The sequence below is a fragment of the Micromonospora sp. WMMD737 genome (assembly GCF_049179055.1).
Classification (GTDB): domain Bacteria; phylum Actinomycetota; class Actinomycetes; order Mycobacteriales; family Micromonosporaceae; genus Micromonospora; species Micromonospora reichwaldensis.
Genome location: NZ_JBMHMH010000001.1, coordinates 5,215,349 through 5,672,172, shown reverse-complemented (window position 1 = coordinate 5,672,172; position 456,824 = coordinate 5,215,349). Strand labels below are relative to the sequence as shown.

Annotated in this window: 425 protein-coding genes, 6 tRNA genes, 7 pseudogenes and 2 riboswitches (2 of these 440 running past the window's edge); of the genes and pseudogenes, 197 read left to right on the top strand and 241 right to left on the bottom strand. The window is 73.2% G+C overall.

What is annotated here, in order from left to right:
* The 21 genes from ACN27A_RS25205 to ACN27A_RS25105 all read left to right on the top strand — a co-directional run.
* Positions 1-353: the 3' portion of an alpha/beta fold hydrolase gene (locus ACN27A_RS25205; protein WP_421457096.1), read on the top strand. It extends 373 nt beyond the left edge of the window; the window shows 353 of its 726 coding nt (coding positions 374-726); its start codon lies beyond the left edge, outside the window; it ends in the stop codon at positions 351-353.
* Positions 350-1,090, top strand: coding sequence for an SDR family NAD(P)-dependent oxidoreductase (locus ACN27A_RS25200; protein WP_421457095.1), 741 nt, complete (start codon positions 350-352; stop codon positions 1,088-1,090). Before ACN27A_RS25205 ends, ACN27A_RS25200 begins: the two co-directional genes overlap by 4 nt.
* Positions 1,087-2,367: a glutamate-5-semialdehyde dehydrogenase gene (locus ACN27A_RS25195; RefSeq protein ID WP_421457094.1), complete on the top strand. Its 1,281-nt coding sequence runs from the start codon at positions 1,087-1,089 to the stop codon at positions 2,365-2,367. Before ACN27A_RS25200 ends, ACN27A_RS25195 begins: the two co-directional genes overlap by 4 nt.
* Positions 2,364-2,633 (top strand): acyl carrier protein, encoded by a 270-nt coding sequence (locus tag ACN27A_RS25190; RefSeq protein ID WP_151453759.1) that lies wholly within the window; start codon positions 2,364-2,366, stop codon positions 2,631-2,633. The genes ACN27A_RS25195 and ACN27A_RS25190 overlap by 4 nt, the downstream gene beginning before the upstream one ends.
* A complete protein-coding gene (locus ACN27A_RS25185; protein WP_357576632.1) occupies positions 2,630-3,961 on the top strand; it encodes a TrpB-like pyridoxal phosphate-dependent enzyme in 1,332 nt (443 codons plus the stop codon). The genes ACN27A_RS25190 and ACN27A_RS25185 overlap by 4 nt, the downstream gene beginning before the upstream one ends.
* 10 nt (positions 3,962-3,971) lie before the next feature.
* Positions 3,972-5,210, top strand: coding sequence for a phosphopantetheine-binding protein (locus ACN27A_RS25180; RefSeq protein WP_421457093.1), 1,239 nt, complete (start codon positions 3,972-3,974; stop codon positions 5,208-5,210).
* Positions 5,207-6,706, top strand: a complete 1,500-nt coding sequence (locus tag ACN27A_RS25175; RefSeq protein ID WP_421457092.1) for a class I adenylate-forming enzyme family protein — start codon at positions 5,207-5,209, stop codon at positions 6,704-6,706. The genes ACN27A_RS25180 and ACN27A_RS25175 overlap by 4 nt, the downstream gene beginning before the upstream one ends.
* Positions 6,699-7,949, top strand: a complete 1,251-nt coding sequence (locus ACN27A_RS25170; RefSeq protein ID WP_421457091.1) for a type III PLP-dependent enzyme — start codon at positions 6,699-6,701, stop codon at positions 7,947-7,949. Before ACN27A_RS25175 ends, ACN27A_RS25170 begins: the two co-directional genes overlap by 8 nt.
* 7 nt (positions 7,950-7,956) lie before the next feature.
* A complete protein-coding gene (locus ACN27A_RS25165; protein WP_089002193.1) occupies positions 7,957-8,199 on the top strand; it encodes a phosphopantetheine-binding protein in 243 nt (80 codons plus the stop codon).
* A complete protein-coding gene (locus ACN27A_RS25160) occupies positions 8,196-9,353 on the top strand; it encodes an acyl-CoA dehydrogenase family protein (protein WP_421457090.1) in 1,158 nt (385 codons plus the stop codon). Before ACN27A_RS25165 ends, ACN27A_RS25160 begins: the two co-directional genes overlap by 4 nt.
* Before the next feature lies 1 nt (position 9,354).
* Complete coding sequence (locus ACN27A_RS25155; protein WP_421458598.1) at positions 9,355-10,491, top strand: acyl-CoA dehydrogenase family protein; 1,137 nt, start codon at positions 9,355-9,357, stop codon at positions 10,489-10,491.
* On the top strand, positions 10,485-11,180 hold the full coding sequence (locus ACN27A_RS25150; RefSeq protein WP_421457089.1) for a 4'-phosphopantetheinyl transferase family protein: 696 nt from the start codon (positions 10,485-10,487) through the stop codon (positions 11,178-11,180). The genes ACN27A_RS25155 and ACN27A_RS25150 overlap by 7 nt, the downstream gene beginning before the upstream one ends.
* A complete protein-coding gene (locus ACN27A_RS25145; RefSeq protein ID WP_421457088.1) occupies positions 11,177-12,118 on the top strand; it encodes a hypothetical protein in 942 nt (313 codons plus the stop codon). Before ACN27A_RS25150 ends, ACN27A_RS25145 begins: the two co-directional genes overlap by 4 nt.
* A gap of 10 nt (positions 12,119-12,128) precedes the next feature.
* Entirely contained in the window at positions 12,129-13,694 is a 1,566-nt protein-coding gene (locus ACN27A_RS25140; RefSeq protein WP_421457087.1) for an amino acid adenylation domain-containing protein, read from the top strand.
* The gene (locus tag ACN27A_RS25135) at positions 13,687-16,116 is read left to right on the top strand and encodes a condensation domain-containing protein (RefSeq protein ID WP_421457086.1); all 2,430 of its coding nucleotides are present in this window, start codon (positions 13,687-13,689) and stop codon (positions 16,114-16,116) included. The genes ACN27A_RS25140 and ACN27A_RS25135 overlap by 8 nt, the downstream gene beginning before the upstream one ends.
* 13 nt (positions 16,117-16,129) lie before the next feature.
* Entirely contained in the window at positions 16,130-16,888 is a 759-nt protein-coding gene (locus ACN27A_RS25130) for a HalD/BesD family halogenase (protein ID WP_132231720.1), read from the top strand.
* 5 nt (positions 16,889-16,893) lie between these two features.
* Complete coding sequence (locus tag ACN27A_RS25125; RefSeq protein ID WP_421457085.1) at positions 16,894-18,120, top strand: argininosuccinate synthase; 1,227 nt, start codon at positions 16,894-16,896, stop codon at positions 18,118-18,120.
* Entirely contained in the window at positions 18,117-19,037 is a 921-nt protein-coding gene (locus ACN27A_RS25120; protein WP_421457084.1) for a methionyl-tRNA formyltransferase, read from the top strand. Before ACN27A_RS25125 ends, ACN27A_RS25120 begins: the two co-directional genes overlap by 4 nt.
* A 55-nt stretch (positions 19,038-19,092) precedes the next feature.
* Positions 19,093-19,464: a VOC family protein gene (locus ACN27A_RS25115; protein ID WP_282313093.1), complete on the top strand. Its 372-nt coding sequence runs from the start codon at positions 19,093-19,095 to the stop codon at positions 19,462-19,464.
* A gap of 4 nt (positions 19,465-19,468) precedes the next feature.
* Entirely contained in the window at positions 19,469-19,993 is a 525-nt protein-coding gene (locus tag ACN27A_RS25110) for a flavin reductase family protein (protein WP_421457083.1), read from the top strand.
* A gap of 427 nt (positions 19,994-20,420) precedes the next feature.
* Positions 20,421-20,834, top strand: a complete 414-nt coding sequence (locus tag ACN27A_RS25105) for a contact-dependent growth inhibition system immunity protein (protein WP_421457082.1) — start codon at positions 20,421-20,423, stop codon at positions 20,832-20,834.
* 187 nt (positions 20,835-21,021) lie between these two features.
* Here ACN27A_RS25105 and ACN27A_RS25100 read toward each other — a convergent pair.
* Positions 21,022-21,094, bottom strand: a tRNA-Arg gene (locus tag ACN27A_RS25100).
* 1,400 nt (positions 21,095-22,494) lie between these two features.
* Here ACN27A_RS25100 and ACN27A_RS25095 point away from each other — a divergent pair.
* From ACN27A_RS25095 to ACN27A_RS25025, 15 genes are all read left to right on the top strand, one after another.
* On the top strand, positions 22,495-23,979 hold the full coding sequence (locus tag ACN27A_RS25095; protein WP_421457081.1) for an AMP-binding protein: 1,485 nt from the start codon (positions 22,495-22,497) through the stop codon (positions 23,977-23,979).
* A gap of 169 nt (positions 23,980-24,148) precedes the next feature.
* Positions 24,149-25,399 (top strand): nucleotide sugar dehydrogenase, encoded by a 1,251-nt coding sequence (locus ACN27A_RS25090; protein WP_421457080.1) that lies wholly within the window; start codon positions 24,149-24,151, stop codon positions 25,397-25,399.
* Complete coding sequence (locus ACN27A_RS25085) at positions 25,396-26,685, top strand: MFS transporter (RefSeq protein ID WP_421457079.1); 1,290 nt, start codon at positions 25,396-25,398, stop codon at positions 26,683-26,685. Before ACN27A_RS25090 ends, ACN27A_RS25085 begins: the two co-directional genes overlap by 4 nt.
* 39 nt (positions 26,686-26,724) lie before the next feature.
* Entirely contained in the window at positions 26,725-27,699 is a 975-nt protein-coding gene (locus ACN27A_RS25080; RefSeq protein WP_421457078.1) for an NAD-dependent epimerase/dehydratase family protein, read from the top strand.
* A complete protein-coding gene (locus tag ACN27A_RS25075) occupies positions 27,700-28,974 on the top strand; it encodes a condensation domain-containing protein (protein WP_421457077.1) in 1,275 nt (424 codons plus the stop codon).
* Positions 28,971-29,882: a GNAT family N-acetyltransferase gene (locus ACN27A_RS25070; RefSeq protein WP_421457076.1), complete on the top strand. Its 912-nt coding sequence runs from the start codon at positions 28,971-28,973 to the stop codon at positions 29,880-29,882. The genes ACN27A_RS25075 and ACN27A_RS25070 overlap by 4 nt, the downstream gene beginning before the upstream one ends.
* On the top strand, positions 29,879-30,775 hold the full coding sequence (locus ACN27A_RS25065; RefSeq protein WP_421457075.1) for a hypothetical protein: 897 nt from the start codon (positions 29,879-29,881) through the stop codon (positions 30,773-30,775). The genes ACN27A_RS25070 and ACN27A_RS25065 overlap by 4 nt, the downstream gene beginning before the upstream one ends.
* A complete protein-coding gene (locus tag ACN27A_RS25060; protein ID WP_421457074.1) occupies positions 30,772-31,986 on the top strand; it encodes a DegT/DnrJ/EryC1/StrS family aminotransferase in 1,215 nt (404 codons plus the stop codon). Before ACN27A_RS25065 ends, ACN27A_RS25060 begins: the two co-directional genes overlap by 4 nt.
* Positions 31,983-33,275 (top strand): M20 family metallopeptidase, encoded by a 1,293-nt coding sequence (locus ACN27A_RS25055; RefSeq protein WP_421457073.1) that lies wholly within the window; start codon positions 31,983-31,985, stop codon positions 33,273-33,275. The genes ACN27A_RS25060 and ACN27A_RS25055 overlap by 4 nt, the downstream gene beginning before the upstream one ends.
* Entirely contained in the window at positions 33,272-34,255 is a 984-nt protein-coding gene (locus ACN27A_RS25050) for a phosphotransferase (protein ID WP_421457072.1), read from the top strand. The genes ACN27A_RS25055 and ACN27A_RS25050 overlap by 4 nt, the downstream gene beginning before the upstream one ends.
* Positions 34,252-35,052, top strand: a complete 801-nt coding sequence (locus ACN27A_RS25045) for an inositol monophosphatase family protein (protein WP_421457071.1) — start codon at positions 34,252-34,254, stop codon at positions 35,050-35,052. The genes ACN27A_RS25050 and ACN27A_RS25045 overlap by 4 nt, the downstream gene beginning before the upstream one ends.
* Positions 35,049-36,203 (top strand): DegT/DnrJ/EryC1/StrS family aminotransferase, encoded by a 1,155-nt coding sequence (locus ACN27A_RS25040; protein ID WP_421457070.1) that lies wholly within the window; start codon positions 35,049-35,051, stop codon positions 36,201-36,203. Before ACN27A_RS25045 ends, ACN27A_RS25040 begins: the two co-directional genes overlap by 4 nt.
* 241 nt (positions 36,204-36,444) lie before the next feature.
* Positions 36,445-37,296, top strand: a complete 852-nt coding sequence (locus ACN27A_RS25035; protein ID WP_421457069.1) for an LLM class flavin-dependent oxidoreductase — start codon at positions 36,445-36,447, stop codon at positions 37,294-37,296.
* Between the two features lie 55 nt (positions 37,297-37,351).
* The gene (locus tag ACN27A_RS25030; protein WP_421457068.1) at positions 37,352-37,618 is read left to right on the top strand and encodes an acyl carrier protein; all 267 of its coding nucleotides are present in this window, start codon (positions 37,352-37,354) and stop codon (positions 37,616-37,618) included.
* Positions 37,619-37,922: 304 nt separating this feature from the next.
* Positions 37,923-39,467: an amino acid adenylation domain-containing protein gene (locus ACN27A_RS25025; protein WP_421457067.1), complete on the top strand. Its 1,545-nt coding sequence runs from the start codon at positions 37,923-37,925 to the stop codon at positions 39,465-39,467.
* Positions 39,468-39,734: 267 nt separating this feature from the next.
* On the opposite strand, the gene ACN27A_RS25020 is transcribed toward ACN27A_RS25025, so the two are convergent.
* From ACN27A_RS25020 to ACN27A_RS25010, 3 genes are all read right to left on the bottom strand, one after another.
* The gene (locus ACN27A_RS25020; RefSeq protein WP_421457066.1) at positions 39,735-40,445 is read right to left on the bottom strand and encodes a uridylate kinase; all 711 of its coding nucleotides are present in this window, start codon (positions 40,443-40,445) and stop codon (positions 39,735-39,737) included.
* A gap of 147 nt (positions 40,446-40,592) precedes the next feature.
* The gene (locus tag ACN27A_RS25015) at positions 40,593-43,022 is read right to left on the bottom strand and encodes an FtsX-like permease family protein (RefSeq protein ID WP_421457065.1); all 2,430 of its coding nucleotides are present in this window, start codon (positions 43,020-43,022) and stop codon (positions 40,593-40,595) included.
* Positions 43,016-43,777 carry an ABC transporter ATP-binding protein gene (locus ACN27A_RS25010; protein ID WP_421457064.1) on the bottom strand — a complete coding sequence of 254 codons (762 nt, stop codon included), beginning with the start codon at positions 43,775-43,777 and terminating at the stop codon, positions 43,016-43,018. The genes ACN27A_RS25015 and ACN27A_RS25010 overlap by 7 nt, the downstream gene beginning before the upstream one ends.
* 169 nt (positions 43,778-43,946) lie before the next feature.
* Between ACN27A_RS25010 and ACN27A_RS25005 the strand changes: the two genes are divergently transcribed.
* The 3 genes from ACN27A_RS25005 to ACN27A_RS24995 all read left to right on the top strand — a co-directional run bounded on the left by ACN27A_RS25005 (position 43,947) and on the right by ACN27A_RS24995 (position 47,150).
* The gene (locus tag ACN27A_RS25005; RefSeq protein ID WP_421457063.1) at positions 43,947-45,104 is read left to right on the top strand and encodes a sensor histidine kinase; all 1,158 of its coding nucleotides are present in this window, start codon (positions 43,947-43,949) and stop codon (positions 45,102-45,104) included.
* A complete protein-coding gene (locus ACN27A_RS25000) occupies positions 45,101-45,769 on the top strand; it encodes a response regulator (RefSeq protein WP_421457062.1) in 669 nt (222 codons plus the stop codon). The genes ACN27A_RS25005 and ACN27A_RS25000 overlap by 4 nt, the downstream gene beginning before the upstream one ends.
* A gap of 172 nt (positions 45,770-45,941) precedes the next feature.
* Positions 45,942-47,150, top strand: coding sequence for an NAD(P)/FAD-dependent oxidoreductase (locus ACN27A_RS24995; RefSeq protein ID WP_421457061.1), 1,209 nt, complete (start codon positions 45,942-45,944; stop codon positions 47,148-47,150).
* A 359-nt stretch (positions 47,151-47,509) separates the two neighbouring features.
* Here ACN27A_RS24995 and ACN27A_RS24990 read toward each other — a convergent pair whose 3' ends face one another.
* On the bottom strand, positions 47,510-48,340 hold the full coding sequence (locus ACN27A_RS24990) for an RNA methyltransferase (protein ID WP_421457060.1): 831 nt from the start codon (positions 48,338-48,340) through the stop codon (positions 47,510-47,512).
* A gap of 73 nt (positions 48,341-48,413) precedes the next feature.
* Positions 48,414-49,247, bottom strand: a complete 834-nt coding sequence (locus ACN27A_RS24985; RefSeq protein WP_421450310.1) for a phytanoyl-CoA dioxygenase family protein — start codon at positions 49,245-49,247, stop codon at positions 48,414-48,416.
* 152 nt (positions 49,248-49,399) lie between these two features.
* Here ACN27A_RS24985 and ACN27A_RS24980 point away from each other — a divergent pair, with 152 nt between their 5' ends.
* A complete protein-coding gene (locus tag ACN27A_RS24980) occupies positions 49,400-49,927 on the top strand; it encodes a GyrI-like domain-containing protein (protein WP_421457059.1) in 528 nt (175 codons plus the stop codon).
* Positions 49,928-49,964: 37 nt separating this feature from the next.
* Here the strand turns inward: ACN27A_RS24980 and map are convergent, their stop codons facing one another.
* On the bottom strand, positions 49,965-50,783 hold the full coding sequence (gene map, locus ACN27A_RS24975) for a type I methionyl aminopeptidase (protein ID WP_421457058.1): 819 nt from the start codon (positions 50,781-50,783) through the stop codon (positions 49,965-49,967).
* Positions 50,784-50,857: 74 nt separating this feature from the next.
* Here map and ACN27A_RS24970 point away from each other — a divergent pair, with 74 nt between their 5' ends.
* The gene (locus ACN27A_RS24970) at positions 50,858-51,124 is read left to right on the top strand and encodes a helix-turn-helix domain-containing protein (protein WP_421457057.1); all 267 of its coding nucleotides are present in this window, start codon (positions 50,858-50,860) and stop codon (positions 51,122-51,124) included.
* 199 nt (positions 51,125-51,323) lie between these two features.
* Here the strand turns inward: ACN27A_RS24970 and mnhG are convergent, their stop codons facing one another.
* From mnhG to ACN27A_RS24940, 6 genes are read right to left on the bottom strand one after another with little or no spacing between them, the layout of a single operon-like run.
* The gene (gene mnhG / locus ACN27A_RS24965) at positions 51,324-51,686 is read right to left on the bottom strand and encodes a monovalent cation/H(+) antiporter subunit G (protein WP_121396912.1); all 363 of its coding nucleotides are present in this window, start codon (positions 51,684-51,686) and stop codon (positions 51,324-51,326) included.
* Positions 51,683-51,946, bottom strand: coding sequence for a monovalent cation/H+ antiporter complex subunit F (locus ACN27A_RS24960; protein ID WP_089002241.1), 264 nt, complete (start codon positions 51,944-51,946; stop codon positions 51,683-51,685). The genes mnhG and ACN27A_RS24960 overlap by 4 nt, the downstream gene beginning before the upstream one ends.
* Positions 51,943-52,563, bottom strand: coding sequence for a Na+/H+ antiporter subunit E (locus ACN27A_RS24955; protein WP_421458594.1), 621 nt, complete (start codon positions 52,561-52,563; stop codon positions 51,943-51,945). Before ACN27A_RS24955 ends, ACN27A_RS24960 begins: the two co-directional genes overlap by 4 nt.
* A gap of 11 nt (positions 52,564-52,574) precedes the next feature.
* Positions 52,575-54,152, bottom strand: a complete 1,578-nt coding sequence (locus ACN27A_RS24950) for a Na+/H+ antiporter subunit D (protein ID WP_421457056.1) — start codon at positions 54,150-54,152, stop codon at positions 52,575-52,577.
* Complete coding sequence (locus tag ACN27A_RS24945; RefSeq protein WP_421457055.1) at positions 54,149-54,628, bottom strand: Na(+)/H(+) antiporter subunit C; 480 nt, start codon at positions 54,626-54,628, stop codon at positions 54,149-54,151. The genes ACN27A_RS24950 and ACN27A_RS24945 overlap by 4 nt, the downstream gene beginning before the upstream one ends.
* Positions 54,625-57,462 (bottom strand): Na+/H+ antiporter subunit A, encoded by a 2,838-nt coding sequence (locus tag ACN27A_RS24940; protein WP_421457054.1) that lies wholly within the window; start codon positions 57,460-57,462, stop codon positions 54,625-54,627. Before ACN27A_RS24940 ends, ACN27A_RS24945 begins: the two co-directional genes overlap by 4 nt.
* 314 nt (positions 57,463-57,776) lie before the next feature.
* Here ACN27A_RS24940 and ACN27A_RS24935 point away from each other — a divergent pair, with 314 nt between their 5' ends.
* Positions 57,777-58,727 carry a hypothetical protein gene (locus ACN27A_RS24935; protein WP_421457053.1) on the top strand — a complete coding sequence of 317 codons (951 nt, stop codon included), beginning with the start codon at positions 57,777-57,779 and terminating at the stop codon, positions 58,725-58,727.
* Between the two features lie 83 nt (positions 58,728-58,810).
* On the opposite strand, the gene ACN27A_RS24930 is transcribed toward ACN27A_RS24935, so the two are convergent.
* Positions 58,811-60,409, bottom strand: coding sequence for an amidohydrolase (locus tag ACN27A_RS24930; protein ID WP_421457052.1), 1,599 nt, complete (start codon positions 60,407-60,409; stop codon positions 58,811-58,813).
* A gap of 203 nt (positions 60,410-60,612) precedes the next feature.
* On the opposite strand from ACN27A_RS24930, the gene ACN27A_RS24925 reads away from it, so the two are divergent.
* The 4 genes from ACN27A_RS24925 (at position 60,613) to ACN27A_RS24910 (ending at position 64,941) form a co-directional block, all read left to right on the top strand.
* On the top strand, positions 60,613-61,179 hold the full coding sequence (locus ACN27A_RS24925) for a sigma-70 family RNA polymerase sigma factor (RefSeq protein WP_421457051.1): 567 nt from the start codon (positions 60,613-60,615) through the stop codon (positions 61,177-61,179).
* 87 nt (positions 61,180-61,266) lie between these two features.
* Positions 61,267-62,022, top strand: coding sequence for a zf-HC2 domain-containing protein (locus ACN27A_RS24920; RefSeq protein WP_421457050.1), 756 nt, complete (start codon positions 61,267-61,269; stop codon positions 62,020-62,022).
* Between the two features lie 51 nt (positions 62,023-62,073).
* Entirely contained in the window at positions 62,074-62,703 is a 630-nt protein-coding gene (locus tag ACN27A_RS24915) for a copper resistance CopC family protein (RefSeq protein WP_421457049.1), read from the top strand.
* Positions 62,704-62,796: 93 nt separating this feature from the next.
* On the top strand, positions 62,797-64,941 hold the full coding sequence (locus ACN27A_RS24910; RefSeq protein ID WP_421457048.1) for a cytochrome c oxidase assembly protein: 2,145 nt from the start codon (positions 62,797-62,799) through the stop codon (positions 64,939-64,941).
* A gap of 32 nt (positions 64,942-64,973) precedes the next feature.
* On the opposite strand, the gene ACN27A_RS24905 is transcribed toward ACN27A_RS24910, so the two are convergent.
* The 8 genes from ACN27A_RS24905 to ACN27A_RS24870 all read right to left on the bottom strand — a co-directional run bounded on the left by ACN27A_RS24905 (position 64,974) and on the right by ACN27A_RS24870 (position 74,299).
* Positions 64,974-65,717: an ABC transporter ATP-binding protein gene (locus ACN27A_RS24905; RefSeq protein WP_421457047.1), complete on the bottom strand. Its 744-nt coding sequence runs from the start codon at positions 65,715-65,717 to the stop codon at positions 64,974-64,976.
* A complete protein-coding gene (locus tag ACN27A_RS24900; RefSeq protein ID WP_421457046.1) occupies positions 65,714-66,772 on the bottom strand; it encodes an ABC transporter ATP-binding protein in 1,059 nt (352 codons plus the stop codon). The genes ACN27A_RS24905 and ACN27A_RS24900 overlap by 4 nt, the downstream gene beginning before the upstream one ends.
* Entirely contained in the window at positions 66,769-67,638 is an 870-nt protein-coding gene (locus tag ACN27A_RS24895; protein WP_421457045.1) for an ABC transporter permease, read from the bottom strand. Before ACN27A_RS24895 ends, ACN27A_RS24900 begins: the two co-directional genes overlap by 4 nt.
* Positions 67,631-68,725, bottom strand: coding sequence for an ABC transporter permease (locus ACN27A_RS24890; protein WP_421457044.1), 1,095 nt, complete (start codon positions 68,723-68,725; stop codon positions 67,631-67,633). Before ACN27A_RS24890 ends, ACN27A_RS24895 begins: the two co-directional genes overlap by 8 nt.
* Complete coding sequence (locus ACN27A_RS24885; protein WP_421457043.1) at positions 68,692-70,287, bottom strand: ABC transporter substrate-binding protein; 1,596 nt, start codon at positions 70,285-70,287, stop codon at positions 68,692-68,694. The genes ACN27A_RS24890 and ACN27A_RS24885 overlap by 34 nt, the downstream gene beginning before the upstream one ends.
* 472 nt (positions 70,288-70,759) lie before the next feature.
* Entirely contained in the window at positions 70,760-71,515 is a 756-nt protein-coding gene (locus ACN27A_RS24880) for an SRPBCC family protein (protein WP_132231800.1), read from the bottom strand.
* Between the two features lies 1 nt (position 71,516).
* The gene (locus ACN27A_RS24875; RefSeq protein ID WP_421457042.1) at positions 71,517-72,125 is read right to left on the bottom strand and encodes an ArsR/SmtB family transcription factor; all 609 of its coding nucleotides are present in this window, start codon (positions 72,123-72,125) and stop codon (positions 71,517-71,519) included.
* Positions 72,126-72,190: 65 nt separating this feature from the next.
* Complete coding sequence (locus ACN27A_RS24870) at positions 72,191-74,299, bottom strand: heavy metal translocating P-type ATPase (RefSeq protein ID WP_421457041.1); 2,109 nt, start codon at positions 74,297-74,299, stop codon at positions 72,191-72,193.
* Positions 74,300-74,437: 138 nt separating this feature from the next.
* Here ACN27A_RS24870 and ACN27A_RS24865 point away from each other — a divergent pair, with 138 nt between their 5' ends.
* The gene (locus tag ACN27A_RS24865) at positions 74,438-75,529 is read left to right on the top strand and encodes an L-dopachrome tautomerase-related protein (protein ID WP_421457040.1); all 1,092 of its coding nucleotides are present in this window, start codon (positions 74,438-74,440) and stop codon (positions 75,527-75,529) included.
* A 68-nt stretch (positions 75,530-75,597) separates the two neighbouring features.
* On the opposite strand, the gene ACN27A_RS24860 is transcribed toward ACN27A_RS24865, so the two are convergent.
* Positions 75,598-76,005, bottom strand: a complete 408-nt coding sequence (locus ACN27A_RS24860) for a four-helix bundle copper-binding protein (protein ID WP_225852248.1) — start codon at positions 76,003-76,005, stop codon at positions 75,598-75,600.
* 187 nt (positions 76,006-76,192) lie between these two features.
* On the opposite strand from ACN27A_RS24860, the gene yidD reads away from it, so the two are divergent.
* The 4 genes from yidD to ACN27A_RS24840 all read left to right on the top strand — a co-directional run bounded on the left by yidD (position 76,193) and on the right by ACN27A_RS24840 (position 79,073).
* Complete coding sequence (gene yidD / locus ACN27A_RS24855) at positions 76,193-76,609, top strand: membrane protein insertion efficiency factor YidD (protein WP_225852250.1); 417 nt, start codon at positions 76,193-76,195, stop codon at positions 76,607-76,609.
* 9 nt (positions 76,610-76,618) lie between these two features.
* Positions 76,619-77,074, top strand: coding sequence for an ATP-binding protein (locus ACN27A_RS24850; RefSeq protein WP_421457039.1), 456 nt, complete (start codon positions 76,619-76,621; stop codon positions 77,072-77,074).
* 209 nt (positions 77,075-77,283) lie between these two features.
* Entirely contained in the window at positions 77,284-78,117 is an 834-nt protein-coding gene (locus ACN27A_RS24845; protein ID WP_421457038.1) for an MEDS domain-containing protein, read from the top strand.
* The gene (locus ACN27A_RS24840) at positions 78,114-79,073 is read left to right on the top strand and encodes an anti-sigma factor RsbA family regulatory protein (RefSeq protein ID WP_421457037.1); all 960 of its coding nucleotides are present in this window, start codon (positions 78,114-78,116) and stop codon (positions 79,071-79,073) included. Before ACN27A_RS24845 ends, ACN27A_RS24840 begins: the two co-directional genes overlap by 4 nt.
* On the opposite strand, the gene ACN27A_RS24835 is transcribed toward ACN27A_RS24840, so the two are convergent.
* Together ACN27A_RS24835 and ACN27A_RS24830 are read right to left on the bottom strand one after the other, a co-directional pair.
* Positions 79,033-79,935 carry a cytochrome c oxidase assembly protein gene (locus tag ACN27A_RS24835; protein WP_421457036.1) on the bottom strand — a complete coding sequence of 301 codons (903 nt, stop codon included), beginning with the start codon at positions 79,933-79,935 and terminating at the stop codon, positions 79,033-79,035. The genes ACN27A_RS24840 and ACN27A_RS24835 overlap by 41 nt on opposite strands.
* On the bottom strand, positions 79,887-80,372 hold the full coding sequence (locus tag ACN27A_RS24830; RefSeq protein ID WP_421457035.1) for a DUF2243 domain-containing protein: 486 nt from the start codon (positions 80,370-80,372) through the stop codon (positions 79,887-79,889). Before ACN27A_RS24830 ends, ACN27A_RS24835 begins: the two co-directional genes overlap by 49 nt.
* Before the next feature lie 210 nt (positions 80,373-80,582).
* Here ACN27A_RS24830 and ACN27A_RS24825 point away from each other — a divergent pair, with 210 nt between their 5' ends.
* The 3 genes from ACN27A_RS24825 (at position 80,583) to ACN27A_RS24815 (ending at position 83,556) form a co-directional block, all read left to right on the top strand.
* Positions 80,583-81,821 (top strand): DUF2786 domain-containing protein, encoded by a 1,239-nt coding sequence (locus ACN27A_RS24825; RefSeq protein WP_421457034.1) that lies wholly within the window; start codon positions 80,583-80,585, stop codon positions 81,819-81,821.
* 98 nt (positions 81,822-81,919) lie between these two features.
* The gene (locus ACN27A_RS24820; protein WP_151455124.1) at positions 81,920-82,288 is read left to right on the top strand and encodes a YciI family protein; all 369 of its coding nucleotides are present in this window, start codon (positions 81,920-81,922) and stop codon (positions 82,286-82,288) included.
* Positions 82,285-83,556: an RNA polymerase sigma factor gene (locus ACN27A_RS24815; RefSeq protein WP_421457033.1), complete on the top strand. Its 1,272-nt coding sequence runs from the start codon at positions 82,285-82,287 to the stop codon at positions 83,554-83,556. The genes ACN27A_RS24820 and ACN27A_RS24815 overlap by 4 nt, the downstream gene beginning before the upstream one ends.
* Before the next feature lie 94 nt (positions 83,557-83,650).
* On the opposite strand, the gene ACN27A_RS24810 is transcribed toward ACN27A_RS24815, so the two are convergent.
* From ACN27A_RS24810 to ACN27A_RS24790, 5 genes are all read right to left on the bottom strand, one after another.
* Positions 83,651-84,151, bottom strand: a complete 501-nt coding sequence (locus ACN27A_RS24810) for a hypothetical protein (protein ID WP_421457032.1) — start codon at positions 84,149-84,151, stop codon at positions 83,651-83,653.
* A 183-nt stretch (positions 84,152-84,334) separates the two neighbouring features.
* Positions 84,335-84,508, bottom strand: a complete 174-nt coding sequence (locus ACN27A_RS24805) for a CsbD family protein (protein WP_132231820.1) — start codon at positions 84,506-84,508, stop codon at positions 84,335-84,337.
* A gap of 173 nt (positions 84,509-84,681) precedes the next feature.
* Complete coding sequence (locus ACN27A_RS24800) at positions 84,682-86,934, bottom strand: heavy metal translocating P-type ATPase (RefSeq protein WP_421457031.1); 2,253 nt, start codon at positions 86,932-86,934, stop codon at positions 84,682-84,684.
* Between the two features lie 8 nt (positions 86,935-86,942).
* Positions 86,943-87,941, bottom strand: coding sequence for a hypothetical protein (locus ACN27A_RS24795; RefSeq protein ID WP_421457030.1), 999 nt, complete (start codon positions 87,939-87,941; stop codon positions 86,943-86,945).
* 30 nt (positions 87,942-87,971) lie between these two features.
* A complete protein-coding gene (locus tag ACN27A_RS24790; protein WP_132231826.1) occupies positions 87,972-88,181 on the bottom strand; it encodes a heavy-metal-associated domain-containing protein in 210 nt (69 codons plus the stop codon).
* Positions 88,182-88,331: 150 nt separating this feature from the next.
* Here ACN27A_RS24790 and ACN27A_RS24785 point away from each other — a divergent pair, with 150 nt between their 5' ends.
* Positions 88,332-88,634: a metal-sensitive transcriptional regulator gene (locus ACN27A_RS24785; protein ID WP_132231828.1), complete on the top strand. Its 303-nt coding sequence runs from the start codon at positions 88,332-88,334 to the stop codon at positions 88,632-88,634.
* Between the two features lie 207 nt (positions 88,635-88,841).
* Here the strand turns inward: ACN27A_RS24785 and ACN27A_RS24780 are convergent, their stop codons facing one another.
* Together ACN27A_RS24780 and ACN27A_RS24775 are read right to left on the bottom strand one after the other, a co-directional pair.
* Positions 88,842-89,468 carry a DUF305 domain-containing protein gene (locus tag ACN27A_RS24780; RefSeq protein ID WP_421457029.1) on the bottom strand — a complete coding sequence of 209 codons (627 nt, stop codon included), beginning with the start codon at positions 89,466-89,468 and terminating at the stop codon, positions 88,842-88,844.
* A gap of 81 nt (positions 89,469-89,549) precedes the next feature.
* A complete protein-coding gene (locus ACN27A_RS24775) occupies positions 89,550-90,053 on the bottom strand; it encodes a hypothetical protein (RefSeq protein WP_421457028.1) in 504 nt (167 codons plus the stop codon).
* A 476-nt stretch (positions 90,054-90,529) separates the two neighbouring features.
* Between ACN27A_RS24775 and ACN27A_RS24770 the strand changes: the two genes are divergently transcribed.
* Together ACN27A_RS24770 and ACN27A_RS24765 are read left to right on the top strand one after the other, a co-directional pair.
* Positions 90,530-91,885, top strand: a complete 1,356-nt coding sequence (locus ACN27A_RS24770; protein ID WP_421457027.1) for a YibE/F family protein — start codon at positions 90,530-90,532, stop codon at positions 91,883-91,885.
* A gap of 166 nt (positions 91,886-92,051) precedes the next feature.
* A riboswitch (cyclic di-AMP (ydaO/yuaA leader) is annotated at positions 92,052-92,183 on the top strand.
* 3 nt (positions 92,184-92,186) lie between these two features.
* Positions 92,187-93,203: a coiled-coil domain-containing protein gene (locus tag ACN27A_RS24765; RefSeq protein WP_421457026.1), complete on the top strand. Its 1,017-nt coding sequence runs from the start codon at positions 92,187-92,189 to the stop codon at positions 93,201-93,203.
* Between the two features lie 101 nt (positions 93,204-93,304).
* On the opposite strand, the gene ACN27A_RS24760 is transcribed toward ACN27A_RS24765, so the two are convergent.
* A complete protein-coding gene (locus ACN27A_RS24760) occupies positions 93,305-94,057 on the bottom strand; it encodes a carbonic anhydrase (RefSeq protein WP_421457025.1) in 753 nt (250 codons plus the stop codon).
* A gap of 211 nt (positions 94,058-94,268) precedes the next feature.
* Between ACN27A_RS24760 and ACN27A_RS24755 the strand changes: the two genes are divergently transcribed.
* Positions 94,269-94,610: a MarR family winged helix-turn-helix transcriptional regulator gene (locus tag ACN27A_RS24755; protein WP_311410559.1), complete on the top strand. Its 342-nt coding sequence runs from the start codon at positions 94,269-94,271 to the stop codon at positions 94,608-94,610.
* A 53-nt stretch (positions 94,611-94,663) separates the two neighbouring features.
* Positions 94,664-95,911, top strand: coding sequence for a type VII secretion-associated serine protease mycosin (gene mycP, locus ACN27A_RS24750; protein WP_421457024.1), 1,248 nt, complete (start codon positions 94,664-94,666; stop codon positions 95,909-95,911).
* Between the two features lie 87 nt (positions 95,912-95,998).
* Here the strand turns inward: mycP (ACN27A_RS24750) and ACN27A_RS24745 are convergent, their stop codons facing one another.
* From ACN27A_RS24745 to eccCa, 10 genes are all read right to left on the bottom strand, one after another.
* Positions 95,999-97,324 (bottom strand): WXG100 family type VII secretion target, encoded by a 1,326-nt coding sequence (locus ACN27A_RS24745; protein ID WP_421457023.1) that lies wholly within the window; start codon positions 97,322-97,324, stop codon positions 95,999-96,001.
* Positions 97,325-97,340: 16 nt separating this feature from the next.
* Positions 97,341-97,901: a hypothetical protein gene (locus ACN27A_RS24740; RefSeq protein ID WP_132231850.1), complete on the bottom strand. Its 561-nt coding sequence runs from the start codon at positions 97,899-97,901 to the stop codon at positions 97,341-97,343.
* Positions 97,902-97,934: 33 nt separating this feature from the next.
* On the bottom strand, positions 97,935-99,524 hold the full coding sequence (locus ACN27A_RS24735; RefSeq protein WP_421457022.1) for a S8 family serine peptidase: 1,590 nt from the start codon (positions 99,522-99,524) through the stop codon (positions 97,935-97,937).
* Positions 99,525-99,606: 82 nt separating this feature from the next.
* Positions 99,607-99,885: a WXG100 family type VII secretion target gene (locus ACN27A_RS24730; protein ID WP_101413905.1), complete on the bottom strand. Its 279-nt coding sequence runs from the start codon at positions 99,883-99,885 to the stop codon at positions 99,607-99,609.
* Positions 99,886-99,913: 28 nt separating this feature from the next.
* Positions 99,914-100,222, bottom strand: a complete 309-nt coding sequence (locus ACN27A_RS24725; RefSeq protein WP_089002280.1) for a WXG100 family type VII secretion target — start codon at positions 100,220-100,222, stop codon at positions 99,914-99,916.
* Between the two features lie 170 nt (positions 100,223-100,392).
* On the bottom strand, positions 100,393-100,653 hold the full coding sequence (locus ACN27A_RS24720) for a hypothetical protein (protein WP_132231852.1): 261 nt from the start codon (positions 100,651-100,653) through the stop codon (positions 100,393-100,395).
* A gap of 28 nt (positions 100,654-100,681) precedes the next feature.
* Positions 100,682-101,410, bottom strand: a complete 729-nt coding sequence (locus ACN27A_RS24715) for a hypothetical protein (protein ID WP_132231854.1) — start codon at positions 101,408-101,410, stop codon at positions 100,682-100,684.
* 31 nt (positions 101,411-101,441) lie between these two features.
* Positions 101,442-101,735, bottom strand: coding sequence for a hypothetical protein (locus ACN27A_RS24710; protein WP_121396953.1), 294 nt, complete (start codon positions 101,733-101,735; stop codon positions 101,442-101,444).
* A gap of 16 nt (positions 101,736-101,751) precedes the next feature.
* Positions 101,752-102,174: a YbaB/EbfC family nucleoid-associated protein gene (locus ACN27A_RS24705; protein WP_421457021.1), complete on the bottom strand. Its 423-nt coding sequence runs from the start codon at positions 102,172-102,174 to the stop codon at positions 101,752-101,754.
* Between the two features lie 95 nt (positions 102,175-102,269).
* Positions 102,270-106,232: a type VII secretion protein EccCa gene (gene eccCa / locus ACN27A_RS24700; RefSeq protein ID WP_357580318.1), complete on the bottom strand. Its 3,963-nt coding sequence runs from the start codon at positions 106,230-106,232 to the stop codon at positions 102,270-102,272.
* 168 nt (positions 106,233-106,400) lie between these two features.
* On the opposite strand from eccCa, the gene eccD reads away from it, so the two are divergent.
* Positions 106,401-107,798 (top strand): type VII secretion integral membrane protein EccD, encoded by a 1,398-nt coding sequence (gene eccD, locus ACN27A_RS24695; protein ID WP_421457020.1) that lies wholly within the window; start codon positions 106,401-106,403, stop codon positions 107,796-107,798.
* Between the two features lie 23 nt (positions 107,799-107,821).
* Here the strand turns inward: eccD and ACN27A_RS24690 are convergent, their stop codons facing one another.
* Complete coding sequence (locus ACN27A_RS24690) at positions 107,822-109,003, bottom strand: type VII secretion protein EccE (RefSeq protein WP_421457019.1); 1,182 nt, start codon at positions 109,001-109,003, stop codon at positions 107,822-107,824.
* Between the two features lie 151 nt (positions 109,004-109,154).
* On the opposite strand from ACN27A_RS24690, the gene eccB reads away from it, so the two are divergent.
* The 9 genes from eccB (at position 109,155) to ACN27A_RS24645 (ending at position 116,634) form a co-directional block, all read left to right on the top strand.
* Complete coding sequence (eccB, locus tag ACN27A_RS24685) at positions 109,155-110,711, top strand: type VII secretion protein EccB (RefSeq protein WP_421457018.1); 1,557 nt, start codon at positions 109,155-109,157, stop codon at positions 110,709-110,711.
* A 133-nt stretch (positions 110,712-110,844) separates the two neighbouring features.
* Positions 110,845-111,213 (top strand): hypothetical protein, encoded by a 369-nt coding sequence (locus ACN27A_RS24680; RefSeq protein ID WP_151456012.1) that lies wholly within the window; start codon positions 110,845-110,847, stop codon positions 111,211-111,213.
* The gene (locus tag ACN27A_RS24675; RefSeq protein WP_421457017.1) at positions 111,206-112,456 is read left to right on the top strand and encodes a WXG100 family type VII secretion target; all 1,251 of its coding nucleotides are present in this window, start codon (positions 111,206-111,208) and stop codon (positions 112,454-112,456) included. Before ACN27A_RS24680 ends, ACN27A_RS24675 begins: the two co-directional genes overlap by 8 nt.
* 189 nt (positions 112,457-112,645) lie before the next feature.
* Entirely contained in the window at positions 112,646-113,041 is a 396-nt protein-coding gene (locus ACN27A_RS24670) for a hypothetical protein (protein ID WP_421457016.1), read from the top strand.
* 206 nt (positions 113,042-113,247) lie between these two features.
* Positions 113,248-114,066: a hypothetical protein gene (locus ACN27A_RS24665; protein WP_421457015.1), complete on the top strand. Its 819-nt coding sequence runs from the start codon at positions 113,248-113,250 to the stop codon at positions 114,064-114,066.
* 46 nt (positions 114,067-114,112) lie between these two features.
* Entirely contained in the window at positions 114,113-114,445 is a 333-nt protein-coding gene (locus ACN27A_RS24660; RefSeq protein ID WP_421457014.1) for a DUF1232 domain-containing protein, read from the top strand.
* A 31-nt stretch (positions 114,446-114,476) separates the two neighbouring features.
* The gene (locus ACN27A_RS24655; RefSeq protein ID WP_132231872.1) at positions 114,477-114,884 is read left to right on the top strand and encodes a pyridoxamine 5'-phosphate oxidase family protein; all 408 of its coding nucleotides are present in this window, start codon (positions 114,477-114,479) and stop codon (positions 114,882-114,884) included.
* Positions 114,885-115,182: 298 nt separating this feature from the next.
* Positions 115,183-115,854 (top strand): C39 family peptidase, encoded by a 672-nt coding sequence (locus ACN27A_RS24650; protein ID WP_421457013.1) that lies wholly within the window; start codon positions 115,183-115,185, stop codon positions 115,852-115,854.
* A 177-nt stretch (positions 115,855-116,031) separates the two neighbouring features.
* Positions 116,032-116,634, top strand: a complete 603-nt coding sequence (locus ACN27A_RS24645) for a hemerythrin domain-containing protein (RefSeq protein ID WP_421457012.1) — start codon at positions 116,032-116,034, stop codon at positions 116,632-116,634.
* Positions 116,635-116,766: 132 nt separating this feature from the next.
* On the opposite strand, the gene ACN27A_RS24640 is transcribed toward ACN27A_RS24645, so the two are convergent.
* The 3 genes from ACN27A_RS24640 to ACN27A_RS24630 form a co-directional block, all read right to left on the bottom strand.
* Positions 116,767-117,003, bottom strand: coding sequence for a ferredoxin (locus ACN27A_RS24640; RefSeq protein ID WP_132231878.1), 237 nt, complete (start codon positions 117,001-117,003; stop codon positions 116,767-116,769).
* Between the two features lie 4 nt (positions 117,004-117,007).
* Positions 117,008-118,210, bottom strand: a complete 1,203-nt coding sequence (locus tag ACN27A_RS24635; RefSeq protein ID WP_421457011.1) for a cytochrome P450 — start codon at positions 118,208-118,210, stop codon at positions 117,008-117,010.
* 197 nt (positions 118,211-118,407) lie between these two features.
* Positions 118,408-118,590 (bottom strand): antitoxin, encoded by a 183-nt coding sequence (locus ACN27A_RS24630; protein ID WP_421457010.1) that lies wholly within the window; start codon positions 118,588-118,590, stop codon positions 118,408-118,410.
* A gap of 201 nt (positions 118,591-118,791) precedes the next feature.
* On the opposite strand from ACN27A_RS24630, the gene ACN27A_RS24625 reads away from it, so the two are divergent.
* Positions 118,792-119,916, top strand: a complete 1,125-nt coding sequence (locus tag ACN27A_RS24625; RefSeq protein WP_421457009.1) for an AI-2E family transporter — start codon at positions 118,792-118,794, stop codon at positions 119,914-119,916.
* A gap of 19 nt (positions 119,917-119,935) precedes the next feature.
* Here ACN27A_RS24625 and ACN27A_RS24620 read toward each other — a convergent pair whose 3' ends face one another.
* Positions 119,936-120,595: a dienelactone hydrolase family protein gene (locus ACN27A_RS24620; protein ID WP_421457008.1), complete on the bottom strand. Its 660-nt coding sequence runs from the start codon at positions 120,593-120,595 to the stop codon at positions 119,936-119,938.
* Between the two features lie 169 nt (positions 120,596-120,764).
* On the opposite strand from ACN27A_RS24620, the gene ACN27A_RS24615 reads away from it, so the two are divergent.
* Positions 120,765-120,944 carry a hypothetical protein gene (locus ACN27A_RS24615; protein ID WP_132231888.1) on the top strand — a complete coding sequence of 60 codons (180 nt, stop codon included), beginning with the start codon at positions 120,765-120,767 and terminating at the stop codon, positions 120,942-120,944.
* Between the two features lie 74 nt (positions 120,945-121,018).
* On the opposite strand, the gene ACN27A_RS24610 is transcribed toward ACN27A_RS24615, so the two are convergent.
* The 9 genes from ACN27A_RS24610 to ACN27A_RS24570 all read right to left on the bottom strand — a co-directional run bounded on the left by ACN27A_RS24610 (position 121,019) and on the right by ACN27A_RS24570 (position 133,445).
* A complete protein-coding gene (locus ACN27A_RS24610; protein WP_421457007.1) occupies positions 121,019-123,391 on the bottom strand; it encodes a glycoside hydrolase family 65 protein in 2,373 nt (790 codons plus the stop codon).
* Complete coding sequence (locus ACN27A_RS24605; protein WP_421457006.1) at positions 123,388-124,140, bottom strand: HAD-IA family hydrolase; 753 nt, start codon at positions 124,138-124,140, stop codon at positions 123,388-123,390. The genes ACN27A_RS24610 and ACN27A_RS24605 overlap by 4 nt, the downstream gene beginning before the upstream one ends.
* A 61-nt stretch (positions 124,141-124,201) precedes the next feature.
* The gene (locus ACN27A_RS24600; RefSeq protein WP_421457005.1) at positions 124,202-124,666 is read right to left on the bottom strand and encodes a DUF4442 domain-containing protein; all 465 of its coding nucleotides are present in this window, start codon (positions 124,664-124,666) and stop codon (positions 124,202-124,204) included.
* Positions 124,667-124,724: 58 nt separating this feature from the next.
* The gene (locus ACN27A_RS24595; protein ID WP_421457004.1) at positions 124,725-126,023 is read right to left on the bottom strand and encodes an ABC transporter ATP-binding protein; all 1,299 of its coding nucleotides are present in this window, start codon (positions 126,021-126,023) and stop codon (positions 124,725-124,727) included.
* A gap of 134 nt (positions 126,024-126,157) precedes the next feature.
* Entirely contained in the window at positions 126,158-128,419 is a 2,262-nt protein-coding gene (locus ACN27A_RS24590; RefSeq protein WP_421457003.1) for a bifunctional glycosyltransferase/CDP-glycerol:glycerophosphate glycerophosphotransferase, read from the bottom strand.
* Positions 128,420-128,435: 16 nt separating this feature from the next.
* Positions 128,436-130,442 (bottom strand): DUF5941 domain-containing protein, encoded by a 2,007-nt coding sequence (locus tag ACN27A_RS24585; protein ID WP_421457002.1) that lies wholly within the window; start codon positions 130,440-130,442, stop codon positions 128,436-128,438.
* Positions 130,439-131,185, bottom strand: a complete 747-nt coding sequence (locus ACN27A_RS24580; protein WP_421457001.1) for an ABC transporter ATP-binding protein — start codon at positions 131,183-131,185, stop codon at positions 130,439-130,441. The genes ACN27A_RS24585 and ACN27A_RS24580 overlap by 4 nt, the downstream gene beginning before the upstream one ends.
* A gap of 2 nt (positions 131,186-131,187) precedes the next feature.
* Positions 131,188-132,015, bottom strand: a complete 828-nt coding sequence (locus ACN27A_RS24575; protein WP_421457000.1) for an ABC transporter permease — start codon at positions 132,013-132,015, stop codon at positions 131,188-131,190.
* 59 nt (positions 132,016-132,074) lie between these two features.
* A complete protein-coding gene (locus ACN27A_RS24570; RefSeq protein ID WP_421456999.1) occupies positions 132,075-133,445 on the bottom strand; it encodes an L-serine ammonia-lyase in 1,371 nt (456 codons plus the stop codon).
* Between the two features lie 311 nt (positions 133,446-133,756).
* On the opposite strand from ACN27A_RS24570, the gene ACN27A_RS24565 reads away from it, so the two are divergent.
* Entirely contained in the window at positions 133,757-133,963 is a 207-nt protein-coding gene (locus tag ACN27A_RS24565) for a PspC domain-containing protein (RefSeq protein WP_421456998.1), read from the top strand.
* 89 nt (positions 133,964-134,052) lie between these two features.
* Here ACN27A_RS24565 and ACN27A_RS24560 read toward each other — a convergent pair whose 3' ends face one another.
* The 6 genes from ACN27A_RS24560 to pdxH form a co-directional block, all read right to left on the bottom strand.
* Entirely contained in the window at positions 134,053-134,820 is a 768-nt protein-coding gene (locus ACN27A_RS24560; RefSeq protein WP_421456997.1) for a DUF4230 domain-containing protein, read from the bottom strand.
* Between the two features lie 142 nt (positions 134,821-134,962).
* Positions 134,963-135,268, bottom strand: a complete 306-nt coding sequence (locus tag ACN27A_RS24555) for a type II toxin-antitoxin system VapB family antitoxin (RefSeq protein WP_089002310.1) — start codon at positions 135,266-135,268, stop codon at positions 134,963-134,965.
* Positions 135,269-135,469: 201 nt separating this feature from the next.
* The gene (locus ACN27A_RS24550; protein WP_421456996.1) at positions 135,470-136,072 is read right to left on the bottom strand and encodes a nitroreductase family protein; all 603 of its coding nucleotides are present in this window, start codon (positions 136,070-136,072) and stop codon (positions 135,470-135,472) included.
* A gap of 12 nt (positions 136,073-136,084) precedes the next feature.
* Positions 136,085-137,014, bottom strand: coding sequence for an aldose 1-epimerase family protein (locus ACN27A_RS24545; protein WP_327030326.1), 930 nt, complete (start codon positions 137,012-137,014; stop codon positions 136,085-136,087).
* Positions 137,015-137,067: 53 nt separating this feature from the next.
* Entirely contained in the window at positions 137,068-138,369 is a 1,302-nt protein-coding gene (locus tag ACN27A_RS24540; protein WP_421456995.1) for an MFS transporter, read from the bottom strand.
* Positions 138,366-138,995 carry a pyridoxamine 5'-phosphate oxidase gene (pdxH, locus tag ACN27A_RS24535; protein WP_421458592.1) on the bottom strand — a complete coding sequence of 210 codons (630 nt, stop codon included), beginning with the start codon at positions 138,993-138,995 and terminating at the stop codon, positions 138,366-138,368. The genes ACN27A_RS24540 and pdxH overlap by 4 nt, the downstream gene beginning before the upstream one ends.
* Before the next feature lie 285 nt (positions 138,996-139,280).
* Between pdxH and ACN27A_RS24530 the strand changes: the two genes are divergently transcribed.
* The 4 genes from ACN27A_RS24530 to ACN27A_RS24515 all read left to right on the top strand — a co-directional run bounded on the left by ACN27A_RS24530 (position 139,281) and on the right by ACN27A_RS24515 (position 144,147).
* Positions 139,281-140,387 (top strand): citrate synthase 2, encoded by a 1,107-nt coding sequence (locus tag ACN27A_RS24530; RefSeq protein WP_089002315.1) that lies wholly within the window; start codon positions 139,281-139,283, stop codon positions 140,385-140,387.
* A 298-nt stretch (positions 140,388-140,685) separates the two neighbouring features.
* A complete protein-coding gene (serC, locus tag ACN27A_RS24525) occupies positions 140,686-141,813 on the top strand; it encodes a phosphoserine transaminase (protein WP_151454143.1) in 1,128 nt (375 codons plus the stop codon).
* Between the two features lie 187 nt (positions 141,814-142,000).
* Positions 142,001-143,083 (top strand): septation protein SepH, encoded by a 1,083-nt coding sequence (gene sepH, locus ACN27A_RS24520; protein WP_421456994.1) that lies wholly within the window; start codon positions 142,001-142,003, stop codon positions 143,081-143,083.
* A 77-nt stretch (positions 143,084-143,160) separates the two neighbouring features.
* Positions 143,161-144,147 carry an aldo/keto reductase gene (locus ACN27A_RS24515; RefSeq protein ID WP_421456993.1) on the top strand — a complete coding sequence of 329 codons (987 nt, stop codon included), beginning with the start codon at positions 143,161-143,163 and terminating at the stop codon, positions 144,145-144,147.
* Positions 144,148-144,157: 10 nt separating this feature from the next.
* Here the strand turns inward: ACN27A_RS24515 and thpR are convergent, their stop codons facing one another.
* The 5 genes from thpR to ACN27A_RS24490 form a co-directional block, all read right to left on the bottom strand.
* Positions 144,158-144,736, bottom strand: coding sequence for an RNA 2',3'-cyclic phosphodiesterase (gene thpR / locus ACN27A_RS24510; RefSeq protein ID WP_421456992.1), 579 nt, complete (start codon positions 144,734-144,736; stop codon positions 144,158-144,160).
* Positions 144,737-144,749: 13 nt separating this feature from the next.
* Complete coding sequence (locus ACN27A_RS24505; RefSeq protein WP_393168922.1) at positions 144,750-145,259, bottom strand: hypothetical protein; 510 nt, start codon at positions 145,257-145,259, stop codon at positions 144,750-144,752.
* A gap of 87 nt (positions 145,260-145,346) precedes the next feature.
* The gene (locus ACN27A_RS24500; protein WP_421456991.1) at positions 145,347-146,630 is read right to left on the bottom strand and encodes an MFS transporter; all 1,284 of its coding nucleotides are present in this window, start codon (positions 146,628-146,630) and stop codon (positions 145,347-145,349) included.
* Between the two features lie 68 nt (positions 146,631-146,698).
* Positions 146,699-147,148: a MarR family winged helix-turn-helix transcriptional regulator gene (locus ACN27A_RS24495; RefSeq protein WP_421456990.1), complete on the bottom strand. Its 450-nt coding sequence runs from the start codon at positions 147,146-147,148 to the stop codon at positions 146,699-146,701.
* A gap of 119 nt (positions 147,149-147,267) precedes the next feature.
* Positions 147,268-148,746 (bottom strand): NCS2 family permease, encoded by a 1,479-nt coding sequence (locus tag ACN27A_RS24490; protein WP_421456989.1) that lies wholly within the window; start codon positions 148,744-148,746, stop codon positions 147,268-147,270.
* An 88-nt stretch (positions 148,747-148,834) separates the two neighbouring features.
* On the opposite strand from ACN27A_RS24490, the gene ACN27A_RS24485 reads away from it, so the two are divergent.
* Complete coding sequence (locus ACN27A_RS24485; protein WP_089002323.1) at positions 148,835-149,083, top strand: DUF2530 domain-containing protein; 249 nt, start codon at positions 148,835-148,837, stop codon at positions 149,081-149,083.
* Positions 149,084-149,128: 45 nt separating this feature from the next.
* Here the strand turns inward: ACN27A_RS24485 and ACN27A_RS24480 are convergent, their stop codons facing one another.
* On the bottom strand, positions 149,129-149,968 hold the full coding sequence (locus tag ACN27A_RS24480) for a DUF3027 domain-containing protein (RefSeq protein ID WP_421456988.1): 840 nt from the start codon (positions 149,966-149,968) through the stop codon (positions 149,129-149,131).
* 87 nt (positions 149,969-150,055) lie between these two features.
* On the opposite strand from ACN27A_RS24480, the gene ACN27A_RS24475 reads away from it, so the two are divergent.
* Positions 150,056-151,747 (top strand): MFS transporter, encoded by a 1,692-nt coding sequence (locus ACN27A_RS24475; protein ID WP_421456987.1) that lies wholly within the window; start codon positions 150,056-150,058, stop codon positions 151,745-151,747.
* Positions 151,744-152,394: a futalosine hydrolase gene (locus ACN27A_RS24470; RefSeq protein WP_421456986.1), complete on the top strand. Its 651-nt coding sequence runs from the start codon at positions 151,744-151,746 to the stop codon at positions 152,392-152,394. Before ACN27A_RS24475 ends, ACN27A_RS24470 begins: the two co-directional genes overlap by 4 nt.
* A 51-nt stretch (positions 152,395-152,445) precedes the next feature.
* On the opposite strand, the gene ACN27A_RS24465 is transcribed toward ACN27A_RS24470, so the two are convergent.
* Positions 152,446-153,315, bottom strand: coding sequence for a helix-turn-helix domain-containing protein (locus tag ACN27A_RS24465; protein ID WP_421456985.1), 870 nt, complete (start codon positions 153,313-153,315; stop codon positions 152,446-152,448).
* A 639-nt stretch (positions 153,316-153,954) separates the two neighbouring features.
* Between ACN27A_RS24465 and ACN27A_RS24460 the strand changes: the two genes are divergently transcribed.
* Positions 153,955-154,875 (top strand): 1,4-dihydroxy-6-naphthoate synthase, encoded by a 921-nt coding sequence (locus ACN27A_RS24460; RefSeq protein ID WP_421456984.1) that lies wholly within the window; start codon positions 153,955-153,957, stop codon positions 154,873-154,875.
* Here the strand turns inward: ACN27A_RS24460 and ACN27A_RS24455 are convergent.
* Complete coding sequence (locus ACN27A_RS24455) at positions 154,836-155,222, bottom strand: cold-shock protein (RefSeq protein ID WP_132231948.1); 387 nt, start codon at positions 155,220-155,222, stop codon at positions 154,836-154,838. The two genes, ACN27A_RS24460 and ACN27A_RS24455, sit on opposite strands and share 40 nt — an antisense overlap.
* 34 nt (positions 155,223-155,256) lie before the next feature.
* Positions 155,257-155,880: an HAD family hydrolase gene (locus tag ACN27A_RS24450; RefSeq protein WP_421456983.1), complete on the bottom strand. Its 624-nt coding sequence runs from the start codon at positions 155,878-155,880 to the stop codon at positions 155,257-155,259.
* Between the two features lie 85 nt (positions 155,881-155,965).
* On the opposite strand from ACN27A_RS24450, the gene ACN27A_RS24445 reads away from it, so the two are divergent.
* Positions 155,966-158,446 carry a helicase-associated domain-containing protein gene (locus ACN27A_RS24445; RefSeq protein ID WP_421456982.1) on the top strand — a complete coding sequence of 827 codons (2,481 nt, stop codon included), beginning with the start codon at positions 155,966-155,968 and terminating at the stop codon, positions 158,444-158,446.
* Between the two features lie 10 nt (positions 158,447-158,456).
* Here the strand turns inward: ACN27A_RS24445 and ACN27A_RS24440 are convergent, their stop codons facing one another.
* Together ACN27A_RS24440 and ACN27A_RS24435 are read right to left on the bottom strand one after the other, a co-directional pair.
* Positions 158,457-158,705 carry a hypothetical protein gene (locus ACN27A_RS24440; RefSeq protein WP_421456981.1) on the bottom strand — a complete coding sequence of 83 codons (249 nt, stop codon included), beginning with the start codon at positions 158,703-158,705 and terminating at the stop codon, positions 158,457-158,459.
* 127 nt (positions 158,706-158,832) lie between these two features.
* A complete protein-coding gene (locus tag ACN27A_RS24435) occupies positions 158,833-159,726 on the bottom strand; it encodes a L,D-transpeptidase family protein (RefSeq protein WP_421456980.1) in 894 nt (297 codons plus the stop codon).
* A gap of 175 nt (positions 159,727-159,901) precedes the next feature.
* On the opposite strand from ACN27A_RS24435, the gene ACN27A_RS24430 reads away from it, so the two are divergent.
* Positions 159,902-161,581, top strand: a complete 1,680-nt coding sequence (locus ACN27A_RS24430; RefSeq protein WP_393168894.1) for a DNA repair helicase XPB — start codon at positions 159,902-159,904, stop codon at positions 161,579-161,581.
* Between the two features lie 94 nt (positions 161,582-161,675).
* Here ACN27A_RS24430 and ACN27A_RS24425 read toward each other — a convergent pair whose 3' ends face one another.
* The 7 genes and pseudogenes from ACN27A_RS24425 to ligD (ACN27A_RS24395) all read right to left on the bottom strand — a co-directional run bounded on the left by ACN27A_RS24425 (position 161,676) and on the right by ligD (ACN27A_RS24395) (position 166,964).
* The gene (locus tag ACN27A_RS24425; RefSeq protein ID WP_421456979.1) at positions 161,676-162,215 is read right to left on the bottom strand and encodes a hypothetical protein; all 540 of its coding nucleotides are present in this window, start codon (positions 162,213-162,215) and stop codon (positions 161,676-161,678) included.
* Positions 162,216-162,356: 141 nt separating this feature from the next.
* A pseudogene (locus ACN27A_RS24420) lies at positions 162,357-162,904 on the bottom strand (carboxymuconolactone decarboxylase family protein).
* A 251-nt stretch (positions 162,905-163,155) separates the two neighbouring features.
* Positions 163,156-163,502 (bottom strand): annotated as a pseudogene (locus ACN27A_RS24415) (M43 family zinc metalloprotease); the annotation flags it as partial.
* A gap of 142 nt (positions 163,503-163,644) precedes the next feature.
* Entirely contained in the window at positions 163,645-164,241 is a 597-nt protein-coding gene (locus ACN27A_RS24410; RefSeq protein WP_421456978.1) for a dihydrofolate reductase family protein, read from the bottom strand.
* Positions 164,241-165,005 (bottom strand): TIGR03089 family protein, encoded by a 765-nt coding sequence (locus ACN27A_RS24405; RefSeq protein ID WP_421456977.1) that lies wholly within the window; start codon positions 165,003-165,005, stop codon positions 164,241-164,243. The genes ACN27A_RS24410 and ACN27A_RS24405 overlap by 1 nt, the downstream gene beginning before the upstream one ends.
* A 113-nt stretch (positions 165,006-165,118) precedes the next feature.
* Positions 165,119-166,033 carry a non-homologous end-joining DNA ligase gene (gene ligD, locus ACN27A_RS24400; RefSeq protein WP_421456976.1) on the bottom strand — a complete coding sequence of 305 codons (915 nt, stop codon included), beginning with the start codon at positions 166,031-166,033 and terminating at the stop codon, positions 165,119-165,121.
* Positions 166,023-166,964, bottom strand: a complete 942-nt coding sequence (gene ligD / locus ACN27A_RS24395) for a non-homologous end-joining DNA ligase (protein WP_357576827.1) — start codon at positions 166,962-166,964, stop codon at positions 166,023-166,025. Before ligD (ACN27A_RS24395) ends, ligD (ACN27A_RS24400) begins: the two co-directional genes overlap by 11 nt.
* A gap of 86 nt (positions 166,965-167,050) precedes the next feature.
* On the opposite strand from ligD (ACN27A_RS24395), the gene ACN27A_RS24390 reads away from it, so the two are divergent.
* The 8 genes and pseudogenes from ACN27A_RS24390 (at position 167,051) to ACN27A_RS24355 (ending at position 173,298) form a co-directional block, all read left to right on the top strand.
* Complete coding sequence (locus ACN27A_RS24390; RefSeq protein ID WP_421456975.1) at positions 167,051-168,067, top strand: Ku protein; 1,017 nt, start codon at positions 167,051-167,053, stop codon at positions 168,065-168,067.
* Positions 168,068-168,158: 91 nt separating this feature from the next.
* The gene (locus tag ACN27A_RS24385) at positions 168,159-168,551 is read left to right on the top strand and encodes a MerR family transcriptional regulator (protein WP_357576778.1); all 393 of its coding nucleotides are present in this window, start codon (positions 168,159-168,161) and stop codon (positions 168,549-168,551) included.
* Positions 168,521-168,868 (top strand): thioredoxin, encoded by a 348-nt coding sequence (gene trxA / locus ACN27A_RS24380; RefSeq protein ID WP_421456974.1) that lies wholly within the window; start codon positions 168,521-168,523, stop codon positions 168,866-168,868. The genes ACN27A_RS24385 and trxA overlap by 31 nt, the downstream gene beginning before the upstream one ends.
* Before the next feature lie 82 nt (positions 168,869-168,950).
* Positions 168,951-169,595 (top strand): DUF4241 domain-containing protein, encoded by a 645-nt coding sequence (locus ACN27A_RS24375; protein ID WP_421456973.1) that lies wholly within the window; start codon positions 168,951-168,953, stop codon positions 169,593-169,595.
* Between the two features lie 88 nt (positions 169,596-169,683).
* Positions 169,684-170,371 (top strand): annotated as a pseudogene (locus ACN27A_RS24370) (FKBP-type peptidyl-prolyl cis-trans isomerase).
* Between the two features lie 172 nt (positions 170,372-170,543).
* Positions 170,544-171,434, top strand: coding sequence for an SCO6745 family protein (locus tag ACN27A_RS24365; RefSeq protein WP_421456972.1), 891 nt, complete (start codon positions 170,544-170,546; stop codon positions 171,432-171,434).
* A 27-nt stretch (positions 171,435-171,461) separates the two neighbouring features.
* Positions 171,462-172,133, top strand: coding sequence for an HAD family hydrolase (locus tag ACN27A_RS24360; RefSeq protein WP_421456971.1), 672 nt, complete (start codon positions 171,462-171,464; stop codon positions 172,131-172,133).
* A 148-nt stretch (positions 172,134-172,281) separates the two neighbouring features.
* Positions 172,282-173,298, top strand: coding sequence for an NADPH:quinone reductase (locus ACN27A_RS24355; RefSeq protein ID WP_421456970.1), 1,017 nt, complete (start codon positions 172,282-172,284; stop codon positions 173,296-173,298).
* A gap of 201 nt (positions 173,299-173,499) precedes the next feature.
* Here the strand turns inward: ACN27A_RS24355 and ACN27A_RS24350 are convergent, their stop codons facing one another.
* Complete coding sequence (locus tag ACN27A_RS24350; protein WP_421456969.1) at positions 173,500-175,149, bottom strand: fatty acid--CoA ligase; 1,650 nt, start codon at positions 175,147-175,149, stop codon at positions 173,500-173,502.
* An 83-nt stretch (positions 175,150-175,232) separates the two neighbouring features.
* Between ACN27A_RS24350 and ACN27A_RS24345 the strand changes: the two genes are divergently transcribed.
* A complete protein-coding gene (locus tag ACN27A_RS24345) occupies positions 175,233-175,724 on the top strand; it encodes an NUDIX domain-containing protein (RefSeq protein ID WP_421456968.1) in 492 nt (163 codons plus the stop codon).
* A gap of 95 nt (positions 175,725-175,819) precedes the next feature.
* On the opposite strand, the gene ACN27A_RS24340 is transcribed toward ACN27A_RS24345, so the two are convergent.
* Together ACN27A_RS24340 and ACN27A_RS24335 are read right to left on the bottom strand one after the other, a co-directional pair.
* Positions 175,820-177,487, bottom strand: coding sequence for an MDR family MFS transporter (locus ACN27A_RS24340; RefSeq protein ID WP_421456967.1), 1,668 nt, complete (start codon positions 177,485-177,487; stop codon positions 175,820-175,822).
* A 108-nt stretch (positions 177,488-177,595) separates the two neighbouring features.
* Complete coding sequence (locus ACN27A_RS24335; RefSeq protein ID WP_421456966.1) at positions 177,596-178,156, bottom strand: type 1 glutamine amidotransferase domain-containing protein; 561 nt, start codon at positions 178,154-178,156, stop codon at positions 177,596-177,598.
* Positions 178,157-178,272: 116 nt separating this feature from the next.
* Between ACN27A_RS24335 and rfaE2 the strand changes: the two genes are divergently transcribed.
* From rfaE2 to ACN27A_RS24320, 3 genes are read left to right on the top strand one after another with little or no spacing between them, the layout of a single operon-like run.
* Positions 178,273-180,066 (top strand): D-glycero-beta-D-manno-heptose 1-phosphate adenylyltransferase, encoded by a 1,794-nt coding sequence (rfaE2, locus tag ACN27A_RS24330; protein WP_421456965.1) that lies wholly within the window; start codon positions 178,273-178,275, stop codon positions 180,064-180,066.
* Entirely contained in the window at positions 180,063-180,941 is an 879-nt protein-coding gene (locus tag ACN27A_RS24325; protein ID WP_421456964.1) for a glycosyltransferase family 2 protein, read from the top strand. Before rfaE2 ends, ACN27A_RS24325 begins: the two co-directional genes overlap by 4 nt.
* A gap of 44 nt (positions 180,942-180,985) precedes the next feature.
* Entirely contained in the window at positions 180,986-181,729 is a 744-nt protein-coding gene (locus tag ACN27A_RS24320) for a DUF1963 domain-containing protein (RefSeq protein WP_357576765.1), read from the top strand.
* 60 nt (positions 181,730-181,789) lie between these two features.
* Here the strand turns inward: ACN27A_RS24320 and ACN27A_RS24315 are convergent, their stop codons facing one another.
* From ACN27A_RS24315 to ACN27A_RS24305, 3 genes are read right to left on the bottom strand one after another with little or no spacing between them, the layout of a single operon-like run.
* The gene (locus tag ACN27A_RS24315) at positions 181,790-182,911 is read right to left on the bottom strand and encodes a glycosyltransferase family 9 protein (protein WP_421456963.1); all 1,122 of its coding nucleotides are present in this window, start codon (positions 182,909-182,911) and stop codon (positions 181,790-181,792) included.
* Positions 182,912-182,919: 8 nt separating this feature from the next.
* A complete protein-coding gene (locus ACN27A_RS24310; protein ID WP_421456962.1) occupies positions 182,920-183,468 on the bottom strand; it encodes an Hsp20/alpha crystallin family protein in 549 nt (182 codons plus the stop codon).
* A gap of 37 nt (positions 183,469-183,505) precedes the next feature.
* Positions 183,506-184,012: a DUF2231 domain-containing protein gene (locus tag ACN27A_RS24305; protein WP_151456572.1), complete on the bottom strand. Its 507-nt coding sequence runs from the start codon at positions 184,010-184,012 to the stop codon at positions 183,506-183,508.
* Between the two features lie 169 nt (positions 184,013-184,181).
* On the opposite strand from ACN27A_RS24305, the gene ACN27A_RS24300 reads away from it, so the two are divergent.
* The 4 genes and pseudogenes from ACN27A_RS24300 to ACN27A_RS24285 all read left to right on the top strand — a co-directional run.
* Complete coding sequence (locus ACN27A_RS24300; protein WP_132232018.1) at positions 184,182-184,799, top strand: pyridoxamine 5'-phosphate oxidase family protein; 618 nt, start codon at positions 184,182-184,184, stop codon at positions 184,797-184,799.
* 76 nt (positions 184,800-184,875) lie between these two features.
* The gene (locus ACN27A_RS24295) at positions 184,876-185,553 is read left to right on the top strand and encodes a helix-turn-helix domain-containing protein (protein WP_421456961.1); all 678 of its coding nucleotides are present in this window, start codon (positions 184,876-184,878) and stop codon (positions 185,551-185,553) included.
* Complete coding sequence (locus ACN27A_RS24290) at positions 185,550-186,842, top strand: MFS transporter (RefSeq protein WP_421456960.1); 1,293 nt, start codon at positions 185,550-185,552, stop codon at positions 186,840-186,842. The genes ACN27A_RS24295 and ACN27A_RS24290 overlap by 4 nt, the downstream gene beginning before the upstream one ends.
* Positions 186,843-186,991: 149 nt before the next feature.
* A pseudogene (locus tag ACN27A_RS24285) lies at positions 186,992-187,441 on the top strand (SRPBCC family protein); the annotation flags it as partial.
* Positions 187,442-187,796: 355 nt separating this feature from the next.
* Here the strand turns inward: ACN27A_RS24285 and ACN27A_RS24280 are convergent.
* The 3 genes from ACN27A_RS24280 to ACN27A_RS24270 all read right to left on the bottom strand — a co-directional run bounded on the left by ACN27A_RS24280 (position 187,797) and on the right by ACN27A_RS24270 (position 189,315).
* The gene (locus tag ACN27A_RS24280; RefSeq protein WP_421456959.1) at positions 187,797-188,201 is read right to left on the bottom strand and encodes a VOC family protein; all 405 of its coding nucleotides are present in this window, start codon (positions 188,199-188,201) and stop codon (positions 187,797-187,799) included.
* Positions 188,202-188,294: 93 nt separating this feature from the next.
* A complete protein-coding gene (locus ACN27A_RS24275) occupies positions 188,295-188,831 on the bottom strand; it encodes a DUF4240 domain-containing protein (protein WP_421456958.1) in 537 nt (178 codons plus the stop codon).
* A 106-nt stretch (positions 188,832-188,937) separates the two neighbouring features.
* A complete protein-coding gene (locus ACN27A_RS24270; RefSeq protein WP_421456957.1) occupies positions 188,938-189,315 on the bottom strand; it encodes a hypothetical protein in 378 nt (125 codons plus the stop codon).
* Between the two features lie 107 nt (positions 189,316-189,422).
* On the opposite strand from ACN27A_RS24270, the gene ACN27A_RS24265 reads away from it, so the two are divergent.
* Positions 189,423-190,046, top strand: a complete 624-nt coding sequence (locus tag ACN27A_RS24265) for a hypothetical protein (protein WP_421456956.1) — start codon at positions 189,423-189,425, stop codon at positions 190,044-190,046.
* A gap of 79 nt (positions 190,047-190,125) precedes the next feature.
* On the opposite strand, the pseudogene ACN27A_RS24260 reads toward ACN27A_RS24265, so the two are convergent.
* From ACN27A_RS24260 to ACN27A_RS24240, 5 genes and pseudogenes are all read right to left on the bottom strand, one after another.
* Positions 190,126-190,334 (bottom strand): annotated as a pseudogene (locus tag ACN27A_RS24260) (ABC transporter permease); the annotation flags it as partial.
* Between the two features lie 32 nt (positions 190,335-190,366).
* Positions 190,367-190,672, bottom strand: a complete 306-nt coding sequence (locus ACN27A_RS24255; RefSeq protein WP_421456955.1) for a DUF1048 domain-containing protein — start codon at positions 190,670-190,672, stop codon at positions 190,367-190,369.
* A 1-nt stretch (position 190,673) separates the two neighbouring features.
* A complete protein-coding gene (locus ACN27A_RS24250; RefSeq protein WP_421456954.1) occupies positions 190,674-191,030 on the bottom strand; it encodes a DUF1048 domain-containing protein in 357 nt (118 codons plus the stop codon).
* Positions 191,027-191,353 carry a PadR family transcriptional regulator gene (locus ACN27A_RS24245; protein WP_421456953.1) on the bottom strand — a complete coding sequence of 109 codons (327 nt, stop codon included), beginning with the start codon at positions 191,351-191,353 and terminating at the stop codon, positions 191,027-191,029. Before ACN27A_RS24245 ends, ACN27A_RS24250 begins: the two co-directional genes overlap by 4 nt.
* Positions 191,354-191,643: 290 nt before the next feature.
* A tRNA-Thr gene (locus ACN27A_RS24240) sits at positions 191,644-191,717 on the bottom strand.
* Positions 191,718-191,865: 148 nt separating this feature from the next.
* On the opposite strand from ACN27A_RS24240, the gene ACN27A_RS24235 reads away from it, so the two are divergent.
* A complete protein-coding gene (locus ACN27A_RS24235; RefSeq protein WP_421458589.1) occupies positions 191,866-193,599 on the top strand; it encodes a metallophosphoesterase family protein in 1,734 nt (577 codons plus the stop codon).
* A 42-nt stretch (positions 193,600-193,641) separates the two neighbouring features.
* Here the strand turns inward: ACN27A_RS24235 and ACN27A_RS24230 are convergent, their stop codons facing one another.
* On the bottom strand, positions 193,642-194,640 hold the full coding sequence (locus tag ACN27A_RS24230; RefSeq protein WP_421456952.1) for a hypothetical protein: 999 nt from the start codon (positions 194,638-194,640) through the stop codon (positions 193,642-193,644).
* Positions 194,628-195,608: a LuxR C-terminal-related transcriptional regulator gene (locus ACN27A_RS24225; RefSeq protein WP_416608637.1), complete on the bottom strand. Its 981-nt coding sequence runs from the start codon at positions 195,606-195,608 to the stop codon at positions 194,628-194,630. Before ACN27A_RS24225 ends, ACN27A_RS24230 begins: the two co-directional genes overlap by 13 nt.
* A gap of 241 nt (positions 195,609-195,849) precedes the next feature.
* Here ACN27A_RS24225 and ACN27A_RS24220 point away from each other — a divergent pair, with 241 nt between their 5' ends.
* Complete coding sequence (locus ACN27A_RS24220; RefSeq protein WP_421456951.1) at positions 195,850-199,815, top strand: S8 family peptidase; 3,966 nt, start codon at positions 195,850-195,852, stop codon at positions 199,813-199,815.
* A gap of 101 nt (positions 199,816-199,916) precedes the next feature.
* Here ACN27A_RS24220 and ACN27A_RS24215 read toward each other — a convergent pair whose 3' ends face one another.
* From ACN27A_RS24215 to tmk, 6 genes are all read right to left on the bottom strand, one after another.
* A complete protein-coding gene (locus ACN27A_RS24215) occupies positions 199,917-200,777 on the bottom strand; it encodes a PSP1 domain-containing protein (RefSeq protein ID WP_421456950.1) in 861 nt (286 codons plus the stop codon).
* A gap of 81 nt (positions 200,778-200,858) precedes the next feature.
* Complete coding sequence (locus tag ACN27A_RS24210; protein ID WP_421456949.1) at positions 200,859-201,545, bottom strand: hypothetical protein; 687 nt, start codon at positions 201,543-201,545, stop codon at positions 200,859-200,861.
* Positions 201,545-201,850 carry a hypothetical protein gene (locus ACN27A_RS24205; RefSeq protein WP_421456948.1) on the bottom strand — a complete coding sequence of 102 codons (306 nt, stop codon included), beginning with the start codon at positions 201,848-201,850 and terminating at the stop codon, positions 201,545-201,547. The genes ACN27A_RS24210 and ACN27A_RS24205 overlap by 1 nt, the downstream gene beginning before the upstream one ends.
* A gap of 1 nt (position 201,851) precedes the next feature.
* Positions 201,852-202,181, bottom strand: coding sequence for a YbaB/EbfC family nucleoid-associated protein (locus ACN27A_RS24200; RefSeq protein ID WP_121397041.1), 330 nt, complete (start codon positions 202,179-202,181; stop codon positions 201,852-201,854).
* Between the two features lie 181 nt (positions 202,182-202,362).
* On the bottom strand, positions 202,363-203,631 hold the full coding sequence (locus ACN27A_RS24195) for a DNA polymerase III subunit delta' (RefSeq protein WP_421456947.1): 1,269 nt from the start codon (positions 203,629-203,631) through the stop codon (positions 202,363-202,365).
* Positions 203,631-205,694: a dTMP kinase gene (gene tmk, locus ACN27A_RS24190; RefSeq protein WP_421458588.1), complete on the bottom strand. Its 2,064-nt coding sequence runs from the start codon at positions 205,692-205,694 to the stop codon at positions 203,631-203,633. The genes ACN27A_RS24195 and tmk overlap by 1 nt, the downstream gene beginning before the upstream one ends.
* Positions 205,695-206,025: 331 nt before the next feature.
* On the opposite strand from tmk, the gene ACN27A_RS24185 reads away from it, so the two are divergent.
* Positions 206,026-207,234, top strand: coding sequence for an amino acid deaminase/aldolase (locus ACN27A_RS24185; RefSeq protein ID WP_421456946.1), 1,209 nt, complete (start codon positions 206,026-206,028; stop codon positions 207,232-207,234).
* Positions 207,235-207,295: 61 nt separating this feature from the next.
* Here ACN27A_RS24185 and ACN27A_RS24180 read toward each other — a convergent pair whose 3' ends face one another.
* Positions 207,296-207,868: a TetR family transcriptional regulator gene (locus ACN27A_RS24180; RefSeq protein WP_132232438.1), complete on the bottom strand. Its 573-nt coding sequence runs from the start codon at positions 207,866-207,868 to the stop codon at positions 207,296-207,298.
* 222 nt (positions 207,869-208,090) lie between these two features.
* Here ACN27A_RS24180 and ACN27A_RS24175 point away from each other — a divergent pair, with 222 nt between their 5' ends.
* The gene (locus ACN27A_RS24175; protein ID WP_421456945.1) at positions 208,091-209,407 is read left to right on the top strand and encodes a D-arabinono-1,4-lactone oxidase; all 1,317 of its coding nucleotides are present in this window, start codon (positions 208,091-208,093) and stop codon (positions 209,405-209,407) included.
* A 137-nt stretch (positions 209,408-209,544) separates the two neighbouring features.
* Here the strand turns inward: ACN27A_RS24175 and ACN27A_RS24170 are convergent, their stop codons facing one another.
* The 7 genes from ACN27A_RS24170 to ACN27A_RS24140 form a co-directional block, all read right to left on the bottom strand.
* Entirely contained in the window at positions 209,545-210,507 is a 963-nt protein-coding gene (locus tag ACN27A_RS24170; RefSeq protein WP_421456944.1) for an endonuclease domain-containing protein, read from the bottom strand.
* Between the two features lie 151 nt (positions 210,508-210,658).
* Positions 210,659-213,487: a type I DNA topoisomerase gene (gene topA / locus ACN27A_RS24165; protein WP_421456943.1), complete on the bottom strand. Its 2,829-nt coding sequence runs from the start codon at positions 213,485-213,487 to the stop codon at positions 210,659-210,661.
* Positions 213,488-213,829: 342 nt separating this feature from the next.
* Positions 213,830-214,540: a hypothetical protein gene (locus ACN27A_RS24160; RefSeq protein WP_421456942.1), complete on the bottom strand. Its 711-nt coding sequence runs from the start codon at positions 214,538-214,540 to the stop codon at positions 213,830-213,832.
* Complete coding sequence (locus ACN27A_RS24155) at positions 214,531-215,073, bottom strand: hypothetical protein (RefSeq protein WP_421456941.1); 543 nt, start codon at positions 215,071-215,073, stop codon at positions 214,531-214,533. Before ACN27A_RS24155 ends, ACN27A_RS24160 begins: the two co-directional genes overlap by 10 nt.
* Positions 215,074-215,187: 114 nt before the next feature.
* The gene (locus tag ACN27A_RS24150) at positions 215,188-217,542 is read right to left on the bottom strand and encodes a sodium-translocating pyrophosphatase (protein ID WP_421456940.1); all 2,355 of its coding nucleotides are present in this window, start codon (positions 217,540-217,542) and stop codon (positions 215,188-215,190) included.
* 345 nt (positions 217,543-217,887) lie between these two features.
* Positions 217,888-218,322, bottom strand: a complete 435-nt coding sequence (locus tag ACN27A_RS24145; protein WP_132232054.1) for an ATP-binding protein — start codon at positions 218,320-218,322, stop codon at positions 217,888-217,890.
* Positions 218,322-218,678 carry an STAS domain-containing protein gene (locus ACN27A_RS24140; protein ID WP_151453426.1) on the bottom strand — a complete coding sequence of 119 codons (357 nt, stop codon included), beginning with the start codon at positions 218,676-218,678 and terminating at the stop codon, positions 218,322-218,324. Before ACN27A_RS24140 ends, ACN27A_RS24145 begins: the two co-directional genes overlap by 1 nt.
* Positions 218,679-218,918: 240 nt before the next feature.
* Between ACN27A_RS24140 and ACN27A_RS24135 the strand changes: the two are divergent.
* From ACN27A_RS24135 to ACN27A_RS24125, 3 genes and pseudogenes are all read left to right on the top strand, one after another.
* A pseudogene (locus ACN27A_RS24135) lies at positions 218,919-221,222 on the top strand (DEAD/DEAH box helicase); the annotation flags it as partial.
* A gap of 443 nt (positions 221,223-221,665) precedes the next feature.
* Positions 221,666-221,872: a hypothetical protein gene (locus ACN27A_RS24130; RefSeq protein ID WP_121397051.1), complete on the top strand. Its 207-nt coding sequence runs from the start codon at positions 221,666-221,668 to the stop codon at positions 221,870-221,872.
* 462 nt (positions 221,873-222,334) lie between these two features.
* The gene (locus ACN27A_RS24125; protein ID WP_357576741.1) at positions 222,335-222,913 is read left to right on the top strand and encodes a hypothetical protein; all 579 of its coding nucleotides are present in this window, start codon (positions 222,335-222,337) and stop codon (positions 222,911-222,913) included.
* A 164-nt stretch (positions 222,914-223,077) separates the two neighbouring features.
* Here the strand turns inward: ACN27A_RS24125 and ACN27A_RS24120 are convergent, their stop codons facing one another.
* The 7 genes from ACN27A_RS24120 to ssd form a co-directional block, all read right to left on the bottom strand.
* On the bottom strand, positions 223,078-223,461 hold the full coding sequence (locus ACN27A_RS24120) for an Rv3654c family TadE-like protein (RefSeq protein WP_421456939.1): 384 nt from the start codon (positions 223,459-223,461) through the stop codon (positions 223,078-223,080).
* A gap of 86 nt (positions 223,462-223,547) precedes the next feature.
* Positions 223,548-223,976, bottom strand: a complete 429-nt coding sequence (locus ACN27A_RS24115; RefSeq protein ID WP_421456938.1) for a TadE family type IV pilus minor pilin — start codon at positions 223,974-223,976, stop codon at positions 223,548-223,550.
* Positions 223,973-224,140: a DUF4244 domain-containing protein gene (locus ACN27A_RS24110; protein ID WP_076470820.1), complete on the bottom strand. Its 168-nt coding sequence runs from the start codon at positions 224,138-224,140 to the stop codon at positions 223,973-223,975. The genes ACN27A_RS24115 and ACN27A_RS24110 overlap by 4 nt, the downstream gene beginning before the upstream one ends.
* Positions 224,141-224,163: 23 nt before the next feature.
* Positions 224,164-224,895: a type II secretion system F family protein gene (locus tag ACN27A_RS24105; protein WP_421458585.1), complete on the bottom strand. Its 732-nt coding sequence runs from the start codon at positions 224,893-224,895 to the stop codon at positions 224,164-224,166.
* A 56-nt stretch (positions 224,896-224,951) separates the two neighbouring features.
* Positions 224,952-225,917: a type II secretion system F family protein gene (locus ACN27A_RS24100; protein ID WP_421458582.1), complete on the bottom strand. Its 966-nt coding sequence runs from the start codon at positions 225,915-225,917 to the stop codon at positions 224,952-224,954.
* A 431-nt stretch (positions 225,918-226,348) separates the two neighbouring features.
* A complete protein-coding gene (locus ACN27A_RS24095) occupies positions 226,349-227,560 on the bottom strand; it encodes a TadA family conjugal transfer-associated ATPase (protein ID WP_421456937.1) in 1,212 nt (403 codons plus the stop codon).
* On the bottom strand, positions 227,557-228,660 hold the full coding sequence (ssd, locus tag ACN27A_RS24090) for a septum site-determining protein Ssd (protein WP_311410459.1): 1,104 nt from the start codon (positions 228,658-228,660) through the stop codon (positions 227,557-227,559). Before ssd ends, ACN27A_RS24095 begins: the two co-directional genes overlap by 4 nt.
* A 244-nt stretch (positions 228,661-228,904) precedes the next feature.
* Between ssd and ACN27A_RS24085 the strand changes: the two genes are divergently transcribed.
* Positions 228,905-229,285, top strand: a complete 381-nt coding sequence (locus ACN27A_RS24085; protein WP_421456936.1) for a VOC family protein — start codon at positions 228,905-228,907, stop codon at positions 229,283-229,285.
* 252 nt (positions 229,286-229,537) lie between these two features.
* Here ACN27A_RS24085 and ACN27A_RS24080 read toward each other — a convergent pair whose 3' ends face one another.
* Complete coding sequence (locus tag ACN27A_RS24080) at positions 229,538-229,795, bottom strand: hypothetical protein (RefSeq protein WP_421456935.1); 258 nt, start codon at positions 229,793-229,795, stop codon at positions 229,538-229,540.
* 673 nt (positions 229,796-230,468) lie between these two features.
* Between ACN27A_RS24080 and ACN27A_RS24075 the strand changes: the two genes are divergently transcribed.
* Positions 230,469-231,275 carry an HAD family hydrolase gene (locus ACN27A_RS24075; RefSeq protein WP_421456934.1) on the top strand — a complete coding sequence of 269 codons (807 nt, stop codon included), beginning with the start codon at positions 230,469-230,471 and terminating at the stop codon, positions 231,273-231,275.
* A gap of 122 nt (positions 231,276-231,397) precedes the next feature.
* On the opposite strand, the gene ACN27A_RS24070 is transcribed toward ACN27A_RS24075, so the two are convergent.
* Positions 231,398-232,144: an oxidoreductase gene (locus tag ACN27A_RS24070; protein WP_421456933.1), complete on the bottom strand. Its 747-nt coding sequence runs from the start codon at positions 232,142-232,144 to the stop codon at positions 231,398-231,400.
* Between the two features lie 254 nt (positions 232,145-232,398).
* Here ACN27A_RS24070 and acs point away from each other — a divergent pair, with 254 nt between their 5' ends.
* The 4 genes from acs to ACN27A_RS24050 all read left to right on the top strand — a co-directional run bounded on the left by acs (position 232,399) and on the right by ACN27A_RS24050 (position 241,379).
* Positions 232,399-234,363, top strand: a complete 1,965-nt coding sequence (gene acs, locus ACN27A_RS24065; RefSeq protein ID WP_421456932.1) for an acetate--CoA ligase — start codon at positions 232,399-232,401, stop codon at positions 234,361-234,363.
* Positions 234,364-234,629: 266 nt separating this feature from the next.
* Positions 234,630-237,419: an immune inhibitor A domain-containing protein gene (locus ACN27A_RS24060; protein WP_421456931.1), complete on the top strand. Its 2,790-nt coding sequence runs from the start codon at positions 234,630-234,632 to the stop codon at positions 237,417-237,419.
* A 424-nt stretch (positions 237,420-237,843) separates the two neighbouring features.
* Positions 237,844-240,240, top strand: a complete 2,397-nt coding sequence (locus ACN27A_RS24055; RefSeq protein ID WP_421458580.1) for an immune inhibitor A domain-containing protein — start codon at positions 237,844-237,846, stop codon at positions 240,238-240,240.
* Between the two features lie 206 nt (positions 240,241-240,446).
* Complete coding sequence (locus tag ACN27A_RS24050; protein ID WP_421456930.1) at positions 240,447-241,379, top strand: alpha/beta fold hydrolase; 933 nt, start codon at positions 240,447-240,449, stop codon at positions 241,377-241,379.
* A gap of 1 nt (position 241,380) precedes the next feature.
* On the opposite strand, the gene ACN27A_RS24045 is transcribed toward ACN27A_RS24050, so the two are convergent.
* Together ACN27A_RS24045 and ACN27A_RS24040 are read right to left on the bottom strand one after the other, a co-directional pair.
* A complete protein-coding gene (locus ACN27A_RS24045; RefSeq protein ID WP_101413782.1) occupies positions 241,381-241,746 on the bottom strand; it encodes a hypothetical protein in 366 nt (121 codons plus the stop codon).
* Complete coding sequence (locus ACN27A_RS24040; RefSeq protein WP_421456929.1) at positions 241,743-245,045, bottom strand: SseB family protein; 3,303 nt, start codon at positions 245,043-245,045, stop codon at positions 241,743-241,745. The genes ACN27A_RS24045 and ACN27A_RS24040 overlap by 4 nt, the downstream gene beginning before the upstream one ends.
* A 152-nt stretch (positions 245,046-245,197) precedes the next feature.
* On the opposite strand from ACN27A_RS24040, the gene mycP (ACN27A_RS24035) reads away from it, so the two are divergent.
* Complete coding sequence (mycP, locus tag ACN27A_RS24035; RefSeq protein ID WP_421456928.1) at positions 245,198-246,475, top strand: type VII secretion-associated serine protease mycosin; 1,278 nt, start codon at positions 245,198-245,200, stop codon at positions 246,473-246,475.
* A gap of 189 nt (positions 246,476-246,664) precedes the next feature.
* Here the strand turns inward: mycP (ACN27A_RS24035) and ACN27A_RS24030 are convergent, their stop codons facing one another.
* Both ACN27A_RS24030 and ACN27A_RS24025 read right to left on the bottom strand, forming a co-directional pair.
* Positions 246,665-246,955 carry a WXG100 family type VII secretion target gene (locus ACN27A_RS24030; protein WP_132232078.1) on the bottom strand — a complete coding sequence of 97 codons (291 nt, stop codon included), beginning with the start codon at positions 246,953-246,955 and terminating at the stop codon, positions 246,665-246,667.
* 26 nt (positions 246,956-246,981) lie between these two features.
* Positions 246,982-247,302: a WXG100 family type VII secretion target gene (locus ACN27A_RS24025; protein ID WP_421458578.1), complete on the bottom strand. Its 321-nt coding sequence runs from the start codon at positions 247,300-247,302 to the stop codon at positions 246,982-246,984.
* 423 nt (positions 247,303-247,725) lie between these two features.
* On the opposite strand from ACN27A_RS24025, the gene eccE reads away from it, so the two are divergent.
* The 4 genes from eccE (at position 247,726) to rarD (ending at position 251,513) form a co-directional block, all read left to right on the top strand.
* Positions 247,726-249,561 carry a type VII secretion protein EccE gene (gene eccE / locus ACN27A_RS24020; protein WP_421458576.1) on the top strand — a complete coding sequence of 612 codons (1,836 nt, stop codon included), beginning with the start codon at positions 247,726-247,728 and terminating at the stop codon, positions 249,559-249,561.
* Between the two features lie 54 nt (positions 249,562-249,615).
* Positions 249,616-250,002: a phage holin family protein gene (locus ACN27A_RS24015; RefSeq protein ID WP_421456927.1), complete on the top strand. Its 387-nt coding sequence runs from the start codon at positions 249,616-249,618 to the stop codon at positions 250,000-250,002.
* Between the two features lie 84 nt (positions 250,003-250,086).
* Positions 250,087-250,587, top strand: a complete 501-nt coding sequence (locus ACN27A_RS24010; RefSeq protein WP_421456926.1) for a GNAT family N-acetyltransferase — start codon at positions 250,087-250,089, stop codon at positions 250,585-250,587.
* Positions 250,584-251,513 (top strand): EamA family transporter RarD, encoded by a 930-nt coding sequence (rarD, locus tag ACN27A_RS24005; RefSeq protein ID WP_421456925.1) that lies wholly within the window; start codon positions 250,584-250,586, stop codon positions 251,511-251,513. The genes ACN27A_RS24010 and rarD overlap by 4 nt, the downstream gene beginning before the upstream one ends.
* 10 nt (positions 251,514-251,523) lie before the next feature.
* Here the strand turns inward: rarD and ACN27A_RS24000 are convergent, their stop codons facing one another.
* Both ACN27A_RS24000 and ACN27A_RS23995 read right to left on the bottom strand, forming a co-directional pair.
* Entirely contained in the window at positions 251,524-252,216 is a 693-nt protein-coding gene (locus ACN27A_RS24000; RefSeq protein ID WP_421456924.1) for an anti-sigma factor family protein, read from the bottom strand.
* Entirely contained in the window at positions 252,213-252,707 is a 495-nt protein-coding gene (locus ACN27A_RS23995) for a sigma-70 family RNA polymerase sigma factor (protein WP_255474788.1), read from the bottom strand. Before ACN27A_RS23995 ends, ACN27A_RS24000 begins: the two co-directional genes overlap by 4 nt.
* 250 nt (positions 252,708-252,957) lie before the next feature.
* Between ACN27A_RS23995 and ACN27A_RS23990 the strand changes: the two genes are divergently transcribed.
* Positions 252,958-255,069 (top strand): PhoX family protein, encoded by a 2,112-nt coding sequence (locus tag ACN27A_RS23990; protein WP_421456923.1) that lies wholly within the window; start codon positions 252,958-252,960, stop codon positions 255,067-255,069.
* Positions 255,070-255,167: 98 nt separating this feature from the next.
* Here the strand turns inward: ACN27A_RS23990 and ACN27A_RS23985 are convergent, their stop codons facing one another.
* The gene (locus ACN27A_RS23985; RefSeq protein ID WP_421456922.1) at positions 255,168-255,950 is read right to left on the bottom strand and encodes an IclR family transcriptional regulator; all 783 of its coding nucleotides are present in this window, start codon (positions 255,948-255,950) and stop codon (positions 255,168-255,170) included.
* Between the two features lie 154 nt (positions 255,951-256,104).
* On the opposite strand from ACN27A_RS23985, the gene ACN27A_RS23980 reads away from it, so the two are divergent.
* Positions 256,105-257,286: an MFS transporter gene (locus ACN27A_RS23980; RefSeq protein ID WP_421456921.1), complete on the top strand. Its 1,182-nt coding sequence runs from the start codon at positions 256,105-256,107 to the stop codon at positions 257,284-257,286.
* 15 nt (positions 257,287-257,301) lie between these two features.
* Here ACN27A_RS23980 and ACN27A_RS23975 read toward each other — a convergent pair whose 3' ends face one another.
* The 27 genes from ACN27A_RS23975 to paaA all read right to left on the bottom strand — a co-directional run bounded on the left by ACN27A_RS23975 (position 257,302) and on the right by paaA (position 287,947).
* Entirely contained in the window at positions 257,302-258,387 is a 1,086-nt protein-coding gene (locus ACN27A_RS23975; RefSeq protein ID WP_421456920.1) for a polyprenyl synthetase family protein, read from the bottom strand.
* A gap of 90 nt (positions 258,388-258,477) precedes the next feature.
* Positions 258,478-260,031, bottom strand: coding sequence for an NADH-quinone oxidoreductase subunit NuoN (gene nuoN, locus ACN27A_RS23970; protein WP_421456919.1), 1,554 nt, complete (start codon positions 260,029-260,031; stop codon positions 258,478-258,480).
* Positions 260,028-261,563, bottom strand: coding sequence for an NADH-quinone oxidoreductase subunit M (locus ACN27A_RS23965; RefSeq protein WP_132232102.1), 1,536 nt, complete (start codon positions 261,561-261,563; stop codon positions 260,028-260,030). Before ACN27A_RS23965 ends, nuoN begins: the two co-directional genes overlap by 4 nt.
* 64 nt (positions 261,564-261,627) lie before the next feature.
* Positions 261,628-263,586, bottom strand: coding sequence for an NADH-quinone oxidoreductase subunit L (gene nuoL / locus ACN27A_RS23960; RefSeq protein ID WP_421456918.1), 1,959 nt, complete (start codon positions 263,584-263,586; stop codon positions 261,628-261,630).
* An 11-nt stretch (positions 263,587-263,597) separates the two neighbouring features.
* Positions 263,598-263,897 carry an NADH-quinone oxidoreductase subunit NuoK gene (gene nuoK / locus ACN27A_RS23955; RefSeq protein ID WP_132232104.1) on the bottom strand — a complete coding sequence of 100 codons (300 nt, stop codon included), beginning with the start codon at positions 263,895-263,897 and terminating at the stop codon, positions 263,598-263,600.
* The gene (locus ACN27A_RS23950) at positions 263,894-264,664 is read right to left on the bottom strand and encodes an NADH-quinone oxidoreductase subunit J (RefSeq protein ID WP_421456917.1); all 771 of its coding nucleotides are present in this window, start codon (positions 264,662-264,664) and stop codon (positions 263,894-263,896) included. The genes nuoK and ACN27A_RS23950 overlap by 4 nt, the downstream gene beginning before the upstream one ends.
* A complete protein-coding gene (gene nuoI / locus ACN27A_RS23945) occupies positions 264,661-265,302 on the bottom strand; it encodes an NADH-quinone oxidoreductase subunit NuoI (protein ID WP_132232108.1) in 642 nt (213 codons plus the stop codon). Before nuoI ends, ACN27A_RS23950 begins: the two co-directional genes overlap by 4 nt.
* 1 nt (position 265,303) lies before the next feature.
* Positions 265,304-266,659, bottom strand: coding sequence for an NADH-quinone oxidoreductase subunit NuoH (gene nuoH / locus ACN27A_RS23940; RefSeq protein ID WP_421456916.1), 1,356 nt, complete (start codon positions 266,657-266,659; stop codon positions 265,304-265,306).
* The gene (locus ACN27A_RS23935; RefSeq protein ID WP_421456915.1) at positions 266,656-269,169 is read right to left on the bottom strand and encodes an NADH-quinone oxidoreductase subunit G; all 2,514 of its coding nucleotides are present in this window, start codon (positions 269,167-269,169) and stop codon (positions 266,656-266,658) included. Before ACN27A_RS23935 ends, nuoH begins: the two co-directional genes overlap by 4 nt.
* Positions 269,169-270,485: an NADH-quinone oxidoreductase subunit NuoF gene (gene nuoF, locus ACN27A_RS23930; protein ID WP_132232114.1), complete on the bottom strand. Its 1,317-nt coding sequence runs from the start codon at positions 270,483-270,485 to the stop codon at positions 269,169-269,171. The genes ACN27A_RS23935 and nuoF overlap by 1 nt, the downstream gene beginning before the upstream one ends.
* The gene (gene nuoE / locus ACN27A_RS23925) at positions 270,482-271,639 is read right to left on the bottom strand and encodes an NADH-quinone oxidoreductase subunit NuoE (protein ID WP_421456914.1); all 1,158 of its coding nucleotides are present in this window, start codon (positions 271,637-271,639) and stop codon (positions 270,482-270,484) included. Before nuoE ends, nuoF begins: the two co-directional genes overlap by 4 nt.
* Complete coding sequence (locus tag ACN27A_RS23920; RefSeq protein ID WP_421456913.1) at positions 271,636-272,961, bottom strand: NADH-quinone oxidoreductase subunit D; 1,326 nt, start codon at positions 272,959-272,961, stop codon at positions 271,636-271,638. The genes nuoE and ACN27A_RS23920 overlap by 4 nt, the downstream gene beginning before the upstream one ends.
* Before the next feature lie 109 nt (positions 272,962-273,070).
* A complete protein-coding gene (locus ACN27A_RS23915) occupies positions 273,071-273,808 on the bottom strand; it encodes an NADH-quinone oxidoreductase subunit C (protein WP_421456912.1) in 738 nt (245 codons plus the stop codon).
* Entirely contained in the window at positions 273,805-274,482 is a 678-nt protein-coding gene (locus tag ACN27A_RS23910; RefSeq protein ID WP_132232122.1) for a NuoB/complex I 20 kDa subunit family protein, read from the bottom strand. Before ACN27A_RS23910 ends, ACN27A_RS23915 begins: the two co-directional genes overlap by 4 nt.
* Positions 274,483-274,496: 14 nt before the next feature.
* Complete coding sequence (locus tag ACN27A_RS23905) at positions 274,497-274,862, bottom strand: NADH-quinone oxidoreductase subunit A (protein WP_111134310.1); 366 nt, start codon at positions 274,860-274,862, stop codon at positions 274,497-274,499.
* A gap of 193 nt (positions 274,863-275,055) precedes the next feature.
* The gene (locus tag ACN27A_RS23900) at positions 275,056-276,333 is read right to left on the bottom strand and encodes a geranylgeranyl reductase family protein (protein ID WP_421456911.1); all 1,278 of its coding nucleotides are present in this window, start codon (positions 276,331-276,333) and stop codon (positions 275,056-275,058) included.
* Between the two features lie 148 nt (positions 276,334-276,481).
* The gene (locus ACN27A_RS23895) at positions 276,482-276,712 is read right to left on the bottom strand and encodes a hypothetical protein (RefSeq protein ID WP_421456910.1); all 231 of its coding nucleotides are present in this window, start codon (positions 276,710-276,712) and stop codon (positions 276,482-276,484) included.
* A gap of 65 nt (positions 276,713-276,777) precedes the next feature.
* Positions 276,778-277,488: a demethylmenaquinone methyltransferase gene (locus ACN27A_RS23890; RefSeq protein ID WP_151454888.1), complete on the bottom strand. Its 711-nt coding sequence runs from the start codon at positions 277,486-277,488 to the stop codon at positions 276,778-276,780.
* Positions 277,489-277,601: 113 nt separating this feature from the next.
* Positions 277,602-278,855 (bottom strand): cell wall anchor protein, encoded by a 1,254-nt coding sequence (locus tag ACN27A_RS23885; protein ID WP_421456909.1) that lies wholly within the window; start codon positions 278,853-278,855, stop codon positions 277,602-277,604.
* A gap of 221 nt (positions 278,856-279,076) precedes the next feature.
* Positions 279,077-280,282 (bottom strand): LPXTG cell wall anchor domain-containing protein, encoded by a 1,206-nt coding sequence (locus ACN27A_RS23880; protein ID WP_421456908.1) that lies wholly within the window; start codon positions 280,280-280,282, stop codon positions 279,077-279,079.
* 354 nt (positions 280,283-280,636) lie between these two features.
* Positions 280,637-281,827 carry a cyclic dehypoxanthinyl futalosine synthase gene (gene mqnC, locus ACN27A_RS23875; RefSeq protein WP_151456466.1) on the bottom strand — a complete coding sequence of 397 codons (1,191 nt, stop codon included), beginning with the start codon at positions 281,825-281,827 and terminating at the stop codon, positions 280,637-280,639.
* Between the two features lie 143 nt (positions 281,828-281,970).
* Positions 281,971-283,818: an FG-GAP-like repeat-containing protein gene (locus ACN27A_RS23870; RefSeq protein ID WP_421456907.1), complete on the bottom strand. Its 1,848-nt coding sequence runs from the start codon at positions 283,816-283,818 to the stop codon at positions 281,971-281,973.
* A 353-nt stretch (positions 283,819-284,171) separates the two neighbouring features.
* Positions 284,172-285,281, bottom strand: a complete 1,110-nt coding sequence (gene paaE / locus ACN27A_RS23865) for a 1,2-phenylacetyl-CoA epoxidase subunit PaaE (protein ID WP_421456906.1) — start codon at positions 285,279-285,281, stop codon at positions 284,172-284,174.
* Positions 285,278-285,751: a 1,2-phenylacetyl-CoA epoxidase subunit PaaD gene (paaD, locus tag ACN27A_RS23860; protein WP_421456905.1), complete on the bottom strand. Its 474-nt coding sequence runs from the start codon at positions 285,749-285,751 to the stop codon at positions 285,278-285,280. The genes paaE and paaD overlap by 4 nt, the downstream gene beginning before the upstream one ends.
* Before the next feature lie 89 nt (positions 285,752-285,840).
* A complete protein-coding gene (gene paaC, locus ACN27A_RS23855; protein ID WP_421456904.1) occupies positions 285,841-286,566 on the bottom strand; it encodes a 1,2-phenylacetyl-CoA epoxidase subunit PaaC in 726 nt (241 codons plus the stop codon).
* Positions 286,563-286,883, bottom strand: coding sequence for a 1,2-phenylacetyl-CoA epoxidase subunit PaaB (gene paaB, locus ACN27A_RS23850; protein WP_101413756.1), 321 nt, complete (start codon positions 286,881-286,883; stop codon positions 286,563-286,565). The genes paaC and paaB overlap by 4 nt, the downstream gene beginning before the upstream one ends.
* The gene (gene paaA, locus ACN27A_RS23845; protein ID WP_421456903.1) at positions 286,880-287,947 is read right to left on the bottom strand and encodes a 1,2-phenylacetyl-CoA epoxidase subunit PaaA; all 1,068 of its coding nucleotides are present in this window, start codon (positions 287,945-287,947) and stop codon (positions 286,880-286,882) included. Before paaA ends, paaB begins: the two co-directional genes overlap by 4 nt.
* A 360-nt stretch (positions 287,948-288,307) precedes the next feature.
* Here paaA and ACN27A_RS23840 point away from each other — a divergent pair, with 360 nt between their 5' ends.
* Together ACN27A_RS23840 and ACN27A_RS23835 are read left to right on the top strand one after the other, a co-directional pair.
* Complete coding sequence (locus ACN27A_RS23840; protein ID WP_421456902.1) at positions 288,308-289,288, top strand: hypothetical protein; 981 nt, start codon at positions 288,308-288,310, stop codon at positions 289,286-289,288.
* Positions 289,288-290,235, top strand: a complete 948-nt coding sequence (locus ACN27A_RS23835; protein WP_421456901.1) for a hypothetical protein — start codon at positions 289,288-289,290, stop codon at positions 290,233-290,235. Before ACN27A_RS23840 ends, ACN27A_RS23835 begins: the two co-directional genes overlap by 1 nt.
* A gap of 146 nt (positions 290,236-290,381) precedes the next feature.
* On the opposite strand, the gene ACN27A_RS23830 is transcribed toward ACN27A_RS23835, so the two are convergent.
* The 3 genes from ACN27A_RS23830 to ACN27A_RS23820 are packed head-to-tail and all read right to left on the bottom strand — an operon-like array spanning position 290,382 to position 293,211.
* Positions 290,382-291,233, bottom strand: a complete 852-nt coding sequence (locus tag ACN27A_RS23830) for a menaquinone biosynthetic enzyme MqnA/MqnD family protein (protein WP_421456900.1) — start codon at positions 291,231-291,233, stop codon at positions 290,382-290,384.
* Positions 291,234-291,266: 33 nt separating this feature from the next.
* Entirely contained in the window at positions 291,267-292,586 is a 1,320-nt protein-coding gene (locus ACN27A_RS23825; protein ID WP_421456899.1) for an MFS transporter, read from the bottom strand.
* 40 nt (positions 292,587-292,626) lie between these two features.
* Positions 292,627-293,211 (bottom strand): ArsR/SmtB family transcription factor, encoded by a 585-nt coding sequence (locus ACN27A_RS23820; protein ID WP_421456898.1) that lies wholly within the window; start codon positions 293,209-293,211, stop codon positions 292,627-292,629.
* A gap of 278 nt (positions 293,212-293,489) precedes the next feature.
* Between ACN27A_RS23820 and ACN27A_RS23815 the strand changes: the two genes are divergently transcribed.
* The 4 genes from ACN27A_RS23815 to ACN27A_RS23800 all read left to right on the top strand — a co-directional run bounded on the left by ACN27A_RS23815 (position 293,490) and on the right by ACN27A_RS23800 (position 298,255).
* Positions 293,490-295,667 (top strand): HelD family protein, encoded by a 2,178-nt coding sequence (locus ACN27A_RS23815; RefSeq protein ID WP_421456897.1) that lies wholly within the window; start codon positions 293,490-293,492, stop codon positions 295,665-295,667.
* A 58-nt stretch (positions 295,668-295,725) separates the two neighbouring features.
* Entirely contained in the window at positions 295,726-296,643 is a 918-nt protein-coding gene (locus tag ACN27A_RS23810; RefSeq protein ID WP_132232158.1) for an ABC transporter ATP-binding protein, read from the top strand.
* Positions 296,644-296,658: 15 nt separating this feature from the next.
* Complete coding sequence (locus ACN27A_RS23805) at positions 296,659-297,396, top strand: ABC transporter permease (RefSeq protein WP_421456896.1); 738 nt, start codon at positions 296,659-296,661, stop codon at positions 297,394-297,396.
* Positions 297,397-297,493: 97 nt separating this feature from the next.
* A complete protein-coding gene (locus tag ACN27A_RS23800; protein ID WP_421456895.1) occupies positions 297,494-298,255 on the top strand; it encodes a VOC family protein in 762 nt (253 codons plus the stop codon).
* Between the two features lie 168 nt (positions 298,256-298,423).
* Here the strand turns inward: ACN27A_RS23800 and ACN27A_RS23795 are convergent, their stop codons facing one another.
* From ACN27A_RS23795 to ACN27A_RS23780, 4 genes are all read right to left on the bottom strand, one after another.
* Positions 298,424-299,254, bottom strand: coding sequence for an ABC transporter ATP-binding protein (locus tag ACN27A_RS23795; RefSeq protein WP_421456894.1), 831 nt, complete (start codon positions 299,252-299,254; stop codon positions 298,424-298,426).
* Positions 299,255-299,298: 44 nt separating this feature from the next.
* Positions 299,299-300,402, bottom strand: a complete 1,104-nt coding sequence (locus tag ACN27A_RS23790) for a FecCD family ABC transporter permease (protein WP_421456893.1) — start codon at positions 300,400-300,402, stop codon at positions 299,299-299,301.
* Between the two features lie 13 nt (positions 300,403-300,415).
* Entirely contained in the window at positions 300,416-301,354 is a 939-nt protein-coding gene (locus ACN27A_RS23785; RefSeq protein WP_421456892.1) for an ABC transporter substrate-binding protein, read from the bottom strand.
* Between the two features lie 111 nt (positions 301,355-301,465).
* A riboswitch (cobalamin riboswitch) is annotated at positions 301,466-301,545 on the bottom strand.
* 167 nt (positions 301,546-301,712) lie between these two features.
* The gene (locus tag ACN27A_RS23780; RefSeq protein WP_421456891.1) at positions 301,713-303,590 is read right to left on the bottom strand and encodes a M14 family metallopeptidase; all 1,878 of its coding nucleotides are present in this window, start codon (positions 303,588-303,590) and stop codon (positions 301,713-301,715) included.
* Positions 303,591-303,802: 212 nt separating this feature from the next.
* Between ACN27A_RS23780 and ACN27A_RS23775 the strand changes: the two genes are divergently transcribed.
* The 3 genes from ACN27A_RS23775 to ACN27A_RS23765 all read left to right on the top strand — a co-directional run bounded on the left by ACN27A_RS23775 (position 303,803) and on the right by ACN27A_RS23765 (position 306,849).
* On the top strand, positions 303,803-305,158 hold the full coding sequence (locus tag ACN27A_RS23775) for a C39 family peptidase (RefSeq protein WP_421456890.1): 1,356 nt from the start codon (positions 303,803-303,805) through the stop codon (positions 305,156-305,158).
* Positions 305,159-305,293: 135 nt separating this feature from the next.
* On the top strand, positions 305,294-305,800 hold the full coding sequence (locus tag ACN27A_RS23770; protein ID WP_421456889.1) for a SigE family RNA polymerase sigma factor: 507 nt from the start codon (positions 305,294-305,296) through the stop codon (positions 305,798-305,800).
* Positions 305,800-306,849, top strand: coding sequence for a hypothetical protein (locus tag ACN27A_RS23765; RefSeq protein WP_421456888.1), 1,050 nt, complete (start codon positions 305,800-305,802; stop codon positions 306,847-306,849). The genes ACN27A_RS23770 and ACN27A_RS23765 overlap by 1 nt, the downstream gene beginning before the upstream one ends.
* A gap of 389 nt (positions 306,850-307,238) precedes the next feature.
* Here ACN27A_RS23765 and ACN27A_RS23760 read toward each other — a convergent pair whose 3' ends face one another.
* Genes ACN27A_RS23760 through mqnE form a run of 3 tightly spaced genes read right to left on the bottom strand, consistent with a single transcriptional unit; the run spans position 307,239 to position 309,179 of the window.
* Positions 307,239-307,520, bottom strand: coding sequence for a DUF4229 domain-containing protein (locus ACN27A_RS23760; protein ID WP_421456887.1), 282 nt, complete (start codon positions 307,518-307,520; stop codon positions 307,239-307,241).
* 43 nt (positions 307,521-307,563) lie between these two features.
* Positions 307,564-307,986 (bottom strand): hypothetical protein, encoded by a 423-nt coding sequence (locus tag ACN27A_RS23755; RefSeq protein ID WP_121397114.1) that lies wholly within the window; start codon positions 307,984-307,986, stop codon positions 307,564-307,566.
* Positions 307,987-308,009: 23 nt separating this feature from the next.
* Positions 308,010-309,179: an aminofutalosine synthase MqnE gene (gene mqnE, locus ACN27A_RS23750; RefSeq protein ID WP_132232180.1), complete on the bottom strand. Its 1,170-nt coding sequence runs from the start codon at positions 309,177-309,179 to the stop codon at positions 308,010-308,012.
* 242 nt (positions 309,180-309,421) lie between these two features.
* Here mqnE and ACN27A_RS23745 point away from each other — a divergent pair, with 242 nt between their 5' ends.
* From ACN27A_RS23745 to ACN27A_RS23730, 4 genes are all read left to right on the top strand, one after another.
* Positions 309,422-311,011, top strand: coding sequence for a C40 family peptidase (locus ACN27A_RS23745; RefSeq protein ID WP_421456886.1), 1,590 nt, complete (start codon positions 309,422-309,424; stop codon positions 311,009-311,011).
* A gap of 1,092 nt (positions 311,012-312,103) precedes the next feature.
* Positions 312,104-312,595: a hypothetical protein gene (locus ACN27A_RS23740; RefSeq protein WP_421456885.1), complete on the top strand. Its 492-nt coding sequence runs from the start codon at positions 312,104-312,106 to the stop codon at positions 312,593-312,595.
* Between the two features lie 196 nt (positions 312,596-312,791).
* Positions 312,792-314,612 carry a DEAD/DEAH box helicase gene (locus tag ACN27A_RS23735; RefSeq protein ID WP_421456884.1) on the top strand — a complete coding sequence of 607 codons (1,821 nt, stop codon included), beginning with the start codon at positions 312,792-312,794 and terminating at the stop codon, positions 314,610-314,612.
* A gap of 108 nt (positions 314,613-314,720) precedes the next feature.
* Positions 314,721-315,341, top strand: a complete 621-nt coding sequence (locus tag ACN27A_RS23730) for a putative glycolipid-binding domain-containing protein (RefSeq protein ID WP_421458575.1) — start codon at positions 314,721-314,723, stop codon at positions 315,339-315,341.
* A gap of 118 nt (positions 315,342-315,459) precedes the next feature.
* Here ACN27A_RS23730 and ACN27A_RS23725 read toward each other — a convergent pair whose 3' ends face one another.
* The 3 genes from ACN27A_RS23725 to ACN27A_RS23715 form a co-directional block, all read right to left on the bottom strand.
* Positions 315,460-316,551 (bottom strand): PLP-dependent cysteine synthase family protein, encoded by a 1,092-nt coding sequence (locus ACN27A_RS23725; protein ID WP_421456883.1) that lies wholly within the window; start codon positions 316,549-316,551, stop codon positions 315,460-315,462.
* Positions 316,552-316,573: 22 nt separating this feature from the next.
* Complete coding sequence (locus ACN27A_RS23720; protein WP_421456882.1) at positions 316,574-317,401, bottom strand: SDR family NAD(P)-dependent oxidoreductase; 828 nt, start codon at positions 317,399-317,401, stop codon at positions 316,574-316,576.
* Positions 317,402-317,592: 191 nt separating this feature from the next.
* Positions 317,593-318,051, bottom strand: a complete 459-nt coding sequence (locus ACN27A_RS23715; RefSeq protein ID WP_151454997.1) for an Lrp/AsnC family transcriptional regulator — start codon at positions 318,049-318,051, stop codon at positions 317,593-317,595.
* Positions 318,052-318,319: 268 nt separating this feature from the next.
* Here ACN27A_RS23715 and ACN27A_RS23710 point away from each other — a divergent pair, with 268 nt between their 5' ends.
* Positions 318,320-318,586 (top strand): BldC family transcriptional regulator, encoded by a 267-nt coding sequence (locus ACN27A_RS23710; RefSeq protein WP_132232190.1) that lies wholly within the window; start codon positions 318,320-318,322, stop codon positions 318,584-318,586.
* Positions 318,587-318,652: 66 nt separating this feature from the next.
* Here the strand turns inward: ACN27A_RS23710 and ACN27A_RS23705 are convergent, their stop codons facing one another.
* Positions 318,653-319,282 (bottom strand): UbiX family flavin prenyltransferase, encoded by a 630-nt coding sequence (locus tag ACN27A_RS23705; protein WP_132232192.1) that lies wholly within the window; start codon positions 319,280-319,282, stop codon positions 318,653-318,655.
* A gap of 195 nt (positions 319,283-319,477) precedes the next feature.
* On the opposite strand from ACN27A_RS23705, the gene ACN27A_RS23700 reads away from it, so the two are divergent.
* Positions 319,478-320,482, top strand: coding sequence for a terpene synthase family protein (locus ACN27A_RS23700; RefSeq protein WP_421456881.1), 1,005 nt, complete (start codon positions 319,478-319,480; stop codon positions 320,480-320,482).
* A gap of 61 nt (positions 320,483-320,543) precedes the next feature.
* Here ACN27A_RS23700 and mqnP read toward each other — a convergent pair whose 3' ends face one another.
* A complete protein-coding gene (gene mqnP, locus ACN27A_RS23695; RefSeq protein ID WP_421456880.1) occupies positions 320,544-321,455 on the bottom strand; it encodes a menaquinone biosynthesis prenyltransferase MqnP in 912 nt (303 codons plus the stop codon).
* The gene (locus ACN27A_RS23690) at positions 321,455-322,915 is read right to left on the bottom strand and encodes a menaquinone biosynthesis decarboxylase (RefSeq protein ID WP_421456879.1); all 1,461 of its coding nucleotides are present in this window, start codon (positions 322,913-322,915) and stop codon (positions 321,455-321,457) included. The genes mqnP and ACN27A_RS23690 overlap by 1 nt, the downstream gene beginning before the upstream one ends.
* 247 nt (positions 322,916-323,162) lie before the next feature.
* Between ACN27A_RS23690 and ACN27A_RS23685 the strand changes: the two genes are divergently transcribed.
* Entirely contained in the window at positions 323,163-324,512 is a 1,350-nt protein-coding gene (locus ACN27A_RS23685) for a hypothetical protein (protein WP_421456878.1), read from the top strand.
* Positions 324,513-324,596: 84 nt separating this feature from the next.
* Here the strand turns inward: ACN27A_RS23685 and ACN27A_RS23680 are convergent, their stop codons facing one another.
* Positions 324,597-325,154, bottom strand: coding sequence for a carboxymuconolactone decarboxylase family protein (locus ACN27A_RS23680; RefSeq protein WP_421456877.1), 558 nt, complete (start codon positions 325,152-325,154; stop codon positions 324,597-324,599).
* 116 nt (positions 325,155-325,270) lie between these two features.
* Here ACN27A_RS23680 and ACN27A_RS23675 point away from each other — a divergent pair, with 116 nt between their 5' ends.
* The 3 genes from ACN27A_RS23675 (at position 325,271) to ACN27A_RS23665 (ending at position 327,887) form a co-directional block, all read left to right on the top strand.
* Positions 325,271-325,747 (top strand): MarR family winged helix-turn-helix transcriptional regulator, encoded by a 477-nt coding sequence (locus ACN27A_RS23675; RefSeq protein WP_132232202.1) that lies wholly within the window; start codon positions 325,271-325,273, stop codon positions 325,745-325,747.
* 440 nt (positions 325,748-326,187) lie between these two features.
* On the top strand, positions 326,188-326,559 hold the full coding sequence (locus ACN27A_RS23670) for a hypothetical protein (protein WP_421456876.1): 372 nt from the start codon (positions 326,188-326,190) through the stop codon (positions 326,557-326,559).
* Positions 326,559-327,887, top strand: coding sequence for a hypothetical protein (locus ACN27A_RS23665; protein ID WP_421456875.1), 1,329 nt, complete (start codon positions 326,559-326,561; stop codon positions 327,885-327,887). The genes ACN27A_RS23670 and ACN27A_RS23665 overlap by 1 nt, the downstream gene beginning before the upstream one ends.
* 30 nt (positions 327,888-327,917) lie before the next feature.
* On the opposite strand, the gene ACN27A_RS23660 is transcribed toward ACN27A_RS23665, so the two are convergent.
* The 7 genes from ACN27A_RS23660 to hemL are packed head-to-tail and all read right to left on the bottom strand — an operon-like array spanning position 327,918 to position 335,534.
* Entirely contained in the window at positions 327,918-329,399 is a 1,482-nt protein-coding gene (locus ACN27A_RS23660) for an ATP-binding protein (RefSeq protein WP_421456874.1), read from the bottom strand.
* 58 nt (positions 329,400-329,457) lie between these two features.
* Positions 329,458-330,435 carry a c-type cytochrome biogenesis protein CcsB gene (gene ccsB / locus ACN27A_RS23655; protein ID WP_311412219.1) on the bottom strand — a complete coding sequence of 326 codons (978 nt, stop codon included), beginning with the start codon at positions 330,433-330,435 and terminating at the stop codon, positions 329,458-329,460.
* Positions 330,435-332,099 (bottom strand): cytochrome c biogenesis protein ResB, encoded by a 1,665-nt coding sequence (resB, locus tag ACN27A_RS23650; protein ID WP_421456873.1) that lies wholly within the window; start codon positions 332,097-332,099, stop codon positions 330,435-330,437. The genes ccsB and resB overlap by 1 nt, the downstream gene beginning before the upstream one ends.
* Positions 332,099-332,968, bottom strand: coding sequence for a cytochrome c biogenesis CcdA family protein (locus ACN27A_RS23645; RefSeq protein WP_421456872.1), 870 nt, complete (start codon positions 332,966-332,968; stop codon positions 332,099-332,101). The genes resB and ACN27A_RS23645 overlap by 1 nt, the downstream gene beginning before the upstream one ends.
* Positions 332,968-333,543 (bottom strand): TlpA family protein disulfide reductase, encoded by a 576-nt coding sequence (locus ACN27A_RS23640; protein ID WP_421456871.1) that lies wholly within the window; start codon positions 333,541-333,543, stop codon positions 332,968-332,970. The genes ACN27A_RS23645 and ACN27A_RS23640 overlap by 1 nt, the downstream gene beginning before the upstream one ends.
* The gene (locus ACN27A_RS23635) at positions 333,543-334,190 is read right to left on the bottom strand and encodes a histidine phosphatase family protein (protein ID WP_421456870.1); all 648 of its coding nucleotides are present in this window, start codon (positions 334,188-334,190) and stop codon (positions 333,543-333,545) included. Before ACN27A_RS23635 ends, ACN27A_RS23640 begins: the two co-directional genes overlap by 1 nt.
* A gap of 6 nt (positions 334,191-334,196) precedes the next feature.
* Positions 334,197-335,534 (bottom strand): glutamate-1-semialdehyde 2,1-aminomutase, encoded by a 1,338-nt coding sequence (hemL, locus tag ACN27A_RS23630; protein WP_421456869.1) that lies wholly within the window; start codon positions 335,532-335,534, stop codon positions 334,197-334,199.
* 223 nt (positions 335,535-335,757) lie between these two features.
* On the opposite strand from hemL, the gene ACN27A_RS23625 reads away from it, so the two are divergent.
* Complete coding sequence (locus tag ACN27A_RS23625; RefSeq protein ID WP_121397135.1) at positions 335,758-336,093, top strand: STAS domain-containing protein; 336 nt, start codon at positions 335,758-335,760, stop codon at positions 336,091-336,093.
* Between the two features lie 174 nt (positions 336,094-336,267).
* On the opposite strand, the gene ACN27A_RS23620 is transcribed toward ACN27A_RS23625, so the two are convergent.
* Together ACN27A_RS23620 and ACN27A_RS23615 are read right to left on the bottom strand one after the other, a co-directional pair.
* Positions 336,268-336,822, bottom strand: coding sequence for a response regulator (locus tag ACN27A_RS23620; RefSeq protein ID WP_151455014.1), 555 nt, complete (start codon positions 336,820-336,822; stop codon positions 336,268-336,270).
* On the bottom strand, positions 336,819-341,186 hold the full coding sequence (locus ACN27A_RS23615) for a HAMP domain-containing protein (protein WP_421456868.1): 4,368 nt from the start codon (positions 341,184-341,186) through the stop codon (positions 336,819-336,821). Before ACN27A_RS23615 ends, ACN27A_RS23620 begins: the two co-directional genes overlap by 4 nt.
* Positions 341,187-341,490: 304 nt before the next feature.
* Here ACN27A_RS23615 and ACN27A_RS23610 point away from each other — a divergent pair, with 304 nt between their 5' ends.
* Both ACN27A_RS23610 and ACN27A_RS23605 read left to right on the top strand, forming a co-directional pair.
* Positions 341,491-343,566 (top strand): SpoIIE family protein phosphatase, encoded by a 2,076-nt coding sequence (locus ACN27A_RS23610; protein WP_421456867.1) that lies wholly within the window; start codon positions 341,491-341,493, stop codon positions 343,564-343,566.
* Positions 343,567-343,726: 160 nt separating this feature from the next.
* Entirely contained in the window at positions 343,727-344,158 is a 432-nt protein-coding gene (locus tag ACN27A_RS23605; protein WP_421456866.1) for a hypothetical protein, read from the top strand.
* A 64-nt stretch (positions 344,159-344,222) separates the two neighbouring features.
* On the opposite strand, the gene ACN27A_RS23600 is transcribed toward ACN27A_RS23605, so the two are convergent.
* The gene (locus ACN27A_RS23600; protein WP_421456865.1) at positions 344,223-345,572 is read right to left on the bottom strand and encodes an FAD-binding oxidoreductase; all 1,350 of its coding nucleotides are present in this window, start codon (positions 345,570-345,572) and stop codon (positions 344,223-344,225) included.
* 90 nt (positions 345,573-345,662) lie between these two features.
* On the opposite strand from ACN27A_RS23600, the gene ACN27A_RS23595 reads away from it, so the two are divergent.
* The gene (locus tag ACN27A_RS23595) at positions 345,663-347,759 is read left to right on the top strand and encodes a S9 family peptidase (protein ID WP_421456864.1); all 2,097 of its coding nucleotides are present in this window, start codon (positions 345,663-345,665) and stop codon (positions 347,757-347,759) included.
* Positions 347,760-347,808: 49 nt separating this feature from the next.
* Here the strand turns inward: ACN27A_RS23595 and ACN27A_RS23590 are convergent, their stop codons facing one another.
* Genes ACN27A_RS23590 through ACN27A_RS23580 form a run of 3 tightly spaced genes read right to left on the bottom strand, consistent with a single transcriptional unit; the run spans position 347,809 to position 349,803 of the window.
* The gene (locus ACN27A_RS23590) at positions 347,809-348,750 is read right to left on the bottom strand and encodes a threonine ammonia-lyase (RefSeq protein ID WP_421456863.1); all 942 of its coding nucleotides are present in this window, start codon (positions 348,748-348,750) and stop codon (positions 347,809-347,811) included.
* 29 nt (positions 348,751-348,779) lie between these two features.
* On the bottom strand, positions 348,780-349,217 hold the full coding sequence (locus ACN27A_RS23585; protein WP_421456862.1) for a VOC family protein: 438 nt from the start codon (positions 349,215-349,217) through the stop codon (positions 348,780-348,782).
* A gap of 1 nt (position 349,218) precedes the next feature.
* Complete coding sequence (locus tag ACN27A_RS23580) at positions 349,219-349,803, bottom strand: DinB family protein (RefSeq protein WP_421456861.1); 585 nt, start codon at positions 349,801-349,803, stop codon at positions 349,219-349,221.
* Between the two features lie 61 nt (positions 349,804-349,864).
* Here ACN27A_RS23580 and ACN27A_RS23575 point away from each other — a divergent pair, with 61 nt between their 5' ends.
* Both ACN27A_RS23575 and ACN27A_RS23570 read left to right on the top strand, forming a co-directional pair.
* Entirely contained in the window at positions 349,865-350,824 is a 960-nt protein-coding gene (locus ACN27A_RS23575) for a helix-turn-helix transcriptional regulator (RefSeq protein WP_421456860.1), read from the top strand.
* Between the two features lie 23 nt (positions 350,825-350,847).
* Positions 350,848-351,036 (top strand): hypothetical protein, encoded by a 189-nt coding sequence (locus ACN27A_RS23570; protein WP_132232240.1) that lies wholly within the window; start codon positions 350,848-350,850, stop codon positions 351,034-351,036.
* A 24-nt stretch (positions 351,037-351,060) separates the two neighbouring features.
* On the opposite strand, the gene ACN27A_RS23565 is transcribed toward ACN27A_RS23570, so the two are convergent.
* The 10 genes from ACN27A_RS23565 to ACN27A_RS23520 form a co-directional block, all read right to left on the bottom strand.
* A complete protein-coding gene (locus ACN27A_RS23565) occupies positions 351,061-352,584 on the bottom strand; it encodes an FtsX-like permease family protein (RefSeq protein ID WP_421456859.1) in 1,524 nt (507 codons plus the stop codon).
* A complete protein-coding gene (locus ACN27A_RS23560; protein ID WP_421456858.1) occupies positions 352,581-353,282 on the bottom strand; it encodes an ABC transporter ATP-binding protein in 702 nt (233 codons plus the stop codon). The genes ACN27A_RS23565 and ACN27A_RS23560 overlap by 4 nt, the downstream gene beginning before the upstream one ends.
* The gene (locus tag ACN27A_RS23555; RefSeq protein WP_421458574.1) at positions 353,279-353,815 is read right to left on the bottom strand and encodes a PadR family transcriptional regulator; all 537 of its coding nucleotides are present in this window, start codon (positions 353,813-353,815) and stop codon (positions 353,279-353,281) included. The genes ACN27A_RS23560 and ACN27A_RS23555 overlap by 4 nt, the downstream gene beginning before the upstream one ends.
* Positions 353,816-353,900: 85 nt before the next feature.
* Positions 353,901-354,476: a TIGR03086 family metal-binding protein gene (locus tag ACN27A_RS23550; RefSeq protein WP_421456857.1), complete on the bottom strand. Its 576-nt coding sequence runs from the start codon at positions 354,474-354,476 to the stop codon at positions 353,901-353,903.
* Positions 354,477-354,528: 52 nt separating this feature from the next.
* On the bottom strand, positions 354,529-356,067 hold the full coding sequence (locus ACN27A_RS23545; RefSeq protein ID WP_421456856.1) for a SpoIIE family protein phosphatase: 1,539 nt from the start codon (positions 356,065-356,067) through the stop codon (positions 354,529-354,531).
* Between the two features lies 1 nt (position 356,068).
* Positions 356,069-357,397, bottom strand: a complete 1,329-nt coding sequence (locus ACN27A_RS23540) for an ATP-binding protein (RefSeq protein ID WP_421458573.1) — start codon at positions 357,395-357,397, stop codon at positions 356,069-356,071.
* Between the two features lie 29 nt (positions 357,398-357,426).
* Entirely contained in the window at positions 357,427-358,455 is a 1,029-nt protein-coding gene (locus ACN27A_RS23535) for a SpoIIE family protein phosphatase (protein WP_421456855.1), read from the bottom strand.
* Positions 358,443-358,862 carry an ATP-binding protein gene (locus ACN27A_RS23530; protein ID WP_421456854.1) on the bottom strand — a complete coding sequence of 140 codons (420 nt, stop codon included), beginning with the start codon at positions 358,860-358,862 and terminating at the stop codon, positions 358,443-358,445. Before ACN27A_RS23530 ends, ACN27A_RS23535 begins: the two co-directional genes overlap by 13 nt.
* Complete coding sequence (locus ACN27A_RS23525) at positions 358,859-359,272, bottom strand: STAS domain-containing protein (RefSeq protein ID WP_421456853.1); 414 nt, start codon at positions 359,270-359,272, stop codon at positions 358,859-358,861. The genes ACN27A_RS23530 and ACN27A_RS23525 overlap by 4 nt, the downstream gene beginning before the upstream one ends.
* Positions 359,272-360,129, bottom strand: coding sequence for an STAS domain-containing protein (locus tag ACN27A_RS23520; protein ID WP_421456852.1), 858 nt, complete (start codon positions 360,127-360,129; stop codon positions 359,272-359,274). The genes ACN27A_RS23525 and ACN27A_RS23520 overlap by 1 nt, the downstream gene beginning before the upstream one ends.
* 162 nt (positions 360,130-360,291) lie before the next feature.
* Here ACN27A_RS23520 and ACN27A_RS23515 point away from each other — a divergent pair, with 162 nt between their 5' ends.
* Complete coding sequence (locus ACN27A_RS23515) at positions 360,292-360,648, top strand: STAS domain-containing protein (protein WP_092381119.1); 357 nt, start codon at positions 360,292-360,294, stop codon at positions 360,646-360,648.
* 10 nt (positions 360,649-360,658) lie between these two features.
* On the opposite strand, the gene ACN27A_RS23510 is transcribed toward ACN27A_RS23515, so the two are convergent.
* Positions 360,659-361,987 (bottom strand): MFS transporter, encoded by a 1,329-nt coding sequence (locus tag ACN27A_RS23510; RefSeq protein ID WP_421456851.1) that lies wholly within the window; start codon positions 361,985-361,987, stop codon positions 360,659-360,661.
* Positions 361,988-362,037: 50 nt separating this feature from the next.
* Between ACN27A_RS23510 and ACN27A_RS23505 the strand changes: the two genes are divergently transcribed.
* The 4 genes from ACN27A_RS23505 to ACN27A_RS23490 all read left to right on the top strand — a co-directional run bounded on the left by ACN27A_RS23505 (position 362,038) and on the right by ACN27A_RS23490 (position 364,033).
* A complete protein-coding gene (locus ACN27A_RS23505; RefSeq protein ID WP_421456850.1) occupies positions 362,038-362,721 on the top strand; it encodes a FadR/GntR family transcriptional regulator in 684 nt (227 codons plus the stop codon).
* 39 nt (positions 362,722-362,760) lie between these two features.
* A complete protein-coding gene (gene mscL, locus ACN27A_RS23500) occupies positions 362,761-363,234 on the top strand; it encodes a large conductance mechanosensitive channel protein MscL (protein ID WP_421456849.1) in 474 nt (157 codons plus the stop codon).
* 81 nt (positions 363,235-363,315) lie between these two features.
* On the top strand, positions 363,316-363,552 hold the full coding sequence (locus ACN27A_RS23495) for a hypothetical protein (protein WP_421456848.1): 237 nt from the start codon (positions 363,316-363,318) through the stop codon (positions 363,550-363,552).
* Between the two features lie 106 nt (positions 363,553-363,658).
* Positions 363,659-364,033: a hypothetical protein gene (locus tag ACN27A_RS23490; protein ID WP_393168681.1), complete on the top strand. Its 375-nt coding sequence runs from the start codon at positions 363,659-363,661 to the stop codon at positions 364,031-364,033.
* On the opposite strand, the gene ACN27A_RS23485 is transcribed toward ACN27A_RS23490, so the two are convergent.
* Positions 363,975-365,339, bottom strand: a complete 1,365-nt coding sequence (locus tag ACN27A_RS23485; RefSeq protein WP_421456847.1) for a benzoate/H(+) symporter BenE family transporter — start codon at positions 365,337-365,339, stop codon at positions 363,975-363,977. The two genes, ACN27A_RS23490 and ACN27A_RS23485, sit on opposite strands and share 59 nt — an antisense overlap.
* Before the next feature lie 149 nt (positions 365,340-365,488).
* Here ACN27A_RS23485 and ACN27A_RS23480 point away from each other — a divergent pair, with 149 nt between their 5' ends.
* A complete protein-coding gene (locus tag ACN27A_RS23480) occupies positions 365,489-365,956 on the top strand; it encodes a helix-turn-helix domain-containing protein (protein WP_421456846.1) in 468 nt (155 codons plus the stop codon).
* Positions 365,957-365,974: 18 nt separating this feature from the next.
* Here ACN27A_RS23480 and ACN27A_RS23475 read toward each other — a convergent pair whose 3' ends face one another.
* A complete protein-coding gene (locus tag ACN27A_RS23475; RefSeq protein WP_421456845.1) occupies positions 365,975-367,012 on the bottom strand; it encodes a LuxR C-terminal-related transcriptional regulator in 1,038 nt (345 codons plus the stop codon).
* 63 nt (positions 367,013-367,075) lie between these two features.
* Between ACN27A_RS23475 and ACN27A_RS23470 the strand changes: the two genes are divergently transcribed.
* On the top strand, positions 367,076-367,795 hold the full coding sequence (locus tag ACN27A_RS23470; RefSeq protein ID WP_421456844.1) for a PP2C family protein-serine/threonine phosphatase: 720 nt from the start codon (positions 367,076-367,078) through the stop codon (positions 367,793-367,795).
* A gap of 111 nt (positions 367,796-367,906) precedes the next feature.
* On the top strand, positions 367,907-369,106 hold the full coding sequence (locus tag ACN27A_RS23465) for a GNAT family N-acetyltransferase (protein ID WP_421456843.1): 1,200 nt from the start codon (positions 367,907-367,909) through the stop codon (positions 369,104-369,106).
* A 23-nt stretch (positions 369,107-369,129) separates the two neighbouring features.
* On the opposite strand, the gene ACN27A_RS23460 is transcribed toward ACN27A_RS23465, so the two are convergent.
* From ACN27A_RS23460 to ACN27A_RS23445, 4 genes are all read right to left on the bottom strand, one after another.
* Positions 369,130-370,212 (bottom strand): NAD-dependent epimerase/dehydratase family protein, encoded by a 1,083-nt coding sequence (locus tag ACN27A_RS23460; protein ID WP_421456842.1) that lies wholly within the window; start codon positions 370,210-370,212, stop codon positions 369,130-369,132.
* A gap of 114 nt (positions 370,213-370,326) precedes the next feature.
* Positions 370,327-370,629, bottom strand: coding sequence for a hypothetical protein (locus ACN27A_RS23455; protein WP_421456841.1), 303 nt, complete (start codon positions 370,627-370,629; stop codon positions 370,327-370,329).
* 139 nt (positions 370,630-370,768) lie between these two features.
* Entirely contained in the window at positions 370,769-371,014 is a 246-nt protein-coding gene (locus ACN27A_RS23450; protein WP_421456840.1) for a flavin reductase, read from the bottom strand.
* Positions 371,011-371,271 (bottom strand): hypothetical protein, encoded by a 261-nt coding sequence (locus ACN27A_RS23445; protein ID WP_421456839.1) that lies wholly within the window; start codon positions 371,269-371,271, stop codon positions 371,011-371,013. The genes ACN27A_RS23450 and ACN27A_RS23445 overlap by 4 nt, the downstream gene beginning before the upstream one ends.
* Before the next feature lie 243 nt (positions 371,272-371,514).
* Here ACN27A_RS23445 and ACN27A_RS23440 point away from each other — a divergent pair, with 243 nt between their 5' ends.
* Both ACN27A_RS23440 and ACN27A_RS23435 read left to right on the top strand, forming a co-directional pair.
* Complete coding sequence (locus ACN27A_RS23440) at positions 371,515-372,321, top strand: helix-turn-helix domain-containing protein (RefSeq protein WP_421456838.1); 807 nt, start codon at positions 371,515-371,517, stop codon at positions 372,319-372,321.
* Positions 372,308-372,499 (top strand): DUF397 domain-containing protein, encoded by a 192-nt coding sequence (locus tag ACN27A_RS23435; RefSeq protein ID WP_421456837.1) that lies wholly within the window; start codon positions 372,308-372,310, stop codon positions 372,497-372,499. Before ACN27A_RS23440 ends, ACN27A_RS23435 begins: the two co-directional genes overlap by 14 nt.
* A gap of 118 nt (positions 372,500-372,617) precedes the next feature.
* Here the strand turns inward: ACN27A_RS23435 and ACN27A_RS23430 are convergent, their stop codons facing one another.
* The 8 genes from ACN27A_RS23430 to ACN27A_RS23395 form a co-directional block, all read right to left on the bottom strand.
* Positions 372,618-373,721, bottom strand: a complete 1,104-nt coding sequence (locus ACN27A_RS23430) for a Gfo/Idh/MocA family protein (RefSeq protein ID WP_421456836.1) — start codon at positions 373,719-373,721, stop codon at positions 372,618-372,620.
* A 1-nt stretch (position 373,722) separates the two neighbouring features.
* Positions 373,723-374,784 carry a Gfo/Idh/MocA family protein gene (locus ACN27A_RS23425; RefSeq protein WP_421456835.1) on the bottom strand — a complete coding sequence of 354 codons (1,062 nt, stop codon included), beginning with the start codon at positions 374,782-374,784 and terminating at the stop codon, positions 373,723-373,725.
* Positions 374,781-375,668, bottom strand: coding sequence for a sugar phosphate isomerase/epimerase family protein (locus ACN27A_RS23420; RefSeq protein WP_421456834.1), 888 nt, complete (start codon positions 375,666-375,668; stop codon positions 374,781-374,783). Before ACN27A_RS23420 ends, ACN27A_RS23425 begins: the two co-directional genes overlap by 4 nt.
* 33 nt (positions 375,669-375,701) lie before the next feature.
* Positions 375,702-376,544: an ATP-binding cassette domain-containing protein gene (locus tag ACN27A_RS23415; RefSeq protein ID WP_421456833.1), complete on the bottom strand. Its 843-nt coding sequence runs from the start codon at positions 376,542-376,544 to the stop codon at positions 375,702-375,704.
* Complete coding sequence (locus ACN27A_RS23410) at positions 376,541-378,322, bottom strand: ATP-binding cassette domain-containing protein (RefSeq protein WP_421456832.1); 1,782 nt, start codon at positions 378,320-378,322, stop codon at positions 376,541-376,543. Before ACN27A_RS23410 ends, ACN27A_RS23415 begins: the two co-directional genes overlap by 4 nt.
* Positions 378,319-379,260 carry an ABC transporter permease gene (locus ACN27A_RS23405; RefSeq protein WP_132232292.1) on the bottom strand — a complete coding sequence of 314 codons (942 nt, stop codon included), beginning with the start codon at positions 379,258-379,260 and terminating at the stop codon, positions 378,319-378,321. The genes ACN27A_RS23410 and ACN27A_RS23405 overlap by 4 nt, the downstream gene beginning before the upstream one ends.
* Positions 379,261-379,341: 81 nt before the next feature.
* A complete protein-coding gene (locus ACN27A_RS23400; RefSeq protein WP_421456831.1) occupies positions 379,342-380,862 on the bottom strand; it encodes an ABC transporter substrate-binding protein in 1,521 nt (506 codons plus the stop codon).
* Between the two features lie 73 nt (positions 380,863-380,935).
* Entirely contained in the window at positions 380,936-382,081 is a 1,146-nt protein-coding gene (locus tag ACN27A_RS23395; protein WP_421456830.1) for an ROK family transcriptional regulator, read from the bottom strand.
* A 516-nt stretch (positions 382,082-382,597) separates the two neighbouring features.
* Here ACN27A_RS23395 and ACN27A_RS23390 point away from each other — a divergent pair.
* Positions 382,598-382,669 (top strand) — tRNA-Lys (locus ACN27A_RS23390).
* A gap of 370 nt (positions 382,670-383,039) precedes the next feature.
* Here ACN27A_RS23390 and ACN27A_RS23385 read toward each other — a convergent pair.
* Complete coding sequence (locus ACN27A_RS23385) at positions 383,040-383,603, bottom strand: DinB family protein (protein WP_421456829.1); 564 nt, start codon at positions 383,601-383,603, stop codon at positions 383,040-383,042.
* 416 nt (positions 383,604-384,019) lie between these two features.
* Between ACN27A_RS23385 and ACN27A_RS23380 the strand changes: the two genes are divergently transcribed.
* Together ACN27A_RS23380 and argS are read left to right on the top strand one after the other, a co-directional pair.
* The gene (locus ACN27A_RS23380; protein ID WP_421456828.1) at positions 384,020-384,319 is read left to right on the top strand and encodes a DUF6342 family protein; all 300 of its coding nucleotides are present in this window, start codon (positions 384,020-384,022) and stop codon (positions 384,317-384,319) included.
* A gap of 488 nt (positions 384,320-384,807) precedes the next feature.
* Positions 384,808-386,526, top strand: a complete 1,719-nt coding sequence (gene argS / locus ACN27A_RS23375) for an arginine--tRNA ligase (RefSeq protein ID WP_421456827.1) — start codon at positions 384,808-384,810, stop codon at positions 386,524-386,526.
* Positions 386,527-386,590: 64 nt separating this feature from the next.
* Here argS and ACN27A_RS23370 read toward each other — a convergent pair whose 3' ends face one another.
* A complete protein-coding gene (locus tag ACN27A_RS23370) occupies positions 386,591-387,574 on the bottom strand; it encodes an NAD(P)-dependent alcohol dehydrogenase (protein ID WP_421456826.1) in 984 nt (327 codons plus the stop codon).
* A gap of 104 nt (positions 387,575-387,678) precedes the next feature.
* Here ACN27A_RS23370 and ACN27A_RS23365 point away from each other — a divergent pair, with 104 nt between their 5' ends.
* Both ACN27A_RS23365 and ACN27A_RS23360 read left to right on the top strand, forming a co-directional pair.
* Positions 387,679-388,398 (top strand): TetR/AcrR family transcriptional regulator, encoded by a 720-nt coding sequence (locus tag ACN27A_RS23365; RefSeq protein ID WP_421456825.1) that lies wholly within the window; start codon positions 387,679-387,681, stop codon positions 388,396-388,398.
* A 119-nt stretch (positions 388,399-388,517) separates the two neighbouring features.
* Entirely contained in the window at positions 388,518-389,540 is a 1,023-nt protein-coding gene (locus ACN27A_RS23360; RefSeq protein WP_421456824.1) for a zinc-dependent alcohol dehydrogenase family protein, read from the top strand.
* Positions 389,541-389,596: 56 nt separating this feature from the next.
* Here the strand turns inward: ACN27A_RS23360 and ACN27A_RS23355 are convergent, their stop codons facing one another.
* Positions 389,597-389,935, bottom strand: coding sequence for a hypothetical protein (locus ACN27A_RS23355; protein WP_421456823.1), 339 nt, complete (start codon positions 389,933-389,935; stop codon positions 389,597-389,599).
* 141 nt (positions 389,936-390,076) lie between these two features.
* Positions 390,077-390,943, bottom strand: coding sequence for an SDR family oxidoreductase (locus ACN27A_RS23350; RefSeq protein ID WP_421456822.1), 867 nt, complete (start codon positions 390,941-390,943; stop codon positions 390,077-390,079).
* A 119-nt stretch (positions 390,944-391,062) separates the two neighbouring features.
* Between ACN27A_RS23350 and ACN27A_RS23345 the strand changes: the two genes are divergently transcribed.
* Positions 391,063-391,671, top strand: coding sequence for a TetR/AcrR family transcriptional regulator (locus ACN27A_RS23345; RefSeq protein ID WP_421456821.1), 609 nt, complete (start codon positions 391,063-391,065; stop codon positions 391,669-391,671).
* A gap of 103 nt (positions 391,672-391,774) precedes the next feature.
* A complete protein-coding gene (locus ACN27A_RS23340; protein WP_132232336.1) occupies positions 391,775-392,281 on the top strand; it encodes a hypothetical protein in 507 nt (168 codons plus the stop codon).
* On the opposite strand, the gene ACN27A_RS23335 is transcribed toward ACN27A_RS23340, so the two are convergent.
* Complete coding sequence (locus tag ACN27A_RS23335) at positions 392,225-392,716, bottom strand: GNAT family N-acetyltransferase (protein WP_421456820.1); 492 nt, start codon at positions 392,714-392,716, stop codon at positions 392,225-392,227. The genes ACN27A_RS23340 and ACN27A_RS23335 overlap by 57 nt on opposite strands.
* Before the next feature lie 45 nt (positions 392,717-392,761).
* Positions 392,762-395,062, bottom strand: coding sequence for a glycoside hydrolase family 65 protein (locus ACN27A_RS23330; RefSeq protein WP_421456819.1), 2,301 nt, complete (start codon positions 395,060-395,062; stop codon positions 392,762-392,764).
* Between the two features lie 262 nt (positions 395,063-395,324).
* Here ACN27A_RS23330 and ACN27A_RS23325 point away from each other — a divergent pair, with 262 nt between their 5' ends.
* Positions 395,325-395,963, top strand: a complete 639-nt coding sequence (locus ACN27A_RS23325) for a phosphatase PAP2 family protein (protein WP_421456818.1) — start codon at positions 395,325-395,327, stop codon at positions 395,961-395,963.
* 132 nt (positions 395,964-396,095) lie between these two features.
* Here the strand turns inward: ACN27A_RS23325 and ACN27A_RS23320 are convergent, their stop codons facing one another.
* Complete coding sequence (locus ACN27A_RS23320; RefSeq protein ID WP_421458572.1) at positions 396,096-396,848, bottom strand: prepilin peptidase; 753 nt, start codon at positions 396,846-396,848, stop codon at positions 396,096-396,098.
* 603 nt (positions 396,849-397,451) lie between these two features.
* On the opposite strand from ACN27A_RS23320, the gene ACN27A_RS23315 reads away from it, so the two are divergent.
* The 12 genes and pseudogenes from ACN27A_RS23315 (at position 397,452) to ACN27A_RS23260 (ending at position 406,738) form a co-directional block, all read left to right on the top strand.
* On the top strand, positions 397,452-398,018 hold the full coding sequence (locus tag ACN27A_RS23315; protein WP_421456817.1) for a hypothetical protein: 567 nt from the start codon (positions 397,452-397,454) through the stop codon (positions 398,016-398,018).
* A gap of 119 nt (positions 398,019-398,137) precedes the next feature.
* Positions 398,138-399,022: a hypothetical protein gene (locus tag ACN27A_RS23310; RefSeq protein WP_421458571.1), complete on the top strand. Its 885-nt coding sequence runs from the start codon at positions 398,138-398,140 to the stop codon at positions 399,020-399,022.
* Complete coding sequence (locus ACN27A_RS23305; RefSeq protein ID WP_421456816.1) at positions 399,019-399,678, top strand: SAF domain-containing protein; 660 nt, start codon at positions 399,019-399,021, stop codon at positions 399,676-399,678. The genes ACN27A_RS23310 and ACN27A_RS23305 overlap by 4 nt, the downstream gene beginning before the upstream one ends.
* Before the next feature lie 2 nt (positions 399,679-399,680).
* Entirely contained in the window at positions 399,681-400,481 is an 801-nt protein-coding gene (locus ACN27A_RS23300; protein WP_421456815.1) for a ParA family protein, read from the top strand.
* Positions 400,471-402,003, top strand: coding sequence for a CpaF family protein (locus ACN27A_RS23295; protein WP_421456814.1), 1,533 nt, complete (start codon positions 400,471-400,473; stop codon positions 402,001-402,003). Before ACN27A_RS23300 ends, ACN27A_RS23295 begins: the two co-directional genes overlap by 11 nt.
* A pseudogene (locus ACN27A_RS23290) lies at positions 401,964-402,909 on the top strand (type II secretion system F family protein). Before ACN27A_RS23295 ends, ACN27A_RS23290 begins: the two are co-directional and overlap by 40 nt.
* 52 nt (positions 402,910-402,961) lie before the next feature.
* Positions 402,962-403,843, top strand: coding sequence for a type II secretion system F family protein (locus ACN27A_RS23285; RefSeq protein ID WP_421456813.1), 882 nt, complete (start codon positions 402,962-402,964; stop codon positions 403,841-403,843).
* Between the two features lie 26 nt (positions 403,844-403,869).
* A complete protein-coding gene (locus ACN27A_RS23280) occupies positions 403,870-404,079 on the top strand; it encodes a hypothetical protein (protein ID WP_421456812.1) in 210 nt (69 codons plus the stop codon).
* A 9-nt stretch (positions 404,080-404,088) separates the two neighbouring features.
* Positions 404,089-404,553: a TadE/TadG family type IV pilus assembly protein gene (locus ACN27A_RS23275; protein WP_421456811.1), complete on the top strand. Its 465-nt coding sequence runs from the start codon at positions 404,089-404,091 to the stop codon at positions 404,551-404,553.
* Positions 404,538-405,017 carry a TadE/TadG family type IV pilus assembly protein gene (locus ACN27A_RS23270; protein WP_421456810.1) on the top strand — a complete coding sequence of 160 codons (480 nt, stop codon included), beginning with the start codon at positions 404,538-404,540 and terminating at the stop codon, positions 405,015-405,017. The genes ACN27A_RS23275 and ACN27A_RS23270 overlap by 16 nt, the downstream gene beginning before the upstream one ends.
* Complete coding sequence (locus tag ACN27A_RS23265) at positions 405,014-405,445, top strand: pilus assembly protein TadG-related protein (RefSeq protein ID WP_132232360.1); 432 nt, start codon at positions 405,014-405,016, stop codon at positions 405,443-405,445. Before ACN27A_RS23270 ends, ACN27A_RS23265 begins: the two co-directional genes overlap by 4 nt.
* Before the next feature lie 15 nt (positions 405,446-405,460).
* A complete protein-coding gene (locus ACN27A_RS23260; RefSeq protein WP_421456809.1) occupies positions 405,461-406,738 on the top strand; it encodes a LysM peptidoglycan-binding domain-containing protein in 1,278 nt (425 codons plus the stop codon).
* 31 nt (positions 406,739-406,769) lie between these two features.
* Here ACN27A_RS23260 and ACN27A_RS23255 read toward each other — a convergent pair whose 3' ends face one another.
* Complete coding sequence (locus ACN27A_RS23255; protein ID WP_421456808.1) at positions 406,770-407,621, bottom strand: Rieske 2Fe-2S domain-containing protein; 852 nt, start codon at positions 407,619-407,621, stop codon at positions 406,770-406,772.
* Between the two features lie 166 nt (positions 407,622-407,787).
* Here ACN27A_RS23255 and ACN27A_RS23250 point away from each other — a divergent pair, with 166 nt between their 5' ends.
* Together ACN27A_RS23250 and ACN27A_RS23245 are read left to right on the top strand one after the other, a co-directional pair.
* The gene (locus tag ACN27A_RS23250; RefSeq protein WP_421456807.1) at positions 407,788-408,705 is read left to right on the top strand and encodes an EamA family transporter; all 918 of its coding nucleotides are present in this window, start codon (positions 407,788-407,790) and stop codon (positions 408,703-408,705) included.
* A gap of 40 nt (positions 408,706-408,745) precedes the next feature.
* Positions 408,746-409,489 (top strand): crotonase/enoyl-CoA hydratase family protein, encoded by a 744-nt coding sequence (locus ACN27A_RS23245; protein ID WP_421456806.1) that lies wholly within the window; start codon positions 408,746-408,748, stop codon positions 409,487-409,489.
* Positions 409,490-409,538: 49 nt separating this feature from the next.
* Here ACN27A_RS23245 and ACN27A_RS23240 read toward each other — a convergent pair whose 3' ends face one another.
* The 8 genes from ACN27A_RS23240 to ACN27A_RS23205 form a co-directional block, all read right to left on the bottom strand.
* Complete coding sequence (locus tag ACN27A_RS23240) at positions 409,539-413,231, bottom strand: discoidin domain-containing protein (protein ID WP_421456805.1); 3,693 nt, start codon at positions 413,229-413,231, stop codon at positions 409,539-409,541.
* Between the two features lie 189 nt (positions 413,232-413,420).
* Positions 413,421-416,294: a discoidin domain-containing protein gene (locus ACN27A_RS23235; protein ID WP_421456804.1), complete on the bottom strand. Its 2,874-nt coding sequence runs from the start codon at positions 416,292-416,294 to the stop codon at positions 413,421-413,423.
* A gap of 163 nt (positions 416,295-416,457) precedes the next feature.
* Complete coding sequence (locus ACN27A_RS23230) at positions 416,458-418,098, bottom strand: glycoside hydrolase family 13 protein (protein WP_421456803.1); 1,641 nt, start codon at positions 418,096-418,098, stop codon at positions 416,458-416,460.
* 99 nt (positions 418,099-418,197) lie between these two features.
* Positions 418,198-419,085: a carbohydrate ABC transporter permease gene (locus ACN27A_RS23225; protein ID WP_421456802.1), complete on the bottom strand. Its 888-nt coding sequence runs from the start codon at positions 419,083-419,085 to the stop codon at positions 418,198-418,200.
* A gap of 12 nt (positions 419,086-419,097) precedes the next feature.
* Positions 419,098-420,054: a carbohydrate ABC transporter permease gene (locus ACN27A_RS23220; protein WP_421456801.1), complete on the bottom strand. Its 957-nt coding sequence runs from the start codon at positions 420,052-420,054 to the stop codon at positions 419,098-419,100.
* Between the two features lie 81 nt (positions 420,055-420,135).
* Positions 420,136-421,515, bottom strand: a complete 1,380-nt coding sequence (locus ACN27A_RS23215; protein WP_421456800.1) for an ABC transporter substrate-binding protein — start codon at positions 421,513-421,515, stop codon at positions 420,136-420,138.
* 363 nt (positions 421,516-421,878) lie between these two features.
* Positions 421,879-422,880, bottom strand: coding sequence for a LacI family DNA-binding transcriptional regulator (locus ACN27A_RS23210; protein WP_421456799.1), 1,002 nt, complete (start codon positions 422,878-422,880; stop codon positions 421,879-421,881).
* Between the two features lie 112 nt (positions 422,881-422,992).
* Positions 422,993-424,450, bottom strand: a complete 1,458-nt coding sequence (locus ACN27A_RS23205) for a dihydrolipoyl dehydrogenase family protein (RefSeq protein ID WP_421456798.1) — start codon at positions 424,448-424,450, stop codon at positions 422,993-422,995.
* A 92-nt stretch (positions 424,451-424,542) separates the two neighbouring features.
* Here ACN27A_RS23205 and ACN27A_RS23200 point away from each other — a divergent pair, with 92 nt between their 5' ends.
* Positions 424,543-425,607, top strand: coding sequence for a serine hydrolase domain-containing protein (locus tag ACN27A_RS23200; RefSeq protein ID WP_421456797.1), 1,065 nt, complete (start codon positions 424,543-424,545; stop codon positions 425,605-425,607).
* Positions 425,608-425,624: 17 nt separating this feature from the next.
* Here ACN27A_RS23200 and ACN27A_RS23195 read toward each other — a convergent pair whose 3' ends face one another.
* Entirely contained in the window at positions 425,625-426,563 is a 939-nt protein-coding gene (locus ACN27A_RS23195; RefSeq protein ID WP_421456796.1) for a phytoene/squalene synthase family protein, read from the bottom strand.
* A 66-nt stretch (positions 426,564-426,629) separates the two neighbouring features.
* Here ACN27A_RS23195 and ACN27A_RS23190 point away from each other — a divergent pair, with 66 nt between their 5' ends.
* The 11 genes from ACN27A_RS23190 (at position 426,630) to ACN27A_RS23140 (ending at position 436,085) form a co-directional block, all read left to right on the top strand.
* Positions 426,630-427,784 (top strand): polyprenyl synthetase family protein, encoded by a 1,155-nt coding sequence (locus tag ACN27A_RS23190; protein ID WP_421456795.1) that lies wholly within the window; start codon positions 426,630-426,632, stop codon positions 427,782-427,784.
* A complete protein-coding gene (crtI, locus tag ACN27A_RS23185; RefSeq protein ID WP_327031129.1) occupies positions 427,784-429,292 on the top strand; it encodes a phytoene desaturase family protein in 1,509 nt (502 codons plus the stop codon). Before ACN27A_RS23190 ends, crtI begins: the two co-directional genes overlap by 1 nt.
* Positions 429,293-429,326: 34 nt before the next feature.
* Positions 429,327-429,980, top strand: coding sequence for an isopentenyl-diphosphate Delta-isomerase (gene idi / locus ACN27A_RS23180; protein WP_421456794.1), 654 nt, complete (start codon positions 429,327-429,329; stop codon positions 429,978-429,980).
* Positions 429,970-430,920, top strand: coding sequence for a MerR family transcriptional regulator (locus ACN27A_RS23175; RefSeq protein ID WP_421456793.1), 951 nt, complete (start codon positions 429,970-429,972; stop codon positions 430,918-430,920). Before idi ends, ACN27A_RS23175 begins: the two co-directional genes overlap by 11 nt.
* Positions 430,921-430,996: 76 nt before the next feature.
* Positions 430,997-431,791: a polysaccharide deacetylase family protein gene (locus tag ACN27A_RS23170; RefSeq protein ID WP_421456792.1), complete on the top strand. Its 795-nt coding sequence runs from the start codon at positions 430,997-430,999 to the stop codon at positions 431,789-431,791.
* A gap of 153 nt (positions 431,792-431,944) precedes the next feature.
* Positions 431,945-432,017: transfer RNA gene (locus ACN27A_RS23165), tRNA-Glu, on the top strand.
* A 32-nt stretch (positions 432,018-432,049) separates the two neighbouring features.
* Positions 432,050-432,126, top strand: a tRNA-Asp gene (locus ACN27A_RS23160).
* A gap of 98 nt (positions 432,127-432,224) precedes the next feature.
* Positions 432,225-432,298: transfer RNA gene (locus ACN27A_RS23155), tRNA-Phe, on the top strand.
* Positions 432,299-433,037: 739 nt separating this feature from the next.
* Positions 433,038-434,258 (top strand): cytochrome P450, encoded by a 1,221-nt coding sequence (locus ACN27A_RS23150; protein ID WP_421456791.1) that lies wholly within the window; start codon positions 433,038-433,040, stop codon positions 434,256-434,258.
* A gap of 251 nt (positions 434,259-434,509) precedes the next feature.
* Entirely contained in the window at positions 434,510-434,836 is a 327-nt protein-coding gene (locus tag ACN27A_RS23145; RefSeq protein ID WP_421458570.1) for a tyrosine-type recombinase/integrase, read from the top strand.
* Positions 434,837-435,506: 670 nt separating this feature from the next.
* A complete protein-coding gene (locus ACN27A_RS23140; RefSeq protein ID WP_421456790.1) occupies positions 435,507-436,085 on the top strand; it encodes a DUF4303 domain-containing protein in 579 nt (192 codons plus the stop codon).
* Between the two features lie 114 nt (positions 436,086-436,199).
* On the opposite strand, the gene ACN27A_RS23135 is transcribed toward ACN27A_RS23140, so the two are convergent.
* Positions 436,200-436,526 carry a hypothetical protein gene (locus tag ACN27A_RS23135; RefSeq protein ID WP_421456789.1) on the bottom strand — a complete coding sequence of 109 codons (327 nt, stop codon included), beginning with the start codon at positions 436,524-436,526 and terminating at the stop codon, positions 436,200-436,202.
* A gap of 101 nt (positions 436,527-436,627) precedes the next feature.
* Between ACN27A_RS23135 and ACN27A_RS23130 the strand changes: the two genes are divergently transcribed.
* Positions 436,628-437,062, top strand: a complete 435-nt coding sequence (locus ACN27A_RS23130) for a VOC family protein (RefSeq protein WP_421456788.1) — start codon at positions 436,628-436,630, stop codon at positions 437,060-437,062.
* A 141-nt stretch (positions 437,063-437,203) separates the two neighbouring features.
* On the top strand, positions 437,204-437,704 hold the full coding sequence (locus ACN27A_RS23125; protein ID WP_421456787.1) for a hypothetical protein: 501 nt from the start codon (positions 437,204-437,206) through the stop codon (positions 437,702-437,704).
* Positions 437,705-437,933: 229 nt separating this feature from the next.
* Here the strand turns inward: ACN27A_RS23125 and ACN27A_RS23120 are convergent, their stop codons facing one another.
* Entirely contained in the window at positions 437,934-439,187 is a 1,254-nt protein-coding gene (locus ACN27A_RS23120) for a hypothetical protein (protein WP_421456786.1), read from the bottom strand.
* A gap of 204 nt (positions 439,188-439,391) precedes the next feature.
* Here ACN27A_RS23120 and ACN27A_RS23115 point away from each other — a divergent pair, with 204 nt between their 5' ends.
* On the top strand, positions 439,392-439,910 hold the full coding sequence (locus ACN27A_RS23115) for an SRPBCC family protein (protein ID WP_357576936.1): 519 nt from the start codon (positions 439,392-439,394) through the stop codon (positions 439,908-439,910).
* A gap of 124 nt (positions 439,911-440,034) precedes the next feature.
* On the opposite strand, the gene ACN27A_RS23110 is transcribed toward ACN27A_RS23115, so the two are convergent.
* Together ACN27A_RS23110 and ACN27A_RS23105 are read right to left on the bottom strand one after the other, a co-directional pair.
* On the bottom strand, positions 440,035-440,742 hold the full coding sequence (locus ACN27A_RS23110) for a DUF2786 domain-containing protein (protein WP_121397218.1): 708 nt from the start codon (positions 440,740-440,742) through the stop codon (positions 440,035-440,037).
* 121 nt (positions 440,743-440,863) lie between these two features.
* The gene (locus tag ACN27A_RS23105) at positions 440,864-441,253 is read right to left on the bottom strand and encodes a hypothetical protein (protein ID WP_311412127.1); all 390 of its coding nucleotides are present in this window, start codon (positions 441,251-441,253) and stop codon (positions 440,864-440,866) included.
* A 155-nt stretch (positions 441,254-441,408) separates the two neighbouring features.
* Between ACN27A_RS23105 and ACN27A_RS23100 the strand changes: the two genes are divergently transcribed.
* Positions 441,409-442,758 (top strand): ABC transporter substrate-binding protein, encoded by a 1,350-nt coding sequence (locus tag ACN27A_RS23100; RefSeq protein ID WP_421456785.1) that lies wholly within the window; start codon positions 441,409-441,411, stop codon positions 442,756-442,758.
* Positions 442,759-442,823: 65 nt separating this feature from the next.
* Here the strand turns inward: ACN27A_RS23100 and ACN27A_RS23095 are convergent, their stop codons facing one another.
* Positions 442,824-443,567 (bottom strand): enoyl-CoA hydratase/isomerase family protein, encoded by a 744-nt coding sequence (locus tag ACN27A_RS23095; RefSeq protein ID WP_421456784.1) that lies wholly within the window; start codon positions 443,565-443,567, stop codon positions 442,824-442,826.
* Positions 443,564-444,421 carry a 3-hydroxyacyl-CoA dehydrogenase family protein gene (locus ACN27A_RS23090; protein WP_421456783.1) on the bottom strand — a complete coding sequence of 286 codons (858 nt, stop codon included), beginning with the start codon at positions 444,419-444,421 and terminating at the stop codon, positions 443,564-443,566. Before ACN27A_RS23090 ends, ACN27A_RS23095 begins: the two co-directional genes overlap by 4 nt.
* 162 nt (positions 444,422-444,583) lie before the next feature.
* On the opposite strand from ACN27A_RS23090, the gene ACN27A_RS23085 reads away from it, so the two are divergent.
* Positions 444,584-444,880, top strand: coding sequence for a hypothetical protein (locus tag ACN27A_RS23085; protein ID WP_151455703.1), 297 nt, complete (start codon positions 444,584-444,586; stop codon positions 444,878-444,880).
* A gap of 72 nt (positions 444,881-444,952) precedes the next feature.
* Here the strand turns inward: ACN27A_RS23085 and ACN27A_RS23080 are convergent, their stop codons facing one another.
* Positions 444,953-445,732: a class I SAM-dependent methyltransferase gene (locus tag ACN27A_RS23080; protein ID WP_421456782.1), complete on the bottom strand. Its 780-nt coding sequence runs from the start codon at positions 445,730-445,732 to the stop codon at positions 444,953-444,955.
* 54 nt (positions 445,733-445,786) lie between these two features.
* Here ACN27A_RS23080 and ACN27A_RS23075 point away from each other — a divergent pair, with 54 nt between their 5' ends.
* Positions 445,787-446,185, top strand: a complete 399-nt coding sequence (locus ACN27A_RS23075) for a PPOX class F420-dependent oxidoreductase (protein WP_132235136.1) — start codon at positions 445,787-445,789, stop codon at positions 446,183-446,185.
* Between the two features lie 101 nt (positions 446,186-446,286).
* Here ACN27A_RS23075 and ACN27A_RS23070 read toward each other — a convergent pair whose 3' ends face one another.
* A complete protein-coding gene (locus ACN27A_RS23070; protein ID WP_007073996.1) occupies positions 446,287-446,496 on the bottom strand; it encodes a BldC family transcriptional regulator in 210 nt (69 codons plus the stop codon).
* Between the two features lie 251 nt (positions 446,497-446,747).
* The gene (locus ACN27A_RS23065; protein WP_151455705.1) at positions 446,748-447,587 is read right to left on the bottom strand and encodes a hypothetical protein; all 840 of its coding nucleotides are present in this window, start codon (positions 447,585-447,587) and stop codon (positions 446,748-446,750) included.
* 172 nt (positions 447,588-447,759) lie between these two features.
* Between ACN27A_RS23065 and ACN27A_RS23060 the strand changes: the two genes are divergently transcribed.
* Positions 447,760-448,842, top strand: a complete 1,083-nt coding sequence (locus ACN27A_RS23060) for a Glu/Leu/Phe/Val family dehydrogenase (RefSeq protein ID WP_357576944.1) — start codon at positions 447,760-447,762, stop codon at positions 448,840-448,842.
* Between the two features lie 286 nt (positions 448,843-449,128).
* A complete protein-coding gene (locus ACN27A_RS23055) occupies positions 449,129-449,344 on the top strand; it encodes a DUF3073 domain-containing protein (protein WP_089002617.1) in 216 nt (71 codons plus the stop codon).
* A gap of 143 nt (positions 449,345-449,487) precedes the next feature.
* Here the strand turns inward: ACN27A_RS23055 and amcA are convergent, their stop codons facing one another.
* The 5 genes from amcA to ACN27A_RS23030 form a co-directional block, all read right to left on the bottom strand.
* Complete coding sequence (gene amcA / locus ACN27A_RS23050) at positions 449,488-449,721, bottom strand: multiple cyclophane-containing RiPP AmcA (RefSeq protein WP_151455707.1); 234 nt, start codon at positions 449,719-449,721, stop codon at positions 449,488-449,490.
* A complete protein-coding gene (gene amcB, locus ACN27A_RS23045) occupies positions 449,690-450,793 on the bottom strand; it encodes a cyclophane-forming radical SAM peptide maturase AmcB (protein WP_421458569.1) in 1,104 nt (367 codons plus the stop codon). Before amcB ends, amcA begins: the two co-directional genes overlap by 32 nt.
* Positions 450,794-450,963: 170 nt before the next feature.
* Entirely contained in the window at positions 450,964-452,118 is a 1,155-nt protein-coding gene (gene purM / locus ACN27A_RS23040) for a phosphoribosylformylglycinamidine cyclo-ligase (RefSeq protein ID WP_132235146.1), read from the bottom strand.
* Positions 452,119-452,176: 58 nt separating this feature from the next.
* Positions 452,177-453,715 carry an amidophosphoribosyltransferase gene (gene purF, locus ACN27A_RS23035; protein ID WP_421456781.1) on the bottom strand — a complete coding sequence of 513 codons (1,539 nt, stop codon included), beginning with the start codon at positions 453,713-453,715 and terminating at the stop codon, positions 452,177-452,179.
* 171 nt (positions 453,716-453,886) lie between these two features.
* Positions 453,887-454,240, bottom strand: coding sequence for a sterol carrier family protein (locus tag ACN27A_RS23030; RefSeq protein WP_421456780.1), 354 nt, complete (start codon positions 454,238-454,240; stop codon positions 453,887-453,889).
* Positions 454,241-454,400: 160 nt separating this feature from the next.
* Here ACN27A_RS23030 and ACN27A_RS23025 point away from each other — a divergent pair, with 160 nt between their 5' ends.
* Positions 454,401-456,356: a hypothetical protein gene (locus ACN27A_RS23025; protein ID WP_421456779.1), complete on the top strand. Its 1,956-nt coding sequence runs from the start codon at positions 454,401-454,403 to the stop codon at positions 456,354-456,356.
* A gap of 118 nt (positions 456,357-456,474) precedes the next feature.
* Here ACN27A_RS23025 and ACN27A_RS23020 read toward each other — a convergent pair whose 3' ends face one another.
* Positions 456,475-456,824 carry the 3' portion of a 2-phosphosulfolactate phosphatase gene (locus ACN27A_RS23020; protein ID WP_421456778.1) on the bottom strand. It continues 406 nt past the right edge of the window, so only the last 350 of its 756 coding nucleotides appear in the window; its start codon lies off the right edge, out of view; its stop codon occupies positions 456,475-456,477.

Here is a 456,824-nt window from a genome sequence, read left to right as displayed (position 1 = left end):
CGGCCGAGGAGGACGCCCGGGTCCGCGAGACCGTCGTCGGGATGCTCGGGCCGCGCCCCGCCCCGGCGACCGTCGAGCGGGTCCGGCGGGTCTTCGACACCCAGGTCGCCGCCCTCGCCGACTACCGGGCCGAACGGCCGTACGCCGGCCGGGTGCTGATGCTGATGTGCACCGACGAGGAGTTCGGGTTCCGCGCGGAGGCCGAGGCCCGGTGGCGGGAACTGGCGCCGGAGCTGAGCGCCGGGCGGCTCGACGCGGGGCACTTCGACGTCTTCGACCCCGAGCGCCTGCCGCAGCTCGTCGACGAGGTGACGCCCTTCCTCGGCCGGGCCTCCGGTGCGGTGCTGCGATGAGCCCGCTCGCGGTCGTCAGCGGCGGCACCCGGGGCATCGGGCTCACCTTCAGCCGCCGGCTGGTGAAGCTGGGGCACCGGGTGGTCGCGCCGTACCGGGGTGACGCCGTCGCGGCGGCGTCGGCGGCGGCGGAGCTCGGCGCCGCGTTCCACCCGGTCCGGCTCGACGTCGGCGACGCCGAGGCGGTGGGCGCCGCCGTGGAGACGGTCCTCGCGGAGCACGGCCCGCCGACCGTGCTGGTCAACAACGCGGGCATCAACATCGACCGTCCGTTCCTGGAGATGTCGACCGAGGACTGGCGGCGGGTGCTCGACACCAACCTCTCCGGCGTCTTCCACCTGACCCGGGCGTTCGCGCCCGCGATGCTGGCGGCCGGGCGCGACGGCGTGATCGTCAACGTGGGGGCCACCACCGGCATCCGCCCCCGCCGCAACGGCGTGAACTACTGCGCCAGCAAGGCCGGCCTGCTCCAGCTCACCAAGTGCCTGGCGCTGGAGCTGGCGCCCCGGATCAGGGTCAACTGCCTGATCCCGGGCATGACCGAGACCGACGAGCTGGTGACCCGGTTCCGGCTGGACGACCCGGCCGCCCGGGCGGCGGTGGTCGCGGAGATCCCCCGGGGCCGCATCGGCACCACCGAGGAGATCGCCGACGCCCTGGAGTTCCTCGTCGGGCCGGCGAGTGGATACCTGACCGGGCAGAAGCTGATCGTGGACGGTGGGCAGTTCATGTGGTGACCGATGTGGACGAGATCCTGGACGGCGCGACGCGGGCCCGGGCCGAGCTGCCCCCGCCCGGCGACGGGCGCTACGACCGGTACTGCGAAGCGCTCGCCGACCGGCTCGCCTCCGGCTGGGCCGACGTCCTGGCGGCGAACGCCACCGACGTGGCCCGGGGCACCGAGGCGGGCCTCGGCCCCGAGCTGGTGGACCGCCTGGCGCTCGGCAAGCGCCACCTCGACGCTTTGGTCGACCTGATCGCGCGGACCCGTGCGGCGCTGCCGGCGGTGACCGCGCCGACCGAGGGACACCTGGCCGGCAACGGCGCCACCGTACGCCGGCTGCCCAAGCCCCTCGGCGTGGTTCTGATGATCTTCGAGGCACGGCCGACGGTGACGGTGGAGGGCGCCCTGCTACCGGTGGCGGTCGGCAACGTGGCCGTCCTGCGCGGCGGGTCGGAGATCGCGGCCACCAACCGGGCCCTCGCCGTCGTCGTCGGGCAGGCGCTGGCGGACGCGGGGCTGCCCGACGGCACCGTACGGATCGTCACCGACCCCGACCGCCGGCTGGTGCGGGCCCTGCTGAAGCGGCACGACGCGGTCGACGTGCTGATCCCCCGGGGCAGCCCGACACTTATCGACTACTGCCAGACCAGCTCCACCATCCCGGTCATCGCCAGCGGCGGCGGGGTCAACCACCTCTACGTCGACCGCAGCGCCGACCTGGAACTGGCCGCCCGGATCGCGCTCGACAGCAAGCTGGGCGAGCCCACCGCGTGCAACACCCTGGAACTGGTGCTGGCCCACGCCGACGTGGCCGAGGAGCTGACCCGGGCCCTGCTGCGGGCCGGCGCCGGGCTGGCCGAGCCGTGGCTGCTGCGGGTCGACCCCCGGCTGACCGCCGCCGTGCCCGACGGGGCGCCGGTGGCCGAGCTGACCGCCGCCGACGACGGCCGCGAGTTCCTGGAACGCGCGGTCGGCATCCGGCCCGTCGCCGGCCTCGACGAGGCGGCGGCCCACATCCGCCGCTTCGGTTCCCGGCACACCGAGGGCGTGGTGGCCACCGACCCGACGGTCGTGGACGGGTTCCTGTCCAGGGTGGACGCCGCCGCGCTGGTGGTCAACGGCTCCCTGCGCCTGCACGACGGTCCGACGATGGCCCTGGGACCGGAGCTGTCCATCAGCACGGGCCGGCTGCACGTACGCGGGCCCGTCGACCTGTCCGCCCTGCTGACCTGGAGCTGGGTCGTCGACGCCGGGGGCAGGCTGCGCGGCGCCGGGACGGAGGCGGCATGACGGACCGGTCCCTGATCAACGAGGCGGTGAAACGGCTGGTCGTACGCGAGTCCCGACTCGCGGTCGATCCCGGCACGGTCGACGACCACGAGCCCCTCAACGGCGACCTGCTGCGGGTCAACTCGCTCGGCTTCCTCGGCATGCTCGTCCGGCTGGAGGACGAGCTGGACGTGACGCTGCCGGACGACATCTTCGCCGGGCGGGTCTTCACGACCGTCGCGGACCTGGTCGACGTCGTCGCCGACGTGGTGAAGGAGGAGTCGTGACCGAGACACCCCGGGCCTGGCGCAGCGTCCTGCCGCACCTCGGCTACGAACTGCCCGCGGACGTGACACCGGAGGACACCGACGGCCCGGTGACCGCCACCCTGCCCCTGGAGCTGATCCGGCAGAGCGTGTCGGCCCGGGAGTTCTGGCCGATCCCGGAGCCGGTGGCCGAGCGCTACCGGGCCTACCGGCCCGCGCCGCTGTGGCGGGCCCGCCGCTTCGAGGCCGAGATCGGGGCCACCGTCCCGATCTACGTCAAGTACGAGGGCGGGAACATCTCCGGCAGCCACAAGTTCAACACCGCGCTGGCGCAGGCCCACTACTACCACCGGGCGGGCTTCCGGGAGCTGGTCACCGGCACCGGCGCCGGGCAGTGGGGCAGCGCCCTCGCCGCCGCCTGCGCCGCGTTCGGCATGGCCTGCACCGTCTTCATGGTCGGCGGGAGCCTGCGCGACAAGCCGTACCGGGGCAGCCTGATGCGGCTCTACGGCGCGGAGCTGCACGCCAGTCCCAGCCCGCTGACCGGGGTGGGACGCGCCGCCGCCGAGCGGCCGGGGCAGGGCAACAGCCTCGCGCTGGCCATCGGCGAGGCCGTCGAGTACGCCCGGGCGGATCCCAAGCGGGCGTTCTGCATCGGCAGCGGCGAGACGTACAGCATCCTGCACCAGTCGGTGATCGGCCTGGAGGCGATCGACCAGCTCGCCGCCGTCGACGCCACCGTGGACGCGGTGATCGGCTGCGTGGGCGCCGGCAGCAACTTCGGCGGGCTCGCCCTGCCGTTCTTCGCCGCCTGGCGGGCCGGCGAGCTGGACGTGCCCGCCGACCTGATCGCGGTCGAGTCCAGCGCCACCCCGAAGCTGACCCGTGGGGTGTACGCCTACGACCACACCGACTCCACCGGCACCGGCCCGATGGAGCCGATGTACACGATCGGCAGCGGGTACGCGATCCCCGCGTCGCACTCGGCCGGGCTGCGCTTCCACGGCGCGGCGAAGCTCATCTCCGCCATGCGGCACCGGGACCAGATCTCGGCGTTGGCGGTGGGCCAGCGGGAGGCGCTGACCGCCGGCCGGACGTTCGCCCTGACCGAGCTGGTGCTGCCCGCGCCGGAGTCGGGTCACGCGCTGGCCGCCGCCGCCCGCGTCGCGACCGGGCGCGAGTCCGGGCACCCGGCGCGGCACGGGGTGCTGGTCTGCGTCAGCGGGCACGGCCTGCTCGACCTGGCCGCGTACGACAAGCTCCTCGCCGGTCTGCCCGAGGACCGGCCGGCCGACGCGGACGCGTTGCGGGCGGCGACGGCGTCGCTCCGCGCGGTCCACGAGATCTGAAGGGCGTGACATGGTCGCTGTGCCTGCGGTGCCGACGCGCAGCCGGGAGTGGACGCCGGTGCTGACCGGTCTCCGCGCCGACCTGCTGGACTGCGTACAGGTGAACCTGGCCGCGCTGGCCGACCGGGCCTACGGGCCCGGCGCGCACCTGGCGCTCGGGGCCACCCTGCGCTTCCACACCGCCGAGGGTCCGGCCGGGACGCCGGCGGTGACCGCGTCGGTGGACCAGCGGCTGGCCGAGGCGGCCGACCTGCTCGGCCTGCGGGTCACCCGACGCTGGGACGACGTGCCGGGCGCGCGGCTGCGCGAGCTGGTGGCGGAGCACTCGCCGCTCTACGTGGTCGCCGACACGTTCACCATGAGCTGGCTGCCGTACGCCGGGAACCAGCACATGGAGCACAGCTTCCTGCTGGTCGACGCCGGTGAGCACTGCGTCGTGGTCGACGGCTACCACAACTCCACCCAGTGGGGTGACGCGCGACCGGGGACGTGGCGGATGTCCGCCGCCGACTTCGACGCGGCGGTGCCCCGCGCGACCGCGATGACAGTCGTCGCCGACGGCGCCCCGCTGCTCGACCGGGCGGCGGTGCTGCGGGACAACGCCGTCGCGTTGCGCGCCGAGGCCGACCGGATCGAGGAGTACCTGGCGGCGGTCGGACGGCGGGCGGGCGAGGCGGAGGCGGCGGCCCAACTGGTCCTCGACGTCTGGCTGCTCGGCCGGTCCCGGGCCCTGCACGCCGCCTGGCTGGCCGGCGACCCGGGCACCGCCGACGCGGCACGGGAGGCCGCCGCCCGCGCCGACGCCTGGCTCGCGCTCGCCGGGCAGAGCTACGTGGCGATGCGCCGGGTCCGCCGGGGCGGCGTCTTCCCCGCCCCCGTCCTCGACCAGCTCGCGGGCCTGCTGCGCGACGACGTGGCGCTCGCCGGACGGCTCGCCGACGCCGGGCCGGTGCCGCCGCCGAGGGACGGATCCACCGCCGACCCGGGCCGGATCCGCGAGGTGCTGGCCGACGAGGTGCGTGGCGTCCTCGGCGTCGGCCCGGAGGTGCCGGTCGACGGGCGTCCGCTGCGGACGCTGTCGGGCTTCAACTCGTTCCGGCTGGTCGAGGTGATCGAGCGGGCGGAGGCCCGGCTGGGGGTGGAACTGGACCCGGACGACCTCACCGGCCCGGCCCTGCACGACCTCGACTCGCTGGGCACCGTGTTCGAGCGCGCCCGGCCGGCGACGCAGGGGGTGTCGGGCCGGTGAGCGGGCTGCTGCACGAACTGCTGGACCGCACCGCGGCCGCCCGGCCGGACGCGCCGGCGATCGCGCACGGCGACCTGGTCCAGAGCTACGGCGAGCTGGACGCCGCCAGCCGGCGGCTCGCCGGCTGGCTGGCCGGGCGGGGTGTCCGCCGGGGCGAACGGGTGGTGGTCTGCCTGCCCACCGACCCGCTGCTGCCCGCCCTGCTGTACGCCTGCTCCCGGGCGGGCGCCGTGTTCAGCGTGGTCAACGACCAGTCCCCCGCCATCGCCCTGGCGCACGTGCTGACCGACGCCGAGCCGGCGCTGCTCGTCACCGACAGCCCCCGGGCGCTCGCCGTGGCCGCCGAGCACGGGGTGCCGACCGTCGGCACGGCGGACCTGCGCCGGATCGTGCGGGACGGCCCGGACGCCGAGCCGGCGGCGGCCCCGCTGGCCGTCGACCCGGTCTGCCTCATCTACACCTCCGGCAGCACCGGCATGCCGAAGGCCGTGGTCTCCACTCACGCGCAGGTGGTCTTCGCCGCCGGGGCCATCGCCGCCCAGCTCGGCTACCGGGCCGACGACGTCGTGTGGTGCGCCCTGCCGCTCTCCTTCGACTACGGCATGTACCAGATATTCCTCAGCACGCTGGCCGGTGCCCGGCTGCACCTGGCCTCCCCCGCCGACACCGGCCCGACGCTGCCCCGGCACCTGGTGAACAGCGGCGCGACCGTGCTGCCCGCCGTGCCCGCCCTCGCCCGTGGTCTGGCCCGGATGCTGTCCCGCCCGGGCACGGCCGTGCCGGCGCTGCGCCTGCTCACCAACACCGGCGCGGCGATGCCGCCCGAGGTGCTGCGCGACCTGCGCGCCCGGATCCCCACGCTGCGCGTACAGCTGATGTTCGGGCTCACCGAGTGCAAGCGGGCGGCGATCATGCCGGTGGACGAGGACCTGCGCCGGCCCGGCGCCTCCGGGCGGGCCCTGCCCGGCACCGAGATCCTGATCGTGGACGCGGACGGCGCTGCGGTGCCGCCCGGCACCGTCGGCGAGATCGTGGTCCGGGGCCCGCACGTGATGGCCGGCTACTGGCGTCGACCGGAGCTCACCGCGCAGCGATTCCCCCGCGCAGAGGGGCTCTTCCCCCAGCTGCGCACGGGCGACCACGGCTGGCTCGACGCCGACGGCTACCTCTACTTCGTCGGCCGGCGCGACGACATCTACAAGGAACGCGGCATCCGCGTCAGCGTCACCGAGGTCGAGGCGGCGGCGTACCGGATACCGCAGGTGCAGGCCGCCGCCGTGCTGCCGCCCCGCACCGAGGACGGCGGCGACTCGGCCACCCTGTTCGCGGTGACCGAGCTGACCGCGCCGGAGGTGCTCGCCGCGTTGCGCACCGAACTCGACGAGATCAAGACGCCCCGCACCTGCCTGGTCGTGCCGGAGATCCCGCTGACCCGCAACGGCAAGGTCGACCGGGCGGAGCTGTACCGGATGTGGTCGGAGCGCGCCCGTGTCTGAGCTCGCGGAGATCTTCGACCGGCCGGACGCGCCGCAGACCCCGGCGTACCTCTACGACACCGACGAGCTGGCCCGCTCGTACGCCGCGCTGCGGGCCGCCCTGCCCGGGCCCGCCGAGCTGTTCTACTCGCTCAAGGCCAACCCGCACCCGGCGGTGGTCGCCGACCTCACCGCCTCGGGGTGCCGGGCGGAGGTCTGCTCCCCCGGCGAGCTGCGCGTCGCGTTGGCGGCCGGCTGCGACCCGGCCGAGGTCCTCTACACCGGCCCCGGCAAGCGGGACGTCGACCTGGCCGAGGCCGTACGGGCCGGCGTCGGGATCTTCTCCGTCGACTCCCCGTACGGGCTGGACCAGCTCGACCGGGTGGCCCGCGAGCACGACGTCGAGGTACGCGCGCTGGTGCGGATCAACGACGACACCCCGGCCCCCGGGCAGGGGCTCACCATGACCGGCGTCGCCTCGCAGTTCGGCGCGGACGTGCGCTGGGTGCTGGACCGGCCCGAGCTGTTCGGGCCGCGTCGGAACGTGTCCCCGGTCGGGTTCCACCTCTACATGGGCAGCAACGTCGACGGCGAGGACGCCCTGGTCGCCCAGTTCACCCAGTCCGTCGACACCGTACGGCGGCTGGCGGCGGCGACCGGGACGCAGCCGGAGCTGATCGACCTGGGCGGCGGCTTCGGGGCGCCCTTCGCGCGGGCCGGCACCCGGCCGGAGCTGCCGAAGCTGGCGGACCGGCTGACGGCGTTGCTGGGCGACGCCTTCCCGGGCTGGCCGGAGCGCGGGCCGGGCGTCGCCTTCGAGTCCGGCCGGTACCTGGTCGGCACCTGCGGCACCCTGGTCACCCGGGTCCTGGACGTGAAGCGGTCGCAGGGCGCCACCGTGGTGGTGCTGGAGTCGGGCATCCACCACCTCGGCGGGATGTCCGGGCTGCGCCGGCTGCCGCCGATCGTGCCGGACCTGCTCACCGTGGACGCGGCGGCCGGCGCGCCGGTGCCCGGGACCATCGTCACCGGGCCGCTGTGCACGCCGCTGGACACGTGGGCCCGCTCCGCGGCCCTCCCGCCTCTGGTCCCGGGCCAGCTGGTCGCCGTGCCCAACGTGGGCGCGTACGGCCTCTACGCCAGCCTGGTGGCCTTCCTCGCGCATCCCATGCCGGTCGAGGTCACCGTCGCCGGGGGCCGGATCACCGGCGTCACCCGGCTGGAGCTCACCCGGCACACCGTCATCGGCAGCGACAGGGGTTGATCTGACAATGGACGCCGCTTTTCCGGACCTGCTCAAGCCGTTCCTCAAGTACGCGGGAACGCAGCCCATCACCGCCGAGGCCTCGCTCAACGAGCTGGGCCTGGACTCGATGCGCGCGATCGAGCTGCTCTTCACCATCGAGGACACCTACGGCGTGTCCATGCCCGACGAGCTGCTGACCGACAGCACCTTCGCCACCGCGGGCAGCCTGTGGAACACCATCGAGTCGCTGCGGGGGCGGGCGGCGTGAGCACCGCGACCCGCCACGAGGCCGCGCTGGAGGAGGTGCTGGCCGCCACCTCCGCGCACGCGGAGCACGCCGACGAGGCGGCGGAGTTCCCCGTCGCGGCGCTGGACGCGATGCGGGCCACCGGGCTGCTCGGCCTGCTCGTGCCGGCGGAGCACGGCGGCGGGGGCGGCGGGCTCGGCGACCTCGTCGACGTGACGCTGCGACTGGCCCGGGTGGACATGTCCGTCGCGTTGATCTTCGCGATGCACTGCCAGCAGGTCGTGGCGGTGGTCCGGCACGCCGACGGCCCGTTCGCCGCGCGGCTCCTGCCGGAGCTCGGCAAGGGCGACGTCTACCTCGCCTCGGTCACCACCGAACGCGGCAAGGGCGGGCACCTGCTCAGCTCGGAGTCGACGGTCCGGCAGGACGCCGGGACGTTGACGATCGACCGGGACGCCCCGATCGTGACGGGCGGCCAGCACGCGGACGCGTACCTCATCACGACGCTGGCGCCGGACGCCACCTCGCCCAGCCAGGTCTCCCTGGTGTACGCCCGCCGCGACCAGCTCACGCTGGAGGTGCGCGGCGGCTGGCAGCCGCTCGGGATGCGGGCCACCCAGAGCGTGCCGATGCGGCTGACCGGGCGGGTGCCGGCCGACCAGGTGATCGGCGCTCCCGGGAAGTTCCGCGAGATCGTCGCCCCCACCTTCGGCCCGCTGGCGCACATCGGCTGGTCGGCGGCGTGGCTCGGCGCGGCGACCGGCGCGCTGTCGCGGATCCTGCACCACATCCGCGACGCCGGCCGGGGCCAGTTCGATCCGTCGTCGGAGCTGCTGCTGACCCGGCTGGCCCGGGTCCGGGGCCGGCTCGACCTGGTCAACGCCCTGCTGCGGCACACCGTCGCCGCCGTGGAGGGCACCCCGGACGTGGCCGACCCGTCGACCCAGCTGCTGGTCAACTCCCTGAAGGTGCACGCCGCCGAGCAGTGCTTCGCCGCCGCCGACGAGATGGTGGAGCTGGTGGGCCTGCGGCACGGCTACCTCAGGTCGTCGCCGCTGTACCTGGAGCGCGTCTTCCGGGACCTCCGCTCGGCCTCGCTGAACTACGCCAACGACCGGCTGCTGCTGGTCAACGGGGCGCTGACGCTGCGCGACCGGCAGGTGCACCTTGCCTGAGCTGCGGACGGCACCGGCGGCGGCCCCCACCGGGGGTGTCCCGGGGGCGCCCGATCCCGGCGGCGACGTGGCCGCGCGTACCGGGGCGGCGTTGCGCGGGCTGGAGTCCCCGGGGGACGCCCGCGCGGTCTGGCGGGCGCTCGGCGAGCACGGCCTGCTGCGTGACCTCGGGCCGGCCGAGCTGCCGGGGCTGCTCGGCACCCTCGACGCGTACTGCCCGGTGGGGGTGGTGCTGTCGGTCTGCGTCCAGGTCGCCAGCGCGCTGCCCGTCCTGCGCGAACAGGTCGACGCGGAGCCGGCGGACGGGCCGGTGCGGGCCGCGTACCTCGACGCGGTCGCCGGTCGCGCGACGCTCGCGCTGGCCGCGACGGACCGCGACGGCGCCGGCTCCGACCTGATGGAGCTGGGCACGACGGTACGCCTCGACGACCGGTCGCTGGTGCTCGACGGCGGGAAGCGGTGGATCACCAACGCCCGCACCGCCGGCCACGCGCTCGTGCTGGCCCGGCACCGCCCGCAGCGGCACTTCACCAGCTTCGTGTGGGTGCTGGTGCCCACCGACGCCCCCGGCGTGCGGGTGTCCGCGACCCGGGGCACCCCGCTGACCGGCGCCGGGCTGGGCGACCTGCACTTCGACCAGGTGTGCCTGGACCGGTCGTACCTCATCGGCCGGCCCGGCCGGGGCATGGTCAGCTTCGCCCGGCACATCGCCACGGAACGCTTCGCGGGCGGCGTGTGGGCCGCCGCGATGTGCCGGCGGGTGCTCGCCGACACCCACCGCCGACTCGTCGAGCGTCCCCTCGGCGACGGCCGGGCCTGGGACAACGCGGCGATCCGGGAGCGGTTCGCCCGGTGCGTGGTGGAGGCGTGGCGGATCGAGGCGGCCTGCGACGCCCACCGGAGAAGCACCGAGCCCCTGGTGACCAGCATGCTGCTGAAGACCTCGGTGGCGCAGGGCCTGGACGTGGTGCTCGGCGAGTGCGCCGCCCTGCTCGGCGCGGAGGCGTACGCCGAGGGCGGGCTGGCGCAGCTGCGGGCCGCCGCCGGCATGTTCGCCACGGCCGGCGGCGCCACCGGCGCGATGCTCGCCGGCATCGCCGAGCACGTGCCGGACCTGCTGCGGGAGCGGTCGTGGTGACGGCCCGGCAGCGGACGGAACTGGCCTACCGGGCACGGCCGCGCCGGGACCCGACGGGCCGCCACCGGGGCATCGTCCGGCTGCGGCTGGGCGCCCGGGTGCGGGTGGCCGTGGCCGAGCAGCGGCTGCTCGCCCACCTGCCGCCGGCCCCGGCGGACCTGGCGACCGTCGGTGAGCTGCCCACCGGCCCGCGCGCCGAACGGTTGGCCGCGCGGGCGCTGCTGCGCCTGCTGCTCGCCGCCGAGCTGGGCCGGACGGCCGGCGCCACGCCGATCGCCGCCCGCGACGGCGGCCAGCCGCACCTGCCCGAGTGGCCGGGGATCAGCGTCAGCCTGTCCCACGACGCCGGGACGGTGGCCGCCGCGCTCGGCCGGGGCGTGCCGGTCGGCGTCGACGTCCAGGTGCCCGTGCCCGCGCCGCCGGCCCTGCTGCGCCGCTGCTGCGCCCCGGCGGTCCGCGCCGCCCTGGACCGGCTGCCCGCACCGGCCCGGGACCGCGAGTTCGCCTGGATCTGGACGGTGCAGGAGGCGTGCGTGAAGGCGACCGGCACCGGCCTCGCCGGCCGGCCCTGGGCGATCCCGGTACCGGCGGGCCGGCGGACGGGCCGCTGGGCCGACCTGCGGTGGGTGAGCCTGCGCGGGCACAGCCGGGTGCCGGCGAGCGTGGCGCACGTGGTGGGCACGCGATGACCGCCCCGGACCCCCGCTTCGCCGGGCTGAGCTGCTACACCGCCAATCTGGCCGGCTACCGGGCCGGCGAGTTCGCCGACACCCCCGACCGGTTCGCCGACTCGGTACGCGTCGCGGTGCGCACGGACCTGCCGGAGGGGCAGCTCGCCTTCTCCCACCACCGGGTGCCGCTCGACCGGCTGCCGGACGGCACCCGGCTGGCGTGGGCCACCGCCCCGGCCGACGGCGTCGTCGAGTCCGTCGACGCGGAGCTGCGGCGCCACGGCCGGGTGCTGGTGGTCACCGACAACGCGGCGCTGCCCTGGTCCCCCTCGGCCGGCGGCACCGCCCACGCGCCGCACTGGCTGCTGGTCGACGACCGGCGCGGCGACGACTGGCACGTGGTCGACGGGTTCAGCGGGCTGCTGCCCGCCGGCGAACAGGAGCCGTACGCCGGCTGGCTCGGCACGGCAGGGCTGCTCGCCGCGATGACCCCGCCGCCCGCGTGGCGCCCGGAGCAGGACCGGCGCAACGCGCTGGCCTTCGGCTTCTGGGTTCCCCCGCCGGCCGGCGGGCAGCCGCAGTGGCTCGTCCGTACCGGTGCCGCCGGGGACGAGCCGGAGCTGCCCGGCGACTGGCTGCTGGACGAGGACGAGGCCCTGGAGTTCCTCCGCGACCACGTCGTCGCGCACCCGGAGGCCGCCGGGGTGCACCTGGACGACCTGTGGGCCGTCGCGCAGCACCGGACGTTCCGGTACCGCCACCTCGGCGACGACGAGGCGGTGCGGGCCTGGGCGGACCTGCCCCGGGCGCTGCGCTTCGCGGTGGAGTCGGCCCGCCGGGGACGCCCCCGGTCCGCGCTGGTGCGGACCACCTTCGACCACCTGCGGCACCTGGAACGAGACCGGTCGACCACCCCAGCGCCGGCGGCGGAACGCCCGCACCGGCAGACCTTGTGAAGGATGTGCGATGCAGACCCGTACCCTCTACGACTGGTTCCGTACGTCGGCCCGGCAGTACCCGGACAACGTGGCGATCGAGGTCGCCTCGGACGCACTGACCTACGCCGAGTTGCGGGCCGCGGCCGAGCGGTTGTCGGCCGCCATGCAGCGCGTGCCGGGACGGCCACCCCGACGGGTCGGGCTGCTCACCTCCCGCAGCCTCGTCGGCTACATCGCCTACCTGGCCGCCCTGCGGCTGGGTGCGACGGTGGTGCCGCTCAACCCCGCCAACCCGGCGGCCCGGAACCTCGCCATCTCCGACGAGGCGGGGCTCGACCTCGTCATGGTCGACGACACCTCCGGCGACGGGCTGGCCGAGTTCCGCGCGCAGACCACCGTCACGGTCCTCGACCTGACCGGTGAGGGCTGGCGCCGGTTCCTCGCCCCGGGCGACGCGGCGGAGATCCCGCCGGAGGTGGAGCGGGGCCGCGACGACTTCGCGTACATCATCTTCACCAGCGGCACCACCGGGAAGCCCAAGGGCGTGCCGGCGACCCACGCCAACGTCGACTCGTTCCTGACGGAGGTGACCAAGCGGTACCGGTTCCGGCCCGAGTCGCGGGTCTCGCAGACCTTCGAGATGTGCTTCGACGGCTCGATCCTGGCGATGTTCGGCGCGTGGGGCACCGGCGCCACCCTGTGCGTGGCGCAGCGCGGCGACGTGCTGACGCCGGTGCGCTTCATCAACACGAAGCGGCTCACGCACTGGCTGTCCGTACCGTCGCTGATCTCGTTCGCCAAGCGGTTGCGGGCGCTGGCGCCGGAGAGCATGCCGACGCTGCGGCTGAGCTCCTTCGGCGGGGAGCCGCTGACCATCGAGCAGGTCAACGACTGGACGGCCGCCGCGCCGAACACCGCCGTGATCAACTGCTACGGCCCCACCGAGACCACGGTCATCGTCACCGCGTACGAGGTGCCCGCCGACCCGGCCGCCCGGATCGAGTCGTCGAACCGGTCCGTGCCGATCGGGGACATCTACCCGCACCTCGACTACGTGCTGCTCGACGAGGACCTGCGCCCGGGCGACGACGGCGAGCTGTGCGTCCGCGGTGAGCAGCGCTTCCCCGGCTACCTGGATCCGACGGAGAACGCCGGCCGGTTCGTCTCCTTCGACGGCGAGCGGGGCCGGCTCTACGACGGCACCGGGCCGCTGACCGCCGAGCACTGGTACCGCACCGGCGACCGGGTCCGTCGGGAGTTCGGCGAGCTGGTGCACCAGGGCCGCATCGACCACCAGGTGAAGGTGCGCGGCAACCGCGTCGAGCTGGCCGAGATCGAGGCCGCGCTGCGCGCCCACGCCGACGTGGTGGAGGCCGTGGTGCTCACCGTGGCCGGCGCCGACGGGGAGCTGGACCTGCACGCCGTCTACACCGGCGCGGCGCTGGCCGACGACGACCTCACCCGGCTGGTGGGACACCTGCCCCCGTACATGCGGCCACGGGCGTTCCACCACCGGGCGGAGATCCCGCTGACCGAGGTGGACAAGGTCGACCGCAAGCGGTTGACCTCCGAGCTGCTCGCCACCCGTGGCTGAGCAGCACGCCGGGGCGGCCCCGGGCCCGGTCCCGGCCACCGGCATGCAGGAGGCCCTGTGGTGGGTGCACCAGCGGGCCCGGGACCGGTCCGTCTACCACCTCACCTGGCGGCTCGCGGTCGACGAGCCGCTCGACGAGGCGGCGCTGGCCGTCGCCTGGCAGGCGATGGTCGACCGGCACGAGGCGTTGCGGACCTCTGTCGTCCGGCAGGCGGACGCCGTCACGCTGGTGGTGGCGCCCCGGATCGTCGTGGGCCTGCACCGGGTGGAGGTGGACGACCCGGGACCGGCGGACCCGGGCACCCTGCTGCGGCTCGTCGCCGAGGAGGTGCACGCCGGGCCGATGGAACCGGAGGCCGCACCGCTGGCCCGGATCACCCTGGTCCGGGTCGGCGACCGCCACGAGGTGCTGCTGACCGTGCACCACGTGGTCCTCGACGGCTGGGCGGTCCAACTGCTCGTCGGCGAGCTGTCCGAGGCGTACGCGGCCACGCGGGAGGGACGTGCCGTCAGCTTCCCGGCCGACCCGGTGCCGTTCAGCACGTACGCGCGGGAGCAGGCCGCGGCCCGCGCGGACGGTCGCTGGGACAAGAGCCTGGCGTACTGGCGCGACGCGCTCGCGGGTGCCGCCTCCGCCGTCCTGGAACCCGACCTGCCGGGCGAGGTGGCCAGCGGCGCGCCCGGGTCGATCCTGCGCTACGGCTTCAGCGCCGAGGCGGGCGCCGGGATCGCCGCCCTGGCGAAGGCCACCTTCGCCACCCCGTTCGCGGTCATCCTCGGCGCGGCGCAGATCGTGCTCGCCCGGGCCGGCGCCGGGCCGGACGTGGCGGTGGGGGTGGTGACCGCGAACCGGATGACCGCCCGCGACCAGGCGCTGCTCGGGTACACCGCCAACCTCTGCGTGGCCCGGGCCACGGTCGACGGGGCGGACACCGTCGCGGGGGTGGTGGGCGCCGCCCGGGACGGGATGTGGCAGATGCTGACCCACCAGGCGGTGCCGTACCCGGTGGTGTTCGGGGCGCTGCCCGAGGCGACCCGGAGCGCGCTGGGCGATCCCGCGCCGCTGCTGCTGAGCTACCTCGGCCCGATCGGCACCGACCTGCGGCTCGGCCCGGTCCCGGCGACGCTGCTGCCCAGCCCGAACCGGGCCGCCCGGGCCGACCTGGCGATGTCCGTCTGGGAGGCCGACGGCGGCTACCTCGCCGAGATCGAGTACCACACCGGGCGCTACCGGGAGAGCAGCGTGCTGGCCCTGCTGCACGACCTGGACGAGGTGCTGGCCGACGGCGGCGCCGAGCCGCAGCGTACGGTCGGCTCGTTCGACGTGGCCACCCGCGCCCGGGCCGGCCGCGCGGCCCCGGCCACCGTGGACCGCGACCGGGCGACCGGCCCGCTGCCCGAGTCGGCGGACTGGCAGCGCGTCGTCGCCGCCTGGACCGACGTGCTCGGTGGCCCGCCGGCCGACGCGGACGTCGACTTCTTCGCCGCCGGCGGCAACTCGCTGAGCGCCCTGCGCCTGGTGGACGCGCTGGCGGCCGACGGGCGACCGACGGTGGACGTCGTGCGCTGGCTGGGCGAGCCGACCCCCCGCCGGTTGGCCGACCTGCTGGGCAACGGGTCGCAGCCGGTGGCGGCGGAGTCGACGCTTGTGGAGTTGCGGGCGGGCCCGGGGCCGCACCTGCACCTCGTGCACGGCGCCGGGGGCAGCCCGCAGGACTACCAGGACCTGCTGGCGGAGCTGCCGGAGCACTGGCGGGTGACCGCCTCCCGCGACAGCGCGGAGTTGCCGACGGTGGCGGCGCTGGCCCGCCGGTACCGGGCCGACCTGGACGCGGCGGGGCTGGTCCCGGACCTGCTCGGCGGGTGGTCCTTCGGCGGTCAGGTCGCCTACCAGATGGCCGCCGACCAGGTCGGACGGCGTTCGGCACTGGTCGTGCTGGACTCCGCCCCGCCCGTCGGGTACGAGCTGCCGGCCGACGGGGTCCGGCAGCGCTTCGACACCTTCACCGAGAACATCCACCGGGCTTTCGACCTGGAGCCGGACGCCCCGAGGCCCCGGGTGACGGGTGGCCCGGAGCCGGCGGGCTTCGACGCGCGGCTGGCCCTCGGCGCGCTCGCGGCCAGCCTGACCGCCGTCGGGCAGCCCGTGCCCACGGCGCTGCTGGCGCACCGGTGGCGCAGCTACGAGCGCCACCTCCGGGCCAGCGCCGAGTACGTCCACGACGGCCCGGTCGACACTCCCGCGCTGGTGATCGGCGCGGACCTGCTCGACGCGCAGATCGCCCAGTGGACGGCGCGGCTCGGGGCGGCCCGGTCCCAGCGGATCGGCACCGACCACTTCGGAGTGTTGCATTCCGCCGCCGTGACGCAGGTGGCGGCGGCCGTCATCGATTTCGCGCGCGTCGCGGCGGCGCGAGGTTAACCAAGGAGGATCCGTGTTCGACTCGAGAGTCTTGTACCAGGAACTGCGGGAGCACGTGGAGCGCGACGTGGCGCCGGACGATGTCGCCACGGCCCGCCGCGACTTCTCCTACCTGGGGCACGCGAAGGTCTCCTTCGTCGCCCCCGACAGCGTCAAGAAGGCCGTCGCCGACGAGGTCAACGAGCTGATCGACAAGGCCGGCACGCGCCGGGACCTGCGGTTCGCCGAGACCGACTACACGCCGCGCCGGATGCGCAACGTGACCCGGGCCGAGATCGCCGAACTGGGCACCGTCATCAACGGGATCTACACCGCGGAGCCGATCCTGCGGGTGCTGTCGGAGGTGGCCGGCGAGCCGGTGCACCCCTGCCCGTACGAGCCGGAGCAGTTCGTCATCACCTGCCTGGAGAAGGACGGCGACACCCACGGCTGGCACTGGGACGACTTCACCTTCGCGCTGGTCTGGGTGGTCGAGTGCCCGCCGGTGGAGCACGGCGGCTTCGTCCAGTGCGTGCCCAACACCGTCTGGAACAAGGAGCGCCCGGAGGTCAACCGGGCGCTGGTCAGCCGTCCGATCTACTCGATGGAGCTGTTCCCCGGCGACCTGTACCTGATGCGGACCAACACCACGCTGCACCGGGTCGCCCCGGTCCGCCAGGGCCGCCGCAAGATCATCAACATGGGGTACGCCTCGACGTCCGACCTGACCCGCGACTTCACCCACGAAACCATGGACCAACTGTGGGCGACCGTGCCCGCCGGAGAGGTGTGACCATCATGTCGACTCGGAACAACATCGCCCCCCAGCACATCGTGCTCGCCTTCTCCGGCGGTCTCGACACGTCGGTGGCCCTGGTCTGGCTCAAGGAGCGGTACCGCTGCCGGCTGACCGCGTTCATCGCGGACCTCGGGCAGGGCGAGGAGCTGGACACCGCCGCCCGCAAGGCCGAGAAGCTCGGCGCCGACGAGGTGCGGGTGGTCGACCTGCGCGAGGAGTTCGCCCGGGACTACGCCTTCCCCATGTACCGGGCCAACGCCCTCTACGAGGGGCAGTACCTGATGGGGTCCTCCATCGGCCGGCCGCTGATCGCCGCCGCGCAGGTGCGGGTCGCCGAGGAGGTCGGCGCCGACGCCGTGGCGCACGGGGCCACCGGCAAGGGCAACGACCAGATCCGCTTCGAGATGACCTTCGCCGCGCTGCGCCCCGACCTCACGGTGATCAGCCCGTGGCGGGAGTGGGACCTGGCCTCCCGCAGCGACCTGCTCGCGTACGCCGGCAGGCACGGCATCGAACTGGACCTCAGCAGCGGCGAACGGCCGTACTCCATCGACAGCAACCTGCTGCACACCTCGTACGAGGGCGAGGCACTGGAGGACCCGGCGCAGCCCGCGCCCGAGGGGCTGCTGTTCCGGGTGCGCGACCTCCCCGACACCCCGGACGAGCCGGAGACCGTCGAGATCCACTTCCAGGGCGGCAACCCGGTCGGCGTCAACGGGACGCCCCTGTCCGCCAGCGCCGTGCTGGAGACGCTCGACGGGATCGGCCGCCGGCACGGCATCGGCCGGCTCGACATCGTGGAGAACCGGATCTTCGGCATGAAGACCCGCAACATCTACGAGGCCCCGTCAGGCAGCCTGCTCTGGCACGCCCACCGGGCGGTGGAGTCGCTGGTGCTCGACCCGGAGGTGGCGCAGCTCAAGGAGGAGCTGATGCCGAAGTACACCGCCCTGGTCTACCGGGGCCTCTGGTTCGCCCCCGAGCGGCTGATGTTGCAGACGGCCATCGACTTCAGCCAGCAGGACGTCACCGGCGACGCGATCCTGCGGGTGCACCGGGGCACCGTCCAGGTGATCGGCCGCCGCTCCCCGCACAGCCGCTACGACACCGCCTTCGCCACCTTCGAGGCGGACGACGTGTTCGACCAGCGCGACTCCTCCGGCTGGCTGCGGGTCAACACCGTCCGCTTCCGGGCCGGGCGGGCCAACGGGGCGGCGAAGCCGTGAGGATCGTCTTCTTCGGGTACGGCGAGCTCGGCGCGACCGTGCTGCGGGGCATCGCGCCGCACCACGAGGTGCTGCTGGTGCTCACCCACCGGGCCGAGTTCAGCGGGCTCGGCGAGCCGGACGTGGAGCTGGCCGCGGCGGACCTGGGACTGCCGGTGCGCTACTCGGCCACCGCCCGCGAGCCCGACCTGCACGAGCAGCTGCGCGACCTCGCACCGGAACTCATCGTCTCCACCAACTGGCGGACCCGGGTGCCGGCGGAGGTGCTGCGCATTCCGGAACGCGGCGCGGTCAACACGCACGACGCGCTGCTGCCCGCGTACGCCGGGTTCGGCGCCGTCAACTGGGCCATCCGCAACGGCGAGGAGGAGACCGGCCTCACCGTGCACTACATGGCGGAGGAGCTGGACACCGGCCCGATCATCACCCAGGCCCGCGTGAAGATCGGCCCGCACGACACCGCCGGCCAGATCCTGGAGCGCCTCCTCGCGGAGTACGTGCCGGTCACGCTCGAGGCGTTGGAGCGGGTCGCCGAGGGCCACCGGGGCCAGCCGCAGCCGCCCGAGGGCGCGTCGTTCTACCACCGGATCGGGGTCGAGGACACCCGCATCGACTGGCGGGACAGCGCCACCACCATCTGCGACCTGGTGCGCGGCCAGTCGGACCCGTTCGTCAACGCGTGGACGACGCACCGGGGGTTCCGGCTGTGGGTCAAGGCCGCCACCCGGCCGACCCGGGCGCACGGCGGCACGCCCGGCCGGATCGTCAAGGCCGACTACGGCGGAGTGGTCGTCGCCAGCGGCGGACCGGGCGACGGCGACGACCGCGGGGTGGTGCTGCTCCAGGTCTCCACCGAGACCGGGCCACCCGTGCGCGCCATCGACTACTTCACCACCTTCGGCGAGTACCTTCACTGACACGGTGACCGGGGGCGCCGGTCATCGCGCGTACGACGATGACGGGAGAGGTCGGATGATCGGTCGACTGCACTCGGTGGTGCTGGACTGTCCGGACGCCGAGAAGTTGGCGGAGTTCTACGTCGAGCTGACCGGCCTGGAGTGGGCCGACAGCGACGGGTACTGGGTGACGTTGAAGGGCCCGGACGGGCATCCGCGCCTCTGCCTCCAGAGCGTCGCCGACTACCAGCCGCCGCAGTGGCCGGATCCGGCCTTCCCGCAGCAGGCCCACCTCGACGTGGAGGTGGACGACATCCAGGAGGCCGAGGAGGCGGTGCTGCGGCTGGGCGCCACCCTGCTGCGCGGCGGCGGCAGCCGCAACCACGGCTTCCGGGTCTACGCCGACCCGGTGGGACACCCGTTCTGCCTGGTCTGGGGTCAGGACTGACGCCATGACCAACCAGGACCGGGCAGTGGAGTTCCGCCGTACCGCCGGGGCGTTCGCCACCGGCGTCGGCATCGTCAGCAGCGTGTACGACGACATCCCGCTGGCGATGACGGTCAACTCGTTCACCACCGTCTCGCTGCACCCCACCCTGGTCCTGACCTGCCTGAAGCACCGGAGTCGACTGCTCACCCAGATCCGCGACTCCGGCATCTTCGCGGTCACCGTGCTCGCGGCGGACCAACGGGACGTCGCCCGTTGGTTCGCCGACGCTCGGCGGCCCTCCGGCGCGGCCGCGTTCGCCGGCGTCCGGGTGCACCGGGCGCCGGCCACCGGCTGCCTCGTGTTCAGCGAGGGACTGGCCTACTTCGACTGCCGCGTACGCGACCTCTCCGACCAGGGCGACCACTCGGTGGTCATCGGGGAGGCGGTGTCGTACGGCCCGCTGAATCCGGCGAAGGCGCCGCTGCTCTATCTCCACGGGTCGTACCGGTCGATCGCGCCGACGCCCCCGGCGGTGTCGGCCGCGTAGCGAACGGCGCCCGACACCCGGTTCTGCGGTTCACCCGCCGGCCAGACGCCTCCACGCCTGAGCCAGCACGGCCGCCTGGTCGTCGGACCAGCCAGCGGCACCCACTCTTCCTCGCTCTCCTCCCGCAGGCGTCGTCCGACCGCGGCCAGACGCTTCCGCTTCCTGCGCCTGCCCATCCCGCGACAATGGCGCGTCGGAACGGCCAGGACAAGGAAGACCGACGCACCCCGGTTCGGAAGATCATTCATGCCCCCTCGGTTCGGGGGCCGCTTCGCCTGGCACCGGTCCTCGGACCCCGGTAACAGGCAGGAAGCGGCGCCGCAGCCGATCGCGCGGCCCCCCGACGACGGCCCGCCACCCTCACGATTCGTTGCGGCGCCTCTCGCCTGTGGTGCCCTGGGCTACGGCGCTGACTACCCTGACCGCCGTGACGACCATCGAGCAGCGGGAGCGGGACTACTGGCCGGACCCGGGCCCGGACAGCACCTTCCTCGCCCGACGCTGCACCGAGCTGCGACGCAAGCCGATGGCAGAGTTCACGGTCGAAGACCTGCGCCTCATGCTCGGTCAGCAGATCGGGGTGTCGGACCTGCTGCCTCTCGCGGTGCGGGTCCTGCTCCACGATCCCTTGGCCGAGGGTGACTACTACCGGGGCGACCTGCTCCTCACCGTGCTGCGGCTGCCGGACTCGGCGTGGTCGAATCTTCGAGCCGAACGGGAGTGCGTGGCGTCAACTGTGGCTCAACTCGCTGTCGACCCCCAGTTCTCTGACCCTGGCCTCAGGCCGCGTGACCCGAACTGGCAGCTGCGCGACGCCATGGCCCGCTTCCTTGGTCGATGAGAGCCGCAGCCGACCCGGCGGGTCAGGATCTGCGGCAGAGACCGAACTTCCAGCGCTTACACCCAGGCACGAACCTTGCGCGGGAGGATGCATGCGGCGGTTACCGCTGACCTGCGGCTGCGCAGGTGGACGGGTCGATGCGGAGGCGTATCCGCTGCTCAGATGATGTTTTTGCTGATCTTCGAGGTGCCCCCGGCAGGATTCGAACCTGCGACACACGGTTTAGGAAACCGATGCTCTATCCCCTGAGCTACGAGGGCGCGAGGGCCCAGTCTAGCGACCTCGGGGTTCACCTGGGGTGGCAGGGAGTGGCCCAAGTTCACCCACGTCACCGAGACCCCTGTTCTCCCAGCCCAGGACCCTACCCGGAGCACATCACCGCCGTCACCGCCTCCAGGTCCACGGCACGCTCAGCCTCTACCCACCGGTCCCAATCAACGCCGGTTTTGACCATCATGGCCGAGATTGAGGGCACTCACTGTGGGGCTGCGGTGCTGTGCAGAGCGCCTTGACACGGACGGCACCTACAGCTGCCACCACCCGGCTGAGCTCCTGTCCATATCCAAGATGCATTTATCCCACAGCTCAGGCGTGGTGCTCGAAACTTTTAGCCGTCCTACCCCAGCATGAAGGATTCCTACATGCGACGCGGCCGCCCGACGGGATTGGGCGGAACGGACCGCCCGACAGGTTCCTGCCGTGGGCGCAATTCGCCACAGCCAGCGGCGAGGAGGGCGCCTTCGCATGAGCGGCCGGCGCTGGCGCTAGTCGTCACCAGACTTGGATGCCAAAGGGAATGACGGCCGGGTCGCCAGGCCGGTGACCTCGATGGATGTCACCCAGGGTTGCCAGTCGACCGCCTTGAGGAAGGGCGGCCCGAAGCCAATAAATACTACCGGGATACCGCCTGCCGCGATCAGGCGGCCCTCGGCGGTGCATGCGGCAGCCGCTTATCCCGTGGATTGAATCACCCACACCTTGTGGTGAGGGTACGGAATCTGCGTCCCACGAGCTCGTCAGATGCTCTCCGAACCCGCACTTCGGCTCGCGCAGATAGATGCAGACAATGGAGGCATCCCCAATGATCACGATTCGATAAGAGCGCGCTCGAAGCTGAAGTCATTTGTATCGTCGCCGCGATTACAAAGCTACGGATCGAGCATTCGCCGGACCGACCGACGGCAGCACTGGCTAACGTTGCGCACTCTTCGGAACTCGCCGCCACACTCTGGGCACCATGAAGTTCTTGCAGGTCAAGCAGCATCTCTGCCTCACCATCAATCCGGACAAGAACTTACATATGTCAATTACGAAAGGGCACCCCCACCCTTCACTGCACACCTTGGGCAACCTCGCATGCGCAAGTTGGCTGCCTGCGTCGACTGGGGGATCACACAGGAGATCTGCGACCTCGACAGGCAGTCAACACGGGCTTGCCGACGGTCGGGGCATCGACTACCGTTCGCAGGGAGGTCGCCACGATCATGCGTCGTGCGGCCGCAACTGATTAGAAGGCGTCACCTTCAACCTCCGCGAGGAGAGCGGGTGATGGGTGCTTGTGCGCGCCAACTGCGTTGCGGCATCACCGAAACGGGGAAATGTGCTAGCTACAACGGGGATTATTGCAAACCGTGACCGAATTCACTCTCGATTCCTTACCATGGTCGAGCACTCGCCCGATCGCACCGCCATCCAGTCACCGAGCTTGCGGCTGACGTACCGGGAACTCCGGGAGCGCGCGGGAGGCGTGGCCGCCGCGCTCGTCGCCGTCGGCGTCGCACCTGGATCGAGGGTGGCGGTGCTTGGCAAACGTAGCCCGGACCTGATCATCGACATGCTCGGTGCGCTGCTGGCTGGGGCCTGCTTCGCCGTGCTTGATCAGTCCTACCCACGTCGCCGGCTGCAGTCCATGGCGCAACTGCTGGAGCCGCACGCAGTTCTTGCTTCCGGGGTTGCGAGCGAGCCCCGAGTCGACGCTCCGCCCATCGATATGACGGCCATCAGCGGTGGTGGTGGCACTGCGGTCGGCGCTACCTCAAACGTCGCTTACCTGTCCTTCACCTCGGGCACAACTGGAGTGCCGAAATGCCTGGTGGGTGGTCATGATGCGGTCGTTCACTACCTACGGTGGAGCGTCAAAGAGTTCGAGTACTCGGCGGACGACCGTTTCAGCATGATCTCGGGGTTGTCGCACGATCCTCTCCTGCGCGACGTCTTCCTCCCGTTGTCCATCGGCGCGAGCGTGCACATACCCGACGGGCGCACCTGGGCTCGCCCAGCGGCCCTCGCGCAATGGCTTGCGGAGCAGGGGATCACGGCCGCGCATCTGACGCCCAGCGTGGCCCGGCGCGTGCTCGTACCGGCACTCACTCGCCTGCCCCGACTTCGCCGCGTTCTCCTTGGCGGCGAGCCGCTGCGCTGGCGCGATCTCCAGCAGTTCAAGGCGGCCGCCCCGAACGCCCAGCTCACGACGGTGTACGGAACCACCGAGACGCCACAGGTAGCGATGCATTTGACGCCCTCAGATGAGGACATCGCCACGGGTGACGGCCCAGTACCACTGGGAAGGCCGGCGCCCGGGTTCCACGTACGACTGGTAGGCCCGGACGGGTCGGAACCGCCGCTGGGCGAGCCGGGCGAGATCATCGTCCGATCGCCCCACCTCGCCCTCGGTCGCATCGTCGACGGACGGATGACCCCGCTAGGACACGAGCACGCGACTGGCGACCGTGGGTATCTCACCGAGACGGGTGAACTGATCTTCGACGGCCGCACCGATCGCCAGGTGAAGATTCGCGGCCTGCGGGTCGAGCTGGGCGAGGTGGAAGAGGCTCTCCGCCGGTGCCCCGGCGTCACAGACGCCATGGCCACGGTCATACCGGCCGACCCGGCGGATCCTCTATCGGAGGCCACCCTCGGCGCCACCGCAGTCGTCGCACCGGACGCCAAGCTCGACAAGCGCAAACTAGCCGCCCACCTCGCGACCCTGCTGCCGATGGGTGCTATCCCGTCCGTGCTCGACGTCCGCACCGACATACCGATCAGCCCGAACGGAAAGCTCGAAGCGGATTCCTTCGAAAGCCTGCGGAACATCCCGACCGGCCATCAGCCCCGGATGCCCGGCGCGGCACCCCGGCTCACCTGACTTCGCCGCCGGGCGAGCTGCACACCCTCGCCAGCCGCATTGAGGCGGCACGGCGCATCAACTGCGCGGCACGAGCGACGTGTCCGGAGCCTCACCTGGTCCGAACCGGCGCGCCGCAGTGGCCAGGCCCCTCGGGCGATAGCTCCATTCTCTGTGAGGAATACACCTAATGCCTCAACTTGATCTAGCAGTCCTGGGCCTCGGCTACGTCGGCATGCCGCTCGCGCACGAGGCGTCACTGAGCGGGCTGAGAGTGGTGGGCGTTGACATCGACGGTGACGTCGTGGAAGGCCTCATGGCCGGCCGCTCGCACATTCGGGACGTGTCCGACGAAGACCTGAGCCGGATGCTTGCAGGCGGCTTTACCGCTACGACCGCGCCTGACGTCATCGCCGCCGCGGCGACGGTGGTGATCTGCGTCCCGACCCCGTTGGACGAACAACGTCGCCCCAACATCTCGGCCGTCCGGGCCGCCGCCCGGCTGGTCTCAGCCCATCTCGCTCCCGGCACCCTGGTGGTCTTGGAGTCCACGACCTATCCGGGCACCACCGAGGAGGTGATCCTGCCGATCCTCGAACAGTCCGGTCTGACCGCCGGCACGGACTTTTTCCTGGCCTTCTCGCCGGAACGGATCGACCCAGGGAATCCCGAGTTCAGCCTGCGGAACACGCCCAAGATCGTGGGCGGTTTGACGCCAGCCTGCGGGACGGCAGCCGAGAGCTTCTACTCCCGCATCGTCAACAAGGTGGTTCCGGTGCGGGGCACGCGGGAGGCCGAGATGGCAAAACTCCTCGAGAACACCTACCGGTACGTCAATGTCGGGCTCATCAACGAGATGCTGTTACTCAGTGACGCGTTGGGCTTGGATTTCTGGGAGGTGGTGGGCGCCGCGGCGACGAAACCCTTTGGCTTCCAGTCGTTCACTCCGGGCCCGGGCGTCGGCGGTCACTGCATACCGGTCGACCCGATCTATCTCTCCCACCGACTACGAGACCTGGGCAGCAACTCGGAGTTCATCGACATCGCCGATCGGACGAACGAACGCATGCCACGCTACGTCGCTGCCCGGGTGATGAAGCTGCTTCCGGTCCCCGACGACCGCCCCGCCTCGGTCGCGCTGCTCGGGGTCGCCTACAAGGAGGATGTCGCCGACGCGCGGGAGTCCCCGGCCGTACCTCTCGCCGAGCATCTCGTCGCCGCAGGAGCCGACGTCAGGTTCCACGATCCGTACATCGAGCATCTGCCGGTGCGCGGCGCCGACCTGGCTCCGCTCCGGTCGCTGGAAGAGGCGTTCCGGTTCGCGGACCTGGTCGTCGTACTTCAACGACACAGCCAGTACGTGAACACCAACTTCAGCCCGGCAAGACTGGTGCTGGACACTCGCGGCTTCCTGCACGGCGACAACGTGGTGCGGCTGTGAACGCTGTGTCCACCACCGCCGACTCCGGCCAACGCATCCCTAAGCGACGGGCCGGGACGGACTTTTACCTGTTCTGGGCCGGCGAAGCAGTGTCGGACCTGTTTACCAGGGTCACCCTCATCGCGTTGCCTCTCGCCGCGATCTACATCCTCGATGCCACGCCCGAGCAGGTGGGCGGTCTCGGTAGCGTCGCCACGCTGCCGCTGCTGCTGATCACACCGTTCGTCGGGGTGCTGGTCGATCGTGTACGGCTGCGTCCGCTGCTCATCGGCATCAACCTGTCCCGGGCGCTGCTACTGGGCTCCATCCCGCTGCTGGCTTGGCTGACCGATCTCCACCTGCTCTACTTCATGATCGTCGCGTTCCTCGTCGGGGTGTTGGCCGCGGTATTCAACATCGCCTACCTGGCCTATGTTCCGACGTTGGTCGACCGCGACCGACTCACCTGGGCCAACGGGATCTTGAGCACGACCTCGTCGATCGCCGACACCGCTGGGCCCGCCATCGGCGGCCTGCTGATCGCGTTGCTCACCGCGCCGGGCGCCATCACGTTCGACGCGATCGGCATGCTGCTGTCCGCCCTAGCCATGACGGCAATCAGGCGCCGCGAACCTCCCCGCGAGCCGGTGGCCCGCCGAGGAATGCGCGGGGTGCTCGTCGACATCGGCGTCGGCCTGCGCAAGACCCTGGGAAACCGCGTGCTCGGCACACTCGCCGGCTTCAGCGCGTGGGGCAACTTCTTCGATCAGGTGATCATGGCGAACTTCCTGCTGCTCGCCGTAAGCACCCTGCACCTCAAGCCGAGCGTCATCGGCGTACTGCTAGCCGCCATCGGCGTTGGCTCGCTGATCGGCGGAATCTGCGCGAACCGCATCGGGACGAAGCTGGGGTTGGGCACCAACCTCGTTCTCGGCAGACTCGTCGCGGCGGCAGGCCCGCTGGTCCTCGTTGTCTTCGCCGGCAGCGGCCCAGTGGCCATCGGAGTGATGGCTTTGGGTTTCGCGATCTACGGATTCGGGTTCACCCACTTCAACATCCATGCCGTCACCCTTCGGCAGCTCATGGTTGCGCCGTCGATCATGGGCAGGGTCAACGCGAGCTACAGGGTAGTTGCACACGGCAGCCTGCCACTCGGTGCCGCGACCGCGGGAATCCTCGGCGGTTGGCTCGGCTTCCGGGAGAGCCTCGCGGTGGCCGCAGCCGCACTCGTGATCGCTGCCTTGGCCTTTGCCTTCACGCCGCCAAGCCGGTTGGCGGCCGCGCCGTCATCGCCCACCCTTCGCTGAACGACCGCCCCTACCCGCCCCTACCCCTCGGAGGGTTTCTTGCAAGCGACGTCCATCGACCTCGAACACTTCCGCGGCAGACGGATCCTCGTCACGGGAGCCGCCGGCTTCATCGGCGGGCACCTCGTGCATCGTCTGGTGGCGCTCGGAGCGGCCGTCGTGGGTCTCGACCGTGTATCCGCCGCCGGGTTCCCTGGCGAGCGTCACCTCGTCGGCGACGTGACCGCACTCGATCCCTCGATCGTTCGCGAGATCCAGCCGGAACTCGTGTTCCACCTGGCATCCGTCGTGGGTGTGACCGAGGCGGCTGCCGATCCGGACAACACGACCGCCGCCATCGTCGGCGGCACGAGAGAAGTGCTCGATGCGGCCGCTCGCGCCGGTTGCCAGCACTTCGTGTACTTGTCGTCGTCGGAGGTCTATGGAGAAACGGTCGCGTTCCCCATCACCGAATCGACGCCTCACGCCCCGCTGTCCGCCTACGGCAAGGCCAAGTCTGCAGCGGAGCGGCTGGTCCAGGAGCAGACGGAAGCTCACGGCATGCGCGCGACGATCATTCGTCCGTTCAACGTCTACGGTCCTCGCCAGCGTCTCGACTTCGTCATTCCCCGCTTCGTGTCCCTGGCGCTTCGCGACAAGGCCATCACGCTCGTCGGAGACGGCCAGCAGCTGCGCACCTTCACCTACATCACGGACTTCGTGGCGGGCACCCTTGCCGCCGTAGCCGAGAAAGGACATGGCCCAGCCATTTACAACATCTCGGGAGCGGACACCTGGAATCTGGAGGCCGTCGCCGTCGGCCTCGTGCGGGCGCTCGGCTCCCGCAGCAAGATTGTCATCGTCGATCCGGCAGACCTGCACCGGCCGCCGGACATCGAAATCAAGCACCGGATCGCCTCGCACAGCCTCGCCGGTCGCCGGCTGGGATACGTGCCGGAAGTGCCCCTCATGGAGGGCATCGCCAAGGTAGCTGCGACGATGCGCCAACCCGTCGAGTTGGCCGGGGTGAGCTAAGTGCCATACCGCGAGATTCCTCTCTCACCGCTACAGCGTGAGATGTGGCGCGCCGAGCAAACCACCGATTCGGCCCGCGAAAACGTCTACGGCGCGCTCCGGCTACGTGGCCCGCTGCACATGCCGGCGCTCACCGAAGCATTGGACGCCGTGGTGCGTCGGCACGAGCCGCTGCGCACCCACATCACGGGTGGCACCAACCCGGTCCAACGGATCGAGGAGCGGGTTTTCGGGCTCCCCGTCCAAGAGGTCTCCGATCTCGCAGAGGCGATCGCAACAGTCGACGCCGACGCCGCTGCCAGGATCGAACTCGACGAACTCCCACTGTGGAAGGTCCGGCTGCTGCGCCTCGCACCCGACGACCACGTGCTCGGATACGTGTTCCACCACATCATGGTCGACGGATGGTCGCTCTACGTGTTTATGCGGGACTTGTCCGAGGCATATGCCTTGGCGCTCGCCGGCAAACCAGCGGACCTTCCGCCGCTCAGCTTCACGTACGCCGACTACTGCGCCGAAGAATCGCGATTTTTCGAACCGGAACCGCTCGCCTCCCGTATCGAGCACTGGCGGCGTCTGCTCCCCGGGGAACTGCCTGTTCTGGACATGCCCTCCGACCGGCCCCGCGTGGACGGCGCGGAGAGCCGCGGCGCAGCGATTGAGCTCTCGATCGACGCGGGGCTGTCCCTCGCGATCAGTGATCTGGCCAGGGAACACCGGTGCACCGTCTTCAACGTCATCCTTGACGCGGTCGGTTCCGCAACCGGCTCGCAGGCGGAGACCTCCCAGGTGATCCTCGGCGTGCCCTTTCACAATCGGACCCGCCGGCAGCAGAGGGCGATGGTCGGTTACACCGCCAATGTGCTGCCCATGGCCCTGAACGACCTCACCGGCCGCTGCTCCGTCGCAAGCCTTCAGCGCGCTCGGGCCGTGAGTACGGCAGCTATGCGCCATCCCGGCATCCCACCCGAGGTCATCATGCGAACCCTGTACGGCGAGGAGGGCCTGCCCTATCGGTTCTGCCTCAACGTGCAAGCGCCGCCCGGCATCTCCTACTCGTTCCCCCACCTCGAGTTGTCCCGCGTGCCCCTCGGAGACAACGGCACCGCGAACTTCGATTACGAGCTCAGGCTCATCCAGGATGGCGACCGGATCAGAGGCTCCCTGACGTACGACGCCGACCTGTTCCTCCCACAGCGCGCCGAATCTCTCTGGTCGGACATCCGGGCGAACCTTGTGGAGATGACCCAATCGCAGCATCGCACGCCGGCGTGAGTGCCGTGACCGTCACGGGGCTACGTACGGTGAGGGACCGGCGGACGTGGGCGGCTCTGGCAGCACAGGCGGTCGGCGCCACCTTCTTCCACGGCTGGGAGTGGGCCGAGTGCGTCAGCCGCGAGTTCGGCTGGCGACCCCACCGGCACGTGATTGACACGCCTCGCGGCCGCTGGCTGTGCCAGAGCTTCCAGACCTCCCGGGGACTCGAGTCGGGGCCCATCGGATACGGCGGCCCGCTGCCGCTGCCCGAGGCTGCGGAAGCCGGCCACCCGGAAGCGGTCCTCGCTGCCGTGGAGGAAGCGGTGGGAGCACGGTTCAGCAGGATCGTCTGTTCTCCGGACCTGGAACTCACGCTGAATCGGGCGGGGGGTCGCGAGCGGAGGACCAGCATCGTGCGCCCAGCCCGCTCCTGGGACCTCACCTGGTCCTCGGTACTAACCGGCAATGCGCGAACGGCGGTGCGCGCGTGCCGGCGCGACGGTGTCACGGTGACCATGGTCCGGGACGCGGCCGAGGTGAACAGCGTCTACGACATCTACGACGAATCGATGGAACGCGTCGGCGCCGCTTACCGCACGCCACCGGCCTTGCTGCAGGCACTGGTATCGCTCGGGGACGACCACGTCTGGTTGTTGCGGGCCGACTACCAGGGGCGCCCAATCGGGATCGGAATGTTCCTTCGGCACCCACACCATCTGTTCCATTGGATAGGCGCCTACCGGGCGGCGGATCGTCACCTCAAGCCCACACACGCGATCCTCGGCGCCGCAGTGAAAGAGGCCGTGGAACGGGGCACGAGGGCGATCGACCTCGGCGCTTCGATGACCGAGGGCCAGCTCTTCGCCAAGTCGCGCTGGGGAGCCGTGGAGCGGCCGTACCAGATCTACGAGGAGACGAATTCGTGACCGCCGGAGTTCACCCCCTCATGCCGTTCTGGGGCTTGGACGTCAGCCAGCTTGACCAGCGTTGGCTCGACCGCGGATACGGCGTCGAGGCGCTGCTGTTCCGCACTGACGAACTGCACGAGCTAGCCGTGTTGGAACGCAATCTGTTGACCCTAGCACCGACTGTCCCCCTGACCATGCACTTCCCAATGGACGCCAACTACCTCGAAGATCGCTGGATCCGGGACCGGCTGTACGAGTTCATCGACATCGCGCTGCGCCATGGCGGGAGGGGAGTGGTGGTACACACCAACTACCTCATTCCGGTGGAGCGCCTGTACCGTCACGACCTTGCCGCATTGCGACAGCGGTTCCTCGACCTCTTCAGCGAGTTGGACGAGTACCTTGCTGGGACGGGGCTCTGGCTCGGCGTGGAGAACATGCCGCTGATCGGCGACCTCGGCGACGATGTGGACGCGGTCTTCGTCTACCCGTCCGACTTTGCCGCTCTTCGGTTGCACAACGTCGGGATCACCTTCGACCTCGCCCATTGGGTCGGCGCGCTGGAGAGCAGTCATCAGGCTGTCCAGCACAAACTGCCTGCGGAGATCCTGCCGCCGGTGCAGCAATGCGACCTGCTCGACGTCACCAACCTGCGGGACAGGATCAAACATCTGCACTTCGGCGCGGTTTCCGGCGTCGCGCTCCCGATCCGCCGGTCGCGGGCACAGGGCGGCGGTCTGCCCGGCGATGATCCGCGGTACGCCGCACTGGCACAGTCCTTGTGCGGTGCCGGACTCACGATGAGCTTGGAGTTGATCGAGGCGGACTACCGCCGACGCGTGAACCTGTGGCGAGGACTCGACTGGCTGAGCAACCGCGGCCTCGTCAGCGGCGGACAGGCCCCGGTGTGAACGACACCCGTTACGTTCCGATGCCGGCCCGGCTGCGCGCGGCTGTGTACGACGACGCGCCCACCACCCTGGACCTCCTGCGTCTGGCCCGACGACCGCACCAGAACACCCCGGCCGCGGCAACCCGTGCACTCGCGCGGCACCTCGCGTCTCCCGATCCGGTGCTGCTGACCGACTCGGGCACCAGCGCACTCGCCCTGGCGCTGCGGTGCCTGGGCATCGGCGCCGAAGACGAGGTTGCTGTCGCAACGTTCAACTGTCCCCAGGTCGTCGACGCGATCCTCGCCGCTGACGCGGTGCCGGTGCTGGTCGACAGCGATCCCGTCACGGGGACGTTGGATCCTACTAGCCTGGCTCGCGCGATCACAGGGCGGACCCGCGCCATCGTCCTCACCCACCAGTTCGGTGCGGTGGCCGACAGCACCGGCGAACTGCTGAACCTCGCGCGATCGGCGGCGATACCCGTCATCGATGACGCGGCACAAGCCCTGGGCGCGAGCCTGCACGACATTCCGGCGGGCCGGCTGGGCGACATCGGTGTCCTGAGCTTCGGGCGGACCAAGCCGGTGAACTGCTTCGGTGGCGGCGCGCTGCTCCTGACGTCCCGCTTCCAGACACCCCAGTTGGCTCCTCCCGGCCGCGACACCGTACGCCGTCACGCGCTGACATTGGGCTACGAGCGTCTTCTGCGCGCACGCGGCCCTGCCGCACGGCGAGTTCTGTCACGCGTTCTCGCGCCACGTCCACTCCTGCACGACGTCGCGGAGGCACTGGCGGCCCGGCCGGCGGGTACTGATCCACCTAGGCCGATGGCCTCAGTGTCGGCCATGCTGCTGGAGCACAGGATCCGGGAACTGCCACGGAACGTGACCCGATGGCGCCGCCGCGCGGAAGCTCTAGCCGAACTGCTCGAGGAGCTTCCCATCGGGCTGCCGGCGACGCGTGGCAAACAGTGGTCAGGAGCCTCGTTCGTACTCCGTGTGCCGCCCGAGCACCGATGGCCGTTGGGAGCCTTTCTCAGCTCGCGAGGGTTCCAGACCAGCTGGGTGCACTATCCGCTGCACCGCCAGAGACGCTATGCCCGGTACGCGCACCAGGAACACCCCGGCTCCGAGCACCTGTGGCGACGCACCCTCCTGATCCCCTGCCGTTCCCTGACACCCGCACGGCGTGTTCACCTGGCCGCATTGATTCGGGAGTACTTCCAATGACCCGACACATCGATCGAGACATCGACCGGCTGATCGAGCGAGACCGCAACCTGTTGGTGGAACTGACCACCGAACTCATCGGCTGCCGCCCAACCTACGTGGGCCCGACCACTGGCATCCGCAGAGCCCAGAGCATCATGGCTGGCGCGCTGCGCGAAGCAGGCATGCGGCTCGTCGACGTCCCAGCCGCCAGCAACTTGCGACACCACCCCCTCTACGTCGGCGTAGAGGAATGGACGGACGACTTCGCGCACTACGAGCCCGGCGTCCACCCCCTCGTCGTCGCGCGGGTGGACGTCGACCCCGCGCTACCCACGCTGGCGCTCAGCGGACACATCGACGTAGAGCCCGTTGACGAGCAGGAGTGGACGGACCCGGCACTCGCCGGGGGCTGCCTGCGTGACGGAGCAGTCTTCGGCCGAGGCGCCTCCGACATGCTGGGCTCACTCGCGGCCTACGCCGTCGCCGTCCGTGCCGCAGTACGGCTCGGCGGACCTCGGGTCAATCTGGAGGTGCACAGCGTGCCTGATGAGGAGCTGGGCGGCAACGGCACGTTGGCGCTGCTGGCAGCGCATCCCGCCCCGGATTACGTGCTCGTCGGAGAGCCGACGTCCATGCGGATCTGCGAGGCGACACTGGGTTTCCACCACTTCGTCCTCAACGTCGAGGGCCGGCGGACCCACATGGCGGAGTCGTCCGGCGCAGACTCGGCGATCGAACGGGCGGCGGCAGCGATCACCGCCGTCGCCGCAACCAGGCAGGATCTCGCCAACCGCATTCGAAACAGTCCGGGCTTCGCGGCGTACGGCAGCAACCCGCTGGCGATCGGCAAGGTCCACGGAGGGTCCGACGCGGCGGTACCTCCCCTGGCCTGCCAAGTCGAGGGAGTGGCCTTCTCCGCTCCCGAGATGTCGATCGGTGACATGCGCGAACTGTTGGCCACAGGCCTACGCGAGCGAGGCACGGAACTGGCCGAACCCCGGCTCACCCGGATGTCCTTTCCAGGAAACCCGCCGTCCGCCGACCGTCGCCTCGCGACCTCCCTGGCGGCCTGCCTGCGCTCAACCGGAGAACAACCCGAGTGGACCGGCTTCCCTTCCCCCTGCGACCTGCGGCTCTACCACGCCTTTGGCGCAGCGGGAGTGGTTTGCGGACCGGGTGACTTGGCTCAGGCTCACGCACCGGACGAACACGTCGAGGTGGACGCACTCATCGCCTTCGCTAAGGTGATCACGCGGCTGATCCTGAACTTCACGATTGACAACTCGGCAGAGGACGTTACGCCATGACGGAACCACGACTCCACGCGACGGTCGATATTCGGGAGGAGGTGGTTCGGGAACTATTCGCCAGCCACACGCTCACGGCCGTCGGAGTGACCCCCATGAGCGGTGGGATCATCAATACCAACATCCGGGTCGACTGCACGGACCGGCCATACCTGCTACGCATCTACCAAGCCGAACGCAGCATTGACGAGATCGAGTTCGAGTTGTCCGCATTGCGGCGCCTCACCGATAACGGGATCCCGGTTCAGCGCCCGGTCGACCCGGGCGAGAACCGACCGACGAAACTCGAAGGCCGGCTGTACACGATCCTCACGTTCATCGAGGGTGAGACCATGGACGAGGCGGAGCTTTCTCCGGCCATTGGCAGGCAGATGGGCCACCTCCTCGGTGACATGCAAAACGCCCTGGAGGGCTTCGCGCCCGCTGGCCACAAAGCACGCTGCGACGTCGACTTCATCGACAATCTCGTGCGGGAGGCGGTGGACACCCTCCACGCCCGCGCCGAGGTGCCGCTCGCCGAGAGCATCGCCACAGGATGGCAGCAAGCGCGCAAGCCCTTCCTCACGGATGAGCTTCCCCTCGGGCTCGTGCACGCCGACCTCTACCCGGGCAACGTCATCCTCCGGAACGGAACTGTCGCCGGGGTCATCGACTTCGATGACGCCTACTACGGCACGCAATTCTTCGACGTGGCGATCGCTGCCATGGAGTTCGCGTTCCGTGGCGAGGTCGACCTTGACGTCGAGATCGTCCGGGAATTCGTCTCGGCATACGAGGCCACCCGGACCAAGGTAGACAACGAGATGCTGCTGGATGCGATGTTGCTGAACTGCTTCCGCTTCTTCAGTTACACCCTGCCGATGACCCTCGAAGCGGATGAACCGGCGGAGACCAACGTCTATGCACAACGCATCTCCCTGTTCAGTGATCCCACGTTCAGGCGCGACATGCTCCACCGACTCGGGAGGCGTCGACCGTGAGTGACTACCGGTACCCCGTCCAAGAATTGCTGCAACTGGTCAACGAACTGGGCGACAAGGCGGTACAGGCCCGGGCCGCAGGCATCGCCACTCAGCGCAAACCCGATCGCACCGTGGTCACCGAGATGGATCTTTACATCGAGAAGAAGCTGTTCGAGTTCGTCCGCACGCGCTTTCCCGATGACGGGTTCGCCGGCGAGGAAGGCAAGGCCGTCGCGTCCCGATCCGGGCGGGTCTGGCTGGTCGACCCCATCGACGGCACCCAGCAGTACGTACGCGGTCAGGACTTCTGGGGCATCCTCGTGGCCTGCGTCGCCGACGACGTCCCCGACCTTGGGGTCATCGCCCACCCCGCCCGACAGGAGGTGGTGTGGGCCGAACGCGGAAAGGGGTGCCACGCCGGCACCGGAGCACGGGAGGAGCGGTTACGCACATCCCTGGTCGACCGGATCGAGGACGCGTACGTTCTCCACAACGGCATCGACTTCGCCTGCCGGACGGACAAGCTCGACCAGCTGCGCCGCATCGTGCGATCGGCCGAGGCCGAGCGTGGCTACGCGGACTCCTTCGGCCACACGGAAGTCATCCGGGGACATGCCGACGTCATGATCGATTTCCTCGCCGAGCCACACGACATCGCCGCGGTGGCGGTCTGCGTGGCCGAGGCGGGAGGATCCTGGTCCGGCCTCAACGGGCAGAACTCCGTCCACCAGCCGGGACAGGTGTCAGTGACCGCCAACGCTGCCCTGGGTCCGCTCGTGTCCGCCGCGCTGACGGCAGAGGTGGTGGCAGGGTGACCCACCAGGTTCCCTTTCACAAGGTGAACGCCTCGGAAGACGAAATCGAGGCGATGGTGCGGACGCTCCGGTCCGGCTGGCTGACCACCGGCCCGCAGGTGCGAGAGTTCGAGTCGGAGTTCGCCCGCGCCATCGGCGTGAAGGACGCCATCGCGGTCTCGTCCGGCACCGCGGCGCTACACCTTCTGCTACTCGCCGCTGGCATCGGACCCGGCGACGAGGTGATCGTTCCCACGCTGACCTTCACCGCCACCGCGGCCAGCGTCGCCCATGTCGGCGCACGCCCGGTACTCGCGGATGTCGACCCCGACTCGCTGATGTTGACCGGCGCCGAGGTCGAACGCCGGTTGACCAGCCAGACCCGTGCGGTGCTGACGGTCCACTTCGCCGGGCTGCACAGTGACGTGAAGGACCTCACCGCCGCCGCGGGTCCGTCCCGCCTGGTGTTCGAGGACGCCGCACACGCCCTCCCGTCGAGCCGTGACGGACGGCATGCCGGCGCCGTCAGCGACGGCGCCGCCTTCAGCTTCTACGCCACAAAGACGCTGAGCACGGGCGAAGGCGGAATGGTGATCCTGCGCGACCGTGAGCAGGCTGCCCGGGCTCGGAGACTGTCGCTGCATGGCATGAGCAAGGGCGCGCTAGACCGGTACGGCTCGGGGTCATGGCGGTATGACATCGAGGATCTTGGATTCAAGTACAACATGACCGACGTGGCGGCCGCGTTGGGCCGGCAGCAGTTGACGACACTGACGGCACGCCGCAACGCACGCCGGACGATTGTCGACGCCTACGACTCGGCCTTCGCGAGTCATCCAGCTCTCCAACTGCCGAGCCGGCTCGACGAGGAGTCGCACAGCTGGCACCTCTACGTGCTGCGGCTCAACCTCGAACGCCTCCACTGCTCCCGTGACGAGTTCCTCGACCAGCTGAGACAGCGCGGCATTGGCGCGAACGTGCACTTCATACCGCTGCACCTGCACTCCGCGTACCAACGCCGCTATGCCTATCGTCCCGGCGACTTTCCTCAGGCGGAAGGGGAGTACCAGCGAATGATCTCCCTGCCCCTGTGGCCCGGCATGACGGCGCGCGACATCAGCGCAGTGACCACCGCTGTACTGGACATCGCCGAGGCCGAGCTCAAGCGCTGACCCCACCGAGCAGCACACGGGCATCCCGGCCTTCATCGAGAACGAATGACCGGTACCGGCACACAAGCAGGTGAAGGGCGGACAGCCGGAAGAGAAGGCGGAACACGGCAACGATCGGACGCCGTACCGGTCGGTCAGGGCGAGCAGTCTCGCCTCAGCGTCACCGTCGACAAGTAGAAGAGGGACGACGCCGCACGTCGCGCGCGGACCGCAAGACAACCCGGGGAAGGCAGGAAAAGACGTGAAGCGCGGCTTGATGGTTTCGACGGTAGGCGAGTACGCGGACCCGAAGGTGCTGGTGTCACTAGCGGTCGCTGCCGAGTCACACGGTTGGCAAGGCTTCTTCCTCAACGACTACCTGCTCTACCAGCGGGAAGTGCCCATCCCGGTCACGGACACGTGGATGACGCTGGCGGCCATCGCCGCGACAACCAGGAGGATCGTGATCGGTCCCATGGTCACCGCTCTGGCCCGCCGCGACCCGTGGACGGTGGCAAAGCAACTCGTGGCGCTCCAGCAGCTCGCCCCCGGACGCATCAGGTTCGGGGCCGGAGTCGGAGGTCCGGTGGAGGCGGACTTCGGCGCCTTCGGTCGCGAGACGTCATACCAGCAGCGGCGCGACAGGATGCTGGAAGCGCTCGGACTTTTGCGGCAGTTCCTGAACGGGACACCGGCGCGCCATGTGGGCACCTACTACCAGGTGGATGCGGTCAAGCTCTTGCCGCTCCCGCTGACACCCGTTCCGATCTGGGCTGGCGGCTACTGGCCAGGCCGATCGGTCCTACAGCTTGCCGCCACCACGGACGGTGTGTTCCCGGAAAAGCGGGATGGTGACCTGACCCCTGACGACGTCGCGCAGATGCGCGCCGCCGTGGACGGCATCGCTCGACCGGACGGGCTGAGGACCGAGCTGATCGTCGAGGGTCGGACCGACGGAACGGAATCGGGACTCAGCGGCTACGCCGATGCCGGAGCCGACTGGTTCCTGGAGTACGTGGGTTGGCGGCGAGGGGGACCGGCGGCAGTATACGAACGCATCCGACAAGGACCGGCGGGTGGCCGAGCAGCACCGACGCGCTCATTGGACCACTAATCGACACCCGTCCGATCGCCCCTAGCTGGGCTGTTACCGACCTCAAGGAGCAAGAATGACGGAGAATCCAACCAACCAGCACCAGATTTCCGAACCTGCTGTCCTAGACGCCCTGTTGAGGACCTCGGCGGAAGCCCTTGCACTGCCGGTGACCGCAAATGACGATCTGTTCGACCTCGGATTGGACTCCTTGAGCGCACTGGAAATCTGCGCCACCATGGAGGACCAGTTTCGCCTCGAATGCTTCCCCGAAGACGTGTTCGAGCACCCGGTCCTCACCGACCTCGCTCATCACTTGGCCAGTCGTTCGGCGACCGCCTGAGCACTGGGACAGTGTCGGGACGTAGGTGCCGCACCGGTCTCGGGCGCCTACGCCGACGAATCTGCACGGCTGCGGGCGCCGGCACCCGACGCGGTGTCCAAGGCCGTGCAGACTCGTGGTCATTATCGACGCGGTGCGCGGCGGGTGTTGGATCAGGAAACCCGGACGGACCGGCCGGAAACGCTGCGCCCGACACCCACTTTACAACCTCAGCAATAACACCTGACGGACGCTTGTCGATGAGAAATTCGGGCGCGATTGTCCGCCCGCATCATTCTGACTCATGACACCTCGGGAGTTGTCGATGAACCTCATGGAGATTTTCCAGCGACGTGTGGCGACCCATCCCGCACGCGTGGCACTGTCGGCGGAGGGCGAGGATCTGTCCTACGGTGAGTTGAACGAGCGCGCGAACCAGTTGGCGCATCTGCTGTCGAAGACTGGAATCGGGCCGTCCTCACGGGTAGGGGTGCATGTCGACCGCGGAAGCGACGCGGTGGTCGCGTTGCTGGGCGTGCTGAAGGCCGGCGGCTGTTGCGTTCCCTTGGATCCCGAATATCCAACCGAACGGCTTCGGTGGATGCTGGAGGACTCTGGCGCGGCGTTCGTCGTGACTCAGGAGCGCGCGAAGGGACGGTTCGGCGAACATGGCCCGAGCGAGGTCATTCTGAACTGGTCAGATGCGAGCTTGGCCGAATCGCCTCGAGACGACCCGAACGCGTCGTACGTAGGATCAGACCTGGCGTACATCATGTACACCTCTGGTTCCACTGGTGAACCCAAGGGTGTGGAGATCGAGCACGATGCGCTGCGGGACAACGCAACCAAGACAGCGCGGCTGCTCGAACTGACCGAGAATGACGTCGTGTTTCAATTCTCATCCCTGTCGTTCGCGTCCTCTATCGGGCAGATCCTCGCGCCACTGGTTTCCGGTGGCCGGGTCGCTCTCAAGGGCCGACAGTACAGTGCCAGACAGTTGGTTAAGTACATCAGCGATCAGGGTGTGACGGTTTTATGGTTGACGCCTTCGATGATTCGGTATCTGACACAACGGCATGACGCGTCGATCGCGCGGCTCGGGCCGCCGTTGCGGCTACTGCGCAGCGGCGGCGAAGCGCTCACCATGTCACTGGTTCGGCACTGGTTCGCGAATAGTTCGGTGCCCCTGTTGAACGTTTATGGCCCTACCGAGGCGGTCCAGGACATCACAGCCTGTCTCATGACCGAGGTTCCTCATGTCATCTCGATCGGCCGGCCAATCTTCGATGCAGAAGTGATCGTGCTCGATGACTCGGGCGAGCAGGTCCCTGCGGGCGTGGCAGGGGACCTCTTCTTCACGACTCCGGGTATGGCGCGGGGCTACCTCAACCGACCGGACTTGACGGCCGAACGTTTCGAGTGGCGGACAGTCAACGGCCGTCGCCTGCGGATGTACCGAACAGGCGACATGGCGCGTGTCCTGCCCGACGGAGGGCTCGAGTTCCTGGGTAGACAGGACCGCCAGTTCAAGCTCCGCGGCTACCGGGTCGAGCCCGTGGAGATCGAGGAGCGGTTGAATGCTCACAGCGCGGTGGCCAGTTCGGCCGTCGTCGTGTCTGCGAGCGCAGCTGGGATCGAGCGGCTGGTGGCGTACTACGTGCTCCGAGAGGGCGCCATCCCGGGCGACTCAGAGTTGCGCGACTGGTGCAGGCAGGCGCTGCCGTTGCACATCGTGCCCAGCAAGTATGTCCGGGTAGACCGGCTGCCGCTCACACAGAACGGGAAACTCGATCAGCGTGCTTTGCGTGATCTAGAGGTTCTGACGCCGGAAGTGCTGCCAGCAGATGAGGGCGCAGGCGAGGCTGATTGAGCGTGGATGTCGTCTCGGACTTTCCAGCGGATGCCTGGACGGCGGAACCAGAGCAGCCAGGCGACGGTGCGTTCCACAAGTCTCCATGTGACTTCTGGTGATCCTGCTGACCAGGGTGGAGCAGCCGGCGGGACTGGGTTCCGCCGGCGGGAAGCGATCTGGTTCAGGCTGCGGCATGGACCGCCGGTTGCCGGCCGGGTGGAGGTCTCGCGGTCGCAGATGAGTGCCCAGAGGACGTCGACGCATGATGGCGATCCCGTGCTCCTGTCACTCGAGCGCACTCTCCTGCCGGGGCAGCTGCGGTAGATGTGCCCGGGTCTCCCAGACCGGCTGCTGGGGTTCGTCGTTGTGCACGATGACGTCGACGTGATCGGTCGGGCGGACCGTAGCGAAGTAGAGTTGTTGGGCGGGGATGTAACGCTCGCGCCAGCGCCGTTCGACGTCGGCCCGGGAGGACACCCGGCGCTCTCGGATCACCGCACGATCCACGGTCCTCTCGAGCGCCGTCGACACGAAGATGCGCAGGTCCCACCGATCGATCAGTTCCGGGCGCATGAGGAAGACGCCGTCGAAGACCAGCACGGCGTCAGCGGGGGCAGTCACGGTCGGCGGGGACAGGACCGCATCCACGGTGTGGTCGTAGACCGCGTGTCGGAAGCGTCGATCTCCGCCCGGGCCGAGCGGATCGAGCAGCACCCGGTTCAGCGCGTCGTGGTCGTGGGCGTCGAAGTAGCAGCCTTCGGCCGAGTATTCGCCACGCGGATAGCGCTGTGCCCGAGGGTAGAGAAAATCGTCGATCGTTGCTCGGATGACGTGGCGGCCCTGTGTCCTCAAGAGGTCGGCGAGTTCATCGGCGAGGGTGGTCTTGCCGGCGGCGGGTGATCCGTCGACGGCCACCCGCGTCGGATGCGCGACGGCGACGGACCCGACACGTTCAGCCAGGCGGCCGAGCAACTCGTCGCGGGTGCCTTGCTCCATGTCCTGCCCCGTCCTGGCCTCGCCGAAGGTCGTCGTGTCGAGCCGACCCTATGCCCGCCGACCTTTCGCGCTCGCCCTCTCATCGGTGTGCGCCAGTCGTGTCCGGGGGTGGTGGCGGCCAGCTTGCCGTCTTGCGGTGGTGCGGGTTCATCCCACGATGCCGACGGGAGACCGCGCGGGACGGTGGCGCAGTGACCGCCAGGTCGGCAGCGCGCTGGCCAGCACCGCCAACAGCAGGCAGAGCCCCACCACCCCGCCGACCACCGACCATGGCACCACCAGGTCCACCGGTACGCCGAGCTGCTCGGCGAGGCCGGCACGGACGCTCAGCAGACCGACGAACGCGACAGCCCCTCCGAGCAGCGCGCCGATCAGCACCACCAGGGCGGACTCGGCCGTGACCAGCCAGATGACCTGCCTCCGGGTCGCACCGGCCAGCCGGATCAGCCGCAGATCAGCCACCCGGCCGGCAGCGGCCAACAGCAACGTGTTCGCCACTGCGACAGCCCCGTAGCCGGCCGACACACCGATCAGCAGCAGCGTGAAGAGCCAGACGAGACGGTCCTCGGCACGGTCCGCCTCGGCCGCCCACCCGGAGACGTCGACGATCCGCGCTCCGACCGGAGGATCGATCCGGTCCTGCACGTACACCGCGGAGGTGAGTGCCGAAGGGTCGTGCGCCCGCACCACGGATCGGGGCAGCAGCAGGTCGCCGGGGATCGAGTCGTCGGTGACGACCGCGACGACGCGCAGCGACAGCAGCTCCCCGTCGGCGAAGACCAGCGCGTAGGGCTCGGACGGCTGCCGGTTCGCCGAGGCGGTGACGACCACCGTGTCGTCGCCGCTCAGGTCGTTCAGTGCGCCGGCGACGACGGTGAGCGCCCGGTTCGCGGCGGCGAAGCCCGCCGGGTCCACGCCGAGCGCGGTCAGTGGCCGGTTCTCCGGCGGCGGGCCCGGGTCGCTCTCGAAGACCGTCGTCGGTAGGAGGGCGGTGCCCCCGGTCGCCACGACGGCCTGGTCCGACAGGCCCGGCGCGCGGTCGGGCACGACGATCCAGCCGGCGTTGACGTTGTCGGCCCGACCTGCCGCGTCGGCGGCCGTGGTGGTGCGCACCATCCCGGAGACCAGCACCGCGAACGCGACCGTGAGCAGCACCGGGGCGGCGACGGAAGCCGTCCGCCGGGTCGCGGTCAACGCCCCGGCCCGGACCAGCATCCCGATCGCGCCACCCGGCCGACGCACCGGCGACCGCAGCATCCGCACCACCGGGCCGACGGCCGCCGGGCTCAGCACGGTGGCGCCGGCCACCAGGGCCATCACCGCGTAGAGGGCGAACGTGGCGGCGTCGCGGGCCTCGTCGGACGTCGCGGTGCCAATGCTGAGGGCGAGCCCGGTCACGACGAGGAACATCCCGGTGGCAACCCGGAGCCGTCCGATCGGTCGCTGTTCCACCGCCGCCTCGCGCAACGCCTCCAGTGGGCGAACGCGTGCCGCTCGGCGCGACGCCGACCAGACGGCCAGCAGCGCGATCACCGGGCCGGCGGCGAGCGAGACCGCGATCGGCCAGGGTTCGTACCGGATCTGGAAGGTCGCCGGCTCGAAGCCGACGTCGACCAGTAGGCGACCCAACCCCGGGGCGAGCGCCGCGCCGGCCACGAGGCCGGCGAGCCCGGCCGTGGCGCCGACGACGAGCGCCTCGGTACGGACCATCCGGCGGACCTGGCGGCCGGTGGCGCCGACGGCGCGCAGCAGTCCCAGCTCACGGCGGCGCTGCGCGACGGTGAACGCGAAGGTGGAGGCGACCACGAAGACCGTGACGAAGACGGCGAGGGCCGCCGTGGCGGTGAGCACCTGCATGCCGATCCAGCGGGTCCGGGCGTCACTCCGAGGCTCCAACGCACTGCGTCCGTCGCCGGTCAGCGCCCGTCCGTCGCCGCCGACGACACCGCGAGCCGCCTCGGCGACCTCTCCGGGATCGGCACCCGGCGCGATCAGGAGGCCGATGGCCCGGACGCCGGGGGCGAGCGCGGCGGCGACCTCGTCCGCGACGTAGACGCCGGGTGCGTCGACCAGACCGGTCACGGTGTACGGCTCCGGTCCCGCCGCCGTGAGCAGGGTGACCGGCCCGCCGGGACGCAGCCCGAGCGCACGGTCGACGACCACCTGGCCGGCCTGCCGGGGCGGCTCGCCGGCCGTGAGACGCGGTCCGCCCAGCCGGATGCTGGACCAGCCGTGCCCCTGGTGGTCGTCCTCCCGGCGGGCATCGGTGCTCGGGGGCCGGCCGTCGACGAGTGGCTGGGCGTAGAAGGTCCGGTCCGGCACCGCCGCCGTGACGCCCGGCACCTCGGCCAGCCTGCTGGTAAGTTCCGCCGTCCTGGCGGCGGACCAGGGCCGGGTTGGCACGAACGAGTCGGCCGGCGCACCGGCCTCGGGGCTCTGCACCACGACTGCCGCGCGCGCCAGCCGGTCCGGCACCTGCGGGCGGCCGGAGGCGAGCAGCAGGGTGGCCGCCGCGACCAGTGTGACGCCGATGGCGACGACCACGAACGCGCTTGCCGACCTTCGGACGCTCAGCACGACCGCTCCACGGCCGCCGCCGGGAGGGTCCCCTGCTCGGCGATCCGCGCGGCGACGACCGCGGCGGTGATCCCGCCGGTCAGTTCGTCGACGACGCGGCCGTCGGCGAGCAGGAGGACGCGATCGGCGTACGCGGCGGCGGTGGGATCGTGGGTCACCATCACGACGGTCTGCCGGTGGTCGTCGACGAGTGCGCGTAGCAGCCGGAGGATCTGCCGGGACGCCGCGCTGTCCAGTGCCCCGGTCGGTTCGTCGGCGAAGACCACGGCGGGACGGGTGATCAACGCCCGGGCCACGGCGACACGTTGCTGCTCGCCGCCGGACAGTTCGCTCGGCCGGTGCCCGGCCCGGTCGGCCAGTCCCACGGCGTCGAGCGCGGCAGTGACGTCCCGAGCCGGGGGACGGCGACCGGCCAGGCGCATCGGCAACTCGACGTTCTGCGCTGCGGTCAGCGTGGACACCAGGTTGAACGCCTGGAACACGAAGCCGATCCGCTCGCGGCGCAGCCGGGTCAGCTCGTCCTCGCCCATGTCGTCGAGGCGCCGGCCGTCGATCGTGACGGTTCCCTCGGCTGGCTTGTCCAGCCCCGCTGCGCAGTGCAGGAGCGTGGACTTCCCCGAGCCCGACGGACCCATCACCGCCGTGAACGTGCCGCTGGCGAAGCTGGTCGTCACGCCGTCGAGCGCCGTCACCCGCCGTGCTCCGGTGCCGTACACCGCGCGCAGCCCCGTCAGGGTCACCGTCTGTGTGGTCATGACCGCCAGGGTGCCGGCTCCGGCAGGTGCCGGGCGTCGTGCCGCTGTGGACACTTTCCGGCCCTCCCCTGGGCGGAGCCGGGGTCGGGAACGCGGCCGGACGTCATGCCCGAGGATGACCACCCGCGGGTGGACGCGGCCGGCCCGGCAGGTCGATACGCTTCGACAGGTGACCGCCCTCCTGCTGACCCGGCGGCTGCGGCCGACGGAACTGGCCGTCGTGGACGCCGTGCTCGCCGTGGCGGTCGGCGGGCTGCTCGGCCCGTACGCGGCTTTGGAGTCGCCGCTGCACGGTGGCGTGCGCGAGCCGCTCTGGGTGTCGGTGCTCGTCGGGATGGCACTCGGGCTGCCGTTGGCCGTCCGGCGACGGTGGCCGATCACCGTCGCGGTCGTGATCAGCTCCGTCGCCACCGTCACCCTGGTCACCGGCGTGATTCCCAACTATGCCGCCGCCGCGCCCGGGCTCGCCATCGGCCTGTCCGTCTACACGATGGCCGTGTCGACGACCACGCGCCGCTCGGTGCTCTGCGGCGCCGGTTGTCTCGTTCCGGTGAGCGTCGCCCTGGTGCTGACCGCGAGCGACCTCTGGTCGCGGACCGGCGCGGTCGGCTATGCCGCCGTCATGATCGCGCCCGCGTGGATGATCGGCTGGCTGGTCCGCGAGCGACGCGCCCTCGCCGCCCGTCAGGGCGAGTACCTGGTCCGCCAGGCCGCCGCCGAGGAGCGGTTACGGGTGGCGCGGGACCTGCACGACGTGGTCGCGCACACGCTGAGCCTCATCGTGGTGAAGGCGGCCGTCGCCACCCACGTCGCCGAGGCCGACCCCCGCGAGGCGGGGGCCGCCCTGCGGGTGATCGAGGAGACCGGCCGCAACGCGCTGACCGACGTCCGCCGGGTGCTCGGCGCACTGCGCGAGGGCACCCCGTACGCCCCGACGCCCGGGCTGGATGAGCTGCCCGCGCTCGCCCGGCAGGCGGCGATCGGCGGTGTCGACGTACGGCTCGACGTACGGCGGGAGGAACCGGCCGGAACGGTGCCGGAGTCGGTGGGCCTGGCGGTCTACCGGATCGTGCAGGAAGCGGTGACCAACGTGGTGAAGCACGCGGCGCCGGCCGCCTGCCGGGCAACGGTGACGGTCACGCCTCGCGAAGTCAGGGTCGAGGTGACCGACGACGGCCGCCGTCCGGTCCTGGCCGGCGGGGAGGGGCACGGGCTGATCGGCATGCGGGAACGGGTGACACTGCACGGGGGCGAGTTCAGCGCCGGGCCACGCGCCGATGGCGGCTTCGCGGTGACGGCCAGCCTGCCCTACCGGGTGGCCGCGTGATCCGGGTGCTGATCGCCGACGACCAGGCGCTGCTGCGCGGCAGTTTTCGGCTGCTGGTCGATTCGACCCCGGATTTCACCACCGTCGGTGAGGCGGGCACCGGCGTGGCGGCCGTGGCGCTGACGGCGAAGCACCGGCCGGACGTGGTGCTGATGGACGTGCGGATGCCGGAGATGGACGGCATCGAGGCGACCCGACGGATCTGCGCCGACCCCGCCACAGCCGGCACCCAGGTCATCATCCTGACCACGTTCGACCTGGACGAATACGTCTACGGGGCACTGCGCGCCGGAGCCAGCGGATTTCTGCTCAAGGACACCCCGCCAGCGGAACTGCTGGCCGGCATCCGGGTGGTGGCCGCCGGAGAGGGGCTGCTCGCGCCGACGGTGACCCGCCGGCTGATCGACGAGTTCGCGCGTCGGCCGGAGCCGACCCGGCCGCTGCCGCGACGGCTGGAGGGGGTGACCGAGCGGGAACGGGAGGTGCTCACGCTGATCGCCCGCGGCCTGTCCAACGCGGAGTTGGCCGAACACCTCAGTCTCAGCATGCCCACCGTGAAGACGCACGTCGGGCGGTTGTTGACCAAGCTGGCGGTACGTGATCGGGCACAACTGGTCATCGTCGCCTACGAAACGGGCCTGGTCGGGCCGGGCGGCCTCCGCTGAGCGGATCGCCCGCACCGAAGAGAGCCCATCACCCGGTACGCCCCTCTCCTGCACGGGGCCAACGTCGGCACCGCCTGGCGGGGCGGTGACCTCCTCCAGCCGATGACGGTGCATCGCGGGTGAACGGCCGACATCGCAGTGTGTGCGACCATCGCGTCCTGCGTGAGACGACATGCCGATGAGGACTCACGGTTCAAGAGCTGGTCATGGATCGATGGAAGGGCCGAGCCACTTGGTGCAGGTTGTGGTCGTGGGAGCGGGAATCGTCGGTGCCGCGGTGGCGTACGAAGCCGCACGGGCCGGAGCCGGAGTCGTCCTGCTGGACAAGTCGCTTCCCGCTTCGGGAGTGACTGCGGACTCCTTCGCTTGGATCGGCGGCCCGCGGGGAGGAGACGTGCCGGATCCCAGCACCGTCCTGCGGCGGCGGGTGCTGCAGGACTATCGGCGTCTGGAGGACGAGGTACCAGGCCTGCGGGTGCGCTGGCGAGGCGCCCTGGTGTGGGGCGAGGAACAGCGTGACGACGACCGTCTCGCGCCTGACGAGCGCCTCGTCGACGCTGGAGAGGTCGGGCTGTTGGAGCCTCGCCTGAGGGTCCGGCCGATGCGCGCTCTGCACGTCGGGAGTCACGGCGCCATCGACCCGGTCGCCGTGACACAGGCGCTGGTACGTGCGGCACAGGAACACGGTGCGCGGCTGATGGCGCACTCCGCCGTCACCGCACTGGATCTCCGTGACCGTCGAGTCACGGGAGTACGGACGTCGACCGGCTCCCTGCCCGCCGACACCGTCGTCGTGACCGCCGGTGTCGACGCGCCCATGCTGTGCGGGCCACTCGGATTCGATCTGCCCGTCGCTCCGTCGCCGGCTCTGCTCATGCGCTTCACCGCACCACCCGGGCTGGTCCGCACCCTGGTCGCCACCCCGCACCTGGAAGTACGTGAGGCGGCCGACGGTCACTTGCTGGTCGCCGCCGGATACAGCGGGGAGATCGACCACGACGATCTCCGGCGCGCGGGCGAGATGATGCTGCACCGGCTCACCGCCACCTTCGACGCACCGGACGTCAAACTGGTGAGCGTGACGCTCGGATCGCGGCCCATGCCTGCGGACGAACTGCCGATCATAGGTCCCGTCCCAGGCGTGGAAGGGGTCTACGTCGCCGTGATGCACTCCGGCGTCACCCTGGGCCCCACCGCCGCGCGGCTCATCGCCTCGGAGATTGTGGACGGCGTGGAGGCCGGGCAACTCGCGGGCCTGCGACCAGCCCGGTTCCGCTCACGCGCCGAGTGCGACCGCAGCGGCGGGCCGACGCACGATAGCCGGGCTGTTCGACCTTCCTCGGACCACGGCCGGGCACCGCAGCCGATCCACTACAACTAGTGCCTTGGCCTGGGCGGCGGACAGGCTCCTCTTCGCCCCACCCGGAATCGGTTCCAGCGGCAGTTGATGCAACTGGGGCACCATGCGGGTGTGGTCCTCACCGAGCGAGCGGCGCCGGTCGACCAGGAGTCGCTGCGTTGCCGCCGGAGGTCCTGGCGGAGCCGCTGCTATCGGCGATCTGCGCGTACGGCGCCAAGACCGGCATTCGGGCGGTCGCCGGATCCACCCGGCACGATCACGACGAGGACGGCGTCCGCCCGCGCCCGTGTGGTGCGTCGCCTGTCCGCAGACGGGCGCCGCGGGGTCAGGTAGCGCGATGGTGGCGGACAGCCGCCGGGCCGCTGCCTGCGATCAGTGCGCTACCGCCGGGCGACAGCGGCCCGCTGGCGTGCCGATTCGTACAGCACGACGGTCGCGGCGGTCGCGGCGTTCAGGGAGCTGGCGGATCCGGACATGGGGATCCGGACGAGCTGGTCGCATGCCTCGCGCCAGCCGGAGCTGAGGCCGGTGGTCTCGTTGCCGATCAACGTCAGGGTGGGTTGTGTGAAGTCGTACTCGGCGGCGTCCAGACTGCCGTGCTCGTCGGTTCCCACGATGCTCATGCCGATGCCGTCGGCGCGGACGTCGGCGACCCAGGACAGCACGGCCTGGTGGGAGGGCACCCGGACCACGGGCAGGGCGAACAGCGAGCCGGTGCTCGCCCGGACCGCCTTCGGGTCGTACGCGTCGGCGGCGTGGCCGGTGACGATGACGCCGCCGGCGCCGAAGGCGTCCGCCGACCGGACGAGGGTCCCGATGTTGCCGGGGCTGGTGGGCCGATCGAACACGACGGTGAGCATGGTCGGGCCGACCGGGATGCGGCGTAGGTTGTCCTCAGGCAGCGCGACCACGGCCAGCAGCTCTGGAACCGTGTCGGCCTTACCTCCCAGTTCGTGGATCAGTTCACGCGAGACGGCGAACTTCTCGGCCCGGACCGTGTCCAGGGCCTCGCGTGCCCAGCCGGACAGTTGAGCGCTGGTGTCGTAGAGCAGTTCCCGGATCTGCCAGCCGTGTTCGACGGCCATGGTGATCGGGCGCACGCCCTGCACGAGGAACTCGCCGCGTCGCTGCCGCTTGGTCCGATTGTCGAGGAGAGCTTTCCACTGCTGGAACCGCGCATTGCGGCCACTCACCCGCAGAACCACTGCCACCCCCGCCTCCGTCGCACGTAGCCCGCTGATGCCCTGTCCCTGCCACACACCGGCAACCCCTTCGGCCAGGCGCTCAGCAACGGACGGGGCACGTCGCCCGGGCGTCGTGGTCGGTGCCGTCCCCGTCCGGACCGGGGGCGTCCCGTCCGAGACCGCGACGGATCGCGATCTCCACGGGTGAGTAGGCGCCGTCGGCCCGCTTTAGTTCGTACGGTGCGGCTGGCATCAGCGGCGGTTGGGCCATGAAGCGAGGCCGCGCTCCGTGGTGCGGTTGCGCCGCGTGCACCAGGAACGGGTGGCACAGGAAGACGTCGCCCGGAGATCCGGTGGCGAGGGCGAGCGGCCGGTGCGCGGACGCCGCCACCAGGTCGGGCGCGAGGGCCAGCCCGCTCGCGCCGTTCTCCCCGTACTTCTCCAGCACCTTCGGCACGTCGAGGTGGGAACCGACCCGGATCCGGGTCGGGGCGTCCTTCTCCCCGACCTCGCTGAACAGGAACAGCATCAGCAGCGCCCGGCCGCGGGAGCGCACATTGGTGAAGTACCAGCTCTCGCCCTGCGGCAGATAGCTGCCCTCGATGTGCCAGCCCGCGTCGTCCGGCTCCTGCTCGTGCGGGAAGCGCAGCGGGAACGTGCCCAGCGAGTAGCGCGGCTCCCAGCGTCCCGCGCCGACGAGCAGGTCGTACGCGCGATGGAGGAACCGGGAGTTGGGAGCGGCGGCGAACGGCCCCTGCGCCAGGCCGGGCACCCAGTGCACGGGCTGCGTCCACGTCGCTGGATCGTCCGGGTCGCAGCCCGTCTCCCGCCACAGCAGCCGCGCGCAGTCCGCTGCCACGCGCGGCGCGACGGCGCCCTCCAGCTTCACGAAGCCGTCGCGAAGAAAGCGGGACACCAAGGTCGTGTCATCCATACCCCCATCGTGCGGCGGCCCCGGTCCCGATCACCCGACATCTTCCGCGCAGCTTCTGTCGGGTGCCCACCGGTGCGTTGCGACCAGGGTTGACGTCGTATGGAGGCTTGACGATCCCGGCACTCCGTCTGACCGTCAGAGGGAGCGAACACGTGAACACCCGGATCGTCGACCATCCCGAGTTCCGGCTCGTGGGGCACGCGGCCCGCGTCCGGCTGGTCCGGCAAGGCGTCAACCCGCACATCCAGCGGCACATCACCGCACTGCCGACGAAGGAGCACCTGCGCTTGAAGGCTCTCGGCAACACTGAGCCGAGCGATCTGCTCACAGTCAGCGGCGACCTTGGCCCGGACTACGCCGAGGGCAGCGAGCTGACCCACCTGCACGGGGTCGCCGCGTCCCCGGACACGCCGGTCCCCGGCGGCCTCTACATCATCGAAGTTCCGGCCGGTAGATGGGTGGTCATCCGGACCACGGGGCCGCATCCGCAGACCCTGCAAAAGGCCTGGGCCACGGCGGCAGCAGCGTGGTTCCCGTTCAACCCGTGGCGTCTGCGACCAGGTCCGGAGATCGTCGCGGTGCTTGAGTCCACGAACGACTTCAGCACCGCGACCTGTGAACTCTGGCTGCCCGTCGAACCGGCGTGCACTGGCACCGGTCGACCCGGAGGGCCTCGCTGAGCGCGCCCCTGAGCCACGCCCCGAGGCGGGCCATGGGTCAGGAGGCTGCGGCGGGCTTCTTGCTGGGGTCGGCCGAGGCGGCGCCCTGTGTGGGGCGGCGGGTCAGGACCTGAGGGCCGGAAGCCGTGATGGCGACGGTGTGCTCCGAGTGGGCGGTGCGGGAGCCGTCGGCGGAGCGGATCGTCCAGCCGTCCTTGTCGAACTTGATCTTGTCGGTGGAGCGGCAGAACCAGGGCTCGATGGCGATGGTGAGGCCGGGGTTGAGTTTCAGGCCGCGGCGGGGGCGGCCGTCGTTGGACACGTGCGGGGCCTCGTGCATGGTGCGGCCGATGCCGTGGCCACCGAACTCGGCGTTGACGCCGTAGCCGTAGGAGCGGGCGACCTCGCCGATCGCGGCGGAGATGTCGCCGAGGCGGCCGCCGGGCTGGGCGGCGGTGATGGCGGCCTCCAGTGCGACCTCGGTGGCCTCGATCAGCTTCAGGTCGGCCGGGTCGGGGGCGCCGACGACGACGGAGAGCGCTGAGTCGGCGACCCAGCCGTCGATGCCGACCGCCATGTCGATGCTGAGCAGATCGCCGTCGCGCAGGACGTAGTCGTGCGGCAGGCCGTGCAGCACCGCGTCGTTGACCGACAGGCACAGCACGTTGCGGAACGGGCCACGGCCGAACGAAGGGGCGTAGTCCCAGTAGCAGGATTCGGCACCGCGTTCCTTGATCCGGCGGCGGGCGTGGTGTTCGAGGACCATCAGGTTGACGCCGACCGCGGCGACGTCGCGCAGTTCGGCGAGCAGCTCGCCGACGAACTGGCCGGTCACCGCCATCCGGTCGATCTCCTCGGCGGACTTGAGCTCGATCACGACGGCCTCCCTCTCCCCTGTGCGGTATTTTTATACCACGCCAGGTCGGGGTGCTCCGGGGGTATCCTGCTGGCATGGTTCGCCAACCACTCACCGCCGAACAGATCGCAGCGGGCCAGCGCCTCGGAGCCGCCCTCCGGGCCGCGCGGGCCGGCCGCAGCCTCGTCGAGGTGGCCCTGGCAGCCGGCATCTCCCCCGAGACGCTACGCAAGATCGAGGCGGGCCGCCTTCCCGCACCGGCGTTCGGCACCGTGGTCGGCCTCAGCCAGGCCCTCGGCATCCCGCTCGACGACCTGGCCGATGTCTGGCGGGCCGACATGTCCATCCGCCAGGCGTCCTAGACGCTACGGAAACGGTCCTCGTGCTCGGTCGCGGAGCTCACGTCCACTCCATGTCCGGTCGGACGCCGATCGTGACGGGCCGTCGCCGCGCGGGCATCGTCGTCCGACGGCGTCGAGCGGCGACCGCGTCAATCGACTCCCGCGCCGTCCGCGCGTCGACCGGAGCGCCGCCGCGGCCCCGCCGGTCAGGAGCGGCCGGTCAGGAGCGGCCGGAGCTGATGCGGTCCAGGTGGGGCGCGAGTTCGTCGGTGATCAGCAGGTCGCGGCGGATCTCGTCGTGCGGGTAGCCGGCCCGGCCCACCATGTGCGCCGCGACGGGCGCGGTGGCGAGCTGGAAGGCGCCGACGAGCACGAGGGTGGTGATGTCCACGCCCGTACGCAGGCGCAGCGCGCAGCCGAGCAGGACGAGCAGCAGGCCGAGCACCTGGGGCTTGGCCGCCGCGTGCATCCGGGCGAGCAGGTCGGGGAAGCGCAGCAGCGCCGCCCCGGCGGCGACGCAGAGCAGCGCGCCGGCGATCAGGCAGACGCCGGCGGTGACGTCGAGGACGGCGTCGAGCGTCACTTGTCGTTCCTCCGGGCGGCGAACCGGGCGACGCTGACCGAGCCGACGAACCCGAGGATGGCGAGGACGACCAGCACGGGCAGCGCGGTGGCGTCGCGGCTGTAGGCGGCCTCGGTGGCGATGGCGGCGACGACGACGGCGAGCAGGACGTCGGTGGCGACGGCGCGGTCGAGGATGGACGGTCCGCGGATGATGCGGACGAGGGTCAGCCCGACGGCCACGGCGAGCAGCGCGGCGACGGTCACGGCGACGACGGTCATCTGGGTACCCCTTCCGGGTGGGCCGGCTCCGACGGGCCGGCGGCGTGGGGTTGCGTCACGCGGCGCAGTTCGTCGGGCGAGCCGATGGCGGCGACGATCCGCGCTTCGAGGTCGAGCACGCCCTGCCGGAACCGCTCGACCTCCTCGCGGCTGCGGACGCCGATGACGTGCACGTAGAGGGTGCCGGTCGTCCGGTCTGCCTCGATGATGAGGCTGCCGGGCACCAGGGACAGCGACTCGGCGGTCAGCGTGAGGTTGAGGTCGGTGTTGACCCGCAGCGGCACGGCGATGATCGCGCTGAGCGGGGGTTTCCCGATCCGCACCGCCAGCCAGGCGATCTGGGCGGAGGCGACCACGAGGTCCCGCAGGAAACGCACCCAGAACCGCGCGAGCGGCACGGGGCGGATCCGCCCGGCGAAGGTCACCGGCGGCAGCGGGAAGACCGCCAGCAGCACGACGGAGAGCACCAGCCCGCTGATCAGGTTGGCCCAGGAGAGGGTGCCCCACAGCAGCATCCAGACGCCGGTCAGCCCGGTCACGGCGACGATCCGGTTGCGCCGGCGGGCCGTGCGGGTCAGTGGCGGGTTCGCCGGCGCGACGGGCTTCGGCGGGCTCATCGGTTCACTGGTCACGGGGCACCGTCCGGAAACACGGCCTCGACGTACGGGGTCCGGCGCAGCAGGTCGTCGGCCGCGTCGGTGCTGATGTCGAACAGCGGACCGGCCACCACGGTCAGCGCCAGGCCGAGCACCACCAGGGCGGCGGTCGACCCGATCATCAGCCGGGGCAGCACCGCGCCCGACGCCTCGGGGGTCGGTGCCTTGTGCGGCTGCTCGGCACCGTCGGTGCGGGCGGCCCGCACGGCGTCGCCGACGTCCGGCATGTCCGGGTGCGGGGCACGCCAGAAGGCCAGGTTCCACACGCGGGCGATGGCGTAGAGGGTGAGCAGGCTGGTGAGCAGCCCGCCGACGACGAGCGTCCAGGCCAGCGGGCCGCCGTCGTCCACGCCGGCCTGGACGAGGCCGAGCTTGCCGAGGAAGCCGGAGAACGGTGGGATGCCGGCGAGGTTGAGCGCGGGCAGGAAGAACAGCACGGCCAGCAGCGGCGAGAGTCGGGCCAGCCCGCCGAGGCGGTCCAGGGCGGTGCTCCCGCCGCGGCGTTCGACGAGGCCGGCGGCGAGGAACAGCGTGGTCTGGATGGTGATGTGGTGCACCACGTAGAAGATCGCCGCGGACAGCCCGAGGGAGGTGCTCAGGCCGACGCCGAAGAGCATGTAGCCGATGTGGCTGATGAGGGTGAACGACAGCAGCCGTTTGACGTCGGACTGGGCGACCGCGCCGAGGATGCCCACCACCATCGTCAGCGCCGCCACCACCAGCAGCAGGTCGGCGGTGCGCCCGCCGGGGAACAGCAGCGTCTCGGTGCGGATGATCGCGTACACGCCGACCTTGGTGAGCAGGCCGGCGAAGACCGCGGTGACCGGGGCCGGGGCGGTCGGGTAGCTGTCCGGCAGCCAGGCCGAGAGCGGGAAGACCGCCGCCTTGATGCCGAAGGCCAGCAGCAGCATGCCCTGCAGCACCAGCCGGATGTCGTCCGGCAGCGCGTCGAGCCGGTCCACGAGCTGGGCCAGGTTGAGCGTGCCGGTCGCCGCGTAGACCAGGCCGATCGCGACCAGGAAGATCAGCGACGAGAGCAGGCTGACCACGACGTACGTGGTGCCGGCCCGGATCCGGGTCTCCGTGCTGCCCAGGGTCAACAGCACATAGCTGGCGACCAGCAGGATCTCGAAGCCGACGTAGAGGTTGAACAGGTCGCCGGAGAGGAACGCGTTGCACACGCCGGCGGTCAGCACGAGGTAGGTCGGGTGGTAGACCGACAGCGGCGTCTCCTCGTTGCCGTCGGCCGTGCCCTGCCCGATCGAGTAGACGAGCACGCAGAGGGTGACGGCGGCGGAGACGACGAGCATCAGCGCGGCGAGCTGGTCGGCGACCAGGACGATGCCCAGCGGCGCCACCCAGCCGCCGACCTCGACGACCAGCGGCCCGTCCACGGAGGAGCGGACCAGCAGCGTGGCCGCCACGGCGACGGTGGCGGCGAGGACCGTGAGGCTGACCCAGCGCTGGGCGCGGGGCCGGCCGACGAGCAGCAGCGTCAGGGCCGCGCCGAGCAGCGGCATCACCACCGGCAGGGGTACGAGCCAGGTCATCGGCCCCTCCCCGCGTCCCCGGCCGGGCTGGCCGTGGTGTCGTCGGCGGGCACGGTGACCAGGGCGACGTCGCCGTCACCGTCTCCGGCGTCGTTGTCGGCGGTGCCCGGTCCCTCGTCCCGGTCGGCCAGCTCCATGATGCGGCGGTCCTCGACGTCGTCCTGCACCTCGTCGTGCCCGTTGAGGTGCCAGCTGCGGTACGCAAGGGCGAGCAGGAACGCGGTCATGCCGAGGGTGATGACGATCGCGGTCAGCACCATGGCCTGGGGCAGCGGGTCGCTCATGTCCCCCTCGGCGGTGGTGCCGACGATCGGCGGCCCACCGGCCTTGCCGCCGGTGAGCAGCAGGAGGTTGGCGCCGTTGCCGAGCAGGATGACGCCCATCAGCACCCGCGTCAGGCTGCGCTCCAGCAGCAGCGTCACCCCGGCGGCGAAGAGGACGCCGACCACGAGGACGTAGGTCAGGTTCGGGTTCACACCAGCTCCTTCGTCCGGTCGTCGGCCTGTTCGGTCTCGCGTTGGTCGGTCTCCTGCTGCCGGTCCATCTCCGCGCCCAGGCTGCGCAGGATGTCGAGGACCAGGCCGACCACGATGAGGTAGACGCCGACGTCGAAGAAGACCGACGTGACGAAGTGGACGTGGCCGAGGACCGGCAGGTGCAGGTCCAGCAGGGCGCTCTGGAGGAACTCCCCGCCCAGCAGCATCGCGGCGACGCCCGTGCCGACCGCGACGAACAGCCCGGCGCCGAGCACCGCGCCGGCGTCGACCGGGGCGGCCCCGTTGAGTTCGGTGCGTCCGCCCGCGAGGTAGCGCACGGCCAGCGCGAGCCCGGCCACCAGTCCGGCGGCGAAGCCGCCGCCGGGGGCGTTGTGCCCGGAGAAGAGCAGGTATATCGAGAAGAGCACGATGGCGTGGAACAGCAGCCGGGTGACGACCTGGAGGATGACCGACTGCTGACGGGTGGTGGCGCCGGTGGTGAGCCAGCGGGGCCGCGCCGACTCGGTGCGGCCGACGCCGGGGATGCCCCTGCGCAGGTCGAGGTCCCGGGAGTGGCGGAAGATGAGGCTGGCCACGCCGGTGGCGGCCACCACCAGCACGGCGATCTCGCCCATGGTGTCCCAGGCCCGGATGTCCACAAGGGTCACGTTGACGATGTTCTTGCCGCCGCCGTAGGAGACGGCCTCGTCGGGAAAGTCGACGGAGATCGGGGTGGCGATCCGGGCTCCCGCCGCGACGTACGCCATACCGGCGGTGACCACGCCCACGGCGACGCCGAGCGCGATGCGACCGCGCCGGCTGGACCGGATGGGCCGCTCGGAGAACTTGGCGGGAAGGTGGCGCAGGACCAGCACGAACATGACGATCGTGACGGTCTCCACCAGGAACTGGGTCAGGGCCAGGTCCGGGGCGCCGTGCAGGATGAACAGCAGCGCGGTGCCGTAGCCGGCGACGCCGACGAGGATCATCGCGGTCAGTCGGCGCCGGGCGCGGGCGGCGGCCACGGCGGCCACGATCACCACCGCGGCGGCGACGGCCTGCAACGGGGTGTCCCACAGTTGGAACCGCTGCGGCCAGGGCGTCCCGGCCAGCAGCGCCCCACCCGGCAAGGTGATCATCACCAGCAGGATGACGCCGAGGTAGAAGGGGAGGGAGCCACGCTGGGTGGCGCCGGTCAGCTCCACCGCAAGCCGGTCCACCCCGCCGATGAGCCGGTCGTAGACCGCAGCCCCGTCGAAGGGCAGTCGGACCGACGCGCCCAGCCGCCGCCGGTGCCGCAGGAGGAACAGCCCCACGCCGCCGGCGACCGCCAGCGCCGACAGGCCCAGCGCCAGGGTCGGGCCGTGCCACAGCGCGAGGTGGTAGCCGGGCTCGGCACTCTCGTACAGGTCCGCGTACGGGGCGAGGACCTTGTCGACGGCGGGCGCGAAGAGCCCCGCCGCCAGGCCGGCGGCGGCGAGCACGACGGCCGGCGCGAGGAAGGGCCACCCGACCGGCCGGGCCTCGGTGGCGGGCACGTCGCCTTTGGTCGCGAACGCGCCCCAGACGAAACGCAGCGTGTACGCCACGGTCAGCGCCGAGCCGAGCACCAGGCCGGCGAGCACCACCAGGTCGGCGGTGCCGCCGTGCAGGAACGCCTCGACCGCCGCCTCCTTGGCGACGAATCCGGCCAGCGGCGGGAGGCCGGCCATGGAGGCCGCCGCGAGGCCCGCCACCACCGCGAGCGCCGGGGCGCGCCGCCCGAGGCCGCTGAGTTCGCGCAGGTCACGGGTGCCGGCTACGTGGTCGACGACTCCGACGACGAGGAACAGGGTGGACTTGAACAGCGCGTGGGCCAGCACCATCGCCGCGCCGGCCAGCGCGGTGTCGCGGGTGCCGGCGCCGAGGACCACCATCAGCAGGCCGAGCTGGCTGACCGTGCCGTAGGCGAGCAGCAGCTTCAGGTCGACCTGTCGCAGCGCCGCCCAGCCGCCGAGGAACAACGTGATCAGGCCGCCGACGAGCAGGATCGGCCGCCACGGTGCGACCCCGACCACGGCCGGCCCCATCAGCGCGACGAGGAACACACCCGCTTTGACCATCGCCGCGGCGTGCAGGTAGGCGCTGACCGGGGTGGGCGCGGCCATCGCGCCGGGCAGCCAGAAGCTGAAGGGGAAGATCGCCGACTTGCTCAGCGCGCCGAGCAGGATCAGCACCAGGGCCACGGCCAGGTAGCCGCCGCCGGGCAGGTCGGTGGCGATCTGCGACCAGCGGTACGTGCCGGCGTGCTGGCCGAGCATGACGAAGCCCGCGAGCATCGCCAGGCCACCCAGGGTGGTCACCAGCAGCGCCTGCATGGCCGCGCGCCGGCTGGCCCGCTTGGTGGGGTCGCTGCCGATCAGCAGGTAGGAGAGGACGGTCGTCAGCTCCCAGAACACGTAGAGCAGCAGCAGGTCGTCGGAGACCACCAGGCCGAGCATCGCCCCGGCGAAGGCGACGAAGACGGCCGCGAAGCGGCCCAGGCCCGGGTCGTCGGAGCGGAAGTAGCGGGCGCTGTAGGCGAGCACCAGCGCCCCGACCCCGCCGACGAGCACCACCATCAGCCAGGCCAGGGTGCCCATCCGCAGGGCGATCTCCAGGCCGAGCTGGGGAACCCAGGTGACCGTCTCGACGACCGGGGTGCCGGAGCGGACCGTCCCGGTGCGGGTCAGCGCCCAGACCAGTGTCGCTGCGGGGGCCAGGGCCACCAGGTAGAGCCCTTTTCGGCCCCAGATACGTATCAGTCCCGGGGCGATCACGGCTGCGAGTGCGTGGACCGCCACCAGAACCAGCACATACCCTCCCCAGAGTTCGACAGCCGGTTAGCCAACCCTAACCGGTAAGGAGCGAATCTGCATATCGGCGATACTGCGCCGCCGGCGTGCCCGTGCCCGCCGGCGACGCGGACGACCGGCCGTCGGCCTCCCGCCGGGAGGTCCACGGGGGCCGATGCGGCGGCCTCGTCGCCCGCGCCCCTCCTGCCTCTCATGATCAGGAGGCGATCGCCCACCTTGCGGATACCCTTGGCGACCTGGCGAGCAGGGCGACGACGCGCACCCGGACGCGACGCGACGGCGCCGGAAATCGAGGGCGACGGATGGGTGGGGCGATGCGGAGCGGGGTGCTGGTGTCGACCCGGACGGCTCTCGCCGGGGCGACGGGCAACGCCCTCGTGATGGGTGTGGCCGAGGTGAGCACGCCGCTCGGCTGGGTACTGCTTCCGGGGCTGCTCGGCGTGTCCACCCGCCCCCGGGTGGCGGCACTGATCTCCGCCTGGGCGGCCGTCCTGCTGGCGGCGTCCGTGGTCGTTCCCGTCGTACCCGGGCACCGCGCCGATCCGTGGGCGCTCGGGGCCTCCGTGGCGAGCCTGGCCGCCGTACCGCTGCTGGCCTTGGCCAGGCGACGCCGCGGGGAGCGGGCCGTCGCCCGCGTGCCCGCGCCCCGCGACGTCGCCGTGTTCACCATGCCCGCCGGCACGGGACGCGCCGCGCTGGCCGTCTGCCGCGCCCCCGGGGAGGTCGCGGCGGCGGTACCGCTGCGCCGGGGCGGCCTGCGCGTCCTCCTCGGCGTGGCGCACGGGGCCACCCTGGCCCGCCCGGAGCACACCCGGGCGCTGGAGTCGGCCTTCCGCGACGAGGCCCCGCGCGGAAGATCGCTGCCGCGGGTCGCCGGGGCCCTCGACGGCCTCGTGCGGGACATCGCCCCGGGCGGCTACCTCGCCGCCACCCTGGTGGAGGTCTCCCCCGAGGGGCGCGTCACCCTGCTGCGCTGCGGCGGCCCGGACGCCACCGCGCACGCCGCGGACGGAACCCGTCCCGCGGACCTGCCCGACGCCGGCCCGCTCGGCCTGACCGGGACGGCGACGAGCGTGGCGGAGGCGCCGGCCGGCATCCGGCGACTGGCGGTCGCCCCGGCCGCCGGGCCGCGCCGGCCGACCGAGGAGGCGCTGCGGGCCCCGCGTGCCGCGGAGGCCGTGGTCGCGCTGACCCGACGCCCCGGCGGCGGCCGCCGGACCGGCCCGGCACTGGTGGTCGACCTGCCGCCCGATCCGCCCGCCTGACCGCCGACCCGGCCTGCGGGAAGCGGCAGGCCCCGGTCAGCGGCGACCGCCGGCCCGGTCGGCGGAGAGGCGGCCGGCCCCGGTCAGCGCTGCCAGCGCACGACCCCGCCGACCACGGTGAGCGCCACCGTGAGATCGCGCAGGGCCGCCGGCTCGACCCGGTACGGGTCGGTGGGCAGCGCGATGAAGTCCGCGAGCATCCCCGGGGTCAGCCGCCCCTTCAGGTGCTCCTCGTAGGAGGCGTACGCGCCCGCCTCGGTGAAGCAGCGCAGCGCCGTGTCGAGGTCGAGCCGCTCGTGCGGGTCCACGCCGCCGGGCGGGGTGCCGTCGGGCTGCTGCCGGGTCACCGCGGCGTGAATGCCGAAGAACGGATCCGGGTCCTCCACCGGGGCGTCCGAGCCGAAGGCCACCGTCGCGCCGGCGTCCAGCAGGCTCCGCCAGGCGTACGAGGCGAGGTCCCGGCCGGCGAGCATCCGGCTGGTCAGGGGGATGTCGCTGGTGCAGTGGGTGGGCTGCATCGAGGCGATCACGCCCAGCCGGGCCAGCAGCGGCACGTCCGCCGGGCGCAGGTGCTGGGTGTGCTCGATCCGGTGCCGCAGCCGCCGTACCGCCGTCGGGTCGGTGCGCGCCGACTCCTGCCAGTTGGCGTACGCCCGCAGCACCATCCCGTTCGCCGCGTCGCCGATGGCGTGCGCCGCGACGGCGATGCCGGCCCCGGCCGCCTTCGCCACCAGCCGCTCGAACTCCTCCGCCGGGGTGACGGCGATGCCGTGGTTGCCGGGCTCGCCGTCGTACGGCTCGGTCATCAGGCAGGTGTGCGAGCCGAGCGCCCCGTCGGTGAAGATCTTGACCGGGCCGGTGCTCAGCCAGCGGTCCCCGTCGCCTGTCGCCCAGCCCAGGTCGATCACCTCGTCCAGCGCGGTCGACGGGATCGACTTGTGCACCCGCAGCGGCAGCTCGCCCCGGGCGTACAGGCTCTCGTAGGCGGCCCGGCAGTCCTGCCCGTCGATGTCGTGGATGCTGGTCAGGCCGACGGAGAGCAGCCTGGGCAGGTGGGTACGCAGTTGCGCGACCAGGTCACCGCTGAGCGAGGTGCGCATGACGTCGTACGCCGCGTCGCCCGCCGCCTCGCGCAGGATGCCGGTCGGCTCGCCGCGTTCGTCGCGGACGATCTGCCCGCCGATCGGATCGGGGGTGCCGGCGTCGATGCCGAGTCGCCGGAGGGCGGCGGTGTTGACCCAGGTGGTGTGCCCGTCGATGGTGGGCAGCACGGCGGGCCGGTCCGGACAGACGCGGTCCAGGTCGGCCCGGGTCGGCTGCACCGGGCGGTCCCACTTGTGGCTGTCCCAGCGCCCGCCGAAGAGCCAGGCGTCGGGCGGCAGGGTGGCGGCGTGCCGGGCGATCCGCGCCAGCGCCTCGTCGAGGCTGGTGGTGCCGCGCAGGTCCACCTGCTCCAGGCCGCGCACGTAGAGCGCCGAGTGCAGGTGGCTGTCGATCAGGCCGGGCAGCACCGTCATCCCGCCGAGGTCGACCCGGCGCGCACCGGCGCTGGCGCGGTCGCGGCACTCGTCGAGGTCCCCGACGGCGACGATGCGCTCGCCGCGCACCAGCATCGCCTCGGCGTGCGGACGGGCGGGGTCGAGGGTGTGGATCCGGGCGTTCTCGAAAACCGTGGCGGTCATGGGCTGCCTGCTTCGACGGTCGGGCGGGGCCGTCCATGCTAGACAGCCGCCCCGGGCGACGGGCGCGGTGGCACCCGGAGGCGGGGCGTCGGGGAGGGCCGCCACCGGGCCGCTTGCGGTACGCTACCGGCCAGTCACTACTACGACCCGTCGTGATCACCGTCGGGCACCCGCCCTCCGGTGGCCCGACACGGAGGTGCCGGATGGCTGACGACGCGGAGCTGACCGCGTGGGCGCTGGCCGCCGGCCGGGGTGACCCGACGGCCGCCGCCTGCTTCGTCCGGGCGACGCAGCAGCAGGTTCGCCGCTTCCTCGCCGCGCTGGTCACGCCCCGCGAGGCGGACGACCTGACCCAGGAGACCTTCCTGCGAGCGATGCGGTCGCTGCCGTCGTACGCCGGACGCTCCTCGACGCGGACGTGGCTGCTCGCCATCGCCCGCCGGGTCGCGGCGGACCACGTCCGTACCGTCACGTCGCGGCCGCGCACGGTGCCGATGCCCGACGGGTACGACGTCCCCGACCCGGCGCGCAGCGGCTTCGACCGGCAGGTCGTGCTCGAACGCCTCATCGCGGCGTTGCCGAGGGACCGGCGGGAGGCGTTCGTCGCCACCCAGGTGCTGGGCCTGTCCTACGCCGAGGCCGCGGAGGTGTGCGGCTGCCCGGTGGGCACCATCCGCTCCCGGGTGGCCCGGGCCCGGGAGGATCTGGTCGCCGCCGCGCACGGCTGGTCGGAGCCGGACGCGGGCCGGGGCGGCGGCGCCACCGGCTGACCCGTCCCGCCGCGCTGACCTGCGGGAAGACGACGGCCCACGAAACTGCGCGGGAACCAACGACGGGTCCGGGACGACTACCGGTACATGGGGTGTGAGCAGTGGCGTGAGGTGCTGTCGGCGCAGTTGGACGGGGAGGAGACCGCCGCCGAGCGGACAGCCGTGGCGGCCCACCTGGCCGGCTGCGCCGGCTGCCGGACGTGGTACGACCGGGCCACGGCGGTGACCCGCCGGGCGCGGCTGTCGGTCGCCGTCGCCGGTGACGACCGCACCGACGTCATCCTCGGCGCGCTGCCCGCCCCGGCTCCGCGCCGCCGGCGGGAGCGGGTCGTGCTCACCCTGCGGGCGGTCCTGGGCCTGGTCGGGGCGCTGCAACTCGTGCTGGGCCTGGCGCAGATCGGACGCGGCACGGCGAGCGCCCACGCGCACGCGGCGGCCGGCGGGCTGATGTCGGGACACCTGTGGCACGAGTCGGCGGCGTGGAACGTCGCCGTGGGCGCGGGCTTCCTCTTCGTCGCCGCCCGGCGCACCCCGCCGACCGGGCTGGTGCCGATGTTGAGCGCCTTCGTCGGCATGCTGGCGCTGCTGTCGGTCAACGACCTGCTGACCGGCTGGGTGGACACCGCCCGGCTGGTCAGCCACGGCTTCCTGCTCGCGGGCTACGTCATCGTCGTCGCCCTGTCCCGCCCGGGGCTGCGCCCCGACGGCCCGTCGCGGCGCAGCCGCCCGGACGAACCCCGCTGGAGCCTGCCCGCCGACGAGCCCACGGAGTCGCCGGGGCTGCGGCTGCTCCCGTCGCCGTATCCCGGCTCCGCCCGCGTCTCCGACCGCCGCGCGGCCTGACCGGTCACCAGCCGCCCGGCTGACCACCACCAACCAGGAGAAGCGCCAGACATGCACACCCCGTTCCGCCGCCCGACCGTCGCGGCCCTCGTCGCCGCCGCGCTGGCCGCCGCCGCGCTGCTGCTCGTACCGGCCGCCCCCGCCGCCGCGCACAACACGCTGCGGGCCGCCAGCCCCGCCGACGGCGAGCGCCTGACGACGCCGCCGACGCGGGTCACCCTGGAGTTCGCGCAGCGGCTCGACCCGACCTTCACCACCATCGCGCTGACCGACGCCGCCCGGCGGAAGATCCCCACCGGCGGGCCCACCGTTGACGGTACGAAGGGCACGGTGACCGTCGTCGAGACGCTGGGCGAGGGCACCTACACCGTCGCCTACCGGATCGTCTCCGCCGACGGGCATCCGGTGCAGGGGTCGTACCGGTTCACCGTCGCCGGCGGCGGGGCGAGCACGGCGACGGGGGCGGTCGCCGATCCGCCGGCCGCCGTCGCGGCCCCGTCCGCCGCCGCCACGCCGCCGGCCGCTGCCGCCGCCTCGCCGGCCGCCGGGTCGGTCGACCCCGCCGCCGCGACCGGCTCCGGCGGCCTCGGGACGGGCGGCGTGCTGCTGGCCGCAGGGGTCCTGGTGGCCGTCCTCGGCGGGACCGCGCTGCTGCTGCGCCGGCGCCGCGGGACCCGCTGACCGGCAGCACCCCGACCCCAATTTTCCGGCACCGCGCCCCGGGCCGCCCCGGACGCGAGCCGCCGCCCTCCCCCGAACCCAAGGGACACCGACGTGCCAGACACCACCTCCCGCCCCGTCCAGCCCGCCCGGGGCCCGGGCGCCGACTCCGTGGCGACGACGGCGGCCGGTGACGCCGGACCGGTCGTGGGCCCGCCCGGCGCCGGCGTCCGTCCCGGCTCCCGGGGGCGTGGCGCGTGGCTCGTACCCGTCGCGGCCGTGGCGTCGGCGGTGGCCGTACTCCTGCTCGGCCTGCGGGCCGGCGACGCGCTCGCGGTCGCGATCCCCGGGCTGCCGGACCCGGGGCCGGTTACGGCGTGGGCGCTGCCCGTGGTCCGGCTGCTCGCCGACGGCCTCGCCACCCTGACGGTCGGAATGCTGGTGACGGCGGCCTTCCTGCTGCCCGGCGACGGGCGGAGCGTCTCGGCGTACGGCTGGCTGCTGCTGCGCCGCGCGGGCACGGCGGCGGCGGGCTGGGCGGTGGCCGCGGTGACGCTGATCGTGCTGACGGTCTCGGACCTGCTCGGCGTCCCCGTGGACGGGCTCGGCGTCCCCACCGTGGTCAGCTTCGCCACCTCGATCTCGCAGGGGCAGGCGCTGCTGCTCCAGGCGGGGCTGGCGCTGGCGGTGGCGGTGCTGGCCCGGGCGGGCGTGTCGCGCGGGCTCGCCGCCGTGACGGCGCTGGTCGCGCTGGTCGGGGTGCTGCCGCCGGCGTTCACCGGGCACGCCGCCGGGGCGGGCAACCACCAGATCGCGGTGTCCAGCCTCGCCCTGCACGTGCTGGCCGCCGTCCTCTGGGTCGGCGGGCTGGTGGCGCTGCTGATGGTCCGCCGCAGCCGGCAGCTCGCCGACGCCGCCCACCGGTACGGCCGCCTCGCCCTGGGCTGCTTCGTGGCCGTCGCGGTGAGCGGATCGGCCAACGCGGCCGTACGCCTCGGCGACGTGGCCCAGCTCTGGCAGTCCCGGTACGGCTGGCTGGTCCTCGGCAAGCTCGTCGCCCTGGCGGTCCTGGGCACCCTGGGCGCCGTGCACCGGTCGCGGACCCTGCCGGCCCTGCGCGCGGGTCGACGCGGCGCGTTCGCCCGGCTGGCCGCCGGCGAGGTGGTCGTGTTCGCCGCCACCGTCGGGCTGGCGGTGGCGTTGTCCCGCAGCCCCACCCCGGTGACGCAGGACCCGCTCGACGCCGATCCGATCACCGAGCTGCTCGGCTTCCCGATGCCCGCCGCGCCGACCCCGGAACGCCTGGTGGGCCAGCCGCTGCCGGACATGTTCTTCCTGACCCTCACCGTCCTCGGCATCGGCGGCTACCTGGCCGGGGTGTGGCGGCTGCACCGTGCCGGGCACCGCTGGCCGCTGGCCCGGACCGCGAGTTGGTCGGCCGGCCTGCTGCTGCTGGCCGCCGTCACCAACCTGGGCGTGGCCCGCTACGCGTACGTGCTGTTCAGCGCCCACATGGTGCAGCACATGGTGCTGTCGATGCTGGTGCCGATCCTGCTCGTCGGCGGCGCCCCGGTCACCCTCGCGCTGCGCGCCCTGCGGCGCCCCGCCGACCCGCAGGTCCGTGGCGCCCGGGAGTGGCTGCTGCTGGCGCTGCACAGCCGGCCCGCGAGGCTGCTCACCCACCCCCTGGTCGCACTGGGCATCTACGCCGGCAGCCTCTTCGGCCTCTACCTCAGCGACCTGCTCGGCACGCTGATGCGCTCCCACCTCGGCCACCTGGCCATGCTCACGCACTTCGTGGTCGCCGGGTACCTGCTGTTCTGGGTGCTCATCGGGGTCGACCCGGGCCGGCCGAGGCTCCCCCACCCCATCCTGGTGATCATCCACCTCGCGGCGATGATGGCGCACGGCTTCTTCGGCCTCGTGCTGATGCAGACCACCAGCCTCATCGCCCCGGACTGGTACGTCGCCGTCCACCCCGACTGGGCGTCGTCGCTGCTGGAGGACCAGCGGCTGGGCGCGGGCATCGCCTGGGCGTTCGGGGAGATCCCCGCCGCGGTCGTGCTGGTCGTGCTGGTCCGCCAGTGGATCCGCGCCGACGGGCGGGAGCAGGCCCGCCTCGACCGGGCCGCCGCCCGCGCCGAGGCCACCGGCGAGCCGGACGACCTGGCCCGTTACAACTCGTTCCTGGCCGCCGCCGGCCGCGCCGACGGCACCGAGTCCGGTGATCCCGCCGCGACGTCGGCCCGTACCCCGTAGGCGGCGGCGCGGCCCGGGGGGAGGCGGGCCGGTCAGGGCTGCGGCGGGGGCGGCAGGTCGACCACCCGGGTGGCCCAGCGGGCCATCAGCGCCGGGTCGTGGGTGATGAGCAGGACCCCGGCGGCGTGCTCCCGCTGGTAGTCGGTGATGACGGCCGCGAGGTGCGCCTGGGTGGAGGCGTCGAGCATGGCGGTGGCCTCGTCGCAGAGCAGGTAGTCCGGCCGGTGCACGAGCGCGCGGGCGAGGCAGGCGCGTTGCAGCTGCCCGTCGCTGACGGCGTGGGGGCGGCGGGCGAGCAGGTCGGGCGTGAGGCCGACGAGGTCGGCCAGCTCCGCCGCGCGGGCCCGCGCCGGCGCCTCGGGCGTGCCGGTGGCGCGCAGCGGTTCGGCGATGATGTCGGCGAGGCCCAGCCGGGGGTCGGTGGCCGCGCGGGGGCTCTGGAACAGGATCGCGACGCGGGTACGGACGGCGGCGGGCAGCCGGTGCCGGGCGCCCGCGATCCGTTGGCCGTCGAGGGTGACGTGCCCGGCCTCGGGGGCGTGCAGCAGGGCCAGCACCCGGGCGAGGGTGGACTTTCCGCTGCCCGAGGGCCCGCGCAGGCCGACCGTCTCGCCGGGGGCGACGCGCAGGTCGACGCCGTCGAGGACGCGCCGGCCGCCGTAGGAGACGGCGACCCCGTGGGCGGCGAGCGCGGTAGTGGTCATGCCGGCGGTGTCGGTCGTGCCGGCAGTGCTGGTCGTGCCGGCGGCACCGGTCGTGCCGGCGGTGCTGGTCATGCCGGCGCTCCGAGGGTGAGCGGGTGGTGACAGGCGATCCGGGCGGGGGCGCCCGCCGGGGGCGCGGGCGGGGTGCGGCAGACGTCGGTGGCGCGGTCGCAGCGCGGGGCGAAGGCGCAGCCGGGAGGCAGGTCGGTGAGCATCGGCGGATGGCCGGGGACCGGCCGGAAGGCCCGCTCGGGCAGGGCGTCGAGCAGGCCGGCGGTGTAGGGGTGGGCGGGTGCCGCGAAGAGTTCGGCCGTCGGCCGCCGTTCCACGATCCGGCTCGCGTACATGACGGCGACCGTGTCGGCGACCCGGCGGGCGGCGGCCAGGTCGTGGGTGATGAGCAGGACGGCGCCGCCGGCGTCGCAGCGGCGGCGCAGCAGGTCGAGGGTGTGGTCGACCAGGGGCCGGTCGAGGCCGGTGGTGGGTTCGTCGGCGAGCAGCAGCGGCGGGTCGGGGGCGAGGGCGAGGGCGGTGGCCAGGCGTTGGGCCATGCCGCCGGAGAGCTCGTGGGGATAGCGGTCGAGGTCGGCGGGGTCGAGCCCGACGTCGTCGGCGACCCGCTCGGCCGCCGCGGGCGCCTCGCGCCGGGTGCGCCCGTGGGCGCGCAGGGTCTCCTCCAGCAGCCGCCGGCCCGTCCGTACGGGGGTCAGGGCGGTGGCGGGGCTCTGCGGCACCAGCCCGACCGCGCGGCCGCGTACGGCGCGGGCGAGGTGTCGCTCCGAGGAGTTGACCAGGTCGACCTGTGCCCCGGTGGGCGGGCGCAGGTGGGCGTGACCCGTGACGGTGGCGTTGCCGGGGAGCAGGCCGAGCAGGGCGTGCGCGAGCACCGACTTGCCGCAGCCGGACTCCCCGACCACCGCCAGGAGTTCGCCCGGGTGGATGGTCAGGTGCAGGTCGGTGACGGCCTGCACGACGGCGTCGCGGAGCTGGAAGCGGACGGTCAGCCCGTCGACCTCCAACAGGCCCGGCCGACCGTCGGCGGCTCCACCGGCGGCAGTGGCGTCGCCCGTGGCGGCGCTGAGGGCGGTGTCGGCCGGGGCGGCGGTGGGCTCGCGGGTGGTGGTCACAGGTGCAGCTCCGCTCGTACGCGCGGGTCGAGGCGATCGCGCCACCGGCCGGTGAGGGCGGCCAGGGCCAGCGTGACGACGACGAGGAGCAGGCCGGGCACGATGCTGGCCCACCAGGCGCCGGTGAGCAGGGACCGCTGCCCGTCGTTGATCATGTTGCCGATCGAGGCCAGGTGCGGGGGCAGGCCCAGGCCGAGGAAGGACAGCGCGGTCTCGTGCCAGACGGCGTGCGGCACCATCAGCGTGGTGGCCAGCGCCAACCGGGGCAGCACGTGCGGGAGCAGGTGCCGGGTGATCACCCGGGCGCGGCTCGCGCCGCCGGAGATCGCGGCGTCGATGAACGGCCGGGTGCGCAGGCTGAGCAGCTCCGACCGGACGATGCGGGCCGTGGAGAGCCAGTGCGTCAGCCCGATCGACAGGATCACCGCGCCCAGGCTCGGGCGCAGCATCGCGACGATGAAGATGCCCAGCAGCAGGTGCGGCAGCGCCGCGATGGTGTCGACCACCCGCATGAGCACCCGGTCGACCCAGCCGCCGAGGGTGCCGGCCACCGCGCCGACGAGGCCGCCGATCACGGTGGCGACGAGCGCGGCGACCGCGCCGACGAGCAGCGAGACCCGCAGGCCGTAGAGGCTGCGGTGGGCCACGTCGCGGCCCAGGTCGTCGGTGCCGGCCGGGTCCGCCCAGGAGGGTGCGAGCCGGGTACGGGCCAGGTCCACCGCGCTCTCGTCGAGCGGCCAGAGGACGGGGGCGAGGAGGCAGGCCAGGCCCGCGCCGACGAGCACGGCCCAGGCGAGGGCGGCACCGACCCGGCCCGTACGCGGCTTCGGCCGCCGGACCCGGGCGGGCAGGGCGAGGTCAGTCATCGAGGCGTACCCGGGGATCGGCGGCGGCGTAGGCGAGGTCGGTGCCCAGGTTCGCGGCCAGCACCACGACGGTGGTGGCCAGGGTCGTGGCGGCCAGCAGCGGGAAGTCGCTGCCCAGCGCGGCCTGTACGGTCACCGCGCCGAGGCCGGGCAGGGAGAACACGGTCTCCACCAGGACGGCCCCGCCGATCAGCTCCGGCAGGTGGGTGCCGACGAGGGTGAGGAACGGCAGCAGGGCGGTGCGCAGGGCGTGGCCGAACAGGACGGTGCGGCCGGGCAGACCCCGGGCCCGGGCGGCGAGGACGTGGTCGTCGCGGAGGCTGTCGGCGACGGCGTCCCGGATGAACAGCACGAACCACGGCGTCTGGGCGATCGCCAGCACGCCCACCGGCAGGATCAGGTGCCGGGCCACGTCGGCGGGGTCGGTGCCGGTGGCGGTGATGTCGGTGAGCCCGCCCGCCGGCAGCCACCCGAGGGTGAGGGCGAACAGCGCGATCGCGGCCAGCCCGATCCAGAACACCGGCATCGACTGCACGGCGTACGCGGTGGCGCGCAGCGCCCGGTCGAACCAGCCGCCCCGCCGGTACGCGGCCAGCGTGCCCAGCAGCAGGCTCGCCACGAGGACGAGGGCGAGGGCGGCGCCGACGAGCAGCAGGGTCCAGCCGGCGCGGGCGGCGAGCACGGAGGTGACCGGTTCGTGGCGGCTGGTGGACCAGCCCAGGTCGCCCTGGAGCAGGTTGCCGACCCAACGCAGGTACTGCACCGGCAGCGGGTCGTCGACGCCCCAGTTGGCGCGGATCTGCGCCAGGTTCTCCTCGGTGGCGGTGAACGCCGCCGCGCCCGCGTACTGCTGGGCGGGGTCGATGGGCGAGGCCGCGCCGAGGGCGAACATGCCGACGCTGGTGGCGGCGAGGATGGGCACGGCCACCAGCAGCCGCCGGCGGACCACCTTGCCGGCTCCCGCCAGCCGCCGCGGCCGACGCCGGGCGGTGGTCCTCGGAGGGGGTGGCGCGGCGGTCGGGGCGGGGGTCTTCGCTGTCGGGGCGGGCGTCGTCACGACTTCCGCGTCCAGGTGTGGATGTTCCACCAGAGGCTGTTGGCGACGTCGTGCTCGTGCGGCTCCACCCGGGGGGTCACCCCGGCGACCGAGTCCTTCACCACGTAGGTGTGCTGGAGGTAGGTGAGGAACGCCCACGGCACGTCGGTGGCGAGCTGCTTCTGGAACGTGGCGTACGCGGCCTTGCGGGCGGCCGGGTCGGCGTTGGCGCGGCCGTCCTGCAACGCCTTGTCCACCACGGGCGACCGGTAGGAGCCGGGGTTGAAGAAGCCCTGGCCGGCGAAGGCGGAGCCGAACAGCTTGTAGGAGACGAAGTCCGGGTCGTACGGGGTGCCGTAGCCCATCACGAGCGCGTCGCTGCCCATCCGGGGGGTGATCGCGTCCCAGGTCAGCCCCTCGGGGGTGATCTTGATGCCGACCTTCTTCGCGTCGGCGGTCACCGCGAGGGCGAGTTCCTTGCGGAGGCTGTCCGTGGCCGGGTACATCAGCGCGAACGCCGCCTGCCGGCCGTCCTTGGCACGGATCCCGTCCGGGCCCGGCTTCCAGCCGGCGGCGTCGAGGGCGGCGGTCGCGGCGGCCGGGTCGGCGGCGGGGCTGCCCACGATCGACGGCTCGGCGAACTCCGACGTCGGCGGGACCGGCCCGAACGCGGGCTCGCCGGCACCGCCGAGCAGCCCGGTGACCATCGCCGCGCGGTCCACCGCCGCGTTCAGTGCCCGCCGCACCGCGAGGTCGGCGGTGACCGGGTTGCCCATCGGCAGCATCACGCCCCGGTAGTCGGCGGTGGGCACCCGCTCCACCCGGTAGCCGGCCTGCCCGTCGAAGCCGGTGGTCAGCTTCGGCGCCAGCTCCGCCGCGTCGAACTCCCCCGCCCGCATCCGCTGCGCGCGGACGTTGTCGTCGGCGACGAACGCCACCACCACGCCGCTGTTGGCGGGCTTGCCGCCCCACCAGCTCTCGTTGGCCGCGAGCACGAGCCGGTCGCCCGGGGTCCACGACGTCACGCGGTACGGCCCGGTGCCCACCGGCTTGCGGTTGAACTCGGCCTTGTTGATGTCCTGCCCGGTCAGCGCCTTGGCCGGCACGATCCCGAGGGCCAGCCGCTGCGCGAAGGGCGCGTAGGCGTACTTCAGGGTGAACACCACGGTCGACGGGTCGGGCGCGCTGACCGAGGCGAGCATGTCCAGGTCGGAGCGGAGCGTGGAGTCGACCTTCGGGTCCAGCACCGCCTGGTAGGTGAAGACCACGTCCTGCGCGGTGAACGGGCTGCCGTCGTGGAACAGCACGCCGTCGCGCAGCTTCACGGTGACGGTCCTGCCGTCGGGCGAGACGGTCGGCAGCTCGCGCGCCAGCGCCGGCACCAGCTCGTTGCGGGCGTCGCGGGCGACCAGCCCGTCGAAGATCAGGGAGCCGCCGTCGACGCCGTAGTTCAGCACCGGGTTCAGCGCGTCCGGCTCACCCGCCGTCGCCACGACGAGCGTGCCGGCGCCGGCCGTGCCCGTCGACGTGGTCGTCGGCGAGGAACAGCCGGCCAGGGCGAGGACACCGGCGACGGCCACCGCCGCCGCGCGCTTGGACAGAGGCGTACCCATCACATGCTCCCGGGCTGTTCTCCGCACGACAGCCCGGCGTCGCACCCGGGCCGGCGTCCTGATCTTGGCCGACGTGCCCGCAGCGGTCCACGGTCACGAGCGGGCGGACGCCCCGGCCATGGTCTGGATCATCGCGCCCGGGGCAGCCGGCCACTAACGCCAGCATTCCGCAACTGCCAAGCCCATGCAACAAGCGCCGGGCGGCCATGTTGCCCAGGCCACATCCCGCCCACGTCGGAGCGCGACTGTCAGCCGCAGGGTACGGCCCGGCGCGGGTGATCTCGTAATCGACGCCCACCGGCACCGGCGGCGGGACGGCTCCGGCGCCCCGTCCGCACGCCCCGACCACACCCGGACGCCCGGCGGGGCCGGCCCGGCTCCCACCGGGGCACAGCCTGCCGGGCGTCCGGATCGGCCCCCGTTCACCCGGGCGTCCGGCCGGGCCGGTCCGCCGGGCGTTCTCGTCGTCGGGTCAGCCGACGGGCAGGGCGGCCAGCCAGTCCTGCCAGGCCCGCTCGGCCGGGGCCGGGTCCTGCCCCGCGAAGACGTGGTGGCCGAGGACCAGGGCGTCGCCGCGCTCGGCACCGGAGTACAGGAACCGGTAGAGCGCGTCGGCGGTGCGGACACCGACGTAGGTCGGCAGGCCGGCCAGGTCGACGACGCCCTCGATCGGCGGCAGCCCGGCGACGGTGAACCGGACGCGCTCCCCCTCGGCGAGCGGACCGGCCACGCCGAGGGCGTCGGCCACGGCCGGCCACACCCGGTCCGCGCCGCCGACGCCCGGGCGGAAGGCCGACACCGGGGTCGCGGTCCGGCCGGGGAAGTGGGCGAGGTACGCGGCCAGCGTCCCGAGGTACATGTCCCAGCCGATCCCCATGGCCTCGTACTCGGTCTCCCAGTCGTCCCCGAGGACGCCGCTCTGGACGAGCCGCAGGGTCGTGCTGCCCCGCTCGCGGCCCTCGATCAGGTATTCCATGGCCATGAACGTGCCGTCCGGGGCCGGTTCGGTGCGGTCGGCGAGCCGCTTGCCGGGCTCCCAGGCGGTGATCGTCGACTCCTCGACGTGGCCGGCCATCGTCAGGCGGGTCCGGCCGCCCTCGCCCGGCTCGACCTCGGTGCGGCCCATGAACCAGGAGTCGATGCCCGGACCGGTGGCGATGGCCTCCCACACCTGCTCGGGCGTGGCTGCCAGCTCGACGTCCTTGCGCAGCTCGAAGTGGTGTCCCATGTCAGTGCTCCTCGTTCGCGGTTCTGTCGTCGGGGTCGGCGCTGGGGTGCAGGGCGACCACCACCCGGTGTTCGCGCCCGCCGGGGGCGTTCTCGGCGTGGTATCTGCCGACCAGGGCGGTGACGGTGGCCGCCAACTCCTCGGCGAAGGCCGCCCGGTCGGCCGCCGAGGCGAACCGGACGGTGCCGTCGACCGCGAACGTCGCCACCCGCTGCTTCGCCCGCTCCGCGCCGGTGACGAGCGCGCCGACGTCCTGCACCAGGCGGGCGGCCAGCGCCAGCAGCCACCGCGCCGACAGCCGGTCCGGCGACTGCGCCGGGTCCGGCCGGACGGCGGCGAGGGCGGCGGGCGAGATCACGTACGACGCCGCGGTGGCCCGCATGACCCGCTCGGTCACGTTGCCCTTGCGGCGCTCCTCCACCAGCTCGACCAGGCCGTGCTGCTCCAGCGCCCGGAGGTGGTAGTTGACCTTCTGCCGGGGCAGGCCGACGCGGGCGGCGAGCATCGTCGCCGAGGCCGGCTCGGCGAGCGCGGCCAGCAGCCGGGCCCGCATCGGGTCCAGCGACGCCTCGGCCGCCGCCGGGTCCTCGATGACTGCGATGTCGAACATGGGTCCAGCGTCCCACCGACAACTTTTCTTGTCAAGACAATCGGATTGTTCGGCGGGACCGCCGCTCACTCCTCCCGAGGGCGCAGGCGTACGCGGCGCAGCAGTTGGGCGTTGAGCGCCACCACGATCGTCGAGGCGGACATCAGGACCGCGCCGACCGCCGGGCTGAGCGTCACCCCGGCCCACGCCAGCACGCCCGCCGCCAGCGGAAGGGCAACGACGTTGTAGCCGGCCGCCCAGCCCAGGTTCTGGAGCATCTTGCGGTACGACGCCCGGGACAGCCGGATCACGCCGGTGACGCCCCGCGGGTCGGACGAGGCGAGCACCACCCCGGCGGACTCGATCGCCACGTCGGTGCCGGCGCCGATGGCGATGCCCACGTCGGCCCGGGCCAGGGCGGGGGCGTCGTTCACCCCGTCGCCGACCATCGCCACCCGCAGCCCGCGCCGTTGCAGGTCGGCCACGGCGTCGTCCTTGTCGGCGGGCAGCACCTCGGCGAAGACCTCGTCGACGCCGGGACGGAAGCCGAGGTCGGCGGCGACCGTCTCGGCGACCGGCCGGGCGTCCCCGGTGATCATCACGATCTTGCCGACGCCCTGCTCCCGCAGCTCCGCGATCGCCTCGCGGGCCTCGGGGCGGACCTGGTCCTCCAGCGCCAGGGCGCCGAGGACGGTGGCCGTGTCCCCGTCGAGGCGCAGCAGGTGCAGCACCGCCGCGCCCCGGCGCGACCAGTCGCCCTGCCGGTCGGCCAGGTCGTCAGGCGTCCGCGCGCCCAGCTCACGCAGCAGGGCGGGACCCCCGACGGCGTACGCCGTGCCGTCGACCTCGGCGCGGACGCCGCGCCCGGTCAACGAGCGGAACCCCGTCGCCCGCCGGACCACGCCGCGCCCGGCCCCGGCGGTCACGATGGCCCGGGCCAACGGATGCTCGCTGTCCGCCTCCACCGCCGCCGCCAGGGCGAGCACCTCGTCCTCGCTGCCGCCCCGCGTGGCCGCCACCCCCGACACCACGTGCTCGCCCCGGGTCAGGGTGCCGGTCTTGTCGAACAGCACCGCGTCGACCGTGCGCATCCGCTCCAGCGCCAGCCGGTCCTTGACCAGGATCCCGCCCCTGGCCGCCACGGCGGTCGAGAGCGCGATCACCAGCGGGATGGCCAGACCCAGCGCGTGCGGGCAGGCGATCACCAGCACGGTGACGGTACGCACCACGGCCGCACCGAGGTCGCCGAGCACGGCCCAGGTCACCAGGGTCGCCAGGGCCACCACTGTCGCGACGTAGAACAGCCAGGCGGCGAAGCGGTCGGCGAGCACCTGCGCGCGACCGCTGGACTGCTGGGCCTGGGCCACCAGGCGCTGGATGCCGGCCAACGCGGTGTCCTCGCCGACCGCCTCGACGCGTACCCGGATCGCCGCGTCGGTGGCCACCGTGCCGGCGACCACCCGGTCCCCGACGCCCCGGGAGACCGGCCGCGACTCGCCGGTCACCATGGACTCGTCCACCTCGGCGCCGCCGTCGACGATCCGGCCGTCGGCCGGCACCCGCGCGCCGGGCCGGACCAGCACCAGGTCGTCGACCCGCAGGTCCACCACGGACACCCGCTCGACCCCGCCGTCCGCCGCCACCCGCTCGGCGTCGTCGGGCAGCAGCGCCGCCAGGGCGGACAGCGCGCCCTGCGCCTGCCCGATGGCCTTCATCTCCTGCCAGTGCCCGAGCAGCATGATCGTGACCAGGGCGGCGAGTTCCCACCAGAAGTCCAGGTCGAAGACGCCGAGCGCGGTGGCCGCCGAGGCGACGTACGCCACCGTGATGGCCATCGCGATGAGCAGCATCATGCCGGGCGCCCGGTCGCGCACCTCCCGCACGGCCCCGACCAGGAACGGCCAGCCGCCGTAGAGGAAGACGACGGTGCCGAGGACCGGGCCGACCCAGGTCACGCCCGGGAACTCCAGCCGGTAGCCGAACCAGTCCATCACCATGTCGCTGGTCAGCACGATCGGCACCGTCAGCGCCAGGCTCAGCCAGAACTTCCTGCGGAACATCTCCGGGTCGTGCCCGGCGTGCTTGTCGTGCCCGGCGTGCCCGCCCGCGCCATGAGCGTGCTGGCCGGCGTGCGTGTCGGAGGTACCCGTCGCGCGGGGCGGGTGGCCGTCGTGGTGGTGCGTCTCCTGGGGCATCTGCGCCTCCTCACGACCACCCTACATACCCCCACCGGGTATCGGCCGGCGGATCGGCCCGGCGTTGGGAAACGGGGGTTTGCGGCAGTGGGCGCCGGGAAGCCCGACGGTCGACCCCGCGCGAGAGGGAGATGACGCATGCACGTGCGCGAGCCGGTCGGTGAGCTGGAACTCGTCCACGCCTTCACCGGCCCGATGCCCACCGGCGTGAGCGTCTCGCACACCGGCCGGATCTTCGTCAACTTCCCGAAGTGGGGCGACGAGGTGCCCGCCACGGTGGTCGAGCTGCGCGACGGCCGCGAGGTGCCCTTCCCCGACGAACGGTGGAACAGCCCGTCGGGCGACGACGACGCGGAGGCGTTCGTGTCGGTGCAGAGCGTCGTCGTCGACCCCGCCGACCGGCTCTGGGTCCTCGACACCGGCAGCCCGATGTTCCGCCCCACCACGCCCGGCGGCCCGAAACTGGTCCGCGTCGACCTGGACACCGACACCGTCGCCCAGGTGATCACCTTCCCGACCGACGTCGCCCTGCCCAGCACCTACCTCAACGACGTGCGCTTCGACCTGCGCCGCGGCGAGGCGGGCACCGCCTACGTCACCGACTCCTCCGACTCCGGCCCGAACGGGATCATCGTGGTGGACCTGGCCAGCGGCACGTCCTGGCGGCGGCTGCACGACCATCCGTCCACGAAGGCCGAGCCGCTGGAGACGTTCCGGCCCGTGGTCGAGGGCCGGCCGTTCCTGGAGCGTCCCGCCGACGGGCCGCCGAAGCCGGTGACGATGGGCGCGGACGGCATCGCCATCTCCGCCGACGGATCCCGGCTCCACTACTGCCCGCTCGCCTCCCGCCGCTGGTACAGCGTGTCCGTCGACGCGCTCACCGACCGGTCGACGGCCGACGACCGGGTCGCCGCGTCGGTGGTGGACGAGGGCGACAAGGGCGGCGCCTCCGACGGCCTGGAGACCGACGACGCCGGCCGGCTCTACCTCACGTCGTACGAGCACGACGCCGTGCTGCGCCGTCTCCCCGACGGCGGGTACGAGACCGTGGCGCACGACCCGCGGCTGCTGTGGCCCGACACCATGTCCGTGGCGAGCGACGGGCACCTGTACGTGACCGCCAACCAGTTGCACCGCCAGGCGAAGTACCAGCGCGGGCAGGACCTCCGGCGCAAGCCGTACGCCCTGTTCCGCGTCCGGATCGACGCCGGTCCGGTCCGGTTGCGCTGACCGTCGCCGCGGACGGCACGGTGCCGGCACCCCACGCAGGGTGCCGGCGCCGGGTCGTCCGGGGACGGTCAGCTCATGGTGGCGAGCAGGTCCCGGCAGGCCCGCTCGCACGCGCGGCAGGCCTCGGCGCAGATCCGGCAGTGCTCGTGCATGCCCGCGTGGCCGGCGCACTCGTCGCCGCAGGACTTGCAGGCGGTGGCGCATGCCTCCAGCAGCGTGCGGGTGATGTTGGCGTCGTAGCCGGTGTGCCGGGACAGCACCCGGGCGGTCGTCGTGCAGATGTCCGCGCAGTCCAGGTTCGTCCGTACGCACTTCGTCAGCTCGGCGACCATGTCCTCGCTCAGGCAGGCGTCGGCGCAGGCGGTGCACGCCTGGGCGCAGGTGTTGAGCGCCTCGACGACGGCGGCCAGCTTGGCCCGGTCCAGGTTGATCGACTTCGGGTACGTCTCGAGCATCGGCATCGTGGTGCTGGGCACGGCGTTCTCCTCTCGGTCATTGCCTGTGCACTACCCGCGACCCTCGCCCGGCATGCGGCCACCGGCGGTACCTGTCGCGTCCGGTCGATACCGCGTCCGGGTCGGCACCGCCTCCGGGTCCCACCGGCCGGTCGGCGCCGGGGGCGACGGCGCGTCGGTCGTCGCGCTGGCCGATGATCGGACCGTGATGTTCAGACGCCTCCGGGAGACGGCCCGCGAGAACCGCCGGCAGCAACGGCTCATGTCGAAGTCGAAGAACCCCGACGGCTGCTGCGACTGCTGCGACCTGGGGCTGTTCTCGACCCTGCTGACGCTCGGCGCGGCGACGGCGGCGGCGACCCGGGCGCCGGTGCTGGACCGGGCGGGCGTGGCGGCGATCCGGGGCTACCGCCGGTGGCTGTCGCCGCACTGGCCGGGGCGGTGCCGCTTCACGCCGACCTGCGGGGCGTACGGGCTGACGGCGGTGGAGCGGCACGGGTTGGCGGTGGGCGGACGGATGGCCGCCGAGCGGGTGCGTCGCTGCCGTCCGGGGGTGCCCCGGGGCACCCACGATCCGGTGCGCCGACCGATGAGCCCTGGAGTGAGCCGGCCGGAGATCGGGTAGAACGGAACCATGGGCCAGCTGAGCAGTTCCACACCCCCGGCGCAGGCCGTTGAGCTGCGGCGGTGGACGTTGCAGGAGCCGGTGGACCTGCGTGCCCTGCGGGCGTCCCTGCACGAGGAACTGACCGGCGACGTGCTCGGTGAGGGCAAGGCCCTGGCGGAGGTTCCCGAGCTCGTCGCGCTGATCGCCACGGAGCTGGCGACGAACGCCCTGCGCCACGGGATCCCGCCGACCATCGTCCGGCTGCTCGCGACCGACGACTACCTCATCCTCGACGTCGCCGACCACGACCTGGGGTCCCTGCCGCAGCTCGCCGAGGCCCGGCCCGTCGGCGACGGCGGGCGCGGCCTGGAGCTGGCCCGCGCCCTCTCCCTCGACGTCGGCTGGTACGCCACGGGCACCACCAAGAACATCTGGGCGTCCTTTCCCCGCACCGAGCGCCTCAGTGGCGCGCGGAGCGCCTGACCGGGCGCGGCCTGCCCGACCGGGCGGGTGATGTCGGCGGCCACCCGGTCCCGGCGCGCCGGCGCAGACCCCGGGACGGAACGGCCGGCCGGTAGGCCCGCCCCGGGCGACGAACCGGTCGAAAGCCCCCGTCCCCGGCGTCCCGGGCAGGTCGCGGGCCCGGCGTCCGTTCCGGGGCGGCCTACACTGGTCAGCGTGAGGCGACCAGCATGATCAGCAGCGAACGGCGGACCGCGCCGGGCAGTCACATCTGCTGGTCGTACGACGACCTGGAGTCCCTCGCCGACCAGGCGGAGCGCCACCTCGCCGCGGCCCTCGCGGCCGGCGAGCGCTTCTGGTACGTGACACCACGCTCCTCGGACCTGGTGGCCGAGCGGCTGCACGCGCTGCCGAGCTTCACCGACGCGGTGCGCCGGGGCGCCGCCGAGGTGGTCCCCCTGGTCTCCACCTACTCGCCCGACCAGGTCGTCGACCCGGCGACGCAGGTCGCCGCCTACGCGGCCGCCACGGACGAGGCGCTGGCCGCCGGCCACACCGGACTGCGCGTGGTCGCGGAGGCCACCGAACTCGTCCGCACCCCGACCCAGCTCGACGTCTTCACCCGCTACGAGCACCAGATCGACCGCTACATGCGCACCCGGCCGTTCAAGGCCATGTGCGCCTACCACCGGCTGAAGCTTGGCGACCGGGCGGTCACCGAGTTGGCCTGCATGCACCCGCAGACCAACGTCGAGGACCTGCTGTTCCGGTTGTACGCCGTGGCACCCGCCGACGGGCACGCCGCGCTCGCCGGCGAGCTGGACATGTCGAACCACGACCTGTTCCGCACCGCCCTGGACCGCGCCGACCTGCGACCCACCGACGGCGAGCTGGTGCTGTCGGCGGCCGACCTGCGTTTCGTGGACCACCGCGCCCTGGCCCACCTGGCCGAGTACGCGCACCACCGCGGCGCGACCGCCGTGCTGCGCACCCCCCGCTCGGCCGCGGCCCGCCTGGTGGAGCTGCTGGACCTGCCCGGCGTGCGGGTGGAGGTCACGCCATGAGGACGGGTGCGGCCGCCCAGCACCACGGCTACTACCACGAGGCCGTGCGCTACGACTCCGACGACGAACTGCTCGCCGTGGCGGTGCCGTTCCTGCTCGGCGGCGTCGAGGCGGGCGAGCCGACGTTCGTGGCCCTGGGCGAGCGCACCGGCGGGCTGGTCCGCTCGGCACTGCCGGCCGGTTCCGGGGTCGAGTTCCTGCCCGGGGGCGACGTCTACGCCCGGCCCGCCGCCGCCATCCGTTCCTACCGCCAGCTTCTCGCCGCGCAGGTGGCCGCCGGCGCCGGGCAGATCCGGATCATCGGTGAGGTGCCCCCGGTCTCGTTCGGGGCGACCTGGGACTGGTGGGCCCGCTACGAGTCGGCGATAAACCACGCGTACGACGACTTCCCGCTGTGGAGCATGTGCGCGTACGACAACCGGATCACGCCGCCGGAGGTGCTGGCGGACGTGGCCCGGACGCACCCCCGGTTCGCCACCCCCGACGGGCGGCACGTGCCCAGCCCGACCTGGACGCCGCCGAGGGAATACCTGCGGCAGAGCCGCCGGATCGTGGCCGACCCCCTCCAGGCGCAGCCACCGGCCGTGGAGCTGACGGACCCGACGGCGGCCGAGGCGCGCGCCGCCGTGCACAAGGTCGACCAGGGCCAGGTGCCGGTCGACGACGTGGAGGATCTGGTCGTCGCGGTGAGCGAGATCGTCACCAACGCCCTGCGCCACGGCAGGCCGCCGGTCCGACTGCGCGTGTGGGCCGGCGACGACCGCATCGTGGCGACGGTCAGCGACGGCGGCGACGGGCCGGGCGACCCGTTCTGCGGGCTGCTCCCCGTGTCCGACGACGCCCCCGGCGGGCTCGGCCTCTGGATCACCTACCAGTCCTGCAACCACGTCACCTGGCAGCGCGACGACGCCGGGTTCACGCTCCGGCTGACGGCCGGGAAGGCGTACACCGGCTGACCGGGACGGCCTCGCCGCCGGGCGGGCCCGCGCCGGCGGCGGGTGCCGGTCGGCGGGGCCGACGCCGGTGGTACCAGGCCGCGAAGAGGGCGGTGGCGAGCAGCAGTTCGGCGACGTCGCCGCCGTAGTACATCAACCGGGCCGCCGCCCGCAGCGCGTCGACGTCCCGTTCGGGCAGCCCGGGCGGCAGGGTGGCGGCGTGCGCGTAGAGGTACTTCGCCAGCACGGCGTGCCCGGCCCCCGCCGCGAGCAGAGCGCCGACCCGCACCGCCGGGCCCGGCCGGCGCGGCGCCGGGTCCGGGCCGGCCACCGACCAGGCGAACAGGTAGCCGGCGGCGACGTAGTGCACGTGCAGGGCGTGGTGCAGCACGGGGTTCCGCTCGGCCGCCGCGTACAGCGGCGTGAGCAGCACCAGCGCCAGCCCGCCGGTGGTGAGCAGCGCCGCCGTCACCGGATGGGCGAGCACGTGCACCGGCCGGGCCCGCAGGAACCGGCCCACCCGACGGCCGGCCGCCGGCGGCACGACCCGCAGCAGCAGGGTCACCGGCGCGCCGAGGGCCAGCGCGAGCGGCGCGACCATGCCCAGCAGCAGGTGCTGGGCCATGTGCACGCGCGGGTCGCCGGGCCCGCCCGCCAGCGGGCCGAGGGCGACCGCGAGCACCGCGCAGCCGGCCAGCCAGGCGACCGTACGCCGGCGACGCCAGCCGCGCCGGTCGCGGGACACGGCCAGCAGGTAGCCGGCGGCGAGCAGCGCGACCGCCGCGAGCGGCAGCGGGGCGGGCCCCGCGGCGGCACCGGTGTGCGCGAGCGCCGTCACCGGGCGTCGCGGCCGGAGCGGGACCGCGTCCGCCAGGTCACCCACGCGCCGAGCAGCAGCAGCGCCACCGCCGCCACGTTCCACACCACGTCGTACGGGAGCAGGTGCACCCCGTAGCGGATCTGGTGCAGTCGCAGCACCTTGTGGTCGACGATCCCGTCGAAGAGCTGGAACGCCCCCGCGCCGAGCAGGAACCCGCCCCAGGCGGCCCGGGGCACCAGGGCGCCCCGGCGGCGCAGGTCGGCGAACCAGAAGAAGCCGCCGACCAGGGCGAGCAGCTCGGCCGAGTGCAGCAGCCCGTCGGAGAGCAGCCCGACGGAGAGGGTGGACCGGTCGTAGAAGTGGTGCCAGCCGAGGATCTGGTGGAAGACGATCTCGTCGACGGCGGCCATCACCGCCACCCCGATCACCGCGGCGGCGAGGACCGACCGACGAAGATCAGGTGCGCCGGAGCCGTCGCCCGGCAACCGCGATCCCGCCATCCCACCCACCTCACATCGCCCGTCACCCCCGAACTACCCGGGACCGGCCGAACCATGCGGAAGTTCCCCGCCGACGGGACGGCCGGGCCGGGGCCTTCCGGTGGCACGGGTCACGACCGGCGGACGGCGCGCGGGCCCGGCGGTACCTTCGGCGGGCGGGCGACGGTCGTTTCCCGGCACGGAAGAAGCAGACCCCAGGAGGACACGGCCGTGCCGGACGCCGAGGAACTGGTCAACGACGCGCTCGCGGCGGTACGCGGCACCGACGTACGCCTCGCGGAGCGGCAGCTGGACCGGCTGATGATCGGGACGGGCGCCGCGGACGGCGCGGCGGCGGTGGACGCCGCGCTCCTGCGCCGCTTGGCGCGGGGCGTGGGGCGGCTGGCGCAGCGCGGCTGGCAGCCGGTGGACCTCGGCCGACTCGCCGCCCGCCGACTCGACCCCCGGGCGGCCGGGCTGGTCACCGACGCGCTCGCCGCGCAGCGCCGCGAGCTGGCCGACCCGGTGCCGCCGTGGTGGGACGACCAGCTGCGCGACCTGGGCGCCGGGGTGTGGTGGGACGCCGACGAGGGCCACCTGACCGCCTGGTCCGCCCGCGCCGGGTGCGACCGGTTCACCGCGCTGCGGGCGGCGGTCGACGCGCTGGCCCTGATCGAGGGGCTCCCGCCGATCGCCGTGCTGCGCCCGCCGCCCGGCGCGCCCGGGACGGCCGTCGCGCGCGGCGGGCCGGGCAGCGGCTCCCGGATGCTCGACCGGGTGCGGGCGCTGCTGGCCAAGGCGGAGTCGACCACCTACCCGGCCGAGGCGGAGGCGCTGACCGGCAAGGCCCAGGAGCTGATCGCCCGGCACAGCATCGACCAGGCGCTGCTGGCGGGCGCCGCCGAGCCCACCGACCGGCCCGGCGGGATGCGCCTCGGCACCGAGCCCCCGTACGCGGGCGCGAAGGCGCTGCTGGCGCAGGAGGTGGCGGCGGCGAACCGCTGCGAGGCCGTCTGGTCCGACGACCTCGGCTTCACCACCGTGCTGGGCTGGCCGGCCGACCTGGAGGCGGTCGAGCTGCTCTACACCTCGCTGCTGGTGCAGGCCACCACCGCGATGCTGCGCGGCCGGGGCGAACGGCGGGCCAGGAGCACCGGCCGGCGCACCCGGGACTACGACGAGTCCTTCCTCAACGCCTTCGCGCTGCGGATCGGCGAGCGGCTGCGGGCCGCCACGGACGCGGCCGACCGGGAGGCGACGGCACAGGCCGGGCCGGAACGGCTGCTGCCGGTGCTCGCCACCCGCGCCGAGGCGGTACGCGAACGCCTCGACACGCTCTTCCCCGGCGTCGTCCGGGGGCGGCTCACGGTGCGCGACGCCGAGGGCTGGTCGTCGGGCACCTCCGCCGCCGACCGCGCCTCGCTCGGCGCCGGCCCCGCCCCGAAGCGCCAGGTACGCGGCCGGCGCTGAGATTCCGTACCGCCGGCTGTCGGAACCGGCGGGTCGGCTCCGACCCCTCACCGGAAACGCGCCACCATGGGCTCGGCCGAGGAAACGAGGAGCACCCGATGAAGTACATGCTGCTGATCTGGAACCGCCCGGGGTTCGTGGACGGCCTGTCGGAGCAGGAGCGCAGCGCGCTCTTCGGCGAGGTCGACGAGCTCATGCGGGAACTGACCGAGTCGGGCGAGTTCCTCGGCGGTCAGGCCCTGGCCGACCCGTCGCAGGCGCGTACGGTCCGGCTGGCCGGTGACCGGCCGGAGGTGACCGACGGGCCGTACATGGAGAGCAAGGAGCAGTTCGCCGGCTACCTGATGGTCGACTGCGACAGCCCCGAGCGGGCCGCCGAGATCGCCGCCAGCTGGCCGGACGTGCGGCGGGGCTTCGGCGTGCTGGAGGTGCGGGCGATCATGGACGAGGCCGGGACGGAGATGTGAGCGGAGGGCACCTGGAGGACCTGCTGCGCGACCTGGCGCCGCAGGTCCTCGGCCTGCTCGTCCGCCGGCACGGCCAGTTCGACGCCGCCGAGGACGCCGTGCAGGAGGCGCTGCTCGCCGCCGCCGTGCAGTGGCCGCAACAGGGCGTGCCGGACAACCCCCGGGCGTGGTTGCTCACCGTCGCCACGCGCCGGCTGACCGACGAGTGGCGCAGCGAGCGCGCCCGACGCAACCGGGAGGCCGCGCTGGCCGCCCGCGAGCCGGCGTACGCGACGGTCGCGCCGGCCGTCGACGAACAGCCACCGGCGGGGGACGACACGCTGGCCCTGCTGTTCCTCTGCTGCCATCCGGCGCTGGCCCGGTCGGCTCAGGTCGCGCTGACGCTACGGGCGGTCGGCGGCCTCACCACCGCGCAGATCGCGCGGGCGTACCTCGTGCCCGAGGCGACGATGAGCCAGCGCATCCGCCGGGCCAAGCAGCGGATCGAGGCCGCCGGGGCGCGGTTCACGATGCCCGCCCCCGGGGACCGGGACGAGCGGCTACGGGCCGTGCTCCAGGTGCTCTACCTGATCTTCAACGAGGGGTACACCGCGTCCAGCGGGCCGGACCTGCACCGGGCCGACCTGACCACCGAGGCGATCCGGCTGGCCCGGCTGGTGCACCGGCTGCTCCCGGGCGACGGCGAGGTGACCGGGCTGCTGGCGTTGATGCTGCTCACCGACGCGCACCGGGCCGCCCGCACCGGGCCCGCCGGGGAGCTGGTCCCGCTCGCCGAGCAGGACCGCGACCGCTGGGACCACGAGGCGATCGGCGAGGGGACCGCGCTGGTCACCGAGGCGTTGACCTGGTCACCGCCCGGTCCGTACCAGCTCCAGGCGGCGATCGCGGCCGTGCACGCCGAGGCCCCGTCCGCCGGGCGCACCGACTGGCGACAGATCCTGGCGCTCTACCGGCTGCTCGCCCGGACCGCCCCGAGCCCGATGGTCACCCTGAACCAGGCCGTCGCGGTGGCCATGGTGGACGGTCCCCGCGCCGGCCTGGCCCTGCTCGCCCCGCTCGACGACGACGACCGCACGGCCGGGCACCATCGGCTCGCCGCCGTCCGCGCCCACCTGCTGGAACTGGCCGGCGAACCGGAGCGGGCGCGGGCGGCGTACCTGGCTGCGGCACGGGGGACGACGAGCCTGCCGGAGCAGCGCTACCTGGAGTTGCGGGCCGCGCGGCTGACGGGGACCGACGAGTCCCGGCGGCTGCGGGAGCCGCGCTGACGGACGCCGGCCGGCGTGCGGCACGGGGGTGCATGCCGGCCGGCGTCGCGGGTCAGGCGTCCACGCCGGTGCCCGGGCAACGTGCCCGTCGGCCTCAGGCGCGGCACTCGCGGGTCAGCTTCGGTGGGATCGCGGTGAAGGTGGAGTCCATCCAGGCGGCCGGCCGGGACGCCCGGGAACCGGCGTCGATCCGGTCGGCGGTCTCCTGGATCAGGGCGCGGATCTCCGGGTCGGCGGCACGGCGGGCCTGCGCGCGTACGTCGTCCGCCAGCCCCGCCAGGTTGCGCCGGAGCTGGTCGGCGACCTGCTCACCGGTCAGGTCGCGGGTGACCGAGGCCGCCGAGTCGGTGGCGATCCGCCGGCTGCCGGCGAGGATGAGCTTGTCGACCTCGCGGCAGACCTCGACGGTGTTGGCGGCGGTCGTGGCGACCGGGGAGGGGCTCGGGGCGGCGCTCGCCGGGGCCGTCGGGCTCGGCGGCGGGGCCGCGCCGGTCCGGGCGGCCTCCTCCCGCGCGGTGTCCTGGCAACCCACGGCCAGCACCCCGAGCGCCACCGTGGCGGCGGCGCGGCGCGCGTAGACGACGGATCGGGACACGGGACCTCCCGTTCGGGGTCTCGACCTTCCCGGGGCTGACGGCACGGGTGCGGCCGGCGCCGGGCGGCGGGACGTCGACCTGCCAACGAGTGGCGCCTGCCGGGGGAAACGTCCGCCGGACGCGCCAGTACGCCCTCCGCCGGCTCGGCTGGAGACCGGTCCGGCGGAGGGCGCGTACGCGGGTCAGCTCTTGAAGGCGTCCTTGATCTTCTCGCCGGCCTGCTTGAGCTTGGCGCTGGCCTGGTCGTTGCGCCCCTCGGCCTCGAGCCGCTCGTTGTCGGTGGCCCGGCCGGCGCCTTCCTTCAGCTTGCCGGCCGCGTCCTCGGTCGTGTTGTTGATCTTGTCTTCGAAACCCATGTCAACCTCCGGATTGGCGGTGCCGGTACGCCTCTCGAATACCCCGCACCGCCACCGTCCAACCGTCCGGTCGTCCATCGCCGCCGGACGACCCTGCCGCCAGGCCGGCGGGCCCGTGACGACCGGTGCCGCCGGCCCCTGACGGACGGGGCCGGCGGCACGGTGCACAGGGGTCAGGAGACCGGGCGGAAGCCCCGCAGCCGGAGGCTGTTGGCGACCACGAAGACCGAGGAGAAGGCCATCGCGGCGCCGGCGATCATCGGGTTCAGCAGGCCGGCGGCGGCCAGCGGCAGGGCCGCCACGTTGTAGGCGAAGGCCCAGAACAGGTTGCCCTTGATGATGCCGAGGGTGCGCCGGGCGAGCCGGATCGCGTCCACGGCGGCCATCAGGTCACCCCGGACCAGGGTCAGGTCGGACGCCTCGATCGCCACGTCCGTGCCGGTGCCCATCGCCAGGCCGAGGTCGGCCTGAGCCAGCGCGGCGGCGTCGTTGACCCCGTCGCCGACCATCGCCACCACCCGCCCCTCGTCCTGGAGCCGCCGCACGACGTCGACCTTGTCGGCCGGCAGCACCTCGGCGACCACCTCGTCGATGCCCAACTCGGCGGCCACGGCGCGGGCGACGGTGGTGTTGTCGCCGGTCAGCAGCACCGGCGTCAGGCCGAGCGCGCGCAGCTGTGCGATCGCCGCCCGGCTCGTCGGTCGGACCACGTCGGCCACCGCGAGGACCCCGCGGGCCCGGCCGTCCCAGCCGGCCAGCACCGCCGTCCGCCCCTGGGCCTCCGCCGTGGCCGCCGCCCGCGCGACCTCCTCCGGTACGTCGAGGCCGTGCTCGCGCAGCAGTCGGGGCCGACCGATGAGCACCTCCCGGCCGTCGACCGTCCCGCTCACGCCGAGCCCCTCGGCGTTGGCGAACCCGGTCACCGGCGGCAGCACGCCCACCTCGGCCGCCCCGGCGGCGACGGCCCGGGCGATCGGGTGCTCGGACGCGGACTCCAGCGCCCCGGCGAGCCGCAGCAGCTCCGCGCGGTCCTCGCCGGCCGCCGGGACCACGTCCACCAGCGTCATCCGACCGGTGGTGACGGTGCCGGTCTTGTCCAGCACGACCGTGTCGACCTGCTTCGTGGACTCCAGCACCTCCGGCCCCTTGATCAGGACGCCGAGCTGCGCGCCCCGGCCGGTGCCGACCAGCAGGGCGGTCGGCGTGGCCAGCCCGAGGGCGCACGGGCAGGCGATGATCAGCACCGCCACGGCGGCGGTGAACGCGGCGGTCCCGCCCGACCCGTTGCCGAGCCACCAGCCGAGGGTGCCCACCGCGAGGGCGATCACGATCGGCACGAAGACGCCGGAGATCCGGTCGGCCAGCCGCTGCACCGCCGCCTTGCCGGTCTGCGCCTGCTCGACCAGCCGGGCCATCTGGGCCAGTTGGGTGTCGCCGCCGATGCGGGTGGCGGTGACCACCAGCCGGCCGCCCGCGTTGACGGTCGCGCCGACCACGGGCTCGCCCGGGCCGACCTCGACCGGGACGGACTCGCCGGTGAGCATGCTGGCGTCGACCGCCGAGGTGCCCTCGTCGACCACGCCGTCCGTGGCGATCTTCTCACCGGGCCGCACCACGAACCGGTCCCCCACCACGAGCTGGTCCACCGGGATCCGGGTCTCCGTGCCGCCGCGCAGCACGGCGACGTCCTTGGCGCCGAGTTCGAGCAGGGCCCGCAGCGCCGCGCCGGCGGTCCGCTTCGCCCGCGCCTCGAAGTAGCGGCCGGCGAGGATGAACACGGTCACCCCGGCCGCCGCCTCCAGGTAGATGTTGCCGGCGCCGTCGGAGCGGTTGATGGCGAGGCTGAACGGGTGGGTCATCCCCGGCGTCCCGGCGGTGCCGAGGAAGAGCGCCCAGACCGACCAGCCGAACGCCGCCAGGGTGCCGAGCGAGACCAGGGTGTCCATGGTCGCCGCGCCGTGCCGCAGGTTGATCCAGGCCGCCCGGTGGAAGGGCAGCCCGCCGTAGGCCACGACCGGGGCGGCCAGGGTGAGCGACAGCCACTGCCAGAAGTCGAACTGCCAGGCGGGCACCATCGCCAGCACGATCACGGGCACGGTGAGCACGGCCGATACCCACAGCCTGGTACGCAGGCCGCGCAGCTCGTCCACCGGCTCGGCGGCCGGTTCGCCGCCGGCGGGCGTGGGCGGGGGCGGCAGGGCCGCCGTGTAGCCGGTCTTCTCCACCGTGGCGATCAGCTCGTCCGGGGTGACCTCGTCGGCGTACCGGACGGTGGCCTTCTCCGTGGCGTAGTTGACGGTGGCCGTCACCCCGTCCATCCGGTTCAGCTTCTTCTCGATCCGGGCCGCGCAGGAGGCGCAGGTCATCCCGCCGATCGCCAGCTCGATCTGGTTCGGCGCCGTCAGCAAGGGCTTGGTCGTCATCATGCTTCCCGTCAGTCGTGCCCGTGACCGGGGACGCCGTGGTCGGCGCCGGCGGTCGGGGAGCTCGTGGCGGCGGGCGTGCCCGCCGTCGGGGAGCTGGTCGCCGCCGGGACACCCGGCGCGGTCGGGCTGCCGGCGACGACGGTGAACTCGGCGGTACGCACCACGCCGCCGTGCTTGAAGTCCAGGTAGAGGCGGTAGGCCCCGGCCGACGGCATCTCGGCCGAGAAGCTCACCTCGGGGCCGGGCCGCGTCCGGCCGTCGCCCGGCTCGCCGTGCGGGTGCACGTGCAGGTAGGCCAGGTCGCCCTGACGCAGCGCCACCAGGTGGCCGTACGCGCCCAGGTAGGGCTCCAGGTCGGTGACCGGCGCGCCGGCGCGGCTCACCGTCAGGGTCAGCTCGGCGGTGCGGCCGGGCTCCGGGGCGCCGGCGAGCGTGACGGTGTAGCCGTCGACCGTGGTGCTGGTCGCCGGGGCGGGCAGGGGCCGCCCGGTCAGCGCGCCGGGGACGGTCACGTCGACGCCGAGCGTCAGCGCCTCGCCCCCGGTCGGGGTGAAGTCGGCGAACGCCCGCCAGACGCCGGGACCGGCGAGTGGCGAGTCGACCCGCCAGGTGCCGTCCGGCGCCATCTCGGGGTGCACGTGCCGGAAGCCGGAGAGGTCGCGGCGGGCCACGATCAGGTGCATGCGCTTGTCGTGCGCGACGTCGTACGCGGTCACCGCCCGGCCGTCCGGGCCGGTGACCTGGAAGGCGAACTGCCCGGCCGGGGCGTCCACCGGGCGCAGGGTGTAGCCGCGGTCGGAGACGAGCAGGCCGCCGGGCAGGTGCGCCGCCCCGCCGCTGTCGCCCCCGTGTCCGTCCTCGCCGCCGTCGCCGTGCCCCCCGGTGGCGTCGTGCGGGGCTTCGGCGGGCGGCGCCACGGGGTCGGCCACCCGACCGACCCCGTACGTCGCGCCGAACACCACCGCGAGGCCGAGGGCGAAACCGCTCAGCTTCGTCGCCGTGTTCATGGTGTGCCTCGTTTCCCCCGTGCCCGCGCCTCAGGCGCCGACGAGGTCGTAGCCGGCCTCGTCGACGGCGGAGCGCACGGTGTCGGTTTCCAACGGACCTTCGCTGGTGACGGTGACCTGACCGGCGGCGACGTCGACCTGGACGTCGCTGACGCCCGGGATCGCGCCGACCTCGGTGCTGACCGCGGTGGCGCAGTGCCCACAGGTCATGCCCTGCACCTGGTACGTCGTGGTGATCATGGAACTCTCCTCTCGACGCCTCCAGCCTATACCCCCCAGGGGTAAATCGGAGGCGGACCGGTGCCTGCGTCGCGTACCGGTACCCGGTGGGGGTATCCCGACTGGAAGCGAACGTACCATACCCCCGAGGGGTACGGTATCCTCGACCCCATGACCACACCGACGCCCACGCCGACCAGGGGCTACACCGCCACCAAGGATCAGCTGCTCGCGCGGCTGCGCCGCGTCGAGGGGCAGGTCCGTGGCATCGAGAAGATGGTCGACGAGGATCGCTACTGCATCGACGTGCTCACCCAGATCTCCGCGATCCAGGCCGCCCTGGACAAGGTCGCGCTGGGCCTGCTCGACGGGCACGCCCGGCACTGCATGCGCGAGGGCGCGGCCGAGGGCCGGGCCGACGAGATGGCCACCGAGATGATGGCCGCCGTCGGTCGCCTCATGAAGCGCGGCTGACCACCGGCAGGCTCCTTCGCCCGGTCGGCGCACCGGTTCCGCGCGCCCGGGCCCGCACGGCAGGATCCGCGCGCCGGGCCCCTCCAGGCAGGATCCGCGCCGCCGGGCCCCTCCAGGCAGGATCCGGTGGCGGCGCCCCGGCACCCCCTGGGGCGGTACGGCCAGGGCGCCCCGGCGCCCCCGGTCGGGGACGCCGGGGCGGGCGGCTCAGAACCGGCCGAGGATCTTGCGCATCGTGTCGATCTCCGCCTGCTGGGTGCGGACGATCTGCTGGGCCATTGCCTTGGCTTCCGCGTTCACGCCCCGGGCCAGCTCGTCGCGGGCCATGGTGATCGCGCCCTCGTGGTGGGCGATCATCATGGTCAGGAACTGCCGGTCGAACTCCCGGCCGGTGGCAGCTGCCAGCTTCGCCATGTCGGCGTCGGACATCATGCCGGGCATGCCGTGGTCCATGTGCGGCATGCCGCCCGGCGACGGCACCGGCCGCCCCCAGGCCGCCAACCAACCGCTCATCGTGGCGATCTCGGGTCCCTGGGCGGCCTTGATCTCCGTGGCGAGCCGCCTGACCTCCGGATCCGCCGCCCGCGTCGGCGCCAGTTCGGCCATCTCCACCGCCTGCCGGTGGTGCGGAATCATCATCTGGGCGAACATCACGTCCGCGTCGCCGAACGCGGCCGCACCGGTGGCGGTGGCGGCCGGCCCGCCGGCGCCGGGGGTGCCGTGCCCCGCCCCCGGCGACGAGTGGTCGTCGCCACCGCAGGCGGCGAGGGCGAGGGCGGTGGTGACGGCGACGCCGGCCAGGGCGGCACGGCGCGCGAGGGTACGAGTGGTCATGGTGGAACCTTTCGGTGTCGGAACGTACGCGGCATGACGGGGACGCGGAACGGCGTGCAACCGCACCGCGTCGAACGCGTCCTACCTGCGCAGCACCGAGACCGTGGCGAGCCGCAGACCGACCGGCCGGGGCGGCGGGGCCCGGGGCGGCGGGAAGGCGCCGACCGGACCGCCCCCGGTCGGGCCGACGGCGCGTACGCGGACCGACAGCACCGCCGCCAGCAGCAGCGCGGCCGTGAACGCGCCCAGCACCGCCAGGCACACGCCCCACCCGGGCAGCCCTCTCCCCGTATCACCGCCGGCAGGCAGCAGGTCCTCGGAGGCGCAGCCCCCGGGACAGCCCACGACGGTCTGGAGAGCCAACCCGGCGGCGTGCGGGCCGGGCGCGGCGGCGGCGGCGTGCGGGCCGGGCGCGGCGGCGGCGGCGTGCGGGCCGGGCGCGGCGGCGGCGTGCGCCGACGGGTTCGCGGGATGACCCGTCTGGTGCGAGTCGTGGCCGATCGTGTGCATCGCGGCCAGCCCGAGCAGCGTGCCGACGAGCAACAGGAGCCGCGCGCCCCGCGCCGCCGTCACCGTCGTCCGCACGTCCCTCACGCTAGCGCGTCGACCCGTGCCGCACGGGCACCACCCACGTCCGGCCCCCGCACGTGCGCGGGCCGGCACCGGTTCCCGCACGTCGACGGCGAAGGTGGGCCGGTCGGGCACGGATGGGTATCGCGCGTGAGGAGCCGAACATGGGCGGCCGGGCGCGCGCAGGTCCCGCGCGTGGGCGTGCCGGCGGGCGTGGTGAAGGTCCGCGCCGCGACACCACCCGCACGACCTGCGCCCCGATGCCGGGGTGGCTACCATTCGGCCGGTGGCCCTCCGGACTCCGCACCACCCGCCCCGCGCGCACCGCCGGGCGGCGGCACCGCCCACCCGCGACCGGGTGGGGGCCCAGGACCGCGGTACGTGACCGCACCACCACGCGGAAGCGATCCCCGTCGCGCCCACGCGGCGACGGGTGAACCGACCGGCCCCGCCGGCCCGTACCCCGCCCTGGATTCGTAGGGAGACACACGTTGGGCGCCGACCACACCCGTCCCGCTCCGTCCGCCCCGCCGAGGGTGCGGCGGATCCTCGTCGCGACGGTGGTGCCCCTCTTCGTCGCCACGCTGATCGCGGCCCTGGTGCTGTGGCCGTGGGACGCGCCCGACCCGGCGACCGGCACCGACGCACCCCGCTACCACGGCACGGTGACCCGGGTGGTGACGGAGCCGTGCCCGCCCGCCCCGGAGGCCCCGGAGGGGAGCCCCGACGCGCGGCAGGGCCCCTGCGGCACGGTCACCGTACGGGTGCAGGACGGCCCCGACGCCGGCCAGCAGATCCAGACGCCGATCCCGGCCGGGCCCGGTGCGCCGACCGTCGCCGTGGACGACGAGATCATCCTGGTCGAGCTCACCGACCCCGCCGACCCCACGGCCAGCACCTACAACATCGCCGAGCACCAGCGCGGCAAGCCGCTGGTCTGGCTGGTGGCGCTCTTCGCGGCCGCCATCGTCGCCTTCGGGCGGTGGCGCGGGCTGGCCGCGCTGGGCGGCCTGGCGGCGAGCTTCGCCATCCTGCTGACCTTCGTGCTGCCGGGCATCAGCGCCGGGAACCCGCCCCTGCTGGTCGCGGTCGTCGGCGCCGCTCTGATCATGTTCGTGGTGCTCTACCTGACCCACGGCGTGACGGCGCAGACCTCGGTCGCCGTGCTCGGCACGCTGGGCAGCCTGGTGCTGACCGGTGTCCTCGGCACGATCGCCACCGCCGCGACCCACCTGACCGGGTTCGGCTCCGAGGACGCCACCACGCTGTCGATGTACCAGGCCGACGTCGACCTGCACGGGCTGCTGCTGGCCGGGATCGTCATCGGCTCCCTCGGCGTGCTGGACGACGTCACGGTGACCCAGGCCGCCACGGTCACCGAGCTGGCCCACGCCAACCCCGGGCTGTCCCGGACGCAGCTCTACCGGGCGGCGACCCGGGTCGGCCGGGCGCACATCGCCTCGACGGTGAACACCATCGTGCTGGCGTACGCGGGCGCCTCCCTGCCGGTGCTGCTCCTGCTGACCGCCGACTCGCGGGCGGTGACCCAACTTCTCACCAGCGAGTTCCTCGCCCAGGAGATCGTCCGCAGCGCAGTCGCCACCCTGGGCCTGATCGCCGCCGTGCCGCTGACCACCGCGCTGGCGGCCCTGGTGACCACGGCCGGCCGACGCGGCGGGGACGCCACCGGCCGCGCCGCGCCCACGCGCACGACCGCGCCGACACCCCGGCCGGCGACCGACCGGTCCGAGGCGCTGGAGGCCCTCAGCGGGCCGCGTGGGGACACGCCGTCCGCCGCTCCCGCCGAATGGCCCGACGGGCGCAGAAGTACGGACACCGCATGGTGACGCTCCTCAGCGTGACCGAACAGGGCGTTCGTCCTGATAAACGCGTCACTGGTCACCGTCCGCCATTACGAAATAACGCATTTAGTCGGCTTAGGGACGTAGATCCCCGGGAGCGTTCTCGGGTAACCTCGCTGCCGGTCACCGCCGAAGGCGCGCAGCGGCGCCTGCGGTGCCGCCGCCCAATCGCCGCGAGGCGAACCGGGGACCCAGGTACGTGGGGTGAATCCGCGACAGCGGTAGGGGCCACTTCCGCCCCGAACCCGTCAGCTAACCCGGTCGGCGGTCGACGGAAGGGAAAACTGTGACGGCACCCCTACGCCGCTGGTTGACGCCCGTGGTGGCCGTACTCGCCGCTCTGGCGGTCTTCGCCGGGCCTCTGCCGGCGGCGGCCGCGCCCACCCCGCCCAAGCCCTCCGGGCACGGGGACGACGAGCCCAAGCTGCTCGACGACCTCATCGAGGCCCGGAACCGGTCCTACGTGCAGGCCAAGGCGAAGCTGGCGAAGTCGAAGAAGCGCCAGCTCGAACTGGCCCTGGAGGTCTCCCGGGCGCAGGCCGAACTGAGCGCGCTGGCCCCCCAGGTCAGCCAGATCGCCGCCCAGTCCTACCGCACCGGGCGGATCGGCGCGGTGTCCATGCTGCTGGACACCGCCAGCCCCGACTCGTTCGTCAAGCGCGCCGCCGCCCTCGACGAGCTCAACCTGGTCAACTCCAAGAAGCTCGCCGAGGTGAACGCGGTCAAGGACCGCGCCGAGCAGGCCAAGCTGGCGCTCGACACCGAGGTCCGCGAACAGCAGAAGCTGACGAACGAGATGGCGCGCGGCAAGCGGGAGGCGGAGAAGGCGCTCGCGCTGGTCGGCGGCAGAGGACTGACCAGTGGCAAGGTGGTCGCCACCTCGCCGGTGGCGAAGATCGCGCCGGGACGGACGGCCGACGGCGACTGGACGCCGCTGTCACCCACCGAGGCCGATCCCACCACCTCCGGCCGCATCACGGCGCGCACCCTGCACATGTACAAGGAGGTCAAGCGGGCCGGCTTCAACCGGTTCGTCGGCTGTTACCGCCCCGGCGGGCCGTACGAGCACCCGAAGGGCCGGGCCTGCGACTGGTCGCTGCAGAAGAGCGGCTTCTCCCCCTGGCACAACGACGACACCTACATGTACGGCAACAACCTGACCGCGTTCCTGGTCCGCAACGCCGATCGGCTCGGCATCTACTACGTGATCTGGAACAGACAGATCTGGTTCCCGGCGACCGGCTGGAGTTCCTACAGCGGCCCGTCGAACCACACCGACCACGTCCACGTGTCACTGCTCTAGCCGGGACCACACGTACACACAGAGGGCCGCCCCGCCGGACGCGGGAGCGGCCCTCTGTCGTCTGTACGGGCCCGCCGCGACGACCTGCCGGGCGGGCGGAGTCAGGCGAGCGCGGCGCTGGCCGCCGCCTCCGGCGCGTCGGCCGTGCGGGCGGGCACCTCGGCCACCGTCCGCACCTCGCCGGCGGTCAGCCGGTACGACATGCCGACCACCCCGCAGCGGCCGGCGGCCACCTCCGCGGCGAGGACGGCGGAGCGGCCCAGCATCGCCTCGACGGTGTGCGCGATGTGGATGTCGACGATGCCGTCGATGTCGTGCACGCCCTCGGCGGCGGCCCGGCGCAGGCTGGGCACCACGGCGTCCACCACGGCGCACAGGTGCCCGACCGGCGGGGTGCCGGTGGCGTCCGCCGCACGAGCCGCCTGGACGGCCCCGCAGGAGTCGTGACCGAGCACCACCACCAGCGGCGTGCCCAGGACCGTGACGGCGTACTCCACGCTGCCCAGCACCTCGGGACCGATGGTGTGCCCGGCGGTGCGGACCACGAAGAGGTCACCGAGGCCGCGGTCGAAGATGATCTCGGCGGCGAGCCGGGAGTCGGAGCAACCGACGATCACCGCGAAGGGGTGCTGCCCGTCGGCGACCGCGGCGCGGTGCCCGGCGTCCTGGTTGGGGTGGCGCGGGGCGCCGGTCACGAACCGCCGGTTGCCGGCGTGCAGCTCGGCGAGCGCCTGCTCGGGACTCGCGGGGACGGCGATCGCGGTGCCGACGTCGGCCGGGGCCCCGCCCGTGGCCGGCACCGGGAGCGTCCGCTCCGGGCCCGGTTGGCTTCCTGGCGATCCGGGACGACTCATCCCACACCTCGCTACCTCACGTGAACGGCCTGGTCACCCGGGCCGACGCTGGACGCGGGCTGCCACCACCGTCACACGCACTGCAAGATACGTCAAGGGATGCGTGATATGCATTTCATATGTTCGGCGGCCCTGGCGCGGCGGTGCCGGGCCCTCCGCGCGTCCGTCGGCCGCGAGGGCGCGCAGGAAAACACGAAGCAGGGGCCATACGATGGCGGGCATGGCGACGACAGGGGAGAACGGGAGCACCCGCAACTGGACCTTCCTCACCAACCACGGGCACGTGCTGCTCGCCATCGCCCGCAATCCCACCGCCCGGCTCCGCGACGTCGCCGACGAGGTGGGCGTCACCGAGCGGGCCGCGCAGGCGATCGTCGCCGACCTGGAGGCCGGCGGCTACCTGAACCGCACCCGGGTGGGCCGACGCAACGAGTACACGCTCAACCCCGCCGGGCGGTTCCGGCACCCCGCCGAAGCGGACCGGCAGGTCGGCGCCCTCCTCGCCCTCTTCGCCGACGACCAGGAGCCGGCCGAGGCCACCGAGCGCTCCTGACGAGGGGCCGGGCGGCGGCACGCCGCTCGGGCCCCCGGCGGTAATCTCACCGCGTGCGCGAGAGTTTCCGACCGGGCGGGACCGGGCCGGCCCGCCGAGGCGGGCGCGGTGCCCGCGCGGTCCTCGGTGGAGCGGCCGCGGTCCTGCTCGGCACCGCCGTCATCGCCCCGTCGCCCGCCTCGGCGGCGGTCCCCCGCTGCGGGCCCCCCGGCGTCGCCGCTCCCGCCGAGACGCCGTGGCCGCTGAGGAGACTCGAACCCTCGTCGGCCTGGCGGATCTCCCGGGGCGCCGGCGTCACGGTGGCGGTCATCGACTCCGGCGTCTCCGCCCACCATCCCGCCCTGAAGGGCCAGGTCAAGGCGGGCCGGGACTTCAACGGCCTGCCGCAGCAGCAGGGCCGCTGCGACCTCGCCGGCCACGGCACCATCGTCGGCGGCATCATCGCCGGGAAGGAGGGCACCGGCGCGTCGTTCAGCGGCATCGCGCCGCAGGCCAGGATCCTTCCGGTACGCGTCCTGCCCGACACCAGGACCACGGTCGACGAGGGGCTGCCGGGGCAGATCGCCGAGGCGATCCGGTGGTCGGTGCAGAACGGCGCCGACGTGATCAACCTGTCGCTGGTGACCCTGGACCGGCAGGATCTCGCCGACGCCGTCCGCTACGCCCTCGACGAGGGGGTGGTCGTGGTGGCCGCCGCCGGCAACCGCCAGGAGAACCAGCAGGACAGGCCCGCGTTCCCGGCCGCCTACCCCGGAGTGATCGCGGTCGCCGGGGTGGACGAGGAAGGCGGCCACGTGGGCAGCTCGGTCAGCGGGGACTACGTCGACCTCGCGGCGCCCGGGCTGAACATCCTCGGCCCGGCCCCCGGGGGCGAGGGCTTCCTCGCCGAGCCGCAGGGCGGCACCAGCTTCGCCGCCGCGTACGTCTCCGGGGTGGCCGCGCTGGTCCGGGCCGCTCACCCCGACCTCGACCCGGAGCAGGTCGCCGACCGGCTGATCCGGACGGCCGACAGCCCGCCCGAGGGGAAGAACGCCGAGGTCGGCCACGGGGTGGTGAACCCGTACCGGGCGGTGGCGACCGTGCTCGGCACCCGTACCGACCCGCCGGCCGGCGCGATGCCGGCACCGCCCTCCACCGAGGACCCGCTCGCCTGGCAGGGCACCGTCGCGGTCTGGGCCGCCGCCGTCGGCGCGCTCGTCGCCGCGCTGCTGCTGTCGGTCAAGCCGATCCTGATCCGCGGGCGACGCCGGGGCTGGCGCCCGGGCCGCCGCCCGTCCGCGACGGACGCCACGGCCGGCTGACGCTCCTCTCCCGCACCGCCCCGATCCCGCCCGGACAGCGTCGAGCGCCGCCCACCGGTGCGGTGGACGGCGCTCGGCGTGACTGCGTCAGCGCAGGATGCCCGGCGTACCGCCGCCGTCCGCGCCCCAGACGTCCTCGTCCTCCTCCAGCCAGGTGTTGCGAGGGGTCTCCTCCTCGCCGTAGCCGGCGCCCATGCCGGCCATGCCACCGACGCCCCGCGCGCCCGCACCGACGCCCTTGGCGCCCACGCCGGCGGCACCCGCGCGCCCGCCGCCACGGCCGGCCCCACCGGCCGCACCGCCCATCATCGGGCCCATGCCACCCGCACCGAGCTTGCCGCCGGCGCCGAGCTTGCCACCAGCGCCCCGGCCGCCACCGCGATTGGCGCCGGCCGCGCCGCCGCCCATCATCGGGCCCATGTTGGGGCTCACCGGCCGGCCGAGCGAGCCGCCGCCCGGGATGACGCCACCGCCGCCCAGCCCGCCACCGCCACCGCCGCCGAGCCCGGTGGTGCCGGGCAGGCCGCCGCCACCGCCACCGCCGCCGAGCGCGGGGACCGTCGGGGCGCCGGCACCGGCCAGACCGCTGCCGTAGTCGTCGGCGAGGCTGCCCGTGCTCGGGTCGTAGCCACCGCTGGGGTCGTAACCACCGCTCGGGTCGTAGCCGCCAGTGGTCAGGCCGGGGTGCGCGGTGGAGCCGATCCCGGTGGTCCCGGTCTCGGGCACGCCGGCCCCGCTGAGCGACGGCATGCCACCGCCCGGCATGCCACCGGTCGAGGGCATCCCGCCCATGCTGGGCGCACCGCCCATCGGGCCGGCACCCGGGCCACCGCCCAGGTTCGGGGTCTCCACGTTCGGCGACTGGGTCATGCCGGGCGTGGTCTGGCCGGGCGTGCCCGAGTCGATGGTCACGTACTCGCCGCTGACCTGGTTGTAGACCTTGGCCGCCTCGTCGGACTTGTCGTTGAGCCAGTCGGCGAGCGAGGTGAGCGGGTCGAGCAGGCCCAGGAAGTCGGGCTTGACCTTCATCTCGAAGAGGCCCGTGTCGATCACGATGCGGCCGTTGCGCGCCTCCAGCACGTCGTTCACGCAGCTCGCGGGGATGGGGAACTCGGCCTGCGCGGCGCTCAGCTTGTCGGCGGCGGTCTTCAGCGACTGGACGATGCCGTTGTGCTTCTCGGCGTCGTCGACGACCCGGCCCGTGTCCGTCGCGATCTGCTTGATGTGGGTCTTGAACGACTCGTACGCCGGGCCCTTCCACACCTCACCGAGATCGGCGACGTTCGTCTCCAGGCTCTCCTTGACGGAGTTCAGGTTCTTCAGCAGCTGCTCCCAGCCCAGGGCGGCGCTGGTGACGTCGCCCGGCCTGCCCGCGACGACGATCTGCTGGCACATCTCTTCCCAGCTCGGCATCCTGTCACTCTCCCGATCAGCCGTTGGATCCGTTGGTGGCGGCTTGGCTGAAGGCGCGCTCCATCTCGGCGGCGGACATGGCGTTCGCCTTCTCCGCCGTCTCGTAGTTCTCCTTGACCTCGCGCAGCGCGTTGGCGGCCTGGTAGAGGTCCTCGGCGAGCTTGCGGACGCTCTGCTGCGTGGTGGTGAAGAGACTGCCGTGCTTGCGGGCCAGGTCGCCCGCCCGGTCGAAGGCGCCGAGCGGGCTCGTCGCCCCGCCCCCCACGCCGTTCATGCCGCCCGACGCCGCCGCGCCGCCCATCCGGTCCTGGATCTCGACCATCGTGTACGACTGCTTGTTGAGAAACGAGGCGTGCGACTCCAACCACTCGATGGCCTTGTCCAGACTGGACGCGTCCCACTCCGTGTTGTCGCCGCTCTCGCCCGACCCCGGCACCAGGCCGGAGGGGGTCTGCGCCCGGTTGACGTTGTCCATCGTGATGCCGCTGACGTGCACTGTGGGTGCCAGCGGGGTGATGGGCATGTATGGGGTGTCCACCCGGATCTCCTCCGGCTGGTCCGTCCTGTCGTCCGTCATCGGTTCCTCCCCGTCGCCGACTGACAATGTGGCTTACTGCTGGTGTCCGCCGGGGGCCGGCGGGGGTGGTGCCGTCGGCGCGGCGCCGGGCGGCTGCCAGGCACCGGCCTGGGGTGCCGGCGGCGCACCGTACGGGTGGGTTCCGCCGGTGGGCGTCGGGCCGTACCCGGGCGGGGGTCCCGCCTGGGGCGGTGCGGGCGTGCCCGGTGCCCCGCCGGGGGGCGGATAGCCGGGCGCGCCGAACTGCGGGTTGCCGTGCGACCCTCCCGGCGCGCCGCCGGACGGCGGGTGGCCTGGGTGCGGCGGGTACCCGGGCGGACCGGCCTGCGGGCCGGGCGGCGGATAGCCCGGCGGCGGATAGCCCGGCGGCGGATAGCCGGGCGGGCCGCCGGGCGGCGGGTAACCGGGCGGGCCGGGCCGGACGAGGGCCGCCTTCCGGCGGGACCGGCGCACCAGCACGATCACGAGGATCAGCAACGCGACGGGCACGAGCAGGCAGAGCGCCCCCTGCACCAGCGCGCGCGTGTCCTTCTTCATGCTGATCGACACCGCCGGCCCATCGTCCTTCTGCGGCGTGGCCGCGCCCGCGGACGGGGCGGCGCCGTCCGGGGCGCCGGCGAGCAGCGGGTGCGCGTCGACCGCCGGCACCGATCGCGTCAGCGCGGCGACCGGGTCGACCGCGCCGAAGCCGTGCTGGCTGTCGTGGCCGGCCGGGCCCAGGTCGCGGGCGGTGCGGATCAGCCGGTTCACCACGTTGGCCGCGTCGAGGTCCGGGTACTTGGCGCGGACCAGCGCCGCCACCCCGGAGGTGATGGCGGCGGCGTCGCTCGTGCCGCTGCCGATGCCGTAGCCGTTGGACGACACGGACGCGGACCGGGGAGAGATGATCTCCTGCATCGGCGCGGCGAGCACGGCCTCCCGACCGGTGGCGCTCTGCGCGAAGAACTCGCCGTTCTTCGCCAGCCCGGTCACCGCGATGACGCCGGGGATGTTGGCGGGGCTGGTGACGACGCGGTCGTTCTGCAGCCGGTTGCCGGCCGAGGCGATCAGCACGACGTCCTTGTCCAGGGCGTAGCGGACGGCGGCGATCTCGTCGGGGGTCGCCGCCGTGCCCGTCCCGACGGACATGTTGATCACGTCGGCGCCGGCGTCGGCCGCCCAGCGGATGCCCTTCGAGAGGTCTGCCGAATCGAAGGAGTCACCCATCGCGACGGGCAGGATCTTCGCCTCCGGGGCGATGCCCAGGTGCCGCATCGCGCCACCGCCCCGGGACGCGATGATCCCGGCCATCGCCGAACCGTGGGCCTTCCTGGCGTCGTCGTCGCGGCGACCGTCGGCCGCCGTCCCGGAGCCGATGCCCTTGCCCGGCAGGACCTGACCGCGCAGGTCCGGCAGGTTGGGGTTGACCCCGGTGTCGATGACCGCGACGGTCACGCCCCTGCCCTTGGTGAGCTTGTGGGCCTGCGGGATCTTCAGGGTGTCGAGGTACCACTGGAGGCCGCGCACCGTGTCGGCGCGGGCCGGGGCCGGCGCGGCCAGTGGACCGGAACCGGCGCCGACGACCACCGCCAGCGCCGCGACGGCCAGCCGGAGCTTGGACCGCGAAGGCTTGCCCGCACGCATGATTCTCCCAGGACCTATCGGCACACAACGCGACGCGGCTCCGGCCCGGTCGAACCGGACCGGAGCCGCGTCGGCGACTGTGTCAGTTCCACGCCTTGGCGTTGCTCATCTCGGTGCTGACGTAGTTCTCGCGGGCGATGCCCACGGCGCCACCGATGTCGTTCAGGATCTTGTTGATGTCCCGGACGGCGGCGTCCCACTGCGCCTGGTGCTGCTCGTAGGCGGCACGGTCCTCGCCGTCCCACTGGAGCTTCGACAGCATCGAACGCAGCGTGTCCAGCTTCTCGTCGATGGTCTTCGAGATGGCCATCATCTGCTGGTTGCTGCTCTCGAGGACCGCGTAGTCGACCTTGATGCTCATGAGTTCCTCCCCTGCTCGTCTCGGCGGATCACGGGTTGAGTGCAGAGTGGAACTTGTCCAGCATCTGCTGCTGCTCTTCGTCGTTGACCTGGTGCGTCGTACCCGACTTGTCGAGCAGGTCGGCGATGTTGTCCATCGCCGTCAGCAGCTTGCCCGTGTCCTCGTTCCAGCGCTGCATGAGCGACTGGAAGCCGGTGGACGCCTGCCCCTTCCAGGCGATGGCCAGGTCGTCGACCACGTTCCACAGCTTCTTCAGCTCGCCGTCGACATCGCTGCGCGTGGAGCGCACGTCACCCGCGGCGGTATGCAGAGTCGCTGCTTCGACCTCGAACGCCATGCTTCACACCCTTCCGTCTTCTTGTGGCGGCGCAGTCGCCGCGTCCTCCCCCGCCGCAAGGCAATCACCCCACCGACGGACACTCAGTCAAGACCGTAGCGGACGGTGTCCATGCCTCGCAGCCCTGCCCCGAGTGGTCGCCCGAAGGCCGCCGCAGCGGCCCCTCGCACCTATGCGGAGCGGGAGTACGAGCGCACGTGCAGCACCACCCCGACCACGAAGATCAGGGCGAGCATCGACACGAGCACCCACTGCACCGCGTCGTCGGCGAGGGTGCCGAGGGCCACCGCGAATGCCGCCACCCCGCTGAGCAGGACGAGTTCCATCGCCCTGCGGGCCAGGCGCGACCGGGTGAGCTGCGCGACGAGCCCCAGGACGATGAAGACCGGGATGGTCACCAGCGCGTACCCGAACAACATGCTCTGCCACACGGTGGCACCCACCTCTCGGCCCGGCCGCTCAGGCCCGGTAGAAGCCCGGGTCCTGCACCCAGTCGATCTGGATGTCCTGGATGTCGGGGTCGGCGTCGCCGGTCGCCCAGCCCGGACGGGAGTCCGAGACGAAGTTGTACTGACTGTTACCGCGGAACGCCGACGCCACCGTGGAGAACAGCGCGCCGATGTCCGTGAAGATGAGCCCGAGGATCGCCGCGGTGGCGGTGAGGCCGGCCACCCCGATCGCCTGCGCCAGCGGCGCGGTCGCGGGGAACGCCTGGAGGGCCACGGCCGCGATGACCGCGATGAGGATCGGCACCAGCGCGCCGACCAGGGCGTCGATCGAGGCGTTGAAGTGGTCGCGGACGGCCGTCAGCGCGTCCTTGTTGGCGTTGAGCGCCTCCGCGAGCGCCCCGATCTCGGCGTTGAGCTTCTGCACGAAGGCGTCGAACGCGTCCCGGTCGTCGAAGTCCCACTCCTCGCTGGACGGGATCACGCTCTCCAGCGCCGCGCCGAACTGGTCGCCGCCCAGGAAGCGGGCCGCGTCGCCCCACTCCTTGATGGACTGGTTGACCTCGTCGTTGTCGAACGTCTCGAGGTGGATGATGGCGGCGGTCAGGAAGGCCGCGCCGACCAGCCACACCCAGTTGGCCCGCGCCGCCCCGGCCAGTGAGCGGACCGGCGCGGTCTGCGCGGCGACGCTGTGCGTCCCCACCACCGAGCCCGAGGAATTCGCGATCAGGATCTCCGGCATCGAGCCCTCCCTGCGTCCCGCACCCGCGAGGTCACTTGACCACCCAGGGCTGGTCCGACTTCTCCCAGTTGAGCGCGCTCTGTTCGAGGTTGGCGGCGGCCCGCTCCAGGTGCTCGACGCCGGTGCGCAGGTTGTCGAGGTGACCGTCGACGGCATCGTTGTGCGCGCTGACGGCGGACAGGCCGAGCAGCGTCATGGACATGCCCGACAGCTTGACGCCCTCCAGTGCCCGCTGCGCGTTGCGCAGGTAGGCCATCGGGCCGTCGGCGGCCGCGAGCTTCTGCCCGGCCTTGCGGATGGCGTCGACGTCGACGACGTTGGCCACGGGACCTCTCCTCTCGTCAGCCGCGCAGCCGGCGCAGCGGGTCGTTGAGATCCACCCCGAACTGCTGGAACCACTCCTCGGGGGTGACCTTGCCCGCCTCGGCCCGCCGGACCAGGTCGGCACCGCCGAGCATCTCCTCCAGCAGCTCGCGCTGGCGCTCGGCGTGCGCCTCGTAGGCGGCGTCGATGGCGGCCTGGAGCGACTCGGCCAGGCTGAAGCTGTCCAGCCGCATCGCCCGGGCGTCGATCTGGATGTCGCCGACCTTCATGTCGCCGTCGACGGTGACCTGGACCAGGCCGTCCGGGCTCTCCCCGACGACCCGCAGCTCGGCGCGCTGCCGCTGGAAGTCCGCGAGCCGGCGCTGCTGCTCCTGCGCCTGGCGCAGGATGCCCTCCAGGCCGGCCCCGCCCATGCCGCCGGGCGTCCACGATGTGCTCACAACGGTCCTCTCGTCGGCTGCGACGCTCGTGCCGCAGGTTACCGGATGCCGTCACACCCGGGCGGTCCCGCCGACCGCCGCGTCGGCGGACGACCTCAGGCCGGCTCCGACCAGGCCGTCTGGATGAGCTGCTGGCCGTCGCGGCGGCGCACCAGGGTGCCCCGGCCGGGCGGCTGCGGGCTCGGCCGCAGCGTGCCGAAGACCGCGCCCTCCTCCCGGTTGCCGGACATCAGCAGGCCGGGCTGGTCCAGCTCGCGCAGGCGTTGCAGGACCGGCTCGTAGAGCGCCCGGGCCACGCCACCCGCCCGCCGGGTGACGATCAGGTGCAGGCCGATGTCGCGGGCCTGGGGCAGCAGCTCGTGCAGGGCGCTGAGCGGGTTGCTCCCGCCCGAGGCGACCAGGTCGTAGTCGTCGACCAGGATGTAGAGGTCCGGCCCCTTCCACCAGCTGCGGTCGCGCAGCTGCGCGGTGGTGACGTCCGGGCCGGGCAGCCGGTTGGACAGCGCGCTGCGGATCGAGGCGAGCCCCTGCGCGAACACCTGGTTCGACGGCGCGTAGTCGAGCAGGTGGTCCCCCTCGACCGCACCGAGCAGCCCGCGCCGGTAGTCGGCGATGACCAGCCGGGCCTGCGCCGGCGTGTACCGCTCCGTGATGCCCCGCGCGATCAGCCGCAGCAGGTTGGTCTTGCCGCACTCGGCGTCGCCGAAGACCGTCAGGTGCGGCTCGTTGGCGAGGTCGAGGTAGACCGGAGCCAGCGCCGACTCGTTGACGCCGATCGGTAGGCCCGGCGCCGAGCGGTCCACGACCCTGGCCAGCTCGCTGAGGGGCAGCCTGCGCGGCAACAGCCGTACCTTCGGCGCCGGCTGGCCCTTCCATGCCTCCGCGACGTGCCGGGACAGGGCGATGGACGCCTCGGTCAGGTCGTCGATGTCGCGCCGGCCGTCGATCCGGGAGATGGCGGTCAGGAAGTGCAGCTTGTCGCGGGTCAGGCCGCGGCCGGGCGAGCCGGTCGGGACGTTCGCCGCCGCCCGCCGGTCGATCTCCGACTCGTTGGCGTCACCGAGACGCAGCTCCAGCTTCGTGCCGAGCAGGTCCCGCATGTTGATCCGGATCTCCGCCCACCGCACGGCGGTCAGCACCACGTGCACGCCGAAGCCCAGGCCACGGTTGGCCAGGGTGGTGATCGTCTGCTCCAGCTCCTCGTACTCCTGGCGCAGGGTGTTCCAGCCGTCGACGACGAGGAAGACGTCGCCGAACGGGTCGTCGGCGAACTCCCCGGCCGCCCGGCGCCGGCGGTAGCTCGCCACCGAGTCGATGCCGTGCTGGGCGAACCGGTTCTCCCGCTCGTCCAGGACGGCCACCACCTCGGCCACCGTGCGGCGTACCGCCTCGGTGTCCCGCCGCCCGGCCACGCCGGCCGTGTGCGGCAGCCCGTCCAGGCTGCGCAGCGCGCCGCCACCGAAGTCCAGGCAGAAGAACTGCACCTCGCGCGGCGTGTGGGTGAGCGCGAGCGAGGCGAGCATGGAGCGCAGCATCGTGCTCTTGCCGCTGAGCGAGGCGCCGACGATCACCACGTTGCCGCCCGCGCCGGCCAGGTCCACGAGCATCGGGTCACGGCGCTGCTCGTACGGCCGGTCCACGATGCCCACCGGAGCGGCCAGCCTCCCGCGACCACGCCACGAGGCGGTGCAGAGGCCGTACCTCGGGTCGACGCTCAGCGGCGGCAGCAGCTCGCCCAGGCCCGGCGGCTCCGCCAGCGGCGGCAGCCAGACCTGGTGCGCCGGGCGGCCCCGCCCCTTCAGCCGGTCGATCAGCACGTCGAGCATCGCCACGGCCTTGCCGTCGGCGGGCTGCTCCGGCTCGGGCGCGTCCGGCACCGGCAGGGTCGGGTTCTGCACCGGCACGAAGTCCACCCCGTACCGGACGATCCGGCGCTGCACCAGCGCCCGCGACGACGCGGCGGCCTGCCCCGGGGCCCGGTACGGCCCGGACACGTACGCGGCCCGGAACCGCAGCATGGTGCTGGTGTCGGTCTTCAGGTAGCCATGGCCGGGGGCGTTGGGCAGCTCGTACGCGTCGGGCACGCCGAGCACGATCCGGCTCTCCACCGCCGAGAACGTACGCAGACCGATCCGGTACGACAGGTGGGTGTCGAGGCCGCGCAGCTTGCCCTCCTCCAGCCGCTGGCTGGCCAGCAGCAGGTGCACGCCGAGCGACCGGCCCAGCCGGCCGATCATCACGAAGAGGTCGATGAAGTCGGGCTTCGCGGCGAGCAGCTCGCTGAACTCGTCGCAGATGATGAGCAGGCTGGGCATCGGGTCCAGCGGCTCGCCGGCCGCCCGGGCCTTCTCGTAGTCGTAGCGGGAGACGTAGTTGCCGGCGGCCCGCAGCACCTCCTGGCGGCGGGTCATCTCGCCGGCCAGCGCGTCCTTCATGCGGTCGACCAGCGGCAGCTCGTCGGCCAGGTTGGTGATCACGGCGCTGGTGTGCGGCAGCGCGTCCAGCGAGGCGAAGGTGGCGCCGCCCTTGAAGTCGACCAGGACGAAGTTGAGCTCCTCGGAGGAGTGCGTCACCGCCAGCGCGCCGACGATCGTGCGCAGCAGCTCGCTCTTGCCGGAGCCGGTCGCGCCGATGATCAGGCCGTGCGGGCCCATGCCCTCGTGCGCGGACTCCTTGAAGTCCAGCTCGACCACGTTGCCGTCCGGCCCGACGCCGAGCGGGATGCGCAGCCGGTCGCGGTGGCTGCGCGGGCGCCAGGTCTGCTGCACGTCGACCGCGGCGGCGTCGCCGACGCCGAGCAGGTCCGGCAGCTCCATGCTCTTCGCCAGCGGCTCCTCCGACGTGGTCTGCTGCTGCGACAGCCGGTACGGGGCGATCTGCCGGGCCAGCCCCTCGGCGGCGGACTCGGTGAGCCGGTCCGGGCGGCCGAGCCGCGACGAGGAGGTGCCGCGGACCAGTTCGAGGGAGCTGCCGTCGCCCACGTCGAGGCAGAGCAGCCAGCGCCCGGCGTCCCGGGGCACGGTGCCGGAGAGGTCGATCACGGTCGCGCCGAGCAGCCCCGGCCCCATGAGCTGGCAGGCCGCCGAGACCTCGCCGCCGTCGACGACCACCACGAGGTGCGCCGCGCTGGTGAGCGGCTTCGCCTCCGGCGCGAACCGGGGCCGGCCGGCCAGCTCGCCGGCGAGCGCCTCCTCGGCCTCGGCGAGGCTCGCGAAGACCATCCGGCGGGCGCCCGCCGCGTCGGTCCGGGCGCTGTGGTGGTTGTGCGGCAGCCACTTCACCCAGTCCCAGGACGGCTGCCGGTCGGGCGCGGCGACGATCGCGACGACCATGTCGTCCGGGGCGTGGAAGGTGGCGAGCTGGCCGAGCGCGGCCCGCGTCAGGTCGAGCACCGGCTCCCGGTCGCCGCGCAGCACCACCCGGCTGAACGCCCGCACGGAGAGCGCGGTCGGCAGGTCCGGCACGCTCGAGTGGGCGCGGACGAAGCGCCGCAGCGCGATGGCGCTCATCGGCTCCAGGTCCTCGACCGGCTTGGTCTCCGGCGGGACGATCTCCACGGCCAGGCGCTGCGGGCCGGTGGCGATCCGGGTCTCGCCGAAGTCGTCCTCGGTGATCCGCCGCTCCCACAGCCGCCGGGAGGCGGCGATCGACCAGAGCGCGTCGGGCTCCGGGTGCCGCCAGGCCATCGCCGCCCGCTGCTGCTCGGCGGCGCGCCGGGTGCGCTTGCGCATCTGGGCCAGGTAGCGCATGTAGTCGCGCCGGTCGGCGTTGAGCTCGGCCTTGTCGTTGTTGCCGTTGCTCAGCGACCCGATCGCCATGCCCAGCATCGAGACACCGAAGAGGCCGCCGGCGATGTACGTCATGGTGCCGCCGCCCCGGCCGGCGTAGAGGAACGCCATGGCGCCCACGCCGCAGACCATCGGCAGGATCATCAGCAGCTGCCCCATCCCGCGCGGGGTGGGCTCGGGCAGCTCCGGAGGCGACTCCAGCAGCACCTCGCCTCGCGGCAGCGCAGGCCCCGGCTGACGCGGGAGCCGGCGGAACACCACCGTGCTCACGGCTGTCTCCTCCCCAGAAGCGGCCCTGATCAAGTTCGGCGAGCGACCGGAGTCGTCGGGTGGGCATCGTACGTGCCCGCCATCGTAGGTAATCTCCCGTGGGCGTCAGGAACCCGTGCGTCGGCGCCGCCGGCCAGGGGTGATCGTAGAGAGCGCGAGGAGGCCACTGTGGCGACGAAGACGGCGACCGGCGGCCTGAGCCGGATCACCATCGTGGCGCCCCGCACCCGGATGGACCTCGCGCTGCCGTCGGACGTACCGCTCGCCGACCTGCTGCCGACCCTGCTCCGTTACGCGGGTGAGGACCTGGCCGACGAGGGGGTGCGCCACGGCGGCTGGAGCCTGGCCCGGCTGGGCGGCCAGCCGCTGGACGGCGGCCGGACCGCCACGCAGCTCGGCGTCCGCGACGGCGAGGTGCTCTACTTCAACCCCCGGTCGGCCACCGCGCCGGAGATCGTCTTCGACGACGTGGTCGACGCCGTGGCCACCGCCACCAACCAGCGCCCGGGTGCCTGGCAGGTCGGCACCACCCGTTCCTTCGCGGTGCTCTTCGCCGCCGCGGCGCTCGGCGCCGGCGCGCTGGCGGCGCTGTTCACCGGGCCGCCGCACCTGCCGGGCGCGCTGGCCGCGCTGGTCGTCGCGGTCGCCCTGGTGGTCTCCGCGGCCGTGTTGTCCCGGGCCGCCGCCGACAGCGCGACCGGGTCGGTGCTGGGGGTCGTCGGCCTGGCGTACGCGGGCGTCGGCGGCCTGCTGCTGCTCGCCGGCGACCGCCCGCTGACCGGGCTGGGCGCCCCGCACGTGCTCCTCGGCGCCACGGCGGTGGTGCTCTGCGCGGCGGTGGCCGCGCTGGCCGTCGGCGACCGGCTTCCGCTCTTCTTCGGCGCGGTCGCGGTCGGCGCGGGCACCGGCCTCGGCGCGGTGGTCAGCCTGGCCTTCGACACCGACGCGCCGGCGGCGGCGGCCGTCGTCGCCGCGGTCGCGTTCGGCGCGGTGCCGGCGCTGCCGATGGCGGCGTACCGGCTGGCCCGGCTGCCGGTGCCCTCCATCCCGACCGGCCCCGACGACCTGAAGAGCGACACCGAGTCGGTGGACGGCCGGCAGGTCCTCCAGCTCAGCGAGCGGGCCGACGGGTTCCTGACGGGGCTGCTCTGGACGGTGTCGCTGCTGGTGCTGGGCGCCCAGGTCGTGCTCGCGCTGCACGGCAGCCTGCCGGCGGTGCTGCTCTGCCTCGTGCTGGCCCTGCTGTCGCTGCTGCGGGCCCGGCCGTTCCTGGGCCGCGCCCAGCGCACCCCGGTGCTGTTCGCCGGCACGGCCGGGCTCGGCCTGACCGCCGCCGCCACGTTCGGCAACGGCTCGACGGCGGTACGCCTCGGCCTGATCCTCGGCGGCCTGGTGCTCGCGGCCGTGGTGAGCCTGATCTACGGGCTCACCGTGGCCGGCAAGCGGATCTCCCCGGTGTGGGGCCGGCTGCTCGACATCATGGAGATCATGCTGATCATCGCGCTGGTCCCGCTGGCCTTCTGGGTCGTCGGCCTCTACGGCTGGATCGTCAACCTGCGGCCCTGACCCGCGCTCGGCGTCCCCGGTCCTCAGTCGGTCGGGTGCAGGGTCGTGATCGTGGTGGCGGCCGGGGCGGTGGCGTAGACGCCGGGACCGTGCTGGCCGTCCACGGGGCGGGCCGGGGCGCCGGACCGGCGGGCCACCTCCCGCACCGCCTTGACCAGCGCCTCCACGTGGTCGTCGAGCGCCGCCACCCGGAGCATCGGCGGGGCGACGCGCCCGCCCGGCTGCACCACGACGGCCAGGGTGTGCGAGGGGGCGGACGTCGCCGTCACCGCGTCCACCAGCGGACCGAACGGCGCGTCGGCCCGGGGCCGCAGGACCAGGCAACGCTGGGTCCAGCCGCCGCCGCGCAGCCCCGTCCAGGTCTCCGCCGGCGGCGCCGGCGCCAGGTCCAGCCCGGCCGCCGAGACGACCGCCGCGCGCAGCTCGTCGCGGCTGAGGGGGCGGTGGGCGAGCCCGGCCGCGGTCAACGCCTTGCCCAGCCGGCCGATGCCGGCGGAGAGCGTGCGGTGCACGCCGGGCATGCCGCCGCCCCGGCTGACGGTCTCGACGCGAGCGTCCCGTACGGAGAGCCGCAGCGCCAGCCAGACCGTCCGGTGGGCCGCGGGCGGCGCGCCCGGCGCCGGGTACCAGACGAGGGTGTGCGAGACGACCTGGGCGCGGGTGACCGGGCCGGTGAAGTCGGCGAGCACGCGCAGCGCCCGGTCCAGCACCGACGCGTCGACCGATCCGGCGGGCGCCCCGGCGTGGCCCTGCAACGCCACCGCCGCGAACCAGCCCAGCGCGTCCTGCCCGATGCCGAGGCGGGTGCCACGGTCCGTGAGCTCGGTCACAGTCAGCTCGGGGGCCAGGGGGGCCAGCCTGGGGTCGGCCCCGCCGCCCGCCGCGACGGTGCTCCTGGCCGCCTCCCGACGCCGCCGCAGCCGCCGGCGCAGCAGCAGGTCCTCGTACCACCAGCGGCCACCCCGGCGGGCGAAGACCGCGCCCACCACCGCCAGCGACAGCACCCCGACGGTGGGGGCCAACCAGACCGGCCCGCCCAGCGCCGCCCAGACGGCCAGGGCGCAGAGTTCCAGCACCACGAGCTGCCCCACGGCCACGGGCCCGATCCGACCACGGCCGCGCCGGTCGGCCGGGACGACCGGCCGCTGGGCGACGCCGGACGGCTGCGGTGCCGGACGACCGGGTGGCGCCTGAACCTGCGTCATCGCTGACAGTCCCTTTCTGGACGGCGGAGCGTCCGCCGGATCGGGTCGGGCGCTGGTCCCGGTGACCCGTCGACGGCCCCTTATCGTAGGGAAGCCCGCGACACCGACTCGGACCTGCTCGTCGCGGACCCACCCCCGCCGGAGGTAAGTCATGCGGACCCGCCGCGACCAGGTGCAGGCGTACCGCTTCGTCACCCGCCGGATCGTCTCGGCGCTGCTGTCGGGCGACCCCGAGACCAGCAACCTGCCGATGCGGCGGCTCGGCATGGCGGTCTTCGGCAGCGTCATCGCCGCGGCCGTGGTGCTCGGTGGCGTCGGCGCGTACGGGCAGTTCACCGGCAACACGGCGCCGCTGGAGCCGAACACCCTGGTGATCGAGCGGGAGACCGGGGCGACGTACGTCTTCGTCGACGGGCAGCTGCACCCCACCCTCAACTACGCCTCCGCCCGACTGATCATCAACGAGCCGGCCCCGCAGGTCCGCACGATGTCCCAGGCGTCGATCCGGGACCGGCCCCGGGGCCGTACGGTCGGCATCGTCGGCGCCCCCGACGCGCTGCCGGACCGCAAGTCCCTGACGGGCCTGCCCTGGTCCGTCTGCGACGTCCCGGACCCGGCCGATCCCCGCCGCTCCGGCACGCGGGTGGTCATCGACCGCCCGCTGCCCGGTGGTGCGCCGCTCGGCGACCGGGCGGTGCTGGTGGAGGCCGACGGCCAGCGGCACCTGCTCACCGGCGACCGGCGGTTGCAGGTGACGGGCGGCGACTCCGCGCTCGCCGCGCTACGGATGGCCAACGCGCCCCGCCTGCCCGTGGGGCAGCAACTGCTCAACGCCGTGCCGGCCGGGCCGGTCATGCGGCAGCCGGCCATCGCCGGCGAGGACGAGGCCAGCACCCTGACCGAACGCCCGGCCAAGGTCGGTCAGGTCTTCCGGGCGGCGGGCCAGCACTACGTGCTCACCCGGGACGGCCTCTCCGCGATCGGCGAGATCAGCGCGCTGCTGCTGCTGCGCGACGGCGGCCAGGTCACCGACATCACCCCGGCGCAGGCCGGCAAGCTGCTGACCGACCAGCGGGCGGAGGAGGCCGGGATGCCGCAGGCCCTGCCCGCGCTGCAACCGGTCACCGCGGGCCGGACGGCGGTCTGCGCGACCTACCGGGCGGGCACCGACGGTGGGCCGCCCACCACCACGCTGGAGGTCTTCGACCGGGTGCCGGCGGAGCTGGCCGCGCCCGGCGGGGTGCCCGTGCGGCAGAGCGCGCGCGACGGCGTGCGTACCGCCGAGGGCGTGCTGCTGCCCGGCGGCAAGGGCGTGCTCGTACAGGCCACGCCCGGGTCCGGCGAGAGCGGCACGGCCGCCCCCGGCGCCACCGTCCACCTGATCAGCGCCCAGGGCGTCCGCTACCCGCTCGGCGTCGGCGCCATGTCGGCGCTGGGCTACGAGGGGGTCACCCCGCTGGCCGTACCGGCGTCGCTGCTGGCCCTCGTGCCCACGGGGCCGACGCTCTCGCGGGACGACGCGCTCGCCCACTTCGCGCCCGGCCCCGCGCCGTCGGCCCCGGCGAAGCCGTCGGCCGGCGCGGCGAAGCCGACGGGCAGCCCCGGGCCGGAGCGGTCCGAAACGCCGGTGACGCCCTCCGGGCAACCGGCGTCGGACGCGCCGGCCTCGCCGGACGTCTCGTCCGCCAGCCCGGGAGCGGACGGCTGAGTCAGCCCGCCCGCGCGCGGGGCCGGCCCCGCGCGTGACGGATCGACGCCGGTGGCGGGTCGCCCGCGTCGCACCCGTCGACTAACCTGAGCCCTGCCAACGGTTATCGACGATGACGTACGGGGATGCTGCCATGACCGGGCGCACGACAGTCGACCTGCTGTCCCTGGAAGACTTCCACCAGAAGTTGGCCAACCGGCTGACCGAGGCGGAGAAGGCGTTGCGGAAGCTGAGCACCGAGATGCAGTGCCGGCCCCCGGCGCTGGGCTCGTTCGCCGACGCCACCGAGAACTCCCGCCGCTACTCCGAGATCCACCAGTCCTACGTGGACCAGGTCGACCGGCTGCGTGCGGCGGTGAAGGCCGCGCAGAGCGCCACCGCGACGATCCTGGCCAACTACCGCACCGCCGAGGAGCGCAACGCGGCCAACTCCGCCGACATCGCCGCCGCGCTGAACGGGGTGGACGACGCGTTGAAGCGGAAGGAGGATCCGCGTGTCTGAATACACGCAGCGCTACCAGCACGTCAGCCACCAGCAGCTCTACGACGCCGTGATGGCTGGCCAGCCGGGCCAGATCGACGGCGTCGCCGCGCAGTGGACGGCGCTCAAGGGCATGCTCGACGGGCTGTCCCGCGAGCTCAGCGGCGACCTCGACAAGCTCGCCAACACCTGGACGGGCTCGGCCTCGCAGGAGTTCCAGCGGCGGTTGACGCTCGTCACCGACTACGCCGACAAGCTCGGCGAGGGCATGGCGGACGTGAGCCGGGGCCTGACCCTGATGTCCGGCGAGCTGCGCACCGCCCGCGAGCAGGCGGAGAGCCCGGCCGAGACGGACGACCACGACCAGGCGCTCTCCGGCGCGGCCAAGGGCGCCGTGTTCGGCGTGCCGGGCATCGTGGTCGGCGGGCTGCTGGGGCACCAGCAGGACAAGGCCGAGCAGGAGAAGGCCCACCAGCGCATGGTCAACGTGGTGGCCGAGCTGGCCGCCGGCTACGACCTCTCGGCGTACGGCCGGCTCGTCCCGCCGCCCCCACCGGATCCGGACATCCCGGGCACGACCAGCCGCGATTCGACGCCCCTGCGCAGCGGCCCGGGCGCCAGCACGCCGACGGCCGCGCCGAAAACCTCCGGCCTCGCCGGGCAGCCCGGCGGCGCCACCGTCGCGGCCCCCGACCGGCCGAGCTCCGGACCGGACGGCGGCGCGACCGGGACGGTCGTCCCGGGCGCCGTCGGCGGCGGGCAGCCGGGCGGCGGCGTGACCGGCGGCGTGACCGACGGCGTTCCCGGCGGCGTCCCGGCCGGCACCTCCCTCGCCGGCGCCACGGTGCTGACCGGCCCGCCCCCCACGACGGGTCCCGTCGGGCTGGGCGGCACCTCGACGGCCTCGGCCGGCGGGCCGAGCCTCCAGTTCGGACCGGCGGGCGGCGTGCTCGGCACCGGGGCCCTCGCCGCGAGCGGCACCGCACCGGCCTCGGCGGTCCGGTCCGCGGGCGGCACTCCGGTGGCGGACAACCGGTCCGCGACCGGGATGGGCCGACGCTTCGACAACGGCGCACGACAGGGCGGCGACCGGGCGGCCAGCGGGACGGGACGCGGCGGGGCGGGACGCCCCGGCGTCCTGGGCGGCACCCGGGGCACCCACGACGACGACGCCGACGGCCGCCTGACCTGGCTGACGGAGGACGACATGGTCTGGGGCGACGGCGCCGCCGCCGCTCCGCCCGTGCTCGGCACCGACAGCTGACGCGCACCAGCACGACGACGGCCCACCCGGCGGGCGTACCACCGGGTGGGCCGTCGCACGTGCGGCGTCGGTCGCGGCGGGTGCGGTCGCACCCGTCCGACGATCCTTTTCGGACATCGTGTCGGCGGTCACCCGATCCCGGGTCGTCGGTGCGCTGCACGAGCCCGGCCCGGGCGATAGGTTGGACGGGTGCCCTCCGTAGCGTCCGTCGACCCGTTCTGGTCGATGACGCTGCGCTCCCTGCGTGAGCTGACCCGGCTGGCGGTCGCCGCGCTGGTGCTCGCCGTGGGCCTCGGCGGCGCGACCGCCGCACCGGCACCGTTCGCCGCCGGCCCGGCCGCCGTCACCGCCCCCGTTCCGGCCGCCGTCACGGCCGCTGGTCCCGCCGTCGCGGGCGCCCGGCTCACCCCACCGCTGTCGCGCCGCGAGCCGGTGGCCGAGCGGGCAGACGGCTTCGCCGCCCCGCCGGCGGTCCGGCGCGACGACACTCCGGCCGCCGCCGCCGTGGCGCTCGCCCGCCCGGACGGCCCCGCCCGCGACCCCGGCAGGGGCGTCCCCGCCCGGCGCGGTCCGCCCGCCGCCTGAACCGTCGGCCACCGGCTCCGCATCCCGGGCGACGGACCGCGACGGACCGCCGGCACGCGCGTCCGTCCGCCCCGTGCCCCGGCAAACACCCGTCGCCGGAGCGGCCACCGCCGCGGTACGCCCGCACGCGCGCCCACGATGCCCACCCGCCCGTACGCCGGGCACAGACCCTGTCGATTCCCTCGATCGACCGCGAGGTGCTGACCATGGAAAACGTGTTCTCCTCCGTCCTGCTCGACGTGCCCCGGGCCGCCGTGATCTGGCTGAGCCTGCTCGGGGTCGTCGCCGTCACCGTGGCCGGCCTGCTGCTGCGTCCCGGCCGCCTCCGCTTCGACGCCGGCTCCCGCATCCGGCGCGCCGCGATGCCGAGCGAGTTGGAACGGGTCGAGGAGGAGCGCGAACGTTCCCGGTACGCGGGGGAGGTCTCGGTCGCCGCCGAACGGGCCGCCACCACCGCCGCCCGCCTGCGGGCCGAGTGGCTGACCGCGCAGGAGGAGGTCGAGGCGGCCTGGCAGGCGTACGAGGCCGCCGAGGCGGACGTGCGCCGGCTGGCGGTCGCCGAGGCGATGCCCCTTCCGCGTACCGTCCGGACGCCCGCCGAGTACGCCGAGCGCGAGCGCTTCCTGCACCGGGCCGCCCTCGACGCGTACTGGCGCAAGGAGTTGTCGGTCGAACAGCTCAGCGACGTCTTCGCGCACCGCGACGGGTGGGACCCCCGGCTGCACCCGGTCGAGCAGGAACTGGTGCTGCGCCGGGCGGTACGCGACAACCTGCTCGCCCGGCAGCGGGCGGCCCGGGAGCGGGAGCAGGCGGCGTGGCGGGCGGCCGAGAACGCCGCCGAGGCGGCGCGCAGCCTGCGGGACGAGGCGTTCGCCGCGGTCAACCGCCGTCCCGAGGAGTCGCAGTCGCTGCTGCCGCTGGTCGAGGGGGCCGGGGCGGCGGAGCAGACCCGGGAGTTCCCGGCGCTGACCGGCCGCGAGGTGCCGTCGGTGGCCCGGGGCCGCGCGGCGGTTCCCGCGTACTGACCGGCATGGCCGGGCGGAACCGGTCCCGCTGGGCTAGCGTGACGGCATGTCCAGGGAGGCGTGGATCGTCGTCGGAGTCGTGGCGGTCGTCACGTTGGTCGGCGCGGTGGTGCTGGCCGTCCGCGTGATCCGCACCCGCCGCCTGCTCGGCACGCTCGGCCTGAACGGCAAGCTCGCCTTCTACGGGGCGCTGCTCTACACCGTCCTGCCGATCGACCTGCTTCCCGACCCCATCTACCTGGACGACATGGCGGTGCTGACCGGCGCGCTGCTCTACCTGGGCCGGCTGGTCCGGCAGCGCCGCGCCGCGAACGCGCCGCTGCCCGGGGCACCCGACGCGCCGTCCGGCGCCGACCGGGCGAGCCGTCGCGTGCCATGATCGGCGCCGCACCGCGAGACAGGGGACGGACATGCCCGGTGACCATCGGTTGGCGCCCCACGACGAGCGGGTCGTGGCGTTCTGCCGGGAACGGCATCTGGCCACGTTGACCACTCTGCGCCCGGACGGCACCCCGCACGTCGTCCCGGTGGGGGTCACCTTCGACGCGTCGACCGGGCTGGCCCGCGTCATCACCGGCGGCGCGTCCCGCAAGGCCCGGCACGTCGCCGCCGCCGGCCCCGGGGGCGCCCCGGTGGCCGTCTGCCACGTCGACGGGCGGCGCTGGCTCACCATCGAGGGGCGGGCCGTCGTGCGCTCCGACCGGCCGGCCGTCGCCGAGGCCGAGCGCCGGTACGCCGAGCGCTACCGGACGCCCCGCCCGAACCCGGACCGGGTGGTCATCGAGATCGCAGTTACGCGCCTGCTGGGCAGCCTGTGACCGGTTGACCGGTTCGTCCCGTCCCGCGTCACCCGCGTACGTCTGACCGGTCCGGGGTGTGACGCGGCGCATCCGTACGCCGGAATCCTGCCGCCCGTGGCCCGGTTGAACCTCGACGTGCGGCCGGTGCACCCCCGGCCGCGGGCCCGGAATGCCCACCGGAGCAGGGCCGTTGCATCCCTGAGTACGCCCGTGGGCCGACCGCCCCGGGCCGTCGAATTCCCCGAGCCGAGCGCCTCTCCCGGTGCTGCGCGCCCCGGTCCCCCCGGCGGCGCCGACCCCCGATTGGAGCCCGACCATGAATCCGATCGTCCAGAAGAGCGGTCTCTCCGTCGCCGGCCTGCTGGTGGCCGGCGGATGCCTCGCGGGTCCGGCGGTGACCGCCCAGGCGGCGCCGGCGGCGACCACCCCGGTCGGCGCGGTGCACACGGACGACCGCGCCGCCAAGGACGGCCGCGCCGACCGGCGTGCCGAGCGCGCCGTGGGCATCGAGTACCAGGCGCAGCCCAACTTCTACTACTGCGGTCCGGCCGCGACCCGGATCGCCCTGTCGGCGCTGGGCCGGGCGCTCCCCCAGGACGAGGTCGCGAAGAGGCTGGGCACCACCGAGGCCGGCACCGACTCGGCCCTGGACATCACCCGCGTGCTCAACGAGCTGACCGGCGGCGGGTACCGGACCACCGAGATCCCGGATCCGGTGGCCAGGCCGGAGCAGGTGGACCGGCTGCGGTCCGACGTCGTCGCGGCCCTCGACAGGGGCCGGCCGGTGGTGGCCAACATCAAGGGCACCGCGGTCGACACGGTCGGCAACCCGCACTCGTACGAGGGCGGGCACTACCTGACCGTGGTGGGCTACCGGGACGGCGGTGACCTGATCCGGATCGCCGACCCGGCCGCCCCCGAGGGCGAGTACTGGATGACCCTGGAGAAGGTCGCCAACTGGATCGCCGAGCGCGGCTACTCGTCCTGATCCGACCCGGCCGAGGGCCGGCCTCCTGCGGGGGCCGGCCCTTGGCCGTACCGGCGCGACGGGCGCGGCCGAGCACGGGACGCGGGTCGGCGACACATTGATGACCGGTGGGTTCGGCGGACGGTTCCCGGGTACCAGGCCCACAACCGACCGTTCCGCAACCGGTAAGGGGCAGACATGACCAACCCACAGGACATCAGGGGTCAGGACGTCGTGGACGTCCTGACCGCCGACCACCGTGAGGTCGAGGCACTCTTCGTGCAGTTGGAGAGCCGGCAGGGCACCCCCGAGCACCGCCGGCAGCTGGCCGACGTGGTGATCGCCGAGCTGGTCCGGCACGCCGTCGCCGAGGAGATGCACGTCTATCCGACCGCCCGCAAGGCGCTGCCGGACGGCGACCAGCTCGCCGAGCACGAGATCTCCGAGCACGCCGACGCCGAGCGGACCATGAAGGAGCTGGAGTCGGTCGACCCGTCCGACCCGCGCTTCGACGAGCTGCTGGCGCACCTGACGAGCACGATCCGGCACCACGTCAAGGACGAGGAGTCGGACCTCTTCCCCCGCCTGCGCGCCGCGGTCGCCACCGAGGAGATGGTCGAGCTGGCCGGCAAGGTGGAGGCGACCAAGAAGACCGCCCCGACCCGGCCGCACCCGGCTGCGCCCGACCGGCCGCCGGCGAACCGGCTGCTCAACCCCGGCGCCGGCCTGGTGGACCGGATGCGGGACGCGCTGAGCGGCCGCGTCACGTCGACGGCGGAGCTGGGCCAGAAGCAGCGCTGACCGTCCCCGCTCATGGTGGCCACGCCCGGCCCGGGGCGTGGCCACCGGCATGTCAGCGGGCCGGCGCGGAGGGCGACCACCGGGCGGGCCACGCGACCCGCCCGGCCATGCCTCCGGCAGGACCCGCCCGGCTCAGGTCTCCGGGGCGATCCGGCGCAGGCCGTCCGCCTCGGACACGATGACCGCCTCCATCGGACAGGAGTCCGCGGCGTCCACCAACGCGTCGTCGGGCGCCACCCGCTCGGCCAGCGGGCGGGCCAACCCGTCCACCAGCACGAAGTGCCTCGGCGCGGTGCCTGCGCAGATTCCCGACCCGATGCACCGCGTCGGGTCCACGTGTACGCGCCACTGCTCGTCCGTCGCACTCATCCGTTCACCAACTCACCGGCATGGCGACGAGCCCCCGGACCAGCAGGCCGCTCTTCCAGGTCAGCTCGGATTCCGGCACGGCCAGCCTCAGGTCGGGCGTGCGGGCGATCAGCGTCTCCAGGACGACCTGGAGCTCCATCCGGGCGAGCTGTGCGCCGACGCAGTGGTGCACCCCGTGCCCGAAGCCGAGGTGGGGGTTGACCTGCCGGGTCAGGTCGAGCCGGTCCGCGTCGGCGAAGACCGTCTCGTCCCGGTTGGCCGACGAGATCGACACCACCACCGGCTCGCCGGCCCGTACCAGCACGCCGCCGACCTCGATGTCCTCCGTGGCGTAGCGGGCGAAGGCCGAGGACGCGCCGAGCGGCACGTACCGCATCAGCTCCTCGACGGCAGCCGGCACCAGGTGCGGCCGCGACCGTAGCCGGGCCCACTCGTCCGGGTGGGTCAGCAGGGCGTACACGAAGTTGGGGATCTGGGTCACCGTCGTCTCGTGCCCTGCCGCGAGCAACCCGGCGGCCAGGCGCACGACCTCGTCCTCCGCGAGCCGGTCGTCGGCGTCCCGGGCCCGGACCATCGCGCCGATCAGGTCGTCGGTGGGTTGCTCGCGCCGCCGCGCGATCAGCTCGCCCATGTACGCGAGGAGACTGTCGATGTACTCCTGGGCCTGCTCCGGGTTCAGCGAGGTGGTCGACACGATCGCCTCGGACCAGGTGTGGAAGCGGTCCTGGTCGGCCACGGGGACGCCGAGCAGGTCGCAGATGACCCGGATCGGCAGCGGGGTGGCCAGGTGCTCCACCAGGTCTGCCGGCGGACCGGCCGCGAGCATGCCGTCCACCAGCTCGTGGGCCACCTCCCTGGTCCGGGGTCGCAGCTCCTCCACCCGGCGGGCGGTGAACGCCTTCGCCACCAGGCGACGCAGCCGGGTGTGCTCCGGCGGGTCCATCGACAGGATCCCGCCCTCCTGCTGTCGCGGCGAGTTGCGGGGCTCGTCCCGGTCCACCGAGGCGGCCCGGCTGAACCGCGCGTCGCCGAGCACGGTGCGGACGTCGGCGTGCCGGGTGGCGAGCCAGGCCGGCTCGCCGAACGGCATCTGGATCCGGGTGAGCGGTTCCTCCCGGCGCAGCCGGGCGTAGCGCGGGTCGAGGTTGAGCCGGTCGGGGTCGCTGAACGGATAACGGTGGGCGGTCGTCTCGGGGGCCTCGGTCACCGGATGACTTCCTCTCGTCACGGCGCCCCAAGGGGAGGGCGCCGGTCCGGTCGGGGATGACTCCACTTTGCGTCATGTTCCGACTGCGGATAGTAGCGAGAGTGGTCGATCCTTGGCTAGCGGTACGCGTCGATCCGTCAGGAAGCAGTCGTCCCGGGTCACCTGCGTGCGCGGCGACCCGGGACGCTACGAGGGGTTCAGCGGACCTGGTCGCCTTCGCCGGTGCGCGCCTGGGCCTGGTCGACGCCCTTGTCGATCTGCTCGTCGTACTTGCCGCCCGTGCGCTCGTCGGCCATGTCGCCGCCCTTCTCCAGGCCCTTGTCGACCTGCTCGTCGTGCTTGTCGGCGAAGTCCTTGGCCTTGTCCATGAAGTCGCTCATCGGGTCCTCCTCGAAGCCGGTTCCGATCTCTGCCTTCCCTGGGCCCGAGGGCTCAAACGCGACGGAGCAGCAGCCCGGGGGCGTTCGGGAAACGGGTGGTCGCCCCCGACGCCCCGGCCGCCCATCTAGCGTGAAAGGGGACGCGGGTGTCGGAGGGACGCCGGCCGGGTACCGACTCGCCGGAGATCGAGGAGGGCCGACGTGGTCGCAGACGATGCCGGGCGTACGCCCGAGGGAACGCCCGGCCGGGGCGCCGGCTCCCGACAGACCTGGGCCGCGCTCCCCTGGCTGGTCCGCTCGGCCGTGGTGTGGAGCGCCTGCCTGGTGGTGATCGTCGCCGGGCTGTACCTGCTGGGGAAGATCGCGGTGCTGCTCGCGCCGCTGGCCATCGCGCTGGCCGTCACCATCTTCCTCACCGCGCTGCTCGACCCGGTGCAGCTCGCGCTGCGCCGGCTCCGTCTGCCCGCCGCCCTGGCCGCCCTGCTCACCGTACTGCTGCTGCTCGGGCTGCTGTTCGGCGTCGGCGCGCTGGTGTGGAGCCTCACCGCCAACCAGTTCAGCGAGTTGAGCGACGAGCTGGGGCAGGGCCTGCAACGGACCCGGGACTTCGTGACCTCGACGCTGCCGGTCAGCGACGCTCAGCTCGACCAGCTGCTCGACCAGGCCCGCCAGGGGCTCGGGCAGGGCACGGTCGACCCGGTCTCCGGCGCCAGGACGGCCGCGGAGGTGCTCGGCTCGGCACTGCTCGCGCTCGTCCTGCTGTTCTTCCTGCTCAAGGACGGCAGGTCCATGTGGCGCTGGACGCTGTCCCGCACGACCGGGCCGAACCGGGAGGTGACCGCCGAGGCCGGCCGGACGGGTTGGCGGACGCTCGGCGCGTACACCCGGGGCACGATGCTGATCGCCGCGATCGACGCGATCGGCATCGGCCTGGCGCTGGTGGTGCTCCGGGTGCCGCTGGCCTTCCCGCTCGCGCTCATCACCTTCTTCGGCGGCTTCATCCCGATCATCGGGGCGACCGTGGCCGGCGCCGTGGCGGTGCTGGTCGCGCTCGCGGCGAAGGGGCCGGTGACCGCACTGCTCGTCCTCGCCGCCGTGATCACCGTCCAGCAGGTCGAGGGCAACCTGCTGGAGCCGCTGGTCATGAAGCGTCAGGTGCGCCTGCACCCGGCGGTGATCCTGGTGGCGGTGACCGCCGGCACCCTGATCGCCGGCATCGCCGGGGCCTTCGTCTCGGTGCCGATCACCGCCGTCGTCTGGCGGGTGATCGACACCATCCAGCAACACCGCCAGCGCCCGACGCCCGCGCCCCCGACCCTCGCCTGACCACCTGCCGGGTGGGTCCTCAGTGCGGGGCGGGGAGGTGGGTGGTGAACCAGTCGGCGGCACTGTGCGCCACCTGTTCCAGGGTGCCGGGCTCCTCGAAGAGGTGGGTCGCCCCCGGGATCACCGTCAGCTCGGCCGTGTCCGGCAGCGCCTCCTGGGCCTGCTCGTTGAGCGCGATCACCTGCTCGTCCAGGCCGCCGACCAGCAGCAGCGTGGGCGCGCGCACCTGATCGAGCGCGGCGCCGGCCAGGTCGGGACGGCCGCCCCGGGAGACCACCGCGCCGACGAGGTCCGGCCGGGCCGCCGCCGCCACCAGGGCGGCGGCGGCCCCGGTGCTGGCCCCGAACAACCCGATCGGCACGGCGCCGAGGGGTCGCTCCGCCGCCAGCCAGTCCACGATCGCCGCGAGCCGCCGGGCGAGCAGGGGGATGTCGAAGCGCAGCTCGGCGGTACGGGCGTCCACCTGGTCCTCCGCCGGCGTCAGCAGGTCGACCAGCACGGTGCCGAGGGCACTGCGGTTGAGCACGTGCGCCACGGCCGTGTTGCGCGGGCTGTGCCGGGAACTGCCGCTGCCGTGTGCGAAGAGCACCACGCCGGCCGGCTCCGCCGGGACCAGCAGGTCGGCCGGAAGTTCGGCGTCCCCCGCCGGGATCGCCACCGCGCTGCTGCGCACGTCCATCTCGCCTCCGTACGTCCTCGGTCGTCCCCGTTCCGGCCGCATACCCGTCCCCGGCGCCGGCAAGCGGCCCCGGCGCCCCCCGCGTTTGTCGCCGAGGGGCCCGGGTAGGCGTCGGGTGACCGCAGACCGTACCGGCGCAGCCGCGCCCCGACGGATCGCGAGGATCGCCATGGCCCAGCAGCAGCGGGAGACCCGGCAGCAGACCACCGACCGGGACCGGCGGGAACAGGACACCGAACGCGGCCGGGACTGGGCGGACGACGCCGCCCAGGCGCGCACGGCCGACGACCCGCGGGCGATGGCGCCCCGCGACGCGGCGGACCGCCCGTCACAGGGCAGGCCGCTCTGACCGGACGCCGCCGGGCGACCGGCACAGGTCCTACGCCGTTGGCCCGCCGTCGTCGACGGCGGGCCGGCGGTCGGTCACGGCTCGTTCTCGGGCAGGCGGAGCAGGGGAGCCCGGCCGGGGGCCTGCTCCGGGACAGGGCCCGACACCTCCGCCGCAGGGATCGGCATCGTCACCGGCTCCCCGCAGGTGACCCGGACCGGCTCGCCGTGGTGCCGCAACTCCAGCACGTCTCCCGGGTCGCCGTGGCGCAGCGCGTACGTGGTCTGGTGCGGCCGGACGTCGACCCGCAGCCGCATCCCGCGCCACTGGAGGGAGAACTCCAGCCGCCCGAGGCGGCTCGACAGCCGCGGCGCGAAGGAGAGGTTGCCGTCGTGGTCGCGCAGCCCGCCGAACCCGCCCACCAGGGCGATCCACGCGCCGGCGAGCGAGGCCATGTGCACCCCGTCGCGGGTGTTCTCGTTGAGGTCGTGCAGGTCCATCAGCGCGGCCTCGCGCAGGTAGACGTGCGCCAGTTCGGGGTGTCCCACCTCGGCGGCCAGCACCGCCTGGGTGCACGCCGACAGCGAGGAGTCGCGCACCGTACGCCGCTCGTAGTAGAGGAAGTTGCGCAGCTTCTGCTCCGGCGTGAACGCGTCGCCGCGCCAGTGCATGGCCAGGACCAGGTCCGCCTGCTTGACGACCTGCTTGCGGTAGAGGTCGAAGTACGGGTAGTGCAGCAGCAGCGGGTACTTCTCCGGCGGCGTGTGCACGAAGTCCCATTCCTGGAGCCGGGTGAAGCCCTCCACCTGTTCGTGGACGTCGATCTCCTCGTCGTACGGGATGTGCATGGACGCCGCCGCGTCCCGCCAGGCTGCCGCCTCCTCGTCGGTCACGCCGAGGTGGAACGCCTCGTCCCGGTAGCGCATCACCGCGTCGGCCGCGCTGATCAGGTTCCGCTGCGCCATCAGGTTGGTGTAGATGTTGTCGTTCTTCACCGCCGTGTACTCGTCGGGGCCGGTGACCCCGTCGATGTGGAACTGGCCGTGCCGGTCGTGGTGACCCAGCGACCGCCACAGCCGGGCGGTCTCCACCAGCAGCTCCAGCCCGATCTCGCGTTCCAGCTCGGTGTCCTGGGTGACCTGGACGTAGCGCCGCAGCGCGTCGGCGACGCCGGCCGCGATGTGGAAGGCGGCGGTGCCGGCCGGCCAGTACCCCGACGACTCCGGCCCCTCGATGGTGCGCCAGGGGAACGCCGCGCCCTCCAGGTTGAGCGTCCGGGCCCGCTCGCGCGCGGCGGCCAGGGTGCCGTGCCGCCAGTGCAGCGCGTCCCGCACGGCGGCCGGTTGGGTGTAGGTGAGCACCGGCAGGACGAACATCTCCGTGTCCCAGAACGCGTGCCCGTCGTACCCCGGACCGGTCAGGCCCTTCGCGGCGATGGGCCGCCGCTCCGCCCGGGAGCCGGCCTGCAGGACGTGGAACATGCCGAACCGGACGGCCTGCTGGATCTCCGGGTCGCCCTCCACCACCACGTCGGCGGCGTCCCAGAACTCGTCGAGGTATTCGCGCTGCTCGCGGAGGAGCCCGTCCCAGCCGTCGATCCGCGCCCCCGTCAGGGCGGCCTCGACCTGGTCGCGCATCGCCGGCAGCGACCGGCGGCTCGACCAGCCGTACGCGAGGTACTTGACCACGCGCAGCGTCTCGCCGGGCTGGAGCACGCACCCGATCGTGGTACGCACCCAGTCCTCGTACCCCTCGGACTGGCTGGTCGTGCGCCCCGGGGCGTACACCTCGTGTTCCATGGCGGCGGCCACCCGCAGGCCGGAGACCTTGGTGCGGTGGATCAGCAGCCCGCCGTCGGCGGTGGTGAGTTCCTCCTCGGCCTGCAACGGCGACTCCAGCACGGCCGCGACCCGCGGGTCCCCGCTCTGCGCGGGCAGCGCCTCGTTCGCCACGAGTTCCGACTGGAGGATCAGCCGCAGCGGGCCGTGCACCGCCTCGACCTCGTAGCTGATCGCGGCGACGGCGCGCTGGGTGAACGAGACGAGCCGGGTGCTGCGGACCTTGATCTCGCGGCCGGCCGGGGAGCGCCAGTGCAGTTCGCGGTGCAGGGTGCCGGCGCGCAGGTCGAGGACCCGTTCGTGGGCGAGGAGCTCGCCGTAGCGGACGTCGAGCGGCTCGTCGTCGACGAGCAGCCGGATCAGCTTGCCGTTGGTCACGTTGACGACGGTCTGGCCGGACTCGGGGAACCCGAAGCCGGCCTCGGCGTACGGCAGCGGGCGCAGCTCGTAGAAGGAGTTGAGGTACGTGCCGGGCAGGCCGTGGGGTTCCCCCTCGTCGAGGTTGCCGCGCAGCCCGACGTGCCCGTTGGAGAGGGCGAAGACCGACTCGGACTGGGCCAGGACGTCCATGTCCAGCCGGATCTCCCGGACGTGCCACGGCTCGACCGGATAGGCCCGTTCCCGGATCACGCGGTCTGCCCGGGGTCGAGCAGGTCGGCGAGGTCGGTGACCACGACGTCGGCGCCGTGGGCCAGCAGCTCGGCGGCCTGGCCGACCCGGTCCACCCCGATCACGTACCCGAACCCGCCGGCGCGGCCGGCGGCGACCCCGGCGAGGGCGTCCTCGAAGACGGCGGCGTTGCGCGGGTCGACCCCGAGCAGTCTCGCGCCGGCCAGGAACGTGTCCGGCTCGGGCTTGCCGCGCAGCCCCTCGGCGCGGGCGACGAGCCCGTCCACCCGCGCCTCCAGCAGCGGTTCCAGCCCGGCGGCGGCGACCACCTCCCGGCCGTTCGCGCTGGCCGTGACGACCGCCCGGCGCAGTCCGGCGGCACGCGCCGCCTGCAGATAGGCGACGGAGCCGGGGTAGACGTCCACGCCGTGGGTGCGCAGCCGCTCCAGCAGCAGCACGTTCTTGCTGTTGCCGACCCCGTTGACGGTGTCGGCGTCCGGCGGGTCGTCGGGCGACCCCTCGGGCAGCACGATGCCCCGGGAGGCGAGGAAGGTGCGCACCCCGTCGGCGCGCGGCCGGCCGTCGACGTAGCGGTTGTAGTCCGGCCCGGGGTCGAAGGGACGGAACTGTGCGCCGGTGGCGGCGGCGTGGCGGCGCAGGAAGGCGTCGAACGTCTCGGTCCACGCGGCGTTGTGCACCCGGGCGGTCTGCGTCAGCACACCGTCCAGATCGAAGAGACAGGCGGTCACGTGAGCAGGCAGGCCCAGCACGGTACGAATCTATCCAGACCTCCGCGCCCGTAAACCGCTTTCGGTCCGCTTGCCGCGCGGCTCAGTTCGGGCGCAGCGTCCAGACCACTGTCATCCCGCCGGTCGGCTTGCCCTCCTCGGTGGCGATCTCCACCTGGACCGGGAACTCCGGCCGGCGGCCGGACTCCAGCTCCGCGACCACCTCGGCGACCGGCCCGTCGAGGCGCGCGGTGGCCAGGACGGGGCCCATGGCCAGCTTCCGGTACGCGATCTCGGCCCGTACGGCCAGCGGCGTGGCCCGGTCGAGCAGCTGCCCGAACGCGGCCAGCACGACAGCGCCGGAGGCGGTCTCGCCGAGGGTGAACATGGCCCCGGCGTGCGGGCCGCCGACGTGGTTGTGGGTGGCCGGCGAGTCGGGCAGCCGGACGGTCACCCGTACCCCGCCCTCCGCCTCGGGGGCCACTTCGACGAATTCGATGCCGAGCGTACGGGCGAACGGCACAGCCTCCAACATGCCGGCCGCCACCTGGCGCGAGTCGATGGTCATGGCCCGACGTTACTAGCCGGTAACTTCCCCGACAAGCCCGCCCTTCCTTACACCTCCGTCAGCGCCAGCCGACGTCGATCCGGTCGCCGCGCTCGTCGAAGAAGTGCAGCGCGTCCATGCGTACGGAGACGGCCAGGGGGTGCCCGGCGGCGATCCCCGGGTACGGCGCGAGCCGGACCGCGAGCTCGGCGGGGCGCCGGTGGTGCCGGCCCGGGTCGTTGAGCACGCTGGTGCGGGTGGCGGCGACCGGGGCGGGCTCCTCCTCGGCGGCGCGCCCGGTCAGCCGCTGCATCACCTGCCCGAAGCGGCGCAGGCCGCGCTGGCCGGTGGGCGCCTCCTCGGTCCGGGTGCCCATCTCGTCCACCACGATCGCGGTGGCCCCGATGTCGAGGAAGGCGAGCGACTCGTGCCCGTGGTGCTCCAGATAGCGGATGCGGCCGTGCAGCACGGCGCCCTGGGCGTCCGGCGCGACCGGGGTGAGCGCCTCGGCCCGCATCCCGACCACGATCCGCTCGCCGTGGTAGTGCGCGACCGCCCGGCTGCGGATGTCGTCCCACGGCAGGTGGAGTGCCTGGTCGCCGAGGGTGAGGGTGACGTAGCGGTCGAGGTGGACGTAGACCGAGGCCTCCAGCAGGTTCATCCGCGGGCTGCCGAGGAACGCGGCCACGTAGAGGGTGGCCGGGCGGCCGTAGACCTGGGTGGGGGTGCCGACGTCCTGGAGGACGCCCTTGCGCATGATGGCGACCCGGTCTGCCATGGTCAGCGCCTCGGCCTGGTCGTGGGTGACGTAGATGGTGGTGACGCCCAGCTCCCGGGTCAGGCCGGAGATCTCGGCGCGCAGTTCGGCCCGGAGCCCGCTGTCGAGGTTCGACAGCGGCTCGTCCATCAGGAAGAGGCCCGGACGGCGCACGATCGCCCGGCCCATCGCGACCCGCTGGCGTTGCCCGCCGGAGAGCTGGCTGGGCTTGCGGCCGAGTACGTCGCCGATGCCGAGCGCGCTGGCCACGTCGGTGACCCGCTCGCCGCGCGGCTCGGGCTCCAACCCGGCCAGCTTGAGCGGGAAGGCGATGTTGTCGCCGACGGTCATGTGCGGGTAGAGCGCGAAGTCCTGGAAGACCATGGCGATCTTCCGGTCGCGCGGCGGCAGGTCGTTGGCCAGCTCGCCGTCGAGCATCACCGCGCCCGACGTCGGTTCCTCCAGCCCGGCCACCATCCGCAGCACCGTGGACTTCCCACAGCCCGACGGGCCGAGCAGCACCATGAACTCGCCGTCGTTGACGTCGAGATTGACGCTGTCGACGGCGAGGGTGCCGTCCCGGAACACCTTCGTGACATCCTTGAGTGCGACGGTTGTCACCGTGCCCTCCCCCCACCTCGTCGACCGAATCCCGAATGACTGTGACGAGGATCATGCGGTTCGCACATCGGGTAAACGTGCCATGTTCGGCTTGTGACGGCCCTGTGACGCCCACCCGCCGGGACGAGCCAGCGTCAACGGGGTCCGCCTCCCGCCTGCGACGCCGGGGCCAGCGCGCCGACTCCGCGCGCCGGCCGGGTGGCGGTGGCCGGTTCGCCGAGGAAGACCCGGCGGACCACCCGCTCGGCGGCGTGGCCGTCGTCGAGCGCGCAGAACCGGGCCCGGAACCGCTGCCGGGCCGAGCGCGCCGCCGCCGAGTCGACCCCGCCGGCGCGGAACAGGTCGAGCAGGTCGGCGAAGCTGGTGGCCACCGCGCCCGGCGGCTCCGCCGTCACGTCGAAGTAGACGCCCCGGGCCAGCCGGTACGCCTCCCAGTCGGGGGCGTAGACGACGATCGGCCGGTCGAGCACGGCGTAGTCGAACATCGCCGAGGAGTAGTCCGTGACCAGCACGTCCGCGACGAGGTAGAGGTCCTCCACGCGCGGATGGCCGCTGACGTCGCGTACCCGGTCCCGGTCGGCGGGGCGCCAGGCGCGTAGCTCCCGGTCGTGGAAGTAGTGGCTGCGGATCAGCAGCCGACCGGCCGGGCCGAGCACGTCGAGCAGCCGTTCCGGGTCGAACGGCGGCCGGTAGCCGGGCAGGTGCTCCCGGTGCGTCGGGGCGTACAGGACGACCCGTTCGCCGGGCCCGAGGCCGAGTTCGGCACGCAGCCGGCGCACCTCCCTGGCGGTCGCGGTGACCAGCCGGTCGTTGCGCGGGTAGCCGACCTCCAACGTGGTGTACGCGGCCGGGTACGCGCGCTCCCACATCTGCGTGGAGAAGCTGTTCGCGCTGACGCTGTAGTCCCACCGGTCCACCCGGCGCAGCAGCCCGGCGAAGTCCATCCCCACCGCGCCGACCGGGTAGCGCTGCTGGTCCAGGCCCATCACCTTCACCGGCGTGCCGTGGTGGGTCTGCACGTGCACCGTGCCCGGCCGCTTGCGGACGTGGTCCGGGAAGTTCACGTTGTTGACCAGCCACCGCGCCCGGGCAAGCGCCTGGTAGTACGCGGGCGTCCCGGCGACCACGTACGCGACGCCCTCGGGCACGGTGTGCACGCGGTCCCGCCGGACGATCCACACGCCGCGCACCTGCGGCGCCAGCCGCCGGGCCGCCTCGAAGATCGCGGCCGGGTTGTCCGAGTACCCCCGGTACCAGTAGGCCGCGTAGACGGCCAGCGTCTCATCGACCGGCCGGCGCAGCTCGGCCCGGTAGTACTCGCGCAGCAGGGCGTCCCGGGCCAGCCGGGCCGCGCGCCGGGCCGGGGGCGCGATCCGCCGCCTGGCGCTCCGCGCGGTACGCCGGGCGGCGTCCCGCGCGCGGTAGGCGGTGCGCAGCGCGCTGAAGGTACGCCAGCGCCCGGCGGCCACCAGCCGGTGCTTGAGCCCCTCCGCGCCCGCCGGGGCCGGATAGCCGCCGGGCGGCAGCCAGCGCGCGTGGTCGGCGGTGATCTGGGCGAAGAAGGCCGGCCGCAGCTCGGGGTCGATCCGTTCCCCGTTGCCGAGCACGCTCAGGTAGTGCCAGACCATCCGCTCGAACAGCGCGGGGCGCAGATCGTCGACCGCCGGCCCCCAGGCGTCCATCAGCCGGAACACCCGGTGCCACTGGTCGAAGACCTCGAAGTGCCGCTCGCCCCTGGTCCTGGTGATCGCCCCGGTGCGGCGCTGCCGGTAGTTGACGCAGACCCGGTCCAGCACGCCGATCCGCTCGGCGGCCATCAGGACGGGATAGCTGAACGAGACGTCCTCGTACCAGCCGGGGGCGAAGCGCAGCCCCTCCTCGATCAGGAACTGCCGGCGGACCAGCCGGTTCCAGGCGGTGTGCAGCAGCCGCAGCGTCTCGGGCCGGTCCCGCAGCCGGAAGGTCTCCTCGCCGGGCGGCTCCGGGAAGACCTCCGCCATCGCGCTGCGGCTGGTGGCGTCGTTCCAGTGCGTCCGGACGTGGTCGACCAGGAGCACGTCGGGGCGGGTGGCGCGGAGGCGGCCGACCACCTCGGAGAGGCACTCGGGGGCGAGCCAGTCGTCGCCGTCGACGAACCAGACGTACTCGCCGGCGGCCCGGTCCAGCCCGATGTTGCGGGCCGGACCGAGCCCCACGTTCTCCGTCAGCCGGACGGCGCGCATCCGCGGGTCGCGGGCCGCGTACTCGGTGAGGATCTCGCCGCTGTCGTCGGGCGAGCAGTCGTCGACGCCGATCACCTCGATGTCGGTGACGGGCTGCCCGAGGATGGAGTCGAGGCATTCGCGCAGGTAGCCCTGCACCCGGTAGGCCGGCACGACGAAGCTGATCAGTGTCATCGGCCGGCCCCTGTCGTCAGCCCGGCGAGCGACCTCCCGCGCCGACCAGGCCCACCGACGCCCGCGCGGCGCGGGCGGGCAGGACGACCCAGGCGAGGGCGACACTCCCCACGAAAACCACGAGAAGGTACGTACCGAGTGTAGCCATCCCGATACCCGCAAAACCGACGATCGCCGCCAGGGCCAGCAGCACCGAGCGGCCCTCCCAGCCCAGCGTGCCGCCGTGCAGCGGCGGGGCGGACTGCCGCTTCTCCAGCCGCGCGGTCAGGTCGTAGTGGTGCAGGGTCAGCACGAAGACGTACCCGAAGATCAGCCACGGCGGCACGTCGCCGACCACCCCGACCGCGATGGCGAACAGGAACTCGCCCGCCCGCAGCGCGGCCGGCACCAGCCAGTCCAGCGGCCCGGCGTGCGTCGCGCCCGCGCCGAGGCCGGCGACCAGCAGCACCAGCAGCGCGACCGGCACCGCCCACCGCGGGACCTCCGCCCCGTCGCGGGTCAGCAGCGCCGCCACCAGCAGCGCCGCCGGGCCCAGCGCCGCGACGACCGCCAGCGCCAGCGGGCCCACCGGCCGGAGCGCCGGCAGGAGCCGGGCAAGCGGCCCGTCGTCGCGGTACAGGGTGGCGTCGACCGTGTCCAGCACCGGCACCCGCATCCAGCGGGCCCGCAGCGTACGCAGCGCCCCGGTGTACGCGAAGGCCAGTACCCCCCAGGCCAGCACCGCGTACAGGCTGACCAGCGGGCCGAACAGCGCCACGGTGATCGCGATCAGCGCCCACCGCTCCCCGATCGGGAAGACCACCGTGCGCTTCAGCCAGTACGACACCGACCCCGTGTCGGCCTGCACCCGGTTGGAGGCGGCGTTCAGCTTGTCGCCGATGCCGCCGCCGGCGGTGCCGACCGCCTTCGGCCGGCGCGCCGCCTCGTCGTGCAGCACGCCGTACCAGGTGTCCGTCATGTGCCGGACGGTCTGGAGGGTGATCGCGGCGATCGCCAGCGCCCAGCCGTACCGGAAGCCGGCCTGGGTGGCCCCGTAGCCGAGGCCGGCGTAGACCACGTACTCCTTCGCCCGGTCGGCCATCGTGTCCAGCCAGCCGCCCCACGCGCTGAAGTGCCGGGTGTAGCGGGCGAGCTGGCCGTCCACGCAGTCCAGCACGAAGCCGAGGTAGAGCAGCACCGCCCCGGCGACCAGCGCCAGCCGGCCGCCCGTGCCGAAGAGCACGGCGGCGGCCACCGCGAAGGCCACCGAGATCATCGTGACGGCGGTCGGGCCGAGCCCGAGCTTCGCCGACGCCTTCGTCACGTACGGCGACCAGGTGCTGACGAAGAAGGTGGTGAAGAAGTCGTCCCGCTCCTTCACCGAGAGCTTCAGCTCGGCCCGGTCCTCGTCGACGGCGGCCACGGCCGCCTCCGCGGCGGCCAGCCCCGCCGGGTCGCCCACCCGGTGCGCCACGAGCAGGCGTACCCGCTGGGCGAAGGTCAGCACACCGAGCCCGGCGAGGCCGGCGAAGAGCCGGTCCACGGCGGGCCCGGCCGGCGGCGGCGCGGCGGCCGACGGCGCGCCGACGGGCACCACCCCGGCGGCGGTCGCGCGCGCGGCGGCGGCGAGCGACGGCAGGTCGTCGACGCCGACCCGCAGCGCGCCACCGAACACGCCGGTGGCTTCGCCGTCCAGCGCCTGCGCCGGTCCGGCCCCGACCACCTGGCCGCGCTCCTCGCGCACGGCCGTGTGGCCGTCGCCGGGCGGGTCGGTGAGCACCAGCGCGACCGTCGGCCCGACGGGGCTGGTGGCCAGGTGCCGCAGTACGGCGGTGTGCGCGACCAGGTCGGCGCCGGTGACGAGCACCGGCTGCGTGGCCGCGTCGACGAGGTCGGCCAGCTCGTCCAGGCCGGCGGCGTGGCGCACCTCGTGCGCCCCGGCACGCCGGAGCTGGTCGGCCAGCCGGTCGGCGAGGCGTTCGCCCGAGCGGGTCGGCAGGCTCGCGGCCGGGGCGTCGGCGGCGAGCACGATCGCGAGCGTCACCGCGGAACCGCGGCGTGGTACGCGTGCAGCGCCTCGGCGATCGTGCCGTCGACGCCCACCCGGCCCCCGTCGAGGTACAACCCCCGACGGCAGAACCGGGTCAGGTCCTTTTCGTTGTGTGACACCAGCACCAGAGTGCGCCCCTCCCCGAGCAGACGGTCGATCGTCGCATAACACTTCTTGCGGAACTCCTCGTCCCCGACCGCGGTCACCTCGTCCATGAGCAGGATCGGGTGCGGCAGGTGCGAGATGATGGCGAAGCCGAGCCGGACCTTCATGCCGGACGAGTAGTGCCGCACCGACGTGTCGACGGCCCGCTCCACCTGCTCGCCCGCGAACGAGACGATGTCGTCGAAGTGCCGCCGCAGGTAGCCCGACGGAAGCCCGTGCAGGCCGCCGACCAGGTAGAGGTTCTCCCGCCCGGTCAGGTCGTTGGAGAACCCGGCGGAGAGTTCCAGCAGCGGCGCGACGTCCCCGCGCACGCGGATCCGACCCTCGTCGGGGATGAGCACGCCGGCGATCAGCCGCAGCAGGGTGCTCTTGCCGGTGCCGTTGCGGCCGACCACGCCCACGGTCTCCCCGGCCCGGACCGAGAACGACACGTCCCGCAGCGGCCAGAACCGGCCGTCGTCGGCGCCGCGCCGCCCCCGGTGGATGAACACCTCCCGCAGCCGCAACTGCCGCCGCCGGTTGCGGACGAACCGGATGCCGAGCCCCTCCGCCTCGATGATCGGATCGGCCATCCCTACAGTTCCTTGAGCACTGCGGGTTCGAGCCGGCGGAACGACCACCAGCCGGCGGCCAGCACCAGCAGGCTGACGCCGACGGAGATGGCGAGCAGCCGGGCGTCCGGGAACTCGTCCGGGTACCAGACCGCGTGGTGCAGCTGGAAGATGCCGACCAGCGGGTTCAGCTCGTAGGCGACCTTCAGCCAGCCCGGCAGGTCGGCGTCGCGCACGAGGCTCAGCGGATAGATGATCGGGGTGGCGTAGAAGAGCACCCGGACGACCAGCCGCATGAAGCGCTCGACGTCGCGCATCAGCACGTTTACCGCCGAGAGCAGCAGCGCCAGCCCGACCAGCAGGACGGCCTGCACCGCCACCGCGAGCGGCAGGGCCAGCAGCGACCAACCCGGCTCGACCCGCCCGGACGCGGCGTACCCGACGGCGACGGCGAGCAGGATCGGCAGGCCGGCGGCGTACTCGGCGAAGCGGCCGGTGACCCGGCCGATCGGGAAGACCTGCCGCGGCACGTTCATCGTCGTGATCAGCCGGGCCTGGCCGGTCAGCGCGTTGGTCGCCTCGCTCAGCGCCGAGCTGGTCCACATCCAGGCGAAGATCCCGGTGAGCAGGAACAGCGGGTACGAGTCGGCCGCGTCGCCGAGGTGACGGTTGGTGTCCCGCGAGTAGAGGACCCCGAAGACGAACCAGTAGATGGCACCCAGGCCGAGGGGCTCGATCAGCGACCAGAGATAGCCGAGCACGGACTGCTGGTACTTCACGGCGAGGTCGCGCCGGACCAGGATGCGCAGCGAGGTGCGGTGCGACCACAACGCCGCGACGCCAGAGGTCACCGCCGCCTCCCGCCTCACCGGACGGACGACAGGCTAGCAGTCGATGAACGAACGCCCCCTCAGCACTCGATCACGTTGACGGCCAGTCCGCCGCGCGCCGTCTCCTTGTACTTCACCTTCATGTCCGCGCCGGTCTCGCGCATGGTCTTGATGACCTTGTCCAGCGAGACGTGGTGCACCCCGTCGCCGCGCAGCGCCAACCGGGCGGCCGTGATCGCCTTGATGCTAGCCACCGCGTTGCGCTCGATGCAGGGGATCTGCACCAGACCACCGACCGGGTCGCAGGTCAGGCCCAGGTTGTGCTCCATGCCGATCTCCGCGGCGTTCTCCACCTGCGCCGGGGTGCCGCCCAGCGCCTCGGCCAGCCCGGCCGCGGCCATCGAGCACGCCGAACCCACCTCGCCCTGACAGCCCACCTCCGCCCCGGAGATCGAGGCGTTCTCCTTGAACAACACACCGATCGCGCCCGCCGCCAGCAGGAACCGCACCACCCCCTCCTCACAGGCACCAGGGCAGAACCGGGTGTAGTAGTGCAACACCGCCGGAACGATCCCGGCAGCCCCGTTGGTCGGCGCGGTGACGACCCGACCCCCGGCGGCGTTCTCCTCGTTGACGGCGAGGGCGAACAGCGTCACCCAGTCCATCGCCCGCAGCGGATCGGCGGGGTCGGACCCCGCCTCCAGGCTGCGGCGCAGCTCGGCCGCGCGGCGGCGGACCTTCAGCCCACCGGGCAGCACCCCGTCGCGCGAACAGCCCCGCTCCACGCACTCCCGCATCACCCGCCAGATCTCCAACAGACCCGCGCGCACCTCACCCTCACCACGCCAGGACAGCTCGTTGGCGAGCATCACCTCACTGATCGACAACCCCGTCGACGCGGTCACACCGAGCAACTGCGCGCCGGTGAGGAACGGATGCCGCACCCGCGTGGCGTCCGGCCTGACCCGGTCCGCCCCGACCGCCGCCTCGTCCACCACGAAACCACCACCGACCGAGTAGTACGTCCGTGCCCGCAACTGAGCGCCCCGATCGTCGTACGCGACGAACGTCATCCCGTTCGGGTGGTACGGCAACGACCGACGCCGGTGCAACACCAGGTCCCGATCCGGGTCGAAGTCGACCTCATGCACGTCGAGCAGGCCCAACCGGCGCCCGCCACGGATCCGCGCGACCCGCGCGTCGACCGTGTCCGTGTCGACCGTCTCCGGGGCCTCACCGGCCAACCCGAGCAACACCGCCCGGTCGCTGCCGTGGCCGTGCCCCGTCGCGCCCAGCGAGCCGAAAAGCTCCGCCCGCACCCGCGCCGTGCCCGACAGCAACCCGTCGGCCTTCAGGCCCGCGACGAACGTACGGGCGGCCCGCATCGGCCCCACCGTGTGAGAGCTGGACGGCCCGATACCGACACTGAAGAGATCGAAAACGCTGATCATGGCTGCACTTCCTCGCCGTCGTACCTCGTGGGTCTCCGGCACGGTCGTGGCCGGCCCGGTCGGGGCGGCCGTCCGGCACCCGGGGGTGTGGGTGCCCGACCGGCGAGCCTACCCGCCCAGCTCAGCCCTGCCGCCAGCCGCGACCGGTCGGCACGTCCCGGCGGGTCCCGGGGGCGTCGCGGGGCCGGTTCCCGGGTAACCACCTACGGGTACGGGCACCGCCGATCCTCCTCCGGACCGAGGGCGCGGTGGCCACCCCTTCCTACCGTTGAGGGCAGAGGCGGCGAACGCCGCAGAGTGGGAGTACGACGATGAGTCGCAAACTGGTCCGCCCCCGTCAGGGGCGCATGATCGCCGGCGTCTGTGCCGGCCTGGCCCAGCGTTTCGGCAGGTCGGCCGGATTCATCCGGCTGCTGTTCCTGCTGTCGCTGCTGCTGCCCGGCACCCAGGTGATCGTCTACCTGGTGCTCTGGGTCCTGATGCCGAACGAGGACCGCTACGCCGCCGCCCGCTACTGAGCCCGCCCCGCCCCCGCCCGAGGCGGGGGTGAGCACGAGGCGCCCGTCCCGTCGACCGGGGCGGGCGCCGTCGCGTCGTGGGCCCGCCGTCAGGGGGCGGTGTAGGTGACCGTCACCTTCTCGTAGCCGAGGGAGCGCAGCAGCCCCTCCAGCATCTTGCGGGTGTTCTCCTCGGCCCGCTGGGTCAGGCCGCTGTCGCGGGCGGCGGCGGTGATCCGCTCCTCGGCGAGCTGGTAGACCTGCTGCTGGCGGTTGGGGTCGCCCTTGACCAGCTCACCGACCCGGTTGAGCAGCCCGCGCTCCTCGGCGAAGACGTAGCTCTTCTCCAGGTCGAGGTTGGTCTTGGCGAGCTGCGGCGCCGGCAGCCTGATCTCCACCGACTTGCCGTCTGCCGACTCCACCACCGCGCCCTCGGAGATCTTGGCGAAGTCGACGTACGCCTCCACGCTGCCCGCCCCGACGAAGAGGGTGCGCTGGCTGAGCAGCCAGTCGGGCACGTTGCGCCGGTCGTTCTGGAGATCGACGACCACCTGGAAGTTGCCCTCGGCCGCGACGTAGCGGCTGAGATCCTGGATCGACTTGAGCAGCGGCGGCTGGCTGCGGTCGGTCTGTTCCTTGGCGAACGGGTTGCGGAAGTCCGGCAGCAGGCCGGTGGCCTGCACACCGAGCAGCACCACCACCGCCAGCGCCGCCGCGCCGAGCACCCAGAGCAGGCCGCGCGCGGGCCCGCCCGCCGGTGGTGGTGGCGCACCCGGATCCGGCTCGGTTGTGACAGCCGACCGCTCCTTGAGCGCCTCGCCGGTCGGATAACCGGGGAACTCCCTCGTGGGCTCGTTGATGTCACCGTCGCGGGCCATGGCCCTCACCGTCCTCGTCAGACACGTCGTCTGGAGATGACGGTACGGCTCCGGTGCGACAGCCGCTCGTCGAAAGGCGCGTCGTCGCGTGGATCCGACAGAACCGCAGGTCAGTACGGGTCGGGCGGCCGACGAGTCGCGCTCACTCGATCGGACCGGAGAGGACGAGCACCCGGGCGTGGATCTGGTTGCGCTGCTGGAGCGCCGCCCGCAGGGCGCGGTGCAGCCCGTCCTCCAGGTAGAGCCCGCCGTTCCACTGCACGACGTGCGGGAAGAGGTCGCCGTAGAAGGTCGAGTCCTCGGCGAGGAGCTTGTCCAGCGCCAGCTCACGCTTGGTGGTGATCAACTGGTCCAGGCGCAGCGGCCTCGGCGGGATCTCCGCCCACTGCTTGAGCGTCAGGTTGTGCTCCGGGTAGGGACGCCCGTCCCGGACCGCTCTGAAGATCACGACGGCACGCTCCCCTCCCCCTCGGCGGGCCGACCCACGACACCGGGTCGGGTCGCGGCGCGGCACCGCGACCCGCGGCACCGATGACCGTGCCAGCGTAGCGGGCTGCACCACACCGCGTTCTGCTCCCCGATGTCAGTTTCGCCACCCGCCGTCCGGTTCGCCACCGGACGAAACACCTGACGGCACATCCGGCGCCGCTCAGCTCCAGCGCCCCCGCCGGACCACCTCGCCCACCGGGCGACGCCCCCGGCGCAGCGACGGTGACCGGTGGTCAGGCGCGCGATAACCCACCGTGACGGCGCCGACGGGCTCGTACGCCTCCGGCACCCCGAACGCCTCCCGGTAGGCGTCGAGGCGCTGCGCGGGGATGCCGAAGAAGCACGCCCCCAGCCCCTCGTCCACGGCGGTCAGCAGCATCAGCAGGGCGGCGAAGCCGGTGTCCACGTACCAGTAGGGCACCGGCCAGCGCTCGGCCGAGCGGTCCGCCCAGCCCTTGTCCGGTTCCGCGTAGCGCTCCAGGTAGGCCGACCGGTTCGCGTGCGGGACGACGATCAGCGGAGCCCGGCGCATCCCCGCCAGCCACCGCTCCCGGCCGCCGCCGCCCGGGGTGGTCGCCGCCCAGAACCGCTCCCGGTCCTCCGGCGCCTCCAGCACCAGGAAACCCCAGCCCTGGGCGAAGCCAGCCGACGGCGCGCGGACCGCGTGGTCGAGCAGCCGGTCCACCACGTCGGGCGGGACGGGCCGGTCCGGGTCGTAGTTGCGCACCATCCGGCGTCGCCGGACCACCTCGCCGAACTCCATGCGCTCCCCCGCTCAGGCCCCGGGCCGTACGCCCCAGGCACCCCGCCAGGTCGCGCCCGGCTTCAGGGTGATCACGTCCCGGCCCGAACGGAACGCGTCCGGCGGGCAGGTCATCGGCTCCACCGCCACGGAACGGCGACGCCGCTCGCCGGGCAGGGCGTCGCCGGTGAACACCTGCCACCAGCCGAACTCCCGGTCCGCCCAGATCCGTACGCCCGCCGTGCCGTCCGGGGCCGCCAGGCTGACCACCGAGCCGCCGTCGTCGTCGCGGATCACGTCGCCGAAGCAGAGGTCGAGCCGGGCGCCGCCGATCCGGCGGGGGCTGGTCCAGTCGTACTCGGTGCCGGCGACCGGGGTGCCCCCGATCGGCAGCAGCCGCCCGTCCACCTGCAACCGCGTGCGGGCCGGCAGCCGCATCGACAGGTCGTCCACCGCGACCCCGGGCACCCGCAGGTACGGGTGCACCGCGAAGCCGAACGGCGCGGGCTCGGCGCCGAGGTTCGTCGCCTCGTGCTCCGCGCGCAACCCGTCCGGGCCGACGCTCCACCGGGTACGCAGCCGCAGCGGCCACGGGTAGCCCGGCTGCGGCGGCAGGTCGTAGCCGACGGTCACCGCGTCGGACGACTGCTCCACCAGCCGCCACGGCACCCAGTTGACCAGCCCGTGGATGGCCACGCCCCGGTCCGGCTCGCTGAGGGTGAGCTGCAACGACCGCTCGCCGAAGGTGTAGCGCCCGTCGCGGATCCGGTTCGGCCAGGGGGCCAGCACCTGCCCCGCGCAGCCGGGACAGATCTCGTCGGCGGCGTACCCGTCGAGGTGGTCGGTCCCGTCGTGCCGGTATGTCCGGACCCCACCGCCCACCTCCACGATGACGGCCTCGTGGCCGGCGGCGGAAATGGTCCACTGCGCGCCCGAGGGCGGACGCTGGTCGGGGGTGTCCATGCCGGCGACCCTAACGGTTCCCGCCCCGCCGTCGCTCGCCCCGACCCGCCCCGTCACGCCTTGTCACCGCCGGACGGGTCCGCCGCCCGGTAGCGCAGCAGCACCGGGAAGGCCACCGCGAGCAGCACCGCGAGCGCCGCCGAGAGCAGCCCGCCGCCGACCCAGGCGACGCCGCCGCCGAAACCGGCCGCCACCGCACCGGCCCGCAGGTCGCCCAGGCGCGGGCCGCCGGCGATGACCACCGTGTTGACGCCCATCAGCCGCCCGCGCATCCGGTCCGGCGCGTAGACCAGCAGCATCGACTGCCGCAGCACGGCGCTGACCAGGTCGGCCGCCCCGGCCACCGCGAGCAGCAGCACCATCAGCCAGAGCTGGCCGGCGAGGCCGGCCGCCGCGACCGCCAGCCCCCAGCCGACCACCGCCAGCACCAGCACCAGCCCCTGCCGGCGCAGCCGCCCGATCCACCCGGAGGTCAGCCCGCCGAGCATCGCGCCCGCCGCGATCGCGCTGTAGAGCCAGCCGACGGCCGCGCCGCCGCCGAAGCGGGACTCGGCGATCTCGGGGAAGAGCGCCCGGGGCATGGCCAGCACCATGGCGATCAGGTCGATGACGAAGGAGAGCATCAGCACCGGGGTGGTGGCCAGGTAGCGCAGGCCGTCGACGATGCTGGCCAGCCCGGCCCGCCGTGGGGCGGCGGACGCGTCCGGGTCCGGCTCCGGCGGCATGGCCGGCAGCTTCACGGTCGCCCAGACGGCGACCAGGTAGAGCACCGCGTCGGCCGCGTACGCGATCGGCAGGCCGAGGTCGGTGCCCCACCAGGCGAAGATCAGGCCGGCGGCCAGCGGGCCGAACACCGAGGCGGCCGTGTAGGTGGTGAAGTTCAGCGTGGTCGCCGCCGGCACCAGCTCCGCCGGCACCAGCCGGGGCAGGATCGCGTTGCGGGTGGGCGAGCTGATCGCGAAGGCGATCGACTGCACCGCCACCAGGACGAGCAGCAGCAACGGGCTGCCGATCCCGAGCACCGCCTGCACCGCCAGGCCGAACGTGGCGGCCCAGAGCACCGCCGCCGTCGCCAGCAGCACCTTGCGCCGGTCGTGCGCGTCGGCCACCGCGCCGCCCCAGAGCCCGAAGACCAGCAGCGGTACGAACGCCGCGATCCCGATCAGCCCCACCCAGAGCGAGCTGCCGGTCAGCGCGTACATCTCCACCGGCACGGCGACGGCGGTGAGCTGGATGCCGAACATCGCGATGCCGTTGCCGAGCCACATCCGCCGGTACGCCGGCACGGCCAGCGGGCGCACGTCGATCGCGAACCGGCGCAGCCCGGTCGGCCGCGCGTCCTTGAGCTGGGTCACGGCGCCAGCCGCTCGACGGTCCACTCCCCGGGCCCGGTGAGCCGGAACCGCAGCCGGTCGTGCAGCCGGCTGACCCGGCCCTGCCAGAACTCCACCGACTCCGGCCGCACCCGCAGCCCACCCCAGTACGGCGGGGCGGGGATCGGCTCGACCTCGGCGAACCGCTCCGCCGCCGCCCGGTACGCCTCGTCCAGTACGGCCCGCCCGGGGATCACCCGGGACTGGGTGCTGGCCCACGCGCCGAGCTGGGAGCCGCGCGGCCGGCTGGCGAAGTACGCCTCCGTCTCCGCCCGGTCGACCCGCTCGACCCGGCCGGCCACCACCACCTGCCGGTGCAGCGGGAACCAGGGGAAGACGAGGCTCACGTGCGGGTTGACGGCCGCCTCGGCGCCCTTGCGGGACCCGTAGTTGGTGAAGAAGACGAAGCCCTCCGGGTCGTACCCCTTCAGCAGCACGGTGCGCGCGCTCGGGCGGCCCTCGGCGTCGGCGGTGCCGAGCACCATCGCGTTCGGTTCGGGCAGTCCGGCGGCGACCGCGTCGGCGAACCAGCGGGTGAACTGGCCGTGCCAGTCGGCGGCCAGGTCCGCCTCGGAAAGGCCCAGCTCCCGGGCGTACTCGTTACGCATACCCGCCGGCCGGACTGTGTCCCCCGTCACGTTCCCCCTCCTCCTCGCCGACCCGGCCCGCTGCCTGCGGCGCTGGCCAGCCCGCACCGCACAGTGTCGCCGACGCGGTCCGGGCCGCCCGGACCGGGGATGTCGTGTGCGGCACAGTCGCAGTGGGTCGCGAATCCGGTTACCCAGCAGGCAAGATGTCACGAACACATCCCTGAGGGTCGCCTAAGGCGCTCGCCCGGCTGGGCCGGGACCGGAGCCCCGGGCGGGCGCACCGAGCAGATCCAGGAGAGCGACATGGCCGATTTCAAACCCGGGCTGGAGGGCGTCGTAGCCTTCGAGACCGAGATCGCCGAACCCGACCGCGAGGGCGGCGCACTGCGCTATCGCGGCGTCGACATCGAGGATCTGATCGGCCAGGTCTCCTTCGGCAACGTGTGGGCGCTGCTGGTCGACGGGCGGTTCGGCCCGGGTCTGCCGCCGGCGGAGCCGTTCCCGGTGCCGGTGCACTCCGGTGACATCCGGGTGGACGTGCAGTCCGCGGTCGCGATGCTGGCCCCGTACTGGGGTCTCAACCAGCTGCTCGACATCTCCGACGAGCAGGCCCGCGAGGACCTCGCCCGGGTGTCGGTCACGGCGCTCTCCTTCGTCGCCCAGTCGGCGCGCGGCCTGGGCCTGCCGGCCGTGCCGCAGAAGGAGATCGACAAGGCGTCCACCATCGTCGAGCGCTTCATGAAGCGCTGGCGGGGCGAGCCGGACCCGCGGCACGTCAAGGCGGTCGACGCCTACTTCATCTCGGCCGCCGAGCACGGCCTCAACGCCTCCACCTTCACCGCCCGGATCGTCGCCTCCACCGGCGCGGACGCCGCAGCCTGCATCTCCTCCGGCATCGGCGCCCTCTCCGGCCCGCTGCACGGTGGCGCCCCGTCCCGCGTGCTCAGCATGCTGGAGGCGGTCGAGCGCAGCGGCGACGCCGAGGGCTACGTCAAGGGCGTACTCGACCGGGGCGAGCGGCTGATGGGCTTCGGCCACCGCGTCTACCGGGCCGAGGACCCGCGCGCCCGGGTGCTCCGCCGCACCGCCAAGGAGCTGGGCGCGCCGCGCTTCGAGATCGCCGAGGCGCTGGAGAAGGCCGCCCTGGCCGAGCTCCAGGCCCGCCGGCCGGACCGGGTGCTCGCCACCAACGTCGAGTTCTGGTCGGCCGTGGTGCTGGACTTCGCCGAGGTGCCGGCACACATGTTCACCTCCATGTTCACCTGCGCCCGGATGGGCGGCTGGAGCGCGCACATCCTGGAGCAGAAGAAGCTCCAGCGGCTGGTCCGCCCGTCGGCCCGCTACGTCGGCCCGGGCACCCGCAAGCCCAGCGACGTCGAGGGCTGGGACGCCATCCCGCACGGCGTCTGAGATGTAAGGAAGGGCTCCCTCCTGACGCCTGGCGCACAGGAAGGGGCCCTTCCTCGCCTCCGGGCCCGGTGCGACATCGGGCCGGCGCGCTGGCACGGATTGTGGTGGACGCCTCAACGTCGCTGGTGGGATCAGCGGCCGGCGTGGCCGGCGCGGGTGGGAGGATGAGGGCCGGCAGTGACGCCGGACCGGGCCCGGGTCCCGGCCACGTCGTGCGCCTGAGCGCGCGTCCGCCGTCGATCCGCGCCCGCCTGAACACCGGGCCCGCCCTCGCCCATGCGGAAGGATCTCGACAACCGTGGCTGACGCACCGACCATCCGGATTCCCGACGACCTCAAGCCCGCCGACGGGAGGTTCGGCTGCGGGCCGTCCAAGGTCCGTCCGGCGGCGGTCTCCGCCCTCGCCGAGGTGGCGACGAGCTACCTGGGCACCTCGCACCGGCAGAAGACCGTCCGCGACGAGGTGGCCCGGCTGCGCCGCGGCATCGCCGACTTCTTCTCCCTCCCCGAGGGCTACGAGGTGGTGCTGGGCAACGGCGGCACCACGGCCTTCTGGGAGGTCGCGACGTTCGGCCTGGTCCGCGACCGGGCGCAGTTCGCCAGCTTCGGCGAGTTCGGCGCGAAGTTCGCCAAGTCCGTCAAGGACGCCCCGTTCCTCGGCGAGCCCACCGTCCGCAAGTCGGAGGCCGGCACCGCGCCCACCCTGACCGCCGAGGCCGGGGTGGACGTCTACGCCACCCCGCACAACGAGACCTCGACGGGTGTCGCGGTGCCGATCAGCCGGGTGGCCGGCGCCGACCCCGGCTCGCTGCTGCTGGTCGACGCCACCTCGGGCGCCGGCGGCCTGGACGTCAACGTCGGCGAGACCGACGTCTACTACTTCGCCCCGCAGAAGTGCTTCGGCTCCGACGGCGGCCTGTGGCTGGCCCTGATGTCGCCGGCCGCTCTGGAGCGGGCCGGCGAGATCAAGGCGTCCGGCCGCTACATTCCGGCCTTCCTCGACCTGGTCACCGCGATCGACAACTCGCGGCTGGAGCAGACCTACAACACCCCGGCGCTGGCCACCATCTTCCTGGCCGCCGAGCAGACCGACTGGATGAACTCCCAGGGCGGGCTGGCCTGGGCGGCCAAGCGCACGGCCGAGAGCGCCGCGATCGTGTACGGCTGGGCGGAGCGCTCCGAGGTGGCGACGCCGTTCGTCACCGACCCGGCGCTGCGCTCCAACGTGGTCGCCACCATCGACTTCGCCGAGTCCGTCGACGCCACCGCGATCGCCAAGGCGCTGCGCGCGAACGGCATCGTGGACACGGAGCCCTACCGCAAGCTGGGCCGCAACCAGCTCCGCGTCGCGCTCTTCCCGGCCGTCGAGCCGGCCGACGTCGAGGCGCTGACCGCGTCGATCGACTACGTGGTCGAGCGACTCTGATCGCCGTCACGGTCGGTGGCCGCCGGACGCGTCGGCGGCCACCGACCGTGATCATCGTCGCAGCTCAGTCGCGACATGCGGGTGTCGCATCCCCCACCTGCGGACAGATGCGCGTACGGTGGTGCGAGGACGCCCGGGTGGCCGGCTCGTGGCGTGACGGCCAGCGAAGCGGGACGGAGGCTACGCCATGCGCCCAGTACGCTTCGTCGCCCTCTCCGAGGACGGCCAGGCCCTGGTGCTCGCCGACGAGGTCGGGCGACTGCTCGCCCTGCCCATCGACGAGCGGATCGCCGGCGCGTTGCACGCCGAGCCCGGCGCCCCGCCGCTCGCGGTGGCCCCGTCGGCGTCCGCCGACCCGGTGCCCTCACTCTCCCCACGGGACATCCAGGCCAAGATCCGCTCCGGCGAGTCCGCCGAGGACGTCGCCCGGATCGCCGGCGTGCCGGTCGACCGCGTGCTGCGCTACGCCGGTCCGGTGCTCCAGGAGCGGGCCATGCTCGCCCAGCACGCCCGCCGCACCCGGCTGAAGGGCGCGGAGAAGCCCACCCCGCTCGCCGAGGTGGTCAACGGCCGGCTGGCCCAGCACGGGATCGACACCGAGAAGATCTCGTGGGACGCGTGGCGCCGCGACGACGGCACCTGGCGGATCGTGGCGACCTGGCCCTCGGGCAAGGCGACCGCGCAGGCCATCTGGGATCTCGACAAGACCCGGCAGTCGGTCACCCCGCACGACGACATGGCGCAATACCTCTGCGCCGAGCGGCCCACCCCGATCCTCGGCCAGGAGCCGGCACCGGAGCGGGGTGGTCACGCGCTGCCCGGCCCGTCGCGCGGCGAGCCGAGCCGGGGCGGGCACGGCCTGCCGGCGGCGGCGGAGCACAGCCGTCCCGGCCGCGACCCGATCCGGGCCGGGCGGGACGCCCTGCTCGCCTCGCTCGACCGTCCGCTCGGCTCGACCTCGGGTCGTGGGCTCGAGCCGCGTACCCCGGCCGCGCTGGCCGGGCAGGACGCGCCACGCCAGCGGCCGGTCGGCGGCGGGGCGGCGGCGCTGCTCGGCGGCGGGCAGGGTTCCGCCTTCGACGACGACTCGGACGCGCCCAAGGAAGTGCCGGCCGTGCCGTCGCTGGCGGTGCTCCGGCCCCGTCGCACGGGCGCCCCGGCGGCAGCGGCGGGCGAGTCGACCGACGCCGGCGGCAAGCCGCGCAAGCGCCTGCCGAGCTGGGACGACGTGCTCTTCGGCAGCGGCCCGGCGGCCCGCGAGTCCTCGTGACCGCCTGACTCCGGCGACCACCCGGTCGCCGGAGTCGACGCGAGGCGCTCCGACTGCCGCCGTGGCAGGGTGGCCCCATGGAGTACACGAACCTCGGCCGTACGGGCCTGTCGGTCAGCCGCCTCTGCCTCGGCACGATGAACTTCGGGCCGCAGACCACCGAGCCGGACAGCTTCGCGATCATGGACCGGGCCCTCGACCACGGCATCAACTTCTTCGACACCGCCGACGTCTACGGCTGGCAGACCGGCGAGGGGATCACCGAGCAGATCATCGGGCGCTGGTTCGCCCAGGGTGGCGGCCGGCGGGAGAAGGTCGTGCTGGCCACCAAGGTCTACGGCAAGATGGGCGAGTGGCCCAACCAGCAGGGCCTCTCCGCCCGGCACATCGTCCGGGCCTGCGAGGACTCGCTGCGCCGCCTCCAGACCGACACCATCGACCTCTACCAGATGCACCACGTCTCGCGGAGCACGCCGTGGGAGGAGATCTGGCAGGCCATGGAGACCCTGGTCGCCCAGGGCAAGGTCCTCTACGTCGGATCGTCCAACTTCGCCGGCTGGCACATCTCCGTGGCACAGGAGGCGGCGGGGAAGCGCCACTTCCTCGGCCTGGTCTCGGAGCAGTGCATCTACAACCTCATGACCCGGTACGTCGAGCTGGAGGTGGTGCCCGCCGCGCAGCACCACGGGCTGGGCGTCATCCCGTGGTCGCCGCTGCACGGCGGGCTGCTCGCCGGAGTGCTGCGGAAGATGGCCGAGGGCGGGGCCGCGCGGGGCGCCAGCGGCCGCTCCGCCGACGCGCTCGCCGAGCACCGGCCGACCATCGAGGCGTACGAGAAACTCTGCGGCGACCTCGGTCACGACCCGGCGGACGTGGCCCTGGGCTGGCTGCTGTCCCGGCCCGGGGTGACCGCCCCGATCATCGGGCCGCGCACCACCGACCAGCTCGACCGTTCCCTGGGCGCCCTGACCGTCGACCTCGACGAGGACGCCCTCACCCGCCTGGACGAGCTCTTCCCGCCCGTCGGCAACGGCGGCCCCGGCCCCGAGGCCTGGGCCTGGTGACCGGGGGGCGTCAGAGGGGCCAGGCGGCCAGGCGGTCGTAGCTGGGGCGGGGGCCGGGGTGGCTGCGCACGAGGACCATCCCGCCGGCCGGCCACTCCGGGCCCTCGTAGTCGTCGAGGGTGGCGACGTCGGCGGCCACGTCGGCCGGGGGCACCCGGTCGCCGGGGCGCGCGACGGTCAGGTGCGGGCGGAACGGCTTCTCGTCGTGCGGCAGGCGGGCGTGCCGCAACCGGGAGCGGATCAGCCGGGCCAGCACCAGCACCGGCTCCACCTCGCCCCGCAGGTCGACCCAGAGCACGGTGAACCGGCCCCGCCCGAACCGTCCGCCGCCGGCCAGCCGGAGCCGGGGCGCGGCCTGGCGGCCGTCGCGGGACCACTCGGCGGCGAGCCCGAGCGCGCTCTCCACGGCGACCAGCCGGTCCGCCTCGACGTCGCCGAGGAAGGCGAGGGTGACGTGCGCGTTGGCCGGGTCGGCGAGCCGGACGTTGGTCCCGGCGGCGGCCGCCGCGCCGATCCGCAGGCGGGCGACCTGCGCGCCGAGGTGCGCGACCGCCTCGGGCGGTGGGTAGAGCGCGACGAAGAGCCTCACGCGGGCCCCGCCCTCAGCGGTGACGCTGCCAGTGACCGGCCCGGGCGGCGGGCAGGGTCAGCCCGGCGGCGTGCAGCAGGCCCTCCACCCGGACGCGTTCCAGCTCCAGGTCGACGCCCTCCAGCTCGGTCAGGTGCTCGGCCAGCCCGAGGGCCCGGCAGGCCAGCCGGAGCCGGTCGTCGTACGCCTGGAGGACCATGCCGTGCCAGACGGGCTGGCGGCCGTCGGAACCCACCCCCTGGCTGCGCAGGCGGCGCAGGTCGGCGGCGAGTTCCTCCAGCGGGCGCCGGTCGGGCCGGTCGAAGGCGGTGAGGTCGATGTCGCGGGTCAGCGCGTCGGCCTCGACCGCCCGGTCCAGCCGGGCAATGGTGCGCCGCTCCCGCCGGCGCTCACGCCACTCGGCGTACCCGCAGGCGACCCGGTCGATGATCTCGTCCGCGCAGAAGACCAGGGCGATCAGCGCCGGCAGGCTGGCCATGGCGACGATGGCCAGGATCAGCAGCAGCGCGCGCCCGAGCTCCACGTATCGACGCTAAGCCTCTTTCCCCCTTACCGCTACCGCTTTCGTGTCATCCGGCCCAGGAAGCGGTCGGCCCGCCCGGGGACGGGCTCAGCAGTCGGCGGAGGTGACGTAGAAGCGCGGCATCGGCAGGATGCGGAAGCGCAGCCGGGCGCCGGAACGGCGCAGCTGCCAGGTGAGCGCGATCAGGATGGTGGCCAACGAGATCAGCCCACCGATCCAGATGCTGGCACCGGCGCCGTAGGTCTCGGCGACCCAGCCGATGAGCGGCGCACCGACCGGGTTGGTGCCGAGGAAGACCAGCACCCACAGGGCCATCACCCGGCCGCGGAAGGCGGCGTCCGTGCCGAGCTGGACCCGCTGGTTGGCTGCCTGGGCGAAGTACACCATGAAGAAACCGGTCGGCAGCAGCAGCGTCACCACCATCCAGTACGCCGGGGCGAGCCCTACCAGCGTGCCGAAGCTGGCACAGCCGACCCCCGCGCCGAGCACCAGCCAGACCGACGGGCGGCTGCGCCGCCCGGTGCCGGCGAGCGCCCCGACCAGCGCGCCGACGGCCAGGGCGGTGCTGAACAGCCCGAACGAGGCGGCGCCGGTCTGGAACACGGTCTTGGCCAGCGCGGCGAGGGTGAGCTGGAAGTTGAACAGCGACATGCCGATCACCGACATCACCGCCATGGGCAGCAGCAGGTCGGGCCGCCGCCAGACGTAGCGCAGGCCGTCGACGACCTTGGCCGACGCCCGCTCGTCGCGCGGCGGCAGCGCCTCCCGGTGCAGCTCGGCGGGGCGCATCCGGATCACGGTGACCAGCGGGGCGATCGAGCTGAGCGCGGTGAACAGGAAGACCGGCCCGACGTCGAAGGCGGCGATGGCCAGGCCGGCGACGGCCGGCCCGACGATCCGGGCGGAGTTGAACACGGCCGCGTTGAGCGAGAGCGCGTTCGGCAGCAGCGACGTACCGACCAGCTCCGAGACGAACGCCTGCCGGACGGGAGTCTCCACGGCGTTGGCGATGCCGAGCAGGGCCGCGAACGCGAAGACGTGCCAGAGCTGCACGAGGCCGGTGATCACCAGCAGGGCCATGGCGAGGGCCAGTACGGTCCAGAACGCGTTCGCGACGAAGAGCAGCATCCGCTTGTCGTAGCGGTCGGCGAGCCGCCCGGAGAGCAGGGTGAGCAGCAGCACCGGGGTGAACTGGAGCGCGGTCACCACGCCGAGCGCGGTGGCGGAGTTGTCGGAGAGCTCGAGGACCAGCCAGTCCTGGGCGATGAACATCATCCAGACGCCGATCAGCTTGATCAGTTGCCCGGATGCGAAGAGCCGGTAGTTGCGGACCTGTAGGGACTGGAACATCGTGCTCAGCTTCGCCTGCACTCTTGGTGCGCCTCCTCGCGGTCGTACGCGTCATCGACGGCGGACGGCGCGGTGGCACGAGGCGCGGGTCAGGCGCGGGCGAGCTGCTGAAGGATCTCGGCAGCCTGCCGCAGGGTGTCCCGCTCGGCTTCGGTCAGGTCGGCCAGCCGGCGGGCCAGCCACTCGTCACGGACCCGCTCGAACTGGTCGAGCACGGCCCGTCCCCCCTCGGTCGCCGCCAGGATGACCTGCCGGCCGTCGGTCGGATGGGGGGTGCGCTGCACGAGGCCGCGCTCCTCCAACTTCGCGACGATCCTGGTCATCGTGGGCGGCTGCACCCGTTCCACGTCGGCCAGTTCCCGAGGCGTCAGCGCACCCGCCAGCCGGAGGCTGGTGAGCGCGGAGAGCTGGGTGACCGTGAGGTCGCCGACCGGCCGGGCCTGGCGGACCCGTCGGTTCAGCCGGGTGATCGCATCACGCAGCTGCGGTGCCAGCTGCGCCGGTGGCACGCGTTTCGCCGTCACCGTCCGCTCCGTCACGATAGTTAGCCTAACTAATTAGCTTGGCGAATGACCACTGATATGACCACGCTCACGAGAAGTTTGTCCTGCTCCGGGCCGGGTACCCGGTTCGGCCACCGGCCCGGAGCAGGCCGTGTTCACAGCACCACGGACTCGATCGGTCCACGCAGGAAGTAGAGCACGAAGAGGGCCGCCACCCCGTACAGCAGCGGGTGGATCTCCCGGGCCTTGCCCCTGGCGAGCTTCACCACCACGTACGTGATCAGGCCGGCGCCGATGCCGTTGGAGATCGAGTACGTGAAGGGCATCAGCACGATCGTCAGGAACGCCGGGATCGCGATCTCGTAGTCGGACCAGTCGATCGTCCGCACCGCGGTCATCATCAGGAAGCCGACCACCACCAGCGCCGTCGACGCCGCCTCGAACGGCACCACCACGACCAGCGGCGCCAGGAACATCGCCAGCAGGAACAACCCGCCGGTGACCAGGTTGGCCACGCCCGTACGGGCGCCCTCCGCCACACCGGCGGCACTCTCGATGTACGACGTGTTGCTCGACGTGCTCGCCGCACCGCCGGCAGCCGCCGCGATCGAGTCGACCAGCAGGATCTCCTTGGCCCGCGGCGGGGTGCCCCGCTCGTCGAGCATGCTCCCCTCCTGGCCGACCGCGACCATCGTGCCCATGGTGTCGAAGAAGTCCGTGATCAGCAGGGTGAACACGAACATCAGGACGACGACCCAGCCGGCCCGGCCCCACGAGTCGAACAGGTTGAAGTTGCCGAGCAGCGACAGGTCCGGCACGTCCACCCACGTCTTCGGCAACTCGGGGACGTTCAGCGCCCAGCCCTTCGGGTTGGGCTTGCCGTCGACGAAGGACGGCCCGATGTTCGCCACCGCCTCGACGATGATCGCCACCACGGTGGAGCCGAGGATGCCGATGAGGATCGCGCCCTTGACCCGCCGCACCATCAGCACGATCGTCAGCAGCAGACCCACCACGAAGACGAGCAGCGGCCAACTGGCCAGGCTGCCGCCGATGCCCAGGCTGACCGGGACGGTGGTGTTCTGCACGTCCGGCACCCGGCGCACGAAGCCGGCGTCGACCAGGCCGATGATGGTCAGGAAGAGGCCGATGCCGACGCCGATCGCCGTCTTCATCTGCGTCGGCACCGAGCGGAACACCGCCGTACGCAGGCCGGTCAGCACCAGCACCGCGATGATCACACCCTCGATCACCACGAGGCCCATCGCGTCCGCCCAGGTCATCTCCGGGGCGATCTCGTACGCGACAAGCGCGTTGACGCCGAGGCCGGCGGCGAGCGCCAGCGGGAACCGGCCGACCACGCCCATCAGGATGGTCATCAGGCCGGCGACCAGGGCGGTTGCCGCAGCGAGCGCGGCGATGGAGAGCTTCTTGCCGTCGCCGTCGACGGCACCACCGATGATGAGCGGGTTGAGCACCACGATGTACGCCATCGTGAAGAAGGTCGCCAGGCCACCGCGTACCTCGCGGCTCATCGTCGAGCCACGGGCGGAGATCTCGAAGTACCGGTCGAAACCGTTCCGGGGGTGCGCTGGGTCGGGTGGTGTGCCGTTCTCGGGCGGCGCTACTGCCATCAGGTCCTCGCAGGTGGATCTTCCGTTGTCGCGCGCATCGTCGCAGATCACCGGCCAGCAGGAAAAGTTGATCGCGTACGCTTGCCGCGTGCCGAAGGAGCAGCCCCCGCGGCCCGAGCCGCTCGACCCGCCGATGGTGCCGTTCGCCCTCGCCGGGATGGCGGCCTGGGCGCTCGCCGGGCTGGTGCTGCTGGTCTTCTTCCGCGACTGGTTGACCGCGCACGATCACCAGGACTGGCTGTGGACCTGCCTGGCCGGTTTCCTGTGGGGTTTCCCCGGTCTCGCCGTGATGATGCGGCACGACGCCAACCGACGTCGCCGCCGCGCCGGCCGCTGACCTGCGACGACACCGGCCCGCCGGACCGGCGCCGCGCCAATGGCGTCAGGGGTGGCCGTACGGCTCCGCCGGCTCCGCGGCCTCGACGGAGCCCGGCGCCCGGCTGACCGCCACGGGCTCGACCGCGCTGTCGTCGTAGACCGTCGGCATCTCGTCGACCGGGGTCTCGGCGGCCTCGATCAGGGTCTCCGAGTGCGCCCCGCAGCCGTGGTCGGCGCTGACCACCCGACCGTCGTCGGGGGCGTAGAAGTTGCCGCAGGCCCCGAAGGACTGCCGCAGGGCGCCGGCGAGCGGCAGGTAGAAGCCGCAGGTGCCGCAGCGGGCGGCGGCGGGGGCGGCGGCCGAGATCGCGGCGGACGGGCCGTGGTCGCCGTCGTACCAGCGCTGGGCGGCCTCGCTGCGCCCCTCCCGGGAGAGCACCCGGGCCCGGCCGAGACCCAGCTCCCACGCGGTCTCCTCGACCGCCGGGTCGTCGGAGAGCAGGTAGCCGGGCTGGAGCCGGTCGTCGTCCGCCGGGGTGGGCAGCAGGTCGCCGGGGCCGAGGTCGCCCGGCTTGAGCCGCTCCTGCCACGGCAGCCAGCCGGGCGCGAGCATCGCGTCCGTGCCGGGGATCAGCACCGTCTCGCAGACGGTGACGTGCCGGCTGCGCGGCACGCGGGTGACGGTGACCGCCCACCGCCAGCCCCGGTAGCCGGCGAGCCGGCACTCGAAGTAGTGGGTGACGAGTCGGTCGCCCTCCGCGACGGCCTGCAGGTGGTCGCCGATGTCCGAGGGGTCGACCTCGGTGATGGCGTCACGTGCCACCTCGACGGCGGCGGCGCAGACCTGGTCGAGACGAGCGGCACGGGCGGAGGCGGGCCTGGTCACCCAACCATTGTTCCCCATGCGTACGGCCGACCGACAGGCACCCGCCGACGACGTTCTGGGACAGTGGTGCGGCACGGACGGACCGGATGGGTGAGGATGGGGGGCATGCCGCTGTTCTCCCGCTCCGGGCGGTCCGTACTCGGGCGGACCGTCGGCACCGGCATCAAGGCCGTCCGCCTGCTGTTCCGTGGCTCGGTCAGCAGTGGCCGCTGGATGACCCGGCGGGCGGGCCGGGCCCGCACCCGGGGCGCCGGGGGCGAGGTCGGCATGGTCCGCCTCTTCGACCTGCACGCGGTCTCCTGCGCCGGGGACACGCTGATCGCCATCGGCCTCGCCGGGACGATCTTCTTCAACGTCCCGCTCGGCGAGGCGCGCAGCAAGGTCGCCCTCTACCTGCTGGTGACCATGGTGCCGTTCGCCATGCTCGCCCCGGTGGTGGGCCCGCTGCTCGACCACTTCCGCCACGGCCGCCGCTACGCGCTGGCCGCCACCATGCTCGGCCGCGCCTTCCTGGCCTGGCTGATCTCCGACTACATCCACGGCTTCGGCCTCTACCCGGCGGCATTCGGCGTGCTGGCGCTCTCCCGCGCGTACGGGGTGGCCCGCTCGGCGGCCGTCCCACGGCTGCTGCCGGAGGGGCTGGGGCTCTCCCAGGTGGGCGCCCGGGCCAGCGTCTACGGCACGGTGGCCGGCGCCCTGGTCGCTCCGATCGGGCTGGCCGCCTTCTGGTTCGGGCCGCAGTGGCCGCTCCGGGTCGCCTCGATCATCTTCCTGGTCGGCATGGTGATCTCCCTGCGCCTGCCGCCGAAGGCCGACTCCGAGCCACCGGAGCGGGTGCCCCGGCCGCTGCGTGCGCTCTGGCGGCGCACCGGCGACCGCCCGCTGGGCCGGGGACGGCCGGCCGGCCGGCTCGTGATCGCCACCCTGATCGGTGCCGCGTCGCTGCGCGGGCTGTACGGGTTCCTGCTGCTCTTCCTGGCCTTCGCGATCAAGGCCGGCGACCTGACCACCGTCGTCTTCGGCCGGGACCTGGGCGACGAGGGTGCGCTGGGCCTCGTCGGCGCCGCGCTGGCCGTGGGCACCTTCCTCGCCACCGCGATCGGCACCCGGCTGCGCATCCACCGACCCGTCGCGATCCAGTCCAGCGGCATGATCATCGTGGGTGGGGTGGCGATCCTCGCCGCGTTGAAGTTCTCGCTGCCGATGGTCGCCCTGCTCTGCCTGGTGGCCGCGCTGATGAGCGGCATCGCCAAGCTCACGGTGGACGCCTCGATCCAGGAGCGCATCCCGGAGCGGCTGCGGGCCAGCTCGTTCGCCCACTCCGAGACCGTGCTGATGCTCGCGTTCGTCGCCGGGGGCGGGCTGGGGCTCGTACCCTTCGACGGCCGGATCGGGATCGCGGTCGCCGCCGGGGCCGGCACGCTGGCCGCCGTCCGAGGCGTGGTGGTGGCGAGCCGCCTGCGCGCCGAGCGGCTGGCCGGTCGCCCGCTCGCCGACGACGAACTGGCCGACGAGACCGGCGGGGACGACGACCGCACGAGCGGAAAGGACGACACGGGCGGGAACGGCACGGGCGGGAACGGCACGGGCGGCGGCGCCGGCGCACACACCGAGGCGGAGGCCACGGCCGAGACCGGGGTGGCGCCCGTCTCGCCCGCCCCGGCGCAGGGCTCGCCGCTGGACGACCCGGCACTGGCCCCGCCCGGGTACCACATCTACCGGCCGTCGTCGGCCGTCGGCGGGCCGGGCGGGGCGGACGACGAGACCCGGCGGGAGCCGCAGGGGCCCCTGCCGTGACGGGCCTGCTGGTGGTCACGGCGGTGCCCGCCGAGGCCGAGGCGGTCCGCGCGGGCCTGACGGACGCGTCGACGACGGTGCTGCCCGTGGGCGTCGGCCCCGCCGTCGCCGCCGCCACCACCGCCCGGCTGCTGGTGCTCGCCGAGGCGGCCGGGCGCCCGTACCGCGGTGTGGTCAGCGCGGGCGTGGCGGGCGGCTTCGCCGGCCGGGCGGACGTCGGCGCGACGGTGCTGGGCGCCGTGTCCGTCGCCGCAGACCTGGGCGCCGAGTCGCCGACGGGCTTCCTCCCGGTGGACGATCTGGGCATGCCCCCGGAGTGGCTCGGTGGCGGCATCGCGCTCGCCGCCGACCCCGGCCTGCTGGCCGCCCTGCGGGCCGCGCTACCGACGGCGACGGTGGGCGCGGTGCTGACCGTCAGCACGGTGACCGGCAGCGCCGCCAGCACCGACGCCCTGCGCCGGCGTCACCCCGACGCGGTCGCCGAGGCCATGGAGGGGTACGGCGTGGCCGTCGCCGCCGCGCAGGCCGGCGTCCCCTTCGCCGAGCTGCGTACCGTCTCCAACCCGATCGGCCCCCGCGACCGCGACGCCTGGCGCATGCGCGAGGCGCTCGCCGCCCTCACCACCGCCGCCGCGGCCCTGACCTGAACCCGCCCGCCTGCCACCGCCCGTCCCTGCTCCTGCCCGCCGGCCCGGCGATCATCTTCTGTGCGTCGGTCGCCGGTCGAACCGCAGAGCCGTCGGCCGGCTCGCCTCCACCTGGTATCCGCAGGCCACCAGGAAATCGGCGCCGCCGACGCCGGCGATCCCGTCGATGGCGCGCACGGTCCGGATGCCGGCCCGGTCCAACTCATCGTCGAGGAGCCCGAGCAATCGGCGGCCGATACCCAGGAAGCGCAGCTGAGGGGCTACGAGGACACCGTCCAGCACCAGCTCCCGCTGGTCGCCCAGGTCCTCACCGAGCAACAGGTCCTCGCTGCGTTCGTGCGCCCGGAGTTCGCCGACCAGCTCACCGCCCGGCAATTCGGCCACAAGCCGCCAGCACCCGTCCGGCACCCCCTCCGTCAGCCGACGAAAACTCACGGCGGCACGGGCCCGCTCCCGCACCCGCCGCTCGTCGCGCCGCCCGCGATGGAGGTGGTACGTCCTCTCCGGCACCCGCACCGGCCACTGCGCCGGTGAGACGTACCAGTGCCCCCACCACGCGGCCGGCCAGTCCTTCAACGTCCGGACCTCCCGGATGTCCAGGTGCGCGGGATAGCGACGGCCTCCCTCGTCGCGTCGTTCCTCGTGCGGTACGGGCGGCAGCGCAACGCCGGTCCCCGGCTCGCCATCGGTGGTGCCCTGGTCAGCGGTCCGGACGCGGATCGCCAGCTCTCCGCCAGCGGCCCGGACCAGTCGCTCCACCGTCCGCAACTTCGGGTCGGCTCCCGGGTCGGCCTCGATCCGCGCCACCGTGCTCTTGGGTAGGCCCGACCGGCGCGCCAACTCCCGCTGACTCAGGTCTGCCCCGCGTCGGAGAGCGCGCAGCGTCCTCCCCACGTCGATCGATCCGTCCCGCTCCGTCATGTGTCGATCGTGGCGACGGCACGAGTGAAGTTCAACACGTCCGGCCATCCTGTGGATAAAACTGTGGACAACTGGTGCGGGCCAGGGACAACGGATGCAGGCCAGGTGGCGGCGGTGAGTCGTTCTCGGCACCCCGTACCGACGGCTCACCGCCGCTGTGCTTCTCGGCACGCTGTCGAGCTGCCCCGTCTGTGAGACCAGGATGGGCAGACCGGCGAGACGCGCGTGACGTCGGTCTACCTGAGACCCGAGCCGGAGAAGCGGGTCCTGAGCGAAGAAGCGGGGTCGGGCCGGAGAACCAGGGTCGCCCGGAGCCGGAGAAGCCGGCGACGTGGAACAACCCCGCAAGCCACCGGGGGGCGAGCAGGCCGGTGTGGCCCTCGATCGGCTTGCCCCGTCTGTGAGGGCAGCTCGACAGTGCCGAACAGAGCTCCCCGCCGGTCCTCGGCGAGCTGCCGAGGGCACCACGTGGAGGGGCTGGAGGGGCTGGAGGCGGCTCAAGGGGGCGGCGCGGCCAGGCAGGAAGGCGCGACCCAGGCGGCAGCACCACCACGCAAGTCAGCACCACCTCGCGGAACAGGTCACAGTCGTGAGGACCGGGCGAGGCCGGGCCCACGACGACGGGGATACGGTGAGGGTGTGGCGCTCTCGCTGGCTGTCTCGCCCTGCCCCAACGACACGTTCGTCTTCCATGCCCTGGTGCACGGTCTCGTGCCCGGCGCACCGCCGGTCGACGTCACGTACGCCGACGTGGACGTCACCAACACGGCCGCCGAGCGGGGTGCGTTCGACCTGGTCAAGGTGAGCTACGCGGCGCTGCCGTGGCTGCTGGACGACTACCACCTGCTGCCCTGCGGGGGCGCACTGGGCCGTGGCTGCGGCCCGCTCGTGCTGACCCGCGGCGATTACCCCGACCGGCCCGACGACCTCAGCCAGCCCGACCGGCTCAGCCAGCCCGAGCGGCTCAGCCAGCCCGACCGGCTCGGTGGTTCCGGGCGCGCCGACCTGAGCGGCGCCACGGTGGCGGTGCCGGGCGACCGGACGACGGCGTACCTGCTCTTCCGACTCTGGGCGGCCGACCGGCCCCCGGCGCGGATCGAGGTCGTGCCGTTCCACGAGATCATGCCGGGCGTCGCGGCCGGCCGGTACGACGCCGGCCTGGTCATCCACGAGGCCCGGTTCACCTACCCACGGCACGGCCTGACCGCCCTGGTCGACCTCGGCGAGTGGTGGGAGGCCGACACCGGCCTGCCCATCCCCCTCGGGGCCATCCTGGCCCGGCGCGGCGCGGTCGACCCGGAGGCCGCCGCCGGGTGGATCCGCGAGTCGGTACGCCAGGCCTGGGCCGATCCGGCCGCCAGCCGGGAGTACGTGCTGGCCCACGCCCAGGAGATGGAGCCCGACGTGGTGGACCGGCACATCGGGCTCTACGTCAACGAGTTCACCGCCGACCTGGGGGACGCGGGGTTCGCCGCCGTCGAGGCGTTGCTCGGCCGGGCCGCCGACGCCGGGCTGGTGCCTCAGACCTCCAGCTCGTTGGCGACCGCGTGGACCAGCTGAGCGATCTTCTGCGCCGTCTTGCGGTCCGGGAAGCGACCCCGGCGCAGGTCCGGCTGGACCTTCGCCTCCAGCACCTTGATCATGTCCTCGACGAGGCCGTGCAGCTCCTCCGCCGGCCGGCGACGCAACTCCGCCATCGACGGCGGGGCGTCCAGCAGCTTTACCCCCATCGCCTGCGCGCCCCGGCGGCTGTCCACCACGCTGAAGTCGATCCGCTGACCGCCCTTGAGGTCGGTGACACCCGTCGGTAGCGCGCCCTTGGGCAGGAACACGTCGCCACCCTCGTCACTGGTGACAAACCCGTATCCCTTGGCCGCGTCAAACCACTTCACTCGACCCGTCGGCACCTGAGAACCCCTGCTTCGCTTGAGCTTGAGACGTCTACCGCTCCAAGGCTAGCCGGATCATGCCGTCCAGCGCCGCCGGGAATCCGGTGAGATCATCCAGCACCACCTCCGCCCCGGCCGCGCGCAGCTCGTCGGCGGTGCACGGGCCCGTGGCGACCCCGATGCCGGGTACGCCCGCCGCCCCCGCGGCCACCATGTCGGCCACGTGGTCGCCGACGTAGTGGGTCGCGCCATGCTGCCGCAGGGCGGTCGCCTTCCCCTCCGCGAACAGGTCGCCGGCCACCTCGTCGACCACCAGGCCCAGGTGGTCGAGGTGCAGCCGGGCCAGGCGGCCCTGCTTGGCGGTGACCACCAGCACCCGCCCGCCGCGTTCGCGTACCGCGTCGATCGCGGCGACCGCTCCGGGCAGCGGGACGGTGGGTGTGATCGCGTACGCCGGGTACAGCTCGCGGTACGTCCGGACGGCCTCGTCGACCTGCTCCGGCGGGAACCAGCGGGCGATCTCCGTACGCAGCGGCGGGCCGAGCCGCGACACGACGGCCGCCGCGTCCACGTGCACCCCCGTGCGGGCCGTCAACGCCCGGAACGTGTCGGCGATGCCGGGACGCGAGTCCACGAGGGTCATGTCGAGGTCGAAGCCGACCGTCAGCGCTGCCATGCGGGAGAACGTACCCGCCCAACCCCGGGTCAGCCGGACGTCCGAGGGGCGGGAGGACCCTCTGCCGGGCTAGCGTGGAACGACGATGACCACCTCACTCGCCGACCACCTGCGGTCACTTCCCGACGAGTCGCTCGCCGCCCTCCTCCAGTTGCGGCCGGACCTCGTCGTACCCGTGCCGGCCGACGTCTCCGCGCTCGCCACCCGGGCCCAGTCGCGGGTCTCGGTGGCCCGCGCCCTCGACGCGCTGGACCAGTTCACCCTGCTGATGCTCGACGCCGCCCGGCTGACCCGGGGCGCGGCCGAGCAGACCACCTCCACCGACGCGGTGCTCGCCATGGCGACCGCCGGGCCGCAGCCGCCCGCCCCCACCACCGTCCGCGCCGCCGTGAACCGGCTGCGCGCGCTCTTCGTGCTGTACGGCCCCGAGAGCGCCCTGCGCGTGGTGGCGAGCGTCGACGAGGTCTCCCCGTACCCGGCGGGCCTGGGTCGACCGGCGGCGGAGCTCGGCCCGCGGGCGGCGGCGCTCTGCGCGGACCCGGCGAAGCTGCGGCGGACGCTGCTGGCCGCGCCGCCCTCGGCCCGGGCGATCCTGGACCGGCTGGCCGCCGGACCGCCGGTCGGCAGCGTGCCGGCGGGCGCGTTGCAGGCACCCCCGCTCGGCGCGGAGGCCGACCTGCCCCCGGACCCGACGAACGGCGGCGTGCCGACCGGCTCGCCGGTGCGCTGGCTCGTCGACCACCACCTGCTGGTGCCGGTCTCCGGCGGCCGGGCCGGCGCCACAGGCACCGTCGAACTGCCCCGCGAGGTGGGCCTGCTGCTGCGCCGCGACAGCGGCCCGCTCGGCCCGCTACGCAGCAACCCACCGCCCGTGGCCACCGCGCCGCGCGAGCCGAAGGCCGCCGACTCCGCCGGGGCCGGGCAGACCATGGAGGTGGTACGCCACACCGAGGCGCTGCTGGAGCAGCTCGCCGCCGAACCGGCACCGGTGCTGCGCTCGGGCGGCCTGGGCGTCCGCGACCTGCGCCGGCTCGCCAAGGCCGTCGGGGTGGACGAGTCGACGGCGGCCCTGCTGCTGGAGGCGGCGTACGCGGGCGGGCTGGTCGGCGAGGTCGACCTGCCCGGGGCCACCACCACCCGGCACGGCGCCGACCAGCAGGTCCTGCCCACCGCCGGGTACGAGGTGTGGCGGGCGGGGACGCTCGCGCAGCGCTGGGAGCAGCTCGCCCGGGCCTGGCTGACCATGACCCGGCAGGCCGGGCTGGTCGGGCAGCGCGACGACCGGGACCGGCCGATCACGGTGCTCTCCGCCGAGGCGGAACGGGCCGGCGCGCCGGCCGCCCGCCGGGCCGTGCTGGAGGTCCTCGCCGACCTGGAGCCGGCCACCGGGCCCACCCCGGAGGAGGTGCTGGCCCTGCTCGACTGGCGGGCGCCGCGGCGCAGCCGGGGGCGGGAGGCCGCGCACCGGGAGGTGCTGGTCGAGGCGGCCACGCTGGGCGTGACGGGGCTGGGGGCGCTCACCTCGTACGGGCGGCTGCTGCTCGCCGACGTGACCGCCGCCGACGAGCGGGGCGGCGACGACCCGCTCGGGCTGCGGGCGGACACCGAGAGCGGCGACCCGACCAGCACCGTACGCGCGCTGGACGCACTGCTGCCCGCCCCGGTGGACCATTTCCTCGTGCAGGCGGACCTGACCGTCGTGGTGCCCGGCCCGCCCGACCCGGCGCTGGCCGCCGAGTTGGAGGTGGTGGCGGAGCACGAGTCGGCCGGCGGGGCCAGCGTGCACCGGGTCACCCCGGCCAGCGTGCGCCGGGCCCTGGACGCCGGCTATTCGGCCGACGACCTGCACACCCTGTTCCGCCGGCGGTCCCGCACCCCCGTCCCGCAGGGGCTGACGTACCTGGTGGACGACGTGGCCCGCAAACACGGCGGGCTGCGCGTCGGCTCCGCCGGGGCGTACGTGCGCAGCGACGACGAGGCGTTGCTGACAGAGGTGCTCGCCGACCGGCGGCTGGAGCCGCTGGCGTTGCGCCGGCTGGCGCCGACGGTGCTGTCGACGCCGTACCAGGTGGGTCGGATGCTGATGGTGCTGCGCGACGCCGGATACGCCCCGGTGCCGGAGGACGCGAGCGGGTCGGCGGTGCTCGCCCGCCCGAAGACCCGGCGGGCGCCGGCCCGGGTGCCGGTGACGACCCGGACGCTCGACCCGCTGACCACACCGAAGCTGGCCATGCCCCGCCTGCTCGGCGTGGTGGAGCAGATCCGGCGGGGCGATGCGGCGGCCCGGGCCGCGCGCCGGGCACCGGCCGTGGTCCGGGGCGGGATCGGGCGCACCGGTCCGGCGCCGGTGCCCTCCCACAGCGACGCCCTCGCGGTGCTCCAGCAGGCGATCCGGGACCGGGCGCGGGTCTGGGTCGGGTACGTCGACGCGCACGGGGCGACGGCGTCCCGGCTCGTCCGGCCGGTCTCGATGGGCGCGGGCTACCTGCGCGCCGAGGACGACCGGACGGAGATGCTGCACACGTTCGCCCTGCACCGGATCACGGCGGCGGTGCTGGAGGACTGAGCGGGTCGGGTCAGCGCCGGCTGCGGCGTACGGTCCCGACGACGGAGACGATCAGCAGCAGCGTGAACCCGGCGCCGGCCGACTCGCCGACCGAGTCGACGAAGCCCTGTTCGAGCACCAGCCAGCCGAAGAGGAACCAGCCGACGAGCACCACCCCCGCCACCCCGTACGCGACCATGGTGGCGGTGGAGACCTCCTCGACGGGCGACCGGTCGTGCGCGGGACTGTGCTCCGGTACCACTTCACGGTCGACCGTCATCTCCAGCCTCCCCGTCCGGTTCGACGCCTGGCATCCAGCGTGACACCGCCGTGGCGGGAGTGACAGGGGATAAAACCCCGATCGGACGAGTTGTGCGATCTCGGGGTGGCGTGGGCGGTCGGGCGGCTCAGGTGCCGGGGCGCCGCCCCACCAGCACCACCTTGCTGCCGACCTTGCCCAGCTCCCAGTAGCGGACGGCGTCGCCGGGCAGCAGGTTGACGCAGCCGTGCGACCCGATCGACTTCTCGTGCAGGTAGGTCGTGGTCTGGTGGAAGCCCATGCCCTGGGTGAAGTGCTGCCAGTACGGCAGCCACACCTCGTACGGGTCGGACCACTCCTTGACGTTGCGGTAGTTGATCGTGAACGTGCCGGCGGGGGTGCGGTAGCCGGGCATGCCCGTGCGGGTGACGGTCGGCTGCACGAGCACCTTGCCGTTGCGCACGACCCAGGTGGTCTGCCGGGTCAGGTCGATGCAGAAGGTGGTGCCCGAGCCGGCCCGGCAGCGCGCCGTGTCGGTGGTGGCGAGCCGCTTCGCCACGTCGTGGGTGGTCGGCCCGGCGCGACCGTGGGCGGGGCGGATGTCGTACCGCTTCTGGAACTTCCTGATGGCGGCGCAGTCGGCGGCGGACTGCCGGCCGTCGACGGTCACCCGCCCGAACCCGCCCAGCCGGGCGAGGTACGCCTCCACCTCGCGCTGGTGCTCGCCCTGCGGGCACCCGGCGACGGACGGCGACACGGTGGGCTTCGTCGCGGGGCGCGTCGGCCGCACCGTGGGGCGCGTCGGTTGCGGCGTGCTCCGCGTCGGCTTGACCTTGGGCTTCGGCGGCGCCGTGGTCGGCTGCGCCCGCTGGTCCGGCCCGGGCGCGCCGCTCGCCCCCGTTACCCGCTCCGCAGCCCCGGCCGCAGCGGGTCCCCCGCCCCCACCGCCACCGGCCTGCGGATCGAACGTGCACGCACCGGCACCGACCAGCGTGACCACTGCCAGGGCGAGCAGCCGGCTGCTGATCCGGACGTGTTTCATGCTGCCTCCCTGACAGGTGTTCCCTTTGCTAGACGTTGCGAGTGCCGCTCCGGTTGCTCCAGGTGACCAGATTTTTCTGCGGTCACCCGGCTGCGTGCAACACTGGTGGGTCGGCCTGGGCGGGTCAGTCGCCTCCCGGACAGCCGGCGACCCGACGTGGAGGAGAGGCACTGGCGTGAGCGGTGGACCCCTGATCGTGCAGTCGGACAAGACCCTGCTGCTGGAGATCGACCACCCGGATGCGCAGGCGTGCCGGATGGCCATCGCTCCCTTCGCCGAGCTGGAGCGCTCCCCGGAGCACGTGCACACCTACCGGCTGACCCCGCTCGGGCTGTGGAACGCGCGCGCCGCCGGCCACGACGCCGAGGGCGTGGTGGATTCCCTGATCAAGTACTCCCGCTATCCGGTGCCGCACGGGCTGCTGGTCGACGTGGCCGAGACGATGGACCGGTACGGCCGCCTCCAGCTCGCCAACGACCCGGCGCACGGCCTCGTCCTGCGGGCGCTGGACCGGCTGGTGCTGATCGAGGTGGCGAAGAGCAAGAAGCTGGCCGGGATGCTCGGCGCGAAGCTCGACGACGACACGATCGCGGTGCACCCGTCCGAGCGGGGCCGGCTCAAGCAGGCGCTGCTCAAGCTCGGCTGGCCGGCCGAGGACCTCGCCGGCTACGTCGACGGCGAGGCGCACCCGATCGAGCTGGCCGAGGCCGGCAAGGACGGCCGCAAGCCGTGGACGCTGCGGTCGTACCAGCGGGAGGCCGTGGAGGCGTTCTGGGCCGGCGGGTCGGGCGTCGTGGTGCTGCCGTGCGGCGCCGGCAAGACGCTGGTCGGGGCGGCGGCGATGGCCGAGGCGAAGGCGACCACCCTCATCCTCGTCACGAACACGGTGGCGGGCCGGCAGTGGAAGCGGGAGCTGATCGCGCGCACGTCGCTGACCGAGGAGGAGATCGGCGAGTACTCGGGCGAGCGCAAGGAGATCCGCCCGGTCACCATCGCCACGTACCAGGTGCTCACCTCGCGCAAGAAGGGCACGTTCACCCACCTGGACCTGTTCGGGGCCCGCGACTGGGGCCTGGTCGTCTACGACGAGGTGCACCTGCTGCCCGCGCCGATCTTCCGCTTCACCGCGGACCTCCAGGCCCGCCGCCGGCTGGGCCTCACGGCGACACTGGTACGCGAGGACGGCCGGGAGGGCGACGTGTTCAGCCTGATCGGCCCGAAGCGGTACGACGCGCCGTGGAAGGACATCGAGCAGCAGGGCTGGATCGCCCCGGCCGAGTGCACCGAGGTACGCGTGACGCTCACCGACGCGGAGCGCATGTCGTACGCGACGGCGGAGGCCGAGGAGCGCTACCGGATGGCGGCCACCGCCCGCACCAAGCTGCCCGTGGTCAAGGCGCTTGTCGACCGGCACCCGGACGACCAGGTGCTCGTCATCGGCGGCTACATCGACCAACTCCACCAGCTCGGGGAGTACCTCGACGCGCCGATCGTGCAGGGCTCCACCACGAACAAGGAACGGGAGCGGCTCTTCGACGCGTTCCGCTCCGGCGAGATCCGCACCCTGGTGATTTCGAAAGTGGGAAATTTTTCCATCGACCTGCCCGAAGCGGCGGTGGCGATCCAGGTGTCGGGCACGTTCGGCTCCCGGCAGGAGGAGGCGCAGCGGCTCGGCCGGGTCCTGCGACCGAAGGCCGACGGTCGGCAGGCGCACTTCTACACGGTCGTCTCCCGCGACACGATCGACACGGAGTACGCGGCCCACCGGCAGCGCTTCCTGGCCGAGCAGGGGTACGCGTACACGATCGTCGACGCCGACGACGTCCTCGGCCCGAAGCTCCCCACGGTCGACTGACGGGCGGTACCACCGTGGCGATCGGCTGCCCAGTCCTTACGCGATCACCCTCTGGCGCCGCCATCGACACGGGGTACGCCGCCACCGACGGCGGTCACCCGACGGGCAAGGAATCGACCGCGGCCGCCAGGAGGTTGCGCAAGTCCTGCTCCGTGCCTGGAGGAAAGTTCCGGGGTTCGACCAGTTGGTAGGTCACGCGTACCTCGTAGTCGCCGTCGACCCAGGCGCGGCCATCGATGCGTGCCTCACCGTTCGCCCAGGGAGAAATCACCAGACACGAGGCGTCACCGGGCCCGCCGGACGTCGGCTTGGCCCCGATCTCGGCGCACTGTCGGGCCTGCCAGCCGCCGTCGTACATCTCGTTGCCGTCGACCGCGACCGTCACCTCCAGGTCGCCGCGCAGGGAACCGGTGCCGGCAGTGAGGTCGACGTCGCAGCTCTTACTACCGCTGCCGTCGCCCAACTGCTCTCGCGGCTCCCGCTTCGAGCCGGGGGCGAGCCGATCCAGCACCTCGCCGGTGATCAATTCGCACGGATCGGGAAGTGCCGCAGGCGCGGCGGGACCACCTCCGCATCCGGCCACACCCACCGTCAGGACACCGACAGCCAGCACCGCGCAGGCGCGCAACCGCATTGGCCCTCCCCAGTTGAGCTTTCGAAGCTTGTGGGCGGTCCACACAGCCGACGCCCACCGGTCGCAGTGTGCATGATCCATTCAACTGACCGCGAGATGCCCGATCGCCGTCCCAAGCGACGTACGGGTTGGGAACCAGTCTCAGACCGTGTTGCGGTAGCCGGCGCTGATGACCCGCCGGGCCGTCTCGTCGTAGTAATTCGGGTCGCGCGGAGCGAACGTGCCGAGGCCGTCGACATACCGGTTGACCATGCAGAAGGCCGCCGCGATCAGCGCCGTGTCGTGGATCTCCAGGTCGGTGGCGCCCTCGGCGCGGGCGGCCTCGACCAGTTCGGGGGTGACCTCACGTCCGCTGACCTGGACGGCGCCGGCGATGTGCAGCAGGGCGCGCAGTTTCGCGGAGACCGGCGCGCTGTCCGGGTCGGCGCGTACTGGTCGACCAGGGTCAGGCCCTCGTCGAGCTGCGCCGCCGCGTACGCCGAGTGCGCCGAGCAGCAGTAGGTGCACTCGTTGCGGCCGGAGACGTACGCGGCTATCAGCTCCCGTTCCCCGGGCGTGAGCGGGTGCGGCCCTCGCAGCAGCACCTCGACCAGCTCCAGCAACGGTCGACCGGTCTCCGGCCGGAACCTCAGCGGCCCACGGATGCCCGGAAACTCGGCCTCGTCCACCCCTAGTTCGATGTGCGCGATGGAGTCACTTTCCCGGATCCGAGACGGTCCCTGACTGCGCCTATCAATCGAACTTGGCGAATCGGTCCCGGCATCTCAAGAACGTGTCGTGCGGTGTCCGTCAGGCCCTGCGCCCATCGCGCCCTCCGCCTCACCGGCCGCTGAACCACCGACCCCCAGAATGACCAAGAGGTTTGCGTCCTCCGACAGGCTCGTCGGTGACGCAAACCTCTTGATCAACTCGCTTCGGACCGGCGGTCAGGCCGGGTGGGTCAGCCGGCGCCGCCGGCTCGGAACGCGACCCAGGCGTCGCTCATCCGGTCCGCCTGGCCGGCGTGAACATGTTCATGTTGAACTGCGGCGCCGCCTCGCGCGGGGTGTCCGCGACGAAGTCGCCGGAGGCGGAGCAGCCGTGCGCGAAGGTGTGCTCCAGCATCAGCCAGTGCCCGACCACGTGCGTCAGCGTGTCGCCGAGGGCGTACTTGCCGGCCGTGCCGCCCGGCATCGACTCGTCGAGCATGACCACGCCGTCGATGTAGTCGCGGCCGTTGTTGTAGCCCTTCGGGAAGTACGCCCAGCCGAGCAGGCCGCCGCCGATGTTGGCCGCGTACACGTTGAGACCACGTCGATCGCGCCTGCAAAAGACCTGCGGAAAGGGCCTGTTTTCCCTGTAACGCCAGGGGGCCGGGGAGCGCTTATCGAAGGCGCGCCGCGCCTGTTCGGGGCGTACCGGAAGAGGCTCGTTTCGTCCTTTCGGACGGCTACCGTCGGCGGACCCGGTAGTAGAGGTGGGTGACGCGGTCGCCCTCGACGACCGTCGGGTCGGACAGCTCGACGGGGGCGTCGCGGACATGGTCGAAGAACGGCACGCCGTCGCCGAGCAGCACCGGCACCAGGTTGACCCGGATCTCGTCGAGCAGCCCGGCCGCCAGGCACTGGCGGGCGATGCTGCCGCCGTTGACCGCGACCCAGCGGTCGCCGGCCAGCTCCCTGGCCTGCGCGACGGCGGCCTCCACGCCCTCGGTGACGAAGGTGAACGGCGCGCCCGGCCGGGGCCAGCCGTCCGGCACGCGGTGGGTGACGACCACGACGGGCTTGTCCATGGGGTGCCGGCCCTCCCAGGCGTCCACCAGGTCGAACAGCCGCCGGCCGACGACCAGGGCGCCGGTGTCGTCCAGGGTGTGCCGCAGGTGCCCGGCGCTCGCCTGGGAGGTGCGGAACGTCATCTCCGGCTTGGCGGTCGCGGTGGCGACGTCGCCGTTGCCGTACCAGTGGAAGAGGTGGTCGAAGCCGCTCTCGCCCGGGCCGGCGATGTAGCCGTCCAGCGACATGCTCGCCTCGGTGTAGATCCCGGCCATCAGAGCACCCGGGTGATCTGCTCGGCGGCGATCCGGGCGTCCGACCGGGCCGGGTCCAGGTTGGCGCAGAGCACCACCGACGCGCCGACGGCCAGCGGCGCCAGCAACCAGTAGACCGGCTGTTCGTGCTCGGCGACGTCGACCAGCAGCCGGTCGCCTGCCCGCAGGTCGAGCCGCTCGGCGACGGCCAGCGCGACGCTGCCCCACTCGCGGTAGCTCGTGCCGTCGGGGCTGGCCGCGTCGGCGCTGGTCAGCGGGGCGGACGCGGGCAGCGCGTCGGTGTGCCGGCCCACCTCGGCGAGCCAGTCCAGGTAGCCCAGGGGTCGCTCCCCGCGCGGGGTGACGCCGAGGCCGAGGACGAAGCGGTGCCGCGCCTCGGGCACGTCCTCCAGCCAGTCGTCGAGCCGCTCGGCGCTGACGAAGACGGCGTCGTACGGCTCGTCGGAGCCCGGCTCGACCGGCGGCAGGCCGGCGGTCGCCCGGGGCCGGAAGGACACCGCCACCCCGGCAGACCAGGCGCCCAGCAGCACGGCGGCGCTCTGCCAGTGCGCCGGGAGCAGCACGGCCGCCCGGTCACCGACGCCCAGCCCGCAGCCCTCGCGCAGCAGCCCGGCGGCCCGCGCCGCCCAGCCGCCCAGCTCCGTTGCGGTCAGGTCGACCCGCTCACCGGTCGCGTCGTCGAGGTAGGTGAGCAGCGGCCGGTCCACCTCCGCCGCCCGGCCCCCGGTCAGCGGCTCCCGGACGAGGGCATCGGTCATGTTCATCGAAACCTCCGTGGCAGGCTGCGGCCCACCCTACTGAAGGTCACCCCCAAAGCCGCGCAGATCTTGGACAGTTGCCGTCAGGCACGAACGGCAACTGTCCAAGATTCAGCCTGTCACGGGCCGGGGAGAACCGGGCCGCCGTCGAGCAGCGGGGCCAGCAGGTCGCCCTGCTTCTCCACCCGCTTGAGCACCTCCCCCGCCGTGTACGGCTTCGTCGCCGGCCGCTTCCCCGCCGCACCCGCCTCGACCTCGTCCCAGGTCAGCGGGGTGGAGACGGACGGCACGGACTGCGCCCGCAGCGAGTACGGCGACACGGTCGTCTTGGCGGCGTTGTTCTGGCTCCAGTCGATGAAGACCTTGCCCGGCCGCAGGTTCTTGGCCATCTTCGACACGACCAGCTTCGGGTGCGCCTGCTCCAACTCCTGCGCGATCCGCTTGGCGTAGTCGGAGACGAGATCAGCGGACTGGGTGCCGGCGACCGGACAGCAGAGCTGCATGCCCTTCTTGCCCGAGGTCTTCGGATAGCTGTCGATGCCGTCGTCGGCGAGCCGGTCGCGCATCAGCAGCGCCACCTGGCAGCACTGGCGAAGCGTCGCCGGCGGCCCGGGATCGAGGTCGACGACCATCATGTCGGGGTGCTCGCCGACCTTCCACTGCGGCGTGTGCAGCTCCAGGGCGGCGAGGTTGGCCAGCCAGACGAGGGTGGGCAGGTCGTCGGCGACCACGTAGTCGATGGTGTCCCGGCCCTTGCTGGACCCGGGCGCGGGCAGCGTCTCGGTGCGTACCCAGCCGGGGGTGGCGGCCGGGGCGTTCTTCTCGAAGAAGGAGCCGCCGGTGACCCCGTTGGGGAAGCGGATCCGGGTGAGCGCCCGGTCGGCCAGGTGCGGCAGGAGCACCGGCGCGATCCGGGTGTAGTAGTCGATCACCTCGCCCTTGGTGAATCCGGCCTCGGGATAGAGCACCTTGTCCAGGTTGGACAGCTCCAGCGCGCGCCCCTCCACGTCCACCTTGAACCGCTCAGCCGGCATCGTCGACCTCCTCGGCGGGTTTGTCCGGCCGCAGCCGGAGCACCCGGGGGAACCGCAGTCGCCCGTCCGGGGTGCGCTGGCCGTACTTCACCTCCACCACGACCAGGGGTGTTACCCAGATCGCGCCCCGCGCATCCTCGCGCGGCACGTCCCCGGCGAACGGCGACGCGCCGGCGCGCAGCGGCTCCAGCTCGCGGAGCAGCTCCCGCTCGATGGCCGCGCCGATGCCGCCGCCGACGCGCCCCCGGTAGGTGAGCCGCCCGTCCGGGCGCGGCACCCCGACCAGCAGGCCGCCGATCCGGCGCGCCCCGGGCCGCCAGCCGCCGACCACGAAGTCGCCGGTGACCTCCAGCTTGACCTTCACCCAGTCCGGCGAGCGCACGCCCGGCCGGTAGACCGAGTCGACCCGCTTGGCCATCACCCCCTCCAGGCCGTGCTCGCCGGCCGCCTCGTAGGTGGCCGGGCCGTCGCCGAAGAGCGGCGACACCGCCCATCGGGCGCCGCCGAGCGCCAGGCCGTCCAGGGCCGCCCGCCGGCGGGCGTACGACCGGCCGGTCAGGTCCTCGCCGTCGAGCCGGAGCAGGTCGAAGATCATGTACGTCACCGGGGCGACCGCCGCCAGCCGGGCGGCCTTGTTCCGGTCGCGCACGTGCATCCGCTCCGCCAGGGCCGTGAACGAGGGCTGGCCGGTCTCGCCGAGCAGCACCACCTCGCCGTCGAGCAGCGCGTCGCCCGCCTGCTCGTGCAGGGTGGCCAGCTCGGGGTACGCGGCGGTGATCTCCACGCCGCTGCGGGCGTACAGGTGCTGCCGGCCGCCGGAGATGTCGGCGAGCGCGCGGACGCCGTCCCACTTGAACTCGTAGGCCCAGCCGGCACCCGCCGGGAGCTGCCCGGTCATCGCGAGCATCGGCTTGAGCGGCGCGCCGGGCACGTCCCGACTGTACTTGCGCACCGAAGCGCTCGCGTGGCCTTCGATCATTTGCGATCCTGGGCTGTACCGGCGAGAGGAGCACGGGGATGCGGGCCATCTGGAAGGGAGCCGTCTCGTTCGGGCTCGTCTCGATCGGGGTCAAGCTCTACTCGGCCACCGAGGAGAAGGACATCCGCTTCCACCAGGTGCACCGGGAGGACGGCGGCCGCATCCGCTACAAGCGCACCTGCCAGGTCTGCGGCGAGGAAGTCAGCTACGACGACATCGCCAAGGGCTACGACATCGGCGGCGGCGAGATGGTGATCCTCACCGACGAGGACTTCGCCGAGCTGCCGCTGTCCAGCTCGCGCGCGATCGACGTGCTGGAGTTCGTCCCGGCCGAGCAGGTCGACCCGATCCTCTACAACAAGGCGTACTTCCTGGAGCCCGAGGGCACCGCCACCAAGCCGTACGTGCTGCTGCGCGACGCGCTCGCCGACTCGGAGCGGGTGGCGATCGTCAAGGTGGCGCTGCGCCAGCGGGAGCAGCTCGCCACGCTGCGGGTCCGCGAGGGTGTGCTGCTGCTCAACACGATGCTCTGGCCGGACGAGATCCGGAAGCCCGACTTCGGCTTCCTCGACGAGGACCTGAAGGTCCGCCCGCCGGAGCTGGCGATGGCCAGCTCGCTGATCGACTCGATGGCCGGCGAGTTCGAGCCGGACGCCTTCACCGACGACTACCGGGCGGCCCTGCAGGAGGTCATCGACGCCAAGGTGGAGGGTCGCGAGGTGGTTCAGCCGGAGGAGGTCGAGGAGGCCCCGGCCGCGGCGGTGGACCTGATGGCGGCGCTGAAGGCGTCCGTCGAGCGCGCCCGGTCCGCCCGGGGCGAGGCGCCGGCCGGCGGCGGCGGGGAGCCGACCCCGATCTCGGCCGCCCGCTCGGCGCAGAAGAAGGCCGCCGAGAAGAAGGCGGCGAAGGCGCCGGCCAAGAAGGCCGCCGAGAAGAAGGCCGCGCCGAAGAAGGCCGCGGCCAAGAAGGCCGCTCCGAAGAAGGCCGCCGAGGGCGAGAAGAAGCCCGCCGCCAAGAAGGCCGCCGCGAAGAAGACGGCCCGCAAGACGGCCTGACCCTGGTCGTACGCGCACCGCCGCCCGCCCGAGGTTGCCTTGACGCCGGTGGGAAGGTCTAGCGTCGGTCGGGTCGGACGAGGGAGGTCGGATGCTGATCGGTGAGCTGGCGGAACGTGCCGGCACGAGCACCCGGGCCCTGCGCTACTACGAGACGCACGGCCTGGTCCGGGCGGCCCGCTCGGCCAACGGGTACCGGGTCTACGACGAGGCGGAGCTGCACGTCGTACGCGAGATCCGGGCGCTGCTGGCGGTGGGCTTCGGCCTGGACGACATCCGCCCGTTCGTCGCCTGCCTGCGGGCCGGCAACGCCTCCGGTCACGTCTGCCCCGACTCGGTGGCCGTGCTGCGGCGCAAGCTGGCCGAGGTCGACGCCGGCATCGACCGGCTGCACGCGGTCCGCCAGGAGTTGCGCGACCAACTCGCCCACGCCATCACCCAACGGGAGGAAACATGCTCGAGACTGCGCCGGGCGGCTCGCTGACCGCCGTCACCGACGACACCTTCGCCACCGTGGTCCTCGCCGCCGACCGGCCGGTGGTGGTCGACTTCTGGGCGGACTGGTGCCCGCCGTGCCGGGCCATCTCCCGCAGCCTCGCCGAGCTCGCCGAGGAGTTCGCCGGGCGGATGGTCGTGGCCACGATCGACACCGACGCCAACCCGACGGCCACCCGCACCTACGGCGTGATGTCCCTGCCCACCCTCCTGGTCTTCCGCCACGGGCAGGTGGTCGGCTCGATCGTCGGCTCCCGCCCGAAGCACCACCTGCGCCAGGCGTTGGCGCGGCACCTCGAGGGCTGAACCGCCGGCCGGCGCGGTGCGGTCTCGCGGGTGCGGATCGCCGCGGGTACGCTCCGCCGGCCCCCGCCGCGAGAGGAACCCCATGCCGTACACCCCCGACCTGGACCGGCTGCTGACACCCGGCGCCCGCTTCGCCGACGAGCACGCCACGTACGTCATGGAGGTGCACCCGCTGGGCGACGTGGTGCTGCCGACGGGGCGGGTCGTCGGCTGCGACCCGGTGGCCTGCCCCGAGGACGAACCGTTCACGGTCGGGGTTGCCCCCGGCCGCTACCCGGCGCGGGCCTGGGTCGCGGTGGTGCGGGGCGAGGACACCGAGGCGGACCGGCGGGTGGCCGCCCTCGAACTGGTGGTCCACGACGAGCCGACGGCCCGCTGGGAGATGGCGCTGGTCGGCGAGCAGGACGTCTCGGCCCTCAAGCCGGACGGTTGGTTCGGCTACGGGGTGGACACCGGCATCGGCACCCTGGCCGATCCCACCGCGCTGGCCGCCCTGGAAGCGTGGGACGAGGACGCGGTGACGGACGTCTTCGTCGCGGACGAGCCCACGGGCGGGCCGGTGCCGGGGCACGTCGCCGCCGTGCTCGACGAGGCGACCGGGGCCAACGTGGTGACGGTCTGGTCCGGCTGGGGCGACGGCTGCTACGGCACCTGGATCGGGCGGACCGCCGACGGCCGGGTCACCTCGTTCGTGACCGACTTCATGGTGGTGCCGGGGCCGGCGTGACCCGTGCGGCGGGAGCGGCCCCGGTCGAGGCGGCGCGGTGGGCGGCCGGGCGGGTACCGTGTGCGTCGGCTTTCCCCCCGGCACTCCGATGCCGGCCACCACCTTCGCAGCAGGGAGTCGACGCCGTGAGCGAGCGTACGCAGAACCGGTCCCAGAAGTCGGAGCGGCGGCTGGCCGCCCAGTTGGCCGCGCAGAAGGCGGCCGAGGCGAAGCGCCGCCGGCAGGCCTGGGCCGGCGGGCTCGCCGGGGTCGCCGTCGTCGCGGTGCTGATCACCGTCTTCGTGACGATCGGGCGCAACAGCGACGGCGACAAGGACCAGACGGCCAGCGTCCCCTCGGCCGGCCCGTCCGCCAGCGCCCCCGCCGCCGACACGCCCCCCGCCCCGCAGCTCCCGCAGGGGGCGGACCCGGCCCTGGGCACCAAGCCGAAGGTCACGGCCGGCGAGGGCGAGCTGAAGAAGCTCGTCGTGACCCCGCTGATCAAGGGCACCGGCCCGGCGGTGAAGAAGGGTCAGATGATCACCACGAACTACGTCGGCGTCTTCTACAAGGACGGCAAGGAGTTCGACTCGTCGTGGAACGCCGGGCAGCCGGCCTCCTTCGCCATCGGCGTCGGCCAGGTCATCCCGGGCTGGGACCAGGGCCTCGTCGGGGTGACCGTCGGCAGCCGCGTGCAGCTCGACCTCCCGGCCGAGCTGGCGTACGGCACGAACCCTCCCGGCGGCCGTCCCGCCGGCCCGCTGCGCTTCGTCGTGGACGTGCTCGCGGCCCAGTGACCCGCGAGCCGGCCCGGTCGGCCTCCGTGACCGGGCCGTTGCCCCGCGATAGCGGCCCGGTTCGCCCGGGATGTCGCCTGTCGTTGATGCAGTACCCCACAGGGGGCTTCCGGCCCCTCCGCCACCGGCAGTAGGTTCAGCGTCACCCCGGGCGGTCCGGCCGTCCGGGGTGATGACCGGACCGGACGCGGAGGTGCACGTGACGGCGCTGGACGACGCGGGGCGGACCGCCCGGGTGTTGTGGACCCACTACGAGCCGGTCCACGCGATCACCTACTTCCACCCCCGCGCCCGGGCCGCCTTCGAGGCGGTCGGGCTGCGGGGCTTCTGGCGCGGCTACTTCGCCGGCCGGGCCGCGCCGCTGGGGGCCGCCGAGCCCGCCCCGGTGACGGCGGCGTTCTTCAACTTCGCCCCGCACACGGTGGCGCGGGCGCTGCCGGCCGTCTGGCGGCTGGCCACCCCGCAGGAGGCGCTGCGGGCGCGGCTCACGGGCGCGGTGCAGGCGCTGGCCGAGCTGACCTACGAGCTGCCGGAGTCGCATCTCGTCGAGGCGGCCGAGCTGCTGGAGGCCGCCGCCGCGGAGGCGGAGCCCGCCGGCCGGGTGCTGGGCGCCGCCAACGCCGCCCTGCCGCGCGGCGAGTACCCGCTGGCCCGGCTCTGGCAGGCTGCCACCACCCTGCGCGAGCAGCGGGGCGACGGGCACATCGCCGCCCTGGTCGCGGCCGACCTCGACCCGGTGGAGACGCTGGCCTGGCGGGTCGCGGTCGACATCTCGCCGCTGAACCTGCTCGGGCGCGGCTGGTCGGAGGAGCAGTGGGCCGCCGCCCGTGCCCGGCTGGCCGAGCGGGGCTGGCTCACCCCGGACGGGAAGCCGACCGAGCAGGGTCTCGCCCGGTTCCGGGCGATCGAGGACGCCACCGACGCCGCTGCCGCCCGGCCGTGGCGGACGCTGGGCCCGGAGCGCAGCGAGCGGCTGCGGGAGCTGCTCGAACCGATCGCCCGCGCCGCCCACACGGTCATCCCGGAGGGCAACCCGATCGGCCTGCCCGCGCTGCGGAGCTGACCCCGCCCGCCGGCCCGGACGCCGCCGATGGGGCAGGATGGGTCCGTGGCGGATGCGGTGGTCTTCGACCTGGACGGCGTGATCGTGGACTCCGAGCCGGTGTGGGAGGAGGTCAGGCGGGCGTACGTCGCGGCGCACGGCGGCACCTGGCAGCCCGACACGCAGCGCCGGCTGATGGGCATGAGCACCGGCGAGTGGGCCCGCTACCTGAGCGGTGAGCTGGGCGTCGACCGCAGCCCCGAGCAGGTCGCCGCCGAGGTGATCGAGGAGATGACCCGGCGGTACGCGGAGCGCGTACCGCTGATCGACGGGGCCGACCAGGTCGTGCGCCGGCTGGCCGGACGGTGGCCGCTGGGGCTGGCCAGCTCGTCGCCGACCCGGCTGATCGCGGCGGCGCTGGCCGCGACGGACCTGACCGGGGCGTTCGGCGCCACGCTGTCGACCGAGGAGACCGAGCGGGGCAAGCCGGCGCCCGACGTCTACCTGGCGGTCGCCGAGCGGCTGGGCGTCGACCCGGCCCGCTGCGTGGCCGTGGAGGACTCGTCCAACGGCGTCCGCTCGGCCGCCGCCGCCCGGATGACGGTGGTGGCGGTGCCGCACGGGGCGTACCCGCTGGACCCGGACGCCGAGCGCCTGGCGACGCTGGTCCTGGGCGCGGTCGGGGAGCTGACCCCGCAGGCCGTGGACCGCCTCGGGTAGGCAGCCCCACCGGGCCGACACGTCACGCCTGACGCGGCGCCCCCGAAGCCAGGGCCGGCCCGACCCGCCGGGCGCGGGCATGAGCGCGGATCCGCCGGGTACCGCAGCCACGGCGCCCCGGCCGGGGCCGCCGGGTGAGGAGACGGGGATGAAGGCGATCGTGTACGAGCGCACCGGCGACGCCTCGGTGCTGCAACTTCTCGACCGGCCGGTGCCGGAGCCCGGCCCCGGCGAGGTCCTGGTGCGGGTGGCGTTCTCCGGGGTGAACCCGACGGACTGGAAGGCCCGCTCGCAGGGGCCGATGCCGCGCGACTGGCAGACGCCGGGGCAGGACGGCGCGGGGGTGATCGAGGCGGTGGGCGAGGGCGTCGACCGGGACCTGATCGGCGAGCGGGTCTGGCTGTGGGAGGCCGCGTGGCAGCGGCCCTGGGGCACGGCAGCCGAGTACACGGTGGTGCCGGCCCGGCAGGCGGTGCCCCTCGGGGACGCCTCCTTCGAGCTGGGGGCCAGCCTGGGCATCCCCTTCCTCACCGCGCACCGCTGCCTGACCGCCGGCGAGTACACGCCGGACCGGCTGCACGCGGGCGCTCTCAGCGACCACACGGTGCTCGTGCAGGGCGGGGCGGGCGTGGTGGGCAACGCGGCCATCCAGCTCGCCCGCTGGGCGGACGCCTGCGTGGTCGCCACCGTCAGCAGCCCGGAGAAGGCGCAGCTGGCTGCGGCGGCCGGCGCGTCCTTCGTGGTCGACTACCGGACGCAGGACGTGGTCGAGGAGGTCCGCAAGATCGCGCCCGACGGGGTGCACACGATCGTCGAGGTCTCCGCGGCGCGCAACGCCGCCGCCGACGTCCAACTGCTCCGGCGGGGTGGGGCGGTCTGCGTCTACGCCGACGACGGCGGGGACGCGGTGACCCTGCCGATCCGGCCGTTGATGGCGCCGAACGCGCGGTTCCAGTTCGTCCTCGTCTACACCGAGCCGAAGGCGGCCAAGGCCCAGGCGGTGGTGGACGTGGCCGCCGCGGCGGCGCAGGGCGGGATCCGGGTGGGCGAGGACGCGGGCCTGCCGCTGCACCGCCACCCGCTCTCGGCGGCCGTCGCGGCCCACGAGGCGGTCGAGAACTCGGTGGTCGGGAAGGTGCTGATCACCACCAGCGGGGACGAGTGACGGCCGGCGGCCGAAAGCCCTCTGAGCTGGGCGGATTTCCCCGTAGTGGGCACAGAGGCGAACAAGTTTCGCAACAATGACGGTGCGGGTACCCCCGCATGGAGCGGGCGGCCCCGGCGCGGTGCGAACGCCGGGGCCGCCCCTGGGGAGGGAGTTCAGGAGTGTTCCCTACCCCAACAGGCGACAATGCGCCTGAGAACGTTACGGGGCGGTCAGCTCCCGGACACTCAGTTCGCCCCCGGCGTACCGGGAACGGACGACCTTCTTGTCGAACTTACCGACGCTGGTCTTCGGCACCGCGTCGATGACGGCCCAGCGTTCCGGCAGCTGCCAGCGGGCCACCGACCCGGCCAGGAACTCCCGCAGCTCCTCGACCGTCGCCGACACCCCCTCGCGGAGCACGACGGTGGCGAGCGGCCGCTCACCCCAACGCTCGTCGGGCACGCCCACCACGCAGGCCTCCAGCACCGCAGGGTGAGCCATCAGGGCGTTCTCCAGCTCGACCGAGGAGATCCACTCGCCGCCGGACTTGATGACGTCCTTGGCCCGGTCGGTGAGCGTGATGTAGCCGTCCGGCGAGAGGGTGCCGACGTCGCCCGTACGCAGCCAGCCGTCGCGGAACTTCTCCTCGTCCGGCACGTCGTCGCCGACGTACCGCGCGGTCACCCACGGCCCACGGACCTCCAGCTCGCCGACCGACGCCCCGTCGGCGGGCAGCGGCTCGCCCAGCGGGCCGACGATGCGGGCCTCGACCCCGGCCGGCACCCGGCCCTGCGTGTAGCGGTAGCGCCAGGCCTCCTCGCCGGTCGCGCCGGCCGGCGGCCGGGAGACCGAGCCCAGCGGGGACATCTCCGTCATCCCCCAGGCGTGGATGACGTCGATGCCGTGCCGCTCGGCGAACGCGTGCATCAGCGCCGGCGGGCAGGCCGAACCGCCGACGATCACCTCGCGCAGCGAGGAACTGTCCACGTCGTGGGCGTCCAGGTGGGCCAGCAGGTCGGTCCAGATGGTCGGCACCGCGCCGGCCAGGGTGGGCCGCTCGGCGGCGATCATGTCGGCGATCGGCGCGGCCTGGAGGAACCGGTCCGGCATGATCAGCGACGCCCCCGAGAGGAAGGCCGCGTACGGCAGGCCCCAGGACATCGCGTGGAACATCGGCACGATGGCCAGCTCGCGGTCGGTCGGGCCGAGGCCGAAGCCCTCCGGCATGCAGACCTGGAGGGAGTGCAGGTAGATCGAGCGGTGCGAGTAGGCCACGCCCTTCGGGTTGCCGGTGGTCCCCGAGGTGTAGCAGAGGGCGGCGGCGTCGCGCTCGTCCACCTCGGGCCAGTCGAAGACGTCCGGGCGGTCGGCCAGCAGCGCGTCCCAGTGGTGCACGGTGATCCGGTCGCCGGCCGCCGCCGTGAGCGGGGCCGGGTCGCCGCCGCCGACGACCACCACGTGCCGCACGGTGCCCAGCTCGCCGATCACCCGGGCCAGCAGCGGGATGAGCGTCGAGTCGACAAGCACCACCCGGTCCTCGGCGTGGTTGGCGATGTAGGCGACCTGGTCGGGGAAGAGCCGGAGGTTGAGGGTGTGCAGCACCGCGCCCATGCTGGGCACCGCGAAGTACGCCACCAGGTGCTCGGCGTTGTTCCACATGAAGGTGGCGACCCGCTCGTCGCCGGTGACACCGCACTCGTCGCGCAGCGCGTGGGCCAGCCGGGCCGCCATGCGCCCGACCTCGGCGTACGTCATCCGGCGCGGCTCGCCGCCCGTCCAGGTGACGACCTCCGCCGTGCCGTGCACGGTGGCGCCGTGGCCGAGGATCCGGGAGACCTGGAGGGGGGCGTCCATCATCGTGCTACGCATGGGTAACAAAGTAGTGTCGGCGGTCACAGGTTGGGAACCCTGGAATGCCGGTCGAGACCGTAACGGCACCGTAAATTGTCCGGGTGAGCATCTCCTGGGCCGATTCGTACGTGGGGCAACTACGCGCGCTCGCCGGTGACCGGACGCTGATGTTCGTCGGCGCCCGCGCCGTGGTCCGCGACAAGGCGGGGCGCCTCCTGCTGATCCAGCGCTCCGACAACGGGCAGTGGGCCCTGCCCGCCGGGGCGATGGAGCTGGGCGAGTCGATCGCCGACTGCGCCGTCCGGGAGGTACGCGAGGAGACCGGGCTGCGCGCGCTGCGGGTCAGCGCCTTCGCCCTCTACACGGGCCCGGACCGCACCCACACCAACATGTACGGGCACACGTACCAGATCTTCACGACCGCGTTCCGGGTCGACGAGTGGGACGGCGTGCTGACCCGGGTCACCGACGAGACGACCGACGCGGGCTTCTTCCACCGGGCGCAACTGCCGGCCCCGCTCTCCGCGAGCGTCGCCGAGACCGTCGCCGACCTGGACGTCTTCGAGCAGACCAACCGGCTGATCCTCAAGTAGGCGGGCCACCCCGGCCCCGACCGGTCGGTCCCCACCCGGGGCTCCAGGTCGAGGGCCGGAGCCGGACTCGGGGCCGGGGGCCGCAGGCGGGCCGGTCAGAGCATCGTCTGGCTCTTCGCCTCCATCTCGGCGGCGGCCTCCTCCTTCGACTCCCTGTCCAGCGGCTTGCCGCCGGGTGCCGGGCCCTCGCCACCGAGGCCGTCCGTGCCGCTCGTGGCGCCGCCCGGGCCCGCACCGCGCAGCTTCTCGTTCGGCAGCGCCAGGGTGACCAGCACCGCCACGATCGCGATCAGGCCGGTGGTCAGGAAGACCAGGTGCAGCGACTCGACGAACGCCGCCTGGACGGCCGCGCGTACCGGGGCGGGGAGCGCCAGGATGGTCGCCGGATCGTTGACCGAGACGTCCGCCCCGCCGCTCGCCGCGACGGCGGCCTGCTGCTCCGGGGGCAGTACGGCGATCGCGCCCGGCAGCCGGTCCGCGAGTTCCGAGGTGAGCCGCGACGACAGCACCGCGCCGAGGATGGCGACGCCGAACGAGCCGCCCAGCGACCGGAAGAACGTCGCCGACGAGGTGCCGGCGCCGAGATCACGCATCGACACGGAGTTCTGCACGGCCAGGATCAGCGACTGCATGCAGAGCCCCAGCCCGATCCCGATCACGACCATGTAGCCGAAGGCCACCCAGAGCGACGTGTCCACCTCCAGCCGGGTGAACAGCAGCATGCCGACCAGCAGCACCGCCGCACCGGACACCGGGAACCACTTGTACCGGCCGATCCGGCTCATCGCCCGGCCGGTCAGCACCGAGGTGACGATGATGCCGGCCATCATCGGCAGCATCAGCAGGCCGCTGCGGGTGGGCGAGGCGCCCCGGACGATCTGGAGGTAGAGCGGGATGAAGATGATCGAGCCGAACATCACCAGGCCGAGCACGAAGCCCGCCGAGTTGGCCAGCGCGAACGTGGCGCTGCGGAACAGCCGCAGCGGCAGGATCGGCTCGGCCACCCGGGCCTCCTGGAGCACGAAGAGCACGCCGAGCACCGCGCCCGCGACGAAGAGGCCGATGATCACCCCGGAGCCCCAGGCGTACTCGTTGCCGCCCCAGCTCAGCGCGAGCAGCAGGCAGCTCACCCCGGCGACCAGCAGCGCCGCGCCGAGCCAGTCGATCGAGTGGTCGCGCCTGGTGAACGGGATCAGCCGCAGCACCCGGGAGCACACGACGATCGCCAGGATCCCCAGCGGCACGTTGATGTAGAAGATCCACCGCCAGTCGGTCTCGGCGAAGTATCCGCCGACCAGCGGCCCGGCGACCGAGGAGAGGCCGAAGACCGCCCCGAACAGGCCCTGGTAGCGGCCGCGCTCCCGGGGCGACACCACGTCCGAGATGATGGTGAACGCGAGCGTCATCAGGCCGCCGGCGCCGAGGCCCTGGACCCCCCGGGTGACGATGAGCTGGGTCATGTCCTGCGAGAGGCCGGCCAGCAGCGAGCCGAGCAGGAACGTGCCGATGGAGAAGAGGAAGACGGGGCGTCGCCCGTACAGGTCGGCCATCTTGCCGTAGAGCGGCGTCGAGGCCGTGGAGGCCAGCAGGTACGCGGTCACCACCCACGAGTAGTGGTTGATCCCGCCCAACTCGCCGACGATGGTCGGCAGCGCGGTGCCGACGATGGTCTGGTCGAGCGCGGCCAACAACATGCCGGTCATCAGGCCGAACATCAGCAGCCGGATCTGTCGCCCGCCGAGCGCCGGGGCTTCCGTGGTCATCCCGCCTCCTTTCCCCGCTCACCCGAAACATGCGTGCGGAGCGTAGGGCACCTCGTCGATCGTGGGGCCGGTGGCACTGCAGCCACCGACCTCACGACCAACGATCGGTCAGCGGGACGAGTGCGGGCCCTCGGCGAACTCTTCGACGATCTTGGCGCAGAAGGCCGGCAGATCGTCCGGCTTGCGGCTGCTGACCAGGCCGCCGTCCGTGACGACCTGCTCGTCGACCCAGTCCGCGCCGGCGTTGGCCAGGTCGGTGCGCAGGCTGGGCCAGGAGGTGAGCCGGCGGCCCCGCACCACGTCCGCCTCGATGAGCGTCCACGGGCCGTGGCAGATCACCCCGACCGGCTTGCCGGCGTCGAAGAACGCCCTGACGAAGCGCACCGCGTCCGCGTCGGCCCGCAGGAAGTCCGGGTTCGCCACCCCGCCCGGCAGCACCAGCGCGTCGTAGCCGGCCGCGTCCGCGTCGGCCGCGGTCACGTCCACGTCGTACGTCTTCGACTGGTCCAGGTGGTTGAAGGACTGGATGGTGCCGGGCTTGAGCGAGACCAGCTCCACCGTGGCGCCGGCCTGCTCCACCGCCTCGCGGGGCTGGACGTACTCGACCTCCTCGACGCCGTCGGCGGCCAGGAACGCGATCCGCTTGCCCTGAAGTGTCGTCGCTGCCATCTCGGTCTCTCTCCTCTTGAGGGGGTACCGCCCGTCCCTTCCCGGGGCCCGGTGCCCGAAACCCCTCCCCGGCGGCGGCAGGTTTGGCCCGGATGCCCCGGGGGACCCGGGACGGCATGGCAGGAGGAGCAGCGGAACAGCGCCGGCTCGCCGCGGTGGTGGAGGGCTGGCTGGGTCGTCCCGTCCTGGTCGTCGGGGACGCCATGCTCGACGAGTGGCGCTTCGCCGAGTCCGACCGGCTCTGCCGGGAGGCGCCAGCCCTGGTCCTCACCCTGCGCCGGCGGATCTCCGCGGCCGGCGGAGCGGCGAACACCGCCGTCAACGTCGCCGCGCTCGGGGGCCGGGCGGTGCTGGTGGCACCGGTCGGCGCGGACGTCGCCGGCGACGAACTGCACGACTGTCTGGACCGGGCCGGCGTCTGGGACCGTACGGTCAACCAGCCCGCACGCCCGACGCCGGTGAAGCGGCGGATGCTGGCGGGCAACCAGATCCTGCTCCGGGAGGACTCCGGCGACCCCGACGACGTGCTCGACGCCGACGGGGTGGCCCGGCTGCTCACCGCGCTGGACTGCGCCACCGAGGAGCTGCGCGCCGCCGGTGGCGAGGCGCCCACCCTGGTGGTCTGCGACTACGGCCTGGGCGCGCTGCCGGCGCCCGTGCGCGCCTGGCTGGTGACCCACCGGGAGCGGTACGCGACGGTCGCGCTGGACGCCCACGACCTGGCCGACTGGCGCGGCCTGGCCCCGACGGTGGTGACCCCCAGCTTCGCCGAGGCGACCCGGCTGCTCGCCCGGGCCGCCGGCGCCCGTCCGGCGCCCGGCGTCGGCCTGCACCTGGACCACCCGGACGGCGACCCGGCCGACGGCCCCTCCGAACTCACGGTGGGCGTCTCCCCCGGCGGTCCCGCGCCGCACCACGCCGTCCACCGCCCCGGCCCGACGAACCCGACCGGCGAGCCGACGGCCGGCGAGGGCCGGGTGGCGATGACCGGGAACGGGCTCACCGTGACCGGCACCGGCGTCACCGTCAACGCCACGGCCGGCGAGGGCGTCGACCGGGCCGTACTGGCCGAGTCCCGCCTCGCCGAGCTGCGCGCGCACACCGGCGCGGACGTGGTGGCGGTGACCCTGGACACCGACGGCGCGGTGGTCGGCGGGGCGGACGGCGAGCCCCGGCGCAGCCACAGCACCCCCGTGCCGGCCAGCCACGCGGTCGGGGCGGGCGACGCGTACCTGGCGGCGATGACGCTGGCGCTGGCCGCCGACGCGCCGCTGCCCACCGCCGCCCAGCTGGCCCAGCTCGCCGCGACCATCACCGTCTCGGACACCGGCACCTGCGTGTGCCGCCGGGAGGACCTGCTCGTCGCACTGGACGCACCGGTCGACGGGGCGGGCCACCGGGCGCTGGTCGGCACCGGCGAGCTGGCCGCGATCGTCGAGGAACACCGCCGGGCGGGCCGCGCGATCGTCTTCACCAACGGTTGCTTCGACGTGCTGCACCGGGGCCACGTGCGCTACCTGGAGCAGGCCCGCGCGCTCGGCGACCTGCTGGTGGTGGCGGTCAACTCCGACGGCAGCGTACGCCGGCTGAAGGGCCCGGACCGGCCGGTGAACCCGGTCGAGGACCGCATCGCCCTGCTCTCCGCGCTGGCCTGCGTCGACCACGTGGTGGTCTTCGAGGAGGACTCCCCGGCGGAGCTGATCGAGGCGGTCCGCCCCGACGTGTACGTCAAGGGCGGCGACTACCCGCCGGAGATGGTGCCCGAGGCGCCGCTGGTACGCAGCCTCGGCGGGCAGGTCCGCACCCTCGGGTACGTCCCCGACCGGTCCACCTCGGCGATCATCGACCGGATCCGGGCACACGGCCAGGAGCCGCAGGAGGACACCTCCCTGACGCCCGAGCCGTCGTGAACCGCCCGCTCGACCTCGGCACGGCCGGCGGTTTCCGCACGGATCGGCTGCTCGACGTGCTGATCCCGACCCGCAACCGCCCCGCCGAACTGGCGGTCACCCTCTCCGGGCTGGCCGCTCAGGAGGGCGTGCCCGGCTTCGGCGTGGTGGTCAGCGACCAGTCCGACGGCGACGCCGCGTACCGGCACCCGGCGGCGGCCACCATGGTCCGGGCGCTGCGCCACCGGGGGCACCCCGTGCTGCTGACCCGCCGGCTGCCCCGGCGCGGGCTGGCCGAGCACCGGGCGTACCTGCTGGCCGCGTCCGCCGCCCGGTACGTGCTCTGCCTCGACGACGACGTCTGGCTGGAGCCGGGCACGCTGCGCCGGTTGGTCACCGCCGTCGAGGAGCTGGGCTGCGGCTTCGTCGGCAACGCGGTGCACGGGCTGTCGTACGCCGACGACGTCCGGCCGGAGACGCACCGGCACTACGAGGAGTGGGACGGCCCGCCCGCGCCGGAACGGATCCGGCCGGGCACCCCCGAGTGGGAGCGGGCGTCGATCCACTCGGCGGCGAACCTGCTGCACGTCACCCGGAAGCTGGACCTGCCGGCGGGGGCCTGGCGGGCGTACAAGGTGTCCTGGATCGGCGGCTGCGTGCTCTACGACCGGGCGAAGCTCGTCGACTCCGGCGGGTTCGACTTCTGGCGGCGGGTGCACGAGAAGCACCAGGGCGAGGACGTCGCCGCCCAGCTCGCCGTGCTGGCGCGCTTCGGCGGCGCCGGCGTCCTGCCCAGCGGCGCGTACCACCTGGAGTCGCCCACCACGGTCACCGACCGGGAGGTGGAGGCGTGGGAGGTCGTGCTCGCCGACGACGACGTGCCTCAGCGGGTGTGAGTGCCAGTCACCGGTCGTCTCACCCCCTTGCCACAATGCGGTCCGTGAATGAACTGGAAGCGTTCCGCGCCGCTGCCCAGAAGAAGGGAATGCCCGACGACGCCATCGACTGGTGGCTGCGCCTCGCGCGCCCCTGCCTCTATCTGGAGAAGGACGGCAGCGGCCCCGTGGTCGGGCACTTCGGCGGCACGCCCTCGCTACCCGCCTCGGTGGTCTGGCCGGACGACACCGTCCACCTGGCCTCGATCGACCTCGCCGCGCTCCCCGACGGCGCGCTCGACCTCGGTCTGCCCAGCGACGGCACCCTGGTGTTCTTCGTGGAGCCGGACATGCCCACCTACACCGGTCAGGTGATCCACGTGCCGGCCGGCGCGACGGTCGCCGAGGCGGAGCCCCCCTCCGGCTGGGACCCGTACGACCGTTTCCCCCTGCACGCCACGCCGAACTGGAGCCTGCCCGAGCGCCCTTCCGTCACTCCCGGCTACACCTGGGGTGACCGCGACGACGAGCCCGACTACAGGAGCATCGTGTGGAGCCTCGGCGACGAGCACGACGCCGACGAAGTAATCGTCCTCGGTGGTCACGGGCTGTCGAACACCGGTGGCCTTGGCGTTCCCGTCAACGAGGAGAGGGGAGAGGTGCTGCTGGCCGAGTTCTTCCTGAACGAGGAGAAGGTCGGCGACGACTTCGGGACCGACTACGCCACCGTCTACTACACGATCACCCGCGAGAGTCTGGCTGCCGGCCGCTTCGCGGAGGTCTCCTTGAACGCCGACTTCCACGGCTGACCTGCGGCACAGCCGGTCGCCGGTCATACCAGCTGGGCGGTCTGTCGCCGGACGGGCCGGTCAGGGGGCGCCGGGCTGCGGGCGGAGCAGTTCGTGGGCCGCCTCCAGGACCTCGACCACCGGCACGTCGATGACGAAGGAGTCCCGGTGCGGGCACTCGCCGTCGCCGGGGCGGTGCGGGTAGATGCCCGGGGTGCAGTCCACCCCGCAGACCGGGCAGAGCACCGTCCACGAGCTGATCGGCCGGTGCCGGCCGCGCAGCAGGTTCGCCACCGTGATCAGGTTGCCGACCCAGTAGATGCCGACGGTCGCGGTGCCCACGGCGGCGGCCAGGTGCAGTGGCCCGGTGTCGTTGGAGACCACCAGCTCGCAGCCGGCGTAGCAGCCGGCCAGGCCGCCGAGGCTGAGCGTGCCCACCTGCGGCCGGACCGGCACCCCGGCCGCCGCAACCACCCGGTCCACCACGTCCTGCTCGGCGGGCGTGCCCGTGACCAGCACCTCGTACCCGTCGCCGACCAGCTCGCGGGCCACCTCGGCGAAGCGTTCGGCGGGCCACCGGCGGCGGGTGTCGGTGGCGCCGGGGTGCAGCGCCACTCTCGGCCGCTCCGCCGGGCCGAGCACCTCGGTTGCCTCGGCCCGGTCGGCGTCGGTCACGGCCAGCGCCGGGACGATCGTGGTGGCGCCCGCGCCGACCAGGCCGGCCACCTCCAGGTAGCGGATCACCTCCTGCTGGTAGTAGACGTACCGGATCCAGCGGTCCAGCGGCGGCGCGTCCTCGGCGCGCAGCCCGGCGGTGACCCGCGCCCCGAGGGCGGCGACGAACGGGTTGGAGTTGGCCCCGCCGCCGTGCAGCTGCAACGCCAGGTCGAAGCGTTCCCCGCGGACCGCGGCCAGGAAGTCGTCAAGCGTCGACTCCGGCTCGCCCGGATCGGGACCCCGGATCCCCGGCGCGGGCGGCACCACCAGCACGCGGTCCACCGGCCCGGGCCGGTCGCGCCAGAACTTCGCGTGCCACGGCGCGCCGAGCAGCACGATCTCCGCTTCCGGGTACGCGGCCCGCAGCGCGTCCAGCGCCGGCAGGACGAAGATGAAGTCCCCGAGCGCGTTGGCGCGCAGCACGGCGATCCGCTCGACGTCGGGCACGCGGCCGGTGGCCGGGCCGAGCAGGTTCGGGGTGCCCACGCGGCTCGTTACGGCCGGTCGGTCTCGCCGACGGCGATGTCCGGGTGGTGCATCTCCCGGTCCGCGGCCGGGTCGAGGACGCTCGGCGTACCCCCGTCGGGGCCGGCGGATCGGGGGCCGGTGCGGCCGACGGTGATGGTGCGCGGCGCGGGCCGGGCGGCCCGGGGCAGCCGCACCCGGAGCAGGCCGTGGTCCATGACCGCGTCGATGCTGTCGGGGTCCACCCGGGACGGCAGGTCGACCCGGTACTCGAAGCCCCGGGTCTCGAAGCCGCCGGGGATGCCATGGTCGGCGTTGACCTCGGCCTCGGAGCGAGCCCGGACGCAGAGCTCGCGGTCGTCCAGTTCGACGGCCACCTCCTCCGGCGCCACCCCGGGCAGCCGCACCACGACCTCCCAGCCGTCGGCGGTCTCGGCCATCTCGACATCCGGCGGCCCGGTCCGGCCGCCGACCAGCCGGCGCAGCTCCGAACGCAGGGACTGGAGTTCGCCCATCGGATCCCAGCCCTGCTGCCGGCCGCGCCAACCCCGGCCGGTCCCGCCGCTCTGCTCGCTCATGCCGGTCCTCCGCTGACGACCCGCTCGCTGCGCTCGCTCACTGCACCTCTCCGATCCGGTGGGTGGCCGCCGGGGATCGCAGTGAGCTGGGCGCGTCCAGCCCGGCCTCCCGGTCCACGCCGACGCCGAGCCGGTCGACCAGTTCCCCGCCCAGCCAGGCGCTCACGCCGAGGATGGCCAGCGCGACCACCTCGATGGCGATCAGCGCGCCCCCGGCGGCCCGGGATTCGGCGTTGAGCCGGACCACCCAGATCGCGGCGAAGAGCAGGATCACCGCCACGTTGGCGGCGGCGTGGGTCAGCGCCACCCGCTTCGCGCGGGTGGCCGACGGGATGGCCAGCAGGTCGAACGTCCCGGCCGCCGCGGCCAGCAGGCCGCCGATCAGGCCGACGGTGATGTTCCAGTACGCGACCTCGCCGAGGAAGTCCGGGCCGCCGACGGTGTCCACCAGGTCGAACAGGACCGCGGTGACCAGCAGGCCGACCGGGAACATGACCAGCATCGGGTGGACGGGATGGCCCAGCACCTTGAGCCGGCTCTCCATCGGGCCTCCACTGCTCGGTCTCTCCGGGCGGGTCGGGTCGGTCTCTCCGGGCGGGTCGGGTGAGGCGGTACCCCCGCCCTGGAGGGACAAACCTCGCGCTGGTCGCGCTCTAGGCTGACTCCGGTGGCGGACACCCCGCCACCGGAGTCAACGCACGGGGGAGGATCACGTGACGGTGGACATCACCTCGCACGAGGAACTGCGCGAGCTGCTGGGGGCGCCGATGCCGCGCGCGGTGACCAAGGAGCGGCCCGTCCTGCACGCCCGGGACCGTGACTGGCTGGCCGCGTCGCCGTTCTGCCTGGTGGCGACGGCCGGCGCGGACGGCAGCTGCGACGTCTCGCCAAAGGGCGACCCGCCCGGCTTCGCACTGGTGTTGGACGAGCGGACCATCGCCATCCCGGAGCGGCCGGGCAACCGGCGCGCCGACGGCTACCGCAACATCCTGGACAACCCGCACGTCGGATTGATCTTCCTGATCCCCGGCCGTACGGACACGCTGCGGATCAACGGCCGGGCCCGACTGGTCCGCGACGCGCCGTGGTTCGACGACATGGTGGTCAAGGGGCACCGCCCGATCCTCGCCGTGGTGGTGGAGATCGAGCAGATCTTCTACCACTGCGCCAAGGCGTTCCTGCGCTCGGAGCTGTGGCAGCCGGAGAGCTGGCAGCCGGACGCGCTGCCGTCCCGGGCCCGGCTGATCAAGGAGGTCGAGAACCCGGCCGAGAGCCTGGCCGACCTGGAACGCCACTACGGCCCGAACTACGCCACCACCATCTACACCTGACCCCTCGCCCGCTGCGCCCGGGTGGTCGGCGGCCGGGATGTTGCTAAAGGGTTCTTTATAAAGATAGCTTTAGGGTATGTCGTTACCCGAGGTGAAACTCTCCGACCCCAAGGCCCTGCGCGGGTACGCGCATCCGCTGCGGATGGCGCTGATCGGGCTGCTGCGCCAGCAGGGCCCGATGACCGCGACCCAGGCTGCCGAGCGGCTCGGCGAGAGCGTGCCGAACTGCTCGTTCCACCTACGGCAGCTCGCCAAGTACGGGCTCGCCGAGCGGGCACCCGGCGCCGACGCCCGCGAGCGGCCCTGGCGGGCCACGGCCCTCAACACCTCCTGGGACGACGTCTCGGACGACCCGCAGACCCGCGCGGCCGTCGACGAACTGAGCGCCGTCCAGCTCGCCCTCTACGTCCGCAAGGCCGAGGAGTTCCTGGCCCGACGCGCCGAGGAGTCGACGGCCTGGCGGGCGGTCACCGGCTTCACCGACCGGCCGGTCTACGTCACCGTCGACGAGATGGCCGCGCTCAGGACACGGATCGACGCCCTGATCACCGAGTACGACGACCGGATCGCCGACCCGGCGAAGCGCCCGGCCGGCAGCCGGAAGGTCAGCCTCGTCCGACTGGCGCTCCTCGCCGACCCGCCGCCCACCGATGCCCTCGCCGACGCCACCGGCGCCGGCAGCGGCGGGGACGGGGAGCTTCCGGTCAGCGGACCGGTTGCCCGCGACCTCGGTGAGCAGAGGGGCGACCGGTGAGCGGTCAGGCGACCGGCGTCCCGGTTGCCGCCCCGCCCGGCGGTCCCACCCGGCGCGGCCCGCTGCCCCGGCTGCTGCGCGAACGCGTGTTCCGTCGGTACTGGTCGGCGCAGACCGTCTCGTACTTCGGCGACGAGATCTCCACCCTGGCCCTGCCGCTGCTGGCCGTGCTGGTCTTCGAGGCGACCCCCGCCGAGATGGGCTACCTGACCGCCGCCGCGCTCGCCCCGAACCTGCTCTTCTCGCTGCTCGCCGGCGCCTGGGTCGACCGGTACCCGCACAAGCGCCGGCTCATGATCCTGACGGACCTCGGGCGGGCGCTGCTGCTCACCGCCGTGCCCGTGGCGTACGTGCTGGACCTGCTGACGATGCCGCAGCTCTACCTGGCGGCCTTCGCGGTCGGCACGCTCGCCGTGATCTTCGAGGTCGCCCGGGGGCCGCTCTTCGTCTCCGTCGTCGGTCGCGCCGACTACGTCGAGGCGAACACCCTCATCAACGGCAGCCGGGCGATGTCCCTGGTGGCCGGGCCGAGCATCGGCGGCGTCCTGGTGCAGGTGCTCACCGCGCCGATCGCCCTGGTCGCCGACGCGCTGTCGTACGTCGTGTCCGCGTACTTCCTGGTGCGGATCCGGCCGACGGAGCCGGCGCCCGCGCGCGGCGGCGGACTGGCTCTCGGCGCCGGGCTGCGGTTCATCGCGCGGACGCCGATGATGCGCGCGACCGTGCTCGGCACCACCACGATCAACCTGTTCAACTTCATGTTCATCGCGCTCTTCGTGCTCTACGCCACGCAGGAACTCGGCCTCGCGCCCGGCCTGCTGGGCGCCGTGCTGGGCGCGGGCGCGGTGGGCGGCCTGATCGGGGCGGCGCTCACCGGCCGGCTGGTCCGCCGCTTCGGCGTCGGCCCGACGCTGCTGGCCGGGTTCGTCCTCTTCCCCGCCCCCCTGGTGCTCATCCCCCTCGCCGGCGGGCCGACGCCGCTGGTGGTCGGGATGCTCTTCGCCGCCGAGTTCCTCTCCGCCGTCGGGGTGATGCTGCTCGACATCACGGTCGGCTCGGTGCAGACCGCGCTGACCCCGGAGGCGCTGCTGGCGCGGATCGCCGGGGCCCGGCGCACCATCAACTACGGCATCCGGCCGATCGGCGCGCTGCTCGGCGGCGCGCTCGGCAGCGCCCTCGGCGTACGGCCGGCGTTGTGGATCGCGACGGCGGGCGCGCTGGCCGGGGTGCTGTGGGTCGCCTTCTCCCCGGTACGCCGCCTGCGCGGGCTCCCCGAACAGGCCGGCTGAGACCGGCCCCGGCGGGCGATCGGCGGCCCTCCAATGTGGTGTCTCGGCAGGTCCGGCGATTGAGTGCCCTCGGCGGGGGTAGGAGTTTTGTCGACGACGACGGCTCTACCTGCCGAACGAGAAGTTCGACCTGACGAGGAGGATCGCCCATGACCACGAAGGTCGAGAAGTCCATCGAAGTACAGGTTCCGGTCAGCACCGCGTACAACCAGTGGACGCAGTTCGAGGAGTTCCCCCGCTTCATGGGGGGCGTCCGTGAGGTGCGCCAGCTCGACGACAGGCGCATGCACTGGGTCGCCGAGATCGGTGGCGTCCAGCGCGAGTGGGACGCCCGGGTGCTGGAGCAGGTGCCCGACCGGAAGGTGGCCTGGGCGGCCACCGAGGGCGTGACCAACGCCGGCGCGGTCTACTTCCAGCCCGTCGACGCCGGCCGCACCATGGTCAGCCTGCACCTCGAGTACGAGCCCGAGGGCCTGCTCGAGAAGGCCGGCGACAAGCTCAACATCATCGAGCGGCAGGCGGAATCCGACCTGCGGAAGTTCAAGACGTACATCGAGGAGCGCGGCGTCGAGAGCGGCGCCTGGCGCGGCACCGTCGACAGCGGCCTCGGTGTCGGCACCCCGGGCGTCGAGCACGCCGCCGCCACCCGCGGCGACAGCGGCAGCGCCGGCGTGTCCGGCAAGGCCGTGGCGGCGGGCGCCGCCGTGGCCGGGGCCGCCGCTGCCGCCGGAGCCGCCGCCGCGGCGAAGCGTCGCTCCGACGCCGACGACCGGCCGGCCACCACCACGACCGACACGGAGTACGTGGTGACCGAGGTCGAGGTCGTTCCGGAGCCCGGCACCGCCGGTTACCCGCACCGCACCCTCTGATCTCCCCGCACGCCTGCCCCTGTCGGCGGACGGCCCGGTTCCCCGCGAACCGGGCCGTCCGTTCGTCCCGGTCCGGTCGGTGGCGTCAACGCCCGTCGGCCTGCACCGTCCAGAGGTGACCGTCCGGGTCGGCGAAGGTGCCCGTGTAGCCCCAGGGCTGTGCCGCCGGCTCGACGACGACCTGCGCGCCAGCGGCCCGGGCCCGCCCGACGAGTGCGTCGACCTCGGCCGGCGTCGCGGCCGGGAGGCTGACGAGGCACTCGCTCTGCCCGCGCGGGGCCACCTCGTGGTCGCCGATGACCCAGCCGAAGCCGCCGGTGGGCACCAGCATGACGCGGAGGCCGTCGTTGAGGGCGTACTGCAAGGGCTCGGGGATGCCGTCCTCGGCCAACTCGCCGACGGCCTCCAGGCCGAGCCCTTCGGAGTAGAAGCGGTACGAGGTGGGGCGGTCGGCGATCGGCAGGGCGACGACGACGGGTGCGTACTGCATGAGGCTGCCTCCGGAGGGTTGACGACTGCGTACGGTCAGTGTGCGGGCCGTCGCGGGGAACTCCTGGTTGCCGCCGCCGTGGCGGGCGTGGTGTCAGGCGCTCCAGCCGGCCGGGTTGGTGCAGGACTCGCGGGAGATGCCCGAGCCGGTCTCCGGCCAGGCGCCGAAGCGCTCCCTGTGCAGCCTGGCGAAGAAGTAGCACATGGCCTCGCACGCGGTGTCGGGCAGAGCGACGGTCGGATCGGCGTGCACCGCCTCGTAGAAATCCCGCCCGAGCGCGACGATGTGGCCCCGGGAGTAGAGGAAACCGTCGTCGGAGCCGTCGGTCACCTCGTGCACGTCGGCCCGGTCGATGTCGTGCAGTTTGCGCTCGAGCACCCGGTCCAGGTCGGTCAGCTCCCGGCTGGACAGTCCCTCGGCGAGCTGGCGCAGGTTGTCGAGGAACCGGTCGAGCCACGCGTCGATGGCGTAGAGGCCCTCGTCGTCGGCTGCCGGGTCCCGCATCGGCAACGCCCGCCGGAGCGTGGCGGGCTCGTCGCCGAGCCGTTCCCAGGCCGCCTCGACGAGGGCCCAGAACCGGGCCTCCTCCTCGACGCTCGGCACCCGCACGCCATCCACCAGATCAGTCACGCCGGGAGGGTAGCGACGACGACCGACAAAAGCCGTGGGTCGCCGGCGTACGCCATGCCTCCCGGCCGTGGTCGCGCACCGCGCGCTCGGGTCGGGCCCGCCAGGATCAGCGGCCGTCGGCGCGGGCGTGCCGGCCGCCCGCGGCGGGCGCCGCCGGGACCGCGCCCTGCTCCGTGTGCCGGGCGGCCCGCTCGAAGACCAACTGGCCGAACAGCCCGCTGGGTCGGCCGCAGTCTCCGCACAGGAAGTTGTCGTCGAGTCGCCCGCCGCCGCAGTGGTCGCAGCGGCCCCGGTCACGCGGGTCGTGGTACGCGCGCAACGCCTCCACCAGGGCGCGGGCGACCGGGGCGCTCAGCGCCAGCCGCGACTCCACGCCGCGCAGGCCGACGACCAGCTCGCCCTGCGGCGCGGCGGCCGGATCGAGCGCGTCGACGCGGGCCACGAAGTCGCGGAGGGCGGCCAGGACGTCATCGGGTGCGGGCATGCGTCGACGGTACGACACCCGGCCGCCGACCTTCCGGACGACTGACCGGCCACCCGTGTCCCGAGGCGGGACAGTGGGTCGGGAGTTCTTCTGTCACGATCCTGGCCGTGCGTGCTTCGTTCGGCCTGCTCGTGGCGTCCGTCGCGGCCGGTCTGCTCTCGGTTGCGGCGGCGCTGCTGGCCGTGCCGGCCGCGTCGCTGCTGTTCGGCCTGGTGATGCTGCTCGCGCTGCTCGGCTACGTGCTGGTGAGCCGTGGCGCACGCCGGGTGAGGTGGACCGTCGCCGCCGGAATCGGGCTGCTTGCCGTGGTGGCGGTGATGAGACTGCGCTGGCACCAGGAGCAGGTCGATGGACCAGGTTGGCTGCCACCCGGCCAGGGACTGACGAGGACGGCCCTGCTCGCGCACGGCCAGCAGGCGATCGACCGGGGCAGACTCGCCGCACTGGGTTTGGCGCTCGGCGTGCTCTGTCTCGCGGCCGGCGCGTCGGCGCTACCGGCGCGCGACAGGCGACGGGGAGCGGCGACGGCACTCCTCGCGCTGTTTCCCCTGGCCTGGTTCGGGCTGGGCCCCGCGCGGGAGTTCAGCCGTCACCCGCTGCGCGACCTGCTCCCGTCGGTGTGGCCGGCGCTGCTCGCCGTCCTCGTGGCCGTGGGGGCGGTCGCGCTCGCCGGCGCAGGGCTGGTGGCCGTCGGGGCGGTGCGCGGCTCCCGCGAGGCGGACGCGTCGTAGGTCGAGGCCGGGCGAGGTGACGGCCGCACGCCCGACCGTGAAAACGAGGAAGCCCAGGTCGTTGACCTGGGCTTCCTCACTGTTGCTCGAACAGTGCTCGGATGGCGTTGACGATCGCGGTGACGGCTGGTTCTCGGCAAAGGCCCGCACTGGGCCGGGCATCGTCTCGATGGGGACGAACGCCGAGCTGATGAACGGCAGAAAGATGAGCGGATACGAGAAGGCGGAAGCCCCGTCCGGGGTGGACGCGGTCAAGCCGGGGATCACTGCGAGCCAGGTCAGGGCGAGGTGAACACCTATACGCACACGCAATGCTGGAGCTATTGCGCGAGCGACTCCTGGTAGACGTCGGCGTAGGTGCGCGAGTCCTTGATCAGCTCGTCACAGAAGGCGGCGACGTCGGTGCCGGTGACTTCCAGAACTCCCTTGCCGGCTGCGACGCCCTCCTCGAAGAAGTCGACGATTCCAGGGAGCAGGCCCCCGTCGAGCAGGTCGGTCGGCCCGACCTTGAACAGGTAGCGCTGCATCTCCTGGTAGACGATCCGGTAGTCGGGCGGGAGGGCCTTGACCCGGGCGACGTGCGCCCGCCACTGCTTCTTGCCCTCGATGATGTCCTGAATGCTCACGTCAGTCTCCCAGCCGGGCCAGTTTGCGTGCGACGTTCCGGTTCAACTGCTCCCGCCACCGGTCGCGGTAGTTGCGGGCCCCCGCTCCGCCGGCCAGCGCCGCCGAGAAGCCGGCGATGTCGTCGCCGAGCACCTCGTCAACGCGCTGCCCCTCGGCCGCGGCTTCCTCGAACAACCCGAGAGCGGCATCGGCGATAGGGGTCAGGTTGCGGCCCGTGAAGCTCCCGTACGGAAAGAGGTGAGCCACGATCTGTTCCCACGCGGCCTGATAGTCGGCCGGCAATGCCTGCGCCCGGCCTTCGAACGCCTTCCACTCTCGGGTCAGATCGCTGCCCGTGATGGTCTCCCAGAAGCTCATGCCCCGCCCTCCTTGAGTTTGTCGATCCGCGAGGAGACGTACTGCCATTTCGTCCAGAACGTCGCGAGCTCCCTGCGCCCGGCGTCGTTCAGCGCGTAGAACTTGCGCGGCGGACCTACTTCGGACGGCCGCTTCGACACCTGCACCAGCCTGTTGCGCTCCAGGCGCAGCAGGATGGTGTACACCGTGCCGTCGATGACGTCGACGAAACCGAGCTCGTTCAGGCGGCGCGTGATGGCGTAGCCGTAGGTCTCCTCGCGGCCGATGATCTCGAGCACGCAGCCCTCAAGCGTGCCCTTCAGCATCTCGGTCAGATCCTCCACCGCAGGCCCCCTCACTCCGGTATCTAGTATCACCGGGTACTGGTAGACGGTATCACCGAGTACCGCTAGGCGGTAGTACCGAGTACTGGAGATTCCTGCCGGTCAGGAGCGGAAGCAGTAGCCCAAGCCGGGCTCGGCGAGAAGTCGGGTCCAACCGCGCAGGCCCCGGCGGAAGTCCTGGTCGGCGTATGGCGACGCCGGTCGCGTGGCGGAGTTCCGGGGGCGACTCACATACTCACCGACACAACGATGCCCTGGCCAGCGCCTCCGCTGACCAGGGCATCATCCCGAGCCGCCTGACGGAATCGAACCGTCGACCTACGCATTACGAGTGCGTCGCTCTAGCCGACTGAGCTAAGGCGGCAACGATCAGCAAGTGTACGGCACGACCCGCCGACGGGCCGAGCGGGTTCCCCATCCGGACATCCGACCCCGAACCGTCGTCCGCCGGACAGCGACCGAAGCCGCCCGGGACTACGCTGCGGCGGGTGAACGACGATCGCGCCCCCGACGTGGATCCGCAGGACGGCGCGGCGGAGAGTGCCCACACGAGCGAGTCGGCCGGCGGGCGGGCGGCGCGCCGGCCACGCGGCACCGATCCCCGGGAGCTGGGCTTCACCCCGCGCAAGCCCGTGCCGTGGCTCGCGCCGTTCCTGCTGATCAGCACCGGCATCCGTACGCTGCTGGCGATGCTCTTCGGGGCGTACCTGGACAAGCGCGAGCTGCAGAACTCCCTCGACGCGGGCATCGCGCGGCAGGTCGGGCCGGACGGCGGGCTCTGGCTGGACTACGTGGCCGACCTGGGCGACGGCTTCAACGCCACCTACTCGGTGGCGTACCTGATCGCCCAGCCCGAGCTGGAGGTGGACGGGCACCGGCTGCCCCGCGCGCAGACCCTGGTGATGGGCGGCGACCAGGTCTACCCGTCGGCGGCCTTCGAGGCGTACGAGGACCGGTGCAAGGGGCCCTACCAGGCCGCACTGCCGGTCACCCCGCCCGAGCGGCCCACGCTCTTCGCGGTGCCCGGCAACCACGACTGGTACGACGGCCTGACCGCCTTCCTGCGGCTCTTCGTCCGGTCCCGGGACCGGCACTTCGGCGGCTGGGAGACCGGGCAGTCCCGCTCGTACTTCGCCGTGGAGCTGCCCGCCGACTGGTGGCTGCTCGGCCTCGACGACCAGTCCGGCTCGTACCTGGACGACCCGCAGCTCACCTACTTCGACCGGGTCGCCGAGCGGCTGGGCCCGCAGAGCCGGGTGATCGTGGCCGTGCCGGCGCCGACGTGGGTCAAGGCCGTCGACCATCCCACGGCGTACGACTCGATCGACTACTTCATCCGCACCATCGTCGCGCCCACCGGGGCCCAGGTACGGCTGCTGATCTCCGGCGACCTGCACCACTACGCCCGCTACGCCGGCCCGGACCGGCAGCTCATCACCTGCGGGGGCGGCGGCGCGTACCTCTACCCGACGCACCAGCTCCCGGAGCGCATCGAGGTGCCGCCGCGCGACACCCTCGCCCGGCGGGCCAGCGTCTCCCACCCGTACGAACTGGCCGGCCGCTACCCGGAGCAGGCCCGCTCCCGGCGGTACGCGTGGGGGATCTTCCCCCGCCTGCCGCTGCGCAACCCGGGCTTCACCACCCTGCTGGGCACCCTGCAGACGCTGCTGATGCTGGCGATGGCCGGCGTCGCGAGCAACCCGGAGGGCACCGAGCAGCGGCTGTTCAGCGTGCCGCTGATGGCGATGTTGATCGTCACGATGCTCGCGGCGGCGTTCTTCGCGAAGCCGCCCAGCTCCGGCGGCAAGCGGCACGCCCGGCACTGGATCCTCGGCGTGGGCCACGGCCTGGCCCAGATCGGGCTGGCCGCCGCCGGCACCTGGGCGTGGCTGGCCCTGCCCTTCTACGACTGGCCGTGGCCGCTGCCGGCCGTCGCCGCGGCGGTGCTCTACGGCCCGGTGGCCGGGCTGGTGGCGAGCCAGTTGGTGGCCGCGTACCTGCTGGTGGCGGGCGCGTTCGGGGTGAACCTCAACGAGCTCTTCGCCGGCCAGGGCATCGAGGACGCCAAGGCGTTCCTGCGGCTGCGCATCGACCCCGACGGAACCCTGACGATCTATCCGATCGCCGTCGACCGGGTGTCCCGCGACTGGCAGGTCAACCCCGACCAGTCCCCGGAGTCCTCCTGGCTGGCTCCGAAGCAGCCGCTGCGCGCCCGCCTGGCCGAACCCCCCACGACCATCGTCTGAGACGCACCAGGTCCGCACCGGCGGGCAGCCGGGTGCCGGCCGCTAGTCGGGCAGCGAGGGCCTGCCGCCACCCGCGGGGCGGGAGGAGAGCTGGCGGAACGCCGCCTGGACGCCGGCCTGGAACCGGGTGCGCGCGCCCAGGTCGCTCATCAGGGTGGCGATACGCCGCTGGACGGTGCGGTACCCGACGCCGATCTGGCGGGCGATCGCCTCGTCGGTCAGCCCGGAGAGCAGCAGCACCACCAGCCGCCCGTCGTCGATCTCCGTGGTGCGGTTCCGGCTTTCGCCGCCACCGCGGTGGGCGGGCAGGTGCAGGGGCACCGCCCGGTGCCAGAGGCTGTCGAACAGCGTACGCAGCGCGTCGAGCAGCGCCGACGGGTGGACGATGATGGCGCTCTCCTGCCCGATCGGGCCGGGCTGCATGGGCAGGATCGCCCGCTGACCATCGGCGATGTACATCTTCATCGGCAGGTCGGGCAGGACACGGGCCTGCTGCCCGACCCGGATCAGCTCCTCGATCGTGGGCAGGCCGCCGCTCTCCTCCACGGCCGCCCGGTCGTAGATGCAGCGGCTCTGCACTCCGGCGGCGAGCAGCTCCCGGTCGGTCGCGGCCGTGCTCTCCAGGTGGAGGTACGGCGGCTTGTCGAAGCAGCACAGCTCCCGTCGGGCGCTGCGCTGCACCTGGTTGACCGCCTGCTCCATCGCGCGGCGGCCCCGCACCACCTCGACGACGTGCGGGTCGACGTCGGCGCGGGCCTCCCGGTACGCCTCCGTCAGCCGCAGGACGTGGTCGTGCGTCCGGTCGAGGGACGCCTCGCGCTCCTGGAGGAGCCCGGCGACGACGTCGGTGGCGGACGCGGTGTAGCGGGGCGGGTTTCCGGGCTGGACTCCGACCAGGCCGGCGGCCTCCAGCCGGGCGAGCGCGTCGGACAGCCGGCCCGGCCCCGACCACATCGCGGCGAGTTCGGCGAGGGTGGTGCCGGGGCGTTCGAGCAGCAGGTCGTAGGCCGTCTCCTCGGCGTCGCCGATCAGTTCGTACACAGCTCCTCCCGGTCCTCGGCGGTCAGCCAGCCGCGCTGCACGGCCTGGTAGCCGGCCTGGAACCGGGTCACCGCGTCGAGCCGGGCGAACAGCCGGTTCATGTGCCGGCGGACGGTACGCGGGTGGCAGCCGAGGTGCTCGGCGACGTCCTGTTCGGTCAGTCCGGCGACCAGCAGGGCAAGCAGGTCACGTTCGAGGTCCGACGGCGCGTCCGGGTCCGACTCGACCCGCTGCCGCACTCCCACGTCGAGCGGCACGGCCCGCTCCCAGAAGCTCTCGAAGAGGGCCAGCAGCGCCGACAGCAGGACGGAGTCGCGGACCAGCAGGCAGGTCTCCAGCGCGAGGTCCGGTCGCAGCGGCACGAGGCCGACCCGCCGGTCGCAGAGCATCAACTTCATCGGGACGTCCGCGACCCGGGCCTGCTCACCCGCCGAGACGAAGCGGGCGAGCTTGGCGAGCCGCCCCGGAATGGCCACGCCCTCCCGGTCGTAGATGGTGCGCATCCGCACCTCCCGGCGCTCCGCCTCCTCGGCCGGCACCGCGAACGCGTTCAGGTACGGCGGCGCGTCGAAGATCAGCAACTCCCGCTCGGCGCTGCCTCTGAGCTCCTGGAAGGCGGCGTGGATGGCGTCGCGCCCGTGCAGCACCTCGACCAGTTCCGAGTGTTCGGCGGTCGCGGCCCGCTGGAACCGGTCGGCCATCCGGGTCACCCGCTGGCGCAGCTCCCGCAGGGACTCCCGGCGCTCGGTCAGCAGGGAGCCCAGCGCGACGTCGGGTGCCACCGCCGTCCATCGGGGAGGCTGACCGGGGAGCCGCGTGGCCAGGCCCAGCTCGGCCAGGCGCGCGAAGTCGGCGGTTCCCGCGACGTCGGGTGACACCGGGTCCGCGCTGGCGACCAGCGACTCGTAGAGGGCCTGCTGCCCGGGAGACAGGCCGAGGTCGGGGAACGGCCGTCGATCATCCCGCATCCGGTCATGCTGCCCCCGGCCGGTGGTGGCGACAAGGGTCGTGCGGCTGTTCGTCTGGCCGGGTGATCCGATCCGTACCGACCGTCACCTGCGAAGACACCGATCCCCTCCGGAGAGTGCCCCATTCACGCCAGTGGCGTGAACCAGGCAGACGGACAGCTTCCGTGACGCCGGACCCGCTGCGAAGCTCCACGGGACGCATCCGTTCCCCCTGCGTACACCCCCTCGGAGAGGAATATTCATGTCGAGCCTGATCCCACGGCGATCACGGCGTGGCGGGGTCGCCTGCGGCCTCGCCGTCGCGGTGGCCGCCGCCACCGTCGGCGTCCCGGCACCGGTGACCGCCGCACCGACGGTGGGCGAGCCGGGGCCGAACCCGACCGCGACGGCCACCGTGACCACCGCGACCGGCGACGGCCTCGAGGCGACCGTCACCCTGATCACCGGCCACCGGGTGCGGTACGCGGAAGGGGCGGACGGCCGGAGCAGCGCCACGGTGATCAGCTCGCCCGACGGTCCCGCCGCGACGGACGCGTTCCGTTCCTACTCGGACCCGACCGGGGTCTACGTCATCCCCCAGTCCGCGCAGGGTCTGGTGGCCAGGGGCCTGCTGGACCAGGAACTGTTCGACGTGCGGTACCTGGCCCGCAACGGCTACGGCGACGACGCCGCCCAGACGATGCCGGTGATCGTGAGCTACGGCGCGGGTACGAGGGCGCGGGCGGCCTCCCCGGCGGCGCTGCCGGGCGCCACCGTGCGACGCGACCTGCCCAGCGTGGCCGGCGCCGGGTTGTCCGTGGACAAGGCCCGGGTCGGTGACTTCTGGACCGCGCTGACCGGCGGCGCCGACCGGGCCGCCGCTGCCCGTGGACCGGCGGCGAGGACCGCCGGACCGTCGCTGGCCTCCGGGGTCGGCAAGGTGTGGCTGGACCAGAAGGTCAAGGTCGACCTCGCCGAGAGCGTGCCCCTGATCGGCGCGCCGCAGGCGTGGGCCGCCGGACTCGACGGCAGCGGGGTGAAGGTGGCGGTGCTCGACACCGGCATCGACGCCGACCACCCGGATGTCCGGGGCAAGGTCGTGGGCTCGAAGAGCTTCGTGCCGGGCGTCGAGTCGGTGACGGACGGGCACGGCCACGGCACCCACGTCGCGGCCACCATCGCCGGGTCGGGCGCCGGCTCGGGCGGCGCGCGCAAGGGTGTCGCCCCCGGCGCGGACCTGCTCGTCGCGAAGGTGCTCGACGACGGCGGCAACGGCGACATGTCGTGGATCATCGACGCGATGGAGTGGGCCGCCACCGGCGGCGCGAAGGTCGTCAGCATGAGCCTCGGCGGTGCGCCGACCGACGGCACCGACCCGGCCAGCCAGGCGGTCAACCGGCTGACCGCCGAGACGGGCACGCTCTTCGTCATCGCCGCGGGCAACTCCGGCCGGGAGAACACCGTCGGCGCCCCCGGCGCCGCGGACGCGGCCCTGACCGTGGGCGCGACCTCCAAGACCGACCAGCTCGCCGACTTTTCCAGTCGTGGCCCCCGGCTCGGTGACCGGGCCATCAAGCCGGACATCTCCGCCCCCGGCGTGGGAATCGTGGCCGCCCGCGCCACCGGCACCGCGATGGGCACTCCCGTCGACGACCTCTACACCTCGGCGAACGGCACCTCGATGGCCACTCCGCACGTGGCGGGCGCGGCAGCGGTGCTGGCGCAGCAGCACCCGGACTGGACCGCCGCCCAGCTCAAGCCGACGCTGATCGGCACCAGCAAGGACGCCGGCCACACCGCCTACGAGCAGGGCGCCGGACGGCTCGACCTGGCCCGCGCGGTGCGCCAGCAGGTCACCACCGGCACCGTCAACGTCGACTTCGGCACCGTGTCCCCGAACACCGAGCCCCGGCTCGACCGGCAGGTCAGCTACCACAACCCCACCGGGCAGCCGGTCACCCTCACCCTGACCCCGGCCCTGCGGCGGATCTCCGGTGGCGACGCCAGCGCCGCCCTGACCACCCCCGCCACGGTCACCGTGCCGGCCGGCGGCACCGGGCAGGTCACCGTCTCGCTCGACGCCGCCGCGCTGGAGATCGGCAGCTACACCGGTTCGCTCGTGGCCACCGACGAGGCCACCGGGACCCGGCTGACCCTCGCGGTCGGGCTGGTGCGGCAACCGCCGATGCGCACGATCACCACCCGCATCGTCGGCGTGCCCGGCGACCCCATCGCGATGGGCAACGCCCCCTGCGACTTCCGCAACCTCCGGGACGACACGTCCTACCTGGTCATGATGGGTGGTGTGCCGGGCCAGAACGTCATCCAGGGCGTCGGCTACGTCCCGGACGGCGACTACCACGTGAGCTGCTGGGGCGCCTACTGGGGCGACACCGAGGCGTTCCGCCACCAGGCGTGGCTGGAGAACCCGCAGTACACGATCAGCGGCAACGCCACCCTCGAGTACGACCTCGCCCGCGACCTGGTGGAGGTCGAGAAGATCGACACGCCGCTGCCCAGCGAGGCGGTGCACCTCGCCATGGGCAGCACCTTCTCCACGGCGTCCGGCCTGACCTACTCCAGCGTCTGGTACACCGGACCCGGCCACGCCTACAGCTGGCGGACGCACGTCGTACCGAGCCGGGCCAAGCCGACGATCGGCAAGTACGGGACCTGGTTCGAGCAGCTCCGCGCCGCGCCGGAGGCCACCACCACCGTGCACGGCAACGGCCGGCTGCGGGTGAACCCGACCTACCTCACCGACAGCGAGTTCGCGCCGAAGTTCGCCACCGACCAGCGGCTCCAGCTCGCCAGCCGGGCCGACCTGCTGGCCGGCCGGGACGTCAAGGGCAAGCTGGTGCTCCTCGACAGCCCGGCCAACAGCTGGTTCGTCGACGAGATCGAGCAGGCCGCGAAGGCCGGCGCGGCCGGCGTGCTCCAGTACTTCGTCGGCCGCGACGACATCGGCCTGCCCGCCCAGATCCCCCCGTACGACATCGTCAAGCCCCGGCTGCCGCTGCTCTGGCTCGACGGCGCGCAGGGGGCGAAGGTGGCGAAGGTGATCGCCGGGGCGAAGCGGCCCTACGTCGACATCGACGCGCAGCTCGTCAGCCCGTACCAGTACAAGCTGCGGCACCACACCGCCGACCGGATGCCGGCGAAGCCGGTCGACAGCGTCCGCCACCGCGACCTCGTGCAGGTGCGCAGCGAGCAGCACGCCCAGGTGCCGTCGCCGCAGTACCAGACGAACGCGCACGAGGTCAGCCACACCTACGTCCCCGGGCAGACCTTCAGCGCCAACGCCGCGCACGACTACGACGTGCCGATCGCCCGCACCGAGTACTACAACGTCACCGGGCCGGACGTCCTCTGGGCGCGGTACTTCACGGTGATCAACCGGGCCGACGGCGCCAGCCGCGGCACCGACCACGTCGGGACGTTCACCCGGCCGCTGTCCCGGACGGAGAAGATCCACCAGCCGCCGGTCGTGCTGGGTGCGCTGCCGGGCGACTCCGGCCTGCCCACCACCTGCATGTCGTGCCGGGACGGGGACACCATCTACCTGCTCGAACGCTCGTCGTCGGCGGCGGACCTGACCAGCTCCGTCTCCGGGGCCCGGCGGGTGCAGGCGACGCTCGAACGGGACGGCGTCCGGATCGCCCCGAACCCGCCGCCGGGCCGCGGGGGCAACTTCCTGCACTGGACCGTGCCGTCGGCGCCGGGCCAGTACACGCTGCGTACGGTCCGCAACGACAACTTCTCCGGGCAGACGCTGGCGAAGCGGATCGCCACCGACTGGACGTTCCGCTCGGCCGGCGCGACCGGCACGGTACGGGAGCCGGCGCAGTGCTACACCGCGCAGATCAACATCGGCACGGGCACGTGCGACTGGCAGCCGTTGATCCAGCTCGAGCACGACTTCGACCTGTCGCTCACCGACACCACGCAGGCCGGGCGGGCGTACCGGTTCGAGGTCACGCCGCACGCCGCGCCGAACGCGCCCCGGATCGCCGGGCTGCGTACCTGGGTGTCGTACGACGACGGGGCCACCTGGAAGCAGGCGGTGGTCGTCCCGGGTCTCGGCGGCAGCTACCACGCGCTGGTCGTGCACCCGAAGCTGGCGAAGACCACCGGGGCGGTCTCCGTACGCACCGAGGCATGGGACCGCTCGGGCAACCGCGTCGTGCAGACCATCGACCGCGCCTACGGCCTCACCGAAGCCCGGTAGGCCTCTCCCCCGCACCCCGGTCGCCCTCCGCGTCTCCCGACGCGGAGGGCGACCCTCTTTTCACGTCGAACGCGCCGCGTCAGCCCGTCGGGCGGGGCCGGTCAGCCCTCCTCGGCTTCCGCAACCGTCTGGCCACGGCTCTCGTATGCCTGCCGCGGCCCGCAGACCGAAGCGCGCGAGCAGGAACACCGGGAGCCGTCCGCGTCCATGCGTACGGTCACCGCGTCGCGTGGCACGCTGTGCCCCACCACCCGGCCCGGGCCCTCGGGCGTCGTCACCCGACTGCCCACCGCCGGGGCCGACTCCTGGAACCGCTGGTAGAGCGGGTGCTCGTACTTCAGGCAGCACATCAGCCGGCCGCACGCTCCCGAGATGCGCAGCGGGTTGAGCGGCAGGTCCTGGTCCTTCGCCATCCGGATGGTGACCGGCTCGAAGTCGGTGAGGAAGGTGGCGCAGCAGAGGTCCCGGCCGCAGGAGCCGATGCCGCCCTGCACCCGCGCCGAGTCCCGGGCGGAGAGCTGCCGCAGCTCGACCCGGCAGTGCAGGGTGGCGCCGAGGTCCCGGACCAGCGCGCGGAAGTCCACCCGGTGCGGGGCCGTGAAGTAGATGGTGCTCCGCTCGCCGCCACCCTCGGCGGCGCCCAGCACGTGGTCGATCGCCACCACCTTCATCGGCAGGGCGTGCTCCCGGATCAGCCGCTTCGCCGCGACCTTGGCCTCGGCCTTGCGGCGGCGCACCGTCTCGTCGCGACGCAGGTCCTCCTCGCCGGCCAGGCCGGCCAGCCGGGGGAAGCCCTCGGTCTCCTCGGTGACCCACTGCGCCGCCCAGACGCACTCGGCCACCTCGGGCCCGTCGTCGGTGGGCACCAGCACCTTGTCGCCGACCTGGGGACGCAGCTCGCCCGGGTCCAGGTAGTAGAGGCGCCCGTACCGCTGGAAGCTGACCGCGCAGAGCATGCCCATGCCTCACACCCTACGACGCGCGGGCCGGGGTGGCCGGGCCGGCAGTCGACACCCGGCTACCGCGCGTGCACCCGCAGTGCGTCACCAGCCGACGCGGGTGGGGGTGTCGTAGCGGGGACGGTCGACCACCGGCACCCGCCAGCGGGACTCGGCGAGGCTCGGCGCCCACTGGCGCAGCAGGGTCTCGGCCCCGTCGTACGCGACGCTGAGCACCGCCAGCACCCGCGCGGCGATCTCAGCGGCCTCGCTCCCGCCCGGCCCCGGGGCGGCCCGGTGCCCCGGGGCGCCGCCCGGCGTCGACGTCGCGGCGACCACGGTCACCGCCTCGGCACAGCGGAGGACGTCGGCGAGCGCGCGGGCCAGTGCGAGCCGGCTGCCCTCGACCCAGTCGGCGAGCGCGTCGGCGTAGCCGGCCGTCGACTCCAGCCGGCCGACCAGGCTCTCCGGCCCTTCGTCGAGGTGGCGCAACAGGGCCGCCCGGGCCTGCCCGTACGACGACGCGGCCGGGCCGGACCAGAGCACCGGGTCGGTCAGCGCGGCGCAGGCGTCGTCGTAGCCCCGCATGAGGCGGCGCGCGGTGTGGCCGGCGGCGGCAAGCGGCGCCGGATGCAGGTCGAGGAAGTTGCGGACGGCCTCACCGGGAAGCACCTGCATCCGGCGCAGCAGCGGCCACACGCGGTGCCCCTCGGGGGCTCCTGCGGCGAGCAGCGTGTCGACCCGGCGGAGCAGGTCGAGGCCGGGCTCGGCGAGGCGGTCCAGCGCGTCCATCACGCCTCCCCGGTCAGCCGGTGGCGCGCGGCGCGGTCGACGTCCGCGTAGTGGTCGGCGGCGGCCCGCATCGCCGCCGCGGCGGCGGCCAGCCGCTGGGCGGCGACGTGCGCCTCCCGGGCCCGGTCGCCGGTGGCGGCGGTCCACTGCCGGTGCAGGGCCCGCCCGATCTCCCCGGGCCGGCCGGGGGCGTCCACGCCGAACGCGGCCTGCGCCGGGTCGCCGGCGGTGACCGTGCGGGACACGGCGGTCATGGTCTCGCTCGCCTCGTCGAGCCGGGCGGCGAGGGCGCGCAGGCTCTCCATCTCAGGCTCCCGCCAGCGGCCGGTAGGCGGCGAACGTCTCGTTGTGCAGCTTCTCCCGGGCCCACTGGGCGGCGTCGGCCGCCGCGGTGACCGCCGCCTGCACCGAGCCGGCGACGTCGCGGGGGTTGCGGGTGTGCAGCGGGCCCAGGAAGCGCACGTCGGTGATCCGCCCGCCGGCGGTGACCACCACCTCGACCAGCCCGTCGGGCGATCGCACGGTGACCTCGACGGTCGACACCGCCTGGTCGAACTCGGTCTGGAGGGACTCGATCCGGCGGTAGCGCCGCACCGCCTCCTCGATCCAGGCCTCGTCGATCTCCCCCCGCGGCATCGGCGGACCCCTCCCGGAACAGGAAAATCACTGTGCGTGCCGCCACCGTCACGGCGGCACACCGGACCGTACCGCACAGCAATTGCGCCTGTCGATGCCTGTGGACAACCGGTCCGGCCGCCGGGACTCCGCGGGCGGGTCGGCCGCCGCAGCCCCGGCTCGGGCGGATTCGTCGGCGGGCTCAGCCCTTCCAGAGCGAGAGCATCATCGCCTCGACGGCGATCCGGGGCTTGACGTTCGCCTCGATCGCCGCCCGGCATTCCAGCACCGCTTCCAGGCGGCGCAGCGCCCCCTCGGCGTCCCACTTCTGCGCGCCCGCCCCGGCCAGCGCGGCGGTGTCGGTGTGCACCGGCGCCACGGGGGCGCGCAGCGCCATGGTGAGCGCGTCGCGGTAGAAGCCGGCCAGGTCGACCAGCGCCCGGTCCAGCGCGTCCCGCTGGGCCCGGGTGGCCCGGGACTTCTGCCGCTTCTCCAGGTCCTTCAGCTGCCCGGCGGCGCCCCGCATCGCGCCGGCCGCCCCCCGCCCGGTGCCACCGGCGCCGAGCGCGGTCTCCAGCGCCGCCCGCTCGGCCGCGGCGGTCTCCGCCACGGAGGCCTCGGCCTCCGCCTCGGCCGCCTCGATCAGCGCCGACGCCGCGTCGAAGGCGGCACCCACGCCGGTCAGCCGGCGCGGCACCGCGAGCACGGCCTCCCGGCGCGTGCGCGCCTCCGGGTCGCGGGCCAGCCGGCGGGCCCGTCCCACGTGCCCCTGGGCCGCCGCCGCGGCCCACCGCGCCACGTCGGGCGCGACGCCGTCGCGGCGGGCCAGCACCTCGGCCACCGCCTCCGGCGCGGGCTGCACCAGCGGTACGACCCGGCAGCGCGACCGGATGGTCACCGAGATGTCGTCCGGGTGGGTCGACGGGGCGCAGAGCAGGAAGACCGTCCGCGGGGGCGGCTCCTCGATGGCCTTGAGCAGCGCGTTGCCGGCCGCCTCGGTGAGCCGGTCCGCGTCCTCGATGATCACCACCTGCCAGCGCCCGCCCGACGGGGTGCTGGCGGCGCGCAGCACCAGCGCCCGCATCTCGTTGACGCCGATGGAGAGCCCCTCCGGCACCACCAGCCGGACGTCGGCGTGGGTGCCGGTCATCGTGGTGTGGCAGCCGGGGCACCCGCCGCAGCCGGTGCCGTACGCGCACTGGAGGGCGGCGGCGAAGGCCCGCGCCGCCACCGACCGGCCCGACCCGGGCGGCCCGGTGAAGATCCAGGCGTGCGTCATCCCCGCCCCGGTGTCGACGGCGGGCGGCTGACAGCCGTCGGACTCGTCGGCGAGCGCGTCGAACTCGTCCCCGGCGGCGTCGGCCGCAGGCGGGGCGGCGGCGCGCAGCACGGCGGACGCCGCGGCGGCGGCCCGGCGCAGCGTGTCGACCGCCTCGTCCTGCCCGACCAGGTCGGCGAAGACGTCGGGCATCAGGTCCGGCGCTCCATCGGTACCAGCTCCGATTCGGATAACTCCGGCTGCACCGAGGTGTCCGGTCCCTGCGCGGGGCGCGGGTGCACGATGCCGCCGGGGCTGCCGAACATTTCCTCGACCCGCCGGGTCACCTGCCCGGTGATCTCCTCGACCGGGCGGGACGCGTCGAGCACCAGGTAGCGCTTCGGGTCGGCGGCGGCGAGGTCGAGGAAGGCGTAGCGGACCCGCTCGTGGAAGGCTACGGACTCGGCCTCCAGGTGGTCGGCCGCTTCGGCGCGCGCCGCCACCCGGGCCAGGCCGGTGTGCGGTTCGACGTCGAGCAGCACCACCAGGTCGGGCTTGAGCCCGCCGGTGGCCCACGACGAGAGCCAGGAGACCTCGTCGACGGGGAGCGTCCGCCCCGCCCCCTGGTACGCCAGGGACGAGTCGACGTACCGGTCGCTGATCACCACCGCGCCCCGGACGAGCGCCGGCCGGACGACGGTGGCCACGTGGTGCGCCCGGTCGGCGGCGTAGAGCAGCGCCTCGGCGCGCGGCGACGGCACGTCGGAGCCGGGCGCGCCGAGCAGCAGCGACCGGATCCGCTCGCCGACGGCGGTGGCCCCCGGCTCGCGGGTCACCACCACGTCGCGCCCCTGCCCGCGCAGCCGCTCGGCGAGCGCGGCGAGCTGGGTGGACTTGCCGGCGCCCTCGCCGCCCTCGAAGACCACGAAGAGGCCGGCGGAGACGAACGGCTCGGCCGGCATCAGCGGGCGGCCCCGGATCGAGCCCCAGAGGTCGGCCAGGACGGGAACGCCCTTCTTGTCGTCCATCTGCCCGAACGCGCTGATCCCGGCGAAGATGCCGGCGGCACCGGCGGCGAGCAGCAGCAGTCGGGTGGACGAGATCGACACGCCCAGGTCGGCCAACTCCAGCCGGCGCGAGCCGCCGACGCCGGCGAGCAGGCTGCTGAGGCCGATCGCGAGGATCAGCACCAGCCGGGTGCCGATCTGCACCACCGCGAAGACCCGGCCGCGCACCTCGTCGGCGATCTCGCCGCCGAGCAGGGTGGTGCCGGAGAGGAACGCCATTCCGGCGCCCGCGCCGACCAGGACCGCGCCGACCATCGCCATGGAGAGGTGGATGGCGAAGGCCAGGGCCATCACCGACGCGCTGGCCAGCACGATGCTCATGCCGAACCAGCGCCGCCGGGACATCTCCTTGACGATCATCGGCCCGAGCCCGATGCCGAGCGCGAGGCCGACGAAGATGGCGCCGAAGAGCAGGTAGAAGGCGGCGTCACCGGCGCCGAGCGAGGTGGCGAAGAACTTGGCGGTGCCGATCACGATGCCGCCGCCGGCGAACGCGCCGAAGATGCCGAGCACCAGGCCGCGGACCAGCGGGGTCTGCCCGATGTAGCGCCAGCCCTCCTTGAACTGGCGCATCATGCTCTGCTCGGTGCGGTCCGTCTCGGCGGACTGCCCCTGGCTGATCTCCTTGATGCCGTACGCCACCACCAGCGCGGTGGCCAGCCGGGAGAACGCGTTGAACCAGAGCGCCAGGTCGGCCGGCGCGGCCCAGTCCGGCGTCGAGCCCCCGGTGGCCCCCCGCACGATGCCGTCGAGCGCGGCGAGGATCAGCGCGGCGAGGATGGGGGTGAGGCCGTACGTGGTGATCAGCGTGAGCTGGTTGGCGGCCTCCAGCCGGGCGCGCGGGATCAGGTTGGGGACCGCGGCCTCCTTGGCCGGGATCCACAGCAGCGTGATCGACTCGATCAGGAAGGTGGCGATCGCCGCCCAGCCGACCACGACCGGCCCGCTCGCCCCGAGCAGCGCGACCAGTGGGATCGAGGCGAAGAGCAGGAAGCGCAGCACGTCGCAGATGACCATGGTCCAGCGCCTGTCGAACCGGTCGGCGAACACGCCGGCGACCGGGCCGAGCACCAGCGCCGGCAGCAGCCGGATGGCGATCACGCCACCGAACGCGGCGCCCTGGGCGGTGCTGCCCTCGACCTGGGAGGCGGCGAAGACGCTGGTGGCGAGCAGGCCGAACCAGTCGCCGAAGGAGGCCGCGCCGAGCACGATCCAGAGCCGGCGGAACGGGGTGATCCGCAGCACCGAGCGGATGGCGGCGTAGCCGGAGTGGTCCGGGCCGGGCTTCTCGGCGCCGCCGGGCTTTGTCGAGGACGACGACACGCCGGGCGACTCGCCGTTGAACTGGCTTTCGATGGCCGTACCTCCACGTGCCGGCCCATCGCTGGGCAGTCCCGGTGGAACACTCTAGACCCGGCGGGGACCCACCCCGCCGCGACATTCTCCTGTTCGCCGAGCCTAGGCCGCCGCGGCCACCGCCCGCAGCCCGGACAGACGCGAGGGTATTTCGCATTGCCTCCCAGACAGTTAGCGTGCACACGTGGCCATCGAAAGCGACAAACTTCGTGACCGCCTCGACCGGGCGACCGCGCACCTCGACCCGCCGTACGCCGTCGTGGACCTCGCGGCCTTCGACGGCAACGCCGCCGCGCTGGCGAAACGGGCCGCCGGCAAGCCGGTCCGGATCGCCAGCAAGTCGGTCCGCGCCCGGGACCTGATCGGCCGGGCGCTGGGGCGTCCCGGCTGGCGGGGCGTGATGGCCTTCACCCTGCCCGAGGCGCTCTGGCTGGTCCGAACCGGCGTGACCGACGACGCGCTGGTGGCGTACCCCACGGCCGACCGGGGGGCGCTCGCCGCGCTCGCCGCCGACCCGGCGCTCGCCGCGGCCGTCACGCTGATGATCGACGGCACCGACCAGCTCGACCTCGTCGACGCCGTGTGCCCGCCCGGGCGCCGCCCCGAGCTGCGGGTCTGCCTCGACCTGGACGCCTCCTGGCGACCGCTGGGCGGGCGGGTGCACGTCGGGGTCCGCCGCTCGCCGGTGCACAGCGCCCGGGCCGCCGGCACGCTCGCCGCCACCGTCGCCGCCCGCGCCGGCTTCCGGCTGGTCGGGCTGATGGCGTACGAGGCACAGATCGCCGGCCTCGGCGACGCGCCGCCCGGGCGGGCGGTGCTCGGCTCCGCGATCCGGCTGGCCCAGCGCGGGTCGTACCGCGAGTTGCTGGCCCGCCGGGGTGCGGCGGTGGCCGCCGTACGCGAACACGCCGACCTGGAGTTCGTCAACGGCGGCGGCACCGGCAGCGTGGCCGCGACCAGCGCCGACCCCGCGGTCACCGAGGTCACCGCGGGATCGGGCCTGTACGGGCCGACGCTGTTCGACGCCTACCGCGCCTGGCGCCCCACCCCCGCGGCGGCCTTCGCCTGCGCGGTGGTCCGCCGCCCGGGGCCCGGCCTGGCCACCGTGCTCGGCGGCGGCTGGATCGCCTCCGGCCCAGCCGAGGACAGCCGGTTGCCCCGGCCGTGGCTGCCGGCGGGCCTCAAGCTGATCGGCACGGAGGGGGCCGGCGAGGTGCAGACCCCGCTGGCCGGCGCGGCGGCCGGCGCGCTGCGGGTCGGCGACCGGGTCTGGTTCCGGCACGCGAAGGCCGGCGAGCTGTGCGAGCACGTCAACGAGTTGCACCTGGTCGAGGGGGACGCGGTCGTCGCCACCGTGCCCACCTACCGGGGCGAGGGCCACGCCTTCCTCTGATCCACGCGCCCGGCGCACCCCGGGCCGGCCTCGCCCGGTCCGGGTGCCTGCGCGGCCCCGGTCAGCCGGACTGGTTGGCCTCGGCCGGGGCGTCGACCTGGCGGTGCAGGTACTCCCGGATCAGCGCCTTCGCCTCGACCAGGACCCGGTCGTCGCCCTCGGGCAGCCGCCGGAACGCCAACTTGATCAGCGCGTCGGCCGCCTCCACGGCGATCTCCAGGTGGAACCGGAGGTCGGGGACGTCGAGCCCGAAGCGCTCGGCGAGCACACGGGCCAACTGGTCCGCGATCACGCCGTTGTTGTCCCGCTGCTCGTCGAGCAGGTGCAGGTCGACCACGTCGCCGAAGTGCAGGGTACGGAAGCCCGGAACGGTGCGGTGCATCGTGATGTACTCGTCGATGCCCGCGTCGACCCCGTCCCACCAGTGGGTCAGGTCGTCGGAGGCGAACCGCTCGTCGAGCCGCTGGAGGTAGGACTCCATCGTGCGCAGGGTCAGCGCCTGCACGATCGCCCGCTTGTCCGGGAAGAACTGGTAGACCGACCCGATCGCCACCTCGGCACGCTCGGCGAGCAGGGTCGTGGTCAGACCCTCGTACCCCACCTCGTCGACGAGTTCTGCACAGGCGTCCAGCATCCGCTGGACCCGTGCGACACTTCGACCCTGCACCGGTACGCGGCGCAGCGGCCCGGCTGTGGCGGCTGGTGTGGACACTCGCCACCCCCCTTCGACGGATGAACATATCTGCACGTCACGGGTTCGTGACTACCGGTACAACGAGCAAACCTCGATTGCGGTATTTACCTGCGACAACGTTGCTGATATGAAGTCAGTTCACATTCATGTGGAGGAGTGCGCATGGCCGGTACCGCACCGCCCACCCTGGCAGGCTGGTCCAACTGGGCCGGCAACCAACGCGCCACCGCCACCACCATCCTGCGCCCCGCCTCCCTCGCCGACGTCACCGAGGCCGTCCGCGCCGCCGCGACGGCCGGGGACCGGATCCGGGCGGTGGGCAGCGGCCACTCCTTCACCGGCGTCGCGATCACCGACGGACGACGCATGGAGCTGACCCACCTGGACACCGGGGTACGCGTCGACGCCGACCGCCGACTGGTCACCGTACCGGCCGGGATCACCCTGCGCGCACTCAACGAACTGCTCGCCGCACACGGCCTGGCACTACCCAACCTGGGCGACATCGACGCGCAGACGATCGCCGGCGCGATCTCCACCGGCACCCACGGCACCGGCGCCGCGTACGGCTGCCTGTCGACGTTCGTCGAGGCGCTCACCCTCGTCACCGGCACCGGCGAGGTGCTGCGCTGCTCCGCCGACGAGCACCCCGACGTCTTCGCCGCCGCCCGGGTGTCGCTGGGCGCGCTCGGGGTGCTCGTCGAGGTGACCCTGCGCTGCGTGGACGCCTTCGTGCTGCGCGCCCACGAGCGGCCGGCGCCGCTGGCGGCCGTACTCGACGAGCTGCCCGCGCTGATCGACAGGCACGACCACGTCGAGTTCTACTGGTTCCCGTACACCGCCCGCGTGCAGGTCAAGGCCAACGACCGGGTGGCCGACGACGACCGGCCACTGCCCCGGTGGCGCGGCTGGCTGGACGACGAGTTCCTGTCCAACACCGTCTTCGCCGGGGCCTGCCGGCTCGGCCGCGCCGTGCCGGCGCTCGCCCCCGGCATCAGCGCCGTCTCCGCCCGCGCGCTCACCGAACGCCGCTACACCGGCCGCTCCGACCAGGTCTTCTGCACCCCGCGCCGGGTCCGCTTCATGGAGATGGAGTACGCGCTGCCGCGCGACGCCCTGCCCGAGGCGCTCGACGCGCTGCGGCGAATCGTCGACGGGCTGCCGTTCAAGGTGCTCTTCCCGGTCGAGGTGCGCTTCACCGCCGCCGACGACATCTGGCTCTCCCACGGCTACGGGCGCGAGTCGGCGTACGTGGCCGTCCACCAGTTCGTCGGCATGCCGTACGAGCCGTACTTCCGGGCCTTCGAGCAGGTCGCCGCGAGCCTCGGCGGCCGGCCCCACTGGGGCAAGCTGCACTGGCGCGACGCGGAGTCGCTCGCGACCGCCTACCCCCGCTGGGCCGACTTCCAGGCGCTACGCGCCCGCCTGGACCCACACCACCTCTTCACCAACCCCCACCTGACCCAAACCCTCGGCTGACCGTGCCCCCTGACCCCCGCCTTGCTCGCCGCCTGCGAGCGAGCGGCGCGCCGCTCGCCGCTCGCCGCTCGCCGCGCGATCTTGGCGAGAGGCGGCCCTTGTAGGGGCCGGGATCTGCCAAGATCTGGCTGTGTGCGTCAGCCCGGCCAGCCTGCTCTGCGCAGTGCCGTACGGAGTTGGGCGATGACCTCGGCCGGGTGGACGCGGAGGGCCCAGGACGGGAATCGCAGGACGCGATCCCCTTCGACCCACAGGTCGTTCTGACGGCGCATGTCGGCCCAGGCCGCACGCGGGTCGAGATGCTGGCCGCCGTCGATCTCGACGTGCACCCTCCACTCCTCGAAGTACGCATCGAGGTAGCGGCGCCGTCCCGTGGCGTCGTACCTGATCTTCTGTCGAGTGGGTTCGGGCAGCCCGGCGCGGCGCGTCAGGGTCAGGAAGTCCAACTCGGCCAGGGAGTGCGCCCCGCCGCCCGCGTCCGTGGCGACGCTCAGGATCAGTTTCCGGCGACGCAGCCGTGGCATCCGGTCGAGGACCTCGCGCAGCTCCTCCTCGCACACGATCCGTTGCTGGAAGCCTGCCGCGACGATCGCCCGGGCCTCCGCGTCGGTACGCGCCCACTGCGCCGCGTCCACGACCGACCGGGCGGGCATCGTGCGACGTGGCTGCCCGACCGCGAGCACGTCCCACTCCGGCAGATGGGTCGTCCGGTGCGCCACCACTCGTTGCGGCAGCTCTCGCCGCCTGCCAGCCGGCAGCAAGAGGTGGATCGCCAGGTCGGGAAAGCCGCGCAGCCCTCCCGCCTGGGCGGCGGTGAGCCCACCGAGCATCGCGCCCGGCCCGGCGGCCAGCACCGCGATCCACCGGAGTTGGGCGGTACCGATCGGCCCGTTGTGGGCCACGAAGACGGCACGGTGGACGTGTCGCCACCGTCTGCTGGTCACCCGGCGCCGGATCGCCTTGTGGGACAGGTGTCGCAGCGCCTGGTCGAGGCTGATCACCTCGTCCTGCCGGAAGAGCAGCCAGGTCAACTCGCCGGCGTCGTCGCCGGGCACCGCCCGGCCCAGGGCCGGCGGGGATTGCGTGAAGCGTGGTCTCACGCCCTCCACCCTGCCCACCAGGCGCCGCCGCGCGCCGCCCCTGTGGACAACGCAAAAGATCTTGGCAGGCGGCGACCCCTCGAGGGGCCGGGACCTGCCAAGATCTCTTGCTACGCCAGCTCGCGACGCCAGCTCGCGAGCGAGCCGGGTGTCAGTCCGGGCTGGTGGTGGCCTTTCTAGGGGCCGCCTTCTTCGCCGGGGTCTTCCTGGCGGTGGTGGCCTTGGCCGTCGTGGTCTTCTTCGCCGCCGTCGACTTGGTCGCCGCGGCCGTCTTCTTCGCCGCCGTGGCCTTCTTGGCGGGCGCCTTCTTCGCGGCGGCCTTCTTCTTCGGCGCCGGCCCCTTCGCCCGCTTCTCGGCGAGCATCTCGGAGGCCTCCTCGATGCTCAGCGCCTCCGGGGTCTGGCCGCGCCGCAGCGACGCGTTCGTCTCGCCGTCGGTGACGTACGGGCCGAACCGGCCGTCCTTGATGACCAGCGGCTTCTCCGTCAGCGGGTCGACGCCCATCTCCCGCAGCGGCGGCGCGGCGGCCCGGCGCTGGCGGGCCTTCGGGGCGGCCAGCAGGGCCAGCGCCTCGTCCAGCGTGACGGTGAACATCTTCTCTTCGGAGTCCAGCGAGCGGAACTCGTCACCCTGCTTGACGTACGGGCCGTAGCGGCCGTTGTTGGCCAGGACCTCGGCGCCGTCCGGGGCCACCCCGACCAGCCGGGGCAGGCTGAGCAGCTTCAGCGCCTCGTCGAAGGTCAGCGAGTCCGGCGACTGCGAGCGCAGCAGCGACGACTTGCGCTCGCCACTGGCCACGTACGGGCCGAAGCGGCCCGACTTGAGCAGGATCGGCTCACCGGTGGCCGGGTCGTCGCCGAGCTTGCGCTCGCCCCCGCCGCCGAGGAACAGCTCGTGCACCTTCTCCGGGGTCAGCTCGTCCGGCGCCAGCCCCTCGGGGATCGGGGCCCGGTCGCCCTGGCCGCCGCCCTCCTCACCCTCGGCGGCCGGCGCCTGCTGCTCGCCCGGCACCGCCCGCTGGAGGTACGGCCCGTAGCGGCCCACCCGCACGACGACCTCGCGGCCCTCGTCGTCGGTGAACAGCGGGATCGAGTTGACGCTGCGCGCGTCGATCTCGTTGAGGTTCTCGGTGACCAGCTTCTTCAGCCCGCCCGAGCGGGCGATGTCCCGGTCGCCGGCGCCGTTGGCGCCGCCGAAGTAGAACGCCGTCAGGAAGTCGACGGCGGCGTGGTCGCCGCCGGCGATCTCGTCCAGCTCGTTCTCCATGCTGGCGGTGAAGTCGTAGTCGATCAGGCGCGGGTAGTGCCGCTCCAGCAGGCCGATCACGGCGAAGGCCAGGAAGGTCGGGATCATCGCCTGGCCGCGCTTGGTCACGTAGCCGCGGTCCTGGATCGTCTGCATGATCGACGCGTACGTCGACGGGCGGCCGATGCCCAGCTCCTCGAGGGCCTTCACCAGCGACGCCTCGGTGTAGCGCGACGGCGGCTGGGTGTGGTGGCCCTGCGCGGCCAGCTCGTCGGCGGTGAGTGGCTGGCCCTTGACCAGGTTGGGCAGGCGACGCTCGGCGTCCTCGGCCTCGGCGTTCTCGTCGTCGCTGGACTCGACGTACGCCCGCAGGAAGCCCGGGTCGGTGATGGTCTTGCCGGTGGCGCCGAAGTCGGCCTCCTCCTGGGCGGAGGAGACGGCGCGGATGCGCACCGAGACGCTGGAGCCGACGGCGTCGGTCATCTGCGAGGCGATGGTGCGCCGCCAGATCAGCTCGTAGAGCTTGAACTCCTCGGCGGAGAGCTCCTTGGCCACGTCGCCCGGAGTGCGGAAGTTGTCCCCCGCCGGGCGGATCGCCTCGTGCGCCTCCTGCGCGTTCTTCACCTTGCCGGTGTAGCGGCGCGGCTCCGGCGGCACGCTGCGCTCGCCGTACAGCTCGACGATCTGCCGGCGGGCCGCCGTGATGGCGGTCTCCGACAGGTTCACCGAGTCGGTACGCATGTAGGTGATGTAGCCGTTCTCGTAGAGCCGCTGCGCGGTGCGCATCGTCTGCTGCGACGAGAACCGCAGCTTGCGGGCCGCCTCTTGCTGGAGGGTGGAGGTGATGAACGGCGCGTACGGGCGGCGGCGGTAGGGCTTCTCCTCCACCCGGGTGACGGTGAACGGCCGGCCCTCCAGGCGGGCCGCGAGGCCCCGGGCGCCGCCCGCGTCGAGGTGGACCACGCCCGCGCCGGGCTTCACCCGGCCGGTGGTCGGCTCGAAGTCCTTGCCGGTGGCGATCCGGTCGCCGTTCAGCGCGACCAGGGTGGCGTTGAAGTTGCGGGGCCCCTCGCCGGCGTCCGCCACGGCCAGGGTGGCCAGGATGTCCCAGTATTCCGCCGTGCGGAAGGCCATCCGCTGCCGCTCGCGCTCCACCACGATCCGGGTCGCCACGGACTGCACCCGGCCCGCCGAGAGCTTCGGCATGACCTTCTTCCACAGCACGGGCGAGACCTCGTAGCCGTAGAGGCGGTCGAGGATGCGCCGGGCCTCCTGGGCGTCGACCAGGTCCCGGTCGATCTCGCGGGGGTTGGCCACCGCGGCCTGGATGGCCGGCTTGGTGATCTCGTGGAAGACCATCCGCTTGACCGGCACCTTGGGCTTGAGCGTCTCCACCAGGTGCCAGGCGATCGCCTCGCCCTCGCGGTCCTCATCCGTCGCCAGGAAGATCTCGTCGACCTCCTTGGCCAGCTTCACCAGCTTGCTGATCTGCTGCTTACGGTCGGCGGAGACCACGTAGAGGGCGTGGAAGCCGTTGTCGACGTCCACCCCGAGCCGGGCCCACGACTCGCCCTTGTACTTGGCCGGCACGTCGGCGGCGTTGCGCGGGAGGTCCCGGACGTGGCCGAAGCTGGCCTCCACGACGTACCCCGGGCCGAGATAGCCCGAGATCGTCTTGGCCTTCGCCGGTGACTCGACGATGACCAGACGGGTGGTTCCAGCGTTGCTCGGCACGTCTCTCCCCGACCTCACTCCTGCTCGCAGCCACCGGCGCCCGGTTCGGGGCCACTTTCGGCCCGCCGACCCCCGGCGGCCCGGATGTCCAACGTAACGCGCCGCCCGCGTTTCGGGTTTCGCGGGCGGCAAACCGTCCCGGCGGGGCGGCCTCTTTCTCCGCCGGCGGCGGGGCGTGCCGGACGGCGCCACCGTACACCGTGCGTGTGCCGCCGGGCGGGACACTGTGACGATGGCGGACCCTCGGTCGAGGCGCCACCCGGCTGTTTTCCGCGAAATTGCGCACTTGTTGTCCCTCATCGGACAGGCCCGACCGGTGGGCGGGGCGGGCGCCGGCGGGCGTCAGGAGCGGGCCGGCCAGTCGGTCGCGGGGGCGGCGGGCGGCGGGTCGCCCACCAGCTCGGCCAGGCGGGCGAGCCGCCGCCGGCCGGTGATCCGGTACGCCGGCCCGTCCTCGCCGGGCCCGAGCAGCACCCCGGCCAGGCCGACCGCGTCGAGCGCCCCGCCGACCGGCCCCCAGCACTCCTCGTCGGCGGCGCCGAGCCGGAGCAGGAAGCCGGACGGCTCGGCGGCACCCGCCGCGGCGAGCCAGAGCCGCAGCCGCCGCCCGTTGAGGTGGAAGCCGGCGGGCGGTCGCTTGCCCGTACCGCGCAGCCACGCCGCCGCGAGTGGCTTCAGCGTGCGGGCGTACGAGGTGCGCACCGCGTGCCGCCCGTCGGTGGTCGCCTCCCAGGTGGCCGCCACCCCGCGCAGCGCCAGCTCGGCGACGAGGACGTGCACCCGCCAGGCCGCGTCGACCACGACCGAGAGCCGGGCCGTGCCGCCCATCCGGACCGCCTCGCCCGGGCCGGCCAGCAGCCCGGCGAGATCGGCGATGGACGGGTCCGCCGCCTCCGCGCCGAAGAAGGTCAGCTGCCGGGCGGACTCGTCGGCGTCGGCCGGCGGGGGCGGTACGGGTCGGCGGGCGACCGGCGCGACCCGGTCCGCAGGCGCCGGGAAGAGCACCGGCAGCGCTTCGCCGCCCGACGGGTCACCGGTCCCGCTCAGCGACACTCCGGCACCTCGTCGAAGGCGCGTTTCAACTCCTCGGAGTTGAGCTGGCTGGTGTCGAGCGCGCTGGCGTCGTACTCCTTGTTCAGGGTGTCCACGGCGGCCCGGACGCCGTCGTAGAAGACGGTGGGCTGGCCGGTGCCCAGCCCGTCGATGGTGTCGCGGGCCCGGCCGTACGCGTCGCGCACCTTCGCCAGCGAGGCCTGGAAGCCCGCCGAGACCTCCTCGCCGCGCTCGGCGTCCGGTACGCCGGCCTCCTCGACCTTGCGTCGGGCGGTCTCGCTGGCCTGCTCCGCGCCGCCGAAGAGCCGCACCAGGTTCTCCTTCGCCTGCGCCGGGGTGGTCTGGGCGGTCATCTGCTGGTCGGTGCTGTTGGTCAGCTTGCTGATCTCGGCCCGCCACGGGGTGAGCGCGGAGCAGACCGACGCCGCCCACGACCGGGAGTCGGGGCCGCCGCCGCATCCGGCGAGCACGAGAACGAGCGTGGCCAGGACCACCGTGAGCTTTCCGGCGGCTGCCGCCCGGCACGTGCGCATGCGTTGCAGCGTACGGCCTCTGTCGAGTCCGGGCACCGGACAGGTTTGCCGGGTGGCACGGGCGGTCCCCGGCCGGCCGCGTGGGCCGACCGGGGACCGCCGATGCCGGACGGATCAGGCGTTGACCGTCTCGGGCCGCTGGTCCGGGCTGCCCGCGCCCGTGCCGGAGTCGGAGTCGGACATCGCCACGCCCTTGCGCTTGCTGAACACCACGGCCGCGGCGATGATCAGCGTCGCCACCACGGCGATCCCCACCCGCAGGGCGGTGTTCCGCTCGTCGCCCACGCTCCAGGCCACCACGGCCGGCGCGATCAGCAGCGAGACCAGGTTCATCACCTTGATCAGCGGGTTGATCGCCGGGCCGGCGGTGTCCTTGAACGGGTCGCCGACGGTGTCGCCGATGACCGTGGCGGCGTGCGACTCGGAGCCCTTGCCGCCGTACGCGCCGTCCTCGACGAGCTTCTTGGCGTTGTCCCAGGCGCCGCCGGAGTTGGACAGGAAGACCGCCATCAGCGTGCCGGCGCCGATCGCACCGGCCAGGTACGCCGCCAGCGCGCCCGGCCCGAGGCCGAAGCCCACGGCGATCGGCGCGAGGATGGCGAGCAGACCGGGGGTCATCAGCTCGCGCTGCGCGTCCCGGGTGCAGATGTCGACGACCTTGCCGTACTCGGGGCGCTGGGTGCCGTCCATGATGCCGGGCAGCTCGCGGAACTGCCGGCGCACCTCCATCACGACCGCGCCCGCCGAGCGGGAGACCGCGTTGATGGCCAGGCCGGAGAAGAGGAACACCACCGCCGCGCCGATGATCAGGCCGACCAGGTTGCGCGGGTTCGCCACGTTCAGCGAGTTGAGGATCTCGCTGCCGACGTCGCCCACGCCGGCGTCCGAGTACGCGGTGCGCAGCGTGTCGGTGTACGAGCCGAACAGCGCCGTCGCGGCGAGCACCGCCGTGGCGATCGCGATGCCCTTGGTGATCGCCTTGGTGGTGTTGCCGACCGCGTCCAGCTCGGTGAGCGTCCGGGCGCCGTGCTCGTCGATGTCGCCGGACATCTCCGCCACGCCCTGGGCGTTGTCGGAGATCGGGCCGAAGGTGTCCATCGCGACGATCACGCCGACCGTGGTGAGCAGACCGGTGCCGGCCATCGCCACGGCGAACAGCGAGAGCGTGATGGAGCTGCCGCCGAGCAGGAACGCGCCGAACACGCCGGCGCCGATCAGCAGCGCCGAGTAGACCGCCGACTCCAGGCCGACGCTGATGCCGGCGAGGATGACGGTGGCGGCGCCGGTCTGCGAGCTCTTGCCGATGTCCTGCACCGGGCGCCGGTTGGTCTCGGTGAAGTAGCCGGTCAGCGCCTGGATCGCCGCCGCCAGCACGATGCCGATGACGACCGCGCCGATGGCGACCGTCCGCGGGTTCTCGCTGACGTCGGTCAGCCCGCCCTCCAGCTCGGCGAAGGTGGCCGGCAGGTACGCGTACGTGGCGATCGCCACCAGCACCGCGGAGAGCAACGCCGAGATGTAGAAGGCCCGGTTGATCGCGGTCAGGCCGTTGCGGTCCGAGGCACGCAGCCGGGTGATGAAGACGCCCACGATCGCGACGAGCACGCCGATGGTGGAGACGATCAGCGGGAAGACCAGGCCCTGCTCGCCGAAGGCGGCGCGGCCGAGGATCAGCGCGGCGACCAGGGTGACCGCGTACGACTCGAAGAGGTCGGCGGCCATGCCGGCGCAGTCACCGACGTTGTCGCCCACGTTGTCGGCGATGGTGGCGGCGTTGCGCGGGTCGTCCTCGGGGATGCCCTGCTCGACCTTGCCGACCAGGTCGGCGCCGACGTCGGCGGCCTTGGTGAAGATGCCGCCGCCGACCCGCATGAACATGGCGAGCAGCGCGGCGCCGAAGCCGAAGCCCTCCAGCACGGTCGGCGCGTCGCTGCGGTAGAACAGCACGACCAGCGCGGCGCCGAAGAGGCCGAGGCCGACGGTGAGGAAGCCGACCACGCCACCGGTGCGGAAGGCGATCTTCATCGCGGCCTCCCGGCCGCCTTCGCGCTCCCGGGCGGCGGCGGCGACCCGCAGGTTGGCCCTGGTGGCCAGCCACATGCCGGCGCCGCCGATGAACGCGCTGAACAGCGCGCCCACGACGAAGAAGACGGACCGGCCGATCTTCACTGCCACTTCGCTGCCGTCGGTGCCGTGCACCGGCAGCAGGAAGAGCAGCACCACGGCGATGACCACGAAGATCGCCAGGGTCCGGAACTGCCGGAGCAGGTAGGCCGAGGCGCCCTCCTGGACCGCGCCGGAGATCTCCTGCATTTTGTTGGTGCCCTTGCCGGCGGCCAGTACGGCCTTCGTCAGCGCGCCGGCGAAGGCGAGCGCCACCAGCGCGATGACCGCGGCGATGACGACGTACGTGACGTTGTTTCCGGTGAGGGAGATCCCGCCGCCGTCGGCGGCCAAGGTGTCGGACATCTGTGTCCTCCTGTACCGAACGCTCGCGCCGGCCGGTGGAGACGCACCGACCCGGCGCCTGGATGCGGAGTCGCAAGCGCGCGCCACTCCACCCCGGTCGGACCAGCGATGAACAACCGTTCCCGCTGGCCGCGGGATGGATCACTTGCTGACAACTCGCGTACTCTAGCCCTCCACAGTGTTGGAGGTCACACCGAGGGGGCACCGCGCCGCGATGATCTTCGTCGCTGTGTTATGAGGAAAAATCTGATATAGGAGCCCATCCATGCCAAGGAGGCCGCGCCCCGGCGGGACACGGCCTCTCACGGCGTACGACGCCCTCGGCGAGGGCGGTGGAAGATCAGCTCAGCGGCCGACGGGCCAGACCATCCGCACCTCGGTGCCGATGCCCTCGTCGACCGGGCGCACCTGGAGGTCCTCGACGAAACCGGCCAGCAGCGCGAAGCCCACGCCGGTGGTGAGGTCGTCCTCGTCGAGCGACTCGTTGGCGAGCTGGTCGGCGTTGAGCGCCGCCAGGCCGAGACCGGCCTCGATCGGCGCGCGGTCGACGACGCGCACCGCGTACGCGCCCGTGTCGGACATCTCGACGAGCACGGGCTCGGACACGCCGTACTGGCGGTGCAGGGCGACCGCGCGGGTGCACGCCTCGCCGATGGCCAGCCGTACCTCGTCCAGCAGCTCCTCGCGGACCCCGGCCCGCCGGGCGACCGCCACGCCGACCAGGCGCGCGGTGCGCACGTGCACCGGGGCCGGCGAGAAGGAGAGCTTGACCGTGGCCATTAGACGCCGGTGCCGGCCGGGTCGGTGCCGACCGCCGCGTCGACCGTGGGATGCAGCGGGAAGACCTGGTCGAGCGCGGTGATCCGGAAGATCTTGAGCAGCGGCTCCTTGTCGCAGACCAGGGCGAACGAGCCCCCGGCCGCGCGCAGCCGCTTGAGCGCGCCGACCAGCACGCCCAGCCCGGTGGAGTCGAGGAAGTCCACCCGACCCAGGTCGACCACGACGTGGCGGGCCCCACCGTCGATCAGCTCGAGGAGCCGCTCCCGTAGCCGGGGCGCGGTGTAGACGTCCACCTCACCGCCGACCTCGAGCACCGTGTGCTCGCCCACGGTGCGGGTCGCCAGCGACAGCTCCATCGGTCCTCCCTCGCAAGAGCCGTAAACTCTCCTGGGCATCTAACCATCCCCGCCGGAGACCGGCTCTGCTCACCGGCGGAGCCTCCCCTTACCCCGGCCCCCCGCTTTCCATCTCCGAACACCAGTGCGAGAGTGCAGGACGTGACCACCGACGGCTCCAGCTCGGCGCAGCCAGCGCCGCGCCACGACCCGAAGCCGTCGCCCGACCACTCCGGCCCGGCGTACCCGGCGCCCGCCGACCTGCTGGGCCGGCTGCGCGCCCGCACCGGCGCCGACCCGGTCACCCACGTCGAGCGGGTGCCGGCACGGGCCGGCGAGCCCGCCCCGTGGCCGGACTGGGCGCCGGAGGAACTGCGCGCGGCGTTCGCCCGACGCGGCGTGGTCGCGCCCTGGCGGCACCAGGCGGAGGCGGCCACCCTGGCGTACGACGGCCGGCACGTCGTGGTGGCCACGGGCACCGCGTCCGGCAAGTCCCTGGCCTACCAGCTTCCCGCGCTGGCCACCCTGCTCGCCGACCCCCGTGCCACCGTGCTCTACCTGGCGCCGACGAAGGCGCTCGCCGCCGACCAGCTGCGCGCCGTCGCCGCGCTGGAACTGGAGGGGGTACGCCCCGCCTGCTACGACGGGGACACCCCGCGCGCCGAACGCGAGTGGATCCGCAAGCACTCCCGGTTCGTGCTGACCAACCCCGACATGCTGCACCACGGCATCCTGCCCGGGCACGCCCAGTGGTCCGGTTTCCTGCGCCGGCTCACGTACGTGGTGATCGACGAGTGCCACACCTACCGGGGGGTCTTCGGCTCGCACGTCGCGCACGTGCTGCGCCGGCTGCGGCGGCAGTGCGCCCGGTTCCGCAGCACACCCGTCTTCGTACTGGCCTCGGCCACGTCCGGCGACCCGGCGACGGCGGCGGGCCGGCTCACCGGGGTGCCCGTGACCGCCGTCACCGAGGACACCTCGCCCCGCGGCGGGGTGACGTTCGCGCTCTGGGAGCCGCCGCTGCTGCCCCGGGACTCCGCCGCCGACCAGCAGGCGGACCTCACCCAGGTCCGCCGGTCGGCGCTGCGGGAGACGGCCGACCTGCTCGCCGACACGGTCGCCGAGGGGGTACGCACGCTGGCCTTCGTACGCTCCCGGCGCGGCGCCGAGGTGGTCGCGGCCAACGCCCGCCGGTCCCTCGACGAGGCGGTGCCCGGGCTCGGCGACCGGGTGGCCGCCTACCGGGCCGGCTACCTGCGCGAGGAGCGACGCGAACTGGAACGGGCGCTGCTGCACGGCGACCTGCTCGGGCTGGCCTCGACCAACGCGCTGGAGCTGGGCGTCGACCTGGTCGGCCTCGACGCGGTGCTGATCTGCGGCTACCCGGGCACCCGCGCCTCCCTGTGGCAGCAGGCCGGGCGGGCGGGGCGCTCCGGGCAGGAGGCGCTCGCCGTGCTGGTCGCCCGGGACGACCCGCTCGACACCTATCTCGTGCACCATCCCGAGGCGGTGTTCGGGCGGCCGGTGGAGGCGACCGTGCTCGACCCGGCCAACCCGTACGTGTTGGCACCGCAGCTCGCCTGCGCCGCGGTCGAGGCACCGCTGACCCCCGACGACCTGGCGCTCTTCGGCGACGGGGCGAAGGAGGCGGTGGACCAACTGGTGGCGGCGGGGGCGCTGCGGCAGCGGCCGACCGGCTGGTACTGGCGGCACCGGGAGCGGCCGGAGGTGGACCTGCGCGGCGAGGGCGGCGCGCCGGTCTGCGTCGTGGAGGCGGCGACCGGGCGGCTGCTCGGCACCGTCGACGGCGGCTCGTCGCACTTCCTGCTCCACCCCGGCGCGGTCTATCTGCACCAGGGCGTCTCCTACGTGGTCGACTCGCTCGACCTGGCCGACGGGTGCGCGCTGGTGCACCCCGAGGAGCCGGACTGGTCCACCCACGCCCGCGACGTCACCTCGCTGTCGGTGGTGTCGGTCCGCTCGTACGTGGACGCCGGCCCCGTCGGGCTCTTCCTCGGCGAGGTCGACGTGACCAGCCAGGTGGTGTCGTACCAGCGGCGACGGATCGCCACCGGCGAGGTCATCGACACCCGCCCGCTGGACCTGCCGGCCCGGGAACTGCGTACCGTCGCGGTCTGGTTCACCCTGTCGCCGCAGTCTCTGACGGCCGCCGGCGTGGAGCCCGCCGACGTGCCGGGCGCGCTGCACGCCGCCGAGCACGCCGCGATCGGCCTGCTGCCGCTCACCGCGACCTGCGACCGCTGGGACATCGGCGGACTGTCGACGGCGGCGCACCCGGACACCGAGGCCCCGACGGTCTTCGTCTACGACGGGCACCCGGGTGGGGCGGGCTTCGCCGAGCGCGCGTACGGGACGGCGGCAGCCTGGCTGCGGGCCACCCGCGACGCGATCGCGGAGTGCGGCTGCGAGGCGGGCTGCCCGTCCTGCGTGCAGTCCCCGAAGTGCGGCAACGGCAACAACCCGCTCTCCAAGCCGGACGCCGTCAAGGTGCTGGACGTGGTGCTCGCGAACCTGCCCGACGGCGTACCGGCGCCCCGCCCGTCCGGCGACTCGCCCGGCGTTCCGTCCGGGGTTTCATCCGGCGGCTCGGCCGGCGTTCCGTCCGTCAGCGCGTCCGGGGCTTCGTCCGTCAGCTCGCCCGGCGATCCGCCCGGGGTTCCGTCCCTCAGCTCGCCCGGGGTTTCGTCCGGCCGCTCGACCGGCGGCGATGTCGCTGTTCCGGGACGCGGTGCGGTTCGGGACGCCGTGCTTCCGGGCGGCCCTACGGTCCCGGCGGAACGCGTCGCTCCCGACGACGCCGCCCCGGACGGCCCCGGAGGTCCGGGCGGCGCCCCGCCCCCGGTGGTGGACACCGGCTCGGAGGCCGCTCCCGTCCCGGGTGGTGGAAGGCAGGCATAGAAACCCTTCGCTCGGGGCAAACGAGTACGTGGGAGCGCTTCCATAGCTGCTCGCGGACCCTTGCCGTGCTTCCCGTCGAAGGAGGAGACGTGGCCGACACCATCGCCGAGACCGTCGACCTGCTCTACACGATCGACCAGGAGAAACTCACTCCTGACCAGCAGATCGCCCTGGGCACCGCACTCGCCAGCCTGGCGCAGGCCGAGCGCCTGGAGCAGATCAACGAGCGGCTGCGCAGCATCCACCAGGTCCTGAACGCGTGGGCGCTCAAGGCCACCGTCGACGGGGGCCGGTGAACCCGATCCGCACCGCACAGCACGACGGCCGCAGCGGAGTTCGGGTCGTGGCGGGGCTGCGGTCTCGTGGCGGGGCTGCGGTCGTGGCGGGGCTGCGGTCGTGGCGGGGTCGCTGTCACGACAGGGTCGGGGCGGCAGGGTTCCCGGGGTTGGTGGTGGTTGCCAGCCCGGGAAGGAATCGTCCGCGGCGGGCGCGGTCGTCGCGGGGTTGCCGACCCGGGACGGGATCGGTCGCGGCGGGCGCGGGCCATCGCGGGGTTGCCCGTCGGACGGCACTGCGGGGCCAGCACGGTAGCGGGTTGGGCAGCATGGGCAGGGTCCGGGCGGGGTAGCGGGGGCCGGCCGGAACCGCCGGGTGCTGGCAGGACGGGCCGCGTAGCCTGCGGGGAGAGACGCGTGACCTGTCGGCGGCGGCACGGGTGAAGCTGTGCGACACTCCGGCGACCCCTCGAAGGAGAACCCATGCAACTCGAGAACCTGCAGGCCCAGCAGCAGTTCCACATCCGGCAACGGCTCCGGATGATGGTGAACCAGTACGAGGTCCACGCCGTGGCACCGGACGGCTCCGAAGGCGGCCTGCTGGCGTTCGCCCAGCAGAAGCGGCTCGCCTTCAAGGAGCAGGTGACGATCTACACCGACGACTCGAAGCAGCAGCCCCTGCTCGGGTTCAAGGCCCGCCAGCGCCTCGACATCGGCGCCACGTACGACGTGACCGACCACGCCGGCAACCCGATCGGCCTGTTCCGCAAGGACTTCGCCCAGTCCCTGCTGCGGTCCACCTGGCACGTCGAGCAGCCCGGCCTGCCGCAGGTCACCGGCCAGGAGCGCAGCATGCCGGTGGCGCTGCTGCGCCGGTTCGTCGACTCGCTGTCCTGGCTGCCCTACCACTTCGACTTCGTCGCCGGCGGTCAGCCGGTCTTCTCCGTCATCAAGCAGTGGGGCCTGCGCGACCGGTACGTCGTCCAGATCCACAACCCGCAGGTCGACCGCCGCCTCGTGATCGCGATGGCCGTCGCCCTCGACGCCCTCCAGGGACGCTGACCCACCCGGGTCGGGGTGCCGACTTCCGTCGCCCCGGCCCGGCTGCGTCCGGCGCGAGTGCGTCACGCCTCCCACGCCGGCGCCCCACCGACCCCCGCCACCCGACCCGCCCGCACCGGCCCCGACCACCCGCCGCAGTTCCTCCGGCACGTGCCGCCTGCGGCTCAGCCACGGACCGGGCCGGCGCGGGCGCTGGCCACCGCGACCCGCGCCAGGCCGGGCAGCGGGGTGACGGCCACCTCTGCGGTCACCAGGACGTCGAGGCCGTCGAGTCGACAGGCGAGCAGCCGGCCACCGTTGGCGGCGGTGATCTCGGCAGCCCGGCCGCAGGCCGCCGGCTCGCCCAGGAGGGCCTCGCCGGCACCGGCCAGCGCGCCGAAGTCCGCCGCCACCCGGGCCTGCTGCCGGGCCGTCCGGGCCGCGCCGACGGCGGCACCGAACAACCCGACAATGACGAAAGCCAGCCCCACGGCGAGCAGACAGACGGTCGCCCCACCACGCTCCCCCGTCCGCCCTGCCGCACTTCGCGGCACTCCCGCCGCGCTCATACGGACTTCCACCCCAGTCGCGGGCCAGCCGCTCCCGTCGCCCGGCCGGTCAGGGTCCTGCCGGTCGCGGCCTCCGATCCGTCCCGTCACGGTCCTTCCTCCGCCGGCTCGACGCCCGGAGGCGCGGGCTGCGTGACACCGGGCCCCACGGCGTCCGTCCCCACGACACCGGGTTCCACCGCCGCGACCGCCGTCGCCGTCACGGAGATCCGGGGCAGCCGGGAGCCGAGCGCACGTACGGGCGCCCGGACGGTGGCGACGACCCGCTGACCGTCGACGGTGACGGTCACCTCCGCTCCCGGCGGCGCCGCCCCGCTGGCAGCGGCCGCCCCGTCGGCGCCCCGGGAGGCAGCCAGTGCCGCCTCCCGGGCCGCGTGCAGGCAACCCGCCCTCGTACCGACGGCGTTGACCGCCGACAGCCCGGCGAGCAGGAGCAGCAGGAGCGCCGGCAGGCCGGCCGCCAGTTCGGCGGTGAACGAACCCCGGTCACGGCCGGCCGGCCGGCGCCCGGTCACTTGAGCGCCCGGTCGATGACGGCGGTCAACGCGGACTGCACGTTGCCGGAGGTCAGCACCTTCAGCAGGATCCCGGCGAAGGCGACCGCGGCTAGGGTGCCGACGGCGTACTCGGCGGTGTTCATTCCGGCGTCCCCGCGCAGGCGGGCGAGCAGTTTGCGCATGTTCCTGTCCTTTCTCGACATGGTCAGAGCACGTCACCGAGGACGGCGACGATCACCGGCACCAGGCCGGCGAGAATGAAGGCCGGCAGGAAACAGAGCCCCAGCGGCAGGACGATGAGCACGCCGGCGCGGCGGGCGGCCGCCTCCGCGGCCGTGGAGCGGTCGGCGCGGAGGTCGTCGGCGAGTCGGGTCAGCGCGCCGGCCAGTGCGGCTCCGCTGTTCGCGCTGCGAAGCACGGCGGCGGTCAGCCGCTCGGCCCCCGGCACGGCCGCGAGTGGAGCCCACGCCTCCTCGGGGCCGCCGCCGAGCCGCAGCAACCGACCGACCCGGGCGAGCCGGTCGGCGAGCGGCCCGTCGAGCGCCCCGGCCACGGCCAGGATCGACCTGTCCACGGGCGCTCCCGCCCGCATGGCCGCCGCCAGCAGGTCGGCGGCGAGCGGAAGATCGGCCGCCTCGCGCAGCCGCCGGTTCCGTACGGCCGGCGGCTCGATCCGACGAAGCAGCCGGTCGAGCAGCAGCGTCGTCGGCACGGCCGCCACCGCCCCGGGCCAGCCGCCGACGATCACGGCGACGGCCACGCCGGCCAGACCGGCGGCGACGCGGATGGCGTCCGGCCGCCGCCGAGGCGGGACGCCACCGGTCGGGTCGTCGTCGGGACCGACCGGTCGGCGGAGCGAGGCGGCCGGGTGCACGCCGACCGGCGCCCGGCGCAACGCGCGTAGCCGGCGCAGTGGCCGCCGCCCCGCCGCGAGCATCGCGGCGAGCAGGACCGCCGCCGCCACGAAGCCCACTGCCAGCGCCATCCGGGGCATCAGCTCACCCGTCCCGGCGACGCGCCGAGCCGCTCGGCCCAGAACAGTCCCGCGACCTGGAGCGCGATGGCGACGACCGCGCACGCACCACCGACGGGGGTGTGCAGCAGCACCGCGACCGGATCGACGCCGATGCCGTAGCCGAGCCCGATGCCGCCGAGCGGCAGGGCGGCGAGCAGCAGAGCGGTGGCCCGCGCTCCGGCCGCCTGGGCCTCCGCCGCAGCCAGCCCACGGTCGGCCGAGCGGGCGTCCGCCTCGATCCGCTCCAGCAACTCCGCCAGCGGCGCGCCCGTCTGGTCGGCGAGACGTACGGCCGCGCGGGCCAGTCGATCCAGGCGCCGTGCCCCGCCCCGCTCGTCGCGGGCCGCCGCGTCGCCGCCCGGGGATCCGCGATCGGTCCCCGCCGGGCCAGGGGTGATCCGCTCGGCGGCGACCGGCACCGGCAGGCCGGCCCGGAGGTCCGCGGCGAGCCCGCAGAGCTGGTCCAGCCGGTGCCGCCGGGCCCGGACGGCGTACCGGCCCTCCGTGCGTCGGAGCAGCGCGCGAGCGGCCAGCGTGCCGTAGGCGCCGACGGCCACCGCCGCGACCGGACCGGCCAGCAGCAGCCCGGCTCCGCTGCCGGCCGACGCGGCGAGCAGCAGGGTGCGCCTGGGGGACGCCGTCAGCGCGTCCGGCCGGAGCCACCTCGGACGGCGCCCCTCGCCGGGCGGACCGGTCACCGCACCGGGCCCGCGCGGCGGGGTAGCCGCCGGGGCGGGCGTGCCGCCGGGTCGCCGGGCGTCCCGGCGACCGGGTGGCCGGGCCCGACCGGGGTCTCCGCCACCGCGCGGCGCGTCCCGGTAGGCGAGGTGGCGCTCGGGTCGGGTCGGGCCCGCGGGTCGCGTCGGCCGAGGATCGCCATCCCCTCCTCGCCCAGCGCCACGGTCGTCTCCGGCCGCCCAGGGCCAGGGCGACCGGTCGACCACGTCCCGCGACGCCCACCGGTCCCGGCCGAACGCCTCGGCGCTCGGGTGGTCGTCAAGGCGCAGGTCAAGGTCGGTGGCCGAGGCCTCCGGCTCGCGCACACCTCCGCGAGCGCCGCTGACCGGGATGTCCGGGCCTGCCGGCGACTGCCGGAGGCGAGCCCGGGACTCGTCGCGCGGGTCGCGGCGACCGACGGCCGGCGGGCGAGGAACGCCCTCGCCGGTGCGCGCCGCCGTACCGTCCACGTCCCGACCGGGTGTCTGGCGCAGCTCGGTGACCCAGGCGACGAGCGGGTCCTCCCCGCCGGCACGCGCGCTCCCGCCGACGCCGGCGGCCAGCACGCCCCGCCGGATCCGGCCACCGCGCACCGCCCCGGCCACCAGCACCGCCGTCACGAGGACCGAGAGCAGCGCCACCAGCGCGTACGGGGCGGTCACCTCGGTCCCGCCGATCCGGGCCACGGCTCGGTCAGGACCGGCGGAACCGGTACGGCCCGCTCCCGCAGCAGGTCGGCGAGCGCCCGGGCGGCGCGGTCCGGCCCTCGCCCGCGTACCCAGGCGGGAACCGCCGTGACCAGCCGGTCCGGGCCCTCCGGCAGGAGCAGGCAGACCGATTCCAGTACGCGCCCCTCGGCGCTCCGGCGCACCTGGAGCAGCACCTGGAGTGCGGCGGCCACCTGGGCGTGGAGCGCGGGACGGGGCAGCCCGCCGAGCATCCCGAGGGCCTCCAGCCGCGCCGGCACGTCCGACGGGGCGTTGGCGTGCAGGGTCCCGGCTCCGCCGTCGTGGCCGGTGTTCAGGGCGGCGAGCAGGTCTACCACCTCCCCGCCCCGGCACTCGCCGACCACCAGTCGGTCGGGCCGCATCCGCAGGGCCTGCCGCACGAGGTCGGTCAGCCCGACCGCGCCGGAACCCTCCACGTTGGCCGTCCTCGCCTGCAACCCGACGACGTGCGGGTGCCGGGGATGCAGTTCGGCCGCGTCCTCCACCAGCACGATCCGTTCGGTCGCGGGAACCAGTCCGAGCAGCGTGTTCAGCAAGGTCGTCTTGCCTGAGCCGGTGCCGCCGGTCACCAGGTACGCCAGCCGGGCCGCCACCACGGCGGAGAGCACCGGCGCCACCGGTCGGGGAACCGTCCCCCGGCTCACCAACTCGTCGAGGGTGAAGGGGCGCTGCCGGAAGGTCCGCAGGGACAGGTAGGGCCCGTCGGTCGCCACCGGCGGCAGCACGGCGTGCAGGCGGGTGCCGTCGGGAAGCCGGGCGTCCGCGTACGGGGAACCGTCGTCGAGCCGCCGACCGGCGCTGGCGGCGAGCCGCTGCGCGAGTCGGCGTACGTCGTCCACCGTGCCGATCGGCACCGCGACCTGGTGCAGGCCCCGCCCCCGGTCGACCCAGACCCGGACGCCGTTGACCAGCACGTCGGTGACCTCCGGATCGGCCAGCAACGGGGCGAGCGGACCGGCTCCCACCAGATCGTCGTGCACCTGGTCGGCCATCCGCAGCACGGCGGTGTCGCCGAGGACGGCGGCGGTGGGCTCCGCCCGTACGGCAGAAACGATCGCGGCGGCGGTGACCGGCGTCGCCGCGGCGGCCATGCGCTGTCGCACCCGCGCGGCGAGGGTCTCGCCCTCGGACGGCCCGGTCATGCCGCACCCGCCGCCGGCGCGCCTGTCAGTTCGGCGACGATCCGCTGGCAGAGCGCCGCCAGCGGGCCTCGGCCGTGCGCGGCTGGCGCCTCGCCCCGCTCCAACCCGCGAGCCAGCGCCGGTTCCGGGCGCAGCGTGCCGGCCAGCGGCAGCCCGAGCGCCCGGGCCACCTCCGCCGCTCCCAGGCGGCCCGGTGCCGGACCGCGCACGATCACCGACATCGCGGTGCAGTGCGGGGCGGCGGCGGCCACCACCCGGGCCGCCGCGGCGGTGGCCCGCAGCTCGGCCGGGACCACCACGTAGACCTGGTCCGCCGCCTGCAGCGCGGTCACGGCCGCGTCGTCCAGCTGCCGGGGCAGATCGACCACCACGAGGTCCCGGCCCCGCCGGGCGGCGTCGACGGTCGCCGCCATCGCCTGGGCGGGGAGGGCGAGCAGGTCGCCCCGGTCCCAGGAGAGCACCACCAGGTCGCCCCGGCTCGGCAGGGCCCGCACCAGCGCCGGCGCGTCCACCCGGCCGTCGGCGCCGGTCAGCGCCGGCCAGCGCAGCCCTTCCAACTGCTCCCAGCCGAGCACCAGATCGAGCCCGCCGCCGAGCGGGTCGGCGTCGACGAGCAGGGTGCGCAGCCGGGCCCGGGCGCCCGTGACGGCGAGCCCGCCCGCCAGGATGCTCGCCCCGGCGCCGCCCCGCCCGCCCAGGACCGCGACGATCCGGGCACCGCCCCGCTCGACGCCCTCCGGCCCGCACTCGGCGAAGCGGTCGACCAGCCAGGGCTCGGCGGCGGGCAGCGTCGCCACGTGCTCCGCGCCGATCAGCTCGGCGACCTGCCAGCCGGGATCGAGTTCCCCGGACCGCCCGACCAGCACCATCCGTGGCCGCTGGGGCAGCCGCGCCCGCAGGCAGGGCTGGGCCTGGTCGGCGCCGACCAGCACGAGCGGGGCCGGCAGCCAGCGGGTCCGGGCCGCGGCGGGGTCGGCGGCGAGTTCCACCTCGACTCCGCCCGCCGCGGCGAGCCGCAGCAGGTCGTCGAGCAGGTCGCCGTCCGAGGTGACGAGCAGCGGCCGGGGCCGGTGCGGCGGGACGGAGGTACGGGGTGGCATCGCGGCCTCCAGCGGTCGGGCTCGGGGTTGCTGACCCGAGACCCTGCTCCGACGCCACCCCGAACGACGCCCCGTCCCCACAGCCTGTGGACAACCGCGCGCCCTGTGGACAGCGCCCGCCGGGCGAGTCGATCTGCTATGGACCCGGGCGGATGGCAGCGCCTCTCAGCTCCCGAAACACCCCGCCTGCCGCCGCGGCGGCGCGGGCACCCGACGGGCCGTACGAATCGATAGCCTGCGCTGCATGCATCGCAGTCGCGTGTACGCCATCCTGATCGACACCCCTCGTGCGGAGGCGGCCCGGGCGGCGGCCTTCTGGTCGGGAGCCCTGGGCGTCCCAGCCGAGCCCAACCCGTCGTACCCGCAGTTCATCGGCCTGCACGACGCCCTGCCCGGGCTGGTCACCGCCGTGCAGGAGGTCGACGACGAGCCCCGCTTCCACCTCGACTTCGAGACCGACGACGTCGAGGCCGAGACGGCTCGCCTGGTCGCCCTCGGTGCCACGCGGGTCGCGCGGTGGCAGGAGTGCCAGGTGCTGCGCGTACCCGGTGGACATCTGGTCTGCGTACTGCCGGTGGAAAGCCGGCCGGAGGTCTTCGACGCCGAGGCCAGAACCTGGCCGTGACGCCTGTGCCGGCACGCCGAGAGGCAACCGGGCGAGCCCGCTCGGCCGGCCGTCTCGGCGAGCAGGCGACGAATCGACGTCGACGACACTCAATCGTTATGAGCACGTCCCGGATGGCTCCACTGCCGAACCCACGGCACCGTCGGCGGCTTCGTCGCCTCCGGCCCCGAACTGGCCCTCGGACGAGCACTCTCAACGGGGGTGGAGACGGCCTGTGACCGTGAGCTTGGCTGTACGAATGCCGTACAGCCGTCAGTCGCGGTCGGTCCCGGCGTGCTTGCTTCGATCCTGGAGTCGCCGCAACCTGCGGAGGTACTGCCCGGCGTAGGAGCGCTGCGCATCGTCCAGCGCCTGCGCATCCGGGTCGGCAAACTCTTCGTAGTAGGAGATCTCGGCCGGGTCGTGGTCGTGCTCAATCAGTTCGCCGAGCGCCTGGGCGTCATGCGCCAGCGGCGACCTCCTCGCCGCCGCCTCCCGCCAGATGTGCCCACTGATGTCGTCCTCCTGCACGCGGGCGATGGTAGAGCCAACGAGGCTCGGCACCCGCGGCGTACGGCCTCGGGCCTCCGCGGCAGATCGGTGTCAGGACGAGCGTGGCGCTCCGCCTGAGGCGCGCCCTTGCCACCTGGCTGGTCACCTAACGGCATCCCGATCATTCGGGCGCAGCGGGTCATGGGCCCCGAGCAGGCGTCAACGACGCTCAATCGTCATACGCACACCCCGGACGACTACCCTCCCGGGCTCTGGCAGCCGACGACAGCTCTGCTGCCTCCGGTCGAGATTTCGCCCTCCGGGTCCGGCGCTGCCGAGAACGGAGACGATCTATGACCTGCGTAGAAGCGCTCCCGCTGGAAAGGGACGACCCCCGTCGGGGGGAGACGGGGGTCGTCGAAGGTTCGGCTCCGGGGGGGTCGAGCCGAACCCACTCAGCGGTCACGGGGGGTGCAACCGCCGAGGGTCTGCCTGTCGTACGAGATGTGAACACTCGTCGCATCAACAAGTCTGCCTGAGCGAACCTGTATACGTCGAGTGGTGTCTCCTCCACTCCCTGCGAAATAATGTTCGCAGAGTGTGACCATCATCACGATGAGCGAGGGTGGCGGAGGGCCGGCCCGCAGGTCCGAGGGGTCGCCGGGCCCCGGGCACCCGCCGACCATAGACCATCCGGCTAGACTTTCGCGCCGTGGGCCGAAGTGCCGCTTTCTTCGATCTGGACAAGACCGTCATCGCCAAGTCGAGCGCCCTGGCGTTCGGTCGGCCGTTCTACCGGGACGGCCTGATCACCCGGCGTGACGTGGTCAAGTCGGCGTACGCCCAGCTGATGTTCCGGCTGGGCGGCACCGACGCGCAGACCATGGCCAGGACCAGGGACTACCTCGCCGCGCTCTGCAAGGGCTGGCAGGTGGAACAGGTCCGCCAGATCGTCGCGGAGACGCTGCACGAGCTGATCAACCCTTACGTGTACGCCGAGGCCGCCGCCCTGATCGAGGAGCACCAGGCCGCCGGCCGGGACGTCGTCCTGGTCTCCGCCTCCGGCGAGGAGATGGTCCGCCCGATCGGCGTGCTGCTCGGGGTCACCGACGTGATCGCCACCCGCATGGGCGTGGTCGACGGCCGCTACAGCGGCGAGGTCGAGTTCTACGCGGCCGGATCGAGCAAGGTCGACGCCGTCGGCGAGCTGGCCGCCGAGCGCGGCTACGACCTGGCCGACTCGTACGCCTACTCCGACTCGTACAGCGATCGGCCGCTGCTGGAGTGCGTCGGCCATCCCTCGGTGGTCAACCCGGACCGGCAGCTGCGCCGGCTCGCGGTCGAGAACTCCTGGCCGGTGCTGGAGTTCCGGCACCCGATCCCGCTGGGGCGGCGGCTGCGCGAGCGCCCGGCCGTCCCGGTCGCCGCCGCGGCGCTGGGCGTGGGTGTGGGCGTGGCCATCGGCATCGCCTGGTACGGCCGGCACCGCCGCACCCGCACCGCCCCCGCACCCGCCTGAGCCCACCCGAGCCGCGCGGCCGACGCCGCCGCACCCGCACCGCACCCGCCTGAGCCACGCGCCCGGCACCCGCCTGGCCCAGCGACCGCGCGCGGCCCGTGGACGGGCCGGCGCCGGCCAGCTCAGGCCGCCGCTAGGACCTCGTCGCCGATGGTGGTGAGCTGGTCCGCGCCGACCTCCACCGCCGCCATGTAGTGGCGCAGCCAGGAGCGCAGCCCGTCCGGGGTGCCGGTGGCGAAGGCGCCGGCCGAGCCGACGTACTCCGGTTCGCGCTCGTGGTGGCCGACGTCCACGGCGAGCAGGCCGCGCGGGTCCAGACCGCTGGACAGCAGCACCAGGCGGGCGGCGCCCCGGGCCACCACCCCGGACGGCCCGGCGAAGGGGCGCAGGTTCAGCAGCTCGCCGTGCACGACGGCGGCCAGCACCAGCGGCGAGACCTTCGTGCCGCCGGCGACGAGCCCGGCCAGCCCGTCCAGCCGGGCGGCGACGACCGGGTCGGCCACCGGACGGCCCAGCTCGGCCTCGCCGACGACGTCGCGGGCGGCGAGCACGTGCAGCCTGGCCAGCGCCTGCCGGGGCGCCTTCGGCCACAGCTCGGACAGCCCCGGCAGCGCCCCGGCGACCCGAAGCGCGCCCTGCACCACCGGCTCGGTCACCGTCCCGGCGCGGACCGCCTCGCGCTCGCGGGCGTACCCCTCCAGGGCGGCGCTGGCCACCGCGGACCGGAGGCTGACCTCGGCCGCGACCTGGCCGCCGCGCCGGCGCAGCGCGCGGTGCCCCAGGGCCTGGTCGAAGCGCTCGCGGGCCCGCTCCACGGCGGGGGCGACGTCGGCGAGCGCGAGCAGCGGGGCGAGCGGGTCAGCGGTCACCCCGTCACGCTATCGACTGCCCGGCGCGCCCCGCCGACGAGCCGCCCGGAAGCGACCACCGCCACCCGCGAGCCGCCGGCCGGGCGATCATGCCGGACAAATGGCGTCGAGGCGGCGGCCCGCGTCGCCGTCCGGCGCGCGGTGGGGGCCGCTCGGCGCGTGTCGGCCGGACCGGCGGTCGCCCGTGCCGGCCGCCCCGACTAACCTCGTGCCCTAGAGAGACGCAGGTCACCCGAGCGACGAGGGAGTACGGCATGAGCGAGGCATTGGCCAATCTGCTGAACGAGACGCGCCAGTTCCCCCCGCCAGCCGAACTCGCCGCGAACGCCAACGTCACCGCCGACGCGTACGCGGACGCGGACGCCGACCGGTTGGCGTTCTGGGAGCGGCAGGCCGGGCGGCTCACCTGGGCGCGGCAGTGGGACCAGGTGCTCGACTGGTCGAAGCCGCCGTTCGCGAAGTGGTTCGTCGGCGGGCAGCTCAACGTGGCGTACAACTGCCTGGACCGGCACGTCGAGGCCGGGCTGGGCGACAAGGTCGCCATCCACTGGGAGGGCGAGCCGGGCGACACCCGGACCATCACGTACGCCGACCTGCACCGGCTGACCTGTCAGGCGGCGAACGCGCTCACCGAGCTGGGCGTCACCGCCGGCGACCGGGTGGCGATCTACCTGCCGATGGTGCCGGAGGCGGCGGTCGCGATGCTCGCCTGCGCGCGGATCGGCGCCACGCACAGCGTGGTCTTCGGCGGCTTCTCCGCCGACGCGCTGACCAACCGGATCCAGGACGCCAGCGCGAAGGTGGTGATCACCGCCGACGGCGGCTACCGCCGGGGCAAGCCGTCGGCGCTGAAGCCGACCGTGGACGAGGCGGTGGCGAACTGCCCGTCGGTCGAGCACGTGCTGGTGGTGCGCCGCACCGGCGAGGAGGTGGCCTGGTCGGGCAAGGACCGCTGGTGGCACGAGACGGTCGAGACCGCTGCGGCCGAGCACGACGCGCAGCCGTTCGACGCCGAGCACCCGCTGTTCATCCTCTACACCAGCGGCACCACGGCCCGCCCGAAGGGCATCCTGCACACCACCGGCGGCTACCTGACCCAGACGTCGTACACGCAGCACGCGGTCTTCGACCTCAAGCCGGAGACCGACGTCTACTGGTGCACCGCCGACATCGGCTGGGTGACGGGGCACTCCTACATCGTCTACGGCCCGCTCTCCAACGGCGCCACCCAGGTCATGTACGAGGGCACCCCGGACACTCCGCACAAGGGCCGGTTCTGGGAGATCGTCGACAAGTACAAGGTCAGCATCCTCTACACCGCCCCGACGCTCATCCGCACGATGATGAAGTGGGGCGAGGACATCCCGGCCGGTTACGACCTGTCCTCGCTGCGGCTGCTGGGCAGCGTGGGTGAGCCGATCAACCCCGAGGCGTGGATGTGGTACCGGCAGCACGTCGGCGGGGGTGAGCTGCCCATCGTCGACACCTGGTGGCAGACCGAGACCGGTTCGATCATGATCTCGCCGCTGCCGGGCGTGACGGCGACCAAGCCCGGCTCCGCGATGACGCCGCTGCCCGGGATCGTCGCCGACGTGGTCGACGACCAGGGCCAGTCGGTACCGAACGGCGGCGGTGGCTACCTGGTGCTGCGCGAGCCGTGGCCGTCGATGCTGCGCACCATCTGGGGCGACGACGACCGGTTCATCGAGACGTACTGGTCGCGCTTCGAGGGCATGTACTTCGCCGGGGACGGGGCGAAGAAGGACGACGACGGGCACATCTGGCTGCTGGGCCGCGTCGACGACGTGATGCTCGTGTCCGGGCACAACATCTCCACCACCGAGGTGGAGTCGGCGCTCGTCTCCCACCCGTCGGTGGCCGAGGCGGCGGTGGTCGGCGCGACCGACCCGACGACCGGGCAGGCCATCGTCGCGTTCGCCATCCCGCGCGGCACCACGGACACGGCGGGCGAGGCGGGCGAGAAGCTCATCGCCGAGTTGCGCAACCACGTGGCGAAGACGCTCGGCCCGATCGCCAAGCCCCGGCAGATCATGCTGGTGCCGGAGCTGCCGAAGACCCGCTCCGGCAAGATCATGCGCCGGCTGCTGCGCGACGTGGCGGAGAACCGTTCGCTCGGCGACGTCACCACGCTCCAGGATTCGTCCGTGATGGACCTGATCTCGTCCGGCATGGGCGGCGGCAAGTCCGACGAGGACTGACGCAGGCGTACGCCCCGATGGGTGGCGGTCCCTCGCGGACCGTCACCCATCGTCGTTTCTTACGGGTGTGCGACCGGCCGGCTGCGCGCTGTCACATCGGTCGGTCGGGTGAGCCGAGTGAAGCTGAACGGTCACAGGGAGAGGTCGACCCCTGTCGTTCCCCTGCTTTCTGTTCTAGGTTCACGCTCGTCGGGTCGGTTCGATGGACGTCGCATCGATGGAGGCCGACCGGCTCCCTCCTCCCCATGCCCGAGAAACGGAGCGGCATGAACAGAAATACGCAATCCGGGTCGCGTCGACGCCTGCTCGTCGCGCTGCCCGCCATCGCCCTCGCCGCCTCGTCACTGACCGTGACCGGTGGCGCGGCGGCGGCGGAGCCCGGCCCCGCCCGAGCCACGATCGGGGCGGACGAGCACTACATCAACTACGCCGAGCCCGCCGTCCAGCCGGACAGCGGCGGCCGCGAGGTCAAGGGCAAGGGCGGCGTCTACGCCCCGGCGGTCGAAGAGGCGCGCGCCTACGACCGCAAGTACGCCCGGGGCAACCCGGTCGCGGCCGAGCAGCTCGCGAAGCACGAGGCCAAGGCGATGACGACGGGCAAGAGCCCGCGCCAGATCAAGAAGGCCCCGAGCACCCAGACCGCCAAGCTGCTGACCCTGCTTGTCGAGTTCAACGACCAGGCCAACGACGACTTCACCGGCGTCATGGTCCCCAGGACGGTCTTCGAGGACCGGACCTGCGTCCCCGGCACCGTGCAGAACGGGCCGAAGCACAACAAGATCCCGAACCCGGCGAACCTGCCCCACGAGGACAACAACTCGATGTGGGTGCCGGACTTCTCGCCCACCCACTACGACAAGATGCTCTACTCCAAGAAGGGCATCACCGAGCGGGTCCGCAAGGACCTGAAGGGCCCCGACGGCAGGCGTGGCATCGACCTGACCGGCCGCACGATGCACAACATGTACCTGGAGATGTCCAAGGGCGCGTACACGGTCGACGGGCAGGCCAGCCCGTGGATCACCGTGCCGCACTCCGAGGGCTGGTACGCGGCCTCGCGCTGCTTCCAGGACGAGAACGGCAACTGGGTCCCCGGCCGCCAGCAGTCGATGAACGGCCACCCGGACAACCCGCAGGGCGCGGGCCGGCTCGCCACCGACGCGATCGACGCCCTCGCGCAGGCGGACCCGAACTTCCCGTGGGCCGACTACGACATCGAGGACCAGGGCGACCGCGACGGCGACGGCAACCTCTTCGAGCCGGACGGCGTGATCGACCACCTGGTGCTGGTGCACGCCGGGCAGGGCAAGTCCCGCGGCGGCGGCGCCGAGGGCACGTACGCCGTCTGGGCGCACTCGTCGACGGTGACCGGCGGCTACACCATCCCCGGCACCAACCTCCAGGTCTCGAACTACATCGTGCAGCCCGAGGACGCCGGCGTCGGCGTCTTCGCCCACGAGTTCGGCCACGACCTGGGCCTGCCGGACCTCTACGACACCTCCGGCAACGCCGACTCCGACGTCGACTTCTGGGACCTGATGGCCTCGGGCTCGCACTCGGGCGAGATCTTCCAGGCGCTGCCGACGCACATGGGCCTGTGGGACAAGTGGGTGCTCGGCTGGGCCGACCCGCTGACCCTCGCGCCCGGCTCGAACCCGCGTGCCGTCCAGCTCGGCCAGACCTCGCGGACCCCGCGCGGCACCGAGGACGGCATCAAGGTCGACCTGCCGGACAAGGTGATCACGCTGGCGACGCCGCACAGCGGCGCGAACATGTGGTACTCGGGCGCCGACCAGGACTGGGCGGACGTCAAGATCACCCGTCAGGTGGCCGTGCCGGCGGCGGCCGACGCGAAGTTCTGGATGTGGAACAACTACGTCATCGAGGCCGACTGGGACTACGGCTTCGTCGAGCTCTCCACCGACGGCGGCGCCACCTGGACCGAGCAGAAGGTCTACGACGCGGCCGGCAACCTCGTCACCACGAACGACGGCTACGCCGACCCGAACGGTCGGATGGTGGACTTCGGCAACAAGAAGTACGGCCTGACCGGTGACACGCACGGCTGGCGGCACGACTACGTCGACCTGTCGGCGTACGCCGGGCAGACCGTGCAGGTCCGGCTCCGCTACGCCACGGACGAGGCGTTCGCGGAGCGCGGCTGGTTCGCCGACGACTTCTCGGTGACCGGCGGCGGCGCCACCACGTGGAGCGACGACGTCGAGGGCGGGGCCAACGGCTGGACGGCGACGGGCGGCAGCTTCGTCGACACCACCGGCCAGGGCTGGCACATCGACACCGGCACCTCGACCCAGGCGCACTACTACCTGGCCGAGTGGCGCAACTTCGACGGCTTCGACAAGGGCCTCAAGTACACCTACGACACGATCTACTCGCGCGACGCGTGGAAGGTCGACCGGGTCTCCTACAACGCCCCGGGCATGCTGGTCTGGTACCGGGACACGGAGCGGGGCGACGTCAACCACACCACGGCGCAGATGACGGCGCTGCCCAGCTACGGCGCCAAGGGCGGTCTGCTGATCGTCGACTCGCACTTCGACCCGTACCGCCGCAAGGGCGAGGCGGCCGTGAAGGACCCGTCGGTGCTGGACAACCTGCCCAGCCGCCCGCAGTCCGCCAACGCGGCCTTCTCGCTGAAGCCCACGTACCCCTTCAAGGAGTGCCTGGAGGCGGCGGACGAGCCGTACAGCGAGTACTGCACCAGCTTCGGTCCGCAGGCGCCCGTGAAGGGCTTCACCGACGCGAAGACCTGGTACCCGGGCATCGAGATGCGTGACGGCTCGCCGTACGCGCGGGACAACGACGCCTCCGTGGTCATCCCGTCGAAGGGCAACGCGCCGTACACGACCCGGGTCACCAACCCGGACGGTACGCCGGCGACGTCCTACTACGGGGTCAGCCTGGGCAGCGGCATCGTGCTGGGCACCGGGAACCCCGGCGACCAGGGGGTGTCCTACGGCGTGACCATCACCATCAAGCGCACCGCGCGGGACAACTCGTACGCCACGGTGTACGTCACCCCCGCGAGGAACTGACCCGAGGGTCGGCCGAGCGGAAGAACGGGCGGGGCCCGTCCGGAGAGCACCCGTGCTCCCCGGGCGGGCCCCGCCGCGTGTACACGTCGGCGGCGGTCGTAAAGGCTTGACGGACCACCCGTGGGACGGTCGACGGGCACGCCGCCGCCCACTTTTCCGTTACGCGATCACGCTTATCGAAAACCGTCTCTTTGTCGCCAGGTGGGGGCGTTCGCCCTGCTCACCGCGCTGGTGAACGGCCGGGATGTGACGGTGAAAAGCATTCCCAACAAAACTTTGCAACAAATCGACGCACGCATCTTCCCACCGGTCACACGAGTGTCTATGTTCACCATTGGTCCCCCTAGTGGGATCGGTAGCACCGGCCCGTACCCCCGTTGGGCCGGTTCCCTCAAACCGGAGGTACCACGTGCGCAAAGTCGCAGTGGGTCTGCTCGGGCTTTCGCTGACGGCGACGGGACTGGCGTTCGGTTCGTCCGCCACCGCCGCGCCGCAGCCGAAGTTGCCGACGGCCGCTCCGTCGGTCGCCGAGCCAGCCCATGTCGACCACGACCTGCCGAACCCGCTGGAGGACAAGCGTCGCGCCCTGCGCCAGGAGGGTCTGAGCGACGTCCTCTCCGGCCGGGCCAAGCCGCAGAAGGTCAACGGCAGCACGGTCGTCAAGGTCGGCAAGACCCAGGCCGAGGGGGCTGCCGCCCGCTCGACCCGGGCCAACGCCGCCACCCAGACCGAGGACCAGTACGTCGAGCTCTCCCGGGAGAAGACGGACCGGATCTTCGTCATCCTCGCCGAGTTCGGCAACGAGCGGCACCCGAGCTACCCGGACCAGGACACCGACCCGGACACCGCGGGTCCGACCCGGTTCGACGGGCCGCTGCACAACGAGATCCCGCAGCCCAACCGGGCGGTGGACAACTCCACGGTGTGGCAGGCGGACTACAACGCCGACTACTACCGCAAGCTCTACTTCGGCACCAACCCCGGTGACGAGTCGGTGAAGCAGTACTACGAGGCCCAGTCCTCGGGTCGCTACAGCGTCGACGGCACCGTCACCGACTGGGTGAAGGTGAAGTACAACGAGGCCCGCTACGGCCGCTCCGGCGGCTACCCGTGCGCCTCGAACGTCTGCACCAACACCTGGGCGCTGGTCCGCGACGCCGCCAACCAGTGGGTCGCCGACCAGAAGGCCGCCGGCCGCACCGACGCCCAGATCGCCGCCGACCTGTCGGCGATGGACCAGTGGGACCGGTACGACCACGACGGCGACGCCAACTTCAACGAGCCGGACGGCTACATCGACCACTTCCAGATCGTCCACTCCGGTGGCGACGAGGCCGACGGTGACCCGCACCAGGGCGAGGACGCCATCTGGAGCCACCGCTGGTACGCCTTCGCGTCCGACCAGGGCTCGACCGGCCCGGCCGGCAACCCGGCCGGCGGCACCCAGATCGGCAACACCGGCCTCTGGATCGGCGACTACACCATCCAGCCGGAGAACGGTGGCCGGAGCGTCTTCTACCACGAGTACGCGCACGACCTCGGTCTGCCGGACGACTACAACGTCACCAGTGGTGGGGACAACAACAACGAGCACTGGACCCTGATGGCCCAGAGCCGGCTCGGCGCCAAGACCGACGCCGGCATCGGTGACCGTGGCGGCGACCTCGGCGCGTGGAACAAGCTCCAGCTCGGCTGGCTCGACTACGAGGTGGTCGTCGCGGGGCAGAAGCGGACCATGACCCTCGGCCCGCAGGAGTACAACAGCGACGAGGCACAGGCCGTCGTCGTGGTGCTTCCGAAGCGTGACTACACGTTCGAGCACGGCGCGCCCTTCGAGGGCAGCAAGCAGTTCTTCTCCGGCAACCAGGACGACCTCAACAGCACGATGACCCGGACCCTGGACTTCACCGGGAAGTCGTCGGCGGCCCTGTCGATGAAGGGCCGCTACAACATCGAGGCCGACTACGACTACCTGTTCTTCGAGGCGTCGCTGGACGGCGGCCAGTCCTGGGTGACCCTGCCCGGCACGGCCAACGGCCAGCCGCTCAAGGAGATCTCCGCCGGTCGCTACGCGCTGGACGGCAGCAGCGGCGGCGAGTGGGTCGACGTCAACATCCCCATGGACGTGGCGGCGGGCAAGGTCGCGCAGTTCCGGCTGCGCTACCAGACCGACGGTGGCGTCTCCGAGGGTGGCTTCTACGGTGACGCGATCACCGTGACGGCCGACGGCCAGACCGTCCTCTCCGACGGCGCCGAGACCGGTGCCGCGGGCTGGACGCTCGCCGGTGGCTTCGAGACCGCCGAGAAGAGCTACACCAAGGCGTACGACAACTACTACATCGCGGGCACCCGGCAGTACATCTCGTACGACAAGTACCTGAAGACCGGCCCGTACTTCTTCGGCTACCAGAACACCCGCCCGGACTACGTGGACCACTACGCGTACCAGGAGGGTCTGCTGATCTCCTACTGGAACACCCGCTGGGCGGACAACGACACGTTCGCGCACCCGGGTGAGGGTCGCAACCTGATCATCGACGCGCACCCGCGGCCGATCTACAACCTGACCGGCCAGCCCTGGCGGTCCCGCGTCCAGGTCTACGACGCGCCGTTCAGCCTGAAGAAGGCCGACTCGTTCACGCTGCACCTCAACAGCCAGCCGCAGTACATCCGTGGCCAGGCTGCGCAGCCGCTGTTCGACGACACCCAGCAGTACTGGTTCCCGGAGCTGCCGAACCACGGCGTCAAGCTCCCGGCCACCGGCACCAAGATCAAGGTCCTGGAGAAGGACGGCCTCAACACCAAGATCCGCATCTCCTGATCGCTGATCCCGCACCACCAGCACCACGCGATGCCCGGGCAGGTCACCTGCCCGGGCATCGCCCTTTCCGCCACCCACCGACCCGACAGCACGGCGGACGGTGGCCCCAGCGCCGCCAGGCGGGGCCGGGAGCTTCGCGAGCGATCCCGACCACGCCGTGGGTCGGCGTCGGAGGTGACCGGCACCGGGGTCCTAGGCTGTCTGCCATGACCGAGCAGCGCGGCGGGCCCGTCGACGAGTCCTGCGTCCTCACCGAGGGGCCGTGGACGCACCGGTTCGTCGGCGCCAACGGCAGTCGCTTCCACGTCGTGGAGGCCGGCACCGGCCCGATGGTGCTCTTCCTGCACGGCTTCCCCGAGCACTGGTGGGCCTGGCACGAGATGCTGCCGGCCGTCGCCGACGCCGGCTTCCGCGCCGTCGCGGTCGACCTGCGGGGTTACGGCGCCAGCGACAAGCCGCCCCGGGGGTACGACGGCTACACCCTCGCGGCCGACGTCGCCGGGCTGATCCGGGCCCTCGGCGAGCGCTCCGCCACCGTGGTCGGCACCGGCGTCGGCGGCATGATCGCGTGGACGGTGGCGTCGTTCCATCCGTCGCTGGTCCGCCGGCTGGTGGTGCTCGGCGCCCCCCACCCGCTGCGGCTGCGGGCCGCCATCTTCGCCGACCCGCGCGGGCAGTTCGCCGCCGCCACGCCCACCCTGAAGTTCCAGCTGCCCCGCTACGAGCACGTGCTGACCCGCGACGACGCGGCGGCCGTCGAGGAGATGCTGCGCCGCTGGGGCGGGCCGCGCTGGGCCGACGGGCCGGGCTTCGAGGCGTACGCCCAGCGGTGCCGGGAGGCGATGCGCATCCCGCAGGCGGCGTTCTGCGCCCTGGAGGGCTACCGCTGGGCGTTCCGCTCGGTGCTCCGCCTGCACGGCTACCGCTTCGTCCGGCTGATGCAGAAGCCGCTGGTCACGCCGACCCTCCAGCTGCACGGCGCGCTCGACGAGGCCTCCCTGCCGCGTACCGCCCAGGGCTCCGGCCGGTACGTGGTGGCGCCGTACGAGTGGCGGCTCCTGGACGACATCGGGCACTTCCCGCACGTGGAGGCCGGCGACCTGGTGCTGGGCGAGGTCCTGCGCTGGGCGAAGTCCTGAGTCAGACCCGCTGCTCGCGCAGGTCGGCGACCTCCGCGGCGGGCGCCCAGCCCTGGTAGACGCCGAAGTCGAAGACCTCCAGCCCCATCGCCCGGGCCACCGGCCAGCGTCCGCCCGTGTACTCCACCCGCAGCCAGCCGTCGTGCTCGCCGAGGACGATGAACGGCTGCCCCTGCCAGGTGCAGGTGGTCCGCACGTACGCCAGGTCGTCGAGCTCGGTGGCCGGCAGCACCCGGACGTAGCGGCCGGGGCGGATCTCCTCGAAGCCCTCGCCCGGTTCCGGCTGGTAGAGCCGGACGTCGTCGCCGTCCGGGCTCGCCTGGTACTCCCGGCCCTTCCAGCGGGCCACGTAGCCGTCGCGCGTCACTGCTCACCGACCTGTCGCCACCGCAGCGCGTCCGTGTCGAGGATGGCGACCACCCGTTCGGTGCCGTCCGCGCCGATCCGCCACAGCTGCGCGCCGTGCGGCAGCCGGGCGCTGTCCACCTTGAACTCCGCCACCACGTCGCTGCTCTCGCCCGGCGCGAACCCGTTGCCCCGGAACGGCGGACGCTCGATGACCCAGCCCTCCATGGCCCGCATGGCGGCCTCGTTCTGCCCCCCGTACGGGATGCGGTAGAGGCTCGGCCGGTGCGCCGGCCAGCGCAACACGTAGATCTCGCCGGCGTCGCGGGCGAAGGGGGAATCGGGGTAGCCCAGGCCGAGCGCGTCGTGCAGCTGGGCCGGGGTGTTGAGGTGGGCCAGCTCGCCGGCCCGGTGCACGAAGCCGGAGACCCGGTCGTAGCCCCGCTCCAGGTAGTACGCGAGCTGGCTGGGGGCGACCGCCTTCTGCATCACGATCGGGCGCGCCGGGTCGGGCGCGGGCGGGGCGTAGCGGGGCCGGCTCACCGGTTCCTCGGCGGCGGGCGGCTCGGTCTCGGTGTCGTCACCGAGCCCCACCTCCGCCGCCCAGTTGGCCAGCCCGACGATCTGCTCACCGGGCAGCTTCGCCCCGACGGGCGTGCCCGGGTTGACCGCGAACGACCAGGACTCGTCCGGCCAGCGGCGGATCAACTGGACGAACTTCACCTCGATGGTCTCGACGGTCGCGTCGGTGTGGTCGGCCAGCCGCTCCGGCGAGGTGTGCACCACCACGAACGTCTCGCCGTCGAGTTCCTCCGTACGCCAGACGAAGCCGGGCTCGCCGGGCCGGCTGCCCGCCGCGGAGTCTGCCGCCACCGGCAGCAGCACGCGGGCCAGCAGCAGGGTGGACAGGAAGGTGTCGGTGCTGCCGGCGCCGGCGGCGTCGAGCAGGTTCTCCTCGACCTCGTTGGCCGGCTCGAAGCCGACCGGCACGGAACCGGCACCCGACGACACGTCCGCGCTCCCGGTCAGGGGCGCGGTGACCGGCTCGCCGCCGACCGGCGGGCCGGGGGCCTCCGCCGGTCCGGCGTCGGGGACGCCGGCGTCGGTCGCGGTCCCCTGCCGGGCGGCGCCGTCCGTCGCCGGTGCGGACGCGGCGACGCTGGTCGGCGCCGTCGGGTCCCCGGACCACGCGTCGGCGGGCGGCCCGGATCCGAGGGACACGGTCGGGTCCCCGGGCCACGCCGCGTCGGCAGGCGGACGGGGATCGAGGGACACGGTCGGGTCCAGGGACACGGTCGGGTCCAGGGACACGGTCGCGTCGCCCGACGACACGACCGGCTGCGTCCGGTCCAGGGACACCGTCGGGTCCAAGGACACGGTCGCGTCGCCCGACCCCGACGACACCACCGGCTGCGTCCGATCGAGAGGCACGGTCGGATCCAGGGACACCGTCGCGTCGCCCGACACGACCGGCTGCGTCCGATCCAGGGACACCGTCGGATCCAGGGACACCGTCGCGTCGCCCGACCCCGACGACACCACCGGCTGCGTCCGATCGAGAGACACGGTCGGATCCAGGGACACCGTCGCGTCGCCGGACCACGACGGGGCGGCGGACCGCACGGTGTCGGCGGGCGACGACGGGTGGGCGGGCGGGGGCGGTGCGGGGTCGGCGGTCACCGGTTCCCGGCGGCGCCGGACCGGCTCGAACAGCGAGACGGTCTCCTCGGCGGGCGGGGCCGGCTCGGGGGCGGGCGGCCCGGTGAGGTCCCGCGACTCGATGACGGTGCCCTCGATGACGATGGGCGTGAACCCGCGTCGGGGAGCGGGTGGCCCGGAGACCGGTTCCGCGTCCGCCACCGGCTCCGGCCCGACCGGTTCGGGGGTGGTCTGCCGGCGCGGCAGCGCCTGGGTGAGGTCCTCGGCCGGCTGCGGTCGGTCTGCGCCGTACGCCGGTGGTGGCGGCCCGGGATCCGGGGCGGGGCCCCGGAGGTCCCGGGTGGCGTCCTCGCCGGGCCCGCGCGGCGGCAGCACCTGCGTGGCCTCACCTCCGGGCATCGCGAAGGCCCGGGTGGGTTCCGCGCCGGGCGTCGTGAAGGCGTGGGTCGGTTCCGCGGTCGGCGACGTGAAGGCGCGGGTCGGCTCGCCGGCGGGCGCCGTGAAGGCGTGGGTCGGTTCCGCGGTCGGCGACGTGAAGGCGCGGGTCGGCTCGCCGGCGGGCGCCGTGAACGCGTGGGTCGGTTCCGCGGAGGCGCGGGTCGGCTCCGCGAAGGCATGGGTCGGCTCGCCTGCGGGCACCGTGAAGGCGTGGGTGGGTTCCGCTCCCGTCGGGGCGCTCGGGATCGGGTGGGTCGCCTCCCCCGGTACCGGCTCCCCGAGCGGCCGGCGGCGGGGGAACGGCTGGCTGCCGGGGGCGAGGCGGGACGGCGGAACGGCCCGCTCGCCCGAGCGCAGCGCCTCCTGCCGGTGGGCGGCCGCGCGACCGGAGGCCGGCTCGAAGAACGACCGGTTCGGCCGCTCCGGGGCATCCCCGGCCGGGCGACCGTTCGTCGACGGCGAGGGGTGGGCGTCGGGCGTCGGCAAGCCCCTCGGGCGCTCGGTGAGCGGCGCGGGGCGCGGCGGCGGGAGCCGGTCGGGGGCCGCCACGGCGTCGAACCGGGCGGGTCCGCCGGCCGTCGGGTCGCCACGCCGCGCATCCACATGGTCCGCCGGGGGCGTGGGCGGGACGAGCGGGTGGGCCGGGCCGGGTCGGGCGGAGGCGGGGATCCGGCCGGTGGCCGGCGTGGCTGTCGGCTCGGGTCGGAGCGTGCCGTCGGGCCGGGCCACACCGGTGGTCGGCCCGCCCGGCGTGTCCTGACCGGCGGCCTGGGCCCTCGCCCGGGCGGCCGTCTCCACGCGTTCCAGCCGGGCCCGCGCACCCATGGTGCGGCCGGGCAGCCGGACGTCGCCCCGGGAGAGCTGGGCGACGAACCAGGCCGGCAGGTAGCCCTCGATGGGCAGCCCCGGATTGACCGCCAGCCACCACTCGTGGTTGGGCCAGCTGTCGGACAGATCGGCGTACGAGATGCGCCGGACGGCACCGCCGTGCTCGCCGAGACAGGCGCGTACCGCCGCTGAAGAGGTGAACGCCAACACGTGGGTGCGGCCACCTGTGCTCCAGGTGCCCCAGCCCACCGGCGCCGTCCCCGCGAGCGCCTCGGCGGAGACCGGCAGCAGCAGTTCGGTCCGGGCCAGGACGCGGAAGTAGAGCTGTTGGTCGTTGGCGCGTAGCGCGTCCCGCATCGCCGCTTCGGCGTCGGTGGCCGGCTCCCACTCGGTCACGGCCACCCCTCCTCCCGCGCACAGGCCATAGGTATCGCGTACAACCTACAAGGTAGAAGCAAGATCACAATCGCTGGCCGGCGGCGGTGCGCCCGGGGCCGCCACAGGCGCTAACATCCCGTTCCGGAGTCGACACGATACGGAGGCGGTCGATGTCCCGGTCCCCCTCACGCCCGCTCCTCGCCGCCCTCACGACGGCGTTGCTGACGGCCGTCCCGGCCGCCCCCACGATCGCCGGTCGCCCGGCCGGGCCCGCCCCCGGCCCGGTGCCGGCCGGCTGGTCCGCGTCCGCGCCGACCGCCGCGCGTGCGGCCCCCGGCTGCGCCTCGCCCCTCGCCCCGGTCCGGCCGGTGTCCGCGCGCCCCTGGCCCCAGCAGCGGTACGCACCGGAGCGGCTGGCACCGCTCGCCACCGGCGCCGGGGTGACGGTGGCGGTGATCGACTCGGGGGTGGACCGGCGGCACCCGCAGTTGGCCGGCCGGGTGCTCGACGGCACCGACCTGCTCGACCCGGGCGGCGACGGCAGCCGGGACTGCGCCGGCCACGGCACCGGCGTGGCGAGCATCATCGCCGCCGCCCCCCGCGACGGCACGGCGTTCCGTGGGCTGGCCCCGGGCGCCCGGATCCTGCCGGTACGGGTCAGCGAGCAGCAGGTGGTCGAGGGGCGGGAGTCGGGGCGCACGGTCAGCGCCGGGGACTTCGCCCGCGCCGTCCGTTGGGCGGTCGACCACGACGCCGACGTGCTCAACCTCTCCGTCGTCCTGTACGCGGACGACCCGGCGGTGCGGGCCGCGATCGGCTACGCGGTCGACCGGGACGTGGTCGTGGTGGCCGCCGCCGGGAACCTGCACGACGCCGGTGACCCCCGGCCCTACCCGGCCGCGTACGACGGGGTGCTCGGGGTGGGCGCGATCGGGGCGGACGGGGCACGGGCACCGTTCTCCCAGACCGGCTCGTACGTCGACCTGGTCGCCCCGGGCAGCGACGTGCTGATGGCCGCCCCGGGCGAGGGCCACCACCGGGCCGAGGGGACCAGCTACGCGGCGCCCTTCGTGGCGGCCACCGCCGCGCTGCTGCGCCAGTACCGGCCGGAGCTGAGCGCGTCGCAGGTGGCGCAGCGGATCGTGGCGACCGCCGATCCTGCCCCCGGTGACGGTCGGGGCGGCGGGTACGGCGCGGGGGTGCTGAACCCGTACCGGGCGGTCACCGAGACCGGGGGAACGTCGGAGCGGGCGCGCCAGGTCAGCGCGCTCGCGGACGACCGGGCCGAACCGGCGGTGCTGGCGCAGCGGGCCCGCCGGGCGACGGCGCGGGACCGGGCGCTGCTGGTGGCGGGGGTCAGCGGGGCGGTGGTGGCCCTGGCGGCGCTGCTGGCGCTCGTCGTGCCGCGCGGGGCCCGCCGCCGCTGGAGGCCGGCCGACCCCGCCTGACCCGGCCGACGGTCTACGGCAGTCGCCCCGCCTGACCCGGCCGGCGGTCTGCAACCGTCGCCCCGCCTGACCCGGCCGGCGCGCTGCGACCGTCACGTCCGGGGTCGGCCACCGTCGGCGGTCGCGCTGCCCGGAACGGCCGATGGTGGCGCCGACCGGCTCACGATCGACGCCACCACCGGGCGGGGCCTACTGGAACAGGCCGACGTTCTTCTTCTCCGTGTCGAGGTAGTCGGCGGCGGAGTCGTCCACCGCGAGCTTGATGTCGCGCAGCATGACCTGGAGGTCCTGCGAGGCCGACCGCCAGCGGCGCTGCCGCTGCTCGTAGGCCTGGAGGGCCTCGCCGGACCAGCTCGCCACGAGCGGGGCGGCGTCCCGTTCGAGCTGCCCGAGCTGCGAGTCGAGCGCGTTCAGCGCCTTCTGGATGTCCGCGCTCGCCTGTTGCAGGGCGGCGAAGTTGACGACCAGTACACCGTCCATCGGATGTCTCCTCCCCCGAGACCGGGTCAGAGCGGCAGCTGGATGCCGCCGCGGTTGGTGGTGGACACCCGGCTGGCGGCCTCGGCGTCCGAGACGTCGTAGTGCCGGCCGGCCGTGCGGACGGTGCCGGCGGTCTCCCGCAGCGCCCGCTGAAGCGCCGCCTGGTCCTGTGCCCACTGCTGCTTGACCTGCTCGAACGAGCGCCCGCCGGCACCGCGCCAGGCCTGCTGCAACACCTCCAACTCGGCCATCAGGCTGCTCAGCATGGACTGCAGGGACTGGTCGACCTGCTCGAACTTCGCGGCGGTCTGCTGCATCACCGCTGCTTCTGCCTGGGTCTGGGACACCCGGGACGTCACCTCGTCTCCTCGGTCGTGGCTGGCCGTGGGCGCACCCGCCCACCGGGCGCGCCGCTCGCGCCGCCCGGACGTCGAGCGTGGCGGGCGCGGGGTCAGCGAAACTCGTCGCTGACGGTAGCCGTACCGTCGCGGTTCTGCTACCCCGTGGGCATCCCCTGTGGACGACCGCGGCCCCCATCCCGCCGGACGCTCCCCTTACGATGGGCGGCGTCGATGTCGCGGCGAGTGACCGGTCAAGGAGGCGCGGTGACGGTGACCACCGGTCCGGGCCCGCACCGGCCGGCCCCGGGCCACGATCCCCGCCCGATCGCCGCGCCCCTCGTGCCGGCGCCGCCCGGGTCGCCCGGTCCGCCCGGCCTGGCTGGCCCGATCGGCCTGACCGGCACGTCCGGCCCGGCTGGCCCGACCGGCCTGGCTGGCCCGACCGGCCCGGCTGATCCGTCCGGCACCGTGGCCGGCGCGCCGGCGACCCCGGCCACCCTGCCGCCGTCGCGGAACCCGGCCGGCCGGCGGAGGGGCGCCGGTGTCCGGGCCGGTCAGGTCGTCGCCACGCAGGTGGCGGTGGCCGCCGTGGTCGCGGCCGTCGGCCGGGGCGTGCTGGTGACGTTGGCCGCCGTGGGGGTGGCCGCGCTGCTGCTGCCCCTGGCCTGGGTGCGGCTGCGGGGGCGGTGGCTCTTCGAGTGGCTGACCACGGGCCTGGGCTACGCCACCCGCCGCCGCGCCCTGCCTCCGGCCGCCGGCCCGGCGGCCCTGCTGGACCTCGTCGACCCGGGCGCGGTGGTGCGTCCCGCCGAGCTGGCCGGCACGCCGGCCGCCGTGCTGGACGACGCCGCCGGCATGGTGGCCGTGCTGGAGGTCGGCGATCCGGCCGACCTGCTCGGCGACGCTCCCCGCGCGCTGCCCGCCCCGGCCTCCCTGCTGCCGGCCGCCGCGCCGGACGGCCCCCCGGTGCGGCTCCAGCTCCTCCTGACGGGCTCTCCGGCGCCGACCGTCGGCGCGGGTGGCGGCGCCGTCGCCACCTCGTACCGGCAGCTCACCGACGGGCGGCTCGCCGGCCGGGAACGGGCCGTGCTCGCCGTGCGGGTGCTGCGTGCCGAGGGCTGGACGGGAGAGGAGCTGCGGCGGGCGCTCGCCGGAACGGTGCGCCGCATCGCGCGCCGGGTCGGGCCCGTCACCGCCCGCCCGCTGGGCGAGCACGCGACGCTGCGGGTGCTGGCGGAGCTGGCCCACCACGACGACCATCCCGCGCAGGAGTCCTGGCAGGCGGTCCGGGCGGGCGACCTGCTCCAGACCACGTTCCGGCTGCGCCGCTGGCCCGACCCGCGTACCGACGCCGGGCGGCGGCTGGTGACCCGGCTGCTCGCGCTGCCCGCGACGGCGACGACCGTCTCGCTCGGCGTCGGGCCGTGGGCCGGCGCAGACCCCGCGTCGGTGCCGACCGAGCTGACCGTACGGCTGGCTGCCGCCACCCCGGCGGAGCTCTCGGTCGCGGCGCAGGCGCTGCGCCGGCTGATGGCCGAGGTGGGCGGCGAGGTGCACCGGCTCGACGGCGCGCAGCTCGCCGGGTTGGCCGGCACGCTGCCGCTCGCGGCGGCCGGCGCGGTGGGGCCGGGTCCGGCGCCCGACAGCCTGGAGCTCACCCTCGGCGAGGCGGGGCTGATGGTCGGCACGAACCGGCACGGCGGCGCGGTGACCGTCCGGCTGTTCCGGCCGGAGAGCACCCGGGTGATGCTGGTCGGCGGGATACGCGCGGCGCAGCTGGTGGCGGTGCGGGCCATGGCGCTCGGGGCCCGGGTGGTGGTGCAGACCGCCCGCCCGCGCGGGTGGGAGCCGTTCGTCCGGGGCGTCGGCACCCCCGGCGCGATGATCCCGGTGGTGCCGCCGGGCCGCCCGGTGGCCGAGCCGGGGTCGCCGCTGCGCCCGCTGCTGGTGGTGGTCGACGCCGGTCCCACGCCCGCCGAGCCGGAGCCGGGATCCCCGTGGCGGACCACGCTGCTGGTGCGCGACGAGCTGACCCCCGCCGACGCCGACGCGCTGGGCCGCGCCGACCTGGCCGTGCTGCAACCGCTCGACCCGGCCGAGGCCGCCGTGGCGGGCGCCGCGCTGGGGCTCGGCGGGTCGGCGGAGTGGCTGACCCGGATCCGGGACGACATGGTCGCGGTGGTCAACCGGCGGGCGCTGCGCTGGGCGCTGCTCTCCCCCACCCCGATCGAGTCGCAGCTGATCGGCCGCCCGTCCCGCCGCTGACCGGGGCGGCGGTCGCGGCTTCCGCAGCTTGTCCGTCCGTGGCACGATCCGGCCATGGGTTTCCTCAAAGGGCTGCTGATCCGGCTGGGCAGCACGGCGCTGGCCTTCTGGCTGGCCACGCTGCTCATCCCGGGCATCACGCTGGAGTCGGCGTCCGCCGGCGAGGCGGTCGTCACGCTGGTCCTCGTCGCGGTGATCTTCGGCGTGGTCAACGCGGTGCTCCAGCCGATCATCAAGACCGTCGGCTGCGGCTTCTACCTGCTGACCCTCGGGTTGATCGCGCTGGTGGTCAACGGGCTGCTGTTCCTGCTCACGAGCTGGATCGCCGACCAGGCCGGGCTGCCCTTCCACGTCGACGGCTTCTGGCCGGAGGCGGTGCTCGGCGCGCTGTTCGTCGGCATCGTCACCTGGATCCTCGGGGCCGTCCTGGACCGGGACTGACCCGCCCCGACCAGGGGGGCGGGCCGACCAGTAGGCGGGAATTGGTCGCTGATCGGGCCGGGTGGCCGGGTTAGCGTCGCGGACATGTTCACCCTGACCCGCGACGACGGCTACCTGCTCAGCACCGACCCGGCCCGGATCGACCTGGGCCTGGTGCACCACTGGCTCTGCACGGACGCGTACTGGGCGCTCGGGCGGGACCGGGAGACGGTGGCGCGGGCGTTCGCCGGGTCGGTGCCGTTCGGCGTCTACCGCCCGGGTGACGGCCGCCAGGTCGCGGTCGCCCGGGTGGTCACCGACCAGGCCACCTTCGCCTGGCTCTGCGACGTCTACGTCGACCCCGGCGAGCGCGGCCGGGGGCTGGGCACCTGGCTGGCCGGGGCGGTCCGCGACCACCTCGCCGAGCTGGGCGTACGCCGGATCCTGCTGGCCACCGCCGACGCCCACGCGGTGTACGCCAAGGTCGGGTTCGCCCCGATGACCGATCCGCACCGCTGGATGCAGCTCGACCAGCGGGACCAGCCGGTGAGTCCGGTCACCGGAAAGGAACCGGGCGGCCTCCCGGCCCTTACGGTGGAAACGTGACGCCACTCCGCCTCGGCTACCTCTACGGCTTCGTCGCGTACCTGCTCTGGGGGTTCTTTCCGCTCTACCTGCGGCTGATGCGCCCGGCGGGGCCGCTGGAGATCCTGGCCCACCGCATCGTCTGGTCGGTGGTGTTCGTCGCCCTGCTGCTGGCGGCGATGCGCAACGTCGGTTTCCTGCGGGCGCTGCTGCGTCGGCCCCGGGCGCTGGCCGGCATCGGCGTCGCCGCCGCGCTGATCGCGGTGAACTGGGGCACCTACATCTACGGCGTGACCTCCGACCGGGTGGTGGAGACCGCCCTCGGCTACTTCATCAACCCGCTGGTGGTGGTGCTGCTGGGCGTCACCGTGCTGCGCGAGCGGCTGCGGCCCACGCAGTGGGTGGCGCTCGGCATCGGCGGGCTGGCCGTGGCCGTGCTGACCGTCGACTACGGCCGGCTGCCGTACCTGGCGCTGGTGCTGGCGTTCAGCTTCGCCGGATACGGCCTGGCCAAGAAGCAGCTCGGGCTGCCCGCCGCCGAGGGGCTCTTCGTCGAGTCGGCGGTGCTGGCGCTGCCCGCGCTGGCGTACGTGGGTTGGCTCGCCGCCGCCGGCGAGGGCACGTTCGGGCAGGTGTCGGTCGGGCACACCCTGCTGCTGGTGTCGGCGGGGGCGGCGACCGCGATCCCGCTGCTGCTCTTCGCCGGGGCCGCGAACCGGCTGCCGCTCACCGGTCTCGGCATGATCCAGTACCTCGCCCCGATCCTCCAGCTCGGCTGCGGGGTGCTGATCTTCCACGAGCCGATGCCGCCGGCCCGGGTCGCCGGCTTCGCCCTGGTCTGGGCCGCGCTGATCGTCTTCACCGTCGACGCCGTCCGCAACTCCCGCCGTACCCGCGCCACCACCCTCGCCGCCCGCCGGGCCGAGGCCGTCGCCGCGCCGCGCTGACCGGCGCGGGTCAGCGGACGTCGTGGACGAGGACGGGGGTGCCGTCGGCGCGCAGCAGCTCCAGCCGGACCAGCTCCGCGTCGGTGAACCGGGTCGCGCCGGTGATCCGCAGGTCGTCGCCGGGAGCGGCGAGCCAGGAACCGATCTGCTCCGTCGCGCCGTCCGGGCCGTGCGCCACCAGCCGGAAGGTGTACGCCTTGGCGTAGCCGGCCTTCGCGTCGTACCCGCAGCGCATCCGCACCTCGGTGCCCCATTCGGTGCCGTTGAGGGCGATCTCGGCGTGCACCGGCACCGCGCCGGCGACCGGCTGCATGGCGACCATCCGCACCTCGACCGGGGTCGGGCCGGCCGCCTCCCGGGGCAGCAGGGCGGCGGTGCCGACGCCGACGAACAGGGCCGCCACGGCGGCCGCGAGCGCGGTGAGGGCGTACCGGCGGCGGGTGGCCGACCGGTCGCGGCGGCGGCGCTCCCGCGCGGCGGCGAGCAGTTCGGGCACCCGGGGGTTCTCCGGTGGCGGCAGGAACTGCTCCAGCCCGGCCGGGTCGAGCCGGCCGAGCAGCCCGGGCAGGACGGCGATCTCGGCGACCGCCTCCCGGCAGGCGACGCAGCCGGCGAGGTGCCGCTCGTAGGCCACCCGGTCGGCGGGAGCCAGCGCACCCAGCACGTACGCGCCGTCGTCGTGCGCGAACTCGCACCGGGTCATTCCGTCACCCCCATCTCGGCCAGGACCAACCGTAGTGAGCGCAGGGCGTAGTGGGTCCGGGACTTGACCGTGCCGGGCGGCACGCCCAGCCGGGAGGCCGCCTCCGCCACCGACCGCCCCTGGTAGAAGCACTCGACCAGCACCTCCCGGTGGGTGGGGCTGAGCCGGTTCAGCGCCTCCGCCACGGTCCACGCCTCCACCGCGCGTTCCGCCTCGTCCACGGCCTCGGGAGGCTCGGGCAGCTCGTCGGTGTAGACCTCCCCGACCCGGGCGGAGCGGCGCCGCCAGGCGTCGATGGCCAGGTTGCGGGCGGTCGTGAAGAGCCAGGACCGGATCGAGCCGCGCGTCGGGTCGAGCGCCTCCGGGTGCCGCCAGGCCCGCAGCAGCGTCTCCTGCACCAGGTCCTCGGCCCGCTGCCGGTCGCCGTTGACCAGCCGCAGGGCGTGCGCGTACAGCGCCTCCGCGTGCTCGTCGTGCAGCGCGCGGAGCAGGTGGGCGTCGTGGTCGCTGATGGCGGTCTCCTCGCTGTCGGCGCGAGTCCGGCGGTGGCGTTCGCACGGGAATACGTGCCGCCGCCCCGAACGGTTCAGCCGCAGGTCACCGTGGCACCCCCGGCCGAGGTGTTCACGCCCGGTTCATGCCGCCGCCGACGGTCGCTCACCGCGCCCTCCTAGCGTCCGGCGGGTACGCACGCCAGCGGCTGGTCCGGCGTGCACCGACCCCCATCAGGAGGCTCCTTCCATGAGCGACCGTCCCCGGCTGCTCCCGTTGCTGGGCGCCACCCGCCACGGCAGCCGCGACGCCATGACCTGTCTCTACCGGTGCGGCAACGCGTGCGACCACCCGGTGCCCAACACGTCCGACAACGCGTACTTCGGGGACGTGGTGAACGCCGAGGTGTCCCGGCGCGGCGTGGTCCGGGCCGGCGCGGTCGGCGCGCTGGTCCTCGGCTTCGGCGGCGCGGTGGCCGGCGCCGCCCCCGCCGCGGCGGCCCCCGCCGCCCCCGTCGTCCCCGGGGCCGCCGGCTTCGACCGCCCCGCCGGCGGCGTCGGCAGCGGCGCGCTGACCTTCAAGCCCGTCCCGCCGAACACCCTCGACAGCCTCGTCGTGCCCAACGGGTACGACCACGCGGTCGTCCTGCGCTGGGGCGACCCGGTGGTGCCGGGCGCCCCCGAGTTCGACGTGCGCGCCCAGAGCGCCGCCGCCCAGGCCCGGCAGTTCGGCTACAACAACGACTTCGTCGGGGTGCTGCCGCTGGACGGGCGCCGGCGCGCGCTGCTCGTGGTCAACCACGAGTACACCAACGAGGACCTCATGTTCCCCGGCTTCACCAGCCAGGACGCGCTGAGTGTCGAGCAGCTGCGGATCGCGATGGCGGCGCACGGCATGTCGGTGGTGGAGCTGGAGCGGGTCGACGGCACCGGGCAGTGGCGGCCGGTCACCAAGGGCCGGCGGCCGTACAACCGGCGGGTCACGGCGCTGGCCACGAAGTTCGAGCTGACCGGGCCGGCCGCCGGTTCGGCCCACCTGCGGACGGCCGCCGACCCGAAGGGCCGTACGGTCGTCGGCACGCTGAACAACTGCGCCGGCGGGGTGACCCCGTGGGGCACGGTGCTCTCCGGCGAGGAGAACTTCAACCAGTACTTCGTCGGCGGCGACGCGGTGGCCGAGGAGGCCAAGGCGAAGCTGGCCCGGTACGGCATCACCACCACCACCCGCTACCCGAGCGGCAGCCGCAAGTGGGAGCGCGCCGACGAGCGGTTCGACCTGGCGAAGCACCCGAACGAGGCCAACCGGCACGGCTGGATCGTCGAGATCGACCCGTACGACCCGGAGAGCCGCCCACGCAAGCACACCGCGCTGGGCCGGTTCAAGCACGAGGGCGCGAACGTCATCGTCGCGAAGAGCGGGCACGTGGTCGCGTACATGGGCGACGACGAGCGGTTCGACTACCTGTACAAGTTCGTCTCCGACAAGAAGTTCATGAAGGGCAACTCCTGGGTGGCCCGCCGGCACAACCTGACCCTGCTGGAGTCGGGCACCCTCTACGTCGCCGAGCTGAAGCAGAGCAGCGCCGGCGAGATCGACGGTTCCGGCAAGCTCCCCTCCGACGGGGCGTTCGACGGCCGGGGCCGGTGGATCAAACTGGTCAGCGGCAACCGCTCGTACGTCGACGGGATGACCGCCGCCGACGTGCTCACCTTCACCCGGCTCGCCGGCGACAAGGTCGGCGCGACCAAGATGGACCGCCCGGAGGACGTCGAGCCGAGCCTGCTCACCGGCAAGGTGTACGTGGCGCTGACCAACAACACCGACCGGGGCAGGGCCGGCAAGCCGGCCGCCGACGAGGCGAACCCGCGCAACTCGAACAAGCACGGCCAGGTGCTGGAGCTGGTCGAGGACCGTGGCGACAACGCCGGCGAGACCTTCGCCTGGTCGCTGCCGATCGTCGCCGGTGACCCGGCGGACCCGTCGACCTTCTTCGCCGGGTACGACAAGACGAAGGTCTCCCCGATCTCCTGCCCGGACAACGTGGCGTTCGACGCCACCGGCAACCTCTGGATCTCCACGGACGGCAACGCGCTGGGCAGCAACGACGGCCTCTTCGCCACGGCCGTGGAGGGGCCGGAGCGGGGCCACCTGAAGCAGTTCCTCACCGTGCCGGTGGGCGCGGAGGCCTGCGGCCCGTTCATCACCGGGGACAACCGCTCGGTCTTCGTGGCGGTGCAGCACCCGGGCGAGCTCAGCGGCGCCTCGGTCGAGAAGCCGGCCTCGAACTGGCCGGACGGCGATTACGCCAAGCCGGGCGTGGTGGTCGCCTGGCGCCTGGACGGCGGGCCGATCGGCAGCTGACCACCCGTCGGGCGGTCCGCCGCCGGACCGCCACCGTGGCCCTCTCCCAGCCGGGGAGAGGGCCACGGTCGTCGCGGCCCGACCGGGGCGGGGGCGGGTCAGCTGTCGGCGGCCAGGCCGTCGGCGATGGTCCGGGCGACGGTCAGCAGCTTCGCCCGGACCGCGCGGGCGGAGGTCATCATCTCGCCGGCGGGCAGCGCGCAGGCCAGCACGACCCGACGCTCCATGTCCTTGTCGGGGCTGACCAGCACCGCGGCGCAGGCCACGCCCTGCCGGAACTGCCCCAGCTCCAGCTGCATGCCCCGCCGGTCCCCGGCGGCCAGGTCGACCTCGAACGCCTCGGAGGTGGTCAGGGTGGCGGCGGTGAACGGACGCATGCCGTAGTCGCGCAGGTAGCGGAAACGCTGCTCGGCGGTCATCGTGGCGAGCAGCGCCTTGCCGAGGGCGGTCGCGTGCGCTCCCTCGTCGAACCCGGGCACCAGGTCCTCCAGGTACGGCGAGCGTGGGCCCTCGGCCACGGCCGTGACCGCCACCTGGCCGCCCACGAACCGGCCCAGGTAGTGGCTGTAGCCGGTGTCCATGGCGGCCCGGCGCAGGCTCTCCCCTACCGCGGGCGGCCCCCGGAACGCCGTCACCAGTTCGCGGTAGCGGTCGGCCACCTCCAGGCCCACGATGTACGTGCCGTCCTCGCGACGGATCACGTAGCCCTCGTAGGCCAGGGTGCGGACCAGGTGGTAGGTCGTCGCCACGGTCAGCTCGCAGCGCCTGGCGATCTGTTTGACGGTGAGCCCCTTCGGGGCGCGACCGACCGACTCGAGCACGCGTAGCGCGCGGGACACGCTCCGGATGAGATCCGAAGGTTCCGCCAAGGGGTCGCGCACAACCACCTCCGCCGCCGGGGACTTACACCATATGAAAAACAGGCCGCGTTCGAAATGCCTGTTCGGGTGGAGGATGCCAGATCGTCATGAACGTCGCGTTGCTCGACAGGCACGTTCCGTGACGAAAACCCCGCTCGCGTAGGTTTGCCGGACCATGACCGACATCGCGCTCCAGCCCGACCCGGGCATGGCCCCGCCCCGGCCCGCGCGGGCCGTGACCGGGGCCGTCGCCGTCACCATCGCCTGCGTCCTGCCGGTCTTCCTGCTCGGCGGGCTCGCCGTGCAGATGGGCGAGGACCTCGGCTTCTCGCCGGCCGGGCTGGGCCTGGCCGTGTCGGTCTACTTCGGCGTGGGCGCGCTGGCCTCGGTCCCCTCCGGCGTCCTCGCCGAGCGGCACGGGCCGACCGTGGTGGCCCGTGCCGGCATCCTGCTCTCCGCCGCCTGCCTGCTGGCCGTGGCGGGGCTGGCCCGGTCGTACCCGGTCCTGCTCGGGCTGCTCGCGCTCGCCGGCACCGCCAACGCGCTCGGTCAGCTCGCCAGCAACGCCACGCTCGCCCGGCACGTGCCGACCCGCAGGCAGGGGTTGTCGTTCGGGGTGAAGGAGGCCGCCATCCCCGTGGCCACCCTGCTGGCCGGGGCGGCGGTGCCGACCGTGGCGCTGACGGCCGGCTGGCGCTGGGCGTTCGTCGTGGCCGCCGGCGCGGCCCTGGCGGCGTTGCCGGCCGTACCCGCGCGGGAGCCGCGCCCCGCCCGGACGGCCGCCCCGACCCGCGGCGGCCGCGCCACCGCCGCCCTGGTGGTGGTCGGGGCCGCCGGGACGTTCGCCGCTGCCGCCGCGAACGCGCTCGGCACCTTCGTCGTCGACTCCTCCGCCGACCGGGGCCTGCCCCCCGGGCTGGCCGGGCTGACCCTGACGCTGGGCAGCGCGGTCTGCGTGGCGGCCCGGGTCGTCGTGGGCTGGCTCGCGGACCGCCGCGCCACCGGGCACGTCGCCCTCATCGCCGGCATGCTCGTGGTCGGCGCGGCCGGGCTCGGCCTGCTCGCGACGGCCGGGCCGGTGCCGCTGGTGGCCGGCGTGCTGCTCGGCTTCGGCCTGGGCTGGGCGTGGCCGGGCCTGATGACCTTCGCGGTGGTCCGGCTGCACCCGCGGGCCCCGGCCGCCGCCACCTCGGTCACCCAGACCGGGGTGTACGCGGGCGGCTGCCTCGGCCCGCTCGGCCTCGGTGCCGTGGCCGCGCACGCCGGCTACCCGGTGATGTGGCTCGTGGCGGCCGGGTCGATGCTGCTGGCCGCCGCCCTGATGCTCGCCGGCAGCCGCCTGCTCGCCCCCCGCTAGCAGGCCAGTCGGGCGTCAGCTGGTGCGGTCGGCGATGTAGTCGCAGAGGGATTCGAGGGCGCGGCGGGCCGGGCCCTGCGGGAGCGGCGAGAGCTGCTCCCGGGCGTCCTCGGCGTAGCTGCGGACCGTCTCCCGGGCCCGCTTGAGCGCCGGGCTCTCGCGCAGCAGGCCGAGCGCCTCGGCGTGCAGGTCGTCGTCGGTCAGCGGCCCGGTCGCCAGGATCTCCCGCAGCCGCACCGAGGCGGCGTCGGCGTCGTCCGAGCCGAGCGCGTAGAGCACCGGCAGGGTCGGCACGCCCTCGCGCAGGTCGGTGCCGGGCGTCTTGCCCGACTCCACCGACTCCGAGGCGATGTCGAGCAGGTCGTCGGAGAGCTGGAAGGCCACGCCGATGGTCTCGCCGTAGCCGGCCAGCGCCTCGGTGTGCTCCGGGGCGGCACCGCCGAACATGCCGCCGAAGCGGGCCGACGTGGCGATCAGCGAACCGGTCTTGCCCGCGATCACGTCGAGGTAGTGGGCCACCGGGTCGTCGCCGGGGCGGGGGCCGACGGTCTCGGCGATCTGGCCGTGCACCAGCCGCGCGAAGGTGCGCGCCTGGAGGCGTACGGCCTCGATGCCCAGGTCGGCGGCGATGTCGGCGGCGCGGGCGAAGAGGTAGTCGCCGACGAGGATGGCGACCGAGTTGGTCCACCGGGAGTTGGCGCTCGGCGCACCCCGGCGCACGGCGGCCTCGTCCATCACGTCGTCGTGGTAGAGCGTCGCCAGGTGGGTGAGCTCCATCACCACGGCGGCCGGCACGACCTGCGGACCCGTGGGATCGCCGAACTGGGCGCCCAGCGCCACCAGCAGCGGGCGGAACCGCTTGCCGCCGGCCTCCACGAGGTGCCGGGCGGCCTCCGTGACGAACGGGTCGGCGCTGGCCACGCTCGCCCGCAGCTCGGACTCGACGCCCTCCAGCAGGCCCAGCACGGACGCCTCGACGCGGGGATCGGCGAGATAGAGGCCGAGCGCGCCGAACTGACTCGTGCTCACCCTGGTCCGACGGCCGCCGGACCCGGGGGCACCTGAACGCTCGCCAGCCGGATTCACCACGCCATCAACCATGCCACACCCCTGCGACCTGCCCGGGACGGGGGATACGGCGCGGGGGCCGGCACGCCGTGGCGTACCGGCCCCCGCGGGCGTGAGCGTCGGTCATCTGACAAATTCGGCGGCGCCGGTGGCCAGGTCGAGCAGCGGCGCGGGCGCCACACCGAGCACCAGCGTGGCGAGCACGCCGATCATCAGCGCGGCCGAGGTCAGCCCGCCGGGCACGGCGACGGTCGGCGTCGACTCGCCGGGCTCGGAGAGCCACATCATCACCACGACCCGCAGGTACGGGAAGGCCAGCACCATGCTGGTCAGCACGCCAGCGATCACCAGCCACGCCTGCCCGCCCTCGAGCGCCGGGCCGAAGACCGCGAACTTGCTCGTGAAGCCGCTGGTCAGCGGGATTCCGGCGAAGGCCAGCAGGATGAAGGTGAAGATCCCCGCGTAGAACGGCGAGCGCCGTCCCAGCCCGGCCCAGCGGGACAGGTGGGTGGCCTCCCCGTCGGCGTCGCGCACCAGGGTCACCACGGCGAACGCGGCGAGCACCGAGAAGCCGTACGCGACCAGGTAGAACATCGTCCCGGAGATCCCGTCGGCGCCCGGCGCCAGCACGCCGACCAGCAGGTAACCGGCGTTGGCGATGGAGGAGTACGCCAGCAGCCGCTTGATGTCGGTCTGCGTGACGGCCAGCACCGCGCCGACCAGCATGGTCAGCACCGCCACGACGCCGAGGACCGGGGTGAAGTCCCACCGGGCCCCGTCGAACGCGACGTGGAACACCCGCAGCAGGGCGCCGAACGCGGCGACCTTCGTGCAGGCGGCCATGAGACCGGTGACCGGGGTCGGCGCGCCCTGGTAGACGTCCGGGGTCCAGACGTGGAAGGGGGCCGCCGCCGCCTTGAAGAGCAGGCCGATGGCGAGCATCGCCATGCCGGCGAAGAGCAGCACCGGGCTGGCCGGCGAGTTCTCGACAGCGGCGTCGATGGTGGCGAAGTCGACACCCGCCTGCCGGCCCGGGATGCCCGCCGTGAAGCCGTAGATCAGGGCCACACCGAACAGGAAGAAGGCCGAGGCGTACGCGCCGAGCATGAAGTACTTCAGCGCGGCCTCCTGGCTCAGCAGCCGCCGGCGGCGGGCCAGCGCGCAGAGCAGGTAGAGCGGCAGCGAGAAGACCTCGAGCGCGATGAACATGGTCAGCAGGTCGTTCGCCGCCACGAAGATCAGCATGCCGCCGATCGCGAACGTGGTCAGCGGGTAGACCTCGGTGAGGCCGTTCCTGCCCTCGGCCTGCCGCCGGTCGTCGGCCGACTCGGCGGTGACGGCGGCCTGGGCGACGAACGCCCCGCCCCGCTCCACCGAACGCTCGCCGATGAGCAGCAGCGCCATCGCGGCGAGGACCAGGATCGCGCCCTGGAGGAAGAGCGTCGGCCCGTCCACCGCGATCGCCCCGCCGATCGTGATCTTCCGCTCGTCGGCCGCCAGCACCACCATGGTCAGCGCGGCGAGCACCGCCAGCAGGGCCATCGTCAGCTGGACCACGTGCCGGAGCCGGCGGGGCACGAACGCCTCGACCAGCACGCCCAGCAGAGCGGCACCCAGCATGATCAACGTGGGCGCGAGCGCCGCGTAGTCGATCGCGGGGAGTTGCAGCTCACTCACTTTGCCGCCTCCTGAACGGTTCCGCCCGACGTCGGGGCGGGGTCGGTCCGGCCGACGTCCTGCATGGTCGCCTGCACGGCCGGGTTGATCACATCGGTGACCGGCTTCGGGTAGAAGCCGAGCAGCACGATCAGCGCGATCAGCGGCGCGACCACGAACTTCTCGCGCAGGTTCAGGTCACGCTTCATGCCGTCGATCTGGGTGAGCGCCGGGTTGAGCGTGCCCTGGGTGGTGCGCTGCACCATCCACAGCACGTACGCGGCGGCCAGGATGATGCCGAGCGTCGCGATCACCGCGACCGGCTTGTTCACCGTGAACGTGCCGATCAGCACCAGGAACTCGGAGACGAACGGCGCGGTGCCGGGCAGCGCGAGCGAGGCCAGACCGGCGAAGAAGAGCACCCCGGCCAGGATCGGCACCAGCTTGCCGGCGCCGCCGAAGTCGCTGATCAGCGCCGAGCCCCGCCGGGCGATGAGCATGCCCACCACCAGGAAGAGCAGGCCGGTGGCGAGCCCGTGGTTGACCATGTAGAGCACCGCGCCGGTGCCGGCCTGGGTGGTGAAGGCGAAGATGCCCACCCCGATGAAGCCGAAGTGCGCGATCGAGGTGTAGGACACCAGCCGCTTCAGGTCGTTCTGGCCGACCGCCAGCAGCGCGGCGTAGATGATGCCGATCACGCCGAGCGCCAGCGCCCACGGGGCGAACCACTTGGCCGCGTCCGGGAACAGCGGCAGGCAGTAGCGCAGGATGCCGAAGGTGCCGACCTTGTCGAGCACGCCGACGAGCAGCGCCGCCGCACCCGCCGGGGCCGCGCCACCGGCGTCCGGCAGCCAGGTGTGGAACGGGAAGAACGGCGCCTTGATCGCGAACGCGAGGAAGAAGCCGAGGAACAGCCAGCGCTCCGTGCCGGTGGAGATGTCCACCTGGGACAGCGCCTGCCAGTCGAAGGTCTTCCCGCCGACGACCCAGAGGCCGATCACCGCGGCGAGCATGAACAGACCGCCGACCAGCGAGTAGAGGAAGAACTTCACCGCCGCGTACTGCCGCTGGTGGCCGCCGTAGCTGCCGATGAGGAAGTACATCGGCACCAGCATGACCTCGAAGAACACGTAGAACAGGAAGACGTCGGCGGCGGCGAAGACGCCGATCATCGTGCACTCGAGGACGAGCAGCAGGGCGAAGTAGACCGGCACCGACCGCTTGGACGACTCGGCGTCGTGCCAGGACGCCAGGATCACCAGCGGTACGAGCACCGCGATCAGCATCAGCATCACCAGCGCGATGCCGTCGGCGGCGAAGGTGAAGCTGACGCCCCAGTTCGGAATCCAGGTGTAGGACTCACGGAACTGGAAGCGGTCGCCACCCACCTCGAAGGTCACCCACATGACCACCGACAGCACCAGCACCAGCAGCGACCAGCCGAGCGCCACCTGCTTGGCCAGCTCCGGCCGGCTGCGCGGCAGGAAGGCCACCACCAGGGCGCCGACCAGCGGTGCCACGGTGAGCACCGAGAGGAACGGGAAGTCGGACATTATGCGGCCTTACCTCCGTCGTCACTGCGCGGTCCGCCGGAGACGGCCGCCTGGAAGAGGTCGATCACGCCAGCCACCCCGCCTCGACGGCCAGGAACGCCGCCAGGACCAGCAGCGCGCCGGTCAGGATCGAGGTGGCGTACGACCGGACGAAGCCCGTCTGGAGCCGCCGGAGCCGACCCGAGCCGCCACCGATCCCCGCCGCGAGGCCGTTGACCAGCCCGTCGACGCCCCGGTTGTCGAGGTAGACCAGCGCCCGGGTGAGGAAGATGCCCGGCTTCTCGAAGATCGCCTCGTTGACCGTGTCGGTGTAGAGGTTCTTCCGCGCGGCGGTGACCAGCACCCCGGCCGGCTGCGGCGCGGTGGCCGTGCCGCCCCGGAACAGGAACCAGGCCAGCCCGGCACCGAGCACGGTGACCAGGATCGACAGGATCGTGATCACGGTGTGCGAGAGCACCGCGTGGTGCTCCCCCTCTGCCGCACCGAGCCCGGCCGTGGCGGTGAGCCAGTCCGGCACCGAGGTGGAGAGCAGCCAACCCGCGCCCACCGAGCCGACCGCCAGCAGGATCAGCGGAATGGTCATCAGCTTCGGCGACTCGTGCGGGTGCCCGATGTCCTCGGTCCAGCGCTTCGGCCCGTGGAAGGTGAGCACGAAGAGCCGGGTCATGTAGAACGCGGTCAGTCCGGCGCCGAGCAGCGCGGCCATGCCGAAGAGCCAGGCGGTCCAGTCGTCCCGCTCGAACGCCGCCACGATGATCGGCTCCTTGGAGAAGAAGCCGGACAACGGCGGGATGCCGATGATCGCGAGCCAGCCCGTCATGAAGGTGATCCAGGTGACCTTCATGTACTTCGACAGCCCGCCGAACCGGCGGATGTCGACCTGGTCGTTCATGCCGTGCATGACCGAGCCTGCGCCGAGGAACATGTTGGCCTTGAAGAAGCCGTGCGCCAGCAGGTGCACGATCGCCAGCGCGTAGGCGCCACCGCCGAGGCCGACGCCGAGGAACATGTAGCCGATCTGGCTGACCGTCGACCAGGCCAGCACCCGCTTGATGTCGTCCTTGGCCGCGCCGATGATGCAGCCGATCAGCAGCGTCAGCGCGCCGACGCTCACCACCACCAACTGGAGGGTGGAGTTGGCCGAGAAGATCGGGTTCGAGCGGGCGATCAGGTAGACGCCGGCGGTGACCATGGTCGCGGCGTGGATGAGCGCCGACACGGGGGTCGGGCCCTCCATCGCGTCCGGCAGCCACGCCTGGAGCGGGAACTGGCCGGACTTGCCGGTCGCGCCGAGCAGCAGCAGCAGGCCGAGCACCAGCACCGTGGTCGCGGTCAGCGAGCCGACCCCGTTGAACACCTCGTCGTACTGCGTGGTGCCGAGGCTGGCGAACATGATGAAGATGCCGATCGCCAGGCCGGCGTCGCCGACCCGGTTCATCAGGAACGCCTTCTTGCCGGCGGTGGCGGCGCTGGGCCGCTCGTACCAGAAGGAGATCAGCAGGTACGACGCCAGACCGACGCCCTCCCAGCCGAAGTAGAGCATCACGTAGTTGTTGCCGAGCACCAGCAGCAGCATGGCGGCGACGAACAGGTTGAAGTAGGCGAAGAACCGCCGACGTCCCGCGTCGTGCGACATGTACTCGACCGCGTAGAGGTGGATCAGGAAGCCCACCCCGGTGATCAGCAGCACGAAGACGGCGGCCAGCGGGTCGAAGAGCAGACCGAAGTCCACCCGCAGGTCGCCGACCGTGATGAAGTCCCACAGGCTCAGCTCGACCGACTTGTTCTCCAGGCCACGCAGCTGGAGGAAGTAGGTCAGGCCCAGCACGAACGCGGCGCCGATGGCGGCCACCCCGAGCCAGTGCCCCCAGCGGTCCGCCCGCCGGCCGAGCAGCAGCAGGACCGCCGCGCTGAGCAGCGGAATCGCCACCAGCAGCCAGACGCTGCCCAGCAGCCCGTCCGCCGTCGCGTAGGCGACGGTGCCCACCGGCTCAGCCGGGGCGTTCGTCAGAATCGTTCCCACCGCAGGACCCCTCAGTACTTCAGCAGGTTGGCGTCGTCGACACTCGCGGAGCGTCGGGTCCGGAAGATCGCCATGATGATCGCGAGACCGACCACGACCTCGGCCGCCGCCACCACCATCACGAAGAACGCCATGATCTGGCCGTTGAGGTCACCGTTGATCCGGCTGAAGGTGACCAGCGTCAGGTTGGCCGCGTTGAGCATCAGCTCGATGCACATGAAGAGCACGATCGCGTTGCGCCGGATGAGCACACCGACCGCGCCGATGGTGAAGAGCACCGCGGCCAGCACCAGGTAGTAGTCCGGCGTCACTTTTCCGTCCCCTTCAGGGTGGTCTCCCGGTCGTCGAGCTCGCGCACCGGCAGGATCTCCGGGGTGCTCCGCTCGGTCAGCCGGCCGTCCGGCAGGCGGGCCGGGGTGGCCACGGAGGAGGAGGTCGCGTAGACGCCCGGGCCGGGCTTCGGGCCCGGGTAGTTGCCCGGGGCGAAGCGCGCCCGCATCGTCTTCGGCTGGTCCAGCCTGTCCTCCTTGCGCCGCTCGATGTGGGCCAGGACCATCGCGCCGATGGCGGCCGTGATGAGCAGCGCCGAGGTGAGCTCGAACGCGAAGACGTACTTGGTGAAGAGCAGCCGGGCGATGCCCTGCACGTTGCCCTCGGCGTTGGCCTGCTCCAGGCCGACCGCCGTGGTGCCCTCCAGCGCGCGCCACAGCCCGCCGCCGGCCAGGCCGGCGAAGCCGAGCCCGAGCACCACCGCCGCGACCCGTTGGCCGCGCAGCGTCTCGATCAGCGAGTCCGAGGCGTCGCGACCCACCAGCATCAGCACGAACAGGAAGAGCATCATGATCGCGCCGGTGTAGACGATGATCTGCACCATGCCGATGAACGGCCCGGCCTGCAGGACGTAGAAGACGCCCAGGCAGAGCATCGTCAGCACCAGCCAGAGGGCCGAGTGCACGGCGTTGCGCGCCGCGACCATGCCGATCGCGCCGATCAGCGCCAGCGGGGCCAGGATCCAGAAGGTCACCTGCTCCCCGCCGGAGACCTCGCCCGCCGCGGCGAGCACCGTCTGCGTGGTCATGCTCCGTCTCCCTTGGCGGCTGCCGCCCGCTGGGCGTGCTGCTCGGCGCCCGGGAAGGTCACACCGGGGTGCTCCTCCACCTGGTACCGGCCCGGGTTGTTGGCCGAGTGCTCCGCGCCGGCCGAGGTGCCCGGGTTGGTCAGCGCGCCGACGTAGTAGTCCTTCTCGCTGTCACCGAGGCGCATCGGGTGCGGCGGCTGCTCCATGCCCGGCAGCAGCGGCGCGAGCAGCTGCTCCTTCGTGAAGATCAGATCCTGCCGGTTGTCCCGGGCCAGCTCGTACTCGTTGCTCATGGTGAGCGAACGGGTCGGGCAGGCCTCGATGCAGAGCCCGCAGAAGATGCAGCGGGCGTAGTTGATCTGGTAGATGCTGGCGTACCGCTCACCCGGCGAGAAGCGCTGCTCGTCGGTGTTGTCGCCGCCCTCGACGTAGATCGCGTCCGCCGGGCAGGCCCAGGCGCACAGCTCGCAGCCGATGCACTTCTCCAGCCCGTCCGGGTGCCGGTTGAGGATGTGCCGCCCGTGGTAGCGCGGCGCCGACACCGGCGGCTTGAACGGGTAGTCGGTGGTGACGACCTTCTTGAACATGTGCGAGAAGGTGACACCGAATCCCTTGAACGTTCCGGTGATCGCGCCCACGTCACACCTCCCTGGAGTCCGGGCCGGCGGCGATGTTGGCCGGCTCCCGCTCGGCGACCACGCGCCTCGTGCGCGGGCTCGGTGGTACCTGCAGGTCCATCGGGGGCAGCGGGAAGCTGCCGTGCGGCCGGTCGTTGACCTGCTCCTGGACCGTCGGCTTCGGCTGCTGCTTCCGGCTCGGCCAGAGCAGCGTGGCGAGCAGCAGGATGCCTGCGGGGATGCCGACGGCGATCAGCTTGCTGCGCGAGTCCCAGTCCTCGATCGAGCGCAGGCCGGCCAGGACCAGGATCCAGACCAGGTTGATCGGGAGCAGGACCTTCCAGCCGAAGCGCATGAACTGGTCGTAGCGCAGCCGGGGCAGGGTGCCCCGCAGCCAGACGAAGACGAACACCAGCATGACGACCTTGCCGAAGAACCACAGCATCGGCCACCAGCCGGCGTTGGCGCCCGCCCAGATGCTGGTGATCGGCCACGGCGCGTGCCAGCCGCCGAGGAAGAGCGTCACGGTGAAGGCCGACATGGTCACCATCGCGACGTACTCGCTGAGCATGAAGAGCGCGAACTTCAGCGAGCTGTACTCCGTCTGGAAGCCCGCCACCAGCTCCGACTCCGCCTCGGGCAGGTCGAACGGCGCCCGGTTCGTCTCACCGACGATGGCGATGAAGAACATGATGAAGCTGGGGAGCAGCAGGAGCGCGTACCAGCCGGGTGCCGGAACCTCGAAGCCCCCGATGCTCAGCCGGGTGCCGTCACCCTGGGCGGCGACGATCCCGCTGGTCGACATGGTGCCGGCGGTCATGAAGACCGCGACGACGCTCAGGCCCATCGTGACCTCGTACGAGACCAGCTGGGCGGCGGAGCGCAGGCCGCCGAGCAGGGGGTACGTGGAGCCGCTGGCCCAGCCGCCGAGCACGATGCCGTACACGGCCAGCGAGGAGAGGGCCAGCACCACCAGCACCGCCACCGGCACGTCGGTGACCTGCAGCGGCGTCCGGTGCCCGAAGATGCTGACCATCGGCCCGAACGGGATCACCGACAGCGCGGTGATCGCGCAGACCACCGAGATCACCGGGGCGAAGAAGAAGACGACCTTGTCGGCGGTCCGCGGGAGGAGGTCCTCCTTGAAGGCGAGCTTCAGGCCGTCGGCGAGGGTCTGCAGCAGACCGAACGGGCCGGCCTGGTTGGGGCCGGGCCGCACGGCCATGCGGCCCACGACCCGGCGCTCGAACCAGACGCCGAGCAGCGTGGCCAGCACGGCGACGACGAACGCGAAGACGATCTTGCCGATAACCAGCCACCAGGGATCCCGGCCGAAGTCGGCCAGCGTCGGATCCTGGGCCAGGTAGACCGCGTTCACTGCTGTACACCCCCTGCGTTGAGGAGCGGGCCCGGGCGGTCCGCCGCGTCGGCGGCGACCGCGGCGGCGGAGATCCGCACGAGCGCTCCGGACGTCGCGCCGAGGCTGCGTCGCACGGTCGAGCCGGGCGAGTTGGTCGGCAGCCAGACGACGCCGTCCGGCATCTCGGTGATCGCCGCCGGCAGGGTCAGCGCCCCCCGGTCGGTGCCCACCGTCACCGGGTCGCCGTCGGCGACGCCGAGCGCCTCCGCGGTGCCCTTGCCCAACCGGACCACCGGCGGGCGGGCGGTGCCGGCGAGGTGCTCGTCGCCGTCGGTGAGGCTGCCCAGGTCGATCAGCTGGTGCCAGGTGGCGAGCACCGCCTCACCGGCGCCCGGCTCCCGCACCGCGGCCGGCTCCACCGACGGGGCGGCGGGACGGTCGGTCCGGGTCCGCGGCAGCGCGCCCAGCTCGCGGCGGACGCTGAGCACGTCACCGGTGCCGAGCTGCACGTCGAGCTGCGCGGCGAGCGCGTCCAGCACGCGGCCGTCGGTCATCGCGGCGGTGCGCAGCACCGCCTCGAAGGTGCGCAGCCGGCCCTCCCAGTCCAGGAAGCTGCCGGCCTTCTCGACCACCGGGGCGACGGGGAAGACCACGTCGGCCCGCCGGGCCACCGCGCTCATCCGCAGCTCCAGGCTGACCAGGAACGGCACCTCGTCCAGGGCCTTCTCGGCCAGCCGCGGGTCGGCCAGGTCGGCCGGGTCGACCCCGGCCACCACCAGCGCGCCGAGCTGACCGCCGACGGCGGCGGCGAGGATCGCGTCGGTGTCCCGGCCGGCCTGGCTCGGGATCACCCCGGCGGGGATGTCCCACGCCTCACCCAGCTCGGCCCGGGCGGCCGGCTCGTTGACCAGGCGGCCACCGGGAAGCAGGTTGGGCAGGCAGCCCGCGTCGACCGCGCCGCGGTCACCCGCGCGCCGCGGCACCCAGGCCAGCTTCGCGCCGGTACGCCGGGCCACGTCGGCCGCCGCGGAGAGGCCGCCCGGCACGCTGGCCAGCCGCTCGCCGACGATCAGGATCGCGCCCTCGGCGCTGAGCGCCTCGGCCACCGTCGCGTGCTCGGCGAGCACGGTCGCCTCCTCGCCCGGCACCACCCGGGCCAGCTTGGCCCCGAGCTTCTCCAGGCCGCGGGTGGCGAACGGCGCGATCGCGTAGACCGTCAGCTTCTTCTTCAGGTACGCCTTGCGCAGCCGCAGGAAGAGGATCGGGCACTCCTCCTCCGGCTCCAGCCCGACCAGCACCACGGCCGGCGCCTTCTCGACGTCGGCGTACGTGACGTCGGTGACCCCGGCGACCGAGCTGGCCAGGAAGTCCGTCTCCTCGCGGGAGACCGGCCGGGCCCGGAAGTCGACGTCGTTGGTGTTCAGCGCGACCCGGGCGAACTTCGCGTACGCGTAGGCGTCCTCGACGGTCAGCCGACCGCCGGTGAGCACCGCCGTGCCCCGCCCGCCGTCCCGCGCCGCGCGCAGCCCCTCGGCGGCGACGGCCAACGCCTCGCTCCACGCCGCCTCACGCAGCTCGCCGGTCTGCGGGTCGCGGACCAGCGGGGTGGTGAGCCGGTCGAAGGCGCGGGTGTACTGGAAGCCCCACCGCCCCTTGTCGCAGTTCCACTCCTCGTTCACCGCCGGGTCGTCGCCGGCCAGCCGGCGCAGCACCTTGCCCCGCCGCCAGTCGGTGCGCTGGGCGCACCCGGCCGAGCAGTGCTCGCAGACGCTCGGGGAGGAGACCAGGTCGAACGGCCGGGCCCGGAACCGGTACTGGGTGCCGGTCAGCGCGCCGACCGGGCAGATCTGCACCGTGTTCCCGGAGAAGTACGAGTTGAACGGCACGTCCCCGGATTCGTCGGCGGCCGAGCCGGGGCAGCCCGCGCCCGTCTCGACGCCGTAGTCCTCGTCCCGGTAGATGTTGATCTCCTCGGCGGACGACCGGCCCATCAGGTCGATGAACTTGTCGCCGGCGATCTCCTCGGAGAACCGGGTGCAGCGCTGGCAGAGCACGCAGCGCTCGCGGTCGAGCAGCACCTGCGTGCTGATCGGCAGCGGCTTCGGGTACTCCCGCTTGTGCTCGTGGAACCGCGAGTCGGCGCGCCCGGTGGACATCGCCTGGTTCTGCAGCGGGCACTCGCCGCCCTTGTCGCACATCGGGCAGTCGAGCGGGTGGTTCAGCAGCAGCAGCTCCATGACCCCCTCCTGCGCCTTCTTGGCGACCGGGGAGGTGAGCTGGGTGCGTACGACCATGCCGTCGGCGACGGTCTGGGTGCAGGAGGCGACGGGCTTGCGCTGCCCCTCCACCTCGACCAGGCACTGCCGGCACGCGCCGGCCGGGGCCAGCAGCGGGTGGTCGCAGAACCGGGGGATCTCGGTGCCCAGCTGCTCGGCGACCCGGATCAGCAGTGCCCCCTTCGGGGCGGTGACCTCGACGCCGTCGATGGTGAGCGTGACGGTTTCCGGGGCCTTGACGACGTCAGTCATTAGTGGGCTCCCACCAACTGCTTGTCGGACAGCTTCGGCGCCGTGCGCCCCTCGATGTAGTCGAGGTAGTCCTGCTTGAAGTACTTCAGCGACGAGGTCACCGAGCTGGTCGCGCCGTCACCCAGGCCGCAGAACGAGCGGCCGAGGATGTTGTCGCAGGTGTCCAGCAGGGTGTCCAGGTCCTCGTGGGTGCCCTGACCGGCGAGGATCCGCCGGTAGACCCGGACCATCCAGTAGTTGCCCTCGCGGCACGGGGTGCACTTGCCGCACGACTCGTGGTGGTAGAACTCCAGCCACCGGTAGGTCGCGTAGACCGGGCAGTCCTGGTCGGAGAAGATCTGGGTGGCCGTGGTGCCGAGGATCGAGCCGGCCGCCGCCACCCCCTCGAAGTCCAGCGGCACGTCCAGGTGCTCGGCGGTGAGCAGCGGCGTCGACGAGCCACCCGGCGTCCAGAACCTCAGGTTGTGACCGGGCTGCATGCCGCCGGCCAGCTCGATCAGCTCCCGCAGGGTGACGCCCATGCCGCACTCGAACTGGCCGGGGTTGGCGATCCGGCCGGAGAGCGAGTAGATCATCGGGCCGGACGACTTCTCCGTGCCCATGGTCTTCCACCAGTCGGCGCCGCCCAGCACGATGTAGGGGACGCTGGCGATGGTGCCGACGTTGTTGACCACCGTCGGGCTCGCGTACAGGCCGTGGGTCGCCGGGAACGGCGGGCGCAGCCGGGGCTGGCCCCGGAAGCCCTCCAGCGAGTCCAGCAGCGCGGTCTCCTCGCCGCAGATGTACGCCCCGGCGCCCGAGTGCACCACCAGCTCCAGGTCGTACCCGGAGCCGAGGATGTTCCGGCCCAGGTAGCCCTTGGCGGTGGCCTCCCGCACGGCGTTGCGCAGCCGGCGCGCGGCGTGCACCGCCTCGCCCCGGATGTAGATGTAGGCGCGGCTGGCCCGGATCGCGTACGACGCGATGATCACGCCCTCGACGAGGGCGTGCGGGTCGTGCGTCATCAGCGGGAGGTCCTTGCAGGTGCCCGGCTCCCCCTCGTCGGCGTTGACGACGAGGTAGTGCGGCTTGCCGTCGCCCTGCGGGATGAACCCCCACTTGAGACCGGTCGGGAAGCCGGCGCCGCCGCGACCGCGCAGGCCGGAGTCCTTGATCAGCTGGATCAGGTCGTCCGGGTGCGCCTTGAGCGCCTTGCGCAGGGCCGCGTAGCCGTCGAGCTTCTCGTAGGTGCCGATGCGCCAGGCGTCCGGCGAGAGCCAGCGCTTGGTGAGTACCGGCGTCAGCTTGGCCAGGGTCTCCGGCCGGGGAGTGGTCACTTCTGGACCCCCGTCTCGCTCGCGACGGCGGAGCCCGCGCCACCGGCGCCCGCCTCGGCTTCCTTGAGGTTGCGCTGCTGCGCGCCGGCCTCGTCGCCGGCGGGCTTGCCGTCGCCGGCCGGCGCGTTGGCCGCCGCCCCGGCGGCCTCCGCCTCCCGCGCGTCGCGGGGAGCCGGCGGGGCGCCGTCCACCGGAACCTTGGTGCCCGGGGCGTCCGGCACGGCGGTCGCCGCGTCGGGCTGCCGGGTCTCGGCGGTACGCACCTCGGGCGACTTGGCGTCCGGCGCCTTGACGTCACGGGTGGTGCTGCCGGCCGCCTCGGCGGCGGGGGCCGGCTCGCCGGTGCCCGCGTTGCCCGTGGCGGGCCGGGCGCCGTTGCCGCTCGGGGCCGGCGCGGCCTTGGCCGGCTCGGGAGCCGGCTTCGCGGCCTCGCTCCTGGCCTTCGCCTCGGCGGCGGCCTTGTCGGCCTCGGCCTTGCTGCGGATCGGGGTGTTCGGGTCGAAGCCCGGCACCGAGATGCCGTGCTCCTGCGCCAGCCGCAGCCCCCGCAGGGTGGGCTCCCCCGGCCCGCCGTCGGCGACCGCGCCCTCCCGCTCGTCGGCGAAGCCGGCGAGCTGCACCGCCATCTCCTTGAGGGTGCAGAGCCGGGCGCCCCGGGTCGGCATCGGCCGGCCACCGGCGCGCAGCTCGTCGACGACGCCGCGCGCGGTCTGCGGGTCCACCCCGTCGAAGAAGTCGTAGTTGACGGTCATCACCGGGCCGTAGTCGCACGCCGCCAGGCACTCGGCGTGCTCCAGGGTGATCTTCCCGTCGGCGGTGGTCTCGTCGTGCCCCACGCCGAGGTGCTCGGCGAGGGTGTCGTAGACCTCCTGGCCGCCGAGCACGTTGCACATCGTGTTGGTGCAGACGCTCACCAGGTAGTCGCCGGTCGGCCGGCGCTTGTACATGGTGTAGAAGGTGGCGACCGCCCCCACCTGGGCCTTGTTGAGGCCCAGCACCTCGGCGCAGAACGCCACACCGGCCGGGGAGACGTAGCCCTCCTCGGACTGCACCAGGTGCAGCAGCGGCAGCAGCGCCGACCGGGACCGGTCGGCCGGATAGCGGGCGATGATCTCCCGCGCCCGCTCCCTGGTCTCGTCAGTGAAAACACTCATCGGTCACAACCACCCATCACAGGGTCCAGCGAGGCGCCACCGGCGATCACGTCGGCGATCAGGCCGCCCTCGGCCATCGCCGGGAGCGCCTGGAGGTTGACGAAGCTCGGCTCCCGGTAGTGCACCCGGTAGGGCCGGGTGCCACCGTCGGAGACGGCGTGCACGCCCAGCTCGCCGCGGGGCGACTCGATGCCGACGTAGACCTGGCCCGGCGGCACCCGGAAGCCCTCGGTGACGAGCTTGAAGTGGTGGATCAGCGACTCCATCGACTGACCCATGATCTTCGCGACGTGCTCCAGCGAGTTGCCCATGCCGTCGACGCCGATGGCGAGCTGCGCCGGCCAGGCGATCTTCTTGTCGGCCACCATCACCGGGCCCGGCTTGAGCCGGTCCAACGCCTGCTCGACGAGCTTGAGCGACTCCCGGATCTCGGCGAGCCGGACCAGGTAGCGGCCCCACACGTCGCCGTCGGTGTGCGTCGGCACGTCGAACTCGTACGTCTCGTAGCCGCAGTACGGCATGGTCTTGCGCAGGTCCCAGGCGAGGCCGGCAGAACGCAGCACGGGGCCGGTCACGCCGAGCGCGAGGCAGCCCGTCACGTCGAGCACCGCGACGTTCTTGGTCCGCTCGAGCCAGATGGGCTGCCCGGAGAGGAGGTTCTCGTACTCCTTGAGCCGCTTCGGCATCAGCTTGAGGAACTCGCGGATCTTGACGATCGCCTCGTCCGGCACGTCCTGGGCCACGCCGCCCGGACGGACGTACGCGTGGTTCATCCGCAGGCCGGTGATGATCTCGAAGATCTCCAGGACGTACTCACGCTCGCGGAAGCCGTAGAGCATCATGTTGATCGCGCCCAGCTCCATGGCGGTGGTGGCCACCCAGACCAGGTGCGACGAGATCCGGTTCAGCTCCATCATCAGGACCCGGATGGTGTTCGCCCGCTCGGTGATCTGGTCGGTGATCCCGAGCAGCTTCTCCACCGCCAGCGCGTACCCGGTCTCGTTGAAGATCGGGGCGAGGTAGTCCATCCGGGTCACGAAGGTGCTGCCCTGGACCCAGTTGCGGTATTCGAGGTTCTTCTCGATGCCGGTGTGCAGGTAGCCGACGACCGAGCGGGCCTCGCGGACCGTCTCGCCCTCCAGCTCAAGGATCAGCCGGAGCACGCCGTGCGTCGACGGGTGCTGCGGACCCATGTTGACGACGATGCGCTCGTCGTTGATCGGGTCGGCCCCCGAGACGACGCTGTCCCAGTCGCCACCGGTGACGGTGAAGACCTTCCCCTCGGTGGTGTCGCGCTCGGTGGCGTAGTTCGACGTGCTCACAGTGCCGGCCCTCCGTTCACGACTGCGCGAACCTCTGCCCGCGACTGCGGGGCTCGCTGCGCTCGCTCCTCGCGCGGGCGGCTGGGGCTCGCAAGCTCACTCCTCGCGCTCACTGGTAGGACCTCCTTCGGTCCGGCGGCGGGATCTCAGCGCCCTTGTACTCGACGGGTACGCCGCCGAGCGGGTAGTCCTTGCGCTGCGGGTGCCCCTCCCAGTCGTCCGGCATCAGGATCCGGGTCAGGTTGGGGTGACCGTCGAAGACGATGCCGAACATGTCGTACGCCTCGCGCTCCTGCCAGTCCGCCGTCGGGTAGACCGACGTGACGCTCGGCAGGTGCGGGTCCTCGGCGGAGACCGCTGCCTCCAGCCGCACCGTGCGGCGGTAGGTCATCGAGGTGAGCTGGTAGACGACGTGCAGGCGGCGGGCGTCGGCGCCGAGGTAGTCGACCCCGGAGACCGAGGAGCAGAGCTCGAAGCGGAGCGCCATGTCGTCGCGCATCACCTGGCAGACCTCGGCGATCCGCTCCGGGCGGATGTGCAGGGTCAGCTCGCCCCGGTCGACCACGACCTTCTCGACGGCGTCGGCGAAGTCCGCGTACGCCTCCTCCAGCGCGTCGCGGACCTCGTCGAAGTAGCCCCCGTACGGCCGGGGCGCGTCCTCGATGGTCCGGCGCTGGCGGACGAGGCCGCCGAAGCCGGACACGTCGCCGGAGCCCTGGTTGCCGAACATGCCCCGGCCGGCCGGGCTGGCCGGGGGGTACTCGGCGGGTGCGGTGGTGCTGGCGCCGGCCGGCGTGACCGGAACCGGCACGCCGCCGTCGTCTTGCCTGTCCTGAGGCGCGGTCACTTCTGGACACCCCCGTGCTGCAGGTGGTTCTGGGCCTTCATCCAGTTCTCGATCCGCAGCTGCTCCTCGCGACCCTCACGGACCGCCTTGGTCCACTCGGCCCGCCGGGCCTTGTCGCTGCGGTACGACGACGGCATCGAGCCGTAGGGGACGACCGGGACGTCGCCGCGGGCCTTGCGCGCCTCGAGCATCTTGCGGCCGTTCGGGCCGAGCGGCTCGTGCCCGATCTTCTCGCGCAGCTTGAGGACCGCGTCGATGAGCATCTCGGGCCGGGGCGGGCAACCGGGCAGGTACATGTCGACCGGGACGATGTGGTCGACGCCCTGCACGATGGCGTAGTTGTTGAACATGCCGCCGCTGCTGGCGCAGACGCCCATCGAGATGACCCAGCGGGGCTCCGCCATCTGGTCGTAGATCTGGCGCAGCACCGGGGCCATCTTCTGGCTCACCCGACCGGCCACGATCATCAGGTCGGCCTGCCGGGGCGAGGCCCGGAAGACCTCCATGCCCCAGCGGCCCATGTCGTAGTGCGGACCACCGGCGGCCATCATCTCGATCGCGCAGCAGGCCAGACCGAAGGTGGCCCCCCAGACCGACGTCTTCCGCGACCAGTTGACCAGCTTCTCCACCGAGGTGAGCAGGACACCGGCGGGAAGCTTCTCCTCGATACCCATCTGAGGTTCCTCCCTCAGTCCCAGTCCAGGCCGCCACGCCGCCAGACGTAGGCGTAGGCGACGAAGACAGCGACGATGAACAGGACCATCTCCACGAAGCCGAAGATCGGCAGGGCGTCGAACGAGACCGCCCAGGGGTAGAGGAAGATGATCTCGATGTCGAAGACGATGAAGAGCATCGCCGTCAGGTAGAACTTGATCGGGAACCGGCCGCCGCCGACCGGCTGCGGACTGGGCTCGATGCCGCACTCGTACGCCTCGAGCTTGGCCTTGTTGTAGCGCCGGGGACCGGCGAAGCGGGCAGCGGCCACGGAGAACAGCGCGAACCCCGCGGCGAGGGCGAACAGCCCGATGATCGGTGCATAAGGCGAGAGCGACATCGTTTTCTCCTGCTCGTCCTTCCCTGCCCCTGGTCCTTGTCAAAAATCACACTATTCACGTCCCTCGCGACGGTCGTCGGCGGGGGTCGATCTCTCCTGTCCGCACCTGCGGTCATCGCAGACCGTGGACGGGGCCGTCACACGGGGCTGCCTTCGTTCGCGACCGCGGGCGCTCGCAGGCTCGTTCCTCGGGCTACACGGCGGGCGCCACTCTCGTCATCGTGTTGATGACGCGGTCCATCGCGTCCCCGTCGCGGGGGTCGGTCAGGTTGGCCAGCAGCTTGAGCACGAAGCGCATCAGCATCGGGTGCGGCATCCCGTGCTTCGTGGCCATCCGCATGATCTCGGGGCGGCCGATGAGCTTCACGAAGATGCCGCCGAGCCGGTAGTAGCCGCCGAAGCGGAGCTTCAGCTCCGTCGAGTACGCCGACAGCGCACGCTCCCGGTCCGCGCCGGCCGGGCGCGCGAGCGCCTGCACGGCGACCTCCGCGGCCAGCTCGCCGGACTCCATCGCGTACGCGATGCCCTCGCCGTTGAACGGGTTGACCATGCCGCCGGAGTCACCGACCAGCATCACGCCCCGGGTGTAGTGCGGCACCCGGTTGAAGCCCATGGGGAGCGCGGCGCCGAGGATCGGCCCCTCCGCGTTCGCCTCGTCGGTCATGCCCCAGTCGGCGGGCGTGTTGGCCAGCCAGTCGGTGAGCAGCCGGCGGTAGTTGGTCTTGCCGAACGCCGACGAGGAGTTGAGCACCCCGAGGCCGACGTTGACCCGGCCGTCGCCCAGCCCGAAGATCCAGCCGTACCCGGGCAGCAGGTTGTCGCCGCTGTCCTTGCTGCGAAGTTCGAGCCAGGACTCCAGGTAGTTGTCGTCGTGCTTGGCGGGCGAGCGGTAGTAGCGCCGGACGGCGACGCCGATCGGCCGGTCCTCGCGCTTGGCCAGCCCGAGGGCGAGCGGGAAGCGGCCGGAGACCCCGTCGGCCGCGACGACCAGCGGCGCGTGGAAGGTGGCGGGCTCCTTGCCCGGGCCGACCTCCGCCTCGACGCCGGTGACCCGGCCGTCCGGGCCCAGCACCGGGCCGGTGACGTTCACGCCGGTGCGCAGCTCGGCGCCGGCCTCGACGGCGCGCCGGGCGAGCAGGTCGTCGAAGTCGAGCCGGGTGCGCACCAGGCCGTAGTTGGGGAAGCTCGCCAGGTCGGGCCAGTCCAGCTCCAGCCGGACGCCGCCACCGATGACCCGCAGGCCCCGGTTGTGCAGCCAGCCCGCCTCGGGCGAGGTGTCCACGCCCATCCGGATGAGCTGCCGCACCGCGCGCGGGGTCAGCCCGTCGCCGCAGACCTTCTCCCGGGGGAACTCGGTCTTCTCCAGCAGCAGCACCCGTACGCCGTGCCGAGCCAGGTGGTATGCGGTAGCCGACCCACCGGGACCGGCGCCCACGACGATCACGTCGGCGTCATGTTCCACCGCGGCCATCCCGCGCCTCCTCCCGCATGCTCGTGAAATGCTTCACAAGCCAGACGGTGGGAGTCTATGACCGACGTCATGACCACGCCGGACCAGGGGTACCTAACTTGCCGGGGACACGTCGGCCGAGGTCGGAGGCGGGGCGCCGGGGCGGGTCTCAGTGGCGGGCGGAGGTGGCCGGATCCAGGCCGGCGTCGTGCCGGATCGTCTCCGGCAGGTGCTCGCGCAGCGCGCCGCCGGCGGCGCGGTCCAGGGCGGCCAGCACCTCGGCCACGACCTGACGGACGTCGGCGGGATCCGCGCCGGCCAGCTCCTTGAGCTGGGCGATGAGTTCGGTCGCGTCGTCGTCGGTGGCCTCCGCGCCGACCGCCCGGTGTCGTCCCGTCATGGGGGCGAGCTTACGGAACAAAGTGGAGCAGAAACGGATATTTGCGGAAAGGGTGCCGAATCGGCCTAGACGCGGACCGCGCGGTGCAACGCCGCGATCCCGCCCGTCAGGTTGCGCCAGGCCACCCTGCCCCAGCCCGCCGCGCCGATCCGCGCGGCCAGGGCCGGCTGGTCGGGCCACGCCCGGATCGACTCCGCCAGGTAGACGTACGCGTCGGGGTTGCTGGAGACGGTGCGGGCCACGCTCGGCAGCGAACGCATCAGGTACGACAGGTAGACCGTGCGGAACGCCGGGTTCACCGGGGTGCTGAACTCGCACACCACCAGCCGGCCGCCCGGCCTGGTGACCCGGGCCAGCTCCCGCAGGGCGGCGTCGGTGTCGTTCACGTTGCGCAGCGCGAACGAGATGGTCACCGCGTCGAAGCTGGCGTCGGCGAAGGGCAGCTTCAACGCGTCACCGGCCAGCAGCGGCACCTGGGGACGGGTGCGCTTGCCGACGCGCAGCATGCCGAGGGACAGGTCGGCGCCCACCGCGTACGCGCCCGACTGGGCCAGTTCCTCGGTGGACACGCCGGTGCCGGCGCCCACGTCGAGCACCCGCTCACCCGGCCGCAGGTCGAGCGCGGCCCGGGTGGCCCGGCGCCAGAACCGGTCCTGCCCGAAGGAGAGGACGGTGTTGGTCAGGTCGTAGCGAGCCGCCACGCCGTCGAACATCGCGGCGACCTCGTGCGGCTGCTTGTCCAGGTTGGCGCGCTGGCCCTGCGGGGTACGGCTCACCCCTCCACTCTGCCAGTCCGGCCCGCGCGGGCGGCCGGTGGGTCGGCCGCACCACCACCCGGACACGCCACGGGGCGGGATGGTCGCCCACCCCGCCCCCGTGTCGTCGTACGTCAGTCGGTCGACTTCTCGTCGCCGGGCGCCACCAGGACGACCCTGCGCCGCCGGGAGAGCAGCAGCAGCGCGCCGCCGGCCAGCAGCACGGCCGCGCCGATGCCGCCGATCAGCCCGGCCTGCACGCCGGTCACCGGCAGCCCGCCGTCGCCGCCACCACCGCCACCACCGGGGGTGGTGGTCGGGCCCGCCGTGGGTACGCCCGTCGGGGTCGCCGTCGGGGTGGGCGTCGGCTCACCGGTCGGCGTCGGGGTCGGGGTCGGCTGCGCCGACAGGTCGACGAAGGCCTCGAAGATCGTGTGGTTGTCGCCCATGTCGGCCTCGGAGAAGGCCTTCCGCTGCGCCTGGCCGGCGACCTTCGGCTCCTCCTCCGGCTCGCCCTCGGCGACGTCCAGCCCGTACGCGAAGAGGTCGCCCTCCCGCAGCACCGGCTCGGTCACGTCGTCGCCGACCTTCACCGTCACGTCGGCGGTGTAGTACTGCCCCCGGCGGATGGTCGCGCCGGCGTCCTCGCAGAACGCCTGCTCCTTGCCGAGGAACACCTGCGTGACGCAGCCCTGCGGCACCGTCACGAAGCTCACACCCGCCGGGAGGGTGATGCCGTAGAAGACGCCGGTCGCGGGCCGGCTGCCGTCGTTGTAGACCGCCCAGTCCAGCGGGACGGTCTCGCCCCGGCGCACCGGCCTGAGGTCCGGCTCGTCGGCCACCGCGCCGTTGACCACGACGCCCGCCTGGACGTCCTGCGCCCAGGCGGTGAGGTCGTAGCCGGGCTTCGTCACGGTGACCGGCACCTCGACGACCTCGTCACCGAGGTCACTCTCGGGCGTCGTGGTGGCGACGCCGACGGTCAGCGTGCCGCCGTCGCCCCGGCCGCCCGTGCTGAACAGCGGGACGCCGAAGTCCTTGCTGGTGCCGGCGGGCAGGTCGCCGAGGGAGCACTGGTAGAGGTAACTGTCGATGGCGCGGCAGCCCTCGGGCACCAGGAATCCGACGCGCTTCTTCTTGAGATCCCGGGTGTTCACCCGGTACGAAACGTCCTCCGCCGTGGTCGTGCCGGCGTTGGTGACGGTGAACTTGAACGGCTTGCTCCGGGCCGCGTCGACACCCTTCGCGAGCTGGGTGCTGATCGGGATCACGGCGAGGTCCGGCCCGTCGGCGGCTTGGGCGGGAACGGCGACGGTGGTCAGGCCACCCGCCGCGAGGAGTGCCACGGCACCGGCGCGGGCCAGGGCCGAGCGATGGAACAGGGTCATCGGTCCCCCGGGGGTTAGGGAAGAAACGGATGGTTGCGGAACCCGGGCGGACGCTATCGAAGGTCGAAGCGGCGCGCCAGCAGGGAGATCGTGTTTCATCCGTCCGGCCGATCCGGACGGACGGAGGGTCCGACGCACAGTGGGGGCGGGATGGTCACCCATCCCGCCCCCGCTGCCGTGCGTTATGTGAACGACCCTCGCGGGTCGATGGAGGACGACCGTCAGGCCGTCGGCTTCTCGTCGCCCGGGGTCACCAGGACGACCCGGCGCCGCCGCGCCACCATGAACATGGCCGCGCCCGCGATCAGCACCGCGCCGCCGATGCCGCCGATCAGCGTGGTCTGCGCACCGGTGACCGGCAGGCCGCCGTCGTCGTCACCGCCGCCGCCCGCGCCGCCCTTGGCCGCGACGATCACGGCGTACGCGTCGGAGTTGTCGGTGGCGTCCACGTCGGTCGCCCGCAGGCCGGTGACGTTCTCCGGCAGGGTGACCGCGGCCGCCCGCATCCGGCTGGGCGCGGACCCGACCGGTTCGACGCTGACCAGACCGCCCTTGAGGGCACCCGGCTTCACGTCCGCCGCCACGTCGAACACGTGGTAGAAGCCGTAGGCCGAGTAGAGCTTGTCCTCGGGGTTGGTGTCCTCGTCCTGCGGGATCAGGCCGAAGTTGGCGTAGGTGCAGGTGAAGGTGGACTTGTCGGCCGCGTACTCGCAGCCCGGCTCCACCTCGGTCGGGGTGACGCCCTTGGGCAGCTTGACGCTGATCTTGAGACCGGCGGCGGCCTTGTCACCCTGGTTGGTGATGAAGTAGGTCAGCGCCGAGCGGCCGCCCGCGTGCAGGTCGCCGGAGTAGACCGGGTTGCCGTCGACGATCTTCACGGCCTGCTTGACGTCCTCGGCGACGACCGAGAGGTCCGGCCCGCTGGCGTCGGAGAAGTCCAGCGTGGCGGTCTTGGTGTTGTTCGCCGCGTTGGTGTCGTCCTTCGAGACGAGCTTGAAGGAGAGCGGGGCCTTGTAGGTGCCCTCGGCCTCGAACCTGAACAGGACGATCGGCAGGTCGGTGGTCTCACCCGGGCCCGGCAGGCCCTTCTCCGTCGCGTGGCAGATGAACGCGGTCGGCTTCTCCCCGGCGAGCTCGATGTCGCAGCCGTCCTCGACGGCCGGCACGGCGGCGACCTTGTCGAAGTCGACCTTGGACACGTCCACCCGCACCGACAGTTCGCTCGGGGTGTTCTTGCCGGTGTTGGTCACCTTGGCGTAGGCGAACTTGCCCTGCGCGTTGGCGGCGACCCGCGTGCCAGCCACCTCGATCGCGAGGTCCGTCTCCGTGCCCGAGGCGTGAGCCGGGCTACCGAGGGCGGTCAACGCGCCGGAGGCGAGCAGCGCGCCGGCGCCGATACGCGCCAGCGAACGGTTACGGAAGATCATGGAAGAGTTCCCCCCGTTGGGGTGAAGGAAAGGTACGGCCGGGGACGTTAGCGGTAAGCGATCACGCCCGCCACCCCGCAGGACGGGCGCGTTGAACAGCCGGGCTAAGAATCACTTAAGGAATGCCCGGATTGATATGTCTTGCTGCCCCGGCCACCCCGAAACCGACTCCGAACGGCAATCTAATCGAGATCAACGGCCCACGGGAATTCACCCGATCGGCCAGCCGAGCGAGGCATTTACGGTCACTTTCCGTATTCTCGTGATCCACGCAGTGGTCCACGTACGACGACACCCCACCGTCGGACGACGGTGGGGTGCCGGTGGTGCGGGTGCGCCTGTGGGTGCCCAGCCTCAGCGGGCGTCGACCAGCGGCAGGGACTTCCCGGCACCGCCGCCCGGCATGGCGATCGAGGAGAAGTGCGAGACGACCCGCTCGTCGGTCGGGTCGTCGGCCGGGGTGCGGTGCACGGCCAGCCGGTTGTAGAGGGTGTCGCGCTGGGCGGGGATCCGGTCCGCCGAGCGGATCATGCCGATCAGCTCGTGCAGGTTGGAGCGGTGCCGCGCGCCGGCCGAGGAGATGACGTTCTCCTCCAGCATGATCGAGCCGAGGTCGTCCACGCCCATGTGCAGGGCGAGCTGCCCGACGTCCTTGCCGGTGGTCAGCCAGGACGCCTGGAGGTGCGGCACCGTCTCGAAGAAGAGCCGGGCCACCGCGACCAGCCGCAGGTACTCCAGGGTGGTGGCCTGCGTACGGCCCTTGAGGTGGTTGTTCTCCGGCTGGTACGTCCAGGGGATGAACGCCCGGAAGCCCTTCGTGCGGTCCTGCACGTCGCGGATCATCCGCAGGTGCTCGATCCGCTCGGCGGCGGTCTCGCCGGTGCCCATCATCATGGTGGCGGTCGACTCGACGCCCTGCCGGTGCGCCAGCTCCATGACCTCCAGCCAGCGCTCGCCCGATTCCTTCAGCGGCGCGATGGCCTTGCGCGGGCGGGCGGGCAGCATCTCCGCGCCGGCGCCGGCGATCGAGTCCAGCCCGGCCGCCTTGATCCGGGCGATGGCCTCGTCGAGGCTGACGCCGGAGACCTTGGCCATGTGCAGGATCTCGCTGGGGCCGATCGAGTGGATCGCCAGCTGCGGGTACGCCTTCTTGACCGAGGAGAACAGCTCCTCGTAGTACTCCACGCCGTAGTCCGGGTGGTGCCCGCCCTGGAGCATGACCTGGGTGGCGCCCAGCTCGACCGCCTCGCCGCAGCGGCGCAGGATCTCCTCGGTCGGGTGGGTCCAGCCCTCCTTGTGCTTGGGGGCCCGGTAGAACGCGCAGAACTTGCACGCCGTCACGCAGACGTTCGTGTAGTTGATGTTGCGGTCGATCAGGTACGTGACGACGTTGTCCGGGTAGCGGCGTCGGCGCACCGCGTCGGCGGCCTCGCCCAGGGCGTGCAACGGCGCCTCGGTGTAGAGCAGCAGGGCCTCCTCGGGCGTGATCCGCCCGCCGTCCGCGCCACGCTGCAGGATGTCGTCGATCTCCCGGCTCACACTCACCCCCCGAGCCTACGTCGCCCGCTCGGGGGGCCGGTCGATGGCCGCCGAACAGCCCGCCCGGCGGCCCGTCGGGTGTGACGGTGTTCACCCTCGCCGGCGGTGCGGCGCCGCCCGTCGACGACGGACGACGCCGCACCCTCCGGTCAGAAGACGCGCGGGATGCTGCTGGACGTCCAGCCGCTGCCCACGGCACTGGCGCTGGTGGTGTAGAGCTTGAAGTCGGCGCTCAGGTCCCCGGTCGACTGGAAGCCGAGCATGACGCCGGCGGAGTCCTGGCCGATCAGGTCGGTGCGGCCGTCGCCGGTGAGGTCACCGACCAGGATGCGGGGCCGGTTCGTCGTGCCCCAGTTCGTGCCCACGTACGGGTAGGGCCCGGAGAACAGCAGTCCCTCGCCGGTCATCGCCCCGGACGACCGGTACGCCCGCAGCCGTCCGTCCGCGAGCTGGGCGACCAGGTCGGTGGTGCCGTCACCGTCGAAGTCGGCCGGCAGGATCCGAGGAATCGAGGAACTCCGCCAACCGGTGCCGACCACCTTCGCCGCGAGAGTCGTCGGGAAGAGCCTCATGTCCATGGAGAGATCCCCGCTGGACGGGTAGCCCTTCATGGTGCCGTCGGCGTGCTGGGCGATCAGATCGGTCCGCCCGTCGCCGTTGAAGTCGCCGGTCAGGATGCGCGGCACCTCCGTGGTGGTGAAACCGGTGCCGACGTCCCTCGTCGTCCCGGCGAACAGCCGGGCGTCGGCCGACAGGTCGCCCGTCGACGTCCAGACCCGCAGCGTGCCGTTGAGCAGCTGACCGAGAAGGTCGGTGCGGCCGTCGCCGTTGAAGTCGCCCGGGATCAGGCGGGGGATCGAGCCGCTGGTGAAGGCGGTGCCGACGATCGCGGACGCCCCGGCGAAGAGCCGGTAGTCGGCGGAGAGGTCGCCGGTCGACTCCCAGGCGGTCAGGGTGCCGTCGCCGCTCTGCGCGATGATGTCCGCCCGGCCGTCCCCGGTGAAGTCCCCCGTGAGCGCCCGCGGCCGGTTCGCCCCGCCCCAGTTCGTCCCCACGTAGCGGTAGGGCGCCGGGAAGAGCGGGGCGGTGCCCGAGAGGTCCCCGCTCGACGGGTACGCCCGCAGCCTGCCGTCGGCGAGCTGGACGAGCGCGTCGGTGCGGCAGTCGCCGGTCCAGTCGCTCAGGATCACCACGCCTGCCTGGTCTGCCGGGCCGTGACTCGCGCCACCGGCACTGCAGTTGTTGGGCGTGTTCTGGCGGATCCAGCCGGCCAGGTCGTCGGTGCGGGTCTCGATGGCGTCCCGCCGGGTCTCCGTCTCGGCGAGACAGCCGCCCTGCCAGGAGGTGGCGTGCACGGCAACCAGCTCGGGACGCCCGTCCACCACGCGTACCGCCGGCCCTCCGGCGTCGCCCTTGCAGGTGGTCGGCCCACCCTGCTCGTTGCTGATCGCGACCGAGGTGGCCGAGACGGTGCCGACCGTGACCGGCGCACCGTGCAGCTTGTCGGGCACCCACTCGGTGGCGGTACGACCGAAGCCGAGCGCCTGCAACGTCTCGCCCGGCACGGGTGCCCCGGTGGCGAGCGCGACCGGGGTGACGCCGACCACCGGCAGCGTGAGCCGGAGCAGCGCGAGGTTCCGATCCGGGTGCGACACCACGAGATTGGCGCGCTGCACCCGGCCGTCGTTCGTGGTCAGATCCAGCCGGCCCACGGTGACCGTGGTGGGCCAGGCGGGCGCGCTCACAGTCGAGCGGGGGCCCGGGGTGGGGGGAAGGCATGAATGGGCCGTCAACACCCACTGGGGCGCGACCAGCGCCCCGGAGCAGGCGCCCCTCGCACCGAAGGTGACCTTCGCCGCGAAGGCGTACGCGCTGTCCGTGACCGGGCTGCCCCCGCTTACCGCCCGGGCCGGCGCACCTGCGACGGCACCCGCCGTCAACGCGGCGGCGACACCGATGACGAGGGCTCTTCGCCGTCGTCGTACCTGCTGATCCATCGACACTCCATTCCTCGGGCACGGCGGCCGGCCACCCGCGCTCCGGCACGGCCGTCTCGACCCGCCGGTCCGCCCGGGCGCACCGGTCGGCCGCGTCGCCTGCCGGCGACGGACTGGAATATAGATGTTGGACGGTCGCCGCACCGCCCCGCTCGACCGCCGCGATCGGGCCCTCCCGACGCATCGATCGCACCATCAGCATTCGACGGCCAGTTCGACCTGTGGCGCAGCATCGCCCACGACGGCCAGGTCAAGGCCCCGAGCTGACCCCACGCAGGGGGTCGGCGGGTGCGACGCGGTGCCTGCGCCGCCCCGCCGACCCGGCTGCGCCCGCCGGGCGGCGGGCGGACCGGTCAGGCGTCGTAGTCGACGGTGAGCCGGTCGGTCGTCGGGCTGGACTGGCAGGTGAGGACGTAGCCGGCGGCCACCTCGTCCGGCTCCAGCGCGTAGTTGCGGGCCATCGTGACCGCGCCGTCGACCACCTTGGCCTTGCAGGTCGAGCAGACCCCGCCCTTGCAGGCGTAGGGCAGCTCGCCGCGCACCTTCAGCGCCGCGTCCAGCACCCGCTCGTCGCGCCGCATCGTGAAGCGCGACGACCGGCCGTCCAGCAGGATCGTCACCTCGGCGCCGCCCCCCGGCTCGTCGGCCGGGCGTCGCGGCGGGGCCGGGGCCTCGGCGACGTGGAACAGCTCCGTGTGCACCGCCGACTCCGGCACGCCGCGCGCGGCGAGCACCTCCCGGGCGTCCACCACCATGTCGTACGGGCCACAGAGGAACCACTCGTCGACGGTGTCGCCGGGAACGACGGTGTCCAGCAGCCGGCCCAGCCGGTCGGCGTCGATCCGGCCGGAGAGCAGCGGCGACTCGCCCTGCTCCCGGGAGAGCACGTGCACCAGGTGCAGCCGGGTGGGCCACCGGTCCTTCAGGTCGGCCAGCTCCTCGGCGAACATCACCGTGTTCGCCGTGCGGTTGCCGTACACCAGCGTGAACGTGCTGGCCGGCTCGACGGCGAGCGCCGTCGCGACCAGCGCGAGCACCGGGGTGACGCCCGAGCCGGCGACCACCGCGCCGTAGTGGCGGGCCCGGTCCGGCGCGAGGGCCGTGGTGAAGTGCCCGAGCGGCGGCAGCACCTCGATCGTGTCGCCGCCGCGCAGCGCGCCGCAGGCGAAGGCGGAGAACGCGCCGCCGGGGATCTCCCGCACGCCGATCCGCAGCCGGCCGTGCCGGGCCAGGTCGTCGGGCGTGGAGCAGATGGAGTACGACCGCCGCACGTCCTCGCCGGCGGCGCCGGGGCGGCGGACGGTGAGGTGCTGGCCGGCGGAGAACGCAAACGTCTCCCGCAGCTCCTCGGGCACGGCGAAGGTGACCGCCACGGCGTCGTCGGTGAGCCGGTCGACGGCGGCGACGGACAGCGGGTGGAAGACCGGCCGGCGACGGACCGGGCGGGTGATGGTGACAGTCACAGCGCCTTCAGGTGGTCGAAGGGTTCACGGCAGGAACGGCAGCGCCAGAGCGCCTTGCACGCGGTCGAGCCGAAGCGGCTGACCTGCTCGGTCTCGGGCGAGCCGCAGTGCGGGCAGCGGACGGCGAGGGTCAGCGGCACCACGTTGTCGGCGCGTACGGGCGACGGCGGGGCGATGCCGGCGGCGGCGAGCTTGGCCCGGCCGGCGTCGGAGATCCAGTCGGTGCTCCACGCCGGGCTGTAGACGGTCCGCACGTCGGCGTCGGGACGACCGGCCGCGGCCAGCGCCCGCCGGATGTCGGCGCGGATCACGTCCATCGCCGGGCAGCCGGTGTAGGTGGGGGTGATGGTCACGACCACCCGGCCGGTCGCCGGGTCCTCGTCGACCGCCCGCAGGATGCCGAGGTCGTCGATGGTGACCACCCGGATCTCCGGGTCCACCACCGCCGCCACGGCCTCCCGCGGAGTCACCGGTGCCTCCCCGCGCTCACCGGTGCCCCCTCACCAGTGCCGCCTTCCGTTCGCGACTGCGGGGCTCCGCTGCGCTGCACTCCTCGCGCTCACCAGTTGGCCCCGGGGTGGGCGCGGTGCAGCACCTGCATCTCGGCGAGCAGGAAGGACAGGTGCTCGGTGTGCACGCCGTCCCGCCCGCCGCCCGGCGCCCAGCCGGACTCCGGCCGGGCCAGGGTGGCCTCGTCGAGCACGGCACCGACGGTGGCGTCGAAGTCGGCCCGCAGGGTGGCCGGGTCGACCGGCGCCGCCGGGTCGGGGGCGAACAGCTCGTGCGCGTACGGCCAGACCTGGTCGACCGCCGTCTGCATGCGCCGGTGCGACTCCTCGGTGCCGTCGCCGAGCCGCCGCACCCACGTCGAGGCGTGGTCGAGGTGGTAGGCCGATTCCTTGCGGGCCTTGGCCCCGATCGCGGCCAGCCGCTCGTCGGCGCAGCCGGCCAGCGCGGCGTAGAGCGGGAGCTGATAGGCCGCCAGGAAGAGCAGTTTCGCCATGGTGACCGCGAAGTCGCCGTTGGGCAGTTCCACGAGCAGGCAGTTGCGGAACTCCCGGTCGTCGCGGAGGAACGCCAGCGCGTCCTCGTCCCGGCCGGCGCCCTCCACCTCGCCCGCGTACGACAGCAGGAGCCGGGCCGCGCCGAGCTGGTCGAGGGCGATGTTGGCCAGCGCGATGTCCTCCTCCATCTCGGGCGCGCGGGTGGTCCACTCGGCCAGCCGCTGCGCCGCGACGAGCGCGTCGTCGCCGAGGGCGAGGGCGAAGTCGAAGGGGCCGTTCACAGGTGGGCCACCCCGTCCGGCACGTCGTAGAAGGTGGGATGCCGGTAGACCTTGTCGGCCGCCGGGTCGAAGAAGGCGTCCTTCTCGTCCGGGCTGGACGCGGTGATCGCGCCCGCCGGCACCACCCAGATGGAGACGCCCTCCTGGCGGCGGGTGTAGAGGTCCCGCGCGTTGCGCAGGGCCAGCTCGGCGTCGGGGGCGTGCAGGCTGCCGACGTGGGTGTGCGACAACCCGCGCCGCGCCCGAACGAAGACCTCCCACAGGGGCGAAGGGGCGCTCACGCCGCGCTGCTCCGTCCGCTCGCTACGCTCGCTCACGCCGCTACCTTCTCCTTCTGCTGCACCCGCTTGGCGGCGTACGCCGCGGCGGCCTCCCGCACCCACGCGCCGTCGTCGTGGGCGCGGCGCCGGTGCTCCATCCGCTGCCGGTTGCACGGGCCGTTTCCCTTGATCACCCGCATCAGCTCGTCGTAGTCGGGCTGGGTGAAGTCGTACGACTGCCGGGACTCGTTCCAGCGCAGGTCGGGATCCGGGATCGTCAGGCCGAGGATCTCCGCCTGCTGCACGCACATGTCCACGAAGCGCTGGCGCAGCTCGTCGTTGGAGAAGCGCTTGATCTTCCAGGCCATGGACTGCGCCGAGTGGGTGGAGTCGGTGTCCGGCGGGCCGAACATCGCCAGCGACGGGTACCACCAGCGGTCGAGGGCGTCCTGCGCCATCGCCTTCTGCGCCGGGGTGCCGTGCGCGAGCGTGTGCAGGATCTCGTAGCCCTGCCGCTGGTGGAACGACTCCTCCTTGCAGACCCGGATCATCGCCCGCGCGTACGGCCCGTAGGAGCAGCGGCAGAGCGGGACCTGGTTGACGATCGCGGCGCCGTCGACCAGCCAGCCGATGGCGCCCACGTCGGCCCAGGTCAGGGTGGGGTAGTTGAAGATCGAGCTGTACTTCTGCCGGCCGTTGAGCAGCAGCTCGACCAGCTCGTCCCGGCTGATCCCGAGGGTCTCGGCGGCGGCGTAGAGGTAGAGGCCGTGGCCGGCCTCGTCCTGCACCTTGGCCAGCAGGATCGCCTTGCGCTTCAGCGAGGGGGCACGGCTGATCCAGTTGCCCTCCGGCTGCATGCCGATGATCTCGGAGTGTGCGTGCTGCGCGATCTGCCGGATCAGCGTCTTGCGGTACGCCTCGGGCATCCAGTCGCGCGGCTCGATCTTCTGGTCGGCGTCGATGACCTCGGCGAAGTACGCCTCCAGGTCCTCGTCCGCGCCGGGGGCGCCGCCCCGGCGGCCACGTGCGGCGGCCTCCCGCAGGGCCGCCTCCGCCGCCTCGACCTCGCCGAGCAGGCCACCGCCGGGTGCGTCCTCGGCGGAGAAGTCGTTGCCATACATGAGGTCAAGTGTTACAGCTCGCCTCTCGGGACACCAGAGGGTGTAACAGTTTTCCGAAGGCAGTTTCGGTACGGGGGAAGGGCTCCGGCAGCCGGGCAAACTATGACTTGGCTCACTATGAGAAGCTGAATCCTCTCAACAGCCGCATAGCGGCTCGATATCCCGCCTACATGGCAAGTTGCCAGGTGTCGGGTCCTGGCGCGTCGCCGATCCGCACGTAGACTTCCCCCGTCACACCGATCGGCTGCCGACGATCGCCCCAGAAACACGGAGGGCGGATCCCCCCGGCCCTCGGCCAGCCGCCGATCCGTCCGACAACCAGCCGGTCCCCCCGGCCTGACATCTGGAGCTCACCCACTCATGCGATCCCGCGTGACCCTGGTGCTCGCCGTCGTGGCGGTCCTCCTCGGTGGTGGCCTGCTCGTTCCGGCCGCGTACGCCCGACTCGCCGGCGACGACGCCGCGAGCGGCGGAAGCGGCGGCGGAAGCGTCGCGGCCCCCGCGCCCACCCCGCCCCCGCCGCCGACCCTGGCCGCCGGCCCGGTCACGGTCACCTTCAAGGGCGAGTTCTTCTCGTGGGCGCTGATGGACCGGGAGACCGGCGAGATCTCCGGGTCGAAGAACCTGGCCTCGACCAGCTCCACCGAGTCGATGATCAAGGCATGGATCGTCGCGGACTACCTGCGCCAACTCGGCGACAAGGAACCTTCGGCGGCGTTGAAGCGGCAGGCCAGCCTCGCCATCCGGGACAGCAACGACGACGCTGCGAACGCCGTCTACTACGCCGCGGGCGGGTCCTACCGGAAGTCGCCGGACGGCCAACCGAATCCGGTGATCAAGCGGGCGATCAGCATCTGCGGCCTGACCGACACCAAGCGCGGCAACGTGGCAGGGTACGAGGGCTACTGGAGCTTCACCAGAATGTCCCCCCAGGACGCTGTCCGGCTCGGCGACTGCATCGCCGATGGCAAGGCCGCAGGACCGAAATGGACCAGTTGGGTGCTGGACGAGATGTCCAAGGTGCGCGGCAGCGTGAAGAGCCAGAGCGCCAAATCCGGCGGCGGCAAGTGGGGCATCATCGACGGCCTGCCCGCCGAGATCAAGGCCCAGGGCCCGGTGAGTATCAAGAACGGCTGGACGCCCCTCAACTACGACGGCAACTGGCACGTCAGCTGCCTCGCCGTCACCGACAGATGGAGCCTCGCGGTGATGCTCCGCTACCCGCAGAAGAGCGGCCTCGAGTACGGCGCCCGAGTCTGCGCGAGTGTCGCCACGCAGCTCGTGACCCCGCAGCCGGGCGCCGCCCTCAAGGTGCCGCAGCAGCCCGCCGGGAAGCTCTGATGACGCGACAGCGCCGGGCCGACGAGCCCGCCGACGCCTCCCCCCGCAGGCTCATCGCCATCGCGGTGGTCCTCATCTGCCTGGTGCTCGTCTCGCTGCGGCTGCTGCCGGGCTCGCCGTTCGAGTCCCGCGCCGCCGCCGAGTGGGGCGCCCCCGCCGGCCCGGCCGAGCGCGCCACCGGAGCCCCGAGCGACCGCAGCTCCCGCCCGTCGCCGTCGCCGAGCCCGACGCCGGAGCCGGAGCCGCTGCCGTTCGAGGCCAAGGAACTCGACCTGGACATCGAGGGCTGGTACTCCTGGAGCGTCCTCGACCGCCGCACCGGGGAGATCGTCGGCTCCGACAACATGGACGAGACCAGCACCACCGCGTCGCTGATCAAGGCGTGGATCGTCGCCGACCACCTGCGCCGCGCCGACGAGAAGGGCCAGACCCCGAGCGACGCCAAGCTGGCCGACGCCACGAAGATCATCCGGGACAGCGACAACACCCGGACGCAGCAGTTCTACAACGCGCTGGGCGGGTCCGCCTCGATCAAGCGGCTGCTCTCCACGTGCGAGCTGACCGACAGCAGCGTCGCCAGCGACGGCGGCTGGAGCCGGACGAAGCTCTCCCCCCGGGACACCGCCCGGATGGGCGCCTGCATCGCCGACGGCCGCGCCGCGGGGCCGAAGTGGACCAAGTGGCTGCTCAACGAGATGCGGCTGGTCAGGGGCGGCGGCGACTTCGGCATCCGCAAGGCGTTCCCGGCCGCCGAACGCAAGAACATCGCCATCAAGAACGGCTGGATCGACCGGACCAAGGAGCAGGAGATGCACATCAACTGCCTGGCCATCGGCGACACCTGGACGATGGGCGTGATGGTCCGCTACCCGATCGGCAAGGGCTACGAGTACGGCATGAAGAACTGCCAGAAGATCACCGAAGCCCTCCTCCGCCCCACCACCTAGACCTCCTCGCGCCCCGCGCCCCCGGCGGCAGACCGGCGTCGATCATGCAGTTGTGGTGCCCCGCACAAGGGACATTGGCGCCCCTATCGCCCACCACAACTCCATGATCGGCGCGTCGGGCGCGCCCGGCGCAGCGACGGGGTGGGTCAGCCCGTGAAGAAGGCCGGGCCGGAGGTGGGGAGGGGCGGGGCGGCGTCGATGGCGGCGGCGCGGCGCGCGAACTCGCGCAGGCCGGCCACCTGGCGCTCGCCGAGGGAGAAGTCCAGCGCCCGGAAGTACGTCGCCAGGGTCGCCGCGTCGAACGGCTCCCAGCGCGCGGCCGCCTCGGCCACCTGGTCCAGCTCGGCCAGGCAGAGGTCACGGGAGCGCAGGAACGCCTCGTGCACCTCCTTGACCAGGCCGGGGTGGGCGGCGGCGAAGTCGCGGCGTACGGCCCAGACGGCGAAGACCATCGGCAGGCCCGTCCACTCCCGCCACGCCTGCCCGAGGTCGGTGACCTCCAGCCCACGCTTCGGCGCCTCGTAGAGGGCGCGCAGCGCCACGTCGCCGATCAGCACCCCGGCGTCGGCCTCCAGCAGCATCTGGGTCAGGTCGGGCGGGCAGCGGAAGTACTCGGGGTTCACCCCGTACCGCTCGCCGAGCAGCAACTGGGCCAGCAGCACCCCGGTCCGCGAGGTCGAGCCCAGCGCCACCTTGCCGTGGCCGAGCTCGGCCAGCGGGCGGGTGGAGACGACGTTGACGGAGAGCACCGGGCCGTCGCTGCCGACCGCCAGGTCGGGCAGGAGCAGCAGCTCGTCGGCGTGCCGCAGGTACTCCACCTGGGAGATCGGACCGATGTCCAGGTCACCGGCGACCAGGGCGGCGCTGAGCCGGTCCGGGGAGTCCTTGTGCAGGTCGACGTCGATCAGGGCACCGCTGCGCATCAGCCCCCAGTAGATCGGCAGGCAGTTCAGGAACTGGATGTGCCCGACCCGGGGGCGTGCGACGTGCTCAACCATGCCCCGACCGTATCCCCGCCACCGTCGCGTGGCTCAGTGGGCCGGGGTCGGAGTGGCCAACCCCGCATCCGCCGGGTGGTCGCCGTCCCCCGGCGCGCCGTCCGCACCGCCCGCCCGGACCGCCGCCGTCGACCCGGCGCCGGCCGCCCGGACCCGTCGGACGGACCGGGCGACGGCCGGCACGAACGCCACCACGACCAGCAGGCCGACCGCGCCGGCCGCCGCGATCAGGGGTCGCGGCGACAGCAGCGCCAGCAGGGCGCCCCCGATCAGGTAGCCCCCCATCGAGCCGCCCTGCACGGCCGCGCCGTAGAGGGCGTACGCCCGGCCGCGTGACGCCTCCGGCACCCGCCGGGCGGTGAGCAGGTTCGCGAAGACGTTCTCCCCGCCGTTCGCCGCGCCCGCGACCAGCCAGAGCGGGACCAGCAGCGCGGCCGTGGGCACGGCGGCGGCGACCAGCACCATGAGGCAGATGCCGCCGAGCGTCGCCAGCACCCCGTACACCAGGGCGCCGTCGTCGGTGAGCCGGTGGGCCAGCCGGGCGCAGAGCCAGCTGCCGGGCAGCATCCCCGCCATCCAGGCGGCGCCGACCAGCCCGTACACCGTTGGCGAGCCGTCGAGGGTCTCGCGGATGAAGAAGACCTCGACCACGTTGATGCCGCCGACGGCGGTGATGACCGCGGCCGTGCTGACGACGACGGCCAGCAGCAGCGGGTCGCCGCGCAACCGCCACGCCGGGGCCCGTTCCGTCCCGGACGCGGGTGCGGCCGTGGCCCGCCGGCCGCCCCTGCGGGTACGCAGCAGCAGGCCCGCCGCCACCAGGGCGAGGTAGCTCCCGGCGTCGATGAGCAGGGGTACGCGCGCGCCGAACTGCCCGACCAGCAGCCCGGCGAGTACGGGGCCGCCGAGCGCGCCCAGGCTGCTGGCCGTCTGGCTGATCGCGCTCGCCCGGGGCAGGTCGGCGGGGCGCACCATCGCCGGCAGCAGCGCCGCCAGGCAGGGATGGGTCACGGCCAGCCCGCAGGCGAGCAGCGCGACGAGCCCGATGATCAGGGCCGGGTGGGTGGCGAAGGCGAGCAGCGCGCAGACGGCGGCCTGCCCGAGGCCCGCGGTGACCAGCAGCTTCCGGCTGTCCACCCGGTCGACGAGGCGCCCGGTGAGCGGGGCGAGCACCACCAGCGGCAGGGTCGCCGCCAACAGCAGTCCGGACACGGCGATGCCGCTGGCCCCGGCGGACTGGAGGGCGAGCGCCAGGGCGGTGGCGGCGAGGAAGTCACCGCACATCGAGGTGCCGCGCGCGGTGGCGGCGAGCCAGACATCCGACCAGCGCGACCCGTCAGTTGTGAAGGACATACTTCGAAAATAATCCTTCACAACCGATCGGAGCAACCCCCTACGCCAACGGCACCGCCCGGTACTGCACCGCCACCGTGCGCGCCCCGGCCGGCGGATCCGCCTGCCGGTTCCGCTGCCGGTACGGCTCGAACAACGCGCTCACCGCCTCGTTCAGCCCGGCCAGCTCGTCGGCGGTGAGCAGCAGCAGCGTGTCGCTGAACAGCGCGACGTCGTACCACTCGGCGGGCTCGTCCCCGGCGCGGCGCAGCCAGTCCCGGGTCCGCTCCATGTCCCGGGCCGCGTGCGCCTCCACCAGCGCCTGCTCGGCCGCGCGCGCCTCCGGGCCGGCGGACTGTCCCGCGTCGACCAGCAGGGTCCGGCCGACCGTGCGCCACAGCCGCTCGCGCGCGTCCCCCCGGCTCGGCGCCTGCTCCACCAGGCCCGACTTCGCCAGCGCCCGGAGGTGGTAGCTGGTCGCGCTCGGCGACAGCCCGGCCACCTCCGCACACTCCGTGGCGGTCGCGCCGCCCTCCACCACGCCCAGGTGTTCCATGATCGCGATTCGGGCCGGATGGGCCAGCGCCCGCATCACCTGCGGGTCGCTGACCGTGATCCGGCGCTGTTCGGAACGCGCCTCCGTCATTCGTCCATGATTCCTGGTCGCCCACCCGCCGTGGGTCGCCGGTCGACCGGTGACCGGAGGCCCACCGGCGGGCGAACGCGGCGTGGATCCCGCCGGGGGTGGCCCGGCGGCGCCACGGTCGAAATCCGGTGGAACGGCGCGCGCCCGGCGCGTAGGCTGTCAGGTCGCTTGACGGCCAGGGTGAGGTGACCACCGCATCGGACGTCCCGCGCCGGGGGCCGGCCCATCCGCCCGCCGGACACGCGAGCGACCGGCAGTAGACCCCGACGGGATTCAGCGTGACCGACCTCGATCTCGACCTCGACGCCGACCTCGCCGCCGAACGCGAGCACCTCGCCACCTCCCGGGCCGCCCTGGCCCAGATGCGGGAACGCGCCCAGGCCCTCTTCTCCACCGGCGACCAGGTGGCCGGCGACGCGTACGCGGCCGAGACCCTCGGGCGCACCCTGGCCCGCCGGGTCGCCGAACTCGCCGACGACCCCACCACGCCGCTCTTCTTCGGGCGCCTCGACTTCGGCCCGGCGACCGGGGCCCCGCCCGCCGACGACCCGCCCGGCGACCCCGGCGACGGGCCGGACGGGTGGCACGCGGACCACGCCGGGCGGCGCTACCACGTCGGCCGGCGGCACGTCACCGACGACCGGGGCGAGCCGCTGGTGCTGGACTGGCGGGCCCCGGTCTCCCGGTCGTTCTACCGCGCGAGCGCGCGCGACCCGCAGGGCGTGGCGGTACGGCGCCGCTTCGGGTTCAGCAACGGGGCGCTGACCAGCTTCGAGGACGAGCGCCTCGACCGGGGCGAGGAACTGGGCACGACCAGCCGGATCCTGACCGCCGAGATCGAACGCCCGCGCGTCGGGCCGATGCGCGACATCGTCGCCACCATCCAGCCCGAGCAGGACGAGCTGGTCCGGGCCGACCTCGCCGACTCGATCTGCGTGCAGGGCGCCCCGGGCACCGGCAAGACGGCCGTCGGCCTGCACCGGGCCGCGTACCTGCTCTACCTGCACCGGGAGCGGCTGCGCCGCTCCGGCGTGCTGATCGTGGGGCCGAACCGGGCCTTCCTGTCGTACATCGCGGCGGTGCTGCCGGCGCTCGGCGAGGTAGAGGTCGAGCAGGCCACGGTGGAGGACCTGGTCGGCCGGGTGCCGGTGCGGGCCGTCGAGGACCCGGCGGTGGCGACGATCAAGCACGACGCCCGGATGGCCGAGGTGCTGCGCCGGGCCGTCGACGCGCACATCGGCGAGCCGACCGAGCCGATCATGGTCTCGGACGGCTCGTTCCGCTGGCGGATCGGACTGGACCCGCTGCACCGGGTGGTCCAGGAGACCCGCCGGGAGCGGCTGCCGTACGCCACGGGGCGCGAGCGCGTCCGGGCCCGGGTGGTGGCGCTGCTGCAACGGCAGGCCGAGGCGCGGCGCGCCGAGTCGCCGAGCGACGCCTGGCTGCGCCGGATGGGCAAGGCCACGCCGGTCACCGCCTTCCTCGACGCGGTCTGGCCGGCGCTCACCCCGGAAGGGCTGGTGCACGCCCTGCTCACCGACGCCGACCTGCTGGCCGCCGCCGCGGACGGGCTGCTGACCGCCGAGGAGCAGGCCCGGCTGCGCGGGACGGCCGCCCCGGCCGGGACGCCCGAGCCGGCGACGGAAGGCGCGGCGGACGTCCCGCGCCCGGCACGCCGCCCGGCTGCGGCCGGGACGAAGCTCGGGCGTACGCCGAAGGCCACGAAGTGGACGGCTGCCGACGCCGTGCTGATCGACGAGGCGGCCGGGCTGATCGAGCGGCCGGGCGGCTTCGGGCACGTCGTCGTCGACGAGGCCCAGGACCTCTCCCCGATGCAGTGCCGGGTGATCGCCCGGCGCAGCGAACACGGGTCGGTCACCCTCCTCGGCGACCTGGCCCAGGGCACCGCCCCGTGGGCCGCCGCCGACTGGCGGGAGTCCCTGCGCCACCTCGGCAAGCCGGACGCCGTCGTGGTGCCGCTGACCGTCGGGTTCCGGGTGCCCGCCGCCGTGGTGACGTTCGCCAACCGGCTGCTGCCGGCGCTCGCCGTCGACGTGCCCCCGGCCGAGTCGCTGCGCCGCGACGGCGCGCTCGACGTGCGTACCGTCGAGGACCTGACCGCCGCGACGGTGGCCGAGGTGCGCGCGGCGCTGGCGTTCGACGGCTCGGTGGCGGTGATCGCCGCCGACGACGCGGTCGGCGGGCTCCGGGCGGCGCTGGAGGCCGCCGGCGTCGACACCGCGACCGTCGACGAGCCGGCCGCCGCGGCGCGCGTCACGGTGGTGCCCGCGACCCTGGTCAAGGGCCTGGAGTACGACCACGTCATCGTCGTCGAGCCGGCGGCGATCGTGGCCGCCGAACCGCGCGGCCTGCACCGGCTCTACGTGGTGCTCACCCGGGCGGTCTCCCGGCTCGCCGTGCTGCACGCCCGCCCGCTGCCCGCCCCGCTCGGCTGACCGGGCACTTGCGCCGGGACGGTAGACAGGTGTCCGTGACGCCCTCGACGAGTCTCCCGTGATCCTCGCCCGCGCCGAGGCGGTCAGCCGCCGCTACGGCGACGTGCTCGCCCTCGACCGGGTCGACCTGGAGGTCTCCGCCGGCGAGCTGGTCGGCCTGCTCGGCCCGAACGGGGCCGGCAAGAGCACCCTGCTGAACCTGCTCGTCGGGCTGCGCCGGCCCACCGCCGGCCGGGTCGAGCTGTTCGGCGGCGACCCGCGCGACCCGGCGAGCCGGCGGCGGATCGGGGTCACCCCGCAGGAGACGGGCCTGCCCGGCACGCTGCGGGTCGGCGAGGTGGTGGACTTCGTCGCCGCCCACCACCCCGACCCGGTCCCCCGGGGCGAGCTGCTCGACCGCTTCGGCCTGGGCGAACTGGCCCGACGGCAGACCGGGGGCCTCTCCGGCGGGCAGCGCCGCCGGCTCGCGGTGGCGCTCGCCTTCGTCGGTCGGCCCCGGCTGGTGCTGCTCGACGAGCCGACCACCGGCCTGGACGTCGCGGCGCGGCACACCCTGTGGGAGGCGATCCGGGCGTTCCACGACGACGGCGGCACCGTGCTGCTGAGCAGCCACTACCTGGAGGAGGTCGAGGCGCTGGCCCGGCGGGTGGTGGTCATCGGGCAGGGCCGGGTGCTGGCCGACGACACGGTCGACGCGATCCGGGGCATCGTCGGCGTACGCCGGGTCAGCCTCGTCGCCGACGCGCTGCCCGCCCTGCCCGGCGTCGTCCGCACCGAGCGGGTCGACGGCCGCACGCACCTGCTCACCACCGACGCCGACGAGCTGGTGCGGGCCCTGGTCACCGCCGGGGTGGCGTTCGCCGACCTGGAGGTCCGCCCCACCTCCCTGGAGGAGGCGTTCCTCGCCATCACCGCGCCCGGCTCCGGCGCCGACCGTCCGACGACCGCCGTGGCCGGCCCGCCGGCCACCGCCTGAGAGGACGGATCTCCCATGCGCCTCGCCCTGGTCCACGCCCGCTACCAGCTCCTGGAGACGGTCCGCATCCCGATCGCCGTCGTCGGCAGCGCCTTCTTCCCGGCCGTCGCGATGCTCTTCTTCGTCGTGCCGTTCGCCGGGAAGGACCCGGTCGGCGCCACCTACGCCACCGCCGCCATGGTCACCTTCTCGGTGATGAGCGCGAACATCTTCCAGTACGGCGTCGGGGTCGCCGAGGACCGCGACCAGCCCTGGAACCCGTACACCCGGACCCTGCCGGCCGGGCCGGCACCCCGCTTCGCCGGGCGGGTGCTGGCCGGGCTGGCACTCACCTACCTCTCCCTGGTGCCGGTGGTGGCGATCGGGGCGACGCTCACCGAGGCACGGGTCAGCGCGCCGGCGTTCCTGCTGGCCCTGGCGATCGTCACGGTGATCTCGGTGCCGTTCACGCTGCTGGGTCTCGCCATCGGCTACTCGATGCCCAGCAAGGCCGCGATCGTCGTGGCGCAGGTCGTCTTCTTCCCGCTCGCCTTCGGGGGCGGGCTGCTCTCCGCACCGGACCAGGCGCCCGGCTTCGTCGAGGCCGTCGCGCCGTTCCTGCCGACGCGGGGCGCGGTGGAGCTGATGTGGGCGGCGGTCGGCGACTACCCGGTCAACCCGCTGTCGATGGTCATGCTCGGGGTCTGGGTGGTGCTGCTGGCGCTGCTGGCCGGGTGGGCGTACCGGCGTGACGAGGGTCGACGGTTCAGCTGACGTTTCGGCCGATCCGCCACGTGGCGCGGCGGGTCGGTGCCACGATTCCGGCAGGGGCGTGCCGGCGTGGCCGTCCCCCGCCGAGAGGGGGGTCGACGTGAGCATCGTCCCGCCGGGCACACCCTGCTGGGTCGACCTCGCCACCCCGGGCCTCGCCGAGGCGCGGCGGTTCTACCCCGAACTGTTCGGTTGGACCGGCCGGATCGACCCGGAGCCCGAGGCGGGCGGCTACACGGTCTTCCTGCTCGGCGGCCGGGCGGTGGCGGGCGCGGGTCCGCCGGCCATCCCCGACCAGGTGCCGATCTGGTCGACGTACCTGGCGACCGACGACGCGGACCTGGTGGCCGGCCGGGTCGAGCGGGCCGGCGGGCAGGTCGTGGTGCCCCCGTTCGAGGTCTTCGACCAGGGACGGATGGCGGTCTTCGCCGACCCCGCCGGGGCGGCGTTCAGCGTCTGGCAGCCGATGTCGATGCCCGGCGCCGAGGTCTTCGACGTCCCGGGGGCGCTGACCTGGACCGAACTGGTCACCCCCGATCCGGAGGGCGCGAAGGTCTTCTACGAGCTGGTCTTCGGCTGGCAACCGGACGACCAGCAGGCGGGCCCGGTCACGTACACCGGCTGGCGGCTCGGCACCCGGATCGTGGCCGGCATGGTGCCACCGCTCGGCGACGGGTTCCCGGCGGACACGCCCGCGTACTGGTCGGTGTACTTCGCCGTGGCCGACGCCGACGCGGTCGCCGCCCGCGCCGCCGAACTCGGCGGCACCATCCTCGTCCCGCCCCAGACCGCTCCGGCGGGCCGCTACGCCGCCCTCCGCGACCCCCACGGCGCCCTCTTCAACATCCTCACCCGCCCCTGAGGCCCACCCCACCCACCCACCCACCCGCCCCGCCCGCCCCGCCCGCCCGGCGATCATGCAGTTCTGGTGGGCAAAACATTCCCATACGCCCCTTTTGCGGGGCACCACAACTGCATGATCGACGCGTCAGGGCGGCGGGAGGGAGGGGGAGCAGGGAGCGGGGCGGGGTCAGGGGTTGGGGTGGGGGTTGGGGTGGGGGTGGGGGTGGGGGCGGATCGGGACCACCAGGGGGCCCTGGGCGCCGGGGATGACGCGGACCGTCGCGCGGTACCAGGTGGCGAGGAGTTGCTCGGTGAGCACCTCGCGGGGGGTGCCGGCGGCCACCACCCGGCCGCCGGCCAGCAGCACCATGCGGTCGGCGTACTCGCCGGCGATGGAGAGGTCGTGCATGGTGGCGAGCACGGTCAGGCCGTGCTCGCGGCGCAGCCGGTCGACCAGTTCCAGCACCTCCTGCTGGTGGCCGATGTCCAGGGCGCTGGTCGGCTCGTCCAGCAGCAGCAGGGTCGCGCCCTGGGCCAGCGCGCGGGCCAGGAAGACCCGCTGCCGCTCGCCGCCGGAGAGGGTGGCCAGTTCCCGGTCGTGGAACCCGGCCAGGTCCAGCCCGTCGAGCACCTCGTGGGCGGCGGCCAGGTCGGCGGCGGACTCCCGGCCCAGCGTCGGGATGTAGGGGGTGCGGCCCAGCAGCACGTAGTCGAAGACCGTCATGCCGGCCGGCACGACCGGGGACTGGGCGACCGTGGCGACCACCCGGGCGCGGTCGCGGCGGCGCAGCGCCTCGCTCGGCGTACCGAAGAGGGAGACGGCGCCCGGCGCGGGCAGCAGGCCGCCGACGGCGCGCAGCAGGGTCGACTTCCCGGCGCCGTTCGGGCCGATCACGGTGACCCACTCGCCGGCGGCGACGGTCAGGTCGACGCCGGCCAGGATCGGCGAGCCGTCCAGGCGCACGTGCAGGTCGCGCACCTCGACGGCGGGCACACCGGCCACGTCGGGGGCGCGCACGGCCCCTCCGTCCGCCGGCCGCGCGCCCGGCACCCGCCGCGCGCTCACCCGAGCATCCGGCGGGAGGTACGCAGCACCAGCACGAAGAACGGGCCGCCGAGCAGCGCGGTGACCACGCCGATCGGGATCTCCGACGGGGCGGCGGCGGTACGGGCCACCACGTCGGTCAGGGCCAGGAAGGCCCCGCCGAAGAGCAGCGAGAGCGGCAGGATCACCCGGTAGCTCGACCCGGCGAGCAGCCGGACGGTGTGCGGCACGATGATCCCGACGAAGCCGATCAGGCCGGACGCGGAGACGGCGGCGGCGGTGCCGAGCGAGGCGGCGGCGATGAGCAGGTAGCGGGACCGCTGCGGGTGCAGCCCGAGGCTCGTGGCCTCGTCGTCGCCGACGGAGAGCACGTCGAGCTCCCGCCGGTGCAGCAGCACCACGAACGCGGTGACCAGGAAGTACGGCAGCACCAGCCGCACGTCGTGCCAGCCGGCGGTGGCGAGCCGCCCGAGCAGCCAGGAGTAGACCTGCTGGATGCTGTCGGAGTTGCGTTGCAGCAGGTAGGTCTGCCCGGCCGAGAGGAACGCGGAGACGGCCACGCCGGCGAGGATCAGCGTGGCGGTGGAGCGGCCGCGCCCACCGGAGACGCCCAGCAGGTAGGTCATCGCCACCGCGCCGATCGAGCCGACGAACGCGGCCAGCGGGATGGTGAGCGGCAGCCCGGTCAGCGCGCCGCCCGCCCCGGCGCCGAGGGTGATGACCGCCGTGACCGCGAGCCCGGCCCCGGCCGCCACCCCGAGCAGGTACGGGTCGGCCAGCGGGTTGCGGAACACGCCCTGGTAGCAGCCGCCGGCCAGGGCCAGCAGCCCGCCGACCAGCAGCCCGAGCACCACCCGGGGCAGCCGCAGCTCGGTGACGATGGCGATCTCGCGCTCGGAGAGCCCGCTGTCGAGGCGTACCCCCGGGATGAGGTTCAGCAGCTCGGCCGCGACGCTGCCCGGCGGCAGGGCGACCGGGCCGAGGGACACCCCGGCGACCAGGGCGACGAGCACCGCGGCGACCCCGGCGGCGAGCCAGCGGGGCCGCAGCCCGGCGGGCCGGGACGCGGGGAGCGTCCCGGCCCGCCGGGCGGGCGGCGCCTTCACGAGCGGACGGCTCATGGACGGGTGCGGGTCACGCGGGGACCTTGACGGTGGCGTCGACGATCACGCGGAGCAGGTCCACCACGCGGGGTCCCCAGCGGGAGGCGACGTCGTCGTCGAGGGCGACGACCTGGTTGTTCTTGACCGCCGTGACGCCCGCCCAGCCGGCGCGCGCCTTGACCGTCTCCGCGCTCTGCTTGCAGCACTTGGTGTCGGCGAGGAAGACGAAGTCCGGGTCGGCCTTGACGATGACCTCCTGGGAGAGCTGCGGGTAGCCGCCCTGCTTGCCGTCGGCGTCGGACGCGTCGGCGATGTTCTCCAGGCCCACCATGGTGTAGAGCGAGCCGATGAAGGTCTTGCTGGTGGCCGTGTAGAGCTCCGGGCCCAGCTCGTGGTAGTAGGTGAGCTTCTCGGCGCGCTTCGGCAGGTCGGCGACCAGCTTGGTGATGTCGTCCTTCATGCGCTTCGTCACGTCGGCGGCCTCGTCGGCGTGGCCGGTGAGGGCGCCCAGCTCGGTGATCTGCCGGTAGCTGTCGTCGAGCGTGGTCGCGGCCGGGGTCTGGTAGACCGGGATCTTCAGCGCGGTGAGCTGATCGACGATCTTGTTGCGGTCGTCGGAGAGGACCACCAGGTCGGGGCTCTTGCCGGCGATCGCCTCGGCGTTCGGGGTGAAGCCCGAGAGGTCGCTCTTCGGCGCGTCGGCCGGGAAGTTCGACTGGTCGTCGACGGCGGTGACCTGCTTGCCGGCGCCGATGGCGAAGAGCATCTCGGTGGCCGACGGGCTGAGCGAGACGATCTTCTCAGGCCGCTTCTCCAGCGTCACCGTGCCGACGGTGACCGGGAAGGCGGCGCCGGCCGAGCTGGCGCCGGCGGCGGGGGTGTCGTCGGAGCTCTTCTCGGCGCAGGCGCCGAGGGCGAGCGCGGCCACCGCGAGGGTCGCGGCGAAGAGCCGGGGGGTACGTCTGAGCACGGGTCCTCCTGTCGGTCGAGGAGCGTGGTGCTTCGCCGACAGGGAGCGGTGGCGCCCGTCCGCGAGGCGCCCTTCCTCGAGAGCGCGAGTCGCGACCACGGACGCAGGCGACCTGGCTCGTCCCCGCCACGCCGGAGTGCGGCCGGTGGCGGGACATCACAGTTGCGGGACAGCGCCGGTTTCGCACCGGCTTCGCTGCGCGTGGTCGGTAGAACGGTAGCGCACGCCCCGGACGTGCCTCGACGATCCAGGGCGCATCGGCGCTCGTTGATCACCAACGGCGGCGACGCGCCCTGGACCGACGCACGCGGAGCGGGGTGGTGGGGCCCCGCCGGGGGCGGAACGGGGCCCCACCGGGTCAGGAACTGGTGATGGTGACGTTGTCCACAGCCGCCTCGACCAGGCTCGCGCCCGAGGCGTCCGCCGCCTCGACGAGGATCCGCACCGACTGACCGGCGTACGGGGTGAGGTTGGCGTTGGCCACCGCCCAGGCGCCGTTGCGGTTTGTGGCCGCCCCGGACTGGGTGAACAGGGCCGTGGTGCCGCCGTTGTGCACCACGCTCACCCGGAGGTAGTCGGCCGACGAGGCGTTCGAGCCGTGGGCCAGGTACCAGGCGAGGGAGAGCGTCAGCGTGCCGCTCGACGGCAGGGTCACCGCCGGCGACCGGGCGCTGGTCACGCCGCCGTCGAGGTCGTAGTCACCGGCCGCCGTGCCGGCCAGCCGGCCGGTGACGAGGTCGTTGGCGCCGGCGTAGGGGGCGAGCTGCTTGGCCCCGCTGGAGTTGGTCGCCTGGGCGGCGCCCCGCTCGAACGCCCCGGCGGTCGCGGTGTCGGTGCCGTTCGGGTTGATGGTCCAGCCGGTGGCCGTCTCGAAGGTGTCCGACCAGACCGTGGTGCCGCCGCCACCGCCGCAGTACTGGTCCTGCTTGCCGATGACCCGGTACGGGCAGTCGGCGTACTCGCTGATCAGCAGGACCGCCTCCCGGTTGCGCGAGGTCTGGGCGGGGATCACCTCGTCGGGCGGGTAGAAGCCGCCACCGCCGGCCGAGCCGGGGTACATCTCGAAGGTGTACGCCCAGATGCCGTGCTGGCCCCACATCCAGTCGATGCTGTCCCCGTCGGTGATGTAGAGGTCGCTGGACTGCTGCGGGGTGTAGCCGTTGGTGTTCGCCATCTGCTGGCCCAGCGTGGCGAAGGTGTTGTACTGGTCCGTCGACATCCCGGGGGCGGTGTTGTTGTACGTGTAGCCGAACGGCCAGAGCACCAGCTCCGAGTACGTGTGGAAGTCGATGTTCGCCTTGATCTGCTGGGTGCCGCCGACGACCCGGCTGTTGACGAAGTTGCGCAGCGCCGCGGTCTCCGGCGCGGAGAACGCCGACGGGCCCCGGTAGGTGTCCGACGAGGTCGAGCCGGACGAGCCGCCGCAGCAGCCCCACTGGTAGGACCAGTTCCGGTTCAGGTCGGTGCCGACGTACGACGAGCCGCTGTTCGGCTGCCGGTTCTTGCGCCAGGAGCGGTAGGAGCCGGTGGCGATGTCGTACTCGCTGCCGTCCGGGTTGACCGTCGGCACGATCCAGATCTCCCGGCTGTTCACGATGCTGGTGATCCGGGAGTCGCTGCCGTAGCTGTCGGTGAAGAGGTTGAGCAGGTAGACCGCCATCTCGACGGTCAGGTGCTCGCGGGCGTGCTGCTGGGAGTTGAACAGGATCTCCGGCTCGTTCTCGTCGGTGGCGACGTTGTCGGAGATCTTCACCGCCATCAGGTCCCGGCCCTCGTACGAGGAACCGATGCTGATCTTCCGGGCGATCGAGGGGTGGTCCGCGACCACCTTGTTCACCAGGGCGGTCAGCTCGGCGTAGTCGTGGTAGTTCGAGTCGGCGGGCGGGAAGGCCGCCGTGCCGACGTCCCCCTCGGCGTGGTCGTGCCCGTCGGCCGACGGGGCGGCGACCGCCTCCAGCCGGAAGCCGAGCCGGGTGATGGCCGCCGCCTCGGCGGGGGTGGCCGAGACGTTCAGCACGCCGTGCTCGACGAAGTCGATGGCGGCGCCGGTGCCGGCGACGGCGGTGCGGTCGGCGACCGTACGCGGGCCGAGCACCCGGTACGACGTCGCCGCGGAGTCGGCCCGGTCCGGGGCCGGCCGGGCTGTGGCCGGCGCGGCGGCGACCGTGAGCAGGGCGAACCCGGCTGCTACGGCGACCGCCAGGCGACGGCGGAGGGTGGTGTTGCGGAAGGCCATGGACAACCTCCTCGGGGGGCGGGAGGAGATCCCGCTCGGTGGAGGACACTTCACCACCGCTCACATGGTCATATCAACATCCATCGCTGCCCACTTTGCATGTCATCCTGATCCTCACATCGGCAAGGATTTTCCAACTGTCGACCTCTGGCGAAAGTTCCTTCCGAGCGGGACACTGACCCGCAACGATCGTCCGTCCCTGCGGAGGACCCATGGCCAGAACACGCCTGCGTACGGCCGCCCTCGCGGCCGCCACCGCACTCACCCTTCTCGGCACCGCGGCGCCCGCCGTCGCCGCGCCCGTAACGGCACCGTCGACCACCCGCCCGGTGGTCCACGACGAACAGATCACCTTCCAGGACTGGTCCCGCTACCCCGACTGGCGTCGCGGCACCCACGCCGGCACCAGGGCCGTCCCCGGCCTCCGGCCGGGCGTGACGCTGGCCCGGCCGCTCGGCACCACCGACTACACGGACCCGCACACCGGCGTCACCAAGAGCTGGGAGTACGCGACCTGGACCTCCCCGGTCACCCGGATCGGCTTCGACGCCACCGAGCTGATCGCCTCGTGGAACGCGGACACCCCGGCCGGCACCTGGATCCAGGTGGAGATGCAGGGCACGTACAACACCGGTGTCCAGACCAAGTGGTACGTGATGGGGCGGTGGGCCTCCGGCGACGCCGACATCAAGCGCACCAGCGTCAACCGGCAGGGCGACCCCTGGTCGACCATCTGGACCGACACCTTCAGCATCGACGACGCCTCCGTCGGGGTGCTGCTGCGGGAGTACCAGCTGCGGCTCACCCTCTACAAGGCCCCGGGCCAGCGCGCCGCGCCGGTCGTGCACACCGTGGGCGCGATGAGCTCGAACGTCCCCGACCGGTTCACCGTCGAGCCGAGCAAGGGCGGCATCGCCTGGGGCAGGGAACTCAACGTCCCCCGCTACTCGCAGAACGTCCACGCCGGCCACTACCCCGAGTACGACGGCGGCGGCCAGGCCTGGTGCTCCCCCACCTCCACCACGATGGTGATCGAGTACTGGGGCCGCAAGGCGTCCGAGGAGGAAACCTCCTGGGTCGACCCGACCTACCCGGACCCGACGGTCAACCACGCCGCCCGGATGGTCTACGACTACCAGTACGACGGCGCGGGCAACTGGCCCTTCAACACCGCGTACGCGGCCAGCTTCCCCGGCCTGGAGGCGCGGGTCACCCGGCTGCACTCGCTGGACGAGGTGGAGCGCTTCATCGCCGCCGGGATCCCGGTCGTGACCAGCCAGTCCTTCCTCGCCAGCGAGCTGGACGGGGCGAACTACGGCACCTCCGGGCACCTGTTCGTCATCGTCGGCTTCACCGCCGAGGGCGACGTGATCGTCAACGACCCGGCCTCGTCGAGCAACGACGTGGTGCGCAACGTCTACAAGCGTGAGCAGTTCGAGCAGATCTGGCTGCGGACCAAGCGGACCAACGCCAGCGGCGGGGTGTCCGGCGGCTCCGGCGGCGTCGTCTACCTGATCAAGCCCACGTTGAAGCCGTGGCCGAAGGTGGCCGGCTCCACCAACTGGTGACCTGACACCGACCCGACCGAGGGGTCCGCGTCGCCCGGCTCAGCCGGCGACCGGGCCCCTCGGCCTTTCCCGATAACGACAATGAGGTGCTCGCCGGATGTCTACGGGCTGGCCGGCCTGCGACGTTGATAGGGCGTGACCTTCGAGGAGTACGCGTTCGCCCGCACGTCGGCGCTGGTGCGGCTCGCCCGGTTGCTGACCGGTGACGAGCATCGGGCCGAGGACCTGGTTCAGGAGGTCCTCGCCAGGGCGTACGCCCGCTGGGCGCGCATCTCGCGGACGGAACGCCCCGACGCGTACGTCCGTCGGATGCTCGTCAACGCCCACCACTCGTGGTGGCGCCGGCGTAGCAGCCAGGAGATCTCCGTCGCCGACGTGCACGATCGGCCGGACACCACGGACGAGGCCACCGGTGTCGCCGAACGCGACGCGCTGTGGCGGCTCGTCCGCACCCTACCGGCGCGTCAACGCACCGTGATCGTCCTGCGCTACTACGAGGATCTCGACGACACGTCGATCGCCGAGATCATGGACTGTTCCACCGGCACAGTCCGTACCCACGCGAAGCGGGCCCTGACGGCACTCCGCAAGCGGCAGGAAGCATTCGTATCCGCCTCCGCCCGGACAGGAGGAGAGTTCTGATGTCCAGCGACCTCGGTCAGCAGCTCGCCACGACGCTCAGGCACCACGCGGGCGGCGACGTCGACCCCGCGCCGATCGTGGAACACGCCCGGCGTCGCGGCCACCGCCTCCGGCTGCGCCGCCGCTGGTTGACCATGGCGGGGACGGCAGCGACGTGTGTCGTCCTGGCCGCCGCTGCGGTCATGGTGGTTCCGTTCAATCGGGCACCCGATGGCGCGATCCTGCCGGCCACGGCACTCGTGCTGCCGGACGCGCCGGGCCAGCCCGGCGCCATCGCCCGGCCCGAGGTCGTGGGGGCCGACCCCGGCGTGGTGCACTTCACGACCGACAGCCTGCTCAGCGATGCCACGTCCGCGACCTGGAGCGCCGGCCGTGGGGTCGAGAGCGTCGAGTTCCAGGGCCCGGCCGGGCAGGCTCGGTTCGCGTTGGCGCGCAGCGTCGCGACGCTCGACGGGCTGCAGCAGACCATGTCGTCGGCGGGGCGACCCCAGCCGCCGGTCGATGTACGAGTCGAAGGCCGTCCGGGGGTCGCGTGGTTCGATCCGTCCGGCGACACGAAACTGTGGTTCGTCCGTTGGCAACCCGTCGACGGGCTGTGGGCTCAGCTCGACATCTACGCGACCGGCCGCGACGAGGCGACGGACGCCGCGAGTCGGGTCCGGTTCGACGGTGCCCACCGCTGCGTGGTGCCGTTCCGCCTCCAGTCGCTGCCGCCGGGTGGGCGGCTGCTCGGCTGCTCGGTCACGCTTCTCCGGTCGGAGCACGGCTCCTTCAGAGAGGCCTCGCTGGTGGTAGGCGACGAATCCGGTCGCTGGCTGACGGTTCGGGCGCAACCCGTGCCGGGCCGCGACCCAGAGGCCGCCGACCTCGTCGCGGGGCCCTACCGGGCACGCCGGCAGGGCAGCGACGTGCTGGAGATGTACGTCAAGCCGTGCGTCGTCGAGGCGTTCCTCAAGGGTTGGGGGAACGGCTACACCGAGTCGGACGGCCTGACGGTGCTGAGCGGGTACCAGCCGGCCCCCGACCTCGACCACCCCGACACCTGGTGAACCACCCCGCGCCGATACGGCGGCCCTGCGCTGGCCTTCGACGCTGAGGGCTGGCGTGCGTTCCTCGACTCCCTGAAGCACAGCTAGCGCTGCCATCCGTGGTCGGAGGCGCCACCCTCCGGAACTTCCGTTCCACTCCTCGGGACAGCCATGGACCTTGGCAAGGGAGTGCCCCTCCAGGGGCGCTTTCGTGCCAAGATCTCCGCCGCCACGGTCCCGGCCGCGGTGGTTTACCGGCGATCAGTCGTGGTGCCGGGGGGGGTGCCGGGTGTTTCGGCCGGGCGGTAGCACAGACGGGGCAGCTCGACAGGGCCCGAAGAGGGATACGCGGATGCGGTCACACCGTCACTCGACGCGGCAAGGCAAGGTGGGGCCTTGGACGGCGCTGATCAACGGCCGCCACCCTGTTGCTCGTCGCCTCCGGGCTCGTCCTCGCCGGCGAGGGCGGAGCGGAGCCGCTCCTTCTCGGCGCGACGACGCTCGGCGGCGGTGGCCATCTCCTCGGCCATCTCGTCCCGCCAGCCCTTCAGCAGGAAGAACGACAGGGCGGCCGAGAAGGCCAGCGCCACCATCAGCTTGATGAAGATGTTCATCTCGACCAGCCAGAGGGCCGCCAGCACGGCGACGAACAGGCCGAGCCGGCCCAGCGTGTACTTGACCGCCGCGCTCACGTTCCGCACTCCGTTCTCCGCCGCCGGGGCTCCGGCGGCAGGTTCAGCCCGTCCGGCGGGCCAGCCAGTGGACGCCGTGGAACCAGACCACCGCGTACCCGAGGGTGAAGGTCGCCGCCCCCAGCCCACCGGAGAGCAACGGCGGGAGACCGGCGGCGAGGCCGGCCACCACGAGCCCGGCGACCACGCCCACCGCGGCGGCCGCCAGCGCCGACACCACCCGGGCCGCGCCGAACTCCCAGGCGCGGAAGTCGTCCCAGAACAGCCAGGCCGGCAGGATGATCGCCAGCCAGCCGTTCGACCGCCCGAACTCGCCGCTGCCGATGAGCGCGAACGCCCAGTCGAACAGCACCACCGCCAGCACGCCGATGACCAGGCCGGCCAGGCTCACCCCGAGCAGGTCGCCCAGGGTGAGGATGCGCCCCTCGGCGTCGCGCCGGGGGAATCCGCTCCGCTGCTCGGTCATGGTCTGGAAGGGTACGTGCCGACTCAGGCCCAGACCTGCTGCGGCTCGGCGCGGCGCTCGGCCAGGGACGCGGGGGCGTCGTACTCGCGGACCACCTCGTAGCGGGTGTTCCGCTCGACGGGACGGAAGCCGGCGTCCCAGATCAGGTGCAGCAGGTCGTCCCGGTGCATCGTGTTCGGGGTGCCGTACGAGTCGGCGTCGTGGGTGATCTTGTATTCGACGACCGAGCCGTCCAGGTCGTCGACGCCGAAGTTGAGCGACAGCTGGGCGACCGACAGCCCGTGCATGACCCAGAAGCACTTCACGTGCGGGACGTTGTCGAAGAGCAGCCGGGAGACCGCGAAGGTCTTCAGCGACTCGGCCGGCGACGCCATCGTCGTCCGGGCCTGGATCCGGTTACGGATCTTGCCGTCCGCCGAGTCGACGAAGTCGTGCTGGTAGCGCAGCGGGATGAAGACCGCGAAGCCGCCCGTCTCGTCCTGGAGCTCGCGCAGCCGCAGCACGTGGTCCACCCGGTGCCGGGGCTCCTCGATGTGGCCGTAGAGCATCGTCGCCGGGGTCTTCATGCCCTTGCTGTGCGCCAGGGCGTGGATCCGCGACCAGTCCTCCCAGTGGCAGGCGTGGTCGACGATGTGCTGGCGGACCTCCCAGTCGAAGATCTCCGCGCCGCCGCCGGTCAGCGACTCCAGGCCGGCGTCCATCAGCTCGTCGAGGATCTCGTCGGCGCTCAGCCCGCTGATCTTCTCGAACCACTGCACCTCGGTCGCGGTGAAGCACTTGAGCTTGACGTTCGGCAGCGCCGCCTTCAGCTCGCGCAGCACCTTCGGGTAGTAGCGCCAGGGCAGGGTCGGGTGCAGGCCGTTGACGATGTGCAGCTCGGTGAGCTGCTCGTCCTCCATCTCCTTGGCCTTGCGGACCGCCTCGTCGATGCGCATCGTGTAGGCGTCCTTCTCGCCCGGCTTGCGCTGGAACGAGCAGTACGCGCACGAGGCGGAGCAGACGTTTGTCAGGTTGAGGTGCCGGTTGACGTTGAACATCACCCGGTCGCCGTTGAGCTCGGTGCGCCGGTGGTGCGCCAGCCGGCCGAGCCACGCGAGGTCGTCGCTGTCGTAGAGGGCGATCCCGTCCTCACGGGTCAGCCGCTCGCCGGCGTACACCTTCGCTTCGAGCTCACGCTTGAGTCCGGCGTCCATCGAAAGCCACGTCCCTTCCACCTGCGGTAGGAATCGAGCGTACGTCGGCCCGCCGACGCCGCCGCAGCATGGTCGGCCCCCCGTGCGCAGGTTCACCGAACTCTCAGGCTCCCGTTACCTGCCGACGCATCGACATCGTTGCCTGGGTGCGGTAAGACAGGGTGGGACGTTCGCCACACACTGGTAGCGTCCCCACGGCCGCGCCCACCCGGCGCGGCGACGCAGGCCGGACGGGGAGCGGAATGGTCGACAGCAGGCACGGGCGACGGCAGCGACGACGGAGTCCGGTGATCTCGCCGGTGCTGCGCCCGGCGCTCTGGTCCGCCCTGCTCGGCGCCGTCGTCGCCACGGTCCTCGCCAACCCGGTCCAGGCCGACCCGTCGCTGCCCACCAGCGTCCCCGACACGGGGTCCCGGCCGTCCTACACCGGCCAGCTCCAGCTCCCCGGCGGCACGCCGGTCCCCGGGCTGCCGGGCACGGTCCCGGGCGTGCCGGGCACGGTCCCCGGGCTGCCGGGCACGGTCCCCGGCGTGCCGGCCGGCAACGTCGGCAACGGCCCGCTCGCCGCCCAGATCTACGCCGCCGAGGCCCAGGTCGGGCAGCTCCGTGACCAGCTGCTCCTGCTCCAGCAGAAGCGCACCGAGGCTGAGACGCAGCGCGCCACCGCCGAGCGCGACCTCGCCCTCGCCCGGGACGCGGTGGCACGCGCCCAGGAGGGCGCCGACGCCGCCGCCGCGGGCGCCTTCAAGGCCGCCGCCGCACTCCCGCCTGGCGAGTTCGCCAACGACCTGCACGAACTGAGCCGGCTCTCCCGGATCATCCGGGGCGAGAAGGCCGAGGGTGGCACCACCGCCGCCCAGGGCGAGGTGTCCCGCGCCCGCACCGGCGAGCAGGCCGCCAGCCAGGCGATGGTCTCGGCCGACTCCCGCCTCACGGGCGCCAGGACGGAATACTCCGCCGGCGAGAAGGCCCTGCGCACGGCCGAGAAGAAGCTGGACAAGCTGAAGCGGGACAACGCCGCCCAGCTCGTCGAGATCGAGCGCCAGCAGGAGGCCGCCGAGCAGCGCCTCGGCGCCGGCTACCTCGGCAACGAGACCGCCAACGGACTGGCCGCCCACCCGACGGCGCTGAAGGCCCTGGCGTACGCCAAGGCGCAGCTCGGCGACCCCTACCTGTGGGCCGCCGAGGGGCCGGACCGGTTCGACTGCTCCGGCCTGATCTACGCCGCCTACCGGTCGGCGGGCTACTACGGGCTGCCCCGGGTCTCCCGGGACCAGTACTACGCCACCCGGTCCCGCACCGTGTCCCGCACGGCGCTGCTCCCCGGTGACCTGCTCTTCTTCGCCTCCGGCACCAGCTGGACGACGATCCACCACATGGGCATGTACGTCGGCGGCGGCAAGATGATCCACGCGCCGACCACCGGCGACGTGGTGAAGATCTCCACCGTGCGCTGGTCGCGCCTCTACGCCGCCACCCGCGTCATCGGGGCGGTGCCCGCGCCGGTCAGCACCCCCTCGCCGACGCCGACGCCGAGCAAGCCGCCCGCGACGAAGCCGCCGACCAGCCCGAAGCCGACCTCGCCGACCTCGCCGTCGCCGAGCCCGTCGACGTCACCGTCGACCTCGCCGTCCCCGACGCCGACCGGCACCCCCTCGCCCACGCCCAGCACGTCGACCTCGCCGTCGCCGTCCCCGAGCAGCTCGGACGCCTCGTCGCCGAGCGCCTCGGCCAGCAGTGTGGTGCCGACCACGGCGCAGAGCAGTGCCGATCCGGCGGCCAGCACCTCGGCCAGCACGTCGGCCACCGCCTCGGCGAGCACCGGCAGCTGACCACGGTCCCCGGGCCGACCGACGGGATCGGCCCGACATCGCCCCCGGAACACGCTCCGGCTGTGCCGTCGGGCCGGAATGTGGCACGGTGACAGACAGGCACGCCCGGTCCGATGTCGCGGATCCGGGCGCGAGCGTGCGCGGAGGGCGAGCATGGCCGAGCAAGAGGTTCCGGCGGAGCCGGTCGACCACGGATCCGCGCCCGACCGGAGCCGTGCCGGGGCACCGCGTCCCCTGACGTCCGTCGGCGCACCGACGCCGGCCACAGCCGACGGCGCGGCGGAGCCGTCCGGGTCGTCGACCGAGCCGCCCTCCGACGACGTACGCCGACAGCCCGACGCGCCGGCCCGCGGCCGGGTGTCCGTGGCCACCGCCGCCGCGCCCGGCGGGAGCGAGGCGGTACCGCCGCCCGGCCCGAGCGCCGGCACCACCTACCGGGCCGCCGGAACGGGTGCCCCGGCGGCCACCCCGGTCCCCGGTCAGCGGGGCACGGCGGGGGCGCGGGCCAGCGCCGCCGTACCGGGCATGCGGCGGATCTCGGCCGACGAGGCCGGGGCCGTCCGCTCCCGCACGGGCGAGGCCCGGATCTACCGGGCGGCGCCGGTCAACCCGGAGCCGCCGGAGCCCGCCCAGCCGCCGGAGCCGGCGCAGCCGCCGACCCCGCCCGTCCCGGAGCCCGAGCCGGCGCCGGCCCCCACTCCGCCGGTACCGGGTCCGAACCCGCCGTCGCCGGCCCCTCCGGTCCCGACGCCGACGCCGCCGGTCCCCGGTCCCTACCCGCCCGGTCCGGTACCACCGGCACCGGGACCCAGGCCGCCGGCACCGGTACCGCCCGTGCCGGGTCCGCCCACGCCGCCACCCGGGCCGCCGGTGCCCGCCCCGCCGCCCCCGCCCGGCCCGACGCCGGCGCCACCGTTCCCGCCGCCGCCCCTCACGGCCGCCGCGAGCGCCGGACCGGCACCGGGCCCCGTCGCGGGCGCACCGCCGTTCTCCGCGCCACCGGCGGTCACGCCGTCGTTCTCCGCATCCCCGGCATCCGCGCCGCCGTTCTCCGCGCCCCCGGCATCCGCGCCGCCGTTCTCTTCGCCGCCGGTGTCCGGGCCGCCGGGCGTGCCCGCTCCCGCGCTGCCGAGCTGGCCGCCGCCCACCAACCCGGGTGACCGCCGGCCCGGTGGCGCCGAGCCGGCCACCGCGCCCCGGGAGGCACGCCGGCTGAGCGGTCGCGTCGACGGCGGCGGCCCGGCCACGCGCGTCGGGCAGGCCGGGGGCGCCCCCGCGGGCCGCTACGACGGCGGACCCGACCTGGGCACCATCTACGGCGCGGGTGCCGGAGGCGCCACCGAGGGCCCCGGCTTCAGCACCGTGGCGTTCCCGAACAACCCGGTGGAGAACTCCGGCTCGCTGACCGGGCACATCCTGGCCCAGGGCTGGACGGAGACCCCCACCGAGCAGCGCTCCAGCACGACCAAGGTGGTGGTCGTCCTGGCCGCCTCGCTGGGCCTGCTCGTGGCGATCAGCGTGCTGGTCGTGCTGCTCGCCAACGACACGGTGGGTGGGCTGGTGGGCGGCGTCCTGAGCAAGTGAGCCGCGTACGACGACGATGGTGAGCCCGCCCACTACCCGTCCGTGGTCGGGTGGCGGGTTCGTCCTGTCGCCGTACACTGGTGAGGATCACTGACCCGGCGCGCCCTGCGCGCCCATGGGCGATCTTGCGGGCGATTCGGCGGCGTTCAGCTGCGGCAGGCCATCGCGAAGATGCGCCCCGCTCGAAAGGCATTTCTTGACGACCTTTGCTGAACCCAGCACGTTCCTGCCCGCCCTCGACTCCGCCGACGCGCAGACCGCCGTCGAGCGGGACGGCACCGTCCAGGACCCGGCCGCCCCGGTGACGCCCGAGGCCACCGACTTCGCCGCGCTGGGGCTGCCCCAGCCGCTGGTCCAGGCGCTCGCCCGGCAGGGCATCACCACCCCGTTCGAGATCCAGCGCGCCACCATGCCCGACGCGCTCGCCGGCCGCGACGTCCTCGGCCGGGGCCAGACCGGCTCCGGCAAGACCCTGGCCTTCGGCCTGCCCCTGCTGGCCCTGGTCGCCGACCGCAACCGGGCCCGGCCGTTGCGCCCCCGGGCCCTGGTCCTGGTGCCGACCCGGGAACTCGCGATGCAGGTCAACGACGCGCTGATGCCGCTCGGCAAGGCCGTCGGCGTGTTCCTGAAGACCGCCGTCGGCGGCGTGCCGTACGACCGGCAGATCGACGCGCTGCGGCGCGGGGTGGAGATCATCGTGGCCACCCCGGGCCGGCTGGGCGACCTGATCGCCCGGGGCGTCTGCCACCTGGACGACATCGAGGTCACGGTCCTCGACGAGGCCGACCAGATGGCCGACATGGGCTTCCTGCCCGAGGTCACCGAACTGCTGGCGAAGACGCCGGCCGGCACCCAGCGGCTGCTCTTCTCGGCCACCCTCGACGGCGACGTCGACGCGCTGGTCAAGCGGTTCATGACCGATCCGGTGACGCACTCCACCGCCCCGTCCACCGCCTCGGTGTCCACCATGGACCACCACATGCTGCTGATCCCGCCGCACGACAAGTTCCCGGTCGCCGCGTCCATCGCGGCCCGGGACGGTCGGACGATGGTCTTCGCCCGCACCCAGCTCGGCGTCGACCGGCTGGTCGAGCAGCTGGCCGCCGTCGGCGTACGGGCGGGCGGGCTGCACGGCGGCAAGACCCAGCGGATGCGTACCCGCACGCTGGCCGAGTTCCGTGAGGGACGGGTGAACGTGCTGGTCGCCACTGACGTGGCGGCCCGGGGCATCCACGTCGACGGTGTCTCGCTGGTGCTGCACGTCGACCCGCCGAAGGACCCGAAGGACTACCTGCACCGCGCGGGGCGTACCGCCCGGGCCGGCGAGTCCGGCGCGGTGGCCACGCTGGTGCTGCCGAAGCAGCGGCGGACCACGCTCGCCATGCTGGAGAAGGCCGGCGTGGCACCGGCCGAGACCCGGGTGCGGGTCGGCGACCCGGCGCTCGCCGAGCTGACCGGCGCCCGCGAGCCGAGCGGCGTCCCGGTGCGCATCGAGGCCGAGGAGCCGCGCCGGCACGGCGACCGGCCGGGCGGCCCACGCCGCTACGGCGACCGCGACACCCGGGGCGAGCGCCGCTACGGCGACCGGCCGACCGACGGCCGCGGCTACGGCGACCGGCCGCAGGGCGAACGGCGCTACTCCGACCGCCCGACCGACGGCCGCGGCTACGGCGACCGCCCGCAGGGCGAGCGCCGCTACTCCGACCGGCCCACCGAGAGCCGTGGCTACGGCGACCGGCCGCAGGGCGAACGGCGCTACGGCGACCGCGACGGGCGCGGCGAGGGCCGTGGCTACGGCGACCGGCCCCAAGGCGAGCGGCGCTACTCCGACCGCCCGACCGACAGCCGGGGCTACGGCGACCGGCCCAGCGACAGCCGTGGCTACGGCGACCGGCCGCAGGGCGAGCGGCGCTTCGGCGACCGGGGCGGCTTCCGGCCCGAGGGCCGGGGGCGCGACGACCGGCCGCGCGACGACCGGCGGGGCTTCGGCGGGCGTCCGCCGGCGCGTACGCACTGACCGACAGCGTCATCCACGAACGCCGTCGCGGGGCTCAGCTCCGCGGCGGCGTTCGCGCATTCGCTGCCGGTGTCGGCCGGGTCGCGTAACGTCCGGCTCATGCCGACCATGCCGAAGTCGCTCTTCTGGACCCGGACGGACACCGCCGGCGCGGAGCACGCGCTGTTCGACGACGGCCGTGGGCTGACGGCGCGGGGCACGCTCACGGCCGTCGACCCGATCCCCTACACCTGCCGCTACCAGCTCGCCACCGACCCGGAGTGGGCCACCCTCCGCGTCGAGGTCGAGGCGGAGGGCACCGGGTGGCTGCGAAGCGTACGCCTGGAGCGGGTGACCGACGGGTGGCGGGTGACCACCGCCGAGCAGGGTGACCTGGACGCGGCGCTGCGGGCGGCCGGCCACCCGCCGGTCGGGCTGCCCGGCACCGACGACCCGCACCGGCTGGCCGGGGCGGTCGACGTCGATCTCGGCGGGGCGGCGCTGTTCAACGCGCTACCGGTGCGCCGGCTCGGGCTGCCCCGCGCCGCGGCCGACACCCCGCACCGGATCGACGTCGCCTGGGTGCTGGTGCCCAGCCTGCTGGTGGTGCCCGCCGAGCAGGTCTACACCCCGCTCGGCCCCGGCCGGGTCCGCTTCACCAGCGACACCTTCACCGCCGACATCGACCTCGACGGCGACGGCTACGTGGTGCGCTACCCCGGGCTGGCCGAGCGCGTCGACCCGCGCTGACCGGGCTGCGGACGCCTCCCCCGACGACCCGGGTCGGCCAGGCTGGCTCGCCCACCCCGCCGGCTCAGGCCACCCAGGCGGCGCAGGCTGGCCAGGCAACTCAGGCCAACGCGGCGGCTCAGGCCGGCCAGGCGCCCGTGTCGAGGAAGCGCTCGACGGTCGCCAGGTGCGGGGTCGGGTCCAGTCCCTGGGCGGCCAGCCAGTCGTCGGAGTAGTAGGTGTCGGCGTAGCGGTCGCCGGCGTCGCAGATCAGGGTGACCACCGAGCCGGTGCGGCCCTCGGCGAGCAGCTCCGCGATCAGCCCGAAGGCGCCCCACAGGTTGGTGCCGGTCGAGCCGCCCACCCGGCGGCCGAGCACGGCCGACCCGGCGCGCATGGCGGCCAGCGAGGCGGCGTCGGGCACCTGGACCATCCGGTCCACCACCGACGGCACGAACGACGCCTCGACGGTCGGCCGGCCGATCCCCTCGATGCGGGAGCCCCGTCCGGTGCGCACCGACCAGTCGGCGGCCTGCCAGGCGGGATAGAACGCGGAGTTCTCCGGGTCGACCACGCACAGCTTGGTGGGCAGCCGCTGGTAGCGGGCGTAGCGGCCGATGGTGGCGCTGGTGCCGCCCGTGCCGGCGCCCACCACGACCCACGCCGGCACCGGGTGCCGTTCCAGGGCGAGCTGCGCGTAGATCGACTCGGCGATGTTGTTGTTGCCCCGCCAGTCGGTGGCGCGCTCGGCGTAGGTGAACTGGTCCATGAAGTGCCCGCCGGAGTCCTCCGCCAGCCAGCGGGCCTCCACGACCACCTTGGCCGGGTCGTCGACGAGGTGGCAGCGGCCACCCTGGAACTCGATCTGGGCGATCTTCTCCGGCGAGGTGGAGGCGGGCATCACCGCGATGAACGGCAGCCCCAGCATCCGCGCGAAGTATGCCTCGGAGACCGCCGTCGAGCCGGAGGACGCCTCCACGATCGTGGTCTCCGGGCCGATCCAGCCGTTGCACAGCCCGTAGAGGAAGAGCGAACGGGCCAGCCGGTGCTTCAGCGAGCCGGTCGGGTGCACCGACTCGTCCTTGAGGTAGAGGTCGATCCCCCACGACCGGGGAAGCGGGAACGGCAGCAGGTGGGTGTCGGCGGAGCGGTTGGCGTCCGCCTCCACGGCGGCGATCGCCTCGGTCACCCAGCGCCGGCTGGCCTCGTCGCACCGGTCGATGTGAGTCACGTTCGAAACTTAGCAAGCCCGCTCACCGCGGACCGGCCCCGATCCGGCGGAGCTGGCGGCGCTGCCCGGCCCGGCCGGCCGCGAGGATCAGCGGGGCGAGGCGCACGGCGACGCCGGGCAGCGCGTCGAGGAGCCGGACCTGCGCGCCGCGCCAGCGGGGGACGCTGACGACCGGGCGGGGCCGCCGGGCCAGCCGCGCGGCCCGCCGGGCCACCCGCTCGGGGGTCAGCAGCGTCCCGGTGAAGGAGGCCGCGGCGCCCGGGTCGTCGAGCCGGTCGTGCAGCATCGGCGTCCAGATCCCGTCCGGGCACAGGCACGACACGTGTACGCCCCGGTGCCCGGCCAGCCGCAGGTCGGCGAGCGTGCCGATGCTGAACGCGACGAGGGCGTGCTTGCTGGCCGCGTAGACGGTCTCGCCGGGCGCGGCCACCAGGCCGGCCAGCGACACGACGTTGACCACGTGCCCGTGCTCCTGTTCCCGCATGACGGCCAGCGCGGCGAGGGTGCCGTTCATCGCGCCGAGGGCGTTGACCTCGACCACCCGGCGGCGGGTCGCCGCGTCGTGCTCCCACGAGGGGCCGGTAACGAGGATCCCCGCGTTGTTCACCCAGAGGCCGAGCCCGCCCCGGCCGGCGGCCTCGGCGGCGACGGCGGCGCAGGCGTCGGAGTCGCGTACGTCCAGCGGGCGCGACCAGCCGCCCAGCGGGGCGGCGGCACGGGCCACCGCCTGGTCGTCGTGGTCGGTGAGGAGCACCGGCCAGCCATCGGCGTGCAGCGCGGCGGCGATGGCGCGGCCGAGGCCGCCGGCCGCACCGGTGACCACCGCCGTCCCGGGGGCTGGCTTCGTCATCGGCGCACGCTATCGCCGCCCGGCGACCGCGCGCCAGAGCCGGCCGGACGCGGCTGTGCGACTGCCGACGGGCAGGTGGCGGGACGGCGGCGGTCCGAGGGCCGACGGGCAGGTGGCGGGACGGCGGCCGTCCGACGGCCGACGGCCGAGGGTGACCGGACGCGGCCGTCGGGGCTGGGCGGGGTGGCGGGTCAGGTGGCGGGAGGCACCGGGGCCTGTGGCCGGTTCTCCCACTTGGTGGAGAGGGCGATGCCGGTCCGGGTGGAGGCGACGCCCGGGGTCCGGTTCAGCCGCACGATGAGCCGCTCCAGCTCGGCGATGGTGCCGACCCTGGCCTTGAGCAGGAACGACTCGACGCCGGCCATGAAGTAGCAGGATTCGATCTCGGGCATCTGCCGGAAGGCCTCCAGCACGTCGTCGGTGTCGCCGCCGGAGTCCTCCACGATCCCGATGAGCGCGGTGACGGCGAAGCCGATCGCCTCGGGCTCCACCTCCGCCCGGTAGGCCCGGATCACGCCGCTGGACTCCAGCTTGCCGACCCGCTCGTGCACGGCGGGCGCGGAGAGGCCGACCTGCCGGGCCAGCTCGGCGTAGGACAGGCGGGCGTTGCCGCGTAGCAGCTCCACGAGGCTCAGGTCGATGGCGTCCACGGACTGTGACCCTAGCGGTCCGGGCGTAACGTCGGGCATCCGGCGCGCGTTGGACATGACAGGGTGTAGTCGCTTGCAAACCGACAGCCAAGGGAGCCGCACGCAGGTAATATTTCCTAACTTCCCACTCAGTGCGTTTTTCGCGTTTGGCGGACAGGCCAGGTCGCTGGTGCTGTAATTGCCATACGTCCCTCATGACGGCTCTGGGCTCGCACCGGCCGGGGGCAGTGTGTTCAGCCGGGGGCTTCGTCGACGCGAGGAGGGGGCTGTGGACACTGGAGATCGCCTGCTGACACCGGGTGAAGTTGCCGCGCTGTTTCGGGTTGACCCGAAGACTGTGACGCGATGGGCAGCGGCGGGCCGGATAGGCAGCATCCGGACTCCAGGCGGGCATCGCCGGTTTCGGGAATCCGAGGTGCGGGCCCTGCTTGAGGGGGAGGGCATGTTGGACGAGGCGGAAGACGTCGGCAAGCCGCGTAACGCGGGGCCGGCCACCTCGACCGGGCCGGGCCCGGCCAACGCCGGCATGTACTGAATGGTGCGGATCATCACGCGGGCCGGACGGAAGCTTCGGTCCGCGTCGCGGTGAGCCGGGTCCGGGTCACTCCCGCGCCACGCCCAGCTCACCCGACCAGCGTCGGAACAGCGTGTGCGGTACGCCGAGGGCGTCCAGCACCTTGCCGGCCACGAAGTCGACGAGCTGCGGGGCGGAGGCCGCCGCCCCGGCGCCGTAGAAGCCGGGACTGGCCGGCAGCACCACCGCTCCGGCGTCGTGCAGCGCGATCAGATGCTCCAGGTGGCTGCGGGTCACCGGCGTCTCCCGGGGCACCACCACCACCGGCCGGCGCTCCTTGAGGTTGACCTCGGCGGCCCGCTGCAACAGGTCCTTGGAGAGCCCGATCGCGATGCCGGCGCAGGCCGCCGTGCTCGCCGGGACCACCGCCATCCCGCGTACCCGGTAGGAGCCGCTGCTCGGGCCGGCGGCGAGGTCGCCGGCGGGCCAGTGCCGCACGTCGGCGCCCGCGAGGTCGCGGCCCAGCCACGCGGCGAGGTCGTCGGCCCAGTGTGCGTCCCGGAACGGGCGCCCGGTCTCGTCGAGGACGGTCAGCCGGGCGGCCCGGGAGACGATCAGGTCCACCGGCTCGCCGGCGTCGAGCAGTGCCCGCACGACGGCCGCCGCGTACGGCGTGCCGGACGCCCCGGAGACTCCGACCACCCATGGTTCGCGCATGCCCTCCAGCCTGCCTGGTCGCCCCCTCCCGATGCCGGGCACCCCCGCCCGGAGCGTCCGTGATGTCCCACTCGGTTGTCGGTTGTGTGCCGACGGGCGCGATGTCGGGCCGGGAGCGCGGCCATCCCGCCGGCCTGACATGCTGCCGGTGGCGGTTCCCACGCGAAGCGGGATCGCAATCGGGAGGAATCGGTGATGACCGGCGAGATCCTCCGGTCGCTACGGTCGGAGTGCCCCATCCCGCCCCGGCTCTCGCCGCACGCCGACCGGGTGCAGGGGTGGCTGGTCGGCGACCTGCTGCCGGGCCTCGGCCTGACGACTGACGACGCGGCGCCGCAACGGCTGGCGCACGCCGGCGTCGCCCGGTACGCCGGCCGGCTCTACCCCGGCGCCACCGAGGCCGACCTGCGGGCGTTGACGGCCCTGTTCACCTGGTTCTTCCTGGTCGACGACGCGTGCGACCGGCCGGGCCGGCTCGACGCCGACCAGATCCGGGCGCTGCGTGCCGGCGCGCTCACCCTGCTGCACGCCGGTCCCCGGCTCCGGCACGCCGGCCTGACCGGGCCGCTGAGGCGGCTGCTGGTGCACGCGTGGCGGGAGCCGCGCCGGCGGATGCCGGCCCGCTGGCGGCTGCGCTTCGCCGGGGCCGTCGCCGACCATCTCGACGGCACGTGGCGGGAGGCGGCGAACAAGGCGGCCGGCCGCCGCCCCGGCGTCGCCGAGTACGTCGCGCTGCGGCGCGCCACCTCCGCCGCGTACGTGTCGTATCCACTGGTGGAGTTCGTCACCGGCCGCCCGCTGCCCGACCCGGTCCACCACCACCCGCTGCTGCGGGAGATCGCCGGCACCGGCAACGACCTGCTCTCCTGGTACAACGACCTCGCCTCGCTGGAGCGCGACGAGGCCACCTCCGGCGGGCACAACCTGGTGCTCGCGACGGCGGCCGAGCAGCGGGTGCCGGTGGAGACCGCGGTCGGCCTGACGGCCGAGCGCTGGCGGGCGGCGATGCGGCGCTTCGTCGAGCTGCGCGCCGGGGTGCCGTCGTTCGGCCCGGCGTTGGACCGGACGGTCGCCGACCACCTCGACGGGGTGGCGAACGCCGTCCGCGCCACCGTCGACTGGACCCTGGAGAGCACCCGCTACGGCGGTGAGGAAGGGCACCTTGTCAACGCCTCCGGTAGCGGAAGGGGCCCTTCCTGACGGGCTGGCCCGGCCGCAGCCGCCGACAGCCGGCACCCGCAGGGCGAGCAACGGCCCAGGGTCAGGCGCGCAGGCCGAGGCGGACGACCAGGTCGAGCAGGGCGAAGACGAACAGTGCGATGCCGACGAAGCCGTTGGCGGTGAAGAAGGCCCGGTTTACCTTGCTCAGGTCGGTCGGGCTGACCACCAGGTGCTGGTAGCCGAAGGCGACGGCGGTCAACGCCAGGCCCACCCACCAGAGCCAGCCGAAGCCGACCAGCGCCCCGAACCAGACGAACAGCGCGAACGTCACCACGTGCGCGACCGTGGAGGCGTGCAGCGCGAACCGCAGCCCGTAGCGGGCCGGCACGCTGTGCACGCCGATCTCCCGGTCCACCTCGGCGTCCTGGCAGGCGTAGATCAGGTCGAACCCGCCGATCCACAGGCCGACGGCCACGCCGAGCAGCCACGCCGGCCAGGAGCCGTCGAGGGTGCCGGTGACGCCCAGCCAGGCGCCGACGGGCCCGACGGCCTGGGCGATCGCCAGGATGGCGTGCGGCCAGTTGGTGAACCGCTTGCCGTACGGATAGACGACCAGCGGCACCACGGCGAGCGGCGCGAGCACCAGGCAGAGCGGGTTGAGCAGGGCGGCGGCGGCGAGGAAGACCACGAGCGCGACCGCCGCGCCGGTCCAGGCCGTCCGCACGCTGACCGCCCCGGTGACCAGCTCCCGGCCGGCGGTACGGGGGTTCCGCGCGTCGATCCGCCGGTCCAGGATCCGGTTGGCGGCCATTGCGAACGTCCGCGCGCCGACCATCGCCACGGTGATCAGCAGCAGGTCCAGCCACCGGACCCGCCCGCCGTCGACCTGCATCGCGGTGAGCGCCGACAGGTACGCGAACGGCAACGCGAACACGGAGTGCTCGATCGCCACCAGCTTGAGGAAGGACTTCACCCGGCCCGGTCGCTGCACCGGTTCGACGGCGGTGGCCATCAGATGCCGTACTCCTTCCAGCGCTTGTCGACCAGGGAGACGACCTCGGGGGCCATCCGCATCTCCTCCGGCCAGCCCCGGGTGTAGCCCTCCTCGGGCAGCTTGCGGGTCGCGTCGACGCCCGCCTTGCCGCCCCAGAACTGCTGGTACGACGCGTGGTCCAGGTGGTCCACCGGGCCCTCGGTGAGCAGCAGGTCCCGGGCGTAGTCGACGTTGCCGAAGGCGCGGAAGGCGACCTCGTTGTAGTCGTGCACGTCGCAGTCCTCGTCGACGATCACGATCAGCTTGGTCAGCGACATCATGTGCGCGCCCCAGATCGCGTTCATGACCTTCTGGGCGTGCTTCGGGTAGCGCTTGCGGATCGACACGATCGCGCAGTTGTGGAACACCCCGGCGGCGGGCAGGTCGTAGTCGACGATGTCCGGGATCAGGAAGCGCAGCAGCGGCGCGAAGATCCGCTCGGTGGCCTTGCCGAGGCCGTGGTCCTCCTGGGGCGGCTGGGACGTGACGATCGTGTGGTAGACCGGGTCGCGCTGCGTGGTCATGCACTCGATGTGCATGACGGGGAAGGGCTCCACCGGGGTGTAGAAGCCGGTGTGGTCGCCGAACGGGCCCTCCGGGAGCCGCTCGCCCGGCTCGATGTAGCCCTCCAGGACGATCTGCGCGTGCGCCGGCACCTGCAACGGGACGGTCAGGCAGTCCACCATCTCGACGCGCTCGCCGCGCAGGTACCCGGCGAACAGGTATTCGTCGATGTCGGCGGGGAGCGGCGCGCTGGCCGAGTACGCCACCGCCGGGTCGGTGCCGATGGCGATCGCCACCGGCAGGCGCTGGCCGAGCCGCTCGGCGACCGCGTGGTGCGCCGTGGAGTTCTTGTGGATCTGCCAGTGCATGCCGATGCTGTTCCGCGAGTGCTGCTGCAACCGGTACAGCCCCAGGTTGCGCTTGCCGGTCTCCGGGTGCTTCGTGTGGGTCAGCCCGAAGTTGTGGAAGATCCCGCCGTCACCCGGCCAGACCTGCAACCCCGGCAGCCGGTTCAGGTCGACGTCGTCGCCCCGGTAGACCACCTGCTGGCAGGGGGCGGTTTTGACCTTCTTCGGCGGCATCGACGTGAGCTGCCTGACCTTGCCCAGGCCGTCCATCATCCCGGAGAGGCCCACCGGCAGCTCCGGCTTGAGCATGTTGCCGATCCGCTCGCCGATCTCGTCCAGCGACTCGACGCCGAGCGCCATCGCCATCCGCTTCTCGGTGCCGAAGAGGTTGATCACCACCGGCATCTCGCCCCGGGTGGGCCGCTCGAAGAGCAGCGCCGGGCCGCCCGCGCGGACCGTCCGGGTGACGATCTCGCTGATCTCCAGGGTGGGATCGACCGGCGCGCTCACCCGCCGCAGCTCGCCCGCGCGCTCCAGCGCCGCGAGGAAGTCCTTGAGATCGGTGTACGGGAAGCCACGAGCCGCCATGCCTGCCAGTCTCCCGCACGGACCTGGGCGGCGACCACGCCGGGTGGTGTGACACCGGCGATCCACCGGTACGGCGGCGCGGGCACGGCCGGGCCGCTCCCGCCGGCGGGGTCCGCGCCATCGAACATCGTCGCTCCGGCGGGCCGGATCGGGCGGCCGGCGCTCACTAGGATCAGGTCCGCCGACCGGGCCGGCGGTGAAGCCCCGCCGCGGCTCCGCGGACCGGCCCACCCCACGAAGGAGATCGATGACAACTGTGCGCTTCCCGCGCGGCAGCGTGCTGCGCGCCCTGACGGTGCTGGCCGTGGTCGCGGCGGCAACCGGCACGGCGGCCGGCCCGGCCGCCGCCCGGACCGACCCCGGTTGGGTCAGCGGCTGGCTCAACGACCTCACCGTCGGCGCGGCCGGTGCGCCCGGCCGGTCGGCACCGCTGGACCTGAGCAGCAGCGGCGCCACCAACCCCCGGGTCACCGTCGACCTGACCGGTCTCGCCGGCGTCGCCACGGCCAGCTTCCCCAGCTGGTGTGTCACCGAGGGCACCTCGGTGACCTGCCCGATGCCGCCGGAGGCGATCCCGGACGAGTACGGCACCGTCAACGGCACGGTGCCGGTGGTGTTCCGCGCCGTCCCGGGCGCCGTCGACGGCGCGACCGGCACGCTGGACTACACGGTGCGGGCCGACGGGCTGGAGCCGTACACCCAGCAGGCGACCGTCAGCGTGCGCTCCGGTGCCGACGTCCTCGACCTGGTCGACGAGTACGTCTCGGGCGCCGAGGTCGGCGACGTCCACGCCGTGCCCGTGGCCGTGGTCAACGCCGGTGACCAGCCGGCCGAGGATCTCCGGGTGACCTTCCGCTTTCCGGTCGGCCTGCACCCGGCCAGCTACCGGAACTGCCGGTACGGCACCGATCCCGTCCTCGCCACGGTGGTGGTCTGCACCGTGCGGGGCACGTTCGCGCCCGGGATCCGGCACGAACTGCGCAACGGCCTCGCCACCACGATCGGTCCGGCCGCCCTCGGCGACAAGCGCATCAGCCAGTTCGTGGAGCCGCTGGCCACCGCGGGGCCGCTGCCCGGCAACGTGCGGCTGACCCGCCGGGAGGCCGACCGGGCGCTCCGGCTGCGACCGGTCGGCGGGACGCTCGATCCGGTCACCGCCACCGGCCCCGGCGGCGGGACCTACCTGCGCGACATCCACGGCGCCTTCGACGTCGTCGCCGTGGGCGCCACCGTCACCGGCGCCGTCGGTGCCACCGTGCGGGTGAGCGTGGGGATCCGCAACGACGGTCCGGGTGTGCCGGACGGCACCGTCTCCGGCGGCAACGCCGGCGGGTTCCTCTTCACCCCACCGGCCGGCGTGACCGTGCTGGCCACCCCGCCCGGCTGCTCGCCGACCGGCGACGACGAGGGTGGCGCTCCGACGTCCTGGGTCTGCTGGCTGGGGGCCGTGTTCCCCGCCGGGCAGAGCTTCACGGTCCCGTTCGACCTGCGGATCGACGGGCCCGCGGGCGCCCCCGGCGAGGTCAGGTCGTACTACGACCACCCGCGTCCGGACGACGATCCGGCCGACAACGCCGCCCCGGTCACGCTCGGCTGACCGGAGAACGGCGCCCCTCGACGGAGGTGGGCCGGCCTCGGGCATACCGTGGCCGGCCCACCCGCCCTCGGCTGCCCGGGTGCGTCAGCGGGCGGCCGGCTCCCAGGCGTACGCGGCCAGGGGCGCGTCGAGCGGGGCGCCGGTGAGCCGGTTGGCCAGGGTGGAGATGGTGTACGTGCCGACGCCGAGCACCACGTCCAGCGCGTGCCGGGGCTGGTAGCCGGCCGTCAGGAAGGCGGTGGTCCCGTCCTCGGGAACCGCGCCCCGGTGGTCGAGCACGGCGAGGGTGAAGCGCCGCAGCGCCTCCAGCCGGTCGTCGGGCAGCGGCGTGCCGGCGCGCAGCGCGTCGACCAGCTCGGGCGTCGCGCCGTGCCGGGCGAGGGCGGCGGTGTGCATGGCGACGCAGAGGTGGCACTCGTTGCGGGTGGCGACCGTCATGACGACGACCTCCCGCTCGACCGGGTCGAGGGCGCACTTCTCGAAGATGCCGTTGACGGTGAGGAACCCGGTGAGCAGTTCCGGGGACTCGGCCATCAGGCCGACGGCGGCGGGCAGGTGCCCGAGCCTGCGGCGTACGCCCTCCATGGTCGGCCGGGCGGCGGCGGGTGCGGTGTCGGCGGTGTGCGCGGTGAACGTGGGCACGGCAAGCCTGCTCTCAGGGGGGTCGGGGACGGCCGGCGCGGCCCGATCGGCGACGCGCCGCGCGTGACGTAGGATCGTCAACGTGGTTGTCGAAATGGTAAACGAGGTTGTCGAACGTGGCAACGGCTGACCCCGACCGGCCCGGCTTCCTGCTGCCTCTGCTGCTGCTGGCCGGCTTCCGTACGCTCATCGACGACCTGCACGCGGAGCTGGCCCGGCAGGGGCACCCGGAGCTGCGGCCGCTGCACGGCTTCGTCCTCCAGGCCGTCGGCGCCGAGGGCACCACCGCCACCGAGCTGGGCCAGCGGCTCGGCGTCTCCAAGCAGGCGGCCGGCAAGACCGTGGACCGGCTCGTCGCCCTCGGCTACCTGGAGCGTGCCGACGACCCGCGCGACGCCCGGCGCAAGCTGGTCCGGGTGACCCCGCACGGCCTGGACGGCCTGCGCCGCTCGGCGGCCGTCTTCGACCAGCTCCGGCAGCGGTGGGCCGCCACCCTCGGCCCCGACCGCGTCGCCGCCCTGGAGGACGACCTGCGCGCGGTCACCCCGGCCAACCCGTTCCGCCTCGACGTGCCCGGCTGGTTCGGCGGCTGACCCCGCGCGGCGTTCGCGGCCCTGGGCGGGGCTCCACCGGCCCGGTTCCCGGGTGGCACCCGCCCGTAGGCGGGAGCGGGCAGGCGTCGGGTGAGGCCGGCAGCAGCACGGCCGCCCGCCGTCAAGACCCCCGGTCACCGTCGGCCGAACGGTCGAAGCCCGAACGGTGCGCGCCGCGCGCCCCGCGGACCGGCCCGGCCCACCCGCCGACAGGTGCCTTTCCCGGGACGCCCGAGCCGGTCATAGGCCTTTCGGTCACCCGCTAACACACCGCGTGCGAACGCGGCCAGCACCGTCCATGCGGAATTGCCCGCCGTTCAGTCGGGCCCCGCCGGATCCGCCCGGGGACGTAAATCTTCCGACATTGCCCGCAGACAATTCCAATGGTTCCGTCACCACCATCCGAAACATTTTCCATCGGCGCAAGATGGGGGTGACGGTTGGCGATGGCCACCTTCAATCAGCAGAACCAGCGCGTGGATCAGCAGTTCAACGCCGAAACCATCGATCTGCGGAACAGCACCTTCGAACGTCTGCCCGACAACGCCGGCCAGACGGAGCTCCGCCGTCGGCTGGAGGCCGTCCTGAGGGCGGTGGAGCAGGCCACGGCCAGCGGCGCCCTCGACCCGCAGGCCGGCCGCACCGTCGTCGACGAACTGCACGGCGCCCGCCAGAGCCTGACCCGCGACGACAAACGCGAGGCCTCGCGACGGCTGCGGCGGGCCATCGAGGTGTTGCAGGCGGCGGCGCCGCTGGCGGTGATCGGCGGGGCGATGGCGACCATCTGGAACTCGTTGGGCGGGGCTTCCTGATGACCACCTTCGACCAGCACGGCCAGCGCGTCTTCGGCGCCCAGATCAACGCCGACAACGTGCACATCAACAAGTCCGACGGGCCGCAGCAGCTCATGGCCTACGGGCGGCGGGCCGTCGCCGAGCGGCTGTACAAGCGGGCGGCCGAGTACTTCACCGAGGCGATCGCCAAGGGGGCGAAGGGCTCCGATCCGCACTACTACCTGGCTCTCGCGCTCCTCGGCGGCAGACGGCCCAGCCGGATGGGTCGCGAGGCGCAGCAGGTGATGGTCCGGGTGGAGGAGCACCTGGGCAGGGCGCTCCAGATCGACCCCGCCGCGGCGCACGTCCGCGCCCTCTGGGCGGCCGTCAAGCGCGACCACTACGCCGACCGCCACGACCCCGGCCCGTCCGTCGCCGACATCGAGGCCGGAGCCGGCGACATCGACCCGGTGCACGCGGCCGAGATCGCCCCCTTCCTCGGCAACCGCGAGAACCGGCTGTGGCAGGCCACCGTCGCCGTGGCGCAGGCCGGCATCGAGGAACGCAAGCCGAACGTACGCAAGTACTTCGTCCGTACGCCCGTGCCGCCCGCGACCGGTGGCGCGCAGGCCATGATGGTCGCCGGCGGCATCGGGTTGGTTCTCGCGCTGATCCTCGTGATCGCGTCGTTGTCGGAGTCGGGTTACCTCTGCCTCGCGGTGCTCGTGGGTGTGGGCGGCCTCGTCCTGCTGGTCAAGGGATTCGGCCAGTACAACGCGCTCACGTCGGCGTACGAGCGTGACCTGGCGGCGGCCGAGCCGAAGCCGAGCGACGAGCAGATGGACGTGTGGCTGCACTTCGACAAGTTCGGAGTTCTCGATCACGCCCTGCGGCACCTCGACCGCGAACTGGACGATCTGATCTGCGAGCCGCAACTCGTCATCGGTCCCGCCTCGCCCACCGAACAGGCGGTGGGAAAGGACGGTATCCGTCGGTTCTCGCGGTACAAGTTCGTCATCCTGCTGCTCGGACAGACCCGCATCTCGGTCTTCTCCTGCGAGTGGGACTTCGTCAAGTGCATCGTGTCGAACGCCGACGCCTTCGACTTCCGCTACAAGGACATCACCGGCCTGCGGATGCGGCAGTTGCACGAGGCGACGCACGGCAGCCGACTGGTGATGACCGGCGACGACGGCAAGGAGATGGAGGTACGGTTCGCCAAGATCTTCGAAATGATCATCGCGGGCACGGACCGGATCGCGGTGACCATCGACGTCCAGGCGCAGAACGCCGGCGCAGGGTTGCAGCCCACGGGGGCCACCGCCACCGAACGGCTCGTCCGGCGGCAGTTGGACGACGCGGCCTGACCGCCCGGTCGCGGCTGCTCGGTCTCGCGCCTACGCGCCGGAGTAGAGCCGGTCAGGATCGACCAGCACCACATCGGGTCGGTGGACGGCGAGCTGCCGCAGTTCGGCGGTGAACCCCTCGGCGCTGGCCAGCAGCAGCCGCGCGTGGCGCGCGTCGAGCCCGGGGCGGGCGATGAGCAGCTCGCGCGCCCGCTGTAGTCGATCCAGGTGGGGCCGGCCCAGCAGCCGGCCCCACTTGACTTCGCCGATGGCGAGCAGGGGACGCGGACCGTCCCCGAGCGGCGGCTCGCCGAGGGCGACGAGGTCGAGTTCGTGGCTGCTCCGGCTGGCCGGATCGGTGAGGACCGCCGCGCTCACCTCGGCCACCGGGCCGCCCAACGTCTCCTGGTCGGCGAACCGCAACGCCCATTGCCGGACAATCTCCTCGAACGCCGGTCCGAGCACCGCGCTGGCGTACCGGGGCTGGGAGCGCCGCCAGACGTCCGCGCCGCGTCGCTGCTCCAACGCGGTCCAGGCCGGACGCATGACGGCCTGGTAGAAGGTGATCAGCGGTTCGGCGATGCGATAGCGGCTGCGGCCGCTGCGCAGCGGGTCCAGCTCGCGCACCAGGAGACCGGCGTCCTCGAGCACGGTGAGGGGGTGATGCAGATCGGTGCTCTTCCGACCGATGAAACCCGCGATGCCGCCACGGGTGCCGTTGCCTTCGGCGACCGCCGACAGCACCGAGTGGTAGAGCGCGGTGTCCCGGAGGTCCGGATCCTCGGCGAGCAGGTAGCGCGCCTCGCGGAACAGCGGGCGGGCGGGATTGAGGACCGCCCGCACGACCCAGTCGTCGAAGTCGTCCCGCCCGTCGGGCGTGTCGTCCTGCACGTACTCGCGTCGGTAGGCCGGCGTGCCTCCGACGATGGCGAACACCTGGGCGGCGAGCAACGGATCGTCGAATCCCCAGAACGCCGCGGCCGACCGGTAGTCCAGGGGCGCGACGGGCAACTCCAGCCCGGCTCGTCCGCGTAGCGGCGCGGAGCCGGCCAGCAGCCCACCCATGAACGAGAGCGCCGAACCACACAGCAGGAGACGGGTACGGGAGGCGGTGCGCTCGGCACGGCCGGGGGTGAGCGCGTGCTGGATCACCGACGGCAGGTCCCGGCTCGCCCGAGCCAGGTAGGGGAACTCGTCGACCACCACCGTCACGGGCCGGTCCCGGCCGAGGGCCAGCAGTGCGTCGACCGCGCTCGCCCAGTCCGCGAGGTGCACCGGCCCGGGAGCGCCCGCGTGCCGACCGAGCGCCTCGCCCAGACGCCGCAACGAGTCCGCCTGCGTCGCCTCGGTCGCCCCGAAGTAGAAGCCGCCCGTGGCGCGGGCCAGCTCGTACAGCAGCAGGGTCTTGCCCTGACGCCGACGGCCGCTCACGACGCCCAGGGTCGCGCCCGGACGGCCGTCGGTGGCGAAGCGGGTCAGCTCAGCCCACTCGACGTCGCGATCGAAGATCCCGGGCGGCTTCGTCAGGTGCACAGCAGGAAGTATAACTACACTTATAATAAGTGCGGTTATACGTCTTGCAGGGGCTGGTTCAGTCCAGCCCGCCGTAGGAGTGCAGGCCCTCGAAGAAGATGTTCACGCCGAACAGGTTCATCAGCATGGTGAGGAAGCCGACGACGGCGAGCCAGGTCGCGACGTTCCGCTTCACGCTCGGGGTGGCCCGGGCGTGCAGGTAGCCGGCGTAGATCACCCAGGAGATGAACGACCAGGTCTCCTTCGGGTCCCAGCCCCACGGCCGCCCCCAGGCCGCCTCGGCCCAGATCGCCCCGGCGATCACCGCGAAGGTGAAGACCGGGAACGCGAAGGCGTGCAGCACGAAGGTCAGCCGCTCCAGCGCCGCCGCCGCCGGCAGCCGCTTCGCCAGGGTGTACGGGAAGCTGCGCCGACCCTGCTCGTAGCCGGAGCGCATCAGGAACGCCACCGCCGGCACCGCGCCCAGCAGGAAGATGCCGGAGGCGAAGACGATCGTCGAGACGTGGATGACGAACCAGTACGAGTTGAGCGCCGGCACCAGCGGCACGATCGGGGTGTAGAGCACCAGCTCGGCGGTCGCCACCAGCAGCACCATCACCAGCGACATGAACAGCCCGAGGCGGCGCAGCTGCGGCCGCTTCCAGAGCACCACCAGCCAGGCGGCGACCCCGATCCAGGTGCCCGTGAGCACGAACTCGTACATGTTGCCCCAGGGCATCCGGTCCGCGGCGAGACCGCGCGTGACCAGCGCCCCCAGGTGCAGCAGCGCCCCGAGCGCGGTGGCCGCGACGGCGACCAGGCCGCCCAACCGGGCGCGTCGGGCCGTACGCTCGGCCGCCGCCGCGCCGGTGTCGACGGGCGCGTCGGGGGTGCTGCCCCCGGCCGCGCCGACGCCGGCGCCGACCAGCTCGCGGGCGGGTGCCGCGGCCACCCGGGCGCGGGAGTTGCCCAGCGCGTACTCGACGGCGTGGCTGATCATCGCGATCAGGTACGCCAGGATCGCGAACGACACCAGCTGGTCGGAGAGTGCGGACATCACTCGGCTCCTTCTCGCGCTCCGGCCCGGTCGCCGCCGTCGCGGTCGACACCGGCCTCCTCGTCCGACCGCCCGTCGCCGCCGACGGCGGCCACGAGCTGCGCGAACTCGTCGGCGAACCCGGGATGGTCGGTGCGCGGCAGGCCACCGGCCTCGACCAAACTACTACCGCCCGTCGGAGATCCACTCGTGGGGTCGGCGGCACCGGCCGGCAGCACCCGGAAGAAGACCCGGCGACGCCGCCCGAACAGCGAGCCCATCAGCCCGACCAGCAGGACGGCGGAGCTGACCAGCAGCAGCGTCGAGCCGGGGTCGTACCGGACAGACAGCGTGATGTACGGCACGGTGCCCAGGAACTCGAGCGTGGTCCCGTCGTCCAGCTCCCAGCTCTCACCCTTGCGGAGCAGCTTGGTGCCGACCTCCTTGACCTTGCCGGCCTCCACCTGCCGCTGGTCCAGCTCGTAGACCGAGCCGGGGATGCCGGCGTCCATGCCCAGGTTGCCCCGGTAGGCGACGAGGTTCAGCGCCGGATTCCGCTCCGTCGGGTACTCGGAGCGGGCGAACGGCGCGGCGGCCGGCGCCGTCGGCAGGTAGAGACCGGAGAAGGCCATCTGCGTGTTCGCATCCCGCTCACCCGTGGCCGGATCCACGTTGATGTCCGGGAACGCCGCCAGCCCCTCGCTGGTCAACCCGACGTCGCCGGTCGTCAGGAACGGGAAGTTGCTGGTCTGGCTCTTGCCGAACCGGTCGGTGTAGCGGATCACCGGGGCGTAGCCGTGACCGAGCAGGTAGACGTTCGCGCCGTCGAGGCGCAGCGGGGAGTTGACCGAGAAGTTGGCCTGCCGCCGCTCGCCGTCGGCCTCGTCCACGGTCACCTTGGCGTCGAAGAACTCCGGCTGGCCGGACTCCAGGAACCGGGCGTCGAAGTCGTCGAGCTGGATGCAGAAGCCCGGCAGGTCGGCGCTGCTGACGCGGGGGCCGAGCTTGCTCTCGGCGTACTGCTGGCGGGTGTTGCAGAACGCGTTGTCCTTGCCGGCCACCAGCAGCTTGTTGCCGCTCCAGCCGTACCAGGAGCCGAGCGCGACGCCGACCAGCACGAGCACCAACGAGCTGTGGAAGAGCAGGTTGCCGGTCTCCTTGAGGTAGCCCTTCTCGGCGGAGACCTCGTCGCCACGGACCACCACCCGCCAGCGCCGCCGGCGCAGCACCTCCGCGATCGCCGCCGCGCCCCCCTCGGGCGCGGACAGCACCGTGTGCTGCGGCAGCCGGTCCAGCCGCCTCGGCGCGGCCGGCGGCTTCGACCGCAGCGCCCGCACGTGGTCGCGCAGCCGGGGCGTGATGCAGCCGATCAGCGAGGTGAAGAGCAGCAGGTAGATCGCGGAGAACCAGACCGAGCCGAACGCCTCGAAGGCCCCGATCCGGTCCAGCACCGGGGCCAGGTCGGGGTGCGCGGTGAAGTAGTCCCGCACGTCCTCCGGGTTGACCCCGCGCTGCGGCAGCACCGAGCCGGGAATGGCGGCCACCGCGAGCAGGAAGAGCAGCACCAGGGCCGTACGCATGCTGGTGAGCTGCCGCCACGAGTTGCGCAGCAGGGCCAGCAGGCGGTTGGGCCGGCGCCGGGGGGCCTCGGCCGGCGGTGCGGGCCGCTCGTCGACGACGGTCATCAGATGCTCACCTCGCCCACCCCGACGGTGGTCTGCAACCAGATCACGAAGTTCGTCCAGCCGCCGGTGACCAGCGCGAGGCCGATCAGGATCAGCAGCGCCCCGCCCAGCCGGGTGACCCAGCGGCTGTTGCGCCGGACCGCCCGGAACACCCCGAGCAGCCGCTCGAAGCCCAGCCCGAAGACGACGAACGGAATCCCCAACCCGAGGCAGTACGCCACGGCGAGCACCGCGGCCCGGTCGGTCTGCCCGCCGACGGCGGCCATGCCGATCACCGCGCCGAGGGTCGGGCCGACGCAGGGCACCCAGCTGAGCGCGAAGACCGCGCCGAAGACCGGCGCGCCGAGCAGCCCGGCGGCGGGCAGCCGCTGGATCCGGAACTCCCGCTGCAACCCCGGGACCAGCCCCACGTAGCTCAGCCCGAGCACGACGATCAGCGCGCCGATGACGATCTCCAGCGTCCGCTCGTACTCGAAGAAGACCCGACCGACGCTGGCGAAGAGGATCGCGGTGGCGGTGAAGACGACGGTGAAGCCGGCGATGAAGAGCAGCGTGCCGGCGAGCACCCGGCCCTTGACCGCGGCCGTCGTCGGTTCGGCGCGCTCCCGCACCGCCACCCCGCCCGCACCGCCCTCGGTGTGTGCAAGGGCCCCTTCCTCTACCGAATCCGTTGACGGGGGGCCCTTCCTGACCTGCGGGCGGCGGGTTTCGAGGTCGGCGCCGGCGAGGCCGGTGACGTACGACAGGTAGCCCGGCACCAGCGGGAGCACGCACGGGGAGAGGAAGCTGACCAGCCCCGCGAGCGCCGCCGCGCCGATGGCGAGCAGCAGCGGACCCGACTGGGCGAGTTCGGAGAACGTCTCGCCCATCAGCGGGAACCGTTGGGCGCGGGCTTCTCGGCCGCGATCCGCTCGACGATGGGCTGGAGGCCCTCCTGCTTCACCGCCGCGCGGATCACCACGGCGATCCGGCCGTCCCGGTCCAGCACGACGGTGGCCGGGATGGTGTTCGGCGGGATGTCCAGGGCCAGCGCCAGCCGGCTCGGCGGGTCGAAGAGACTCGGGTAGGTGACCTTGAAGCTCTCCTCGAAGGCGAGCGCCTTGTCCCGCTGGTCCTGGATGTTGATGCCCAGGAAGGTCACCCCGGAGGCCTTCGTGGCCTGGTACGTGTTCTCCAGGTCGTCCGCCTCCGCCCGGCACGGCGCGCACCACGAGCCCCAGAAGTTGACCACCACGACCTGGCCGCGGTCCCTCGCCACGTCGTGGCTGCCGCCGGTGAGCAGCTCACCGGCGAGCTTCGGGGCGGCCGAGCGCTGGTCGGGAGCGCACTCGATGATGCCGCCGGAGTTGTCGCACGCCTCCTCGCCGTCGCGCGACGAGCAGCCCGCCAGCGCCACCGTCACGACGGCGGCGAGCAGACCCGCGGTCAACCTCCGGGCGTTCATCAGGCCCCCTTGGCCGTCCTGGCTGTCGGCGACATCGCGATCAGGTGCGCGGCCGGCTCGGAGTAGCCGATGCCGACCACCTTGGCGCCGTCGAAGTGGAAGGAGGTGAGGCTGGCCAGCCCGCACTGGCGCTTGCGCGGGTCGTGCCAGAGCCGCTTGCGCTCGACGTGGCGGCGCAGCGTCCAGATCGGCAGCTGGTGGGAGACCAGCACGGCCTCGCGCCCCTCGGCCGCCACCCGGGCGGCGTGCAGGGCGGCGAACATCCGCTCCGCGATGGCCCGGTAGGCCTCGCCCCAGGACGGGGTGACCGGGTCCCGCAGCACCCACCAGTTACGCGGGTCGCGGAACGAGCCGTCGCCGGGCGAGACCTTCTTGCCCTCGAACCAGTTGGCGCTCTCGATGAGCCGCTCGTCCACGCCGACCGGCAGCCCGAACTGCCCGGCGATCGGCTCGGCCGTCTGCTGGGCGCGCTCCAGCGGGCTGGCCACCACGTGCACGACCTCCCGCTCGGCCAGCCCCTGCGCGGCGGCCTTGGCCATCTGCACGCCGAGCTCGGAGAGCCGGAAGCCCGGCAGCCGGCCGTAGAGGATGCCGTCCGGGTTGTGTACCTCGCCGTGCCGCAGCACGTGGACCACCGTCTTGCTCACCGTAAGCTACCCCCCGTGACCTGCCGCTGCCGCAGCGTTGGCCGCCACCGGCAGGGCGGCGGCGATCTGCTCCAGAGCGGCGTCGTCCAGCGCCGCAGACACGAACCACGCCTCGAACGCGCTCGGCGGCAGGTAGACGCCGCTCGCGAGCATCGCGTGGAAGAACGCCTTGAACGCCGGCACCTGCTGGGTGCGGGCGCTGTCGTAGTCGACCACGTCGGCGTCGGTGAAGAAGACCGAGAACATGTTTCCCGCGTACGACAGCCGGTGCGGGACCCCGGCGGCGGCCAGCGCGTCCGTGGCGAGCCTGCCCACGACGGCGGCCGTGTCGTCGAGCCTGCGGTAGAGCGCGTCGTCGGCCAGCCGCAGGGTGGCCAGGCCGGCGGCGCAGGCCAGCGGGTTACCGGAGAGGGTGCCGGCCTGGTAGACCGGGCCGGCGGGGGCCAGTCGCTCCATGATCTCCGCACGCCCGCCGAACGCCGCGGCCGGCAGCCCACCACCCATGACCTTGCCGTACGTCCACAGGTCGGCGTCGGAGGGGTCGAGGCCGTGCCAGCCGGCGCGGGAGACCCGGAACCCGGTCATCACCTCGTCGACGATGAGCAGCGCCCCGTGCGCGTGCGCGATCCGGGCGAGCTGGGAGTTGAAGCCGTCGCGCGGGGCGACCACGCCCATGTTGCCGGCGGCGGCCTCGGTGATGATCGCGGCGATGTGCTGACCCTCGGCGGCGAACGCCTGCTCCACGGCGGCGACGTCGTTGTACGGCAGCACGATCGTGTCGCCCGCCGCCGCCCCGGTCACCCCCGGCGAATCGGGCAGGCCGAGGGTGGCCACCCCCGAGCCGGCGGCGGCCAGCAGGCCGTCGGAGTGCCCGTGGTAGCAACCGGAGAACTTGATGATCCGGGGGCGGCCGGTGAAGCCGCGCGCCAGCCGGATCGCCGACATGGTGGCCTCGGTGCCGGAGTTGACCAGCCGGACCTGCTCGACCGGCGTGCGGTCGACGATCTCGGCGGCCAGCTCGACCTCACCCGGGGTGGGGGTGCCGAAGCTGGTGCCCCGGGTCGCGGCCGACCGGATCGCATCCACGACCTCCGGGTGCGCGTGACCGAGGATCAGCGGGCCCCAGGAGGAGACCAGGTCGACGTAGCGCCGGTCGTCGGCGTCGTAGAGCCAGGGCCCCTCCCCCCGGACCATGAAGCGCGGCGTGCCGCCGACGGCACGGAACGCGCGCACGGGAGAGTTCACCCCGCCGGGCACGATGGCCTTGGCGCGGTCGAACAGGGCCTCGGAGGCCGGTGCTTCGGCCGGGTAGCGGCCGGATCCGGCGGGAAACATATCGGTCACGATGCCGCCATTGTGTCAGCGTCGGGCGGCGAATCGGCAGGCACCCCGTACCGGGGTTACCAGGCTCACCCGGGTCGGCCCTCACCGCCGCCCCGGCGGCGTCACGTCCGCGGCCCGGGCGTCCCCGTTTCCGACCGCCCAGGGAGCGCGGTCGCCGCGCCCGGCCGGCTCGGTCGCCACCGCTCGACAGGCCGGGTGGCCCGGATCGCGCTAGGCTGACCCGGTGGATCGTGCCGAACTGTCCATCACGCTACACCGGACGGGCGACGAAGCTGTGCTTCGCCTGGCCGGTGAGATCGACATGCTCACGGCCGCCCAGCTGTCGACCGTCGTCAACGAGGTCCTCGCCGACCCGCCGCCGCGCATCGTGCTCGACCTCGGCGGGGTCACCTTCTGCGACTCACAGGGCCTGGGCACCCTCGTCGTACTCAGCCGCAAGGCCAGCCACGCGCAGAGCCTGCTGATCCTGACCAACGTCGGCGACTTCCTGCTCCGCGTCCTGGACATCACCGGCCTGCGCAGCGCCCTGATGATCCGCAACGACCAGACCACGGGCTGACTCCCCGCCCGATCCTGCCCTTCCCCGCCCGGCCCTGCCCATCTTGGTGTTGATCATGAGGTTAGCCCGGACAATCCGGCTATTCCGCACGGCTAACCTCATGATCACCGGACGGAACCGGGGGCGGGAGTCCAGGGGGACCGGGCCGGGAGGCCGGGCGGTGGGGTGGGCGGGTCAGGGGGTGTTGCCCCAGCGGGCCTGTTCCAGGAGCTGCACCGCGCGGTCGCGGGAATCCTGATCGTCGAGGCGCAGCATCGCGGTGGCCTCGTCGACCGCGTCGGTCAGCACCCGCAGCTGCGCGTCCCGGTCCCGCACCAGATCCGACTGGGCGGCGAGCTGCCGGGTCTTCACCCACAGCTCGACGAAGACCGACACCTTGGCCCGCAGCACCCACGGGTCGAAGGGCTTGGTCAGGTAGTCGACCGCGCCGACCGCGTAACCGCGCAGCGCGAGCTGGGCGTCCCGGTCGGCGGCGGTGAGGAAGATGATCGGCACGTGCCGCGTACGCTCGCGGCGCTTGATGTGACTGGCCGTCTCGAAGCCGTCCATGTCCGGCATCTGGGCGTCCAGCAGGATCACCGCGAAGTCGTCGACCAGCAGCTGCTTCAGGGCCGCCTCGCCGCTCTCCACGGCGACGGACTGGACCGGCAGGCCCTGGAGAATCGCCTCCAGTGCCATCAGGTTCTCCCGGCGGTCGTCCACCAGCAGCGCCTTTGCCATCTGGGTCACGAACTCTCCTCGGTTCGGCTGCCGCTGATCCAGGACGACATGAGTTCGATCAACTCGTCCAGGTCGACGGGCTTGGTGATGTAGTCACTTCCCCCGGCCGCCAGCGCCGACTCGCGGTCGCCGGGCATGGCCTTGGCGGTCAGGAAGACGATCGGCAGGTCGGCGAACCGGTGGTTGCGCCTGATCTGTCGGGTCGTCTCGTATCCGTCCTGATCGGGCATCATCGCATCCATCAGGACGATGTCCACCTCCGGATGCTCGGCCAGCAGGCGGACGCCGTCCGCCCCGTTGTCCGAGTACAACACGGTCAGGCCGTGCAGTTCCAACGCGCTGGTCAGCGCGAAGACGTTCCGGACGTCGTCGTCGACGATCAGCACGGTGGTGCCCTCCAGCCGCCGGGTGGCCGGCGTGGAGGCCGGCTCGGGCAGCTCCGGTGGGGGCATGAGCAGCGAGGACGGCAGCCCGGCCCGCGCCGGTGACGGCGGCAGCGGCGCGACCACCGCGTCCGGGGCGAGCACGTCCGGTACGAAGAGGGTGAACGTCGAGCCCTGGCCGGGTGCCGACGCCACCACGATGCTGCCGCCCAGCAGCCGGGCCAGGTCCCGGCTGATCGACAACCCCAGCCCCGTACCGCCGTAGCGACGGCTGGTGGTGCCGTCGGCCTGCTGGAACGCCTCGAAGATCAGCGACAGCTTGTCGTCGGAGATGCCGATGCCGGTGTCGATCACGGTGAACGCGATGACCTGCTGCGCGTTGGTCAGGGCCGGCACGTCGAAGACCGCGTTGTCGGGCGCCGGCGCGATCCGCAGCGTCACCGCCCCGTTGTCGGTGAACTTGACCGCGTTGGAGAGCAGGTTGCGCAGGATCTGCTGGAGTCGCTGGGCGTCGGTGACCAGCGCCTCCGGCAGGTCCTTGCTGATCCGTACCTGGAAGTCCAGGCCCTTCTCCTCGGCCTGCGGCGCGAACGCCTGCTCCACGTACCCGCGGATCTCGTCGAACCGGACGGCGGTGGGCTCGACGTCCATCCGCCCCGCCTCGATCTTGGACAGGTCCAGGATGTCGTCGATCAGCGACAGCAGGTCGGAGCCGGCGCCGTGGATCGTCCGGGCGAACTCGATCTGCTTCGGCGTGAGGTTCTGCTCCGAGTTCTCGGCCAGCAGCCGGGCAAGCAGCAGCAGCGAGTTCAGCGGCGTACGCAGCTCGTGGCTCATGTTGGCCAGGAACTCCGACTTGTACGCCGACGCCCGCGTGAGCTGCTGGGCCTTCTCCTCCAGGCCGAGCCGGGCCAGCTCGATCTCCCGGTTCTTCGTCTCGATGTTGCCCTTCTGCTCCGAGAGCAGCTGCGCCTTGTCCTCCAGCTCGGCGTTGGTGCGCTGGAGTTCCGCCGACTGCTCCTGCATCTCGTGGGCGAGCCGCTGCGACTGCGCGAGCAGTTCCTCCGTACGCCGGTTGGCCTGGATGGTGTTGACGGCGACGCCGGTGGTGAGCACGAGCCGCTCCAGGAACGACAGGTGCAGCTCGGAGAAGGCCGCCACGCTGGCGAACTCGATGACCCCGAGCAGCTCGCCCTCGAAGAGCACGGGCAGCACGACCAGGTCGGCCGGCGGAGTCTCGGCCAGCCCGGAGCGGAGCATCAGCTTGCTGTCCGGCACCCCGCCCATCCGGATGGTGCGGCGGGACAGGGCGGCCTGCCCGACCAGCCCCTCGCCGGGGCCGAAGGTGACCTCGTGCCCCCGGGCGACGTAGCCGTAGGAGGCGGTCAACCGCAGCCGCATCACACCCTCGGACGTGTCCGCCAGGAAGAACGCGCCGAGCTGCGCGTCGACCAGCGGGGTCACCTCCATCATGATCATGCGGCAGACCTCGCCGAGGTCGCGCTGCCCCTGGAGGAGCCCGCCGATCCGGGCCAGGTTCGAGTCGAGCCAGCCCTGCTCGGCGTTCTTCTTGGTCGTCTCCCGGAGGGTGACGATCATCTGGTTGATGTTGTCCTTCAGCTCGGCGACCTCGCCCTGCGCCTTGACCGCGATCCGCTGGGTCAGGTCGCCCCGGGTCACCGAGGTGGAGACCTGCGCGATGGCGCGCAGCTGGGTGGTGAGGGTCGAGGCGAGCTGGTTGACGTTCTCGGTGAGGTCGCGCCACGTGCCGGAGACGCCCTTGACCTGGGCCTGGCCGCCGAGCTTGCCCTCGCTGCCGACCTCGCGCGCGACCCGGGTGACCTCGTCGGCGAACGACGACAGCTGGTCCACCATCGTGTTGACCGTCGACTTCAGCTCCAGGATCTCGCCCTGGGCGTCGACCGTGATCTTCTGCGACAGGTCGCCCTTCGCCACGGCCGTGGTGACCGAGGCGATGTTGCGCACCTGCGACGTCAGGTTCGACGCCATCGAGTTCACGTTGTCGGTCAGGTCCCGCCACGTACCCGAGACGCCCTTGACCTGGGCCTGACCGCCCAGCTTGCCCTCCGTGCCCACCTCGCGCGCGACGCGCGTCACCTCGTCGGCGAACGACGACAGCTGGTCCACCATCGTGTTCACCGTCGACTTCAACTCCAGGATCTCGCCCCGGGCGTCCACGGTGATCTTCTGCGACAGGTCGCCCTTCGCCACGGCGGTGGAGACCTGGGCGATGTTGCGCACCTGGGCGGTGAGGTTCGAGGCCATCGAGTTCACGTTGTCGGTCAGGTCGCGCCAGGTGCCGGCGACGCCCCGCACCTGGGCCTGACCGCCGAGCTTGCCCTCCGTGCCCACCTCGCGGGCCACCCGGGTGACCTCGTCGGCGAACGACGACAGCTGGTCCACCATCGTGTTCACCGTCGACTTCAACTCCAGGATCTCGCCCCGGGCGTCGACCGTGATCTTCTGCGACAGGTCGCCCTTCGCCACCGCCGTGGTGACCGAGGCGATGTTGCGCACCTGCGACGTCAGGTTCGACGCCATCGAGTTCACGTTGTCGGTCAGGTCCCGCCACGTACCCGAGACGCCCTTGACCTGGGCCTGACCGCCCAGCTTGCCCTCCGTGCCCACCTCGCGCGCGACGCGCGTCACCTCGTCGGCGAACGACGACAGCTGGTCCACCATCGTGTTGACGGTGTTCTTCAGCTCCAGGATCTCGCCCTGGGCGTCGACCGTGATCTTCTGCGACAGGTCACCCTTCGCCACGGCGGTGGAGACCTGGGAGATGTTGCGCACCTGGCTGGTCAGGTTGCCGGCGAGCTGGTTGACGTTCTCGGTGAGGTCGCGCCAGGTGCCGGAGACGCCGCGCACCTGGGCCTGGCCGCCCAGCTTGCCTTCGATGCCCACCTCGCGCGCGACGCGCGTCACCTCGTCGGCGAACGACGACAGCTGGTCCACCATCGTGTTGACGGTGTCCTTCAGCTCCAGGATCTCGCCCTGCGCCGCCACGGTGATCTTCTGTGACAGGTCGCCCCGGGCCACCGCCGTGGAGACCTGGGCGATGTTGCGGACCTGGGCGGTCAGGTTCGACGCCATCGAGTTGACGCTGTCGGTCAGGTCCTTCCACGTGCCGGCCACGTTCGGCACGTCGGCCTGCCCGCCGAGCTTGCCCTCGGTGCCCACCTCGCGGGCCACCCGGGTCACCTGCTCGGCGAAGAGCCGCAGGGTGTCGGTGAGGTAGTTCATCGTGTCGGCCAGCTCGGCGACCTCGCCGCGCGCGCTGACCGTGATCTTCTGCGACAGGTCGCCCTTGGCCACCGCCGTCGCCACCTGGGAGATCGACCGCACCTGGCCGGTGAGGTTCGACGCCATGGTGTTCACCGAGTCGGTGAGGTCCTTCCAGGTGCCGGCGACGCCGCGTACGTCGGCCTGGCCGCCGAGCTTGCCCTCCGTGCCCACCTCCCGGGCGACGCGGGTGACCTCGTTCGAGAAGGACGAGAGCTGGTCGACCATCGTGTTGACCGTGCGGCCGATGCGCAGGTACTCGCCGCGCAGCGGCCGGCCGTCGATCTCCAGCGCCATGTGCTGCGAGAGGTCGCCGTCGGCTACCGCGACGATGACCCGGGCGATCTCGGTGGTCGGCCGGCCCAGGTCGTCGATGAGCGAGTTGACCGCCCGCTGCCCCTCCGCCCAGGAGCCGTCCAGCCCCTCGTCGTCCAGGCGCTCGGTGAGCCGGCCGTCCCGGCCGACGATCCGGCTGATCCGTCGCAGGTCGAGGTACTGCTGCTCCTGGAGCGACACGACCTCGTTGAAGGCGTCCGCGACCTCACCGGCGCGGCCGGCCCGGCGGGGCAGCCGCACCTTCAGGTCGCCCCCGCGCACCCGCCGCAGCGCCTCGGTCAGCTCACCGAGGAGCGCCTCGTGGTCGGGCGCGGACTGGTCCACGGTCGCCGACTGTTTCGTGGTCATCATTCCTCGCTCAACTCGGGGCCACCGGCTCCTGCCGACACCGGCCATCCCCCCATTGTGCCCGTGGCCTCGTCCGCGCCACGCCCACGCGCCCACCCCACCCCACCCCGGCCCACCCCGGGGCCCCCGCCCCCGGGCCCCCGCCCCCGGCGTCGATCATGCAGTTGTGGTGCCTGACAGATCGGGTCGAACGTCGTCGATCGCCCACCACAACTGCATGATCGACGCGGCGGGAGGGCGGGGGCGGGGGGGCGCGCGTACGGGGATCGGCTTGGCACCCGCGCGGGTGGCGGTGGAGGATACGGGGGTGTCAGCGGAGGCGGGGCCCGCGGCGACCGGGGGCCGAGACGAGCACGTCCGGCGCGTCCGGCTCCCCGCAGACCGGCGTACGCCGGCCGCGGCGCGGGCCCTCGTGCGGTCCGTCCTCACCGAGGCCCACCTGGACCAACTGGCCAACGAGGCCATGCTGCTCACCACCGAACTCTCCACCAACGCGGTGGAGCACGCCCGCACCGAACTGGACGTCGAGGTGGTCGCCGACCCGGTCGGGATCACCGTCACCGTGTCCGATTTCGCCGCCGGCCCGGTGGAGGAGCTGACCGTCGGGGTCCGCAACGACGCCACCGACATCGACGAGGTCTCCGAGCGCGGCCGGGGGCTGCTGCTGGTCGACCACTTCGCCAGCCGCTGGGGCACCACCTACCTACCCACCGGCAAGGGGGTGTGGTTCCGCCTGGACCTGCCCGGCCCGGCCACGGGCACCCGGCACGCGCGGGTACCCGGCGCGGCGACCGCCGGAGGCGGCGCACCGGCGACCCCGGAGAGCTCCGCGCCGAGCGCCGGGGCCATGAGCGAGCTGATGCAGACCACCCCCGACCCGTACGCCGAGGATCCGCTGCCCGACTTCGCGACCAGCCTGCTCACCCGGGTGGCGGAAATGGTCGGCGCGGCGGGCGGGGTCGTGCGGCTGGACCGGGGGGACGGGCAGGGCACCCAGGTGCTGGCCCGGTACGGCCGCCAGCCCCGGACCGGCAACGAGCTGCTCCGGGTGGCGCTGGCCGTGCACCGGCCGTACACCGGTGAACTGGTGCTGGACGCGGCACCGTCGGCGTACGCGCGACCGCTGGCCGTGCTGATGGCCGAGCGGCTCTCGCTGCACCTGGAGAACGACCGGCTGCGCCGGGCGGACGTCCGCCGGCAGGCCTGGCTGACCTTCCTCGCCGAGGCCAGCGAGCTGCTCGCGCAGTCGCTGGACGTCGAGTTGACCATGGCGCTCGTCCCCCAGCTCGTGGTGCCCCGGCTCGGGCAGTGGTGCGCGGTCCACACGACCGACGAGTGGGGCCGGCTCCGCCTCGCGGCGGCCAGCCACGCCGACGAGTCGGTGCTGCCCCAGTTGCACCAGGTGCTCGCGGAGACCGGCCCGGACTCGGTCCAGGCCCGGCTGCGCGAGGCGTCGCGCAACGGCACCCAGATGCCGCTCGGCGCGCCGATGGAGGGCTTCGCCGTCCCGTTGATCGCGCGGGGCCAGCGGCTGGGCACCCTGGCCGTCGGCCGGCACCAGCGGCACCGGCACGACCCGGACGAGGTCGCGGTGCTGGAGGACGTCGCCCGGCGGGCGGCGCTGGCGATCGAGAACGCCCGGATCCACGCCGAGCGCCGGCGCGTCGCGCACACCCTCCAGCAGTCGCTGCTGCCGCCGGTGCTGCCCGTGGTCGAGAGCATCGGCTTCGCCGCCGAGTACGTCCCGACCGGCGGCGACGTCGACGTCGGCGGCGACTTCTACGACGTGGTGCCCCTGCCGGACGGCCGCTGGCTGGTGGTGATCGGCGACGTCTCGGGCAAGGGGGTGCAGGCGGCGACGGTCACCGGCCTGGTCCGCGACGTCATCCGGGTGCTGGTGGGCGACGGCAAGCCGCTGCCGGAGGCGCTGGCCCGGGTCAACGAGACGCTGCTCGAGCGGGGCGGCGGGCGCTACTGCACGCTGGCCCTGGCGGCGGTCGGCCCCGGCGACGGCGACCGGCTCGACGTCTCCCTGCACCTCGCCGGCCACGACCGGCCGGTGCTGCTGCCCGCCGGCGGCGGGGCGCGCTTCGTCGGCACCGGCGGCACCGCGCTCGGCCTGCTCGACTCGATCGCCTCCCCGACGGCCGAGGTGCCGCTCGCCCCGGGGGACTCGCTGGTCTTCTACACCGACGGGGTCACCGAGCGACGGCGCGGCCGGGAGCTGTTCGGCACCGACCGGCTGCGCGACGCCGCCGCCCCGCTGGCCGGCTACCCGGCCGACGTGATCGCGGCCCGGCTCCGCTCGACGGCGATCGGCTTCTCGGCCGAGGCGCCCCGCGACGACATCGCCATCCTGGTGCTCCGCAACGACGCGACCTGAGCAGCGGCGGCCGGGCCGGCACGGGTCGTGCCACCGTCGACGCGACGGGCCGGCGCGCCGCGAGCGGGCCGGAGGAGCGCGGCGGCGGGCACCGGTGCGCACGGCCTGGCGAGCAGGCGGACCGGCCGGCGCCACCGGACGAGTTCGCTAGGTTGACCGCATGTCGAGCACCGTCCATGCATCCGCCGAGCGTCCGCCGCTGCTGCGCAGCACCGTCGCCGCCCAGTCGGCGCTCACCGCCGCCTTCGTCGTCGTCCTCGCGCTCTGGGTCGGCCGGATGGCCGCCGCCGGGGTCGGCCCCGAGGAGATGCGCAGCGGGGCGTACGACCCGAAGGACGTGGTGCCGTTCGGCCTGAGCGGAGCGAACCCCCTCATCTGGCTGTACGGCGCGGTGTCGCTGCTCTACCTCGCCGGCCTGGTCGCCGGGCCGCTGCTGGCGGTCCACGCCGTGGTCCTGCTGGTCCGGGACCGGTCGGCCATGTCCCGCCGCACGTGGCGGGTGCTGCTCGCCCTGACCGTGGCCGCGGTGGTCGTGGCCGCGAGCCGTTTCACGCCGGTCGGCGCCGACCTGCACCGATGGTGGATGGACTGAGCCGCGCGCGACCCCGGCCGCGCCGCCCTCCCGCCCCGCTCGCGCCGGGAGCTGGCCGGAGCGGTCAGAGGCCGCCCGGGAGGCGGCCCGGAGCGAGGCGACGGTGGGGATCTAGGTGCTCCTTGGCCGCGCGCAACCGGGCCAGCCCGGCCAGCTCGCCCCACAGGTCGACGGCCCGCCGGACGGCCGCCGGCGCGGAGACCACCACGCACCGGCCCTGCCGGGCGAGGAGCACGCCCCGGACGGCGGCCAGGATCGACGCGACCCGGTCGGGGGACATGGCAGCGGGCAGGGCCGCGTGCACCACGCCGAGACCGGCGGAGCCGCGCACCGGGACGGGGCCGCCGGCGGCGTCCCGCAGCGCGTAGACGGCGGCGTGCAGGTCGGCGATCGGCACCTCGATACGCAGCGCCGTGTCGCCCGGGCCGAACGGATAGCGCCGCCACCACTCGGGCGCGGCGTGGCTGGCGGCCGAGCCCGGGCCGAGGAGCGCGACGAGCCGGTCGGCGCGCTCGGCGACGTCCGCCGGGCCGCCCTCCAGCAGCACCACCAGCCGACCGGCGCCGGCCGGGCCGCCGCGGACGCGCCCCGCCATGGAGGGGTGCGCGGCCATCGCGGCGGCCCGGCTGCCCTGGCGCGGCCGGGGTCCCGCGCCGGCCGGCAGGTCCAGCTCGACCGCCGCCGGGTCGAGGCGCGCGGCGAGCACGGTGCGGACCAGGTCGTGCACCTCCAGCGGGGTCCACACCGGTCGGCTGACCCAGATCCGGCCGGCCGGGACGGCCTGCACCCGCAGGGTCGCGGAGACCAGCACGCCGAGCGCACCCTGCGAGCCGCAGAGCAGCCGGGCCAGCTCCAGCCCGGCCGCGCCGCCCCCGGCGTCGACGAGCTCGCCGTCGGCGTCGAGGTAGCGCACCCGGACGAGCTGGTCGCAGGGGCTGCCGTGGCGGTGCCGCAGCGGTCCCGCCTCGCCGGCGGCGAGCACGCCGCCGAGGGTGGCCCCGGGCGAGGGGGCGTCGAGCGCCAGGCGCTGCCCGGTGCGGTCCAGAGTGGCCTGCACCGCGCGCAGCGGGGTGCCCGCCCCGACCTCGGTGGTGGGCGCGCCGACCGGCTCGTGCCCGATCCCGGCGAGCCGGCCGGTGTCGAGCATGATGTCGACCCGGTCGGGGGCGGCACCCCAGTCGATCTTCGTGCCGGCGCCGCGTGGCACCACCGTCAGGTCGTGCCGGGCGGCGAGCCGCAGCACCTCGGCCGCCGCGTGCGGACCGCCCGGGACGGCCACCCAGCGGGCCGGGCGGCCGGCCACCTCGTCGGCCGGGCCGGCGAAGCGGGCGAACGGCGGGCCGCAGATCTCCGTCAACCGCCGCGTGATGTCGAGGGCTCCGGGCCGGTCGGTGGAACTCGCTGCAGCCGCCATGCCGGCCATCGTACACATGTTCGAAAGACGGGGCGGCGGGTCGCCGACGAGGCCGCGCGTCGGACGGTGCGCGGCCGGTAACGTGACGCCGTGACCACCGAGACCCCCGTGCCCACGGCGAAGCGGGTGCCCAGCGAGCGCACCCACCACGGCGACACCGTCGTCGACGAGTACGCCTGGCTCACCGCCAAGGACGACCCGGAGACGATCGCCTACCTGACCGCCGAGAACGCGTACACCGAGGCCCGGACGGCGCACCTCGAAGGGCTGCGCGCCGACCTGTTCGAGGAGATCCGCCGGCGCACCCAGGAGACCGACCTGTCGGTGCCCGGCCGCAAGGGCGGCTACTGGTACTACACCAGGACGGTCGAGGGCCAGCAGTACGGCGTGCAGTGCCGCCGGGCGGTCCGCGACGGCGAGACCGAGCCCCCGGTCAGCGCGGACGGCGCGCCCCTCGACGGCGAGGAGGTGCTGCTCGACGGCAACCTGCTCGCCGAGGGGCACGACTTCTTCGCGCTCGGCGCGTTCGACGTCAGCCCGGACGGGCGGTGGCTGGCCTACTCCACGGACTTCTCCGGCGACGAGCGGTTCACGCTGCGGGTCAAGGACCTCTCCACCGGCGAACTGCTGCCCGACGAGGTGCCCGACACGTTCTACGGCACCGCCTGGTCCACCGACGCCTCCGTGCTGTTCTACGTGACGGTGGACGAGACGTGGCGCCCCGACCGGGTCTGGCGGCACACCCTGGGCACGGCGTCCACCGAGGACGTGGTGGTCTACCAGGAGGACGACGAGCGGTTCTGGGTCGGCGTGGAGCTGAGCCGCTCGGAGCGGTTCGTCCTCATCGACGTGCACAGCAAGATCACCAGCGAGGTGCTGGTGATCCCGGCCGGCAACCCGACCGGCGCGCCGGCGTCCGTGGCGCCCCGGCGGCAGGGCGTCGAATACACCGTCGAGCACCACGGGCACCGCTTCCTGATCCTGCACAACGACGGCGCGGAGGACTTCGCGCTGGCGTACACCTCGGCGGACGCGCCCGGCGACTGGGTGCCGCTCATCGAGCACTCGCCCGGCACCCGGCTGGAGGCCGTCGACGCCTTCGCCGACCACCTGGTCGTCTCGCTGCGCACCAACGGGCTGACCGGGCTGCGGGTGCTGCCCGTGGGTGGCGGCGACGCCTTCGACATCGACTTCCCGGAGCCGCTCTACAGCGTCGGCCTGCACGACAACCCGGAGTACCGCACCGGGCAGATCCGGCTCCGCTACGCCTCGCTGGTCACCCCCGACTCGGTCTACGACTACGACCTGGTCACCCGGCAGATGGTGCTGCGCCGGCAGAAGCCGGTGAAGCCCGGGCCGGACGGGCGGGCGTACGACCCGGCCGACTACGAGCAGCACCGCGACTGGGCGCTCGCCGACGACGGGACCCGGGTGCCGGTCTCGCTGGTCTGCCGGGCCGGCACGCCGAAGGACGGCTCCGCCCCCTGCGTGATCTACGGCTACGGCTCGTACGAGGCGAGCATGGACCCGTGGTTCTCCGTCGCCCGGCTCTCCCTGCTGGACCGGGGCGTCATCTTCGCCGTCGCGCACACCCGGGGCGGCGGCGAGCTGGGCCGCAGCTGGTACGACCAGGGCAAGCTGCTGGCCAAGAAGAACACGTTCACCGACTTCGTGGCCTGCGCCCGGCACCTGGTCAAGGCGGGCTGGACGACCAGCGACCGGCTCGTGGCCCGGGGCGCCTCGGCCGGCGGGCTGCTGATGGGGGCGGTCGCCAACATCGCCCCGGACGCGTTCGCCGGGATCGTCGCGCAGGTGCCCTTCGTGGACGCGCTCACCTCGATCCTCGACCCGTCGCTGCCGCTGACCGTCACCGAGTGGGAGGAGTGGGGCAACCCGCTGGCCGACCCGGAGGTCTACGCGTACATGAAGTCCTACACGCCGTACGAGAACGTGCGGGCCGTGGACTATCCGGCGATCCTCGCGGTGACCAGCCTCAACGACACCCGCGTGCTCTACCACGAGCCGGCGAAGTGGATCGCCCGGCTGCGGGCGGTCGCCCCGCAGGGCGACTACCTGCTGAAGACCGAGATGGGCGCCGGCCACGGCGGCCCCAGCGGCCGTTACGACTCCTGGCGCGAGGAGGCGTTCGTCAACGCCTGGATCCTCGACCGCCTCGGCCGCGCCTGAACGGGGCCGGGGAGGGCCCGCACCGACGAGGGCCCTCCCCGGCGCCCGCTCAGCGCAGGACGCCCGCAAGCACCGCCGGGTCGACGTTGCCGCCGGTGACCACGGCGACCGTACGGCCGGGCGGCAGCTCGGCGGCGCGGAACAGCCGGGCGGCCACGGCCACCGCGCCGCTCGGCTCCACGACCAGGCGGGCGTCGGTGACCAGCCGGCCCATCGCGGCGCGGATCTCCTCCTCGGTCACGGTGACGATGCGGTCGAGCCGGGCCCGCAGGTGGGCGAGGGTCAGCTCGGACGGCGGCAGGCGCAGCCCGTCGGCCATCGTCCGGTAGGTCCGCTCCTCGCCCCACACCACCACCGACCCGGCCGCCAGCGACTCCCGCGCGTCGGCGGCGAGTTCCGGCTCGACGCCGATCACCGTCGCCGCCGGGCGCAGGGCGGTGACCGCGGTCGCGACGCCGGAGGAGAGCCCGCCGCCGCCCACGGGCACCAGCACCACGTCGACGTCGGGCAGGTCCTCGACGATCTCCAGCCCGACCGTGCCCTGCCCGGCGATGACGCGCCGGTCGTCGAAGGGCGGCACCAGCACCGCACCCGTCGTCGCGGCGATCCGCTCCGCCGCCGGCCCGCGTTGCGGGGGCGGCACCAGCAGCACCTCGACGCCCAGCGCCCGGATCCGGTCCACCTTCGCGGCCGGGGCGCCCTCGGGCACCACGATCCGGCACGGCACGCCGGCCGCGCGGGCCGCGTACGCCAGGGCCAGGCCGTGGTTGCCGGAGGAGTGGGTGACCACGCCGCGCGCCCGCTCCTCGGGCGTCAGCCGGGCGACCGCGTGGGTCGCGCCGCGCAGCTTGAAGGACCCCACCGGTTGCAGGCTCTCCGGCTTGAGCCACAGCTCCGGATCCCACCCGGTGCGCAGCAGCGGGGTACGCGACACGGTGCCCGCGATGTCGGCGGCGGCGGTTCGGACGTCGTCGATCGAGACCAGCTCCATCGGCCCATCCTGCCCGATGGCGCGGCCGGTCAGTCGAGGCAGAACTCGTTGCCCTCGGGATCCGCCATCACGATGTGGCCGGCACCGAGCGGTGGCTCGGGCTCGTGGCGCCGCAGCCGGGTGGCGCCCAGGGACACGAGCCGCTCGGCCTCCGCCTCCAGGGCCGCCATCCGCGCGTCACCCTCGAGCCCGGGGGCGGCCCGCACGTCGAGGTGTACGCGGTTCTTGGCCTGCTTTCCCTCCGGCACCCGTTGGAAGAACAGCCGTGGCCGGGAGCCCTCGGGGTCGACCAGCCCCGAGGCGTCGTTGCGGTTCCCGGGTGGCACGCCCATCGCCTCCAGTGCCTGCTCCCACGTCTCGAAGCCTCCGGGCGGGGCCTGCAACCGGTAGCCGAGGACATCGGCCCAGAACGCCGCCAGCCCGGCCGGGTCGGCGCAGTCGAAAGTGATCTGGACGTCGCGTGCCATCTCAGTTCGCCTCCTGTCGGGTCTGCCCATGAGTGTGCAGGTGGAGGTCGCGCAGCAGGCACACTTCGGACAGATGGTGGATCATCTCGCGGTTGACGTGCAGCACCAGCTCCGCCAGGGAACGCTCGGCGTACGGCCCCTCGGCCTCCCCGCAGCGCCGGGCGAGGCCGCTCTCGCCGAGGGACTCGACCCCGGCCTGCCACGCGGCATACTCCGTGCCGAGTTGGTCGAGCGCCTCGGTCGCGGTCGCGGCGTACTCGAACGACTCGTAGTCGGTGGGCACGCGACCGAAGTGCGTGGCGTTGCGCATCGCGAGCACGCCGACGATCACGTGCCCGAGTCGCCAGGCGATCGTCGTGAACGGTGCCGGGTCGGGTGTCGGCATCGCGAAGTCGATGGTCATCGCGCCGGCCCCCGCCTGCACCGGCGCGGTACCGGTGCCGCGCGGGCGCACGTTCCAGCAGCCGCCCACCGGCTCCCAGAAGTACTCGTCGTCGGTGAGCCCGTCGAGGCGGTCGCGCAACTGGTTGGCCCAGTGCCAGGCGAGCTGGTCACGGAGAAGGGGGTTCCAGGTCTGGTCGGTCATGGCCCCAGCCTCCCGTAGATAGCGGACAGGATCGTTCCGTTATCCGTGCAACGATGAGCGGGTGACTGTGGAGGCGACGACCGAGCGGGTGCTGCGCCTGCTGGCGCTGTTGCAGCGGCGGCCGTCCTGGACCGCCACCGAGCTGGCCGCCGAGCTGGGGGTCACCGACCGCTGCGTACGCCGCGACGTGGAGCGGCTGCGCGCGATCGGCTACCCCGTGCACGCGACGGCGGGCGTCGGCGGCGGCTACCAGCTCGGCGCGGGCACCCGGCTACCGCCGCTGCTCCTCGACGACGAGGAGGCGATCGCGACGGCGGTCTCCCTGCGGTTGGCGTCGGGAGGCACGGTCGCCGGGGCGGGCGAGGCGGCCCTGCGGGCCCTCACGAAGCTCGACCAGGTGATGCCGGCCCGGCTGCGCGCCGAGGTGCGGGCGGTGCACGGCGCCACCGCGACCCTCGTCGGCCCCGGGGTCGAGATCGACGGGGAGCTGCTGGTGACGCTCGCGCGGGCCTGCCGCGACGCCGTACGGGTCCGGTTCCGGTACGCCGGCCGCGACGGCGGGGAGCACGAGCGGACGGTCGAGCCGGTGCGGATGGTCACGACCGGCCGCCGCTGGTACCTCATGGCCTGGGACGTCGACCGCGCCGACTGGCGCACCTTCCGGCTGGACCGGATGTGCGAGGTGGCGGCGACGACCTGGCGCTTCCAGGCCAGGGAGCATCCGGATCCGGTCGCCTACGTGCAGCGGTCCGTGACCGGGGCGCCGTACCGCCATCTCGCCCGGGTGCGGGTGCGCGCCCACCCCGACCAGGTGCGGAAGCTGGTGCCGCCCCAGGTGGGGCGCGTCGAGGACGATCGCGACGGGTGGTGCGTGCTCGCCATCGGCGGGGACGACCTGGACTGGCTGGCCATGCACGCGGCCCGGCTGGGCTTCGAGGCGGAGGTGCTGGAGCCTCCGGAGCTGCGGGAGTCCGTCGTCCTGCTCGCCCGCCGCCTCGCGGCGATGGCCGGCACCGGCTGACCCGCAGCGCCTAGACTGCCCGGGTGACCGGGGCCGGCGAAGTGGACGACGACGAGCCGACCGGGGGCGTACCGGCGTCGGGGTGGCGGGCGGCGGCGCGCGACCGGCGCGTCTGGGCGATCCTCGCGGTGGTCGCGTTCCTGCTGGTGTGCTGCTGTTCCGCCGCCGCCGGGACGCTGCTCGCGCTCTCGGCCGGCCTGTTCGCCGCCTGACGCGGCACGGGGCCCTCCCCCGGCTCAGGTCACCCGCAGTTCCTCGACCGCCGTGCTCGCGCGCAGGAAGAGCAGGCCGACGCCGACCGTCGCCAGCACCCCCGCCAGGGCGCCGGCCCCGAGCAGGGCCAGCTGTTCCAGCGGTACGTCGGGCGGCACGGTCACGTCCGGCATCGCCACGACCCGGGTGTGGCGCGCCCGGGTGGCGGGGTCGGCGCAGAGCTGCGCGGTGGCGTCGCAGACCTCGTCGTAGTGCTCTGCGGTCGGCGTGCGGAAGAGCCCCCGGGCCAGCAGCAGGCCCACGGCGAGCGCGACGGCCACCGCCGGCACGGCGGGCGTCAGCGACTGCCAGGCGATGGACCGGCCGAGCGTGGGCCGGGGCACCCCGGTGGCCACCAGGGCCGCGTAGGCGCGCCGCCGGGCGGTGATCCCCTCCACCATCGCGACGACCAGCCCACCGGCGGCGACCAGCATGGCCACCGCCACCGCCAGGTCCACCAGGTCCATGGTCCGCAGGTAGAAGCCGTCGTCGCCGGCCAGTCCGCCGCCGGTCCGCCGGCTCAGCTCGCCCGCCGCGACGAAGTACTCCCGCAGCCCGGCCGCGCCCGCGCCGAGGAGCACCGCCGCCAGCAGTGCGGCGAAGGTGCGGCTGCCCGCCCACGGGTCGGCCGTCAACCGGCGGGCGGCGAGCAACGCGGCCGGCCCCCGGGCGTAGCGGTGCAGCATCCGCCCGGCCGTCCAGGAGATCCAGCCGGTGCCGACGACCACCCCGATCATCGCTGCCAGCCCGCCACTGACCAGCAGCGCCGGCACCAGCCACGACGGCGGGTCGGTGGCGCGCCGGTCGTAGAGGCGGGTGACCGGTTCGACGGCGACGAAGGCGGCCAGCCCGGCGCCGATGAGGACGCCCGCCCAGGGTCGGGGGCCGCGTTCCCGGCGGTGCGTACGCAGCACGCCGAACGGGGTGGTGCTCACCCGGCGCAGCATCAGCGCGGTGGCCAGTGCCGCCACGACCGGCAGCCCCGCCAGCACCGCCACCAGCGCGCCCGGGGCGGGCAGCACGTCGGTGGGGAGCGCGAGGCGTCCCTGCGCGTCCGGCCGGTCGAGCAGCTCCCGGCCGACGAAGTGGACCGACGCGCCGGCCAGGGTGCCGAGCAGGCTCGCCAGGCCGGCCTCCAGCACGGCGATCCGGGTCACCTGGCCCGGGGTGGCGCCCGCGAGCCGGAACGCGGCCAGCCGGCGGTCCCGCGCCGGGGCACCGAGCCGGGCGCACTGCCCGGCCAGCGCCAAGACGGGAATCAACAGCAGCAGCAGGGCGAAGGCGGTGCCGCCCCGCAGCCCCGGCTCGACGAGCAGCTGGTTGGCGTACTGGTGGGACCAGCGGTTGCCGTTGTCGGCGGTGGCGGGCGGGGTGGGAATGGCCAGCACGGTGAGCGCGGCCAGGGCGGCGAGGGTGGCCAGGGCGGCGCTGAGCGCGGTCAGCACCACCCGGACGGTGTCGGTGCGGGTGCCGGCCAGGGCGAGGCGTACCAGCGTCGACGGCCTCACCGGCGGCTGCCCGGCAGCGGGGTGTCGAGGCCGAGCCCGGTCTGGTCGACCATGCCGTCGCGGAGGATGACCTCGCGGTCGGCGTACGCGGCGATCTGCGGCTCGTGGGTGACCAGGACGACCGTGGTCTTCTGCTCGCGGGCGAGCCGGACCAGTTGCACGAGCACCTGCTCACCGGCGAGTGTGTCCAGCGCACCGGTCGGCTCGTCGGCGAAGAGCACCCGGGGCTCGGTGACCAGGGCCCGCGCCATCGCGCAGCGCTGCTGCTGCCCGCCGGACATCTCGCCCGGCCGGACGTCGGCCAGCTCCGCCACGCCGAGCCGCTCCATCCAGGACAGCGCCGCCGTCCGCGCCTCCCGTCGCCGGGTGCCGGCGAGGAGCAGCGGGAGGGCGACGTTCTCGGCGGCGGTCAACTCGGCGACGAGCTGGCCGAACTGGAGGAGCACCCCGAACTCGGTGCGCCGCAGCCTGGACCGTGCCGCCTCGGACCAGGTGTCGATCCGGTGTCCGTTCCAGCTCACCTCGCCGGTGTCGGGGCGCAGGATGCCGGCGAGGCAGTGCAGGAGGGTGGACTTGCCGCAGCCGCTCGGGCCGGTGACGGCGACGATCTCCCCCTCGGCGACGTCGACGGTGACGCCGCGCAGCGCGGGTGTCCGCCCGTAGGCCTTGACCACGCCGCGAGCCTGAAGTTGCGTCACGAGTGCACCTCCCGGTGCCAGTCGGCGACGCGGCCCAGGGTGGTCTGCAACCACCGCAGGTCGGCGTCGAGATGGGCGATGGCGAAGTCGGCCGCGACGATGTCGTCGAGGCTGGCCGAGGGCGCCGTCTTCACCGCGGTCAGCTCGCGCAGTCGCTCGGTGTGGGCCTGCCGCTGGGCGACGAGGTAGGCCCGGGCCCGGTCCGCATCGCCCACCAGCAGCGCCACGACCACCTTGGTGAAGAGCGTGCTGGCGACGTACGGCATCGGTGGCTCGACCTCGGCGAGCCACCGCTGGAGGGCGGCCCGGCCGTCGGCGGTCAGCGAGTACGCGGTGCGGTCGGGACCGCCCTCGCGTTCCTGCCCGGCGGGTGCCACCAGGCCGTCCCGCTGCAACCGGCCGAGGGTCGAGTAGACCTGCCCGAAGGCCAGCGGCTTGGCGCGGGGCAGGCGCTCGTCGTGGGCGCGCTTCAGCTCGTAGCCGTGCCGGTTGCCGGCGGCCAGCAGGCCCAGCAACACGTGCGGGGTGGACACCGCGTCACTATTCACCCGGTGAATAGTGACTGTCAAGGAGGCCCGCGCGGCGGGGGTGCCGCGCGGGCCTGGTGGCGCTTCGAGCTCAGGCGCCCGCCGACCAGCCCGGGTCCCGGCCGGTCAGGGCGAGCAGACGGTCGATCTCCGGGGCGTCCGACGACGACGTCCCCACCGGCTCCGCGAAGACGCCCTGCTTCCGGGCCGCCGGCCCCATCTGCTCGCACAGGGCGTACAGCGGGGGCAGCGCCTCCGGCGCGGGGCGGTACGGCTGCCCGGTGGCGACGGCCAGGTCCCAGGCGTGCACCGTCAGGTCGAGCAGCACCATGGTGCCGACCGTCTCCTGCGGCAGCCCCATCCCGGGCGAGACGCCCTCCAGCGCGGCCGGGTCCGACCACGCCTCGACCAGTTTCGCGGTCTCCGCCTCGAACCGGTCCCGCCAGCCCTCGGCCAGGTGGTCGGGCTTCTCCGCCCACTCCGGTTGCCCCCTGCCGGCGAGGACCTGGAAGTTGACCACCACGTCGTAGAGGTGGTTGAGCAGGTCGCGCACGGCGTAGTCGCTGCACGGGGTCGGCAGGTCCAGTTGGTCGTCCGAGACGCCCCGGACCACCGCGACGGCACGGGGTGCCGCGGCTGCGAGCAGATCACCAGTCTTCGTGGCCATGCGCTCAGGGTACGAGGGTGGCCCCGCCGTCGCCGCCCCGCGCGGGGCCGGCTCAGTTGCGGCGGAGGGCCACCACGGCGACGTCGTCGTGGATCTCCGGCGGAGCCAGCTCGACCAGGAGCCGTTCGCAGAACCGGTCCAGGTCGTCGTCGACCCGGGTCGCGGCCACGGCCAGGGCGGCCAGCCCGTCGTCGATGGTGGTGTCCCGCCGCTCGATCAGCCCGTCGGTGTAGAACACCAGCGTCGCCCCGGCCGGCAGCACGAACTCCAGGTCGGGCGGCCGGGGCGCGCGGACGCCGAGCAGCGGGGCCGAGTGCTGCACGAACTCCACCTTGCCGTCGAGGCTGAGCGCCGGCGGCAGGTGCCCGGCGCTGGCCAGCCGCACCCGGCCGCTGGGCGGGTGCAGCAGCAGCACGCAGATCGTGGCCAGCTCGTCGGGGAGCAGGGTGCGCATGAGTTCGTTGACCCGGTGCAGGATCTCGCCCGGCTGGTGCCCCTCCACCGCGTACGCCCGCACCGCGTGCCGCAGCTCGGCCATCACCGTCGCGGCGTGCAGCGAGTGACCGGCCACGTCGCCGATCGCCAGCAGCAGGTGGCCGTCGAGCATCACCAGCTCGTAGAAGTCGCCCCCCACCTCGGTCTGCGCGCTCGCCGGCTCGTAGCGCACGGCCAGGTCGAGCCCGTTGACCTGCGGTATCCGGCGCGGCAGCAGGCTGCGCTGGAGGGTGACCGCGATGCGGTGCTCCTCGTCGAAGGAGCGCTGCGCCTCCACGGCCGCCGCCACGGCCTGGGCGAGCTGCCGCAGCACGGGGGTGTGGGCGGTCTGCGTGGCGGTGGGCACGACGACGTAGAGCGGCGCCCGGTCCTCGCGCAGCCGGGTGGCGGCCACCGTGACCGTGTCGTCCGCCGGCCACCCGACCAGGCCCCAGGCGGCCGGATCGTCCACCCGGACCGTCGTCCCGGTCGGCACCCCGGTGTCGTCGACGATCCACCCGACGATCGTGGCCGTGCTGTCGGGCCCGTCCGCGATCCCCGCGAGGCAGTCGCCGTCGAACGTCTCGGCGACCACGGCGGCCGGGCTCCTGAAGATCCGCGCGGCGCCGGCCGCCGCCGCCTCCAGCAGCCGCGCGAAGTTCGGCGCGGAGTGCACCGCCATGGTGGTGTCGGCCAGGCCGAGGAGCCGTTCGGCGAGCAGTTCCGCGCGCTGCCGGGCCCGGTAGTAGCGCAGCACCGCGTGGGAGGTGGCGACCAGTTCCTCCGGCTCGATCGGCTCCGCCAGGTACGCGTCCGCACCCCGGGTCAGCCCCTGCGCCCGGTCCACCACGTCCACCGCGTGCGCGGACACGTGGATCACCGGCATCGCCGGGTGCGCCGCCTTGATCCGCTCGCAGACCTCGAAGCCGTTCAGGTCGGGCAGCCGCACGTCGAGCACCACGAGGTCGATCGGATCCACCCCGACCCGGGCCAGCGCCTCGGCGCCGTTCTCGGCCTCCAGCACCCCGAAGCCCGCCCGGGACAGCCAGCTCACCAGCAGATAGCGCTTGGTGGGGCTGTCGTCGACCACCAGTACCGTCGCCGGACCGCCCTCCACGTCACGCTCCGCCCACGGGCAGGGTGACGGTGAACGTGCTGCCCCGGCCCGGCTCGCTGGACACCACGAGGCTGCCGCCGAGCAGGGTCACCAGCCGACGCGCGTACGGCAGACCGAGGCCCGTTCCGCCGACCCGGGTCGCACCGGGCACCTGGTAGAACTCCTCGAAGATCCGCTCCTGCAACTCCGGGGGGATGCCCGCGCCGCTGTCGGAGACGACGAGCGACCAGCGCTCGTCCTGCCGCTCCGCCCGCAGCCGGACCTCGCCGCGCTCGGTGAACTTGAGCCCGTTGTGCAGCAGGTTGCGCAGGACCTGGGCGAGCAGCACCTCGTCCGTACGCAGCGTCGCCGGGACGGGCGGCTCCTCCACCACCAGCTCCACGTCCGGCCGGATGGCGAGGGCCCGCAGCGTGCCGCGCAACTGGCCGAAGACCGGCCGCAGGTCGACCTCGGCCCAGTCGGGCTCGATCCGGCCCGACTCGGCCTTGGCCAGGTCCAGCAGCTCGTTGACCAGCGTGAGGAGGTCACCCGCCGAGGAGCGGATCAGCCCGACCTGGCGGGCCTGCTCGGCGGTGAGCGGGTCGGAGGCGGAGTCGCCCAGCAGCCGGCCCAGGCCGATGATCGCGGTGACCGGGGCCCGCAGCTCGTGGCTGACGTTCGCCAGGAACCGGCTCTTCGACTCGCTGGCCGCGCGCAGCTGCGCGGACTTCTCGTCCAGCTCGGCGTAGAGGGCCACCACGCCCCGGTTGGTCTCCTCCAGCTCCTCGGTGAGCTGGTTGTAGAGCGCCATCACCCCCCGGTTGGTCTCGGCCAGCTCCTCGTTCAGGACGGCCAGCTCGTCGCGCTGGCTGCGCACCTCGTCGAGGGCGGCGATGAGCTGGGCGTTCTGGGCGGCCAGCTCGTCCAGGGCGCTGCCCGGGGCGTTCCGGTCGAGCTCGGACCGCAGCTCGGCGAGACGCTCGGGGGTCAGCACCTCTGCGGTGACCGGGACACGTCGGGACATCCTCACGACCGTATCCCCCTCGCGTGTCACCACGCCCAACTTGTCCACCAACCGCGCCACCGCACCGGACTGCGGCTCGTAGCGCCCCTCGGGCAGCGGACGCACCGGGACGAGGTCCACCCGCAGGTGCCGCCTGCCGTCGACGGCGTCGTGGACGAGGACGAACGCCACCTCCGCCCCGCCGACCGAGTGCAGCAGGTCGCGGGCGACCTCGCTGAGCGCCGTGGCGATGCGTACCTGGTCCTGGTGCTCCAGGCCCACCGCGGCGGCGACCTCACGGCCCCGCTGCCGGAGGACGAAGATGTCGTGTTCGACCCGCAGCGCCATCGTCAGCAGCGGCGCCCCGGCGGACCCGGTCACGACCAGGCCCGGGCGGCCAGGACGCAGGCGTCGTCGCGGCGCGTGCCGGCGTCACGCAGCACCGTCGCGGCCACCACGAGGGGCGACCGGTCGGCGAGACCGGGATAGTCGGCGAGCTGCCAGCGGTCGACCACCCCGTCACTGTGCATGACCAGCAGGGCGTCGGCGTCGAAGGGGTAGTCGTACTCCCGGACCGAGGGTCGCTGGTGCCCGGCGATGCCGGGCAGCGAGACCAGGCCCCGCCGCTTGCCGTCGCCGCCGATCACGACGGCGGCGATGTTGCCCAGCCCCGAGTAGCGCAGCACCCCGGCCGACGGGTCCGGCTCGGCCACGGCGAGCGCCGCGCCCCGGGTGTGCGACATCGAGCGGTGCAGGTGCGCGACGACCGCCGACGGGGTTCCCGCCGGCGCCTTGCGGAACGCGTCGAGCGCGGCGTCGGAGGCGGCGGAGGCGAGCGGGCCGTGTCCCAGGCCGTCGCAGACCAGCACCTGGCGCCGGCCCTCGGCGATCCGCCAGGCGTACCCGTCGCCGCTGACCGACTCCCCGGGTATCGGCCGGCTGAGCGCGCCGACCCAGGGCCGCTCGCGCCCGCCGTCGGGCTTGGGCCAGACCTGGACGGCGAGGACGGTGCCGCGCGGCGGCCGGGAGTAGCCGTCGAACCAGCTCGCCTGTCGGACGATCGCGCCGAGGCCGATGCCGAGCGTCCCGACGGTGGAGTGCCCGTCCTCGACGGAGGCGGTGAGGTCGGCCATTCCCGGCCCGGAGTCGAGGGCGACCAACTCCACGCCGGCATCCCCGTCGCGCCGCACCGGCCGCAGCAGCAGAACGCCGTCGTCGGCGTGTTTGATGAGGTTGCTGGTCAGCTCGGCGGCGACGATGGACAGGTCGGCGATGCGGGCGTCGCCCAGGGCGAGCTGGGCGCCGAGCCGTTCGGCGGCCCGACGCGCCGTGCTCGCCGCGCTGCCGCTCTCGACCCGGTACCAGACTCCGCGGTCGGAGACCGCGTCGTCGTTCACCGGGCCCATTTGGTGACCGTGATCCGGGTTCCCTCACCCGGGGCGGTCTGGATGTCGAACTCGTCGACCAGCCGGCGGGCGCCGCTGAGCCCGAGGCCGAGGCCGCCGCCGGTGGTGTAGCCGTCGGTCAGCGCCAGGTCGAGGTCGGCGATGCCCGGGCCGGAGTCGGCGAAGACGATCCGCACGCCCCGCCGCCGGCCGTTGTCCACCGTGACCACCTCGACCGAGCCGCCGCCGCCGTACACCAGGGTGTTGCGGGCCAGCTCGCTCGCCGCGGTGACGACCTTGGTCTGGTCGACGAGCGAGAGCTTGACCGCCACCGACACCGTACGCACCAACTGCCGGACGCGTACCACGTCCTCGTCGCTGCGGATCGCCTGCGCCTGCGGCTGGCCCAGGTCGACTCCGGTGGTCATGACAACGCCGTCGTCTCGGGGTCCGGTTCGTCGTCGAACGCGAGCTCGTGCTCGTCGGCGTGGGCCGCCGCGATCAGCTCCATGCCCCGCTCGACGTTGAGGGCCGTCCGGATGCCGTTGAGCGACAGGCCCAGCTCGACAAGGGTGATGGCGACGGCGGGACGCATCCCGACCACGACCGTCTCCGCGTCGAGCACCTTGGAGATCGACGCGATGGTCGACAGCATCCGCCCGACGAAGGAGTCGACGATGTCCAGGGCGGTGATGTCGATGATCACGCCGTGGCAACCGGTGGCGACGATCCGCTCCGCGAGGTCCTCCTGGAGCTGGACGGCCGTCTGGTCGGACATGTCGACCTGGATGGAGACCAGCAGGATGTCGCCGATCTTGAGGATCGGCACCCGTTCCATCAGGCCTCCCGGCGCTGGCGGCGGCCGGTCTCGACCCCGGTGAGCCGGAGCACGTGCCGCAGCGCGTCGGCGAGGCTGGCCTTGGTGGCGATGTCGCCGAACTCGATGCCGAGGGCCACGATGGTCTGGGCGATCTGCGGCCGGATGCCGGAGATGATGCAGTCGGCGCCCATCAGCCGGGCGGCCACCACGGTCTTGAGGATGTGCTGGGCGACCTGGGTGTCCACCGCCGGTACGCCGGTGATGTCGATGATCGCGTAGGGCGAGCCGGTGTCGACCAGGGTCTGGAGCAGCCGCTCCATCACCACCTGGGCCCGGGCCGAGTCGAGGGTGCCGACCAGCGGCACGGCGACCACGCCCTCCCAGAGCTTCACCACCGGGGTGGACAGCTCCAGCAGTTGCTCCGCCTGGTCGGCGATGAGGCTCTCGCGGGTGCGTACGAAGCTCTCGAAGGTGAAGAGGCCCATCTGGTCGATCAGCCCGGAGAAGGCGACGTAGTCGCGCAGCGTCTGAGCGCCGCCGTCCGCCTCCAGCAGCTCCAGCAGCACCTCCTTCAGCGAGAACACGCTGATCGCGGTCTCGGAGGCGGAGAAGCCCTGCCGGGCGCGTCCCCGGGACAGCTCCGAGAGCACGGCGCGCAGCTCGGTGGCCTGTTCGGAGTCGAGGTCGACGGCACCCTGCTCACTGGCAGTGATCATGCTAGAGTGCAGCTCCTGCAGCTGCCGGCGCAGCTCGCCCTGGCTGAGCCGCCCGCGCAGGGACCCGGCGACAATCTCCGTCCAGCGCTGCATGATCCGATCGGCATGACCGGTCAGCAGACCGGCCAGCCGGCTGCTTTCCTCGGCGCTCAACGCCATGGTGAACCCCCTTCGACCTCGACGGCGGACTCTATCACCGGGGGTCGGAGCGCTACTTGTCGCAGGGCAAACGAACGAGGACGGCCACCGGATACCGCATCCCGTTCTGCGTACCACCCCGATCGTGGGATACCGTTTCCCCGATAACAGGAGGTCTGGCGAATGTCCTTGACGGTGCACACGGAACAACGCGGCGACGTGGTCGTCGTATCGGTCGCGGGCGAGCTGGACATGGCGACCGCACCGCAGCTCCAGGACCAGATCACCGACCTGCTCGACAAGGGCCGCAGCCGGCTCGTCTTCGACCTGGCGAACGTCTCGTTCTGCGACTCCACGGGGCTGTCGGTGTTCGTCCGGGCCAAGAACAGCTGCGACGAGGCGGGCGGCGTGGTACGGCTGGCCGCCCCGCAGCGGGGCGTGCTGCGCATCCTCGAGGTGAGCGGTCTCGTCGAGGTGCTGCACACCTACCCGACGGTCGACCAGGCCGTGGCCGGCGATCCCACGCCGGCCTCCTCCTGACGGTTCCCCCTCACGCCTCGTCCTCGATGTGTCGGGGACGGGCGATCACCATGCCCGCGCCGGTCTGCACGGCGAGTGCCGCCAGCAGGAACCCGATCGGGACGGTCCACCCGCCGGTCGTCCCGTAGAGGATGCCCACCAGCAGTGGCCCCAGCGCGGCGATGAGGTAGCCGACGCTCTGGCTGAACGCGGAGAGCGCCACCGTCCCCTCGGTGGTCCGGGCCCGCAGCCCGATGGTGGCCAGGATCATCGGGAAGGCGCTCTGCCCGATCGCGAGCAGCACCACCCAGAGCAGCGCCCCGTCGTGCGGCGCGACGGCCATCCCGACGTAGGCGAGGGCCATCGCGGCGGAGAGCGTCAGCACCAGCGGGTGCAGGGTGCGCAGCCGCCCGGCCAGGGTCGGCATCAGCAGGGCGATCGGCACGCCCAGCGCCGTCACCCCGGCGAGCAGCAGGCCGGCGTCCTGCGGCCGGTAGCCGGCGTCGCGGAAGAGCTGGGCCAGCCAGCCCATGATCGCGTAGGCGCCCAGCGACTGCGTCCCGAAGTAGACCGCCATCGCCCAGCCGAGCCGGCTCCGCCCCGGCCGGATCCGGCGGGCACGGGGCGCCACCGCCGCCGGGGTCGCCGCCCGTCGGGCCGCGCGCGCCCGCAGCGCCAGCGGCACCCACGGGAGTACGGCCACCAGGGCCAGCCCGGCCCACACGGCGAGCCCGGCCCGCCAGGTGCCGAAGAGGTGCGCCACCGGCACCGCCGCCGCGGCGGCCACCGTCGACCCCACCGTCAACGTCATCGAGTACGCCCCGGTGACCAGTCCGACGCGGTGCGGGAAGTACTGCTTGACCAGCAGCGGGAGCAGGACGTTCGCCACCGCGATCCCGGCCAGCGCGAGGGCGCTGCCGGCGATGAAGACCAGCGCGGAGTCCGTGCCGACCCGGACGAGCTGCCCGGCGGCGAGGATCAGCATCGCCACCACCAGCACCCGGGCCGGGGAGTTCCGGCGGACCAGCCGGGGGGTGAGCGACCCGAAGACGGCGAAGGCCACCGCGGGCAGGGTGGTCACGACCCCGGCCAGCGCCCCGGAGAGGGCCAGGCCGCCGCGTACCTCGTCGAGCAGGGCGCCGAGGCTGGTGATCGCGGCCCGCAGGTTGAGCGCCACGAGCAGCATGCCGACGAGCACGAGCAGGCCACCGGCGACCGGTCCGGCCGGCTTGGGGGTGGGACCGGCGGCAGGAGCCGTCGCATCCGCCGGCACGGGCACGTCGTCCGGCCCGGCGACCGTCTCCCGCCCGGAACGTGGTGAGGTTCCGGCGTCGACGGCGGCGGTGGTTGGCGGGGTCATGCGTCCGAACCTACAATCATGGGATGAATTCCGGGCAGGTGTTGTAACCAGTGCCACCGTCGGTTGATTCCGCCGCCGCGCCACCCCGGGGCCACCGGGTGCGGCAGACCATCGCCCAGCTCAGGGAGCGGATCCTCGGCGGCGAGTGGCCGGTCGGCGCGCGGATCCCCACCGAGCCGCAGCTGGTCGCGGCGCTCGGCGTGGGCCGCAACACGGTCCGCGAGGCGGTGCGGGCGCTGGTGCACGCCGGGGTGCTGGAGTGCCGGCAGGGCTCCGGGACGTACGTGGTGTCGACCGACGAGCTGGCGCCGGTGGTGGCCCGCCGGCTCACCGCCGACCGGATGGCCGAGGTGGTCGAGGTGCGCCGCGCCTTCGAGGTGGAGGCCGCCCGGCTCGCCGCGTTGCGGCGTACGACCGAGGACCTGGCGGCCCTGGACGGCGCGCTCGCCGCCCGCGAGGCGGCCTGGCACGACGGCCGGTTCGACGAGTTCGTGGCGGCCGACGCGGCGCTGCACACCGCCGTGGTCGCGGCGGCGCACAACGGCATGCTCGCCGAGCTGTACGCCTCGGTCGGGGCCGCGCTGCACAGCACGATCGCCCAGTCGATGGGCGGCGCGCTGGAGCCGGACCGCTACGTCGACCACTCCCGGCTGGTCGAGGCGATCCGGGCCGGCGACCCGGGCCGCGCGGCGATCGAGGCCGGCGCTTTTCTGGAGCCCTCGCCCGGGGCATAGGTTGTGCCGGACGGAAGACCGGACACCTCGGGAGTACGGATGCTCAAGGGCTTCAAAGACTTCATCATGCGCGGCAACGTCGTCGACCTGGCGGTCGGTGTCGTCATCGGCGCCGCGTTCACGGGCGTGGTCACCCAGCTCACCAAGTCGTTCCTGGAACCGATGGTCCGGGTGCTCATCGCCCTGCTCACCGGCAGCAAGAACGGTCTCACCGGCTCGACGCCGACGTTCCGCGAGATCCCGTTCGACTGGGTGGCGTTCGTCAACGCGCTGATCACCTTCCTGCTCACCGCGGCGGCGCTCTACTTCATGGTCGTCTTCCCGATGAACAAGCTGGCCGAGCGGCGCAAGCGGGGCGAGGAGCCGCCGCCGAAGGCGCCGAGCGAGGAGGTCCGGCTGCTCACCGAGATCCGCGACGCCCTGGTCGCCGCCGGCCACACCACCCCCGGGCAGCGGCGCGGGGCGCTCGACGAGGTGCTCGGCCGCCGGGAGGAACCGCCCACCGGGCGCTGAACCCGGCGCACGCACATCGGCCCCTGCGGGAATCCCGCAGGGGCCACACATTTTCGTACGCCTGTTCGATAGAGTCCCGCCATGGAGCAGCGGAAGCACTGGTGGAACGGGAAATGGGGCCGGCTGGCCCGGCGCGACGTCTTCCTCCGGGTGGACGCCGACCGGTGGCACGTCGAGCAGCGCGCCGGCGGTTCCGAGGGCGTCTCCCGGTTCTACGAGTACGGCACCGCCGAGGAGGCCGAGGAGACGGTCCGGGCGCTGCTCCAGGGCACCGACACGTGGCGCGAACTCTCCCCCCGCCCCCCGTCTGCCTGGTGAGGAACCCCGCCCCGAGATCTTGGACAGTTGGCGTTCGGCCCGAGCGACAACTGTCCAAGATCTCGACGGTGGTTTAGCCGGAGCGGGGGCCGGGAACCGCCCCGGGATGGAGCAGCAGGGCACCGAGCGGCAGGCGACAGTTTCCCGGGTCACCACGGGCATGCGGGTGATCGACGTCGACGGCACCGAGTTCGGCACCGTCGACCTGGTCCAGCGGGGTGATCCCAACGCGGTGACCGTGCAGGCGCCGACCGCCGACCCCGGCAGCAGCCTGGACGAGCTGATCGAGTCGACGGCCGTGGAGGAGCCGGACGTACCGGCCGACCTGGCGGCCCGGCTGCTGCACAGCGGCTACCTGAAGGTCTCCACCGACCTGGTCCGCACCGGCGCGGTCTACGTGCTCGCCGAGCAGATCGCCGACGTCACCGACGACCAGGTACGCCTCGACGTCCCGGCCCGCGACCTGCCGCCCGAGGAGTGACCCCCACCCGCCCGGTCCCGGTCGGCCCCGCCGACCCGCTCGTGGCAGGCTCCACCGCCGGCCCCGGCGACTCGGTCGTGACGGGTTCCACCGCCGGACCCGGCGACGGCGTCGTGACGGGTGCGGACGTCGACTCCGGCGCGGTCGGCCCGCCGGAGCGGCGGCGGAAGAGCAGGAGCATCACCCCGCCCGCGACCAGGCCCCAGAACGCGCCGCCCACGCCGAGCAGGGTCACCCCGGAGGCGGTGACCACGAAGGTGACCACGGCGGCCTCCCGGTCCGCCGGTTCCGCCAGCGCCGAGGTCAGCGCGGTGGCCAGCGCGCCGAGCAGCGCCAGCCCGGCGACCGCCTCGATCAGTACGGGCGGGGCGAGCGCGACCAGCGCGGTGGCCGCCCCGGCGCCCAGGCCCAGCAGGGCCAGCCCGGTCCCGGCGGTGACCGAGGCGATCCAGCGGCGGTCCGGGTCGGGGTGGGCGTCCGGGCCGGCGGCCAGCGCGGCGGTGATCGCGGCGAGGTTGACCGCGTGCCCGCCGGCGGGCGCGGCGAGCACGGTGGTGAGTCCCGTGGCGCGCAGCGCGGCGCCGAAGGGCGGCCGGTAGCCGTAGCCGACCAGCACCGCCATCCCCGGTACGTTCTGCGCGGCCATGGTGACCAGGAAGAGCGGCAACGCGAGGCCCACCATCGCGGAGACGTTCCAGGCCGGCGCGGTCAACTCGACCGCGGGCAGCAGCCGCGCGCCACCGAGCCCGGAGACCGGGGTGGTCAGCGCGATCGCCGCCACCGCGACGACCAGCGCGCCCGGCACCGCCCACCGGCGGGCGAACCGGTGCAGCAGCAGCCAGGCCAGCACCACGGGGACGGCCAGCCGGGGCACCTCGACCAGCGCGCGGACGGGGGCGGTGCAGAGCGGCAGCAGGACCCCGGCGAGCATCGCGCCCGCGATCGGCCGGGGGATCGCCGCGACGGCCCGCCCGAGGGCGGGGAACAGCCCGGCGGCCACGATCAGCGCACCCGAGACGAGGAACGCCCCGACGGCGACAGGCCAGCCGCCGGGCACCGTGCCCGTGGCGACCAGCAACGCCGCGCCCGGGGTGGACCACGCGACGCTCATCGGGATCCGGTGCCGCAGGCCCAGCCACACGGCGGAGATCCCGGAGGCCACGCACACCGCCAGCAGCCCCGAGGCGGCCTGGGCGTCCGAGGCGCCGACGGCCCGCAGGCCGGCCAGCACCACCGTGAACGAGCTGGCGAACCCGACCAGCGCGGTCACCACACCCGCCAGCACCGGTTGCGACCGTCCCGCCATCCCGCCTCCCCCGATCGTTCCGTTTACGGAACAAGAACCTGTAGCACCATAGCGGGGTGCCGCAGACGTCACCAGTCCACCGATCGGCCCCCGATCCGGGCGCCGAGGCCGTCGGTCGCCGGGTACGCGCCCTGCGCGAGGAGCGCGGGATGTCGCTGTCCGCCCTCGCCCGGCTCGCCGGGGTGGGCAAGGCGACCCTCTCCGGCCTGGAGAACGGCACCCGCAACCCGACCCTGGAGACGCTCTACGCGATCACCGCTCAGCTCGGCGTGCCGCTGACGGCCGTGCTCTCCGGCCCGGCGGCCGGGCCGGTCGTCCGTGGCGCCGCGGTGAGCGCCATCCTGCTGGAGGTCTTCGAGGACAGCGACGCCACCTACGAGCTGTACCGGATGCTGGTCGCGCCCGGCCCGGAGCAGCTCTCCCCCGCGCATCAGAGGGGGGTCACCGAGCACGTCACCGTCTTCTCGGGCGTGCTGCGCGCCGGCCCGGTCGACGCGCCGCTGACCGCCGCCGCCGGCGGGCACCTGCGCTGGACCTCGGACGTGCCGCACGTGTACGCCGCCGTCGGCGACGAGGAGGTCGCCGCCAGCCTCCTGCTCCGCTACCCCCGCAGGTGAGCACCAGGCGGCGGGGGTTCAGCCGTCGACGGGGGTCGGCACCGGTAGCCGCCGCTGCACCGCCCAGATCGCCGCCTCCGTACGCGACGCCGAGCCGGTCTTGCGCAGCAGGTTGGACACGTGCACGGTGACCGTCCGCACCGAGATGCCGAGGGCCCGCGCCACCTGCTTGTTGGACATCCCGGCGACCAGGCAGCCCAGCACCTCGATCTCCCGCCCGGTCAGCTCGGCGTCCACCGGATCGATCGGCCGCTGCGACGCCACCATCGACGGGCGCGGGGCGGGCGGCGGCCGGAGCAGCGCCTCGGGGCCCCGGCCGGCGTGGGCGGCGAGCAGCTCGGTCAGCGCGTACGGGTTGCCGCCGGTGCGCTGCCAGACGGCGCGCACCAGCCGGCCGGACGGGCGCGGGTCGGCGTACACCTGGGTCAGCACCTCGGCGACCTCGGCCGGGAGCAGCGGTCCGAGGTGTTGGCGGACGGCGCCCCGGACGCCGCAGAGCCGGGCCAGGGCGCGGACCGCGAGGTCCGGCGCGACGGCGTCCTCGGCGGGCCGGCTCGCCACCACCAGCAGCGCCGGCAGGTCGGCGGCGGTCGCCAGCTCGCCGACGAGGTTCAGGCTGGCCGGGTCGAGGGCGTGCAGGTCCTCCACCACCACCACGGCCGGGCCGGCGCCGACGAGCAGCCGGACGACCCGCACCGCGAGGCGGAGCAGGGTGCCCGGCGCGTAGCGCTCGCGCGGCGCGGTCGGCTGCTGGGCGAGCCAGGCCAGCGCGTCCGGCGGCAGGTCGAGCCGGCTCGTGTCCCGGCCCGTGAGCACGGCGGCCAGCCAGTCGTACGGGGCGGGGCTGTGCACGCGGGCGGCGCCGGAGAGCACCACCGCCGGTCGGGGGGCGAACGCGTCGAGGGCGGCCGAGACCAGCAGGGACTTGCCCACCCCGGCGGCTCCGGTGATCACCGCGACGGTCGGCGCGGACCGTCGGCCGGCGACCACGGTGGACCACGCCCGGTCGAGCTCGAGCAGCTCGCCGGCGCGTCCGACCATCGACACCGGCATCATTCCCCAACCCTACGCAGTAGTGCGTAGAGACGGCGGGAGGGTGTTCTTGGCAAGCTTGACCCCATGACGCTGATCCTCCGCTCGGCCATCCTCAACGACATCGGCCTGGTTCGCACCAACAACGAGGACTCCGCCCTCGCCGGTGACCGCCTCGTCGCGGTCGCGGACGGCATGGGCGGCCTGCCCGCGGGCGAGGTGGCGAGCGAGATCGTCATCCGCATCCTGGACGAGCTGAGCCCGCCGACGACCCCCGACGAGGCGGCCGCGGCGCTGCGCGCCGTGGTGAGCACCGCCAACCGGCGCATCCACGCCGCCATCACCGTCGACCCGGCGCGTGACGGCATGGGTACGACGCTGACCGCCGCCCTGCTCGCCGGGGACGCGCTGGTGCTGGCCCAGGTGGGTGACTCCCGCTGCTACCTGCTGCGCAACGGGGAGCTGACCCAGCTCACCCGCGACGACACCTTCGTCCAGGCGCTGGTGGACCAGGGGGCGCTCTCACCCGAGCAGGCACGGCACCACCCGCAGCGGTCCCTGGTGACCCGGGCGGTGCAGGGCTCGGACACTCCCCCGGCGGTCGGGGTGCTCACGGTGGTCGCCGGCGACCGGCTGCTGCTGTGCAGCGACGGGCTCTCCGACTACGTCGAGGACGGCACGATCGCCGCGACGCTGATCACGTACGGCGACCGTCACCACTGCGGCGAGCAGCTCGTCAAGCTCGCCCACCAGGCCGGCGCGCCGGACAACGTGACCGTCGTGGTCTCGGACGTCGTCGCCGGCTGAGCGCGTCCCGGCCGCCGGCACCTTCGACATCTGCCGATCGGCCGACCGGGCGTCGCCGTCTCACCGGCGATTGCGGTTGCGGCGACCGCCGGGCCGGGATGGGATGGGCGGATGACCGTCCGCCGGGTGAACGCCGAAGAGAGACTGTCCACCAGCTTCGCGCTCGGCGCGTACGCCTTCGAGGCGTCGCCGCGCAGCGCGGCCCGGGCGGAGGAGTTCCGCGGCTACCTGCCCTACAACAAGGGCAACCGGACGCTGGTCGTCGAGGAGGGCGGCACCACGCTGGCCGCCGCCTCGGCCATCCCGATGCGGCAGAACCTGCGCGGCGAGGTGCTGCCGATGGCCGGCGTCGCCGGGGTGGCGAGCCATCCGCTGGCCCGCCGGCAGGGGCACGTACGCACGCTGATGCACCAGCTCCTCGACGAGATGCGCGACGAGGGGCACCAGCTGAGCGCGCTCTACCCGTTCCGGCCGTCGTTCTACGCCCGGTTCGGCTACGTGGGGCTGCCGAAGCCGCGTACGGTCACGTTCTCGCCGGCCGACCTGGGCGAGCTGCTCGGCGCCGACCTGCCCGGCGAGGTGGGCTGGGAGCGGATCGGCGAGGGCTACCGGGACTGGCGCGCGTTCACCGAGCGGTGCCTGAACGAGCGGCACGGCTTCGCGATCTTCCCCGGCTACCGGGACGTGGGGTTGCGCGACCGTGACGAGCACTGGCTGCTGACGGCCCGCACGGGCGGTACGGTCACCGGCGCGGTGCTCTACCGCATCGACGACCACGGCGGCACGCTCGCCGCCGGCGACCTGCTCGCCGCCGACCCGCTGGCCCGGGCACTCATGTTGCAGTTCTTCGGCCGGCACGTCGACCAGGTGGAGCGGGTGACCGTGCAGGTGCCCGTGGACGAGGTGCCGGAGCTGTGGCTGACCGACCTGGCCGTGCACGTCGAGGCGCGGGTGGCCCGACCGAGTTACGCCGCGCCCATGGCCCGGCTGCTGTCGATCGACGCGCTGGCCGGGCTGCCCGTCGGGGCGGGCCGGGTGCGGGTGGAGCTGACCGGCGACCGGTGGCTGACCGGGTCGTACCTGCTGGACGGCACGACCGGCGCGCTGGAGCTGGTCACCGGGGCCTCCGCCACGGTCGGCTCGCCGCCGACCGCCACGCTGACGGCCGCCGGCCTCTCCGCCCTGGCGTACGGGGTTATGGATCCGGTCGAGGTGGGCCTGCGGGGGCTGGGCGACGTGTCGACGGACGCGGCGGCGGAACTGCGCCGCCTCTTCCCCCGCCAGAACCCGTACGTCTTCGCCGACTTCTGACCCCCGCCGCCCGCGAGCTCAGGTCAGTAGGGGTTTCCGTGGCCGGCGGGGCGACCGCGCAGCAGGCCGGTGGGGCGGCCCGGCAGGTGGCGCGCCGCCGACATCGGCGGGCTGGCGGTGTGCGCCCGGTCGGCCATGCCGGCGAAGAGTTCCTTCAGCGCGCTGAGCGCGTCGTGGCGCGGGTGCCAGCCCAGCTCCGTCTCGGCGCGCTCGCTCGACATCAGCGGCGCGTGCAGCGCCAGCTCCACCCAGCCGGCGTCGATCGGTTGCAGCCGCGCCCTCCAGGTCAGGGCGGCGGCGACGCGCAGCACCGGGGCGGCGACGGGCACCGTCCAGCCGTGGAAGTGCCGGGCCACCAGCTCCGGGGTCAGCACCGGGTCCGCGGCGACGTTGAACGCGCCGCGCGCGTCACCCAGGACCGCCCGGGCGTACGCGTCGGCGACGTCGTCGGTGTGCACCGCCTGCATCCGCAGCCGTGGGTTCGTCGGCACCAGCGGGATCCGGCCGAAGCGCAGCAGCCGGACGGGCGCGAACGGTCCGAGGAAGTAGCGGGTGATCTCGGTGGCCGCCGCCCGCTGGAAGTTCAGGCCGGGCCGCAGCCGCACCACCCGCAGCTCCGGATGCTCGCGCTCGGCCCGGTCGAGCAGCGCCTCCACCTCGGCCTTGTCCCGGCTGTACGACGAGCCGGGCACCCCGGTCGCCGGCCAGCGCTCGGAGATCGGATGGTCCTTCGGGCCGGACGCGTAGACGCCGACCGACGACGCGTACACCAGAGCCGGCACGCCGGCGCGGACCACGGCGTCGATCACCGCCGCGCTGCCGCCCACGTTGGTCCGGTGCAGCACCCGCTGGTCGTGGCTGGGCTGGATCTGCCAGGCCAGGTGCACCACCGCGTCGGCGCCGGCGAAGACCTCGGCGAGCTGGTCGGTGGCGCCGGGCAGGCCGACGTCGCAGGAGTGCCATTCCACCTGGTCGTACGGCTCGCCGCAGTCCGGCCCCGGCAGCCGGCGGGCCACCCCGGCGAGTTCCACTCCGCGTTCCCGCCGCAGCCGGCGCAACAGGGCGGTGCCCGCGTTGCCGGTCGCCCCCACCACCACGATCCGCATGACCGCCCCGTACCCGGTCAGCCCCGGCTCAATCGCCGATCACGCCCACCGTCGGGCGTACGGCGGGCGGCGCGCCCGTCAGGGGCGGGGCGAGCGCACACCCGTCAGGGGCCGTCAGGGGCGGGGCGAGTGGCGGAGCCAGTTCTTCTGCCCGCCCCGGCGGCGGCCCTGCGAGGCGGCGAGGCAGCGCGGGCAGATCCGGCCGACGGGGTCCGCCTCGGTGAGCACGTCCGTCGAGGCGTACTCGAACCGCACGTGCGGGAAGCGGCGCAGCCGGGTCCGGCTGAGCGGGAGCCCGCAGACGGTCTGGTTCTGCCCCGGCAGCCAGGCGTGCACCTCGCCGGCCGGTTCCCGTACGCCATCCGGCCCCGCCCCCTCGCTCGACGCCGCCACGGCCGGGCTGCTGCTAATCCTCATACGGCCACGATTCCCCACCCCACCCCCGCCATGCCTGCCCCGCCCCGGCCCGCCCCCCGCCGGGTCGATCATGCAGTTGTGGTGGGCGGAATGATGCTGTATACCGCTTTTGCGGGGCACCACGACTGCATGATCGGCGCTATCTGGGGCGGGCCCAGGCCGTGAAGCGGTCGGACAGGTCGGTGGCGGGACGGGTGGCGTCGAGATCGGTCAGGTCATCGGCGGCCTCGACCTGGAGGGTGGCCAGGTGGACGAGCAGGGCCGTGCGGTCGGTCCGGTACTCGCCGAGCAGGCGCAGCTTCGCCGCCGAGCAGGGCCAGGCGATCCCGCAGGCCGCGCAACGCCAGGTCGGGCGGGACGGTACGTGGTCACGACGCTGGGTCACCGCGACGGCTCCCCGACGACGGCCGCCCGGTCCAGCCGCACGGAGGCGTACCGCTCGCGTGGCCGGAGCGTGCCGTCCGGGTTCAGCTCCCGGCCGCGCAGCTCGACCCACTCCGCACCCTCGAACGGGCCGCGGTCGAGGACCTCGGTGACGTACAGCGTGAGGGCCCCGACGCCGAACCGGTAGGAGTCCTCCGGCACGCGAATCACCTCGCCCGGCGCGATCGTGCGCCCACCGCGCGGCCTGTCGACCGTCACGTCTTCCTCCCGCCCGTCGGCCGGCCCGTCACCTGGAAGGGGGCCGCCCCCGGACGCCCGCCGGAGGCGGCCCCCGCGAGGACCGCCCCCGGCCAACGCTCCACGAGCGACCCTCGCTGGTGACACTCTGCTGTGGAGGTGACTACGCTCGGAAGGCTCCGCGCACGTCCGGGCCGGGCTGGCCGAGCCCACGCCCGACGGGTGGCGGCGCGGGTAGTCGATCTTCAAACTGGGAGGCCCTGAATGGCCGACGTGCCGAGCCCGCTCGCCGCCTTCATCGTGGGCGAGATCCGCCGCGCCCGGGGCGGCGCCGGCATGACGCAGGAGACCTTCGGTCGGGGCGCGGGCTTCAGCGCGTCGCACGTCAGCGCCGTCGAGGGCGGCACGCGGGCGCTGACCATGGACTTCATCAAGGGCGCCGACCGGGCGCTCAAGACCGGCGGACTCTTCGAACGGCTCGTCGCCAGCGTCGGCGCCCCGTCCTGGTTCCTACCCTGGCTCGACGCCGAACGCGCCGCACGGCAACTACGGCTGTTCGAGCCTCTGCTGGTTCCCGGGCTGCTGCAAACCGAGAACTACGCCCGCGTGGTCATGCGCCTCAACGACCTCCTGTCAGCGACGGAGGTCGACCAGCAGGTCAGCGCCCGAATGGACCGGCAGAGCATCTTGACCGGCGAGAACCCGCCCCAACTGGTCGCGGTCCTGGACGAGTCGGCACTGCGCCGGACAGGCGACGGATTCAGCGGCATCATGGCCGAGCAGGTGTCGCACCTCGTCGCGATGGCGGAACTACCGCACGTTCACGTGCACGTGATTCCAGCGGCGACCGGCCTGTACATCGGGTTGTCCGGTCCCTTCGCGCTGGCTCGGTCCGCCGACGGCGGGTGGGTGGGGCATCTGGAAAACCAGCTGGGTGGAGTTGTGGCGGACAGTAAGGATGATGTGGCTAGTCTTCTGGCGAAGTGGGAAGGCGTGCGGAACGAAGCACTCCCGCATCGGCAGTCCATCGACCTCATGAAGGATGTGTGGAGCCATCATGGACCTCAGTAGCGCTCAGTGGCGCAAGTCCAGCCGCAGCGGTTCGAGCGGCGGGAACTGTGTCGAGGTGGCCGACAACCTGCCCGGCGTGGTCGCCGTCCGTGACTCGAAGGACCCGACCGGCCCCGCCCTGACCTTCGCCCCCACGGCGTGGCGCGCGTTCGTCACCCGCACCGCCGGGCGGGCCTGACCTCCTCCCGTACGCCGGGAGGTGCCCGCACCGGGCCTGCCTCATCCCGTACGCCCGGAGACGCCCGCCCACGACGGGCCGGCGTCTCCGGCGGCGGTTGCCTGCGCTCGGCCGGCCCTCACCCGACGGCACCCGTGTCACGTCGACCGGGGGTCTCCAGCCGCGAACCGATCGTCGTGAAACCCCCGCCGGAGCGGGCGGCGTCGGCGATGGCCGTGAGCACCTCGAGGACGTGCAGCCCCCGGGTCGCCGCGGCCAGCGCGGGCCGCCCCGCCAGGATGGCCCTGGCCATCTCGACCAGGCCCATCCCCATGAATCCGTCGGAGTCGCGTGGGCCGGGGAGCACCTCGACGAAGTCGGTGCTGCCCGCCGCCCTGAGCAGCACGGGGCCGCCCCACGAGTTGGCCTGCGCCGCGACGATCGTGCCCTCGGTGCCGTGGATCTCCAGGTGCGGCGTACGCGTCGCCACGACGTCGAAGCTGGTCACCAGCATGCCCACGGCCCCGCTGGCGAACTCCAGGACGCTGTTGATGTGGGTGGGCGTCTGCACGCTGAAGGTCGACCCCGCGCGGGGCCCGGCCAACACGACGCGTTCGGTACGCGCGGTCGCGCCCAGCGCCCCCACCCGGACGACGGAACCCATGAGTTCGGTCAGCACCGTGAGGTAGTACGGACCGATGTCGAACAGGGGTCCGGCGCCCTCCTGGTAGAGGAACTCCGGCTCGGGGTGGAAGCGTTCCGGCCCGGCGTTCATCATGGCGGCGTTCACCGAGGTCGGGGTGCCGATCGCGCCGTCGGCGAGCAGCGCCGCGCAGGTCTGCGCCCCGAGGCCCAGGAAGGTGTCCGGCGCGGTGCCGACCTGCAACGACCGCGCCCGGGCGGCCTCGACGATGCGGTGACCGTCGGCCATGGTGGTCGCCAGGGGCTTCTCCGTGTAGACGTGCTTGCCGTGCTCCAGGGCGCGCAGGGTCACCTCGGCGTGCGCCCTGGGTGGGGTCAGGTTGAGGACCAGGTCGACGTCCGGATGGGTCAACAGGGCGTCGACCGGGTGCACCTCCGGCACCGCGTGGGCAGCGCCGAGCGCCCGCGCGCGCGCCGGGTCGGCGTCGGCGCAGGCGACGACGGTGACCGCCGGGTCCCCGGCAACGTTGGCCAGGTAGCGGGAACTGACGTTTCCGCACCCCACGACCCCCACCCGCACGGACCCGCCGGTGTGGACCATGTCAGGAGAGCCTGATCTCGTGGCCGGCCCGCGCCGACTCGTAGATCCCGTCGAGCATGCGCATGACCTCCGTGCCGTGGGAGACGGGAGCCACCGGCTCGGCCTCTCCCAGGCACAGCGCCACGAAGTGCGCGATCTCGTTGGCGAACCCCTCGGCGAAGTCGAAGCTGAGGTGGTCGATCTGGGGTCCCACGTTGAGGACGGTGTCGTGCATCTCGGTGGCGATCCGGAGCTGGGGTTCGAGTTCCGCGCCACCGCGCTCGCCGAACACCGCCACTTCGAGGCGGTCCTCGAGGGCGTGCAGGGAGTAGCTGGTCTCCAGCGTCAGGGACGCCCCGTTGTCGAAGCGGATGAGGGCCGTGGCGAAGTCCTCGACGTCGCTCTGGGTCGGGTCGTAGTCCGCGACCTTGTACCGCGACAGCGACGTGACGTTGGCCCGGTTGCCCAGCCGGGTGTGGGTGACCGCGCTGACCGTGACGGCCTTCGGGGTGCCCATGAAGTACCAGCAGAGGTCCAGCACGTGCACGCCGATGTCGATGAGCGGTCCCCCGCCGGAGCGCTTGTGGTCCGCGAACCAGCCACCGGGGTTGCCGAGCCGTCGGATGTTCGTCGCGCGCGCGTGGTAGACGTCGCCCAGCAGCCCGGCGTCGACGAACGACTTGAGGACCTTGGCGTTCGCGCCGAAGCGCCGGACGAAGCCGACCTCCAGGTGCCTGCCGCTGCGCTCGACGGCTCCGACGAGCGCCTCGGCCTCGCCGGCCGTACGGCTCAACGGCTTCTCCACCAGCACGTGCTTGCCGGCGTCCAGCGCCGCCGTGGCGATCTCCGCGTGGCTGTCGTTCCACGTGCAGATGCTCACCGCGTCGATCTCGGGGTCGGCGAGCAGGCTGTCGAGCGTCGGGTGCACGCGGGTCACGCCGAAGGTCTCGGCCTTCTGCGCGCTCCGCTCCTGGTTGACGTCGAACACCCCGACGAGGTGGACGTCCGGGTTGGCGGCGTACGCGCCCAGGTGCATCTCCGCGATGCTCCCGACGCCGATCACGCCCACGCCGAGCCGACTCACTTGGCCGCCTCCGCCTCGGCGAAGAGCCGCTTCGCGTTGGCCAGACCGATCGGGTTGGCCATCAGGCACTCCTCGATGCCCTCGAACTCGATGGACACGAAGCCGTCGTAGCCGGCGTCGACGATGCCCCGCACGATCCTGCGCATGTCGAGGTCGCCGTAGCCGACGATGGAGCCGAGCAGGTAGGTGCCGCCGGGGGTGTGGTGCCAGCCCTCGCCGGGGTACTGCGAGCGGACGTAGAAGTCCTTCAGGTGCACGATGCTGGCGTACGGTGCGTTCTCGGCGACCGACACCACCGGGTTGTCGTCGACCGACATGAAGTTGCCGACGTCGAGGGTCGTCTTGAAGTTCGGCTCGTCGACGAGGTGGATGAGCCGGCGTACGCGCTCACCGCCGTTCATCAGCAGGCCGTGGTTCTCCACGCTGGTGGTGATGCCGTACGGGGCGGCGTACCGGGCGATCTCCTTGCACGCCTCCACCATGCGGGGCAGCAGCGCCTCGAACTCGGCGATGTCCTTCGCCCGGTGGGCCCACTTGGCGACGTCGTGGCGGAAGAGCTTGATGTCCAGCGCGGCGGCCACCTCGATGTGCCGCTTGACCCGCTGCATGCTCTTCTCCGCGTCCGCGCCGAGGAGGTCGGCCGGGACGACGAGGTTGGACAGGGTGACGCCCTGGTCCGCCGCGCGGGTCTTGATCTCCTGGACGAACCCGGGGTCCTGGTCGAGGGTGGAGGTGTCGTTGGAGATCTCCGGGGAGAGCGACACCGTCGCGATCTCCATGTGGGTGGCGTCGCTGGCGCCGATCCAGTCGATGACCTCGAGGAGGCTCATCCGGTTGGTGCGCAGCTGCTGGTAGAAGGAGTAGGAGCTGAAGCCGAACTGCACTGGTACTTCCTTTGCTCGGTCGGATCGGAGGGGTCAGGAGGAGAGCGCGGCGTACTGGCGGCGGCGTTCCGCCTGCCGTGCCGGGTCAGGGATGGGCGACGCCATGAGCAGCCGGTTCGTGTACGCATGGCTCGGTCGTGACGTGACGGTGTCACCGTCACCGGTCTCCACGATGCGGCCCTTGAGCATGACCGCGACCCGGTGGCAGATGTAGCGGACCACCGACAGGTCGTGGGAGATGAAGAGGTACGCGACGCCGGTCTGCTCCTGGATGTCGATGAGCAGGTCGAGGATGCGTGCCTGGGTGGAGAGGTCGAGGGCGCTGACCGGTTCGTCGCAGACGATGAGTCGGGGCTTCAGCGCGAGGGCGCGGGCGATGGCGATGCGCTGCCGTTGCCCGCCGGAGAACTCGCGCGGGTACCGCCGCCCGGCGTCGGCTTCGAGGCCGATCTGGCCCAGCAGCTGACCGATCCGCGCGGAGGCTTCGGCCCCGGGCACCCCCTGCGCCCTGAGCGGCTCGGCGAGGATGCTCTCCACGGACATCGCCGGGTTGAGCGACGAGTACGGGTCCTGGAAGACGACCTGGATGTCCCGGCTCAGGGCCCGGCGGGCGCGCCGGTTCGCGTGGGTGATGTCGGCGCCGTCGAACGTGACAGTTCCGGCGCTGATCGGGGCGAGCCCCAGGAGCGCGCGGCCCAGGGTCGTCTTTCCCGAGCCGGACTCGCCGACCAGGCCCACCGTCTCGCCCGCCCGGATCTGCATCGAGACGTCGTGCAGCGCGTGGAAGGACGGACTACGCCACCCGGATCCGCGATAGACGACGTTGACGTCGCGGACGTCGAGCAGTGGGGCCTCGGAACCGTTGCGGGTGCTCATGACTGCACCTCCTGAAGGTCGTCGCGCGACCGCCGGGGAGGGGCGTCCTCCAGGGTCGCGTCCAAGAGCATGCGGGTGTACTCGTGCTGCGGGTTGGCGAAGAGTTCGGCGACGGGTTGCTGCTCGACGACGAGGCCGTCCCGCATCACCGCGACCCGGTCGCAGAGGTCGGCGACCACGCCCAGGTTGTGGGTGACGAGGATGAGGCCCATGTTGCGCTCCCGTTGCAGGTCGCGGAGGAGTTCGAGGACCTCCGCCTGGACCGTGACGTCGAGGGCGGTGGTCGGCTCGTCCGCGATGAGCAGCTCGGGATCGCAGGAGACGGCGCCCGCGATGAGCACGCGCTGTGCCATTCCCCCGCTGAGCTGGTGGGGGTAGGCGGCGAGCGTGCGGGCGGGGTCGGGAATGCCGACGCGTTCGAGCAGGTGCAGGGCCCGCTCGTGCGCGGCCTTCCTGGAGAGGTTGAGCTTGCGCCGCATCGGCTTCGTCAGCTGGGCGCCGATGGTGAAGGACGGGTCCAGGTTGGACATCGGCTCCTGCGGCACGTAGGCCATCTGCGGCCCGCGCAGCTTCTGCAACTCGCCCTCGCGCAGCCCGATCAGGGACCGCCCGTCGAGGGAGAGGTGCCGGGCGGACACGGAGGCGTCGGGCGGCAGGAGTCCGAGGATCGCGAAGGACGTCTGGGACTTCCCGGAGCCGGACTCCCCGACCAGGCCGAGCACCTCTCCCCGCGCGACGTGCAGCGACACGCCCCGCACCACGTCCTTGGTGGCGCCGTCCTCGGCCACGTACCGCACCGACAGGTCCTCGACGCGGAGCAGGGCGTCCGCGGGGAGGGCGGTCGCGGGCGTACGGTCGGCTTCGCCCTGGACGACCGTCGTGTCGTCCCGGCCGGCGGACCGCGCGGCCCGCTTGGCCTTGGGCTTGCGGCTGACCCCCAGCGAGTCCGCCAGGGCCGTGCCGAAGAGCACGAGTGCCATGACCGTGAGGCCGATGGCGACGCCGGGCGCGATGACCAGCTCGGGCGCGCGGTGGAAGTTCTGGAAGGCGTTGCTGAGTTCGCCGCCCCAGCTGGGGCGCTGCGGGTCGCCGAAGCCGAGGAACTCCAGGCCGGACTGGACGATGATCGCCATGCCGAAGATGAACGAGGACCGCACGAGGACCGGCCCCAGCACCACGGAGAGCACGTGGCGGAAGATGATGCGCAGGTCGGAGAGCCCCGCGACGCGGGCGGCGTCGAGGTAGAGCTCCTCGCGCACCGCGATCACGGCGCTTCGGGTGAGCCGGAAGATGTCCGGCGACGCCAGCACGCCGAGGGTGATCATCGTCGGGGCGAGGCCGCTGCCGAGGGAGGCGATCACCACGATGATGATGAGGATCTCCGGCAGGGACATCAGCATGTTGAAGATCCAGCTCGCCACCCCGTCGAACCGCTTCGCGCGGTAGCCGGCGAGCAGACCTGCGGGAATCCCGCACAGGAGGGCGACGGCGACCATGATCGCGCCCGCCTGGAGGCTCACCCGGCCGCCGTACAGCAGGCGGCTGAGGATGTCGCGCCCGTTGCCGTCCGTGCCGAGCGGGTGGTCGCCGCTCGGCGGCCGGAGCGCCTCCGAGAGCACTACCAGGTTCGGGTCCTGCGGGGCGAGCAGCGGCGCGAGCAGGCTCGCCGCGACGATGGCCAGCAGGACGCCGCCCGCCACCACGCCCATCGGGTTACGCAGGAAGGAGCGGAATCTCCTGGCTGTCAGGCCCGCGCGGGGCGTCACGTCGGCGCTCATGCGTTCCGTACCTTCGGGTTCAGTGCGGCGTAGAGGATGTCGACCGCGAGATTGACGAGTACGACGACGAGCACGGTGAAGAGCAGGACGCCCATGATCACGGGGATGTCGCTGTTGCCCGAGGCGTTGATGGCGACGGCGCCGATGCCCTGGAGGCCGAACACGCGCTCGATGATGGCGGCGCCGCTCATCGCCGCGATGAACTGGAGGGAGAGCATCGTCAGCGCCGGCGGAGCCGCGTTGCGCAGGACGTGGGTGAGCAGGATCTCGCGCTGCGAGAGGCCCCGGCTGCGCAGCGTACGGACGTAGTCCTGGCTGTTGACGGTGATCACGGAGTTCCGCAGCTGCTGGGCGATGGCGGCGATCGAACCGATCGACAGCGCGACGATCGGCAGGGTGATCGACCAGAGCCAACCGCCGGGTGAATCGTTCAGGTGGACGTAGCCCGTGGCAGGGAACCAGCCCAGCTGCACGGCGAAGACCAGGGCCAGGATGATCGCGACCCAGAAGTTCGGCAGGCTGAAGCCGAACACCATGAACACCTGGAGCACGCGGTCGAACGTCCCGGGCCGGGTCGCCGCGAGCAGCCCGAGCACGATGCCGAGGACCGCGGCCACCAGGACGGCGCCCAGCGCGAGGGAGACGGTGACCGGCAGCCGCGTCACGATGAGTTCGCTCACGTCGGTGTTCTGCGCGGACGAGACCCCCAGGTCACCGCGTACGACCCCGCCCAGCCAGCTCAGGTACTGCTCGACGAGCGGCCGGTCGAGGCCGAGCTGCTCCCGCTTGACCGCGACCTGTTCCTCCGTCGCGTAGAGCCCGAGCGCGCCCCGGGCCGGATCGGAGCCGGTGAGCATGAGGAAGAAGAACATCCCCGTCACGACGGAGAACGCCAGCAGCAGGCCCGTGGCCAACCGCCGACCGATGAAGCCCAGCATGCCTGCTACCTCCTAGATGAGCTGTAGTGATCCACCGGATGGGCCGGACCGTTGCCCGACCCATCCGGGGTCGATCGGCGGTTACTTCGCCGGGGCGAAGAAGCGGAGACTCGGCATGAGCTGCGCCTGCTGCATGGTCACGTCGATGTCCGACTTGAACAGGTAGACGTTCTCCTGCGTGACGATCGGCGCGAACCAGGCCTGCTCGACGAGGTGGGTGTTCAGCTCCTTGTAGAGGGCGGCCTGCTTGTCACCCTGCGCGGCCGGGATCTCCTTGAGCAGCCGGGTGACCGTCTCGTCGGTGTACTTGAAGTTGTTCCACAGCGACGTCGGGGTGAGCTTGTTCAGCACGTCCGTCCACGCCGGGATGTTCGTGGAGAACGAGAGCATGAAGGCCGGCTGGCCCTTCAGGGTCTCCAGGCCGCCGTTGGCGAAGCCGTTGACCGGCACCTGCTCGACCGTGATGCCCACGTCGCCCAGGTACTGGGCGACGATCGGCACCAGCGGGGACATGAAGCCCTCGCTGTACGAAACCTTGATCTTGAAGCCGCTGCCGTAGCCCGCCGAGGCCAGCAACTCGCGCGCCTTCGCCGGGTCGTACGGGTAACGCGCGTTCAGCTCCGGCACCCACGCCTCGCTGGACGGGTTGAAGGTCTGCGTGGAGACCTGGCCGAAGCCGCCATAGTGGGTGTCGAGGATGGCCTTGCGGTCGAGCGCGTGGTTGATCGCCTGCCGCACCCGCACGTCGCCGAGTGCCGCCGACGCCTTGCCGGCGCGGTCCTGGAGGATGATGCCCTGCCACTCGCCGGGCACCGTCTTGACGGTGAGCCCGTCGGTCTTGGCCTTCGGCACCATGTCGGAGGTGCCGTACATGAACTGGATCTGGCCGGTGGCGAGCGCGTTGTACCGGGCGGTGAACTCCTCGTACGGGCGGATCACGACGTTCTCGAAGGGGAACGCCTCGCGGTTCCAGTAGCCGTCGCGCGCCTTGAACGTGTACTTGACGCCCTTCTCGGAGGCACCCGCGTCGTACGTGTAGGGCCCCGAGCCCACCGGGTTCGAGGCGATGGTGCCCGCGCTGAGCGCCGTGGGGCTCACCATGTACCCCGTGTACGTCGCCAGGGCGGCCAGCAGGCCGGGGCTGGGCTCGCTGAGGTGCAGGCGCGCCGTGGCCTTGTCCACGACCTCGACGCGCTCGATCGCCCGGGCCCCCTCGGAGGCGCTGCCCGCCCCCTTCTTGCGCGCCTCGAGGTTGACCTTCACCACGTCGGCGTCGAAGGCCGCGCCGTCACTGAAGGTGACACCGTCGCGCAGCTTCAGGGTGAGCTCGGTGAGGTCGGCGTTGTACTCGTACGAGGTGGCCAGGTTGCCCTCGATCTTCGACTCGGGCGTCTTGCGGAGCAGCGGGTCGTAGACGGCCTCCGCGTAGTGGATGACCGCGCCTTCCTTCATCTCGGCGGGGTCCCAGGTCAGCAGGTCGCCGTTGTTGCCAAGGACGAGCTGGGACGAGCCTGCTTCATTCGCCTGCCCGCCACCGCTACAACCGGCGAGGGCGAGAGCGACAACGGCAAACGCTGCCGTCAGCGTGCGTGTCAGTTGCACCGTGTTCCCTTCTATTGCTGCAAAGCCAGCGCCGGTCGGCGTCGCTATGAGTGACGGGGATCGGATCAGCGGATCAGGCGATCCCGAGTTGTTGGCTCATGACCATGGCGGTCGCGCCGCGCAGGACGATGTCGTCGCCGAGCTCCGAGAGCCGCAGGACGATGTCGCCGTGGACCTCTGTCAGGGCGCGCTGCCGGATGGTTTCCATCGCCGCGGCGGCCAGCGGTCCTTCCAGCACCCGGTGCGGCCCGCTGAGGACGATTTCCGAGACGTTGATGGCGGCCACGATCGGGGCCAGCACCGCACCGAGCGCCTCGCCCGCGGCGGCGAGGACCCGGGTGTGCTCCGCGTCGGTACGGGCTTCCGAGAGGTCTTCCTGGATGCGCCGGGTCGACAGCCAGGTCTCGAGGCAGCCGAACTTTCCGCAGACACAGGCCCGTTCGCTGCCGGTGTCCACGACCACGTGGCCGATCTCGCCGGCCGCGAACCTGCTGCCCAGGACGGGCGTGCCGCCGAGCAGCAGACCCGCCCCCACGCCGACACCGACCCGCACGAGGAGGGTGTCGGCCGCGCTCTCGCCGTAACTGCGCTCGGCGAGCGCGGTGGCGTTGGCGTCGTTCGACACGACCACGGGGCAGCCGAACTGCCCGGTCAGCACCGACCGGAGGTTGAGGTCCTTCCACCCCAGGTTCGGTGCGCTGAGGACGACGCCGCCGAGGTCCACGATCCCCGGGGTGCCGATGCCGATGCCGAGCAGCGGCGCCGTCACCTGTTCGCGCAACGCCCCGACGAGACCGACGACCTTCGCCAACGCGTCGGCTCCGGTGCTGCCCTCGTTCTCGACCTGCTGACGAGCCACCACCGAGCCGCCGAGGTCGAGCACTGCCCCCCGGTAGAGCGTCGAGTGGCTCAGGTCGACGGCGATCGCCTGGTAGGCGTGCTCGTTGAACTCGAGCATCATGGCCGGCTTCCCGGGCCGCGTCCCTGCCCGCGTACCGACCTCGACCACGAGGTCGTCCGCGAGGAGGTCGCTCACGACGTCCGAGACCGAGACCCTCGTCAGCCCCGTGCGTCGCGCCAGGTCCGCCCGGCTGTGCGGCCCTTCCCGGTACAGCGTGCGCAGCAGCAACTCGCGGTTGTGCACGCGGGCCTGCTCCGGGAGCACCTTCTCGCCGGAGCGGACCCGGGCCGGAACCCGGTCTCGCCGCAGGGTCCCCACCGCGCGGTCCTGAGGCTCCGGCGGTGTGGTTCCCGTCTCATCAATGCAGGTCACCCGGTTAGTACAGGCGGCTAACAAACTGCGGACAAGAACGCGGCTCGCCTTGTTCCCAAGTTGTTACATTCCCATGGCCCGCTTTTTGCGGCGGCTTCAGCCAGTTAACACCCCTGGTAGAGCCGCTGACCACGGCGCTGGACGGGCCCGGCAGCACTCCGGCGAGCCGACACGGCGGCGAGGAGGGACACCACGGGCGCCGGCTCTCCGATAAGGTCCGACCGGAGGCTCGCCAGCCTCCTTTGAGATTGATCGCCGGACCGCAACCGACCCCGGGGCACCAAGATCAAAGGCCTCCGAGGGCAGTTGACCGTCCGGCGCCCTCCGCGCCGCCCGGCCTGATTTCTCCCGTACGCCCGGAACGCCGTCGTGGCGGGCGCCCCTCGCCGGGGCTGCCGGTTCCGCCCCACGGCGCGAAAGCCGAGAGTCGCAACCGGCCGCCTTCCGGTAACCTGAGCGCGCGGGCCGCTAGCTCAATGGCAGAGCTGTGGACTTTTAATCCATAGGTTCAGGGTTCGAGTCCCTGGCGGCCCACTCCTCCGCAGCTCAGCGGCCCTTTGCGGGGCCGCTGTTGCCGTCAGTCGGGTCCGGCACGGCAGCGAAGTGCAGCAGCACCCGTGGATCCGTCGCCAGGGTCGAACCCATCCGAGGTACTTTTCGCCGCAGCCCTGCGCCGCTCGATCGCGGAGCTTGAGGAAGGCGACGCGGCCGAGCGGACCTGGTCGACCCGGCCAACGTGCGCGACGTCGCGTGAGGCTGGTCTTTACCGCGACGGCCTGGAACCAGTACCTCAGCCACACCCACCGGATGCTCGACCCCGGCCTGCTGGCGACCTCCCGCCGGCATTGGCAGGGCCGGCCGCACCCTCTCGTGCGTGATTCAGCCGGAGGCAGCGGCGGGGTAGTCATATTCCGCGCGGTACGGCTCCGTCCTGCCAGCGGTAGAGGTCGCGCAGCAAGGAAATCTCAGCGCCGTGATGGATCAGCTCCCTGTTGACGTGCAGAACGATGCCCTCCATGGGAACCCGCTCGGGACCCACCGTGGGCGGATTCTCCAGGTCATCGTCCGAGAGCTCGCGGACCCCCGCGTTCCATCTCTCATACATCTCATCGAGCTGTTTCAGCGCCTCGTCGGCGGTCCCCGCGTAGGCAAATGTCTGCGAGTCGACGTCCTGGCCGCCGAAGTGCCATCCGACCCGATAACCTAGGCAGGAGACGATGATGTGCGCCAGCCGCCAGGCAATCGTGGTCACCGGCGCCGGCATCGGGCCAGGGGACGCGAAGTCCATGGTCCACTTCCCCGAGCCTACCGACATCGGTGCCGCCGACGTGCCACATGGGCGGATGCTCCAGCAGCCGCGCACCGGCTCCCAAAAGTACTCCTCATCGGCAAGACCGTGCAGCCGTGGCCGCAGGTTCTTGTGCCAGTGCCGGTCCAGCTGGTCCGCGAGTCGCTCGCTTCTTGTCACTTCCGCACACTACATACGACGCAGACCTGGCTGCCGCCCCTCGTGGACGCGTCGAATCATGCCTCGGGCGTTGCCTGCGCCGTGCCCGGTCCGTGCCGCAGATCCGGCGCAACTGAGCGCGAGTAGCGGCGGAGGACGCCGGAAACGATGGAAGACGTTTCAGCAGGTCAGAGATCTGGCGGGCGGCGAGGCGTTTGAGCTCGGCGCAAAATGCGTCTACCCGCAACCGCTCACGACGGTAATGCCATCACCTTGCCTGCGCCCTTGATTGTGTCCCGGGCTACACCAGCTTTACCTGATGGTGGCCAAACTATTAACCGGCTCAGCAATATAACCGACATTTGCCGCCGGCTATGGAAGCCATAGGCTGCTCCCGAACACGGGAAATCATCGTGAATCAAGGAAGGGAGATTCCCATGCCGGACATCGACTTGGGCGTGGCCTCGGACTGGGACGAGGGTGACACCCATGGGAGAATCACGCTGCGGCAGAACCAATGCTACCCGAATTCACCCAAGCGGGACGTACTGATCAGCTCACCGGTCAGCATCGAGCTGTCGGTGAACACCAACCACAGCACCAGCCAAGAGGCCGACAAGATTTTCTTCACCACCCACCACGGAAGCCAGAAGAAGATCATCGCCATTCTGGATTCCGACGGCAATCTGCAGATTGCCGGCCGCGTCACGGAAATGCAGACGAATCTGCAGTACTGATAACGACGCCAACCGTAAATCACGGGAGCACCTGCACACCGGCGGGTGCTCCCGTGCCATGCCGGCCAATGTCGAGTAGATGGCGTGCTCCACCTCACCCTGTGAACGGGCGCGAGTGAGCATGGGGCCCGAGCAAACGCCCCAGCCTCACGCGCCGCCCGTGGACACCCGCGGCCCGATGCCCGGCTGTCCGCCACTACGGCCTGACGATCCCGGCTGTGCCCGCTCGCTGCGGGAACGGCGTTGCGCAGCCCCCGGCCCGGGCGGATAGGCTGCTGCCATGACCAGCTCGCCCGCGTTCCCGATGACGTCCCCCGACGTCCAGGTCGGCGCGCTGCGACGCCGGCGGTCCCGCGACCGCCTGCGCTGAGTTCTTCTTCTCCTGCGACCGGCGGATCGAGCCGCCGGTCATCGTCGATCGTCCTCGGTCCGCCCGCATCCCCATCCGGTGATCCGCGCGGCGGATCCGAGCGAGATCGGCGTACCCCATGGACCTTGAGAAACTGCTGGCCGACCGGCTGGCGCCGGCGTTCGCGACGGTGGCCGGCGGGCCGGTGGATCCGGTTGTGCGGCGCTCGCAGCGCGCGGACTTCCAGTCCGACGCGGCGCTGGCGCTGGCCCGGCGGCTCGGCCGGCCGCCGCGCGCGATCGCCGCCGAGGTGCTGGACCTCGCGGAGCTGGCCGATCTGTGCGGCGCGGCGGAGGTCTCCGGGCCGGGCTTCCTCAACCTGACCGTCGCCGACGAAGCCCTGGGCGGGCTGGTCTCCGCGCTGGCCACCGACCCGCGGCTCGGGGTGCCGGTGGCCGTCGAGCCGGAGACGGTGGTGGTCGACTACTCGGCGCCGAACGTGGCGAAGGAGATGCACGTCGGGCACCTGCGGTCGACGGTGATCGGCGACGCGGCCGCGCGGCTGCTGGAGTGGCTGGGGCACCGGGTGCTGCGGGCCAACCACCTGGGTGACTGGGGCACGCCGTTCGGCATGCTGATCGAGCACCTGGTCGACCTGGGCGGGGCCGAGGCGGCGCGCGAGCTGTCCATGGGTGACCTGGACTCGTTCTACAAGGCGGCCCGGGTCGCGTTCGACGCGGATGAGGCGTTCCGGGAGCGGTCCCGGCGGCGGGTGGTGGCCCTGCAGAGCGGCGATCCGGCGACGCTGCGGCTGTGGCGGTTGCTGGTGGAGCAGTCCGAGCGGTACTTCATGATCGTCTACGACCTGCTCGACGTGACCCTCACCGAGCGGGACTTCCACGGTGAGAGCAGCTACAACGACCTGCTCGGACCGGTGGCCGAGGAGCTGGACCGCCTGGGGCTGCTGCGGGAGAGCGAGGGTGCGGCCTGCGTGTTTCCGCCCGGCTCGGTGGGCCGGGACGGCGAGCCGCTGCCGCTGATCGTCCGCAAGTCCGACGGCGGGTACGGCTATCCGGCAACCGACCTGGCGGCGATCCGGCACCGCACCGGCACGCTGGCCGCGACCCGGTTGCTCTACGTGGTCGGCCTGCCGCAGCGGCGGCACTTCGAGATGGTGTACGCCGCCGCCGCGCAGGCCGGCTGGCTGGCCCCGCCGGCCCGGGCCGAGCACGTCGGGTTCGGCTCGATCCTCGGATCGGACGGGCGGATGCTGCGCAGCCGGGCCGGCGGCTCGGTGAAGCTGGTCGGACTGCTGGAGGAGGCGATCGTCCGGGCTACGGCGCTGGCCCGGGAGCGGAACCCGGACCTGGGCGAGGCGGAGGCGGCCGACGTGGGCCGGGCGGTCGGCATCGGCGCGATCAAGTACGCCGACCTGTCCAGCGACCGGCACAAGGACTACGTGCTCGACTGGGAGCGGATGCTGTCGCTGGACGGCAACACCGCGCCCTACCTCCAGTACGCGTACTCGCGGATCCGGTCGATCTTCCGGCGGGCCGGGGTGGCGGCCCGGCCGGAGGCGGCGATCTCGCTGGCCGATCCGGCCGAACGGGCGCTCGCCTTCGAGCTGGTCGGCTTCGGGACGGTGGTCGGCGAGGTGGCGGACAGCCTGGAGTTCCACCACCTGACCGGATACCTGTACCGGTTGGCCGTCGCGTTCAGCGCGTTCTACGAGCGCTGCCCGGTGCTGCGCGCCGACGGGCCGGTCCGGGAGAGCCGGCTGGCGCTCTGCGACGTGACCGCCCGGGTGCTCCGGCAGGGGTTGTACCTGCTCGGCATCAGCACCCCCGAACGCATGTGATCGGCGTGTCGACCTCGCGCACCTGCCGCGCCCGAAGTGTCGCCGCCGGCAGCGGCACCGCAGGTCACAGGGTGATGACCACCTTCGCCCGCGCGTGTTCGCCTTCGAGGTACCGGATGGCCTGGGGCACCTCGCGCAGCGGGTAGGTCCGGTCGATGACCGGGGTGAGGCGGCCGGCCTCGGCGTGGGCGCGGAGCGTGTCGAGGTGCTGCCGGCTGGGCGTTGCGGTGAGGGTGACGATGCGCTGGCGGACGAGGGGCGCCAGCAGCCGTCCGCGCGCGAGGAGCCAGACCGACCCGACGAGGCTGCCGCCGCCGTACACGCCGCCGCCGGAAAGCACAAGCGTCCCGGTCGGGGTCAGCGCCCGCCGGAGCGCGGTGAGTGAGCGGTTGCCGACCAGGTCGAACACGACGTCGTGGCGGCGGGCCTCGCGGGTGAAGTCGTCGCGGGTGTAGTCGACGACGTGGTCGGCGCCGAGGGAGCGGACCAGGTCGACGTTGCGGGTGCTGCACACGCCGGTCACGGTCGCACCGAGCGCCTTGGCCAGTTGGACGGCCAGGGTGCCGACGCCGCCGGAGGCGCCGTTGACGAGGACGCGGTGGCCGGGCTCGACCCGCCCGACGTCGCGCAGCCCCATGAGCGCGGTGACACCGGCCAGCGGCAGGGCGGCGGCCTGCTGCGGGGTCAGGTTCGCCGGCTTCGGCGCGATCATGGTCTCGGGCACGCTCACGTACTCGGCGAACGCGCCGTTGGCGTCGCCGAGGTCGCCGAAGACGACGTCGCCCGGGCGCACCTGTCGGACGTGGCTGCCGACGGCCTCGACCCGGCCGGCGAAGTCGCGGCCACGGATGCGCGCGCGGGGCCGCGTCCGCCCCATCGCCAACCGCGCCATCCGCGGATCGCCACGCATGGCATGCCAGTCGTACGCGTTGAGCGCGGCGGCCTCGACCCGCACGAGCACCTCGCCGGCGGCGGGCACCGGCACGTCGACGTCCGCGAGCGTGAGTGTCTCCGGCGGGCCGTACCGCTCCTGGACTATCGCCTTCATCTTTGCCTCCCACTAGGTGTACGCCGTACACCGAATGTAGGTGTACGGCGTACACCGGTCAAGGCGGTTATGGTTTCCACCGCCGCCGGAAGACGAGGACCGAGATGGCTGAGCAGGCTGAGACACTGCGCCGGACGCCGCTGAGCAGGGACCGGATCCTGCACGCCGCCGTCGCGCTCGCCGACGTGGCCGGGATCGAGTCCCTCAGCATGCGCAACCTCGCCCAGGACCTTGGCGTCGTGCCGATGGCCCTCTACAAGCACGTGGCCAACAAGGACGAACTGCTCGACGGCATGATCGACGTCGTCGTCGGCGAGATCGACCCGCCGGTGCCCGACGCCGACTGGAAGCACACGGTCCGCAGCCGCATCCTCTCGGCGCGGCAGGTGCTGCGGCGCCACCCCTGGGCGCCGCTCGCGATCGAGTCGCGGAACATGGCGACGCCGGCCGTCCTCGCGTACCTCGACTCGGTGGTCGGGACCCTCCGGGCCGGCGGGTTCTCCGCCGACCTCGCCCACCACGTGATGCACGCGATGGGCAGCCGGATCCTGGGCTTCAGCCAGGAGCTGTTCGACGCCTCCCGGCGCGCCGGCCGCTCCGGCACGGCCAGCTCAGAACCACCGCAGGCCTTCCCGCCGGAGGTCGCGGCCCGGTTCCCGCACCTCGCGGAGATCTCCACGGCCGCGTCCCACGACGACGCGTCGGTGGTGGGACAGGGCTGCGACGACCAGTTCGAGTTCGAGTTCGCGCTGGACCTGCTGCTGGACGGCATCGAACGGCTCCGACAGCAGAACTGGACGTCGCCGCGATCGGTTGTCCGGTGACCACGCTGTCGTGGCACCCGGTGTTGCTCGCCCCACGGCGGCAAGCCCACGCCCGGACTGGGTAAGCCGGAAGGCGAGCCGTCTCGTCGCAGCCGGACCGGACCGAAGGGAAGAGCCTGATGCGTGGTGTCGTCCTGCACGCCCCCCGCGACGTACGGGTGGAGGAGCGCGAAGATCCGCGGATCCTCCTCCCGACCGACGCGATCATCCGCCTGTCCGCCACCTGCGTCTGCGGTTCGGACCTGTGGCCGTATCGCGGCATCGAGACGGTCCACGGGCCGTCCCCCATGGGCCACGAGTACGTCGGCGTCGTCCAGGAGGTCGGCGACGAGGTCAGGAAGATCAAGCCCGGCCAGTTCGTCGTCGGCTCCTTCTTCGCCTCCGACAACACCTGCGCCATCTGCCGCGTGGGCTACCAGTCCTCGTGCGTCCACCGGGAGCCGGTGGGCGGGCTGGGTGCCCAGGCCGAGTACCTGCGCGTACCGCTGGCCGACGGCACCCTGGTCGCCACGCCCGACCTCCCTACCGACGACCTGGTCCCGGCCCTGCTCGCGGCCTCCGACGTGCTCGGCACCGGCTGGTTCGGCGCGGTGGCCGCCGAGGTTGGCCCGGGCAAGACCGTCGCGGTCGTCGGCGACGGTGCGGTGGGCCTGCTCGCCGTGCTGGCGGCCCGGCGGCTCGGCGCGGAACGCGTCATCGCGGTCAGCCGGCACGAGCCCCGCCAGAAGCTGGCGACCCACTACGGCGCCACCGACATCGTCACCGAGCGCGGCGACGACGGCGTCGCCCGTATCAAGGACCTGACCGACGGCCTCGGCGCGCACTCGGTCATCGAGGCGGTCGGCACCCAGGAGTCGATGTTGCAGGCCATCCGCTCCACCCGGGCGGGAGGGCACGTCGGCTACGTCGGCGTCGCCCACGACGTCGAACTGCCCGGCGAGGAGCTGTTCTTCTCCCACGTGCACCTGCACGGCGGCCCCGCCCCGGTGCGTCGCTTCCTGCCCGAGCTGATCGACCTGATCTACAAGCGTGAGATCGACCCCGGCCGGGTCTTCGACCTCACCCTCCCCCTCGACCAGGCCGCCGAGGGGTACCGGGCCATGGACGAGCGCCGGGCCATCAAGGTCCTGCTCAATCCCTGAGCGACCGGACCGGTGGGCCGTTCCGCGTCGGAACGGCCCACCGCGCGGCCGACCGCTCAGGGGGTGTACGGCGCGTCCGTGTGGCTGGTCTCGACGGGCCGGCTGCCGCTGAGTTCGTAGACGGCCGTACGCCGCACGGCGACCTCCGCCGAGGACGCGTCCTCGGGGCGGGTCAGGTGGACCACCGTGGCCCGGCGCGACCTGATCGAGACCGACTCCACGGGCGTACGGTCGCCGATGTCGACAATGGTGACGTAGACGGGCTTACCGTCGATGTTGCCGTACATCACGATCTGCCAGAACTTGCCGGTCCCGCCGCCGTCCATCAGCACCGGGACCACCGCGTCGGCCGCGTCGTCGCCGGTCAGGTCGCCGATGGCGCGCGGCTGTTGCATGTGGACGACGGAGCGTAGTGCGCCTCCGCCATCGGACGGCGAACGGGTCCACGGTGGAGTGGAGGAACTGGACGCGAGAAGCACGGGGATCTGAACCGACTGACGGAGCCCCCGCCGCCTCCCGTCGACCCGGCCCGCAGGTCAGGCCGGCCCGGCGCCCGGGGCCGGGACCGCCTGCTCGGCGGCGCGGCTCACCTCTTCCCAGCCGGCCCAGACGTCCATGCGTCGCCTGGAGATGTCGAAGGCGAGGTCGTAGACCATGCTGCCCAGCAGCAGCCGCAGCGGCGGGTCGTCGCTGGCGACGAGTTTCATCAGCGCCTCGGCGGCCAGCCGGGGTTCGCTGTCGATCGACCCTTCCGCCCACTGCCGCGCCAACTCCTCCCGCAGCGGGTCGTAGGCGGGGTTCGGGGCGGTCGCCGTGCTGCTGGTGTAGAGGTCGGTCCAGTAGCCGCCCGGCTGGACGATGGTGACCTTGACGCCGAAGCCGGCGGCCTCGGCGGCCAGTGCCTCGCTCATGCCCTCCAGCGCGAACTTGCTCGCGCTGTAGAGTCCCGTGCTGGGGAAGCCGCCGAGGGCGCCGATGCTGGAGACCTGCACGACGTGCCCGCCGCGCTGGGCGCGCAGGTGCGGCAGGACGGCCTGGCTGACCCAGAGCGCGCCGAAGAAGTTGAGGTCCAGTTGGGCGCGGGCCTCGGCCTCGGTGAACTCCTCGACCATGCCCATGTAGAGCGCCCCGGCGTTGTTCACGACGACGTCGAGCCGGCCGAAGTGCCGTACCGCCTCCTCGACGACGTCGAGGACCGCCGCGCGGTCCGTGACGTCGAGGCGCAGCGCCAGCAGGCGGTCGGGGTGCCGGGCGACGAGGTCGTCGAGCGGCGAGACGTCCCGGGCCGCGCCGACGACCCGGTCGCCGGCGGCGAGCGCGGCCTCGGTGAAGGCGCGGCCGAGGCCGCGGCTGGCCCCGGTGACGAACCAGACCCGGGGTGCGGCGGTGGCTGAGGCTTCCATGAGGGCTCCCTCCCTAACGAGACGGACCGTCTCGTCTTGTTGACGGGAGTGACCCTACCCGATCGGGCTCCGCTGTCAAGACGGACCGTCTCGTCTCATCCTCTTGCTAGATTGGGCCGGTGCCCACGCAGAAGGTCGCCCCCGACTCCAGCCGCCGCAGCGAGACCGCACGCCGCGCCATCCTCACCGCCGCCTTCGACCTCGTCGGCGACGTCGGCTACGCGAAGCTCAGCATCGAGGGCATCGCCGCCGCCGCCGGCGTCGGCAAGCAGACGATCTACCGCTGGTGGCCCTCGAAGGGCGCCCTGCTGTTCGACGCCTTCCTCGCGCTCACGACCGACGGCGGGCAGGACGGCGCCCTGCCGGACACCGGCGACCTGGCCGCCGACCTGAAGCTGGTCCTGCGGGCCGTCGTCGACGAGCTGAACGACCCGCGCTACGACCTGCCCATGCGCGCCCTGCACACCGAGATCGTCCACGACCCCGCCCTCGCCGCCGACTATGCGGAGCGGCTGGACGGGCCCATGCGGGAGCTCAAGAAGGAACGTCTGCGCGCCGCCCGGCGTGCCGGCCAGCTCGCCGAGGACGTCGGCCTCGACGTGGCCGTCGACCTGATCTTCGGGCCGCTCCTCAACCGGTGGCTCCAGCGCACCGGCCCGCTGACGCACGGGTACGCCGACCAGGTGGTGGACACGGCGCTGCGCGGCCTGCGCCCCCGCGAGGCGTAGCCCCTCGCGTCGCCGGGCGGACACAACACCGGACCCCCGGTCGTCGTTGATCCGGTCGTCCCCGCCCCACCTGGTGGGCACCGACCGTGGAGGAGGCACGCCGATGACCAGTCAGCGCGAGACCGTGGAGGTCGACCCGGTCCTGTTCCGTGCCGTCTACGACTCGCCCGCCTCGCTGCCCGGCAGGCACCGGTGGACGACCCCGGAGTCGGACGTACGGCGGATCGAGAAGCTGCTCGGCATGCCGCTGCGCAGCATCGGCGCCCCGCTCTGGGTCAGCGGCGACGAGCCGGACTGCCCGAAGTGCGGCCGCCGGGTGAACTGGTACGACATCGTCTCCTCCGCCCTCTCCGGCGTGCACGACCGGATGATGATCGCGACGGTCATCCTCGGCGACCGCAGGTACGTCAACACCGAGGTCCCGGACGCGATCGCCGGGGTGCGCTGCACCGACTGCCGCACCGCGATCGAGGGGCTGCGCAGCTTCAAGTGCCACAACTGGGCGTACGCCTTCGAGGCACTGGAGACCGTCCGGCAGCGGATGTCGGGCGCGTCAGTCGTCGGCCGTCAGCCCGCGGGCGAACCGCAGCCCGGGGCGCCCGTCGAGTGACACCTCGCCCACCGGCGTGAACCCGGTACGCCGGAGCACCGCGAGCGAGCCCGCGTTGTCCAGCGTGGTCCCGGCAATCAGCCGGCGCAGCCCGTACGCCCGGCGGGCCAGTGCCACGACGCGGCGGACGCCGTCGGTCGCCACCCCGCGGCCGGCGGCCCGCTCGGCCACCCGGTAGCCCAGCTCGGCCTCGCCGTCGGCGACGTCGACCAGGTTGAACCGGCCCAGCACCGTCCCGTCCGGCTCCACGAGGACGTGGAAGTGGCAGGTGCCGCTCTCCTGCTCGGCGAGCAGCCCCGCGTGCCGCGCGGCGAAGTCGGCGAAGTACGCGTCGCCCCGGTCCGGCACCGAGCGCGCGAACCACTCCCGGTTCTCCCGCTCGAAGCGCAGCAGCGCGTCGGCGTGGTGGGCGGCGAGCCGCTCGAGTTCGGGCACCGCGCCACCCTACCCAGGTGTAAGGAAGGGGCCCTTCCTTACAGCTCAGCGGCGGGTGGGGCGGCGGCCGGGCGGGGAGGGCGGCTCCGGCCCCGGGTCGGGCACCTCGGGCATCGGGCGGGTGACCGGCCCGGCTCCGGTGACCCGGAGCGGCTCGCCGTGGTGCCACACCTCGATGCCGGTCTCCGGGTCGGCGTCCGGCAGCTCGTAGCGGGCCTCGTCGGCGGTGAGGGTGACCCGCAGCCGGTGGCCGTGCCAGCGCAGGTGGAACGCGAGCCGGTCGATCGCCGCCGGCAGTCGGGGGTCGAAGGAGAGCACCCCGCGGTCGTCGCGCAGCCCGCCGAAGCCCTGCACCAGGGCCAGCCACGCCCCGCCCAGCGACGCCAGGTGCAGCCCGTCGCCGGTCTTGTCGCCGAGGTCCGCCAGGTCCTGGAGCACCGACTCGGCGAACAGGTCGTACGCCAGGTCGAGGTGCCCGACCTCGGCGGCGAGCACGGCCTGCGGGGAGGCCGACAGCGACGAGTCCCGGACGGTCCGCGCCTCGTAGTAGGCGAAGTTGCGGGCCTTCTCGTCGGCCGTGAACTCCCCCGGGCAGCGCTGCATGGCGAGCACCAGGTCGGCCTGCTTGACCACCTGCTTGCGGTACAGCTCCAGGTAGGGGAAGTGCAGCAGCAACGGGTAGTCGTCGTCCGAGGTGTCCGCGAAGTTCCACTCCGGCTGCTCGGTGAAGCCGGCCGACTGCTGGTGCACCCCGCGCTTGCGGTCGTACGGGACGAAGACCGCGTCGGCCGCCGCCCGCCAGGCCGACACCTCGGCCGCCTCGACCCCGAGCCGGGCCGCCGCGTCGGGGTGCCGCTCGGCGGCGTCGGCGGCCCCGCGCAGGTTGCGCCGGGCCATCAGGTTGGTGAAGACGTTGTCGTCGACCAGGGCGCTGTACTCGTCGGGGCCGGTCACGCCGTGCAGGTGGAAGGTGCCGGTGTCGGACCAGTGGCCGAAGCCGTGCCAGAGCCGGGCCGTCTCGACCAGCAGCTCCAGCCCGGGCCCGGCGAGGAACTCCTCGTCGCCCGTGGCGGCGGCGTAGCGCAGCACCGCGTCGGCGATGTCGGCGTTGAGGTGCAGCCCGGCCGTGCCGGCCGGCCAGTAGCCGGAGCACTCCCGCCCGCCGAGGGTCCGCCACGGGAAGGTCGCCCCGGGCAGCCGCAGCTCCGCCGCGCGCTCGCGGGCCTCCGGCAGGTGGGCGTGCCGCCAGCGCAGCGCCGAGCGGGCCAGCGGCGGGTCGAGGTAGGTCAGCACGGGCAGGACGTAGCCCTCCGTGTCCCAGAGCACGTGCCCGTCGTAGCCGTTGCCGGTCAGGCCCTTGGCGGGGATGGTCCGGTCGCCGTCCGCCCGGCCCGCCTGGAGCAGGTGGAACACCGAGAAGCGGATGGCCTGCTGGAGTTCGTCGTCGCCGTCGAGCTGCACGTCGGCGGTCTGCCAGGCGGCGTCCAGCGCCGCGCGCTGGCCGGTGAGCAGGGCCTCGAAGCCCTCCGCGCGGGCCGCGTCGGCCTCCGCGACGACCAGGCGGGCCAGCTCCTGCGGGGGCAGGCCGTCCACCGGGGTGCACTCGTACGCGGCGAACTTGGTCAGTCGCAGCCGCTCGCCGGCGCGCAGCGTCCCGGTCAGCGTGAGGCGCAGCCGGTCGGGGGTGCAGTCGACGCCGGGAGCGAAGCCGTCCGGGGCGTGCACGTCGTGCGCGACGGCGACGGCGACCCGCTGGCCGCTGTGCTCGGTGCGGTGGACGAGGACGCCGTCGTGCCCGTCGGAGTGCCGGTACTCGGCGGTCAGCGGGTCGGTGATCACGGAGGCGGCGCGGGGGTCGTCGGCGCGCTCCGGCACCCGCTCGTTGGCGAGCAGGTCGGCGCAGACCCGCACCTCGACCGTGCCGTCCAATGGCTCGACGGACCACCGGACGGCCGCCACCGGACGCCGGGGCAGGGAGACCAGCCGGACGCTGCGGACGCGTACACCGTGCCCGGCCGGCGAGATCCACTCGGTGTGCCGTTCGACCACCCCGGCGCGCAGGTCGAGCACCCGCTCGTGGGTGCGCAGGGTGCCGGTGCGCACGTCCAGCGGTTCGCCGTCGACCCAGAGGCGGATCAGGGCCGCGTTCGGCGCGCTGATCACCGTGTCGCTGAACTGCGGGAAGGCGTACCCGTCCTCGGGATAGTCGAGCTCGCGCCGCTCGTGGAAGCCGTTGAGGTAGGTGCCGGGCATGCCGTAGGGCGTGCCCTCGTCCAGGGTGCCGCGCCAGCCGACCCAGCCGTTGCCCAACGCGAAGATCGACTCGGTCTCGGCGAGGCGGTCCATGTCCGCCTGCGTACGTCGGATCCGCCAGGCCTCGTCGCCCCCCGTGACCCGTCCGGTCGGCGGCCGATCGGTGATGGGGGTTTCGTGCACAGCGCCTCCAGGGAAGTCCGACGTACCGGGCCAATCGAAGCAGATGGGGCTGAGAGGTCGCTGAGACGAAAGTCGGGGCCACCACCCGACCAATGCACACTGCGCCCGGCTTCCAGGTATTCCAGGGTTGTCCGGGAGCTAAACGAGGTATGAACGATCCGTGAGGTGAATCATGATTGATGCGGACACGCCGGACGTTCCGAAGATCAGTGTCGAGTGGTACCAGGACATCGTCGACTTCGCCGCCGACACCCCGCAACCGGTGCAGTGGTTCGCCGAGCACTTCACCGAGGGCGCGATCCTGCTGCTCGGCGCGCTGTGGCTGATCGCGGCCGTGTCCCGGCTCGGGGGCGGGGCGCGCGACCGCGCCTACGCCCTGGTGTCGCCGGCGCCGGTGGTGCTCGCGTACGGGTGCAGCGAGCTGCTGAAGACGGTGGTGGACCAGGAACGCCCCTGCCGGGCGATCGCCACCGAACTCGCCATCATCGCCGGCGAGTGCCCACCGACGGGCGACTGGTCGTTCCCCAGCAACCACTCCACGATCGCGGGCGGCCTGGCGGTGGCGACGTTGCTGCTGTCCCGCCGGGTCGGCCTGGTGGCGCTGCCGCTGGCGGCGCTGGCCGCGTTCTCCCGCACCCTCGTCGGCGTGCACTACCCGCACGACGTGGTCGCCGGTGTCCTGCTCGGCGCCCTGTTCGCCGCGCTGCTCACCCCGCTGTTCGCCCGCCCCGCCGCCGGGCTGCTGCACCGCCGCGCCCGCCAGGCCGAGCGCCCCGTCCGCGATCCGGCCACCCCGACGTCCCGCCGCTGACCGCTCGCGGGACGCGGAACCTGCCCGCACGGAGGGCCTGCGCGGACGGAAGGCCTGCCCGGACGGAGGGCCTGCGCGGACGGGAGGTTGCCCGGTCAGGAGGGGGGCGCGGGCGGCCTGCGCGCGCACGGATCAGAGCAGGACGAGGGCGGCGAGGGCGCCGAGGACGAGGAACGGGCCGAAGGGGAGGTGGCTGCGCCAGCCGACGCGGCGGGCGGCCAGCAGCGCGACGCCGACCGCCCCGGAGAGCAGCAGGGCGAGCACCAGCCCGGCCACCGGGACCGCCCAGCCGTACCAGCCCAGCAGCGCGCCGACGCCGAGCGCCAGCTTGGCGTCGCCGAGGCCGAAGCCGCGCCGGCCTAGCAGCAGCGTGGTGGTGGCGAAGAAGAGCGCCAGCGCGACGCCGGCCACGGTGGCGCGCAGCCAGGGCGCCGGGCCTGCCCCGGCGAGGGCGGCCAGCCCCAGCAGCAGCCAGGTCCCGGCCGCGGCTGGCCAGGTGAGCCGGTCCGGCAGCCGGCACACGGCCGCGTCGACGAGGACCAGCGGGATCGCCCAGCCCAGCCACCAGGCCGTGGCGACCAGCACGGCGGCGGGCGGCCCGAGCAGCACCAGGACCCCGACGGCCGCTGCGAGGGCGAGTTCCACCGTGCCGGGCGGCGGGCCGACGCGCGCCCCGCACCGCCCGCACCGCGCCGTCGGGCCCAGCGCCGGCCAGGGCCGGGCCAACCCGACCGGGGCGCCGCACGCGTCGCACCCGGTCCGGGTCGCCACCCCCGGCGGTACGGCGTGCCGGATCACGGCGAGCCGGAGCACCGGGGCGAGCGCGAGTACGGCCAGCAGCCGCGCCCCGCGCGCGGCACCCTTCGGTGCGGTCGGCTCCGCCACCGCCGGCGGCCCGGTCAGCGCCACGATCGCCTCCGGAGGCCGGCACGGGTGGCGACCACGCTGGGTAGCGCCATGAATGGCCGATGGTAACGGGCGGAACGGCCCGCACCCCTCCCCTGCAATGCGCGGCGTCGGGGACGGAAATGGCGCGCCCAAATGGGCGGGAATCCCACCCTGGCGGAATAGCTATGCGTCGGCGCGGGGGACGGATCGGACCAGACGCCACGTCCGGGACACGCGCCGACCGCCTCGACGACGCCTCGCCCACCGCGCGCGCTTCCCACGCCGGCGCCCCACCGGCCCCCGCCACCCGACCCGCCCGCACCGGCCCCGACCACCCGCCGCCACCACCTGTCATCACTCACCGTGTTCAAATGAATTGCCTCTGTTGCATCGGCGAGCGTCAGCCTATGCTCGCCCCTTGGGTGTGGTGCAACCCGCAGCGAAAAGACAGGACGACGCGGGAAAACGCTTTTGTAGAGATCCGTAACGGCAAATGCGTCGGCGATTTCCGACAGGTCCGGACGATCCCGTCCGGTCACGCCGCCGCATGCCCGGAGGCCGCCGAGACCGGCCCCCGGGTCGCCACCGAGGAGGCACGACGTGCGCGGACGGCGGTTCGGCCGATGGGCAACCTGCCTGCTCGCCATCGCGACGCTCGGCGCGGCCACGGCCTGCGGTGCCGAGCCCCGACCGGCCCCCCAGGCGGCGACCGCTCGGGACGCCCCCGCCCCCACCCACCGCGCCGCCGACGAGCAGGCGGCGAGGAAGGCGGCGCTGGCCGCGTACGCCGGATATCTCGCCGCCTCCCGCAAGGCGAGCGGGCGCGGCGACCCCCACCACCCGGAGCTGTCCCGGTTCCTCGCCGACCCGCTGCTGACCCGGGTCCGGCTGACCATCCGCAAGGCGAAGGAGCACGGCGCGATGCGTACCGGCACGTTGGTCTCCGACCCGACCGTGACCTCGGTGAGCCTGGATTCGAGCCCGCCCACCGTGGAGATCCAGGACTGCCTTGACGCCACCGGCTACCGGCTGGTCTACGCCAGGGACAAGCGGGTCGTGCCCGGCACCGGCGGCACGCGGCACCTGGCCACCGCCACCGCCACCCGCTACCCGGACGGCCGCTGGCTGATCAGCGCCGGCGCCGCCCACGAGGACCAGCCGTGCTGACGCGGGCGGGATCCGACGCCGGGGCCGCTCGCGTCCGTACCGCCGGGGCGGCCCACGCCCGTACCGCCGTCGGTGGCGGCCGGGGCGGGACGGCCCGCAGGTCGCTCGCGGGCGCCGGCCTGGCCCTGCTGCTGGCGCTCGGGGCGGCCGTGCCGGCGATCGCCGCAGGGCGCGCGGACCCCGGCGCGGAGTGCCCGCCGGGGCAGAGCGACTGCAGCGTCTGGGACGACGATCCCGGCACCCCGGGCGACCCCGGCGGCGGCGGGGACGACGGCGGGGGCGGCGACTCGGGCGGCGGGGGCGGTGGGGGCAAGTGCCAGTGGAACGGCCGCACCGTCAAGTGCTACGACAGGGTGCTCGGCTGGTTCAACAACGGCGACGGTTGCTACTACAAGCTCGCCGAACCGCAGCCCGAGGCCCCCGAGGGCCAGCAGTGGTACGTGCGCACCTGCAACGGCGGCAGCCTCGGCTCCCAGACCACGGTCCTGCGCGACGCCCCGCCGCCCGGCTTCGGCGCGCCGCCCGACCCGGAGGAACTCGCCCGGCGGGCCCTGGCCAAGATCACCATCGCGGCGCCCAGGATCGCGGTCGCCCCCCGCCGCAGCAACGGTCCCGGCCTGGTCGGGCTCCCGGTCTGGATGTGGGGCAAGAACGACGAACGGAAGTACTTCGGGCCGGTCCAGCGGGCGTCGGAGACCGACCGGGGTCTGACCGTGTGGATCACGGCGACGTTCGACCGGATCGTCTGGAACATGGGCAACGGCCGCAAGGTCACCTGCTCCGGCGCCGGTACGCCGTACCGGGCCGACGGCCCGCTCGCCGGCCGCCCCTCCCCCGACTGCGGCTACCAGGGCTACCCGAAGGCCGGCGACTACCGGGTGCGGGCCACGACCTACTGGACGGTGACCTGGGAGGGCGGCGGCCAGAGCGGCGTCATCCCGGTCAACCGGACCACGGGAACGGTGCCGGTCCGAATCAACGAACTACAGGTGGTGGCTCAATGAGTGTGGCGACCCGGAACGGAACCGGGCCGGTGGACGCGCCGGTCGCCCCGCCCCGGGTGGTGCGGCAGCGGCGGATGCGCCCCGGGCTGCTCGGCCTGGCCGTGCTGCTGATCGCCCTCGGCGGCCTGGGGGCGGCGTTCGCGGTCACCTCCGTACGCGCCACCGGCAGCTACCTGGCCGTGGCCCGGGCGGTCGAGGTCGGCCGGCAGGTCAGCGCCGACGACCTGGTCCCGGTGCAGGTGGCCGGTGGCCAGGGCCTGTCGCCGGTGCCCGCCGGCCGGCTCGACGAGGTGGTCGGCAAGCGGGCCGCCGTGGCGCTGACCCCCGGCACGCTGCTGACCATGGCGCAGCTCACCGACGACCCGCTGCTCGGGCCCGGCCAGCAGCAGCTCGCGCTGGGCCTGAGCCCCGCCGAGGTGCCCGCCCGCAGGCTCCACCCCGGCGACAAGATCCTGCTGGTGAGCACGCCGGACGGGAACGACGACCGCCCCGCGGGCGCCGCCACCCGGTTCGAGGCGACGGTCATCGACGCCGTCACCTCGGACGACGACGACGAGGTGGTGGTCTACCTGGCGCTCGCCGTCCGGGACGTGCCGGCCGTCGTCGCGCTGTCCAGCCAGGAGCGGATCGCCCTCGTCCTGACCGAGGCGGCCTGACCATGGCGATCATCGCGCTGGTGTCGGCGAAGGGCTCCCCGGGCGTCACCACCGCCGCCCTCGCGTGCGCCCTGACCTGGCACCGGCGGCTGGTGCTCGCCGAGTGCGACCCGGCCGGCGGGTCGATCCTCGCCGGCTACCTGGGCGGCGCGCTCGACGGCCCCCGGGGCATCGGGGAGCTGGCGGTCGGCGAGTTGCGCGACGGCAACCTGGAGTCGGCGTTCTGGTCGCAACTGGTCGACCTGGACGCGCCGAAGCGGGAGCGGCTGCTGCTGCCCGGCGTCGTCGACCCCGCCCAGGCCGGCAGCGTCGTCCCGCTCTGGCAGCGGTTCGCCGACTTCTTCGGCAGCCTGGAGGGCGGCGACCCGCCGTACGACGTGGTGGTGGACTGCGGGCGGCTGCACGTCGTCGGTCCACCGTGGCCGATCCTGCGCGCCGCCTCGGTGGTGCTGCTGGTCAGCGGCGCCCGGCTCCCCGACCTCTCCGGCACCCGGGCCATGGCCAGGACGATCGAGCGGGACTTCGCCGAGCACCGGGTGCCGCCGGGCACCCTGCGGCTGCTGCTGGTCGGCGACGGCCACGGCAACGGCGAGGTCAGCAAGGCGCTGCGGCTGCCGGTGATCGCCCGGATGCCGCACGACCCGCGTACGGCCGAGGTGCTCGGCCTGGGCGGCACCGTGCGGGCCGGTCGGCCCCTGATGCGCGCGGCCGGGGCCCTGGAGGTGCCGGTCGGTGCGCTGCTGGAACGCCGGCGCGCCCGGCTGACCTGGCCCGTGCCGCAGGGGGTGCCGGATGCGGTTTGAACCGGTCTCCGGCGACCCGCGCCGGCAGCCGCCCGGCGCCACCTCGACCGCCCCGCCGCTGGCCCCGCCCAACGGGCGCCACCATCCCCTCCCGCTGCCGGTGCCGGTCGCCGCGCCGCGGTCCGAGCCGCCGCCCCGGCCCCGGGTCGACTTCCAGGTGGTACGCGAGCTGCGCCGGGAACTCAGCGAGCGGCTGGCCCTGTGGCAGCGCGGCCGGGAGTTCACCGTCGACGAGGAGGACACCGAGCGCGCCCGGCTCGCGGTGAGGGTGGTCGCCGAGTACGCGGACGCGGTGCGCCGGGCCGGCACCCCGATGGCGGCCGGCGAGGAGCGGCTCCTGCTCGACCAGGTGACCGCCGAACTGGCCGGGCTCGGCCGCCTCCAGACGCTGCTGGTCGACGACACCATCGAGGAGGTGCACATCCTCGGCTGCGACCAGGTGCGCGTCACCCGCCACGGCGGCGGGGTCGACTGGGTGGAGCCGATCGCCGACAGCGACGACGAGCTGGTGGAGATCCTCCAGGCGGCGGCCCGCCGGGCCGGGGCCACCGAACGCTCGCTGTCGACGTCCAAGCCCACCCTCGACCTGCAACTGCCCGACGGCAGCCGGCTCGCCGCGGTGTTCCTCGTCAGCCACCGCCCGTACGCGGTGATCCGCAAGCACAACACGCTGGACGTGAGCCTCGACGACCTCGCCGGGGGCCGGGGCGACCTGGACGAGATGATCGACCCGCTGGTGCGCGACTTCCTCCGCGCGTCAATGCGCGCCGGGCTGAACATCATGGTGGCCGGCCTCGCGGGCGCCGGGAAGACGACAGTCATCCGGGCGCTGATGGACGAGATCCCGGCCGACGAGCCGTACGTGCTGCTGGAGGAGAGCCGCGAGCTGCTGCCGGCCCGCCGCCGGCTCAAGCACCGGGCGGTGATGAGCTTCGAGGCCCGGGAGGGGCACGGCGAACGCGGGGCGGACGGCCGCCCGGCCGGCGAGGTGAGCATCGCCGACCTGATCCCGGTCTCCCTGCGGATGGGCGTGCTGCGGATCATCGTCGGCGAGGTCCGGTCCCGGGAGATCGTCCCGATGCTCCAGGCCATGACGACCAGCCGCGGCTCGATGTGCACCATCCACGCCCGTACGCCCGCCGGGGTCAGCGAGCGGATCATCGAGCTGGCGCTCGCGCACGGCCGGGAGATGACCGTCGACCAGGCCCGCCGGATGGCCGGCAACGCGCTCGACCTGATCGTCTACGTCACCGTCGAGGACGAAACCGCGATCGGCGGGCGCAAGCACCGCTTCGTCTCGCACGTCGAGGAGGTCATCGGCGTCGGCGACGGCAACCGGATCACCACCACCCAGGTGTTCGGGCCCGGGCCGGACGGGCGGGCCGTACCCCGGCACCTGCCCGAGCGGGTGCGCGCCCAACTCCTCCGGGTCGGCTACGACGCCCGGCTGCTCAGCCGGTGGATCGAGGCCGGCACGGGCGCGTGGCGGCGGCCCCGGCAGACCCGGCTCGGGCGGCGGTGACCGGAGGTGCTGGACAACGTCGAACTCGTCGCGGTGGCCTCCGGTGCCGCCTGCGTGGCCGGGCTGCTGCTGGCGGTCGTCGCGCTGGTCGGCACCCGCCGGCCGCCCGGCGGCCCGGGCGCGGGCCGGGGGCTCGACCGGCTCTGGAAGGGCCCGGGCGCCACCCCGCGTGAGCAGCGGGCCCACCAGGCGCTGCTGGTCGCCGCCCTGGTCGCGGGCGCGCTGGCCTTCCTGGTCACCGGCCTGCCGGTCGTCGGCCTGCTGGTCGCGGTGGCCGTCCCGGGCACCCCGTGGCTGTTCTCCGTCGGCAAGGCCGAGCAGCGGGCCATCGCCCGCATCGAGGCGGTCGGCGAGTGGACCCGCCGGCTCAAGGACGTCTCCGCCACCGGCCAGGGACTCCAGCAGACGATCATCGGCACCGTCGGCACCGCACCCGAGGAGATCCAGGAGGAGGTACGGCTGCTCGCCGCCCGCCTCCAGGCCGGTTGGCTGGCCCGCTCCGCGCTGCTCGCCTTCGCCGACGAGATCGGCGATCCGGTCTGCGACCAGGTGGTGGCGGCGCTGATCCTGCACGTGACCGACCGGGGCGAACGCCTCGGCGACGTGCTCGGCTCGATCGCCGGGGCGGCGGCGGCCGAGGTGGCCACCCGGCGGGAGATCGAGGCGAAGCGCACCCAGCCCCGGTTCGCGGTCCGCTTCCTCACCGGGATGACCCTGGCCACGGTCGCGTACGGGCTGCTCAACACCGAGTACGTCAGCCCGTACGGCACGCCCTTCGGGCAGCTCGTGATGGCGACGCTCGGCGCGGCCTTCGTCGGCCTGCTGGCCTGGGTGCGGTCGATGAGCCAGCCCCGCCGGCCGGCCCGCTTCCTGCCGGCCCCGGCCCCGGAGGAGGTGGCCCCGTGAGCGCGAGGAGTGAGCTTGCGAGCCCCGCAGTCGCGAACGAAAGGCAAGCACCGTGAGTGCCGTCGTCCTCAACTGGCAGCTCGCCGTCGCCGTGTGCGGCGGGGCGGCGGTCGGGCTGGGCGCCTTCCTGGTGGTCCGCGAGCTGGTGCCGGCGACCCCCGCGCTCGGGCCCGCGCTGCGCCGGCTGCACCAACCGGCCGGCGCCGGGCAGCTCACCACGCCCGCCGACCGGCGGCTGGAGTGGCTCACCGGGCTGTCCCGCTGGCTGCGGCCACCGCACCGGCAGCTCGCCCTGATCGACCGGACGCCCGAGCAGTACGCCCTGTCGATGCTGCTCTCCGCGCTGATCGGGCTCGCCGCGCCGACGTTGCTCGGCGTCACCCTGTTCGCCGTCGGCATCCGGCTGCCGGTGGTCGTACCCGTCCTCGGCAGCCTCGGGCTGGCGCTGCTCTGCGCCCTGATCGCGCACCGGTCGGTGCTGGACCGGGCGGACAAGGCGCGTGACGAGTTCCGCCAGGCCGTCTGCACCTACCTCGACCTGGTCGCCCTCCAGCTCTCCGCCGCGCACGGGCCGGTGCAGTCGCTGGAGCGGGCGGCGGCGGTCTGCGACGGCTGGGTCTTCGACCGCATCTCCGAGTCGCTGCGGATCGCGCAGATGCAGATGCACTCGCCGTGGGACGAGCTTCGCGACCTCGCCGAGCGCATCGGCATCCCGGAACTGGGCGACGTCGGGGCGATCATGCGCTCCTCCGGCAGCGAGGGCGCGCAGGTGCACGAGACCCTGCGCAGCCGCGCCGACTCGCTGCGCGACCAGATCCGCACCGACAACCTGGCCCGGGCCGAGGGGGTGACCAGCCGGCTCGACATCCCCGGGGCGCTGCTCGTCTTCGTCCTGCTCGGCTTCGCCGTCTATCCGTTCATCGCCCGCCTGTGATCCGCCCCCGAGAGAAGGAGCACGTCATGTCCGTCATCACCCGCCTGCACGTCGCGCTGTCGACACGCCTGGCCGAGCTGCGCGAGGACGGCGAGCGGGGCGACAGCCCCGTACCGACCGCAGTGATCATCTTCGGTCTGGTCGCCGTCGCGATGGCGGTCACCGCCGCCGCCCTCGGTGCCGCAAACGACTGGATGGACAACATCCCCACCCACCAGGATCCGGTCTCGAAGTAACGCCGGGCCGTGCGCCGAGCAGACTCCGTCCCCGGACGCCGGGCGGCCACCGCCGCCCGGCGCCCCGTCGCGGCTGCCGCCCGGCGGCTCGTGGCCGGCGGGGTCGACCGGGGGGCCAACCCGGTCGAGTTGGCGGTGGTGATGCCGGTGATCCTGCTGCTGCTCTTCGCCTCGATCCAGGCCGCGGCCTGGTTCGTCGCCCGCTCCACCGCGCTCAACGCCGCGCAGAGCGCGGTCAACGCGCAGCGGCTGCACCAGGCGCCGCCCGGGGCCGGTGAGGCGCGGGCCGTCCGGTTCCTGAAGGCCTCGGGAGGCTGGCTGGTCGGTTGGAAGGATCCCGCACCGAGCTGCGAGACCACCGCGACCGAGGTGACCTGCACGGTGCGCGGGCGGTCCCTGTCGGTCGTACCCGGGGTCACCTTCCCGGTGCACCAGACCGCGCACGGGACCGTGGAACGGTGGACCGCGCCGTGAGCCGTACCGCCGAGCGGGGCTCGGTCTCGATCGAGGTGGCGGTGCTCGCCCCGGCGTTCATCGCGCTGATCGTGCTGGCCGGCGTCGCCGGGCGTACCGCCGTGGCGGCCGAGGCGATCGACGCCGCCGCCCACGACGCCGCCCGCGCCGCCTCGATCTCCCGGGACGCCCGCACCGCCCGCGCCGAGGCCCGGGACGCGGCCCGCCGGCAGCTCGACTGGCGCGGCCTGAACTGCGCCGGCACTCCCGAGGTGACCTTCAGCGGCGCGGTACGCGGCGCCCCCACCAGCTTCGACGCGGCGTTCCGCAGCCCGGCCGGGCAGGACGCCTCGGTCACCGTCCGGATCGCCTGCACGGTCTCCTACGGGGACCTGCACCTGTCCGTCCTGCCGGGGATGCCCGCCGGCAAGCGCGTGTCGGCGAACTTCACGTCGCCGCTGGACCGCTACCGGAGCCGGGGATGACCGCCGTGGCCGGCCGGCACGACGAGGGCCGGGTCAGCATCTTCCTCGCGGTGGCGATGGTCGGCGTCCTCTCCGTCATCGGCCTGGCCTTCGACGGCGCGGGTCAGCTGCGCACGTTGCAGCGGGCCGACAACCTCGCGGCCGAGGCCGCCCGCGCCGGCGGCCAGGCCATCGACCGCGCCAGCGCCATCGAGGGCGGGCCGACCCGGATCGACCGCCCCCAGGCCCGCCGGGCCGTCGCCGGTTACCTCGCCGCCGCCGGCGCCGCCGGCCACACCGTCAGCTTCCCGGTCGTCGACGGGGAGACCCGGGTCCGGGTACGCGTCACCGTCACGCACCACCGATCCATGCTCGGCCTGCTCGGCTTCGACGAGACCGTCACCGTCTCCGGTGAGGCGACCGCGCGGCCGCTCACCGGGGCACCGTAGGAAGGGAAGGCAGCCATGGCCGCATCGGGGCGCTCCGCCGTACGGCGGACCGGACGCATCCTGACCGGGTTCGGCGCGCTCGTCGTGCTCTGCGCGGTGCTGGTCGGCGCGCCGGTGGCGCTGCTCGCCCTCGCCGGCAATCCGCTGCCCGACCACCTGCCCAGCGTCGCGGAGATCGGTGCGACGCTGACGAGCCGGGACGACGGGCAGCTCTTCCTGCGAGCGCTGGCGCTGGCCGGCTGGTTCGGCTGGGCCACGTTCGCCTTCTCCGTCCTGGTCGAGCTCTGCGCGCAGGCGCTACGCCGGCCGGCGCCCCGGCTGCCGGGGATGAGTCGCCAGCAACGGGCCGCCGCCGCGCTTGTCGGTTCGGTCGCGCTGATCCTCGCGGCCAGCCCGGCGGCGAGCGCGGCGACGGCGGTCACCGGCCCGTACGCCCCGCCGGCGGCACCGCCCGCGGTCGCGCGGGCGACGGTTGCGGAGGCCACCTGGCCGGGTCCGGCCGCGCACACCTGGTCCACCCCGGTCGCCTCGTCCGCTCCGGTGACCTCGTCCGCCTCGGACGACGGTGCGGCGGTCTACCGGGTGGCCCGGGGGGACCACCTGGGCGCGGTCGCCCAGCGCTACCTGGACGAGTTCGCCGACTACCGGGAGTTGGCCGCGCTGAACCGGCTCGGCGACCCCGACGAGATCCACCCGGGCCAGCTGTTGAGGCTGCCCGGGGACGCCGAGGAGCGGGGGGCCCGCCGGCACGCCAACGGCCGCCTCGTCGCCCGCCCGACCCCGCCCGCGCCCGCCCGGCCGGCCCCGCAGCCGGCGCCCGGGAAGGTCGCTCCCGAGCGGGCGACGCCACCCCCGCCGGCTGCCGAGGCCCCGGTGCCGCCCCCGGCGGAGAGGGACGCCGGTCAGGCCCCGACGGTGACGGTGGGCGCCGCCCGGGCCGGCGAGCCCGATCGGGTGAACCGTCCCCTCGCGGTCTCCGCCGTCCTGGCGGTGGCGAGCATCGTCGGCGCGCAGATCGGCGCGGTCCTGGGCCTACGCCGCCGCCCGGCCCACGTACCGGCAGGCGCGGCCCGGAGCACGGCCGCCGCCCGCCGGGGCAGCACCGCGCGCGGCACCACCACGGCCAGGCGCGGCACGGGTCACTGCGACGCCCGCACCACCCCACGCGGCGGCGCGACCGGAGTCGACCGGGGCACGGAGACCGGTACCCACGACAGCGTGCCGACCGGCCACGGCCGGACCCGTGCGGGTTCGTCCCACGACACGGCTATCGGCCGCCACCGCCGCCCCTGACTCCCGGGGCCGGGAGGCCGCCGGGCGCCGGTCAGGGCAGGCGGGTCTCCAGGATGCCGTCGACGACGCGGGTCGGCAGGATCTGCTGGTCGTTGCCGGAGGGGCCGTGCACGACCTCGCCGCCGTTGAGGCGGAACGCGCTGCCGTGCCACGGGCAGACCACGCAGTCGTGCCCGTCGATCTCGCGCACCTCGCCCTCGCCCAGCGGGCCGCTCTGGTGCGGGCAGCGCTCCAGCATCACGGTGACCTCGTCGCCGTGCCGGTAGAGGATCACCGAGACGTCGTCGACCTCCCGGGTGATCAGCCTGCGCTCCGGCAGGGCGGCCATGTCCGCGATCGAGTGCCAGCCGTCGCTCATCCGGTGCAGCTCGGAGATGCTCTGGTTGACCTGCGCGCCCTGCTTGTACGCCAGGTGCCCGCCCAGGTACGCCCCCATGCTGGCGGCACCGAGCCCGAGGAAGCCGAGCGTACGGCCGAGGTTGTGCCGGCCGGTCATCCGGGCGGCCACCGAGCCGGCGTAGAACGCCAGGCCGACGCTGTTGGACGCGGCGTGCACCAGGCCGATCCGGCGCTGGTCGCGAGCCAGGGCCGCCCAGTCGTTGAGGCCGGCGACCGCGGCCGGGAGGGCGCTGACGGTGCCCACCGCGCACAGCGTGGCGGCGGCCCGGCGCTGCCCCGGCATCAGGTCCAGCACCGCCGTGCTGAGCCACGCGCCCACCGGCACCTGCACCATCGCCGGGTGCAGCGGATGGCCCAGCCAGACGCCGTGCAGCAGGTCGCGGACCCGCTGCGGTCGGAGGGTGGCCTGGACGGCGCGCTGCAACCGGTCGCCGACCCGGTCCAGGCCGGATGCCTGCTCGATCTTCGTCAAGAGTGCTCGCACCCGTACCGACTTCCCGGCAGGAGCCCCCGCAAACCGGTCGGCGGTGACGGATCCGCAGCGGTACGTGGTCGCGCCCCCACCGACCCGTAACGGGACGCCCCCACCGAGGTCGGCGGGCGTGGAAATCGGGTCGCGGGCCGCACCGTCCACGACCACTGTGGTCCGGGTGTACGCACTCTCCTCCCGCCCGCTGCCGGCCGGTCGACCGGCGACCCGACTGAGCGTCGCGCTGGGGCAGCCCCGGGCCGTGCCGCCCCCGCTGCTGATGCTGCTGGGCATGCTCTCCACCCAGGTCGGGGCGGCCGTCGCCAAGCAGCTCTTCGGCAGCACCAGCGCCGGCGGCACCACCACGCTGCGGCTCGGCTTCGCCGCGCTCATCCTGCTGGTCCTGGTCCGGCCGGGGCTGCGCCTGGGCTGGCGTACCGCCGGTCTGGTCGGGGCGTTCGGGCTGGCCCTGGCGGTCATGAACCTCGCCTTCTACGCGGCCCTGCACCGGGTGCCGCTGGGCGTCGCGGTCACCATCGGCTTCGCCGGGCCGCTGCTCGTGTCGCTCGCCGGCAGCCGCCGCCTCGCCGACGTGGCGTGGGCGGCGCTGGCCGGCGGCGGCGTGCTGCTGATCAGCGGGCTCGGCGGGACGGGGGTGGACCGGCTGGGGCTGCTGTGCTGCGTGGCCGTCGCGGTCGGCTGGGCCGCCTACGTGCTGCTCGGCAAGGCGGTCAGCGCCCGGGTGCCGGGCAGCCGGGGCCTCGCGCTGGGGATGGCCGTCGCCGCGCTGGCCGTGCTGCCGTTCGGGGTCGCCGGCAGCGGTACGGCGCTGCTCGACCCGTGGACCCTCGCGCTGGGCGCGGCGGTGGCGCTGCTGTCGTCGGTGCTGCCGTACTCGGCGGAGATGGCGGCGCTGCGCCGGATGCCGGCCCGGGTCTTCGCGGTCCTGCTCAGCCTGGAGCCGGCGATCGGGGCGCTGGTCGGGCTGGTCCTGCTCGGCGAGCTGCTGGCCTGGCCGCAGGCGGCGGGGGTGGCCTGCGTGGTCGGCGCCGCGCTGGGCGCCACCCTGGTCCGCCGGGAGCGGCCCGCCGCACCCTGACGCCTGGCGCCGCCGGCACCGTCGGGGGCATGCTGTCGGCATGGGCGTACGCGTCGAACGTGCCGCGGCGGTGACCACGGTGATCCTGGACCGCCCGGCGGCCCGCAACGCGGTCGACGGGCCGATGGCACGGGCCCTGGCCGACGCGTTCCGCGCCTTCGAGGCCGACCCCGACGCGGCGGTGGCCGTGCTCTGGGGTGCCGGCGGCTCGTTCTGCGCCGGGGCCGACCTGAAGGCCATCGGCACCCCGAGCGGCAACCGCGTCGAGGCGCAGGGGGACGGCCCGATGGGTCCGACCCGGATGACGCTCAGCAAGCCGGTGATCGCCGCGATCTCCGGTCACGCGGTGGCCGGCGGGTTGGAGCTGGCGCTCTGGTGCGACCTGCGGGTCGCCGAGTCCGACGCGGTGCTCGGAGTGTTCTGCCGCCGCTGGGGGGTGCCGCTGATCGACGGGGGTACGGTCCGGCTGCCCCGGCTGATCGGCGAGAGCCGGGCGATGGACCTGATCCTCACCGGCCGGCCGGTGCCGGCCGAGGAGGCGTACGCCATGGGGCTGGTCAACCGGCTGGTCGCGCCGGGTGAGTCCCGGGCAGCGGCCGAGCGGCTGGCGGCCGAGATCGCCCGGCACCCGCAGACCTGCCTGCGCAACGACCGGGCGGCGCTGCTCGCCGGCGCCGGCCTGCCGGAAGCGGCGGCGCTGGAGGTGGAGCTGGCGTACGGGATGGAGTCACTGGCCGCCGACGCGGCGGCCGGTGCGGCCCGCTTCGCCGCCGGCGAGAGGTGAGGAAGGGCCCCTTCGCGTCAGGAAAGGGCCCTTCTTCGCACCGGATGGGTCAGTTGCGGTTGATGGTGAACGTCGAGGTGGTGTTCTGGATGTCCACCGCGTTGTTGCTCAGCCGCAGGTTGTTGAAGGTGACGGACCCGACGGCCGGGCCCTGCCCCGCCTCCGGCATCGGATTGGCCCAGATGCCGAAGCCGGACTTCGCGTCGTAGGCGTCACCGCTCTTGCGGGCGCCGCTGATGGAGACGTTGGTGAAGACCGTGTCGGTGATCGGGAACTGCGGCTGCCCGCCGACGTAGTTGGTCTGGAACATGATGCCGCTGTAGGTCGGGTCGACGATGTCGACGTCGCTGACCCGGATGCCCTGGAACACCTTCGAGGCGGAGAAGATCCAGATCGCCGGGAAGGTCTGCGCGCCCCAGAAGTGCCCGCCGGCCCGCACGATCGAGATGTTCTCGAACCGGGTGGGCGGGCTCGCGCCGAAGCCGTTCATCGGGTAGCCGAAGTCGAGCGAGCTGATGGTGATGCCGGAGTAGACGAGCGTGTCCGCGATGTAGATGTTGCGGAACGTGTTGCCGTAGCCGCCGTAGACGGCCACGCCGGCGGCCCGCCAGGTCAGCGTCGAGGTCAGGTTCTCGTAGATGTTGTCCTTCATGTCGGCACCGCCCGCGTCGATCGCCGAGAACAGCGCGAAGCTGTCGTCGCCGGTGGCCCGGGCGTCGTTGTTGCTGACCAGGTTGTTGGTGCTCCCGTTTGTCATGTTGATGCCGTCGGCGAACATGTTCCGGATCCGGGAGTTCTTGATCGTCATGTGGTCGGTGTTCGCGCCCCAGTAGAGGCACACCATGTGCTCGTTCCAGATGTTGTCGATCACGATGTTCGACACGTTGGAGAAGTCGAACACCTTGCCCGGCCCGTCGATGCGCGAGGTGTAGTTGCCGAAGTAGGCGAAGTTCGCGAAGGACGATCCGGCCGCCGAGTTCTCGGCCCGGAAGCCGATGTCGGTGTTGTCCTGGCCGGACGGGGCGTTGAACCGGGTGTACCAGGGGCCGGCGCCGGTCACCTTGACCGCCTTGCCGTACACCTGGAACTTCGACGCGGTGGAGTAGTTGCCCGCCGGCAGGTACACCCCGACGAGGTTGCCGGTGGTGTCCATCCGCACCCGGTCCAGGGCATTCTGCACGTCCTGGTGGGTAAAGCCGGTCGGCGTGGCGTAGCGCGCCGGGTCCGGGTTCGCGATCGGCGCCACCTGCTCGGTGTTGATGAAGTCGATGGCGTACGTGGTGGTGTTGGCCGGGTCCTTCTGGAGGCGGATCCTGCTGCCGGCCGGCACCGTGGAGTTGAGCATGACGTTGGCCTCGTCGTAGATGTGCCGCGGTCCGCCCGCACTCGGCGAGTTGCCCGGGCTGGCCTCGTTGCCGTAGAGCCAGGCGTACCGGGACGTCAGGTCGATGGCCTTGTGGAACGTGCCGTTGACGTAGACGTTCAGCGTCGAGTTGATCCCGCCGCCGCCCGGCGCGTCCGGGATCGAGAAGCGGGTGACCAGGGTGTTTGTGCTGGCCCGGGTGGTCCACTCGACGTAGCTGCCGGTCGAGTTGAGGGTCACCGCCCGCCGGCCGGACGCCTCACCGGCGAGGTCGCCGACGGTCCGGTTCGGCCCGACGACGCTGGCGCCGCCGCCAACCACGCCGTCCTCGGCCTCGTACATGTCGTACGGCATGTTGGCGCCGCGCCCCACGAAGAGCGCCCGGTCGCTGGTGTTGTTGCCCTGCTTGACCGGCAGCTCGTTGCCGTCGGCCGCGAGCACCACCCGCACGGTGTACTTGCCGTTCGCGGCCGTCCAGGTGCCCAGATTGACCGGGCCGACGGTCGCCCCGGCGTTGATCACCCCGGAGTACGAGCCGGTCAGGGTACGCACGACCGTGCCCGCCTCGTTGAGCACGGTGAGCGTGATGCCGTGCGCGCCCGACGCGGAGGCCACGCTGCCGGCGTTGCGGATCGACACCGAGAAGGTGACCGTGTTGCCGGCCGCCGGGGTGCCCGGCGACCAGGCGACCGCGGCGGCGACCAGGTCGGAGCTGGCGACCGGGCTGACCACCAGCGGGCTCGGGTTGGTGTAGCTGTTGTTGGTGTCGTCCTGCTCGACGACGGTGTTCGACTCGTCGACCTTCGCGCTCAGCGGGTAGCTGCCCGCGTCCCGGTTGCCGATGTTGGCGGTGACCGTGGCCGAGGCGCCGGCCGCCAGGCCGCCGACCGGCGCGGTGCCCACCCGGTTGGTGCCGAGGTAGAAGTTGACGTTGGTGGCGCCGGAGGCCGCCGAGCCGGCGTTGCGGACGGTGGCCGAGAGCGTGACGGTGCTCGTCTCCACGGGCGCGGACGGGCTGAACGACATGCCGGTGACGGTCAGGTCCGGGTTCGGCGCCGGGGTGCCGATGACCTGGAACTCGGCGACCTGCCCGGCCGGGGCGCCGGTGTTCGAGGCGATCGAGAGCCGCACGTCGGCCGCCGCGCCCGAGACCGGGATGGTCACCGCGTTGCCGCTGGCCGGGCTGAAGGCGTAGTTCGCCGCGCCGACCAGGGTGGTGAAGGTCGAGGAGCCCTGGTCCCGCCCGAGGACTGTGATGTTCTGGGTACGCGCCCCCCAGGCGGAGTCGGGGTTCAACTTCAGCACCACCTGGCTGAGGCTGGCGTTGGCGCCGAGCTGCACGGTCAGCGTGCTCGGGTTGCCGTTGCCCTCCCAGTAGGTGGCCACGTTGTTGTCGTTGGCGTTGGTCGCCACGAACGTGTGCACGTGCCCGGAGGCGGTGATCGGCTTGCCGACCGCCAGGTTGCTGCCGACGGGCGGGTTGCCGGTACCGGTCCGGGTCACGGTGTTGCTGTTCGCCGACTGGTTGCCGGCCGCGTCCCTGGCCCGGACCTGGTACGAGACCGTGGCGCTGTCCGGCTGGCTGTCGGTGTACGTCAGCGTGGAGCCGTTGACGCTGCCGCGCAGCCCGCCGTTGGCGTACACGTCGTAGCCGGTCACCCCGACGTTGTCCGTGGACGCGGACCAGGTGAGCCGGATCTGCCCGCTGGCGGGCTGGGTGTACGCCAGGTTCCCGGGGACGCTGGGCGCCTGGGTGTCGGGGTTCCCGGCGGCGCCGTAGACCTCGACCTCGGAGAGTTGGGCGGCCGGCCAGCCGGTGTTGCCGGTGACCTGCACCCGCACGTACCGGGTGCTGGTCGCGGTGAAGCTGACGGTGACGGTGTTCCCGGTGGCCGGGTTGAAGGTGTAACCGCCGGACGCCTTCAGGGTGGTGAACGACGAGCCGTTGGTGGAGCCGAGCACCGACAGCGTCTGGGTGCGGGTCTGCCAGTCCGACGAGGGCGGCAGCTTGAGCACCACCCGGTCGACGCTGACGGTGGCGCCGAGGTCCGCCTGGATCCACTGCGGGAACGCGTTGTTGGCGCTCTCCCAGTAGGTGGCCGCGTTGCCGTCGTTGGCGTGGCCCGCCACGTAGTTCTGGTTGTGGCTGCTGGCGCTCATGGTGGCGGAGAGCCCGGCGAGCAGGGCCGCGCGGGCGGCGGTCGCGGCCGGGTCCGCCGGTGGCGCGGCGGCCGCCGGGGTGACGGCCGGGACGGCGGTGAGGAGCAGTCCGGCGAGCACGCCGGCGAGCAGCCGCCGGTTGGCCGGGCGGGTCGACCGGGGGACGGGACGGGGCGCGCCGGCCGGCGCGGTCCCGGGTCTGGTGCCGTTTCTGGACATGGGTCGCTACACCTCTTTCGGGGGGGTGGGGTGCGGGTGCGTTGCCCGGTGACGGGCGCAGGGGTACGCCCGTCGTGCCGCGACAGGTGGGGGACGGTGCGGGGCGATGTCGGGGCGATGTCGGGGCGGCGCTGCGCCGGGCCGCCCGGACTCCGATGGCCCCCGCCGGGACGGGCGGGGGCCATCGGGCTAGCTGGAGTGGACCTCGAACTCGCTGAGCTGGCCGGCGGGCCAGCTGCTGTTGCCGGTGAACGTCAGCCGCAGGTACCGCTGGCTGGTCGCCGCGAAGGTCACGGTGACCGTGTTGCCGGTGGCCGGGTTGAAGGTGTGGCCGGCCGACGCCTTCAGGGTGGTGAACGACGAGCCGTTGGTGGAGCCGAGCACCGACAGCGTCTGGGTGCGGGTCTGCCACGCCGAGGACGGCGGGAGCTTGAGCACGACCCGGGACACCGTCCGGTCGGCGCCCAGGTCCACCGTCAGCGACTGCGGGAAGGCGTTGTTGGCGCTCTCCCAGTAGGTGTTCGGGTTGCCGTCGACCGCGTTGGCCGCCACGTACACGTCGGCGTGGCTGGTCGCCGCGGCCGGTCGACCGAGCGCCAGGTTCCCGGTCGGCGGCGGGGTGGTCGGCGGCGGGGTCGTCGGGGGCGGGGTGGTGGGGCCGCCGCCGTACACCTCGAACTCGGAGAGCTGCGCCGCCGGCCAGCCCGTGTTGCCGGTGACGGTCAGCCGGACGAACCGGCGCTCGCCGGCCGGCACGCTGATCGACACCGTGTTGCCGCCGGCCGGGTCGAACGTGCGCCCGGCCGACCCGGCGAGGGTGGCCCACGAGGAGCCGTCGGTCGAGCCGAGCACCGACAGCGTCTGGGTCCGGCGCTCCCAGCCGGCGGGCAGCTTCAGCACCACCCGGTCGACGGTGCGCGCCGCGCCCAGGTCGACGGTCAGCGACTGCGGGAACGCGTTGTTGGCGCTCTCCCAGTAGCTGGCCGCGTTGCCGTCCACCGTGTTCGTCGCGACGTAGTTCTGGTTGGTGCTCGTCGCGGTCACCGGCCGCCCCTGCGCCAGGTTCCCGCCGGTCGGGGGCGGGGTGGTCGGCGGGGGCGTGGTGGGCGGCGGCGTGGTCGGGGGCGGGGTGGTCGGCGTCGTCGGGGGCGGGCTGGTGGGGCCGCCGCCCCACTGCGGCTCGGGCCACGGCCCGCAGTACGGCGTCGACGTGTACCAGCCGGAGTTGCCGGTGCCCTGGGTGATCTGGAAGCCGCTGCCGACGCAGTTGTGCATCGGGTTGGCCTGGGCGATCCCGGTGGCCCGCACGTTGGTGAAGGACACCTGGCTGGGCGCCTGCACCTGGAGGGCGTACGTGCCCGCGCCGTCGATCCGTACGTTGTTGAAGCTGATCCCGCTGGACTGTCCCTCGATCCAGTGCAGGGCCGCGTACGAGCTGTCCAGGATGTCGGTGTCGGTGACGTTGACCGCCGCGCCCTGGATGGGCTCGTTGAGCGCGGAGAACCAGATCGCGCCGACGCCGAAGCGCCAGTTGTAGTCCGAGTTGCCGTTGCGGATCAGCGTGTTCCGGGCGACGGTGATCGTCCCGGAGACGGCGGTCGGGCCGGTCACGCCGGGGTAGCGGTTGGCGACGTGGATGCCGCCGCCGTTGGTGACCGAGTCGGCGGTGACGTTGTCGGTGATCTTGATGTCCCGGCCGCCGTAGGTCACCAGGTGGTTGGCGAGGATCGTCACGCCGATCGTGTTGCGGGTGAAGGAGTTGTTCACGTTCGGCACGCTCTGCGCCCACATGGCGAGGGCGTCGTCACCCGTGTTGCGTACGAACGTGTTGGTCACCGTGGAGTTGGTGACACCCCAGTGGAAGTTCACCCCGTCGGCGGTCTGGTCGAGGATCCGGCTGTTGCGGATGGTGAAGTTGTCCATCGGGCCGTCCATCCAGGCCCCGACCTTGGTGTGCTGCATCCAGACGTTGTCGACCACCGAGTTCGACATCGCCCCGCCGATGGCGTTGACCTGGTCCTCGTCCACGCGTTCCCGGATGTCGCCGATGATGGCGAAGTCGCGCAGCGTGACGTTGCGGCTGGGTCCGCCGGCCTCGTGCGGGCGGATCTCGCCGCTGTAGCCGCCGCCGGGGACGTACTTGCCGTAGATGCCGGCGGCCCGCTTGCGGTCGGTCGGGTGCCGCCCGCCGAGCACCGAGTACCACGGTCCCGCCCCGCGCAGCGTCACCCCGTCGACGACGACGTGGTCCCAGAGGGTGAACGTGCCGGTCGGGATCCAGACGGCCCGACCCTGGGCCCTGCCGGCGTCCACCGCCGCCTGGAACTTCGCGGTGGAGTCGGTCGCCCCGGTCGGGTCGGCGCCGAAGTCGGTGACCACGTCGAGCACGCCGGTCGGCTTCGCGATCGGGGCGCCCACCAGCTCGAAGTCGGCCAGGTCGATGGTGAAGGTCGGCGACTGGGCGGTCGAGGAGACCTGGAGGCGGATCTTCGTGCCGGCCGGGTACGTGGTCCCGAACATCGCGCGGGTCTCGTCGTAGAAGTGGTGCGGGTTGGTGTCGCCCGGGTTGTTGTTGAACGGGTATCCGCCGTAGTACCAGCCGTACCGCGAGGTGACCGGCACCGCCTTGACCAGGGTGCCGTTGGCCCGCAGGTCGATGCTGGCGTCCCGGCCGGTGCCAGCGGCGTTGTCCGGCAGGCTGTAGCGGAAGGTCACCGCGTTGGCGGGCGCGGTCAGGGTGAACTCGACGTACTCGCCGACGGCGTCGAGGGTGACCGCCTCCCGGCCGGACGCCTCGGACGGCAGCGTGCCGTAGCGGCGGTCCGGGCCGATCCTCGTGCCGGTGTGCGCGACCTCCTCCGCCTCCTGCTCGACGAACGGGACGGTGGCGCCCCGCCCCGGGATGTCGAACGGCGAGAGTCCCGCCGCGCGGGCCGGGGTCGCGGTCGTGGTCAACGCGACGACGGAGATCGAGGCCGCCGCGAGGGCGGTTGCGGCGAGGGCGGCGAGCCCCGCGCGGATTCGGTGTCTTCGCTGGTGGTGCGGGGTGATGTGGTCGGCCATGAGCGGCGCTCCCTTTCCTCAGGTGGCCAGGTCCCCCGTGTCGTGCGGTGCGGTGCGCGTACCTCCCTCTCGGCCTCGGCCGGCGCGGGGCCTGCGGGTGGGCGGTGCCGGCGGCCGGGACGGGCCGCCGGCACCGCCGGGGTCGGGCCGGTTCCGACCGCGCCTACTCGCGCGGCCGTCGCGGCGCCCGTAGCCAGACGGCGGTGTCCGGCGGCAACCGGTCGTCGTCGAGCGGCCCGCTGGCCAGCAGCCGCTCGGTGTGGGGCGGCAGCGGCACCGCCGTGTCCGAGAGGTTGACCAGACAGGCGAAGCCGGGTTCCCGCCGGAACGCGAGCACCCCCTCGGGGGCGGGCAGCCAGCTCAGCTCCCCGTCGCCGAGGGCCGCCTCGGCGCGCCGGACGGCGAGGGCGGCCCGGTACAGCTCCAGCATCGAGTGGACGTCGCCGCCCTGGGCGCGGGCGGTGCGGTCCTTCCAGTCGGCCGGCTGGGGCAGCCAGGGCGCCGCCGTCGCGTCGTCGGGGCTGAAGCCGAACGGCGGCGTCTCACCGGACCAGGGGATCGGGACGCGGCAGCCGTCCCGGCCGGGGTCGATCCCGCCGGAGCGGAAGTGCATGGGGTCCTGCCGCAGCTCACGCGGGATGTCCTCGACCTCCCAGAGGCCCAGTTCCTCGCCCTGGTAGACGTAGGCGGCGCCGGGCAGCGACAGCGACAGCAGCGCGGCGGCCCGGGCGCGGCGGGTGCCCAGTTCCAGGTCGGTGGGCGTTCCCTCGCGCTTGGCGGCGAAGCTGAACGTGGTGTCCGCCCGGCCGTAGCGGGTGACGTGCCGGGTGACGTCGTGGTTGGAGAGCACCCAGGTGGCCGGCGCGCCGACCAGCGCGTGCACGCTCAGCGTCCCGTCGATGCTCTCCCGCAGCGCCGAGGCGTCCCAGGCGCAGCCGAGGAAGTCGAAGTTGAACGCCGTGTGCAGCTCGTCCGGGCGCAGGTAGTTGGCGAACCGCTGCCGGTCCGGCATCCACACCTCACCGATCAGTGCCCGGTCGCCGGGGTACTCGTCGGCGATCCGCCGCCAGTCGCGGTAGATCTCGTGCACCCCGTCGAGGTCGCGGAACGGGTGCGGCCGGCCCGGCAGCGTCTCGGGCAGCGTCCCGTCCTTGACCAGCAGGCCGGCCGAGTCGATCCGGATGCCGTCCACCCCGCGGTCGAACCAGAACCGGAGGATGTCCTCGAACTCGGCGCGCACCCTGGGGTGGTCCCAGTTGAAGTCCGGCTGCTCCGGGGCGAACAGGTGCAGGTACCAGTCGCCGGGGGTGCCGTCCGGGTTGGTGGTCCGGGTCCAGGTCTCGCCGCCGAACTCGCCGACCCAGTCGGTGGGCCGCTGGTCGCCGTTCGGGCCCCGGCCGGGGCGGAACCAGAACAGCTCGCGCTCGGGGGCGTCCGGGCCACCGGCGAGCGCCGCCTGGAACCAGGGGTGCGCGTCGGAGCAGTGGTTCGGCACCACGTCAACGATGCTCCTGATGCCGAGCGCGTGTGCCTCCGCGATCAGCGCCTCCGCCTCGGCCAGGGTGCCGAAGACCGGGTCGATGTCGCGGTAGTCGGCCACGTCGTAGCCGGCGTCGGCCATCGGGGAGGGGTACCAGGGGCTGAACCAGATCGCGTCGACGCCGAGCGCGGACAGGTAGTCCAGCCGCGACCGGATGCCGGCGATGTCGCCGATGCCGTCGCCGTCGCCGTCGGCGAAGCTACGCGGGTACACCTGGTAGATCACCGCTCCACGCCACCACGGACCGTTGTCTGCTCTGGACACGAGCACCTGCTTTCTGCGTCAGTGCGTCGGCGGGTTCGCCGGACCTTGATGTGTCCCGGGCAAACAGTCGTTGTTCGCCGCGGAAGGTTGCGCCGGGGGCTATCCCTTCAGGCTTCCCGTGGTGAGGCCGGACATGATGTTCCGCTGGAAGATCAGGAAGACGATGACGGTCGGGATCGCGGCGATGACCGAGGCGGCGACCACCACGTTCATGGGCGTACCGCCCGAGAAGGCGTAGATGCCGACGCTGACCGTCCGGGTCTCGGGCGACGGCATGACCAGCTTCGGCCAGAGGAAGTCCTTCCAGACCGCGGTCACGGCGAAGATCGAGACCACGCCGAGGATGGGGCGGGACATCGGCAGGACGATCGACCAGAGCGTGCGCAGCGGGGTCGCACCGTCCATGAGGGCCGCCGCCATCAGCTCCTCCGGGATCGAGTCGAAGAACCGTTTCAGGAGGAAGATGTTGAACGCGTTCGCGACCAGGGGCAGCCAGATCGCGAACGGCGAGTCGAGCAGGTTGACGTGCAGGATCGGCAGGTCGATCACGGTCACGTACTGCGGGACGATGAGGACCATCGCCGGGATCATCAGCGTCGCCAGCATCAAGCCGAGGATCACGTTGCCGAAGATCGGCCGGAGCTTCGACAGGGAGTACGCCGCGGCGGTGTCGAACACGAGTTGGAACAGCACCGCGCCGGCCGCGTAGTAGAAGGTGTTGAACAGCAGCTTGGCGAGGTCGAGGTTGTTCCACGCGTCGACGTAGTTCTGCGGCTGCGGATCCTTCGGGAACAGCGACGGCGGGGTCTGCGCGATCTCCTGGCCCGACTTGAGCGCGCCGGTGACCATCCAGTAGAGGGGCCCGAGGAAGACGAGCGTGAAGCCCGTCACGACGACGGCGAGCAGCGCCCAGTAGATCACCCTGCCGCGTCCCCGCCTGAGCTGGGCGGGGGAGACGAGTGTCCGGGTCCCGGAGTCCTGTGCCATTCCGCGTCCGTCCTAGTCCTGTTTCGCAGTCAGCCGCACGTAGACGGCGGAGAACCCGGCCAGCACCACGAGCATGATCACGCCGAGGGCGGCGGCGCCGTTGAGGTCGTTCTGGAAGAAGCCGTGCTGGTAGATGAGGTACGCGACCGAGGTCGCCGAGTCCTCCGCGCCCGCGCCGTTGGCGAGGATCAGCGGCTCGATGAAGAGCTGCATGGTGGCGACGATCTGGAGCATCGCCAGGAGCGCGAGGATCAGCCGGGTCTGCGGGATGGTCACGTGCATGATCCGCCGCCAGATCCCGGCGCCGTCCAGCTCGGCCGCCTCGTAGAGCTCGCCGGGGATGTTCTGCAACGCCGCCAGGTAGATCAGCACCGCGCTGCCCATGTTCATCCAGGTCGACGCCAGCACCATCGCGGGCATCGTCATCTCGGGGGACTGCATCCACTGCGACGTCGGCAGGTGCAGCGCCTTGAGGATCGCGTTGAGGAGTCCCGCGTCGCTGGGGTCGTACGCGTAGAACTTGAACAGGAAGAGCGCCGAGGCCGGCGGCAGCATCACCGGCAGGTAGACCAGGATCCGCAGGTACCCCTTGGCGTGGCGGAACTCGTTGAGCAGGATCGCCACGAAGAACGGCACCACGTACCCGAGGACGAGCGCGAGGACCGTGAAGTAGAAGGTGTTCTTCCAGGCGGTCCAGAAGCTCGGGTCGTCGAGGATGCGGGCGTAGTTGTCCCAGCCCACCCAGGTGGTCTCGCCGCGCCGGGTGCGCTGGAAGCTCATCACGATGCCACGGATCATCGGGTACCAGGAGAAGACCGCGAAGCAGAGCACCGCACCGATCAGGAACGCGTGGCCGGTGAGGTTGTCCCGCACCTTGCGGCCGAGGCTCGTACTCCGGTGCCCTGCCGGGGGCGGCGGTGTGGGGCGGGCCGTTTCGCTGGCGGCCCCCCGGGCGGCGATGATCGCCAAGGCAACTCCTGGTGAGTCGGTGACCGGATGGTGCGGTGCGGACCGGGTGGGGGACGGTGTGCCGCCCCCCACCCGATCGGGTCAGCTCTCGGCGGCGAGGAGCTGGTTGACCTTGTCCTCGGCCGTTTTGAGCAGCGCGTCGATGTTCGCGTTCGGGTTGGTCAGCACCCCGGACATCGCCGCGTCGAGCACCGCGTAGATCGCCTGCGCGTTGCGCGGTTCGCCCTTGATCTGCACCGGAGTGGCCTCGAAGAGCGCGAAGTTGGCGGTGTCGACGTTCGCGTTCGCCTTGCGCAGTTCGAGCTCCTGCTTCTGCGCGTCAGTTCCGTTGGCGAAGAGCAGCGGCTGGGGCAGGCCGACCGGGTAGTTCTGCGGCTTGGCCCGCACGTAGTCGAACTGGCCCTTGCCCGGCGTCAGCTTCTGGTAGGCGATCCACTTCAGACCGGCCTCGACCTGCTCCGGGGAGAGGCCCTTCTTGAAGAAGTAGCCCTCGCCACCGCCGAGCGTGCCCTTCGCCGGGCCGTCCTGGCCGGGCAGCGGCGCCATCGCCCAGTCCTGGAACTTGCCCTGGAACTGGCTGACGATCGCCTGGGTGGAGTCCGGCGCGCCGATGAACATGCCCACCTTGCCGGCGGCGGCGTTGGTCAGCAGGTCGCCCCACTGGAGCAGTTGGCGGCTGCCCATGCTGTTGTCGCCGTACCGCATGTCCTTGAGGTTCTGCAGGACCTGCTTGCCCATGGCGTTGTTGAAGTCGGCCTTCTTGCCGTCCTCGGTCAGCATCTGGCCGCCCTGCGAGTAGAGCAGCGAGGTGAAGTGCCAGCCGCCGGTGTTGCCGGCGCTGTACTCCGAGTAGCCGGCGATGCCGTTGCCGAGCGCGGAGATCTTCTTGGCGGCCGCCCGGACCTCGGGCCACGTCTTGGGCGGGTTGTTGACGTCGAGCCCCGCCTGCTGGAACAGCACCTTGTTGTAGACCAGGCCCATCGAGTAGTTCTTCGCCGGGACGGCGTAGAGCTTCCCGTCGTGGCTGAAGGCCTCCTTGAGCGCCGGGTCGACGCTGTCCCAGGTGGGGATCGTGTCCTTGTCGGCGTACTCGCTGATGTCCATCGCCTGGCCGGAGTCCAGCACCTGCTGGAGATCGGTCATGTAGCCGTAGAACAGGTCGGTCACGGTGCCACCGGCCAGGCGGGCGGTGAAGTCCGGCGGGTTGTTGCACTGCTCGCCGACGCTCACGCTCTTGATGACGATGTCGGGGTTCTGCCGCTGGAATTCGGCGACGTCGTCGTTCCAGTTCTTCAGCAGCTCTTTCTGGGAGCCGACCGGCTGGCAGTCGACGGTGACGGTGACCTTGCCGCCTGCGCTGCCTGTCGCGTCGTCGCTCTTCGTCGAACAGGCCGCAAGGCTGAGCCCCAGGCCGGCCACGAGCGCCAACGCCGCAGTCTTCCGGTACTGCGGTACGGACATCTGTCCATCCCTTCGGGAACGGTGTCTCCATGACCTGCGCTGATGCCCGGTGGTCGTCACCGCGCCGATGCGCCGGCACTGATCTGCATCTGCCGAGTGACCTGACCCCGGGTAGCTCCGCCGGGGTCAGGTGTGAGTGGGGTCACTGTAGCCAAGCGAACTTGCCCCAGCAAGGTATCGATCCTCTGCTGAAAAGACGAGACTTTGGTACGACAGATTTTGACAGGATCTTGGAAGGCGGCCGAGTTGCGGCTTTGACCCCGATTGGTTCCTGCCAGCGGGCAGGCAGAATGGAACGGCCGCCGACCGCGGGCAGCGGTCGACGGCCGTTCCGTCGTTCAGGTGGGCGGGGGCGGTCCCGGGTCAGCGACCGGGGGCGGGCGCGGTGGAACCGCGGACGACCAGCTCGGGCTCGAACAGCAGCTCGTCGTGCAGCACGCCGGCGCCCTCGATCTGGGTGACCAGCAGGTCCACGGCGGCCTGCCCCATGGTCTCGATCGGCTGCCGCACCGTGGTCAACGGCGGGTCGGTGCAGGTCATGAACGCGGAGTCGTCGAAGCCCACCACCGACACGTCGGTCGGCACCACCCGACCCAGCCGCCGGGCGGCCCGGATGGCGCCGAGGGCCAGCACGTCGCTGGCGCAGACGATGCCGGTCACGCCGCGCTCGACCAGCTTGGTCGCGGCGACCCGCGCCCCCTCCATGGAGAAGCTGGAGCGCTCCACGTACGTCGTGTCGTCACCCCAGCCCGCCGCCTGGGCCATCGCGTCCAGCTTGCGTCGGGACGGCACGTGCCCCTCCGGGCCGAGCACCATCCCGATCCGCTCGTGCCCGAGCGAGCGCAGGTGCCCGTACGCCTGCTCCACCGCCACCGCGTCGTCCGTGGAGACCCGGGGGAAGCCCAACTCGTCCACCCCCGCGTTGACCAGCACCACCGGCAGGCCCCGGTCGGTCAGCCGGCGGTAGTGGTCGTGCCGGGCGTCGGCGAGCGCGTACGACCCACCGGCGAAGATCACCCCGGAGACCTGGTGGTCCAGGAGCATCTCCACGTAGTCCATCTCGGAGACGCCACCGATGGTGCGGGCGCAGAGCGCCGGGGTGAACCCGCGCTGGGCGAGGGATCCGGTGACCACCTCGGCGAGCGCGGGGAAGATCGGGTTCTGCAACTCGGGCAGCACCAGCCCGACCAGCCGGGCGCGCTCGCCGCGCAGCTTGGTGGGCCGCTCGTAGCCGAGCACGTCCAGCGCGGTCAGCACCGCCGTCCGGGTCGCCTCGGAGACCCCGTCCCGGCCGTTGAGCACCCGGCTGACGGTGGCCTCGCTGACGCCCGCCTTCTTGGCAACTTCGGTCAACCGCTTCGTCACGGCCGCAATCGTACGTCATCGGAATGAAAGAAATGAGCAGCCATCTGCCGGGCGATTGCCTTCCGCTGCCGCGCGCTGCCCGTCATCCGGCAACCGGCGTGCGACCCGGCCGTCAGGACATGTTCCGCAGCGCGTCCTCGACCGTCCGGTGGAAGGTCGGGTAGGCGTAGATCATCTGCCGGAGCCGGGCGAGCGGCACGGCCGCGTGCACCGCCACCGCCAGACCGGAAAGCACCTCGCCACCGGCCGGCCCCACCGAGGTCGCGCCGATCAGCACGCCCTGGTCGGCGTCCGCGACCAGCTTGACGAAGCCCTCGTTGCCGGCCTTGTGGATCCAGCCCCGGGCCGACGACGGCAACCGGGCGAGGCCGACCTGCACGTTGACGCCCCGCTCGCGGGCCTGCGACTCGGTGAGGCCGACCGCGCCGACCTCGGGGTCGGTGAAGGTCACCCGGGGCAGCGCCCGGTAGTCGGCGCACGGCACCGCGCCGGCGGAGCCGCGCACGCCGGTGGTGCCCGACGCGCCACCCGTCGCGCTCGCGGTGCCGCTGGGGTCGGGCCCGCCTGCGGCGCGCCGGGCGTGGTCGAGCACGTCGGCGACGACGATCCCCGCCTGGTACATCGCGACGTGCGTGAACGCCCCCTCGCCGGTGACGTCGCCGACCGCCCAGATCCCCTCCGTCACGTGCAGCCGGTCGTCCACGGACAGGTAGCGCCGGCCGGCGTCCACCCCGACGGTGTCCAGGCCCAGCTCGTCCAGGTGGGCCCGGCGACCGGCCACCACCAGCAGCCGCTCGGCGGTGAACCGCGCCCCGCCGGCCGCGTGCAGGGCGAAGCCGCGCCCGTCGTGGCTGACCCGCTCCGCCCGTACCCCGGTGTGGATCTCCACCCCGTCCGCGCGCAGCGCGGCGGCGGCCACCTCGGACGCCTCGGGCTCCTCGACGGCGAGCACCCGGTCCAGGGCCTCGACCACGGTGACCCGGACCCCGAACCGGGCGAAGACCTGCGCCAGCTCCAGCCCGATCGCCCCGCCGCCCAGCACGAGCAGCGACTCCGGCAGCTCCTCGACCTCGATCGCCTGCCGGTTGGTCCAGTACGGCGTGTCGGCCAGCCCGTCGACCGGCGGCACGGACGGCCTGGTGCCGGTGCCCAGCACGATCCCGTGCCGGGCCTGGAAGACCCGTTCGCCGACGCGCACCCGGCCGGGGCCGTCGAGCCGGGCGGTGCCCCGGACGAACCGCCCGCCCTTGCCGGTGAACCGCTGCACCGCGACCGTGTCGTCCCAGGTGTCGGTGGCCTCCTCGCGGATCCGCTTCGCCACCGGCGTCCAGTCGGGCCGCACCTCGGCGGTGCCCGCGAGACCGTCCACCCGGCGGGCCTCGGCGATCGCGTTGGCCGCCCGGATCATCATCTTGCTCGGCACGCACCCCCAGTACGGGCACTCCCCGCCGACCAGGTCACGCTCGACGCCGACGACGGTCAGCCCCGCCTCGGCGAGCCGCCCGGCCACCTCCTCGCCGCCGACCCCGAGCCCGACCACGACCACGTCCACCAGTTCCGGATCCGCCATCCCGCCAGCATCGCGCACCGCCCGGCGGCCGGCCAGCGGGTCGAGCCGGAAATCCGCTGCCCGCCAGCGTCCCGGCCTCCTACCGTGGCCGGATGCGCACCCGCTTCTCCGCCGTCCACGACTGCTTCGCCGAACTGCTCGCCGAGGGCCGGGAGACCGGGGCCGGCCTGGCGATCTGGTACGACGGCGAGCCGGTGGTCGACATCGTCGGCGGCGAGCGGTCACCGGGGCGGCCGTGGCTGCCGGACACACTGGTGAACGTCTACTCCGTCGCCAAGCCGGTCGCCGCCCTCTGCCTGCTGGCGCTGGTCGACCGGGGCCGGCTCGACCTGGACGACCCCGTCGTCGACCACTGGCCCGGCTTCCGCGCCCCGGCCACCGTCCGCCAGGTGTTGGCGCACACCGCCGGGCTGCCGGCCTTCCCGGTGCCCCGGTCGGCCGCCGCCGTCGCCGACTGGGAGCTGCTCTGCGCCGACCTCGCCGCCGCCGAGCCGGAGTGGCCGCCCGGGTCCGTCGCGGGCGAGCACGCCTGGACGTACGGGCACCTGGTCGGCGAGCTGGTGCGGCGGGTCGACGGGCGGTCGGTGGGCCGCTTCCTGGCCGAGGAGATCGCCGGTCCGTGGCGGCTGGACCTCGGCTTCGGCCTGGGCGAGGCGGACCAGCGCCGCTGCGCCGACCTGCGCCACGGCGATCCGGGGTGGCCGGAGCGGGTGGCGGGCGAGCCGGGTTCGCTCTGGGCGCGGGCGCTGGACAACCCGCCCGGCGGCCGGGACCCGGCGGTGGTGAACAGCCCGCTCTGGCGCGGCGCCGAGGTGCCGGCCGTCAACCTGCACTCGACGGCCGGCGCCCTGGCCCGCCTCTACGCGGGACTGCTCGCCGGCGGCGTCCTCGACGGCGTACGGCTGTTCAGCCGGGAACTGGTGGCCGAGGCGACCCGGGTCCAGTACGACGGCGACGACCTGCTGCTCGGCCGGCGGACCCGCTGGACGCTGGGCATGCAGTGGGAGGAGGACGGCAGCTGGGGCATGGGCGGGATCGGCGGCAGCTCCGCCTGGGCCGATCCCGGACGCGGCTACACCTTCGCCTACGCCACGGCGCACCTGGCAGACCACGACCGGGTCGACGCCCTGGCGGACGCCCTACATTCCTGCCTCTGACCGCACGGCTGCGGCCGTCACGGGGTCGGCACGGCCAGCGGGCCGGGCACCCGGGCGGGGCCGGGGATCACCACCGGCGTGCCGGTGGGGGTGAGCAGGGCGCGGGCGGCCACCGCCAGCCGGCGGCGCTGCGGCACCAGCGCCCGGTCGACGAAGACGTCGTAGTCCTGCGCGGCCACCTCGTCCAGGATCCCGCCGTAGAGCGCGTACGCGGTGCGCATGCAGGCCTGCGAGGCGGGTGCGAGCAGGGTGATCCCGGGAGCCGCGGCGACGTAGTGCGCCTGGGCGCGGGTCACCTCGTACGCGATCAACTCCCGGATCCGGGACGTGGCGCGGCCCCGGGCGCGCGCCTCGGCCAGGTCCTCCCGGGTGACGCCGAACAGCGCCAGGTCGTCGTCGGGCAGGTAGGTCCGCCCCCGGTCGAGGTCCTCGGCCACGTCCCGGATGAAGTTGGTGAGCTGGAAGGCGAAGCCGAGCTGGCGGGCCGGCTCCCGGGCCGCCGCCGGGTCGGAGCTGCCCAGGATCGGCAGCATCATGGTGCCGATCACCGCCGCCGAGCCCTCCATGTAGTGGAGCAGGTGGTCGTAGGTGCGGTACGAGGTGACCGTCAGGTCCATCGCCATGCTCTTGAGAAACGACGCGAAGTCGTCCCGGTCGAGATCGAAGACGGCGATCGTGTGCAGCACGGCGGGGAGCAGCGGGTCGTCCACCGGTTCGCCGTGCAGTCCGGCGACGAAGCGGCCGGCCCAGTCGTCGAGCCGGGCGGCGCGCTCGGCCGGGGGAAGTTCCTCGGTGCGGTCGACGATCTCGTCGGCGTAGCGCGTGAATCCGTACAAGGCGTGCACATGCCGCCGTTTCCAAGCGGGCAGCAGCCGGGTGGCGAGATAGTAGGTGCGGCCGTGCCGTTTGTGCAGCTCACGGCAGCGGTCATAGGCAGCGGTGAGATCGGTGTCCACCGGCCCTCCCTCATTTATCGACGCACGAATCGACGCAACTCGTAAGCCTAGGGTACGCTCGGTCACATGGCCAACGACGCAGTTGCGGGTAACTCGCTCCGCGTGGCCCCCGCCGGCCCGACCGACGGGGACGACCCGGTCCGGGCGGTCCTGGCCGCGTACACGAAGGACCTGGTCACGGCGGTGCAGGACACCCTCGCCGCCTTCCTGGCCGCCGAGGTCGACGCGTTGCACGAGATCGACGCGGCAATGGGCGGATTCGCCGCGACGGCGCGCGACTGCGTGCTGGCCGGCGGCAAGCGCGTCCGTCCCACGTTCGCCTACTGGGGGTGGCGCGGCGCGCCGGACGGCACGGGGCCGCTGCCGGCGGTGCTGCCCGCCTTCGCCGCCCTGGAACTGCTGCACACCTTCGCCCTCGTCCAAGACGACGTGATGGACGCCTCCGCGACCCGCCGCGGCCGGCCGACCGCGCACGTGGCGCTGGCCGCCCGGCACGTCGCCGCCGGCCACCGGGGCGATCCGCGTCGGTTCGGCGAGTCGGTCGCCGTGCTGATCGGTGACCTCTGCATGGTCTGGGCCGACCGGCTCCTCGCGCACGCGACGCTGCCGCCGGCCCGCCTGCTCGACGTCCGGCGCTGCTACGACCAGATGCGCGTGGAGACGATCGCCGGGCAGTACCTCGACGTGCTCGGCGAGAGCGACGCGGCGAACTGGTCGGTCGACCGGGCGCTGCGGGTCGCCCGCTACAAGACCGCGAGCTACACCGTGCAGCGGCCGCTGCTCTTCGGCGCCTGCCTGGCCGGCGTCGGCGGCGACGCCCCGCTGACCGCCGCGTACACCCGCTACGGGCTGGCCGTCGGCGAGGCGTTCCAGCTCTGCGACGACCTGCTCGGCGTCTACGGCGACCCGGCGACCACCGGCAAGCCGGCCGGCGACGACCTGCGCACCGGCAAGCCGACCGTGCTGCTCATGCTGGCCCGGCAGCTCGCCACGCCGACCCAGCGGCGCGCGCTCGACGGCCTCGGCGCCGACGTGGGGGACGCGGAGGTCGCCCGCCTCGCCGAACTGGTCGCCGACACCGGGGCGGTCGACCGGGTCGAACGCATGATCTCCGACCGGGTCGACGAGGCGCTGACCGCCCTCGGCACCGCGTCGATCGACGAGACCGCGCGCACCGCGCTGACCGGCCTCGCCACCGCCGCCACCAACCGGCGGGCATGATGGGCAACTTCGCACAAGGAGGTGGTCGCGTGCGCACCGTCGACGGGCGTACGGACCGGGTGGTCGTCGTCGGCGCCGGGCTGGGCGGGCTGGCCTGCGCGCTGCACCTGGCGGGCAGCGGTCGGCAGGTGACCGTGCTGGAGCGCGAGCCGGTGCCGGGCGGCCGGGCCGGCCGGCTCGGCGTGGACGGCTACGAGTTCGACACCGGACCCACCGTGCTCACCATGCCCGACCTGATCGCCGAGGCGCTCGGCGCGGTCGGCGAGGAGCTGGACGACTGGCTCGACCTCACCCCGCTCGACCCGGCCTACCGGGCGTACTACCCGGACGGCTCGACGCTGGACGTCATCACCGACACGACCCGGATGGCCGCCGAGATCGCCCGGGTCTGCGGCCCGCGCGAGGCCGACGGCTACCTGCGCTTCGTCGACTACGCGCGCAGGCTCTGGCAGTGGGAACGCGCCGACTTCATCGAGCGCAACCTGGACGCGCCCACCGACTTGCTCACCGGCAACCTGGTCAAGCTGCTGGCGGGCGGCGCGTTCCGCCGACTCCAGACGAAGATCAACCAGTTCTTCCGGGACCCGCGCACCCAGCGGATCTTCTCCTTCCAGGCGATGTACGCCGGCCTCGCCCCGCACGACGCGCTGGCCATCTACGCGGTCATCGCGTACCTCGACTCGGTGGCCGGTGTCTACTTCCCGCGCGGCGGCATCCACGCGGTCTCCCGCGGCATGGCCGGCGCCGCCGAGAAGCACGGCGTCGAGATCCGCTACGACACCACGGTGACCCGGGTGGAGACCGCGCACGGCCGGGCCACCGGCGTGGTGACCGCGGACGGCGAGCTGATCCCGGCCGACGTGGTCGTGCTCAATCCCGACCTGCCGGTCGCCTACCGCGACCTGCTGCCGCCGAGCCGTCCGCGCCGGCTCACCTACTCCCCTTCCTGCGTGGTCCTGCACGTCGGGTCGACCCAGGGGTATGGGAAGATCGCCCACCACAACATCCACTTCGGACGGTCGTGGAAGGGCACCTTCGATGAGGTCATCCGGCGGGGCGAGCTGATGAGCGACCCGTCCCTGCTGGTCACCAACCCGAGCCGGACCGACCCGTCGGTGGCGCCGGCCGGGCGGCACACCTACTACGTGCTCGCCCCGGTGCCCAACCTCGACCGGGCGCCCTTCGACTGGCGGGGCGACCTCACCCGGCGCTACGCCGACCAGCTCGTCGGGACCCTGGAGGAGCGCGGCTACGTCGGCTTCGGGGCCGGCGTCGAGGTGCTGCGGGCCGTGACCCCGGCCGAGTGGGCGGAGCAGGGCATGGCCGCCGGCACCCCGTTCGCCGCCGCCCACAGCCTCTTCCAGACCGGCCCCTTCCGCCCGTCGAACCTGCACCGGACGCTGCCGAACGTCGTCTTCGTCGGCTCGGGCACCCAGCCCGGCGTCGGCGTGCCCATGGTGCTCATCTCCGGCAAGCTGGCCGCCGGCCGCATCACCGGGGCAGCCTGATGACCCTCCCCCTCGGACCCTGGAGACACCTGCCGTGACCACCCGCGAGAAGCATCTCGTCGAGCTCGTCGACGACGCCGGGCGGCCGCAGGGCGAGACCACCGTGGCCGCCGCCCACCAGCCCCCGGGCCAGCTCCACCGCGCCTTCTCGGTGCTGCTCGTCGACCCCGACGGCCGGGTGCTGCTGCAACGGCGGGCGCCGGTGAAGACCCGCTTCCCGCTGCGCTGGGCCAACTCGTGCTGCGGCCACCCGACGCCGGGCGAGTCCCTCGTCGAGGCCGCCAACCGCCGGCTGCGCGAGGAGCTCGGCGCCGGCCCGGTCGAGCTGACCGAGGTCGGGGTGTACGTCTACTACGCCGAGGACCCGGTCACCGGCCGGGTCGAGTTCGAGTACGACCACGTCCTGCGGGGCGAGTTCCGGCCGGGCGACCCGCTGCTGCCCGACCCCGACGAGGTGGCCGAGCTGCGCTGGGTGGACCCCCTCTCGCTGGCGGCCGACCTCGACGCCGACCCCCGCGCGTACGCACCGTGGCTGGGCGGGGTGGTGAACCGCCTGCTGGCCCCCGCGGGGCCCGCCGTCGGCCCGCCCGGCCCGGACGCCAGCCCGCCGGGTCCGGCCGCGAGCCCGCCGGGTCCGGCCGCGAGCCCGCCGGCGAACGACGCCTCGGAGCGGTCGGGTGGCCGATGAGGCGCTGAGCGCGGGAGCCGTCGCCCGACGGCTGGGCGTCGCCGTGACCACCCTGCGCACCTGGCACCAGCGCTACGGCCTCGGGCCCAGCGAGCACGTACCCGGGCACCACCGGCGCTACACGCCGGCCGACCTCGCGCGCCTGGAGATCATGCGACGGCTCACCGCCCAGGGGGTCACCCCGGCGGAGGCGGCCCGCTGGGCCCGCCGGGCACCGGACGCCGTGCCCGCCGACGCCGCCGTACCCCCACGGGTGCGCGCCGTCGCCGGCCGGGACGGCGGCGGTACGACGATCCCGGTCGGCCGGGCCGGGCCGGCGGCCCGGGGGCTGGCCCGCGCCGCCATGCGGCTGGACGCGGTCGCGATCGGCGAGACGATCGCCCGGGCCGTCCAGGCGGACGGCGTGATCGCCACCTGGGACGGCTTGCTGCGCCCCGTGCTCTTCGGCATCGGGGAGCGGCACGCCGCCACCGGTGGGCTGGTCGAGGTCGAGCACCTGATGTCGCGCTGCGTCTCGGAGGCGTTCGCGGTGGCCGCCCGGGCCGGCGCGCCCGCCGGCCCACCGCGCATCGTGCTCACCTGCGCAGACGAGGAGCAGCACACCCTGCCGTTGGAGGCACTCGCCGCCGCACTCGCCGAGGCCGGGGTCGGCTACCGGATGCTCGGCGCCCGGATGCCGCTGCCCGCGCTGCTCGAGGCCGTCAACCGGACCGGGCCGGCCGCCGTCGTGATCTGGTCGCACGCCCGGGCCACCGCCGACCCCACCCAGCTCAACGCCCTGCTCGCCGCGCCCCGCCGGCCGCTGCTGGTGCTCGCCGCCGGGCCGGGCTGGCTGGCGGACTCGCTGCCCGCCGGGGTGGTACGGCCGGTCGACCTCACGGAGGCGGTCTCGCTCGCACTCGCCCTACGCGACTCCCTGGACCAGGCGACGGCGGACTGACGGGGGTGCCGAGGGCGGAACGCCGTCCACTAGCGTCGGGAGGTCCGCCGACCCCGACCCCCTCCGGGAGCGAACGATGCGCCTACGCACCGTGCTGGCCACCGGTCTGGCCCTGATCCTCCTCGGCGGCTGCGGCGACGGCACCGCGACGGATCGGCGGGCCGCCGGCCCCGACCCCGTCGCCTCGGCCCCGCTGCCGGCCGAGCCGGCTCCGTCGGCCGCCCCGCGACCGACCCGCGGCACCCCGCCCAGGCGCCTGGTCCGGCCGCTGCCACCGAAGCTGCCGACGGGGCTGCGGCGCACGACCGGCGCACGGACCGTGGCGCTGACCTTCGACGACGGGCCGAACCCGACCTGGACGCCGAAGGTCCTCGACCGCCTCCGGGCGGCCAAGGTCACCGCCACCTTCTGCGTGGTGGGCAAGCAGGCCCGGCGCCATCCCGACCTGGTCCGACGGATCGTGCGGGAGGGCCACCAGCTCTGCAACCACAGCTGGAACCACGACCTGGATCTCGCCCGGCGTCCGGCCGCCGAGATCCGGCGGGACCTCCTGCGCACCAACGCGGCCATCCGGGCGGCGGTGCCGGGCGCCAAGGTGCCGTTCTACCGGCAGCCGGGCGGCCGGTGGACGGCCGAGGTCGTGACGGTCGCCAAGCAGCTCGGCATGCGGTCGCTGCACTGGCACGTCGACCCGCAGGACTGGGGCAAGCCGACCGCCGCGACGATCACCAAGCGGGTACGCGCCGCGGCCCGCCCCGGCTCGATCGTGCTGCTGCACGACGGCGGCGGCGATCGGGCCGCCACGCTGGCCGCCAGCCCACGCCTGATCGCCGACCTGAAGCGCCGCTACGGCGTCGCCCGGCTCCGCTAGAGCCTCCTGACCTGCGGTTTTGCGGCGTGTTGTGGCCAGGGCCATACCGGTTTGGTCGACGGACCGATCATCACGTAAGCTATCCAAGCCTCCGGCGGGGCCGGATGGGAGCAAGTCCGCTTGAAGTTGCGAGTGTGCAATGATGGCGGGGCCGCCCTCATCGTCTAGCGGCCCAGGACGCCGCCCTTTCAAGGCGGTAGCACGGGTTCGAATCCCGTTGGGGGCACGGTCCGGCTTCGGCCGGAGGCAACAAAGCTAGGTCCTGTGGAGCAGTTGGAGTGCTCGCCGCCCTGTCAAGGCGGAGGTCGCGGGTTCAAGTCCCGTCAGGACCGCCAGCGGAGAACGCCGCGCCCTGCGCGGCGTTCTGCGTATCGGGGCATGTGACCCTTCCGGCGGAGAACCCGCCGTGCGGGTAGCATGAACCGAGCAACACGGCCAGGTAGCTCAGTTGGTACGAGCGTCCGACTGAAAATCGGAAGGTCGGCGGTTCGACCCCGCCCCTGGCCACATAGCCTTTCGCCGGGCTAAAGAGGTCCCCACCAGCGGAAACGCCGGTGGGGATCTTCTTGTATGCCCTCCTGGCGCATCGATCGGCGCTGCCCGTGGTCGACCGCCCTTGACCTCTGGTCGCTGCCGCTCGTTGCACGTTCGCTGCACGCGCCCCCTACCCTGCTGCCCCCTTCCTCACCTCCCACCCCTCCACCACCCTCACCCCACCCCTCCTGACCGGGCAGAATCCGGCGGCCTCGCGGATCTCCGGGTTCGGCTCCATCACCCCGGCCAGCGCCGAGAGACGCCGTCCACCACCGCGAAGTGCCCGGCCGCGACACTTTCGCACATGCTCGACCCGGTACACGGGTTCCGGTCCACGGCGACCCGCCAGCCGGTCTTCTCCCCGGACTCGTCCGAACGCACGATGACTTCCTCCCTCACCCCGACGTCGGAAATGCTCGCGGCCGGGTACGCATCGTCCAGCGTAAGGCGATCGGGCCGTCGTCCGCGGGATCGGCGCCCGTCTGGCGCAGGATCTCGACGCCTTGCCATTCGACGGAAATCAAAATCGGGGGGAGCGGGCCCCATGGACCCCTATCGGGAAAGCCGGTGGCGGCCGCATTCGCCGATCCACGTTGCTTACCCGGTGATTACCGGCTTGTTCCACGGCGGATCCTATGTTTCGTCAGCGCGGCAACAGACGAGATCACCCCGCATCGCGGTCCACCTGCGAACAGGAGTCAGCATGGCAACGTTGGGCCCCACCGTGCCGGCCGGCAAGGCCGACAGTCCGCCGTCGTTCCCGATGCGCCGCTCCGGGTGCCCCTTCAACCCACCCCCGGAGTACGAGACGCTGCGCTCGACGGAACCGGTGTCCCGGGCCGTGCTTCGCGACGGCAGCACCGTCTGGCTGGTCTCGCGGTACGCCGACGTCCAGGCCGCGCTCACCGACCCCCGGATCAGCAGCGACAGCACCATCCCGGGCATTCCCCTGGCCGGCGGTACCGGGGTGGACCCGCAAGGACGGCGTTCGTCCTTCGTCCGGATGGACCCGCCCGAGCACGACATCTACCGCAAACTGCTGGTGCCCGACTTCACGATGCGCAAGATCCGCACCTTGCGCCCGCGGATCCAGCGGACGGTGGACGATGCGCTGGACGTCATGCGGGACAGTGGCCAGCCCGCCGACCTCGTGAAGCTGGTGGCGCTACGGGTGCCGTCGGTACTCACCTGCGAACTTCTCGGCGTGCCGGAGTCCGAGCACCACTTCTTCCAGACCCGCGCGAATATCCTGCTCGAGCGCAGCGTCCCGATGAACGAACTCCGGACCGCCGTGATGGAGATGCGCACCCACATGCTCGCCCTGTTGGACGAGAAACGCCGTAACCCGGGCGACGACATCCTCACCAAACTCGCGCATGCACCGGCCGAACTCGAGCTGGCTGATTCCGACCTCGCCGGCGCGGCCCAGAGCGTGCTGAACGCATCGCACGAGTCGACTGCCAGCATGATCGCCCTCGGCACGCTGGTCCTGTTGGAACACCCCGGTACGCTCGCCGAGCTGAAAGCCGACCCGGCCCTGTGGCCCAAGGCTGTCGAGGAGTTGCTCCGCTACCTCAGCGTCGGCGATCTGGTTCTGCCCCGGATCGCCAAGGAGGACGTCGAGATCGCGGGACAACGGATCGCGGCCGGTGAGGGTCTGTATCTCCTCGCCGCCTCGGCCAACCACGACAAGGACTTCTTCGAGGACCCGGACACCTTCGACATTCATCGCTCGACGCGTGGGCACATGGCGTACGGCTACGGCATCCACCAGTGCATCGGCCAGAACATGGCCAACGCGGAGCTGGAGATCGTCTTCGAGACCCTGTTCCGGCGGTTCCCCGACCTGCGCTGCACCGTGCCGCTCAAGGAGCTGTCGTACAAACACGAGAGCGCTTTCTTCGGCGTTTACGAATTGCCGGTCACCTGGTGAACCGGTGAGACGGAGCGGCCGGCCGATTTCGGCCGGCCGCTCCGTCTCCCGCGGTCGTGCAGGCCGTGGATATCGCTGCGGCCCGCCAGCCACTCCCGGATCGCGTCGGTCATGTCCTTGTCGCTGTCGTAGGCGCTTTCGTTGCACAGCTGCCGTAATTCGTCCGCGCGGCCATCATCGATCCGCTTTCTGCCCCCTAATCGCAGCGATCACTTGGCGAAGCTGGCCCGCCACGACGATGCCAGCGTCTCATCGATGACCGGCTTTTCGTGAGCCGCGACGGATCACCGCTGCGGGGCAACACCTTGCGTCAGGCGTTCGTCCGGGCGCGGAAGCAAGTCCGCCTCGATGATCTGACCTTCCATGACCTGCGGCACACCGGACAGCCCCTCGCCGCGCAGACCGGCGCGACCCTGGTTGACCTGATGAAGCGGCTCGGGCACTCGTCCATGGCTGCGGCACGCCGGTATCTGCACGCTGTCGACGGGCGTGACCGCGAGATCGCCAAGGCCCTGTCGGAACTCGCCGCACACGGTGTCGTCGCACGGCTGTCCCGGCACATCACGATGCGGAGCTAATCCGATGGGCCATCGCACGACAGGCCACGACGGGCTTCTGACCTGCGGAGATGTGGGCGCTTGGAAATCGGGAGGCTTCCGGTTCGACGCCGGAGGGGACTCTGCTTCACCTTCCCTGGGGCCAGCGCTGGGTGGCTCCTTCGGAGCTGACGGTCCGGGCAGCGTCGGTGGCAGGACCGGGCTGGCGGACGTCACCTGTCGCCCCGGCTCCGCTGGGTCCGGTGCGCCTGGCGCGTCTGAGGCGCCGTACCGCCTCGGCTCCGGCCGCTCCCGCCGCAAGCAGCCCCGCCATCAGCGGCCATGGAGTACGACGCTTCACGGCTTGTTGCCTCTTCCGAACACGGGCACGACGGAGAGGGACGGCTGTTTTCCTCTTCAGGTACCTCTGCGCTGTCATTCCTCATTGTGGGCACCCGCGACCGGGCCAGGTGGCTAAATCGAGGTGCAGAATTGTCCGGTTGATCCTTCCCCCGAGTTGGTGGCGGGGACGAGGGTGGCCGGTCAGGTGCTGCGGCTGTCAGGTCATCCAGCCAGCCGCGATCCGAATGGAGTCGGCGCAATCGCACGTTGGCTGCCGCAGTACTCGACGTGGCGGCGCCTCTGCTACGTTGCGCCCTTCCGGGGCGGCCGACATCCCGGCGACCAGGACGAGCCCCGGGAAGGGAGCGCGGTGCCCACCGTCGACATGCCCGCACTGCGCGAGCGGATCGTCGCGAGCATCTGCGCGACGATCGGCCCGATGCTGGAGGGACGCGCATCGGAGGAGCTGTACGCGGTGGCGCTCACCACGGACAGCGACGTCGTCACGGTGACCCTGCTGGCGCACACCGAAGAGGCCCTCCAGGTGCTCGTCGAGGCCGACGACGCGTACGCCGACGGCTACCGCTGGTGGCCTGACGAGTGGGCTGTCACGGACGACCACGGGGCTACCGAGCCCGGCGTCGAATCGATGGTGCAGATCAGCCGGGACATGTTCGACACCCACGACTCGCTCGGCGACGACGACGAGGCTCACGACGAATGGTGCCTCCGGGCCCGCGCGACGCTGGAGGACGCCCTCGGCGACCACCGCGTCCGGGCGCGCATCGCCGACATCAACCCCGCCTGGCACCCCGTGCTGTTCGTCACGGACACGGACGGCAACGCACATCTCACGGTGCGCAGCATCGAACTGCTCAACAGCGGCCACCCGAACCCCGACCTCGTCGCCTCCGCCCGCGACTTCTTCGACGAGACGGACGGCGGCTGACGACCGTTGCCGTAACTCCATGTCCGCGACGCCTACGCCGCTACGCGGCCGGGGTGGCCGTGTCCTGCCCAGCCTGGGCAGGATCTGTCGGCAGCACGGCACGCAGCTGGTGCCCTAGCGTCGGAGCAGGGCGAACCATCCCGCCCCGGTGACGGCGAGGAGGAGTGCCGCCACGAACAGGGTGCGCCCGGCCAGGAAGGGCATGGGAACGAGGAACGGCGCCTGCTGGACCAGCAGGCACGCGCCGAGCAGCGCCTGGCTGCCGCCGATCCGGGCGGGTTGGGACCGCTGGGTCGCCGTCAGGCGGGCGACCCGCACCCACGCCGAGGGAAACCGTCCCGACACGGCGACACGCACGCCAAGCGCGATCATGGCCAGGCTGAGAACCACGATCACGAGGCGTACGGCGATCCACACCGGGTCCGGATCACTCAGGCTCATGCGGCCCATCATGCAGGGAACGTCAAGGTCCCAGGCCGTACCGGCAGGCCCGCTCCTTCGGCTCGACCGCGACTGTCGGGGGTACGCAGTACGGTCCCGCCATGGCAGCCAGAATCAGCCTGACCCTCGACTGCGCGGACGCGAAACTCCTCGGCGAGTTCTGGAAGACGGCGCTGGGTTACGTGGACGAGCCGCCGCCCGCGCCCTTCCGGACCCGTGCGGAGTGGCACGCGAGTTTCGACCTGCCGGAGGACGACCCGGTGGACGACGTGGCGTGGCTGTGCGATCCCGACGGCGTCGGGCCCGCGCTCTCCATCCTCAGGGTCCCCGAGCCGAAGACGGCCAAGAACCGACTGCACATCGATGTCCGGGTGCCGGGCCACGGCAGCCCCGACGAGCGGTGGGCCCGGATCAGGGCCGAGTCCGAGCGGCTGGTGAAGGCGGGCGGGAGCGTCCTTGAGGAGTTCACCGGGCACCACATCGTCATGGCCGATCCGGAGGGCAACGAGTTCTGCGTCGCCGCGGCCTCGGCGTGACGGCGCGTCGGCCGTCCGCCCGCCCCGGCTCCTGACGACGGACGGATCCGGGACAGCGCCAGGCCGCCCGGCTCTGCCAGGCTGTTCACCGACCCGCCCTGGTTCCGTCTGCGGCGGGCCGGCGCGACGGGGGGACGGAGCGTGGTCGAGCAGTCGACCGCACAGTCGGCACCGCTGGTGGTGAACCCAGGACGCCTGGCGGTGGGGCAGATGGTCGTGGTCGGCGTGACGGCCGCCCTGTTCCTGCGTGGGACCAACGGTGGCCCGTGGCTGCTGTTCGCCTTCTTCGTGGGGGTGCACGCCGTGCTGCTCGCCGGCGCGGCGACGCTGCTGACGCTGACCTACCTGCTCGGCACGCTCACCCGCCACGGATCGCTGCTGACCGAGAGCCCCGGCCGCCGGTGCGGCTGGGCCCTGCTCGTCTGGATCGGCGGCGCCGCACTCGTCGGCTACGGGCGTGCCGCCCTCGGCCACCTCGGCTTCGATCCCGACCGGCACCCCGAGGTCGGTCACTGGTTGCTGGGCCTGGGCGCGGCGCTGGTGGTGGGCCTGTTCACCCGGTCGCGACAGGCACGGACCGCCTCCGCCGCCACCATCGCGCTCTTCGTCGTGGTCACGGTCGCACTGCGAGCCCTCGACTGATCATCCCGGCCGCGCGGGCCCGGACACCTGGGGGTCGTGCGCTACGAGGACATGCCGTCGCCACGCGCGGCGTCCTCGACTTCCCGGGGCTCGACGTGCCCGAGGACGGCTGTGTCGTTCATCGCGCGTCACCAACGCCGGGCCGACGAACTCAACCGGCAGTGGATCGCGCGGTACCGGCGGCGGTGACCGGCACCTGGTCCGTCGGCCGGCAGTCCCGCCCGCCGGGTCAGCGCTGTTGGCGGTGCTGGGCGATCCCGCCTTGGATCGCCTCCCAGACGCTCCGGCCTGCCTGCCTCAGCGTCTCCCCCGCCTGCTCGGCGATCTGGGCGGCACTCGGTGCGCCACCGTCGCCACCGCCACCGCCTGAGGTCTCGGGCCGCTGCCGGCCCTGCCCGCCCTCGGACGGGCCGCCCGACGGCTCACGCTGCCCGGCCTCCAACCCGCCACCGGACCCGCCGGCACCCCGGTCCCCGCCGCCCGCTCCGGCCGTACCGCCCCCGGGACCGCCGACCCTCTCACCGCCCGGCTGCTGAGCGCCCTGTTCCGCGCGCCCCCGCCCCTGCCCGCTCCGCTCCGCGCCGCCGCCCTGTGGCGAACCGCCCGGCCGCTGCCCGCCCTGCTCCGGGGTGCCCTGGCCGCGCTCCCGTTCCTCGGGTCCGCCCGGCTCCCGACGGGCCGCCTCGTCGCCCTCCTGCTCGCGTGCGCGCTGCGCCTGGCCCTGCTCGCCGCCGCCGCCCGACCCGCTGGCGAGGCCACCACCCCGCTGGGCCTGCTCGGCGCCCAGCTCCCCGCCCTGGCCCCGGCCGCCCGGTTCCCCGCCCTGCCCTCGGCCGCCCGGTTCCCCGCCCCGGCCGGTGCCGGGCTTGCCGCCCCGGCCCGGGCCGCCCGGCTCCCGCAGTGACTGGTCGGCGACCGCACCGATCGCGCCCACCTGCTGACCGAGATCGTCGGTCGCGCCGCCGACCCGCTCCAGCGGGGGCTGCTCCCCGAGGGCGGTGAGCGGCTCAGCCCTGCCCCGCTCCCCCGGGCCGGTGAGCTGCCCACTCAGGTTGGCCAACTGCTGACTGGCCCGGTTCACGTCGTCCATCGAGGCCGCCGCCGTATCCGACAGCGTCTGGATGACCTGCGGGTTGCGGTCGATGGTGGTCAGCGCCCGGTCGAGGATCTGCACCAGCTTCTCCAGCCGCACCTTGAGCAACGCCTCGGCGTGCACCCCGGTGATGTCCAGCTCGACGCCCTCCAGGTGGACCCGTACCCCGGCGTCGAGCTGGAGGAGGTCGGCCAGCCGGGCCCGCAGGGAGACGTCGGCGTCCAGCCCGTCCACGGCGAGCCGGATCGAGTCGACCGACACCTCCGGGATGTCCAGCAGGACGTCCGGCTCGTTCTCCCCACCCCGGCGGGCGGCTTCCGCTTCGCCGTCACGTCGCCCCGATCGGCCGCCGGTCCGGTCGTCGTCCCGCTGCTGCGCGTTCTCGCTCATGCTCCCCGCTCCGCATCCTCCGGCCGGGCCGGCCGGGACCGTTCGGCGCGGGTACCCGCTATCCGGCCGAACATCCCGCCGGCCCGGCGATACGACCGGGTCACGGGTCGGGCGCGCGGGCGTCTTCCGGCGTACGGATGGGCGGCCCGAAGACGGCAATCACGAAGCTGCGCACCCGGGCATCAGCCGGTATGGTCCGGGCCTATGGGACAGGAGATGGCTGACCCGGCCGGCATCCGGCAGGAGTCCGAACGATTCGCGTTGCGCAGCGCCCTCCTGGTCCCCGCTCCCGCGCAGCGGGCGTTCGAGGTGTTCACCGGCGCCCTCGCCCAGTGGTGGGTGGTGGAATACACCTGGTCCGGGCCGGAGCAGCTCGCGGACCTGGGCATGGAGCCGCGCGGCGGCGGGATGCTCTACGAGATCGGTCCGCACGGCTTCCGCTGCGACTGGGGCCGCGTGCTGACCTGGGATCCGCCCGAGCGGCTGGTCTTCACCTGGCAGATCGGGGCGGACCGGGCACCGGTGCCGGACCCGGCGAAGGCGAGCGAGGTGGAGGTGCTCTTCCACGCGGACGGGCCGGAGCGGACGCGGGTGACGGTCGAGCACCGGCACTTCGACCGGCACGGCGAGGCCGCGGAGGGCTACCGGCAGGCGCTGACCGCCGGCTGGCACGAGCTGCTCACCCGCTACGCCGCCAGAGTGGCCGACCACAGCGCCGACTGACCGGCTTCCGGCCAGTCAGCGACCGGGGCCCGACCGCCCGGGCCACGCGCCACCGCCGTCACGCACCGCCCGGCCCACGCGCCACCGATACCATCCGCCACGTACCGCCAAGGGCTGCGGCCGGTCAGCGGCCGAGGCCGGGACGCGCGCCCGGCGCGGTGGCGACGCCCCGGCCGCCGAGGTCGGCGCGGCGGCCCGCCTCGGCACCCGAGCCGAACCCGCCGCCGGCCAGCCGGCGCGGCGCGGCGGTACGCAGCCGTGGGTACACCTCGGCGACGCGGTGCTGGACCCGGTCCGACCGGTCGGCCAGGACCAGTGCCACCGAGGGCGCGCCCGCCTCGGCGACCGCCCCGGCCTCCGCCGCCCGCAGTCGCACGCCGATCACCTGGGCGAACCCGGCCAGCCACGAGCGCCGGAAGGCGGCGACGTGCGCGCCGGCCGGCACCTCGGCGCCGGCCAGCCCGTGGGCGGCCTGCACCAGCAGCGACGTGAAGAGCAGCTCGACCCGTTCCAGGTCGCTGGCGAAGCCGAACAGGTGCATGGCGAAGCCGGCGCCCTCCCGGCGGCGGACGCAGCGGCAGCGCAGCGGATCGGCGACCGCGGCGAGCAGGCCGGCCTTGTCCCGGGCGTACGGGGCGACGACCTCGACCACCCGGTCGCCCACCGGGTCCGTGGCCGGGTCCCGGGCGGCCAGCAGCGCCCGGTCCACGCCGTAGCGGGCGATCAGCTCGGTCGCCTTGGCCGTGAACGCGGCCGACTCGGCGGGGGTGCAGGCCGGGTCCTCGGCCTGGGCCAGCAGCTTGCGCACCTTGCTGAGCATGGCGTCGGACATGCCCTCAGCCTGTCACGGCGGTCCGGCCCGGCCGCGCCACGTCCAGCCGGCGGGCGGGCGGGCAACGGTCCGGCCGGCACACGCCGTCGTCCCGGGCCGTGCCGGCGGGCGGCACGAACGGTCAGGCGGTCCGGCTACGCAGCGTCGCCACGGTCGAGCCGGCGAGCGTGAGCAGGCACTCCGGCAGCAGCCCGTCGGCCGCCGCCGCACCGAACAGCGCCTCGCCGGTGTCGTCGTCGGCGTTGGCGTACGCGCTCACGAAGCGCGCCACCCAGCGGGTGTCGTAGCCCGCCTCCTCGATGCCGGGGAAGTCCAGCGCGCACGTGCCCGGCGGCACCGGATCGCCGACCATCGTGGCGGCAAGACACCAGGCCACCCCGTACGCGCCGGCCAGGCCGGACCGGTCGACGACCGCGTCGAACGCCCCCGCCACCGCGTCGCCGTCCCCGGCCAGCGCCGAGCGGAGCACGGCGGTCGCGTCGTCAAGCGTCTGCTGTGGTGAGTCCGTCACCCACAGCACGGTAGAGGGGAGGGTCAAGCCACCCACCGACGGTCACTTTCCGTAGTCAGGGCGGGCGACCTGCGGATTGAGCCGCATCCGTGGTCCCGCCGCACGGCCCAGCACGCTAATGTGCGCAGCGGACCTTCGCCGGAGGAAGGACGACCATGTTCAAGTCACGCGCCTCGCGGGCGGCCACCCTGGCTGCCTGCGCGACGTTCCTGCTCGCCACGAGCGCCTGCGGGACCGAAGAGCCCGAGGAGGCGGCCACCCAACAGGTGCGCCTCTACGGCACCGACGGCAACATGCTGAACTCGTACCCTGCCGAGCTGAAGGACCGCGCCGGCCTGGTCGACGGCATGAAGGGCACCACGCCGCTCACGCCCCTGCCCGAGGACTTCAAGAACCGGCTCCGGTCAGTCGACCCGAAGCTGGGCGACTTCCTCTACTCCGCCGAGGCGTACGACGCGGTGGTGATCAGCGCGATCGCCGCCCAGCTCGCGGGCTCGACGGATCCGGCCGCCATCGCGAAGCAGATCGTCGGGGTCACCAACGACGGGCAGCGCTGCGAACGGGTGGCGGAGTGCCTGACCCTGGCCCGCGCGGGCCGGGACGTGGAGTACCGCAGCGTCTCGCTGACCCGGGCCGGCTTCACCGACGCCGGCGAGCCGTCCACCGCGAGCTACGGCACGCTGCACTTCGACGGCCAGCGGCTCAACGACGGCAAGACGGAGTTCGTCGGGGCCGGCGACGAGTCGGCGGCGAGCACCAAGGCCCCGCCGAAGGCGAAGAAGCAGCGCGGTGGCCGGACCGACCGCAGCGACGGCTCGCCGCTGATCCTGGGCGGCCTGCTGTCGCAGACCGGTGACCTGGCCCTCGCGTACCCGCCGATCTCCGCCGGCACCAAGCTGGCGATCAGGGAGATCAACGCTGCGGGCGGGGTGCTCGGCGAGCCGGTGGTCTGGATCGACGGCGACGACGGCACCAACCCGGCGGTCGCCAAGGCGACCGTGGCGCGGCACGTCGCGCAGAAGGTCCACGTCATCATCGGCGCCAGCGCCTCCGGCATCTCCCGCGCGGTGCTGCCCGACGTGGTGCAGGCCGGGAAGGTGCTGTTCTCCCCGTCGAACACCGACGCCAGCCTCACCGAGCTGGACGACAACGGCCTCTACTTCCGCACCGCCCCGCCGGACAGCCTCCAGGGCCGGGCGCTGGCCGACGTGATCCTCCGCGACGGCCCGCAGAAGATCGCGATCGTCGCCCGTAAGGACTCCTACGGCGAGGGCCTCCAGGGCACCGTCCGGGCCGAGCTGGAGCGGGCCGGCATCGGCGGCGACCGGCTCAAGCTGCTGACCTACGACCCGCCGGCGGACGCCAAGGCGAACCCGGTCGACTTCGTCGCGGGCGCGAAGGAGATCAAGGACTTCGGCGCGGAGGCCGTGCTGGTCATCGGCTTCGCCGAGTCCGCAGAGGTGATCCGTGCCCTCGCGGACGCCGGGGTGCAGATCCGGCACTGATTCACCACCCGTCGGACACGGACGGCCGCACCGGTGACCGGTGCGGCCGTCGTGCCGTCCGGGGCTCAGCGGGGGCGGCGCCGCTCGAGGAAATCCGTCATCCGCCGGTGCTTCTCCTCGTCCTCGAAGAGCACCGCCTGGCTGACCAGGTCGAGGTGCGGATGCGCGGCGGCCGGCGCGTCGACCGCCAGCTTGGTCAGCCGCAGCGCCAGCGCGGACCCCTTCGCCATCTCGTCGAGCAGCCCGTGTGCCGTGGGCAGCAGTTCGCCGGGCTCGGCCACCACCCGGTTGACGAGCCCGATCCGCAGCGCCTCCTCGGCGTCGACCCGCCGGCCGGTGAAGAGCAGCTCCTTGGCCCGGGCCTCCCCGACCAGCGCCGGCAGCCGGTGGGTCGCGCCCGCGCCGGCCAGGATCCCCAGCCGGACCTCCGGCTGGCCGAACACCGCCCGCGCCGTGCAGACCCGCAGATCGCAGGCGTACGCCAGCTCGGCGCCCCCGCCCAGCGCGGGCCCGTCCACGGCCGCCACGGTCGGCATCGGCAGCGCCCGGATCCGGGCGAAGGCCGCCGAGTTGATCGCCGCGAGGGCGTCCAGCCGGCCCCGCTCGCGCAGCTGCCCGATGTCCGCCCCACCGGCGAAGATCCCCTCGGTGCCGCCGGTGAGCAGCAGCAGGCGGGGCCGCGCCTCCAACTCCGCGCACACCTGGTGCAGCTCGGCGATCAGGTCGGCGTCGATGGCGTTGCGCTTCTCCGGCCGGTCGAGCGTGACCACCAGCCGGTCCGGCTGCTCCTCGATCCGCAGCCCGCTCACGAGCGGGTCCCGCCTTCCCAGCGGTAGAAGCCCTGGCCGGACTTCTTGCCCAGGCGGCCCGCGGCCACCATCTCCACCAGCAGCGGCGGCGGGGCGAACCGGTCGCCGTACGCGGCCTGGAGGGTGCGCGCGATGTCGAGCCGCACGTCCAGCCCGACGATGTCCGTCAACTCCAGCGGGCCGACCGGGTGCCGGTAGCCGAGCACCATCGCCTTGTCGATGTCGGCGGGGCTGGCCACCCCGTCGGCGACCATCCGGATGGCCTCCAGCCCGAGGGTGACCCCGAGCCGGGACGTGGCGAAGCCGGGCATGTCGCGTACGACGACGGGGTCCTTGCCCAGCCGGCCGGCGAGCGCGACCGCCGCGGCGGTGGTCTCCTCGGCGGTGGCCGGGCCGACCACGACCTCCAGCAGGGCCATCGCCCAGACCGGGTTGAAGAAGTGCAGCCCGAGGAAGCGCTCGGGCCGGGCCAGCCCCTCGGCCAGCGCGGCGATCGGGATGCTGGAGGTGTTGCTGCCCAGCAGCGCCGGCCGCAGCGCCTCGGCCTCGCGCAGCACCGCCCGCTTCAGCTCCGGCCGCTCCGGTACGGCCTCCACCACGACGGCCGGCTCCTCGGCGACCTCGGCGAGCCCCGCGCGCAGCGTCACGCGCTGCCGGTTCGTCGCGGCCCGGTCGGCGTCCAGCTTGCCGCGCTCCACCGCCCTGTCCCACAGCTCCCCGAGCCGCTCGACGGCCGCCGCGCCCCGCGCCCGGTCCACTTCGACCAGCTCGACGGCGTGCCCGGCCCCGGCCGCCACGTACGCGATGCCGAGTCCCATCGTGCCGGCCCCGACGACGACAAAGCGGTCGCTCATGACGCCTCCCTGTTTCCGGTGGCGGGACGGGGTCGACCCGCGCCCCGCCGCCCGCTCCACTCGCTCATGGGCCCGACCCTATGCAGCGGCGATCTCCCCGGCATGCGTGGGGGCGCGCCGGATCGGGTACCACGGCACCCAACCGAGGGAAGGACGGCCCAGATGAGCCAGGCACCGGAGACCGTGCACGCCGCGGACGCGGCGGAGACCGTGGAGACCCGCGGGGACGAGCGGGTCGACCTGCTGCGCGCCGACACCAACAACGACGGCCGCACCGACGTCTGGGTGGTCGACACCGACGGGGACGGCAAGCCCGACCTGTTCCAGTTCGACACCGACGGGGACGGCAAGGTGGACATCACGATGGTCGACCTCGACGAGGACGGCACCCCGGACGAGGTGGTCGACGGCGACGGCGGCCTGCCGCCCGAGCAGCTCCCCCCGACCGTCCAGGTCTGACACCCGCGCCGGGTTCCCGCGTCCGGCGGGAATCCGGCGTCGGCGCCGGGGGTCTGCGGCCGGGGCCGGTCGTCAGCCGGCGAGGCGCAGGGTCGCCAGGTAGTACGGCGCGTCCCGATCGTCCACGTCGGTCAGTCGCCAGCCGCTGCCCCGGACCAGCTCGGCCAGCTCGGCCGGGGAGCAGACCAGGTAGTCGAACCACTCGGTGCCCAGTTCCCGGTAGCGCAGCCGGAGCCGGAGCTGCCCACCGAACCGGCCCCGACGCCGGTTGCGCTCGTGGTAGCCCGTGTGCACCGGATCCCGGGTGCCGTACGGGTCGGTGCCGTGGGCGATGACCTGTGCTCCCGGCCGGGCCAGCGCCGCCAACGCGGCCAGCAGCGCCGGCCCGCGTTCCCGGCCCTCCAGCAGGCCCACGTTGTTGCCGAGCAGCAGGAACGTGTCGTAGCGGCGGCCGCCCGCGACGTGCGCGTCGACAGTGCCGTGCACCAGGTCGCGTACGCCCCGGCGGCGGCAGACGGCCAGCGCCCCGGCCGAGGTGTCCAGCCCGGTGACGGGCACGCCCCGTTCCTGGAGCAGCAGCGCGATCCGGCCCGCCCCGACGCCGACGTCCAGGGTCGCGCCCCGGACCCGGTCCACGGCCCGGTGGTCGTACGGCTGCCAGTCGGCCGGCCCGTCCAGGTAGTGCGCGGCGGGGGCGCCGTTGATGAGCCCGTCGTCCCGCTCGATGATCTCGATGACCGGTCGCGGCAGCCGCCCGCCGGCCAGCGGGCGGGGGCCGACCCCGGTGGCCACGGCGTACGCGTCGCGCAGCATCTCCCCGAACACGTCGCCGATCCGTGGCTGTCCCGTCACGGGCTTCACGCTATCCGGCCGGTCAGTCAGCCGCACCGGCCGTATCCTGGCGGGGTGACCACCCTGGACCGCCTCGGCGCGGAGAAGTACATCCTGCTCACGACGTTCCGCAAGGACGGTCGGGCCGTGCCGACCCCGGTCTGGGCGGTGCGCGACGGCGACGCGCTCTGGGTGTGGTCGGCGGCGGACGCCGGCAAGGTGAAGCGGATCCGGCGCAGCGGCGACGTCACGGTGGCGCCGTGCGACGTCCGGGGCCGCCCGCACGGCGAGGCGGTCGCCGCCCACGCGACCCTCTGCGACGCGGCCGGCACCCGGCGGGTACGTGAGCTGATCAAGCAGAAGTACCGGATGATCGGCCGGCTCAGCCTGCTCGGCAGCCGCCTGCGGCGCGGCGAGAGCGGCACGGTCGGCATCCGGGTCGTCCTCGCGGACCGGCCGCCGGCCGGCGCCTGATCCCTTCGCCGCCGTCCGTACGCGGGCGGGGTCCGGACACGACGGAGGGCGGCGGACCACGTCCGCCGCCCTCCGTTCACACCTGTTTGTATCCCGGTCGGTCAGTCCCCCTGGCGCTGCTGGGGGATCTGTCCCTGCAACAGGGCCCTGACCTCCGACTCCCGGTACCGACGGTGTCCACCCAGCGTGCGGATGGCGCTGAGCTTGCCCGCCTTTGCCCACCGGGTCACCGTCTTCGGGTCGACACGGAACATCGACGCCACCTCGGCCGGTGTGAGTAGCGGCTCTGGTTCGTGCGTTCGCGATGCCATCGGTCACTCCTCCACATGTATAGACATCGGCCGGGGTCCCGCCGGTCGACGCGTCTCCCATGGTCCGGCTAGTCCCCGATGTCCGACATGGGCCGAACGGCCGAACGTCCCTAGACGGACGGATGAACCATGCCCGATTTATGCGACTTTTACACGGCAGAAAGTACCTTATTCGGACTCATGATCACGGTTCGTGATGCGTCGACTACGAACTCGCCTCGACTTCGGGGCAGGTTATGGGCAATTTCGCCTCAGTTGCACCTTTCCAGCAACTGGACCGCCCGCCAGCGCGCGACCAGCTTGTCGTACGCCGCCGAGGCCTCCTCCGCCTCGCCCCGGGACAGCCCGGCGAGCCCGCTCGCCACCAGCTGGGGCGAGTCGTCGGCGGCCAGCGTCTCGTCCGACAGCAGCTCGACCAGGCCGCCGTAGTCCAGCTCCACCATCGAACGGGGGTGGAACTCCTCCAGCCAGCGGGCGGCCTCCTCGACCGCCTCCGTGATCGGCGCGTCGCCGATCGACTTGCGCAGCACCGACAGGGCCCGCGACGACCGCCGCCGCGCCTTGGAGATCTCCGTCCGGTAGTGCAGCGCCCGCCGCCCGGGGTGGGTCACGTGGTGCCGTTCCTCCGGGCCGAAGAGCACGAACCAGCGCAGCGGTACGCCCCACGTGGCAATCTGCTCGTGCACGCGCGGCACGCCGTGCTCCAGCACCCGTGCCCCGCTGCGCCAGTCCTCCACCACGGCCTTCGCCTGCCCGGCGAGCACCGGCGGCACGAACGCGTCGGCCAGCACCGGAGGCACCCCGTCGCGCGCGTTCAACGCCGCCTCGGCCACCCGGATGCGCAGGTTCCACGGGCAGACCAGCAGGGCCTCGTCGGTCTCCAGGACGTACGCCTCGTCCGGCAGGTCGGGCAGCCGGGTCCAGCCGGCGCCGAGCGCCTCCAGCACCGACGTCCGTTGCCGGCCCGGCCCCTCCACCGGTGCCACCGCCCGCCCCTGCTCGACGTAGCGCCGCCAGTACGCCTGGCGGTCCCGGTCGAAGGCGGTCAGCGGCTCGTACACGCGCAGGTATGAAGCGAAGAGCGACGGCACGGCGCGATCCTCCCACGAATTGGAACTCGGCCGTCGTCGGCAGCGCGATCACGCGTGCCGTGGGCGGCCGGACGGCGTCGGCCGATACTAGGCTCAGCGGCACCGGCAGCATCCCGCCGGCGGTCCACCGGTCCGCGTCCCACAAGGGCGCACCCCACACCAGGAGCGAGTCATGGGCGTATTCGCCACCACCGAAGACCCGGGGTCCAGCGGTCACGAACAGGTCGTGTTCTGCCAGGACAAGCAGACCGGCCTCAAGGCGATCATCGGCATCTACTCCACCGCGCTCGGCCCCGCGCTCGGTGGGACCCGGTTCTACCCGTACGCCAGCGAGTCCGACGCCCTCGCCGACGTGCTCGACCTCTCCCGGGGCATGGCCTACAAGAACGCCCTCGCCGGGCTGGACCTGGGCGGCGGCAAGGCGGTCATCTGGGGTGACCCCGAGCGGATCAAGAGCGAGGCGCTGCTGCGCGCGTACGGCCGCTTCGTGGAGTCCCTGGCCGGGCGCTACTACACCGCCTGCGACGTCGGCACCTACGTCGCCGACATGGACGTGATCGCCCGCGAGACCTCGTACGTCACGGGCCGCAGCGTCGAGCACGGCGGCGCCGGCGACTCCTCGATCCTGACCGCCTGGGGCGTGTTCCAGGGCATGCGGGCCGCAGCCGAGCATGTATGGGGCGCCCCGACCCTCGCCGGCCGGCGGGTCGGCGTGGCGGGGCTGGGCAAGGTCGGCAAGTACCTCGTCGGCCACCTGATCGACGACGGCGCCGAGGTGGTGGCGACCGACGTCAACCCGAAGGCCCTGGAGTGGGCCCGCGCCACCCACCCGCAGGTCGCGCTGGTCGACGACGCCGCCGCGCTGGTCGCCGCCGACATCGACGTGTACGCCCCGTGCGCCCTGGGCGGCGCGCTCAACGACGACACGGTGCCGGCGCTGCGCGCCAAGGTGGTCGCCGGCGCGGCCAACAACCAGCTCGCCCACTCCGGCATCGAGAAGCTCCTCGCCGACCGCGGCATCCTCTACGCCCCGGACTACGTCGTGAACGCCGGCGGCGTGATCCAGGTGGCGGACGAGATCGAGGGCTTCAACTTCGACCGGGCCAAGCTGCGCGCGACCCGGATCTACGACACCACCCGGGAGATCCTGCGACTGGCCGACGCCGAGGGCGTGCCGCCGGCCGTGGCGGCGGACCGGCTGGCGGAGCGGCGGATGGCCGACGTCGGCCGGCTGCGCACGATCCACCTGCGCTGAGCGCCTCGGGGGCGGAGCGGTCGTTCCGCCCCCGGCCCCGGCGGGCCGCCCGTCCCGTTAGGGTGGTTTCGCATGGCTCTGCCCGGTGTCACGGGCGCTCCCGGCGCCGCTCCTTACCGGGTACAATCGGTGACGGCCGGATGACCGCGACGCGCGGTGTCGGTCGACGGTAACCCGAGGTGCCGAACGGTGGCATCCCCATGTACCGTAAGAGCCACGAGAGATGCCTGACGTCATCGGGGCCCGCCTTCGGGCTGCCCCGCATTCTGTGCGAGGGGGTCGAGCCATGGGGCGCGGCCGTGCTAAGGCCAAGCAGACGAAGGTGGCCCGGGAGTTGAAGTACCACTCCCCGAACACCGACCTCACCGCCTTGCAGCGCGAACTGGCGGGTGCTGGTAAGTCTGAGCACAACTTCGACGACGACTACAAAGAGTATGTCGACGACGATGATGAGGATCACGCGGACGAAGACCCGGATCCCTGGGTACGTCCGCCCCGCTGACCTCCGGTAGCAGCTGAGCACGCGGTGATCGCCCGCGTGCTCACGCATGTGCCCATCGAAGCGGCGCCAAGCCCGACGATCAGGGACCTGCCCCGCCCGGACAACCCTCCGGACGATCGGCAGGTCCCTGATCACGGTCTGTCTCAGCGGGGACGGTTGTTCCAGTTGTAGAACGTCGGGATGTTCTCGAAGTGGTTCCAGGCGCACACGGCGCTCGCGCCGTCGCCGCCCGCCACCTCGGCCCGTAGTCGCCGCGCGGCCTCGGCCTCGTGCAGGAGTGCGGTGAGTCCCGGCGCGGCTTCCCGCACCCGGTCGGCGACCTCGTCCGGGGTGTCCGTCCTCCGGTCAGGATGCCGGTGACTGGTGGTCTCGGGCATGCTCCAACACTCCCTCCAGTAAGTGGATCTTGCTGTTGCGGCAGTGCGCGGTCTGCGTACCGTCGAAACGCCCCTGTTCGAAGTAACGGTTGGCCGCGTGGCCGCCGCCGCAGAACCCGAAGTAGGGGCAGGACGCACGGCACGCCTCGACGCCGGCGAGGAACTCGCCGACCCAGGGCGTCCGGTCCGCGTGGGCGAGGATCTCGACCAGCGGGGTGGCCAGCACGTTTCCGCTGCTGAAGTCGCCGTACCGGACATCGGTGAAGCCGGCCAGCTCCGGCGAGAGCACAGTCACCGAGCCGTCGTGGCCGACGGTCGGGATCGGGTCCAACCGCCGGGGAAGCAGGTCGTCGGCGCTGCCGTCCAGCACCGCCGCGGCGTACCGCAGCGACCACTCGACCTCGCGCAGGTGGATCCGGGGCTCCCGGCGCCAGGCCGCCACCAGCTCCGCCCAGAAGGCGATCACCAGCCGCGCGTCGTGGGAGTTGTCGCGGAGGTTGACCCCCTCGGTCTCCTCGATGTTGACGCCCAGCACGTCACAGCCCAGGTCGAGGAAGTAGTCGTACAGCTCGGTGGCCAGGCCCGGCCCGGGGCGACCCACCACCGCCAGCGCCGAGAACGGCAGGCCGTGCCGGCGCAGCGCCGCCACCCCGCGCAGGATCCGGTCGTACGCGGGACCACCGCCCCGGGTGACCCGGTCGCCGTTGCGTTCCCGCGGACCGTCCACGCTCACGCTCACCCGCACCCCGTGCTCGACGAAGAACGCGCACCAGGCGTCGTCGATCAGCGTGGCGTTGGTCTGCACGTGGTGCTCGACCCCGGGCCCGAAGGGCGCGATCAGCGCGGCCAGGTGCTCCCGGCCGGCGGCCAGCGGCTCGCCGCCGTGCCACACCACCGAGAACCGGCCTGCCGCCGCCCACGGGTTGACCGACGCGGCCACCGCCTCGGCCACCGGCACCGGCATCCGCCGGTCGGCCGCGCGGAACGGCAGGTAGCAGTAGGCGCAGTCCAGGTTGCACAGGGTGGTGGGCTGCATGACCACGTACGAGGGGACGGCGGCCAGGCCACGCATCCCGCTGAACGACAGTCCCCGAGCAGCCATTGCCCTCCTCCGCGCCTGAAGGGCTGTCGGGGAAACCGGGCGGGCGGCCCCGACAGCTCTGAGGGTGCCCTTCAGGCTAGGCGGCCACGGCCACTCGGGTGAAGCCCTGATCAGGTGCCCGTACGGTCACCGGGAGTCGATCAGCCCCGGGTGTGCTGGCCGACCATCTGCACGTTGCCGGAGCCCTCGATGATCTCGCCGGCCTGCCACGCGTCGACGCCCCGGCCCGTCAGGGTGGCCAGCGCGCGGTCCGCGTCCTCGGCGGAGACGATCGCGAACATGCCGACGCCCATGTTGAAGGTCGCCTCCATCTCCGGGTCCTCGATCCGCCCCTTGGACTGGATCAGGTCGAAGATCGGCTGCGGCTTCCAGGTGGACCGGTTGACGACCGCGTCGACGTGCTCGGGGAGCACCCGGACCAGGTTGCCGGGGATGCCGCCGCCGGTGACGTGGGCGATGGAGCGCACCTCGGCCTCGGCGATGAGCTTGAGGCAGTCCTGCGCGTAGATCTTCGTCGGGGTGAGCAGCTCCTCGCCGAGGGTGCGCTGCCGGCCGAAGTCGTCGATCACCACGTCGAGCCGCATCCGGCCGGCGCCCAGCAGCACGTGGCGCACCAGCGAGTAGCCGTTGGAGTGCAGGCCGGAGGAGCGCATCGCGATGACGACGTCGCCCACCTCGACCCGGTCCGGGCTGAGGATGTCGCTCTCCTCCACCACACCGACGCCGGTGGCGGAGATGTCGTACTCGTCCGGGCGGAGCACGCCCGGGTGCTCGGCGGTCTCGCCGCCCAGCAGGGCGCAGCCGGCGTAGCGGCAGCCGTCGGCGATGCCGGCGCCGATCTCGGCGACCTTGTCCGGCACGACCTCGCCGGTGGCGATGTAGTCGAGCAGGAAGAGCGGCTCGGCGCCGCAGGCCACCAGGTCGTCGACGACCATCGCGACCAGGTCGATGCCGACCGTGTCGTGGATGTCCATCTGCTGCGCGATCACCAGCTTGGTGCCCACGCCGTCCGTGGACGAGGCCAGGATCGGGTTCTTGTACTTCTTCGTGTCCAGCCGGAACAGGCCGGCGAAGCCGCCCAGGTCGCCCATCACCTCGGGGCGCCGGGTCTGCTTCACCTTCGACTTGAGCAGTTCGACCGCGCGGTCGCCCGCCTCGATCGAGACCCCGGCGTCCGCGTACGAGACCGAGCGTTTGCGCGCCTGGCGGCCGGTGCCGGCCGTCCAGGGCTGGCGGTCGCCGCCGGCGCCGGACGGGCTGCTTCCTGCGCCGCTGCGCTCGGACACGTGCGTCACGGTTCTCCCCCTTGGTTCTGGCGCCGCGCCGGCGGTGGCCGGGCCGCGCCGGGTGGTGCTACGGGCGGTGTGTGGTCACGCCGCCCGGAGTGGCGACGAGCGGGGCGGTGTGCTCCGGGGTGTCGGCCGCCTGCGCGGCGACCCGCCGGCCCACCCCCTCGAGCACGTGCTTGCCGATCAGGTTGCCGGCGGGCAGCTCGATCGGGTATTCCCCGTCGAAGCACGCACGGCACAGCCGGGTCTTCGGCTGCTCGGTGGCGGCGATCAGGCCCGGAAGCGACACGTAGCCGAGCGTGTCCGCCCCGATGGAGCGCCGGATGCCGTCGTTGTCCAGCCCGTTGGCCAGCAGCTCGGCGCGGGTGGCGAAGTCGATGCCGTAGAAGCAGGGCCAGTTGACCGGCGGCGAGGAGATGCGCACGTGCACCTCCAGCGCGCCGGCCTCGCGCAGCATCCGCACGATCGCCCGCTGGGTGTTGCCGCGCACGATCGAGTCGTCGACCACGACCAGCCGCTTGCCCCGGACGTTCTCCCGCAGCGGGTTGAGCTTGAGCCGGATGCCGAGCTGACGCAGCGTCTGTGACGGCTGGATGAAGGTGCGCCCGACGTACGGGTTCTTCATCAGGCCGGCGCCGTAGGTGATGCCCGACTCCTCGGCGTAGCCGATCGCGGCCGGGGTGCCGGACTCCGGGACCGGGATGACCAGGTCGGCCTCGACCGGGTGCTCCTTGGCCAGCTGGCGGCCGATCTGCACCCGGGCGGAGTGCACGTTGCGGCCGGCGATGGTGGCGTCCGGGCGGGCGATGTAGACGTATTCGAAGAGGCAGCCCTTGGGCTCCGGGGCGGCGAACCGGCTGGAGCGCAGGCCGTCCTCGTCGATCGCGATCAGCTCGCCGGGCTCGACCTCGCGGACCACGCTCGCGCCGACGATGTCCAGCGCGGCCGTCTCGCTGGCCACCACCCAGCCGCGCTCCAGGCGGCCCAGCACCAGCGGGCGTACGCCGTGCGGGTCGCGGGCCGCGTAGAGGGTCGACTCGTCCATGAACACGAAGCTGAACGCGCCCCGCAGCTGCGGCAGCACCTCCAGCGCCGCCGCCTCGACCGACAGGTCCGGGCGGCTGGCCAGCAGCATCGTCACCAGGGAGGTGTCGTTGGTCGAGCCGTCGGCGACCAGGCCCCGCTCGGCGACCTCGCGCTGGAGCTCCGCGGTGTTGACCAGGTTGCCGTTGTGGGCCAGCGCGATGGTGGTGCCGGACGTGGTGGACCGGATGGTCGGCTGGGCGTTCTCCCACGTCGAGCCGCCGGTGGTGGAGTAGCGGGCGTGCCCGATCGCCACGTGCCCGCGCAGGCTGGCCAGGGTCGGCTCGTCGAAGACCTGGGCGACCAGGCCGAGGTCCTTGTAGACCACGACGCCCGAGCCGTCGCTGACCGCGATGCCCGCGGCCTCCTGGCCACGGTGCTGGAGGGCGTAGAGCCCGAAGTAGGTCAGGTTGGCGACCTCCTCCCCGGGCGCCCAGACGCCGAAGACGCCGCACGCGTCCTGGGGGCCTGGTCGTTGGGGATCAAGGTCGTGGCTCAGCCGGCCGTCGCCTCGGGGCACCTGCGCTCCCTCATGCTGATCTGGACCGGCCTTACGGAATCACGCGGGGGGCGGATCCGCACTCCTCGGCCGGGACCACTGTCGTCGCCTGACAGTGTACGCGAATCCGTGTCGATACAGAAAGTCACGATCCAGCTCCGAGGTGTGATCGGTCGATGCGCATCGCCCCAGCTAGAGCGGCAGGTGCGCGGAGAGATCCGCCCGGATTCCGCTCACCCGTACGCGACCCTGGGTGATCGCGTCGGCCCAGTCGAGCCGTCCGGTGGCCACCGCCAGCCAGGTCTCGGGCTCCATCTCGACGACGTTGGCGGGGGTGCCACGGGTGTGTCGGGGGCCGGAAACGCACTGAACTGCGCCGTAAGGTGGGACACGCACCTCCACCGATCGGCCGGGGGCGCGCTCCGCGAGGACGGTCAACAGGGCACGGACCGCCTCCCGGAGGACCGGTCGTTCGGGCGTACGCCCCTCGTCGAGCGCCGACAACGCCGCCGCGACCGCGGCGGACTTAGTGTGCGGAGAGGACACGACGGGACGATACGGCTTCAGCGCGCCGCGCCTGACGCTGGCCCTGGGTCGCGCCGATCCGGTCAGACAAGGCATAGTTGCCGACGGCGTATTCGTACCGTGATGATCCCCGGCCCGGCGCCCCGCCGCCGAGGGAAGTCAGTCCGGAAGGGCGGTGGACGTGTCAACACACCGACGTGCCTGGAAGCAGCGGGCCGGTGTGGTCGTGGCGCTGGTTGTCGGCGCTCTGCTCGCCGCCCCCGCCACACCAGCCCTGGCCGCGGACGTCACCGTGTCGCCCGGCTCGGTCACCGTCAACGCCGGCAGCGACGCCGCCGTCACCGTGCAGGTGACCCCCCGCGAAGGCGACGAGAAGGTCCAGATCAGCCTCGCCGGCCTGCCGGGCGGCGTGAGCTGCGCGGGCGGCTGCGGAGAGATCAACGTCAACAACGACCGGCCGAGGTCGCAGCTGCTGCGGATCAGGGCCAGCGACAACGCCGGCGACGCCAACGTCACCGTGACGGTGGCGGCCGAGGGCGACAAGTCCGGCGCCGGCACCGCCACCTTCCAGCTCGGCGTCAAGGGCCGGGCCCAGCCGTCCCAGCCGACCCAGACGCAGACCGTCAAATCGGTCTCCGGCAAGGTGGTCGTGCAGGCGAACGGCAAGGCCGTGCCGAACGCCGTGGTCATGCTCCAGGACGGCGCCGGCAAGAAGATCGACACGATCAGCGACGACGACGGCAACTTCCGCTTCTCCGGCAGCAGCGAGAAGCCGATCGCGCCCGGCCGGCTCGCCATCGGTGCCAGCGTCGGTGAGGTCTACGCCACCAAGAGCTTCGACGCGTCCGCCGGGCAGAGCGTCACCGGCCAGCGCATCGCGCTGGCGATCAAGGTCGAGACGACTCCGAGCCCCACCCCGTCGGCCAGCGAGGAGCCGCTCCCCTCCGACGAGCCCGTCGAGGAGACGCCCGAGGAGAGCACCGAGGCGACCCCGGGCGCGGCGGCCAACGCCAGCAACGAGGACTCCGGCGGAATGGGCTCCTGGCTGATCATCCTGCTCGGCGGCCTGCTCGTCGCCGCCGGCGTCGGCACCATCGTGCTGCTCCTGATGCGGCGCAAGGACAACGGCGACGAAGCCGACGACGACGCCCCGGCGGGCGCCGCGGCCGGTGCGGTCCCGGCGGCCCGTGGGGCGTTCCGGGGCGCGGACGACCAGACCCGGGTGGTCAACCGGGTCGGCACCACGCCAGATCCGACGATGGTGGGCGGCGCCGCGCTCAGCGACGCCCCGACGATGATGCACCGCCCCGTGGTCGACGACGTGCCGCCGGACCCGTACGGCGCTCCCCCGCAGCCCTACGGCGCGGCGGGCAACCAGCAGGGCTGGGGCGGCAGCGGCTACGGCGACGAGCCGGCCGGCGCGGGTGGCTACGGCGGTGCCGGCTACGGCAACGCGCCCGCCTCCGGCGGCGGCTACGGCAACGCGCCCTCGTCGGGGAGCGGCTACGGCAACGCGCCCGCCTCGGGCGGCGGCTACGGCAGCAACGACTACGGCGCTCCGGCAGGTGCGGCCGGCACGGCGGGAGCCGCGGGCTACCCGCCAGCGGGCGGCGGCCGGGGCCACGGCGAGCGGTACGACGAGCCGACCGGCCGCTACACCGGCGACGCCACCCAGTACCCGGCCCCGGCCGACCCCTACGCCACCGGCGTCTACCAGCCGGAGCAGGGTCAGGGCTACGGCCAGTCCGGCCCGGGCGCGTACGGCCGGGGCGGCGAGCAGACCGGCGGTTACGACCAGCCGGGCGGCGGCTACGAGCGGGGCGGCTACGGGCAGTCCGGCGGCTACGGCGGTCAGGAGCCCACCGCGCCACGCGGCGGCTACGGCCAGTCGGGCGGCTACGACCAGCCCACCTCGTACGACAACCAGGGCGGCTACGGCCAGGGTGGCTACGGTCAGGGCGGCTACGGTCAGGAGCCCCCGCAGCAGCGCGGCGGCTACGAGGACCGCGACGGCTACGGCCAGGGTGGCTACGGCCAGCCGGGCGGCTACGACGACCCGCAGACCGGTCGCGGTCGCCCGGACGGCCCACCGCAGCAGGACCGGGGTGGCCGCCGGCTGGACTGGCTGGACGACTGACCCCCTCGGGGCCGGCCCCGACGACAGCACCACGGCGAGGGCCGTCCGGATCTCCGGGCGGCCCTCGCCGCCGTTCCGGGCCCGCCCCGACCGGGTCGGACGCGCGGTCGCGGGGAGGTCAGGCGGCGGAGAAGACGCCCTGCCGCAGCAGCGGGATCACGGCCGAGACGCCGACCCGGACGGCGACCTCCACGTCAGCGGCGAAGCCGCCCTCGATGAGCTCGCGGCCGGACACGCTGCCGCAGACCGCGGCGGGCACGTCGGGGGTGCTGGCGAGCGCGGCGAGGGCCATGGCCGCCTCCACGGAGAGGCCACCGGGCACACCCGACAGGGCGTCCAGCACGCAGGCCGCCCCGAGCTGGTCCTCCACACAGGGGCGCAGGGAGCCGTCCGGCCAGCGCTCGCCCGAGGCGATCACGCCGATCGGCGCGTCCGTCGAGCCGTACCCCTGCTGGTCGAGCCAACGGC

Bases quoted from the DNA above. Each gene is read 5' to 3' on its own strand.
- ACN27A_RS25200 (WP_421457095.1), top strand. From the start codon at position 350: ATGAGCCCGCTCGCGGTCGTCAGCGGCGGCACCCGGGGCATCGGGCTC.
- ACN27A_RS25190 (WP_151453759.1), top strand. From the start codon at position 2,364: ATGACGGACCGGTCCCTGATCAACGAGGCGGTGAAACGGCTGGTCGTA.
- ACN27A_RS25180 (WP_421457093.1), top strand. From the start codon at position 3,972: ATGGTCGCTGTGCCTGCGGTGCCGACGCGCAGCCGGGAGTGGACGCCG.
- ACN27A_RS25165 (WP_089002193.1), top strand. From the start codon at position 7,957: ATGGACGCCGCTTTTCCGGACCTGCTCAAGCCGTTCCTCAAGTACGCG.
- ACN27A_RS25145 (WP_421457088.1), top strand. From the start codon at position 11,177: ATGACCGCCCCGGACCCCCGCTTCGCCGGGCTGAGCTGCTACACCGCC.
- ACN27A_RS25140 (WP_421457087.1), top strand. From the start codon at position 12,129: ATGCAGACCCGTACCCTCTACGACTGGTTCCGTACGTCGGCCCGGCAG.
- ACN27A_RS25125 (WP_421457085.1), top strand. From the start codon at position 16,894: ATGTCGACTCGGAACAACATCGCCCCCCAGCACATCGTGCTCGCCTTC.
- ACN27A_RS25115 (WP_282313093.1), top strand. From the start codon at position 19,093: ATGATCGGTCGACTGCACTCGGTGGTGCTGGACTGTCCGGACGCCGAG.
- ACN27A_RS25110 (WP_421457083.1), top strand. From the start codon at position 19,469: ATGACCAACCAGGACCGGGCAGTGGAGTTCCGCCGTACCGCCGGGGCG.
- ACN27A_RS25095 (WP_421457081.1), top strand. From the start codon at position 22,495: ATGGTCGAGCACTCGCCCGATCGCACCGCCATCCAGTCACCGAGCTTG.
- ACN27A_RS25090 (WP_421457080.1), top strand. From the start codon at position 24,149: ATGCCTCAACTTGATCTAGCAGTCCTGGGCCTCGGCTACGTCGGCATG.
- ACN27A_RS25055 (WP_421457073.1), top strand. From the start codon at position 31,983: ATGACCCGACACATCGATCGAGACATCGACCGGCTGATCGAGCGAGAC.
- ACN27A_RS25050 (WP_421457072.1), top strand. From the start codon at position 33,272: ATGACGGAACCACGACTCCACGCGACGGTCGATATTCGGGAGGAGGTG.
- ACN27A_RS25030 (WP_421457068.1), top strand. From the start codon at position 37,352: ATGACGGAGAATCCAACCAACCAGCACCAGATTTCCGAACCTGCTGTC.
- ACN27A_RS25025 (WP_421457067.1), top strand. From the start codon at position 37,923: ATGAACCTCATGGAGATTTTCCAGCGACGTGTGGCGACCCATCCCGCA.
- ACN27A_RS25020 (WP_421457066.1), bottom strand. From the start codon at position 40,445: ATGGAGCAAGGCACCCGCGACGAGTTGCTCGGCCGCCTGGCTGAACGT.
- ACN27A_RS25010 (WP_421457064.1), bottom strand. From the start codon at position 43,777: ATGACCACACAGACGGTGACCCTGACGGGGCTGCGCGCGGTGTACGGC.
- ACN27A_RS24995 (WP_421457061.1), top strand. From the start codon at position 45,942: ATGCCGATGAGGACTCACGGTTCAAGAGCTGGTCATGGATCGATGGAA.
- ACN27A_RS24985 (WP_421450310.1), bottom strand. From the start codon at position 49,247: ATGGATGACACGACCTTGGTGTCCCGCTTTCTTCGCGACGGCTTCGTG.
- ACN27A_RS24970 (WP_421457057.1), top strand. From the start codon at position 50,858: ATGGTTCGCCAACCACTCACCGCCGAACAGATCGCAGCGGGCCAGCGC.
- ACN27A_RS24960 (WP_089002241.1), bottom strand. From the start codon at position 51,946: ATGACCGTCGTCGCCGTGACCGTCGCCGCGCTGCTCGCCGTGGCCGTC.
- ACN27A_RS24955 (WP_421458594.1), bottom strand. From the start codon at position 52,563: ATGAGCCCGCCGAAGCCCGTCGCGCCGGCGAACCCGCCACTGACCCGC.
- ACN27A_RS24950 (WP_421457056.1), bottom strand. From the start codon at position 54,152: ATGACCTGGCTCGTACCCCTGCCGGTGGTGATGCCGCTGCTCGGCGCG.
- ACN27A_RS24935 (WP_421457053.1), top strand. From the start codon at position 57,777: ATGCGGAGCGGGGTGCTGGTGTCGACCCGGACGGCTCTCGCCGGGGCG.
- ACN27A_RS24930 (WP_421457052.1), bottom strand. From the start codon at position 60,409: ATGACCGCCACGGTTTTCGAGAACGCCCGGATCCACACCCTCGACCCC.
- ACN27A_RS24925 (WP_421457051.1), top strand. From the start codon at position 60,613: ATGGCTGACGACGCGGAGCTGACCGCGTGGGCGCTGGCCGCCGGCCGG.
- ACN27A_RS24920 (WP_421457050.1), top strand. From the start codon at position 61,267: ATGGGGTGTGAGCAGTGGCGTGAGGTGCTGTCGGCGCAGTTGGACGGG.
- ACN27A_RS24915 (WP_421457049.1), top strand. From the start codon at position 62,074: ATGCACACCCCGTTCCGCCGCCCGACCGTCGCGGCCCTCGTCGCCGCC.
- ACN27A_RS24905 (WP_421457047.1), bottom strand. From the start codon at position 65,717: ATGACCAGCACCGCCGGCACGACCGGTGCCGCCGGCACGACCAGCACT.
- ACN27A_RS24895 (WP_421457045.1), bottom strand. From the start codon at position 67,638: ATGACTGACCTCGCCCTGCCCGCCCGGGTCCGGCGGCCGAAGCCGCGT.
- ACN27A_RS24885 (WP_421457043.1), bottom strand. From the start codon at position 70,287: ATGGGTACGCCTCTGTCCAAGCGCGCGGCGGCGGTGGCCGTCGCCGGT.
- ACN27A_RS24880 (WP_132231800.1), bottom strand. From the start codon at position 71,515: ATGGGACACCACTTCGAGCTGCGCAAGGACGTCGAGCTGGCAGCCACG.
- ACN27A_RS24875 (WP_421457042.1), bottom strand. From the start codon at position 72,125: ATGTTCGACATCGCAGTCATCGAGGACCCGGCGGCGGCCGAGGCGTCG.
- ACN27A_RS24870 (WP_421457041.1), bottom strand. From the start codon at position 74,299: ATGCCCCAGGAGACGCACCACCACGACGGCCACCCGCCCCGCGCGACG.
- ACN27A_RS24865 (WP_421457040.1), top strand. From the start codon at position 74,438: ATGCACGTGCGCGAGCCGGTCGGTGAGCTGGAACTCGTCCACGCCTTC.
- yidD (WP_225852250.1), top strand. From the start codon at position 76,193: ATGTTCAGACGCCTCCGGGAGACGGCCCGCGAGAACCGCCGGCAGCAA.
- ACN27A_RS24850 (WP_421457039.1), top strand. From the start codon at position 76,619: ATGGGCCAGCTGAGCAGTTCCACACCCCCGGCGCAGGCCGTTGAGCTG.
- ACN27A_RS24845 (WP_421457038.1), top strand. From the start codon at position 77,284: ATGATCAGCAGCGAACGGCGGACCGCGCCGGGCAGTCACATCTGCTGG.
- ACN27A_RS24840 (WP_421457037.1), top strand. From the start codon at position 78,114: ATGAGGACGGGTGCGGCCGCCCAGCACCACGGCTACTACCACGAGGCC.
- ACN27A_RS24830 (WP_421457035.1), bottom strand. From the start codon at position 80,372: ATGGCGGGATCGCGGTTGCCGGGCGACGGCTCCGGCGCACCTGATCTT.
- ACN27A_RS24820 (WP_151455124.1), top strand. From the start codon at position 81,920: ATGAAGTACATGCTGCTGATCTGGAACCGCCCGGGGTTCGTGGACGGC.
- ACN27A_RS24805 (WP_132231820.1), bottom strand. From the start codon at position 84,508: ATGGGTTTCGAAGACAAGATCAACAACACGACCGAGGACGCGGCCGGC.
- ACN27A_RS24800 (WP_421457031.1), bottom strand. From the start codon at position 86,934: ATGATGACGACCAAGCCCTTGCTGACGGCGCCGAACCAGATCGAGCTG.
- ACN27A_RS24795 (WP_421457030.1), bottom strand. From the start codon at position 87,941: ATGAACACGGCGACGAAGCTGAGCGGTTTCGCCCTCGGCCTCGCGGTG.
- ACN27A_RS24790 (WP_132231826.1), bottom strand. From the start codon at position 88,181: ATGATCACCACGACGTACCAGGTGCAGGGCATGACCTGTGGGCACTGC.
- ACN27A_RS24785 (WP_132231828.1), top strand. From the start codon at position 88,332: ATGACCACACCGACGCCCACGCCGACCAGGGGCTACACCGCCACCAAG.
- ACN27A_RS24780 (WP_421457029.1), bottom strand. From the start codon at position 89,468: ATGACCACTCGTACCCTCGCGCGCCGTGCCGCCCTGGCCGGCGTCGCC.
- ACN27A_RS24760 (WP_421457025.1), bottom strand. From the start codon at position 94,057: ATGAGTCGTCCCGGATCGCCAGGAAGCCAACCGGGCCCGGAGCGGACG.
- ACN27A_RS24755 (WP_311410559.1), top strand. From the start codon at position 94,269: ATGGCGGGCATGGCGACGACAGGGGAGAACGGGAGCACCCGCAACTGG.
- ACN27A_RS24745 (WP_421457023.1), bottom strand. From the start codon at position 97,324: ATGCCGAGCTGGGAAGAGATGTGCCAGCAGATCGTCGTCGCGGGCAGG.
- ACN27A_RS24740 (WP_132231850.1), bottom strand. From the start codon at position 97,901: ATGACGGACGACAGGACGGACCAGCCGGAGGAGATCCGGGTGGACACC.
- ACN27A_RS24735 (WP_421457022.1), bottom strand. From the start codon at position 99,524: ATGCGTGCGGGCAAGCCTTCGCGGTCCAAGCTCCGGCTGGCCGTCGCG.
- ACN27A_RS24730 (WP_101413905.1), bottom strand. From the start codon at position 99,885: ATGAGCATCAAGGTCGACTACGCGGTCCTCGAGAGCAGCAACCAGCAG.
- ACN27A_RS24725 (WP_089002280.1), bottom strand. From the start codon at position 100,222: ATGGCGTTCGAGGTCGAAGCAGCGACTCTGCATACCGCCGCGGGTGAC.
- ACN27A_RS24715 (WP_132231854.1), bottom strand. From the start codon at position 101,410: ATGCCGGAGATCCTGATCGCGAATTCCTCGGGCTCGGTGGTGGGGACG.
- ACN27A_RS24690 (WP_421457019.1), bottom strand. From the start codon at position 109,003: ATGACGCAGGTTCAGGCGCCACCCGGTCGTCCGGCACCGCAGCCGTCC.
- eccB (WP_421457018.1), top strand. From the start codon at position 109,155: ATGCGGACCCGCCGCGACCAGGTGCAGGCGTACCGCTTCGTCACCCGC.
- ACN27A_RS24680 (WP_151456012.1), top strand. From the start codon at position 110,845: ATGACCGGGCGCACGACAGTCGACCTGCTGTCCCTGGAAGACTTCCAC.
- ACN27A_RS24665 (WP_421457015.1), top strand. From the start codon at position 113,248: ATGGAAAACGTGTTCTCCTCCGTCCTGCTCGACGTGCCCCGGGCCGCC.
- ACN27A_RS24660 (WP_421457014.1), top strand. From the start codon at position 114,113: ATGTCCAGGGAGGCGTGGATCGTCGTCGGAGTCGTGGCGGTCGTCACG.
- ACN27A_RS24655 (WP_132231872.1), top strand. From the start codon at position 114,477: ATGCCCGGTGACCATCGGTTGGCGCCCCACGACGAGCGGGTCGTGGCG.
- ACN27A_RS24650 (WP_421457013.1), top strand. From the start codon at position 115,183: ATGAATCCGATCGTCCAGAAGAGCGGTCTCTCCGTCGCCGGCCTGCTG.
- ACN27A_RS24645 (WP_421457012.1), top strand. From the start codon at position 116,032: ATGACCAACCCACAGGACATCAGGGGTCAGGACGTCGTGGACGTCCTG.
- ACN27A_RS24640 (WP_132231878.1), bottom strand. From the start codon at position 117,003: ATGAGTGCGACGGACGAGCAGTGGCGCGTACACGTGGACCCGACGCGG.
- ACN27A_RS24630 (WP_421457010.1), bottom strand. From the start codon at position 118,590: ATGAGCGACTTCATGGACAAGGCCAAGGACTTCGCCGACAAGCACGAC.
- ACN27A_RS24620 (WP_421457008.1), bottom strand. From the start codon at position 120,595: ATGGACGTGCGCAGCAGCGCGGTGGCGATCCCGGCGGGGGACGCCGAA.
- ACN27A_RS24615 (WP_132231888.1), top strand. From the start codon at position 120,765: ATGGCCCAGCAGCAGCGGGAGACCCGGCAGCAGACCACCGACCGGGAC.
- ACN27A_RS24600 (WP_421457005.1), bottom strand. From the start codon at position 124,666: ATGACCATCGACTCGCGCCAGGTGGCGGCCGGCATGTTGGAGGCTGTG.
- ACN27A_RS24590 (WP_421457003.1), bottom strand. From the start codon at position 128,419: ATGACACTGATCAGCTTCGTCGTGCCGGCCTACCGGGTGCAGGGCTAC.
- ACN27A_RS24580 (WP_421457001.1), bottom strand. From the start codon at position 131,185: ATGGCCGATCCGATCATCGAGGCGGAGGGGCTCGGCATCCGGTTCGTC.
- ACN27A_RS24570 (WP_421456999.1), bottom strand. From the start codon at position 133,445: ATGATCAGCGTTTTCGATCTCTTCAGTGTCGGTATCGGGCCGTCCAGC.
- ACN27A_RS24565 (WP_421456998.1), top strand. From the start codon at position 133,757: ATGAGTCGCAAACTGGTCCGCCCCCGTCAGGGGCGCATGATCGCCGGC.
- ACN27A_RS24560 (WP_421456997.1), bottom strand. From the start codon at position 134,820: ATGGCCCGCGACGGTGACATCAACGAGCCCACGAGGGAGTTCCCCGGT.
- ACN27A_RS24550 (WP_421456996.1), bottom strand. From the start codon at position 136,072: ATGGAGTTCGGCGAGGTGGTCCGGCGACGCCGGATGGTGCGCAACTAC.
- ACN27A_RS24545 (WP_327030326.1), bottom strand. From the start codon at position 137,014: ATGGACACCCCCGACCAGCGTCCGCCCTCGGGCGCGCAGTGGACCATT.
- pdxH (WP_421458592.1), bottom strand. From the start codon at position 138,995: ATGCGTAACGAGTACGCCCGGGAGCTGGGCCTTTCCGAGGCGGACCTG.
- ACN27A_RS24530 (WP_089002315.1), top strand. From the start codon at position 139,281: ATGGCCGATTTCAAACCCGGGCTGGAGGGCGTCGTAGCCTTCGAGACC.
- sepH (WP_421456994.1), top strand. From the start codon at position 142,001: ATGCGCCCAGTACGCTTCGTCGCCCTCTCCGAGGACGGCCAGGCCCTG.
- ACN27A_RS24515 (WP_421456993.1), top strand. From the start codon at position 143,161: ATGGAGTACACGAACCTCGGCCGTACGGGCCTGTCGGTCAGCCGCCTC.
- ACN27A_RS24490 (WP_421456989.1), bottom strand. From the start codon at position 148,746: ATGGCAGTAGCGCCGCCCGAGAACGGCACACCACCCGACCCAGCGCAC.
- ACN27A_RS24480 (WP_421456988.1), bottom strand. From the start codon at position 149,968: ATGGGGAACAATGGTTGGGTGACCAGGCCCGCCTCCGCCCGTGCCGCT.
- ACN27A_RS24475 (WP_421456987.1), top strand. From the start codon at position 150,056: ATGCCGCTGTTCTCCCGCTCCGGGCGGTCCGTACTCGGGCGGACCGTC.
- ACN27A_RS24465 (WP_421456985.1), bottom strand. From the start codon at position 153,315: ATGACGGAGCGGGACGGATCGATCGACGTGGGGAGGACGCTGCGCGCT.
- ACN27A_RS24450 (WP_421456983.1), bottom strand. From the start codon at position 155,880: ATGGCAGCGCTGACGGTCGGCTTCGACCTCGACATGACCCTCGTGGAC.
- ACN27A_RS24445 (WP_421456982.1), top strand. From the start codon at position 155,966: ATGACCACCTCACTCGCCGACCACCTGCGGTCACTTCCCGACGAGTCG.
- ACN27A_RS24440 (WP_421456981.1), bottom strand. From the start codon at position 158,705: ATGACGGTCGACCGTGAAGTGGTACCGGAGCACAGTCCCGCGCACGAC.
- ACN27A_RS24435 (WP_421456980.1), bottom strand. From the start codon at position 159,726: ATGAAACACGTCCGGATCAGCAGCCGGCTGCTCGCCCTGGCAGTGGTC.
- ACN27A_RS24425 (WP_421456979.1), bottom strand. From the start codon at position 162,215: ATGCGGTTGCGCGCCTGCGCGGTGCTGGCTGTCGGTGTCCTGACGGTG.
- ACN27A_RS24410 (WP_421456978.1), bottom strand. From the start codon at position 164,241: ATGGCCGGGATCTACACCGAGGCGAGCATGTCGCTGGACGGCTACATC.
- ACN27A_RS24405 (WP_421456977.1), bottom strand. From the start codon at position 165,005: ATGAACATGACCGATGCCCTCGTCCGGGAGCCGCTGACCGGGGGCCGG.
- ligD (WP_421456976.1), bottom strand. From the start codon at position 166,033: ATGCCGGCTGAGCGGTTCAAGGTGGACGTGGAGGGGCGCGCGCTGGAG.
- ACN27A_RS24390 (WP_421456975.1), top strand. From the start codon at position 167,051: ATGCGGGCCATCTGGAAGGGAGCCGTCTCGTTCGGGCTCGTCTCGATC.
- ACN27A_RS24385 (WP_357576778.1), top strand. From the start codon at position 168,159: ATGCTGATCGGTGAGCTGGCGGAACGTGCCGGCACGAGCACCCGGGCC.
- trxA (WP_421456974.1), top strand. From the start codon at position 168,521: ATGCTCGAGACTGCGCCGGGCGGCTCGCTGACCGCCGTCACCGACGAC.
- ACN27A_RS24375 (WP_421456973.1), top strand. From the start codon at position 168,951: ATGCCGTACACCCCCGACCTGGACCGGCTGCTGACACCCGGCGCCCGC.
- ACN27A_RS24365 (WP_421456972.1), top strand. From the start codon at position 170,544: ATGACCGGACCGGACGCGGAGGTGCACGTGACGGCGCTGGACGACGCG.
- ACN27A_RS24360 (WP_421456971.1), top strand. From the start codon at position 171,462: ATGGGGCAGGATGGGTCCGTGGCGGATGCGGTGGTCTTCGACCTGGAC.
- ACN27A_RS24355 (WP_421456970.1), top strand. From the start codon at position 172,282: ATGAAGGCGATCGTGTACGAGCGCACCGGCGACGCCTCGGTGCTGCAA.
- ACN27A_RS24350 (WP_421456969.1), bottom strand. From the start codon at position 175,149: ATGCGTAGCACGATGATGGACGCCCCCCTCCAGGTCTCCCGGATCCTC.
- ACN27A_RS24340 (WP_421456967.1), bottom strand. From the start codon at position 177,487: ATGACCACGGAAGCCCCGGCGCTCGGCGGGCGACAGATCCGGCTGCTG.
- ACN27A_RS24335 (WP_421456966.1), bottom strand. From the start codon at position 178,156: ATGGCAGCGACGACACTTCAGGGCAAGCGGATCGCGTTCCTGGCCGCC.
- rfaE2 (WP_421456965.1), top strand. From the start codon at position 178,273: ATGGCAGGAGGAGCAGCGGAACAGCGCCGGCTCGCCGCGGTGGTGGAG.
- ACN27A_RS24310 (WP_421456962.1), bottom strand. From the start codon at position 183,468: ATGAGCGAGCAGAGCGGCGGGACCGGCCGGGGTTGGCGCGGCCGGCAG.
- ACN27A_RS24305 (WP_151456572.1), bottom strand. From the start codon at position 184,012: ATGGAGAGCCGGCTCAAGGTGCTGGGCCATCCCGTCCACCCGATGCTG.
- ACN27A_RS24295 (WP_421456961.1), top strand. From the start codon at position 184,876: ATGTCGTTACCCGAGGTGAAACTCTCCGACCCCAAGGCCCTGCGCGGG.
- ACN27A_RS24280 (WP_421456959.1), bottom strand. From the start codon at position 188,201: ATGCAGTACGCACCCGTCGTCGTCGCCCTGCCGATCGCCGACCGCCCC.
- ACN27A_RS24270 (WP_421456957.1), bottom strand. From the start codon at position 189,315: ATGCCCGCACCCGATGACGTCCTGGCCGCCCTCCGCGACTTCGTGGCC.
- ACN27A_RS24250 (WP_421456954.1), bottom strand. From the start codon at position 191,030: ATGAGCTTCTGGGAGACCATCACGGGCAGCGATCTGACCCGAGAGTGG.
- ACN27A_RS24225 (WP_416608637.1), bottom strand. From the start codon at position 195,608: ATGCGGGATGATCGACGGCCGTTCCCCGACCTCGGCCTGTCTCCCGGG.
- ACN27A_RS24220 (WP_421456951.1), top strand. From the start codon at position 195,850: ATGTCGAGCCTGATCCCACGGCGATCACGGCGTGGCGGGGTCGCCTGC.
- ACN27A_RS24215 (WP_421456950.1), bottom strand. From the start codon at position 200,777: ATGGGCATGCTCTGCGCGGTCAGCTTCCAGCGGTACGGGCGCCTCTAC.
- ACN27A_RS24210 (WP_421456949.1), bottom strand. From the start codon at position 201,545: ATGGACGCGCTGGACCGCCTCGCCGAGCCCGGCCTCGACCTGCTCCGC.
- ACN27A_RS24205 (WP_421456948.1), bottom strand. From the start codon at position 201,850: ATGGAGAGCCTGCGCGCCCTCGCCGCCCGGCTCGACGAGGCGAGCGAG.
- ACN27A_RS24200 (WP_121397041.1), bottom strand. From the start codon at position 202,181: ATGCCGCGGGGGGAGATCGACGAGGCCTGGATCGAGGAGGCGGTGCGG.
- ACN27A_RS24195 (WP_421456947.1), bottom strand. From the start codon at position 203,631: ATGCCCGACGTCTTCGCCGACCTGGTCGGGCAGGACGAGGCGGTCGAC.
- ACN27A_RS24180 (WP_132232438.1), bottom strand. From the start codon at position 207,868: ATGCTGGACGCCTGTGCAGAACTCGTCGACGAGGTGGGGTACGAGGGT.
- ACN27A_RS24175 (WP_421456945.1), top strand. From the start codon at position 208,091: ATGGCCGGTACCGCACCGCCCACCCTGGCAGGCTGGTCCAACTGGGCC.
- ACN27A_RS24155 (WP_421456941.1), bottom strand. From the start codon at position 215,073: ATGCGCACGTGCCGGGCGGCAGCCGCCGGAAAGCTCACGGTGGTCCTG.
- ACN27A_RS24150 (WP_421456940.1), bottom strand. From the start codon at position 217,542: ATGTCCGACACCTTGGCCGCCGACGGCGGCGGGATCTCCCTCACCGGA.
- ACN27A_RS24145 (WP_132232054.1), bottom strand. From the start codon at position 218,322: ATGGCCACGGTCAAGCTCTCCTTCTCGCCGGCCCCGGTGCACGTGCGC.
- ACN27A_RS24140 (WP_151453426.1), bottom strand. From the start codon at position 218,678: ATGGAGCTGTCGCTGGCGACCCGCACCGTGGGCGAGCACACGGTGCTC.
- ACN27A_RS24125 (WP_357576741.1), top strand. From the start codon at position 222,335: ATGCAACTCGAGAACCTGCAGGCCCAGCAGCAGTTCCACATCCGGCAA.
- ACN27A_RS24120 (WP_421456939.1), bottom strand. From the start codon at position 223,461: ATGAGCGCGGCGGGAGTGCCGCGAAGTGCGGCAGGGCGGACGGGGGAG.
- ACN27A_RS24110 (WP_076470820.1), bottom strand. From the start codon at position 224,140: ATGCGCAAACTGCTCGCCCGCCTGCGCGGGGACGCCGGAATGAACACC.
- ACN27A_RS24105 (WP_421458585.1), bottom strand. From the start codon at position 224,895: ATGCTCGCGGCGGGGCGGCGGCCACTGCGCCGGCTACGCGCGTTGCGC.
- ACN27A_RS24095 (WP_421456937.1), bottom strand. From the start codon at position 227,560: ATGACCGGGCCGTCCGAGGGCGAGACCCTCGCCGCGCGGGTGCGACAG.
- ssd (WP_311410459.1), bottom strand. From the start codon at position 228,660: ATGCCACCCCGTACCTCCGTCCCGCCGCACCGGCCCCGGCCGCTGCTC.
- ACN27A_RS24085 (WP_421456936.1), top strand. From the start codon at position 228,905: ATGCATCGCAGTCGCGTGTACGCCATCCTGATCGACACCCCTCGTGCG.
- acs (WP_421456932.1), top strand. From the start codon at position 232,399: ATGAGCGAGGCATTGGCCAATCTGCTGAACGAGACGCGCCAGTTCCCC.
- ACN27A_RS24060 (WP_421456931.1), top strand. From the start codon at position 234,630: ATGAACAGAAATACGCAATCCGGGTCGCGTCGACGCCTGCTCGTCGCG.
- ACN27A_RS24050 (WP_421456930.1), top strand. From the start codon at position 240,447: ATGACCGAGCAGCGCGGCGGGCCCGTCGACGAGTCCTGCGTCCTCACC.
- mycP (WP_421456928.1), top strand. From the start codon at position 245,198: ATGTCCCGGTCCCCCTCACGCCCGCTCCTCGCCGCCCTCACGACGGCG.
- ACN27A_RS24030 (WP_132232078.1), bottom strand. From the start codon at position 246,955: ATGGACGGTGTACTGGTCGTCAACTTCGCCGCCCTGCAACAGGCGAGC.
- ACN27A_RS24015 (WP_421456927.1), top strand. From the start codon at position 249,616: ATGGGTTTCCTCAAAGGGCTGCTGATCCGGCTGGGCAGCACGGCGCTG.
- ACN27A_RS24010 (WP_421456926.1), top strand. From the start codon at position 250,087: ATGTTCACCCTGACCCGCGACGACGGCTACCTGCTCAGCACCGACCCG.
- ACN27A_RS24000 (WP_421456924.1), bottom strand. From the start codon at position 252,216: ATGACCCGGTGCGAGTTCGCGCACGACGACGGCGCGTACGTGCTGGGT.
- ACN27A_RS23990 (WP_421456923.1), top strand. From the start codon at position 252,958: ATGAGCGACCGTCCCCGGCTGCTCCCGTTGCTGGGCGCCACCCGCCAC.
- ACN27A_RS23980 (WP_421456921.1), top strand. From the start codon at position 256,105: ATGACCGACATCGCGCTCCAGCCCGACCCGGGCATGGCCCCGCCCCGG.
- ACN27A_RS23975 (WP_421456920.1), bottom strand. From the start codon at position 258,387: ATGGTTGATGGCGTGGTGAATCCGGCTGGCGAGCGTTCAGGTGCCCCC.
- ACN27A_RS23965 (WP_132232102.1), bottom strand. From the start codon at position 261,563: ATGTCCGACTTCCCGTTCCTCTCGGTGCTCACCGTGGCACCGCTGGTC.
- ACN27A_RS23950 (WP_421456917.1), bottom strand. From the start codon at position 264,664: ATGACCACGCAGACGGTGCTCGCCGCGGCGGGCGAGGTCTCCGGCGGG.
- ACN27A_RS23935 (WP_421456915.1), bottom strand. From the start codon at position 269,169: ATGACTGACGTCGTCAAGGCCCCGGAAACCGTCACGCTCACCATCGAC.
- nuoE (WP_421456914.1), bottom strand. From the start codon at position 271,639: ATGAGTGTTTTCACTGACGAGACCAGGGAGCGGGCGCGGGAGATCATC.
- ACN27A_RS23910 (WP_132232122.1), bottom strand. From the start codon at position 274,482: ATGGGTATCGAGGAGAAGCTTCCCGCCGGTGTCCTGCTCACCTCGGTG.
- ACN27A_RS23905 (WP_111134310.1), bottom strand. From the start codon at position 274,862: ATGTCGCTCTCGCCTTATGCACCGATCATCGGGCTGTTCGCCCTCGCC.
- ACN27A_RS23900 (WP_421456911.1), bottom strand. From the start codon at position 276,333: ATGGCCGCGGTGGAACATGACGCCGACGTGATCGTCGTGGGCGCCGGT.
- ACN27A_RS23895 (WP_421456910.1), bottom strand. From the start codon at position 276,712: ATGACGGGACGACACCGGGCGGTCGGCGCGGAGGCCACCGACGACGAC.
- ACN27A_RS23885 (WP_421456909.1), bottom strand. From the start codon at position 278,855: ATGACCCTGTTCCATCGCTCGGCCCTGGCCCGCGCCGGTGCCGTGGCA.
- ACN27A_RS23880 (WP_421456908.1), bottom strand. From the start codon at position 280,282: ATGATCTTCCGTAACCGTTCGCTGGCGCGTATCGGCGCCGGCGCGCTG.
- ACN27A_RS23870 (WP_421456907.1), bottom strand. From the start codon at position 283,818: ATGGATCAGCAGGTACGACGACGGCGAAGAGCCCTCGTCATCGGTGTC.
- paaA (WP_421456903.1), bottom strand. From the start codon at position 287,947: ATGTATGGCAACGACTTCTCCGCCGAGGACGCACCCGGCGGTGGCCTG.
- ACN27A_RS23840 (WP_421456902.1), top strand. From the start codon at position 288,308: ATGCGATCCCGCGTGACCCTGGTGCTCGCCGTCGTGGCGGTCCTCCTC.
- ACN27A_RS23835 (WP_421456901.1), top strand. From the start codon at position 289,288: ATGACGCGACAGCGCCGGGCCGACGAGCCCGCCGACGCCTCCCCCCGC.
- ACN27A_RS23830 (WP_421456900.1), bottom strand. From the start codon at position 291,233: ATGGTTGAGCACGTCGCACGCCCCCGGGTCGGGCACATCCAGTTCCTG.
- ACN27A_RS23825 (WP_421456899.1), bottom strand. From the start codon at position 292,586: ATGTCCTTCACAACTGACGGGTCGCGCTGGTCGGATGTCTGGCTCGCC.
- ACN27A_RS23820 (WP_421456898.1), bottom strand. From the start codon at position 293,211: ATGACGGAGGCGCGTTCCGAACAGCGCCGGATCACGGTCAGCGACCCG.
- ACN27A_RS23805 (WP_421456896.1), top strand. From the start codon at position 296,659: ATGCGCCTCGCCCTGGTCCACGCCCGCTACCAGCTCCTGGAGACGGTC.
- ACN27A_RS23790 (WP_421456893.1), bottom strand. From the start codon at position 300,402: ATGAGCCGTCCGCTCGTGAAGGCGCCGCCCGCCCGGCGGGCCGGGACG.
- ACN27A_RS23780 (WP_421456891.1), bottom strand. From the start codon at position 303,590: ATGGCCTTCCGCAACACCACCCTCCGCCGTCGCCTGGCGGTCGCCGTA.
- ACN27A_RS23775 (WP_421456890.1), top strand. From the start codon at position 303,803: ATGGCCAGAACACGCCTGCGTACGGCCGCCCTCGCGGCCGCCACCGCA.
- ACN27A_RS23765 (WP_421456888.1), top strand. From the start codon at position 305,800: ATGTCCAGCGACCTCGGTCAGCAGCTCGCCACGACGCTCAGGCACCAC.
- ACN27A_RS23755 (WP_121397114.1), bottom strand. From the start codon at position 307,986: ATGACCGAGCAGCGGAGCGGATTCCCCCGGCGCGACGCCGAGGGGCGC.
- mqnE (WP_132232180.1), bottom strand. From the start codon at position 309,179: ATGGACGCCGGACTCAAGCGTGAGCTCGAAGCGAAGGTGTACGCCGGC.
- ACN27A_RS23745 (WP_421456886.1), top strand. From the start codon at position 309,422: ATGGTCGACAGCAGGCACGGGCGACGGCAGCGACGACGGAGTCCGGTG.
- ACN27A_RS23730 (WP_421458575.1), top strand. From the start codon at position 314,721: ATGCCGAAGTCGCTCTTCTGGACCCGGACGGACACCGCCGGCGCGGAG.
- ACN27A_RS23720 (WP_421456882.1), bottom strand. From the start codon at position 317,401: ATGACGAAGCCAGCCCCCGGGACGGCGGTGGTCACCGGTGCGGCCGGC.
- ACN27A_RS23705 (WP_132232192.1), bottom strand. From the start codon at position 319,282: ATGCGCGAACCATGGGTGGTCGGAGTCTCCGGGGCGTCCGGCACGCCG.
- ACN27A_RS23700 (WP_421456881.1), top strand. From the start codon at position 319,478: ATGACCGGCGAGATCCTCCGGTCGCTACGGTCGGAGTGCCCCATCCCG.
- mqnP (WP_421456880.1), bottom strand. From the start codon at position 321,455: ATGGCCACCGCCGTCGAACCGGTGCAGCGACCGGGCCGGGTGAAGTCC.
- ACN27A_RS23690 (WP_421456879.1), bottom strand. From the start codon at position 322,915: ATGGCGGCTCGTGGCTTCCCGTACACCGATCTCAAGGACTTCCTCGCG.
- ACN27A_RS23685 (WP_421456878.1), top strand. From the start codon at position 323,163: ATGACAACTGTGCGCTTCCCGCGCGGCAGCGTGCTGCGCGCCCTGACG.
- ACN27A_RS23665 (WP_421456875.1), top strand. From the start codon at position 326,559: ATGACCACCTTCGACCAGCACGGCCAGCGCGTCTTCGGCGCCCAGATC.
- ccsB (WP_311412219.1), bottom strand. From the start codon at position 330,435: ATGTCCGCACTCTCCGACCAGCTGGTGTCGTTCGCGATCCTGGCGTAC.
- resB (WP_421456873.1), bottom strand. From the start codon at position 332,099: ATGACCGTCGTCGACGAGCGGCCCGCACCGCCGGCCGAGGCCCCCCGG.
- ACN27A_RS23645 (WP_421456872.1), bottom strand. From the start codon at position 332,968: ATGGGCGAGACGTTCTCCGAACTCGCCCAGTCGGGTCCGCTGCTGCTC.
- ACN27A_RS23640 (WP_421456871.1), bottom strand. From the start codon at position 333,543: ATGAACGCCCGGAGGTTGACCGCGGGTCTGCTCGCCGCCGTCGTGACG.
- ACN27A_RS23615 (WP_421456868.1), bottom strand. From the start codon at position 341,186: ATGATGACCACGAAACAGTCGGCGACCGTGGACCAGTCCGCGCCCGAC.
- ACN27A_RS23605 (WP_421456866.1), top strand. From the start codon at position 343,727: ATGTCGAGCACCGTCCATGCATCCGCCGAGCGTCCGCCGCTGCTGCGC.
- ACN27A_RS23600 (WP_421456865.1), bottom strand. From the start codon at position 345,572: ATGGCGGCTGCAGCGAGTTCCACCGACCGGCCCGGAGCCCTCGACATC.
- ACN27A_RS23590 (WP_421456863.1), bottom strand. From the start codon at position 348,750: ATGGAGCTGGTCTCGATCGACGACGTCCGAACCGCCGCCGCCGACATC.
- ACN27A_RS23585 (WP_421456862.1), bottom strand. From the start codon at position 349,217: ATGGCACGCGACGTCCAGATCACTTTCGACTGCGCCGACCCGGCCGGG.
- ACN27A_RS23580 (WP_421456861.1), bottom strand. From the start codon at position 349,803: ATGACCGACCAGACCTGGAACCCCCTTCTCCGTGACCAGCTCGCCTGG.
- ACN27A_RS23550 (WP_421456857.1), bottom strand. From the start codon at position 354,476: ATGGCCACGAAGACTGGTGATCTGCTCGCAGCCGCGGCACCCCGTGCC.
- ACN27A_RS23540 (WP_421458573.1), bottom strand. From the start codon at position 357,397: ATGGCGCTGCGGGTCGAACACGACATCTTCGTCCTCCGGCAGCGGGGC.
- ACN27A_RS23535 (WP_421456855.1), bottom strand. From the start codon at position 358,455: ATGGGCCCGGTGAACGACGACGCGGTCTCCGACCGCGGAGTCTGGTAC.
- ACN27A_RS23530 (WP_421456854.1), bottom strand. From the start codon at position 358,862: ATGACCACCGGAGTCGACCTGGGCCAGCCGCAGGCGCAGGCGATCCGC.
- ACN27A_RS23525 (WP_421456853.1), bottom strand. From the start codon at position 359,272: ATGGAACGGGTGCCGATCCTCAAGATCGGCGACATCCTGCTGGTCTCC.
- ACN27A_RS23520 (WP_421456852.1), bottom strand. From the start codon at position 360,129: ATGGCGTTGAGCGCCGAGGAAAGCAGCCGGCTGGCCGGTCTGCTGACC.
- ACN27A_RS23515 (WP_092381119.1), top strand. From the start codon at position 360,292: ATGTCCTTGACGGTGCACACGGAACAACGCGGCGACGTGGTCGTCGTA.
- ACN27A_RS23510 (WP_421456851.1), bottom strand. From the start codon at position 361,987: ATGACCCCGCCAACCACCGCCGCCGTCGACGCCGGAACCTCACCACGT.
- mscL (WP_421456849.1), top strand. From the start codon at position 362,761: ATGCTCAAGGGCTTCAAAGACTTCATCATGCGCGGCAACGTCGTCGAC.
- ACN27A_RS23495 (WP_421456848.1), top strand. From the start codon at position 363,316: ATGGAGCAGCGGAAGCACTGGTGGAACGGGAAATGGGGCCGGCTGGCC.
- ACN27A_RS23490 (WP_393168681.1), top strand. From the start codon at position 363,659: ATGGAGCAGCAGGGCACCGAGCGGCAGGCGACAGTTTCCCGGGTCACC.
- ACN27A_RS23485 (WP_421456847.1), bottom strand. From the start codon at position 365,339: ATGGCGGGACGGTCGCAACCGGTGCTGGCGGGTGTGGTGACCGCGCTG.
- ACN27A_RS23480 (WP_421456846.1), top strand. From the start codon at position 365,489: ATGTCGCTGTCCGCCCTCGCCCGGCTCGCCGGGGTGGGCAAGGCGACC.
- ACN27A_RS23475 (WP_421456845.1), bottom strand. From the start codon at position 367,012: ATGATGCCGGTGTCGATGGTCGGACGCGCCGGCGAGCTGCTCGAGCTC.
- ACN27A_RS23470 (WP_421456844.1), top strand. From the start codon at position 367,076: ATGACGCTGATCCTCCGCTCGGCCATCCTCAACGACATCGGCCTGGTT.
- ACN27A_RS23465 (WP_421456843.1), top strand. From the start codon at position 367,907: ATGACCGTCCGCCGGGTGAACGCCGAAGAGAGACTGTCCACCAGCTTC.
- ACN27A_RS23460 (WP_421456842.1), bottom strand. From the start codon at position 370,212: ATGCGGATCGTGGTGGTGGGGGCGACCGGCAACGCGGGCACCGCCCTG.
- ACN27A_RS23455 (WP_421456841.1), bottom strand. From the start codon at position 370,629: ATGAGGATTAGCAGCAGCCCGGCCGTGGCGGCGTCGAGCGAGGGGGCG.
- ACN27A_RS23440 (WP_421456838.1), top strand. From the start codon at position 371,515: ATGGCCGACGTGCCGAGCCCGCTCGCCGCCTTCATCGTGGGCGAGATC.
- ACN27A_RS23435 (WP_421456837.1), top strand. From the start codon at position 372,308: ATGGACCTCAGTAGCGCTCAGTGGCGCAAGTCCAGCCGCAGCGGTTCG.
- ACN27A_RS23430 (WP_421456836.1), bottom strand. From the start codon at position 373,721: ATGGTCCACACCGGCGGGTCCGTGCGGGTGGGGGTCGTGGGGTGCGGA.
- ACN27A_RS23415 (WP_421456833.1), bottom strand. From the start codon at position 376,544: ATGAGCACCCGCAACGGTTCCGAGGCCCCACTGCTCGACGTCCGCGAC.
- ACN27A_RS23410 (WP_421456832.1), bottom strand. From the start codon at position 378,322: ATGAGCGCCGACGTGACGCCCCGCGCGGGCCTGACAGCCAGGAGATTC.
- ACN27A_RS23405 (WP_132232292.1), bottom strand. From the start codon at position 379,260: ATGCTGGGCTTCATCGGTCGGCGGTTGGCCACGGGCCTGCTGCTGGCG.
- ACN27A_RS23380 (WP_421456828.1), top strand. From the start codon at position 384,020: ATGCCGGACATCGACTTGGGCGTGGCCTCGGACTGGGACGAGGGTGAC.
- argS (WP_421456827.1), top strand. From the start codon at position 384,808: ATGGACCTTGAGAAACTGCTGGCCGACCGGCTGGCGCCGGCGTTCGCG.
- ACN27A_RS23370 (WP_421456826.1), bottom strand. From the start codon at position 387,574: ATGAAGGCGATAGTCCAGGAGCGGTACGGCCCGCCGGAGACACTCACG.
- ACN27A_RS23365 (WP_421456825.1), top strand. From the start codon at position 387,679: ATGGCTGAGCAGGCTGAGACACTGCGCCGGACGCCGCTGAGCAGGGAC.
- ACN27A_RS23360 (WP_421456824.1), top strand. From the start codon at position 388,518: ATGCGTGGTGTCGTCCTGCACGCCCCCCGCGACGTACGGGTGGAGGAG.
- ACN27A_RS23355 (WP_421456823.1), bottom strand. From the start codon at position 389,935: ATGCAACAGCCGCGCGCCATCGGCGACCTGACCGGCGACGACGCGGCC.
- ACN27A_RS23350 (WP_421456822.1), bottom strand. From the start codon at position 390,943: ATGGAAGCCTCAGCCACCGCCGCACCCCGGGTCTGGTTCGTCACCGGG.
- ACN27A_RS23340 (WP_132232336.1), top strand. From the start codon at position 391,775: ATGACCAGTCAGCGCGAGACCGTGGAGGTCGACCCGGTCCTGTTCCGT.
- ACN27A_RS23330 (WP_421456819.1), bottom strand. From the start codon at position 395,062: ATGGACCGCCTCGCCGAGACCGAGTCGATCTTCGCGTTGGGCAACGGC.
- ACN27A_RS23325 (WP_421456818.1), top strand. From the start codon at position 395,325: ATGATTGATGCGGACACGCCGGACGTTCCGAAGATCAGTGTCGAGTGG.
- ACN27A_RS23305 (WP_421456816.1), top strand. From the start codon at position 399,019: ATGAGTGTGGCGACCCGGAACGGAACCGGGCCGGTGGACGCGCCGGTC.
- ACN27A_RS23300 (WP_421456815.1), top strand. From the start codon at position 399,681: ATGGCGATCATCGCGCTGGTGTCGGCGAAGGGCTCCCCGGGCGTCACC.
- ACN27A_RS23295 (WP_421456814.1), top strand. From the start codon at position 400,471: ATGCGGTTTGAACCGGTCTCCGGCGACCCGCGCCGGCAGCCGCCCGGC.
- ACN27A_RS23280 (WP_421456812.1), top strand. From the start codon at position 403,870: ATGTCCGTCATCACCCGCCTGCACGTCGCGCTGTCGACACGCCTGGCC.
- ACN27A_RS23265 (WP_132232360.1), top strand. From the start codon at position 405,014: ATGACCGCCGTGGCCGGCCGGCACGACGAGGGCCGGGTCAGCATCTTC.
- ACN27A_RS23260 (WP_421456809.1), top strand. From the start codon at position 405,461: ATGGCCGCATCGGGGCGCTCCGCCGTACGGCGGACCGGACGCATCCTG.
- ACN27A_RS23245 (WP_421456806.1), top strand. From the start codon at position 408,746: ATGGGCGTACGCGTCGAACGTGCCGCGGCGGTGACCACGGTGATCCTG.
- ACN27A_RS23240 (WP_421456805.1), bottom strand. From the start codon at position 413,231: ATGTCCAGAAACGGCACCAGACCCGGGACCGCGCCGGCCGGCGCGCCC.
- ACN27A_RS23235 (WP_421456804.1), bottom strand. From the start codon at position 416,294: ATGGCCGACCACATCACCCCGCACCACCAGCGAAGACACCGAATCCGC.
- ACN27A_RS23225 (WP_421456802.1), bottom strand. From the start codon at position 419,085: ATGGCACAGGACTCCGGGACCCGGACACTCGTCTCCCCCGCCCAGCTC.
- ACN27A_RS23215 (WP_421456800.1), bottom strand. From the start codon at position 421,515: ATGTCCGTACCGCAGTACCGGAAGACTGCGGCGTTGGCGCTCGTGGCC.
- ACN27A_RS23205 (WP_421456798.1), bottom strand. From the start codon at position 424,450: ATGGCGGATCCGGAACTGGTGGACGTGGTCGTGGTCGGGCTCGGGGTC.
- ACN27A_RS23200 (WP_421456797.1), top strand. From the start codon at position 424,543: ATGCGCACCCGCTTCTCCGCCGTCCACGACTGCTTCGCCGAACTGCTC.
- ACN27A_RS23190 (WP_421456795.1), top strand. From the start codon at position 426,630: ATGGCCAACGACGCAGTTGCGGGTAACTCGCTCCGCGTGGCCCCCGCC.
- crtI (WP_327031129.1), top strand. From the start codon at position 427,784: ATGGGCAACTTCGCACAAGGAGGTGGTCGCGTGCGCACCGTCGACGGG.
- ACN27A_RS23170 (WP_421456792.1), top strand. From the start codon at position 430,997: ATGCGCCTACGCACCGTGCTGGCCACCGGTCTGGCCCTGATCCTCCTC.
- ACN27A_RS23135 (WP_421456789.1), bottom strand. From the start codon at position 436,526: ATGAGCCTGAGTGATCCGGACCCGGTGTGGATCGCCGTACGCCTCGTG.
- ACN27A_RS23130 (WP_421456788.1), top strand. From the start codon at position 436,628: ATGGCAGCCAGAATCAGCCTGACCCTCGACTGCGCGGACGCGAAACTC.
- ACN27A_RS23120 (WP_421456786.1), bottom strand. From the start codon at position 439,187: ATGAGCGAGAACGCGCAGCAGCGGGACGACGACCGGACCGGCGGCCGA.
- ACN27A_RS23115 (WP_357576936.1), top strand. From the start codon at position 439,392: ATGGGACAGGAGATGGCTGACCCGGCCGGCATCCGGCAGGAGTCCGAA.
- ACN27A_RS23110 (WP_121397218.1), bottom strand. From the start codon at position 440,742: ATGTCCGACGCCATGCTCAGCAAGGTGCGCAAGCTGCTGGCCCAGGCC.
- ACN27A_RS23100 (WP_421456785.1), top strand. From the start codon at position 441,409: ATGTTCAAGTCACGCGCCTCGCGGGCGGCCACCCTGGCTGCCTGCGCG.
- ACN27A_RS23090 (WP_421456783.1), bottom strand. From the start codon at position 444,421: ATGAGCGACCGCTTTGTCGTCGTCGGGGCCGGCACGATGGGACTCGGC.
- ACN27A_RS23085 (WP_151455703.1), top strand. From the start codon at position 444,584: ATGAGCCAGGCACCGGAGACCGTGCACGCCGCGGACGCGGCGGAGACC.
- ACN27A_RS23070 (WP_007073996.1), bottom strand. From the start codon at position 446,496: ATGGCATCGCGAACGCACGAACCAGAGCCGCTACTCACACCGGCCGAG.
- ACN27A_RS23060 (WP_357576944.1), top strand. From the start codon at position 447,760: ATGGGCGTATTCGCCACCACCGAAGACCCGGGGTCCAGCGGTCACGAA.
- ACN27A_RS23055 (WP_089002617.1), top strand. From the start codon at position 449,129: ATGGGGCGCGGCCGTGCTAAGGCCAAGCAGACGAAGGTGGCCCGGGAG.
- amcA (WP_151455707.1), bottom strand. From the start codon at position 449,721: ATGCCCGAGACCACCAGTCACCGGCATCCTGACCGGAGGACGGACACC.
- amcB (WP_421458569.1), bottom strand. From the start codon at position 450,793: ATGCGTGGCCTGGCCGCCGTCCCCTCGTACGTGGTCATGCAGCCCACC.